The organism is Amycolatopsis sp. CB00013 (genome assembly GCF_001905755.1).
Taxonomy (GTDB): Bacteria; Actinomycetota; Actinomycetes; order Mycobacteriales; family Pseudonocardiaceae; genus Amycolatopsis; species Amycolatopsis japonica.
The window spans coordinates 1310018-1771390 of the sequence record NZ_LIWC01000001.1; the positions used below are offsets into that span (position 1 = coordinate 1310018).

Consider the following 461373-nt stretch of genomic DNA (forward strand, 5'->3'; position numbering starts at 1 on the left):
CGACCAGCCGCGTCCGGGCGAGGCCCAGGTCGGTGAGCACCCGGTCGACGGCTTCCTGCCCGACCCGGTGATAGACGACGTCGGTCGCGGCGTTGTCGCTCATCGTCAGCATGAACTGCGCCAGGTCGCGCCAGCTCATCTCGACGTCGTCCGCGCAGCCGGCGGTCCCGATCCCGCCGATCCGGTACCGCGCGGTGACGCGGGTCCGCTCGGTCTCGTCGATCCGCCCGGCGGCCACCTCACGGGCGAAGGCGACCGCCACCGGGATCTTGAACACGGACGCCAGCACGACCGGATCGTCCGCGCCGACACCGACTTCGGGACCGTCGGGGACGCCGATCTCGCGCGCGTGCACGAATCCGCGCGCCCCCGCCTTGGCGAAGACGGCCTCGATCTCGTCGGCGATCGCCGTCACCGGGCCACCCGGCGGTCGGCTCGTCCCGTGTGGACGAACAACGCGCGGCCGGTGCCGTCGTCACCGACGAACGCGTGCGGCATGTGCAGGCCGAGGCCGTCGTGCTCGGCGACCAGGGTGTCGCCCTTGTAGCCCAGCAGCCTGCTCTTCTCCGGCGCCGAGCCGAGGTCGGCGAACATGCCCTTCATCGTGCGTTCCAGCCACAGGCCGCCCTCTTCGTCCTGCGTGACGACGATGTCCGCCACCTGCGACGAGTACTCGCCCACGTACCGCGACGGGTCCGCCGGCGCCTCCGCGGCGTTCGGCTCCGGCAGCGGCGGGACCTCGACACCGGCGAGGTCGCCCAATACCTTCCGGAAGACGTCCAGGTACAGGTGCAGCGGTTTGCCGCCGTTGGTCAGCAGGGCCACCGCGACGTTGCTGCCCGGCACCACGCGCAGGAACGCGGACTGGCCGATGGTGCCGCCGTCGTGGCCGATCACCGGGCCGCCGTCCCAGTCGAAGATCATCCAGCCGAGTCCCCACGCCCCGCCCATCAGGCCGAGGTAGGGCAGTTCGACCTGGCGTTCCCACATGGCGCGGGCGGTTTCGGGCTTCAGGACCTGGGTGCCGTCGTCCGCGCGGCCTTCGTTGAGGTGCATGCGCACGAAGGTCAGCAGGTCGCGCGGGCGCATCGCCAGATGCGAACCCGCCGGCACGTTGGACCGCGTCAACGCCCAGGCGGGCGCGGCCACCGGCTCGTCGTCCGGCTTCGGCTGGAGGTGCCCGATCGCCGCGCGGTACCGGATCGCGTCGTAGGGCCCGGCCGCGGCGTGGGTCAGACCGAGCGGTGTGAAGAGATGGTCGCGCAGGCAGTCGTCGTAGGACTTGCCGCGCAGGACCTCGACGATCCTGCCGAGCACGCAGTACCCGGCGTTGTTGTAGGAGAACATCTCCCCCGGCTGAAACAGCTGGGGGACGTCGGAAAGCGTTGCCACGAGCTTCGCGACGCAGTCGTCGCCCTGCCCGGTGTCGGTGAAGATGTCGCCTTCGAATCCGGAGGTGTGACAGGTCAGCTGCCGCACCGTGATCCGCGACGCCGCGTCGTCGTCCGCGAGGGTGAACTCGGGAAGGTAGTCGCGGACCGGCTTGTCGAGGTCGAGCCTGCCTTCGTCGACGAGCTGCATCGCCAGGGTGGTCGTCCACACCTTGGTGATCGACCCGATCTGGAATACCGAGTCCACTGTGGACTCGACGCCGGTGTTCTTGTTCAGGATTCCGGCCGCGTGGTCGATCACCTCGCCGTTCGCGAAGACCGCCACGGCGGCGCCGGGCACCTGATGCTTCTCCAGAAGGGCGGAAAAGTTCTCCGCGAGCCAGGTATCGATTTCGGAAAGTTTCGACATGCGCACCTCTTGTCCGTGGAAAGGGTGGTCCGGCGGTTCCCGGAATGCTAGGCCGGTGACGGGCGTCACCGGTTCGTGCGGAACGACGAGAGCGGCGGGAAAATTCATCCGGGCGGACGAATCATTCGCGGTCGGCCTCGGGAAGCCTGAGCCATTCGACGGCCTGTGCCGCGGCGAACCCGATGAACGCGTCCCGCTCCGGCACCCGCGACCGCCCGTCGACCGCGTCGGTGAAAATCCCTACCGCGTAACGGCCGCCATCCGGGTACTCGACCACGCCGACCTCGTTGCGCACCGACGGCAGGGTCCCGGTCTTGCCGCCGACGCGGATCCCGTCGTCCGGGAAGCCGGACCGCAGCCGGTGCGGCCACACCTGGAGGTCCATCCAGCGCCGGACGTCCGCGCACGCCGCCGGAGCCGCCGCCTCGTCGCGCCAGATGAGCCCGAGCAGCCGGGTGATCTCCTCCGCGGTCGTGGCGCAACTGTGCTCCGGTTGCAGGGCGCGCAACGACTTGATCCGTTCGATCGGGAGCTCGGTCAGCAGTCTTTCGTCGTCCTCGTAGGAGATTCCGAGGTCCTCCCCGATACCGCCGAGCACCTCACCGCAGTCCTGCGAAACGGTGGTGTGCTCGAAACCGAGATCTCGCAACGTCTTCTCCGTCGCTTCCTTGCCGACGCGATCGAGGATCAGGTCGGTGGCGACGTTGTCACTGATCCCGATCATCAGGATCGCGAGGTCATACCAGGACATCGTGATCTCGTGCCGGAAGGTGGCCAGACCGTACGGGCTGGGCGTGGGATGCCCCGGCGGTACGGTGATCCGCTCGCCGAGGTCGAGCGCGCCCTCGGCGCCCTGCTTCGCCAGTTCCAACGCGATCGGGACCTTGAAGACCGACGCCGTGACGACCGGGGTGTGTTCGTCGACGCCGATCCGCCGGGTGCCGTCGATTTCGGCCGCGTGCAGCCGGACCCGGACGCCGACCTCCTTCGCGCGCTCGGTGATCGTTTCGGTGACTTGGGACGCGGTGGGCATGGAACTCCTTGTCTGCGTTGGGGTCGTGAGTGGCGTTTCGGGTTCTAACCCGAAACGCCACTCACGACGCCGAGCTGGGACTCGCCGGGGAGAACGTGAACTGCGCCGGGTTCTGCGGCACCCAGAACGCCATCACGGCGGTGAGGAACGTCGTGCCGATGAGGAATCCGAACGCCGCGGTGTACGAGAAGGCGTCGGCGAGCCACCCCATGGCCACCGGCGCGACCGCGCCCGCCACCTGGCCGCCGAAGTTCATCACTCCCATGCCGATCCCGGTGACCGCCGTGGGCAGCACGCGCAGCGGCAGACCGAAGACCGCCATCGTCGCCATGCCGAACACCGCGAGCGCGAGCGTCTCGTACAGGGTGAACTCCGCCGTGGTCTCCGCGGACACCATCAGGATCAGCAGCACCACGGTCACCAGCGCGATCGAGCTGAGGTACCACCGGCCGTGGTCGTGGAAGTAGCGGTCGAACAGCCAGCCGCCGAGGATGGTGGTGCCGATGCTGACCAGCATCGGGATCGCCGCGAGCACACCGGTCTGGTTCAGCGTCAGTCCCCGCGCCTCGAGCAGATAGCTGGGCACCCAGGTGATCAGGCCGTAGTTCAGCATGTTGGTGGCGCAGAACAACAGCGTGAACTTCCAGACCACAAAGGACTTCAGCACCTGTTTGCGGGAGACCTCCGGGGTCTTCGCCTCGTCGCGCGGAAGGCTGCTCAGCCTTTCGGGCAGTGCCTTGGGAAGCAGCGTCCAGACGACCACGCCGATGATCGCGCCGACACCCGCCATCCAGAAGAACGTGTGCCGCCAGCCGACCGCCATCAGCAGCGGGCCGACGATCAGCGGCGCCAGCCCCGCGCCGATCCCGCCGGCGGACAACATCACGCCGGTCACCGTCGCGCGGTTGCCGGGGGTGGTCCGTTCGGCGATCGCCTTGAACGATGCGGCCGGGAAAAGTCCTTGGCATACGCCGAAAAGGCCACGGACGACGAGCAGCATGCCGAACGTGCCCGCCATCCCGGTCATCGCCGTGAACGCCGACCAGAGCAGCAGCGTGGCCAGCATCGGCCCCCGCGAGCCGTACCGGTCGGCGAGGAAACCCGCCGGGATCTGGCAGACCATGTACACCAGCGCGAACACGGTGACGAGCCAGCCCTGCTGGGTCTTGCTGAGCTCGAATTCGGCGCCGATCATCGGCAGCGCCATCCCGATCGAGAACCGGTCGATGTAGTCGACCGCCCAGGCGAACACCATCACCACCATCGTGATGAGCGCCGTCCGGTTGATCCGCCGTGCTGTCCAGGTGTCCTCGTTGACCACTGCCGTCATGGCGCCTCCGCGGAAACTTTGGGAGAGAAGGAGAACGACGCGAGCGTGGCGCCGATCACTCATTCTGAAACGCGGCCGGCGAGCGGAGTTCGTGCGATCACACGAACATCCGCCGTCGTTTCGGGCCGGAAGACCAACGTCAGTCTTCGGCGCCCGGCGGTCCGGTCCGCGCGTCACGGGGCAGCAGCCGCAACTGCAGCATCGCCGCGAACCGCTCCCCCGCGTCGTCGAGGTCGATCTCGCCGACCTCGGCGAGCCGCCGCAGCCGGTAGCGGAAGGTGTTCGGATGGACGTAGGCCGACGCGGACGCGGCTCCGATGTCACCGAAGGCGTCGAGCCAGCATCGAAGGGTGTGCACCAGTTGTGACTGGTGCTGCGCGTCGTAGGCGAGCAACCGCGCGACAGGTCCTGTCGCGACGTCTCCCCTCGCCGCGGCGAGGTCGGCCAGATCGAGCATGAGCGCGTCGACGTGGACGTCGTCCGCGGTGGCGACACGTTTGGCGCCGCCGTTGGTGAGCAGCACCCGCAACGCCCGGTCCGCGCCGTCGCGGGAGGCGTGCAGTCCGGACGCGTCGAGCGCGAGCGGTCCGATGCCGATCGCGGCCGCCGCCCGGCGTCCCGTGCGCTCCAGGAAGGTCGACGCGACCCGCACCGAACGCTCCTGGCAGTCGGCGTGCCCGCCGGGCATCGGGAGGATGCCGTAGGCGACGTCGCCGACCAGCGCGACGGCCGAACGGGGCTGGACGGCGCTCAGATGCATGGCCAGCGCGTCGGCGACCCGCTGACGGTCCGCGACCAGCCTCAGGTCGTCCTCGGGATCGGGCGCGCCGAGCAGGCCCATGGCGAGCACGATCGACGGCTGGCCGAGCAGGCCGAGCCGGGCGATCGCTTCCTGCGCGCCGGCGCCGCCTTCGAGCGCCGTGCTCACCAGGTCCGCGCGCAGCCGTCGTTCGACGTCGGCGCCGGCCCGCAGCCGGAGCATGTGCAGTGCGACGAGTTTGGCGGCGTCGATCAATGCCTGTGTCCGCTCTTCACTGAGCGGTTCCCGCACCGCGGCCCAGATCGAGCCGAGCACCTCGTCGCCGGCGCGGACGGCGAGCGCCACCCGGGGAAGGACGATCTCGATGTCGTCGTACCGCTGCGGGTCGACGTAGACCGGCGTTTGGTCGCGGTACAGCCGCTCGAAGACGCCGTCCTGTTCCAGGCCGCGGGTGAACCGCTCCGGCACCTGCCTGCCGAGAATGGTCTCGACGCGGGACGGGTCCGCCTCGTCCTGACGTCCGGAGAACGCGAGGACACGCGAGTTGCGGTCTTCGATGGTCACCGGCGCGTCCAGCAGCGCGGCGATCGCGTTGGCCAGCGCGAAGAGATCACCCGACGGCATTCCGCCGAGCGTCTGGGGCGAGACCTCGCCGACGTCCTCTTCGGCCAGCAAGGTCCGGAGCATGGCGGCGAGCTGTGTCCAGGACGCGCCGCGCGCGAGGCCGAGGAGGGCGACCCCGGACGAGTCCGCGGCGCGGCGGAGTTCCGGCGCCGGGGTGACGGGAGACCGGACGACGAGTGCCGCCGCGCCTCTCGCACCCGCGTCGTGCAAGAGGCGGACGACCTCGTCCTGATCCCGCACCCCGACGCCGAGCACGACGGCCCCGCCAGGGATTTCGGATTCGTCGTGCGGATCGTGGATGACCACCCCGCCGAGCTGCTTGCGGGTGGTCCGGCCGACCGCGACCGGCTCCAGGAGCACGTCCCCGAGGTCTTCGAGGACGCGTCCCAAGCTCGTATGCGGCTTGCTGGGCACCGGTGTCAGCACCCCCCGAAGTTAAACCCGGTCTCACCGAACCGACTGGTTCGATCCGACCAAATCTAACCCCGGATTTCGTGGCGCGCTACGAACCGATCCACGTTTTCTCCGTGGTGACCTCGTCCAGGATGGCGGGAATCGGAGTCACGCCGAGCCCTGGCCCGGTCGGCACCGGCAGCTGTCCGGCATCCAGCACGAACGGCTCGGTGATATCGGTGCGGTAGAACCGGCCGGAGGCCGACGTGTCACCCGGCAGCGTGAAACCGGGCAGCGAAGCCAGCGCGACGTTGGCCGCGCGGCCGAGTCCGGTTTCGATCATCCCGCCGCACCACACCGCCACGCCGTGCGCCGCGCAGACGTCGTGCACCCGGCGGGCTTCGAGGTAACCGCCGACGCGGCCCGGTTTGATGTTGACGCTCTGGCACGCGCCCAGCTTGATCGCGTCCGCGGCCGCCTTGGCCGAGACGATCGACTCGTCGAGACAGATCGGCGTCCGGATCCGCTTGGCCAGTTCGGCGTGGCCGAGCACGTCCTCCTCTTCGAGCGGCTGCTCGATCAGCAGCAGGCCGAACGGGTCGAGCCGGGACAGCAGGGGCGCGTCGCCCAGGGTGTACGCGGTGTTCGCGTCGACCTGGAGCAGCACGTCGTCACCGAAGCGCTCGCGCACCTGACGGACCGGCTCGACGTCCCAGCCCGGCTCGATCTTCAGTTTGATCCGGACATAGCCTTCGTCGAGGTAGCCGCCGACGACGTCGAGCAGCTGCGGGATCGAGTCCATGATCCCGACCGAGACCCCGCAGGCCACGGAGTCGCGTGTGGACCCGAGCTCGGCCGCGAAGGACCGTTCGTGTGCGCGGAGTTCGGCGTCGAGGACCGCCATCTCCAGCGCCCCCTTCGCCATCCGGTGCCCTTTGAACTTCGCCAGCAACGGCGTCACCTTGTGCGCGGTCACGTCCTCCGCGGCCAGCAGGGCGGGGATCAGGTGGGTGCGCAGCACATGCTCGGCGGCGTCGTTGTACTCCGACGAATAGAGCGGCGCATCCATCGCGACGCATTCGCCCCAGCCCTCACCCGCCGGGGTCACCGCGCGGACGAGCAGCAGTTCCCGTTCGGACTGCGTTCCGAACGACGTCCGGAACGGGGCCACGAGCGGCATCCGGATCCGGCGCAGTTCCACACCGCTGAGTTTCACGACTGCTCCTTCGAGATCACGTACCAGCCGGCACGATCGAAACCGGTGACCTGGGCGTTGTCCGCCATCAGTCCACCGAGGACTTCACGCAGGGCGGCGCGCCACGCGGTGCCGCGACCGGGGTCGGTGCGGCGCAACCGTTCGATGTCGGGCGGGACGGCGACGAGCACGGTCGGCGCGTCGGCCGATCCGATACTCGGACCGCCGTCGGAGTCGACCGTGAGCGCCTTCGCCGCGCCCAGCGCTTCCGCGTCGATGAGGACGGGTTCTCCGAACGCGGCGGCACGGACCTCCGGGCTTTCGAGGTCCCACCCGACCATCAGCCGGTCGGTGTCGCCCGAGCCGTTGATGCTGTCCTCCATCGGACCGTAGAAATCGGGCAGGTAGCCGATCGGACGCGCGCCAAGTTTCCCCAGGTTGAAATAGGCGTTGCGGCGCACCAGCGGGTCGAAGGTCCAGGTGATCACCGAGACGTCCTGCTGCAGCGCCCAGCCGCGCTGGTGCAGTTTGAGCGCGTGCCCGATCCCGCGGCCCACCCCCGCTTTGGCGACGCCGGCGATGTGGCTGTGCAGGCTCGCCTTTCCGGGATTCCCGAAGAACCCGAAACAGGCCCCCAGGAGTTCACCGTTCTCGAAGGCGCCCGCGACGTAGTTGCCCGCGCTGGACATCGCGCGGAGCAGTTCCGTGCTCACCGGCCGCGCGCCGGGTGCCGATCGCCAGATGGACTCGAACAGGCCGACCACCGCGGCCAGCTCGGCGATTTCGGTGAGTTCGCGGATTTCGACGCCCGAAGCCGCGGCCGCGGCCCGCGCGGCCGCGACGGCTTCGTCGCGCACCTCCGCCGACGCGAGGCTTTCCGCGTTCGTCGCAAGATTCGTCACGGGACAATCCTTTCCCCGCACGACGGCCGAGTCACCGTCGTGCCGTACCAGATTCGCCCGCGCGATTCGTCGCACCGGACGGATCCCGTTTCGCGAGCACGTTCTCCACGAGCGCGGCCAGCAAAGCGGTGCGGCGCGGCAGTTCCGCGACGACGACGTGTTCGTGATCCGCGTGCGCCCCGCCCCCGACGGCGCCCAGACCGTCCAGAGTGGGAATCCCGATACCCGCGGTGTAATTGCCGTCCGAGGCGCCACCGACCGACGCCGAGGTCAGTTCCCCGAGGCCGAGTTCGCCCGCCAGGTCCTGGGCCAGCGCGAACAATCCGGCCGACGAGCCCGCTTCGAGCGGCGGCCGGTTGATCCCGCCGGTCACCCGGACCTCGGCTCCTTCCAGTACCGGAGGGAGTGCCCGCATGGCCCGGTCGACGCGGAGTTGCTCGGCCTCGTCCCAGACGCGGACGTCGACGGCCGCACTCGCGGCGGCGGGCACGGTGTTGACGGTCGTTCCCGCCGAGACGACGGTGGGTGTCACGCTCGTCCCGGCCATGGGGTCGGCGAGCGCGGCCACCGCGAGGATCTGGTGGGAGATCTCGATTCCCGCGTTGACGCCCTTCTCCGGTTCGAGCCCGGCGTGCGCGGCGCGGCCGACGACCTCGACCCGGTAGTGGGAAACGCCTTTGCGGCGGCATTTCAGCGCACCACCGTCGGCCGAAGCCTCCAGCACGAACGCCGCGTCACAGCCCGCCGCGGTCTCCTCGATCAGCGCGCGTGACGAGGGCGAACCGATCTCCTCGTCACCAGTGACCAGAATGGACAGTCCGTCGCGGTCGGGGACGGTCGCCGCGGCGTGCAGCGCCATCACGACGCCCGCCTTCATGTCGAAGCAACCGGGGCCGCGCAGCACCCCGTCCCGCACCGAGAACGGATGCGTCTCCAGCGAACCGTGGGGCCACACCGTGTCGTGGTGACCGAGCAGCAGCACCCGGGGCGGGCCGTCGCCGAATCGCCACCGGAGATGGGTGACCCCGTCCACGACGATCCGCTCGGGCTCAGCATCGAGCAGCCTCAGGCCGACCTCGGCCACCACTTCGGCGCTGCGGGCCACAGCCGCGTGATCCGACGACGGCGACTCGCAGCGCACGAGCGTCTCGATGTCGGCGAGCAGGTCGCTCATCGAGGCTCACCCCGCAACGGCTTCCCGGGGAACGCGTCCGTGCGCAGATTCCCGTCTGTGACGACCGGGACCCCCGAGACGAACAGGTGCCGGACGCCGACCGAAGGCCGAGTCGAGTCGAAGTAGGTCGCCGCGTCGGTGATGGTTTCCGGGTCGAGGACGACGATGTCGGCGTCGGCTCCGACGTTCAGCCGTCCCTTCGCCACCGCGCCGGGAGCGACCTCGTCGAGCACCCGCGCGGGCAGGTAGGAGCAGCGCCGGAACGCCTCCAGCCACGTCCAGGCCTTGCTCTCCCGCACCATCAGCCGCAACGTCTTGCTGTACGTCCCGGACGTGCGCGGATGCGTCGCCCCGCCGGGCGGCAACGGCCATTCGGTGCTCTCACTGGTGCCGTTCTTCCAGTACACGGGCAGCGCGTCACTGGCGACGATGGCGTCCGGGAAGGCGAGCGCCTGGTGCAGCAGACCGAGGTCGTGCGGGCTGCTCTCGTCGAGGAATTCCAGGATGCACGGCGCGCCGGGATCCTCGGCACGCACCTGGAGCAGACGGCCTTCGTCGGCGATCCGCTCCCCCGACTCCAGCATGATCACGCTGGACGGCGAGAGGCCCTTCATCTTCAGGCGTTCGGGTGAGAGGAACGCCGCGCCGATCCCCGTACTGCCCGCCCCGTACGGATAGGCCTCGACGGTCACCCGCGACCCGGCCGCGCGCCCGGCTTCGAGCGCCGCGAGCACTCGCTCGATCTGGTGACCGGAGGTGCTGTTCACGTGGCAGTGGTGCATCGCCGCGCCGGTCTCGGCCGCGACGATCGCGATCTCCGCCGAGCCGTCGATGGGCGTCTCCGGATTCACCTCGACCAGCTCACGGACGTGGGTGTAGGTCGGCGCCCCGGCCTCCTTGGCCAGCCGGGCCAGCGCGAGGAACTCACCGGGATCGGTGTCGGGCGCGTAGCCGAGGAGCACACCGACGCCGAGCGCGCCGGCGGCCAGCTCACCGTCCACAAGGGACAGCCAAGCGGCGAGCTCCTTCGGTGACGACGTCCTTTGCCAGACAGGGTTTCCGAGGACCGCCAAGCCGCTGTCGATGTTCGCGTCCGGCTCGATCCCGGCGAGCACCTGCGCCCGCGCGGCGCCCCAGGACGCGGAGAACCCGTAGTGCAGCGGCCGTCCCGCCGCGGCCGCCTCGGCATACGCTCGCTCGATCGGCATCAAACCGGCTTCGAGGTCGAGTGCGGTCGTCACCCCGTCCATCGCCTGCAGCCGCTGGCCCGCGATGGTGTGCACGTGGCTGTGCAGGTCGATGAAACCCGGTCCGACGACGAGCCCGCGGACGTCGATCTCCACGTCGCCCGGCTCGGCGGTCAAACCCTCCCCGACGGCGGTGACCACCCCGTCGGATACCAGCACGTCGGCCGTACCGTCGAAGCCCGTCGCCGGATCGATGACACGACCGCCACGCAAGAGTGTCCGCATACTTCGCCTCCTAGGATCGCCTCGTTCATGGCGACCCTAGGAGGTTTCGGCGGACGTCCGTTCGTACCGCGCGACGAATCCGGACCCCTCGGTCCATCCGCCCGCACGAACCGCATACCGGCACCCGTCAGCGTTTCCGGTGTTCCGCGATGATCTCCGCGTACCGGTGACCGCTCGCCTTGACCGTGCGGACCTGCGTGTCGTAGTCGACCCGCACGAGCCCGAACCGTTTGCTCAGCCCGCTGTCCCATTCGAAGTTGTCGAGCAGAGACCACGCGAAGTAGCCCTTCACCGGAGCCCCGGCTTCAGCGGCCCCGGCCACCGCGCCCAGGTGTTCCTCCAGGTAGGCGATGCGGTCGGCGTCGTGGATCGAACCGTCCTCACCGACCTTGTCGTCAAAGGCCGCGCCGCTCTCGGTGACGTAGATGGCGCGAGCGCCGTACTCGTTGGCGAGCCGGTGGATCAGGTCCGCGAGCCCCTGTCCGTGGATCTCCCAGCCCATCGCCGTGGTCGCCGCGCCCTCGACCGGCACCTGCCGGGCACGGGGCGCGGGACCGCCCGGATCGTCCTCGACGATCTGCCGGAAGTAGTAGTTCAGCCCGTGGAAGCCGACCGGCGTCGAGATCACCTCCAGGTCGTTCCCGACCACGGGTGGTTCGACGCCGTAGACCTCGATCATGTCCGCCGGGTAGCCGCGGCCGTTCGACGGGTCGAGCCACCAGCGGTTGACGTGTCCGTCCATCCGCTTCGCCGCCTCGACGTCCGCGGCCGAGTCCGACGCGGGCTCGATCCCGCTGAGGTTGACGACCAGGCCGACGTTGGCGGCCCGCGCGGCGTTGGCTGTGATCGCCTGCACGCCGAGGCCGTGCGCGAGCAGGAGATGGTGCGACGCGTCGATGGCCTGCTTGAGGTCTTTGACGCCAGGGGCGAACCGGCCTTCGAGATAGCCGAGCCAAGCCGAGCACAGGGGTTCGTTGACGGTGTTCCAGTCCGCGACCCGGTCTCCCAGCCGAGCCGCGACGACGGCGGCGTAATCGGCGTACGCGTAGGCCGTGTCGCGCTCCGGCCAGCCGCCTGTCAGCGCCGACGGCAGGTCCCAATGGAACAACGTGGCGAACGGCCGGATCCCGGCTTCGAGCAACGCGTCGACCAGCCGGTCGTAGAAGTCGAGACCGGCCGCGTTGACCGTGCCGCGACCGGTCGGGATCACCCTCGGCCAAGCGACGGAGAAGCGGTAGGCGTCGAGGCCCAGTTGCTTCATGATGGCGAGATCCTCCGGCCAGCGCCGGTAGTGGTCGCACGCGACGTCGGCGGTGTCACCGTTCAGGACGGCACCCGGGACCCGGACGAAGTCGTCCCAGATGGACGGGAGACGGCCGTCGGCGTCGACGGCGCCTTCCACCTGGTACGCGGCGGTGGCCGCACCCCACAGGAAATCGGCGGGCAGGTGCAGATTCAAGACGGACCTCTCTGTACGGAGCGACGGGCGGGTCATTTCACGGCACCGGCGGTGAGCCCGGCGACGAGATAGCGCTGGAGCAGAAGGAATCCGGCGACGACCGGGACGGAGACGATCAGGGACGCGGCCATGACCTGGTTCCAGTACACCTGGACCTGGGTGGAGTACTCCTGGAGACCGACGGCGAGGGTCCGCGTGCCCGAGTCGGTCATCACCGACGCGAACAGGACCTCGCCCCAGGCCGTCATGAACGAGTAGATCCCCACCGCGACGATGCCCGGCATGGCCGCCGGGACGACCACGCGGATCAGCGCGCCGAACGGCCCGGTGCCGTCGACCATCGCGGCCTCGTCGAGTTCCTTGGGGATCGAGTCGATGTAGCCGGCGAGCATCCAGATGGCGAACGGAAGCGAGAAGGTCAGATACGTGATGATCAGCCCGAGCCGGGAGCCGTACAGGACGATGCCGGTGGTGTTGCCGATGTTGACGAAGATCAGAAACAGCGGCAGCAGGAACAGGATGCCCGGGAACATCTGCGTGGACAGCACGGTCATCTTGAAGAAGTTCTTGCCACGGAAGCGGAACCGGCTCAGCGCGTACGCCGCGAAGATCGCGATCACCACCGAGAGGATCGCCGCCGAACCGGAGATCACCAGGCTGTTCACGAAGTACTCGGCGAGCGGGATGGTCTCCCAGATGTCGAAGAACGGCTGGATGGTCAGCGTCGTCGGGATCCATTCCCAGGTGCCCTGCACGTCCCCGAGCGGCTTCAGCGACGAAGAAACCATCGCGTACAGCGGAATCAGGGTGAACAGGGCGAGGAAGCCGAGGACGAATCGGCGGGCCCACGGGACCCAGCGAGGCTCAGACAACGGCGTTCCTCCTGCGCGCGGTCAGTCCCAAGTAGACGGTGCTGACGATCAGCAGGAACAGCAGCAGAAGCACCGACATCGCCGAGCCGAGGCCGAAGTTCCAGGTCACGAAGGAGCTCTGGTAGATGTGGATCGAGATCAGCGACGCCTCCTTCGGCGCGGACGCTCCGAAAAGGACATAAGGCGTGTTGAAATCGTTGAACGTCCACAGGAACAGCACCAGCAGCAGAACCTGGTTGACCGGGCGCAGCATCGGCTGGGTGATCGCCCGGAACTGGCGCCACCAGCTCGCGCCGTCGATGGCGGCCGCCTCGTACAACTCGCCGGGGATGTTCTGCAGCCCGGCCATCACGATCAGGAACGCGAACGGCCAGTTGCGCCACAGCGAGACGACCACCAGCGACCAGAAGCTGTTGTCCCCGATGAGCCAGAAGGAATCGGTGCCCAGCAGGTCGTTCACCAGGCCGGTGTCCTTCTGGAACATGAACGACCAGGTGATCACCGCGGCGTACATCGGCAGCGCGTACGGCACCAGGAACAGCGTCCGGAGCAGACCGCGTCCGCGGAAGTCCTTCTGCATCAGCACGGCCGCCGACGTCCCGAAGAGCCAGCAGAACCCGACCGAAAGGACGGTGTAGAGGATGCTGATCCAGAACGAGCCGAGCAGCGACTTCCCCGCCGCCGCGTTGAAGTCCAGGACGAACTTGTAGTTGTCCAGCCCCGCCGCCGGGGCCGACGAGAAGTCCCGGATGGAGAACTGGGTGAGCTTGAAGAAGCTCATCACGAGCCCGGCGACCATCGGGATGAGGTGGACGAGCAGTTCGAGCAGGATCGCGGGAAGCAGGAGCAGATACGGCAGCGCGACCCGGCGCCGCTTGCGCCGGACACCCTGGGGGCCGGGCGCCCCGGCCGCCTTCACGGCCGGGGCGTCGTCGAGCGCGGTCGGCATCAACTACCGGCCGCGATCTGCTGGTCCGCCTGATTCAGCTGGTCGCGGATCTTGGCCCCGTCGACCGGCTTGCCCGCCGCGACGTCGGCGAACATCCCCTTCATCGCGGTGCCGATCGAGGGTCTCGAACTGCGATTCCTGCGGAACTTGCGGCATCGGCTCGGCCGAATTCGCGAGCACGTTCTGGAACACCTTGACGTCTTCGGTCTGGAACGCCGCGTCGCTGTAGGCGTCCTGGACGGTCGGCAGCGAACCGTAGGTCTTGTTGAGCAGCGCCTGCTCCGGTGCCGAGACCATGAACTTGACGAAATCCAGGGCGGCGTCGGGGTTCTTCGTGTTCTTGAAGACCGACATGTTGATGCCCGCGACGAAACTGGTCACCTTCCGCCCGTTCGGCGGCGCGGTGGCGGGGAGCGGAATCGGCGCGACACCGAGGTTCGCCATGTCCATCCCGATGTTCTTGAACGACCCCGCGGAAGCCTGGTTCATGAACATCGCGGCCTTGCCGTCGGACAGGTCCTTGAGGGATTTGGCGGTGTCGGCGTACTCGGCGTTGGCCGGGTTGACGATCTTGTCCTTCTGCATCAGGTCGACGAACTGCTGCACGGCCGCGACCGACGGATCCGACGCGAGCTGAGGTTTGCCCTCGGCGGTGAAGAACTGCGCGCCCTGCTGAGCGCCGAGGATCGCCGCGTGGTGGCTGTTCTCCGTGACCTGGCCGGCTTGCAGCGACAGCCCCCACTGGCCCTTGTCGGGTTTGGTGAGCTTCTTGCCGTCTTCGACGAGCTCTTCCCAGGTGGCCGGCGGCTTGGTGATTCCGGCCTCGGCGAAGAGTTTCTTGTTGTAGTACAGGCCGTACGCCTGGCCGTAGAGCGGTACGCCGACCGGTGGCTGCCCGCTCGCCCCGGTGGCCGCCAGCGACGGGCCGAGGAACCGCGACTTCCCGCCGACCTTCTCCAGCGCGGCGTCGTCGAACGGCAGGAACGCCCCGGTCGCCTGCAACGAGGCCGACCAGGTGTTGCCGATGTTGAGCACGTCCGGCCCCTTGCCGGACGTGGTGGCCGCGAGGATCCGGTTGAGCAGATCCGTCCACGGGACGACCTCGAGCTTGACCTTGATCCCGGAGGCCTTCTCGAACTTGTCCAGTTCGGGCTGCAGGACGGCCTTGTCGTTGTCGAGACTGGTGCCCTGGTTGGACGCCCAGTACACGAGCTCCTTGGGAGCACTGGACGACGTGTCGCCGCCGCCGCACGCCGTCGTGGCGGCGGCCGCCAGCGCCAGGACGAGCGCGGGAGCGATCTTTCCGATTCGCATCGATGGTCCTCGGGGTGAGTGGCCAAGCCGCGTCCGGAGCCTGTGACCCGGGACACGCCTTATTTCAGGGCTTGAGTTAAGCCGTGGCCCACCTTGGCGTCAAGACCCAGGGCACCATTTCGTCCACCTCGCCGCCGTATCGGTCACCAGGGGGTTCCGCCCAGGGTCGCGGGACCGTGATCGACGGTGATCACCTTCTCCCTACGATAGGCGTCCAGATCGTTGTGAAGCCAGGACTCCCCCGGCCGGGCACGGTGGAACCGGAACGTCCCGTTCGTGCTGTTGGCGCCGACGACGCACCGGACGGGGACCGGCGCCACCTTGGCGATCTCGAGCGCGAACCCGAGGCCGTGACGCAACATCAGGATCTGATCCGCTTCGGAGATCACCGGTTCGCCGTCGGGCAGGCTTCCCGCTTCGATCGGCAGGTGGTCTTCGAGATGGAAGCTGCTGACGAAGCACTCCCAGCCGGTCAGGTCGGCCTGCCTTCCCGGCGGCCGTCCCGCCCAAGCGGGGACGCCTCCGAGCGTGACCACTTCACCGGCAAGCTCGACCCCGTCGGCGATCATCTCCCGCAGCCCCGTCGCCAACCGGTCGAGCGGTAGCGCATCCGCCGGGCCGAGTGCGGCGGCGGCCAGGTCGTTGAACCGGATATTGAGCACGGTCACTTCCCGGTCAGCACGTCGAAGGCTTCCCCGCGGTGGACGGCGAAGAGTTCGAGCGCCTTCTCGCCATCACGGGCACGAAGCGCGGACGCCAGCCGGCGATGCTCGGCCGGGATGCTCGTGAGGTAGCCGTCGGAGCTCACTCCGATCCGCGTCAGCAGGAACAGGTACACCTGGGACCGGATCGCCTGCCACGCCTCGACGAGCCGCCGATGCCCGGACGCGGCATAAACCGCGTCGTGGAAGTCGATGTCGCAGCGGACCATCTCGTGCTCGTCGCGCGCCCGGTCCATCCGGTCGACGACCTCGTCGATCGCGGCCAGATCCGCCTCCGGCGCGTTCGCGACCACGAGCCGGACGGCGAGCTGTTCCAGCGCCGAACGCAGGCTGTCGAGTTCCGCGACGTCCACATCGGACAGCGTCGTGACGATCGCGCCGCGATGCCATTCACTGCGGACCAGGCCCTCGCGCTCCAGTTTCAGCAACGCCTCGCGCACGGGACCGCGGCTGACGCCGAGCGCCGCCGAAAGCTCGACCTCGCGCAGCTGCGCGCCGGGCGGATAGGCGCCGCCGAAGATGGCGTCCCTGACCCTGTCGGCCACCTCGTCCGCCAGCCCGCGACGACGCGCCGGCACCACCCTGCCGGGTTCGCTCATCCTCATCCTTCCGCCGGAACGGCTGATCGTAGCGACCCTCGCACTTTGTCCTAATGTTAACATTGCGACAAGTGCTTCGCTCCGCCGGAAAGGATCCCTCGAAATGACCGTCCTCGACTCCCCCATCCCGCGCTTCCACCTCGCCATGCCCGTCGACGACCTGGCCGCCGCGCGCACCTTCTACGGCGAAGTCCTCGGCCTCGAACAGGGCCGCAGCTCTGACACCTGGATCGACTGGAACCTCCACGGCCACCAGTTCGTCACGCACCTCGCCCCGGAACGGCCGCAGCGGATCCACAACCCGGTCGACGGTCACGACGTGCCCGTCCCCCATTTCGGCCTGATCCTCACCGTCCCGGAGTTCCAGAAGCTCGCGGACCGGCTGCGCGCCGCGGACACCTCGTTCGTCATCGAGCCCTACGTCCGCTTCGAGGGCCAGACCGGGGAGCAGTGGACGATGTTCCTGCTGGACCCGGCGGGCAACGCGCTGGAGTTCAAGGCTTTCGCCGACGACTCGCAGGTCTTCGCCGCCTGACCGAGGGGCGCGCAAGTCCGTGAAGGCCTCCTTGAGGGACCCAGAGTCCCTCAAGGAGGCCTTCACGGACAGCCAGCCCGCATCGATAACCTCCGCATTATCGATCAGTGCGGCTTTCCGCGTTGATCACCTTCCGCCCCCGGGAGAGGCTGGGTTCTGTCAGCGAGCCTGCTGAACACGAAGAACCAAGGAGACGCCACCATGTTCGACCCCATCCTCCTCCGGGCCGCCGACGCCGAGATCGTCAGCGACGCGCCGGGCAGCGAGATCACGCTGCTGGCCGACTCGGACACCACCGACGGGGGCTTCACCGCGAACCGCGCGACCCTGAAGGACGGCGTCTTCGGCACCCCGGCCCACTTCCACACCCGCGCGACCGAGTTCTTCTTCGTGCTCGAAGGGAAACTCCAGGTCCTCGTCGAGGAAACCTTGCACACCCTGAAAAAGGGCGACTTCCTCGCCGTGCCGCCCAAGGTGCCGCACGCGTTCGGGCCCGCCGCCGGATCGGACGCGGACGTCCTGGTCACCTTCACGCCGGGCATGGCCCGCTTCGACTACTACCGGCTCCTCGACCGGGTCGCGCGCGGCGAAGCGGACCCCTCGGAGATCGCCGCGTCCTCGAAGCAGTACGACAACCACTACGTCGACAGCCCCATCTGGCGCGCCGCGCGCGGTCAGTGAGCGTCAGTCGATGACCGCGGTCGCCTCGACCTCGACGAGGTGCTCGGGCACGTCGAGTGCCGCGACACCGATCAGCGTTCCCGGCGGGACCGGGGTGCCGCCCAGTTTCGCGGCGGCCCGGTCCACGCCTTCGAGGAACAGCGCGAGTTTGTCCGGCGTCCAGTCGACGACGTAGACGGTCATCTTCGCGACATCGTCGAAGGTGGCGCCCGCCCCGGCGAGCGCGGTGCTGATGTTCAGGTAGCACTGCTCAACCTGGGCGGCGAGGTCGCCTTCGCCGACAAGGGCGCCATCGGCGTCCCAGGAGACCTGCCCCGCGATGAAGACCAGCTTCGACCCGGTCGCGATCGACACCTGCCGGTAGGCGGGGATCTCCGGCAGTCCCGCGGGATTCACCAGGGTGATGCTCATCCGTACTCCCTCGTAGGTCACTTGTGGTTACCCAGGAACTGTAGGAGAGTGTGCGACGACCTGGAAGAACGCACTTTTTCGTGACTGGGGAACCTCATGGTGACCAAGCAGCTCAACGGTTCGGACGACGCCGATCTCCTGCGGGCGGACTCACTGGCGCGCGAGATCTTCTCCGACGTCGCCAACAAGTGGGCGCTCCTGATCATCGAAACGGTCGGCGACCGCACGCGGCGGTTCACCGAGTTACGCGACGACATCGAGGGCATCAGCCACAAGATGCTGACCCAGAACCTGCGCATGCTGGAGCGCAACGGCCTCCTTGAGCGAACCGTGCATCCGACGGTGCCGCCGCGCGTCGACTACACCCTCACCGAGGCGGGCCACGGTCTGCGCGCGACGGTCGACGGGATGTGCGACTGGACCCACCGGTTCCTCGGCCACATCGAGAACTCGCGGCGCCGGTTCGACGCTCCCGCCTGAGCTTTCCGGAATACACGGCGATCCCGCCCGGTTAACCTTGGTATCAAGTAGTTCAATACCAAGCTAACTGGGTGGATGTCATGAGCGAGAACATCGATCTGTTCCTCTTTCTCGAGCCGGGTTCCGACCCCGGAACCGACCGGGTGACACAAGACCTCGGTGACGCGGAGGCTCTGCTCGTCTGGGGTTCCGGACGGCGCCGCCGCCGCGAAGGTCGCGGCCGAAGCGGTGGCCGACGGCGCCCGACTCATGGAGCTGTATCGCGGTTTCGACCTCGCCTCGGCCGCTCAGGTCATCGAGGCCGTCGGCGGCCGGGCCGCGGTCGGCGTCGCGGGGTACGGGGCACCGGCTTCGCGGCCGATCCGCGATTCCGCCACCGTCTTCGTCGGGCATCCGAGCGCCGATCCGGCGAAACACCGCCTGGTCCGCGAGCACGCGGGCGGCGGCAGGACGACAGTGGTCTCGGTGCCGGACTCCCCCGCCGCGGTCCGGATCGCCCGCGAGCTGGCCGACGCCGGGACCGAGGCGATCGAGATCTGCGGTGGCACTTCACTGACAATCGCCCGCGACGTCGCGGCGGCTGTCGGCGACCGAGTGCCGGTGAGCCTCGTGGCCTGGCCGGTCGACTCGATCGAGCGCGCGGCCGCGTACAAGGCGGAGTTCGAGGCGGAAAACGTCTAGTCCGCTTCGGCGTGCAGGAGGAGCTTCTTCAGCAGCGTGGCCAGCGTCCGCCGTTGCGCCGGACTGAGCGGCGACAGGATGTCTTCGTCGGCGACGAGGACGGCGTCCAGCGCCTTCGCCGCCAGTTCGGCCCCGGCCTTGGTGAGCCGGATCCGGACCGCGCGGCGATCCTCGGTATCGGAGTGGCGCTTCACCAGGCCACTCCGCTCCAGCCGGTCGAGCCGCGCGGTCATCGCGCCGGAGGTGATCAGCGCGGTCTCCGCCAGATCCCGCGGATGCGTCCCGCCGGGATCGTCGCGGCGCCGGAGGGTGTTCAGGACGTCGAAGTCGGCATAGCTGAGACCGAACGGCCGAAGTGCCTCGACGACGGCCGCCTGGCCGTGCCCGGCGGTCCGGAACAACCGGCCGACCACCTGCAGGGCGCTGACGTCGAGCGCGCCGTCGCTGACGGCCCACTCGTCGACCATGCGGTCGATGGAATCCTTCGGCACCGCGAAAGCCTAGCCGTGCACTCAGGGCAGCCGCACGACACGCAGGAAAGCAGGCAGCAGCCACGGTCGCGGACCACCGACGACGACCTTGCCCGTCAGCGCGGAACGCACCTTGCCGACCCGGTGGAACAGCATCAGGTTCAGCGACGGCGGATCGAACGAGATCCGCGCGTCGACCGGGCCTCCGGGCTCCTCGACGCTCACCCGTCCCCGATGCAGCACCAGCACGACAGGCGACGTGTACGCCGACCGGAACGCCACGGCGATCCGTCGTTCTCGCGGCGGCTCGTCGGTGTCGAGGAGATGCCCGATGTCATGGCTCAGCACACCGACCAGAAAGAGATCGAAGAACAAAGCCGCGTCGGACGGCGGAATCGTCCACGGCAGCTTCAGCGCCCTGGCGATGTCCCAGCCGTGGATCTGCAGTTCGTTGACCAGATGGGCGAGCACACCGGCCAGCGGCGCCTTCGAATCCCCGAGCCAGTCCAGCGAGGTCGCCGGGTCGGCGTCCTCGGTCACGCGCAGTACTTCTTCGATGTCCGCGAGCAATCCGGTCACCAGCACGCCGAGGTCGCGTTCGGGAAACTCCCGCAGCACCAAGCCGTTCAAGACGGAAACCGTGTCCACAGTGGTCTTTTCGACCTGGCTCTGGCCGCGGGCGTCCAGCACCGGGGCGCCGTCCGGGCGCACCAGCGCCGTGTACATCTTCGCGATCATCGCGACGTGGGCGACCGTTTCGGCCACCGTCCACTCCGCGGTGACCATCGCGGCCGGATCCCGGACGCGCCCCACCATTTCCGCGAATCGCGCACCCGTCACCCGATAGGCTCGCCGCACCGAATGCCATCGTTCCGCCGTGATCGCTCTGGTCACGGGCCGATTTTATCGTGCCACCACGGAAAATCCGTTCCGCCGACGTGCGGTCCGAGGCCGCCCGAAAGGGCAGTGACCGTACTCACTACGGAAATTCACGTGACAGGCACGGACCGGCACAGGCAGACTGAAGGACGAATTCACCCTCGCCTTCGCTGTCACCGTTGCCGTCGTCGAAGGCGGCCCACGCGGACCCGCGCCCTTCCAGGAGCCCTTCACTGATGACCGAGACCCTGCCCGAAACCACCCACGACCAGGAACGGGCACCGGCGAAAGCCGGGCTCCTGATCGGGGTCCTGGTCCTGTCCGCGTTCGTGATGATCCTCAACGAGACCATCCTGAGCGTCGCGCTGCGTGACCTGACCGTCGACCTCAAGGTCCCGACCACCACCGTCCAGTGGCTGACCAGCGGCTTCCTGCTGACCATGGCGGTCGTCATCCCGACCACCGGTTTCCTGCTCGAACGGTTCACCCCGCGCCAGGTCTTCCTCGCCTCGCTGACCCTGTTCAGCACCGGCACCCTGGTCAGCGCGCTGGCCCCGGGCTTCGCGCTCCTGCTGACCGGCCGGGTCATCCAGGCCTGCGGTACCGCGGTGATGTTGCCGCTGCTGATGACCACGGTGATGCGCCTGGTCCCGGTGGAGAAACGCGGCGCCACGATGGGCACGATCACCATCGTCATCGCGGTCGCCCCGGCGATCGGCCCGACCATCGGCGGTGCCGTGCTCTCCTCGCTCGGCTGGCGCTGGATGTTCTGGATCGTGCTGCCGCTCGCGCTCGCCGCCCTGGTGGTCGGCATGCTGCAGCTGCGGCTCGGGAGCGACACCCGCAAGGTTCCGCTGGACGTGCTGTCGGTGATCCTGTCCGCCGTCGGTTTCGGTGGCGTGCTGTACGGCCTGTCCGTGTCCGGTGAGTCCGCGGGCGGGCACCAGCCGGTGCCGCCGTGGGTGCCGATCGTCGTCGGGGCCGCGGCGCTCGCGGTGTTCATCTGGCGCCAGCTGCGCCTGCAGAAGGAAGATCGCGCGCTGCTGGACCTGCGCCCGTTCACCCACCGCAGTTTCGTCGTCTCGCTGGTGCTGACGGCGCTGCTGTTCATGTGCCTGCTCGGTGCCGCGGCGATCCTGCTTCCGCTGTACCTGCAGACCGTCCTGCGCACCAGCACGTTCGTCAGCGGGCTCGCGGTGCTCCCCGGCGGTCTGGTCCTCGGGTTGCTCGGCCGCCCGGTCGGCGCGTTGTACGACCGCCTCGGCCCCCGGCCCCTGGTCATCCCCGGCGCGGCCGCGATGGCGGTCTCCCTGTGGCTGTTCGCGCTGCTCGGCCCGGAATCACCGCTGATCGCGGCCATCGCCATCCACGTCCTCCTGATGGGCGGGCTCGGCCTGATGATGACCCCGCTGATGACCGAGTCGCTCGGGTCGCTGCCCGAGCACCTCTATTCACACGGCAGCGCGATCCTCGCCACCCTGCAGCAGCTCGCCGGCGCGCTCGGCACCGCCATGTTCATCGCGGTGGCCACGGCGAGCACGACCACGGCCGGGGCGACCAGCCCCGACTCGGCGGGTATCCGCACCACGTTCATGGTCGCCGGTTGCATCGGGCTGGCCGCGTTCGCCGGTTCGCTGTTCGTCAAGAAGAGCGCCGGCGGCACCCCGGCCGCCGCTCACCACTGATCCACCGCTTCACCGTGCGCCCGCCGTGGCCTCCACAGGAGGTTCGGCGGGCGCACGTCGTTCGAGCACCTTCCGGCCGTAGGCGATGGCGGGCTGTTCGACCCAGCGGCGCAGCGCGCAGGCGAACACCAGCGCGACACCGGTGGTCGCGGCGGCCTTGGCGAGTCCGCTGGGCAGCAACCAGCCCGTGACCCCGGCGGCGCCGGTCTGGGCGAGATAGAGCGCGTACGAACGATCTCCGACGAACGTCAACGGCCTGCTCGAGAGCACGGCCCGCACGGGGCCCGGCGAGACGACGGCGACGAGCAGCAGCGCCGAGCCCACCGCGTAGACCGGGACGACGAACTGCCAATGCCCGCCGAGCGCCTTCGCCAGGGGACCGACGGAGAACTGCAGCACGACGAACCCGCAGCCGATCACCGTGGCGACGGCCGGGCTGGTCAAGGGCCGGACCAGGGCGAACCCACGCGGATGGTGGAGCGTCATCGCCAAGAGACAGCCGACGACCAGCGAGCAGTAGTGCACCGAAAGGCTCGCCCAGGTATGCGACGGCGCCAGCGGCAGCGCGAACAGCACCACCCCGAGAACGGCCGACGCGCCCAGCAGCAGACGCAACGCGGCCCTCCCGCTTCTCGCGAACGACGTCAGCACCAGCAGCGCCGGCCACACCAGGTAGAACTTCTCCTCCACTCCCAGCGACCACGAGGTCGGATACGGCGTGTTGAAGTCGACGAGTTCGTTGCCGAAGACAAGGTAATACGGCATGGCGTCGGCGAGCCTGCTGCTCTGATACGTCCCGGCGATCGTCACCGCGACCGTGGTCAGCGCCAGGAGCAGGAAGTACACCGGCATGATCCGGAAGATCCGGCGCAGGTAGAACCCGCGCAGCGAGATCCGGCCGTCACGGTCCTCCTCGCGCAGGGCCAGTGTCGTGATGAGGAAACCGGACAGCACGAAGAACAACTGCACGGCGATCCAGCCCTGGAGGCGGTCCACGACGGGACCTCCGTAGTGGAAGAACACGACGGCCACGGCGGCGAGCGCGCGCACGCCCGTGAGGCCGGGGAACCACGACGAGGCCAGATAGTCGGCGTGGCCGAGGGGCCGCCACCACGAACGGAGCGAAGGAGCGAACATGGCCCGAAGATTCGGGCCCGGACGCTGAACCGAAGCTTAAGGAAGCTGAAGACGTCTTCAGCTTCGCGTTTCCGCCACCGGCAGGCGGACGACGAGACGGGCGCCGCCGTCGTACTCGGCGACCTCGACAGTGCCACCGTGCGCGTGGGCGATCTCGGCAACGATCGCCAGCCCGAGACCCGCGCCGCCTTCGTCACGCGCACGTCCGTCATCCAGCCGCACGAACCGGTGGAACACCCGCTCACGGTCCGCGACGGGAATGCCGGGTCCGTCGTCGGTCACCGTCACCACGGCGAATTCGTCCACAATGGACGTGCGTACCTCGACCCCGGTCCTGGCATGGCGTTGCGCGTTGTCCACCAGATTCCGCAGCAGCCGCTCCAGCCTGCCGCGGTCGCCGAGGACCGTCGGATCCTCCTCGATCACGGCGCGGACTCCCTGCCGCCCGGACAGGCAGGATTCGACCACTTCGGACAGTCGCACCGGGGCGGACCGGTCCGGCTCGGCGTTGTCCAGCTTGCCGAGCAGGACGAGGTCTCCGACGAGGTCCTGCAGCCGCGTGATGTCGAGGAGCGCGTTACGGCAGGCGTCGCGCCAGTCCAGCCGGTCCGGATGGGCGAGCAGCACCTCCAGCTGAGTCCGCAGGGACGCCAGCGGAGTACGCAGTTCGTGCGACGCGTCCGAGGTGAACCGGCTCTGCCTGCTGACCGCGGTTTCCAGGCGCGCGAGCATCGTGTTCATCGTTTCGGCGAGCTTCGCGATCTCGTCGGCGCTGTCCGGCGCCGGGACCCGGCGGGAGAGGTCGTGCGCGCCGATCTCCGCGACCTCCGAGCGGATCGCCTCGACCGGACGCAGCGACCGCCGGACCGCGAACCACGCGATCGCCCCTATCAACAGGGCGATCACCGGCACACCCGCCAGCAGCGTCACGCGCACCGAATCGAGCGCCGCCTGTCCGGACTCGTCGATGATGGAGGCACCGTAGACCCGGTACTTGCTGTCGCCGCTCACGGTGGCCGCCACGTGCAGCCGGAGTCCGTTCCGCTCCGGATCGTCCCCGAGCTCACGCGCGCAGCCGACGGATTCCCTGTCGGCGAGATCGACGGCGCCGGGCTTGAGGTCCTGGACGCTGTCGCCGTACTCGAAGTCTCCGTTCGGGACGATCGTCCCGAACCGCAGGCCGGGGCAGGACGCGACCCGCTCACCGGTCTGGGTGGTCACCTCGTAGATCGAAGCTCGCACGAGGAGCCGCAGGTCGGCCGGGGCGGCGCCGGTGTTGAGTACCTGGACGACGGCGGCCGCGCGCTCCCTCGCCACCTGCGCGGCGCCGCTGCCCAGCCGGTTCTGGGCATCGAGCACCAACCACGCCGAAACGACCGACAGGGCGATGATCGACGCCAGGAAAGCGGTCAACGCGACCCGGAAGCGGGTCGACCGCCACGCCTTAGGCACCGGAGCCGACCACGTGGTAGCCGGCACCGCGCACCGTCCGGATGGTCTCCGCGCCGAACGGCAGGTCGATCTTCCGCCGCAACGCGCTCACGTGGACCTCCACCAGGTTCGCGGTCGCCGAGGCCGCGAAATCCCAGAGGTTCTCCAGCAGTTCCGCCTTGGTGACCACCTCGCCCTGCCGTTTCATCAGATACGCCAGCAGGGCGAATTCCTTGGTGGTCAACGGGATCTCGGCGCCGCCGCGACGGCAGGTGTGGCTCGCCTGGTCCAGTTCGAGGTCGCCGAGCCGCAGTGTGCCCGGCCGGGTCGGTCCCCCGCGCCGGATCAGCGCCCGCAGCCGGGAGAGCAGCACACCGTAGGAGAACGGCTTCGGGAGGAAGTCGTCGGCGCCGGTGTCGAGCGCCTCGATCTCGTCGTCCTCGCCGTCCTTCGCGGTCAGCATGAGGATCGGGGTGGTGTCGCCCCGTTCGCGCAACCTCCGGCACACGCGGTACCCGTTCAGCCCCGGCAGCATGATGTCGAGGATCATCGCGGCGTACGGATGTTCGGCGGCGTACCAGAGCGCGTCGCGGCCGTTGTGCGCAACGTCCACGGCGTAGCCCTCGGCGCTCAATCCCGCCCGGAGCGACTCGGCCAGGCGTCGCTCGTCCTCCACGAGCAAGATCCTCATCCGCTCACGATCCCACACGACCCGGCCACACCGCGCATGCGTCGCGGGCGGTCCCTCGCGAGGCTCAAGCCTCCGTATGCCCCAGCAGCGGCCGGGGCACGAACCTCGCCTCGGGTTCGAGCATCGTGTCCAGCTCCAGCACGACGACATCGTTGCGCCCCGCCCGGACCACCGGCCGCGGCACGTACAGCGTCCTTTGTGGACCGCGCCGCCAGTAACGGCCGAGCAGGAACCCGTTGATCCAGACCAACCCCTTGCCCCAGTGTCCGGTGTCCAGGAAGAGGTCGGCGGGCTCGTCGAGATCGAAGCCGCCCCGCACGGCCACCGGGCCGGGCAGCGGCCCCGACGGACGCTCGGCCGCGGAGACCTCCGGCAGGAGATCCGGCAGCGCGGGCACGTCGATGGGGACGACCTCCCAGCCCGTCAGGGGTTCGCCGTGCACACGCGCGCCGCCGATGATCCCCTTGGCCTCGCCGATCCGCTCCCCGTAGTTCACCCTTCCCAGGTCTTCCACCAGCACCAAGAGCTCGCCGCGGGCCCGCGGCAACCGGATCGCGCGATCGCGATGTTCGCGGAGGAGGGTGCCGAGGCGGTCCCCGTCGAAGAACACCGTCGCCCGATCCCGCACCTCGCCGAAGGTGAGCACACCCGGCGCTCCGACGTCGACCGCCGTCCGCAGGAACGCCAGGCGCGGGGCCGGGGTCAGTTCGTCGAAGGTGGGCAGGTTCTCGTGCTCCTGCGCGGTCCCCCAGCGGCGAGGCGAGTCGAGCAGCCACGCGGGATCTCCCAGGACCGCGACCGGTGTCGGGGCCGGTCGCGCTTCGGGCGGAACACTGTCGGGGACCTTGTGATACCGCGCGATCACCTCTCGGAAGGCGTGGTACTTCGGCGTCGGGTCGCCCGCTTCGTCCAGCGGGGCGTCGTAGTCGTAAGAGGTGACCAGTGGTTGGTAGACGCCCTTGTCGTTGGCCCCGTTGGTGAGCCCGAAGTTGGTGCCGCCGTGGAACATGTAGAGGTTGACCGAGGCACCGGCCGCGAGCAGCGCGTCGAGATCCGCCGCCGAGCCTTCGACGGAGGTGGTGTGGTGGTGCGCGCCCCAATGGTCGAACCAGCCGTTCCAGAACTCGCTGCACATCAACGGCCCCGTCGGCTGATGTTCGCGCAGGGTCTTCAGCCGCGCCGTGCTCTGCGAACCGAACGACGCCGTCCGGTGGAGCACCCCGTCGAGACCGCCGTTCGCCAGCATCTCGTGGGTCGGCTGGTCCACCGTGGTCAGCGGGACGGTGATTCCGGCGGCTCGGGTGTAGTGGGTCAACGCGGCCAGATACCGCTTGTCGGAACCGAAGGCGCCGTACTCGTTCTCCACCTGCACGAGCAGCACCGGGCCGCCCCGGTCGATCTGGTGCGGCGCCACCACGCGGTACACGTCGTCCAGATAACCGCGGACGGCGGCGAGGTAGCGCGGTTCGAACTCACGGACGCGGAGTTCGGGATCCCGCAGCAGCCAGGTCGGCAGGCCGCCGTTGTCCCATTCCGCGCAGATGTACGGGCCGGGACGGACGATCGCGTACATCCCGGCCTCGGCGATCAGCCGGAGGAACCGGTCGAGATCGAGACCACCGGAGACATCGAACTCGCCCGGTTCCGGTGAGTGCGCGTTCCAGGCGACGTAGGTCTCGATGGTGTTGAGCCCCATCCGTCGGGCCTTGTCGATGCGATCGGCCCAGAGGTCCGGATGCACCCGGAAGTAGTGCAGTGCCCCGGAAATGATCTGGAACGGTTTCCCGTCGAGCAGGAAGTCGGTGTCCCCGATGACGAACTCAGGCATCCCGGACCACCTCCGCGGTCAGCCGGAGCGCGGTCCAGGAGTGGGGTGGCAGCGTGACGGTGATGATGGTTCCTTCCGGATCGTGCGCGGCGGTCGCGCCGGGCAACGGGACGGGCCGGACCGGCTCCGCGTCGACGGAATTCGTGAGATGACGGTCGTGCCCGTCCGGGACCGCGACCGTCCAGGCGTCCGCGAGCGCGAGCCGCGCGCCGCGGATACGCAGCCGCACGCCGGTCGCGGACTCGGTCGCCCGATTGGTCATGAACACGGCACAGCGGCCGTCTTCGTCGAAGGTCGCCGCCGCGTCGACGACGTCCACGCGGCCGTGAAGTCCTGTGTGGACGGTGTCACCCGTGACGGCGAGCCGGAGGCTTTTCCCCGCCGCCAAAGCCGAGGTGAGGCTGAACGGGTGGAACGTCGACTGCCGCCACGCCCGGCCACCGGGTTCGGTGCGGATCGGCGCGATGACGTTCACCAGCTGCGCCTGGTTCGCCATCGTGACGCGGTCGACGTTGCGCAGCAGAGAGCCGAGAAGCGAGCCGACGACGACCGCGTCTGTGACGGTGTAGTCGTCCTCGATGATCCGCGGATGTTCACGCCAGCCGCCGTCGATCAGTTCCCGCTGCTCGACGTCGTTCCAGCGTCGCTGATCCCAGACGTTCCACTCGTCGACGCTGATGCCGATCTTCTTGTCCAGCCCGGCCTTCGCCAGGACGTCGTCGATGATCCCGCCGGTGGTCCGGATGTAGTCGTCCAGGGCGGCGGCGCTGGCGAGGTAACTGGCGACGTCTCCGTCGTGTTCTTGGTAGTAGGCGTGCAGCGAGAGGTGATCCACGAGCCCCGCGGTGTGCTCCAGCACGGTCCGCTCCCACTCGCCGAAGGTCGGCATCTCGCGGTTCGAGCTCCCCGCGGCCACGAGCTCGACGCCGGGGTCGACCATCCGCATGAGCCGCGCTGTCTCGGCGGCCAGACGGCCGTACTCGTCGGCGGTCTTGTGCCCGACCTGCCAGGGTCCGTCCATCTCGTTGCCGAGGCACCACAGGCGGAAGCCGAACGGGCGGTCGGCGCCGTTCGCGCGCCGCCGCTCGCTCAGTTCCGTGCCGCCGGGGTGGTTGCAGTACTCGAGGACGTCGGCGGCCTCCTGGATCCCGCGGGTGCCGAGGTTGACCGCGTACATCACCTCGACCTCGGCGGCTTCCGCCCACGCCGCGAACTCGTGCAGCCCGAAGCGGTTCGACTCGATGCTGTGCCACGCCGGATCCAGCCGCACAGGCCGGCTGTCCACCGGCCCGACGCCGTCCTCCCAGCGGTACGCGGAAACGAAGTTCCCGCCGGGATAGCGGACGACGGACGGACCCAGCTCACGGATCAGCCCGAGGACGTCGCCGCGGAAACCCCGACCGTCCGAAGTGGAGTGACCGGGTTCGAAGATCCCGGTGTGCACGGACCTGCCCATGTGCTCGACGAAGGTGCCGAACAGCCGTCGCGGTACCGGTCCGATCACATCGGAAACGTCGGCTTCGATCTCGATGCCCACGCCTCACCTCGCGCTGACGGTGAAGCCCTGCTGGTTGCCGTAGTCGACGATCGCCTGTTGCCAGGCGTTCAAGCCGGCGTCGAGCGAGGTGCCGCCGAGGTAGGCCTTGCCGACGGTGTCGCTGAAGACGCTGTTGGCGTAGGTCTGGTACGGCAGGTAGCTCCAGCCCTTCGCGACGTTCTTCGACGCGTCGTTGAGCACCTGGTTGATCTTCTGGCCGCCGAAGTAGGGATCGGCCTGGTCGAGGAAGGCGGGCGAGTTCAGGTCGGCCGTCGTCGCCGGGAAACCGCCGCTGGCGATGAACGGCTTGACCCCGTTGCCGTGGTTGAGCCACCGGACGAACGCCGCCGCCAGCGCCGGGTTGCCGCTCTGCTTCAGCACCGACTGCGTGCTGCCACCGTTCTCCGCGGTGACCGGCTGCCCGTCGTAGGTCGGCATCGGCGCCACCGCCCATTTGCCCGCGCCGCCGGGGACCGAGGATTTGAAGTTGCCCGGCATCCAGGCGCCCGTGACCAGCGAGGCGATGGTGCCGTCACCGAGTGCGCGGAACCAGTCGTCGGACCACTCCTTGATCGGGGCGAGGAGTTTGCCTTCGACCAGCTGGTTCCAAGTGGCGGTCCACTTCTTGGTGCCCGGGTCGGCCAGGTCGACCTTAACGTTCCGGCCGTCGGCGGTGAACGGTTTCCCGCCCGCCTGCCAGATCATGCTGGTGGCGAAGCCGGGGTCGCCGGTGTCGGAGGTGAGGTACTTGCCGGGGTCGGCCGTGTGCAGTTTCTTGGCCGCGGCGACGTACTCGTCCCAGGTCTTCGGCACGGCGATGCCGTGGGCGTCGAAGACTTCTTTGTTGTAGAACAGCGCCATCGGACCGGAGTCCTGCGGGAGGCCGTATAGGCCGTTATTCACCCGGACACTGGACCAGGTCGAGGGCGCGTAGTCCTTTTCGAAGGCCCCGAAGCCGTACTGATCGAGATTGGCCAGCGACTCGGTGAGCGCGAACTGCGGCAACGCGTAGTACTCGATCTGCGCGACGTCCGGCGCGCCGGAGCCCGCCTTGATCGCGTTCTGCAGTTTGGTGTACTGCTCCTTGTTGGTACCGGCGTTGACGTAGTTGACCTTGACGTTCGGGAATTCCTTCTCGAACGCGGCGACCTGGTCCTTCGCGGAAGGCGTCCAGCTCCAGTACGTGATCGTGCCGCCCGCCTTGAGTGCGGCGTCGACCGAGTCCTGCGACCCGGCGGCCGGGCCGTCCGTGCCGGACGAACAGCCGACGGCCAGTGCCGCGGCCAAGGCGACGGCGACGGCTGCCTTGACGCGTCTGTGGATTCGCGACATCGAAGGTCCTTTCGGGACGGTGATCATTGCTTGACGCTGCCCGCGCTCAGGCCGGACTGCCAGTAGCGCTGCATGAGCAGGAAGGCGATGACGAGCGGGACGATGGTGAGCAGCGAACCGGTCAGCACCAGGTGGTACACCGGCTGGGCGCCTGCTCCGGAGGCCTGCGCGCTCCACTGGTTGAGCCCGACGGTGAGCGGATACCACTTCGGCTCGCTGAGCATGATCAGCGGCAGGAAGTAGTTGTTCCAAGTGGACACCACGGTGAACAGGGCCACCGTGACGATCCCCGGCGCCAGCTGGCGCAGCGTCACGGTGAGGAAGATCCGGATCTCCCCCGCGCCGTCGATCCGCGCCGCCTCCAGCAGTTCGTCGGGAATCGCGTCGGAGGCGTACACCCAGATCAGGTACAGGCCGAACGGGCTGATGAGCGACGGGATGATGATCGCGAACGGCGTGTTGGTGAGGCCGAGTTCGCTGAACATCAGGAACGTCGGCACCGCGAGCGCCGTACCGGGGACCGCGACCGCGCCGAGCACGACCGCGAACACCGCACGGCGGCCGGGAAAGCGGTATTTTGCCAGACCGTATCCCGCCGCGGTGGCCAGGACGGTCGCTCCCCCGGCGCCCGCCACGACGTAGAGCAGCGTGTTGCTCAGCCAGCGCAGGAAGATCCCGTTGTCGTAGTTGAAGGTCTCGCCGATGTTGTCGAACAACGCGAACGGCCCGCCGAACGCCAGACCCGACGTGGTGAACAGGGCTGGCTGCGTCTTGGTCGCGTTGATCACCAGCCACACCAGCGGCACGAGCGTGTAGATCAGGTACAACGCCATGACAGCGGTGAGTACACGGGACTTCCGTGGCCTCGTCACCGAGAACGTCGCCATCACATCCCCTTCCGGGAGCCGCGCAGCTGCACGACGTAGGCGATGATCGCGGTGATGACGCCCATCACGATCGCCACGGTGGCGGAGTAGTTGTACTGCTGCGCGCCGAAGGAAAGGTTGTAGGCGTACATGTTCGGCGTGTAGAAGGTGCCGATCACGTTGGGCGCCAGGGTGCGCATGATGTTCGGCTCGTTGAACAGCTGGAAACTGCCGATGATCGAGAAGATCGTCGCGATGACGATCGCCCCGCGCAGCGCGGGCAGCTTCACGCTCAGGATGGTGCGGAACGCGCCGGCGCCGTCGATCGCCGCGGCCTCGAACTGTTCCTTGGGGATCACTTTCAGCGCGGAATAGAAGATGAGCATGTTGTACCCGGCGAACTCCCAGGTGACGACGTTGCCGATGGAGGCGAGCATCCAGTTGTCCGACAACGGTTTCACCACGTCGCGGCCGAGCAGGTGGTTCAAGTCGGCGGCCAGCCCGAAGTGGTCGCCGTAGAGGAAGCCCCACATCAGCGCGGCGACCACGGCGGGCACGGCGTAGGGCAGGAAGATCACGACCCGGAAGAAACCGACGGCGTGCAGCCGGGCGCTGTCGATCGCCAGCGCCGCGATCAGCGCGAGCACCAGCATGATCGGCACCTGCACGGCGAGGAACACCAGCACCCGCTGGAAGGAGTCCCAGAATTTCGGGTCCGCGAGCACCTGCGCGTAGTTGTCCACTCCGACGAAGGTCGTGCCGCCGAAGAATGCCTGTTCGCGGAACAGGCTCAGGACGAACGCGTAGCCGATCGGGGCCAGGAACGTCAGCGCGAACACCAGCATGAACGGGGCGACGAAGAGCCAGCCACGCCAGTCGCGGCGGGCGCGGCGCGCGGTGGCCGCACGGCGGGGTGGCGCCGGCATGGGCGCGACCGCTGTGGACGTCATCGTCCCTCCGGATTCTCCGAGCGAAGGCGCGGCTCGCGAGATGTTTACGTCAACATCAGACCGGCGGAGGCTATCGTGTTGACGTGAACATGTCCAGGAGCGGCCGCGGGCCGTCGATGGCCGACGTCGCCAGGGAAGCCGGAGTGTCCGGCCAGACCGTCTCCCGGGTCGCGAACGGCAGGTCGAACGTCGACGAGGCGACGCGCGAACGCGTGCTCGCCGCCATGCGCCGGGTGGGCTACCGGCCCAACAGTGCCGCCCGCGCGCTGCGCAACGGCCGTTTCCGCAGTATCGGCGTAATCATCTCCGCGCTCTCGACGTTCGGCAACAGCCGAACCCTCGACGCCGTCGCGTCCGCGGCCGCCGGCGAAGGCTTCTCGATCATCCTCATGCCGGTGACCAGGCCGTCCCAAGGCGAGGTGTCGGGGGCCTTCAGCAGGCTGGACGAACAGGCCGTCGACGGCGTCATCATCCTGATCGAGCAACACGAACTGGACCAGAGCGAGATCGAACTCCCCCACGGGCTCCCGGTCGTCGTCATCGACGCGGGCGGGCGGCGCGACCATCCGGTGGTCGATTTCGACCAGGCCTCCGGCGCCACCGCCGCGACCAGGCATCTGCTCGACCTCGGCCACGAGACCGTCTGGCACGTGGCCGGACCGCCCGAGTCCTACGCGGCCGAACGCCGCCGGAAGTCGTGGCAGGAGACGCTGGAAGACGCAGGCCGGGAGGTGCCGCCGCCGCTCACCGGCGACTGGTCGTCGCGGTCCGGCTACGAACACGGCGTCCGGCTGGCCGGCGATCCCACGGTCACCGCCGTGTTCGCCGCCAACGACCAGATGGCGCTCGGTCTGCTGCGAGCGCTCCACGAGAAGGGCCGGTCCGTTCCGGGCGACGTGAGCGTCGTCGGCTTCGACGACATGGACGAGGCCGCCCATTTCTGGCCGCCGCTCACCACGGTCCGGCAGTCGTTCGACGAGGTCGGCAAGCGGGCCGTCGCGGCCCTTCTGGCCGGGATGTCCGAGGCGGGGGCGGCGGAGGCGATCAGCGTCCCGACCGAACTCGTCGTGCGCTCGAGTACCGCCTCACCGGCTCGCTGAAGGGGGCCGAACCCGAGGTGAAGGCTCCCTACATCGCATTAGACGCGGCGAAGGGAGCCTTCAGCCCACCCAGCGGCCGCTACGCCGCACCGGTTCGAAGTCTCCGTCAGCTCCCGGGTACACCGGCCGCCTTCTGCGCCGCACCGGTGATGTTGCGGACCATGCCACCGAAGACGACGCCGTGGAACGGCGCGATCCCCTTCCAGTACGCGTGCCCGGCCAGCCCGTGCGGCTCGAACACCGCGCGCTGCCGGTAGATCGTCCGACCGTCCTCATCGGACTCGACGCCGAGTTCGAGCCAAGCGCGGCCCGGCAGCTTCATCTCCGCCCGCAACCGCAGCAACCGCGGCCGGTCGAGGTATTCGACGCGCCACCAGTCCAGCGCCTCGCCGAGATGCAGCCGTCGCGGATCCCGCCTGCCGCGCCGCAACCCGACGCCGCCGACGAGCCGGTCGGCCCAGCCGCGCACCGACCAGGCCAGCGGGAACGAGTACCACCCGTGTTCCCCGCCGATGGACTCGATGACGTCCCACAGCGCCTCCGGCGAGGCGTCCGTCCGCTGCTCACGCTTGTCCTCGTACACGGTCCCGCCCGCCCAGTCCGGATCGCTCGGCAGCGGATCCGAGGGTGCCGCGTCGCCCGACGCGTCCGACCAGCGGGTCGGCACGTCGGCGTTGCGGATCCGGGACAGCGCCAGTTCGACGGCGCGCTCGTAGTGGGTCAGCCCCGCTTCCGGGTCGGGGATGTGCTCGGCGATCGCGTGGTCGTGACAGACGACCTCGTGCACCAGCGACTCGATCAGCGGCACCGCGATCGCCTTCGGCACGGGCGTGACCAGGTTGACCCATTGCGCGGACAGCCACGGGGTCAGCACCGGCACGGGGACGACAGCACGTCGTGGCAAGCCCGCCACGACGGCGTAGCGGCGCATCATGTCCAAATAGGTCAGCACGTCCGGCCCGCCGATGTCGAAGGCACCGTTCACTTCGGACGGCAGTTCGGCCGCGTGCACGAGGTAGTGCAGCACGTCCCGGATCGCGATCGGCTGGATGCGGTTGCGCACCCAGCGCGGCGTGACCATCGCCGGAAGCCGCTCCGTCAGGTAGCGCAGCATCTCGAAACTCGCCGAGCCGGAGCCGATGATCACCGCGGCCTGCAGGACGATCGCGGGCACCCCGGAGTCCAGCAGGACCCGGCCGACTTCGGCGCGCGAGGCCAGGTGCGGCGACAACTCCTCGTCGTCCGGCACGATGCCGCCCAGGTACACCAGGCGCCGCGCGCCCGCCGTCTTGGCCGCCTCGGCGACCGTCTTCGCCCCCTCGCGGTCGACGTCGACGAAGTCCTTGCGTGCCAACGAATGCACGAGGTAGTAGACGACCTCGCAGCCGGTCAGCGCCGTCTCGATCGAGGCCGGATCCGTGACGTCGCCGCGTTCGACCTCGACCCGGTCACGCCACGGTTCCTCGGCGACCTTCTCCGGCGAACGGGCCACCACGCGGACCTCGTGACCCGCTTCGAGCAGTTGCGGCACCAGCCGCCCGCCGACATATCCCGTCGCCCCGAGCACCACACATCGCATGCTCCCGAGTGTTCACGGTGCCAGCCGGCCCCGCACCTCGACGGTCGCGGCGATACTGCTCCGGAGGAAGCGGGCGACCGTCCGCCGCTCGTCCTCCCCCATCTCCCGCCAGGCTTCGGCGTAGCGCCGGCCGAGGGGCAGGAAGAACTCGGCACCGATCTCCCGCGCCTTCTCGTGCATCCGCAACTCGACCTTGCGCCGGTCGGTCGCGCTCCGGTCCCGATGGAGGTGGCCGGCCCGCTCCAGCCGGTCCAGCACCGCCGTCGTCGCCGACGCGCTCAGGTGCAACGCGCTCGCGAGCGTGCTCGGGCTCATCGGGGCGCCCATCCTGGCGGCGTCCATGATCACCGCGAGCGCGTTGAGGTCGGTCCGGTGCAGGCCGTGCTTCTCTCCGAACAGCTCCGCGAACCGGTCCGACTCGACGGTCAGCTGCCGCAGCAGGAGTACGAGCAGGTCGTCCGTGACCTGTTCGGCGTCCTCAGCCATGTCGGGTAGCTCCCCTCACATTGCCCCGCCCGGGTGACCACTCTAGTATTTCGATGGTCGAACTATTCACTTGTCGAAGTAGCACTGGAGCCATCCGTCCATGATCTCGGAAGTCGAACGCCCCGCCCGCACGCGGTCACGTCTGCGGTGGCTGCTCCCGGCCCTGGTGGCGGTCGCCTGGCTGATCTTCGGCGGCTTCAGCGGGCCGTACGCGGGCAAGCTCAGCCAGGTCACGGAGAACGACAGCAGCAGTTTCCTGCCCGCGTCGGCCGAAGCGACCGAAGTGGGCGAACTCCAGAAGCAGTTCTCCAGCGCCGCCGTCATCCCGGCGATCGTCGTCGCCGAGCGGCCGTCGGGCCTCACCGAGGCCGACAAGCGGTTCCTCGCCGACCGGACGTCGAACGCCCGGCTCGTCCCGGCCCCGCAGAGCAACGCGGGCGCGCAGGTGGTCGTGCTCCTGGACGCCACGACCGACCCCGGCGACGGCGTCGAGGCGCTGCGGGAGTCGCTCGCCCGTGACACCCCGGACGGGTTGAAAGTGCTCGTGACCGGCCCCGCCGCGCAGGTCGCCGACCTCAAGGAGGCGTTCGGCGGGATCGACGGGCTGCTGCTCCTGGTCGCGGGCGCGGTGGTCGCGCTCATTCTGATCATCGTCTACCGGAGCCCGCTCCTCCCCCTGCTCGTGCTGCTGTCGGCGGTGTTCGCGCTGGGCACGGCGAGTCTCGCGGTGTACCTGCTCGCGGATCACGACGTGCTGGCGCTGAACGGGCAGAGCCAAGGGATCCTGTTCATCCTCGTCTTCGGCGCCGCCACCGACTACGCGCTCCTGATGATCTCGCGCTACCGCGAAGAACTCCGGACGACCGACGACGCCCGCACCGCGCTCCGTACGGCTTGGCGGTCGACCATCGAGCCGATCGCGGCCTCCGCCGGGACCGTGATCCTGGGCGTGCTGTGCCTGCTGTTCAGCGATCTCAACTCCAACAAGGGACTCGGCCCGGTCGCCGCCATCGGCATCGGCGCCGCCTTCCTCACGACCATCACGTTCCTGCCCGCCGTCCTGGCCTTGTGCGGGCGCAACGCCTTCTGGCCCTTCCGCCCGGCGGTGGCCCCGCCCCGCGACGAGACCGGCGGGCTTTGGGCGCGCGTCTCCGGCCTGGTTTCCCGCGCACCGCGGACGATCTGGATCGTCACGACCGTCGTCCTGCTCGCGGGCGGCGCGTTCCTCCCCCAGCTCAAGGCTTCCGGAACCGCGCAGTCCGACGTCTTCCTCACGCCGGTCGATTCCGTCGCGGGGCAGGAAGTCCTCTCGCGCTACTTCCCCGGCGGCTCCGGCTCGCCCACGGTGATCATCACTCCCGCCGGGCAAGCCCAGGCAGTCACCGCGCTGGCGCGTGTCCCCGGCGTCTCGGACGTCCGCCAAAGCACCGAAGCGGGTGGGCTCGCGAAGATCGATGCCGTGCTCGCCGATCCCCCGGACTCCGACGCGGCCGTCGCGACGGTGCAACGGATCCGCGACGCCGTGCACACCGTCGACGGCACCAAGGTCGGCGGGCCCACGGCCACGCTGCTCGACACGCGGGAGACCTCCGAGCACGACCGGATGGTGATCATCCCGATCGTCCTGGTCGTGATCTTCCTCGTGCTCGCGCTGCTGCTGAGGTCACTGCTGGCACCGCTGCTGCTGATCGGCACGGTGGTGCTGTCGTTCGCCGCGACGATGGGAGTCTCGGCGCTGGTGTTCAACCACGTCTTCGACTTCCCCGGAGCGGACCCCGTCGTCCCGCTGTTCGGCTTCGTCTTCCTTGTCGCACTGGGGATCGACTACAACATCTTCCTGATGACCAGGGTCCGCGAAGAGGCGGGCAAGATCGGCACGAGGGAAGGGACGCTGCGCGGTCTGCGCGTCACCGGCGGCGTGATCACGTCCGCGGGTGTCGTACTCGCCGCGACCTTCGCCGCCCTCGCCGTCCTGCCCATCCTCTTCCTGGCACAGCTGGCTTTCATCGTCGCGTTCGGCGTCCTGCTCGATACGCTCCTGGTGCGTTCGCTGCTGGTACCGGCGCTGGCGGTGGACGTCGGACGGAAGATCTGGTGGCCGTCGCAACTGGCGAAGACCGGCCGGGAATGAAGGCGGCGATCGCCAGTGCGACGAGCGCGGTCGCCGACCCGAGTCCCATGATCAGCCGGAATCCGCCCTGGGACGGCACCTGCACCGGTCCGAAGGAGACGGTCAGCTGCGCCAGGATCACGCCCGCGACCGCGCTGGAGATCGACGTGCCGATCGCGCGCATCAGGGTGTTGAGGCTGTTCGCGGCCGCCGTTTCCGATACCGGGACGGCGCCCATGATGAGCGCCGGCATCGCGCCGTAGGCGAGCCCGATGCCGGCGCCGATCGTGGCCGACACCAGCACGAGATGCCACACGCTCGCCATCAGGACGGTCCCCAGGCCATAACCGGCGGCGACGACGAGCGCGCCCAGCATCAGCGTCACCTTGGGGCCGCGGGCCTTCGTGATCCGGGCGGACAGCGGCGCGGTCAGCATCATCACCGCACCGGACGGCACCAGCACCAACCCCGTGACCAGCATGGTCTGCCCGAGCCCGTAGCCGGTCTCCGCCGGGAGCTGGAGGATCTGCGGCAGCACCAGCGACTGCGCGAACATGGCGAACGCGAACACGATCGACGTCAGGTTCGTCAGCAGGACCTGCCGCCGGACGGTCGTCCGCAGATCCACCAGCGGCCGGGCCGTCCGCAGTTCCCAAGCACCCCAGAGCAGCAGGACCAGCGCGGCGGCCGCGAACAGACCCAGCGTCCGCCCGCTCGCCCAGCCCCACCGCGCCCCTTGGGAGATCGCCAGCAGGAGACAGACGAGGGCGGCCGAAAGACCCACCGCGCCGACGAGATCGAACCGGCCGCCGGTGCGGACGTTCGATTCGGGGACGAACGCCAGTACGAGACCGGTCACGAGGACACCGAGCCCGGCCGCCGTCCAGAACAGCAGATGCCAGTCGGCGTTCTCGGCGAGCAACGCGGCCGCGGGCAGGCCGAGCGCGCCGCCGACGCCGAGTGAGGCGCTCATCGTCGCCGTCGCCGAAGCGAGCCTCTCGGCGGGGAGTTCGTCGCGCATGATGCTGATCCCGAGCGGGATCACCCCGGCCGCGAAACCCTGCAGAACCCGGCCGACCACCATCGGCGCCAGCGTGTCGCTGAGCCCGGCGACGATCGAACCGGCGATCAGCATGCCGAGGCTGAGCAGCAGCATCCGCCGCTTCCCGTACATGTCGCCGAGCCTGCCGACGACCGGCGTCGCGACGGCGCTCGCCAGCAACGTCGCCGTGATCACCCAGACCGTGTCGGCGGGCGACGCGTCCAGCAGTTCCGGCAGCTTCGGGATCAGGGGGATGACCAGGGTCTGCATCAGCGAGACCACGATCCCGCCCAGCGCTAACACCACCACGACCACTTGGGGGCGTGGCACGGGCTGAGTCATTCAAGGCCTCCGGAGGGCATGGGGAGCGAACGACTCCAACTTAAGTCAGTTGATTGACTTATGCCAACAACCCGGGCACTGTGTGAATCACCGAACCCCCGCCACGCTGAAGGAGCCTTCGATGACGGAGCGTCTGCCGAGCTTCCCGTTTCCGACCGAGGCGGCCCTGGCACCGCCCGCCGAATGGGCCGAGTTCCGCGCGAAGTGCCCGGTCGCCAAGGTCACCCTCGCGAGTGGCGACGAGGCGACGCTGATCACCCGCTACGCGGACGTGAAAAGCGTCCTTTCCGACCCCCGGTTCACCCGGCCGACTCCCGCGGACAAGGCGGCGCGGGTCGCGGACACCGAATCGGGCGGGGTCTTCAACAGCGAGATGGCGGGCGTGATCCCGCAGCACGGCGAGGCGCATCTGAAATGGCGCCGGATGCTCGGGAAGTGGTTCACCGCCAAGCGGATGAACGCGCTGCGGCCGCGGATGGAGGCGATGGCCGTCCAGCTGATCGACGAAATGGTCGCGAAGGGCGAGCCCGCGGACCTCAAGGCGGGCCTGGCGTTTCCGCTCCCCGTATGGGTCATCTGCGACATGCTCGGCGTCCCGGACACCGACCGGGAACGCTTCGCCCACTGGTCCGACGTCATGCTCAGCATGACCCGCTACACGCAGGCCGAATTCGACGTCGCGCAGGCGGAATTCGGCCGGTACATGGGCGGGCACATCGCGGCGAAGCGAGCCGAGCCCGGCGAGGACATCCTCAGCGCGCTCATCACCGACACCGATGTCGACGGGGAGCGCTGGTCCGACGCGCTGCTCGTCGCGACCGGCATCGGGTTGCTCATCGCCGGGCACGAGACCACCGCGAACATGATCGCGAAGATGGTGGCGATGCTGCTGGAGGACCGGAGCCGCTGGGAAGCGCTGCTCGCGGACCGGTCGCTGATCCGCACCGCCGTCGAGGAATCCCTGCGCATGGACGCCAACGCGGGCATCGGCATGTCCCGCTACCTCACCGAGGATTTCGAGGTCGGCGGCACGACCTTGCCGGCGGGCACCACCGCGATGTGCAGCATGGCCGCGGCGAACCGGGACGAGAGCGCGTTCGAAGCCGCCGCCGAAATGGCGCTCGACCGGAGCCCGAACCCGCATCTGGCGTTCGGTGCCGGCGCGCACGCGTGCCTGGGGCAGCCGCTCGCCAGGACCGAACTCCAGGTCGTCCTCGGTGTCCTGCTGGACAAACTGCCCACGCTGGAACTCGCCGTCGAGGCGGCGGACCTGCGCAAGGTCGAAGGGCTCGCCGTCGGCGGGCTGCGGGAACTGCCCGTGCGATGGTGATGCCCATGACGAGTGAGATCACCGGTGCCCGCGCCGAACGGGCGCACGCGACGCGGGAACTGATCCTGACCGCGGCGGAACGGCTGTTCGCCGAACACGGCGTGTTCGCGGTGTCCAACCGCCAGGTCAGCGAAGCGGCGGGACAGGGCAACAACACCGCGGTCGGCTACCACTTCGGCACCAAGGCCGATCTGGTGCGCGCGATCGCCCGGCGGCATTCGGGGCCGATCGAGGAGATCCGCCGCCGGATGCTCGCCGACGTCGGCGACGGCACGGATCTGCGGGAATGGATCGGCTGCCTGGTCACCCCCGTGGCCGAGCATCTGGCCACGCTCGGGAGTCCCACCTGGTTCGCGCGATTCGGCGCGCAGGTGATGACCGACCCCGCGCTCCGCCCGATCATGGTCGAGGAATCGCTGACCTCGCCGTCGCTGGTGCGGATCGTCGAAGGACTCCACCGCTGTCTGCCCGATCTACCGGCCGACGTCCGCGCCGAACGCGGCGACATGGCCCGCCAGCTGCTGGTCCACATGGTCGCCGAACGCGAACGCGCCCTCGCCGAGGGCACCTCCACTCCCCGGTCCACCTGGCAGGACGCCGCGACCGGGCTCATCGACGCACTCGCCGGGATCTGGCTCGCACCGGTCACTCCCGGCCCGGACGAAGGAAAAGGACCATGAAGATCACCGTCGACCAGGACAAATGCTGCGGCGCCGGAACCTGCGTGCTGCTCGCCCCCGACGTCTTCGACCAGCGGGAGGAAGACGGCATCGTGCTCCTGCTCCAGGAAACGCCTGGCCCGGACTCGCACGACATCGTCCGCGAAGCCGCCGACGTCTGTCCCGGCGCCGCCATCACGGTGAGCGAGTGACCCTGCTCGTGGTCGGCGCCTCCGCCGCCGGCCTCGCCACCGTCGAGGCCTTGCGCCGCAAGGGCTATACGGACCGGATCACGGTGCTGGGCGCCGAGCCGCATCTCCCCTACGACCGGCCCCCACTGTCCAAACAGGTCCTTTCCGGACAGTGGGAACCCGCTCGAACCCAGCTTCGCACCGTCGAACGCTTGTCCACATTGGACGCCGAGTTCCTGCTCGGCGACGCGGCCGTCGCGCTCGACGTCCGGGAGCGGACCGTCCGCACGGCCTCGGGGCGCGAACTGACCGCCGACGAGATCGTGCTCGCCACCGGGCTGCGACCGCGCACTCTCCCCGGCCAGAGCGATCTCAGCGGCGTTCACGTTCTCCGCACCCTCGATGACGCGCTGGCCTTGCGGGCGGACCTGCTGTCCTGTTCACGGGCGGTCGTCGTCGGCGACGGCGTCCTCGGTACCGAGATCGCCGCCTGCGTCGCGGGGATGGACGTCCCGGTCACCCTGGCGGGTCCCCAGCCGGCACCCCTGGCCGCGCAATTCGGCCCGGCCGTCTCCGGTCTGCTGGCGGAGCTGCATACGTCCCGCGGCGTGACCCTGCGCCTCGGCGCGGCGGTCACCGGGCTGGATTCGCGTGATGGGCATGTCACCGGCGTACGACTGGAAACCGGCGACGTACTCCCCGCGGACGTCGTCGTGGTGGCGTTCGGCGCCGCACCGGCGACGGACTGGCTCGAAGGCAGCGGGCTGGCACTGGCGAACGGCGTCGTCTGCGATTCCCGATGCCATGCGGCGGAAGGGATCTACGCCGTGGGCGACGTGGCCCGCTGGCATCACGAAGCGCTCGACGTGACCTTGCGGCTGGAGAACCGGACCAACGCCACCGAGCAGGCGGCCCACGTGGCGACGGTCATCCTCGGCGAAGACCGGCCCTACCTGCCGATCCCCTACTTCTGGACCGACCAGTTCGACACCAAGATCCACGTCCACGGCACCCTCTTCGCGGACGCGGAAGTATCCCTTGTGGAGGGATCTCCTGCCGAACGCCGGTTCGTCGCCGAATACCGGCGAAACGGCGTGGTGACCGGTGTCCTCGGCTGGAACATGCCCAAACAAGCCCGCCTGCGCCGCCCGGACCTCACCGGTGTTCTCGTTGGAGGAAAGCCTTGACCACCACACCGTCCTTTCCCGCCGCCAGGGCGGCGGGCTGCCCGTTCGACCCGCCACCCGTCATCCGGTCGCTGCAGGAGGAAACCCCGCTCGCGCGGGTCCGGTTGTGGGACGACAGCACGCCGTGGCTCGCGACCCGGTACGCCGATCAGCGGAAACTGCTCTCGGATCCCCGCGTCAGCGCCGACATCACCCGGCCCGGCTATCCGAGCCCGACACCACTGCGAGGTGGCTCCATCAGTTTCATCCTGATGGACGACCCCGAACACGCCCGGCTGCGCCGGATGGTGACCGCGCCCTTCACCATCAAACGCGTGGAGGCCATGCGGCCAGGCGTGCAGAAGATCGTGGACGACCTGATCGACGAGATGCTGGCCGGTCCGAATCCCGCAGACCTCGTGACGGCGTTCGCGCTTCCCGTGCCCTCGCTGGTGATCTGCCAGTTGCTGGGTGTCCCCTACGCGGATCACGAGTTCTTCCAGGACAACAGCAACGTCCTCATCAACCGTGAGACCGGCCCCGAGGCGAAGGCCGCCGCGGGTGCCGCGCTGGGCGAGTACCTCGACACGCTGATCGGCGAGAAACTCGAAAACCCCGGCGAAGACCTCCTGTCGGGTCTTACCGAACGCATCCGTGCGGGTGAGCTGACCCGGCAGGAGGCGGCGCAGATGGGCGTTCTCATGCTGATCGCCGGACACGAGACGACGGCCAACATGATCGCGCTGGGCACGCTGGCGTTGCTCGAACACCCGGACCAGCTCACCCTCCTCCGCGAGACCGACGACCCGAAGCTGATCGCCTCCGCCGTCGAAGAACTGCTGCGCTACCTGCACATCACGCACAACGGACGCCGCCGGGTCGCGCTAGAGGACATCGAGATCGCCGACGAGGTCATCCGGGCGGGTGAAGGCATCATCCTGGCGAACGACATCGGCAACCGCGATCCCGACGTCTTCCCCGACCCCGACCGGCTCGACCTCCGCCGCGACTCCCGCCGTCACGTGGCTTTCGGTTTCGGCGTGCACCAGTGCCTCGGCCAGCCGCTCGCGCGCATGGAACTTCAGGTCGTCTACGGCACGCTGTACCGGCGTATCCCCACACTGCGGCTCGCGACCGACCTGTCGGAAATCGACTTCAAGCACGACGGTTCCGTCTATGGGGTGTACGCCTTGCCCGTAACCTGGTGACCATGAGCGCTGACCGGGACGCCATCGACGAACGGATCCAGGCCGCCGCCGAAAGCGGCGACCTGGCCGAACTCCGGCGGCTGGCCGACGGCGGCAGCAGCGACGCGGCGGACCAGCTGATCGAAACGGCGACCGAGCTGGGCGCGCTGGACGAGCTGCGGCGGCTGGCCGCGGCCGGGAACCAGGACGCCGCGGATCAGCTGGCCGAGCTCACCGAGGAGTAGCGCCCCGCATCGCCGGGACGATCACCGGAAGCGCGGCCAAGAGCGCGAGGCCGCGCACGACGCCCGCGACGGGATAGGGAACGCGAAGCCCGAACCTGTGCGCGAGCAGCCCGCCGGTCAGCGCGCCGAGCGGCATCAGTCCCCAGCCGAGCAGCCGGTACACGCTGTTGACGCGGCCGAGCAGAGCCGACGGCACCTCCTGGTGCCGGACGCCGACGGTGACGACGTTCCAAATGGTCGTCACGAAACTGCTCACCGCCCAGAACCCGCCGAGTACGGCGACGTTCGGGCTGAACCCCATCCCGAGGAAGACGACGGCGTTCACGGCGAGCGAGACGAGCAGCGCGCGGAGGTCGCCGAGCCAGGCGACCAGCCGGGTGATCACCAGCCCACCCACGACACCTCCGATCGCCGCACCGGCGAGCAGGAGACCGAACACCCCCGCGCCGAGATGCAGCACGTCGGTCACGAACAGGACGAGCGTCGCGTTCCCGAGCTGACCGCAGAAGGTGTTGATGCCCAACAGCACCGCAAGAGTGCGAAGCAGGCGGTGCCTCATCAGCCACCGGACGCCATCGAGGACCCTCGCGCTTTCCGCCTGGCCACCTCGTCTGGGCAGCTTCGCCAGGAGTACCGCGGCGAGGACGAACGACGTGGCGTCGACGGCGAACGGCAACGTCCAGGCGAGGGCGAAGAAGAGACTCCCGAGAGGCGGGCCCAGGAACTGCCTGCCCACGATCATCGCCACCTGCTGTCTGCCGTTCGCTTGGTGCAGTAGGCCTTTCGGGACGAGATCCGGAACCGCCGTTTGCGCCGCGTTGTCGTAGAAGACGTCGCACGCCCCGAGCGCGAACGCGAGCAGGACGAGCACGGGCACGGTGACGGCTCCTGCCGCGACGAGCGCGGTGAGCACACCGACGATCAGGGCTTGGAGCGTCTGCGTTCGCCACATGAGGGTCGTTCGGTCGACTTTGTCGACGACGGAGCCGGCGGTGAGCGACAGCAGAAGCCACGGCAGGTACGTCGCGGCGGAGACCAGGGCGACGTCTCTGGCGTCGTGGCTCACCGTCACCGCCAGCAGGGGCAGCGCCGCCGCGAAGACGCCGTTGCCGAGGCTGTCGATCCCGGTGGCCCACCAAAGCCGCCGGTAGGCGCGGGGTAGGTCGGGCATGGGTCGGATCGTGGCGGCGTCCGGTGTTCCGGAGACACCATTTAGCTCATGCCTACATACTCGGGCGATGCCGATGACCATCGAGCTGGGCGTCTCCGAACTGGCCGCGACCCGGTTCGCGATCTCGCCGCTGTCCGAGACCGTGGCCTGTCTGTTGCAGATCGCCGGCCTCGACCGGAATCCGGTCAATCTGCCCTGGCTGCGGTGGGCACGGGAGGAACTCGATCGCGCGCCGCTCGATCTTCCCCGGACCTGGCCACTGCTCGTCAACGGCAGGCTCAGCTGGCCGGAATTCCTCGTCCCTGCTCCGCGAAGTTCGGGAGCGTCGCTCGAAAACGACCTGGAGGCGGTGCGGCGAACCCCCGAAGTCCGGGTGAGGGCGAGCCTCGACCGGGTCTTCGGCGCGAAGCTTCCCCGCGCCGCGGCAGCACTGGCCGACAACCCTCGATCCGGCCTGCGAGAAATCGCCGACGAACTGCGCGAAGCCCACGACCGCCTCGTCGCACCGCATTGGCCGCGGATGCGAGCGGTACTGGACGCCGACGTCGGGTTCCGCGCGCGGCAACTGACCGCGGGCGGTGCCGAGCGCTTGTTCGCGGATCTGCATCCGGATCTCCGCTGGTGCGCCGACCGGGTGACGCTCGCCGGCGAGCGCTGGCGGAATCGGCACAGTGTCGTCACACGAGGCCCCGGCGGTCTCGTGCTGATCCCCGTCGTCCTCGGCTCGCCGTATGTCCTGATCAAGAAGAACACGTCGACCCAGACCACGATCCGCTATCCGGCGCGGGGAACCGGCGCGCTCTGGGCGACCGGGACTCGATCCCCCGGGCCTGGCACGGTGCGGCTACTGGGCCGGACGCGAGCCACTCTCCTGACCGCGTTGTCCTCCCCCGCGACCACGACCGACCTCGCGCGTGCTTTGGGCGTGACGCCGAGCGCCGTCTCCCAGCACCTCAAGGTCCTGCGGGACAGCGGACTCGTCACGCGTGAACGCTCCGGCCGCGGCGTCCTCTACCTGACGACGCCGCTCGGTGAACGCCTCCTCTGACGGTCAGAGGTCCAGGGGCCCGGCAAAGCCGCCATCCGCCGGTCAAGCGGTGACGGAGGGGCTCGTCCCAGCGGCCTCGCGCCCTCGCGACTGTCCATAGGGGACAATTCCGAGGCGATCGTGCCCGATGTGAGCGTTTTGCGAGTGGGTCGTGAGTGTTTTGTGTCGTTCTAACGACTAAATAGTCGTCCTTTGTGGACAATGGCCGGTCAAGCCTCCTGACATCTGCCCCGTTCGGACATCCAGTCCGAATCGTCAGGAGTGGCCTTGACCAGCGCTTGTGCGAATTTGCCGGAGCCCTGGTCAGAGATCGATCAGCTCGACGGTCACTTTCGCCCTATCACCTTCCTCGATCCCTTCGGCCTTGCGAACCGCTTTCTTGACCGGCAACACGTAGGCACCCTGTTTGGAGTCCGGGAAGATCGACGTCTTCCATTTGCTGCCGCCGATACCGACCTGGACCCGGACCGCTCCGAACCCGCGGCGCGGCCCGTCGGCGATCTCACGGATCTCCTCGGAGATGTCCTGGGGCAGGCTGACGAAGGTCCAGGTCTCCCCACGGCGGGCGTCCCAGACCCAGAGCTCGGCATCGAACACGACGATCATCGGTGGAGCGTCGCACACGGCACCGACAATTCCCCGCGCCTCGACTCGTGAGCCCGCTACCGTGGCCACGTGGACTTCGTCGTGATCTTCGGACCACCCGCCGTCGGCAAGATGACCGTCGGCGAGGAGTTGTGCAAGCTCACCGGGTTCAAGCTGTTCCACAACCACATGACCGTCGAGCCGGTGCTCGGCATCTTCCCGTTCGGCTCGCCGCCGTTCGGCAGGCTCGTCAACGAGTTCCGCCGCCGTGTCATCGAGGAGGCGGCCGACGCCGCGCTGCCCGGCCTCGTCTTCACCTACGTATGGGGTCTCGATCTCCCCGAGGACACCGACCTCATCGCCTCGTACGTCGACATCGTCCGGTCGCGCGGCGGCAGGCCGCGGTTCGTCGAGCTGTACGCGGATCTCGACGAACGCCTCGAGCGGAACACCACCGAGCTCCGCCTCGACCGCAAGCCCAGCAAGCGCGACCTCGACTTCTCCCGCGCCAATCTACTCGAACTCGACCGCGACTACGTCATGAACACCGACGACACGCGGCGCACCCACGCCCAGGACCTGATCGAGCGGCACGATCACGTGCGCATCGACAACACCCGCTTGAGCCCGGCGGAGACCGCGGCCCTAATTCTCCGAGAGATGCCGCAATGAGCGGGTCGTCGTCGCGCCGAGCACACGCGAAGCCATCCACGCCAGGGCGTCGGCCGTGCGTGCCGGGGTGTCCGACGGCTGCATGATGTGACTCAGCACGGTCCGGACCACGACGTCGATCGCCACGTCCAGCTGCGCGGCGTCCAGTGGCGGCCCGTAGGCGCGGACACGGCCGCGCAGCATGACGGTCGCTTCGCTCAACAGGCTCCCGGCCCGCACCGTCAGCAACGGCAGCAGTTCGGTGTCGGCGCCGTGCGTGGCCGAGACGATGGCACGCAGCAGGAGATTGTCGTCGGCGAGTTCGAGGACGCCGCGGACGGCGTCGTGGATCGCCTCGACGAGGTCTTCGGGGTGCCGCTCGAAGGCATCCCGGACCACCGAAAGGAACCGGGCGAGTTCGTGCGAGATCATCGCTTCGGCGAGCTGGGTCTTCGAGCCGAGTTCGTTGTAGACGGTCTGGCGGCTGACGCCGACGATCTCCGCGAGTTTGCTCATCGTCACCGAGGACCAGCCGGAACGCACGGTCAGCTCGATCGCCGACGCGACGATCGGTTGACGGTACGGACCTCCCGTAACCGGTGCCTCACTCATGATCGTCATTCTAAGCCGCCATTCTCGCAGCGAACGCCAGCGCCTCAGGCCACGGCGCCCGCCCGGCGATGTGCCGACGGTACTTCATGATCTCCCGCGGCCGGTCGACGGTCAGCGCCCCGACGATCCGGTCCCCGCGCCGGTACAGCGCGGTGAAACCACCGGACTCCGGGACGGCGGCCACCACCTCGTCCGCACGCGGGGTGCCGACGAACTGGATCCGATGGTCGTACCAGTCCGACCAGAAGTACGGCACCGGCGACAACGCCTTCGCCGCTTCCGGGGCGAGCGCGTGACGAGCGGCCGCGGCACCCTGCTCCGCGGCGTTCGTCCAGTGCTCCAGCCGCATCGACTCGCCGTCGAACAACGGATTCGCCGCATGTGCGACATCCCCGGCGGCGTACACGCCGGGCACTCCGGTCGCGAGCGTGGCGTCGCACACCACGCCGCCGTCGCGCTCGTGCAGCGGTACCCCGCTTCCGGCCAGCCAGCCGGTGGCCGGGACGACGCCGATGCCGGCGACCACCAGATCGGCGGGCAGCACCTCGCCGGTCGAGAGCCGCACACCGGTCACCGCGCCGTCGTCGGACTCCAGGCCGGTGACCGTGGTGGACAACCGCAGTTCCGTACCCGCCTCCCGGTGCAGCGAGGCGCACACCGCGCCGGCCTCGGCGCCGACGGACCGGACGAGCGGGACGTCGAGCGTCTCGACGATCGTCGACGGCAGCCCGCGCTTCCGAGCAGCGGCCGCGACCTCCGAGCCGATGAAGCCCGCGCCGATCACGACCGTCCGTGCCCCGGCGTCGAGCGCCGCACGGACCGCCAACGCGTCCTCCGCGGTCCTCAACGTGTGGACTCCGGCGATTCCCTCGCTGCCGGGCAGCCGCCGTGCGGTGGCGCCGGTCGCGATCACCAATGCCTCGTAGGGAACCGTCGTCCCCGCCACCGAAACCTCGCGGGCGGCGGTGTCGAGCCCGTCCGCGGGCGCGCCGAGCATCAGCTCGACACCGAACTCGTCGCGCAACGCGTCCTCGCCGTGGAACGGCTCCACCTCGCCGGATCCTTCCGCGTCGAGGAACGCCTTCGACAGCGGCAGCCGGTCGTACGGCGGGTGGTCTTCCGCGCCGATCAGCACGATCCGCCCCCGGTATCCGTCCCGGCGCGCCGCCTCCACCGCGCGCAAGCCGGCCAGCGACGCGCCCACGACGACCAGTGCCATGATCAGTCCCGCAGCTTCAGGGCGAGGACCGGGCAGGCGTCGACGGCGGCCGACAGGTCCTGGCGGTGTTCCTCACCGGGCTGTTCGTCGAGCACCACGACCGTGCCGTCGTCGCCCACTTCGAAGAAGTCGGGTGCCATCGCCTCGCACATGCCCAGCCCGTCGCATTTCGCGCGGTCCGCCTCGATCTTCATCATGCTCCGACCCTTCCCGGTGCCACGAAATCGACCTTCTCCCGCACGCCGCAGTCCGGACAGCACCACGAATCCGGGATCGCCGACCACGGAGTCCCGGCGGGGAAACCCTCCCGCGGGTCGCCGAGTTTCTCGTCGTACACATAGCCACAGCCGGGGCACATCCCGCCTTCGGTCGCGTCGCCGTGCGTGTCGGCGGCGTGCCGCGACGGCGCGGTGACGCGCGTTCCGTACCGCGCCAGCACCTTGGCCCGCTTCGACGGCTGGATGTTGGCGCGGGAGATGTCGCCGTCGAAATGCGCGAGCACCCGCGGATCCATCACGCGCCGCCAGACCGGCGGCACCAGCGCCAGCACGATCATCCCGGCGTAGCCCGTCGGGAGCACCGGCGATTCCGCGAAATCGCGCAGTGTCTGGTAGCGGCGGGTCGGGTTGGCGTGGTGATCGCTGTGCCGCTGCAGGTGGTAGAGCAGCACGTTGGTGGCGATGTTGTTGGAGTTCCAGCTGTGGCTGGGGTCCACGCGTTCGTACCGCCGGCGGTTCGGCGGGCCGACCATCTGCCGGCGCATGCCGTAGTGCTCCATGTAGTTCACGACCTCCAGCAGCGAGAACCCGACCACCGCCTGGATCACCAGGTACGGCAGGATCCCCGGCCCCAGCCACACGGCCATCGCCGCCCACAGCACCGCCGACATCAGCCAGGCGTTGAGCACGTCGTTGCCGATCCGGAACGGATGCCGGTCGCGCCGGGCGTAGCGCTTGCGCTCCAGCCCCCACGCGGACTTCAGCGAGCCGAACACGGTGCGCGGCCAGAACCGGTAGAAGCTCTCCCCCACCCTGCTGCTGGCCGGGTCCTCGGGAGTGGCCACCCGGACGTGGTGGCCACGGTTGTGCTCGATGTAGAAGTGGCCGTAGAAGCTCTGCGCCAGCGCGATCTTCGAAAGCCAGCGCTCGTGGCTCTCCTTCTTGTGCCCGAGTTCGTGCGCGGTGTTGATGCCGATCCCGCCGATGCAGCCGATCGAGATCGCCAGGCCGATCTTGTCCGCGACGGACAGGTCACCGCGGGCGATCAGCCAGAACGCGACGATGAAGCCCGCGTACTGGATGGGCAGGAAAGCGAAGGTGATCCAGCGGTAGTAGCGATCCCGCTCCAGCCGTTCGATCACGTCGTCGGGCGGATTGCTGCGGTCCAGCCCGGCCACCAGGTCGATCAGCGGCACGATCACCAGGATCACGATCGGCCCGATCCAGAACCACACCCCCCAGCCGGTGGCCGCGTGCAGGCCGATGGCCAGGAACGCGAGCGAAGGCACCACCAGGCCGATCAGCCACAGATATCGCTTGCCGTCGGTCCAGCGTTCGGTCGAGCCCGCCGGGATCGTGCCCGTCATCTCGCTCATCGCACCCTCCTCCATTGGCTGGGTTTACAAAACCATAGGTGATGTACACCCAGTTTGACAAGAGGCCACCTTTTGTAAACCCAGCGTTGCTTCATTTCGTGAGAATCTGGCGATATCTTGTATTCGTAAGGAAACTTACTTAACTTGTGACGACACGCCGCGACCCACTTCGTCCGCCCCGAAGGAGCGCGAATGCCCCGATCATCACGCCGGATCCGACCCGCCGCCGTGGCCACCGTCGCCGCGGCACTGCTGGTCCTGCCCGCCGCCACCGCGACCGCGTCCACGACGGCGAACAGCCCGTGGCCGGGCGGATCGGCCGTCACGAACGCCGACGGGTCGAACGTCCTCGGCGGCAACATGAGCGGCCTGTCGTTCGGCGGCCCGGACGTCCTCTGGGCGGTCAAGAACGGCCCCGGCACGCTGTACCGCCTCGTGCGCAACGGCTCGAAATGGCAGCCGGACACCGCCAACGGCTGGTCGTCGGGCAAGCAGTTGCGCTACCGCGGCGGCAAGGGCGACCCGGACGCCGAAGCCGTCGTGGCCACCCCGGACGGCGTGGTCGCGGCCACCGAACGCGACGGCGACAACAGCAAGACGAGCGCGCTCAAGGTGCTCCGGTACGACGTCTCCGGCACGGCCAAGACCCTCAGCGCCAAGGCCGAATGGGATCTGACGGCGGACCTGCCGAAGGTGTCGGCCAACGACGGTCTCGAAGCCGTCTCGTGGATCCCGGACAGCGCCCTCACCGCCAAGGGGTTCGTCGACCAGCGCACGAAGGCGCCGTACAACCCGGGCAGCTACCCCGGCCACGGGACCGGCCTCTACCTGGTCGGCCTCGAAAGCAACGGGATGATCTACGCCTACGCGCTCGACCAGGCCGGCGGGAAGTACACCCGCGTCGCGAGCTTCGCGAGCGGGCTCGACTCGATCATGGAACTCGAGTACGAGGCTTCCACCGGCAAGCTGTGGGCGGTCTGCGACGACAACTGCGGCGGTGACTCGGCGACGCTCGCCGTCGACGCGCAGGGCGCGTTCGCCGTCACGGCCACGTACGACCGGCCGAGCGGAATGCCGGACTACAATAACGAAGGTTTCGCGATTTCGGCCACGTGTGCCTCCGGAACCAAGCAGGTGGTCTGGGCCGACGACGGGAACGAAAGCGGCCACGCGCTCCGCGCCGGCACCCTCTCCTGCGGCTGAGTGGGGCGCGATATGAAACTCGCCTCCCTCGCGATTCTGCCTGCCCTGGTCTTTCCCCTGCTCCTGCCGTCCGCCGCGCTCGCGGCCGACGGCTGGGAATCCATCGGCACCGGTATGACCTCCGGCGCCAGCGGGATCGCCGTCCTCGACCGGGACGACGACCGGATCGACGCTCTTGTTCTGCGGGACAACAAGAAACCCGGCCAGAACCGGGCGGTCCGGGTCCGGCTCGATCGCGGCAAAGTGTCCAAGGTGGACTCGATCGACTGGCCGGGCGAGCTCCCGGTCGACCTGGAAGCGGCCGAAGCGGTGCCGGGAAAGAGCGGCGAGTTCATCGCTTTGGCCAGCGACGGCAAGGGCTTCCATTTCAAACTGAAGGACCGGAACCTGAAAGTGCTCGGCACTTTCCAGGTACCGAAAGGCGATCCGGAAGACAATTACGAGGGTTTCGCGCTGAAGAAGGTGAACGACCGCTTGTTCGCGGTCTGGGCGGATCGCGGTCAGGACACCCGGCCCGCCACGCTCTACTCCGCGGAGTTCTCGGTCTCGAAGCTGTCCTTCAAGAAGCCGAAGTCGATCCCGTTCCGGGTCCCGTACCCGGCCACGGACGTCCGGCACACGTCGGACGTCGAGATCACCGCGGACGACCGCGTCCTGGTCTCGGCCGCCTCCGACCCGGGTGACGAGGGACCGTTCGATTCGGCCGTCTACGCGGCGGGCGTGCTCCGCGCCGACGGTTCGATCGCGCTCTCCCCCGCTCCGGTGCGGATCGGCGACTTCCCCGGCCACAAGATCGAGGCCATGACCTGCCTTTCGCGCTCGTGCGGCAGCCTGCTTTACGGCACCGACGACGAGGCGGCGGGCGGTAGGCTCCGGATCGCGACCAGGAACGACCCGGAGGACCAGTGATCAGCGAAGACCTGCGCGAGCGCCGCCACAAGATCATCGAAGAGCACATGGACACCGAGGTGGCCCACGAGTTCGACCGAACGCTGGGCACCTTCAACGGTCATCCGCACTACGAGATCATGGCGACCGGGCAGATCTTCGACGGCGACGAAGAGGTCATGGCGTACTACCGCATGACCCGGACGGCGTTCCCCGATCAGCGGCACGACAACGTCCGGTACCACTTCGCCGACGAGTCGGTCATCGTCGAGTTCGACCTGCTCGGCACCAACCTCGGCGAGTTCTACGGACGCCCGCCGACCGGCAAGGCGTTCCGGGTGCCGATCATCGCGGTGTTCTTCTTCGACGAGGACCGGATCACCAACGAGCGCATCTACTTCGACGCCGCCAGCCTGATCACCCAGGCCGGGCACGCCGAACTGCTGACCCTGCTGGCGTCCGGCGACGTCTAGAAAAGAGTCCGGGCCCGCCGCGGAAGCGACGGGCCCGGACTCTTTCAGACCTTGATCACGCCACGTCGTAGCGGTCGAGGTTCATGACCTTGTCCCACGCCGCCACGAAGTCGCGGACGAACTTCTCCTTGGCGTCGTCGCTGGCGTAGACCTCAGCCACCGCGCGAAGCTCGGAGTTCGACCCGAACACGAGGTCGGCCCGGGTGCCGGTCCACTTGACCTCGCCGGTCGCCGGGTCGCGGCCTTCGAAGACCTCCGCGTCGGCGGACGTGGCCGTCCACTGCACGCCCATGTCGAGCAGGTTCGCGAAGAAGTCGTTGGTCAGCGCCCCCGGCTTCTCGGTGAACACGCCGTGCTGGGACTGCTGGGCGTTGGCGCCGAGGACACGCAGACCGCCGACGAGGACGGTCATCTCGGGCGCGCTCAGGTCCAGCAGGTTCGCGCGGTCGATGAGCAGGTACTCCGTCGGGAGACGGTGGCCCTTGCCCCGGTAGTTGCGGAACCCGTCCACGGTCGGCTCCAGCGGCGCGAACGACTCGACGTCGGTCTGCTCCGCCGTCGCGTCGGTGCGGCCCGGCGTGAACGGCACGGTGACCTCGTGCCCGGCGTCCTTGGCGGCCTGCTCGACGGCGGCGACGCCACCCAGCACGATCAGGTCGGCGAGCGAGACCTTCTTGCCGCCGGTCTGGGCGCCGTTGAACGCCTCCTGGACCCCTTCGAGGGTCCGCAGCACCTGCGACAGCGTCTGCGGGTCGTTGACCTCCCAGTCACGCTGCGGCTCGAGCCGGATGCGGGCACCGTTCGCGCCACCACGCTTGTCGCTGCCGCGGAAGGTCGAAGCCGACGCCCACGCGGTGGACACCAGCTGCGAGACCGACAGGCCCGAAGCGAGCAGCTTCTCCTTGAGGGAGGCGATGTCCGCGTCGTCGATCAGCTCGTGGTCGACGGCGGGCACCGGGTCCTGCCAGATCAGCGTCTCCTGCGGCACCAGCGGGCCGAGGTAGCGCTGGATCGGGCCCATGTCGCGGTGGGTCAGCTTGAACCAGGCGCGGGCGAAGGCGTCCGCGAACTGGTCCGGGTTCTCGTAGAACCGGCGCGAGATCTGCTCGTAGACCGGGTCGAAACGCAGCGCCAGGTCGGTGGTGAGCATGCCGGGCGCGCGGTTGAGCTTGCCGTCCTCGGGGTCCGGCACGGTGTTCTTCGCCTTGCCGTCCTTCGGCGTCCACTGGTGGGCGCCCGCCGGGCTCTTGGTCAGCTCCCACTCGTACTCGAAGAGGTTGTGGAAGAACCAGTTGCTCCACTGGGTCGGGGTCGGCGTCCAGGTGACCTCCAGGCCACTGGTGATCGCGTCGCGTCCCTTGCCACTGCCGAAGCTGTTCTTCCAGCCGAGGCCCTGCTCCTCGATCGAAGCGCCCTCGGGCTCGGCCCCGACGTACTTGTCCGGGTCGGCCGCGCCGTGGGTCTTGCCGAAGCTGTGGCCGCCGGCGATCAGCGCGACGGTCTCCTCGTCGTTCATCGCCATCCGGCCGAAGGTCTCGCGGATGTCGCGGGCCGCGGCCAGCGGGTCCGGGTTGCCGTTCGGGCCTTCCGGGTTCACGTAGATGAGACCCATCTGCACGGCGGCCAGCGGACCCTCGAGCTGGCGGTCACCGCTGTAGCGCTCGTCGCCGAGCCAGGTGCGCTCGGGACCCCAGTACACGTCCTCGTCCGGCTCCCAGACGTCGGCGCGGCCACCGGCGAAACCGAAGGTCTTGAAGCCCATGGTCTCCAGCGCGCGGTTGCCGGTGAAGATCATCAGGTCGGCCCACGAGATCTTGCGGCCGTACTTCTTCTTGACCGGCCAGAGCAGGCGGCGGGCCTTGTCGAGGTTGCCGTTGTCCGGCCAGCTGTTGAGCGGGGCGAAGCGCTGCATGCCCGCGCCCGCGCCCCCGCGGCCGTCCTCGATCCGGTAGGTGCCGGCGCTGTGCCACGCCATGCGGATCATGAAGCCGCCGTAGTGGCCGAAGTCCGCGGGCCACCAGTCCTGCGAAGTCGTGAGGACGGCGTCGACGTCCTTGGCGAGTTCACCGAGGTCGAGGGTCTTGAACTCGGCGGCGTAGTCGAACCCGGCGTCCATGGGGTCCGAAGCGGCGGAGTGCTTCCGGAGGATCTTCAGGTTGAGCTGGTTCGGCCACCAGTCACGGTTGCCCGCGCCTTCGGTGGGGTGGTTGCGGCGGCCCGACGAGACGGGGCAGCCGCCCGCGCTCTCTTCGTTCATTTCGCCGATGACGGCGTCCGGGCTGTCAGACACGGGAATCCTTCCGGGAATCAGAACTGCAGGGCTCAGGAACGGGGTTCGATCGCACAGTCGGGACACAGGCCCCAGTAGATGACCTCGGCCTCTTCGATCAGGAAGCCTTGGTCGTTCGACGCGGTCAAACAGGGTGCGGGGCCGACGGCGCAGTCGACGTCGGCGATGGCGCCGCAGGATCGGCACACGACGTGATGGTGGTTGTCCCCGACCCGGGACTCGTAGCGTGCCACGGACCCCGACGGCTGGATCCGCCGTACGAGACCCGCGGCGGTCAGTGCCCGCAACACGTCGTAAATGGCCTGGTGAGAGACCTCGCCGAGCTCCGTACGCACGGCACCGATGATCGAGTCGGTGTCGGCATGAGGATGGTCGCGTACCGCTGTCAGCACGGCCACCCTGGGACGCGTCACGCGCAGGGAGGCCCCGCGCAGCATCCGCTCGAACTCCGGGGTCGTGGGCACGGCCGCAGTCTGGCCCATTTTCTGGAATGAATCAAGTTCGCAGGATCCCGGGCGTGTCACCCCTCGCGTGCTCGCCCACCGCACACGCGTGTCCCGGGCCGGACCTCGCGTGCTCGAAGCCGGAACTCGCGTGATCCGGGACGGATCTCACTCCGACGCGAGTTCGGGAAGGGCGGTCACCGTTGACGACGTCGGCTCCGTGACTTTCGTTACGGATTCTCGTCAAGAATTTCGCCCTTCGTCAACAATCGGATGAAAACGCGCTGTGAAGTGCCGCGCGATAACCACCCGCCCACCCGAAGGTGCGAAATTCGGATGAAACTTGCACACACGAAAGGGAATCTCCACCGCCACAGCAGGTTTTCCGCGTACTCCAAACACAAACCGGTGCCCCCGCGATACCCTGGACGAGTGAGAGGCCGCGCCGGAGCGTTGCCGAAGCGGCCGCGCTCACGTCCCTCCGAGTGACGCAATCCCTTGCCAGCGCATGATTCTCGAAGTCTCCGCAGCTACAGGGCCACTCGCACGGCCGTCCACGGCACGCTTCCCCCGTGGTAGCGTCTGCGCCCTGTTCCCCACAGTCCGGCTCCACTCATCGTTCACCAGCAAGGGAAAACCATGCCCGAACAAGGTCTCGGCACCGTCGTGGCGGTGGACGGCCCGGCGGCGGCGGGCAAGACCACCACCTGTCTGGCACTGTCGAAATCGTTCGATCTACGCTACCTCGAAAGCGGCAGGACTTACCGCATTATCGCTTTCGAGGCCCTGCAACGTGATATTCCTGTCGAAAACGCCACGAAAGTCACCGGACTCTGCGACGAATTGATCACGGCGAGCCGATCCGTGAGCCTGCTGACCTCCGACCGTTACGCCCAGGACAAACTGCGCGCGGCCCGGGTCAACGTCGCCGTTTCGGCCGTCGCCAAGATCGCGGAGGTCCGCCAGCGGGTCACCAGCCTCATCAGGCTTTGGGCCGGCGCGCAGCCGCGATGCGTCATCGAAGGCCGGGACATCGGCACCACCATCTTTCCCGCCGCGACCGTGAAGTTCTACCTGACCGCCAAGCCCGAAGTGCGGGCGATGCGGCGAGTACGGCAAGAGCGGGCGGCGTCCTACGAACACGTTCTCGACGACGTGGTCCGCCGCGACGAGGCCGATATGTCCCGGACGACGTCGCCGTTGGTCCCCGCCGAGGACGCCATCAGAATCGACACCACCGAGCTCACCGTCGAGCAGGTACTACGGCTGATGACCTCGGCGTGTCGCGACAGAGGCTTAGAGATCAACCGTTAGTGCGAGTACGCTTCTGCTTTGTCTGCGACGAAGCTAAGTTGACCATGGGTATGACTTCAAGTGATCGATCAATGACGAGGAGTATCGGTTATGAGACCGGCGATGGCGAAGGAAAACGAAGCCGAACCGGTGAACGCCGATTGCCTCTTTTGTCATTTCGATGACACCTCGGTGAATGACGTACTGTTCAAAGGAAACGAGATCTATGTGCGGTGGGACAACTTCCCGGCCGCCAAGGGGCATGTCGAGGTCGTCCCGAAAAGACACGTGGAGTCCTACTTCTCGCTCACGGCGAGCGAGCACGCCGAAGTCTATGCGCTGATCAAGCGGGCATGGCGCCGGATCCAGGACCAGTTCCAGCCGGACGGCTACACCATCGGCGTGAACGAAGGGCAAGCGGCGGGCCGGACGATCGACCACCTGCACATCCACCTGATCCCACGGTACGAGGGCGATGTGGCGGATCCGCGAGGCGGTATCCGTCACGTACTACCGGGCACCAATCCCGACGAATGGCTCGGTCGGTAGCCCTTTCCTCGCCTCGACCACGAACCAGCTGCCGCGTCCGCTCGGCCACACCTGGGCCGAGACGAACCCGACGGCCGCCAATTCCTCCAGCACGGCTTCGGGGCTGCGCAACGAAAACCACCTCGGGGACGGCATTCGGACGCTTCGCGCCCATCCTTCGCCGTTCCCTTCCTTGAGGCTGATCGCCGTGACACCGCCGGGCGCGAGCACTCGATGGATTTCGGAGAAGACGTGCGGATGCGTCTCACTCGGCAAGTGCACGACGCTGGCACAGGCCCAGACGCCGTCGAACACTCCAGCGGCCAGCGGTAAGGCCATGAGATCGCAGAGCACCGCGCCGGCCACCGCACAACGGCATCGGGTGTACCGGAGCAACTCCTCGCTGAGGTCGGCCGCCACCACGGTCGCGCCGCGTCCGATCAGGTATTCGGCGTCCCGGCCCCCACCACAGCCGAGGTCCAGCACCGAGCTTCCGGGCAGGGTGTCGAAGAAGCGGTCCAGTTCGTGGTCGAGGCCGGGAAACAGGTCGAGCGTGCGGGTGGACCGGACGTACACCTCGGCACACTCGTCGTAGGCTCGTCGAGTACTCGACACCAAGCCGCGCAGGTTCGTGTCGTTCAGGTGCATTCGAAGTCCTCGCGACCGATGGCCATCCCCAGATTGGTCATCTCCTCCAGCAGTTCCCGCCGGTCGAGCACCTCGTAGCCGCGGCCGGCGTCGACACTCACGCAGCCGACGAACTTGTTACGCCCGCTTCTGATCGGCGTGACGAACAGCGCGGTGCGATGTTTGAGGGCCTGGAACTCCTCCCATTTCAGATTCATGACCGATTCCTTACCGAAGTGCGCCACGTGATCGTCGAACTTCGCCTCGTCGGTGAGGCGGGCCGCCAACGGTGCGACGTCGAATGTCACTTCACGATCGTGCTGCCAGCAGAGTCCCACCGCGCCGATGCCCCGCACCGGGGCGAAACTCCGCGTCGCCGGAAAGGATGACATCCGATAGGAGGAAAGTCTTTTCAGCACACCGTGGATCGGATGCCTCAGCGTGCGCGTCTTCCGCCACACGTGGAGTGCCAGGTCGCCGGTGTCGAGTGGAGGGTCGATCTTCGCGCTGATCTCGAGCAATCTGCCGAACGTGGACAGCACACGTCGGCGCATCATGACGTTCCGGTCCACGAAGGCCCGTCGTTGCCAGCTTTCGAACGGTGCGAAGGCGCCGAACACCCCTGCCGTCACGAGTGCGACCAACAGCAGGTACGAGCGGTCGTTCAGGAGATCGTCCCAGAAGGCCTTCGCCGGTACGTTGTACGCCTTACCCGCCAGGAAGAGCGTCGCCGACAGCAGAATCGCCTTGTCCGCGAACTTGGCCGCCTTCCGGCTCATGCCTTTCCGTCACGCTGGTGCCGCCATGCCTCGCCCGGCAGGTCCGCCCGCTCACCGTCGTATCCGGTCATGACCACCTCGGTCCGTTCGGTGACCACGCCGATCCGGTGGAAACTCACCGCTTCGGCGAGGTCGTCCACCCTCGCGGACGGCACGGTGAAGACGAGTTCGAAGTCGACCGAGTCGCCCATGACCAGGCTCAACGGCTCGACACCCACGTGAGCGGCCACCGCGGCCACCGCCTTGGGAACGGGGATGGACCGCTCGTCGACGTCGATCCCGACCCCGCTCGACTCGGCGATGCTCAGCAAAGCGGCCTTCAGGCCGTCCGAGGTGTCCAGACAGCTCGTGACCATCCCGCTGGCGCCGAGCGCGAGTCCCTCGTCCACTCTGGCCACCGGTCGCTTCCATGCGGAAAGCAGCGACGGCACCAGGCTGTCGATGACCAGGTCCGGGACACCGGAACGCAGATACGCCATCGCCGCTCCGGCGGGTCCGGTCGGCGCCGTGAGGCAGACGACGTCGCCGGGTTTCGCGCCGGACCGCAGCAGCGCCCGGCCCGCCGGACACACCCCCAGCGCCGACGCCGAGAGGATCAGGCGTTCCGCGCCGCCGATGTCGCCACCCACGTTGAGACAGCCGAACGCGGCACACGCGTCCCGGATGCCGCGCATGACGAGACCGAACAACGCGTCGTCCATTCCGGCCGGATACCGCACGACGGAAAGCAGCCCGATCGGCTTCGCGCCCATCGCCGCGATGTCGCTCAGATTCGCGGCGACCAGGTAGTACCCCAGGTCGTATTCGTCCAGATGTCCCATCTCGTAGAGCCTGAACTTGGGGCCCCGCACGTAATCGGTCCCCACCACGAGGTCGTGCTCCCCGGCCAGCCGGAAGACCGCGCAGTCGTCTTGGGCGTCGGCACCCGCGGTCAGTTCCACCCGGCCGCCGTCCGGGGACGAAACCGGGACGAACTCGCGCGCCTGCCCGGCGAACAACGGCACGATCGTCGTGGCCAGTCTGGTCGGTTCGTCCGAGAATTTCTCACTCACCACAGGACAGCTCCACCTCATCGCCGCTGAGTTTCCCGGGCCAGTAATCCACCATTCGCACGGTCTCGCGAAGATCCCTTTTCCGCATCACCACCGCGTAGTCCCATTCCGGATCCTCGATCGCCAGCACCGCGCCGACGATCGAGCGGAGATACTGCCTTTTCTGCGCGCCGGTCGGCAGGTATACCCGCACTTTCTCCCGGTACACGCGAAGAAAATAGGCGGAAGACGGCCACGGTGCGAGCGCGAGTTCCCCGAGTGAATCCAGATCCCGGTAGAACAGGCCGTCTCCGATCAGGAGATCGTCCACGGCGTCACCGTCGACGGGGAGAAAGTGCAGATGCGCGTGCGTGATGCACGCGTGGCTCTCCTGTCCGGCGCTCGAACCGTGTTCGAGGATCAGTGGCTCGCCGAAGGTCTCGCGGTACAGCGGCACGAAGTCGTCGACGAGGCCGCACACCTCGTCCTGGTGACGGGAAAGCACCTGCGCGAACGACAAGTGATGGTTCGACGGCAGGAGCAGGAGATGCCCGAGTACGAGCGGCGACATATCGGCCAGCAGCGTCAAGTTTTCTGTTGAATGTATTAGCCGGGACGGTGGGTCTCCCTTGTAGAAACGGGCGAAGGAAGTGTCATCCGAACCCGAAAGCTCTTCGCAGAAGTCCGCGCCCGCGCACTGCATGGTTTCGATCATGTCTCCCCCGCCGCCTCGCTTCGTCCTGGCCTTCGCCGAGCAGAGCACCTGGATTTTTGCGCACGGTCATGGCGGACTTGAACGGCCAATGCGGAGATTAACTCGAACGTCGTAACCGGCTCACGGATTCGTGATGACGGGAATTTGGACAAAAGCAGGACACATCGTGGTCGATACATACTCGTCTGCCGCACGACGTGAAAAGCGTCCGCCACCCGATGGATGACGGACGCTTTCCGACTGTCGCTATCCGTTCGAATTCACGGCGATTTCGGCGAAATCCGCACTCACCGGCCTTCGCGTGCCAAGAGTTCCCGGACCCGTTCCTGCAGTGCCTCCCTCGGGTACGCGTTCACCTGCGCTCCGGCCATCCGCACCGGGTCGCCGAAGAAGAAGTACTCGTACAGCGATTCCCGTCCGGCGAAGCTCGAGACCGACGCGTCGAACGCCAGCTTGAACAGCCGCGCGCGGTCCTTGGCCGGCAGGGTGGCCGACTGGAGGTAGGTGTCGATGTCGGGACGGCCCTCCGCCTCGAAGTCAGCCTCGCCCGGCAGCGCCATGAGGCCTGAGGCGGAGAACTTGCGGATGATCTCGGTCAGCCGCGGCGAGACCTTCGTGGGATACCAGTTCCGGGCGGCGTTCAGGACTTCCCACTTGGGCAGGAAGACGCCGTCCTCGCTGAGTTTCCCGTCGGCCTCCGCCGCACGCAGCACGGCCTTCTCGATCTCGACGTAGGAGATCAGCTCCGAGAGGTCCTGCTGGATGTGCTGGAAGCCGCCGATGCCGATCGCGGCGGCGATCTCACTGGCGAGCCCGAGGTAGAACTCCGTCTTGGCCAGTGTGCGCGTGACGACCTGGTGGGTCATGAGCGCGCCGGCGCCGGTCTCGGAGTACCAGGCGTTGCACAGTTCCGGATGTCCCAGCAGGAAGACCCGCTCGTTCGGGACGAAGACGTCGTCGAACACCACGACCGCGTCCATCTCCTCGAACCGGGAGGCGAGCGGCTCGTCGAAATGCGAGCGGCCGTGGTCGAGCCCGGCGCGGCAGAAGTACTTCAGCCCCGGCGCGTCGTTCGGGACGGCGAAAGCGTAGGAATACGGGGCGTCCTCAGGCGTTCCGCGCAGGACGGTCGAAGGGAAGACCAGGAGTTCGTCGGCGATCGGCGCGATCGTGGCGAGCATCCGGGCGCCGCGGACGACGATGCCGTCTTCCCGTTCCTCGACCACCTTCGCCGACAGGTTGCCACCGCCCTGCTGGCTGCCCGAAACCGAACGGTTGACCTGCGGCGGGATCAACGTGTGCGTCGCCAGCAAGTCGTTCTCGCGCGCCATCTCGTAGTACTTCTCGATGCGCTCGCCGTAGACGGGGTCGGCCTGCGAGAAGAACTTCTTCGCCGTCGAGAGGGCGGTGAGCGACGAGTTCATGTAGTCGCCGGTGCGGCCCAGGAAACCGTTGGAGTATTCGGCCCATACGGAGAAGGCGGCGCGGCGGCGCTTGAGGTCTTCCTCGCCGCGCGGCACCAGGAACGACATGCCGACCCGCTCCCCCGTGGTCGGCGATTCGTAGGTCAGGACGTCACGGTGCGCCGGATCGTGCTGGAGGTCGAACAGCTTCGCGTAGGTCAGCGCGTTGTTGCGGAACGCCGGATGCTCGGCGACCTTGGCGGTCACCTTCTCGCCGTCGACGTACAGCTCCGGTGTCATCGCGTTGAGCTTGTCGAGGTACTGCTGTCCGGTACGGGCTCCCATGTCGTGCTCCTTCTCGGGTGGACGTCGTTGTCAGAACAGGGATTCGTGACCTTGCGCGGATTCGTGGATCGTCGAGAACCGCCCGTCGACGAAGCCGAGCGCGTCACCGGAGCGGTAGTCGAACTCCCGCACCTCACCGAGGAACAAGGTGTGGTCACCGCCGTCGTAGGTGGCCCACGGCGTGCAGTCGAACCAGCTCAGGACGCCGCCGAGCCTCGGCGCGTGCCCGCCCTCGACCCACGTCGGCGCGCCTTCCGGAGTCGGACGGCCGGCGAAGTTCATCGCGAGCGCCTCCTGCTCGGCGCCGAGGACGTTGACCGCGAACGGGCGGTCCTTGAGCAGATCGTGGCTCTTCACGGTGCGCTGGATCGAGACGAGGACGAGCGGCGGATCCATCGAGACCGCGGTGAAGGAGTTCACCGTCAGACCGTGCCGTTTCGTCGCGGCGTCGAAGGTCACCACCGCGACGCCCGTCGCGAACCGGCCAAGGCAGCCTCGGAAGAACTGCGCGGGCGGCCGGTAAAGGCTCGAACCCGGCGGAAAACTGGTTTCGCGTGACATCATCGTCGGTTCCTGTTCTATAATCGAACAGCCAGTTCAACTATCGAAATGGATCGTATACGATGGTTTCGGACTCCCGCAAGACCGCGAGCACGTCCCAGACACTCAGCCGCGGCATCCGCGTCCTCGAAGTCCTTGCCGACGCCCAAGAACCGCTCAGCGTCGACCGGATCGCCGAACGACTGGAGGTGCACCGGTCGATCGCGTACCGGCTCATCCGCACCCTCGAAGAGCACGGGCTTCTCACGCGGGAACCCGCCGGGAAATACGAACTCGGCGCGCGCTTGGCCGCGCTGGCGGCGGGGATCAAACACGATCTGCAGGCCGCGGCGCTGCCCGAGCTGACCGCGGTCGCGAACGAACTCGGCATGACGTGTTTCGTGGCGGTGATGGACCGCGAGGAATGCGTGACCCTGGTCAGCGTGGAACCCCGGCACGCCGTCGCGTCCGTCGCGCAGCGCCCGGGGTCCAGGCATCCGTTCACCGCGGGCGCCCCCGGCCGCGCGATTCTCTCCCAGCTTCCGGAAGAGGACCGGCCGGCTGACGTCCGGGAAGTCGCCGACCGCGGCTACGCGGACAGCCACGGCGAGGTGATCGAGAATCTCAGCTCGGTGGCCGTGCCGCTCCCCCTGCGCGGGCACGCCCCGGCAGCGCTCGCGGTCGTCTACCTGTCCAGCACACGAACCTCCGCCGAGCTCGCGGAGCGGCTCAAGGCGGCGGCGAAGGCCGTCCGTGACGCTCTCGGCGGGTGAGCGTCACGGACGGCGGGATCACTTGGAGAAGCGGAGCGGGCTGACCGCCTGCTCGGCTTCGTGGTCGGGCCCGAGCGGGATCCCCGACCGGTCACGCAACAACAACGTGGCGATGAGACCGACGACGGTCATCCCGGCCAGATAGACGGCGACGGACACCGAAGTACCGGTCGCGTCGACCAGTGCGGTGGCGATCGTCGGCGCGAACGCGCCACCGAGGATCGCGCCCAGCGCGTACGAGATCGAAACACCGGAGAACCGGATCGACGCGGGGAACAGCTCCGCGTAGAACGCCGCCTGCTGACCGTAGGTGAACCCGAGCCCGACGCTGAGGATGATCAACCCCAGGGCCAGCAACAAGATGTTCCCGGTGTCCACCAAGGGGAAGAGCACCGCGATACCGGCGAGCTGCGCGATCCAGCCGACGACGTAGGTGCGGCGCCTGCCGATGCGGTCCGAGACCGCGCCCGCCGCCCACGTCGAGATCAGCCAGGTCGCCGCGGACGCGGTCACCGCCCAGAGCACCGGGCCGCGGTCGAGCCCGATCGGGCCCTTCGGATTGGTCGCGTAATTCTGGATGTAGCCGCCGGTGGTCATGTAGCCGACCGCGTTGTTGCCCGCGAACACCAGCGCGGCCACCACGACGAGCACGGCGTGTTTGCGGAACAGCTGGATGATCGGGGTCCGGGTCCGCTCACGGCGTTCGGCGATCTCACGGAAGACCGGACTCTCCTCGACCCGGCGCCGCACGTAGTGGCCGACCAGGATCAGCCCGACGCTGAGCAGGAACGGGATCCGCCAGCCCCAGTCGAGGAACGCCTGCCCGGGGACGAGCAGGCTGGTCAGCGCGAGCACACCGGAAGCCAGCAGCAGCCCGAGCGGGACACCGATCTGCGGCGAGGCGCCGAAGAGGCCCCGTCGCTTCGGCGGCGCGTGCTCGACCGCCATCAGGACGGCGCCGCCCCATTCCCCGCCCGCCGAAATCCCCTGCAGGATCCGCAACAGGATCAGCAGTACCGGCGCGAGGACCCCGATCTGGTCGAACGTCGGGAGCACACCGATCAGCGTGGTCGCGGCGCCCATCAGGATCAGGGTGAGCACCAGGACCACGCGGCGGCCGTACTTGTCGCCGAAATGCCCGGCGAGGAACGCGCCGAGCGGACGGAACAGGAAGCTCACGCCCACGGTGGCGAAGGAAACGAGCGTGCTGTTCGCCCCGAGACCGGAGAAGAACAGCTTGCCGAAGACGAGACCGGCCGCGGACGCGTAAACGAAGAAGTCGTACCACTCGACGGTGGTACCGACGACGGTCGCGAAGGCGACCCGCCGCCGGTCGGAGGACGGTGGGGCGGTCCGGCCGGATATGCGTTCATCCTGGGCTGGGTTCGACACGTGGACTCCTTTGTCGTCGGCCACCTTGCCACTGTGGCACGGAATCATATACGTTATTAGATACGAAGCAAGGGTCGAGGATTCAGGGGAACATGGGCACTTACGAGGCAACATCGCCGTCCGGTCCGTTGGAGACCCGGCCGGGCAAGATCATCGCCGTCCATCTCAGCTACGCCTCCCGCGCGGAGCAGCGTGGACGCCGTCCGGCGAACCCGTCGTACTTCTTCAAGCCGTCGAGCTCGATCGGCACGTCCGGCGGCACGGTCGAACGTCCGGCGGGCACCGAGCTGCTGGCCTTCGAAGGCGAGATCGCGCTGGTCATCGGCACCACGGCCCGCTGGGTCAAACCGGACCAGGCGTGGGACCACGTCGCCGCGGTGACCGCCGCGAACGACTTCGGCCTGTACGACCTGCGCGCCGCGGACAAGGGCTCCAACGTCCGGTCCAAGGGCGGCGACGGCTACACCCCGCTCGGTCCCGGCCTCATCGACGCGCGTGACGTCGACCCGTCGTCGCTGCGCATCCGCACCTGGGTGAACGGCGACCTGGTGCAGGAGGACACCACCGCCGGGCTGCTGTTCCCCTTGCGGCAGTTCGTTTCCGATCTCTCCCAGCACTTCACGCTCGAACCGGGCGACGTCATCCTCACCGGAACCCCCGCCGGCTCGACCGTGGTCTCCCCCGGCGACGTCGTCGTGGTCGAAGTGGACGTCCCCGGCACTTCCGCCAGCAGCGGACGGCTCCACACCACGGTTTCCCAGGGGATCCGGTCCTTTTCGGACATCGGCAGCCTGCCCGAGGTCGACGAGAGGCAGCGCGCCGAAGCGTGGGGCACGCCCGTCGAAGCATCTGTCGAGGAGGACGCCCCCGCGCTCAGTGAGGAATTGCGCGCCAAGCTTCTTCGTGCGCCTGTCGCGGGTCTGTCCGCCCAGCTGCGCAAGCGCGGGCTGAACAACGTCGCGATCGACGGCGTGCGCCCCAACCTGCCCGGCTCCAAGGTCGTCGGCACCGCGCGGACCCTGCGTTTCGTCCCGAACCGCGAGGACCTCTTCAAATCCCACGGTAGCGGCTACAACGCCCAGAAGCGGCTCTTCGACTCGGTCGGCGCCGGCGAGGTCATCGTCATCGAAGCCCGCGGTGACAAGGGTTCCGGCACGCTCGGCGACATCCTGGCGTTGCGGGCGCGCTACCTCGGCGCCGCCGGGGTGATCACCGACGGCGGTGTCCGCGACTTCGACGCCGTCGCCGCGACCGGGCTCCCGGTCTTCTCCCAGGGCGCGCATCCGGCGGTCCTCGGGCGCAAGCACGTGCCGTGGGACACCGACGTCGCGGTCGCCTGCGGCGGGGCCACCGTCCTGCCCGGGGACATCATCGTCGGCGACGACGACGGCGTGGTGGTCATCCCGCCGTCGCTGGCCGAAGAGATCGCCGACGCGGCGCTCGTCCAGGAGGACGAAGACTCCTGGATCGCCGAGCAGGTCGGACAGGGCCGCCCGATCGAGGGGCTCTTCCCGCTGAACCCGTTGTGGCGGGAAAGGTATGAGGCATGGCAGAAGAAGCAGTGAAGACGACCAGCAAATCCGAACTCGCCTACGAATGGCTGCGTGAGCGGATCGCCCGGCACGAGTACGGACCCGGCTACCGGCTGGTGCTCGCCGAGATCGCCGGCGCGCTCGACATGAGCGTCGTCCCGGTGCGCGAGGCGATACGGCGGCTGGAAGCCGAACGGCTGGTGACCTTCGAACGCAACGTCGGCGCGCGCGTGGCGATGGTGGACCAGAACGAGTACGTCCACGCGATGCAGACCCTCGGCGTCGTCGAAGGTGTCGCCACCGCGCTGTCCGCGCCGCAGCTGTCCGAAGAGAACATCGCGCGGGCGCGGCGGGTGAATGAGCGCATGATCGCCCTGCTGGACCACTTCGACGCGCACGAGTTCACCGCGCTGAACCAGCAGTTCCACTCGCTGCTCTTCGAATGCTGCCCCAACCCGCAGATCCTCGACCTCGTGCACCAGGGCTGGACCCGGCTGTCCGGGCTGCGCGACTCCACGTTCGCGTTCGTGCCCGACCGCGCGCACCGGTCGGTCGAGGAACACGAAGAGATCCTGCGGCTGATCTCCGAGAAAGCCGACCCGCTCGACATCGAATTCGCCGCGCGCAACCACCGCTGGGCCACCATGCAGGCCTTCCTGGACGCTCGAGAGCGCGCCAAGCGCTGACTGAGGAGGAATCTTGACCAGCACGACTCCCCGGCCGATCCCGGACGGTGTCCCGGAGCGGATCCGGCACTACATCGGCGGCGAACTCGTCGATTCGGCCGACGGCGCCGTCTTCGACGTACTCGACCCGGTGACCAACGACGTCTACGTCCAGGCCGCCGCGGGCAAGAAGGCCGACATCGACCGCGCCGTCGCCGCCGCGCGGAAAGCGTTCACCGAAGGCCCCTGGCCGAAGCTGCTGCCGCGCGAGCGCTCGCGTGTGCTGAACCGCATCGCGGATCTCGTCGAGTCGCGGGACAAGCGGCTGGCCGCACTGGAGAGTTTCGATTCGGGCCTGCCGATTTCGCAGGCGCTGGGCCAGGCACGGCGGGCCGCGGAGAACTTCCGGTTCTTCGCCGACCTGATCGTCGCGCAGGCCGACGACACCTACAAGGTGCCCGGCCGCCAGGTGAACTACGTCAACCGCAAGCCGATCGGTGTCGCTGGGCTGATCACACCGTGGAACACGCCGTTCATGCTGGAGTCGTGGAAACTCGCGCCCGCGCTGGCGACCGGCAACACCGTCGTGCTCAAGCCCGCGGAGTTCACCCCGCTTTCCGCATCGCTGTGGGCGGAGATCTTCGAGGAGGCCGGGCTGCCGTCGGGCGTTTTCAACCTCGTCAACGGCTTCGGTGAGGACGCCGGTGACGCGCTGGTGAAGCATCCGGACGTCCCGCTGATCTCGTTCACCGGAGAGAGCGGCACCGGCAGCCTGATCTTCGGCAACGCGGCTCCGTTCCTCAAAGGACTGTCGATGGAACTGGGCGGCAAGTCGCCCGCCATCGTCTTCGCCGACGCCGATCTGGAGACCGCGATCGACGCGACGATCTTCGGCGTGTTCTCGCTCAACGGCGAACGCTGCACCGCGGGCAGCCGCATCCTGGTCGAGCGCGCGATCTACGACGAGTTCGTCGAGCGCTACGCCGCGCAGGCCAAGCGCGTCGTGGTCGGCGACCCGAGCGACCCCAAGACCGAAGTCGGCGCCCTGGTGCACCCCGAGCACTACGACAAGGTCATGAAGTACATCGAAATCGGCAAGACCGAGGGCAGGCTCGTCGCCGGCGGCGGCCGTCCGGACGGCTTCCCGACCGGCAACTACGTGGCGCCGACGGTGTTCGCCGACGTCAAGCCGGACGCCAGGATCTTCCAGGAGGAGATCTTCGGCCCGGTCGTCGCGATCACGCCGTTCGACAGCGAGGAAGAGGCGCTCGAACTCGCGAACAACACGATGTACGGGCTCGCGGCCTACGTCTGGACCAACGACCTCAAGCGGGCGCACAACTTCGCGCAGTCCGTCGAGGCGGGCATGGTGTGGCTCAACTCGAACAACGTCCGCGACCTGCGCACGCCCTTCGGCGGGGTGAAGGCGTCCGGGCTGGGGCACGAGGGCGGCTACCGCTCGATCGACTTCTACACCGACCAGCAGGCGGTGCACATCAATCTCGGCGAGGTGCACAACCCCGCCTTCGGCAAGGGCTGAGCCCACTCCACTGTCCACGAAGGATGACGCAATGAAGCCGATCCCCACCCCGAAATCGCCGCCGCCGGACGTCCTGCGCTGCGCGTACATGGAACTCGTCGTCACCGATCTGGCGCGTTCGCGGGCCTTCTACGCCGACGTGCTCGGCCTGACGGTGACCGAGGAGGACGAGACGACGGTCAGTCTCCGCACGATCGACGAGTTCATCCACCACAATCTCGTGCTGCGCCAGGGACCGGTCGCGGCGGTCGCGGCCTTTTCGTACCGGGTGCGGTCGCCCGAGGACCTGGACAAGGCCGTCGCGTTCTACACGGAACTGGGCTGCCGGGTCGAACGCCGCGCGGACGGCTACACCAAGGGCATCGGCGACTCGGTGCGGGTGCAGGATCCGCTCGGTTTCCCCATCGAGTTCTTCCACGACGTCCAGCACGTGGAGCGCCTCGGCTGGCGCTACGACCTGCACCTGCCGGGCGCGCTGGTGCGGCTCGACCATTTCAACCAGGTCACCCCGGACGTCCCGCTCGCGGTGAAGCACATGGAAGATCTCAACTTCCGGGTCACCGAAGACATCCAGGACGACCAGGGCACCACCTACGCGGCCTGGATGCGCCGTAAGCCCACCGTGCACGACACCGCGATGACCGGCGGCGACGGGCCGCGGATGCACCACGTCGCCTTCGCCACGCACGAGAAGCACAACATCCTGTCCATTTGCGACAAACTCGGTTCGCTGCGGATGTCGGACCACATCGAACGCGGACCGGGCAGGCACGGCGTGTCGAACGCTTTCTACCTGTACCTGCGCGACCCTGACGGACATCGCGTCGAGATCTACACGCAGGACTACTACACCGGCGACCCGGACAACCCGGTCGTCACCTGGGACGTGCACGACAACCAGCGCCGCGACTGGTGGGGCACGCCGGTGGTCCCGTCCTGGTACACCGACGCCTCGCTGGTGCTCGACCTCGACGGCAAGCCGCAGCCCGTCGTCGCGCGGACCGATGACAGCGAGCTGGAGGTCACCATCGGCGCCGACGGCTTCTCCTACACCCGCAAGGGTGACGACGAAGGCGAACTGCCGGCGTGGAAACAGGGCGAGTACAAACTCGGCAACCAGCTCTGAGGCAGGGGACATGCTCGAAGAGGAAACGATCACCGCGATCGCCGACGAACTGGCGGCCGCGGAGGAGGCACGGGAGACGATCCCGCTGCTGACGGCGCGCTATCCGGACATGACCGTCGAGGATTCGTACGCCGTGCAGAACGAATGGCGGCGGCGAGGCATCGCGGCGGGTCGTCGTCCGGTCGGCCGCAAGATCGGGCTGACGTCGAAGGTCATGCAGGCCGCGACCGGGATCACCGAACCCGACTACGGCGCCATCTTCGCGGACATGGTGTTCGAAAACGGTTCCGTGATCGAACACAGCCGGTTCTCGAACGTGCGCATCGAGGTCGAGCTGGCCTTCGTGCTCCGTGATTCCCTCGCCGGACCGGACACCACGGTGTTCGACGTGCTGCGGGCGACCGAGTACGTGGTGCCCGCGCTGGAGATCCTGTCGTCGCGCATCGAGATGGCTGGCCGGACCATCGTGGACACGATCAGCGACAACGCGGCCATGGGCGGCATGGTCTACGGCGGCAACCCGGTCGCCGTGGACGCAGTCGACCTGCGGTGGGTTTCGGCGCTGCTGTACCGGAACGAGACGATCGAGGAGTCCGGTGTCGCCGCCGCGGTGCTGAACCACCCCGCGAACGGTGTCGCCTGGCTGGCGAACAAACTCGCTCAACACGGTGACAAGCTCGACCCGGGCGACATCGTGCTGGCCGGGTCGTTCACACGGCCGATGTGGGTGCACCCCGGGGACACCGTGACCGCCGATTACCGGGATCTGGGGGCGATCACATGCCGCTTCGTCTAGATCCGCCGTTCCGGGATCAGCTCGGTGAGCGGCCGCGGATCGGCATGTGGGTCACGTCGGGCAGTCCGGTCGTCGCCGAGATCTGCGCGGGTTCCGGGCTCGACTGGCTGCTCGTCGACACCGAGCACTCCCCCGCCGGTCTGGAGACCGTGCAGTCGTTGCTGCAGACGATCGCCGCCTACCCGATCACGCCGGTGGTGCGCGCTCCGTCCGGCGACGCGGTCGCGCTGAAGCAACTGCTCGACCTGGGCGCCCAGAATCTGTTGGTGCCCATGGTCGACAGCGCCGAGGAGGCGGAAGCCGTCGTGCGAGCCGTCCGCTATCCGCCGCGAGGCGTGCGCGGTGTCGGCAGTGCCCTCTCCCGGTCCGCGCGCTGGAACCGGGTCGAGGACTACCTCGCGAAGGCCGAGGAGTTCACGTCGCTGTTCGTCCAGATCGAGTCGGCGGCGGGGGTCGCAGCCGCCGCCGAGATCGCCGCGGTCGACGGCGTCGACGGGGTGTTCGTCGGACCGTCCGACCTGGCCGCCTCGATGGGCCTGCTCGGGAAGCAGACGCACCCTGATGTCACCGCGGCCGTCTTGCGCACCTTCGAGGCCGTCCTCGCTTTGGGAAAACCAGTGGGAGTCAACGCGTTCGACCGGGCGCAGGCTCAGCGCTACCTCGACGCCGGCGCCTCGTTCGTCCTGGTCGGCGCGGACGTCACGCTGCTCGCCCAAGGTTCGGAGGCGCTCGCGCGACGGCATCAAGCCTAGGGTCTTTGGGCATGCTCTCGTGGCTGCTCGACTCTGCCCTGCGCTGGCAGGTGGAACGTGACCGTTCGGCGCGCGGCGCGTTCTTTCCTGGCCGGATTCACCGGAACTCCCGGCTGCCGAGGCAGTCGTGCATCCGTGCCGCGCGGCAGCCGGGCAGGTGTGGTTCGAGGTCGATGTCGCGGCGGGTGGGCCTTCGAGTTGGCTGGGATTCGGCGGTTTAGGTTGGGTTGCGGGCCGGACACAGGGACTCGATAAGCGCCGCTTCGGGTCCACACAGAGTGACCCGCGCCCCAACGTAAAGGTGCTCGAAGGCGGTAGCACTTCATCTGTGTCAGAGCCCCTGAGACTCAATGCTTCCTTCAGGCAGGGACCCTCACGGAGTAGATGATCACCACGCAAGGGCTCATGTTCGGAAGACGATAACCACTCATGTTCTGTCCGGCGGGCATGCCGAAGGGCCCGTCGCCGGCGTGGCCGACGGGCTCTTCGGGGTTCAGACGTGATGCAGGGTGTTGCGCCGAGGTTTTCGGAGCGGATCCCTGTACTGGGGTGGGATGAACTCCGGTAACCCATCGGCCGCCATGCGTACTTCCCAGTCGCCGTGGTGAATCAGCCGATGATGGAAACCGCACAATAGGACCAGATTCCGGAGATCGGTGGGTCCTCCGTCTGCCCAGTGATGAATGTGATGGGCGTGGCAATTCTTGGGTTTCCGATGACAACCCGGGAAGGCGCAACCGCCATCTCGGATGTTGAGTGCGCGTCGCTGGCCTGGAGTGACGAATCTTCGGAGGCGTCCCATATCCAGCGGTTCCCCCGAGGAACCCATCACGACCGGCACCATCAGGCAATCACAGGCCGCGAGCCGGGCTTCCCGCGCCGTCATCGTCCCCACAAAGTCGAGACACGCGGTCCCGAGACCCGACTTCAGTTCCTCAAGCCCGACGGTGACATGCACGAGAGTGCGGTAGCCGCTGGTCCCCGGCTGGTCCGGGCACGCGATCGCCAGATCGAGGAGTTCGGCCCAGGCATCTCCCATGCGCTCGCACTTCATCCGCAGATCCACCTGCCCGAACTCATCTACCGGGCGTGGCTGGGCGTGTGCTTCCAGTGCTGCGGCGGTCCGGGCGCCGGTCTCGTCGTCGAGGAGGCCGGTGAGTTTCCAGAAGCCGTCTTTGCGCCGCTCTAGGGTGATCTCGCGGCGTGGTTCTTTGGGTTCGGGGTCTTTGGGTTCGTTGCCGTCGGGGTTGAGCAAGCCTTGCAGGTTCGCTTCGGCCTTGGCGAGTTGGCGGGGACCGGCGTTCGGGGCGAGGTTGGCGAGGATCTGCTCCGCGCCCGCTCGGTCTTCCGCCGAAATCTCGGCGGGGAGGTTTTTCAGGATCTCCAAGATCTGATCGATCCGCTCATCCCCGACCAGTCCCTGAGCGGCGACGGCGGCAGTCGCGGGAGCGAGAGGCGGAACCTCCGTGCCATCCAAGGCTCGGGTGGGGTTCAACGCGATCGCGCGCTTCACGATCGGACCCGCCTCACCACGCGACAACCCCGCAATCTCCGCGAACCAGCTCGCCGTACTGCCATGCCCGTACAAGTCTTTGGCGCCCCGAGACTCGATCTCCGCCAGGAACCGGCCCAAGCAGGCGGTCGCGATCCGAATCACCTGCAACGACTGCTGCACACCATGAGCAAGCTCCAGCTTGCCGGCACGCCACAGCTCCTGCGGCAACTCGGGAAGGAAGGTCTCGGACACCCCTCCATAATACCCGAAGAAATCGAACACGTGTTCGTAATTTTAAGCAACCAGCGAAACGCACGAACAACACTGGAGAGTGATTTAGAGCGTGTCTTAAGTGGTGATTGATTGCTCGTCAGCGACGAACTTGGCCGTGGCGGATCGGTTGTCGCTGCTGCTGCTGCCGGATGAGCTCTGGGGTTGGCGGAGCCGTTGATTCCGGCGTTCGAGCCACGGTGGTACGGCAGCTCGCACAACTGCTGCCACACCCGCCCCGGCTCCTGCGGCAAGAAAGCCCGCTCACCCCTCGGCGAAAACCGAATCAGCCAACCTCGACCCGCACAACCCCAGGAAGCCGAAACGCCGCCACAACCCCACCCACAGCGACAACGCCCACAAACCCGAAGACGACACCAAAACCCAACCCCGGCCGAGATTCCAACCCCGCCAGAATCGCTCCGGTCACCGCCACGCCGCCCACCGCACCCACCTGCCTCACCGTGTTGAACAGACCCGAGGCGCCACCCGCGGCCTCCGGATCGACGGACGCCATCGCGATGGCGGACAACGGCGACCACGCCATCGCGTTGGCGGCGCCGAGCAGCGCGGCACCCACGGAGATCCACCAGGGGTTCAGGTTCAGCACCACCACCAGCCCGATGAGCAGCAGGCTCGTCGCGAGCAGGCTCATGCCGAGGATCGCCGGTCGGCGCCCGCCCACCCGGTCGACCCAGCGGCCGGCCGGTGGCGACAGCAGGATCGCGACGACGGCGTCCGGCGCGAGGACCAGTGCGGCCTCGATCGGGCCGAAGCCTCGCATTTCCTGGATGTACAGCATCGTGGGAAGCGCCATCGCGAGCACGGTCGCGCCGAGCGACGCCATCGCGAGGCTCGCGGACAAGTACCCGGACGAGCGATAGAGGCGCAAGGGCGCGAGCGCGTCCGCGCCTTGTCTGCGTTCTTGGAACCAAAAACCGACCAAAAGCACGACGGCGAGGGTGGCGGCAGGCAACGAGAGCGGGCTCCACGACAGCAGCGCCCAGACGAGAAGGCTCAGGCCGGCCGTGCTCAACGCGGCGCCGAGCAGGTCGAAACGGGCGGTGCCTCCCCGGCTTCCCGGGATCATGCGAACACCCATGACGACGGCCGCGGCGCAAAGCGGCACGTTCACCCAGAAGATCCAGCGCCAGTCCAGGCTCGCGGTCAGCAGTCCACCCAGCACCGGACCGAGCAGGGTGGCGGCCGCCGCCACCGAGCCCCAGATACCGAAAGCGCGGCCTCGCTCATCGTCGGCGAAGAGACGACGGATCAACGTGAGCGGTTGAGGCGACATCGCGGCCGCCGCGAGGCCTTGCAGGATCCGGAAGGCGATGAGCCAGCCGATCGACGGCGCGAGCCCGCACAGCGCGGAGGCGACGGCGAAACCTCCCATGCCGAAAAGGTAGACACGCTTGGGGTCGAAGAGATCGCCGAGCCTGCCGGCGACCAGCAACGGGACCGAGAACGCGAGCAGATAGCCCGCCGTCACCCAGAACAGCGCGGAGACGTCCCCGCCGAGGTCGGCTTGGATGCTCGGGCTCGCCACGGCGACGATCGTCGTGTCGAGCAGGAGCACGAAGAATCCCGCCAGCAGAGCCGCGAGGCCACCCCATCGCGACGATGTCATCCGCCCCCCAAACCGCGTAGGCCGATCACGATAGGGCCACGGATGGCACCCGTCGTAACAAGGCCTCGCCGCCTCGCGAGTTGTAAGCCGACGGCTTCGGCAAAGGAGAAGATCTTGAACCGGGCGGGTTCGACATGGTTCTGGTCCTTGCTCGGCGCCTGCATCGCGGCCGCCCTCGGCACGGCGATCAATTTCGCGACCGACCTCAAGACCAACTTCCTGGCCTGGGGTCTGGTGGTCGCGTTCACCCTCGCGACCGGGCTGATCAGCGGTATCTCGCAGGTACTCGTCCGCCGCGACGGCGGCCCGAGCACCACCGGAACGACGAACGTCTACAACGTGCGGCACTCACAGGTCAACGCCTGGCTGGTGTTCCTGATCCTCGGGATCTCGGGTTCGTTGCTGGCGGCCATTTTCGTGGGCGTCCATTTCGCGGGGTCGTTCCAGACGGCCGGGACACCGATTCCCGCCGTGATCGAGCCGAGCCCGACGACCAGCACCACGACCAGCACGACGTCCACGGTGCCCCAGCCCGCCACGAACGAGGACATCGCCCAGTTCGTCACCGCCTACTACCGCCTGATGCCGGACACCCGGGCAGGCTGGCCGCTGATCGGCCCGAACCTCCAACGCCGCGGCCAGAGCGATTACGAAGCCCATTGGGGCAGGATCAGCGCGGTGGACGTACACAGCGCGTCCGCCACCTCCGCGACCACCGTCCGGGTCCGGATCACCCTGCATTATCGCGACGGCCGCCCCTCCCCCACGGAAACGCACGAGCTGACGGTCGTCCCCCACGACGGTCGCCTCTGCATCGACGCGGACACTCTCATCCGCGCGAAATAGAATCCGCCCATGACCGCTCTTCCACGCGGCGGGCGCCCCGCCGAGGCCTTGGCGGCCGTCGAGGCGAGCATCGAAGACCGCTGGCGGCTGTTCCTCGCGGAATACGGTGTCTCCCCTGGGACGACGGAGGAAACCGACCTCGCCGAATCGGTCGTCGACGACACTTCCGTGTTCGAGTGGCGGATCGTCGACGCCGCATACGACAAGTTGACCTGCGCCGACTGCGGCAGCCGCCTCGGATCGGGTCCCGTCGGCTGCGACAAATGCGACCAGGCCGACGGATTCCGGTTCGCGGCCATCGAAACCGACCGTCCCGCGACGCCGCCGGGCACCGAGCACGGGCTCCGCGTCGCCACCGCGGTCGCCCGCGCCCGGCACCGCCACGGGGCACGGGCCCGCTGCGGTTTCGAGCTCGGGCTTCCGCTTCTCCTGGGCGGGCAGCTGCCCGGCACGGCTCAAGCGCAGGCGTACCGGGCAGCCATCGACAAGCTCACCGAGGAGGAATGCGAACGCGTGACCTCCTTCGAGGAGATCCCGGGGATCAGTAGTCGTCGCGTCCGGTGAACTGCTGTTCCAGCAGCTCCGCCGAACCCGCGACGAGTTCGAGCGGATCGGTGAACTCGTTGATGTCGAGATTCACCAACGGCAGGGAATGGCGCAGCACCAGATGCTCTCCCATGACCACCAATCCCCCGACGACGATGGTGTTGCCGATCTCGGTCAGCACGGTCGCCAGGTCGACCTCGTCGACCCGGGCGAAAGGCGTCGCGATCTGCACCCAGTCCTCGCGGCGGTCGAAGATCTCCCGCGCGATGACCACGGTTTGGGCCCGCTCTTCGTAGTCGTCGTCACCGTAGGACAACCGGATGCGAATTTCGTCCGGTTCGTCCTTCACCACCCGATATTCGTGCCGTACGAACGCGACCAGATCGGCCCATTCCGCCATGAATTCAGTCTCCCTCGCAGTCGAAGATCAAGACTAGCGACTGCGAGGACGAAGAGCCTGACCCACGCTTGACATCACCCGGACAGCGGCCGCCCGTATGTGTTTCGACACCGCTTGGTCCTACGACCGGATCACCCGGGGTCTCGCGAGTGCGAGCGGAAGACATCCACGACAGGCCTCAATGGCGAAATGGACCTCCACTTCGACGGAAGCAATTCGGCCTCCAATCGCTCGGGCCTCTAACCGGACAGCGGTGAAGGCCTCCTTCCCTACTTTCCGGGTAGGCAAGGAGGCCTTCACCACTCACGAGGCCGAAGGTTCAGCCGCCGGTCGGCAGCCCCGCCCGCGCTTCCTGCGCGGTCAAGGGACGCAACGACAGCGTGTACTCGTACGTGCTGTCCGGCTGGACCTGGCTGCGTTCCCGCACCGGGTTGGGCGTGTCCCCGACCCCGGTCACCGCGTGACCGGCGTGCAGCGTGAACCAGCCCTTGTTGCGCTGCAACTGGAACGGGTACGCCGCCCGGTCGAGATCGTCGAACGGCGTCACGCTGACGTCGTTCGCGCCCCCGACCAGCAGGCCACCGGTCCGGCCGTCGGTGAGCAGCGCCCACCGGCTGTCGGTGTGGTTGCCGTGGTCCTGCGGCCGGTGATACTCCACGTACTGCTCGTCCACCGTGCTCGACTGCACGCCGATCGGCGTCCCGTCCTTGCGGTCGACGTAGCTCTCGGCTTTCCGTCCGTACCAGGCGAACCGGTCATACCGGTCCGGTACCGCCAGCGAGACACCGATCCGCGGCAGATACGGCAGAGTGCGCACACTCCCCTGCGGAATCACCCGATTGGCGAGGCTCAGCGTCCCGGTCCGGTCGACGGTGTAGGTCATCGTCTGGTCGAACCACGCCCCGGCGACGTCCGGCGCCGCGACCCGGCTGTCGACGATCACCCGAACCGCGCGCGAGCCGTCCTTCTCGACCCGGACGCCCGTGACCGTGGTCTTCAGCCGATCGAGCCCGGCCTTGCGCCAGTCCTCGCCCTCGGCCCTGCCCCAGGCGAACGTCTCGTTGCTGATCGGTGCCCGCCACGCGTCGAGCTTCGGCCCGCCGCTCAGCAGTTCCTTGCCTTGATACCGGATGGACGTCAGCGTGCCGCCGGCCTTGTCGACCCGATACGTGACGCCTGCCGCCGACGCCGTCACCGATGCGACGTCCTCGACGACTCCGACGGACTTCCCGTCGAGCGGAGTCCTGTCCAAGCCCGGAACCCGCTTGCCGCTCAGGGAGAACTGATCGTGCGCCAGGACATGTCCTCGCGCCGGCATCGGCTCGCCCTGGGTCGTCACCGCTTCGACGGTGAGGAACCGTTCGCGGTCCGCGGGATTCGGCGGCACCGGAACCGCTACCTTTCCGGTCGACCCGGGACCGACCCGCAAAGGCTGCTCGCCCCGGGCGACCACCCGAGAGCCTTCCTGGATCCGCCACCGCAGGTTCAGTTCGTCGGTGCCCTTGAACTGCCGCTCGTTGGTCACCGAGACCGTGCCGCCCGAGTAGGCGAAGCGCAGCGGCTGATGCGCCCACGCCATCTGCGCGGTTTCCGGCTGCACCGACCGATCCGAGCCGATCAGACCGTCCACACCGGACAGACTGGAGCCGTACGACAGGTGGCTCCCCCGCTCGGTGACACTGTCGAAGTCCAGCGCCAGCACGGCCCCGTCCGCGGGAGCCGTGCCGGACAACTCCGTGGCGGACAACGGCTTGTCGTAGATGCGGACGTCGTCGACGGCTCCGCGGCCCATCCAGCCGATGGTCGACGGGTCGTTCCACGACGTCTCGAAGTCGCGGCCGATGTTGACCTCCGCCGAGGACGAGTCGATCGCGCCGGTGAACGGTTTGCTCCCGATCTCCTTGCCGTCGAGGTACAGCCGCAGGGCCGTGCCGTCGTAGGTACCGCTCACCCGGTGCCAGTCGCCGTAGAAGTCGGCGGGCACCTTCGCCTGCACCGCCTGCCACGTTCCACTGTGGATGAAGAACTCCAGCGTGTCCTGCGTCTTCATCTTCAACGCGTACTGGTGGTCGCCCTTGCCGAGGATGCGGAAGTCACCGGTCCACTTCCCCGGTTTCACCCAGGCGTCCAGCGTGAGCGCCTTCCCGGTGATGTCGAGTTTCCGGTCGCGGTAGACCTCGACGAAATCGTCGAGGCCCGACAACGCCAGCGCCTTGCCGCGATGACCTTCGACCAGATCCGGCTTTCCGCTGAGATGCGCGGAGATGGCGTTGCCCGACGAATCGGGCGTGAGCCGGATCGGCTGCCGGATGTTCTGCTCCGCCCAGTCCCAGATGAACCCGCCCTGGGTCTGCGGATTCGCCCGGATCGTGTCCCAGAACTCCCGGAAGTTGCCGAGGCTGTTGCCCATCGCGTGGGCGTACTCGCCGAAGATCAGCGGTTTGGTGGTGTTCTTCGCCTGCTCGGCGAACTTCTCCGGCGACGGATACCGCGGCCCCCAGACGTCGGCGAACGGCGCGTCGCCGTCCGGGCTGTTCGACTGGTGGTAGATCGGCCGGGTCGGCTCGTTCGCGTCCAGCCATTCCGCCAGCGCGAAGTGATGCGCGCCGAGGCCCGCCTCGTTGCCGGTGTCCCACAGGAAGACGCTCGGATGGTTCTTGTCCCGTTCGACCATGCCGATCATGCGGTCGAAGAACGCGTCCCGCCAGGCCGGGTCGTTCGCCTGGCAATAGCGGGCACAGTTCTCGTGGTTGTGGGTCTCGATGTCGATCTCGTCGTCGATCCAGAGCCCGTGCCGGTCGGCCAGTTCGTAGAAATAGGGATCCGACGGGTAGTGCGAGGTGCGGACCGCGTTCACATTCAGCTGCTTCATCAGCGCGACGTCGCGCTCCTGCGCGCGCCGGGGCACGTGCCTGCCGTGGTCGGGGTCGGTCTCGGCGCGGTTGACGCCCTTGAACAGCACCCGTTTCCCGTTGACCAGCAGTTGCTTGTCGCGGATCTCGATCTCGCGGAACCCGGTCGTCTCACTGGTGATGTGTGTGACGCGGCCGTCGGGCGCGGTCAGCGTGAGGACGGCCGTGTACAGGTTCGGCGTCTCGTCGGTCCACTTCGCCGGGTTGCGGACGGGCAGGCTCAACGCGGTCTTGCCGCCCGCGTCGACCTCCCCGCTCGTGGTCCCGACCTCCTTGCCCGCCGCGTCGCGCAGGCTGAGCCCGACGCGGTGCTTGCCCGCGGTTCCGCCGGGTTTGGTGGCGACCTCGACCGCGGCCTTGAGGATGGCGTCGGTGTAGGTCGCGTCGAGGTCGGTCGTCAGCCCGACGTCCTGGATGAACGTGCCCGGCGTCGAGTGCAGGGTCACCGAGCGGAAGATGCCCGAGTACCGCCACTGGTCGACATCCTCCAGGTAGGCACCCGCACTCCAGCGGTGCACCTGCACGGCGATCCGGTTCGGACCCGGCCGCAGCGCGGACGAGATGTCGAACTCCGCCGGCGTGTAGCCGCCCTGGTCGTAGCCGATGTACGTCCCGTTCACCCAGACGAAGTACGCCGACGTGACACCCTCGAAGCGCAGAAAGGTCTCGCGTTCCGACCACTGGGCGGGCAGGGTGAAATCGCGGACGTAGGCGCCGGTCGGGTTCACGTCACGCGGGACGCGTGGCGGGTCGTCGGGCTGGATCTCGGTGGCGATGTTGCGGAAGATCGGATGGTCCAGACCGTCCGTCTGCCAGGTGTGCGGCACCGACACCTCACGCCAGCTCGACGCGTCGTATCCGTCGTCGTGGAATCCCTTCGGCACCTGAGAGGGGTTGTCCGCCATGGCGATGCGCCATTTGCCGTCGAGCGACATCGTGTAGGGACCGCGTTCGTCGCGGCGGGCCGCGGCGGAGACGTCCGCGTACGGACGAAGGTGGGCGTGCCGTGGCTCCTGTCCTTCGGAGACTTTTCGTGGATCGTCGAGATAGGACTGGACGTCGGCGGCCGCCGGAGAGCCGGTCGCGACGAGCGTCCCGGCGAGCATCGCCAGGACCAGGACGATGGGGCGTGTTCGCAGCACTGCGTTCAACCTCCCAGGGAGTTCAGCTGAGCCGGAAGCTGACCCGTTGACGATCCCGCACCGCGGCACCGGGACGGAAGACCAAGATCCTTCCCTTGTCGTGGGCCAAATAGGTGGCAGGCTCACCCGGGAGGCGGAACGACACCGCCAGCCGGTCGGAAAGGCCCGGCACCTGGGTGAAACTCGCCGCCCGGCCGTAGGCGTCGCTTTCGTCGTACGGATCGATCCGCACGGTCGCCGCGTCCACCACGCGGACGTACCGGTCCGGGAAGTTGACCGACTGCAATGCGACGGTGCCGGCGCCACGGAACCCGGCGACGATGCGGAACTGGGAATCGGCCAGCTCGCGGACATTGCCGTCGGCGGTCAGCCGGTACTCGTAATGCCGCACGTGCAACGCGGGATCGTCCAACGGGGACAGTCGTACGCACGGGCCGCCTTCGCCGACCGGGACACCGAAACTCGGCGTCCCGTCGTCGTTCCAGTACAGCCGTTGCGCCCGGGTGTGCCGGTTCGGGTCGTACAGCGGGTCGCCGGTGATGTCGCGGTAGTCGCGGGCGTGGTACACGAGGACGTCCGAGCCGTCCTCGGCGACGGTGAACGAGTTGTGCCCGGGCCCGTACTGCCGGGTCGCCTCGTTCGTGGTGAACACCGGCTGTGGCGACTTCGTCCACGAGCGCGGGTCCAGCAGATCCGAACGTTCGTCGGCGGTGAGCAGCCCCATGCAGTAGCGGGCGTCGGTGGCACTGGCCGAGTAGGTCATGAACACCCGCCCGTTGCGGACGAGCACCGCCGGCCCTTCGTTGACCTTGAACCCCTGGATCTCCCAGGGCAGCGTCGGCACCGCGAGCCGGACGGGGTCGCCCTTGAGCGCGAGCGGTGACGCCATCTCGGCGAGGTACAGATTGCTGTTGGTCGCGATCCCCGGCTCGCTCTGCGCCCAGGCGAAGTACCGCTTGCCGCGGTGCTCGAACGTCGTCGAGTCCAGGGTGAAGGTGTCCCACTTCGTCACCATCTGCCCGCGCAGCACCCATGTGCCCGCCCGCGGATCGTCCGAAGTGGACTCCAGCACGTACGTCCAGATGCGGAACACATCGTCCGAATCGCCCGCGGCGAAGTACACGTACCAGCGCCCGTCGATCCGGTGCAGTTCCGGCGCCCAGATATGGCCGCCCATCTTCCCGGACGACGGACGTCGCCAGATCGTCGTCTCCCTGGCGGTGGCCAGGCCGTCGAGCGTGGCGGCACCGCGGACGACGATGCGATCGTACTCGGGCACCGAACCGGTCAGGTAGTACATCCCGTTCACCGGCCGGGTGATGAACGGATCGGCCCGCTGCTCGACCAACGGGTTCCGCGTGGTCAACGGCACGGGAGCGGCTTCGGCTGCCTGGGCCGTACCCGGTGCCAGGCTTCCGACGGCGGTGGCGGCCAGCAGTCCGCCACCCGCTCTGAACAGGTCACGACGGTCGATGGTCATGGTCATCCCCTCACTCGGGCCGGGAACCTCAGGAAGGTCACGGAGTTCGGCGGGAAGGTGTACGTGAAGGTGTTCGAGACGCCGGAGAAGCGGGTTTCGCGCGGTGCGATCGGCGTGGTGAAGGCGGTGTTGACGTCGTCCGGCGAGCCCTGCAACGTCGTCACGCGGGCGGTCGCGCCAGGCTGGACGCGAGTGCCGAGGTCGACGCGGGTCCGGGCCGCGGAAGCCTGCGCGTTGACCACCTTGACCACCAGTTCCCCGGTCTTGACGTCGCGGGTGACGACCTGGCGGAACGGCTCGGCGACCTTGTCGTCGGTGAACGAGCCCCATTTCTGTCCGTCGAGGAACAGCGTCACCTGCCGGCCCCGGACCTCGACCCGCAGGTCGTACTGCCTGCCGGTCTCGATCTTCGTGCCGTTCTGGAGCAGGGTCTGCTTGCCGCCGCCCTCGGTCTTCTCCACGGCCGAGACGGTGTTGTTCCAGCCGCCGAGGTTCCACCAGTAGTTGTTGCCGGTGTCCTTCACGCCGAACGCGACCAGGAAGCCTTCCTTGCCGCCCGTCTTGGTCGCCTTCACGGAGAAGTCGTAGTTGCTCCACGAGGGATCGCCCGCGGTCACGAGGGTGTTCTCGGCCGCCTGATCCGACTGGACGTAGGCCCCGTTCGACACCGCCCACGATCCCCGTCCGGCCACCTTCGACCAGCGTGGATCGTCTCCGGAGAAGTCATCCGCGAACAGCTGCGCGCCGTCGGCGGAGGTGACCTTGACGTCGTCGTAGGCCGCGCTCGTCGCCCAGGTGGAGAGGCCGATCGCACCCGAGATGGGAGCGACCGTGGCAGGCGTGGCCGACGCTTTGCTCGGGACCACGTGATCACCGACGTTGGTCATGAACAGCTTCTGCGTCTCGTAGCTGGCCGAAGCCCACGAGCGCTGGTTGTCGAACCAGATCATGTCCGGCTTCCACTGCACGTAGTCGGTGTTCGCCAGTAGCGGCGCGTACGACGCGAGCTTGACGACGTCGGCGTTGCGTTCCAACCCGGTCATGTACGCGGCCTCCGCCAGCGCGTTGCCGAACTTGTTGTCCAGCGACGCGTACTCGCCGAGGAACACCTTCGGGCCATTGCGGTCGTAGGTGTCGTACCGCTGGTTGTTCTGCAGGAACCACTGTGGACTGTTGTAGTAATGCTCGTCGACCATCGAGACCTTCGCGTTCCGGTTCAGGTCCCACAGCCGGTCGAACGTCGTGCCGGTGTCGTCCGGTCCCGAATTGCTGATCACGGTGATCCCCGGGTACTTCGCCGCGATCGCCTTGCGGAACTCGGTGAACCGGGTGAAGAACTCGTCGGGCAGGTTCTCCTCGTTGCCGACACCGAGATGCGTCAGGTTGAACGGCGCCGGATGTCCCATCTCGGCCCGCTTCTTGCCCCACGTCGAGGTGACCGGGCCGTTGGCGAACTCGATCAGGTCGAGGGTGTCCTGGATATGCCGCCGCAGCAGCGCCGGATCGTCGGTCGCCTTGTTCTGCCCGCAGCCGGTGACCAGCGCCGGCACCACGGGCAGCGGCATCGCGCCGATGTCCTCGGAGAACTGGAAGTATTCGTAGTAGCCGATGCCGTAAGACTGGTTGTAGCCCCAGAAGTTCGCGTTCGTGGCCCGTTGCTCGACCGGGCCGATCGTGTCCTTCCACTGGTACGAGCGTTTCCGCTCCCAGTTCGGCGCCTCGTAGCCCTGGTGGCTGCCGGTGTTGACCAGGCAGCCGCCGGGGAAGCGCACGAAACCGGGCTTGAGCGCGGCGATCTTCTCCGCGAGGTCGGCCCGCATGCCGTTGGGACGGTTCTTGTAGGTTTCGCGCGGGAAGAGCGACACCATGTCCAGCCGCAGCGTGCCACCGCCGGACGCGGTCAGCGCGAGCCTGCCCAGCGCGCTCGACTCCCGCGCCCGGACGGTGCCGGTGTAGCGCGCCCAACCGTCGCCGCGGACCTGGACCCGCAGTGGATCGGCGAGCGCCTTCCCCGCCGGATCGGTGACGGCCACCGTGAGCGGGGTGCCCGCCGCGCGATCCGTCCGGGCGAACACCGAGAAGTCGTACTGCTTGCCCTTCTCGACCCGGATCCCCGAGTTGTAGCCCGAATTCGCGACGCCGTACTCGCCACGGGTGAGTTCGAGCTTGAGATAGCGCCGGTTCCGTTCGTTGAGCCGCTGGTCGTCGTCGGCCACCGTCGCCGTGCCGGTTCCCCCGTTGAGCGATGTGGGTGCCCACGAGGTCAGCGGGGTGTACGACGCGTTGTCGGCCTTGTCGTACTCGAAGGAGCGGTTCTGCACGAGTTCGGCGTACAGGCCGCCGTCCGCGGCGCGGTTGATGTCCTCGAAGAAGACGCCGTACATCGAACGGTCGATCGTGGCACCACGTCCCGCCGCGTCCACGGCGAGGGTGTAGTCGGTCGTCGGTGTCTGGCCCGAAGCGGTCTGAACGGGCACGAGGACACCGGCGGCGATGGTCAAGGACAGCACACCGAGCCGGACTGATCTGCTGCGCACAGCACTTCCTTTCGCGACATTGCGAGGAACCTGAGTTAGGAAGGTTTTTCGTGTTCTGCCGGGTATGGCGATCCGGCGTTCCGCAGTGTGTTTCGGTGTCGCGAAAGCCGCTTTGGGGACGTCTGATGTCTCGAAAGTGGCTTTCGCGACACGGCCCAGGGATCCACCCGAGTACGGGATATCGGACCGCGGTGGCGCCGGGGGCTGAAGGGCGCTTTCCCCGCATACGATGCAGGAAAAGCGCCCTTCACCGCTTGGCATGCGGGGAAAGTCCCCTTCAGCTCACGACCATCAGGCGGCGGTACGGGCCCGCCGTTTGGTCCAGATGTCGTAGGCGACCGCGGCGAGCAGCACGAACCCCTTCACCAGGTTCACGCTCTCGGTCGGCGCGCCGATCAGGGACATGCCGTTGTTGATCACGCCCATGATGAGCCCGCCGGTGATCGCGCCGACCACCTTGCCGACCCCGCCCTGCACCGCGGCGCCGCCGATGAACGCCGCGGCGATCGCGTCGAGTTCGAACATGTTGCCCGCGGTCGGCCCGGCCTGGTTGAGCCGTCCGGCCACGATGATCCCGGCGAGCGCGGAGAGCACGCCCATGTTGACGAAGATCCAGAACGTCACGCTCTTGACCTTCACGCCGGACAGCGTCGCCGCCTGCAGGTTCCCGCCGATGGCGTAGATGTGGCGGCCGAACACCGCCCGCGTCGTCACCAGCGAGTAGCCGATCACCAGTACCGAAAGCAGGATCAGCACCCACGGCAGGTTCTTGTACCGCGCCAGCTGCACCACGACGAACAGCACGACGGCGGCCGCCGCGGCGATCTTCAGCAGGAACATCGGCAGCGGATCGACCTCTTGCAGGTAGTTCAGCCGGGCCGTCCGCTTGCGCCACCGCGAAACGATCGCGCCCGCGATGGCCAGTGCACCCACCAGCAGGCTGACCACGTCGGCGCCGCCGAGCGGGCCCAGCCCGATGTTGCCGAGATAGCCGCCGGTGAACCCGTTCGCCAGCGTGCGCACCTCGTCCGGGAACGGGCCGATCCCCTGGTTCCCGAGCACGGTGAGCGTCAGCGCGCGGAAGATCAGCATCCCGGCCAGCGTCACGATGAACGCTGGAATCCCGAAGTACGCGACCCAATACCCCTGCCACGCCCCGATCACCGCGCCGACGGCCAGCGTGATGAGCAGCGCGACCGGCCACGCCACACCGAGGTTCACCATCAGCACGGCCGAGATCGCGCCGGTCAGCGCCACCACGGAACCGACCGACAGGTCGATGTGCCCGGCGATGATGATCAGGATCATGCCGATCGCGAGGATCAGCACGTACGAGTTCTGCACGATCAGGTTCGAGATGTTCTGCGGTTCCAGCAGCGCGCCGCCGGTGAGGATCGAGAACAACACGACGATCAGCGCGAACGCGACGTAGATGCCGCTCTCGCGCGGGTTGAACGAGATCCGGCGCGGCGCCCTGGCCGGCGCGGCTCCCTGCTGATCACCGACACCGGTGACGGTGTCGGCGGAGGCGGTGCTCATGTCTTACTCCTGTTCCCTGGTCATCGCCCGCATGAGGACCTCTTGGGTGGCCTCGGCCCGGTCGACCTCACCGGTGATCCGGCCCGCCGACAGCGTGTAGATCCGGTCGCACAGCCCGAGCAGTTCCGGCAGCTCGGACGAGATGACCAGCACGGCCTTCCCCTCCTCGGCGAGCCGGTTCACGATCGTGTAGATCTCGTACTTCGCGCCGACGTCGATGCCGCGAGTCGGCTCGTCGAGGATCAGCACGTCCGGATCGGTGAGGATCCATTTGGACAGCACGACCTTCTGCTGGTTGCCGCCGGAGAGCGTGCCGGTCACGCTGCGCACGTCCGGTGCCTTGATGTTCATGCTCTTGCGGAATTCTTCGGCGACACGGTGTTCTTCGTTCTCGTCCACCCAGCCGCGGCGCGCGAGTTTGCCCAGTGCGGCACCGGAGACGTTGCGCTGGATGTCCTCGATGAGGTTCAGCCCGTAGCGTTTGCGGTCCTCGGTGGCGTAGGCGATCCCGTTCGCGACGGCGTCGCCGACCGTGCGTACCTCGATCTCCTTGCCGTCCTTGATCAGGCGGCCGGAGATGTCCTTGCCGTACGAGCGGCCGAACACGCTCATCGCGAGCTCGGTGCGCCCGGCGCCCATCAGCCCCGCGAGCCCGACGATCTCGCCGCGGCGCAGGGTCAGGCTCGCGCCGTCGACGACGACCCGGCCGTGTTGCGTCGGGCTGTGCACGGTCCAGTCCTCGATCTGGAGGACCTCGTCGCCGATCCGCGGTTCCCTCGGCGGGAACCGGTTCTCCAGTTTCCGGCCGACCATCCCGGCGATGATGCGGTCCTCGGTCACCGTGCTCGCGTCCAGCGTCTCGATCGTCCTGCCGTCGCGCAGGATGGTGATCGAGTCGGCGATCGCGGCGATCTCGTTGAGCTTGTGCGAGATCAGGACGCAGGTGACGCCGTCGTCGCGCAGGCCGCGCAGCAGGTCGAGCAGATGCGCCGAATCGTCGTCGTTCAGCGCCGCCGTCGGCTCGTCCAGGATCAGCAGTTTGACCTCTTTGGACAGTGCCTTGGCGATTTCCACCAGCTGTTGCTTGCCGACGCCGATGTCCAGCACCGGCGTCACCGGGTTCTCCCGCAGGCCGACGCGCCGAAGCAGCTCGCCCGCCTCGGCGTTGGTCCGGTTCCAGTCGATCAGCCCGCCGCGCGCCTTCTCGTTGCCGAGGAAGATGTTCTCCGCGATGGACAGTTGCTGGCACAGCGCGAGTTCCTGGTGGATGATCACGATGCCGCGCCGTTCGCTGTCGCGGATCGCGGAGAACGCGCACGGCTCGCCGTCGAAGACGATCTCGCCGTCGTACGAGCCGTGCGCGTAGACGCCCGAGAGCACCTTCATCAGCGTGGACTTGCCCGCGCCGTTCTCGCCGCAGATCGCGTGGATCTCTCCCCGGCGCACCGACAGGTTGACGTCCTGCAGCGCCTTGACGCCGGGGAAGGTCTTGGTGATCCCCCGCATCCGAAGGATTTCGTCGGTCACGTCGCTACCTCAGCTGTTCCGCTTTGTAGTAGCCCGAGTCGATGAGTTCCTTCTGGTAGTTCCCCTTGTTGAGGATCACCGACTCCAGCAGGAACGCCGACACGACCTTCTGCCCGTTGTTGTAGTCCGTCGTGTTGTTGGTCTCGGCCTTGCCGCCCTTGAGGACCGCGTCGGCCATCTTGACCGTGGTCTCGGCGAGCTTGCGGGTGTCCTTGAAGATCGTCGAGTACTGCTCGTTCGCGATGATCGACTTCACCGACGCGACCTCGGCGTCCTGGCCGGTGACCACCGGGTACGGCTGGCCGGGCGTTCCGTAGCCGTTGCTCTTGAGCGCCGACAGGATGCCGATGGAGAGCCCGTCGTACGGCGAGAGCACTCCCTGCACCTTGTCGCCGGAGCTGTAGGTCTTGGTCAGCAGGTCTTCCATCCGCCGCTGCGCGGTCGCCGCCTGCCAGCGCAGGATCGCCGCGACGTTGAACGCGGTCTGGCCGCTCTTGACGACCAGCGTCCCGTTTTCGAGGTACGGCTTCAGCACGGACATGGCGCCGTTGAAGAAGAACGTCGCGTTGTTGTCGTCCGGAGAACCCGCGAAGAGCTCGATGTTGAACGGTCCCTTGCCGTCACCCGGCGAACCGTCCTCTTTGAGCACCTTGAGCCCGGTGAGCAGCGACGTCGCCTGCTGCACGCCGACCTTGAAGTTGTCGAAGGTCGCGTAGTAGTCGACGTTCGGGGTGTTGCGGATCAGCCGGTCGTAGGCGATGACCGGGATCTTCTTGTCCGCGGCCTCCTGCAGCTGGGTGGTGATCGCGGTGCCGTCGATCGACGCGATCACGAGCAGTTTCGCGCCCTTGGTGATCTGGTTCTCGATCTGGTTCACCTGGGTGGGGATGTCGTCCTCGGCGTACTGCAGGTCGACCTGGTAGCCCAGTTTCTCCAGCGCCGCCTTGATGTTGTCGCCGTCGTGGATCCAGCGCTCCGACGACTTGGTCGGCATGGTGACGCCGACCAGTCCGCCCGCCGCGCCTCCCGCGGCCGCCTGCTGATCGACGGACTTCTGACTCGAACCGCAGGCCGTCAGCGCGGCACCGAGGCCGACCGCCACGGCCAATGTGGCCAGTTTCGTGAACTTCATTGTTCCTTCTCTCCGGTGGGGACCGATCAGAATCCTTGTGCGAGCCGGTAGTAGGCCTGGTTCCAGCGCATCCGGTCGGCGATCGAGGCGGGCGTCGTGGCCTGGTCGATCACGAGCAGTTCGACGTCGAGCATGGTGGCGAAATCCCGGATCGTTTCGGCGCCGACGGCCTGGGTGAGCACCGTGTGGTGCGGTCCGCCCGCCGTGATCCACGCTTCGGCGGACGTCGCCAGCGATGGCGCCGGCTTCCACACCGCGCGCGCCACCGGCAGGTTCGGCAGCGGCTCGTCCGGCGCGACGACCTCGACCTCGTTGGCCACCAAGCGGAACCGGTCACCGAGGTCGGCGAGGCCGATCACGACCGCGTCGCCGGCGGCGGCGTCGAACACCAGCCGGACCGGATCCTCACGGCCACCGATGCCGAGCGGGTGGATCTCGCACGAAGGCCTGGCGGCGGCGATGCTCGGGCAGACCTCGAGCATGTGCGCGCCGAGGATCTTCGGTTCACCGGGGCCGAAGTGGTAGGTGTAGTCCTCCATGAAGGACGTCCCGCGCTCGGAGTCGCGGCCCATCGCCTTCACCGCCGTCAGCAGCGCGGACGTCTTCCAGTCACCCTCGCCGCCGAAGCCGTAGCCGTCGGCCATCAGCCGCTGCACGGCGAGGCCGGGAAGCTGCCGCAGGCCGCCGAGGTCCTCGAAATTCGTGGTGAACGCGCCGAAACCGCCGCTCGTCAGGAACGTGCGAAGCCCCTGCTCGATCCGGGCCGCGTAACGCAGCGATTCGTGCCGCTCCCCCGCCTTGGCGAGTTCCGGCGCGAGCGCGTACGTCTCGGCGTACTCGTCGACGAGAGCGTCGACCTCGGTGTCGGGCACCGCGTCGACCAGCGCGACGAGTTCGTTGACGCCGTAGGTGTTCACCGAGACGCCGAACTTCAGCTCCGCCTCGACCTTGTCCCCGTCGGTGACCGCGACGTCGCGCATGTTGTCCCCGAACCGCGCGAGCCTGAGCGAGCCGATCGTCTGGCGCCCGACCGCCGCGCGGACCCAGGCGTCGATCCGGTCGGCGACCGAGGGATCCGCGGCGTGCCCGGCGATGGTCTTGCGCGGTACCCCGAGCCGGGTCTGGATGTAGCCGAACTCGCGATCACCGTGCGCGGCCTGGTTCAGGTTCATGAAGTCCATGTCGATGGACTGCCACGGTAGCGCCTCGTTGAGCTGGGTGTGCAGATGCAGCAAGGGTTTCCGCAGCGCGTCGAGGCCGGTGATCCACATCTTCGCCGGCGAGAACGTGTGCATCCAGGCGATCACCCCGACACACGCGTCGTCCGCGTTCGCCTCCAGCATCACGCGCCGGATCGCCGACGGCTCCGTCAGCACCGGCTTCGCGACGATCTCCGCCGAGATCCGCCCGGTGTCGGCCAGCATCCGCTGGATCTGCAACGACTGGCCCGCGACCTGTTCGAGGGTCTCCTCGCCGTACAGCGCCTGGCTCCCGGTGAGGAACCAGACCTCGGTCTTGCGTTGTGTGCTCACTTCTCTCCCTGCTGGCCGTAGACGTTCTGGTAGCGCGCGTAGAGCCGGTCCACGTCCTGTTCGGACAGTGGCTCCGGCCTGCCCAGCGCGGAAGCGATGTGGACGGTTTTGGCGACGTCCTCGACCATCACGGCGGCCTTGACCGCGTCGCGTGCGGTGCGGCCGACGGTGAACGGGCCGTGGTTGCGCATCAGCACCGCGGGCGACCGGCTGGACCGCAGCGTCTCGACGATGCCCCGGCCGATCGAGTCGTCACCGATCATCGCGAACGGCCCGACCGGGATCTCGCCGCCGAACTCGTCCGCGATCATGGTGAGCACGCACGGGATCGGTTCCCCGACCGCGGCCCATGCGGTCGCGTAGGTCGAATGCGTGTGCACGACCCCGCCGACCTCCGGCATGTGCCGGTAGACGTAGGCGTGCGCGGCCGTGTCCGAGGACGGCGCGAGGTCGCCGTGGACAACCTCGCCGTACAGGTCGGTGACGACCATCGTGTCGGCATTCAGCTCGTCGTAGGACACCCCGGACGGCTTGATCACCATCAGGTCGTGCCCGGGGACCCGCGCCGACACGTTGCCCGCGGTCCAGATGACCAGTTCGTAGCGGGTCAGCTCGCTGTGCAAGCGGGCGACGGTGTCGCGCAGCTCTTCGAAGGTGTCCGTGATCTCCACGGCGAGGCTCATCGGTGCAGTCCTTTCCGGACGGAACGGCGCCGGGCGGCGAGCCGGTGCATGACGTCGTTGGCCCCACGGCCGAAGTAGTCGTGCAACGCGGCGTACTCGGCGTAGAGGTCGTTGTAGGCCTTGACGTTCTCGGCGATCGGCCGGTGGACGGCCCGGCGGACCGAACCCATCGCGAGCGCGGCGGCCGGGACGTCGGCGTGTGCCCCGGCGGCGACGGCGGCGTGGATCGCCGAGCCCAGCGCGGGGCTCTGGGCCGAACCGGCCACGGAAAGCGGCAGGTTCGTGACGTCGGCGTAGATCTGCATCAGGAGCTGGTTCTTGACCAGGCCACCGGCGACGATCAGTTCGGTGACCGGTACCCCGGCGCGTTCGAAGGTCTCGATGATCGTCCGGGTACCGAACGCCGTCGCCTCCAGGAGCGCGCGGTAGGTGTCCTCGGGGCGGGTCGCGAGGGTCTGGCCGACGACGACGCCGGACAGTTCGTGGTCGACCAGTACCGACCGGTTCCCGCTGTGCCAGTCGAGCGCGACCAGTCCGTGTTCGCCGATCTCCTGCATCGAGGCAAGCCGCGTGAGCAGTTCGTGGACGGAGATCCCCGCTTCCCTGGCGTCGTCCACATAGGACCCGGGCGTGCCGTGTTCGACGAACCAAGCGAAGATGTCGCCGACGCCGCTCTGCCCCGCCTCGTAGCCCCATTTCCCGGACACGATCCCGCCGTCGACGACGCCGCACATGCCCGGTACCTCACGCAGTTCGGCGCCGTTCATCACGTGGCAGGTGGAGGTGCCCATGATCGCGACCATCTGCCCCGGCTCGACCGCCTGGACCGCAGGCGCGGTGACGTGCGCGTCGACGTTGCCGACGGCGACCGCGATCCCCTCGGGAAGCCCGGTCCATTCCGCCGCTTGAGCGCTCAGGCTCCCCGCCTTGGCACCAAGGGCGCCCAGCGGATGCACGAGCTTGTCGTCCACAAAGGACCCGAAGCCGGGGGCCAGCTCCTCAAGGAACTCCGCGCTCGGGTAGCGACCGTCCTGCAGGATGCCCTTGTACCCGGCGGTGCAGGCGTTGCGGACGTAGGTTCCGGTGAGCTGCCAGACGATCCAGTCGGCGAGTTCGACCCAGTGGCGCATCCGGGCGTAGACCTCGGGCGCCTCTTCGTAGACCTCCAGCGCCTTGGCGAACTCCCACTCGGAAGAGATCAGTCCGCCATAACGCGCCAGCCAAGACTCGCCGCACTTCCGCGCCAGTGCGTTGATCCGGTCGGCCTGCGGCTGAGCGGAATGGTGACGCCACAGCTTCACGTAGGCGTGCGGATTCCCGGCGAACTCGGGCAGTTCGCACAGCGGCGTGCCGTCGGCCGTCGTCGGCACCATGGTGCACGCGGTGAAATCGGTACCGATGCCGATCACGTCGGCGGGATCCGCCCCGGCGGCACGGACGGCCTCCGGCACGGCGGTGCGGAGGACGTCGACGTAGTCCGACGGCACCTGGAGCGCCCAGTCCGGCGGCAGACCGTGGCCGGTCCGCGGCAGGATCCGGTCGATCACGCCGTGCCGGTACTCCGAAACCGCGCTGCCCAGTTCCGCGCCGTCGCGGACGCGGACCACGACGGCCCGGCCGGACAGCGTCCCGAAGTCGACGCCGACGACCAGCGGCTCCCTTGTACTCACTTCTTCTCCAACTGTTAGCGTTCACATTTCTGGTCGAAAACCACGATCACCTGTGTTTGGAGCCGGAACTCGCGTGTTTGAAGCCGGTCCGGCTCCAATCACGCGGGTTACGGCCTTGATCACGCGTGTTCCGTCTTACGTGGACCGCCTCCCGACGAGGCGTTGCAGCACGATGAAGGCGAACAGCAGCGCACCGGTGATGATCGAGGTCCACCAGGAGTTCAAGGTGCCGTCGAAGGTGATCAGGGTCTGGATGATGCCCAGCACCATGATCCCGAGCACCGTCCCGAGGACGTAGCCGGAGCCGCCGGTGAGCAGCGTGCCGCCGATGACGACGGCCGCGATCGCGGTGAGCTCCAGCCCCACACCGTTGAGCGGATCGCCGGAAGACTTGTACAGCACCAAGAGCAGCCCGCCGAGCGCCGAGCAGAACCCGCTGAGCGTGTAGACCGTGATCCGCGTGCGGCCGACGTTCAGGCCCATCAGCAGCGCGGACTTCGGATTCCCGCCGATCGCGTACACCGTCCGCCCGAACCTGGTCCCGTACAGGACGTACGCCGCCGCGGCGACCACCACGAGCGCGACGACCACGCCGATCGAGATGTGCAGTTCCCCGCCGAGCGGGATCTGCGTCTGCGCGAGGTTCGCGACCGTCGGATCGTCGATCGAGTACGCCTGGGTGCTGATCGTGTAGCAGAGCCCCCTGGCGAAGAACATCCCGATCAGCGTCGCGATGAACGGCTGGATCTCGAACACCTGGACCAGCACGCCCATACCGAAGCCGAGCGCCGCGCCGATCGCCAGCACCGCCGGGATCACCGCGAGCACCGGCCAGCCCTGGTTCTGCAGCAGGTCCGCCGAGACCACAGTGGACAGTGCCACCACCGAGCCCACCGAGAGGTCGATCCCGCCGGTGAGGATCACGAACGTCATCCCGACGGCGACGACCAGCAGGAAGGCGTTGTTGATGAACAGGTCGAGCACGACCTGCCCGGAGCCGAACGCCGTGTAGCTCGAAGCGCCGTAGACGTAGGCGCCGATGAGCATCGCCATCGTCGCCAGGATCGGCAGATGCCGTTGCCGCGGCCGATAACCCTTGATGCGGTCGAGTGTCGTCATACCCCGGCCTCCACCTTCTCCGGCAGGACGGCGGGCGACGGCGGGGCCGGTTTCCGCCGCCGGGCGAGCTTCCTGCGGAACACCGGCGACTGCAGCAGGCAGACCGCCAGCACGACCACGGCCTTGAACAGCATGATCGCCTGCGGCGCGATGCCGAGCGCGTAGACGGTCGTCGTCAACGTCTGGATGAGCAGCGCGCCGATCACCGAGCCGGTGAGCGAGAACCGGCCACCGGTCAGCTGCGTCCCGCCGATGACGACGGCGAGGATCGCGTCCAGTTCGATGAACTGCCCGGCGTTGTTGCCGTCGGCGCTGTGCACGTTCGCGCTGATCATCAGGCCGGCGATACCGGCGCAGAGCGCGCAGAAGACGTAGGTGAGCCAGATCAGCCGCGCCGACCGGAGCCCGGCGAGCCTGCCGGCCTCCGGGTTGCCGCCCACCGATTCGACCAGCAGCCCCAGCGCGGACCGGCGCACCAGCACGGCGGCGATGGCGAACACCGCCAGCGCGATGAGGATCGCGCTGGGCAGGCCGAAGGTGAACCCGCTGCCGATCCATTCGTACGGATGCGAGTTGACGGTGATGATCTGGCCGCCGGTGATCAGCTGGGCGATGCCTCGGCCGGCGACCATCAGGATCAGCGTCGCGATGATCGGCTGGATGCCGAGCACCGCGACGAGCCAGCCGTTCCACAGACCGAGCACGAGGGCGAGCCCCAGCGCCATCCCGACCGCCGCGAGCGTCCCGCCGACACTGTTCTGATCACCGAGTCCGCTGAGGTGCAGGCACGCGAGCGCGCCGCTGATCGCGACGACCGCGCCGACGGAGAGGTCGATCCCCCGCGTCGCCACCACCAGCGTCATGCCGATCGCGATGAGGATCAGCGGGGCGCCGTTCTTGAGGATGTCGATCAGGTTCCCGTACAGATGCCCGTCGCGGAATTCGATCGCGAAGAACGCCGGATGCGCGATGAGGTCGCCGAGCAGCAGCGCCAGCAGCGCGACGACCGGCCAGAACAACCGATGTTTGGTCATCGTGCGACTCCTTCGGCCATCGTCGCCATCACCTGGTCCGCGGTCAGCGTTTCGTTGTCCAGCACGGCGACCACCGCGCGGTCGCGCAGCACGACGACCCGGTGACTCAGCCGGAGCACTTCCTCGAGTTCGGCGGAGATGAACACCACGGCCATCCCCTCGCCCGAGAGCCGCGCGACCAGCCGCTGGATCTCCGTCTTGGCACCGATGTCGATACCGCGCGTCGGCTCGTCGAGGATCAGCAGCCGCGGTTCGGTGATGAGCCACCGCGCGAGCAGCACCTTCTGCTGGTTGCCGCCGCTCAAGTCGCCGACCTTCGCCTCCGCGTTGGCGGGCCGGATGTCGAGCGCCTTGATGTAGCGCTCGGCGATCTCGTCCTGCCGCCGCCGCGGGATCGGCCGGGCCCAGCCACGCGAGGCCTGTAGCGCGAGCACGATGTTCTCGCGCACGGTGAGTTCCTCGACGAGGCCTTCGGTCTTGCGGTTCTCCGAGCAGAACGCGATGCGGTGGTCGAGGCCGGTCCGCGGGGTCTTCAGCGACACCGGCTCGCCGTCGATCCGCACCGAACCGCTGTCCGCGTGATCGGCGCCGAACAGCAGCCGCGCCAGTTCGGTGCGGCCCGAACCGAGCAGCCCGGCGAGCCCGACGACCTCGCCGGACCGGATGTCGAGCGAGAACGGCGCGACACCGCCCTTGCGGCCGACGTCGCCCGCTTCGAGGAAGACGGGCGCTCCGGCGACGTCCGACCGGCTGTGCCCGGCGTCCTCGATGTCTTCTAGCGCCGCGAGTTCCTTGCCGATCATCCTGGTCACCAGGTCGACCGGGGTGATCTCCTCGGTGCGGTACTCGCCGATCAGCTTCCCGTTGCGCAGCACCGTCATCCGGTCCGCGACGGCGAAGACCTGCTCGATGAAATGCGAGACGAACAGGATCGCCATCCCCTGGTCCCGCAGCGAGCGCACCACGTTCAGCAGTTGCTCGACCTCGCCCGCGTCCAAACTGGACGTCGGCTCGTCGAGCACGAGCACCCGCGCCTCGACGTCGAGCGCCCTGGCGATCGCGACCAGTTGCTGCACCGCGATCGAGCAGCCGCCCAGCTCAGCCGAGACGTCCACGTCGACGTCCAGCCTGGCCAGCAGCGCGGCCGCCCGGCGGCGCGTCTCGCGCCAGTCGATGCGGCCGCGCCGTCGCGGCTCCTTGCCGAGGCAGATGTTCTCCGCCACCGACAGGTTCGGGCAGAGGTTCACTTCCTGGTAGACGGTGCTCACGCCGGAGCGCTGTGCCTCACCCGGGCCGCTGAACGCGACCCGGGCGCCGTCGAGCTCGATGGTGCCCGCGTCCACCCCGTAGACGCCGGTGAGCACCTTGATCAAAGTGGACTTGCCGGCACCGTTCTCGCCCATCAGGGCGTGCACTTCGCCGGGGAACATCCGGAAGGAGACGTCGTCGAGGGCGACCACGCCGGGGAATTCCTTCCGGATATGGCTCATCCGCAGCATCGGAGGGGTTTCCGTCATCGGCTCAGTACTGGCGTTGCGGCAGCGCGGCCTTGGCCGCGGCCTGGTCGAATTCGGTCTCGGTGGTCTCGATGCGCGGCGGCACCTGCTCCCCGGCGGCGACCTTCTTCACCAGATCCATCAGCTGCGGGCCGAGCAGCGGGTTGCATTCGACGACGTGGTTGATCTTGCCGTCGGCCAGCGCCTGCAGGGCGTCGCGGACGCCGTCGACCGAGACGATCTTGATGTCCTTGCCGGGCACCTTGCCCGCCGCCTCGATCGCTTCGATGGCACCGAGGGCCATGTCGTCGTTGTGCGCGTACAGCACGTCGATCTTGGGCTGGGACTTCAGGAAGGCCTCCATGACCTCCTTGCCCTTCGCCCGGGTGAACTCACCGGTCTGCGACGCGACGACCTTGAACTTCGGGTTCGACGCGATGACGTCGGCGAAGCCCTTCTTGCGGTCGTTCGCCGGTGCGGAACCGGTGGTGCCCTGCAGTTCCACGATGCTGACGTCGCCAGCCGCCGAGCCGAACTCCTTGGCCAGCCACTCGCCCGCCTTCTTGCCCTCGGCGACGAAGTCCGAGCCGAGGAAGGTCTTGTACAGCGACTTGTCCGCCGAGTCGACGGCCCGGTCGGTGAGGATCACCGGGATGTTCGCCGTCTTCGCCTCCTTGAGCACGGTGTCCCAGCCGGATTCCACGACCGGCGAGAAGGCGATCACCTTGACCTTCTGCTGGATGTAGGACCGGATCGCGGCGATCTGGTTCTCCTGCTTCTGCTGCGCGTCGGAGAACTTCAGCTCGATCCCGGCCGCCTTCGCGGACTCCTGGATCGACTTCGTGTTCGCCGTGCGCCAGCCGCTTTCCGCGCCCACCTGGGCGAACCCGAGGGTGAGGGCGCCGCCGCCACCCGTTCCGCCGCCACCGCCGCACGCGGAGAGCAGGAGCAGCCCGGCCACTCCGGCCACGATCGCCGTCCACGGTTTTCTTGCCACATCGACTCCTAGATCCGCACTGATCAATTGAGTTAGCGTTAACATTCGTGCCTTGAGCCGAGGGAAACGGCTCTCGGAGCTACGAAAGACCGGTGCTCTCCCGGACGATCAGTTCGGGGACCACCAGGTCGCGATCTTGGTCCTCACCGCCGTTCATCCGGCGGCGGAGCAGGTCGAACGTGCGCCTGCCGACTTCGACGAAGTCCTGGCGCACGGTCGTCAGCGGCGGCGTGTAGTACGCCGCCTCGGGAACGTCGTCGAAGCCGACGATCCGCATCTCCCCCGGCACGTTCACGCCCGCCTCGGTGCAGGCGCGAAGGAAGCCGAGGGCCATCTGGTCGTTGGCCACGAACACCGCGTCCAGGCCCTTTTCGCCGACGAGGGATCGCCCCGCCGCGTACCCGGACCGCGCACTCCAGTCGCCGCGGATGACGGGCGGGATCGGCGCGCCGTGCCGTTGCAGGGTCTCGCGCCAGCCGCGTTCGCGGTCGAGCGCCTCCAGCCAGTCCTCGGGTCCGGCCACGTGCCAGACGGTCTCGTGCCCGAGGCCGAGAAGGTGTTCGGTGGCGCGGCGCGCGCCGTCGAACTGGTCGACCGAGATCACCGGGACCGGCGCCTTCTCGCCGCCGCCGACCGCGACGAGCGGTACGTCGCTGGGCGCCGCCTCCAGGGCGCGGGCGGCGGTGACATGCGGCGCGATCACGACGATGCCCTCGACGGCCTGCCGGCGGAGGCGCTCCACGGCGTCGGTGATGGACGACCGGCCCGGGCGGCTGATGCTGGTTATGGTCGTCGCGTAGCCGGCCTCGCGGGCGGCGTGCTCGATGCCGCTCAACGTGCTGGCCGGACCGTAGAGGTTGGCCTCCAGCGCGACCACGCCGAGCGTGCCCGAACGGCCGGTGACCAGCGCGCGGGCGACCGAGTTCGGCCGGTAGTCCAGCTGCTCGATCGCCGCGTTGACGCGGACCCGCGTCTCGGCGCGGACCGGGCCGGTGCCGTTGATGACCCGCGAGACCGTCATATGCGAAACACCCGCGAGCGCGGCCACGTCGGTGAGACTGGCCTGCTTGCTCTCGGTGGTTTCGCGTGCCATCGCCTGTCTCCCAATCCCAGTACCGTGTGACGAGTGCCGCAAGTGTTAGCGATAACACGAGCCGGGTCAAGCGCTCCCCGAGTCACAGTCGGGTCACGGACCGGCTCCATGAGCCAAGGTTGGCGTGCCAAGGGCGCCTATCGCCGCGCGCGAATGGACGACACGCGTGACCGGACGGACGACACATGCGTCCAGAGGGACGACTCGCCATGCCGTCCAACCAGTCACGCGTGTCGTCCGTCGGGTCACACGTGTCGTCCGTCCAGTCACGCGAAAACGGCCGGCTCCGCACAAGGAGCCTCGTGAGCGGCAATTCGGACTAGAACCCGAAACGCCACTCACGACCACCCCCGGGTTCAGCTGGAGGCGCGATGCGTGAGCGAGACCGGCAAGATCCGCTGGCGGGGCTTGAGATCCCGGTCGTCCATCACCGCGAGCAGGGTCTCCACCATCGCGTGGACCTGTTCCCGAGGGTCCTGGTGGACCGATGTCAGCGGCGGGTCCATCTCCGGCGCGAGGGTCGCGTTGTCGTCGAAGCTGACGACGGCGACGTCCGAGGGAATCCGCCGTCCGGCGGAATGCAGCGTGCGGAGGGCGCCGAGCGCCATCATGTCGCTGGCCACGAAGACGGCGTCGAGGTCGGGGCGTCGGGCGAGCAGATTCGACATCGCCTTCGCCCCGCCGGTCAGGGTGAAGTCGCCCTCCTCCATCAGGTCCGCGGGGTCGAGACCGGCGTCGAGAAGGGTCTTGCGCCAGCCGGAGAGCCGGTCGATCGCCGCGCTCTGGTCCTGCGGGCCCGCGATCGTGGCGATCCGCCGATGGCCGGCCTCGACCAGATGCGCGACGGCGAGCTTCGCGCCGCCCTCGTTGTCGAAGTCGACGACGTGGACACCGCGTTTGAGCCCGGCCGCCTGCCCGCCGTACACGACCGGGATCCTCAACTGCCGCAACGCCTTGGGCAACGGATCCGTACGATGCGGCGCGAACACCAGCACGCCGTCGACGTGCCCGCCGTCGAGGAACCGGACGGTGCGGTCGAGGTCTTCGCGCGTGTCACTGAAGATCAAGACCATCTGACAGCCGATGTCGGCGAGCTCGCGATAGCCCGCGCGCATGACCGCGGTGCGGTACGGGTCGTCGAGCAGCCGCGCCTCCGGCTCCGACAGCACGACCGCGACCGCACCGGTCCGCTTGGTGACCAGGGATCTGGCCGCCTGGTTCGGGGAGTACCCGAGTTCGCGGGCCGCGGCCTGGACCTTCTCGCGGGAGCGCGCGCTGACGTAGCCGTCGTCGTTCAGCGCACGGGACGCCGTCGACCGGCTGACCCCGGCGGACGCGGCGACGTCTTCCAGCGTCGGCCTGCCGTCTTCCTCTGGTCGAGGCCCCACCAGCGCCACCTTCACTCTTCAGCTCCATCCGGACACCGACAGCTTAGTGTCCGGCGGGCCGCCGCCCTGAGAGCGCTCCCCTGATGGAAACGCTCTCATTACAAGCCCTTGACACGGCCATACCTTGGCGACAGACTCTGCGCATCCTGGGAGCGCTCCCATTTTCTCCTCACCCCCATCAGCAAGGGACACAATGACGTGAGAAGCATCCGGAACGGCCTGGTGCTGGCACTGGGTATCACGATGACGGCGTTCGGACTCGCGGCGTGCGGCGGTGACGACGGCGGGGCGCCCGCCGCGTCCGACCCGAACGCCAAGGTCGAGCTGTCGCTGGCGACGTTCACCGAGTTCGGCTACGAGGAGCTCATCCCCGAGTACGAGCGGCTGCACCCGAACATCAAGATCACCCACCGCAAGACCGGCCAGGGCGGCCCGTACCACCAGGACCTGATCACGAAACTGGCCGCCGGTTCCGGGCTCGCCGACGTCACCGCCGTCGAGGAAGGGCACCTGTCGAACGTCCTCGACAAGGGCTCGAAGTTCAACGACCTCACCAAGATCGGTCCGGCGGAGGTGTCCCCCGACCGCTGGCTCGGCTGGAAGTACGACGCGGCGAAGACCAAGGACGGCAAGGTCATCGGCTACGGGACGGACATCGGCCCGCTGGCCATGTGCTACCGCAAGGACATGCTCGAAGCGGCGGGAATGCCGTCCGACCCTGAGGCGGTCAAACCGCTCTTCGCGACCTGGGACAGCTACTTCGCGGCGGGCGAGCAGTACGTCGCCAAGTCCGGCGGGAAGGCCTGGTTCGACTCGGCCGCGCAGAACTTCAACGCCATGGTCAACCAGCTCCCGACCGGCTATATCGGCAGCGATGACAAGCTCGCGGTGGAATCCAACCAGGGCATCAAGGACGCCTGGACCAAGGTCACCGGCGCCGTCGCGAAAGGACAGTCGGCGAAGCTGACCGCGTTCAGCAACGAGTGGAACTCCGGGTTCAAGCAGGGCGCCTTCGCCACGAAGGTGTGCCCCGCCTGGATGCTCGGCGTGATCGAGGAGCACTCCGGCCCGGAGAACGCCGGCAAGTGGGCGGTCACCGCGGCCTTCCCCGGTGGCGGCGGGAACTGGGGCGGTTCGTACCTCACCGTGCCCACCCAGTCGAAGCACCCGAAGGAGGCGGCCGAACTCGCCGCCTGGCTGACCGCGCCCGAGCAGCAGATCAAGGCGTTCAAGGCGAAGGGCACCTTCCCCAGCCAGGTCAAGGCTTTGGAGGACCCGGCGCTGCTGAGCGAGACCGACGCCTACTTCGGTGGCGCCAAGATCGGGCAGCTGTTCGCCGAGCAGGCCAAGAAGGTCGCGAAGCCGCAGTACAAGGGCCCCGGCGACGGCCAGATCCAGGAGAACGCGTCGAGCCCGGCGCTGCAGGCCGTCGAACAGGGCAAGTCCGCGGCCGAGGGCTGGACGCAACTGCTCGACGCCGCGAAGAAGATCACGCGCTGACCGATGACCGTCGTCGACAAGATCGCACCGGACGAGGCGAAGGCCGGGGCGCGCACGCCGCCCCGGCCCACCCTCCGCCATCGGCTGAGCCGGTGGGACGTCAAGGTCTCGCCGTACCTCTACATCGCCCCGTTCTTCGTGGTGTTCGGGATCGTCGGGCTGTTCCCGCTGCTCTACACGGCGTACGTGTCCCTGTTCAGCTGGGAGGCGGGTGATGACGATCCCACCTTCATCGGGCTGGACAACTTCAAGGAACTGTTCGCCGACACGCAGTTCTGGAACGCGCTCGAGAACACCGTCAGCATCTTCCTGCTCTCCAGCGTTCCGCAGCTGATCATCGCGGTACTCCTGGCGGCGCTGCTCAGCGCCAGGATCCGCGGGGCGACCGGCTGGCGCGTCGGCGTCCTGCTCCCGTACGCCGCCAGCCTGGTGGCACTCGGCATCATCTTCGCGAACCTGTTCGGGCCGAAGTACGGGCTGGTCAACGGTCTGCTGCAGACGATCGGGCTGGACCCGGTCGACTGGCAGGCCGGCCGGTTCAGCAGCCATGTCGCGATCGCGATCATGGTGAACTGGCGCTGGACCGGGTACAACGCGCTGATCGTGCTGGCGGCGATGCAGGCCATCCCGAAGGAACTGCACGAGGCCGCCCTCATCGACGGCGCGGGGACAGCGCGCCGGTTCTTCAGCATCACGCTGCCCTTGCTGAAGCCGACGCTGATCTTCGTCACGATCACTTCGACGATCGGTGGCCTGCAGATCTTCACCGAGCCCAAGCTGTTCGACGCCATGCCGGGCTCGAACAACGGCGGCTCGTCCAACCAGTTCCAGACCGTGACGTTGTACCTCTACCAAACGGCCTTCGAGAACTACGAACTCGGTTATGCCTCGGCGATCGCGTGGGTGCTGTTCGTGATCATCGTGCTGATCGCGCTGGTGAACTTCTTCCTCACCGGCAGGCTCACGGCGGTGAAGAAGAAATGACCACGATCCACAAGGGACTCAAGCGGGGCGTCTCGGCGCTGGGCAAACCACGCCGGGCGACCTACGTCGTGCTCACGATCTTCGTGCTGGGCTCGCTCTTTCCGTTCTACTGGTCGTTCCTGGTGGCCAGCCGGGACAGCGGGATGCTCACCGAACGGGTGCCGCCCTTCCTGCCGGGCGGGAACTTCTTCGCCAACGCGGCGAGGGTGTTCGACACGGTGCCGTTCTGGAAGGCGCTCGGGAACAGCCTGATCGTGTCCGGCACGGTCACCCTCACCACGGTTTTGTTCTCGGCGCTCGCCGGGTTCGCGTTCGCCAAACTGCGGTTCCGCGGCCGGAACGGGCTGTTCGTGTTCATCGTCATCACCCTCGCCGTGCCGACCCAGCTCGGCATCATCCCGCTGTTCATGGCCATGTCGGAATTCGGCTGGGCGGGCGGGTTGCAGTCGGTCATCGTGCCGAACCTGGTGACCGCGTTCGGTGTCTTCTGGATGCGGCAGTACACGCTGGACGCGGTGCCGTACGAACTGATCGAGGCGGCGAGGGTCGACGGCTGCAGCATGATCCGGATCTTCTGGAACGTCTGCCTGCCCGCGGTCCGCCCGGCGGCGGCGATCCTGGCGATGTTCACGTTCATGACGTCGTGGAACGACTTCCTGTGGCCGCTCGTGGTGCTGGACGCCGGCAACCCCACCGTCCAGCTGGCGCTGGAGAAGCTGCAGAGCGGCTACTACGTCGACTATTCGCTGGTGCTGGCCGGAACCACCCTGGCCACCATCCCGATCCTCATCGTCTTCCTCCTCCTCGGCCGCCAGATCGTGGCCGGGATCATGCAAGGTGCCGTGAAAGGGTGACCATGTCCGCTCATCCCGACAGTGTCCGGGCGAAGACCGCGCTGCTGTTCCCGCCCGGATTCGTGTGGGGCGCCGCCACCGCGGCCTTCCAGGTCGAAGGGGCGACGACCGCCGACGGCCGGACGGACTCGATCTGGGACGTCTTCGCCCGCCGCCCCGGGGCCGTCGTCGGCGGCGACACCGGCGAACCGGGCGCCGACCATTACCGGCGCTACGCCGAAGACGTCGACCTGATGCGGCGGCTCGGGCTCGGCGCGTACCGGTTTTCCCTGTCGTGGCCGCGGATCCGGCCCGACGGCGGCGCCCCGAATCCCCAGGGGCTCGCGTTCTACGACCGGCTCGTCGACAAGCTGCTCGAAGCCGGAGTGGAGCCCTGGGCGACGCTGTATCACTGGGATCTCCCCCAGTCCCTGGAAGACCAGGGCGGCTGGGCGGCGCGCGAGACCGCCTTCCGGTTCGCCGAATACGCCGAAACGGTCGTCGCGCACCTGGGCGACCGCGTGCCGCGCTGGTCCACCCTGAACGAGCCGTGGTGTGCCGCGATGCTGGGCTACGCGCGCGGGATCCACGCGCCCGGCAGGCAGGAGCCCCGCGCCGCCGTCGCGGCCGCGCACCATCTGCTGCTGGGGCACGGGCTCGCGATGGACGTCCTGCGGCGACACGCGCCCGCCGCGTCGTCGGGGGTGACACTGAACCTGTATCCGGTGTCGGCGGTCGACCCATCGTCCACTGTGGACGTGGAGGCCGCGCGCCGGATCGACGGTCTGCAGAACCGGCTGTTCCTGGACCCGGTGCTTCGTGGCTCCTACCCGGCGGACCTGCGAGCCGACCTGGCGCCGCTCGGCATCGAGGAGCTCGTGCGGGACGGCGATCTCGCGACCATCGCCACCCCGATCGATTGGCTGGGCATCAACTACTACCGCGGCTACCAGGTCGCGGGCACTCCCCTGCCCGGCAGCGAACCGGCGGGCGCCGACTGGCTCGGCTCCCCCGACGTCCATTTCGTCCCCGACGAGGCGGCACCACGCACCGACTCGGGCTGGGAAGTCCAGCCGTCGCGGCTCACCGAATGCCTGCTTCAGGTTCACCGCGACTATCGGCCGATCCCGTTGTACATCACCGAAAACGGCGCTTCGTATCCCGACGCGCTGATCGGCGGGGATATCGCGGACACCGACCGGATCGCCTTCCTCGACTCGCATCTGCGCGCCGCTTACGAGGCGATCGAGGCGGGCGTGGACCTGCGCGGCTACTTCTACTGGTCGCTGCTCGACAACTTCGAGTGGGCGGAGGGGTACGCCAAGCGGTTCGGCCTGGTGCACGTCGACTACGCGACCCAGCGGCGGACGCCGAAGCGGAGCGCGCTCTGGTACGCCCGGACGATCAGCCTGAACGGGCTGAGCTGACGGCAAGGGTTGTTCGGGCGGTTCTTCGTCCCGAACAACCCTTGCCTGACGGCTACCGGCGGATGACCGCGGCCCGTTCGGCGACGGCCCGCTGGTCAGAACCACGGGCCTCGGCGGTCCGGAAGTCGTCGCCGCAACCGGGCACGTCCGCCGGGTAGACACAGTTGTCCGGCAGGTTGCCGCTCACCGCGGCCCCGTTCACCAGCGCGACGTGCGCGTCGAGCGTGTGGATGCCACCACCGGACGCCGGAAGCGGGTACGAGCCGGCTCCAGGCTCGCCCGCGACGTTGTCGCTGACCTTCACGTCGTCGAGCGTGAGAGTGTCGTCGAATACGCCGATTCCGCCGCCTCGGCCTCCGTAGCCGGCGTATCCGGAGTATCCGCCCGGCCCCGCGACACCGGCGTCACCGCCTCGGCCCGACTGGTTGCTCGCCACGGTCGCGCCTACGATGGCGGGATTCAGCAGTACTCCCCCGCTGGACGACACGAACACGCCGCCCGCGACGCCACCGCTGCCGCCGTCTCCGGCTCCGCCGCCCTCGGCACCTCCCGTGCCGCCCTTGCCACCGGCCCCGGCGCTGTTACCGGTGATGATGCCACCGGTGATCCGCAGGACGGTGCCGCTGAGAGCGTCGATGCCCCCGCCGAATCCGGCGGACCCGCCTCGGCCGCCCGGTTTGGCGGCCACGCCGTTTCCACCCGGCCCGCCGGCCCCACCGACGTTCCCGGTGATCTTGGTACGAGTGATCGTCAACGAGATCTGCGACGAAGAGTACGAGGAGATGCCGCCGCCGAAACCGCCGCCGCCCCCACGTCCGGCGTAGGCGGTCGCGGTCGCGTCGGCGCCGGGAGCCCCCGAGCCCGCGGTGTTGCCACTGATGACGCTGTCGGTGATGGTCAGCGGACCCCAGCTCTGGATACCACCGCCGGATCCACCCGGATTCGCGTCGCCATAGGAGTTGGTCCCGACTCCGTCGGAAGCGTGACCACCGGCGATCGTGACCTCGTTCAGTGTCAGGTCCCCCCAATTGGAGATGATCCGGAATCGGGGCGCGTCCTTGGCGCGTTCGATCGTGGCGTGATTGCCTTGGACGGTGAGCTTTCCCTCGATGGAGGGCAGCCCGGAATTCCAGGTGGAGTCGGCGACCGCCGTGAGCGTGTAGACGCAGTTCGCCGCCAGGGTCAGCGTGTCCGGCTCGGCGGTGGCGTTGGCGTCGGCGACCGCCTGGACCAGCGCGGCGGGATCACAGGGAACGGCGGTTTCGGCGGCTTCCGCCGGTTGGGCGACCAGGGCGAACGTCCCCAGCACGATGGCCGTGGTCGCGATTCGTCTTCGGCATCCGGCACTCGGCGTCATCGAAGAACCTCTCAGGTCAAGGAATCGGATGAGGACGTTTTCGCGGAATTCCCCAGTCGCGAAAACGTCGCACCGAGAACATTAGAAGTGCCAATCCGGCTCTTCAATGGATATGATCCACATCACACGATTACCGATTATCGGGAATCGTGGCGAAAAACCGAATATAAAGCGGAAGTCGTACCGGATCACGGTCGCGCGGTGGGAATGCGGTGGCCGAGTCCCGGCAGGTCTTGTTATCGTGGGGACGGACCTGATCGACGAACAGGGAGACCAGACGTGGCAGGTGAAGACGACATCTCCGGGTGAGCCGGAGTTGGCAGGCCACCGGCGTTGACGCCGACGTGGCCACTTTGTCGTCCCTTCACAGCCACGTCCACCGCGGTGCGGCCTTGCGGCGCCCGCTGTCTTCCACGAGGTCATTTCCATGTCAGACGCCTTCGTCGTCGTATCCGCCCTGTCCTTCGCCTGGCCGGACGACACCCCGGTCTTCGACGACCTGTCCTTCACCGTGCCCGGCGGCCGCACCGGCCTGGTCGCGCCGAACGGGGCGGGCAAGAGCACGCTGCTCAAACTGATCGCCGGCGAACTGCGGCCGGTGTCCGGATCCGTCTCCGCGCAGGGAGTCCTCGGCTACCTGCCGCAGTCGCTACCGCTCACCGCCGACCTCAATGTGGCCGAGGTACTCGGCATCGCGCCGCAGCTCGCGGCACTGAGCGCCATCGAGTCCGGCGATGCGAGCGAAGAACACTTCACCACCATCGGGAACGACTGGGACATCGAGGAGCGCACCCGCGCGCAGCTCGACCGGCTCGGTCTCGACGGCATCTCGCTGGACCGGAGCCTGCGGACGTTGAGCGGCGGGCAGATCATCTCCCTCGGCCTGGCGGCACAGTTGCTGAAACGGCCGGACATCCTGCTGCTGGACGAACCGACCAACAACCTCGACCTCGACGCCCGGCGCAAGCTCTACGGCGTACTCGAGGACTGGTCCGGCTGCCTGCTGCTGGTGAGTCACGACCGCGAACTGCTCGACCGGATGGACCGGATCGCCGAACTCGACCGCGGCGACCTCCGTTACCACGGCGGCAATTTCACACAGTACGAAGCGGCGGTCAAGGCCGAACAGGAGGTCGCCGAGCGCAACGTCCGCAGCGCCGAGCAAGAGGTCAAACGCGAGAAGCGGGAGATGCAGCAGGCACGCGAACGGGCGGCGCGGCGCGCGGGCAACGCGGCCCGCAACCTCGGCAACGCCGGGCTGCCGAAGATCTTCGCCGGTACCATGAAACGCAACGCCCAGGAGTCCGCCGGCAAGGCGAACGAGACGCACGCGGCCCGGGTCAGCGACGCGAAGAACCGCCTCGACGAGGCCGAACGCTCCCTCCGCGACGACCAGAAGATCGCGCTGATCCTGCCGGGCACCAACGTCCCCGCCGGGCGCACGATGTTCCACGGCGAGCACATCCAGGTCCGCTACGGGGACCGGAACGTCTTCGCGGGCGATGGCGTCGACCTGACGATCCGCGGCCCCGAACGGATCGCGCTGACCGGCGGGAACGGCACGGGGAAGTCGACGCTCCTGCGGGTGCTCAACGGCGACCTCACGCCGGACAGCGGCGTGTTGAAGCGGGCGGAGGGCCGAATCGCGTACCTCTCGCAACGGCTCGACCTCCTGGACCTCGACCGGACCATCGCCGAGAACTTCGCCACCTTCGCCCCGAGCCTCCCCGAGTCACAGCGGATGACCCTGCTCGCCCGCTTCCTGTTCCGAGGCGCGCGAAGCCAGCTTCCCGTCGGAGTGCTCTCCGGTGGCGAGCGCCTTCGAGCCACCCTGGCCTGCGTCCTGTTCGCCGAGCCCGCGCCGCAATTGCTCCTGCTGGACGAGCCGACGAACAATCTGGACCTGGTCAGCGTCGGACAGTTGGAGAGTGCGCTGGGTGCTTATCAGGGGGCTTTCGTGGTGGTGAGTCACGATGAGCGGTTCCTGAAGGAGATCAAGGTGGATCGGCGGGTTCGGTTGACCGATGGGGCCCTTGTCGAGTCCTGATCCGCGCTTTGGGGTGTCCGGTTTCGCATTTGGAGGACTAACTGCGGCTCGTTTTCCTTGCGTGATCTTCGCGTGGGGTGGCGTCACTCTTCAGTGTTGTTCGCGCGTTTCGTTTGTTGCTTAAAATTACGAACAGGTGTTCGATTTAAGGGTGTATTATGAAGGAGTGTCCGAGACCTTCCTTCCCGAGTTGCCGCAGGAGCTGTGGCGTGCCGGCAAGCTGGAGCTTGCTCATGGTGTGCAGCAGTCGTTGCAGGTGATTCGGATCGCGACCGCCTGTCTAGGCCGGTTCCTGGCGGAGATCGAGTCTCGGGGCGCCAAAGACTTGTACGGGCATGGGAGTACGGCCAGTTGGTTCGCGGAGATTGCGGGGCTGTCACGCGGTGAGGCGGGTCCGATCGTGAAGCGCGCGATCGCGTTGAACCCCACCCGAGCCTTGGATGGCACGGAGGTTCCGCCTCTCGCTCCCGCCACTGCCGCCGTCGCCGCTCAGGGACTGGTCGGGGATGAGCGGATCGATCAGATCCTGGAGATCCTGAAAAACCTCCCCGCCGACATTTCAGCCGAGGACCGGGCCGGTGCGGAGCAGATCCTCGGCAACCTCGCCCCGAACGCCGGACCTCGCCAGCTCGCCAAGGCCGAGGCGAACCTGCAGGACTTGCTCAACCCCGACGGCAACGAACCCAAAGACCCCGAACCCAAGGAACCGCGCCGCGAGATCACCTTGGAACGGCGCAAGGATGGGTTCTGGAAACTGACCGGTCTTCTCGATGACGAGACCGGGGCCCGGACCGCCGCCGCGTTGGAGGCGCACGCGCAGCCGCGGCCGGTGGATGAGTTCGGGCAGGCGGATCTGCGGATGAAGTGCGAACGCATGGGAGATGCCTGGGCCGAGCTCCTCGATCTGGCGATCGCGTGCCCGGACCAGCCCGGCACCAGCGGCTACCGCACGCTCGTGCATGTCACCGTCGGACTTGAGGAACTGAAGTCGGGTCTCGGCACCGCGTGTCTCGACTTCGTGGGGACGATGACGGCGCGGGAAGCCCGGCTAGCGGCCTGTGATTGCCTGATGGTGCCGGTCGTGATGGGTGCCTCGGGCGAGCCGCTGGATATGGGGCGCCTGAGACGGTTCGTCACCCCCGGCCAACGACGAGCGCTCAACATCCGAGATGGCGGTTGCGCATTCCCGGGCTGTCATCGGAAGCCGAAGAATTGCCACGCTCATCATATTGAGCACTGGGCAGACGGCGGGCCGACAGATCTCCGGAATCTCGTGTTGCTCTGCGGCTTCCATCATCGGCTGATTCACCACGGCGACTGGGAAGTACGCATGGCGGCCGATGGCCTACCGGAGTTCATTCCACCCCAGTACAGGGACCCACTCCGAAAACCTCGGCGCAACACCCTGCACCACGTCTGAACCCCGAAGAGCCCGTCGGCCACGCCGGCGACGGGCCCTTCGGCATGCCCGTGTGGGTTTTGGGACATCTGACGTGCCAAAACCCACACAGTCCATCGCGCTGATCCCCAGAACTCGCCACTCGGCGACAAAGCCCTCCGTATCCGCGACTGAGGGCCTGCGCCTCCCCAAGATTCATCGACGACCGAAGCATTGCCAGGCCCGGCACCCGCACACGAGGCCGAACATCCATGCGGGCCCCGAGCCCTCCCTAACGAACGACCGCGACCGGTCCGATCACGCACGACTGTGTGGATTTCGGGTCATCCAACGCCCCAAAATCCACACATTCCCTCGCCAACGGACCGGTCACGAACCCAAAGACCGAGCGGAGCCCCGCAGCACCTCGGCGACGAAAGTACCGAGCCCGCGAAATCAATCCACCGCAGAAAAGAAAAGGTCCCGCTTCCGCTCAGCGAAGGCTGGGGGTTCCTGCGAGCAGGAAGCGGGAGTTTGTGGCCGGTACGGGGGCCGCCTCTCGGCGAGTGGCTCAACACGGCTCCGGCCGAACCGGTATTCCGCGAAGGCGAAGGGTGAGGCCCGGGGGCACCATCCGTACCGACACTCTCTACAACGCACCACCGCCGGAAATGTTCCCCGCCGACGAGCCCGAATCGATGTGACCCGCGTCTACACGAACAAAAGAGTGACCCACGTCAACGGACGGAATAAAAAGACCCGCTCCCGCTCAGCGAAGGCCTGGGGGTTACCTGCGAGCGGAAGCGGGAGCAAAGGCCGATACGGTGGGCCGCCTCTCGGCGAAAGGCACGACATGGCTCCGGCCGAACCGGTATTCCATGAAGGCGAAGGGTGAGGCCCGGGGGCACCATCCGTACCGACACCCTCTACAACGCCACGCCCCCGAAAACGTTCCCCAGGAAAAGAGTGACGCGCGTCAACACACGAATGCGCTAACGCTCAGCACGGCGGTGGAACCTGCGCGACGAGTTCTTCGGGAGCGGAAAGCCGCCATGCCTCGTAGACCAATTCGGTGAGCTCGTCGGATTCGATACCGTCGAGGTAGACCACCACCCAGCCGAATCCCCCGGCGGTGAACTGCACCTCGAAGACATCGGGTCGTTCGGCCACGAGGGCTTCCTGTTCCGAGAGGGTCTGCTTCAGTCCGACGGTCTGGGTCCGCGGCCAGTAGTAGCCGAACCGCTTCCCGCGCACGCTGAACGACTCCCACTCCTTCGCGTCGGAGCGCTCGACGTCGGCGAGCGTCTTCAGCATCCGGTGGAACTCGTCACTCGACACGCTCATCTGTACCCCAAACCCCAGGAACTCCGTCCGCCCCAGTCTAAACAGCCACTTCCGTTGAGAACGCGAGACGGCGGAACGGTAGATTCGCCGAGGGAGATCCACTCGATCCGGGGAGCTGCGCAATGGACCGACCCGTCACCGCGGCGGAGCTGTTCGACGCCATCGGGTCCGACTACGAAGACGTCTTCGGGCGGGCTCCGGCGGTCGACAAGGCGGTGCGGCATCTGCTGGACACCCTGCCGCCGTCGTCGAGGGTGCTCGACATCGGCAGCGGTACCGGCAAGCCGGTCGCCGAGGATCTGTCCGCCGCGGGCCACCGGGTGACCGGGCTCGACGTGTCGCCGGTGATGATCGACATCGCGCGCGAGCGGGTTCCGGCCGCCACCTTCGTCCACGCCGACGTGCGCGAATGGGCCTCGCCACCCCAGACCTGGGAGGCCGTCTGCGCCTTCTTCCCGTTCCTCCAGATGCCACGCAAGGACACCGAAGCCGTGCTCGCCGACATCGCGCGCTGGCTGGTACCGGGTGGCCTTTTCGCGCTGGTCACCGTTCCGCGGGACGCCGAGGACGCGCCGGCGGAGTTCTTCAGCCGCTCCTTCCTCGTGACCAGTTTCGCGCCGGACGACCTCGTCCGGCGGGTCGAGGCGGCCGGGCTGGAGGTCACCGGCACGCACTCGGAGGTCTTCACCGCGGACGAGCCGGGGACCCCGCCGGAGGAGCATCTCCTGATCACCGCTCGGCGCCCGGGCTGATCATGCCGACCATCAGCGTGATCACGCCGGTCCACGCCCCGAGCCTGCCGTACTTGACCGAGGCCTACGAATCCCTCGCCGCGCAGGAACTCCCGCCCGGCTGGAGCTGGGAATGGCTGGTGCAGGAAGACGGCGAGACCGGCCTGCTCGACGGCGCCCTCCCCGCGGACGCACGAGTGCTGCCCGGCTCGGGCCGCCGGGGCGGTCCCGGGGTCGCGCGGATGATGGCCCTGTCACGCGCCTCCGGGGAGCTGATCAAAGCCCTCGACGCGGACGACCTCCTCACCCCCGGCGCGCTCTCGCGGGACATCGCCGCGCTCGCGGATCCCGCCATCGGCTGGACCACTTGCCGGGTCCTCGACCTCCTCCCGGACGGGACCACGGCCGGCTTCGACAGTGACCCCGACGAGGGGCCGATCGAGCGCGGCGCGATCCTGCGGCACTGGCAGCGCAACGGCTACGTGTCGTCGGTGGTGGCCGGGACCTTGTGCATCCGCCGCGAACTTCTGCTGGAGCTGGGCGGCTGGATGGCGCTGCCCGCGTCGGAGGACACCGGGCTGATCCTCGCCGCCAACGCCTGCTCGCACGGCTACTTCATCGCCACGTGCGGCATGTACTACCGGAAGTGGCCAGGACAGGTCACCAAGTCCGCGGCACACAACGACGACGGCGAGCGGCTCGCGCGGATGAAACTGATCGAGGAACGAGCCGAGGTCATGTTGGCAGGTCGACGATGTCGAGCAACGCCTTCGCGCACAGATCCCGGATCTCCTCCCGGGTCAGCCTCCGGTACTTGAGCCAGTCGAGGCAGACCGCCACGACGAACGCCAGCCAGCCGCGGACGAGCACCCGCAGGGCCTCCGGCGGCTCGCTGTCCGGGCACAGCACCTCGAGGATGCGGCGGCCCTGTTCGGCGAAGTTGTTGTCCAGGACCTCGCGGACGCCGTCGACGGCGATGGACGTGCCCGAATGCAGGGCCCGGTACCCGTCCTCGTTGGCTTCGACATAGCGGAGGTACGCGTCGAGGCCGGCCGTCAGCTGCTCCTCGACCGGCAGCGTGGGGTCCGACTTGGTCATCTCGAGCAGCCGCTCGCCCTGTGACCTGATGACCTCGGTGACGAAGTCCCGTTTCGTCGGGAAGTAGTGGTACAGCAGCCCTCGGGACACTTCGGCGATGTCCGCGACCTGCTCGATCCACACGTCGTCGTACGGCCGCTCCGCGAACAGGCGGGCACCGATCCGCAGCAGTTGTTCCCGCCGCTCGGCGGTGGACAGCCTGCTGCGGGGCTTCCCGGAAGTACTCGGCGCCATCCGGGCATCGTACTTACTTGACACGGGTTCAGTAACAGGCCACGCTCGCTATTGGATGCCGGTTCAACAGCGCTCACCCTGGAGGGGCTCGATGGCCACCGCTCTCCCCCATCCCCCGCGACGGATTCCGCTGATCGGCGACGTGCTCGGCGTTTCGCCGAAGACGCCGGTCCAGGACTCGATGCGGCACGCGGCCGAGCTGGGCCCGGTCTTCGAGCGCAAGGTGTTCGGCCGGAGCATCGTGTTCGTGCACGGCGCTCAGATGGTCGCCGACCTTTCCGACGAGAAGCGGTTCGCGAAGCACGTCACTCCCGCGATCTCGAACCTCCGCCCGCTCGGCGGCGACGGGCTGTTCACCGCGCACAACGAAGAGCCGAACTGGCGGCGTGCGCACGAGATCCTCGCGCCCGCGTTCAGCCGCAACGCCATGCAGCGCTACCACCCCACGATGCTGGCGATCACCCGCGAACTGCTGGACACGTGGGACAGAGGCGGCGAAGTCGACGTCGCGGACGACATGACCAAGCTGACGCTGGAGACCATCGGCCGGACGGGTTTCGGCTACAGCTTCTCGTCGTTCGAACGCGCCGAACCGCATCCGTTCGTCGCCGCGATGGTCCGCACGCTGCGGCACGCGCAGCGGAAGGCCATCCAGCCGCCGGTCATCGGCCCGCTCCTGAGCCGGAAAGCCAACCAGCGCAACGAAGCCGACCTCGCGTTCCTGCACTCCGTCGTCGCCGACGTGATCGAGGCACGCCGGAACGATCCGAGCACCGAAGACCTGCTCGGGCTCATGCTGAACACCACGCAACCGAGCACCGGCGCGGCACTGGAGGAGGACAACATCCGGCACCAGATCATCACTTTCCTCGTGGCAGGCCACGAAACCACGTCGGGCGCGCTGTCGTTCGCCCTGTACTACCTCGCCCGCAACCCGGACGTCCTGGCCCGCGCGCGGTCCGAAGTGGACAAGGTCTGGGGCGAGAACCCGGATCCGTCCTACGAAGAGGTCGCCAAGCTCCGCTACGTCCGGCGAGTGCTCGACGAAGCGCTCCGGCTCTGGCCGACGGCGCCCGCGTTCGCACGCCAAGCCCAGGTGGACGTCGGCGGCGAGTACCCGATGCGGAAGGGGCAGTGGGCGCTGGTCCTCATCCCGGCGCTGCACCGTGATCCCGTCTGGGGAGACGATCCCGAGTCCTTCGATCCGGACCGCTTCTCTCCGGAACGCAACCGTGCCCGGCCGGCGCACGTCTACAAACCCTTCGGCACCGGCGAGCGTGCCTGCATCGGGCGGCAGTTCGCCCTGCACGAGGCGACGCTGGTGCTCGGCATGCTGCTGAGCCGGTACGACCTGCGGAGCGACCCGTCCTACCGGCTGAAAGTGCAGGAATTGCTCACCCTCAAGCCGGAGGGCTTCAAGCTGGAGGTCTCGCTCCGCGACCGTGCTTCGGTGCCCGCCTAAGCCTTGAGCAGTCCGTCGAACAATGCGTCCACCAGGGCGCGGGGGACGCTCGCTCCGGTCAGCGCCCGGTAGACGATCGGGCCGATGACGGCGTCGAGCGCGGCGTCGAGGTCCAGCGCGGTCGAGACCTCCCGCGTCTCGATCCCGCGCGCGAGGAGTTCTCGTTCCAGCTCCCGGCGCGGGCCGAGATAGCGGTCGTGCAGGCTCTTGGCGGTCTCAGGGCTGTGCTGGGCCTCGGCGATGAGCGCGAGCAGGACCTTGCCCGCCGGGTCGCGGGTGACGAACCGCGCGTAGCCGCGGAAGTAGCCGCGAAGCTCGGACGGCTTGTCCACCGGGACCGCGAAGCGCTTCTCACTGTCCTCGATGAGCGTGTCGAGCAGGATCTCGACCTTCGACGGCCACCAGCGGTAGATCGTCTGCTTGGCGACCCCCGCCCGGCGCGCGATCGCCTCGATGGTCAACCGCGCGAAACCGTGCTCGACGAGCAGGTCGTCCGCGGCATGGAGCACGGCCAGGCGGGCGGCCTCGTCGCGCTGGTTGCCGGAGCGCGCCCTGCGGGGCTGCGAATTCACCGCTGGCATGCGGCCACCCTACCGCGCTATTGTCGAGACGCAACGTCTCGTCTAGACAAATCTCTTCATCAAGGAGTTTTCGTGTCTCGAACAACCGAGCGCCAGGCTCTCGTCATCGGCGCTTCACGCGGCCTGGGACTGGCTCTGGCCGAGGAGCTCACCCGGCGCGACTGGCAGGTCGTCGCCACCACGCGCCAGAGCGGAGGCGACCTTCAGGAGAAGGCCGACGCCTCGAACGGGCGGCTGCGGGTCGAATCACTGGAGATGACCAGCGACGAGCAGCTCGCCGCCCTGCGTGAACGGCTCGACGGCACCAAGCTCGACCTGCTCTTCGTCAACGCCGCGATCGACCGCGGGAATCTGCCGATCACCGAGGTCTCCACCGAGACCTTCGCCGAAGTCATGATCACCAACGCGTTGCGCCCGCTGCGCACCCTGGAGGCACTTCGCGACCTGGTCGTACCTGGTGGCACCGTCGCGGTCATGTCGTCGAGGCAGGGCAGCATCTCGCTGAACACGAGGCCGGGATTCGAGGCCTACAAGGCCAGCAAGGCCGCGCTCAACCAGTTGATGCGCAGCTACTCGACCCGGTACGCCGAGGACGGGCACACCAAGCTCCTCATCCACCCCGGCCACAACCAGACGCCGCTCGGCGGCTCCGGCGCTCCTCTCACCGCCGCGGAGAGCATGCCTGCCGTCGTCGACGTCCTCGAAGCGCAGGCGGGTGCACCCGGTCTGCAGTTCTTGGATCTCTACGGCGAAATCGTGCCCTGGTAGGTCACATCTCCGCTTCGGGATCCGTCAGACCGGTATGGAAACCCGCATCCCGAACCCCGCCCTGTCGAACCCCGCCACCCTGAAAGCCTTGATCGCGTTGTCGGAATCGGCCGGCGACACCGGTGTCCCGAACACCACGCACTACCTCATGCACGTCCGCGCGAGCCAGATCAACGGCTGCAGCGGCTGCCTGGACATGCACACCAAGGAAATGCGCAAGGCAGGCGAGTCCGACGAGCGCATCTTCACCGTGGCGGCGTGGCGCGACACCGCCTACTACACCGACGCCGAACGCGCGGCGCTCGCGCTGGCCGAGGCCCTCACCCGGATCGCGGACCGGGCCGACCCGGTCGACGACGCGGTCTGGAACGAGGCGGCTCGTCATTACGACGAAAAGCAGCTCTCCAGCCTGGTCCTCTCGATCGCCGCCATCAACACCTGGAACCGGCTCAACGTCGCCACCCGGCAGATCGCCGGCGCCGCCTGACGGGCTATTCGGCCTGCCGTAGCTCCACACAGCACTCGGCCGCGCCGGGAACGAGGGCCGCTTCCACGTTCCCGGCGCGCACGCCGTTCAGGAAACCGGCCAAGAAGGCCTGGTTGATCCCGCAGACCAGGTCCGGGGCCTTCTCGGCCAGCGGATGGAACGGACAGTTCCGCAACCGGACGCAGGTCCTGCTGTCCCGGCTCGGTTCGAAGCCATAGCGGCGAAGCATCCCTTCGGCCACGGTGAGCGCACGTTCGGCACCGAGCCTGCCGGGCCGTGTCCGCGCGCGTTCCTCCTCACCCGCCGCGAAGCCCCGCTCCCCCGCGACGCGGCGGACGGCCTCCCTCGCCGTCTCGCCGCTCTCTTCGGCGAGCACGGCCTCGGCGAGGATGTCCGCGAGCACCTCGTGCCGCCGGGCGGGAAGCTGCACCTGGATGGTGTCGTCGACGGGTTCGTAGACCTTCGGCCTGCGCCCCACCTTCACCACCGGGCCCGCCGCGAAACCGAATCTGAGCAGCCCGGCGTCCACGAGTTTGTCGAGATGGAAGGCGGCGAGCTTGCGGGAGATCCCCACCGCGGCCGCCGCCTCGTCCCGGGTGACCGGGCGCCGCTCGCGCCGCGCGTAGGCGTACATACCCCGGCGAAGGTCGTCGTCGAGAGCCGCCACCGCGGCGATGGCGGGGACGTCGAGGCCGTCCGGATCGGGCACTGTCACGTACACCACGATATCGCCTATCTCAACCGACGGAACACTCTGGATCAGGGATCTACCATGTAAGATGAGCCCGCGGGTGGCAAAACACCCAAAAGTCTTGGTTAAATAACCACTGGGGATCGCGTTCAGCCTAGGAGGCCCAATGTCCACTCCCGCCTTGCGCGTCGTGCACGAAACCGGGCCGGGGCCGGACCTGGCGGCCGCCGAGGCCGCGGCCGCCGATCTCCTCACCGCACTGGGCATCTCATTGGACTCCGAGAGCCTCCGCGGCACGCCGGGCCGGATGGCGCGCGCCTACGCCGAGCTCTTCACCCCTCGCCCGTTCGACCTCACGACGTTCCCCAACGACGAGGGCTACGACGAACTCGTCCTCGCCAGGGGAATCCCGGTCCGGTCCGTCTGTGAGCACCACCTGCTGCCGTTCGTCGGCGTCGCGCACGTGGGTTACCTGCCCGGCGACCGGATCCTCGGGCTGTCCAAGCTGGCGAGGATCGTCGAGCATTTCGCCTGCCGTCCGCAGGTTCAAGAGCGTCTGACGAAGCAGGTCGCCGACTGGCTCGAAGAGCAGCTCGAACCCCGTGGCGTCGGCGTGGTGATCGAAGCAGAGCACTCGTGCATGACCTTGCGCGGTGTCCAGGCCGTCGGGTCGAGCACCGTCACCTCCACCCTGCTCGGCACGCTCCGCGAAGACGCCCGTTCGCGGCAGGAATTCTTCGCTCTTACCGGTATCAACGGCTGACCGCGGGTTCTTCCGCGTAGGCCGCGGAGACGACCGCACGGTCGAACACCCGCCAGGTGAGCGCGGAAACGAGCACCGCCACCACGAAACCGGCCCAGTACGGCGTCGTCAGCCCGAATTTCGACGCCACCGCACCGCCGAGCAACGCGCCGACGCAGTTGCCGCCCGCGATGATGAACAGGCTGGTGCTGCCGACCCGGCCGAGCATGTCCGGCGGGGTGAGCCGCTGACGCAGGGAGCTGGCGACGATGCCCCACAGCGCGCCGTGCACCCCGAACAGGAACAACGTCACCCCGACGACCGGCGCGTTCGTGCTCGTCGCCAGCACCAGATGGGTCGCGGCTTCGATCAGCAAACCGATCCGCAACGTCCAGGTCGGTGTGCACCACGCGATCAGCCGGTCGCCGGTGACCGAGCCGAGCAGCCCGCCCACCGCCATGCAGGTGAACAGCAGGCCGTAGCCGACGGAACCCAGCTGGAGCCGCTCCTTCGCCAGCAACACCAGCACGGACGTGGCCGCGACCAGCGTCAGATTCAGCATGCCGATCAGCCCGACCATGGTCCGCAGCAGACGCTGACCGGCCAGCCACCGGAATCCCTCGGCCACCTCCGCCCGCATCGAGCGACGCACCACGGGCTCGCCGGGTTCGTCGCCGGGCCGTGAGCGATAGGCACCGGCGATGAGCCCGAGCAGCAGGGCGCTGACCGCGTACGTGCCGGCGTTGACGTAGAACGGGATACTCGCCGCGACGCCGAACAGGAATCCGCTCAGTGGACCGGAAAGCATGCCGTGGGCCAGCGTCGTCCCCGCGTACAGCCGCCCGTTCGCCCGCTCCAGCAACGACTTCGGGACGATCCCGGGCAGCATCGCCCCGCTCGCCGTCCGGAACACGACCTCACTCGCGTTGATCACGAAAAGGACGGCGTAGAGCAGGGCGATGCCGACGTTTCCCGCCGTGATCGCGACGGCCAGCAGCGCGACGGCGGGTACGCGGATCCAGTCCAGGGTGATCATCAGCTTCCGCCGGTCCACCCTGTCGACCAGCACCCCGCCCGGCAGCGAAAAGAGCAGCCAGGGCAACCACGCCACCGCGAATCCGCCCGAGACCACGAGCGGTTCGTCGGTGCGGGACGCGATCAGCAGCGGCGCCGCCACCGTCGCGAGACCACTGCCCAGCGCGGACGTCGTACTCGCCGCCCAGAGCTTCGCGTACCTGCCGTCGAGCCGCTCCCCCGTCATGAGATCCAACGTAGCGAGCGGTGACCGAACGGATGCGGAGTTTCACCCACAGCTGAGCACTCGCCCTCTAGACTGCCCTTCCGTTCGGCCTTGGGAGGGGACCACGAATGGTGCTGGTACGCGATGTCAATCCGTCGATCCTGCTGATGAACAAGGCGCCGGGCACGAAGCCTGGCCCTTACCTGCCACGGGACATCGACCAGCAGCTCATCGCGGCGCTCACGTCCGACAGCCGGTTCACCCTCGTCGTCCACGAGGTCTACTCGGGTGCGAGGCGATCGGCTTTGCAGGCCCTGACCGTGACGTACCCCGGAATGGAACTGATCGTCGAGCCGGAGATCGACGACCTCATGTCGGACCGGTACCACGGACCGGCGACGCTCTGGCTCGACCAGAAACTGCCCCAGACCCTCGGACGCGCCCCCGTCGCGGTGACCAAATGGCTGGAGATCGATCACCGGCGCCGGGTGCTGGGCCTCATCGACGCGAGCCAGTACGACCACCCGGAACTCCGCGCGGCGATCGATCAGCTCGCGCCGACGGTCCTCCGTATCGGACCTGACCTCTCCACCCGGGAACGAATGCGGGCCGAGGAGATGTTCCCCGGGATGGGCCCCATCCGCACGATCGACGAGATCGCCGCCGCGTCCAATCCCGCCGCGTCCGAGCACGCCGATCCGGATCCGTTCGCCGCCCACGTCGCCGATTACCGGCCCGACACCGACGACGGCGTCGACCGCCTCGGCATCGGCACCGACGTGCGCATGCTCGCCGACCTGGTGGTCTCACGCATGATCACCCCTCCCCTGTCCATCGGCCTGTTCGGCAGCTGGGGTTCGGGCAAGAGCTTCTTCATGCGGCAGATGCAGCTGCGCGTCCGCGAGCTCGCCGATTCCGCGCGGACGGCCGAAACCGAGGCGGGCGCGCACGGGAAGTCCGTGTCCTCCTACTGTTCGAGTGTCCGCCAGATCAGTTTCAACGCCTGGCATTACAGCGAGGCGAACCTCCTCGCCAGCCTCGCCACGCATATCTTCGACAACCTCGCCGCGAGCGGCGCCGAGAACGATCTTCAGCGCCAGGCCGACCTGCTCGCCGAACGCCGCAAGACCGAGAAGACCCTGCTCGGCAGGCTCAGCGCGGTCCGCCTCGAACGCAGAACCCTGACGGCCCAGCAGAAACAAGCGAAGCGGAGGCGACGGAAGCCGCGCGAATACGTCCTCGCGGTGTTCGACAGCCTCACTGAGGCGGACAAGGCGTGGATCGCGTCCAGGATCGGCGTCGACCAGCCGACCGCCGAGGATCTCGAACGCCTCGCGCAGGAGACCGGCGGGCTGCGTTCGGACGTCGCCGAATTCTGGCGACGCCTGCGGCAGGATCCGGTTCCGCTCCTGATCCTGATCGGTGGGCTGGTGACGGTCCTGGTGGTCACCTTGCTCGTCGGCCGGTCACAGGTCTCCGGCGTGCTCGGCGGGCTCACGCTGGTGAGTTCCGCGCTGACGGTCGTCCTGCGGATGCGCGCCAGCGCGGACCGGATCCACCAGGCGCTCGACAAACTCGGCGGTCCGTCCGAAGAGGACGAAGAAACCGAGCGGCGCCTGGCCGAACTGGACGCGGAATCCGACCGGCTCGAAAAAGCGGTCACCGAACTCGCGCCGGGGCTGGACCTCGTGGCGTTCGCCGAGTCCCGGGTCTCGGACTACGTCGAGCATCTGGGCGTGGTCTCCTTGCTGCGCAAGGATCTCGAAACGTTCGCGACGATGCTCGCGGAGGTCCCGCACGGTTCCGGCAAGATCGAACGGACCGTTCTCTACATCGACGACCTCGACCGCTGCCCGCCCAAGGTCGTCGTCCAGGTCCTCGAAGCCATCCATCTCCTGCTGGCCCTGCCCGTGTTCGTCGTCGTGGTGGGTGTCGACTCCCGATGGCTCAAGAAGGCCGTCGAGCAGCACTACGAGGAGATGCTCGGCGACGACCCGGAAACCTTCGCCGAGAGTTACCTCGAAAAGATCTTCCAGGTGCCGTTCACGTTGTCCCCCATGGACGATCCAGGGTTCGCGGGGCTCGTGCGCGGGCTCGCGGACACCGAGGTCCAGGACTCCACCCCTGCGCCCGCACCCGCCGGAACGGATCAGGCCACCGATGACCGCTCTCCGGTCGCGATCGGTTCTCGTCCTCGCGCGGAAGCACCGCGACCGTCGTCCGAACAGTCCACAATAGACGTCCGCCCTCCTCGCTTGGTGATCTCGGCGCAGGAACTGGACTTCCTGCCGACACTGGCCCCGCTCGTCCGGTCCCCTCGGGCCGCGAAACGGCTCCTGAACCTGTACCGCCTGCTGCGGGCACGGTTCGCCGGAGAAGACCTCGCGGAGTTCCTCTCCGACGGTGACCGTGAAGCGCCGTTCCGCGCGGTGCTGGTGCTGCTCGCGGTCCACGTCGGACATCCGGACGCCGTCCGGTGGTTCGCCTCCATCGAGGGAACCGACCCCGACGACAAGGCCGTCGAGATCGTGTCCTCGATGAACGACCACGAACTGCGGCCGAAGCTCGAACGAGGCCTGTCCGGCGAAGCGTGGCCAGTGCTGGCCGGGTCCTATCAGCGCTGGCTGCCGTTGGTGAACCGGTTCTCGTTCGCCCGCGACCGCTCGATGTCGGGCCCCCGGTAGAGCCGCTCCGGGATCTTCGCCAGTGTCGACGGATGGACCTGCGGGCCGAGGCCGTAGAGCTTCTGGAAGCTCATGATCAGCGGCCGCCACCGGTCGGGGTCGATCCGGTCTTCGGTACCCGGCATCCGCACGTCGTCGTGGACGTGGACACGCTGGACGCGCACTTCGAACACGAGCACGCCGCCGCGTTGTTTCGGATCGTCTTCGGCGAGGGGATGCACGGCCTCGACGACGGCCTCCATCGTCACCGGGCATTCCGCGACACGGGGCGGCCGGACCGTCTCCGAAGCGACCGGGGTGAGCCCGGCACGGGCGAACTTGTCCGGTTCGTGCCGATAGCCGCGCTCGTACTTGCGGGACGGCACCGGATCCGATCCGGTGGTCAGCGCCAGCCGGTCGACGGCGGCCGCCAGCGCGTCGGAAGGGAGATTCAGAACACATTCGCGGTTGCGCATGAGATTCTGCGCGGTCTTGGATTTCGCGCCGAGCCCGAGCATGCCCCGCCAGCCGAGCCAGAACGCCGACGACATCGGGGCCAGGTTCACGGTGCCCGCCTGGTCGACCGTCGAGAGGAGCACCACCGGGGTGCCGAAGTAGAGGATTCCGGGCTCGATACGGGTGTGTGCGGCCTCGGCCGCCGTCGTGGAAACTGTCACGTTCGTCAGCATCGCCGCCTCGCGTGCGGGAGGCTGGCGAGAATCGGACGTCGCGATCAACACCGTCGGCGGAGGGCGTCGCGCCGTCCGAACACTTACCCTCATCCGAGACGGTTCCCTTGGGCGGACGCGAACCCGCGGTCGTTCGGAGTATTGCGTTCGGCCGATTGCTGGTAGGTTCGCCGAACTTGAACGACGAAGGAGGCGCCGGCAGCGGCCCGGTCAACACCCGAACGCGCGTGGTGAGGCGAATCGCATGCGAGACGATGTGGTCCAGGCGAGCTCGATTCTCGGGCATTCCCCCGGCCAGGTTTGGGAAGTGATCGGCGATCCCGAGTCCTACTCGAGGTTCGTCGCGGAGATCAGCTGGTGCGAGATCCAGCGTCCCGCCGAACGCGGACGCGGCCCGAAATGCCTTGTCCGGCTGGAACCGCGGCCGGGAACGCTCGTCGTCGGCGAGATCGAGGCGCGGGTCTGGCGGCCGGGCGAGCACGTCGTGTGGTGCGGCGTCGAGAACGACGGCATCTGGGTCTCGGTCGAACTGCGGCAGACCCCCGACGGTGGCACGGAACTTCTCGCGCAGCTGATGCTTCCGGCGCCGCACTCCCCTCTCGTGTCCGCCGCGTCCTTCAAACGCACCGTCCGCGCGGCGGCCCGGCGGATCGATCTGCACCTTTCGGGCCGGGCGGCGTCACCTCAGGACGAACCGGCGCACACCAAGGCCACCACGCTGCACACGGCGAGCACGTTGATCAAGGCAGGAGTGCTCGCGGCCGCGCGCCCGGACAAGATCGCGCGGCAGCTCACCTCGCTTTCGCAATGGGGCGCCACCGTCGCCGGCGGCTACTCGGCCAACGCCGCCCGCGTCCCCGAAGAAGTCGCGCTGCACGACGAACGCAACGTCCGGACGTTCAAGCAGGCCGCCGATCGCAGCAATCAGCTCGCGAACGCGCTGGCGGCCCGCGGTGTCCGCGCCCGCGACCGGATCGCCTTGCTGTGCCGCAATCACGCGACGATGGTCGAGTCGCTGATCGCGTGCAGCAAACTCGGTGTGGACGCGATCCTGCTCAACACCGGCCTGTCCGCCGGCGCGGTCGCGGACGTGATCGGGCTGCACAAACCGGTCGCGGTGCTCGCCGACGACGAGTTCTCACGGATCATCGCCGACATCCCGGGCGACTTCCTGCGGCTGTCCACCTGGCCGGATACCGAGAACGGCTACCCGACGATCGACCAGTTCATCGCCGGGGTGCCCGCCACCAAACTCAAACCGGTGGACCGGATCGGCAGGCTCGTCGTCCTCACCTCGGGCACCACCGGAACCCCGAAAGGCGCACGACGGCCGACGCCGAAGGGACTGTCGACGTCGGCCGCCATGCTCGACCGCATTCCGCTCCACTCCGGAGACCGCTTCGTCGTTGCCGCACCGCTGTTCCACAGCTGGGGGCTCGCCGGGATGCAGATCGGGATGGCGGTGCGGGCTTCGCTGTCGCTGATCCGCCGGTTCGACGCCGAGGAGATCCTGCGGACCATCGCCGAACATCGGTGCGGTGTGCTGTTCGCCGTCCCCATCATGTTGCAGCGCATTCTCGACCTGCCCGAACGGATCCGCAGCCGCTACGACCTCTCTTCGCTGCGGATCGTCGCCAGCAGCGGATCCGCGCTGCCGGGCACGATCGTCACCGAGTTCATGGACACCTTCGGCGACGTGCTCTACAACTTCTACGGCTCCACAGAGGTTTCGTGGGCCAGCATCGCGACGCCCGAGGACTTGCGCGCCGCGCCGACCACCGCCGGCCGCTGCCCGCCCGGTACCCGCGTCGCCATCCTCGACGACGACCACAAGCGGGTCCCGCCGGGCTGGGAGGGACAGATCTTCGTCGGCAACGACATGCTGTTCGAGGGCTACACCGACGGCGCCAGCGTGCCCCGCGCGGAGAACCTGATGGCGACCGGCGACGTCGGTTACCAGGACGCCGCCGGCCGCCTCTTCGTCACCGGCCGGGCGGACGAGATGATCGTGTCCGGTGGGGAGAACGTGTCCCCGCGCCCGGTCGAGGAGGCCATCGTCGCCCTGCCCGGCGTCCACGAGGCCGCCGTGATCGGCGTGCCGGATCGCGAGTTCGGGCAACGGTTCGCGGCGTACATCGTCCCGAAACGCGGCGCGCGGATGAGCGCGGACGACGTCCGCGCCTACATCCACCACCGGCTGGCCCGCTTCGCGGTGCCGCGCGACGTGTACTTCGTCGAGGAGCTGCCCCGGAACGCGACCGGGAAGGTACTCAAACGGTTACTACGGGACGAAACCTGGCCGATCGAGCAGTAAGCTTTCCCGGAACTCGCGTGATTGAGGGCGTATCACGCGTGATTGAGGGCGGAAGACGATGTTCCGCCCTCAATCACGCGAGTTCCGTCTCCGATCACGCGAGTTCCGCGTTTGAGTGCCGCTTCCGCAGGAGGAATCGCTGGATCTTCCCGCTGGGTGTCTTGGGCAGCTCCGGCACGAAGCGCACCTCACGCGGGTAGGCGTGCGCGGCGAACCGGGTCTTCACCAACTGCTGCAGTTCGGAAGCCAGGGCGGAATCGGCGGAAACGCCGTCGCGCGCCACCACGTAGGCCACGACCACTTCGCCGCGCAGTTCGTCCGGGACCCCGATCACGGCGCATTCGGCCACCGCGGAATGTTGCTGCAGAACGCTTTCCACGTCGAACGGGCCGATGCGGTAGCCCGCCATCAGGATGACGTCGTCATCTCGTGACGCGAAGGTCAGGTAGCCGGAGGCGTCCTTGGCGGCCACGTCGCCGGTGTAGTACCAACGTCCGTCGGGGCTGAACCGCGCGGCGGTGCGCTCGGGCGCGTCGCGGTAGCCCCGGAACCACACCAGCGGACTCGCCGAGAGGTCCAGGGCGACGCGTCCGCGTTCTCCCGGCTCGGCGATCACGTCGGCGCCTTCTCGGAGGACCTCGACGGCGAAGCCCGGCAGGACGCGCCCCATCGAACCGGGTTTGACCTCCGAGCGGAGGTCCGGATGCCACGCGTTGCCGACCACCATGCCGAGCTCCGTCTGTCCATAGTGGTCGTAAACGCCGACGCCGAGCTTGGCTGACGCCCACTCCAGGACGTCCGGCGTCAGCGGTTCACCCGCCGACGAACAGTGCCGCAGCCGGAGGCCGTCCGGCACCGGGGCGGCCGAGTTCCGGAGCGCGCGGTACACCGTCGGCGCGGCGGCGAAGTTGGTGACGCTGAACTTCTCCAGCACCGCCCAGGTCAGTTCGGCCGAGAAACCCGCGTGCAGCAACAGACTCCGCCTGCCGGTCGCCATCGGCGTCATGATCGCGTAGTACAGACCGTAGGCCCAGCCCGGGTCGGCGGCGTTCCAGAAGACGTCGTCGGCACGGACGTCGAGCGCGAAGTCTTGATACGCCTGGAAACCTGCGAGCGCGCGGAGGGGAATCGGGACGGCCTTGGGCGTCCCCGTGGTCCCGGAAGTGAACAACTCGACCAGGACGCCGGCCCCACCGGTCTCCGCGGATCCCGGCAGCGGCGCGGCTTCGGCCAGCATCTCGCGGAACGACAGGTCGCCGTCCTCGCCGTCTCCGACCACCACGATCCGCCGCGCCGGGTCGGCGGGCAGATCGGCGGACGGCGTCAGCTTCGAGCGCTGATTGGCGTCGGCGATGACGACCTTCGTACCGTTGCCGGTGATACGCAACGCGATGGCGGGCGGCGCGAACGCCGTGAACAGCGGAACGTGCACCGCGCCCAGCCGCCAGATCGCGAGCAGCGCCACCACGAGCTCCGCCGACTTGCCCATCAACGTCGCCACCCGGTCCCCCGGTCCGACCCCGAGACCGAGCAGCGCCCCGGCGAAGCGTTCGGACCGCTCACGCAGCTCGCCGTAGGTGAGGTCCACACTGGTCAGATCCGCCTCGACCACGGTGAACGCGACCGCCTCCGCCGGATGCCGGTCGCACAACAGCGTCGCCGCACTGGCCCGCTCGTCGTCGTAGACCTCGAGCAACCGCCGGACGTGAGCTTCGGTCATCGTTTCTCCCGGGACGTGGCGAAGGCGTACAGTTCCGGAAATCGTGCGGGTGGGCCCGACCCGCCCACCACCCCCGATCGAGGGGGATCACCGAGGAGGGTGAGCCGATGCCGGTCGACGACGCCCAGCTGCTCGGCGCGGTCTCGGACCTGCGCCGGGACACCGGTCTGCCGGTCGGTTTCGCCGGGATCGCCGGCACCTCACCGCGGATGCGGCTGACCGCGTTCCTCGGCAACCGGGGCACCGCGCTGAACGGCCTGTCCGTCCGCGCGGGCTGCGGCCTCGGCGGCAAGGCGCTCGCGCTGACCCGGCCGGTGGTCGCCAACGACTACCACCGCGCCACCACGATCAGTCACGACTACGACGAGCCGGTCCGCGACGAGGGGATCCACTCGGTGGTCGCCATCCCGGTGGTCGTGCGCCGTCGCGTCCGCGCCGTGCTCTACGGCGGCCTGCGCGACGAGGCGACCCTTTCCGACCGGACGATCACCGCCGCCCTGCACGCCGCGCGCGATCTCGAACAGACGTTGGCCGTCGAGGACGAGATCGAACAGCGGCTGGCCGAGGCACGACCGCTGGCCGAACACCACGAGGAGGCCGCACCGCGGGAACGCCTTCGCGAGGTCTACGCGGAGTTACGGGCGCTCTCCGGCCAGCTCGACGACAGCGTTCTCCGCGACCGCCTCGACGCGGTGTGCGAGAACCTCACCGGCGCCGTTTCCCCTGCGCTACGCCTGGCGCCGCGGGAGCTCGACACGGTCTCGCTCGTCGCGCTCGGGCTGACGAACGCCGAGATCGCGCACCGGCTGGGCCTGACCGCGGAGACGGTCAAGAGCTACCTTCGGGACGCGATGCGCAAACTCGACGCGACCTCGCGGCTGCAGGCTGTCACGCACGCGCGGCGTGCCGGACTGCTCCCCTGACTCAACCCGCGGGAACGGGCGAGACCGAGGAGATGCAGTATTTGTCGCCCGCCTCGCGCCGGACCTCCATCGTCCCGTTGTGGGGCTCAGTCCGGTCCAGGGTGCCGGTCATCGTCACCACGATCAGGTCCGGACTCGCCGCGCGAGGATCCTTCGCGCTGAGCGACGCGTTGCGGTCGCCGTACTCCTTCGCGGCCTGACGGACCTTGTCCTTGGCGTCCGCACAGGCCGACTCGGCAGCCTTGTCGGGCTCGTCGCCGAATACCGCGAGGATGAACTTGCCCGCCAGCACCGGGCCCCAGTTGAGCTGCAACGGGGTCTGCGTCGCGGCGGCCGAGCTCGAAGACTTGCGGTCGCTCAGCAGGAAGCCGGGCGCGACGAACGCGAGGATCACGAAAACGACCAAGACGAGCGCGCCACCGCCGGCGATCAAGCCGATCAGCAGCCCGTTGCCCTTCTTCGGCGGCGGGTATCCCTGTTGCGGGTACTGCTGTTGCGGATATTGCTGCTGGGGGTACTGCTGCTGCGGATGCCACTGCGGCCCTTGCGGTCCCTGCGGATACGACATCGACGGTTCCTTCCCCCGGCCAACCTGGTGCGCGAGGAATCTACCGTCCCCTTCGGACAGTCGAAAACCGGCTCCACCGCAGGTCCGGTCTCCCTAGAATCGACCCATGAGACGGCTGGCCGTGGTGGTCTTCAACGGGGCGTCGCTCGGCGCGATGTCCTTCGCGTTCGGGGTGTTCGAGATGGCTTCGGCCTTCGGGGAGCTACCCAACCTCGACCTCAAGGTCGTCGGAGGTGAACCCGACACCGCCTTGCGAGGCGGCGGCCTGACCGTCCCGGTCCCCGAAGATCTCGACGCGGTCCGGAACGCGGACTTGGTGCTGGTCCCCAACTGGCGGTCGCCGATGGAGGATCCGCCGGAAGCGGCGCTGGCGGCGCTCCGCTCGGCGCACGACCGTGGTGCCCGGGTGGCCGGACTGTGCAGCGGAGCCTTCGTGCTGGCCGCCGCCGGGCTGCTCGACGGGCGCCCCGCGACCACGCACTGGGCGATGGCGCCGCTGCTCGCGGCCCGGTTCCCCGCCGTCCGGCTCGACGAGTCGGTGCTCTACATCGACGACGGCGACATCCTGACCGCGGGCGGTGGTGCGGCGGGGATGGACCTCGGCCTGCACCTGATCCGCTCCTGGTGCGGCGCGGAGGTGGCGAACCGGCTGGCGAAGGGCATGGTCGTCCCGCCACACCGACCCGGTGGGCAGGCGCAGTACATCGAATCGCCGATGCCGGAACTCGACGAGGGCGACCCGGTGTCGGAGACGATGGCCTGGGCGCTGACCAGGCTGGACACGGCGCTCCCGGTCGACGAACTCGCCAGGCGGGCGCATATGAGCAGGCGCAACTACGACCGCCGGTTCCGCGAGATCACCGGCGCCGCGCCCGGTACCTGGCTCACGCATCAGCGCGTCATCCGGGCACAGCAGTTGCTCGAATCCACCGATCTCCCGGTCGACGAGATCGCCAGGTACTGCGGGTTCTCCTCGTCGGCCGCGCTCCGGCCGCATTTCCGCCGCCAGGTCGGGGTCACGCCGGTCTCGTATCGGGAGACGTTCGGGACCAGGCTGGGCGTGCCGGAACCCATGCTGTCTTGAAACTGATCCTGGTTGGCGAAAACACCACTCACGGCGGGCGCCGCGACCGGGCCACGATCAGGACATGACCGAAAACAGCCGTTCCTTCCTCAACCGCCGGTCCATGCTCACCCTCGGCGCGGGGGCCGCGGCCGCGCTGGTGGCCTCGGGTGGCGTGGCCGAGGCGAGCAGGCCCGCCGCCACCGACGCCGAACTCGCGCGGTCGCTGCCCGGCGGCTTCCGCAGCGAGTACGCCCAGGTCAACGGGGTCCGGCTGCATTACGTCGCCGGCGGCCGGGGTGAGCCGCTGATCCTGCTGCCGGGCTGGCCGGAGACCTGGTGGCAGTACCGCAAGGTCATGCCGGAGCTGGCGAAGCGGTATCGCGTGATCGCCGTCGACCTGCGGGGTATGGGCGGCTCGGACAAGCCACAGGGCGGGTACGACAAGAAGACGATGGCCCGCGACATCTTCGAGCTCGTCCGCGCGCTGGGCCACCGGCAGGCGCACGTCGCCGGGCACGACATCGGCGCCATGGTCGCGTTCGCCTTCGCCGCCAACCACGCCGAGGCCACGAAGACCGTCACGCTCATGGACGTCTCGCACCCCGACGAAAGCCTGTACCAGCTCCCGATGCTGGCCCCGCCCGGGCAGCCGGTGAACGTCTGGTGGTTCGCCTTCAACCAGGTCGCGACGCTGCCGGAGCAGCTGCTGACCGGCCGGTCACGTTTCCTCGTGGACTGGATGTTCGACCACCTGGCGGCCGACCCGGCCTCGATCGGGAGCCGGGACCGGGCGATCTACGCCGCCGCGTACGACCGCCCGGACGCCATTCGCGCCGGGAACGGCTGGTACCAGGCGTTCGGCCAAGACATCGAGGATCAGAAGGCGTACGGGAAGATCACCGCGCCGATGCTGGGGCTGGGCTCGGAGTTCAACTACGACTACCTCGCCGCGGTCCTGCCGTCGAAGGCGGCCGACGTCCGGGTGCGGAAGGTCTCCGGTTCCGGCCACTTCGTCGCCGAGGAGCAGCCGCGGACCGTCATCGACGAATTGCGAACCTTCCTCGGGTGAGGCCTATACCCCGAATGGGTCAACGCCGCGCGCCGAACGACCCGATTCACTCTGTCAGGTGAAAGACGCGGCGAGGCGTCATTCTCGCGGCGAGGGCCCCTCTTCTCTGGTGTGTCGGTACCGGCCGGGCAGCCCCCCGAACGGCCGGTACCGACATGGAAGTTCAGCTCAACCGATCCACCAGCGGGCCTTGTAGATCCACGCGCCGTGCAGCGCCAGCTCGGCGCGTGGAAAGGCCAGCCGGACGGTGTCCGTGCACCAGGTGCACAAGTGGCCCTCCTGCACGGAGGCCGTCAGGATCTGGCCGGTCCGCGGGTTCGTCGACACGCTCTTCACATGCGGCCGGTCGATCTCCCGCGCACCCGCGTAGCGCTGGGTGAACGCGCCACTCGTCTTCGAGAACTGGTACACCCCCGCCTCCGTCGTCACCCACAGCAGGTCCGGCCGGTTCGGGACCGACTGGAGGTCGTGCCCGCCCTTGGTCGGCACCGGGACGGACCGCTGCTCGGTGAGCACCGGAGCGGCGGGGGTCCCGCCGACGCTCAACGCGACGAGCGCGTCGGTGCCCAGGGCCCACAACACGTTCCGTCCGGCGTCCCACACCACGCCGTGCGCCCCCACCAGCCGGTATTCGGCGTAGGTCGTCGAACGCTGCCCCTGCGAGGCGGTGTAGACCCGCACCCAGCCGCCGGTGCTGGCAGCCACCGCGACGTTCCCGTCCGGCAGCAGTTCGATGCTGTGCGGATTGGCGGGGCCGCCCACGTTCGCGGCCCAGTACGCCCGGTCGCCCGCCGGGTACGGCACGACGGCCGCGAACCCACCCGACGCCGAGGTCAACAGGTACTTCTCGCCGCCTCGTTCAGCTAGCTTCGCGTCGCTCGGGTTGCTCCAAGAGCCGGTCAGATCCGCCAGCCCGTTGGCGGCGTTCGGCGCCCACGCCCAGCTCACCTTCCGCTCCTGCCCGGAGGCACGGTCGGCGGGCAGGACCAGGATGCGCTTGGACGCCTGCTCGGTGATGACGATCGAGCCGCGATCGCGCCCGGCTGCGTCCGCGTCCGCCACCGCCGGCGCGGACGCCGCGACCGAAAGGCCGGCGATGGCCAGCGCCACCAAGGATTTCCGCATGATCTTCATACCCAGAACCGAACCCGTCCGGGATGAAGGGTGGGTGGCGGCGATCGGAAACGTGGATGTCGACGAGGTGACCCCGGGATCAGAGGCTCGCCTCGGACTGCCGGAACAGCACTTCGCCGATCGGACGGCGTGCCGTCATCGCGGCCGGGCGGCCGTACCCGAAGCGCAGCACGGCGTGCGGACGGCCGAGGTCGGCGAAGACCCGGTCCATCGCCGCCCGGGTCTCCGGGGTTTCGAACGGCCTGCCGACGAACGAGGTCGCGAGACCGGCGGCCGTCGCGGTCAGCAGTACCCGCTGCAGCACCATTCCCGCCCGCAGATCCGCGGCGGGCCCGCCGGCAGCGGTGAGAACCGCGCCGAGCACCGGCTCACCGCCTTCGGGTTCGGCGGCGATGAAGGACTCCTGCGCGGGAATGCCGTGCGGCGACGGCGGTCTGGTCGGTGCCTGGACACCGTCCGGTGCGTGGGCCGTCCGCCGCGTCCACAGCGCGACCTCGGCCTGGAACGCGCCGTTGCGCGCCTGCGCGGCCTCGGCCCGGTGCAGTACGCGCGCGACCGCGTTCGCCCGGTCGCCGCGGCCGAACAGTTCCAGCAGCCCGCCTTCCACCAGCGCGGCCGCGCGCAACGTCGTCCGCGCCCAGACCGGCACCGGCCGGTCCGCGAACGGACGGCGGTTCGTGTGACGGCGGAAGACGACTTCGGCCAGCTTCCGTTCCTCCGGCGACGAGAACCGGTCGCCGCCGATCACGAGTTCGGCGAGCAGGTCCGGCTCCTCCGGCTTCGGTACCAGCCGCAGCGAGACGGTCTTGCCGTTGGACCGCAACGAAACGATCAGGTTGAACAACGCCGCGCCGCACGAAAGCCGCGCCTCGCGGGCGTCCGGGTCGGCGATCCGCAGCACCCTGGCTCGATCGAGCCACACTTCGATCCGCCCCCGGTCGACGACGAACCGCCACGGCTGGGTGTTGAGCGGGGACGGCGCACGGACGGCGGCCGCCACCGCCTGGTCGACATGGGTCGGTAACGGGATCATCGTGGGCTCCGAGGGAAGGGGATTGATCCACCATCGGCCGGGGTACCCGGCGACCGCAACGGCCGCCGGTCACGAATTCCGAGGACTTTCGCCCCCGTTCACCCGGGAGCGAGGACTTAGGACCCTGTGCCACGGACGGCCGCGATGAGAGCCTCGATGACCGGAACGGAGCCCACGATGACGGACAAATGGACGATCGACGTGTCCCTGCAGCACGAGCCGTACCGGGTACGCGCGGAAGCATTGCTCCGTCTCGAGGACGGCGGCGAGTTCGTCGGCGTCGGAATCGCGGAGGCCGGGCTGAGAAACGGTCCGACGTCCCAGATCGGTTCCTATCTCGCCGTGACGCGGGCGCTTTCGGACCTCACCGCGGAACTGCTGGAGACCGTCGCCTCCGACGTCGCCCGCTCGATCGAAGTCGACGGGCTCCTCGCCACGCAGTCGACCAACTGAACCCCGGTCAGCGCAAGGGGGCGGACCAGTCGATCCTGGTTCCGCCCCCTTCGCGCGTCTCCGCCCGGAACGCCCCGCCCGCCTTCTCCGCGCGATCACGCAGATTCCGCAGCCCGCCGAAACCACCGGATTCGCCGATCCCGGTGCCGTCGTCGGTGACCACGATCCGCAGGACGTCGTCCTTCACCGCGACGCTCACCGAAACGCCGCTCGCCCGCGCGTGCCGGACCACGTTGCCGACCGACTCCCGCACCACCGCTTCGGCGTGTTCGGCGAACGAGAGCGGGATCGCGTCGAGCGGCCCGGACAGGCTGACCGTCGGATGCAGCGGGGTGTCGTCGGTCAGTTCGGTGATCGAGTCGTAGAGGCGATGCCGCAGCCGCACCCCCTGCTGGCCCGCCTCGCCGCCGTGGAGGTCGAAGATCGCCGTGCGGATCTCGTGCACGATCTCGTGCATCTGGTCGATGCTCTCGCCGATCCGGCGCCGCAGTTCCGGCGAATCCGCGCGGCGGTGGGTGCTCTGCATGGCGAGACCGACCGCGAACAGCCGCTGGATGACGTGGTCGTGCAGATCCCTGGCGATCCGGTCCCGATCGGCGAGCACGTCGAGCTCCCTGGCGGTGCGCTGCCGCGCGGCCAGCTGGAGCGCGAGCGCGGCCTGGTCGGCGAACGAGGCCACCACCGGCAGCTGGCCGAGCTCGAACGGGACCGCGCCCGGATTCCGCACCGCCATCAGCACCCCGGACGTCCGTTCCCGCGCGCGGAGCGGCACGACGAGCGTCGGGCCGAGGCCGATCTCCCCGTCGTGACCGAGTACCAGTTCCGGCACGCTGCGCGGGGTCCGGTCGCGGTAGACCGCCCCCGGCAACGACGTGGCGACGCTGATCCGTACCCCGGTCAGCTCCGCCGCCCGCGCGCCCGCGCAGACGGCGATGGTGAGCTCGTCGGCCTCGTCCTCGCCGTCCGGGCTGACGTCGAGCCTGCCGGAACCGGGCAGTGCCAGCAAAGTGAGGTCGGAACCGGTGAGTTCCAGCGCCCGGCCGGCGATCAGGTTGAGCGCGTCGACGGGGTCGGTGCCACCCAGCAGTTCCGTGGTGACTTCGCTGGTGGCCGCCTGCCACCGCTGGCGGATCCGCGTCTGCTCGTACAGGTGGGCGTTCTCGATGGCTATCCCGGCCGCGGCGGCGAGCGCCTGGACGACCACCTCGTCGTCGTCGGTGAAACTTTCCCCGCGTTTCTCGGTCAGGTAGAGATTCCCGAACACCTCGTCGCGGACCCGGATGGGCACGCCGAGGAACGAACGCATCGGTGGATGGCACGGCGGGAACCCGACCGACGCGGGATGCCGGGAGATGTCGGCCAGGCGCACCGGTTTCGCCTCGTCGATGACGAAACCCAGCAGGCCGTGACCTTTCGGGAGATGCCCGATCTGTTCCTTCGTTTCACCGTCGATGCCGTGATAGACGAATTCGGCGAGCGAACCGTCGTCCGCGATCACCCCGAGCGCGCCATAAGTGGCCTCGCCGAGATCGATCGCCGCCTGCACGATCCGGTGCAGCGTCGTGTCCAGCTCCAGTCCCGACGCGACCGCGAGCACCGCTTCGAGCAGGCCGTCCATCTTGTCGCGGGTGCCGATGAGCCGTTCGATGCGGTCCTGGAGATCCCGCAGCACCTCACGAACCTTCAGCTGGGACAGCGCGCCGGTGATCCGGTCGTCGCTTCCGCCCAGCCGGTCATGAGCCGACATCCTGCTCCGCCTCCGAAGATCGGGACGACTCCCGGCCGTGGTGACTTTCTCCTCTTTCGGCCCCGCACCGCGGGCGGGACCGTCTCATCAGACAACCGTATTGCCCGTGGCGCAGCGGCGGGGGAAACCATGACCATACAAGTCACCAGGGTCGGACGTTTGAACTCCGAACAGGTGAATTCCGTGCTCCGGTCGGCCATGCTGGCCCCGTCGACGCACAACACCCAGCCATGGCTGTTCCGGTGCACCGGCACCGGAATCGAGGTGCACGCCGATCCGCGCCGTATTTTACCCGTCACGGACCCGGACGGACGCGAACTCGTGCTCTCGTGCGGTGCCGCCCTGTTCACCCTCCGGACGGCGATTCACGCACTGGGCTTCCATCCGGCGACGACCCTGATGCCCAGCCGCGCCGATCCCGATCTGCTCGCCGTCGTCCGCCCGCTCGCCGAACGCATGCCCGATCAGAAGGTCGTGCGGCTGGCCCGTGCGATCCCCCGCCGCCGGACCAACCGGCGGCCCTTCCTCTCCAGCGTCGTCCCGAAATCCACGCTCACCGCGCTCCGCCACGCCACCGAACTCGAACACGCGTGGATGCCGAACCTCGACGCCGAACAGTGCCGTCTCCTGCACGACCTCACCGCCCGCGCCCGCCGGGAGCAACTCGCCGACCCCGCCTTCCTCGCCGAACTCGGCCGCTGGACCAGACTGGGTGCGAGTACCCGCGACGGTGTGCCGTCCTATGCGATGGACGGCAGCCCCGCCGACGAAAGCTGGCTCCTCGACGAATTCGGCGAAGCGGCCGGTGATCCGCGGCCTGCCCCGCTCGTGGTGGCGATCGGATCGCTGACCGACGACCGGCTCGACCGGCTGCAGGCCGGCCAGGCCCTGCAACGGGTGCTGCTCACCGCGACCGCCACGGGACTCGACGCGTCGTTCATCTCGCCGCCGATCATGGTCCGCGAGGCCCGTGCCGAACTGCGGCGGATCCTCGGCTGCGGGGTGTGGCCGCAGGTGCTGCTGCGGGTCGGCTACGGCTCGCCGCTGCCGTGGACGCCGCGGCGGCCGCTGGACGACGTGCTGCTCGATACGCTCATTTCCGCTTGAGTGAAGGCGGAACCGGGGCGAAGGCTCCCTTCGCCGCATCAGACGCGGTGAAGGGAGCCTTCAGCCCACTCACGACCAGCTGCATCGCCCGGTTCCATCACTGCCGCCGCAGTTCCGTCGCCAGCACCGCCGCCTGGGTCCGCCGCTGCATCCCGAGTTTCGTCAGCAACCGCGACACGTAGTTCTTCACGGTCTTCTCGGCGAGGAACATCCGTTCGGCGATCTGCCGGTTTGTCAGCCCCTCGCCGATCAACTCCAGCAGCGTGCGTTCCTGGTCGGAAAGGCCGGCCAGGGGGCCCTTCTTGGCGGCGTCGTCACGGAACTTCGCCATCAGCGTCGCGGCGGCCCTCGCGTCCAGCAGCGACCGGCCGAGACCGACCTCCTTGACCGCCGCCACCAGGTCCATCCCGCGGATGTCCTTGATGACGTAACCACTCGCGCCCGCCATGATCGCGTCCAGCATCGCCTGCTCGTCGGTGTACGACGTGAGCATCAGGCATTTGAGTTCCGGCATCTTGGATCTCAGTTCCCGCGCGAGTTCGACGCCGTTGCCGTCCGGCAGCCGCACGTCGAGCACCGCGACGTCCGGCCGCAGCGCCGGGATCCTCGCCAGCGCTTGGGAAAAGGTCGCCGCCTGCCCGACGACGCACAGGTCGGCCTCCTCCTCGAGCATGTCCGCGACCCCTCGACGGACCACCTCGTGGTCGTCGACCAGAAACACCCGGAGCATTCCGACCTCCACGGTTTCCCCTCCTCGGCTGAGCGTACGGTGCACGGCCGGTCACTGCGACAGGCCAAAGGGCCCTGTTAGGCGCCCGTTCGAGTGGCTGCCGCCGTCCGGACCAGGTTCATTTGCATCATTCGAGTCAGGACGTTTTGTTCTTCCCGGAGCAGTCGCGCCGCTGCGACGATCGCTTCATGTCCGAGACCACGCTTTCGCCTACCCCGTCGCCCGGCTCACCAGACCCGGCCGACGACCTCGTGGCGATGCGCAACCGCATCCGCTTCTACCGGGCCCGCGCCGAGCAACTCCAGTACGCGCTGGATCACCGGCTTCCCATCGAGCAGGCGAAGGGCATCCTCGCCGAGCGCTACCAGATCGACATCGACGCGGCGTTCGAACTGCTGCGTTCGTTCTGCCGCAACAACAACATGAAGATCCACGACGTCGCCAGGACGCTCATCGAGCAGCCGAGCGAAGGCGACCGCCGGATCTCTTGCTGAGTCACGCCATGTTCGGCGGGGGGCCCGCGACCACCACCGGCGCCGCAGACCGCGCGGGCACGGACTGGGTGATGAACCGAACGCCGCCCCCCAGACTTCGGGTGCTCGTCGCGGACGACAACCCGGTCATCGGCGACGCCCTGCGCGCCCTCCTGGACTCCGAGCCGGACATCGAGGTGGTCGCCGTCGCGCTGGACGCCGGCGAAGCGGTCGCGCTCGCCGAGCTGCTGTCCCCCGAGGTCGCCGTGCTCGACGTCCGGATCCCCGGCGGTGGCGGCGCGTGGATGGCGCGGGAGATCCGGCGCCGGGTGCCCCATACGCGCTTGATGGCGTTCTCCGCGCACAGCGACACCCGCTCCATCGCCCAGATGGCGTCCGCGGGCGTCACCGAGTACCTCGTGAAGGGCAGCCCCAACACCGAGATCGTCGCGGCCATCCGCCGCATCTGCGCGAACAGCGCCAACGGGACCGAGTAGCGAGGACTTCAGTCCGTGAGCCAGCGTTCCATACAAGCCAGGAGTTCCTCCGCGTTCACGGGTTTGGTCACGTAGTCGCTCGCCCCGGCGGCGAGGCTCTTCTCGCGGTCCCCTTCCATCGCCTTCGCGGTGACGGTGATGATCGGCAGGCCGGCGAACTTCGGCATCTCGCGGATCGCCGCCGTCGTCGCGTGGCCGTCCATCTCCGGCATCATCACGTCCATCAGGATCAGGTCGATCCCGTCGTCGGACAGCAGTTCCTCGATACCCTTGCGACCGTTGGGCGCGTGTACGACCGAAAGTCCGTGCAGTTCGAGCATTCCCGAGATCGCGTACACGTTGCGGGCGTCGTCGTCGACGAGCAGGACCTTGCGTCCCTGGAGCCTCGCCGGTCCGGCCGGCGGATCGGACGGCTGTTCCAAGGCGGGCACGGTCTCCACCAGGCTCACCTCGGGCTGGCGCATCAGCGGCAGGATGCCTTCGAGTTCGCTGGCCGAGATGTGCAGCATGATCCGCTCCCGCAGCATGTCCAGCGACGGCAGGAGTTCGACGGGATGCACCCGCGCGTGCCCGTGCAGCAAGCGGTCCTGCGCGGCGCTGAGCTTGCGGGTCGCGTACGCCAGCACCGGGACCTCGACCGGATCCGGACCGTCGACGAGCCGTTTGAGGAACGTCAAGGCGCTCGTCCCGGGGATGCTGGTGTCGAGTACGACGCAGCGGTAGCTGTCGCGTTTCAGTTCCTCGAATGCCTCCGCCGGATCCGACACGGCCCGGACCTGGACCGAGCCGTGGCTGTCCGCGATGTCGGCCGCGACCCCGCGGGCGAGCAGGGTCAGCAGACTGTTCTGCTCGCTCTCCACCACCAGCACCCGTCGTTCCGCGGCGGAGTTGTCCACAGTGGACTCGTCGAGGCTCACGGGAGCGGTGAACCTGGCGACCGGCAGATAGAGGGTGAACGTGCTGCCGGTCCCCAGGACACTGTCAGCCCGGATCTCGCCGCCGAGCAGGTAGGCGACCTCGCGGCTGATCGACAGGCCGAGCCCGGTGCCGCCGTACTTGCGGCTGGTGGTGCCGTCGGCCTGCTGGAAGGCGCCGAAGATCGAATCGAGGTTCTCCTCGGCGATCCCGATCCCGGTGTCCGTGACGCTGAAGGCCACCAGGGACTCGTGCGAGGGGCCGCCTGACGGCGAGACGATGGTGTCGACCAGTTTGACCCGGAGCTCGACGCTGCCGTCTTCGGTGAACTTGACCGCGTTCGACAGCAGGTTCCGCAGTACCTGCCGCAACCGCTGCTCGTCGGTGAACAGCAGCTCCGGCACGTTGGGTTCGACGGTGACCTGGAAGTCGAGCCCCTTCTCGGCGGTCAGCGGACGGAAGGTCGTGCCGACGTAGTCGAGCAGCTGGCGCAGCGGGAACGGCTCGTGGTGGATGTCCATCTTGCCCGCCTCGACCTTCGACAGGTCGAGGATGTCGTTGATCAGCTGCAGCAGGTCGGTGCCCGCGGACTGGATCACCTTCGCGAACTCGACCTGTTTGGGCGTCAGGTTCTGGGTCGAGTTCTGCGAGAGCACCCCGGCGAGGATCAGCAGGCTGGTCAACGGGGTCCGGAGTTCGTGCGACATGTTGGCCAGGAACTCCGACTTGTACTTCGACGCCAGCGCGAGCTGCTGCGCGCGTTCCTCGATCTCTTGGCGCGCCTGCTCGATTTCGAAGTTCTTCACCTCGATGTCGCGGTTCTGCCGGGCGAGCAGTTCGGCCTTCTCCTCCAGCTCCGCGTTGGACACCTGCAGTTTCGCCTGCTGCGCTTGAAGCTCCTCGGAGCGGGCCTGCAGTTCCTCGGCGAGCCGCTGGGATTCCTCCAGCAGGGAGTCGGTCCGCGCGTTGGCGATGATCGTGTTGACGTTGACCCCGATGGTCTCCATCAGCTGTTCGAGGAAGTCCTTGCGGACGGCGGTGAACTCACCGAACGACGCCAGTTCGATGACGCCGAGCACCTGGTCTTCGAAGACGATCGGCAGCACGATCAGGGTGACCGGCGGGGCCGAGCCGAGGCTCGACGAGATCTTCACGAAGCCCGGTGGCGTCCGGTCGACCACGATCGGTTTCTTGGTCTGCGCGGCCTGTCCGATCAGCGACTGCCCCATCGCGAAATCCGAGGGCGCGTCCGGGGCCTCGCTGTGCCCGTAGCTGGTGATCAGCCGGAGCCGGGTGCCGCTCTCCCCCGGTTCGGTGAGGAACAACGTGCCGTGCTGGGCGCCGACCAGCGGGGTCAGCTCGTTCATGATGAGCGTGGCCACCACCCGCAGGTCCCGGTGGCCCTGCATCAGGCCGGAGATGCGGGCCAGGTTGGTGTTGAGCCAGTCCTGTTCCTCGTTCGCCCGCGTGGTCTCGCGCAGCGACTGGACCATCGCGTTGATGTTGTCCTTCAGCTCCGCGACCTCGCCCTGTGCCTCGACGGAGATCGACCGCGTGAGGTCGCCGGTCGCCACCGCGCTGGTCACCTCGGCGATCGCCCGGACCTGCCGGGTCAGGTTCCCGGCGAGCTCGTTGACGTTCTCCGTCAGCCGCTTCCAGGTCCCCGAAACGCCTTCGACCTCGGCCTGGCCGCCGAGCCGTCCCTCGCTGCCGACCTCACGGGCGACGCGCGTGACCTCCGCGGCGAACGCGGAAAGCTGGTCGACCATCGTGTTGATGGTGGTCTTCAGCTCCAGGATCTCGCCCCGCGCGTCGACGTCGATCTTGCGGGAGAGGTCTCCCTGCGCGACCGCGGTGGTCACCTGGGCGATGTTCCGCACCTGGCCGGTGAGGTTGTTCGCCATCGAGTTGACGTTGTCGGTGAGGTCCTTCCAGGTCCCGGCGACGTTCGGCACCCTGGCCTGCCCGCCGAGGATGCCCTCGGTGCCGACCTCCCGCGCCACGCGGGTGACCTCGTCCGCGAAGGCCGACAGCGTGTCGACCATCGTGTTGATCGTCTGCGCGAGCGCAGCGACCTCGCCCTTGGCCTCGACCGTGATCTTCTGGGACAGGTCGCCCCTCGCGACCGCGGTCGCCACCTGGGCGATGGAGCGCACCTGGTCGGTCAGGTTGTCGGCCATGACGTTGACCGACTCGGTCAGGCCCTTCCACGTGCCCGACACACCCTTGACATCCGCCTGACCGCCCAGCCGCCCCTCCGTACCCACCTCACGGGCGACCCGCGTGACCTCGTCGGCGAACGACGACAGCTGGCCGACCATCGTGTTGATGGTGTCCTTGAGTTCCAGGATCTCGCCGCGCGCGTCGACGCGGATCTTCTGCGAGAGGTCGCCCTTCGCGACCGCGGTGGTGACTTCGGCGATGGACCGCACCTGATCCGTGAGGTTGTCGGCCATGACGTTCACGGACTCGGTCAGGCCCTTCCACGTGCCCGACACACCCTTGACGTCCGCCTGGCCGCCCAGCCGCCCTTCGGTGCCGACCTCGCGGGCCACGCGGGTGACCTCGTCGGCGAACGACGACAACTGATCCACCATCGTGTTGATCGTGTTCTTCAACTCCAGGATCTCGCCCCGCGCGTCCACGGTGATCTTCTGCGACAAGTCACCCTTCGCCACCGCCGTGGCCACCTGGGCGATCGAGCGCACCTGCGCGGTGAGGTTGCCCGCCATGAAGTTCACCGACGTCGTCAGATCCCGCCACGTCCCCGCGACCCCGGGCACCTGCGCCTGCCCGCCGAGCGCGCCCTCGGTGCCGACCTCGCGGGCCACGCGGGTGACCTCGTCGGCGAACGACGACAACTGATCCACCATCGTGTTGATCGTGTTCTTCAACTCCAGGATCTCGCCCCGCGCGTCGACCGTGATCTTCTGCGACAAGTCACCCTTCGCCACCGCCGTGGTGACCTCGGCGATGGACCGCACCTGATCGGTCAGGTTCCCCGCCATGAAGTTCACCGACGTCGTCAGATCCCGCCACGTCCCCGCGACCCCGGGGACTTCCGCCTGACCGCCCAGCCGTCCCTCGCTGCCGACCTCGCGCGCGACCCGCGTGACCTCGTCGGCGAACGACGACAACTGATCCACCATCGTGTTGATCGTGTTCTTCAGCTCGAGCATCTCGCCTTTGACGTCGACGGTGATCTTCTGCGAAAGGTCACCCTTCGCCACCGCGGTCGCGACCTCGGCGATGTCACGGACCTGACCCGTGAGGTTGCCCGCCATCGCGTTCACCGAATCGGTGAGGTCCTTCCACGTCCCCGAAACCGAGGGCACCGCCGCCTGGCCGCCGAGCTTCCCGTCGGTCCCCACCTCGCGCGCGACCCGGGTGACCTCGGAGGTGAACAGCGCCAGCTGATCGACCATCCCGTTGAAGACGACCGCCATCTCGTCCATCAGGACGTCGTCCACCTGGGGCAGCCGGGTGCTGAAATCGCCGTCGCGAACGGCTTTCAGCCCCTCCAGCAGCCGCTGCAGGCCTTGGTCGTCGATCGCCCCGCCCACCCGGACCGCTTCTCTCGTTCCGCGCTTGCTTCCCGGTTCCGGCATCGAAGTGCCTCCTTCGTTCATGTCCGCGCGGGTCCGGGAGGGCCCAGCGGAATCCAGAAGGCCACGGACGTACCTTCGCCCGGCCTGCTGGAGATCCGGAACCAGCCTTGCGCCGCTTCCGCACGTTCACGCATCGACGCCATTCCGATGTGCTCGCCCGACAAGGTCTCGTGCGCTTTCTCGCCGCCCGGTTTCAGCCCGTCGCCGTCGTCGGCGACCTTCACCAGCAGACCGCCGTCCTGTCCGGTCAGCGAGACCACGACGGTGCGGGCGTTCGCGTGTTTACGCACGTTCACCAACGCCTCCTGAAGAATCCGGAAGGCGGTGACGACGAGGTCGGGCGGTGGTTTGGCGGCGAGGTCGTGCCGCAGGGTGCAGTCGAGCCCCCAGCCGGCGACGACCTCGTCGAGATAGTCGCGGACGGAAGCCACCAGATCCTCGTCGTTCAGCGCGGGCGGACGCAATTGGGCGACGAGGATCCGCAATCGTCGGATCGCCCCTTGAATTGCTTCGTCGAGTTGCATCAAAGCCGGATCACGCCGTTGTGCGGCGAGCATCTGCAACCGCATGCTCACCGCGATCATCGACTGAATGGAATCGTCGTGAACATCCCACGCGATACGGCGACGTTCTGTTTCCTGTGCGCGGACCAAATGTGCGAAGGCCTGTCGCCGTTCGGTCCTTTCCTCCAGTGTTTTCCGGCGTTCGGTGAGATCACGGGTGACCTTTCCGAAACCGACGAGGCCGCCCTGTTCGTCCCGCAACGCGGTGATCACGGTGTTGGCCCAGAACCGCGACCCGTCACGGCGGACCCGCCAGCCCTCGTCCTCGTGGCTCCCCATCTCCACGGCGACCAGCAGTTCCGCCGCGGGTTTGCCGTCGGCGACGTCGGACTCGGTGTAGAAAACGGAGAAATGACGGCCGAGGATCTCGTCCTGGGAGTACCCCTTGATCCGTTCCGCCCCCGGGTTCCAGCTGATCACCCGTCCCTCGGCGTCCAGCAGGTAAATGGCGTAGTCGACCACGCTGTGCATGAACAACTCGAAGAGCACAGCGCTGCGGTGATCAGGCGTCTGTTCCGATGGCAGCATGGCCATAGTGCAGCTTGGCACTCGGATACGTCTCCCCGCTACGGCCGTTCGAGGAGGCCATTCTTACGTGCGTGCACCACTGCTTCGAGTTTCGAATGGGTCCCGGTCTTCACGAGGATCCGCTGCACGTGATTCCGCACGGTATTCCGCGCCAGCCGCAGTTCTTCGGCGATCCGGTCGGTCCCCGCGCCTTCGGCGATCAACCCCAGCACCTGCCGTTCCCGCAGGGTCAGCACCGGGCCGATCCGGCCCGAACCGCCGCCCAGCATCGCCAGCGCGCCACTGAGCAACTCCGGGTCGATGACCATGTCGCCCGCCGCGATGGTCCTGATCGCGGTGATCAGCTCGTCGAGGAGACCGGATTTCAGCAGCAGCCCGGCCCCGCCGACCTCGAGGATCCTGGCGACGATGGCACTGTTCGCGTCGCCGGTCAGCACCAGCACCCGGCTCGACGGGGAGACCGCGCGGAACCCGGCGATCGCCTCGATCCCGTCGCCGTCCGGAAGCCGCCGGTCGAGGAGCACGATGTCGGGCAGGTGTTCCCCCGCCGCGATCATCCCGTGGCCCAGGGACTCCACGGACGCCACCAGGTCGATCTCCGGGAACTCCTCGAACGCCGCGGCCAGGGCTTCGGCCACCATTTTGTGGTCCTCGACGAGCAGCACCCTGATCGGGGCCGCGGCCGGGGGCATGGGCTGCGGTGAGCTCGGGTTCGGCATGCACCTTCTCCGTCGATCGTGGTCTCGCCGGACCATTGTCCGGCAGATTCCCGGAAATCAATCCTGCCCACGGCCGTATTCACCCGCGTGCGGATTCGCGATCGGCGCGCCGGCGCATTGTCCCACCGCCGCCGTCCCTGCCGTCCTTTCGACGCCAACCCGTGACCCGCCGTACCCGTCCGGCGACCGAGTGGGGTCTTTGTGCCCTCGATGGCACAACCTTCGGCGCTGACCGGAACGGCATTCGGTACCTCATCGTCGTAGGAGACGAATTCGACGGGCGTGACCACGGGAAGAGGGGGACCGGGACGTGACCACGAGAATCTGCGAGACCCGCCGCCGTCCCGGCAGGCACGCCTCGGCCCACCGGGTGCCGCTCGCCGCCGAACTCGAGCGGCTGCCGAGGGTCGTGGCGAAACCGGAGACGCACGGCTCGCTGCTCGACGACGTCCTGACCGCCATCCGGCATCTCGACGGCGCGGCCCTCGCCACGCGGTCGCGGCGCCGCTTCCCGCGATGGAGCCCGCGGGACCGGCGCGTCCAGCGCCTACGCGGCTGGCTCAGCGGCGTACCCGGCTGACCCGTCATTCGCGTGCTCACGGCCGTCATTCGCGTGATTGAGGGCGGAACTCGCGTGATGGGAGCCGGAACTCGAGAGTTCCGGCTCCAATCACGCGTGTGACGGCTCCAAGCACGCGAGTTCCGTCGGTCATACCGGGCGCCACCGGCCGATGTCGGACTCCATCGGTACGATCCGGGTCAGCGACGAGCGGATCTTCAGCTCCATCGCCCTGTCCCGGCCCCGGGTCCCGCGCGGCGCGTACGGGTAGAAGGTGCCGCGTTCGCGGCGGTAGACCATAGTCAGCCTCGGGTGCCGCATGTCCCGCAGCTCGGCGAAGTCGACCGTCGTGTGCAGCAGCCACGACGCGAACCCGGCCTGAGCCAGCCTCTCGTTGACGTCGACGAGGTCGTCGAGCAGCCAGCCGAGGTCCCCGTTCTCACGCCAGCAGCGGACGATCGTCCTGCCGTGCGCGTCGTGGGTGACCACGTTGCGGCGGGCGGAATCCCCGGCGAGGCCGGCGATGATCTCCGCCTCCGTCCCCGCCCCGGGGCGTCCCTCCGCGACGAAGCAGACCGTCCCCGACCCGGTCGGCGCGAGCGCGTGACCGGACCGCAGCGTCAGCACCGCCGACCTCAATTCCAGCAACGGAAGCAGGCTCGGCCGCACCGACCGGCTCTTCCCGAGAAGACTTCCCAACAACGCCATGACTCCACCGCACCTTTCCTCTGGGTGAAGCCTTTCCCATTACGTCATCGCGACCAAGGGCCGCACGGTCGCGCGTTGCCGGGACAAGTCACCGGTTCCGGTGACCAACGGCCCTACCAGCGTCACGGTTACGCGGCCGCAGAAGGTTCCGGGTGTCCACCGTGCCCTCGACGACGCCACGCGCGACGTCCGAAAGCTTCAGATTCGAACTGCGGGCGAAGGAACGCATGCGGTCAAAAGCGGTGCCGAGGCCGATACCGGCGCGTTCGGCGAGCACACCCTTCGCCTGCTCGATGACGACCCGGCTGTCGAGCGCCTGCTGCAACTGCTCCGAGAGCGTCCGGTAGTGCCGCAACTCCCGCTGCTGCAGGAGACACAGCGTCGCGACGTCGGCGAGTGCCCGGCCCAGCCGGTAGTCCTCGCCGCTCAGCACAACGGTTTCGGCACTGAGGAAGGCGATCGACCCGACGGTTTCATCCATCGCCCGCAGCGGAAGCGCGGAAACCGCGGCGTAGCCCTGACCTGCCATCCTGGCGACGTAACCCGGCCAGCGCGAGACCTCGGCGGACAGGTCGTGCACGGCGACGTCCTTCCCGGTTTCGAAGGATTCGAGCGCGGGCCCTTCCTCCGCCACCGCGAAAGGGCGTTGCAGTTTCAGACCTGGCAGGAAGATCTCGGTGGAATCGATCGGCAGCAGTCGTGCGCATTCGCTGGACAAGGTGTCCACGACCCGATCCGGCGCGAGGTCTTCCGTGACGCTCGCGGTCAAGCTCGCGAACGCGGCACAGACCGCGGGCTCTCTGTCCGCTCTGGCGGCGATTTCCTTGTCCCAGCTACCCACTAGAGGGATTCTGGCCCGCACCGCGGCACCCGGCAACGACCAGATGGAGGATCCTGTGACCGAGCGCCACGCACAGCGGCGACCGATGGTCCCGGCGAGTGACGGTCGTCGGGTTCTCAGTGGCTCCGCAAGGAAAACGGCGGCACCGTGTTCGCCCTCAGCGCGTCTTCGTCCATAGTGGACTCCCCGATTCCCGCCTTGCCGATCCTTTCCGCGACGAGGGCACCGGGATCGGCGAGCGCGTCGGCCCTGCCGGTCAGGAAGGCCCACTCGTGCTCGTCCGAACCGTAGTAGAGCACTGTCCCGAACGACTCGGTGAACCTGCGCCACGCCGTGATCAGCGTCTGGTTGCGCCACAGCGTCGGGCAGCCCGCCTGACAGCCGACCACGCCACCGTCGGTGAGCAGCGCCGTGCACCGCGCCAGGAAGTCGGTTCCGTACAACCGGTTGTGCTGCGCCGCCGGATCGTCGTTCTCGTCCGGCAGGTCGATCACGACCACGTCGTAGGAGTCGCCGCGCTCCTGGGCTTCGGCGAGGAACTCCCAGCCGTCGCGGTAGTGGACACGGACCTTCCCCTCCCCGCGTTCGGCACGGGCGAGATCGTCGAGGGTGTAGCCGTACGGAAGATGCTCGGCGCAGACACGCACCGCTTCGGCGTCGATGTCGACGTGGTCGACCACCTCCGCCCCGGCCGCGACGGCGAGCTGGGACGCGGCCCCTTCGCTGGACCCGATGATCAGCACCCGCTCGACACGTTCGGCGAGCAGCAGCGTCGGCACCATCAGCGCCTCGTGGTAGACGAGCTGGCTCAGCTCGGTGCTCTGCCGTTCGTCGTCGCAGAAGAGCGAGATCCCCTGCGCGGTCCGTCCGATGAGGACATTCTGGAACGCGGTGCGGCCCTCGAACAGGACCTCCTCGACATCCCAGTTCCGGGTGAGCCCCGCGCCCATCGGCTCGACGATCACTCGCTGCGCCATCAGTTCTCTCCTCGTTCCACAGTGGACATCCGGACGGTGCCGGCGCCCAGCATCTTCGCCAGCAGCGCGACCGCGCGCTCCGGATCCGCCCGGTCCCCGCAGGTGAACACGTCGACGAACACCGAGCCGATCTCCGGATAGGTGTGCACCGACGCGTGCGATTCGGCCAGCAGCGCGAGCACCGTGACCCCTTGCGGGGCGAAGGAATGCGACACGACCTCGCAGACCGTCGCCCCCGCCTCGGTCACCGCTTCGGCGAGGGTCTTCTTGAGGAGTACGGCGTCGTCGAGCAACGACGGCTCGATCCCCTCGAACTCCGCGAGTACGTGGCGGCCGGCGAACCGGCCGACGAGTGGTTCTTCACCCGGCATCGGCGAACCTCCCCACACAATAGGTGCGCAACGGCTCGATTCCGTTGAAAGCGACGGAAGAATAGCTGGCGGTGTACGCCCCGGTGCCCGGGATGTCCAGCCGGTCGCCCGCCTTCAACGACCTCGGCAGCGCGCACGGCGTCCGCTGGTACAACACGTCATCACCATCGCAGGTCGGCCCCGCGAGGACCACCGGTCCTTGCGGTCCCTTGACGCCGACGGGCTCCAGCCGATACGCGACGGCTTCGTTCTCGCACTCCGCCATTCCGTTGTACCTGCCGACGTCGAGATAGACCCAGCGGCGTTCGTCGGCGGCCGCGCGAGTGGTCACGAGGACGACTTCGGTCCTGATCAGCCCGGCGTCGGCGACGATCACGCGGCCCGGCTCCAGCAACAGTTCCGGCTCCGGGAGATGCTCGCGGAGGGCGGCGTGGATCGCCGCCGCGTAGTCCGTCAGCGACGGCACGGGTTCCCGATGCTCGGTGGCGAAACCGCCTCCGATGTTGAGCCGCTCCAGTACGACGCCCGCCTCGGCGGCGACCTTGGCCGCGGTCGCGATCCCGATCTCCCAGGCGGCCGGATCCGGCTGCTGCGAACCGACGTGGAACGCGATTCCCGGGCGCAGCCCGGCTTCCACGGCCTGGCGGAGCAGGGCCGCGGCCACCGCCGGTTCGCAGCCGAACTTGTGGCCGAACGGCGTGACCGAGTCCGGGCCACCGGTGAGCAGGCGGACCGAGACCAGCGAACCGGGCGCGTGCTCGGCCAGATTCGCCAGATCGCCGGCGGAGTCCGTGGTGAATTCACGGACTCCGCGCGCATAGGCGAAGGCGATGTCCGCCGGTTTCTTGATCGTGTTGCCGTACGCCAGTTCCGCCGGCCGTGCGCCGCGGGACAGGCACAGTTCGATCTCCGCCGTACCCGCCACGTCGAATCCCGCGCCGGTCGACGCCACCGCGTCGAGTACCTCGGGAGCCGGGTTCGCCTTGACCGCGTAACGGATCAGCGCACCCGGGAAAGCCGCCGAGACCGCGGCCGCACGCTCCGCGACCAGGTCGGTGTCGACGACCAGGCACGGCGTCGGCGGCTCGCGATCCGCCAGGAAGGCGCGGATCCGGTTCAGGCTTTCGGTCACACGCCCCAGGGTGTCAAAGGCCGATCACCGGCCTGGAACCCGGGTCACGCCCGGTTGTCCCCCGAGGCCTGCTCCGGCAGGTCGACCCCGTGTTCGGCGGCCAGTCGCTCCAGGTTGGCCAGATCGGCGCCGACGGCCGAGGCCCGGTCCTCGTCAGAGGCCTGCTTGGCGATCTGAACGTCCTCCCTCGCCTGCCGTACCCGGTCCCGCAGATTCACCGCGAACTCGCTCATCGTGCACCCCCGATCTCCCGCACCTTGTGTGCTTTCACCCTAGGACCCTCCGAATCGGTCACCCACGTGATCTGCGTCATCACGGGTTCGTTCGCGTCGGAGTGAAGCAGTATGACGGCTGCGCCGGGCTTTCGCAGATCAGCGGAGCCCGGCTTTTTCACCGGGCTCCCGCACGACCGGCCGCCGGGCGAGCACCGCGAGCGGGGCGAGGGCGCACAGACCACCCGCGACGCCGACCAGGACGTAGCCACCCAGGCCGAACAGCTGCCCGGCGAGCAGGCTCGCCCCGGCCGAAGTCCCCCAGACGAAGGCGTCGACCGTGCCCTGCGCCCTCGACCGCTGAGCGGCCGGAAGATCGCGGCTGAGCATGCTGCTGCCGCCGACGAAGACCAGGTTCCAGCCGTAGCCCAGCAGGAACAGTGCGACCGGGATTCCCACGTGATGCGAATCGGGGGCGCCGATCACGGTGACCGCCGCGACGGTGAGCGTCCCGATCCCGCCGAAGATGGCCGCGCGGCCGCCCCAGCGGTCGGCGATCCAGCCGGACAACGGCGCCAGCGCGAACATCCCGACCAGATGGGCGCTCAGCACCCAGCCGACGACGTCGAGACCTTGGCCGTGCTCGTGCAACTGGACCGGGGTCATCGTCATCACCGCCACCATCGCCAGCTGCGCGCCGACCATCGCCACGAGCGGCCCGAGGACGGCGGGGTTCCGCACGGACATCCGCTCCCGTTCGGGCGCGCCCTCCGCCGGAGCGGCGAGGCCACGCGGCAGGGTGGCGACGGCGACCACGGCGATGGCCACGACGATCGCCCCCGCCGCGATCGGACCGGACAAAGCGGGAAGATCGGCGGCTTCCGCCCTCGCCGCGGCTGGCGCGATCAGGGCGGGCCCCGCGACCGCGCCGACCGTCCCCGCCCAGACCATTGTGGACAGTGCGAAACCCTTGCGGTGCTCGGGCGACAGGTCGGCCGCGGTGTACCGGGACAGCTGCGCCCCGCTGTTGCCGAAGCCGATCAAGGGCATCCCCGCCACCAGCGCGAGCACGGATCCGCCGAGCACACCGGCGAATGAGACCAGCGCGCCCGTCACCGCGGCGCCGTACAGCAGCACCAGGACGAGGCGCCTGCCGAACCGCGCGGCCAGCGCTCCCGACGACAGCGAACCCACGGCGGAACCGAGTACCAGCACGGCGCTCGGCAATCCGCTCCACGCCGCGCCTGCGTGCTCGACCATGATCAACGCGGCCGTGGTGGACAGGCCGACGACCGCGGTGCTGAGACAGGCGACGCCCATGAAGAGCGCGAACATCGGTTTCATGATTCAAACCTAGGGATTCCCGGCGCCGCGGCGAATAGGCTGACGAAGGCCTCGCGGGGGTGCGAGGCGCATCATGGAAGGAATCCGGGCGCGATGACCTTACGATCGGAAAGGGCGCTGGACGACCTCGACTGGCGGCTCCTCGAAACACTCCAGGCCGACGGCCGGCTCTCGTTCAAGGAACTGGGCCGCCGCGTGAACCTCTCGGCGCCCGCTGTCGCCGAACGGGTCCGGCGGCTGGAGGAGGCGGGCGTCATCACCGGGTATCGCGCCCAGGTGGACGCGCACCGCGCCGGGTACGGCCTGCAGGCGTTCGTCGAGATGCGCTGCTCGCTGGGCAGCTGTCTGCTGCGCACCAGCAAGTCGGAGGACTACCCCGAGGTGGTCGAACTGCACCGGCTCAGCGGAGACCGCTGCACCATGCTGAAGGTGCGGGCCGTATCGCTCGAACATCTCGAAGGTCTCTTCGAACGGCTGGGCAAACACGGCGAGATCAGGTCGTCGGTGGTGCTGTCGACGCAGTACGAGGGCAGGCCGGTCGGGCCGCCGGTCGAGGACTACCTGAAGGCGACCAAGAGCGAGGGCTGGAGCGTCTGAATACTGGGGCCCATGACCTTGCTCTTCGCCGACGGCTGGTTCGGTCCCGAGCCCGGGGACTGGCAGTCCGTCTGGCTCGACCGTTACCCGGGTTCGAAAAGGTTCGTCCAGGACGACTGGGACTCACCCGTCCGCGAGGACTGGGTCGCCCGGCTGGACGAGGCGATCGCGGAAGCGGCCGATCCTCCGGTGCTGGTGGCGCACAGTCTCGGCTGCCTGACCGTGCTGCACTGGCTCGCGGCCGGGGGCGACCGGCCAGTGCGCGGCGCCCTGTTCGTCACGCCGCCCGACGTCGAGGAGAACCCCGAACCCGCGCTGGCCGGGTTCGCCCCGATCCCCCGCCTCCGCCTCCCCTTCCCCGCCGTCGTCGCCGCGAGCGCGAACGACCGCTGGATGACCCCGGCCCGCGCCCGGTACTTCGCCGGGGTCTGGGGCGCCGGATTCGCGGACATCGGTCTCGTCGGACACCTCACCGGAGCGCACGGGCCGTGGCCCGAGGGCGAGAAGCTCGTCGCTCCCCTGCTCCGGGAAGACGGATCAGGAATCGAGAAGCGGAAGGCCCCCGAACTCACCTAGCGTGATCGTCGTCGAAGACGAACGGCTCGAAGCTGGTTAGATCGAGCCCGGTGAGGCTGACGGAACGTCACGCGGCCCCCATGAGGATGGAGAAACGATGCGCAAGACCTCCCGGCCGCAGGCGCCCGAGGAACACCCCGCCGACAGCCACGACCTGATCCGCGTCGTGGGGGCGAACGAGAACAACCTCAAGAACGTCGCCGTCGAGCTGCCGAAGCGACGGCTGACGGTGTTCACCGGCGTCTCCGGATCGGGCAAGAGCTCCCTGGTCTTCGACACGATCGCGGCCGAGTCGCAGCGGCTGATCAACGAGACGTACAGCACCTTCGTGCAGGGCTTCATGCCGACGTTGGCCCGGCCCGAGGTCGACGTGCTCGACGGCCTGACCACCGCGATCATCGTCGACCAGCAGCGGATGGGCTCCGACCCGCGCTCCACGGTCGGCACCGCCACCGACGCGTACGCGATGCTCCGCATCCTCTTCAGCCGGATCGGGAAACCGCACATCGGTTCGCCGCAGGCGTTCTCGTTCAACGTCGCTTCGATCTCCGGCGCGGGCGCCGTGACCATCGAGAAGAGCGGCCGGACCACCAAGGAACGCCGCGAATTCAGCATCACCGGCGGGATGTGCGCCCGGTGCGAAGGCCGGGGCAAGGTCAACGACATCGACCTCACCGCGCTGTACGACGACACCAAATCCCTCAACGAGGGCGCGCTGACGATCCCCGGTTTCTCCATGGAGGGCTGGTACGGCCGCATCCTGCGCGGCTGCGGGTTCTTCGACCCGGACAAGCCGATCAAGAAGTACACCAAGCGGCAGCTGGACGATCTGCTCTACAAGGAGCCGGTCAAACTCAAGATCGACGGCATCAACCTGACCTACTCGGGGCTGATCCCCACGATCCAGAAGTCGTTCCTGTCCAAGGACCGCGAGGCGATGCAGCCGCATATCCGCACGTTCGTGGACCGGGCGGTCACCTTCGCGGTCTGCCCGGAATGCGACGGGAGCAGGCTCAGCGACCTCGCGCGGTCGTCGAAGATCAAGCGGATCAACATCGCCGACGCCTGCCGGATGCAGATCAGCGACCTGGCCGACTGGGTCCGCGGGCTCAAGGAGCCGTCGGTGGCGCCGCTGCTGGAGAAGCTCCAGCACACGCTCGACTCCTTCGTCGACATCGGACTCGGCTACCTCTCCCTCGACCGGCCGTCCGGCACGCTTTCGGGTGGCGAGGCGCAGCGCACGAAGATGATCCGGCACCTCGGGTCTTCGCTCACCGACGTCACCTACGTGTTCGACGAGCCCACCATCGGGCTGCACCCGCACGACATCCAGCGGATGAACAACCTGCTCCAGCAGTTGCGGGACAAGGGCAACACGGTGCTGGTCGTCGAGCACAAGCCGGAGACCATCGCCATCGCCGACCACGTCGTCGACCTCGGCCCCGGCGCGGGCACCGCGGGCGGGACGATCTGCTTCGAGGGCACCGTCGACGGCCTGCGCGCCAGCGACACCATCACCGGCAGGCACCTCGACGACCGGGCATCGCTCAAGGACAGCGTCCGCAAGCCCACCGGCAAACTGGAGATCCGCGGCGCGGACCGGCACAACCTCCGGAACGTGGACGTCGACGTCCCGCTCGGCGTCCTGTGCGTCGTCACCGGCGTCGCGGGCTCCGGCAAGAGCTCCCTGCTCCACGGATCGATCCCGGCCGACGAGGGCGTGGTCTCGGTCGACCAGACCCCCATCCGCGGCTCGCGGCGGAGCAACCCCGCCACCTACACCGGACTGCTCGAACCGATCCGCAAGGCGTTCGCCAAGGCCAACGGCGTGAAGCCGGCGCTGTTCAGCGCCAACTCCGAGGGCGCCTGCCCGACCTGCAACGGCGCGGGGGTCATCTACACCGACCTCGGCATCATGGCGGGCACCGCGACCACCTGCGAGGAATGCGAAGGCAAGCGGTTCCAGGCTTCGGTGCTGGAGTACACCTTCGGAGGCAAGAACATCAGCGAGGCACTGGAGATGCCGGTGTCCGAGGCCGTGAAGTTCTTCGGCGAGGGCGACGGACGCATTCCCGCCGCGCACGCGATCCTCAGCAGGCTCGACGACGTCGGGCTCGGCTACCTCAGCCTCGGCCAGCCGCTCACCACGCTTTCCGGCGGCGAGCGGCAGCGGCTGAAGCTCGCGACGCACATGGGCGACAAGGGCGGCGTCTACATCCTCGACGAGCCGACCACCGGTCTGCACCTCGCCGACGTCGAGAACCTGCTCGGGCTGCTGGACCGGCTCGTCGACGCGGGCAAGTCGGTGATCGTGATCGAGCACCACCAGGCGGTCATGGCGCACGCCGACTGGATCATCGACCTCGGCCCCGGCGCCGGGCACGACGGCGGCAAGATCGTCTTCGAGGGCACGCCGTCCGACCTCGTCGCGAGCGCTTCGACGCTCACCGGTGAACACCTGGCGGCCTACGTCGGCAAGTGACGCCCTGTCCCCTTCCCGCATTTAGTCCTCTGAATGCGGGAAGGCACGGGATCGCACGCGTCGCGAAAGCCACTTTCGGGACACCAGATGTCTCGAAAGTGGCTTTCGCGACACTCCGAGTCGGCGCCGAGGTGATGGTCGCGGGCTTTGCGGGAGACGGCAGCAGCTGGCGTTGCGAAAGCCACTTTCGCAACCTTCAACGTTGCGAAAGTGGCTTTCGCAACGCCACCGGGCAAGGCCCACGCCTCCCCGCATTTAGTCCTCTGAATGCGGGAAGGGGGTCACTCGCCGTCGGTATCGAGGCCGTCGCGATCGGCCCATTCGAGCAGGGTGTCGAGCGAGTACGCCGTGTCGTCGATGCCCGCGTGCAGGTCGCCGAGTTCGGCGAAACGCGCGGGCACGGTGGCGATCGTGAAGTCGCGGGGTTCGACGTCGTCCACCTCGTCCCAGCGGATCGGGGTCGAGACGACGGCTTCGGGCACGCCGCGGACCGAGTACGCGCTCGCGATGGTGTGGTCGCGGGCGTTCTGGTTGTAGTCCACGAACAGCTTCGAGGGATCGCGGTCCTTGCGCCACCAGGTCGTGGTCACCTCGTCAGGCATCCGCCGCTCGACCTCGTGCGCGAAGGCGAGCGCCGCCCGGCGCACCTCCTGGAAACCCCACCGCGGTTCGATCCGGACGTAGACGTGCATGCCGTGCCCGCCGGAGGTCTTCGGGAAGCCGGTGATGCCGAGTTCGTCCAAAATCTCGCGGACGGTGCCGGCGACCTTCCGCACGGTGGAGAACGGGCAGTCGGGCATCGGGTCGAGGTCGATCCGCCACTCGTCGGGGCGTTCGGTGTCGGCGCGGCGGGAGTTCCACGGATGGAACTCCACGGTCGACATCTGCACCGCCCAGATCACGTCGGCGGGATGGGTGACGCACAGTTCGTAGGCGTGCCTGCCGGACGGGAAGTCGACGCGGACGGTCTGCAGCCAGTCCGGGGCACCGTTCGGGACCCGTTTCTGGTGGACCTTGTCCCCCGACACCCCGGACGGGAAACGGTGCAGCATGCACGGCCGTTCCCGCAGCGCCCGCACGATCCCGTCGCCGACCGCGAGGTAGTACTCGACGAGGTCGAGTTTCGTCTCACCCCGCGCCGGGAAATAGACACGATCCGGGTTCGAGACGCGCACCGTCCGGTCGCCGACCTCGATCTCCACCGCCGAGCTTTTCGCCATACGGGGAAACTAGCCCGAAAGTCATCGATCCGCGCTCTGCCAGGATGAACGGCATGGCACCACGGACCCGCGCGGAGGCTTTGTCCCGCGAGCGCATCGTCGAAGCGGCCGTCGAACTGCTCGACGCGGACGGCGAACGCGGGCTCACCTTCCGGACGTTGACCGAGCGCCTCGCCACCGGTCCCGGGGCGATCTACTGGCACGTACCGAACAAGGGCGCCCTGCTCGATGCCGCGACCGCGTCCGTCATCGCCACCGCCCTGACCGTCGACGCCGGAGGCTCGCCCCAGGACGAGATCCGGGCCATCGGCCTGAGTCTGTTCGAAGCGATCGAGCGCCACCCGTGGCTTTCCCCGCAGCTCGCCCTCCAGCTTTCCCGCAGCCCTCGGGGTTCGGTGACACCGCGGATCTTCGAAGCCATCGGACAGCGGGTCAGCGCGCTGTGCATCCAGGAAACCACCTGGTTCACCGCGACCTCGGCGCTGGTGCACTACGTCTTCGGCGCCGCGGGCCAGAACGCGGCGAACTCCCGGGTGCTCGGGCCCGGGGTGGACCGCGCCGAATTCCTTCGCGCCGCGGCGAACGCGTGGGAAGACCTCGACCCCGCCGAGTTCCCCTTCCTCCGGTCCATCGCCGACGAGGTCCGCGAGCACGACGACCGGGAGCAGTTCCTCACCGGGATCGAGCTGATCCTCGCCGGGATGACCGGTGGATCGCGGCGACCATGACCGCGAACACCGCGCCGAGGAAGGTCACGTCCACCGAAGGAACCCAGCGCACGTCGCCGCCCTTGACCACGTAGGCGCCGACGGGACGCGCGGCGAGGATGAAGCCGCCGCCCTCACCTTCCTTGCCCTGTTCGCTGCCGTGCCCGCCGCCACCACCGCCGATGACACTCGCGGCCGGGATGATCACGACGCCGTCCTTCTCCACCGGTTCGCCGTAGACACGCCGGACGGTGAGGTTGTCACGCATGACACCGACGATCTTCTCGAGCCCCATCAGGTCCCCGCCCTGTCCAGTTCCAGCGCGATCGCGCCCCTCAGGAGTTCCCGCGCCCGGTCCAGCTCCATCGAACCAGAAAGCCACCGCTCGCTGAGCCCTTCGACCAGGCCGGTGAGCCGTTCGGCGGCGTCTTCGGCCCGGACATCGGCGCCGTCGACCCGCCGGATCACCTCGGCGACCTCGTCCACCCAGATCCGGGTCGACTCGGCCAGCGGTTCGCGCAGTTCCGGGGTGAACACGGCACTGGCCCGCAGCTCGCCCCAGGCGGTGCTGTTCTCCCGCACCGCCTGCGTGTCCTGAAGTTCCCCGAACAGCAGGAGTTCGAGCTCGGCGCGGGGATCCGCCGCCTCGACAGCGGCCTCCTCGGTGTACGCCGCGGCGCGATCGCTGACGAATTCCAACGTCTTGCCCAGCAGTCCGGCGCGGTTCGTGAAGTGGTAGTAGATCAGCGACGTCGAGATCCCGGCCTCGGCCGCGATCTTCTCGACCCGCAGGCCTCGCACACCACTGCGCGCGATCACCCGCACGGCCGCTTCCAAGATCTTCTGCTGACGTTCGAACACGGGTGATCACCTTAGCGGGTTCATCCTGACTGAATTTTCAGTCAGGATGCTATCGTGTCCGCACCGGTCCGACCAAGGAGTGCAGAGTGTTCGATTCGTCCCTACCCCGTCGCACAGTCCTGCGCGCCCTGACAGCGGTCGGCGCCGTCGCCGTCGGGAGCGCGGGATGTTCGGAGAACCCGGCCACGCCCGCTCCGGCGGCAGGCTCACCCGAGCCCGCTGCGGCGGCGGCTCGCAGGCTGGGCGCCGAATGGGAAAGTCACGCGCGCACCTACCTGTCGTGGCCCGCGTCGAAGTCCATCTGGGCGGAGGATCTGCCCGCCGTCCGCGAGGAGATCGCCGGTCTGGCCAAGGCGATCGCCGACTACGAACCGGTGGTGCTCCTCGCCCGGCCCGAGCACGCCGACGCCGCTCAGCAGGCTTGCGGGGACACCGTCGAGGTCGTCCCGATCCCGGTCGACGACCTGTGGGCACGCGACACCGTCCCGGTGTTCGTCGAGGAGGGCGGCAAGGTCGCCGGGGTCGATTTCAACTTCAACGGCTGGGGCGGCAAACAGAAGCCGCACGACAAGGACAACGCCGTCGCGAGGTCCGTGCTGGGCAAATACGGCCTGGCCCGCACGGAAACCTGGATCACCGCCGAGGGCGGCTCGTTCGAGACCGACGGGGCCGGCACGTTGATGGTCACCGAAAGCTCACTCGTCAACGACAACCGCAACAAGGGAAGGACCCGCCAGGAGATCGAAGACGAACTCAAGAAACTGCTCGGCGTCCGGAAGGTCATCTGGTTCGCCGGTGTACGCGGCGAGGACATCACCGACGCGCACGTCGATTGCCTGGCCCGGTTCACCGCGCCCGGCGTCGTCCTCCTGGACAAGGCGGCGCCCGGGACCCCGCCCGATTCATGGTCCCGCGCGGCCGATCAGGCGAGGTCGGTACTCGCGAACGCCACCGACGCCGACGGCAAACCCTTCAAGGTGGTCGACCTCGTCCAGCCGGATCCGGACAAGGTCGAAGGCTACGGCGAAGACAGCGTGATCTCGTACGCCAACTTCTACGTCGCGAACAAGTCGGTCTTCGTGCCGAAGTTCGGCGACGCCGAGGCGGACGAGCGTGCCCAGCAGGTCTTGCGCGAGCACTTCCCCGGCCGCGAGATCGTGCCGGTGAAGATCCCGACCATCGCCTCGGGCGGCGGCGGGATCCACTGCTCGACGCACGACCAGCCGGGTCAGCCTTCCTGAGGCAGCACCGACATCACTTCGGACACCGGGCGCAGATGCTCTTCCAGCAACCGCGACGCTTCCTTGGCATCGTGGTCGTTCAGGGCGGCGACGAGCGCCCGGTGTTCCTCGTTGATCACGGTCAGCCGTTCCGGCCGCGCCTCCAGCGCGCGGACCGTGACGCGTTGTTGCCGCGAACGCAGGGTGTCGTACAGCTCGGTCAGGACGGTGTTGCCCGCGGCGTTCACGATGGCGCGGTGGAAGCGGCGGTCGAAGCCCGAGACGGCGAACCAGTCGCGTTCGGCGCCGGAGTTCGCCATCGCCTCGATGAGTTCCGGCAGTTCGGCCGGCGCCCCCGCGCGGTTCGCGCAGAGCGTCGCGATGGCGTGCCCTTCGATCAGGCGCCTGCTCTGGTAGACCTCTTCGAGCTCCCTGGCGGTGACGGTGCGCACCTGCGCGCCCTTGCGCGGCAACAGGCTGATGAACCGCTCCGCGGCCAGCCGGTGGAACGCCTCGCGCACCGGCGTCCTCGACACGCCGACGACGCCGGAAACCCACATCTCGTCGAGGAAGCGGCCGCCTTCCAGCTCACCCGAGATGATTCCGTCGCGTAGCCACGTGTAGACCCGCTCACGCGCCGGGCCGCCCCCTTCGGCGGTCACAGTCATCTCGTTCCCCCTCTATGCCGTCACTTTCCGCGACTGAGCCTACACCTGGACCAGCCAAGTATCCATCATGTATACAAGAGTTCCACTTATCGGAAGGGGTCCCATGGTGCACGTCGCGGTGGCGCAGTTCGCGCCCGGCAACGACAAAGAGGCCAACCTCGCCCGCGTCGCCGCCCTCGTCGGCGAAGCGACCGATCGCGGGGCGCGAGTGGTCGTGCTGCCCGAGTACTCGTTGTTCACCGTACCGACGATGAGCCGGGAATTCGTGACCTCGGCCGAAGAACTCGACGGCCCGTTCGTCACCGAACTGCGCGGGCTGGCGAAGGACCGGCAGATCACCGTCGTCGCGGGCATCAACGAAGCGCTCCCCGGCGGCGAGCGGATCTCGAACACCCTCGTCGCGGCCGGTCCCGACGGCGCCATCGCCGCGCTCTACCGCAAGCTGCACCTGTACGACGCCTTCGGTTTCCGCGAATCGGAGCTGGTCCGGCCCGGCGACATCGAAGCGCCGGAGACGTTCGAGGTCGACGGGATCACCTTCGGTCTCCAGACCTGCTACGACCTCAGGTTCCCGGAGGTCACCCGCCGCCTGGTCGACGCCGGCGCGGACGCGGTGCTCCTGCCCGCGGAGTGGATGCCCGGACCGCTCAAGGAGGACCACTGGACCACGCTGGTCCGGGCCAGGGCGATCGAGAACACGATCTACCTCGTCGCGTCGGGGCAGGCCGCGCCCGCCGGTTCGGGACACAGCATGATCGTCGACCCGATGGGCGTGGTCGTCGCCTCGCTCGGCGAGCGCACGGGGACGGCGACCGGCGAGGTCTCGGCCGAGCGGATCTCCGAGGTACGCGCCAAGAACCCGGCACTGGAACTGCGCCGGTTCGCCGTCACCCCGAAGTCCTGAGTATCTTCTGACCCGGAGGTCCGTTCGTGAAGACACGCCCTCGGGCGTGGTGACGCGGCTTCCGTACGCCTGGGTGCCGGGTGGCCGCCCGGCACCCAGGCTCATTTCACGGCACCAACAGTCCCCAGTGGACGGCCCACGGGACGAACAACGCGGCGCCCGCCAGCAGCAGGCCGACCCGGACTCCCCCGCGTTCCTTCCCACGCCACCACGAAACCGCGGTCACCGCACCGGCGGCGACGACGCCGACCGCGATCAGCTGCAACGCGAGCCAGGGCAACGTCCGTCCGAAAAGGACCGGACCCGGCGCCATCGCCGCCCCCATCGACAAGGCGATGTAGTAGGCGAGGAACCCCGCCGTGGCGAGCGTCCCCGTCGACGCGAGCCAGCGTGCGGGCCCGGCGAGCGGAACGCTTTCCCTGCGCCGGAACAACGCCGTCACCGGATAGGCCGCGAACGCGAGCAACGCCAGCGCCCAGACCCCGATCTGCACCCACGGCGCCTCGTACCAGGCGAGCGGTGCGAGGGCGACGCTCTGGCTCGCCTGGACCGGAGGCGGATCGGCCGACGGCCCGTCCTTCGTTCCGTTCACCCAGTTCGCCACGAGTTCGAGGTAACCGGGGGCGAAGCCGTCGAGCTTGTCGAAACCGTCGGTGGTCTGCTGCAGCCCGTGCTGGGCCTGGGGGAACACCTTCAGCGTGTACTGCCGGTTCCCCGCCCGGTCCAGCGTTTCCCGGAAGATCCGGACGGCCTCGCCGGGCGGGGTGAGCCGGTCCAGTTCACCCCACAGCCCGAGCACCGGCTGCCGCACCTTCTCCAGCACCGGCACCGGGTCGTATCCGGCCTCGGGGAAGGCACCCGCACCCGCGAGGGTCCGCATGTTCGTCGAGGCCACCATGTCCACCATCGAGCCGGTGACCCCGCCCCGCCGTAGATAGGTCTCGAGCGCCCACGCCTGCTGACGATCGGGCGAGACCCCGTTGGCGCCGACGGTGACCGCGAACGCGACGTCCTTCGACTTCGACGCCGCCAAGGGCGCGACCCAGCCCCCTTCGCTCAAGCCCCACACCCCGACGCGGGACGGATCCACGCCGGGACGCGAGCGCAGTGCCTGCACGGCGGCGAGCGCGTCGTCGGCCAAGACCGAGTAGTCTCGCTCGAACAGCGAATAGCCCTCGGTCCGCTTGTCGTAGATCAGGGTCGCGATTCCCGCCTTGGCGAAGGCTTCCGCCTCGGCACGGTAATCGTCCCGGTCGTGTTCGCCGGACCCGTGCACCATGACGATGCCCGGCGCCGGCCCGCCGCCCTCCGGCGCGACCACCGTTCCCCTCAGGGTGACTCCGTGGCTGGTGAACGAGACTTCGCCGTCCGTCACCGCCGCGGGCAGCGGTGACGAGACCGCCACGACGGCCGCGAGCATGGCCGCGATCATCGCCTGCTCACCCGGAGCACCTCGAGCGACGGCGACGCGAGGATGTCCTTCTCGCAGTACCGTTCGGCGACCCACTGCTTGCGCGAGTACAGCTCCGTCTGGTCGCTGTGGTGCGCAGACTTCGGGTTCGCGGACTGCGAGTAGGTCATCAGCGTCGTCGTGTCCGGGCATCCGGTCCCGTTGAACGCCACGACGTGCAGATACGTCCCGCCGTGCGTGAACTCGGTGTACCCACGGGCCGGATCCCAAGGTCCGCCGAGGGAGTTGTAGACCCCGCGGCCCGCGGTTCCGCCGCCCAGCGGGATCTTCCGGCCGTCGCGGACGACGTAGTGGTTGTCGCCGTACGGCGCGTCGAGCGGGATCTTCGCCGCACGCAACTCCGAAGCGGCGTCCGAGAGCGCCTTGCGGATCGCCGCGTTCCCCGTGTCGAGCGTGTTCGGCGTGTGCACCGGATCCTTGACGTCGAACGGGTTCTTCCAGATCTCCGGCCCCATCCGGTCCACCGCGGCCCAGAACCGGTCGAAGAGCAACGCGCCCCGGCTGCCGGCGTCCGAACGACCGTCCCAGCCCGCCAGCGCCGCGCAAGCGTCGTCCAGCCCCGGCATCGTGCGGCACATCGCGACGACGTCGGCCCGCACGAGTTCGGCGGCGTGGTCCCGATTCGAGAACATCAGGTCCCGCATCGCTTGCCCCGTGAAGCCGCCCTTCTTCAGCTGATCCGCGATCTCGACGAGGCCGGCACGCGTCCGCATGTTCTGCTCGTAGCGGACCGGGCCCACGATCCTGGGGTAACCGGTCTTCGGCTCGGCGGGGTTGACCAGCCAAGAGCTGTCGTTCGAGTTCGCCGCGTAGTCCGACCGGCTCAGGCTGGGCAGGCTGGACGGCCCGAAAGTACCCGGCCGCAGCGCGTCCCGGTCGCGGCCCCAGGCGCACGCCGTCTTGGAACCGTCGAGCACCGCGACCCCGTTGGCGTCGAACAATTCCTTGCCCAGCGGCGTGTTGCAGCGCGCGGCCTTCTCGTCGGTGACGTGCGGGACCCCGTGGATCTGGCTGAACTCCACGCGGCCCCGGTCGTCGGTGGCGAGGATGTTCATCCACGGCAGCCCTTGGGTCTCGCGGACCGCGCCGATCATCTCCCCCGCCCTCCGGGCGCGGGCGATCGAGAACATGGAGTTCGTCATCCCGAGGTTCGTGGCGTTGGCGTCCGCGATGGCGAACGCGCTCGACGCCGTCCACGGCAGCTCGCGCTGCCCGAGCCGGGTCGTCACCGGGCCGTACCTCGTCGTCCACTGTGGACGTACGACGCGTTCCATGGTGCCGTCCGCCTTGCGCGACAGCACACTCACGTCGGCACGCCGCATCCGCTCGGGCTTCCCGTCGACCAGGTACGTCGTCGGCGAGCCGGGCACGAGCTTCAGCTCGAACAGCGTGTACGTGCGCGTGGTGTCGGTGGCGGTTCCGCTCCAGGCCGCGGTTTCGTTGTGCCCCAGCCACATCAGCGGAATCCCGGGGATGCCCGCACCGCTGACGTTGAGCTTGCCTGGCAAGGTCACCTGTGACTGCCAGAGCCTGGTCCCGCTCAGCTGCCACGGCAGGTGCGGGTTGGCCAGCGAGACACCGCGTCCGTTCGCCGACGCGGAGGAGCCGATCGAGATCGCGTTGCTGCCGATCCCGGTCTCCCCGAGCATCTGTTCGGTACCGCCGCCCGCGGGCGGGGCCCCGGGCAGCGACGAGGTGATCGAGTCGGCGACGCCGCCCTGGCCGAAGATCATGCCGACCGCGTGACTGTGGCGGTACACGTCCAGTTCGGTGATCGGCTTCAGCCAGCCCGCGCCCCGGCAAGCCGGATCGGTGATCTCCCCGGTGCGCAGGTACTTGTTGACCCCCTCGACGTAACCGCGGATCAGTTCGCGGACCTCGCGGTACGGCCCGCGCGGCGCGGGCGCCGACAGGAGCCGCTCGACGGCGCCGCTTTCGTTGAGGCCTTGGAAATACAGGTCGCTCGCGAGGTTCGTGCTCGCCTGGCTCACCCCGCTCGTCGGCGGTGCGTCCGGCCCGAGCCAGCGGGAACGCTCGGCCCGCGTCGTGACCGCGACGTCTGCGATCGCGCAGATGTTGTCCTTGGCCGCGGCGAATCCCTGCCCGAAGCCCAGGCTCGCCCAGTCGTTCGCGACGATGTGCGGGATGCCGTATTCGGTGTAGCGGATGGTGGCGTCCGACCGGGATCGCCCGTCCGGCGGTTGCGCGGCCGCCGCGGTCCCCGCCGCGAGCAGGCTCGCCGCGGCGCACACGGCCGCGATTCTCTTCCAGAGCAGCATGCTGCTCCCCCTTTGTGTGTGGAGTGGTTCGTGAAGACACGCCGTCCGGCGTGGTGACGCGATTCCGGTGGTCGAGTGGCCGCTCTCCCACCGGTTTTCAGTTCCCTTCCTGCACCTCCCCGTCCGCGTCCGGGAACGCCGTCCAGCGCACGAGCACCTTCCGCGCGTCCGGGCCCGGCTCCGGCCGCCAATAGCGGCGCAACAGCTCCAGGTATTCGTCGAAGAACTCTTTGAGCTCTTCGAGGTTCACGTAGACCGAGCCGCGTGAGAACACCAGCGCGTCACCCCATTCGCCCAGCTCACCGCGACGCTCGAGGAAGGTCGCCAGCTGTTCGAGGTCTTCGGTGAACGCCGCGCGCTGCGCCTCGTCGAACACGGCGCGCATCTCGTCGTTCTGCTCGCTGTGCCGCGGCCAGCGGATGTCGCGCTGGCGGGCCCGCCACCAGCGCTCCTTGCCGTGCGCGAGCTCCGGCGCCTCGTCGACGAAGTCGTATTTCGCCAGTTCCCGCAGGTGATAGCTGGTCGCGCCCGAACTCTCCCCCAGTTCCTTGGCCAGCTTCGTCGCCGTCGCGGGGCCGCGGCCCAACGCCTCCATGATCCGGCGGCGCAACGGGTGCATCACCGCCTTCAGCACGGCGGCGTCGGCGATCTCTTCGGGTGGCGGCGGGCCGGTCATGACACCAAGATAGACGTGCAAAGGAGATTGTGCAAAGGACTCTTTGCACGCGGTTCAGACCACTCCGCGGGGCGGCCGGGGATTCTGCTGACGATTCGGTGAACTCAGCGTGAAATTGACAACTTCACTACGAAGGTCTTGTGCCGCGAGGACGAAAACTCGACAGGATCGCGGGTTTTTCGTTGCGTCGTCCCCGAAAACCGGCTCTATCGGATAGTTTTGCGCGGAGTCGACCTTGCGGGAGAGAACATGCCGAAGCACCGCCCTCGACAGACGGACAAGTTGTCCGCCCGGCACCGGACGGCCTTCGCGCTCGCCGGCGGCGCGCTCGCCGTGCTGCCCGCGGTCACCGCGTCCGCGGGCCCCGACGCCCCGATCGCCGCGCCGAAGCCGTCCGCGCCGCAGAACCAGGCCGCGGCCTGGCAACCGCCGGCGGGCACGGTCCCGGAGATCGCCGTCGACGGCAGCCTCCCCGAGCCGCCCACCCCGGATCCGCTGACCGTCCCCGGGCATTCCGGCAACATCGGCGGCGCGTTCGCGCCGTCGGGCGCGCTCGGCATCCCCGCCAGCATGATGAAGGCGTACAAGAACGCCGCCGACATCCTCGCGAAGGAACTGCCCGGCTGCCACATCGACTGGGCGCTGATCGCCAGCATCGGCCGGATCGAATCGAACCACGCGCGCGGTGGTTACGTGGACGCGAAGGGCAACACGCTGGAGCCGATCCTCGGCCCCCAGCTCAACGGCGCCGGCCCGTTCGCGGCCATCCCGGACACCGACGGCGGCAAGTACGACGGCGACACGGTGTGGGACCGCGCCGTCGGCCCGACGCAGTTCATCCCCTCCACGTGGAAGGGCTACGCCTCCGACGGCAACGGCGACGGCGAGTCGAACCCGAACAACATCTACGACGCGACGCTGGGCTCCGGCCGCTATCTTTGCTCCGGCGGGGTCGACCTGACGTCCGAGCAGACCCAGCGCGTGGCCGTGTACCGCTACAACCACTCGCTGTCCTATGTGGACACCGTGATCCGCTGGGCGGTCGCCTACCGCGGCGGCGTCGCGACGATGCCGGACAGCCAGGTCCCCGTCGGCGCGCCGGACTCGCAGGACGTCGCCGCCGGTACGCCCGACGGCCAGGTCCCGGTGCCGACCCTGCCCGGCACTCCCCCGCCCGGCACGACCACGCCGGGTCCGACCCCGCTGCCCGGCACGTCCGTCCCGCCGAGCAGCAGCACGCCGCCGAGCAGCTCTTCGCCGTCGAAGCCGACCAGCACGCCGCCTTCGTCGACGCCTCCCTCGTCGACCCCGCCTTCCTCGACGCCTCCTTCGAGCACCCCTCCGTCCTCGACGACGCCTCCGCCGTCCAGCACGTCTTCCGCGGCGCCGTCGTCGACTCCGGCGGGGAACACCGGCGAGACGTCCCCGACCAGCAGCACTTCCCCGACCCCGTGATGCGGCTTCCGACTGCGGCTTGATGCCAGGCCCGGTCCGTAGCCCGGAATGCCCTGAAGTCGGGCCGCGTTGTCGCCTGTCGTAGATCACCTACGAGAGAAGCGAGACACGGATGTCGTCTTTCGTCATGACCGCCGAGGAACGCGAAGCCTTCCTGAGCGAGGTCCACATCGGGGTCCTGGCCGTGGAGCGGGAAGGGCGGGCCCCGCTGGCCGTGCCGGTCTGGTACGACTACGAGCCCGGCGGCGAACTGCTGATCTGGATGGACGGCGGTTCGGTCAAGGACAAGGCGATCAAGAAGGCGGGCAGGCTGAGCCTGGTCGCGCAGTCGGAGACGCTGCCGTACAAATACGTGACGGCCGAGGGTCCGGTCATCGCGAACAACGCGCCGCCGACCAGGGAGCAGGCGCTGAAGATCGCGCAGCGCTACCTGCCCGGCGACGAGGGCACGAAGTACGTCGACGGCGCGCTCAGCGACAACTCCGTGCTGGTCCGTGTCCGGCCGGAGAAGTGGCTGAGCAACGACCAGGGCAAGGCCTGACCGCACGACGGTGTCCCGGCGGGCGAGCCACCGGGACACCGTCGTTCAGCCCGCGATCGGCTCGAACTCGACGACGCTGTCGAGCGCCTTGCCCATCGCGGCGTTCCCTTCGCGTTCGATCATGATCTCCACTAGCACCGGCCGCGACGTCCGCTCGGCCTCCTTGCGTGCCCACTCCAGCGAAGCCCGGATCTCGCCCGGCTCGGAGACGCGGGTGCCGGAGCAGCCGTAGGCCTCCATGACCTTCACGTTGTCCGTGCCGATCTTGTCGTAGTGGATGTCGACCTCGAAGTTCATCTCGTAGCCGGTTTCGGCCTGCCGGATGAGCCCGAGGTACTCGTTGTTCAGCATGATCAGCACGAACCCGACGTCGTACTGCGCGGCCACCGCCAGCTCCTCGACCAGGAACTGGAACGAGTAGTCCCCGACGACGCCGACGACCTCGGCCTCCGGTTTCGCCTTCTTGACGCCGATCGCCGCCGGGATCTCCCAGCCGAGCGGGCCTGCCTGGCCGCACACCTGGTAGTGCCGCGGCTTGTGCGCGCGCTGGAACTGCCCGGACCAGATCTGGTAGAGCCCGATCGCGGTGACGAAGTAGGCGTCCTCGCCGTAGAACTCGTTGATCTCCTTGAACACCCGAGGCGCCTTGATCGGCGTGTCCTCGAAGTCCTCACGCCGCGGCAGGCTCTCCTTGAGCTCGCCGATGCGCCGCGGCCACGCGCGATCCCGCGCCGGGGAACGCTTCGACGCCGCCTCGATCAGCGCGTCCAGGAAGGTGCCCGTGTCGGACACGATCCCGAGGTCCGGCCCGAACACCTTGCCCAGCTGGGTCGGCTCGATGTCGACGTGGATGAACTTCCGGTTCCCCCGGTAGACGTCGAGGTCACCGGTGTGCCGGTCGCCGAACCGCGCACCGAGCGCCAGCACCAGATCCGCCTCGAGGAACGCCGCGTTCGCCCAGCGCTGCGAGGTCTGGATACCCGCCATGCCGGCGAACAGTTCGTGGTCCTCGGGGAAACTCCCCTTGCCCATCAACGTCACGCCGACGGGGACGCCGAGCAGTTCGGCCGCGGTGCGCAGCCGGTCGCTCGCGTCTCCGAGCACCACTCCGCCGCCCGCGAGGATCAGCGGCCGCTCGGCGGCCAGGAGCAGGTCCAGCGCCCGCTCGACCCTGGCCGGGGACGGCGTCGCCCTGATGACCGGGAGCGGCGAGTCGATGCTGGAGTCCCATTCGATCTCCTGCCGCTGGACGTCGATCGGCAGGTCGATCAGCACCGGGCCGGGACGGCCGGACCGCGCGATGCGGAACGCCTCCCGGAACACCCACGGCAGCTGGGCGGCCTCCTTGACCTGCACCGCCCATTTGGTCACCGGCTTGGCGATCTCGACGATGTCGACGGCCTGGAACGCCTCGGTGTGCAGCTTCCGCGAGTCGGCCTGCCCGGTGATGCACAGGATCGGGATCGAGTCGGCCTGCGCGGTGTAGAGGCCGGTGATCATGTTCGTCCCGGCGGGCCCGGAGGTGCCGATCGCGACTCCGACGTTGCCGGTGGTCCTCGCCCAGCCGTCGGCCATATGGGTCGCGCCCTCCTCGTGGCGCACGATCAGATGCTCGATGCCGCTGTCCTGCATCGCGTGGTACAGCGGGAGGATCGCGGCGCCCGGACACCCGAAAGCGGTGTCGACGCCCTCACTGACCAGGACGTCGACGACGGCCTGCATGGCGGGGATTCTGGGCATTCCTCACTCCTTGTTTTCCGCGCCGGACAGCGATTCGACGACCTTCAGCAGGGCGGAGTGGTCGAGCGAGCCGTGGCCCATCGCCCGTCCGGCGGCGACGAGCTGGGCGACCAGCCCGGTGAGCGGCAGCGCGACGTCGGCCTGCCTGGCGGCGGCGAGCGCGATGCCCATGTCCTTGTGGTGCAGATCGATCCGGAAGCCCGGCGCGAATTCCCGCGCCACCATGGACTTCCGCTTGAGTTCGAGGATCCGGCTGCCCGCCAGGCCGCCCGCGAGGACGTCCAGGCCGACACCGGCGTCCACGCCCGAGGCTTCGAGCAGCACGATGGCTTCGGCGATCAGCCCGTACGTCCCGCCGACGACCAGCTGGTTCGCGGCTTTGACGACCTGGCCGGCACCGTGCGGACCGACGTGCACGATCGTCTTGCCGACCGCTTCCAGGATCGGGAGCCCGGCGGCGAAGTCGTCGTTCTCACCACCGACCATAATGGACAGTGACGCCTGCTCGGCTCCGGCCTGGCCGCCGGAAACGGGTGCGTCGAGCACCCTGATCTCGCGTTCCCCCGCCCGCTCGGCCACCTCGATGGAGGTCTCCGGCCGGATGGTGCTCATGTCGATGAGCAGCGTGCCCGGTTTCGCCGATTCCAGCACCCCGCCCGCCGCCAGCACGACAGCCTCGACCTGTGGGTGGTTCGGCAGCATGGTGATGACGACTTCCGCGTCCGCCACGGCGTCCGTCACCCCGTTCGCGGCCCGGCCGCCCGCGGCCTCCAGCCTCGCGAGCGCGTCCGCGTTCGTATCGAATCCGCTCACCTCGTGGCCGGCGGCGACGAGATGTCCCGCCATCGGCCCGCCCATGATCCCCAGGCCGATGAATCCCAGCTTGGTCATGCCAGTCCCCTTCGTTCGAAAGGCAGCCACGACAGCGAATCCGCGCTCGGCCCGTCGGGCTTGTACTCCACGCCGACCTGCCCGCGGTAGCCCGCCGTCTGCAGCTTTTCCAGGTATCCCTCGATGTCCAGCGTTCCGGTCCCCGGCTGGTGGCGCCCTGGGGCATCGGCGATCTGCACATGGCCGATCCGTCCGGTGTGGACGGTCGTGACCGTGTCGAGGTCGTCACCGTTGACCGCCAGGTGGTACAGGTCGGCCAGCAGCTTCACGTTGTCCCGCCCGAGTTCGTCGAGCACCTTCAGTACGTCGTCCGCGGTCTTGAGCGGGTACTTCTCCGCCCCCGACAACGGCTCGAGGACGATCTCCGCGCCGATCCGCGCGGCCGCGTCCGACGCGAGCGCCAGATTCGACAAGCCGAGCTTGTCCTGCGCGGCCGGATCCGCGCCGTCGATCCGGTTGCCGTAGAGCGCGTTGAACCGGCGGCAGCCGAGCCGCTCGCCGAGCTCGATCGCGGAGGCGATGCCTCGGGCGAACTCGTCCTCGCGACCGGGCCAGGTGACCAGGCCACGATCACCACCCGCCATGTCGCCGGGGAAGAAGTTCAGCCCGGTCACCGCGACACCCGCCCGCTCGACCGACGCCACGAACGCGTCGACCTCGGCGGCGTCCGGCTCCGGTGTCTCGAACGGCCACCAGTACTCGACCGCGGTGAAGCCCGCCGCACGCGCCGCCTCCGCACGGTCGAGCAGCGGCAACTCGGTGAAGACCAGCGACAGGTTCAGCACGTAGGGCAGTGCGTGTCGCGAACCGGCAAGATCAGCCATCGAAACCTCTGCAATTTCGTTCTGCGGAAACTTTCTTTCGTATATCGAGAATAGCCCGCTGACCTGTCCAGGTCAACGGGCGGTATACCGCCTACTGAGCGAAAGTCCGTGAAGGCCTCCTTGAGGGACTCTGGGTCCCTCAAGGAGGCCTTCACGGACTGGAACACAGGACGCGCGGCGTGATCGGGGACGTGACTCGCGTGAGTGCGGTGCCACGTCACCGTGAGGGTCAGCGGTTCTGGACGTGCTGCCACCCGAAGCGGCCCTTGATGCAGAGGTTCCCGTGGGTCACCGAACTCTCGTGGGGCGAGGTCACCTTGACGATCTCGTTGTCCTGGACGTGCAGCGTCAAGGAGCAGCCGACCCCGCAGAAGGTGCAGATGGTGGTCGTCGCGGTCTGCCGCGACTCGTCCCAGGTCCCGTCCTCACGCTTGTCGTGCTCGCGTTTGAAACTCAGCGCGCCGGTCGGGCAGACCTCGACGCAGTTTCCACAGTAGACACACGCGCTGTCCGGAAGCGGGTTCGCGAACTCCGTCGAGATCCGCGCGTCGAAACCACGCCCCGCCATGGTGATGGCGAACGTGTTCTGCCACTGCTCGCCGCACGCGTCGACGCATTTGTAGCACTGGATGCATTTCCCGTAGTCGCGCACATAGAGTTCGTTGTCCACCTTGACCGGCTGGCGCACGGTCGCCGCCGTCAGCCCGTCCGGGATCTCGTGCTCACCGGGGCGGCGATCGTCGCGGTCGTCCGAAGCGGGCGCGGGCGGGCCGAAACGCTCGGGTTCCGCACCGCAGTCGGCCATCCAGTCCGCGACATCGGGCGTGGTGGACAGATCCGTCGCCGATCCGAGGAGTTCGAGCACCACCTTGCGGCTGAGTCTCGTCCGGTCGGTCTCGGTCCGCACCACCATGCCCGGTTCCGCCTTGCGGGAGCAGGACGGCACGAGCGTGCGCGATCCCTCGACCTCCACCATGCAGACACGGCAAGCGTTCGCCGGTTCGAGGGTGTCGCCGAAGCAGAGCGTCGGGATGTCCTTGCCCGCCGCGGCGCAAGCGTCGAGGATCGTGGAACCTTCAGGGACCCGGACCGCCTCACCGTCCACAGTGAACTCGACGAGCCGCCGCGGGAGTCCCAACCCGACAATGGTCACGATCGCTCCTCCAGTGCGCCGAGCCGGTCGATCGCCGACTCGATGGCGTTCCAGGCGGTCTGGCCCAGTCCGCAGATGGACGAATCCCGCATCACCTGGCCGACTTCGCGCAGCAGCGTGAGGTCGTCGCCGCCGGTCCCGAGCTTGCGGCCGCCGACGATCCGGTGCAGCGCCTCCTCCTGCCGCACGGTGCCGATCCGGCACGGCACGCACTGCCCGCACGACTCGTCCCGGAAGAACGCCGCGATCCGCACCAGGAACCCGCCGAGATCGGCTTGGTCGTCGAGCGCGAGCACGACCCCCGAACCGAGTGTGGCGCCCGCGGCACGCGCGTCCTCCATGGTGAGCGGCAAGGTGGTTTCGTCCGGGCGCACGAAACCACCCGCCGCGCCGCCGAGCAGGACGGCCCGCAGTGCACGGCCCTCCGGCACTCCCCCGGCCAGTTCGAGCAGTTCCCCCAGCGTCGTCCCGAACGGCACCTCGTACACGCCGGGACGCCGGACGTTGCCGGACAGGCAGAACAGCTTCGGGCCGGTCGAGCGTTCGGTCCCGATGCGACGGTAGGCCTCGCAGCCTTCGGTGAGGATCAGCGGGATGTTGACCAGGGTCTCGACGTTGTTCACCACCGTCGGCTTGCCGAACAATCCCTTCTCCACCGGGAAAGGCGGCTTCGACCTCGGCTCGCCGCGGTAGCCTTCGATCGAGTTGAAGATCGCCGTTTCCTCGCCACAGATGTAGGCGCCCGCACCTCGCCTGATCTCGATGTCGAACGAGAACCCTTGCCGCCCCAGGATGTTCTCGCCCAGAAACCCACGTTCACGAGCCAAGTCGATGGCGTTGCGCAGCGTCTTCAGCGCACGCGGATACTCGCCGCGCAGGTAGACGTATCCCTTCTGCGCCCCGATCGCGAACGCGGCGATCGTCATCGCTTCGACGAGCGCGAACGGGTCCCCCTCGATCAGCACGCGGTCCTTGAACGTGCCCGGTTCGCTCTCGTCCGCGTTGCACACCAGGTACCGGGTCCGTTCGGGCTGCCGGGCGGCGGCGTCCCATTTCCGGCCGGTCGGGAACGCCGCTCCGCCCCGGCCCATCAGCCCCGAATCGGTCACCTCGCGGATGACCCCGGCCGGCCCGAGCAGCAATGCGTTCCTCAACGCCGCGTAGCCGCCCGCCGCACGATAGGCGTCCAGGCTTTCGGGCTCGACGACGCCGACGCGGCGCAGCAGGCGCAGGCCCGGTCCCCCTTGCTGTGGAACGGAAACCGGGGCTTCCTCCCAAGTGGACGGTTCGCGGGTGATTTCGCTTGGCGTGGCCGGCGCGAGCAGCCGCCCCTCCGCGGGATCACCCGCCTCGAAGGCCAGCGCCGCCGGAGCGCGTTCGCAGACACCCAGGCACGGGCTGCGATGCCAACCGATTCCCGCCGCGTCGAAGGCTTCGGTCACCGCCTCCGCGCCGTTGACGCGGCAGGCCAGATCCGTGCAGACGTGGACCACGCGCGGCGGCCGTTCCTTGAGCGAGAACAACGCGTAGAAGCTCGCGACGCCATAGGCTTCCGCCGGCGGCACGTTCAACCGGCGGCAGATGTGGTTCAACGCTCCCTGACTGATCCAACCGACCCGGTCGTTCACGGCGTGCAACGCGGGAAGCAGCTGATCGCGGCTTCCGGCTCCGAGCGCGTCGACCGCGTGCCGTTCGGCGTCCGTCGGTTCGGCGTTCAGGAAACGCAGGTCCATTCCGGCTCCTCACACGGTGACGGGCAGCTTCTCGACCCGGATCGCGGCGGCCTTGTACTCGGCCGTCCCCGCGACCGGACAGGTCGCCTCGATGGTGATGACGTTGACGTCGATCTCGTCCGGGAAGTGGAAGGTCATGAACGCCAGGCCCGGACGCAGCCCCTCGTCGATCCGGACCGGTGCCTCGATCTCGCCGCGCCGGGACGAGATCCGCACGACCTCGTCCTCGACGACCCCGAGCCGCACCGCGTCAGCCGGACACAGGTCGAGGGTCTCCCCTCGGCGCAGCGGCGAGGGGAACCCGCCGGATTGGACGCCGGTGTTGTAGGAGTCCAGCCGCCGTCCGGTGGTCAGCCGGATCGGGAAGTCCTCGGTGAGCAGATCCACCGGCGGGCTGTGGGCGATCACGGCGAACGGTGCCGGTCGGCCGCGTTTCGCGGGATCCTCCTCCCAGAGCCTGCCATGCAGGAACGTCGGTTCGAGCTCGTCCTCCCGGTAACAGGGCCACTGGATGCCGCCGAGTTCCTCCAAACGCGCGTAGCTCATCCCGGCGTGCATCGGCGACAACGTCCGGAGTTCGTTCCAGACGTCTTCGCCGCCCTGGTAGTTCCAGTCGTGGCCGAGACGGCGGGCGAGTTCGCACAGCAACTGGATGTCGTCGCGCGCGCCCTCCGGCGGTTCGAGCGCCTTGCGGACCCGCTGGACGCGGCGTTCGCTGTTGGTGAAGGTGCCGTCCGATTCGCACCACGCGGCCGAGGCGGGCAGCACGACGTCCGCCAGCTGAGCCGTCTTGGTGAGGAAGATGTCCTGCACCACCAGATGCTCCACATTGGACAGACGTTTGATCGTGTGCTCGCAGTCCGCTTCCGACTGGACCGGGTTCTCCCCGATGATGTACACGCAGGTCAGGTCGCCGCGTTCCATCGCGTCGAGCATCTGCGTGAGGTTGAGTCCCTTGTGCGGCGGGATGTTCGAACCCCAAGCGGCGTCGAATTTCGCCCGGACGTCCGCGTCGAGGATGTCCTGGAATCCCGGCATCCGGTCCGGGATGGCGCCCATGTCGCCGCCGCCCTGGACGTTGTTCTGCCCGCGCAACGGGTTGAGCCCCGCGCCGTACCGGCCGACGTGGCCGGCCAACAGCGCGAGATTGATCAGGGACAGGACGTTGTCGGTGCCGTTGTGGTGCTCGGTGATCCCGAGCGTCCACGACAGCTGGCCGCGGTCGGCGCGGGCGTAGGTGTGCGCGAGTTCGCGGATCAGCTCGGCCGGGACGCCGGTCGTCTCCTCGGCGGCTTCGAGCGTCCACGGCTCGACGGAGGCCGCGAACTCGGCGAAACCTTCGGTGGCCCGTTCGATGAAGGCGGTGTTGGCCAATCCGGAATGGATGATCTCGCGGGCGATCGCGTGAGCCAGCGGGATGTCCGTGCCGACGTGCAACTGGAGCCGCCGGTGCGCCCAGCTCGCGGTGCTGGTCCGGCGCGGGTCGATCACGAACAGTTTCGCGCCGCGGTGGACGGCCTTGAGCACATGCTGGAAGAAGATCGGGTGGGCTTCGCGGGGGTTGCCGCCCCAGACGACGATGACGTCGGCGTCCTCGATCTCCTGATACGACGACGTCCCGCCGCCGCTGTCGAACACGCGCGCCAGCCCGGCGACACTCGGCGCGTGGCAGGTGCGGTTGCACGAGTCGACGTTGTTGGTGCCGATCACCGCACGCGTGAACTTCTGCGCGACGTAGTTCATCTCGTTGGTCGCCCTGGCACAGGAGAACATGCCGAAGGCTTCGGGTCCCTTGGTGTCGAGCGTCCGCCGGAACCCGGCGGCGGCGCGCTCCAGCGCCTCTTCCCAGCTCGCCGGGCGCAGCTCGCCCGAATCGCGGACCAGCGGCCGGGTGAGCCGGACGTACGGCTCGGTGTTCTTGCGCTTCATCGGGTTCCTCCGATTCAGTGCGCTCCGACGGGAACGGCGTTCGCGGTCTGGCCGAGCAGGCCGATCGCGGCGTGGACGTGGCGCAGCGCGGGAGCGGGCACGCCGGTCAGCTCCGCGAGCTCGACGACGGCGCCGATGATCGCGTCGGTCTCCAGCGGCTTGCCCGCTTCGAGGTCCTGCAGCATCGAGGTCTTGTGGTGCCCGACGCGCCAGGCGCCGTTGATGCGTTTCTCGACCGAAACCTGGGGATCGCTGCCCGCGGCACGGGCGATCGCGAGGGTCTCGTTCATCATCGCGGCGACGAGCTCGCGGGTGTCCGGATGCTCGCACATTTGGACCATGGTCGCCCTGGTCAGCGCGCTGAGCGGGTTGAAGGCGACGTTGCCCATGAGCTTGACCCAGATCTCGTCGCGCAGGTCGAGTTCGACGGGCGCCTTCAGCCCACCGGCGATCATCGCGTCGGCGAGAGCCGCACATCGGGATGTGACGCCGCCTTTCGGCTCTCCCAAAGCGAAGCGGGTCCCTTCGAGATGCCGGATCACGCCCGGTTCCTCGATCACCGTCGAGCAGTAGACGACGCAGCCGATCGCGCGGCGCAGTTCGAGGACCTCGCTCACCGCGCCCCCGGGGTCGACCGTCTCGATGCGGCGGTTCTCCAGCGGATGTCCGGCCAGGCCGTGGAAGTACCACCACGGGATCCCGTTCTGCGCGGCCACGATCGCGGTGTCCTTACTCAGCAACGGCGCGATCAGCGGGCCGCAGGAGGCGTACGAATTCGCCTTCAGGCCGAGGAAGACGAAGTCGACGGGGCCGACTTTCGCCGGATCGTCGGTGACGTGCGGGTGGACGGTGAAGTTCCCGCGCGGGCTGAGCACCCGCACGCCGTGCGCGCGCATCGCTTCACCGTGCGCCCGTCTCGCGATGAGGTGGACCTCCGCCCCGCCTCGGTGGAGCGCGGCGCCGGCGTACGCGCCGATCGCCCCCGCGCCCAGAACAGCGACCTTCATGACGTGCCTCCCGCTCAGCCGAAGACCAGATTGCATACAGTATCCTGTAGATGGTTGGCATGTCACGCCCCTTCCCGCATTTCGTCCTCTGAATGCGGGCTGCCCCAAGCCGGAACTCGCGTGCTTCCAGGCGCATCACGCGTGATTGGAGGCGGAAGACTCGGCCTCGCGCGTGTTCCGCCTCCAATCACGCGAGTTCGGCCTTCAAGCACGCGAGTTCCGGGCGGAGGACCCCGCATTTAGAGGACGAAATGCGGAGTGGAGCGGGGAATGTCGGGATTTTGCATACCAAAACCTGTATCCTGAACCGGACGAGTCATCCGGAGGTCCTGTGAGCCAGCCCGTTTCGCCCCTGCCCGACCGCGGCCCCACCGGTCGCCGCGCCAAGGGCACGCTCGACCCGGCGACGGCCAAACGCGTCGAGCGGCCCGCTCCCCTGCGCCAGGTCGTCTACGACGCGCTCGCGGAGCTGATCATCAACCGGACCCTCGAACCCGGCCAGCACCTGGTCGAGGCGGACCTCGCCGAGTACCTGGGCGTCAGCAGGCAGCCGGTCCGCGAGGCGTTGCAGCGTCTGCAGAGCGAGGGCTGGGTCGACCTCCGTCCCGCGCAGGGCGCCTTCGTGCACATGCCCACCGACGAGGAAGCCGATCAGCTGCTCAGCGTGCGCACCGTGCTGGAGGCGCACTCCGCCCGGCTCGCCGCCGACAGGGCCGGCGGCGAAGACGTCGAACGCTTGTGGGAACTGCAAAAGACCGGGCTGGAGGCGTTGGCCGCCGACGACACCGAAGGCCTCGTCGCGGCCAACGCCGCGCTCCACGCGTTCATCACCGAACTGTCCGGCAACGCCGTCCTCGCCGAGATGATCGGCATGGTCGACCGCCGCGTCCGCTGGTACTACACCCCGATCGCCCGTCCTCGCAGCCACGACGCCTGGCAGGAACACGAGGACCTGATCAAGGCCATCGCCGCCGGTGACCCCGTCGCCGCCGAACGGATCATGAACCAGCACACCGAGCGCACCCGGCAGGCCTTCCACGAACGCCCGAAAGCGGACTAAGCGGGATTCAGTTCCTGCTCACGCCTCGGCGTCCGCGTCCGCGAACGCCCCGGCTGCCGGAGGAACAGACTGAGCGCGGCCGCGAGCAGACTCGTCCCGCCCGCGAGGAAGAACGCGCCGCCGTAACCCCAGGCCACCACGACCATCGCGCCGACGCCGGAGCCGACCAGGCCCGAGATCAGCTTCGAACTGTAGACCAGGCCGTAGTTGCTGGCGTTGTTGTTCTCGCCGTAGAAGTCCGCCGTCATCGCCGCGAACAGCGGGAAGATCGCGCCGCCGCCGAAGCCGGAGACCATCGAGGCCAGCAGGAACAGCGGCATGCTGCCGATCGAGCCGGACAGGTACACCGCGACCTGCGCGAGGCCGAGCACCACGCAGACCATGAACAGGGTCTGACGCCGCCCGTAGCGGTCGGAGATCCAGCCGATCACGCCGCGGCCGGTACCGTTGATGATCGCCTTCAGGCTCATCGCCAGCGCGACGATGCCGCCCGCGAAACCCATCTCGTTGCCGAACGGGACCTGCATCGCGATGCCGAAGATGTTCACCCCGGCCGTGCACAGCAGGCAGAACCACATCAGCGGCAGCATGCCGGTCCTGAGCGCCTCCTTCGGCGTGTACTGCTTCACCGCCGGCGGATTCTTCTGCAGGGAACGGCGGACACGGGGATCGTCGGACACCTTCAGCGGGTCGACGTGCGCGGGCCACCAGTTCTTCGGCGGATCCTGGAAGTAGAAGCCGCTCACCCCGACCACCGCCGCCAGGAAGAGGCCGACCACGAGCAGGACACCCGAGAAGTTGGAAAGGTCCATATAGGAGGTGAAGAGGAAGATGAACGGCACCGAACCGTAGGCGAAACCGCCGTTGACGAAGCCCGTCTTGCCGCCCCGGCGCTCCGGATACCACTTCCCCACCATGTTGACGCAGGTCGCGTACACCAGCCCGGCCCCGCCACCGCCGAAGAACCCGAAGCCCAGATACGCCCAGATCTCGCTGGGCGCGTAGGCGAGCGAAAGGTACGCGAGCAGGGTGCCCACCGCACCCAGCAGCATCGCCGCCTTGGCGGGCAAGGTCCCGTTCTCCCGCATCTTCCCCGCCGGGAAGGCGACGATCGCCTGGAAGAACACCCAGACCCCGAGCAGCCAGAAGATGGTGGCGCCGTGCCAGCCGTGTGCGGCCGACAGCGTCTCCTCCGCCGACGTGAACGCGTATTCCGACGAACTGATGGCCATCATGGCGACCCACGGCAGGATCACCATCGTCCATCGTGGACGGCCCATGATGTCGCGATCGGTTTCGCCGACGCGATAGATCCGGCCGTTCGAATCGATTACTTCCTTGTACGCTCCGGGTGGTTGAGCCGCGGTCGATGACGTCACTGTCATTCTCCTTGGTCGGTTTGGTTCCGGAATCAGCCGAGCAGTCCCGCGGAACGTGCCCAGCGATACTTCGCACCGAGCACGGCCACCGGTTTCTCCGTCGTGTAGGGATAGGCGACGACACCGTGCTCGTACAGAAAACTGCTGGCCTGTTCGACCTCGACATCGCCTGCCAGCGAGGCGACGACGGGCTTGTGGATCCCCTTCGCCCGATATTCGGAAACGACTTCCGAAACCAGTTCCGCGAAGATCATCGGCGGGGTGACGATAGTATGCCAATAGCCGAGGATCAAGGCATGGATTCGCTCGTCCGCCAAACCGAGCGCGATCGTGTTCCGGTAGGTGGTAGGTGGTTCGCCGCCGGTTATATCCACCGGGTTGCCCGCGGCGCCGAACGGCGGGATGAATTCCCGGAACGACGCGTCGAGATCGGGCGGGATCTCCATGAGATTCAGCCCGTTGTCCACACAGGCATCCGAGAGCAGGACACCGGAGCCGCCCGCGCCGGTGATGATCACGACGTTCTCACCTTTCGGCGTCGGCAGCAACGGAATGCCGCGCGCGTATTCGAGAAGATCGTTGAGGCCGGGCGCCCGGATGACCCCGCTTTGGCGCAGGATGTCGTCGTAGACCTTGTCGTCCCCCGCCAGCGCGCCGGTGTGCGAGCTCGCCGCTTTCGCGCCTTGGGAGGTGCGGCCCGCTTTGAGGACGACGACCGGTTTCCGCACCGAAACCCGTTTCGCCGTTTCCGCGAACGATCGCCCGTCTTTCAGATCTTCGAGATGCATGGCGATCAGGTCGGTGTTTTCATCGTGTTCGAAGAAGGTGAGCAGATCGTCCTCGTCGATATCGGCCTTGTTGCCGACGCCGACGATCGACGAGACACCCATTTTCGCCGACCGGCTGAAGCCGAGGATGGCCATCCCGATGCCGCCGCTCTGCGAGGAGAGCGCGACACCGCCCTTGACGTCGTACGGCGTGCAGAACGTCGCCGAAAGGTTCTCCGGCGTGTAGTAGTAACCGTAGATGTTGGGGCCGAGGATCCGGACGCCGTGCTCCCGGGCGATCGCGACGACCTGGTCCTGGAGTTCGATGTTTCCGGTCTCGCCGAATCCGGACGGGATGAGGATCGCACCGGCCACCCCTTTGCGGCCCGCTTCCTCCAGCGCGGCGGGGACGAACTTGGCCGGGATGGCGAACACCGCGACGTCGACATCTCCGGGGACGTCGGAAATGCTCGGATAGGCCTTGCGGTCGAGGATCTCGGCGGCCTTCGGATTGATGGGATGGATCTCCCCCGCGAACCCGCCGTTGACGAGGTTCTTCATCACCGAGTTGCCGATCTTGCCCGCCTCGGCCGACGCGCCGATGACGGCGATCGACGCCGGCTTCATGATCCGGGTCATCGACGCCAGGATCTCCTCCTGACTGAACCTCATGGGCTCGCGCGCCGCTTCGGGATCCACGAGGATCCGGACGTCCACCGCGGTGGCGCCGTCGGGTGTGGCCAGCACCGGGTTGAGGTCGACCTCGGCCAGTTGCGGGAAATCGGTGACCAAGGCGCCGACGCGCGTGAGCACGTCGGCCAGCGCGTCCCGGCTCACCGGCTCCGCACCACGGACGCCGCGCAGGATCTCCGCGGCCGCGATGCCGTCGATCATCGAGAACGCCTCATCGCGGTCGAGCGGGGCGAGCCGGAACGTGACGTCCTTGAGCACCTCGACCAGCACCCCGCCGAGGCCGAAGGCGACGATCTTGCCGAAGGTGGTGTCGGTGGTGGCGCCGACGATCACCTCCTGGCCGCTGCTGAGCATCCGCTGCACCTGCACGCCGGTGATCTCGGCGTCGGCGTCGTACGCCTCGGCATTGGCGACGATGGTCCGGAAGCCGTCCGCCACCGCGTCGGCGGTCGCGAGGCCGACCAGCACCCCACCGGCCTCCGTCTTGTGGAGGATGTCCGGTGACACGATCTTCAGTACCACGGGGAGGCCGATCTCCTCCGCCTGTGCGACGGCCTCTTCGGCGGTGGTGGCGAGCCGTTCCGCCGGGGTCGGGATCCCGTAGGCCTCGCACACCTGGCGGCCTTCCGGCGCGGTGAGCGACGTCCGCCCCTCGGCGGCGACCTTCTCGAGGATCTTCTCGACGATCTCTTTGTCTGCCATGAGCCCTCCTCAGATCACGCCGGCCGCGCGCAGCCGGTCCAGGTCGTCCGCGCCGTAGCCGAGTTCGCCGAAGACCTCGGCGTTGTGCTCGCCGAGCAGGGGCGAGCGTTCGACCTCGACCGGCGAATCCGACAGCTTCAGCGGGCAGCCCACGGTCTTGAAGGCACCGCGTTCGGGATGATCGACTTCGACGACCGAGCCGAGCTCGGCCAAGGTGGCGTCCTCGGCGAGCTCCCTGGTGGACAGGATCGGACCGCAGGGGATGTTGTGGGCGTTGAGCGCCTCCATCACCTCCCATTTCGTGTGCTTCTCGGTCCACTCCTCGATCATCGAGAATGCCTTGTCCAATTTGGACAGCCGCGCCTCCGGGGTGGCCCAGTCCGGATCCTCGGCCAGTTCGGGTTTGCCGATCAGCCGGGTGATCGGCTGCCAGCCGACCGGCTGGATGATCACGTAGATGTAGTCGTTCGGTCCGCCCGGCGCGCATTTCACCGCCCAGCCCGGCTGACCACCACCGGACGCGTTGCCCGAACGCGGGACCTCGTCGCCGAAGACGTCGTTCGGATACTCGTCGAGCGGGCCGTGCGCGAGCCGTTGCTGGTCACGGAGCTTGACCCGGCAGAGGTTCAGCACGGCATCCTGCATCGCGACCTGGACCCGCTGCCCGCGACCGGTGTTCGTCCGCTGGTAGAGCGCGGCCAGGATCGCGGCGACCAGGTGGATCCCCGTCCCCGAGTCCCCGATCTGCGCGCCGGTCGCGGTCGGCGGACCGTCCTCGAAGCCGGTGGTGCTCATCGCGCCGCCCATCGCCTGCGCGATGACCTCGTAGGCCTTGAAGTCCGCGTACCGGCCAGGCCCGAAGCCCTTGATCGAGGCGTAGATCAGCCGCGGGTTCAGCTCCGCCAGCCGTTCCCACGGGTAGCCGAACCGGTCGACCACGCCGGGCCCGAAGTTCTCCACCAGGACGTCCACACTGGACACGAGCTGGTCGAAGACCTGCTTTCCCTGCTCGCTCTTCATGTTCAGGGTGATGCTGCGTTTGTTGGCGTTGAGCATCGTGAAGTAGAGGCTGTCCACCCCGGGCAGATCCCGGAGCTGTCCGCGGGTGATGTCGCCGCGGCCGGGGGTCTCCAGTTTGATCACGTCCGCGCCGAGCCAGGCCAGGATCTGCGTGGACGAGGGTCCTGATTGGACATGCGTCATGTCGAGGACGCGGACGCCGTCGAGTGCCTTTCCCATCGGTGATCCCTCCCGGCTACTTGTACATGGTCTGGTTCATGGTTCCGGGCGCGTACACGTCCGGGTCGATCCAAACGTTGATCAGCGAAGGCTTTCCGGACTCGCGGGCCCGCAGCAGCGCCGGGCCGATGTCGGCGGGGTCACGCACGGCCTCGCCGTGCCCGCCGAGCATCCGGGCGAATTCGTCGTAGGGGACGTCGCCGAGTGTGTTGCCGACCCGTTCCCGGCCGAGGCCGTACTTCGCCGCCTGGCCGTACCGGATCTGGTTCATCGAGGAGTTGTTGCCGACGATGCCGACGAACGGCAGGTTGAAGCGCACCAAGGTCTCGAAGTCCCAGCCGGTCAGGCTGAACGCGCCGTCGCCGAAGAGGGCGACGACCTCCTTCTCCGGCCGCGCGTGCTTCGCGGCGAGGACGAACGGGATCCCGACGCCGAGTGTGCCGAGCGGCCCGGGGTCCATCCAATGTCCAGGCGACTTCGGCTGGACGACCTGGCCGGAGAACGTCACGATGTCGCCGCCGTCGCCGATGTAGAGCGAATCCTCGGTGAGGAATTCGTTGATCTCGTGCACCAGCCGGTACGGGTGGATCGGGCTCGCGTCGGAATGCTGCAGCGGCAGGCGCTTCTGTTTCGCCTTCGCCTCCACGTCCTGGAGTTCTTCCAACCAGACCTTGCGCGCGACGGCACCGTTGTCGACCCGTCCGGTGGCCGCCTCCGCGACCGCGGCCAGCACTTGACCCGCGTCGCCGACGATGCCGAGGTCGACGTCCCGGTTCTTCCCGACGGTGCGGTAGTCGAGGTCGATCTGCACGACGGTCGCGTCCGGCGAGAGCCGTTTGCCGTAGCCCATCCGGAAGTCGAACGGCGTGCCGACGATGACGATCACGTCGGCGTTGTCGAAGGCGTACCGGCGCGAGAGCTGGAAGTGGTGCGGATCGCCGGGCGGCAGCGTGCCACGGCCGGCGCCGTTCATGTACGCCGGGATGTTCAGCCCGCGCACCAGCTCGGTCGCCGGTCCGGTGGCGCGGGTCGTCCACACCTGGCTGCCGAGCAGGATGGCCGGCTTCTTCGCGTGGACCAGCAGGTCCGCGAGTTTCTCGATGTCGGCCGGGTCGCCGGCGTTCCGGGTGGACGCCCGATAGCGGCCCTCGGTGGGGATCCGCGCCTTGTCCACCGGGACCTTCGCGTCGAGGACGTCCCTGGGAATCTCCAAAAAGGACGGACCGGGCGCGCCGTGGTAGCACTCGCGGAACGCCATCGAGACCAGGTCCGCGACCCGCGCGGTATGCGGGACGGTCGCGGAGAACTTGGTGATCGGCGCCATCATGTCGACGTGCGGGAGATCCTGCAGTGAGCCCATCTTGTGCTGCGTCAGCGCTCCTTGCCCGCCGATGAGCAGCATGGGGCTCTCGGCGCGCAGCGCGTTCGCGACCCCGGTGACGGCGTCGGTGGTCCCCGGCCCCGCCGTGACGACCGCGCAGCCGGGACGGCCGGTGATCCGCGCGTAGCCGTCGGCAGCGTGCGCCGCGACCTGCTCGTGCCGGACGTCGATGACTTCGATGCCCTCGTCGACGCAGCCGTCGTAGATGTCGATGATGTGCCCGCCGCACAACGTGAAGATCGTGTCGACGCCCTCCGCCTTGAGCGCCTTGGCCACCAGGTGGCCGCCGGAGATCAGGTCCGGGGCGGGTTCGGAACCGTTGGTGGTGGCCTTCGTCGCGGTGTCCCCCGCAGCGGTGCCGGTCGTTGGCGCCATCGTTCAACTCCTCTTTCTCGCACGCCGGACCTCTCTGATCCGTGCGCTCGTTTCCGGATCTGCTCTGTCCGCCCGCCCCTGTTCGAAGCCCCTGGTCGCGGCAGACTGTAGATTGCATACCGTATGAGGTAGGCATATAGTTACTCTTCGAACGCTCCGGTGTCCAGGGCCGCAAGCAGGTTTTCCCGGCCGCCCCCGGGGCTCGTCCTCTTCCGCGGAGAAAGGACTTCACGTGGACCTTTTCGAGCACGAGGCACGGGATCTCTTCGAGCGGCACGGCGTCCCGGTCCCCCGGGGAAAGGTCGCCACCACACCGGAATCCGCGAGGGCGGTCGCCGCCGAACTGGGTGGATCCGTCGTGGTCAAGGCACAGGTGAAGACCGGCGGACGCGGTAAAGCCGGCGGTGTGAAGGTCGTCCACTCCCCCGACGACGCCGAACAGGCCGCCGAGGACATCCTCGGCATGGACATCAAGGGACACCGCGTCCACCAGGTGCTCGTCACCGAAGCCAGCGCGATCGCCGAGGAGTACTACCTCTCCTTCCTGCTCGACCGGGCCGCCCGGACCTTCCTCGCGATGGCGTCGGCCGAAGGCGGGATGGACATCGAGACGGTCGCGGCCACGAAACCCGGGGCGCTGGCCCGGATCCCCGTCGATCCGCTCACCGGTGTGGACACCGCCCTGGCGAACCGGATCGTCGAAGCCGCCGGGCTGCCCACCGCCGCCGCGGACGCGGTGTGTGCACTGTGGACGGTCTTCACCGAGGAAGACGCCACGCTCGTCGAGGTCAACCCGCTCGTGCTGACCACGGACGGAACGGTCGTCGCGGTCGACGGGAAGGTCACCCTCGACGCCAACGCCGCGTTCCGGCAGCCGTCCCACGCCGGGTTCGTCGATTCGCCGGACGAGAACCCGCTCGAACGCAGGGCCAGGGAGGCCGGGCTCAACTACGTCAAGCTGGACGGCGACATCGGCGTGATCGGCAACGGCGCCGGCCTGGTGATGTCCACTTTGGACGTCGTGGCCGCGGCCGCGGCGGAAGCGGGTGCCCGAGGTCCCGCGAACTTCCTCGACATCGGCGGCGGCGCGTCGGCCGAGATCATGGCGGCCGGGCTCGGCGTCATCCTGGACGACGACCAGGTGCGCAGTGTCTTCGTCAACGTCTTCGGCGGGATCACCGCTTGCGACGCCGTCGCCGCCGGGATCGTCCGCGCGCTCGCCCTGCTCGGCGACCGCGCGGCCAAACCGCTCGTGGTGCGGCTCGACGGCAACAACGTCGCCGAAGGCAGGCGGATCCTCGTCGAGGCCGCGCATCCCCTGGTGACCCTGGTGGACACGATGGACGACGCCGCCACCGCGGCGGCGAAACGGGCGGCCGCGGAACCGGAGGCGTGAGATGGCGATCTTCCTCGACGAACACAGCAAGGTCGTCGTCGCGGGCTTGACCGGCGCGGAGGGGCGCAAGCACACCGCGCGCATGCTGGCCGCGGGTACGAACGTCGTCGGCGGGATCAACCCGCGCAAAGCCGGACAGGACGTCCTGCTCTCCGGGCGCGCTCTGCCGGTGTTCGACAGTACCGCCGAGGCCCTCGCGGCGACCGGCGCGGACGTCTCGGTGCTCTTCGTCCCGCCGCCCGCGGTGAAGGACGCCGTCATCGAGGCCGTCGACGCCGGAGTCGGGATGGCGGTCGTCATCACCGAAGGGGTTCCGGTGCACGACGCGGCCGCTTTCTGGGCGCACGCGAAGGAAAGCCCGACACGGGTGATCGGGCCGAACTGCCCGGGTGTGATCAGCCCCGGCCGGTCCAACGCCGGCATCATCCCGGACGGGATCACGAAACCCGGCAGGATCGGGCTGGTCTCGAAATCCGGCACGCTGACCTATCAGCTGATGCACGAACTGCGCGAACACGGGTTTTCGACCTGCGTCGGCATCGGCGGCGACCCGATCATCGGCACCACGCACATCGACGTCGTCGAGGCGTTCGAAAAGGACCCTGAAACCGACGTGATCGTGCTCATCGGGGAGATCGGTGGAGACGCCGAGGAGCGGGCCGCCGACTACATCCGGGCGAGGGTGAGCAAACCCGTCGTCGGCTATATCGCCGGATTCACCGCACCGGCGGGCAAGACGATGGGGCACGCCGGCGCGATCGTGTCCGGGACCGGCGGAACGGCCGAAGCGAAGAAGAAGGCTCTGGAGGCGGCCGGGATCCAGGTCGGCCGCACGCCGAGCGAGACCGCGGCGATCGTCCGGGAAACCCTCCTCCGGTGAGCGAGATCGACGCGCTGCTGGTGAACGCGCGCGCCTACAAGGAAACCGTGGGCGACGCGACGAGGCGGCCACGGCGGCGGATCGCCGTCGTGGCCTGCATGGACGCGCGGATCAGCGTGTACCGGCTGCTCGGGCTCCGCGAGGGCGAGGCACACGTCATCCGGAACGCGGGCGGCGCGGTGACCGAGGACGCGATCCGGTCCCTGACCGTGAGCCAGCGTCTGCTCGGCACCCGCGAGATCGTGCTCATCCACCATCACGACTGCGGGATGCGGATGTTCACCGACACCGATTTCGCCCGCCAGATCGAGGCGAGCACGGGGATCCGGCCGCCGTGGGCGGCGGAGACGTTCACCGACTCCGCCCAGGACGTCCGGCAGTGCATCGCGCGGCTTCGGACGTCGCCGTTCCTGCTCCACACCGCGTCGGTACGCGGGTTCGTGTACGACGAGCGGACGGGGAAGCTCGCCGAAGTTTCCTAGGCGATCGACAAGCCGAGGCGGTCCGGGCGGCTGTAGACGTTCATCGACGTGCCCCGCAGGAACCCCACCAACGTCAGGCCCATCTCCGCGGCGAGGTCCACGGCCAGCGACGACGGCGCGGAAACCGCCGCCAGCAAAGGGATCCCGGCCATGACCGCCTTCTGCACCAGCTCGAACGACGCCCGTCCGCTGACCATCAGCACCGTCCCGGACAGCGGGAGCCTCCCCTGGCGTGCCGCCCAGCCGACCACCTTGTCGACGGCGTTGTGCCTGCCGACGTCCTCCCGCAGGCACAGCAGCTCGCCGGTCGCGCTGAACAGACCCGCCGCGTGGAGCCCGCCTGTGCGGTCGAAGACCAGTTGCGCGGTCCGGAGCCGGTCCGGCAATTCGGCCACTGTGGACGGTGAGATCACCAGACCGTCGCCGCCCACCGGCCAGGTCGCGGTCGTCCGCACGGCATCGAGGCTCGCCTTGCCGCAGAGTCCACACGACGACGTGGTGTAGAAGTTGCGCTCCAAGGAGGCGTCGGGTGGAGCGACGCCGTCGGCGAGGACGACGTCCAACACGTTGTAGGTGTTGGACCCGTCGGCCGTCGCGCCCGCGCAGTACCGGATCGACCGGATATCGTCGCTCGACCGTGAAACCCCTTCGCCCACCAGGAAACCGGCCGCGAGATCGAAGTCGTGACCGGGAGTGCGCATCGTGATCGTCAAGGGTTTGCCGCCGACGCGGATCTCCAGCGGTTCTTCGACGGTCAGCGTGTCCGGTCGGGCACCGGGCACGCCCTCCACGACGCGGACCACCCGCCGCCTGCTCGTCACCCGACCCATCAGCGGATCGCGGGCAGCAGTGATTTCGGCCGTCCCGGCTGGGAAAGCCGTCCGCCGAGCAGCGCACCGAGAACGCTCAGCGCGCCCGCGACGGCGAACGCGCCGAGATAGCCGTGGGTGGACACGACGAACGCGGCGAGGCCGACTCCGAGCAGTGCCCCGACGGCTTTGGCGGAGTACAGCACCCCGAAGTTCTGCAGCGCGGACTCCTCGCCGAAGTAGTCGCGGACCAGGGACACCAGCAGCGAGTAGCAACTCCCGTTGCCGAGCCCCGCCAACGCGGCACCGGCGACAAGCCCCACGGCGTTGTGGCCCGCGTAGAGCAGGACGAACTGGGCGATCCCGCCCGTGGCCAAGGCCAGGCGCAGGATCCGGCGACGGCCGAGCCGGTCGGACAGCCCGCCGAGCAGGACCCGACCGGCGCCGGTCACCCCGGCGAGCACCGCGAGCGCGACGGCGGCCAGTACCGGCCCGCCTCCTTGCGCGGCGACGAACGTCGCGAGATAAGCGACGTCGAAGAGCAGGACCGCGGCGGCCAGCACGACGATGAGGTACATCGCCACCGCGGTCGGACACCGGAGCACCTCCGACGGCCGGTACTCGCGCAGGGCGGGCCGGTTGACCGCGACGCCGCGATTGCGCACCTTGTCGGCCGCCCACACGCGCGGATCCGGGTGTTCCGGCCACCACCGGGGCGGCGGATCACGCAGCAGCACCGCGGTGCTCGCGATCATCATCAGCACGGCCACCGCGACGACGTCCAGGAGCGGCCGCCGAGTGCCCTCCGTCAGCCAGAAACCCCCGGCCAGCACGAAAACCACGCTCCCATAGGCGAAAGCCCCGCTGACGGCGCCGACCCGGGCCGGGACGCGATCGGGGAACCAGTTCATCACCGTGCCGACGCAGGTCGCGTAAACGACACCCGTCCCGATCCCGCCGAGCACCGAGTAGCCGATGAACATCGTGAGCAGAGTGCTCGCGTGCCCCAAGGTGAACATGCCGGTGGAACAGAGCACCCCGCCGATGATCACGGCCACCGCGGGCGGGAACATCCCGCGCTCGCGCAGCCTGGCGACCGGATACACCACGCACGCCTGGCACACCGTCCAGAGCGCGAAGGACACGACCACTTCCGGGAACGTCCATCCGTAGGTGGCCATCAGGACCGGTGCGACGACACCGAAGCCGTACTGCTGGATCCCGGCGGCGAACATCGCGGTCCAGCTCAGCCACGACATCCACGACCGCGGCTTGCCGAGCAGGTCCACGTCGCTTTCGCCGACGCGATACCGGCGGCCGTAGTGGTCTCGCAGAATTCGAGGATCGGGCATGGGTCCCACCCCGCTCACGGCAGATTGTATACAGTATGTAGTTTGGTTATAGCACTCGTCCCGCCGGAAGTCCACGAATTGTCGGACCCCCTCGTTAGCGTCGGCCGTCATGGACACCACGCCCTTCCGAGCCCGGATCCCGGAGGCCGATCTCGAAGACCTCCGCGACCGGCTCCGTCGCGCCCGCTGGCCCGAGAAGGAGACCGTCGACGACTGGTCACAAGGCGTTCCCGCCGCTTACCTGCGCGAATTGTGCTCGTACTGGGCCGATACGTACGACTGGCGAGCCGCGGAGTCCAGACTCAACGCGTTCCCCCAGTTCCGAGCCGAGATCGACGGGCTCGGCATCCACTACCTGCACGTCCGCTCCCCGCATCCCGGCGCGCTGCCGCTGATCCTCACCCATGGCTGGCCGGGTTCGGTCTTCGAGTTCCTCGACGTGCTCGGCCCGCTCACCGATCCGGTCGCCCACGGCGGGGACGCGGCGGACTCCTTCCACGTCGTCGTCCCGTCGCTGCCCGGGTACGGCTTCAGCGACAAACCCGCCCGCGCCGGCTGGTCGATCCAGCGCATCGCCGACGCGTGGATCCACCTCATGGATGGTCTGGGCTACGAGCGCTTCGGCGCCCAGGGTGGCGATTGGGGCACCAGCATCACCACGCTCATGGGGCGGAAGGCGCCCGAGCGGCTGGCGGGAATCCACCTCTCCCCGCCGCTGGCCGCGCCGGATCCGGCGACGTTCGGCGAACTGACCGAGTCGGAACGGAAATCGCTCGACGACCTCGAAGGCGCCAAGGCGGACGGTTCTGGTTACGCGATCCAGCAGGCGACGAGGCCGCAGACGATCGGTTACGCCCTGTCCGACTCGCCGGTCGCGTTGTGCGCGTGGATCGTCGAGAAGTTCCAGGCGTGGACCGATTGCGACGGCCATCCGGAGAACGCGCTGAGCCGGGACGCGATGCTCGACGACATCACGCTGTACTGGCTGACCGGCACCGGCGCCTCGTCCGCCCGCCTGTACTGGGAGAGTTTCGCCGAGGTGTCGGCCTGGTTCTCCGAATCCACTGTGGACACGATCACCGTGCCGACGGGGTGTTCGGTCTTCCCGCGCGAGATCCCGCGTCCGTCCCGCCGGTGGGCCGAGCGCCGGTTCACCGACATCCGGTACTGGAACGAACCGGACCGGGGCGGCCACTTCGGGGCGTTCGAGCAGCCCGGCGTCTTCACCGAGGAGGTGCGTTCGTTCTTCCGGCTCGTGCGGTGACCGTTGACTGTGACACCGTGTCAGGCTGTCTGGTGGGAGGACCATGTTCGGTATCGGAGACTTCGCCAAGCACGGCCGGGTGTCGGTCCGGATGCTGCGTCACTACGACGCCATCGGGCTGCTGCGGCCCGCCCACGTCGACCCGTTCAGCGGCTACCGGTCCTACACCGGCGAGCAGCTGGCCAGGCTCAACCGGGTGATCGCGCTCAAGGACCTCGGCTTCACGCTCACCCAGGTGCAGGAGATCCTCGACGCGGAGATCGGCGTCGACGAGTTGCGCGGAATGCTGCGGCTGCGGCGTGCCGAACTCGAAGCGGCCATCGCGGCCGACGAGGCACGGCTCAAGGCCGTCGAAGCGAGGCTCCGGTCGATCGAAAGCGAGGGAACCATGCCTTCCGAAGACGTCGTCGTCAAAAGTCTGCCCGCGGTGCGCGTCGCCGAGCTCACCGGGACGGCGGGCGGATACGTGAACGAGGAGATCGGGCCCGTCGTGCAAGGGCTCTACAAGCAACTGTTCGGCGCGCTCGGCCCGATCACGCCGTCCGGACCGCTCATCGCCTACTACGAAGACGACCCCGACGGCGAACGGGTGCTGATCCACGCCGCCGTCCCGATCTCGGCCGAAACCGACGGCACCGAAGGCTTCTCGACCGTCCGCCTCGCCGAAGTCGCGACCGCGGCGACGATCCTGCACCGCGGCTCGATGGAGACCGTGCTTTCCAGCTACCAGGCGCTGGCGAAATGGGTCGACGCGCACGGTTACCGCGCGAACGGCCCGGCGCGGGAGTTCTACCTCGAGTGCCCGGACGACGGGGACCAGTGGATCACCGAGCTGCAGCAGCCGATCACCAAGGCCTGACCAGGTCGTGGAGTGCCCGCGCCTCGTGAGTGGCAAGGACGGTTGGGTCAGGAGTCGTCCCTCTGATCACCCGTGTCGTCCACGCACGACCGCTGGGCGCCGGCCTTGACCGGGGTTGCGAAAGCCACTTTCGCAACGTTGAAGGTTGCGAAAGTGGCTTTCGCAACGTCGGCCGTGGCCGGGCCCATACCTCCCTGGCGATCGTGTCGCGAAAGCCACTTTCGCGACGTCTGATGTCCCGAAAGTGGCTTTCGCGACACCTCACGAACCGAAGCGTGGGACCGACACAGCCGGAAGCCGGTAGGCAGCCAAGCCACCCTCGGTGAGAACCGTCCTTGCCACTCACGAGGCCGCGAGGAAATCGGTCACGGCGGCCCGGAACTCGCCAGGCGCCTCAAGCCAAGGCACGTGCCCGACTCCGTCGAACCGCACCCGGGTCACCGAAGGCAACGCCTGCTCCAGCGAGTCGACGGCCCACCGCGGCCGGGTGTCCGCCATCCCGTCCACGATGAGCGTCGGCACCCGCAGCGACCGGCAGGCCGCGACGAGTTCCGCCTCCGGCACCGTCCGCATCTCCTCGCTCAGCACCGCGTTCGCCTCGTAGTTGACCGGAAACCAAGGCGTGGCCATCGCTTCGGCGTGGCGCTCGCCGTCGGTCACGAAATCGGCGGTCCATTGCCGTACCGCGCGTCGGCGGCCTTCCCCGCGGAGCTCCTCCCCCAGCACCCGCTCGAAGTTCCGTTTGAACTCCGCGTGCCATTCGTGCCCGAGGCCGACACCCGACACGTAGACGAGCGCGCTCACTCGTTCCGGGTGTGCGAGCGCGTACAGGAGGGCGAGGTGCGCACCCCACGAATGCCCGAGGACCGGGACGCGATCCAGGCCATGCCATTCCCGGACGGCGTCGACGTCGGCGACCATCCGTTCGAGTGTGTACGGGCCGCGTGCTTCCGAACGCCCGGCACCGCGCTGATCCCATCGGATCAACCGGAATCGCGGACCGAGGTCGAGGGTGCCGAACATGTCCCACAGGCCGGGACCGCCGTGGCAGCACAGGACCGGCTCGCCCCGGCCGGTCGCCGAGGTCCACAGTTCACATCCGTCGTCGGTGATCACCACGGGATTATCCGATAGGCGACGGCGCCCTAGTTGGCTATCTTCCGCGGCATGACGACCTACACGCCACCGCAGCGGGCGGCCACCCTCGCCGACGCGCCCGCCATCTCGGCGCTGATGCGGGCCTCGGTGCTGGAGTTGTTCCCCAGGTTCTACGACGAGCGGCAGACCCTCAGCGCGGCCGAACATATCGCGAGCCTCGATCTGCGGTTGATCGAAGACGGCACCTACTTCGTCCACGAGGCCGACGGCGAGATCGTCGCCTGCGGGGGCTGGAGCAGGCGCAACCGAACGCACGCCGGCGCGGGCGACGCGGAGGACGACGACCGCCCCCTCGATCCGGCCACCGAACCGGCGCGGGTGCGCGCCATGTTCGTCCGCGCCGACTGGACCCGGCGCGGGCTCGGGCGCGCGATCCTCGAGTCCTGCCGTCTCGCGGCGAAGGCCGAGGGCTTCAGCTCGCTCACCCTGACGGCGACGCTGCCCGGCGTCCCGCTGTACCTCGCGTTCGGCTTCACCGAGGTCGAACGGGTGACGGTGACGACGCCCGACGGGGTGGACGTGCCGGGCGCCGTGATGGCCAGGGACATCGACGAGCCGGATAGCATCGAAGCATGATTTCCGGGGCCACCGCACTCTCGTTCGTCTTGATCTGCCTGCTCGGGGCGATGGCGCCGGGCCCGGATTTCCTGGTGGTGACCCGCAGCGCGATCCTCGGCGGGCGCAAGGCCGGCATCTCCGCCGGACTCGGCATCGCACTCGGCGTCTTCGTCTGGGTGGTCGCGATCGCGCTCGGAGTCGCGGCGATCCTCACCGCTTCGGCGATCGCGTTCACCGTGGTGAAGCTGATCGGCGCCGCGTATCTGATCTTCCTCGGCGTCAAGGCGTGGCTGGCGGTGCGCCGCGGCGACTACAGCGAACTCAAGGACAAGGTCGCACCGGTCATCGCGCCCAAGGAAGCGTTCCGGCAGGGACTGCTCACCAACCTGCTCAACCCGAAGGTCGCGATGTTCTTCCTCGCGCTCATCCCCCAGTTCCTCCCGCATTCGGCCTCGACCGCGCAGACCCTGCAGCTCGCCGTGCTGGCCACCACGGTGGCCGTCGTCTGGACGTTCGTCCTCGCGACGCTGGTCGGTTCGCTGCGGCGGTTCTTCAGCTCAGGCCGCGTCCGGCGCATGATGGACGCGGTGATGGGCACCTTCCTGGTCGGACTCGGCATCCGGGTCGCGGTCCAGAACTGACGAAGGCGCCCATCACGCGGCGTCAGAGCGCTTCGGCGGCGAGACGCGTCCCTTCGACGCGGGCGGCGATCTTGGCGAACGCGATGTCCCGCGACGTCGAGGTGTCGTCGGCGAACGGGGAGAACCCACAGTCGTCACAGGTGCCCAGCCGCTCCGGCGGGAGGTATCGCGCCGCCTGCAGAACCCTGTCCCGGACCTCCTCGGCGGTTTCGACCCGCGGGTCGATCGGGTCGGTCACGCCGACGAAGACCCGCTGGTCCGGCCCCGCATGCTCGGCGATCACGCGCAACGCCCGTTCGGGATCCGCCTCACTGGCGAGCTGGACGTAGACGTTGCCGACCTTCAGCTGGAACAGCGTCGGCAGCAGTCCGGCGTAATCGACGTCGAGGCTGTGCACGGAGTCCTGATCCCCACCGGGGCAGGTGTGCACGCCGATCTTCTTCCGCTCCTCTTCGGAGAAGCGGTCCAGAACCGCATTGTTCAAGTCCACAAAGGACTGGAGCAGGCCGCCCGACGGATCGAGCTTCAGCGACAACCTGGCCTCGGTGAAGTCGATCTGCACGCTGTCCGCGCCCGCGTCGAGACTGCGGCGGATATCGGCCTCCGCTTCGTTCACCAGGTCGGCGATGAACTGTTCTTTTTCATATCCCGCCAATTCCTCACCGGGATAGACGAGACTGATCGCCGAAGCCGCGATCACCGCCTGCTTCACCGGTTTGGTCGCATACTTCTTCGCCTCACGCAGATAGGAGTCGGCGTAGGCCTGATAGCGGAACGGCCCGGCGGTGAGCCTCGGGAGCTGCCGGGTGTGCCCGTCGGCGAACGGGATCACGACACCGTCCGGAGCCAGCGAAGTCAGGCCCGCCAAGGGATACGTGGCGAAGCTCGGCTTGCCCTGTTCTCCGTCGGTGATGACCGGGGAACCGGTCTCCTCCAGGCGTTTGATCGTGTCCACGAGAGCTTTTTCGTGCAACTCGCCGAGTCCGTCGGCGTCGAGCCGCCCTGCCGCGTGCTCGCCGAGCGCCTCGACGAGATAGCCGGGCCGGGGAATGCTGCCGATCGGTTCGGTGGGGATGGTCATCGCTCAGGTCCTCCCAGATGGCGCAAGCGCGGCCACCCTGGCCACAGGCGCAGAAGCTACCGAGATCTCCCTTCCGTGACGATCTTTTCCCGTGCCGAAACCCCTAATGGCGCAACCATTCGATCGAAATCGACCTTGCTTTCGCCCGTGCGTATAGGTCGTTATACGAACGAGAGTGAAATTCGATGCTTATCCAGCCTCGCTCCTGGGTATTCCGTCGTTGTCGACGGCCGGGGCGCGCCGAAGGAGAAACCGATGCTGAGCCATCACGATCGGCAAGAGCTGGAGAAGATCGAGCGCTGGTTCGAGCTCACCGAACCGGCGCTGGCCGCCCGGCTCCGCGCAGGCAGGCCCGCCCGGCCCCCACTCCTCCGGCTCGCCGTCCTCCTGAGCCTCGACATCACCGCGGGCCTGTTGATGCTGCTCGGCTTGATGCTGAACAGCCCGGCCCTGCTGCTGACCGGGATGATCACCGTGACCACGGCGGTGATCGTCCATCTGTCCCGGTTCGGGCGCGACTGATCGTCTTCCCCACCGCCGGTAGAGTCCGGGCGAAACGTCCGGTTCACTGGGAGGAAGACGTATGCGGTTCATGATCATCATCAAGGCGGACGAAGATTCCGAAGCCGGGAAGATGCCGCCGATGGAGGCCTTGACCGCCATGGCGAAGTTCAACCAGGAGATGCTCGACGCCGGAGTACTGGTGGGCGGCGAAGGGCTGCAGGAGAGTTCGAAGGGCGCGCGGGTCACGCTCAGCGCGGCCGGGGCCACCGTCACCGACGGCCCGTTCACCGAGGCCAAGGAACTCGTCGGCGGCTTCTGGATCGTCGATGTCCCGTCGCGCGCCGAAGCGATCGAGTGGGCGAAGCGCTGCCCCACTCCCCCGACCGGCGACACCGTGCTCGAGGTCCGCAAGATCCTCGAAGCCGAGGATTTCGGTGAGAACTTCACGCCCGAACTGCAGGAGAACGAGCAGCGGATGCGCGACGAGATCGCGGAACGGGCCTAAGGTCGGCTCATGGTCGGCCGGGAGTGGGTGCTTCACGTCGACCTCGACCAGTTCATCGCCGCGGTCGAGGTCTCCCGGCGGCCTGAGCTGCGCGGTAAGCCCGTGGTCGTCGGCGGCACGGGCGATCCGTCCGAACGGGCCGTGGTGGCGACGGCGTCGTACGAGGCGCGGGAGTTCGGCATCCGGTCCGGGATGCCGTTGCGAACCGCCGCGAAACGCTGCCCCGACGCGATCTTTCTCGCCACGGACGCGCCCGCGTACCAGGAAGTCTCCGATCGCGTGATGGCGACACTGCGGGAATTCCCGGTGGTCGTCGAAGTGCTCGGCTGGGACGAAGCGTTCCTCGGCGTCACCACCGCCGATCCCGAAGCGCTCGCCGCCGACATCCGGCGGGAGGTGGCCGACGAGACCGGGCTCTCCTGTTCGGTCGGCATCGGGGACAACAAGCTGCGCGCCAAACTCGCCACCGGCTTCGCCAAACCGGCGGGGATCTTCCGTCTCGTCCAGGACAACTGGTGGGAGGTCATGGCCGAAGAGCCGACGGACGCGCTCTGGGGCATCGGCAGCAAGACCACGAAGAAGCTCGCCGAGGCCGGCTATCACACCGTGCTGGAACTGGCGGGCGCCGATCCGGCGGACCTCGCGGCCCGGTTCGGCCCGAAGCTCGGCCCGTGGTACCGGATCCTCGCCGGCGGGCTCGGCGACGCCGAAGTCACCGCGACGCCCTATGTCGCACGGTCCCGTAGCCGCGAGACGACTTTTCAGCAGAACATCACCGATCCCGAAGTGATGTCCGCGGAGATCGCCGCGCTGGCGAAACGGGTCTCAGAAGACGTCGCCGAGGAAGGCAGGCCCGCCGCCAGGGTCGCGGTCAAGGTCCGGTTCGCGCCGTTCCAGACCCATACGCACAGCATGACCCTGCCCGCGCGAACCTCGGATCCCGCCGAGATCGAGAAGGCGGCGCTGGCCGTCCTCGGCATGTTCGACCTCGGCAGGCCGGTCCGGCTGCTGGGCGTGCGCGCCGAATTCCTCTCGGCTGCGGAGCGATCCGCGTCGCCTTGACAGCGCTCGCGGCGCTTTGCCATTCTGGTTCCGGGTCGAGAGGCGCTGCGACGGAATTCTTCCGCCACGCTCGGCCCGCCGCGACAGACGTAAGGGCGCCTCCCACTGTGGAGGTGCCTTTCTTGCGTCAGAACCCTTTTCCGGCCTTCGAGGCCGTGCGCTGAACCCCCGTACTGACACCGTCTTTCCCGCCACCGGCGAGAAGGACCGCTCCGCCCTGCCTTCCTCGATGAATGGAGAACCAGTGAGCCCCACCCTGTCCAAGGTCAACGGGATCGAATTCGCCGTCGCCGACCTTTCCCTCGCCGAGGCCGGCCGCAAGCAGCTGCGCCTCGCCGAGGTCGAGATGCCCGGTTTGATGGCGCTGCGCCGCGAATACGCCGACTCGCAGCCGCTGAAGGGCGCCCGGGTCGCGGGTTCGCTGCACATGACCGTCCAGACCGCCGTGCTGATCGAGACGCTCGTCGCATTGGGCGCCGAGGTGCGCTGGGTGTCCTGCAACATCTTCTCCACGCAGGACGAGGCCGCCGCGGCCGTCGTCGTCGGCCCGGAAGGTACCGTCGAGAACCCCTCGGGCTCCTCGGTGTTCGCGTGGAAGGGCGAGACGCTCGCCGAATACTGGTGGTGCACCGACCAGCTCTTCGACTTCGGCGACGGCCGCGTCCCGAACATGGTCCTGGACGACGGCGGCGACGCGACCCTGCTGATCCACAAGGGCGTCGAGTTCGAGGCGGCGGGCGCCGTCCCGCAGGCGGCCGAGGAGGACGGCGAAGAGTACGGCCTCGTCCTGGAGACCCTGCGCGAGAGCCTCGGCCGCGACACCGGCCGGTTCACCCGTATCGCCAAGGAGGTCCGCGGGGTCACCGAGGAGACCACCAACGGCGTCAAGCGGCTCTACAAGCTCGCCAAGGAAGGCGAACTCCTCTTCCCGGCGATGAACGTGAACGACTCGGTGACGAAGTCGAAGTTCGACAACAAGTACGGCATCCGCCACTCGCTCATCGACGGTCTCAACCGCGGCACCGACGTGATGATCGCGGGCAAGGTCGCGGTCGTCTGCGGCTACGGCGACGTCGGCAAGGGCGCGGTGGAATCGCTGCGCGGCCAGGGCGCCCGTGTGGTCGTCACCGAGATCGACCCGATCTGCGCGCTGCAGGCGGCGATGGAGGGCCTCGACGTCGTGGAACTCGACGACGTCGTCGGGCGCGGCGACATCTTCATCACCACCACCGGCAACTTCGACATCATCATGGCCGACCAGATGGCCAAGATGAAGCACAACGCGATCGTCGCGAACGTCGGCCACTTCGACAACGAGATCGACATGGCGGGCCTCGCGAAGATCCCGGGCATCCAGAAGATCGAGGTCAAGCCGCAGGTGCACGAGTGGGTCTTCCCCGCGACGGCGGACCGCGAGGCGCACTCGATCATCGTGCTCTCCGAGGGCAGGCTGATGAACCTCGGGAACGCGACCGGCCACCCGAGCTTCGTGATGTCGAACTCCTTCACCAACCAGACGATCGCGCAGATCGAGCTGTTCACGAAGCCCGGCGAGTACGCCACCGACGTCCACGTGCTGCCGAAGCACCTCGACGAGAAGGTGGCCCGCCTGCACCTGGACGCGCTGGGTGTCCGGCTGACCAAGCTGACCAAGCGCCAGGCCGAGTACATCGGCGTGGACGTCGAGGGTCCGTACAAGCTGGACCACTACCGGTACTGAGTGCTTCACGCCACAGCAGCCCTTGCTCGCTGAAGTACATGAAGGCCCCCTTCCTTGCGTCTAGCGCAAGGAAGGGGGCCTTCATGTACTCGGGCAGGCGCGCGGGGGCGCTTGAAGCCGTTAGGCCGAATGCGTGAAAACTTCGGCCGGATGGACCTGTTTCTCGCGATTTCGGGGCGGGAATCCCTTGCGTAGCCACACCCCGGCAGCACTCGGGCCGGGCGACTACGAAGGAGAAGGTGTTCCCGTGATCATTCTCGGCGTCATCCTGATTGTCGTCGGTGTCATCGCCAGCATTCCCGTCCTGTACTCGATCGGGATCGCGCTGGCGGTCATCGGCATCATCCTGGCCGTTCTCGGGAACACCGGGAAGGCCATCGGCGGTCGCGCCCACTGGTACTGAGCACCGGACCGAACCGGTACCGAGCCCCCCGGTGCCGGCACTGAAACAGTCCGGGCACCCGGCGTTCCCCTCACGCCGGGTGCCCGGGCTGTTTCCGTCCTCCGTCGGCCGGGTATCCGCACCGGACAAGGAGAAGGAGGGAGAGCCGATGGCAGGAACAGACCCGCGCCCGTACTTGACGGAGGCGCGTTATCCGTGCGGACGCGACGAACTCCTGCGGGCCGCCGCCGCGGCCGGCGCGGGCGACGAGGTGCTCGGCCCACTGGGTGCCCTTCCCGCGCGTGACTACGCGGACGGAGACGGGGTCTGGGACGCGGTGTGCGCCTGCGACGGCGCTTCGATCCACGACACCGCGAAGGAAGCACCGTGACATGAACCCGTGACATGAAGGGGTCCCCCGGCTCCGAGGGGGAGGGAGAGCCGGAGGACCCCGTCATAGTTAACACATTCCCGGCCGCGATGTACACGAACGCCTACACCTTCGAGTGGCAATCGGTCTCGATCACCCGAATCGGGCCGGATTGGTGTATTGGCCGCCGGTCAAGAAGCCCGCAGCAGCACCTGGGCCGAAACCTCCGCGCACGAGCAGCCACCGTCGACGTCGAAGCAGTCGATCGTCAGCGTGTGCCGCGCGAAGTCGAAGTCGACGCAGCCGTCTTCGCTGCATTCGGTGAAGCCACCGTCGAGGTGGACCACCAGGGTGCCGTGGCAGTGGTCGAGTCCGACGGCGCAGAACGCGCACTCCATGCTCATACCGCCTCCCGCGCTCAGGAAAGTTCTCCTCGATTGCCTTACTACCACCGAGGGACGACAGATCCTGGCATACGCGCGGCGTGTCGCGGCACCCGGCGGGGTGACACCGGGCACAACAGTCCACAAAGGATGGTCAGGCGCTCTTCGGGGTTCGCTTGCCGGACGCGGGTTTCTTCGCCGCGGTGGCCTTCTTGGCCGTCGACGGCTTCCGGCTCTTCTTCGCCTCGCTCACACTGGCCTGCAAGGCCTCCATGAGGTCGACGACGTCGGCCTTCGCGCCGACGGCCTTCGGCTTGGTCGTCTCGTTCCCCGCGGCCTTGGCCTCGATCATGGCCTCCAGCGCCTCACGGTAGGAGTCCGTGTACTTGTCCTGCTCGAACACCGGCTCCGACAGCGAGTCGATCAACGAGCCCGCCATCGTCAGTTCCTGCGGCCGCACCTGCGGCGGATCGTCGTGCAGGAAACCGAAATCCGGGACGCGGACCTCGTCGGGCCACAGCATCGTCGTCATCGTCAGGACGTCGCTGTGCACCCGCAGGATCGCGAGCGTCTCCCGCTGCCGGATGGCGACCTTCGCGACCGCCACGTGACTCGCCTTCTGCAGCGCGTCACGCAGGACCACGTACGGTTTGACGGCGTTCTTCTGCGGTTCGAGGTAATAGGTCTTGTCGAACTGGATCGGGTCGATGGACTCCAGCGGCACGAACTCGAGCACGTCGATCGCCCGCGACGACGCCAGCGGCAGTTCGGACATGTCCTCGTCGGTGAGCACGACCATCTCGCCGTCGGGCAGTTCGTACCCCTTGGCGATCTCGGCGTAGGGCACTTCCTCGCCGTCGATCGTGCAGAACCGCTTGTACTGGATTCGGCCGCCGTCGGCCTCGTGCACCTGGCGCAACGAGACGTTCTTGTTCTCGGTGGCCGCGTAGAGCTGGATCGGGATGCTCACCAGCCCGAAGGACACCGAGCCCTTCCACATCGAACGCATCGAGCCGCACCTCCGCTGCCGTCACCGACCGTACTCACGCACGGTGACAACGGTAGCCCGAAACGGCGCACCGCGACAGTCCCGCACACTCGGACGCGGGACTGTCGCACTACCGGAATCAGGCCTCGGCCAGGTACTTCTCCGCCTTCGCGGGATCGAGGAACCAGTGCTGGAAGTCGGTCGGATCGGAGAACCCGTTCGCGAACCGCTTCGCCACGGCGGGGTTCTCCCCCGCCGCGCCGATGATCTGGAGCACGTGCGGGGGCGGCGGCTGCAGCATCGCGTTCGTCCAGGTCGTGACGTGCTGGGCGTACTCCCAGTACTTCTCGAACGACGCGGTCATCCACTCCTCGTCGAACGGCTTGTCCCCGCGTTCGAGGATCGAGTCCAGATAGGACGCCGCGCAGTGACTCGCGTTGTTGGAGCCCTGGCCGGTGATCGGGTCGTTGGCCACGACGACGTCGGCCATGCCGAGCACCGCGGTCCCCGAGCCCAGCTTGCCGACCGCGTTCCGCACGACCGGGGTGTACCCGCCCGCCAGCGTCGCCTTGTCGTCGGTCAGCACGGCGTTCCGCGAACGCTCGTATTCCCACGGGAGGAACTGCTTCATCAGCGACAGGATCCGGTCGAGATGCTGCTGGGGCGTCGGCCTGTCGTCCCAGCAGTCGAGCGGGCCGCCGGGAATCCCTTCGAAGAACAGGATGTCGCAGTTCCCGCTCAGCGTGTACGCGGGGATCATGAACAGTTCACCCACGCCGGGGATGATGTTGAACCGCACCGCCGCCTTGTCCGGGTGCTCGGGCCGGCGCTCCAGCCCGTGCACGTACGCGAGCGAAAGCGCGCGCTGGGGTTCGGTGTACGGCGAACGCTCCGGGATCCGGTCGAACAGCTGGACCAGTTCGCCCTTGCCCGCCGCGATGACCACCAGGTCGTACAGCTTCGCCAGCGGAGCCAGATCCGAGGTGGTGACGCCGTGGATGACGACCTTGCCGCCGCGGTCCTCCACCAGTTCCAGCCAGGCCGCCATCTTCACCCGCTGGTCGACAGACTGCGCGTAGTGCTCCAGCGGCCCGAACCAGTCCAGCACCCGGCTGGAGTCCGGGCCGGCGATGGAAACGCCGAGTCCCTCGACCTTGACGGTCTCGTCCTCCCACAGGTTCAGCTTGTGGTCCCGCTCGTGCTGCAAAGCCGAATGGAACATGCACTGGGTCGACATCACCTTGCCGGAGCGGATCTCGTCCGGCGTCCGCGCCGACATCACCGTGACGTCGTAGTCGTGGGACAGCAGGCTCAAGGCCAGCTGCAACCCCGACTGCCCGGCACCGACGATCAGAACCTTGCGCATCCTCTGCGTTCCTCCCAGAACCCGTTCAGCTGAGTGCGGCGAACTCGCGGCCTGGCCCGGAGACCACCGCGAGGGACAACGTGTGCGACACCAGTTCCTGCAGCGTCGCGACCGCCGACTTCGGGTCGCGGGCGTCGCAGGTGACCAGCGGGATGTCCGGGGAGAGCGCCAGCGCGTCGCGGACCTCTTCGAGGTCGTGCACCGGCATCCCCTCGAACTGGTTGACCGCGACGATGAACGGCAGCTCCGAATCGTTCTCGAAGTAGTTGATCGCGGCGAACGACTGGTCGATCCGGCTGGTGTCGACCAGGACGACGGCACCGAGCGCGCCGCGCGAAAGGTCGTCCCAGAGGAACCAGAACCGGGCCTGGCCGGGTGTGCCGAACAGGTACAGGAGCAGGTCTTCACGCAGGGTGATCCGGCCGAAGTCCATCGCGACCGTGGTGGTGGATTTGGTTCCGGGCGGCACCAGCTCGTCGACCCCGGCCCCGGCCTCGGTCATCCAGGCTTCGTTGCTCAGGGGCGGGACCTCGGAGACGGAGCCGACGAACGTCGTCTTGCCCACGCCGAATCCACCGGCGACCACGATCTTGGCGGAGATCGCCAGCAGATCGGCGTCAGACCGGGAGGCGCTTGAGTCCATCGAGGATCCTCTCGAGCACGTTCGTATCGTGGTTGTAGGCGTGGGCCGTCGGGTGCACGAAGACGGCGCCCTGGGTGGCGAGGTCGCCGATGAGCACCCGGACCACACCCAGTGGCAGATCCAGTCCCACCGAAAGCTCGGCGATCGACGAGCGTTCGCGGGCGCGCTCGTACAGCGAGCGCGATTCGGGCATCAGCGCCTCGGCCAGCGACGGGTCGTAACGCGGGACCGAGATCAGGGTCTCCACCAGCAGCAGCTGGCTGCTCTTGGTCCGGCCGCCGGTCAGCGCGTACGGCCGGATTCTGCGGCTGCGCATCTTGACGGGCCGGTCCGGAGATTGGTCGCTGGACACGGTCATCCCTTCCTTCTCCGGATTCTCAGGCCTGCGGCCGTCGGGCGGTCAGGACCTGCCGGAGCCCCGCTCGCACCTCGGGGGTGAGGGCGTGACCGGCGTTGGTGATGAACTGGGTCATCTCGTAGGCGACGACCTTCATGTCGCAGTCCGGTTCGGTGAGCACCGCGAGCCCCGCTTCGGCACCGATCCCCATGAACAGGAAGTACCCACGGGTCAGCCGGATGATGATCTGCTCGCAGTTGCCCTTGCCGAACAACGCGGCGCTGTTGCCCGCGAGGCTGAGCAGGCCGCTCGCGATGGCGGCGAGCTGCTCGGCGTCGTCACTGGACACCGATTCCGACGCGGTCAAAGGGAAACCGTCGACGGACATGATCAGCGCGTGACTGGCGCCGTGCACCTTGCGCACGAAGTCGTCGAGCAGCCACGTGAAATCCGTGGTCGCGTCCTGGGCGGTCACTGGGTGTTTCCTCCGGTCTCACGCTCGTGCCGGTCGTCGAGAGCGGCACGCTCGCCGTCGGTGAAGGCATCGAGGTCGGCCAGCAGCGCCTCGTGCCCGTCCGCCGCGTCGGCGGGCGGGATGGTCGGCGGGGCCGGTTCGTCGGGCAAAGTCCTGATACTCCGGGAAACCCGGCGCGGAAGACCGCTGGCCGTGGTGCCGCCGTCGGCGGGCGGCTGGAAGGCCGAGCGCGGACGCGGGCTGGGCTTCCGTTCGGGTTCCGGTTCCGCCGAGGGAGCCGGGCGGCGCCTCGGCAGCCCGGACGGCGTCGCGACCGGCCCGCCCACGGGCGCGCCGTTGGTGATCCTGGCCTGCGGCAGCACGACCGTCTGCGAACCGGACCACTGCTTCTCGGCCAGTTCCGAGACCACCGGGACCGGCAGCAGCACGGTGGCGACCGTGCCGTGCGGGGTGCGGCGGTCGAGTTTGACGGTGATCTCGTGGCGGTCGGCGAGCCTGCCGACGACCGCGAGTCCCATATGCCGCACGGAATCGTCGTCGAGCACCGGGCCGGCCGCGAGCCGCTCGTTCAGCACCGCGAGCCGGTCCGGCGGCATGCCGATGCCCTCGTCCTCGATCCGGATCAGCACGCTCCCCTGTTCGGTGAGATGCGCGCTGACGCTGACCGGAGAACTCGGCGACGACTGGTTCGCCGCGTTGTCGAACAGTTCCGCGAGGATCCGGCTGACGTCCTCGGCGGCGAAGCCGACGACACCGAGCGAAACGACGCGGCCGATCGTGATCCGCGAGTAGTGGTCGATCGACGACATCGCCGCCCGCATCACGTCGAGCACGGAAGAGATCCCGGCGGTCGTGTCGTCGGCGTCCCGGCCGGCGAGCACGCGCAGGTTCTCCGCGTTGCGCCGCAACCGGGTGGCCAGGTGGTCGAGCCGGTAGAGCTCGGCGAGGCGGTCGGAGTTCTCCTCCCCCGCCTCCATCGTCTCCAGCTGCGCGAGCAGCTGGTCGAGCAGATTGAGGTCGCGCAACGCGACGTTGGAGCAGACACCCGCGAGCGCGCCGGCGTCCGGCGCTTCCACGGCAGGCCGCTGCTCCACTTCCGGTTCGACCGGTGGAGCCGACGGAGCGTGCCGGGGCGGTGCGGCGAGGAACTGCGCCGCGGCGACCCTGGAACGGTCCAGAAGAACCCGTGAGCGGTCAAGCAAGCCTCGAGCCCGCGTCACCATGTGCTTCCACTTCTTTCTCTTCGCATACCCGGACCCGTGTCGCACTCCCCAGCACAACGACGGCCATGCAAGCAGAAGTCACTATCCGTGTCCACAGTCGGTTTCCGTTCAACCGCTGGCAGTGACCTGGTCACGAACGCGTTACGGCTGGTGAGCGCGGCGCGCTAGGCCATTCGGCTGCATCTTGCGTGTTGCACGCCACGGGTGATGTCCGAAAAGTGCGGACTGCGCATAAATTTGCGTGCCCCGCAACTTTTGCCTACTCTTGACGCCGTGACCTCCCACCCGACCGCGCCTTTGGGGCTGCGAGAACGCAAGAAGCGCGCGGCGCGTCGCGCCATGGGCGAGGCAGCGCTCAAGCTCGCGATGGAGAAGGGTGTCGAGCAGGTACGCGTCGAAGACATCGCCAACGCCGTGGGTGTCTCGCCGCGCACGTTCAACAACTACTTCTCCAGTAAGGAGGAGGCGATCTGCTCGTTCATCGTCGAGCGGCAGGAACTCCTGCGCGAGGCGCTGCGCGAGCGGCCTTCCGAAGAGACGCTGTGGGAAGCGGTCGGAACCGCGACGCTGGAAGCCTACGGCAGCTTGGGCGAACCGAATCGCGACGCGGTCGAGCTGGCCAGGTCGCTGCTCCTGCACCCGTCGATGCAGGGCGAATTCCTCAAGGCGCACGCCAAGGTCGAACAGGTGCTGGCCGACGCCATCCTGGAACGGGCGGGCGCGGGCCCGGAAAACGCGTTGAACGCCCGGCTGATGGCGGCCATCGTGGAGTCCGCGGTGAAGACCGCGTTCTTCAGCTGGTTGATCAACGAGGGCACCGGGCGGTTCCTGGAGACGCTCGAGGTCCTCCTGCACGAGGCCGCCGCGGGCGTCCCGTCCCTCACCGGACCCGAACCGGTGAAGAAACCGAACAAGCAGTAACACCCTACCCACCACTGGGGAGAAACCGTTGTGCTGACGAAGTTGTTGCGCATCCACCTGCGCCCGTACCGGCGAGACCTGTGGCTGATCGTGCTGCTGCAGTTCGTCCAGACCCTCGCCGGGCTCTACCTCCCCACCTTGAACGCCGACATCATCGACTCCGGGGTCGTCAAGGGCGACATCGACTACATCCTCGGTGTCGGCGGCGTCATGCTGCTGGTGTCGCTGGTGCAGATCGCTTGTTCGATCGGCGCCGTCTACTACGGCGCCCGCACCGCGATGGCGGTCGGCCGGGACGTCCGCGGCGCGATCTTCCACCGGGTCCAGGACTTCTCCGCCCGCGAGGTCGGCCAGTTCGGGACGCCGTCCCTGATCACCCGCACGACCAACGACGTCCAGCAGGTGCAGATGCTGACGTTGATGGCGTTCACCCTGATGGTGTCGGCGCCCATCATGTGCTTCGGCGGCATCATCATGGCGCTGAACCAGGACGTCACGCTCTCGTGGCTGCTGGTGCTCGCGGTGCCGATCCTCGGTGTCTCGGTCGGGGTCATCATCGCCAAGATGCGGCCGGCGTTCCGGCTGATGCAGGAGCGCATCGACAAGATCAACCAGATCCTGCGCGAGCAGATCATGGGTATCCGCGTGATCCGCGCGTTCGTCAAGGACACCCACGAGCGGCGGCGGTTCACGAAGGCCAACACCGAACTGCTGGACGTCTCGCTGGTCGTCGGCAGGCTGATGGCTCTGATGTTCCCCATCGTGATGCTCGTGATGAACGCGTCCAGCGTCGCCGTGCTGTGGTTCGGCGGGCTGCGCATCGACGACGGCAGCATGCAGATCGGCGCGCTCACCGCGTTCCTGTCGTACCTGATGCAGATCCTGATGGCGGTCATGATGGCCACCTTCATGTTCATGATGGTGCCCCGTGCCGAGGTCAGCGCCGAGCGCATCACCGAGGTGCTGGACACGCACACCAGCGTTGTCCTCCCGGAGAATCCGGTGAGCCCCGGCGAGGTGCACGGACGGCTCGAACTGTCCGATGTGGAATTCCGCTACCCCGGCGCCGAGAAGCCGGTGCTGCAGAAGATCTCACTGCTGGCCCTGCCCGGTGAGACCACCGCGATCATCGGCAGCACGGGCAGCGGGAAGACCACGCTGCTCAATCTGATCCCCCGGCTGATGGACGCCACCGACGGCTCGGTGCGCGTCGACGGCGTCGACGTCCGTGAACTGGACGCGACCGTCCTTTCCGACGCCGTCGGGCTGGTGCCGCAGAAGCCGTACCTGTTCGCCGGGACGGTCGCGAGCAACCTTCGCTACGGCAAGGCGGACGCCACCGACGAGGAACTCTGGCACGCGTTGGAAGTGGCGCAGGGCAAGGACTTCGTCGAACGGATGCCCGAGGGGCTCGACTCCCCCATCGCACAGGGCGGGACCAACGTCTCGGGTGGGCAGCGGCAGCGGCTCGCGATCGCGAGGATGCTGGTGCGGCGCCCCGAGATCTATCTCTTCGACGACTCGTTCTCCGCGCTCGACTACGCGACCGACGCCGCGCTACGGCGGGCACTCGTGGCCGAGACCGCCGAGGCGACCGTGGTGATCGTCGCGCAGCGGGTCAGCACGATCCGCCACGCGGACCGCATCGTCGTGCTCGACGAAGGCCGCGTCGTCGGCACCGGCACGCACACCGAACTCATGGACGGCAACGAAACCTACCGGGAGATCGTGCTGTCCCAGCTGACCGAGCAGGAGGCCGCCTGATGAGCGCGCCCGAATCCACTACGAAGGCCAAACCCTTGGGCGAGCGCGCGAGCGCGGCACGGGGACCCGGCCCCGGCGGAGGCGGTCTCGGCCGCGGCCCCGCCGCCTTCATGGGCGGGCAGTCCGCCGAGAAGGCCTTGGACTTCAAGGGATCCTTGAAACGGCTGCTGCGGCTGCTCCAACCGCAGCGCGCCATGCTGTACGGCATCCTGGTATTCGGGATCGCCAGTGTCGCGCTGAGCGTCATCGGGCCGAAAATCCTCGGCATGGCGACGGACCTCATCTTCGCGGGTGTCGTCGCGAAGGACATGCCCGCGGGGGTGAGCAAAGAGCAGGTGATCGCCGGCCTGCGGGCTGAAGGCAATAACACCCTCGCCGATCTCTTCTCGGGGATCGACTTCGTCCCGGGCCAGCGCATCGATCTCGACGCCGTCGGCCAGGTCCTGCTGTGGGTGCTGCTGCTCTACATCGTGGCGTCGTTCTTCTCGCTGCTGCAGGCGCGGCTGACCACGAACCTGGTCCAGCGGGCGGTGTTCGACCTGCGGGAACGGATCGAGGAGAAGTTCGCCAAGCTCCCGCTGAGCTACTTCGACCGCCAGCCGCGCGGCGAGGTGCTGAGCCGGGCGACCAACGACATCGACAATCTCGCGCTGTCACTGCAACAAACCCTCGCGCAGATCGTGTCGTCGCTGCTGATGGTCGTCGGCGTGCTCGTGATGATGTTCGTCATCTCGCCCGTGCTCGCGCTGGTCGCGCTGCTTTCGGTGCCGGCGTCGGTGATCGTCGCGGCCAAGATCGGCAAGAAGGCGCAGCCGCAGTTCATCAAGCAGTGGTCCACCACCGGACGGCTCAACGCGCATATCGAGGAGATGTACACCGGGCACTCGCTGGTCAAGGTGTTCGGCCGCCGCCAGGAGGCCGAGGAGGTCTTCCGCGAGCACAACGACACGCTCTACGGCGCGAGCTTCAAGGCGCAGTTCATCTCGGGCACCATCCAGCCCGCGATGATGTTCATCGGCAACCTGAGCTACGTGCTGGTGGCCGTGATCGGCGCGCTGCGGGTGGCGTCCGGGACGCTGTCGCTCGGTGATGTCCAGGCGTTCATCCAGTATTCACGGCAGTTCAGCCAGCCGGTCACCCAGATCGCCAGCATGGCGAACCTGCTGCAGTCCGGTATCGCGTCCGCGGAGCGGGTCTTCGCGCTGCTCGACGCGGACGAGCAGGAGCCGGAGCCCGCCGAACCCGCGCGCGTCGAGCAGGTTCGGGGTCAGGTCGAGTTCGAGCACGTGTCGTTCCGGTACGCCGAGGACACACCGCTCATCGAGGACCTGTCGCTCACCGTCGAACCGGGGCACACCGTCGCCATCGTCGGCCCGACCGGCGCGGGGAAGACCACCTTGGTCAACCTGCTCATGCGGTTCTACGAACTCGACGGCGGCAGGATCACCCTCGACGGCGTCGACATCGCCGGGATGGACCGCGAAGACCTGCGCGCCAAAACGGGCATGGTGCTGCAGGACGCGTGGCTGTTCGGCGGCACGATCGCGGAGAACATCGCCTACGGTTCCGCGGGCGCCACGCAGGACGAGATCGTGGCGGCGGCCAAGGCGACCCACGTCGACCGGTTCGTCCGCACCCTTCCGGACGGCTACGACACGGTGATCGACGACGAGGGCGGCACGGTCAGTGCCGGCGAGAAACAGCTGATCACCGTCGCACGGGCGTTCCTGGCGAAGCCCGCGATCCTCATCCTCGACGAGGCCACCAGTTCGGTCGACACGCGGACCGAGGTGCTGATCCAGCGGGCGATGAATTCGCTGCGCGAGGGACGGACGAGTTTCGTCATCGCGCACCGGCTCTCCACCATCCGCGACGCGGACGTCATCCTGGTGATGGAGAACGGGTCGATCGTCGAACAGGGCGACCACGAAACGCTGCTGCTCACCGGTGGTGCGTACTCCCGGCTCTACGCCGCCCAGTTCGCGGAGGCGCTGGCCGAGACCGACTGAACCACATCGGCGCCGAAGGTCCCTTTTCCTCCTTTTACCGTGGGAAAAGGGACCTTCGGCGCCCGGAAGGACGGTGAACGGCGCTAGGCTTGCGTGACCCGATCCGGAAAGGGGTGCGCCGGCCGACCATGGCGGAGAAACTCGGCGAATACCGCCGTAAGCGCAGACCTGGGCGAACTCCCGAACCCCTGCCGGATCACGACGGGAAGTCCGGGGCCGACGATCTCTTCGTCATCCAGGAACATCACGCGAGCAGCCTGCACTGGGACATCCGCCTCGAACGGGACGGGGTCCTCGTCTCCTGGGCGGTGCCGAAGGGCCTGCCGATGGCGCCCGACCAGGAGCGCCTGGCCGTGCACACCGAAGACCACCCGATGGAATACCTCACCTTCGAAGGCGAGATCCCGGCGGGCGAATACGGCGGCGGCACCATGACCATCTGGGACACCGGCCGGTACGAAACGCTGCACTTCAACGACCACAAGGTCGAAGTCGTCTTCCACGGCGCACGGGCACGCGGGAAATACCTGTTCCTCAACGTGAAGAAGGACGGACGGGACAACGGCTGGCTGCTCAAACGGCTCGACCCCGCCGACCCCGGCCGGAAGGAACTCCCCTCTTTCCTCGCCCCGATGCTGACCAAACCGGGCCGTCTCCCGTCGACCGGCGAAGACCCGGAATGGGCTTACGAATTCGACTGGTCCGGGCGCCGCACGCTGATCCGCGTATCCGGGGGCCGGATCACCGCCTACGACGATTCGGGCGACGACGTCACCGGGCTGTATCCCGAATTCCGCGGTCTCGGCGAACAACTCGGGGCCACGGAAGTCTTCCTCGACGGGGAAATCGTCGTCTTCGACGGCGGCAAGCCGAGCGCGGAAGGGCTAGGGCACCGCGCGCGGGCGACGAAGAACTCGGCCAAACGGCTCACCTCACGGTATCCGGCGTTCTACCTGGTGAACGATCTCGTGCATCTCGACGGCCGCTCGTGTGTCGGGACGCCCTATGTCGAACGACGGGAACTGCTCGACGAACTCGGGCTCGCCGGACCGCACTGGCAGGTTCCCCGGTACTACCTCGGTGACGGTGGCGCGGTCGCGAGGGCGGCTCGCGAACACGGACTCGCCGGCGTCGTCGCCAAACGGGCCGACTCCGCGTACCACCCCGGAAAGCGCACCGGGGAATGGCTTTCCATCACGGGAACCCTGGTGCAGCAAGTGGTACTGGGCGGCTGGCGGCCGGGTGGCGGCAGCCGGGCGGGCACGTTCAGCTCACTGTTGCTCGGCGTGCCACACGAAGACGGTCTGCGGTACATCGGAAACTGCGGTGTCGGCTTCGCGGGTGACGAGCTGGAGGAACTGTCCAAACAGCTGTTCCGCTTGGAGCGCAAGACATCCCCGTTCCATTCCGTTCCGGACAAACAGGCTCGGGACGCGCGCTGGTCGCGGCCGACCATCGTCGGCGAGGTCGTCTTCGGCGGCTGGACCGACGCGGGTTGCCTGCGCAATCCGCGGTGGCGTGGCCTGCTGCCGGACGTCTCCGCCGACGAGGTCGAGCTCGACTAGAGCATCACGTCCTCGACGTCCCACCGGACGTCGAGGTCGGCTCCGACCCCGCTGACGTCCAGAATCCGTGACACCAAAGCGGTCTTCACGATCACCGAGAATCGGGGTGACGCCGCGTTGGCCTCTTCGAGTGCCTGCAACCCGGCACAGCTGAGAAAACCGACGCCGGAAAGGTCGAGGATCACGTGCCTCCCCTTGACGCAGGCACCGCTGAGCTCGGTGCGGAAGCGTCCGACGGTCGCCGCGTCGATCTCCCCCACCGCGGTGAGGATGAGGACGCCGTCCTTGCGGCGGCAGGTGCTCACGGCCAGGTCCGGCTTTTCGCCGGGTACGCGCTGGCCAGGCAACATTGGGGGCGCCTCTCTCCAGACCACCAAGTTCCCTCGACGTTACTCGGCGACGGCGGCAGGTCAACCCGGGCTACCTCATTTGAGCCATTTCGGACGAGAACCTTTACCCACCTTTTGCCATTCCCCGGCGAAGCGCCGGTGCGCGCCGTCGGCTTCGGCGACCGAACGACCGTGCAGAAGCCCGTAGGTGAAAGCGTTTTCGTTCTCGGCGTAGGCACGGAGGCCGAGGAGACGCAGGACCTCCCGGCTGACCACGATGTCGTGATGCTCGCCGAGCGTGCTCTGCACCGCCTTGACGTTCTTTCGCCATTTTCGAAGCTTCTTGCCGGTCACCGGCCGGACCGCGTCCGCCGCGTAGCGGGCTCGCTTGGCCTTCTTGCGCGCCTCGTGCAAGGCGGCGTCCTGCTCCGCGCCGGGCTCGAGCTCGCTCGCCGCGGCCACGGCCTTGCTCAGCTTCCGGCCCGACCGTGCGACGGCCTTGCGCAGTTCCTTCTTGTCGTCCTTGATCTTCCGCGGTTTGCCGACGAGCTTTTCCAGTGCTTGCAACAGCTTCGTGTACCGCTTGCTGTCGAGCGCCCGGATGGCGCGCGCCTTGGCCTCTTCGGCTTCGCGTGCGAAGTGGCGCGTCATCAGCTGCTCGACATTCCCCAGCACCAGCTCGGCCGGGAGCGCCTTGACCTCGTCGTGCAGGCGCGCGGCCATGACCTCGCTGTCCCTCGCCGGCCCGAGTTCGCCGCCGAGCCAGCGGAGTTCCTCGGCGAGCCCGGCCGCGACGTCGGCGTCCAGCGAGCGACGGAAGGTTTTCAAGGCGCTCCGCAGCCGCCTGCTCGCGACGCGCATCTGGTGTACCGCGTCCTCGACGTCCCGGCGGACCCCGATGTCGTTGCGTCGCAGCGCGTCCAACTGCTCGGCGAGGTAGTCCGCCAGTACCGAGCCCGAAGCTCCCCTGGCCGGAGGGACGAGCTCGTCGGTCAGCCGCCGGAGCTTCGACGGCCACCTCGACCGCTCGGCGCCTCCTTCCACGACCGCTTGCTCCAGGCTTTGGAGCAGTCCGGGGTCGGCGCCGGGCGAGAGTTCGATCTCGATCTCCCGCCAGCGGTCGAGGTGCGCCTTGTCGCCGCCCGCCTCGCCGGTGACGACGTCGTCGGTCAGCGTCGCGAGCTCACGCCCGTCGGCGTCGAGCAAGGCGTACGAGGTGCGCTCGGTACGCAGATGCGCGGCCTGGACGAGTTTGGCGCCGAGCGTATGCGCCCGGACCAGCTTCGCCAGCGCGCCGGGCACCTTGTCCGGCTTCCCCGCCAGCGGGAGGCGGAGTTCCTCTCGCCTGTCCTCGCCGACCGGGAGTTTGAGATGCCAGCCCTCGTCGCTTCCGCCGAGCCTCCGCCGCAGCGTGATGCCGGCCTGCGCGAGCCGGAAGTCGGCGGTGTCGAAGTACGTGGCGTCGAGGACGTCGACCCTCGGATCGGCCTGGTTCGTCACCGGACCGGCCGGGACCAGCGGCGGGATGGGCCTGTCGGCCGCCAGGTCGTACTTCCGCTCGATCTCCGCCTCGGCGACCGGGGCACCACCCTGCGTCTTCGTCACCACGAACTCCTTCTCCTCGGCTACCCGGAAGGATTACCCCCTGCGGAGGCGGCGGGAAACCCCGGACGGATCATTCCTCCATCCGGTCGTACCGGTCCGCCCATTCGGCAAGCATTTGCCGTGATCTCTCCTCGGTCAGGGTATCGCTTTCCAACCTCGCGACGAGCGAATAATAGGCCTCGACCGCCACCCTGTCGTCGATGAACACTCCGGCCGCATAGGAATCCGTGTACACCACCGCCGGATGTTCGGTGAATTCCATGATGGTGAAGGAATTCTCGAGCACCCTGCCCACTTCGTCGCTTTCGGGGACGATGCGAATGGAGCAATAGGGCAGGTTCGCCGACAGGACGAGGTGGAGCAGTTGTTCGTGCATGATCCGGGGACCGCCGACGACCGACCGCAAGGCACGCTCGTGCACGAAGAACCGGCAGCGCGGCGGACGATCCCGCCGCAGCAACCGCTGCCGTTCCAGCCGGGCGTTGACGACCTGGTCCAGCTGGGCCTGGTCGCGGTTGCCGATCAGTTCGAAGGCGGTGCGGGCGTACGGTTCGGTCTGCAGCAGGCCGGGGAGCGTCAACGACTCGTAGCGCACCAGCGTATGCGCGAGGTTTTCTTGGATCTCCAGGGATTTCATCGGGTCGACGAGCTCGTCGAAGTACGGCCGGACCCAGTACAGGTCGCCGCCGGGCTGGGTCAGTTCCAGCAGCAGATCGCGTTCGGGCTCCGCCTCGCCGCAGGTCGCGAGATACAGCGCCGCGTCCACCACGGACAGCTCGCGCAGCCCTTGTTCCCACCTCGTGACCTTGCTCTGCAACCAGCCGTTACGGCGGCTGACGTCGGCTCCGCTGAAGTGCCTGCGCTGCCGGAACGCCTTCATGCGGTGGCCCAGTTCCCGGGTCCGCGCCGTCGAATCCTTCTCAACCATGCGGGACAAAGTAGGGCCGAACTCCGGCCGCGCGGTGATTGCCACGCGGCAATTCACCTCAAGTGCTGATCAGTTGCACTCCCGCACGTATCTTAAACGGTGCTTCGCAAGCGAAGCGCCTTCGCGCGCGAAGGGTTCTTTAAAGCTTTATAGCGGAAGAAGGAAATGGGATCCAGTTATTCGTCCGTGGATTTCTTGCGGTGTCGCAGCCTTCGGTGCGGGTCCGTGAAGGCCTCCTCGCCTACTCTGAAGGTAGTGAAGGAGGCCTTCACGGACTGCCGCGCCGACAGGGACCCACAGCCGCAGCGGGCGCACGTGAAGGCCTCCTTCCCTAAGTACATGAAGGCCCCCTTCACTGCGTCTAGCGCCAGGGTCCCGGCAAAGTCGCCGATCCGCTGGTCAGGTGGGCAACAGCTGGCTCGTCACAGTGGCCCGGCACCTTCTCGACCGTCCATAAGGAACGCCCTTTGCGCTGACGGTGTCCGACTTGTGCACTTCGCGTAGGGGTCGTGAGTGGCGTTTCGGGTTCTAGCCCGAAACGCCACTCACGACCCGCGCTCGACCAGGGCCGAAGGCTCCCTTCACCGCATTAGACGTGGTGAAGGGAGCCTTCACGCCATCGCTGGCCCCGGCCGCGAACACGCCACATTTGACCTTCGCGTCAATAGAGTCCGAAACGCCACTCACGCCCCTGCCCCGCACCGACCAACGCTTATACGACTTTGCCGGGACCTTGGCGTCTAGCGCATTGAAGGGGGCCTTCATGTACTTAGGAGGGAGCGAGCCAAGATCACACCTGACGTGCGGTTTGAAGCTTTCGCGCTACATCCCCAGGCCAAATCGAGCCAAGTTTCAACCGGAACATCAACGATATGCTTGAACCTCATGAGTCAAGACATCCGAGACTTCGTCACCCCCTCTTGCGACCTGCTGGCCCTGGGCGAACCGACGCACGCGACCCCGGTCTTCGCGGAGATCCGCAACGAACTGTTCGCCCAGCTCGTCGAGCGCGGCTTCCGCTCGATCGCCCTCGAAACCGATCGCGTGGCCGCCCTCGTCGCGAACGACTACGTCCAAGACGGCATCGGAACCCTCGACCTCGCGATGAGCGAAGGCTTCTCACACGCCTTCGGTGGCGTTGAGGCGAACAGGCGACTGATCGCGTGGATGCGCGAGTACAACGAAAACCGGCCTCCCGAGGAGCGCCTCACGTTCCACGGTTTCGACACCCAGACCGAGAACACGTCCGCGCCCAGCCCACGGCGATACCTCGAGTACGCCCGCGACTTCCTCGGGCTGGACGTGGACATCGCCGGTCCGGCGGGCGACGACGAACGGTGGGGCCGCACGGAAGCCGTCATGGACGCGGCTTCCTCGCCCGGCGCCACGGCCGACGCCTACCGCCTCCGTGCGATCGCGGCCGATCTGCTCACCGCGCTTCGCTCCAGGGAGCCCGAATCGGACGCGTGGTCGCGCGCGGAGATCCATCTCATGGCGGGGATCGATCTGCTGCGTTACCACCGGCAATGCGCCGAGCCTCTCGAACCGCACGAGCGCTACATGCCTCTCGTCGCGGCCAGGGACGCCTTCATGGCGCGGAACCTGCTGGACATCCGCGCCGCCGAAGCGGGTCGCGGCCGGACGCTGGTCTTCGCCCACAACCTCCACCTGCGGCGACAGGCGAGCACGATGCGGGTCGCCGACACCGAGACCAGCTGGTTCCCCGCCGGCGCGCTGGTGGCGCCGCTGCTCGGCGACCGCTACACGTTCGTCGCGACCAGCCTCGGCGGAAGCGAGGACATCGCGCTCGCGGAGCCGGAGCCCGACACCTACGAGGGGTTCTTGCAGAAGCACGTCACCACGGCTTGGGGGCTGCTCCCCGCCTCCGACGTCCCGCCCGCGAGCGTCCGGACCGATCCCACCCCGCGGCAGGGTTACTTCCCGCTCGACCAAGGGATGCTGAACGACGCGGACGTGATCCTGCACGTCCGCGCCTAGCTTGCGAACCGGGTGACGCCTCCTGCCCTCTGAAGGCGTCACCCGGCCACGAGCACGCGCCGCCACCCCCAGTTCCGCGAATTCGGGGCGGCGCGAAGTCCGCTCACATGAGCAGCAGTCAACACACCGTCGCCATAACTTCGCCAAACGCCGCGGCCGTGGACCCTCCGCCGGGCTATGCCGGAGTCACTCCGAAGCGGATCTTCGTCAAGGCTTCACGAGCCCGATCCCGCTGGCGCCCGCTCTCGTCGACGGCGGAAAGGCCCTGGAGGGCACGTAGTTCCCACACCGGGAATCCCAGCTCCCGGAACAGTCCCGCCGCGGTTCGGAGCCCTTCGGCGGCTTCGGTCGCGATGCCTTCGTCGGCCCGTAGACGTCCGAAGCTGAGCAGGGCGTATCCGCCGCCTCGGCGGTCCCCGAGCTCGCGAAAGGTACTCATCGCCAGGCTCAGGTGTTCGGCGGCACGGCCGTGTTCACCCGCCAGGCGCAAGGACTCGCCGAAGCTGCGATGCGTGTAGGCGGCGGCGTGCCGGTGCCCGACGTCCTCGAAGAGTTCCAGCGACCGCGAAAGGCATCGTTCGCTCTCCCCCGCGTCGCCGGTTTTGGCGTGGAGGTCACCGAGGCTCCGGAGGACGTGCGCCTCCCAGTGGCGTTCACGCGAGCTGCGTGTGCCGATCAGGGCGCTCGTCAGCAGCGCGCCGGCCTCGTCCACGCGGCCGTTCCGTCGCAGGACGTCGGCGTACCGCTTGGCGGACCTGTCGTGTTGCTTCCCGTCTTCACAATGGAGCGAAAGCAGCAGGCTCGCGTCGAAACATTCCTTCGCCCGGCGGAAGTCGCCGAGGTCGTCCCACAGCGAGCCGAACTGCGCCGACGCCATCGCCTGCCCGGCGAGGTCACCGCAGTCCCGCAACAGGTCCAGCGCCTCCCGCAGCGCGTGGACCGCCGCACCGGCCCGGCCGGAATCCGCGTCGACGTCGGCGAGCGCGACGAGCGCGGACCCGGTGCCCGGATGATCACCCACGGAGCGGAACCTGGTCTCCGCCAACGAGAAACAGGTCCTCGCCCGGGCCAGATCCCCCGCGTCGGCGTGGGCGTGCCCGAGCTTCAGCAGTTTCTCGGCCTCCGCGGGGACATCGAGACGATCACGCACGATGCCGAATCCGAGCCAGGCGGAGGAACCGCCTTTCCGGGGGCCGACGAGATCGCTGTAGGCGTCGGCCAGCCGCATGGCCAGCCCGGTCCAGCCATGGTTCTTCGCGGTACGGACGGCGAGCGCGAGGTTCGCGGTTTCCGCGACCCGCCAGCCGTTCGGGTCGGCCGCGACGCGGTCGGAAACAGCGGCCGGGACGTCACCGCGCCGTGAGGGCGGGTACTCGGCGCCGAGCGCGGCGGAAGCATGTTCGGCCAACGCCGCCATCACCGTCAGCCCGCGTTCGAGGGCTCCGGGATCCGGCGGTTCCCGGAGCGCGAGCCGGGTCAGCCCCGGCAGCCGGTACCGGAGGAAACCCGCCTGATCCGGTTCGGCGTGGAGCAGGTGGTCGTCCACGAGTTCGTCGAGCAGTTCCGCCGCCTCGCGGGACGGACGGCCCAGCATCGCCGTCGCGAACCAGTCGGCGATTTCGGTCGCACCGGGAAAACCGAGCAGCCGCAGGGAGTTCCGTTGTCGCGACGGCAGCTCGGCGAGGGCTTCGGCGAGCACCGGGCGGACGGCCAGGTCACCGGCGGCGAGTTCGTCGAGGCGCAGCCGCTCGTTCTCCAGGCGGGTCGCGAACTCGGCGACACTCAGCCGAGGCCGCTGCAGCAGTTTCGTCCCCGCCGCCCGCACCGCCAGCGGAAGGCCGTCGCAGCAGGCCAGCACCCGGCGGACGGCGTCGGGTTCGCCGGACAACCGGGCTTCTCCGGCGATCTCGCCGAGCAGCGTCCGTGCGTCCTCGTAGGACATTGGCCCGACTTCGACCGGCCTGGCGCCGACGAGACCGGCCAGCCGTCGCCGTGTCGTGACGATCGTCGCGCAGCCGGGACCACTCGGCAGCAACGGCCGCACCTCGGCTTCGGAGCGGGCGTTCTCGAGGATCACCAGCAGTCGCCGGTCGGCGGAATGGCTCTGCCACAACGAGAGCAGCCCGGCCCGGTCCGCGGGGAGTTCCGCTTCCGCAAGCCCGAGCGCGCGAAGGAACCCGGCGAGGACATCACCGGGTTCACGCAGGTCGGCGACGAGCTGGCCGTCCGGGAACCGCTTGCGCACGCGCCACGCGGCTTGGACGGCCAGCGCGCTCTTCCCCGCTCCCACCGCCCCGTGCAGCACGATCGGCGCGGGCGACCGCGCCGCGCGTGCGACTTCCGCCAGCTCTGCCGCCCTGCCGGTGAAATCCGGCGTCGCGGCAGGCAGGCGGCATGGCGCGCCGCCCGCCGACCAGCCGGTTCCGGAAATCCGGCGGTGGACCGCGAGCAGGTCGTCCCCCGGTGAGACTCCGGTGTGTTCCCACAGCGCCTGACGGCAGCGGTCGAGGACGGCCAGCGCCGCGTCCCGCCGGCCGAGACCGTGCAACGCCTCGGCCAGCCACCCGGCGAGTCGCTCGTCGCCGGGCCGGGCGGCCAGCTCCGGTCCCAGCCGGTCCGCGACCGACTTGTGGTCACCGGCGGCCAGTTCCAGCTCCACGAGCCTGCCCAACACCGAACAACGCCGGTCTTCGAGCCACAACCGATGCGCCTCCACCAGCGGACCGACCGGCACGTCGGCGAAGGCCCGGCCACGCCACAACCCCAGCGCCCGTTCGAGCAACGCCTTGCGTTCGTCACCGGTCGCGCTCGCGGCGGCGGCCGTCAGCTCCGAGAAACCGGCGACGTCCAGCTCGCCGTCCGCCACCGTCAGCCGGTAGCCGCTCCGGCCGGACCGCAGCCGCTGCCGCTCGTCGTCCACCGGTAGGCCGGGTGACAACGCCTTGCGCAGCTTGGAAACCGCCATCTGCACGACCGCCGCCGCACTCGACGGCGGTCCCTGCGGCCAGAGTTCGTCCACGAGGGTGTCCCGGTGGACGAACTCGTTCGGCCGGGTCAGGAGCACCGCGAGCACCCGACGGGGCTGAGCCGCCGACGGCAGCGGGACCGAGGCCGCGAGCGGGCCGAGCACCTTGAACTCCACGAACCACCTATCACCTGGACGGATGACCCGAATGTAACCCGGTGCTGTCCCCGAGACGTCGATTTCTCACCCGGATGGCCGTCCCCCTTATTTCCCGGTGTGCGCGAGGAGCCTGTCCCGCAACGCGGGTTCGTCCGCGAGCGCCTCGTTCAGCGTGTGCTCGAGCAAGGGCTTGAGGTCCCCGTACGGACGCTTGGACCAGTCCAGCGGGCCCTGCGGCGGCTCCGGGTCGTACTCGATGACGAACTGGATCGTCCTGGCGATCTCGGCGCCGACGAGCCGCTCGACCAGATGCAGCGCGAGGTCGATCCCCGCCGACACCCCGGCGGCGGTGATCACGTTCCCGTCCTCGACCCAGCGCTCCGCGACCGGTTCCGCGCCGAACGCGCCCAGCAGTTCCCGGAACATCCAATGCGTCGCGGCCTTGCGGCCCTTCAACAGTCCTGCCTGCCCCAGCAGCAGCGATCCCGTGCACACCGACGTCACGAGCTCGGCGTTCGCCGCCGCGCCGCGCAGGTAACCGACCAGCTTCTCGTCGGCGAGCGCCTTCAGCGTCGGTGCGGCGCCACCGGGCACGAGCAGCGCGTACGGCGACGGGACCTCGTCGTAGGTGTGGGTCGCCACGAGCTTCAGGGGGTTGTCGGTGGTGACCGGGTCCTTCGTCTCGCCGACCACGACCGTCCGGTATTCCTGCGCCGTGCTCGCCATCCCCTCCAGCACGGTCAGCGGCCCGACCATGTCGAGCGGGGTCATCCCCGGGTACACCACGAACGCGATCGTCTTCTTGTCGTCTGTCATGGGGACAACGGTGTCGGAGCGGCGGGCCCACGGTGGCCCGGATGTCCGGATTCCTGCGAACAACGTCCGACGGCCGGGCACTACTGGTAGCGTTCGATCATGCCGGGTTCACCCAGACGAGTGTTGATCGTCGGCTACAGCAACGCCGAGTTGCTCGACATCGCCGGTCCGTCGGACGTCCTGGACGCCGCCACCAAACTCGGCGGCAAGCCGGGGTACGAGATCATGCTCGCCAGCGTCGACGGACGCGGCATCCGCTGCGAGTCCGGGTTGACCCTGCAGGCACAGCATCGGCTCGACCAGATCACCGGCGGGCTGGACACGCTGATCGTCGCGGGCGGCACCGGACACGAGGCCGCCGCCGCGGACGCGCGGTTCGTCACCCACGTCCGCAGGCTCGCGCAGCAGAGCCGCCGGGTCGCCTCGGTGTGCACCGGCGCCACCGTGCTCGCCGCGTGCGGACTGCTCAACGGCCGCCGCGCCACCACCCACTGGCGGTTCGCGAACCGGCTCGCGACGAACTATCCGCAGGTGAACGTCGACCCGGTGCCGCTGTACGTGCGCGACGGCAACGTCTACACGGCGGCGGGGGTCACCAGCGGGATCGACCTCACCCTCGCGTTCGTCGAAGAGGACCACGGCCCGAGTGTCGCCAGGGAAGTCGCCCGCATGCTCGTCACCTACCTGCAGCGGCCGGGCAACCAGGCGCAGGTGAGCATGTTCCTGTCCGGTCCACCGCCGGAGAACCGGCTGGTCCGCGACATCACCGCGTACGTCGCCGAACACCTCGCCGGTGATCTCGGCACCGCCGCCCTCGCCCAACGGGCCGGGATCAGCCCCCGACAGCTGACCAGGTTGTTCGACGCGCACTTGAGCACCACACCCAGCAGGTACGTGCGGGCCGCGAGAACCGAGAACGCGGCGAAACTGTTGTGCGGCACCGAACTTCCGCTGTCCTCGATCGCGAGGCGATGCGGTTTCGGCTCGACCGAGACGCTTCGCCAAGCCTTCCTCGACCACTTCGACACCCCGCCTTCGGCCTATCGCCGTGTCCACCTTCGGCAGGCATTCGGATAGGCCGTGTGCGGCACGCGCCGCCGACTGTGGAGGATGTGCGGGTGAACCGCCGCGACATCTCCGACGACGACACCGGCCCGATTCGCCGGGTAACGGACACCCCGTCCGATCGTTCGCCCGGAACGTCCCGTTCGCCGCGCCGGACGCCGCCGCCCGAGGGCACGCGGCGCCCGCGCCCACCGGCCCAGCGGCCGCGACCGGCGGAACCGGGCAGACGTCGCGCCGCCGAACCGAAGCCCGAACCCGAGCCGGTCGGCCACGGGCACTCGCACGGTCACGGACCGGCGGCGCCCGCGTCGCGCCGGGTCAGGCAGTTACTGATGTGGTTGCTGATCCCGCTCGCCGTCGCGACCGTCGCCGGGATGGTCTTCCTCTATCCGTGGGGCAAGGATCCGGCGAAAAGCGTCTTCCCGCAGGGAACCCCGGTGAACGCGACGGTCACCGGCACGATCACCGGACCGTGCCTCGCCGAAGGACAGGTGCAGGTCGGCGAGCCGCCGCCGGACGCGAAGCCGTGTCTCACCAGCGAGCTCACGATGACCGACGGTCCCGCGTCCGGGAAGCCGTTGAAGCTCACGTTGCCCATCGAGCCCAGCACGCCGCGGTTCGCCGCGGGCGACGAGGTGGTGCTGTCCTACAACGGCGGCGACGTCGCGAACCCCGCGTCGTTCCAGATCGTCGACTTCCAGCGGGGTACGCCGCTGCTGCTGCTCGCCGGGTTGTTCGCGCTCGCGGTGATCGTCCTCGGGCGTTGGCAGGGGGTCGCCGCGCTGATCGCGCTCGGGCTGAGCTTCCTGGTGCTGGCGCTCTTCGTCCTGCCGTCGATCCTCGCCGGCGAAAGTCCGCTGCTGGTGGCGATCGCTGGCGCGGGGGCGATCATGTTCGTCGCGCTGTACCTGACGCACGGGCTGTCCGCGAGAACCTCGGTGGCTGTGCTCGGCACCCTGGTGAGCCTGGTCCTGATCGGCGTCCTGTCGGCGATCTTCTCGGCCGCGGCGTCACTGACCGGCCTCGACGACAGCACGTCCCAGCTGATCGGCTCGCTCGGGCACGGGATCGACGCGCGGGGACTGTTGCTGGCGGGTGTCGTGATCGGCGCGCTCGGTGTGCTCGACGACGTCACGGTGACGCAGACGAGCGCGGTGTGGGAACTCCGGCGGGCGAACCCGGCGCTCGGCTGGCGTGAGCTGTACGGCGCCGGCCTGCGGATCGGGCGCGATCACGTCGGTTCGGCGGTCAACACGCTCGTGATGGCGTACGCGGGCGCGGCGCTGCCGGTGCTGCTGTACACGTCGCTCTCGGGGGTCGGGCTCGGCTCGATCCTCGGCGCGGAGAACATCGCCCAGGAGATCGTGCGGACGCTCGCCGGAAGCGTCGGCATCGTCGCGGCGGTCCCGGTCACCACCGTGCTGGCCGCACTGATCGCCTCGCGGGAGCCCCAAGAGTCCCTGTAGCCACAAGCGCCCCAAAGCGCGAGCCCGCCGCGCGGGCACGGGCCGGAGTCGGGTACGAAGAGGCCGCACCCGAGGTTCGCCGCGTGATCGGAGGGGCCATGTTCGACGCCGTGTTCGCCGTCCCGAGACAGCTGACCGCCGTCGCGCGGCGCGTGCTCGTCTCGACGCTCGAAGCCGTCGAGGCGGTCCCCAAGATCGCCGCCGCGCTCGACGACGTCCGGGCGACGCTCAAGCACTCGGAGCGGCTGGCGACCTTCGCCGCGGGCGAGTTGCCGGAGATCGTCTACCAGCTGGAGGAGATCAAGGCCCGGCTGGAGAAACTGGAGACCCGCACCGTCAGTCCAGGGTCGCCACGAAGCGGCTGACCGCCTCCATCGTGAACCGCTGGATGTACTTCCCGGCGGGCGCCGCCGAGGCCAGCCGGTAGAGCGGCCGCTCCGCCGCCGCGTCGCCGCGTGCCTCCGATTTCAGTTGCGCCACCAGCAGTTCCGAGAACACGAGACCGTTCGCTTCGGTGTTGTTCAGCAGCGCGTTCGCCAGCTTGCGCAACTGCAGGATGCCCAGTTCCCTGCCACCCGCGCCCGAGTAGACGGCCAGATCGACCTTCGCGACCTTGCGGCGCTTGCCAGCGTTCACCAGCAGGCTGACCGTCCGGGTCCCGCGCACGTCGCTGATCACCAGGTCGATGCGCTCGGCCGCGGTCAGCTCGATCCGCCGTACGCCCCAGGTCCGCACGATGAGCGTGTCGCCTTCGAGCCACACCCGGCGGCGCAGGTTGTAGAACATGACGTACAGCAGCGGCAACGCGATCACCCCGGCGACCACGAGCCCGGCGATCTCACCGCCGATCAGCCCGGCGATCCCGCCGAACGCGGCCGCGAAGATCACGACACCGGCGACGCTGGAGCAGCCGCGCTTGCGGCGGAGCTTGGGGTCGTCGTGGAACAGCGGGAGACGTTCGGGGGTCTCCGGGGTCCCGGTGGGCTCGGTCATCACGCGCCCGTCCCGGCCAGGAACGGGTTCCCGGCGCGCTCGCGGCCGATCGTGGTGGCCGGACCGTGGCCCGGCAGGACGACGGTGTCGTCGGGCAGCGTCATCACCTTGGCGCCGAGGGAACGCACGAGCTCACCGCCGTCACCCGAGGACCGGCCGATCGAACCGGCGAACAAGCTGTCCCCGGTGAGCACGATCCGCCCGCCTTCGGCCGCGGTCAGCCCGAAGACCACCGAACCGGCGGTGTGACCCGGTGTGCCGGACACCGTGATCTCCAGCCCGGCCAGCCTCAGCGGGCCATCGACGAGTGGCACGATGCCGTCCTTCCGTTGACCGGCGTCCTGGCCGAGCAGTGGCCGGTCCGCCTCGTGCAGATAGAGAGGTATCCCGTGGCGCGCGCCGACCTCGCCCGCCGAAGCGACGTGATCGGGGTGGCCGTGGGTGGCGAGCATCGCGACCGGCGTCAGACCGTGCTCGGTGAGCGCGGCCTCCAGCGGCCCGGCGGCTTCCTCGCCGGGATCGACGATCACGCACTCGCTCCCGCCGTCCAGGGCGAGCAGGTAGCAGTTGGCTTCGAGGGGGCCTGCCGGAAAACCGACAACCAGCACGAAACGCCTCCTCAGATCTTCCGCCGAACAGGTGACAGGATGGCCCTGATCACGATCAAGTAAGCCTAGCGGCCCCTGTACGGGGGCCTCACAGGCTGTGCCAATAGACTCCCGCTACCTCAGACGTGTGACATCGAGTGGAAACCGGGAGGGCGGGTGCCGACCAACCAGCAGCGCCGCGAAGCCGCGAAGCGCAAGCTCGAGCGACAGATCGTGCGACGGGCCGAGAAGGCCAAGCGGCGCAGGATCGTCGGCTCGGTGGCGGTCGTCGGCGTCGTCGCCATCGTGGCGGGCGCGGTGTGGTGGATCGTCAGCAGTAACAGTGGTGACGATGCCGCCTCCGACGCTTCCCCGAGCTCGGCTCCTCCGACCCCCGAGGTCACCATCCCCACGGAGCGCACTCCGATGCCGAAGCGGCCGACGCCGCTGGCGAACCCGGTGGCTTGCGACTACAAGGACGACACCGCCAAGCCGGCTTCGAAGAAGGTGAACAAGCCGGAAGGCAAGGACGTCTCTTCGAACGGCACGGTGAACGTCGTGCTGAAGAGCACCGCGGGCGACATCCCGCTGACGCTGGACCGGGCGCTCGCCCCGTGCGCGGTGCAGAGCTTCATCAGCCTTTCCCAGCAGGGCTATTTCAACGACACCAAATGCCACCGGCTCGGCACCACCGGCCTGCAGATGCTGCAGTGCGGTGACCCCGAGGCCAGCGGCATGGGCGGCCCGGGCTACACCATGCCGGACGAGGCGTTCAAGGAGATCAAGTACGGCCGCGGCATCCTCGCGATGGCGAAGACGCAGCAGCCGAACTCCGGCGGAAGCCAGTTCTTCATGGTCTACGGCGAGGCCGAACTGCCCGCGGACTACTCGGTCTTCGGCAGCATCTCCGACGAGGGCCTGAAGGTGCTCGACAAGGTCGCCAAGGCGGGCGCGAACGCGCAGGCAGGCAACGGCGACGGCACCGGCCCGCCCAACACCGAGGTCAAGTTCACCGGCGTCACGGTCAACGCCTGACGTGAAGCTGGAGATCAACGGCGCGCCCGCCCGGTCGGAAGACCTGGCGGGCGCGTTCGGTTACGGCCATTTCACCGCGATGCAGGTCCGCGACGGCAAGGTCCGCGGCCTGGACGTCCACCTTCGCCGCCTCGTGACGAGCACGCGGCGCATGTTCGGCAGCGACCTCGACACCGACGCGGTGCGCGAGTACGTACGGCAAGCCGTACGGGGTGAGGGCGCTCTTTCGGTGCGGGTGCTGATCTTCTCCCGCGCGATGGACTGGTCCGATCCCGGCGCGCCCGCGGCGCCGGACGTCCTCGTGCGGACCGGGCCGCCCCAGGAGCACGAGATGACGCCGCTGCGCCTGCGGTCCGTGCGCTACGAACGGGTGCTTCCGGAGGTCAAGCACGTCGGCACGTTCGGACTCCTTCACCACGCGCGTGAGGCGAAGCTGGCGGGATACGACGACGCGTTGTTCATCGACTACGACGGCCGGGTCAGCGAAGCGTCGATCTGGAACGTCGGGTTCCTCGACGGCGGCACGGTGGTCTGGCCGCAGGCCCCGGTGCTCGACGGCATCACCCAGCAGCTCGTGCGACGCGGCCTGGAGCGGAACGCGATCCCACAGGAGATCCGCGACGTCCGCCCCGCCGACCTGCCGGGGTTCGACGCCATGTTCCTGACCAATTCGGAGTCGGTCGGCTGGCCGGTGGCGTCGGTGGACGACGTCGAGCTGTCGTACGCTCCGGAAACGGGCCGGATCCTCGCCGAAGCGTACGACAGCAATCCCTGGGACGAGATCTAGCTCGGCGCCTGGAAGCCGCCGATCGTCTGCTCGAGCAGTTCGGCCAGCCGCAGCGGGGTGCGGTCCTCGAACGCCGGACCGATGAGCTGCACTCCTACCGGCAGGCCCTCGGCGGACCGGCCGGTCGGCACCGCGGTGGCGGGCAGACCGGGCATGGTCGCCACGCCCGCCCAGACGAGCTGGTCGAAGTACGGATACTCCACACCGTCGATGTCGAGCTTGCGTCCCAGCAGATCGGGATCGTGATCATGCGGGAACGCGGGGGTCGGCGTGATCGGGCAGACCACCGCGTCGAACTCGGCGAACAGCTGGCGCCAGCCGTGACGGTGACGTTCGCGGTGGTCGTACACCGCCAGCCAGTCGCGGTGGGTGAACACCATGGCGCGTAGCCGAGCCGCGTCGAGACTCTGGTCGTCCGCGCTCAGCCCGGCGGCGTTGGCCTGCAGTTGTTCGTACGCCTCGACGGGGAAACGCGCGACCGTGCTCGAGAACAGCAGCTGCGTGTAGAGCGTCGCGGACTCGGTCAGATCGGGGAACAACGGGCTGTACCGTTCGACGCGGGCCCCGCCGTCGACCAGCGCGTCGGCCACCCGGTTCACGCCGGCCCGCACGGCGGCCCCGGTCGGGATGAGCGGATGGTCCTCGATCACCAAGACCCGGAAGTCGCCGAGCCGCTCATGGCGCGCGGGCGGCAGCTTCACCTCGTACGCCATCCCGTGTGTCAACGGGTCCGGCCCGGCCATGACGTCGAGCAGGAGCGTGAGGTCGCGGGCGGTGCGCGCCATCGGTCCGGCGACGGCCAGGTCGAGGTCGATCGGCAAGGCGGGCGCCGGCGGCGGGACCATGCCGCGGGTCGCCGCGAGCCCGACCGTCGGCTTGTGCGCGTAGATACCGCAGAAATGCGCGGGGGTGCGCAACGAGCCGGCGAGATCGGAGCCGATGGACAGCGCGCCGAAACCGGACGCCAGTGCCGCCGCCGATCCGCCGGACGACCCGCCCGAGGTGCGATCGTGATCCCACGGGTTGTTCGTGGTGCCGTAGAACTCGTTGAACGTCTGGATGTCCTGCAGCCCCAACGGCACGTTGGTCTTCCCGAGCACCACCGCCCCGGCGGCCTTGAGCCTCGACACCTGCACCGCGTCCTCGGCGGGCATGAAGTCCTGGTGCTGCGGCATTCCCCAGGTCGTGGGCAGGCCGGTCATGTTGAAGGACTCTTTGACCGTCACCGGGATCCCGAGCAGCGGCCGGTCCTCACCGCGGGCGCGCGCCTCGTCGGCTTCACGCGCGGCGGCCCGCGCCCGGTCGAAGTCCGGCACGCAGATCGCGTTGATCGCCTTGTCGTCCTGTTCGATCCGGGCGATCGCCTCGTCGGTCAGCTCCGCCGACGTCACTTCACCGGAACGCAAAGCGGTCGTGAGCTCTTCGGCCGTCTGAAATTTCCACTCCATGAAACGACCATAAACAACTCTGGCTCAAGCCATAAAAAACTTTTTCGCGCAACAAGGCGGCCGATGGGAAACGAGCCGCGGAGGCACAGAAAGCGGGATGCCACAAGGGTTTTCGGGGCGAGATTCGAGGCAGAAGTGGTGCCACCGCGACTGTCCACACGGAACGCCGTCCGAAGTGCCGCGAAAGCCACTTTCGGGACATCAGATGTCGCGAAAGTGGCTTTCGCGACATGGTCGCCGGCGGGGCCACGTGCGGACCGCCATCTGGGCGCGAAAGCCGTGAAGGCCTCCTTGAGGGACCCTGGGGCCCTCAAGGCGAACCAGCATTTGTGTACCTGCGTCCGACCTGCGTGGGAGCGACGACCGAGCGGGGAAGATCCTGGACGTTGGACGGCCGGAATCTTCCCCACTCGCCCAAGACGACAGCCAGCACTACCTTCACCGCCCCACCACACCAGCGGGTCAGCAAATACGGGTTCACCAAGGAGGCCTTCACGGAACGCCGCGATGAAGCGCGAGCCTCAGCGATAAGTGAACTTCGGCGGCCGCCGCGCCAGGAACGCCGCCACCCCTTCGGCATAGTCCTCGCCATGCAGCGCACCGAGCCGGATCTCGTCCACTTCGGCGTCGGATTCCTGTTGCCCCGCCACGATCTTCTCGATGATCCGGTTCATCCCGCGCACCGAGGCCTGCGAACGCGAAGCGAGCGTCTCGACGAACTTCGCCGTCGAGGCCTCCAGCTCGTCGGCCGGGAAGACGTCGTTGAGCAGCCCGATCTCCCGCGCCCGCCGCGCGTCGACGAGCTCGCCCGAGAGCAGGAAGTACTTCGCGTTCGCGGCGCCGACCAGTGAGACGAGCTGCCGTGTCGAGTCGAAGTGGTAGACGATCCCGAGCTTCGCCGGCGTGATACCGAAGCGCGAACCCTCCGCCGCGAACCGGAAGTCGCACGCGACCGAGATCTGACATCCGCCGCCGATGCAATTCCCCTGGATCATCGCGACTGTCGGCTTCCGCGACGCCGTCAGCGCCGCCACGGCCCCGTCGACGGCCTTGTCGTAGGTCTCGGCAGCGTCGGCGGTCGACCGCAGGTCCCGGAACTCACTGATGTCCGCGCCCGCCGAGAAATGCGCGCCCGCGCCGGTCAGCACGAGAACCTTGATCGCCGGGTCCGCCTCCACCCGCGCCACCACGTCCGGGATCGCCGACCACATCCCGTAGGTGATCGCGTTCATCTTCTCCGGCCTAGTGAACGTCAGCCGTGCGACCTCGCCGTCGCGAGTGAATTCGAACCCGTCAGTCATCCTCGGACTGTAGCCGGGACCCACCGGCGGTCACGAAGCCGAAGTGACCCGATACACGTCGTAAACGCCTTCGACGCCCCGGACCACCTTCAGTACGTGTCCGAGGTGCTTCGGGTCGCCCATCTCGAACGAGAACCGGCTGACCGCGACCCGGTCGCGCGACGTCGTCACCGACGCGGACAGGATGTTGACCTTCTCGTCCGCGAGCACCTTCGTGACGTCGGAGAGCAGACGGTGCCGGTCCAGCGCCTCGACCTGGATCGCGACGAGGAACACCGAAGACGCCGAGGGCGCCCATTCGACCTCGACCAGCCTCTCGGGCTGGGCCCGCAGGTCGTCGGCGTTGGTGCAGTCGGTCCGGTGCACGCTGACGCCACCGCCGCGCGTGACGAAACCGAGGATCTCGTCGCCCGGCACCGGCGTGCAGCAGCGGGCGAGTTTGGCCCAGATGTCGCTGGCGCCCTTCACCACGACGCCGACGTCGTTCGAGCCGCGGCGGCGGGTGACGGTGGACGGGGTCGCGCGCTCGGCGAGCTCCTCCTCCGCCTCGTCGACGCCGCCGATGAGCGCGACCAGCCGCTGCACGACGTGCTTCGCGCTGGTGTGCCCCTCGCCGACGGCCGCGTACAGCGAGCTGATGTCCGGGTGCCGCAGTTCGGTGGCGACCGCGCCCATCGACTCGGCGGAGACCAGCCGCTGGATCGGGAGGCCGACCTTGCGGACCTCCTTGGTGATGGCCTCCTTGCCGCCCTCGATCGCCTCGTCACGGCGTTCCTTGGCGAACCACTGCCGGATCTTCGCGCGCGCCTTGGGCGAACCGGCGAACTGCAGCCAGTCGCGGCTCGGCCCCGCCGTCTCGGCCTTCGAGGTGAAGATCTCGATGACCTCGCCGTTCTCCAGCTTGCGCTCGAGCGCGACGAGCCTGCCGTTGACGCGGGCCCCGATGCACCGGTGGCCGACCTCGGTGTGCACGGCGTAGGCGAAGTCCACCGGCGTCGAATCGACCGGCAGCGTGATCACGTCGCCCTTGGGCGTGAACACGAAGATCTCGCGCGAGGCGAGCTCGTAGCGCAGCGACTCCAGGAAGTCGCCCGGGTCCGCCGCTTCCCGCTGCCAGTCGAGGAGCTGGCGCATCCACGCCATCTCGTCGACGTCCATGGCGTTCCCGTTGTGGGTGCCCTTGGTCTCCTTGTACCGCCAGTGCGCGGCGATGCCGTACTCCGCGGTGCGGTGCATCTCGTAGGTACGGATCTGGACTTCCAGCGGTTTGCCGTCCGGACCGATCACGGTGGTGTGCAACGACTGGTACACACCGAAACGAGGCTGCGCGATGTAGTCCTTGAACCGGCCGGGGACCGGCTGCCACAGCGCGTGGACGACACCCATCGCGGCGTAGCAGTCACGGACGTCCTCGACCAGGATCCGCACGCCCACCAGGTCGTGGATGTCGTCGAGGTCGCGGCCGCGGACGATCATCTTCTGGTGGATCGAGTAGTAGTGCTTCGGGCGGCCCTCGACCTTGGCGGTGATCCGCGAGCCTTCGAGATTGCCGGTCAGCTCGGTGATCACCGACCGCAGGTACGTGTCGCGCGAAGGCGCGCGATCGGCGACCAGGCGGACGATCTCGTCGTACTTCTTCGGCTGCAGGATGGCGAAGGCCAGGTCCTCCAGCTCCCATTTGACCGTCGCCATGCCGAGCCGGTGCGCCAGCGGGGCGAGGACCTCCAGGGTCTCGCGCGCCTTGCGGGCCTGCTTCTCCGGCGGCAGGAAGCGCATCGTGCGCATGTTGTGCAGCCGGTCGGCCAGCTTGATGACCAGCACGCGCGGGTCGCGCGCCATCGCGATGACCATCTTGCGGATGGTCTCGGCCTCGGCGGCCGTGCCGAGTTTGACCTTGTCCAGTTTGGTGACGCCGTCGACGAGCTCGCCGACCTTCTCACCGAAGTCGGCCTTCAGGCTTTCCAGCGAATAGCCGGTGTCCTCGACGGTGTCGTGCAGCAGCGCCGCGACCAGCGTCGTGGTGTCCATGCCGAGTTCGGCCAGGATGGTCGCGACGGCGAGCGGATGCGTGATGTACGGGTCGCCGGATTTGCGCCGCTGCTCGCGGTGCAGCTCTTCGGCGACGTCGTACGCGCGCTGGAGCTGCGCGAGGTCGGCGTTGGGATGCAGCTCGCGGTGGATGACGGCGAGCGGTTCGAGAACCTGCTTGACCGGCGCGGCGCGCTGCGCGGTGATCCGGCGGGCGAGGCGGGCGCGCACGCGGCGCGTCGCGGACGGTGTCGGCGCCGCCCCCTGTCGCGCCGCACCGTTCTGCTCGGTGCCGTCCTTCGAGGACACCGCGGCATCGAGCTCTTGGCTCACCCGCACCTCCTGCGCTTCGTGCGGCCTTCGGACATCAAGGGTAACCGCTCCCCCCGGCGGCTCACTTGGTGCGCCCGGTCAACACACCCGGAGGGCCTCCACACGACGCCCCTCGAGCACGGAACGACCACCGAGCGCGCCGAGTTCCATGACCACCGAAACCCCGGTGACCTGTGCCTTCGCGTCTTCCAGCAGTTTGCAGGTCGCCGCGACCGTGCCACCGGTGGCGAGCACGTCGTCGAGGATCGCGACACGCTGGCCGGGCTCGACGACACCTTCGGGCAGCTCGACGGTCGCGGTGCCGTACTCCAGCGTGTAACCGACCCTGCCCGCGACGCGGGGCAGCTTGCCCGGCTTGCGGATCAACGCGACACCGAGGCCGCGGGCGTAGCCGACGGCGGCGGCCAGCAGGAATCCACGCGCCTCCACTCCGGCCAGCAGATCGACCCCGGGGTCCACGGTGGCGGCCAGCCCGTCGGTGACGGCCTTGAAGCCCGCCGCGTCGGCGAACAGCGGACTCAGGTCCCGGAACAGCACGCCGGGTTCCGGGAAGTCCGGTACGTCGGCGATGAGGTCGAGTGCCTTGGCCAGCTCCATGTGCTTCCTGCTCTCCAGTCGTGCTTCCGGGTCCCTGAACGCTAGGAAAGGTCCTTTCATTGCAAAATTTGCAATGAAAGGACCTTTCCTAGCGTTCGACGGCCGGGATTACCTCTTGCGCTTACCCGACGGACGACCCTTGTGGGCCTTCTGGTTCCGCGCGGGAACGCTCGCCGCCGCGGCGTACGCCTTCTCCTTGCGGAGCTCGGCGGCCAGCGCGTCCTCGTCGTTCGGGTCGAAGTCGTCGTCGCGCTCGGCGGCCTTGCGGGCCTGGTTCGCACGCCGCGCGGCGACCCGGTCGGCCTGCTGACGGAACTTCGGGTCACGCATCTTCAGGTCCACCAGCAGCGGGGTGGCCAGCGCGACCGAGGACAGCACGCCGACCAGGGTGCCGGTGAGCTGCACCAGCGCGAGGTCCTGCAGCGTGCCCGAGCCGAGCAGGATGTACCCGACGACGAGCAGGCCGAGGATCGGCAGCATCGCGATCAGCGCCGTGTTGAACGACCGCATCAGCGTCTGGTTCAGCGCCAGGTTGGCGGCCTCGCCGAAGGTACGGCGGGTGAGCCCGAGCAGGCCACGTGTGTTCTCGCGGACCTTGTCGAACACCACCACCGTGTCGTACAGCGAGAACCCGAGGATCGTCAGCAGACCGATCACCGTCGCCGGCGTGACCTCGAAGCCGATCAGCGAGTACACACCCGCCGTCACCACGATGTCGTGCAGGAGCGAGATCAGCGCCGCAGCGGCCATCCTCGTGTCGAAGTACAACGCCAGGAACAGCGTGACCGCCAGGAGGAACACCCCGAGCGCGATCAACGCCTGCCGCGAGATCTCCCCGCCCCAGGACGCGCTGACCGCGCTGTCACTGATGGCCTGGACACTCGGCTGCCCGTTGGACCCGATCGGGCCGAGGTCGCGGAACAGCGCTTCCTTGATCTTGGCGACCTCGGCGGCGTCCAGGGTGTCCGAACGGAGCTGGATGGTCGACGAAGCGCCGCTGCCGACCTTCTGCGCCTCGTCGGCCGGGCGGCCGAGCGCCTCGGAGAAGACGTCCTTGGCCTGCTGCTCGCTGATCTGGCCGTTCTTGCCGTTGGCGGGCAGCTGGATCTGGGTGCCGCCTTCGAAGTCGATCCCGAAGTTGAAGCCCTTGATCCCCATCGACGCGATGCAGACCAGCACCAGCGCGCCGAAGAAGAGGTACCAGCGCTTGCGCTTGCCGACCACGTCGAACGCGCCCGTACCCACGTAGAGGCGGCGGAAGATGCTGTCGCGCTTGCCCGCGGTGGTGGTGTTTTCGTCGACCACGGTCACGCCTCCTTGACGTTCGGGCGGCCGGCGGCCGGACGGGCCGCCTTACGCTCCGAGCCCACCTGCTGAACGGCACCGAGGCCGAGGTTCTTGGGGTTGGACAGGAACTTCGACTTCGACCGCGACACCATCGAGACCAGCGGGTGGGTCACGAGGTAGACCACGACGAGGTCGAGGACCGTCGACATGCCGAGCGTGAACGCGAAGCCCTTGACCTCACCGACGGCCAGCCAGTACAGGATGGCCGCGGCGAGGAAGCTGACCGCGTCCGACGCCAGAATCGTGCGCTGGGCACGAGACCAGCCTCGCGGCACCGCGGAGCGGAACGTCCTGCCTTCCCGGATCTCGTCCTTCAACCGTTCGAAGTAGATGACGAACGAGTCGGCGGTGATACCGATCGCGATGATCAGGCCCGCCACGCCGGCGAGGTCGAGGGTGTACCCGATCCACCGCCCCAGCAGCACCAGTACCGCGTAGACCAGCGAGAACGACAAGGCGAGCGACAGGATCGTCAGCACGCCGAGCAGCCGGTAATAGAACAAGCAGTAGATGAACACGATCAGGAGGCCGAGGCCACCGGCGATCAGACCCGCCTGCAGCGACGCGAGACCCAGCGTCGCGGACACCGTCGTCGCGTCCGAGGACTCGAACGACAGCGGCAGCGAGCCGTACTTCAGCACGTCCGCCAGGTCCTTCGCCTCGGTCTGGCTGAACCGGCCGGTGATCTGGGTCTGTCCGCCCAGGATCGCGGACTGGATGGTCGGCGCGGAGACGACCTGCGTGTCGAGGACGAACGCGGCCTGCTTCTGGACGTTCTTCGAGGTGAAGTCGCCCCAGATCCGGGAACCCTCGCCCTTGAAGTTCAGGTTGACGACCCACTGCGAGTTCTGCGTGTCGTAGCCCGAGGAGGCGTCGGAGATCTCCGTTCCGGGGAGGAACTCCGGCTCCAGCAGGTACTTCATGGTGTTCTTGTCACCGCAGGCGACCAGCGGCTTGTCGGTGAGGTCGTTGCCGACCAGCGGGTCCGACACCTTGGGGTCGCAGTTGAGGGCCGCGAAGGCCTTCTCGGCGGCCGCGGCCTGCTTCGCCTGGTCCGTCGAAAGAAGATCGGGGTTCTGCCGGAGGTTCCGGGCGTTCTCGATCTCCTTCTTCGTCTGCTCGTCGGAGTCCGCGCCCGGCTGCTGCTGCGGCGCGCCGGCGGCGCCACCGCCACCGTTGGCCGGGCTGCTCGGCGGGGCGCTCACACCCGGCGAGGACGGCGGTGCCGAAGACGGCGTGCCGGAAGCGGGCGGGGCCGTCGGCTGCTGGACCGGGGTCACCGGCTGCGACGTCACGACCTTCCGGAAGCCCAGCTTCGCGGTCTTGCCCAGGGTCTTGGCCTGGTCTCCCTGCTCACCGGGGACGGTGATGACGACGTTGCTGCCGTCGAGGACGACCTCGGTACCGCTGACGCCGATACCGTTGACCCGGCGCTCGATGATCGAGCGGGCCTGTTCGAGGGACTCTCGCGGAGGGTCGCCGCCGTCGGGGTTTCGGGCGGACAGGGTGACCCTCGTGCCGCCTTGCAGATCGATGCCGAGCTTCGGCGTCGGCTTGCCGCTACCGGTGAAGAACACCAGGGCGTACAGCGCGACCACGATCAGGGCGAAGAAGGCGAGATAGCGTCCCGGGCGGAGATGCCCGGCCGGTGCGGCCACTGTGCTTCGGTCTCCTCGGACGGACTGGGTTTTTCCCCAATGGACTTGGCTGTTCACTCATCCGGACGGGAGCCCGGCGGTACCGCGAACGAGCACGACTATGACGACGGACACGCACGCAGCACCGAGACACTACTCGGTGCTGCGTGAGCCCGGCGTTGGCCCCGCACCTACGAAAGTCTGGTGTCGGGGATGGCCTTACAACCGCTACTTCTTGCCGTGCTCCAGCGGAGGAGCGATCTGCGCGCCCGACTTCTCCTCGACACGCTCGTCGTCCTTCGACTCGACGACCGGCGCCTCGACGACCTCGTCGGTGTCGGTGGAGTCGGTGGCGTCTTCGTCCGTCTCGACGGCCGGCTCGACCTTCTCGCGGACGGCCTGGCGCAGCCAGGTGGTCACGACGCCCTCGGCGATCTCGAGGTCGATCGTGGTGTCGGCGGAAGCGTCGGCGACAGTCGCGTAGAGACCGGAGGTGGTCATCACCCGGTCACCGGGAGCCAGGCTCGAGAGCAGCTCCTGCTGCGCTGCCGCCGCCTTCTTCTGCTTACGGGTGCCCATGACGAGCGGAATCGCCACAACGAGCATCAGGAGCAGCGGCAGCAATAACTGGTTCATGATTCTCCATTTCGAGCGGACGCCGCGCGGTGCGCTGTTTTGTCCGGTTTGGCGGGGTGTGCTCTCCCCGAGTGTGCCAGGTGCCAGCGGAAACTCCACCACCACCCGTCGTCACCACGGGCCTCGAACCGCGTGAACGGTCCGTTCAGTCCTGGTCGAACAGGTTCGGGCCGCCCTGATCGCCGCGCGTGGCACCGGCCGGGGCCGGCAGGCCGAGGTGCTCCCACGCGGCCGCTGTGGCGACCCGGCCGCGAGGAGTGCGGGCGAGCATACCGGCGCGGACCAGGTAAGGCTCACACACCTCTTCGACGGTGGTCGGTTCTTCCCCCACCGCGACGGCCAGCGTCGACACGCCGACCGGGCCGCCGCCGAAGGAGCGGACCAGCGCGGTCAGCACCGCGCGGTCGAGCCGGTCGAGGCCGAGTTCGTCGACGTCGTAGACCTCCAGCGCGGCACGCGCGATCTTGCGCGTGACCTTGCCGTCGGCCCGGACCTCGGCGTAGTCGCGCACCCGGCGCAGCAGCCGGTTCGCGATCCGGGGTGTGCCGCGGGACCGGCGGGCGATCTCCGCGCAGCCGTCCCGGTCGATGTCGATGTCGAGGATCGTGGCGGCGCGGCGGGCGACGAGTTCCAGTTCGGCGTCGCTGTAGAACTCCATCTGGCCGGTGAAGCCGAACCGGTCGCGCAGCGGACCGGTCAGCGAACCGGACCGCGTCGTGGCCCCGACCAGTGTGAACGGCGCGATCTCCAGCGGGATGCTGGTGGCGCCGGGGCCCTTGCCGACGACGACGTCGACGCGGAAGTCCTCCATCGCGAGGTACAGCATCTCCTCGGCGGGGCGGGCGATCCGGTGGATCTCGTCGATGAACAGGACGTCGCCGGGCGCCAGGTTGGACAGCATCGCGGCCAGGTCGCCCGCGCGTTCCAGCGCGGGACCGGAGGTGATGCGGATGGCGGCGTTGAGTTCGGCGGCGACGATCATCGCCATACTCGTCTTGCCCAGTCCCGGCGGGCCCGAGAGCAGGACGTGGTCCGGTGGGACACCGCGGCGCCGAGCGCTTTCCAGGACGAGTTCGAGCTGTTCACGCACCCGCGGCTGGCCGACGAACTCGTCGAGCTTGCGCGGGCGCAGCGTGGTCTCGACCTCGCGTTCGCCCGTCTGCGGCAGCGCCGAGAGCGTCTCGTCGGTTTCGAACTCCGTCACGGCCTCATAGTCCATGTGGCCGGCTACCGCTTACGCCCGAGGGTGGCCAACGCGGCGCGCAGCACGGACGACGTCGTGTGGCCGTCGCCCTCGCCGAGCACCTTGTCGACGGCCTGTTCGGCCTGCTTGGCCGGGAAGCCGAGGCCCGCGAGCGCCTCGACGACCTCTCCCCGCAGCGCACCGGGCGCGACGACCGCCGGGGACCCGTCGGTCGGGCCCGCGAGCGCGGTGACCTTGTCGCGCAGTTCGAGCGTGAGCCGCTCGGCGCCCTTGCGGCCGATGCCGGGCACCTGGGTGAGCACGGTGATGTTGCCTTCGACCAGCGCGGACCGCAGCTTGTCGGGATCGAGGACGGCGAGGGTCGCCAGCGCCAGCCGCGGCCCGATCCCGGAGACCGTCTGCAGCAGACCGAACAGTTCGCGGGCGTCCGCGTCGGCGAAACCGAACAGCGTCAAGGAATCCTCACGGACCACGAGCGCGGTGTGCAGCATCGCCTGCTCTCCGCGGCGAAGCGTCGCGAGGGTGGCGGGGGTGGCCTGCACGGCGAAGCCCACTCCCCCGACCTCGATCACGACGTGGTCGAGGCCGATGGAGAGGATTTCACCGCGTACCGAGGAGATCATCGAGCCGCTCCTTGCGCTTTCGCTTCTTTGGCCGCGGCGGCGAGCCTGGCCTTGTGGTTCTTGGCGATCTCGGCCGCCCTGGCCTCGGCTTCGGCGAGCCGGACGCGCATCGGCTCGCGCCACAAGTGGCAGATGGCGAGCGCGAGCGCGTCCGCGGCGTCCGCCGGATGCGGTTTGACCTCGAGGCCGAGCAGCCGCATGACCATACCGGTGACCTGTGCCTTGTCCGCACGGCCGGAGCCGGTGACGGCGGCCTTCACCTCGCTCGGGGTGTGGAACACGACCGGCAGCCCGCGCCGGGCCGCGGCGAGCGCGACGACCCCGCCCGCCTGCGCGGTGCCCATCGCGGTGCGCACGTTGTGCTGCGCGAACACCCGCTCCACGGCGACGGCCTCGGGTTTGTAGCGATCCATCCAGCGCTCGACCGCGTCGGAGATCCCCAACAGGCGCACGGCGAGATCGGCGTCCGGCGAGGTCCGCACGACGTCGACGGCCACCGGGCGGACGGTGCGGCCCGTGCCGCCGTCGACCACCCCGAGCCCGCACCTGGTCAGACCGGGGTCGACCCCGAGTACCCGCACGCGTTTTCCTCCGCTCCGGCGAACATCAGTTCGAGATCCGAGGCTACCCGGAGCAGGGTCCGGGCAAGATGAGGACATGCCGAGTCCCGACGAGTTCACCGCCCATCTGGGTCTTCAGCCGCTGCCCGTGGAGGGCGGCCGCTGGGCGCAGAGCTGGCGCGACGAAACCGCGTCCGCGATCTACTACCTGCTCGCGCCACCGGAAACCTCGGCGCCGCACCGGCTGGACCGCCTGGAGATCTACGCCCACCACGCCGGCGCGCCGGTGCGGATGCTGCTGCTGTTCCCCGGCGGACGTGTTTCGCGGCCGGTGCTGGGGCCGGACGTCGCGACCGGTCAGCGTCCGCAGGTGGTGGTGCCCGCCGGGGTCTGGCAGGCGTCGGCGAGTACCGGTGAGTGGAGCCTGGTCGGGACCGTGGTCGTGCCGCCTTATACGGACGACAGCGTGGAGTTCCGGTCGGCGGCCGCGTTGGCCGCCGAGTGGCCCGACGCGACGGAAGACCTGGGGCCCTGGCTTCGGTGACCCCGCAATTAGTCCTCTGAATGCGTGGACGCAGGGTGTCCCGAACGCTATGAAAGGTCCTTTCCTTGCAAAATTTGCAAGGAAAGGACCTTTCATAGCACGCGCAGCGGTGGCTCAGGGGCCGTCGACGCCCGGGGTCCAGCTCTCCGGGTCACCGGATTCGGTCAGTACCGGCTGGTACCGCGCGAAGCCCTCGGGCGCGTCCGGATGCCACGGGAAGTGCCCGTCCGGCGTGGCGACGATCAGTTGCAGCGCCGGGAAGTCCCCGTCCGGGTAGATCAGGAACGCGCTCCCGAAGTACTCGGGATAGTGCCCCTTCGCGACCCGTTCGAAGACCACCGGCGCGCCCTCGAAGAAATCGTCGTAGCGCTTGCCGACCTCGAAGATCTCGCCCGCGGCCGCACGGTCGACGTAGGCGTCGAGAAGGACCGGCCCCATGTGCCCGGGCAGTCCGATCACGACCGCTTCCGCCACGTTGTGCAGCGCCCAGGCGCACGCGGTGAAGCAGAAGGGCGCGTCGTTCTCGTCGCCGTCGACCGCGATGACCGCGTTCCCTCTCGCCTGCGCCTGCGACTCGATCCACTGGATCAGTTCGGTTTCTTCAGCGGTGAGGGCATCGGCTTCGGAGGTCGTCACGCGCGACATTGTGCCCCACGCGAGCGTCCGTACCTAGTCCCGGGACCGATTTTCCGCGGCATGGCGGGAAAAATCGATCAGCCGACCTCGGCCATGACCTCGTCGGACACATCGAAGTTCGCGTACACGTTCTGCACGTCGTCGCAATCCTCGAGCGCGTCGATGAGCTTGAAGACCTTCTTCGCGCCTTCGACGTCCAGCGGGACGCTGACCGACGGCAGGAAGGTGAGATCCGCGGACTCGTACTCGAAACCGGCCTCCTGCAAGGCTTTCCGGACCGGGACGAGGTCGGTGGCCTCCGAAACGATCTCGAAGTTCTCGTCGAGGTCGTTGACCTCTTCGGCGCCCGCGTCGAGGACGGCCATGAGGACGTCGTCCTCGCCGGCGTCACCCTTGGGCATGATCACGACGCCCTTGCGGTTGAACATGTAGGCGACCGAGCCCGGGTCGGCGAGCGAGCCGTTGTTCCGGGTGAGCGCGGTGCGCACCTCCATGGCGGCGCGGTTCTTGTTGTCGGTGAGGCATTCGATCAGGACGGCCACACCGTTCGGGCCGTAGCCTTCGTAGGTGATGGTCTGCCAGTCGGCGCCACCGGCCTCTTCACCGGCGCCGCGTTTGCGGGCGCGCTCGATGTTGTCCTGCGGGACCGAGTTCTTCTTGGCCTTCTGGATGGCGTCGTAGAGCGTCGGGTTGCCGTCCGGGTCGCCACCGCCGGTCCGGGCCGCCACCTCGATGTTCTTGATCAACCGGGCGAAGAGCTTGCCGCGCTTCGCGTCCAGGTTGGCCTTCTTGTGCTTCGTGGTGGCCCACTTGGAGTGGCCGCTCATCTCTCCTCCATCTACTCCTGTGCCCGCCGCTGAGCACAGTGTCGGTTTTGCTTAAGCCTGCCGCACGAGGTCGACGAACAGCCTGTGCACGCGTTCGTCCCCGGTGAGTTCGGGGTGGAACGACGTGGCGAGTACCGCCCCCTGCCGGACCGCGACGATCCTAGCGGCCGCGTCCTCGGAGCCCGGCATTTCGGGGACACTGGCGAGTACCTCGACCCCGTCGCCCGCTTTTTCGACCCACGGGGCGCGGATGAACACAGCGTGCACCGGGCCGCCTTCGATACCGGTGAAGTCGAGATCGGCTTCGAAGGAGTCCACCTGCCGCCCGAACGCGTTGCGCCGGACGACGACGTCGAGCCCGCCGAGTTGCCGCTGGTCAGGCCGTCCGTCGAGGGCCTGACGGGCGAGCAGGATCATCCCGGCGCAGGAGCCGAACGCGGGCATCCCGTCCGCGATGCGCTCGCGCAGTGGCTCCAGCAGTTCGAAGGTCTCCAGGAGCCTCGACATGGTGGTCGACTCGCCACCCGGCAGCACCAGACCGTCCACTTCGGACAGTTCGCTCGCGCGACGGACCGGCAGTGCACGCGCACCCGCTCGTTCCACCATCGCGGCGTGCTCCCGCACGTCGCCCTGCAGTGCGAGCACGCCGACCACCGGCCGTGCCCCCGTCGCGATCGCCACCCGACCTCCCGAAAGACCTTCCCCTTAGCTTAGGCGCCTCGGGGAAGGGCCAGGTCAGGGGACCCCGGCCAGCCGCAGCAGGGCCGCGGTCGCGGCCGCCGCGACGACGACCAGCGCGAACGGCGCCTTGCGCCAGGCGAGCACGCCGCCGACCAGCACTCCGGCGGGCCGGGCGTAACCGGCGAACTCGTGTCCCTCGGTGAGCGCGGCGACCGCGACGAGGGCGGCCAGCAGGACGACGGCCGAGCGCGCCATCAGCTTCTCGGCCTTGGGCGAGACGGTGAACCGTGCCTTCAGCACCGGCCCGGCGAACCGGAAGGCGAAGGTCCCGGCGGCGAGCACACCGCCGGCGATGATCAGTTCCAGCGGATCCATCAGTGCACTCCCTCGGGTTCGCGTTCGGCGGGTTCCTTGGCGGCCACCCCGGCCAGCACACCGACCAGCGCGAGCAGCACCGGCAGCCCGGCGGGCAGGAACGGCGTCGTGGCCAGCGCGACGGCGACGCCGACGAGCACCGGCAGCCGGGCGGCGCGATCGCGCAGCGACGGCAGGACCAGCGCGAGCAGCACCGCCGGGAAGGCCGCGTCGAGCCCGAACGCGTCCGTGTCACTGATCGCCGTCCCGGCGTAGGCCCCGGCGAGGACGCCGACGTTCCAGCAGACGAACAGCCCGATCCCGCACACCCAGTACGCCGCCTTGCGCCGCTCTTCGTCGCGCTGGGCCAGCGCGAACGCGACGGATTCGTCGATCATCAGGTGGCTGCCGACCACCCTCGACGACCACCGTTTCCCGAGGACGTCGCCGATCGCGAAGCCGAAGGGCAGATGCCGCGCGTTGGCCAGCAGACCCGCCGCGACGGCCGCGACCGGGCTGCCGCCCGCGGCGATGATGCCGACGAACATGAACTGTGAGGCACCGGCGAAGACCAGCACCGAGAGCAGCATCGGCGCCCAGATCGGGAAGCCGGAGCCCACCGCGATGGCGCCGTAGGAGATGCCGACAATGGTGTCGGCGAGGCAGACCAGCCCGATGTCACGGAGAAGATCGCGCCCCAGGACACGAGTGGTTGTTCGCCATATCGAACGCATAGCGTCATACAATGAACGAACGCAGCCGTGTTCGTCAAGGCGAACGCAACGACCGATGGAGCGAACGCATGTCCCCGACCGCGTCCGACGGTGCCCCACTGGACGTCATCGCCATGTCCCTGCGCCGGGAACGTGCCCGCACCGGGCTGTCCCTCACCGAGGTCGCCAAACGCGCGGGCATCGCGAAATCCACGCTCTCGCAGCTGGAGTCCGGCACCGGGAATCCGAGCGTCGAGACGATCTGGGCGTTGTGCGTCGCGCTCGACGTCCCGTTCTCGCGGGTGGTCGAGCCGGAGCGCCCCCGCGTGCAGGTCATCCGCTCAGGCAGCGGTCCGACGGTGTTCGCCGAACACGCCGATTACGCGTGCACGCTGCTCAGCTCCTGCCCTCCCGGCGCCCGGCGCGACGTGTACCTGATTCGCGCCGAGCCCGGAAAACCGCGGCTTTCGGATCCGCATATGAGCGGCATCGTCGAGCACATCGTCCTCAGTGCGGGCCGCGCCAAGGTCGGGCCGCTGGACGAGCCGATCGAACTGCTGCCCGGCGACTACATCTGCTACCCCGGCGACGTGCCGCACATCTTCGAGGCGCTCGAACCGGGTACGTACGGCGTGGAGATCGCCGAGTACACCTGATCAGGCCGGCTCCTCCGCCTTCTCCTCGGTGACGTCGGCGAGCTTCCAGCCGCCCTTCCGCCGCAGCACCAGGACGTAGTACGCGATCGACAGCAGGGCGACGCAGGCGGTGACGATCAGGCTCGGCCGTCCGACCGCCGGGTCGAGCACGTTCTGGTAGACCACGAACACCAGGACGCCCAGCGCCAGCACCGGCGCGACCGGGAACCACGGCATCCGGTACTTCGCGTGCACGGTGGCGCCGGTGCGCCTTCCGACGATCGCGCCGAGACAGAGCGCCGCGTAGACGGCCACGATCGACGTGCTGGTCACCACCAGCAGCAGTTTCGGGTCGACGAAGCAGAGCAGCGCGGCCACCAGCCCGGTGCCGACGGTGGCGACCCACGGCGTCCCGAACTTCGAGTGCACCGAGGCGAGCGCCCGGTTGACCGGCGACGGCCACGCGCGGTCGCGGCCGCTGCTGAACAGCATCCGTGAACTGATCAGCACGATCGCCAGCACGGCGTTGATGATCGCGAGCGCCACCGCCAGGCCGATCACGGTGTCGAGGGTGCCGCCGCCACGCGAGCCGATGAAGTAGGACAGCATGTTTTCCGAGGTGAACAGCGCGTTCAGATCGGGCGCGCCGAGCAGGACCGCGGTCACCGGGATCAGTTCGGCGAGCACCGTGATGCCGAGGGCCATCAGGATCGCGCGCGCGATGCCGCGCGAGGCGTCCTGCGTCTCCTCGCCGAAGTACACCGCCGAGCCGTAGCCGTTGTAGGCGAAGATCGCGACCGAGGTGGCGATCGCGATGGCGCCGACCGTGGCCGGGCCGCCGTCCGAGGCGACCGGATGGGCCAGCAGTTCGGTGAACGAGCGCGCCGGGTTCAGCAGGCCGAGCGCGCTGACCACGATCAGCGCGAGGATCTCGATCGCCAGGAAGATCCCGGTGACCCAGGCGTTGAGTTTGATGTCGAACACCCCGACGACGGCCGCGACCACGCAGGTCACGGCGGCGATCACCGAGCCTGGGACACCGGGCAGGAGCACGCCGAGGTAGGTGCCGACGCCGAGCGCGATCACCGCGACGATGAGCACCTGCGTGATGATCATGAGGCCGAGTACGGCGAAGCCGGGCAGGCGCCCGAGCGTGCGGGTGACGATCGCGTACTCGCCGCCCGCCAGCGGGAAGGCCGACGCGAGTTCGGCGTAGACGAAGGCCATGAACACACCGACCACCGCGGCGGCCACGAAGCTGTAGAAGGCGCCCGTCCCGGCGCCGGAGATCACCCCCGGCGCGATGATGAAGACCGACGAGGCGGGACTGATCGCGGAGAGCGTGATGAGCAGCGTGCCGAGGGTGCGCAGACCGCGGCGCAGGGCGGGAGTGGACACGGCCGACCTCCTACAAGGCGGGTTCCTTGAATCTCCTTCGAAGAACTGTTGAGCACGCATCAAAGGCCCTCCACGGTGTGACGTCAAGAGCTGATTGCGCGCAGCTCTTGCGTTTTTCGAACAAGATTCGAAGAATGAAGGCATGGCGAGACCGAGCAAGGCACCGGAGCGACGGGCCGAACTGATCGAGGTGGCCAGACAGGCCGTCCTCGACCGCGGCGTACTGAACCTGCGGCTGAGGGACGTCGCCGAGGGCGCGGGCCTGTCGCCGGGTTCGGTCCTGTACTACTTCCCCACCCTCGCCGATCTGCTCCAGGAGGTGCAGCGCGAGGCGGTGGCGCGGTTCTGCTCGGCGAGGGAGCAGGCCGCGGGCGCGAAGACGAAGCCGTCCGACCGGCTGCTGGCGATGATCCGCAGCGGTCTGCCGACCGGTCCCGACGACGAACTCTGCGTGCTGCTCTACGAACTCGGCACGATCGCCCGCCGCGATCCCGCGTACGCCGCCCGGCACATCACGCTCTACGAGCAGCAGGTCGGGATCTACACCGGCATCCTCGAAGCCGGCGCGGCCACCGGCGAGTTCACCCTGACCGCGGAGCCGGTGTCGATCGCGCGGAACCTCGTCGCACTGGAAGACGGCTACGGCCTGCACCTCACCCAGGCCGTGCCGACGATGGAAACCGCCACCGCCGAAGCGATGTTGCTCTCCTATGCCCGCACCGCCACCTCGAACTCCTTGGCGCCTGTCGGCGGAGCTGAAGATGCACCCGAAAAGGGACCAAACGCGTGAACCCGCCCTGGCCGAAGGCCCCGCTATCGCGGTGGCAGGGCGCCCTCAGCACTCTGGCGACCTGGATGACCATGCAGAGCCCTGCCGACGTCGATCGCGGACGCGGGTTCACCTACGAACACTTGGAGGACCGTCCATGACCCGCGCCCGCGACCTGGGTGTCCCGCTGCCCGGCCGGACCGGCGAGCACAACGCGCTCACCGACGTCCCCGGTGTCGAGATCGGTTTCACGACCCTCGTCGAGGGCGAGTCGGTGCGCACCGGCGTCACCGCCGTCCTGCCGCGCGGACGCGAGGACTTCGCCGTGCCGTGCGCGGCCGGGACGTACGCCCTCAACGGCAACGGCGAGATGACCGGCACCGCGTGGCTGGCCGAGACCGGGTCGCTGACCCTGCCGGTGCTGATCACCTCGACGCACGCCGTCGGCGCGTGCCACCGCGGCACGATCGACTGGGTCGTCCGCGAGCGGCCCGACGTGGCCGCGGAATGGCTGCTGCCGGTGGTCGCCGAGACCTGGGACGGCTATCTGAACGACAGCACCGCACCGACCATCCACAGTGGACACGCCATCGCCGCGATCGACGCCGCGCGGCCGGGCCCGGTCGGTGAGGGCTCCGTCGGCGGCGGCACCGGGATGACCTGTTACGGCTTCAAGGGCGGCACCGGTACGGCCTCCCGCGTCGTGTCCTACGGGGACGACGCGTACACCGTGGGAGCGTTGGTACAGGCCAACTTCGGCTCACGCCGCGAGCTCACCGTCGCGGGCGAGCACGTCGGAGCGGAACTCGGTGCCGACAACCCGATGGAGGAGGCTTGGGCGGCGCCGTCCGGTGCCGGGTCGGTGATCGTGATCATCGGCACCGACGCTCCCCTGCTGCCCGGCCAGTGCACGTCGCTCGCCCGCCGGGTCCCGCTCGGCCTCGCCCGCACGGGAACCGCGGGTTCACACTTCTCCGGCGACCTCTTCCTGGCGTTCAGCACGGCGAATCCGGGAGCGCTCACCAGCCGGTTCCCGCGTACGGACGAGGCCGAGTACGAAAGCATGCGGTTCGTCCCGTGGGGCAGGCTCGATCCCTTCTTCGAGGCCGTCGTGCAGGCGACCGAGGAAGCGGTGCTCAACGCGCTGTTCGCGAACGAGGAGATGACCGGTCACCGCGGACGCCGGGTTCCCGCGCTGCCGACCGGACGCTGGTCTAGGTCCTGATCAAGACCTTCCCCGACGGCGGCCGGTCGCTGGATCTCGCACGGATTCGCGCGAGATCCAGCCGGACCCGCGAGGCGCAGATCTCGTCGGAAAGCGAGTCGAGCAGTTCGAGCGCGCGGCACAGGCACGACATCGCGCCCCGCCGGTCGCCGCGCCGAAGGTGCAGTTCTCCCCGCCTGCGCAGGACGAGCGCCGTGCGATGCGGATCGTTCAGCTCGGCGCAAAGCCGCCCGGCCTCGTCCAGTTCCGCTTCCGCCTCGTCGAGCAGACCGAGATCCGTGCTCGCGACGGCGTACGAGGTATGGGCGTGCGCCATCCCGAGGACGTCCCCGATCTCGCGGAAGAGGGCCAGCGCCCGCCTCCCCGTCGCGCGCGAGGTCTCGGGCCGCCCGGCCGCCCGCGCGAGCACGCACAGCCCGGTCAGCGCTCTGGCCCGTCCCGCCCGGTCGCCGATCCGGTCGCTGATCCGGCAAGATTCGGTGAGCGCCTCGCGCGCCGTCCGGAAATCGTCGCGGTAGAGGTGGATCTGGCCGATTCCCCGCAGCAAGGCGGCTTCCCCGCGCGCGCATCCCGACGCCCGCGCCGCGGTCAGCGCGCATCGGTGGCACCGCGACCATTCCGCGTACAGTCCACTGTGGTCGAAGTACGACGCGGCCACGACGGCGAGTTCCCAGGCGAGCTCGCCGAGCCCGGCGTCCGCCGCGTGCGATACCGCAGCCTCCAACGCGGGAACCTCGTCCCGGAACCACGAAAGCGGTTCGGCCACCAGTCCTTCGTCGAGCGAGGTCCGGACGGCCGTGCCGGGCTCCGGCCGCAACACGCTGCGGGACAACCGGTCCGCGGCCTTCTCCGCGAGCCAGAGCCAGCCGCCGAGCACTCGCTCGGTCGCCTCCGCGCGGACCTGTTCCGGTTCGACGGCGACCTCCTCGACCGCGAACGCGCGCAAGAGATCGTGGACCCGGTAACGAGGAGCGCCGGTAGCACGCGGGGCGGGCTGGACCATGTTCCGATGCCGCAGGTCTTCCAGCGCGCGAGACGTCGTTTCGGGCTCTCCGTCGTCGGCGAGCGCCGCCGCCCAGGCGGGGAAATCGGCCGGAGGCAGCAAACCCAGCCTGCGGAACAGCCGCTGCCGGTCCGGCTCCAGCTGCTGATAGCCGAGGGACAGGCTGCCGCGGACGGCGAGATCCCCCGCGCACAGCCAATCCAACCGCCGCCGTTCGACCGCCAGCTCCCCCGCGACGTCGGCGAGCCGCCAGCCCGTGCGGTCGCCGATCCGGCTGCCGACGATCCGCAACGCCAGCGGGAGCCCGCCGCAGTGTTCGAGAACCTGTTGGGCGGCAACGGGATCTTCGTCGGTATCGGTGAGCTTGGCGAGAAGGGCTTCCGCGTCCGCCAACGACAGGACGTCGACCGGGACCTGCCTGCCGAGTTCGAGCCCGGCCAGCACGAACCGGCTCGTGACGATCACCGCGCAGCCACCACCGGCGGGCAGCAACGGCCGCAGCTGGGCCTCACCGGCGGCGTCGTCGAGGACGAGCAGCATGCGGCGATCGTGCACCAGGCTGCGGAAGAGGCAGGCGCGGTCGTCGACGTCCGCCGGGATCCCGTCGGCCGGAACACCGAACGCGCGCAGGAATCCGGTGAGCACGGCCTCCGGAGTCCTGGGCTCGTCCGTGGTCCCGCGCAGGGCCGCGAACAGCCTGCCGTCGGGATAGTCGTCGGCGACCTGATGCGCGAGCCTGATCGCGAGCGAGGACTTCCCGATCCCGCCGGCGCCGGTCAACAGGACCACGGGCGGGGTGTCGCGGCCGTCGTCCCGGCGCAGGTCCGCGAGCAGATCCGCGATCAGCGCGTCCCTGCCGACGAAGTCCGGGATACCCGGCGGCAGCTGGCTCGGCACGGCGGGTTCCTGGTACGCGGGATATTCGCGCGCCGTCATGCCTTGGCCGTCGCTCAGGATCTCGCACTGCAGGGAGCGGATCGACGGCGATGGCTCGACGCCGAGTTCGTCGACCAGCCTGCGTCGCCATCCGGCGTAGACGTCGAGTGCCTCCGCCACGCGGCCCGCCCTGGCGAGCGCGGTCATCAACAGCCCGCAGACCCGCTCCCGGAACGGGGCGGCCGTGAGCAGGTCGCGGAGTTCGGGCACCAGCCGGTCGTGCTCGCCGAGCCCGAGTTCGGCCTCGGCCTTGTCCTCCAGCAGCGAAAGCCGTTCCTCCTCCCAGCGCGCGACGACCTCCGCCGCGGCCGGGATCCCGGCCAGCACCGGCCCCCGCCACAGTTCGAGCGCGTCCCGGAAGTACCGGGCCGCCTCACGATGGCGGTCGCGGGCCAGCAGTTCGCGGCCCCGCGCGGCGAGGCAGATGAACCGGCCGGCGTCGGTGTCCTCCGGCCGCGCGTCGAGCTGATACGCCGCTCCCCTGGTCAGGATCGGCTGATCGCCCCGTGGCGAGCGCAAGGCGCGGCGCAGGCCCGAGATGAGCCCCTGGATCTGGACTTTCGCCGAGACCGGTGGCGTTTCGCCCCACAGCTCGTCGATGATCCGGTCCGACGGCACCGGGCGGCCGGCCTCGATCAGCAGGAGCGCGAACACCCGGCGCGCCTGTGGCGGGCCGAGTGGCAGGTCCGTGCCCTGCCACTCGGCCGCGGGTTCACCGAACAGGCGATAGAAATAGAAACTCTTTTCCTTCACCGATTTCTCCCCCAGTAAAACGAGACACCCCAGTCGAGAGTCTCAGAAATATCCGGGGGCGGCGTCCGGCATTCGAAGGAACACTTCGCTCAGCAGGCGCTGGCCGACGTGTAAATTCTCAACGAACTCGCCTGGTCGTTGTCGGCGTTCCCGACATACGACGACTGCGAGTTCGCCTGCATGCAGCGGCTGGTCCCGCTGCCGATGTTGTAGTACCAGCGGGCGTCGACGGAGCGTCGGTTGTGCCAGGACGACATCTGGTCGTTGAATCCGTAGTCGACCAGATTCTTCAGCCCCGGGTCCCGGAACTGCAGCCGCCGTCCGCCGAAGTCGCGATGCTCGTACAGGCACACGAAGTTCGCTTGGCAGTTGCTGGCCGCGCTGGGCGACAACGACAGAGTGGTCTCCCCACCGTTCCAGACGACCTGGTCTCCGGTGACCTTCCATCCCGGAGCGAGCTTCGCCGCGTCGATGCCGGCGGCGCGCAGCGTGGCCGCCCCTTCCGTCGCGGCCGAAGCGGGTGCCGCGGCGAGTGCCGTCGCGATCGCGGCGGCCCCCAAAGTGGCGGAAACGAACCGAAGAGTGCGCATTTGTCCTCCTTGATCCCGGCGTGCCCTCCGCACGCCGGGATCAAGGTCCCGCGCACCGCTTCCCGATGCCTAAGCAGTCGAAAAGGGACCGCGGTTCCTCCGCTTAGCTCCGCAGGTCGCCGATCAGAGCCAGTCCGCCTCGATACCGCGGGCACGCAACGACTCCAGCGCCTCTTCGTTACCCGTGAAGAGCAAGGTCATCGACTTCAGGTTGGGAAAGTGTGCGACGTCGGCGAACTCGTCGACGTCGAACAGCGAGTCCTCGCCGTCCCAGTTCGGCGCGATCTCGAGGTAGATCTCGTTGCCGCCGTCCATCTCGATCTCGGTGATCTTCTCCGCGAGCTCGGCGGGGACCTCGAGCGCCTCGAAGTAGGCCGACGCCTCGGGGACCGCCTCGACGCTCCCGGCGTCGTAGGTGAAGCCCTTCTCGGCGGCGTACTCCCGCAGGTCGAACTTCGGGAGGAGTTCCTGGTTGTACATCAGCTCTTGGACCACCGCGAGCTTGAAGTTGAAGTCGGTGAACGGAATCGTCTGGCTCATGCCCGGACCTTATAGCGCGGCATGTCCGGACAGGTCGGGTTCCGGAGAAGTCGTCCGATGGCAGGATGGTGGCCTGATGACAGCACTGACACTCGAAGACGCCCGGATGGGCCTCGCCTCGCAACCGTTCAGCGTCCTGCTCGGGGCCAGGGTGGCCTCGTTCGGGAACGGTGCCGCGACCCTGGAACTCGACATCCGCGATGATCTGTTGCAACAGAACGGGTATCTCCACGGCGGCGTGCTCGCCTACGCCGCGGACAACGCGATCACCTTCGCGGCCGGGACCACACTGGGTCCGGACGTCCTCACCGGCGGCTTCAGCATCAACTACCTGCGGCCGGCACAGGGAATCCGGCTCGTGGCGGAGGCCAAGGTCCTGCACAGCGGCCGGCGCCAGGCGACTTGCCGCTGCGACCTGTACGTGATCGGCGAAGACGGGACCACGACACTCAGTGCCGCGGCGCAGGGAAGCGTGCTGACGAGGAACGGCCCCACCCGCTGATGGACGCGGGACGGCCCGGCACTCTTCGAGGAGTGCCGGGCCGTTCCGAGATCGTGTGACTTACCAGCCGCGCTCGGAGAGACGGTGCGGCTCGGGCACGTCGTCGACGTTGATTCCGACCATCGCTTCCCCGAGGCCACGCGAAACCTTCGCGATGACGTCCGGGTCGTCGTAGAACGTGGTGGCCTTGACGATCGCCTCGGCACGCTGCGCCGGGTTGCCGGACTTGAAGATGCCGGAGCCGACGAACACGCCCTCGGCACCGAGCTGCATCATCATCGCGGCGTCGGCCGGGGTCGCGATACCGCCCGCGGTGAACAGCACGACGGGGAGCTTGCCCTTCGCGGCGACCTCCTTGACGAGCTCGTACGGCGCCTGGAGCTCCTTCGCCGCAACGTAAAGCTCGTCCTCGGGCAGAGAGGAGAGGCGGCGCAGTTCCGCGCGGATCTTGCGCATGTGCGTGGTCGCGTTCGAGACGTCGCCGGTGCCGGCCTCGCCCTTGGACCGGATCATCGCCGCGCCCTCGTTGATCCGGCGCAGCGCCTCGCCGAGGTTGGTGGCACCACAGACGAAGGGCACGGTGAAGGCCCACTTGTCGATGTGGTTCTCGTAGTCGGCCGGGGTCAGCACCTCGGACTCGTCGATGTAGTCGACGCCGAGCGACTGGAGCAGCTGAGCCTCGACGAAGTGGCCGATACGGGCCTTCGCCATGACGGGGATCGAAACGGCCTCGATGATGCCGTCGATCAGGTCCGGGTCGCTCATCCGGGCGACGCCGCCCTGCGCGCGGATGTCCGCGGGGACCCGCTCGAGCGCCATCACCGCGACGGCGCCTGCGTCCTCGGCGATCTTCGCCTGCTCAGCGGTGACCACGTCCATGATCACACCGCCCTTGAGCATCTCCGCCATCCCGCGCTTGACCCGGGCGGTGCCGGTGAGCGAGGTGGTGGCCGTGTTCGTGGAGTCGTCAGACACTGCTGGACCTTTCGGAAAGCACACGAGTGAGGGTGACGCCTCCGAGAGTAGGCCGCTTTTGGACCTCTGAAGCAGGCCAGTTCGCGGCGATTTCAGCAGTCCACTGGGTGATCTGGCCCGCACCTCTTCCCCGCGTTTCGTCCTCTGGATGCGGTCGTTCGCTGTCGAACTACCGCATCCAGAGGACGAAACGCGTCAGCGGGCCAGGCCTTGTTCGAAGGCGAACAGGCCGTCGGGGTCGTACTTCCGCGCGACTCGGCGCAGCCGCGGCAGGCTTTCGCCGTAGTACGCCTTCGCCCACTCAGGCATCTCCGGGTCGATGTAGTTGATGTACCCGGCCTGCCCGTACTCGCGGCCGAGTTCGTCCCGGACCCCGCCGATCACCTGGCGCGCGTACGCCTCGCCGCCGTCCAGACCGCGGGTGATCTGGACGCTGCCCAGCGCGGACCGGTGCGGGAAGCACGACTCGCTCGACGGCACCCGCGCGATCGCGCCGCCGTAAGCGTCCACGATCGAGTACAGGTGCGGATCGCTCGCCAGCAATCCCGCCAGCGCGTCCGGATCGGGCACCGGATGGGTCAGCATCCGCGAAGTGGCCACGTACTCCCCGCGCTGCGCGACCGCGGCGGGGAAGGCGGACTCCTGGGCGAAGGTCCGCATCGTCGCCAAGTGGCCTTGTTCGGTCACGTCCCGTTGGAGCGGCTGGACGCCGACGCGGCGGACCAGATCGTCCAGCAACGGGTTCACCTGCGCGGCGGAGCCCACGAAACACCCACCGCAGTTCGCGGCCGCGGCACCGAGCCCCATCCCCGACCACAACTCGTCCGGCATCGCGGGCTGCCACTCCTGCCAGGCCGCCACGAGAGCCGCCAGCGCGGCGGGCGGGAAGACCAGGTTGAAGTTCGTCAGCGTCCTGGCCGCCGCCGTGCGGAAGGTGAACGACGTGACGATGCCGAAGTTGCCGCCGCCACCGCCGCGCAACGCCCACAGCAGGTCCGGCGCCGTGTCCTCCGACACCAGGCACGCCTTCCCGTCCGCGCCGACGAAACGCACGGACTCGACGTTGTCGCAGGTCAGGCCATACTTTCGGGCCAGGACCCCGATCCCGCCGCCGAGGGTCAGCCCGGCGATGCCGACCTGAGGGCAGCTGCCGGCGGGCAGCGCGCGGCCCGCCGCCGCGAGTGCCTCGTACACCCGGCCGAGCTGCGCGCCCGCCCCGATCTCCGCCCGGCCACCGGGCAGGATCCGGACCCCGTTCAGCCGGGACAGATCGACGACGAGCCCTTCGTCCACTATGGAATAACCGGCGTAACTGTGCCCGCCCGACCGGGCCGCGATCGGAATCCGCTGCCTGGCGGCGAAATCGACGCACCGGCGGACGTCGTCCTCGTTCGCGCAGACCGCGACACCAGCGGGCAGCCGATGGTCGTAGAGGCTGAAGAACCCGAGCCTCTTTTCGTCGTAGCCGGGGTCGCCGGGCCGGAACAGCTCCCCCGCCAACCGGGCACGGAGCCGCTCCCACGGACCACCGCCCTCGGGAATCGCGGCGGGCACCGCCGCCATCATCGGGACCGCCCCCGCCAGCCGTAACACCGTGCGTCTGTCGAGCTCCATCGCTCATCCCCCACCGTCGGATCCGCCTCCGGGTGTCCGCCATCGAGCATAACGGCGCGTCGACATTCGGGGGGTCCCTCGCCGGTCGCCTTGCCGCGACGCCCGTCGCGGGTGTGTGATCGAGGACACACCTGTACGCGGCATCGTGTGGTGAGGAGATCGGCATGGCCGACAAACAGAGCAAGAACGGAGACTCCGGGGCCGCCGTCGCTGTGGACGACCCGGCGAAGGTCCGCAACGTCGTCCTGGTCGGCCCCTCGGGATCAGGCAAGACGACACTCGCCGAGGCCTTGCTCGCCGCGTCCGGCACGGTGACGCGGGCAGGCTCGGTGGTGGAAGGGACCACGGTGTGCGATCACGATCCCGCCGCGGTCCGACAGCAACGGTCGGTCGGTCTTTCGGTCGCGCCGGTGTTGCACCAAGACCACAAGATCAACCTCATCGACACCCCCGGGTACGCCGATTTCGTCGGTGAGCTGCGGGCCGGGCTCCGCGCCGCCGACGCGGCGTTGTTCGTGGTCTGCGCGGCGGAAGGCGTCGACGCCGCCACGGTCGCGGTCTGGGAGGAGTGCGCCGCGGTCGGGATGCCGAGGGCGGTGGTCGTCTCCCGGCTGGACCATCACCGCGCCGACCCCGAGGGCGAGATCGCGGCCTGTCAGGAGGCCTTCGGCGCCGGCGTCCTGCCGCTGTACCTGCCCGCGCGCGACGGGCTCGTCGGGCTCATCACGCGCCGCTATTTCGACTACTCCCAGGGCTTCCCGCCCGAAATCGGCGAGCCGAACGAGGCCGAACTCAGCCGGATGACCGAGGCCCGCAACGAACTGATCGAAGGGGTCATCGCCGAGAGCGAAGACGAGTCCCTGATGGACCGGTACCTCTCCGGCGAGGAGATCCCCGAAGACACGCTGATCGCCGACCTCGAGACCGCCGTCGCCCGTGGTTCCTTCCATCCGGTGATCCCGGTGTGCGCGACGACCGGGGTCGGGCTGGCCGAAGTCCTCGACGGGATCGTGCGTGCCTTCCCGTCGCCGCTGGAGCACGTCCCGCCGGAGGTCACCTCGCCCACCGGGGAGCCGCACGCCGGGCTCCGCGCCGACCCCGACGGCCCGCTGGCGGCCGAGGTGGTCCGGACCGCCGTCGACTCCTACGTCGGCAGGGTCTCGCTGGTGCGGGTGTTCTCCGGGACACTTCGCCCGGAACGGCCGGTGCACGTCTCGGGCCACGGCCTCGCCGAACGCGGCCACGAGGATCACGACGCCGACGAGCGGGTCGCGCATCTGTACTCCCCGCTCGGGGCGAACCTGCGCGAAGTCCCGTACTGCGTCGCGGGTGACCTCTGCGCGCTCACCAAGGTCGGCTCGGCGGAAACCGGCGACACCGTTTCCTCACCGGAAGACCCGCTGATCATGAAGCCGTGGGCGATGCCGGAGCCGTTGCTTCCGGTCGCCGTGATCGCGAAGACCCGCAGCGACGAGGACACGTTGGCGCGCAACCTCTCCCGGCTCGTCGCGGGCGACCCCACGCTCCGGCTGGACCGCAACGCCGAGACCAACCAGCTCGTGCTGTGGTGCATGGGCGAGGCGCACGCCGACGTCGTGCTGTCGCGGCTGCGCGCGGGAGGCGCCGACGTGGGCACCGAACCCGTCCGCATCAGCCTGCGTTCGACGTTCGCCGGGCCGGCTCGCGGGCACGGACGGCACGTCAAGCAATCCGGCGGGCACGGCCAGTTCGCCGTCTGCGACATCGAGGTCCAGCCGCTGCCGAGGGGGTCGGGCTTCGAGTTCGTGGACAAGGTCGTCGGCGGCTCGGTGCCGCACCAGTTCATCCCGAGCGTGGAGAAGGGAGTTCGGGCGCAAGCCCAGCGAGGACTCGTCGACGGTCATCCGCTGATCGACATCCGGGTGACCCTGGTCGACGGCAAGGCGCACAGCGTCGACTCGTCGGACGCCGCTTTCCAGACGGCGGGTGCGCTGGCGCTGAAGGAGGCCGCCGCGGCGGGCAAGATCGCGTTGCTCGAACCACTCGAAGAGGTGGCCGTACGGCTTCCGGACGAGCACCTGGGCACCGTGCTGGGCGACCTCTCGTCCCGGCGCGGCCGCGTACTCGGCACCGAATCGGGTGAAGGCGGCCGCACGGTCATCCGCGCCGAGGTGCCGGCCGTGGAGTTGCTGCGCTACGCGATCGACCTGCGTTCCCTGACCTCGGGCACCGCGACGTTCACCCGCAGGCACGCCCGGTTCGAGCCGATGCCGGAAGGGGCGGTGGCCTACTGACGCCCGCGTTTAGTCCTCTGAATGCGGCCTAATGGAACTCGAAGCCGCCCGGCCGCCCGTTCCGGTCGGCCACCAGACCGGCCAGGGTGGCGACGGCGATCTCGGGCGGCGTGCGTGAGCCGATGTTCAGACCGACCGGGCGGTGGACGCGCGCGATCTCGTGGTCCGGGACGTCCAGTGCCTTGAGCGCGGCGACGTGCGGGCCCGCGTGGCGCGGATTGCCGAGCACCCCGACCCACCGCGTCGGGCGGTCCAGCACGGCCTTGAGCACGTCGCCGAGTTCGGGCCGGTCGTGATCGGTGACGACGACGTCGGCGTCCGCGCCGAGTTCCGGCAACGTCGTGACGGCCTCCAGGCCGGGCTCGACGTCCGTCACGCGTGCGCCGTCCGGCTCGAACAGCACGGCCGTGTAGCCGAGATCCTTGCCGTAGCGCAGGAGGAACGACGCGACCGGCGTCGCGAACACCGCCACCAGCAGCCGATCGCTCATAGGTCCGTCCTCCTAAAGTTCAGGCTCGGCGATCTCGAAGTATTCCGGAAGCCGGGCGGTCCCGGCGAGGCCGAAGTACCGGACCTTCCGGCGCCGCCTCAGATGCAGGGTGTCCCGGACGGCGTCGTTGTGCACGCGGCGCGCGATGACGACACGGTGCTCGGCGTCGGTCAGCTCTTCGGCCAGCGTCGACGGCAGAGCCGCACGATCGACGCGCGCCAGCCGCAGCGTCAGTTCGCTTTCCTCGGCTTCGCGATCCGGCCTCGGCGCACGCTCGGCGCGTTCGCCCAGCGTGCGTAGCTCGTCGTCACCGAGGATCGCGGCGGCCGCCCGCGCGACGACGGCGCGCCGTGCGAGGGCGGCGTCGAGGGCCGCCCAGCCCGCGTCCGTGCGGACGTGCAGCCGGTCGAGCCGGTTCGCCGTCGCGAGCAGGAACAACCCGCCCAGCACCACGATCGCGGCCACCACACCGCCGATCCACACCCAGGTCGTCACCGGCTGAACTCGCGTTCGCCCGCGCCGACCCGCCGGGGGTCGGCGGCGATCGCCGTCTCGTACACCCGCAGGACCTGCGTCGTGACCACGGACCAGTCGAACATCGCGACGCGCTCCCCAGCGGCCGCCGCCAGCGATGCCCGGCGGGCCGGGTCTCCGAGCAGCTCGCGCAACCCGTCGGCCAGCGCCGCCGCGTCGCCGGTCTCGGTCAGCATCCCGGCCTTGCCGTCGTCGAGGACCCGGCGGAACGAGTCGAGGCCGCTCGCCAGCACGGGCGTTCCCGCCGCCATCGCCTCGGTGAGGATCATCCCGAAACTCTCGCCGCCCGTGTTCGGCGCGCAGTAGACGTCGACACTGCGCAGCGCCCGCGCCTTCGTCTCGTCGTCGACCTGGCCGAGCAGATCGATGTGCGGCGCCAGCTCCGGCCCGGCCTCGCGCCGGAGCTGATCGGCGTCGCCGCGGCCGACGACCAGCAGCCGCAGCTCCTCGAACTCCGGCAGCAGCATCCGCAACGCCTCCAGCAGCACCCCCATCCCCTTGCGGGGCTCGGTGTACCGCCCGACGAAACCGACCGTGCCACCCGCTCGCGGGTAGCCGTCCAGCGGGAGCGCGCGCGAGAAGAAGTCGACGTCGACGCCGTTGGGCACCTCGACCGCGTCACCCCCGGCGTGCTCGACCTGGACCCGGCGGGCCAGCGCCGAAACCGCGATCCGCGCGGTGATCTTCTCCAGCAGCGGCCGCAGCACCGGCTGGAACGCCGCCAGTGTGCGCGAACGCGTCGTCGCGGTGTGGAAGGTCGCCACGATCGGGCCGTCCGCGACCTTCAGCGCCAGCAAGGAAAGACTCGGCGCGGCGGGCTCGTGCAGGTGCAGGACGTCGAAGTCGCCGTCGCGGATCCATCGCCGCACGCGGGCGTAGGACACCGGGCCGAACTGCAGGCGTGCGACCGAGCCGTTGTACGGGATGCCGAGCGCTTTCCCGGCGGGGACCACGAAATCCGGGACGTCGGAGTCCTCGTCCGCCGGTGCGAGCACCGAGACCTGGTGCCCGCGCGCCAGCAGCGCCTTCGCGAGATCGATGACGTGTCCCTGCACGCCACCCGGCACGTCGAACGAATACGGGCAGACGATCCCGATCTTCATGACCCGCGACTGAGCCATCCGCTCAGCTCGCTTCGCCGGGTTCGGCCTGTTCCCCGGCTTCGAAATCGGAGAGCCAGAACTTCTGCATCATGTGCCAGTCGGCCGGATGCGCGGCGATGTCCCCGGCGAAGATGTCCGCCAGCGCCTGGGTGGCCGCCGGGACCTCGGACCGGTTCGTGACCCGGATCCGCGGGTGCAGGCGGATCTGCCAGCCGTCCTCGGTGAACCAGCACCCGGCCGGGATCAGCGCGGCGCCGGTGGTGGCGGCCAGCCGCGCGGGCCCGCCCGGCATCTTGGTCTGCTCGCCGAAGAACTTGACCGGTACGCCGGAGTTCGTCAGGTCCCGGTCCCCCACCAGGCAGATCGCCTTGTTCTCCCGCAGCCGCTTGAGCAGCACGCGCATCGCGGAGCTGTCGCCGGTCAGCGGGACGATCTCGAAACCGAGCGATTCCCGGTAGGACACGAACCGCTGGTACAACGACTCGGGTTTCAGCCGCTCCGCGACCGTGGTGAAACCGCCGAGATAGTCGGCGAGCCAGACGCCGGCGGCGTCCCAGTTGCCGCTGTGCGGCAGCGCCATCACCGCGCCGTTGCCCTCGGCGAGGGCCGCGTCGAGGTTCTCCACGCCGGTGATCGACTGGGCGACCTTGCGGCTGACCTCCTTGTGGTCCATCGAGGGCAGCCGGAACATCTCGTGCCAGTAGCGGGCGTAGGACCGCATCGCGCGGCGGGTCAGTTCGTCGAGTTCGACACCGTCCGCCTGCGGCACGACCCTGGCGAGATTGCGCCGAAGCTGGCGCACCCCGCCGCCGTCCCGCCGGACGGCCAGATCGGCGCCCAGCCCGAAGGTCACCGAGCCCATCGACTCCGGCAGCCAGCGCGCGAGCCGCCAGCCCGTCGCGTAGCCGAGGTCACCGAGCCGCTGGGAGAACCCGCTCATGCCCCGCCCTCCGCGGCGGGTGGCCCCGCCGCCTTGGCGGCCCTCGCCGCCTTGGCCACCGCGGCCGTCCGCTGCAGCAGGGTGATCACCGAAAGCACCGCGAGGAGCCAGAGCGTGATGTCCACGGTGTACGGAACGCCCAGACCGTGCAGTCCGGTTCCCACGAGGGCAATGATCAGGCGTTCCGCGCGTTCGACGAGGCCGCCGTCCGCCTCCAGCCCGGAGGCCTCGGCGCGGGCCTTGACGTACGAGATGACCTGCGCGAGCACCAGGCAGATCAGCGCGGCGGCCGCGGCCGGGCGATTGTCGTCGTGGACGAAGCACCACCAGGCGATCGCGGCGAACAACGCGCCGTCGACCAGCCTGTCGCAGGTCGCGTCGAGGACGGCCCCGAACGCCGTGCCGTACCCGCGGGCGCGGGCCATCGCGCCGTCCAGCAGGTCCAGCATCGCGAAGCCCCAGACGGTGAAGGTGCCCCACAGCAGCATGTCGTTGGGAAAGAACCCGAGCGCGCACAGCACCGCCCCGGCCGTGCCGATGACGGTCATCGCGTTGGGGGTCAGACCGGCGCGCACGAGCACCTTCCCCATCGGGTCGGTGACGCGGGAAACGGAGGCGCGCGCGAAAATGTTGAGCATCGGTTCTTCAGGTGCACCTAAAGCAGCAGGGTCGGGTGGCCGCCCGAAGCCTATCCACCCGCACCGACACTCGTCGTCGCGCCCGCCCCTGGACCGGCTCCAGGTCAGTCCGCTTTGGCCAGTTCGGCCGAGCCGGCGAGGTCCGCGAGACTCTCTTCCCGCAGCGCCAATTCCGCCTCGGCGGCGGCGCATTTCGGCGACAGCCGCTGCAGTACGGCGGCGCTGATCTCGCCGAGCGCCTTCACCTGTTCGGGGGTCAGCGGGTCGAAGAGGCTCTCGCGGACCGCCTCGACGTGCCCGGGCGCGGCCTCCTCCAGCGCGGCGAAACCGTCGGCGGTGAGCACCGCCCAGGAACCGCGTTTGTCGGTGGGACAGGACTCACGGCGCACCCAGCCGTTCGCCTCGAGGCGCGCGACCGCGTGCGAGAGCCTGCTGCGCGACGCCTTGCGCGCGTCGGCGAGCTCGCTCATCCGCAGCCGCCGCTCCGGCGCCTCGGAAAGGGCGACGAGCACTTCGTAGTAGGTGTGAGGCATGCCCGCCTCGTGCTGAAGCTGGCCCTCCAGGTGCGCTTGCAGCATCCGCGTGGCCGCGGAGAAGTCGCGCCAGACTTTTTGCTCCTCGTCGGAGAGCCATCGGGGTTCGGACATGACGCCCATTCTACCCCTGGTTGAGCGCTCAACCAAATTGCGCTACAGTCGTTGTTGAGCGCTCAACCAGACGAGGGTTCACCACGAACGCACACAGACTTTTTGGAGATCGACTCACATGACCACCACCGAGATCCCGGGCTACGTCGCAGGCAAGTGGACGATCGACACCGCCCACTCCGACATCGCCTACACCGTGAAGCACCTCGGCCTGGCGAAGTCCCGGGGCAACTTCACCGCCTTCACCGGTGAGGTCGTCACCGCCGACAACATCCTCGACTCGTCGGTCACCGTCGAGATCGACGCCTCGTCGGTCGCCAGCGGCGTCGACGGTCGTGACACGCACCTCAAGTCCGAGGACTTCTTCCACGTCGACGAGCACCCGGTCATCACCTTCCGCTCGACCGGCATCCGCGAGGACGGCGGCGACTACGTCATCGACGGCGAGCTCACCTGGCGCGGCAAGACCGTCCCGGTCTCGCTCGAGGCGGAGTTCAACGGCATCGGCACCAACCCGGCCAACGACAACGCCACCACCCTCGGCGTCTCGGCCTCCGCCACGGTGAACCGCCGCGACTTCGGCATCGGCCCGGAGGGCAACGCCTTCCTGTCCGAGAAGGTCAAGATCGACATCGAGCTGCAGGCCGCGCTCAACGCCTGAGGACCCCGAGTGTCATGAAAGGGTCGTTCAAGACGTTTTTCGTCCTGAACGACCCTTTCATGACATCAGCCACCGGCCGGACCTACCAGGCGTCCGCCAGCAGCTGCCGCGTCTCCCCCAGCAACTGCGGCAACACCTTCGTGTGCCCGATCACCGGCATGAAGTTCGCGTCGCCACCCCACCTCGGCACCACGTGCTGATGCAGATGCGCGGCGATGCCCGCACCGGCGATCACGCCCTGGTTCATCCCGATGTTGAACCCGTGCGCCGACGACACCTCCCGGATCACCCGCATCGCGTGCTGGGTGAACTCCGCCACCTCGACGGTCTCCTCCGGCGTCAGGTCCGTGTAGTCCGCGACATGGCGGTACGGCACGGCCATCAGGTGACCGGGGTTGTACGGGTACAGGTTCAGCACCGCGTACACCGTCTTCCCCCGCGCGAGGATCAGCGCGTCCTCGTCACTCTTCTCGGGGAGATGGCAGAACGGGCATCCCTCGTCAGGCCGCTTCGACCCCTGCACGTAGGCGAGCCGATGCGGGGTCCACAGGCGCTGCAACGCGTCCGGGACCCCCACACCGTCCTGTCCGACGACGTCAGGGCCATCGAGGCCCGTCACCGGAGTACCGCCTCCAAGCCCGCCACGGTCGGCGAAGCGTTCTCACGGCGCTGGACCCAGCCGGCGATCGCCTCGACCGCGTCGTCCACCGAGACACCGTTGATCTGGCCGCCGTCACGGAACCGGAACGACACCGCTCCCGCCTCGACGTCCTTCGCGCCCGCCAGGAGCATGAAAGGCACCTTCTGAGTGGTGTGGGTGCGGATCTTCTTCTGCATCCGGTCGCCGCTCGCGTCGACGTCGACCCGGATCCCCTTGGCCCGCAGCGCCTTCTCGACCCCGCGCAGGTGCTCGACCTGGTCCTCGGTGATCGGGATGCCGACCACCTGGACCGGCGACAGCCACGCCGGGAACGCGCCCGCGTAGTGCTCGGTCAGCACGCCGAAGAACCGCTCGATCGAGCCGAACAGCGCGCGGTGGATCATCACCGGACGCTGACGGCTGCCGTCGCCCGCGGTGTACTCCAGTTCGAACTTCTCGGGCAGCATGAAGTCCAGCTGGATGGTCGACATCTGCCAGGTGCGGCCCAGCGCGTCCTTCGCCTGCACGGAGATCTTGGGCCCGTAGAACGCGGCGCCACCCGGATCCGGCACCAGTTCCAGCCCGGAGTCCACGGCCGCGGCGCGGAGCACCTCGGTCGCCTCGTCCCACACCTCGTCCGAACCGATGTACTTCTCGTCGTTCCGAGTGGACAGTTCGAGGTAGAAATCGTCGAGACCGTAGTCGCGCAACAGGTTCAGCACGAAGTCCAAAAGGGACTTCAGCTCACCGGGGACCTGCTCCAGGGTGCAGAAGATGTGCGCGTCGTCCTGCGTCATCCCGCGCACGCGGGTCAGGCCGTGGATCACGCCGGACTTCTCGTAGCGGTACACGGATCCGAACTCGAACATCCGCAGCGGCAGTTCCCGGTAGGAACGCCCGCGCGAACGGAAGATCAGGTCGTGGAACGGGCAGTTCATCGGCTTGAGGTAGTAGTCCTGGCCGGGTTTGCGGACCGAACCGTCCTCGTTGTGCTCGGCGTCGAGGTGCATCGCCGGGTACATGCCGTCGCGGTACCAGTCGAGGTGACCGGAGGTCTCGAACAGCGCGCCCTTGGTGATGTGCGGCGAGTAGACGAAGTCGTACCCGGCCTCGACGTGCCGCTGGCGCGAGTAGTTCTCCATCTCCTGCCGGATGATCCCGCCCTTGGGATGGAACACGGGCAGCCCCGAGCCGATCTCGTCGGGGAACGAGAACAGGTCCAGCTCGACACCGAGCTTGCGGTGGTCGCGCCGCTCGGCCTCGGCCAGGCGCTCCAGGTAGACGTCCTGGGCCTCGGCGGATTCCCACGCGGTGCCGTAGATCCGCTGCAGCTGCGGGTTCTTGTCGTCACCGCGCCAGTAGGCGGCGGCGACCCGGGTGAGCTTGAACGCCGGGATGAACTTGGTGGTCGGCACGTGCGGGCCGCGGCAGAGGTCGCTCCACACGCGCTCCTTGGTGCGCGGGTCGAGGTTGTCGTAGATGGTCAGCTCGCCGCCGCCGACCTCCATCACCTCGGAGGTGTCCACATCGGACTTGATGTCGACGAGTTCCAGCTTGAACGGCTCGTCGGCCAGTTCCTTCTTGGCCTCGTCGACCGAGTCGAAGACGCGGCGGGAGAACTGCTGCGCGCCCTTCACGATCTGCTTCATGCGCTTCTCGAGCGCCTGCAGGTCTTCCGGGGTGAACGGGGTGTCGACGGCGAAGTCGTAGTAGAAGCCGTCCTTGACCGGCGGGCCGATGCCCAGTTTGGCCTGCGGGAACTGCTGCTGCACGGCCTGGGCGAGCACGTGGGCGGCCGAGTGGCGGATGACGCTGCGGCCGTCCTCGGTGTTCGCCGCGACGGCTTCGACCTCGGCTTCGGCCTCCGGGGCCCAGGAGAGGTCGCGGAGGTTCCCCTCGGCGTCGCGCACGACGACGATCGTGTCCGGTCCCTTGGTCGGCAGCCCGGCTTCGCGGACCGCGGTGCCCGCCGTAGTGCCCGCCGGTACCACCACGCGCGGGGCGGTTGCGGCTGCTACTGACGACGGCTGGGACACGATGGACTCCTCGCGGTTAAAGCGGATGGTTCCCGTGATGTTAGTCGTCAGGTGCGGCGCGGCTCACGCGCATTACCCCTAACACCACGAAGGCCTCCTTCCCATCGGAAGAAGGCCTTCGCGTATCGAGGAACGAGGTCAGACGGTCTCGACGACCTCGTCGAAGTCCAGCCGCGGCAGGCGGTCGAACCAGGGGTTCTCGCCCGGCTTGCCGACGTTGATCACGACGAGGGACTTCCACGGCTTGTCCGCGAAGAACTCCTTGTCGATGCCCTCGGCGTCGAAGCCGGTCATCGGGCCGGCGGCCAGCCCGGCGGCGCGGACGCCGATGATGAAGTAACCGACCTGCAGCAACGCGTTGAGCTTGGCGGTCTCGACGCGGCCCGCCTCGTCGGCGAACAGGTCCTTGGCGCCCGGGAAGTGCGGGAAGGTGCGCGGCAGGTTCTCGTGGAACTCGGTGTCGGCGGCCAGCACGACGGTCACCGGCGCGGCCTCGGTCTTGGCGCGGTTGCCCTCGGACATCAGCGGGGACAGCCGCTTCTTGCCCTCTTCGGTGCGGATCACCAGCGCGCGCAGCGGCTGGTTGTTCATCGACGTCGGGGCCCATTTGACCAGCTCGTAGATCGCGCGGATCTGCTCGTCGGTCACCGGCTCGTCGCTGAAGTTGTTCGCGGTGCGGGCCTCGCGGAACAACAGGTCCTGAACGTCCTGCGGGAGGTTCAAGGCTTCGGTCGGCTCAACGCTGGTGGTCATGGGTGGATCTTCCTTCCGTACGCGTCCTGTACCCGTCCCAACCTAGTTGAGCGCTGAACTATTTCTCGCTCAACTATCTCTGCGTGTGGGTCCGGTCACAGGAAAGCGTCAGTAGGCACCTCGTCCCTGCACCACCGCGCGGAAGGTCTTCCAAAGGATCACCAGGTCGAGAGCCAGCGACCAGTCCTCGACGTAACGCAGGTCGAGGCGGATGCTCTCGGCCCAGCTGAGGTCACTGCGGCCGCTGACCTGCCAGAGGCCGGTCAGCCCCGGCTTGACCAGGAGACGGCGGCGCGCGTCGGGAGCGTACTTCGCGGTCTCCTCGGGCAGTGGCGGACGGGGACCGACGAGCGACATCCGCCCGCTCACGACGTTGAGCAGCTGCGGCAGCTCGTCGAGGGAGTACCGGCGAAGCAGACCGCCGACCCGGGTCACCCGCGGATCCTTGCGCATCTTGAACAACGGGCCCGCGCCTTCGTTGTCCGACTGGAGCTCCTGCTTGAGCTTGTCGGCGTTCGTGACCATCGTGCGGAACTTCAGCATCGTGAAGGTGTGCCCGTCGCGGCCGACGCGACGCTGCCGGTAGATCACCGGGCCGTGGTCGTCCAGCTTGATCGCGACCGCGATCGCCAGCAGCAGCGGGGAAAAGAGGGTGAGGAGCAAGGCGGAGCCGAACCGGTCAAGCGCTTCCTTGACCAGACGGCGGCCGCCGGTGAACATCGGCGCGGTCACCCGCAGCAGCGGCATGCCGAGCACGCCGGAGACGTTCAACCGGGGCCCGGCGACCTCCATCAGCATCGGCGCGACCACCATCTCGGCCGACGTTCCTTCGAGGTCCCAGGCGAGCCGCTGGAGGCGCTTCGGGTTCCAGTGCTGATCGGCGGTCACGGCGACCACCCGGTAACCGCCGCGGCGGACGTGGCCCGCGAGGTCGTCGAGCTTCCCGACGATCGGGACGCCTTCCACCTCGCCGCTCCCCCGCTCCGCGCCGGCACCGGAATACGTACAGACGGCTTCCACACGCCAGCCGACATGAGGATCGGCCTTCGTGCGGGCGATCAGATCGGCGACCGTGTCGGGGCTTCCCGCCGCGAGCACCGGAAGGAGACATTCACCGAGCCGCCTGCGCCGGTGCAGCACCTGTCTCAGCGCGTACCGCTGCAGGAACATGAAGACCGAGATCATCGGGACGACGATGAAGACCCACGGCTGCACGGCGAGCGCGCCGAAGAGCAGGCCGCCCAACGCGACGAGGACGGCGGTGGCCACGAGGCCGCGCCCCAGCGTCCGGTACTCCTCCGCACCCTCGCCCAGTACACGCGGACTCCAGGCACGGCAGACCGACAGCCCGAACAGGAAGGCCGCGGCGGTACCGAGCGCGTGCATGTCGTGCGGATCGGATCGATCGATCAAGAAGGCGCTCATCACGATGAGCACGAACGCGGTGAAAACGTCACTACCGATGACCCAGGCGCGGTAGCGCGATTCCCAAGCCGCGTAAGGGGGCCGCGCCGACGTGGTGTCGACCGCGGCGGCATCGCCCGCGCCCCTTTGCGGGGGAAGCGGAATCGACTGGAGGTCGATGTGCTGCGGCGTCCCGTTGACGGTGGACGACGGCCGCACCGACTCTTCCATCAGACCTCCCGGAGTGGGGATTCCCGAACGCCGGATCAACACGCTGAGTAAATGAGACTGATCTCGAAGAGTGATCAATTCTCAAGCTCTCTCAGCGGCCGATGGGGCGACACACGCCAAGGTATCGGCCACTCTCCGGCCATCGTTACAAGGATTTCCAGCCACACCCTGGGCGAGCATCCGGCAAATGAATGCCGTGTTGATAACAAGATGATGACGATGCGTAATAGACCGTATCCTCCGAACAACTACTCAAAGTAGTCACGAATTCCCACGACTCGCGGCCACTTGGAGCACCGGTTCCCCGATCGGCCGAACAGCCCGGAAAACTCCACAATGGACGGTTCGCGCGAGTCGATCTCCGGCCGGTCCACTGTGGATTTCACACCCCGCGAGGACCACGGCCCGCCGGACGTGCCCACCGCGCGCCGACCTACCTTGTCAATCGGTCACCGGCGTGGCGTTTCGTCACATCACGTCAGCGTCACGGCGACCCCTCGGCCGGAGCCGGACGAGTGAGCCCGCCCGACCATGCCCCACATCACTTTCTTCGTGGTCTGGACCTTTGCACGGACGTTTCGTGCCGAGGATCACAAAGAAGTCTCAATGGTCGGATCATGCGACATTTTCGCGTCGCGACACGAGATCTCCGGCGAATGTCCACACCGGCCGGAGGGGTGGGCTTCGGGGATCTTCGAACCGGCGGCACCCCCGCGCCCGCGATCGCCCCGAGTGGATTCGCCCGCACTGGCCGGTCCGCCCGCGACGGCAGAAGTACCGCCCCCACACAACCCGCGTCCGACCTGGGGATCGAATGCCTCCGGACGGCTCACCGCCGACAGCGGCCGAGAATGAATCAAGGCCCCGGACCGATGGTCCAGGGCCTTCATCCGGTGGGCGATACTGGGATCGAACCAGTGACCTCTTCGGTGTGAACGAAGCGCTCTCCCGCTGAGCTAATCGCCCGCTCGCGGTGTCCGGCAGACTCTACCCCACGACTTTAGGGGGCCTGCAAACGGGTGGTTCCCTCCGACCACACTCCGCTCACCAGCAAATACGGAGCGAACAACCACGAGCTAGTCGGGGTTGTCACGGCCGGGGGCCGCCCGCGACGCGTTTCGACATTCGTGCGACGGTGCTATCGCGTGACGACTAAACCGCGCAGTATGTACATGTGGACTGCCTGCAGGGCGCATGTAGGGCTGCGCGTCGCGCGGGTGATGATGGGGTGACGGAGTATGGACCCGGGGTCCGATGACCCCGTCCGGGTGATCTGCGGCAAAACCGCGTTCCGATCAGCCGGCCGATACGTCACATCATCGCCACTCGGTTCGACCGGGCCGGGAAGGAGACGAAGGGTAGGACGATGCGCAACGATCACGTGACGCTCCGCTCGACGGCGGTGTTCGACCTCCTGGCGCCGCGGACCCCCGCGGTTCCGGTCAAGGTGGAACTGCGATACGACACTCGCGACCCGTACGCGGTCGTGGCCGCCTTCCGCACCGGCCGCGCCGGCTGGGTCGAGTGGGTCTACGCGCGCGATCTCCTCGCCGACGGCCTCCTGGCCGACGCGGGCGACGGCGACGTACGCATCCGCCCCTCCGTCGAAGACCCCGAGTCCGTCCTCATCGAACTGAACTCGCCGTCCGGGCACGCCATGTTCGAGGCGTCCGCTCAGGAGCTGGCCGACTTCCTCGACCGGACCTACGACGTCGTGCTCCCGGGCAACGAGCATCTGTGGGTCGACGTCGACGACGCCCTGACGCACCTGATTCCCAACGATCTGGCCTGATGACGGCCTTGCGAACAGCAAGTGGCACCCCGGTTGCGGGGCCGTTTTCGGGATCGGATAGTGTTCACACACACCACGGCGACGGGGTGAGAGACAGAACCGCGAGGCTCTGAACTCCCATCCAGACCGAGGATGTGCGGATGTAGCGCAGCTGGTAGCGCATCACCTTGCCAAGGTGAGGGTCGCGGGTTCGAATCCCGTCATCCGCTCGGAAGGCCCTCTCGGGCCTGACACGGTGGAGTGGCCGAGAGGCGAGGCAACGGCCTGCAAAGCCGTGTACACGGGTTCGAATCCCGTCTCCACCTCGCGCGATTAGCTCAGCGGGAGAGCGCTTCCCTGACACGGAAGAGGTCACTGGTTCAATCCCAGTATCGCGCACCATCTGTTTTCGCAGGTCAGAAGCCCTGCTCCTTCTCGGAGGGGCGGGGCTTCAGTCGTTCAATGGCGATGGTCTTTCGGACCCGTCTCGAGCCGCATGTCATCGAACGTGGCCTGCAGATGTGGGAACCACTCCCCCAGCTTCGTCGGCTCGCTCGGGTGAGCGCGACCAACGACCCGATCCAACGTGTCTCGAGCGCTTGCAGAATCTGACGACGCATCAGCGGAGTCACATGGTCGTAGACCCTCGCGATGCCTTTCATGTGGAGCGAGGACTCGATACTGACTAGCCCCGTCATAAACCGGGCGGCGCTCAGGTACCTAGTCGGCCGGCTGTGCCTCACGCTCGGCGATCGCGCGGCGTACCGCAGTGGCGGTGAAGGCCAACGCGCCGCCGGCGACCGCGGCCAGAGCGGACAAGCCCACCGCGTACGAGCCCAACGCGCCGTAGAGGGCACCCATCACCAGCGGCGGCACGAATCCGCCCAGACCGCCTGCGGCACCGACGATCCCGGTGACCGAACCGACCTTGTTCCCTGGGGCCAGGAGAGCGACGAGCGCGAACACCGCGCCGCTGCCGGCGCCGAGCGCGGCGGCCATGGACAGGAAGGCGATCGTGCCGAGCGGCATCAGGGCAGGGGTGAACGCCGTGACCGCGGCCGCGGCGGCGACCACCGCGAAGACTCCGGCCAAGACCCGCACCGGTCCGATCCGGTCGGACAGCCACCCACCCGCTGGGCGCATCAGGACCGCCAAGAGCACGAAGCCCGCCATCCGGTTGGCCGCGTCGGCCTGAGTGAGCCCGTAGGCGGCCTTCAGATAAGCGGGCAGATAGACGGAAAACGCGACGTAGCCGCCGAAAGCGACCGCGTACAGCGCCGAGGCCTGCCACGTGATGGGCAAACGAGCCGTGTCCGCCAGGCGGCGGAGGGCAGGTTCGGTCGGCACCGTCCGGCCTGGCGCGTCCCGCAGCAACAGGAACGCGATGGCGGCATAGAGCGCCAGAACCGCGGCCGTGATCACGAACGGTGTCGCAGCTCCGCCGGCGCCCACGAGCTGCACGGTGGTCAAGGCGCTGATCGCGGTGCCGCCCATGCCTGCCCCGAACACGCCGATCGCCAGCCCACGTCGCTGCGGCGGGAACCAGGCGTTGACGAACGGCACCCCCACGGCGAACGCGGTGCCGCCGATGCCGAGGAAAAAGCCGCCGATCAGCAGGGCTGCCAGCGAGGTGTTCCCCACCAGACCGAGGAAGAGCACCGGCACGATCGTCGCCGCCGAGACCAGCGGGAACATCACGCGCCCGCCGTACCGGTCGGTCAACACGCCCACGGGGATCCGCCCCACCGAGCCGACCACGACGGGTACGGCGACCAGCAACGCCTGCTGGAAGGAGTTCAGCCCGAGGTCCTCTTTGAACAGTGGGCCGAGTGGGCTCAGCAACGCCCATGCCCAGAAGTTCACCGCGAACCCCACGGTCGCGATCGCCAGCATGAGCATCCGTCGACCGACCGGCGGTCCGTCGTCGTTCTCGTCCTTGTTGCCCATGGCCGGATCCGTGCCCGGCGTTGTCACGTGCGTCGTCATGTCGCCTCGGACGTTCTCGTCGTAAGTAGTGGACAGCCCAAGGATGCGAACCGAACCGGCGGATCGACAGAGATCGACGGTCCCGTCCTCGCGGGTCGAACGTCCCTTCCGGCGGAATCGCCGTCCGGCTTCCTTGACCGCGTGGACGAAACACCTCGGATCGATCTCGCGCCACCGACCGCGGCGCGCCCGCGAGGGCCGCTGTTCGTGTGGGCCAACGCGGTGGTGCTGGGCTGGCTGGCCGTCGCCGTCGTACTGCTGGCCGCGCACGAAGTGCTCGGTTTACCGAGCTGGGTCGCGCTGCATGCCCTGCTGCTGGGCGCGGTCACCAACGCCATCCTGATCTTGTCCGAGCATCGGCCACGGTGCACGGCCTCGCGCAGGCGAAGCACCGGCCCGCCGCCGCACGAGCCGCGTCCATCACCGCGCTCGTCGGCTCGCTCGGCGTGATCCTGCTGGCCACCGGCCTCGTCGAACGGTAGCCCGGCAGGACGGGACCGAAGGTCCCTCGGTGCGGGACGTTCGCCTGGTGATCGGCGGGCGGCTCTCGCCGAACATAGGTGATGCCTTACCGGTCACCCGCCTCTGTCCCGGTGTCCGGATCACCCGAAGGAGCCGCGTCCCGTGTCTTCCCATCCTGCCCCTGCGAACGATCACGTTCCCGGCCACGGGCCGCTGCTCGGTGCCCGTCGTTTCCTGACCAAGGAGACGGTCGGTGACCACGGACGGACGCTGCACCAGATCGATTCCGGCGCATGGGAGTCGTTCTACCGCGACCGATGGAGCTACGACCGGGTCGTGCGGTCGACCCACGGGGTCAACTGCACCGGTTCGTGCTCGTGGAACGTCTTCGTCAAGGACGATCTGATCACGTGGGAGCACCAGGCGACCGACTACCCGACCACGGGACCGGACAGTCCCGACTACGAACCCCGGGGTTGCCCGCGCGGCGCGTCGTTTTCCTGGTACGAGTACTCGCCTTCCCGGGTCCGGCACCCCTACGTGCGCGGCTCGCTGATCACGATGTTCCGGGCCGGCCTCCAGCGGTTCGGCGATCCGGTCGCGGCGTGGGCGGATATCGTCGAGGACCCGCGTAAGGCATGCGTCTACAAAGGACAGCGCGGTCGCGGCGGGTTCGTGCGTGCCTCGTGGGACGAGGTGACCACCATGGTCGCCGCCGCGCACGTGTACACCACCAAGACCCACGGCCCTGACCGTGTCGTCGGATTTTCGCCGATCCCCGCGATGTCCATGGCGTCCTTCGCGGCGGGCACCCGCTACCACGCGTTGCTCGGCGGCACGCTGCTGTCGTTCTACGACTGGTACGCCGACCTCCCGATCGCGTCACCCCAGGTGTGGGGCGACCAGACCGACGTCCCCGAGGCCGGCGACTGGTGGAACTCCACCTACCTGGTCATGTGGGGCTCCAACATCCCGGTCACGCGCACCCCGGACGCCCACTTCCTCGCCGAGGCCCGCTACCGCGGCACCAAGGTCGTCGCCGTCAGCCCCGACTACGCCGACAACGTCAAGTTCGCCGACGACTGGCTCGCCCCGCAGCCCGGCACCGACGGGGCACTGGCGATGGCCATGGGCCACGTGATGCTCACCGAGTTCTTCCGCGACCGCCAGGTCCCCTACTTCACCGACTACGTGCGGTCCTACACCGACCTGCCCTTCCTGGTGACGCTTCGCGAACGGGAACCGGGCGTCTATGTCGCGGACCGGTTCCTCACCGCCGCGGACCTCGGCGACGAAGACCCTGGCGCGCAGCACAAGACCGTTCTGCTCGACGATGCGTCCGGCGCGCCGGTGGTGCCGGGCGGGTCGCTGGGGTTTCGCTACGGCCCCGAGGGTGAAGGCCGGTGGAACCTCGACCTCGGCGACGTCGTGCCCGCGCTCGGCGTGCTCGATCACGCCACCGGGCAGGTTCCCGTGGACCTCGCCCGGTTCGACATCGGCGAGACCGAGGGCGGTGCCACTATGCGTCGCGGTGTCCCGGTCACGCGCGTGGGCGAGCACCTCGTCACCGGTGTCTTCGACCTCATCATGGCCCAGTACGGCGTCCGTCGCGGCGACCTTCCCGGCGAATGGCCCACCGGGTACGACGACGCCGACGCCCCGCACACGCCCGCGTGGCAGGAGCGGATCACCGGTGTGCCCGCGGCGATGGCGGCCAAGATCGGGCGCGAGTTCGCCCGCAACGCCGAGCGCAGCCGCGGCCGTTCGCTGATCGCGCTCGGCGCGGGCGCCAATCAGTGGTTCCACTCGGACATGACCTATCGCGCCTTCATCGCGCTGGTCACCCTCACCGGCTGCCAAGGAGTCAACGGCGGCGGCTGGGCGCACTACGTCGGCCAAGAGAAAGCGCGGCCGATCACCGGACAGCAGCACATGAGCTTCGCCTTCGACTGGCAGCGACCGATGCGGCACCAGGCGAGCACCCCGTTCTGGTACCTGCACACCGACCAATGGCGCTACGAGAAGGTGTCCGCCGACGAGCTCGCTTCCCCGCTGGGTCAGGGACGGCTGGCGGGTATGGCGTTCGCCGACACCGTCGCGGCCGCCCAGCGCATGGGCTGGTCACCGGGCCACCCCGCGTTCGACCGCAACCCGCTCGACCTCACCGACGAGGCCGCGGCCGCGGGACTGAGCACGAGCGAGCACATCGTCGCCGAGCTGCGCGCGGGACGACTCAAGGCCGTCGCCGACGACCCGGACGACCCCGCGAACTTCCCCCGCTGCCTGACCTTGTGGCGGGCGAACCTGCTCGGTTCCTCCGGCAAGGGCAACGAGTTCTTCATGAAGCACCTGCTCGGCGTGGACTCCTTGGCGTCGGCCGACGAATGCGGCCCCGGTGAACGGCCCCGCGACGTGGCGTGGCGCGACGAAGCGCCCACCGGCAAGCTCGACCTGCTCACCGCGATCGACTTCCGGATGACCAACACCGGCCTGCATTCCGACGTCGTCCTGCCCGCCGCCACCTGGTACGAGAAGCACGACATCTCGACCACCGACATGCACCCCTTCGTGCACGCGTTCTCTCCCGCCGTCGCCCCGCCGGGCGAGGTGCACACCGACTACGACGCCTTCCTCTCCATCGCCGACAAGGTCAGCGAGCTGGCGGTCAACCACCTCGGGACCCGCCGCGACGTGCTCGCCGCGCCGCTGCAGCACGACACGCCCGACGAGCTCGCGACGCCGTCCGGCCGGGTCCGGGACTGGAAGCGCGGCGAGTGCGAACCGGTGCCGGGCGTGACGATGCCGAAACTGGTCGAGATCGAACGCGACTACACGCTCATCGGCGCGAAGATGCGCGCCGTCGGCCCGTTGCTGGACAAGCTCGGAACCACCACCAAGGGCATCACCGTCGACGTCACCACCGAGCTGGAGTACCTGCGCCACCAGAACGGAGTCGTGACCGACGGCCCGTTCGCCGGCCGCCCGTCACTGTCCACAGCGGACCGGATGTGCGAGGCGATCCTCGCGCTGTCCGGCACGACCAACGGCCGCGTTGCCCACGAAGGCTTCCAGCAACTGGAAAAGCGGACCGGGCACCAGTTCACCGACCTGATCGAAGGGCACGAAACCGATCACGTCACGTACGCGTCCACACAGGAGGCGCCGCAGCCGGTGTTCACCAGCCCGGAGTGGTCCGGCTCGGAAAAGGGCGGGCGCCGCTACTCGCCGTTCACCATCAACGTCGAACGGCGCAAGCCGTGGCACACCCTCACCGGCAGGCAGCACTTCTTCGTCGAGCACGACTGGGTCGCCGAACTGGGCGAGCACCTGCCCGGCTACCGGCCGCCGTTGAACATGGCCCGGCACTTCGGAAAGCCCGGCGAACTCGCCGACGGCGGCGTGACCGTCCGGTTCCTCACTCCGCACGCGAAGTGGTCGATCCACTCGATGTACCACGACAACGAGCTCATGCTCGCGCTCTCCCGCGGTGGTCCGGTGATCTGGATGAGCATCGAGGACGCCGCCAAGATCGGGGTCGCTGACAACGACTGGGTCGAGGCCGTCAACCGCAACGGCGTGATCGTCGCCCGCGCCGTCGTCAGCCACCGGATGCCCGAGGGCACGGTGTTCCAGTACCACTCCCCCGAACGCACCGTGAACGTCCCGAAGACCGAAAAGAGCGGCAAGGGCAAGGGAAAGCGCGGCGGCTACCACAACTCGATGACCCGGCTGCTCATCAAGCCGACGCATCTCGCGGGCGGCCATGCCCAAATGACCTACGCCTTCAACTACTACGGCCCCATCGGCAGCCAGCGCGACGAGATCACCGTGATCCGCCGCCGCGGCCAGGAAGTGGAGTACTGACATGCGCATCCGCGCCCAGGTCGCGATGGTGATGAACCTCGACAAGTGCATCGGCTGCCACACCTGCTCGGTGACCTGCAAGCAGACTTGGACCAACCGCGAAGGCACCGAGTACGTCTGGTTCAACAACGTCGAGACCAAACCCGGTATCGGTTACCCCAAGCACTATGAGGATCAGGAACGTTGGAAGGGCGGCTGGAAACTCGACAAGAAGGGACGGCTGGTCCTGCGCTCCGGCGGCCGCGCGAAGCGGCTTTCGCGCATCTTCGCCAACCCTGACCTTCCAACGCTCGAGGACTACTACGAGCCCGCGACCTTCGACAAGGACGTCCTCGTCACCGCGCCCGCCGGACTCACCGACACCCCGGTCAAGCAACCGAGGTCGGCCCTCACCGGGGAACCGATGAGCCTCCAATGGGGCGCGAACTGGGAGGACGGCCTCGGCGGCGCCCACGAACGCGCCGGGACCGACCCCAACATCACCGCGATGGACCCCGACGCGGCGGCACGGGTGAAGTTCGAGTTCGAGAAGACCTTCATGTTCCACCTGCCGCGGATCTGCGAGCACTGTCTCAACCCCGCCTGCGTCTCGGCCTGCCCGTCGGGCGCGATGTACAAACGCGAGGAGGACGGCATCGTCCTGGTCGACCAGGACCGCTGCCGCGGCTGGCGGATGTGCGTGAGCGCCTGTCCCTACAAGAAGGTCTACGTCAACCACGCCACCGGCAAGGCCGAGAAGTGCACCTTCTGCTTCCCGCGCATCGAAGCAGGCCAGCCCACCATCTGTTCGGAGACCTGCGTCGGCAGGCTGCGCTATCTGGGGCTGGTCTTCTACGACGAGGACGCGGTGCTCGCCGCCGCCTCCGTCGAAGACGAGCAGGAACTCCTGGCCGAGCAACGAGCGGTGTTCCTCGACCCGCACGATCCCGAGACGGTGCGCCTGGCGACCGAGGCGGGCCTGCCCGAGGAGTGGGTGCTCGCCGCGCAGGCCTCGCCGGTGTGGAAGCTGATCAGCGAGTACCAGATCGCTTTGCCGCTGCACCCGGAATACCGCACCCTGCCGATGGTCTGGTATGTCCCGCCGCTCTCCCCCGTGCTGGACGCCGTCAACGCGGCGGGGCGCGACGACACCGACGCCGACGACGTCTTCCACACCATCCGTGATCTGCGGATCCCCGTGGAATACCTGGCCGAACTGTTCACCGCGGGCGACGCCGACGCGGTGGCCGGCGTGCTGATGAAGCTCGCCGCGATGCGCTCCTACATGCGCGCCCGCACCCTCGACGGCACCGTCGCCGAGGAACTCTGCGAGGCCGTCGGCATGTCCGGCGACGAGGTCGAGGCGATGTACCGGCTGCTCGCGATCGCCAAGTACGACGAGCGCTACGTCATCCCCGCCGCCTACGCCAAGGACGCCGCCGCGCTCGAAGCACAGGCGGCGTCCACTTCGGACTGTTCCCTGGACTGCGACGGCGGCCCCGGGATGACCGAATCGGCCGCCACCGCGGAGCGGTTCCACTTGGTGACCGAAGACCAGCAGGTCCGCCCGGGCCGCCGGAGCCTGTTCGCCCGCCGCGGCGACGGCAGGCTCGGCCTGACCATCGACCCCGCCGGAGGCCGCTCATGACCGCATCCGAACAGTCCTTTGTGGAGGGGGCCGACCGGACCCGGCTGTTCGAACTCACCTCGGTGCTGCTCACCTACCCCGACGCCGCACTGATCGGGGCGGGGAAGGAACTGACCTCCGCCGTCGGCGACGTCACCCACGACGAGGTACGGGAACAGCTCACCACGTTCCTCGACTGGTTCCTGAGCACCGACTCCCTCCAGGTCGAGACCCACTACGTCCGCACGTTCGACCTGCGCCGCCGCTCGGGGCTGTACCTGACCTACTACCTGCACGGCGACACCCGCAAACGCGGCATCGCCCTGCTCACCCTCAAACAGCGCTACCGCGCCCACGGCCTGCGCCTGACCCCGGGCGAGCTGCCCGACCTGCTGCCGGTGGTACTCGAGTTCGCCGCGGTCGCGGGCCCGGGCGACGGGGAGGCTCCGCTGCGCCAGCACCGCAGGGGCCTGGAGCTCCTGCGGTCCACTTTGGACGAAAGCGGATCGCCGTACCGGCATCTGCTCGAGGCGCTCGTCGCCGCGTTGCCTCCCCTGACCGAGGCCGACCGGGCCACGATCCGCGCGCTCGCCGAAGACGGCCCTCCCGTGGAGTCGGTCGGACTGGCGCCTTACGGCACCGATGTCGACACCATCGGCTTCGGTCCCGATCTCAGTACCGAAGCGTGTGCCCACGCACACCCCTTCACCCACCGTTCGATGGAGAGTGTCCCGTGAGCACGTTCGTCTGGATCGTCGTCCCCTACGCCTGCCTGGCGGTGTTCGTGCTCGGCCACGTGTGGCGGTGGCGCCACGACCAGTTCGGCTGGACCACCCATACCAGCCAACTGCTGGAGAGCCGCATCCTGCGGCTGGGCTCACCGTTGTTCCATCTCGGAGCGTTCGGTGTCATCGCCGGTCACGCCATGGGCCTGCTGGTGCCCGCTTCGGTGACGGCGAAGATCGGGATATCCGAGCACTTCTACCACGCCACCGCCGTCTGGGGCGGCACCGTCACCGGTGTCATGCTCGTGGCGGGCCTCGCCTTGCTGATCGCCCGCCGCTTCGTCAACGGCCGTGTCCGGCGGGTCACCACGACGATGGACAAGGTGCTCTACGTCGCGCTGGCCGCGATGGTAGTGCTCGGGATGACCGCCACGGTCGGCACCAACCTCCTCGGCGAAGGTTACGACTACCGCGAGACGATCGCAGTCTGGTTCCGCGGCATCTTCTGGTTCTCGCCCGAACCGCACCTGATGACCGGGGCGCCGCTCGTCTACCAACTGCACGCGATCGGCGGATGCCTGTTCCTCGCGCTGTGGCCCTTCACGAGGCTGGTCCACGTGTGGTCGGCGCCGCTGGCCTATCTGTGGCGGCCCTACGTCGTTTACCGCGGCCGCCCGGGGAAGCCCGCCACTCCTGCACCGACGCCGGCCACCGTGCGAGATCGAACCCTGCACGACACCCGGCATTGAAACCTGGACGGGGTCGTGAGTGGCGATTCGGGTTAGAACCCGAATCGCCACTCACGACCACCTCGCGCCGACACGTCACGCTCGCCTTGTCCCTCAGGAAAGGACATGCCGTGCCTGCAATCGCTCCGCCCGAGCTGATCGGCAAGACCGTCGGTGACGTGCTGGTGCGACAGCCCAAAACGTCACCAGTGGACATTTCCGTCGATCAGGCCTGGGCCTGCTTCGCCGACGACCACGTCCACATGCTCCTGCTCACGGAGTCCGGACGTCTCATCGGCACCCTCATCCGAACCGACCTGCCCTCGGACCTGGACGGCACCGGCCTCGCTCTGCCCCACTCGCGGATGTCGGGCCGGACGGTCGCCGTGGACATGCCCGCCGAACAGGCACGCCTGCTCCTCTTGGCCCGTGGACAACGGCGATTCGCCGTTGTCGATCACGACGGCACCATCGTGGGCCTGCTCTGTCTCAAACGTCGTCTGACCGGGTTCTGCAGCGACGCCGACGTCTCCGCGCTCAGCCGCCTCAACAAGTACATGAAGGCCCCCTTCCTTGCGTCAGGCGCAAGGAAGGGGGCCTTCATGTACTTCACACCGGGGTCAGTCCCGGTCGAGCATTCCGGGGCCGAACACCTCGTAGTGGACGCGTTCGGCGGCCAGGCCGCGCCGGATCAGCCCGGCGCGGATCCCGTGCATGAACGGCAAGGGACCACACAGGTAGGCGGTAGTGCCCGGAGGTAGCGGGAGCGCGTCGACGTCCATGAGACCGGGCCGCGAGCTGTCATCGTGGTCGTTCTCGTACCAGTACAACTCCTCGACGTCACCCAAACCCGTTGCCGCCTGGGCGCATTCGCGACGGAGCGCGTGGTGGGCGGGTGAGCGGTCGGCGTGGGCGAGGATGATCCGCCGGGTCGGCTGGGTGCAGGCGAGGTGATCCAGCATGGCGGCCATCGGGGTGATCCCGATCCCGGCGCTGGCCAGGAGCACCGGTCCGTCGCCGGTGTCGAGGGTCGTCTCGCCCGCGGGTGGCCCGAGTAGCAGGGTGTCGTCTTCGGCCACACGGTCGTGGAGGTGGTTGGACACCGCGCCGTCCGGGGCGCCGTCGTGGCCGCGAACCCGGCGGACGGTGATCCGCAACGAACCCCTTCCAGGACCCTGCGACAGTGAGTACTGGCGTGGCTGGCGACGGCCGTCGGGCAGGTCCACAGCAACCGAAACGTACTGGCCGGGCAAGAGCTCTGGGACAGCCGCGCCGTCATCGGGCACCAGCGTGAACGACACCGCGTCGACGGCCTCGTCGACGCGTTTGGCCACGCGCCAGCGTCGCCAGAGGTCGGCGGGATCGAGATCGCCGCGTTCATAGAGACGGGCTTCGGCCGAGATCAGCCGGCAGGCGAGCAGCCAGTAGACCTCGTGCCACGCCGCGGAGACTTCGGGGGTGACCGCGGCACCGAGGACCGTACCGACGGCGTTGAGCAAATAGTGACCGACGAGCGGGTACTGCTCGGCCCGGATGCCCAGCGACACGTGCTTGTGCGCGATCCGCTCGGCGACGCGTTCGAACGGCACGGCGTCGTCGCCGTCGAGCAGGTGTTCGGCGAAGCCGGCGACGGCCGACGCCAGCGCGAGCTTCTGGCGGCCGTCGGCCTGGTTGCCCTGGTTGAACAGGTCGAGCAGTTCCGGATGCGCGGCGAACATCGACGAGTAGAACTCACCGGTGATTTCCACGGCGTGCGCGCGCACGACGGGCAAGGTGGCGCGAACCACCTCGGCGGATGCTGGGGACAGCAAGGAATTCTCCTTCTTCGGGGAAGCGGACCAGGCCTCGCAAGGCGCCGATGCGGCCACGACCGGTCTCTCTTTTCCCGATCCTGCCGGGAACGGGGTGCGGCACCTAGGGATCTTCGACGTACTCGGCCGGGGACCTTGGTCCCTGCGAACCTCGGCCGATGGCACTGGGACCGGAATCCGGGGAACGACAAGGTGGGTGACGTGATCAGCAGTGCCTGCGGGCGTACTCCCGATTCGAGGACACGATGACCGCACCAGACGTGCGACCGGTAGTGGTGGGTGTGGACGGCTCTTCTTCGGCCCTCCACGCGGCGCGCTGGGCCGCGACCGAAGCGGCGAGGCGGAAGGCGCCGTTGTCGATCACGCATGCCTGCATGCTCATCCCGGTACAGCTGCCGCCCGGGGTCGAGTTGCCGAGGCCGTACGCCGACGCGCTGACCGAACAAGGACGGGAAGTGCTCGCGGCCGCCTCGGAGGCGGCCAGGGAAGCCGCCCCCGCGGTCGACGTGACCACCGAGCTGCGCGGCGGAGCCGCGGCCGAGCACCTCATCGGGCGATCGGCCTCGGCGGAGTTGATCGTGCTGGGCTCTCGCGGCCTTGGCGGGTTCACCGGGCTGCTGGTCGGCTCGATCGCGGTCGCGGTGGCGACGCACGGGCACTGCCCGGTCATCGTCGTCCGGGGAACGGATCGGCCACAGGACGCACCGGTCGTCGTCGGTGTGGACGGTTCGCCGACAAGTGAAGCGGCTTTGGCTTTCGCGTTCGACGCCGCCGCGGCGCGCGGTACACGTCTGGTCGCCGTGCGCGCCTGGTCGGACTTCGCCGTGGACATCGCATGGAAGTTCGTCGCCGCTCTGGACTGGGAGAGCATCCATTCAGTGGAGACGCGGCTGGTGGACCAGCAACTCGACGCCTACCGAAGCAGGTATCCCGACGTCCCCGTACAGGGTGTCGTCGTTCGCGACCGGCCCGCGCACACGCTCCTCGAACACTCGCAGGACGCCCAGCTCGTCGTTGTCGGTTCCCGAGGCCGAGGTGGCTTCCGCGGACTGCTTCTGGGCTCCACCAGCCAGGCGCTGATCCACCACTCCGCCTCTGCGGTGGCCGTCGTCCCGCCCGCCTGGCAGTGAAAGCCGTGCCGGTGAACGGAGTCGCACGAGCCGCCAGCCGGCTATTGGAAGTTTCCGGTCCCTGGTGTTCGGAGGCCGGAGAGCTGGCGTCCCGCCTCGACGTCGATCCGGAACGTGGCCTGGATTCCTCGGACGCGAGCGACCGGCTCGAGATGACCGGGCCCAACCGGCTCGCCGAGGCGGCGTCCAGGCCGTGGTGGCGGGTACTGGTGGCACAGGTGGCCAGCCCGCTGAACCTCGTGCTCGTGGTGGCGGCCGCGTTGGCGGGCGTGGTGGAGCGGTCGTATCGGGAAGCGCTCGTCATCGGGCTGGTCCTCGGCTTGAACGGCGTCCTGGGTTTCGTGCAGGAACGACGGGCGGATCGAGCGGTCGCCGCACTGAAGAGCCTGCTCAGCCCGTCTGCCCGGGTCCGCCGCGACGGCCGGGTGACCGAGGTGCCCGCTGCCGAACTCGTGCCGGGTGACGTCGTCCTGGTGGAAGCCGGTGACCGCGTGCCCGCGGACGGCCGGGTGCTGTCGACGGTGAACCTGGAAGCCGACGAATCCGGGTTGACCGGCGAATCCACCCCGGTGCCCAAATCCGTGGAGCCGCGGCAAAGCGAAGTGGCGCTGCCCGATCGAACGTCCATGGCCCACATGACGAGCATCGTCACGAGGGGCCGCGGCGAGCTGCTGGTCACGGGCACCGGCATGCGCACGGAGATCGGCAAGGTCGCCGGGCTGCTGGAACGCACCGATTCGACACGGACACCGTTGCAGCGGCAGCTGGACAGGCTCGGCGTGCGCCTGGCCTACCTCGCCGGCGTGGCGGTCCTGCTCGTGGCGGTACTGCAATTCGCGGCAGGCGGCGGTATCGGTGAGGTGATCACGCTGGCCGTCGCGCTCGGCGTGGCCGCCATCCCGGAGGGACTGCCCGCGGTCGTCACGGTGACACTGGCGCTGGGAATGCGGCGGATGGCCCGTCAGCGCGCGATCGTCAAACGGCTCCCCGCGGTGGAGACCCTCGGCGCGACGACGGTCATCTGTACCGACAAGACCGGCACGCTCACGTTGAACCAGATGACCGCGCGTTCGCTGTGGTACGCCGGTCTCCGCTACCTGGTGTCGGGTGAGGGCTACGGCTTCGAAGGCGCGATCACCGCCGAAGACGGTGGTGAACTCCCCGACCTCGGTGAGCTGCTGACCACCGCGGTGCTGTGCAACGACGCCGTCGTCCAAGACGCCGCTCTGGTCGGCGATCCGACCGAGGGCGCGCTGGTGACCCTGGCGGGCAAAGCGGGACTGGACGTCATGGCGCTGCGCGGTGCCACTCCCCGCGTCTCCGAGATCCCCTTCGACTCCGCCCTCAAATACATGGCGACGTTCCATCGTCGCGGCCCCGCGATCCGAGCGCACGTGAAAGGAGCGGCGGACGTCCTGCTCAACCTGGCCACGCACGTGCGCCGGGAACACGGTGACGTCCCGCTCGACGACGACGAACGCCGCCGGGTCCTGGTGGAACTCGATCATCTCGCGGGACGCGGTCAGCGCGTCTTGGCGATCGCGCACGGCGACACGGACGCCGGGACGCCCGCGCTGCCGCGACGACTGGTCCTGATCGGGCTGATCGGCCTGCTCGACCCACCACGACCGGAAGCCCGCGCCGCGGTCGCCGAATGCCACGCCGCCGGCATCGACGTCAAGATGATCACCGGTGATCACCTGGCCACCGCGACCTCCATCGCCCGTGCGGTCGGCATCGAGGGCGACGGCATGTCGGGGCCGGACATCGACCGGCTCGACGACCGTGCCCTCGAACAGGCCGCGACCACCACCGGCGTGTTCGCGCGAGTGGCACCGGAGCACAAGATCCGCATCGTCGACACGCTCAAGCGGCGAGGCGACGTCGTCGCCATGACCGGTGACGGCGTGAACGACGCACCGGCGCTCAAAGCCGCCCACATCGGTGTGGCCATGGGGATCACCGGTTCGGACGTGTCCAAGGAAGCCGCTGCGATGATCCTCACCGACGACAATTTCGCGACCATCGTCCGGGCAGTCCGCGCCGGCCGCACGATCTACGACAACATCGTCAAGTTCGTCCGCTTCCAGGTGGGCACCAATGTCGCCGCGATCCTCACCATGGTGCTCGGCTCCCTGTTGTTCAGTACCGGAACCAGCGTTCTGACACCGCTGATGTTGTTGTGGGTCAACGTGATCGCCGACGGCCCCCCGGCACTGGCGCTCGGCCTGGAACCACCGCGGCGAGCCGTCATGGAGGAGCCGCCACGACGCCCGGGAGCGCAGATCCTCAGCGCCGGACGCCTGACGCGGATCCTGTTGTCCGGACTCGTGATGGTGGCCGGCACCCTCTACGCGTTCGCCCACGGCCTGGACCGCGGCATCGAAGTGGCGCACACCCTGGCCTTCGTGACCTTCGTGGTGTTCCAGCTGTTCAACATCCTCAACGTCCGCGATGAACGTGCCTCGGCGTTCGGCAGGCTCCTTTTCCGTAACAGGCGGCTCTGGGCAGCACTGGGTGCGGTGCTCGCCCTGCAGATCTGCGCCGTGTACCTGCCCGCCGCGCAATCCCTGTTCGGCACGACCGCCTTGACCGCCCTCGACTGGCTCGCCGCCACCGCGATCGCGTCTTCCGTCCTGTGGGCCGAAGAACTACGCAAGGCAGTGGCACGCCGACGGTCATAGATCCCGGCCGGACCGCGAACACTCATTTTCTCCGGTTCCCGGTAAAAGATCGCGCCAGGCCGATTCCACCGAGGCCGAACAGACCACACCTCAGGACCTCCGTCCCTCCCACCGGAGACACCTATCGGAGATGCTCGACGAACCGGAAGACGAGCGACGGGAGCGGATGATGAACCACGACGAGGAAGCCGGACGCCACAAGCCCCCGGCCGCGGTCCTGGGATTCCTCACCGGAGTCCAGCTCACCCTCGCGACAGTGGCGTGGACCGATCTGGCGATGCGGCCCGCCACAGACATCCGGGGTACCAAGAAGGCATGGGCCCTCATCATCGCGATCAACTTCATCGGGCCGATCGCCTACCTCACCTACGGCAGACGACCGCTCGACCCCGGCGCCAGGTCGGCCGAGCGGGTATGACGATGCTTCGGACGGCCGACGTCGGTGGCCCGTCCATTCCCGCGTACCGGACCGTGGTCCCGGTGCCGGCATCGAGTACCCGCCGCAGGCTCCAAGCGTTCCGCGAAGGCCATCGGCGGTAGGCGCACTGACGCGGCCGTACCCACTCGACGTCCTCGGCGCGCGGACCCAGGGCGTGATCGGCTACCTGCTCGGCCCGGCACTGCGGAACGTCGTACCCCGGTACGCAGGCCGTTGGTCCCGCCATCGGGGTTCCTCGGCCCCTTCTGCACAACGGGGCCGGCGAGCAAGGTTTTCCCCATGGACAACGACTTCGAGGAAAAGGATCGACCTGCCGTCAACGGAGCACGGCTGTGGGCGGGCGGTGCCGCGACGGCGGTGACCGCCGCCCTGACCGCGATCGTCGGGATCCTGATCGCGCGCGGCCTGGTCAAAGTCGCCGTACTGGCACCAAGCCGCGAAGGTGCGTGGGGTGGCGCGAGCAGCCTCACCTATGCCCTCGCCTCGGCGGCCATCGCACTCGCGGCGACCGCCCTGCTGCACCTCCTGCTGCTCACCGCGCCGAAGCCCAGGACGTTCTTCGGCTGGATCATGGTGCTCTTCACCGCGATCGCCGTCGTGATCCCGCTCAGCCTGGGTGCCGCACTCGACGCGAGGCTCGCGACGGCGATCATCAATCTGGCCATCGGGCTCGCCATCACGATCACGCTGTCCGGCGTCGCGGGTTCGGCCGTCCGATCGCGGAGGACGACCGGATCGTTCGAGCACGAATCACCCTGACCAATGAGCGGCCGCCCCGAGGCCACCCTCATCGTGATGGCCGAGGGCGCCCAACTGGCGGAGCACGACTCGCCCCCGGCCGCCACACTGCACGTCATCACCGGAAGCGTTCGACTGAGCACCCACGACCACGAGACCGGCTCCTCGATCGCGGTCGGCTGACCGCCGTCCCACCCGAGCGGCACCGCCTGACGGCGTTCCTCGACAGCGCCGTCCTGCTCACTGTCTCGCTCCACTGAGCATCCGGTCAGGCGGTGGTCACCACCCCATCCGGTCCGCGATTCGGAATCGAGTTCGTCGGCCCGGAAGGCCACGCCACGGCACTGCCCGCGGTCCAGGCATGGGCCGCCGGTCAGGGCTGGAGGTCCCGGTCCTCGCCGAACGGCGCCGCGCTTCCGCACTGGGTGCGCGTTGCTCGTCCTGCCGCACCGCCGGCCTCAAGCGGTCAAGGACCGCCGCAGCCGCAGCGTCGCCGCGCCGAGGAAGAGGGCCGCGAAGGCACCGAGCATCGCCAAGGGCCTCAAGATGTCGACGAGTCCGCCGCCCCGCGACAGGATCGTGGTCCAGGCGTCGACCGCCCAAGCGTGCGGCGTGACGTGTCCTGCCGCGCGTACGGCGGGCGGAACGATTTCCAACGGCCAGGTGCAGCCCCCGAGCATGCCGGCCCCGATGCCGACCGCGGGGCCGATGGCCGACGCCTGCTCAGGGGTGCGGAACAGGGCACCGCTCAGCATCCCCGCGCCGGCACCGACGAGACCCCACATGAAGGTCAAGGTGACAGCCGCGAGGGGGTCGCCCCAGTTGACTCCGAAGAGCAGGCCGCCCACCACGATGATCAGACCGGATTGGAGCAAGGTCAACGCGAGGTAGCAAAGCGTTTCACCGAGGATGACCTCACGCGGGCAGGCCGGCCCGGCGAGGATCCGGGCATGGATACCGAGCCGCCTGGTCTGGATCAAGGCCGCACCGCCGGCGAGCGCGTTGATGAAGACGAAGAACACGAGCATGGTCGGCGCGCTGTAGCTGAATCCCGGAGGCAGTACGTCGCCGGTGGTTCCCACCGTTTCGGCTCGCACGGCGATCTGAGGCACCGTCGGGTCGAGTGCGCGGGCCAGTGGCAACAGCTCGTCGAAGGAAGCAGAGGTCCGGCTCGCGGCGAAGGCGGCGGCCTGAACGGTCGCCGCGTGGTCCGCGACCACCGACGCGACCGCCGACCAGGCTCCCTGACCTGTGCCCGAAGCGGCGGTGGCGAGCAACGGGAGTTCGACCGCCGCCCCGGCTGTCAGAGTCTCGTCCATCCCGGCCGGGATGAGCAGAACCGCGTCGACTTCGTTGCGCCGCAAGGCGTCCTTCGCCGCCTGCTCCTCGGTGAACGGACTGGTGACCAGCGTTCCCGCGGCGGCGAGACTTTGGGTCAGCTCGACGGCGAAACGTCCTTCCGCCGCCACGACAGCGACCCTGAACCCGTTCTGACCACGCATCACCGCGCCGATCACCAGTATCACGACGACCGGTAGCAAGACGATGAAGAACAACGCGATCCGGTCTCGCGCCAGCCTCCGGAGCGACACCAACGCGATGGTCACCACGTTCATCTGAACCTCTTCCGGTAGATCGGCACCGTGATGGCCGAAATCACCACGCAGAACAACAGAATCGCCAAGACCGGCTGGACGACGCTGATCCAGCCCGCTCCCCCGGCGAGATCCGTGAAGGCCCGCAACGCCCACCCGTTCGGCGTCAGCAGAGCGAGCTTCCGCATGATCTCCGGTGCACCGCCCAGCATGATGAAGTTGCCGCCGAGCAGGACCAGCCCGAAGATCACCAGTGACGCGATGCCCTCTGCCTGCCGATCGCTGCCGGCCACCGCGATCACGAAGGCGGTCAGACAGACCAGCGTCAGTGCCAGCGCGACGATCACCATGCCGACGGCGACCGGCGGCCCCCACCCCGGACCGAGAACCAAACCGGTGATCAGCGCGACCGACGACAGGCTGGCGACGCCGTAGACGAAGGTGGCCAACGCCTTTCCGAGGAGCAGCGCTCCGGCGCCGACCGGGGCGACGGAGATCCGATCGAGGGTGCCGTTCGCACGTTCCTCGAAGTATCCGCGCGCACCGAAACCGATCGCGAAGAACATGAAGAAGATCCCCATCGCGGGACCGTAGTATCCGGCCGCGGTGAGCCGGCCGGTCCCGGCCGCCTTGGGCACGACCTGCCCGGGAAGCCGCAATCCGGCGGTCTCCGATGGATCCACGGGTCCGGCTCCGGCTGCCAGCGCCGTCGCCATCGAGAGGCGGTCGGCGTTCAGCTGAGCGACGAAGGACTCGCCGATGGATCGGGCGACCGTTCCGGCGAGCGGCGAATCGACTCCGGAAAGCACGGTCATCGGCTCGGCCGGGCCGCCGTGTGCCGCGGCGGTGAAGCCTGGGGGGATCAGAAAAACCGCACCTAGTCCCCCCTCGTCGATCAATGCACGGGCTTCGGCTTCGCCAGGCACGGGGACAACGTCGAGTACGGAGTCCAGCTTTGGTCCGGAGAGAAGAGCCGTGAACGCCGTCGCCAACGCCCCGCCGTCCTGGTCGACGACGGCCACCTTGGTGTGGAAATGCTCCCCTCCCTGGAAGGCGAAGCTCATCAGCAAGGCCACGGCCACCGGTGCGAGGAATCCGAGTACCCACGCCGATCGGTCCCGCAGCCGCTGGCGCAGGTCCTTGGCCGCCACGACGAACGCCGCATGCATTTCGGCTCCCTCAGTCTCGGAGTGCGGCGCCGGTGAGGTGGAGGAAGACCGCCTCGAGGTCGGGCTCGGTCACTTCGACCGAGCGCACTCCGACCTCGGACCTCTCGGCCGCGTCGAGAACCGCGGGCAGCATGCGACGGCCCTCGCGCACGATCAGGTGGACTTCGTCGCCCGCGGAATCGACTTTCTCGATTCCCGTGACAGAGCCGATCCGGTCCACCAGCCGGGCCGGATCCCCGTCGGTGGAGAGCGTGATGCGGTCATGCTCGCCCAGGCGGTCTATCAGCTCGCGACGGGTGCCTTCGGCGATCAGGCGGCCGCGGTCGATGATGCCGACCCGGTCGCACAGCCGTTCGGCCTCTTCCATGTAGTGCGTGGTGTACAGGACGGCCATCCCGCTCGCGCCGAGCGCCCGCACGTTCTCCATGATCGCGTGCCTGCTCTGCGGATCGACCCCGACCGTCGGCTCGTCGAGGATCAGCAGCGTCGGCCGGTGCATCAAGCCTGCTCCGATGTTGAGCCGGCGGCGCATCCCACCGGAGAAGGACTCGACCCGGTCCCCGGCACGGTCGGTGAGGCCGATCAACTCCAGCACTTCGTCGATCCGCCGGTCCAGTGCCTTGCCGCGTAGCCGGTACAACCGGGCGAAGAACCGCAGATTCTCCCGTGCGGTGAGATCCGGATACAGCGCGACATCCTGAGGGACATAGCCGATCCGTTCCCGGGACACCACGGCCCCGCCGTCGGCGGCACCCGCGATCGTGATGCTGCCGGCGTCCGCCCGCAGCAAACCGCACACCAGCCGGATGATGGTCGTCTTCCCCGCGCCGTTCGGGCCAAGCAGGCCATAGGTTTCGCCGGCGCGGATGGAGAAACCGACATCGTCGACGGCGACCCGGTCACCGAAGCGCTTGGTCAGCCCCGCCACCGCCAGCACCTCGGCCTGCCCGGCGCGCGGTGGCTCGGTCATGGGAAGAGTCACCTAGACCGCCGGGGTGATCAGGCCGTAGTGACCGTCGTAGCGGTGGTACAGGACGCTGCCCCGGCCGCGTTCGGCGTCGAGGTAGAACAGGAACGGCAAGCCGGTCAGGCCGAGCCGTTCCACGGCCTCCACTGTGGCCAGAAACGGCGCCGGCCGCCCGCTGATCGTGAGAGGAAGCTTGAAGGGGCTCAGGTCGTGCGGGCCCGGCGGGACGATCTGAGCGAGCCGATGCATGGTCGGCCCGGCGTGATAGAGCACGCTGTCCTGCCCGGTACCGGTCTCGGTGAACAGATGGAAGTCGTAGTCGAGGAGGTGCATGTCGACGAACGCCTCGTCGACCGTCGACCGGGCCAGCGAGTACGACTTGTGCCGCACGATCTCTCGTTCCCGCTCCGGCCTCGGGAACCAGGGCCCGCGTGCGGCGGCAACCGACTCGTGGCGCCATTCGCCGGGATCCGGAACGGGACGCCCTCCTCGCCGGGCTTCCCAGTGCAGGGCACTCTTCTCCAGTTGCTGCCGGAGTTTCGCGTCCATCCGATCGATCGCCTCGTCCACCGACGACGCCGCCGCCTGCGCGCGTACCGGCCTGCCGCTCACGTCCAGGGACGCCTGCGCCGTCACCGACTTCTCCCGTGCGGGGTCTCCGTACTTGGTCAGTCGCACCGAAGCCGCCAGTACCGGCCGGTGGGCGAGCCTCATCAGGCGCGAGACCTTGGCGGCCGCACGGCTCGCGGAATCCGGTTCGATATCGCCGCGTACCGCCACCCGCACCTCGGGCGTCGTCATGGTCTTCTTCGTCCGCATCGATCGTCCTTCCCAAGTCGGTGCCCTAATCGGTACGCCGGTCGACCGGCGCGTCACCAGGGACCTAGGACGCCGCGGGAAGGGACCTTGGGGTCTCTGCCGCGATCGCCCGACGGTTCATGCACATCTGCGATGCCACACCATGACGGCTGACATCGGCGAGTGCGTGGGGATGGGATCCTGTCGCAGGGCGATATCGGCATCGTCACCCTCGGCGGTGGATCTGCCGGAGCTCCACAGGGTGCCGTTACGGAACGAGTGAGCGCGTCTCTCGGACGATCATGACCGGACACTCGGCGTGATGGCGAGCCGCTGCCCCAGGGCGCGATTTTCGTTCTCCCGCACAGATTCGCCGGGAAAAGGCAGTGCACTTCACCGGTGAAGAGTCCCGCGACATCGCCGTCGTGCCACGCATGCAACGCGACCAAGGGGACCTTCCGGTTGGCGGCTTCTTCGAAGGCCCAGGCGAGCACTTCCTCACTCAACGGACTGCCGTCCACCCCGACCACTACCGGCCCGGCGTCATGCGGTCCTCGGACGACCACGATCGGGCAGGCGGCACTTGAAGACAGGCAGGACGCGGACACTCCGGCGAACAGGCCGGCGACCTCTCCGGCGGGAGCCCCGATCAGCGCGGAGATCGGACCCGTGTCGACGGCCGCGGTGGTCACCTCCACCCTCGGGGACCGCCGATTCGCAACCGTCGCGGCGGCGATGCGGCCGGACGTCTCGGCACGCAGGGGCTTTCGGCTCTGTGTCGAATCCCTGCACGGCGAAAGGCTCGAACCGGCAATCCTTCCGCGAATAAGGAGAAAACATGAAGGCGCTGGTTTACGACGGGCCGGGGCGGCGGGCTTGGACCGACCGGCCCCAGCCGGAACTCACCGCGGCGACCGACGCGATCGTCCGCGTCGACGCGGTCACCATCTGCGGCACGGATCTGCACATCCTGAAAGGCGACGTCCCGGCGGTGGAGCACGGCCGGGTCCTCGGGCACGAGGCGGTCGGCACGATCATGGAGGTCGGTCAGGCGGTGACGACCCTGAAGCCGGGCGATCGGGTACTCGTCTCCTGTATCACCGCGTGCGGACGATGCGAATACTGCCGGAAGGCCGTCTACGGGCAGTGTCTCGGCGGTGGCGGCTGGATCCTGGGCCACCGGATCGACGGCGTACAGGCGGAGTTCGTGCGCGTTCCGTTCGCCGAGACGTCCACCTACCTACTGCCGAAAGGCGTCGCGGACGAGGCCGCCTTGATGCTGGCCGACATCATGCCGACCTCCTACGAAGTCGGCGCCCGCAACGGGAAGGTCCAACCCGGCGACTGTGTCGCGATCGTCGGGGCGGGACCGATCGGGCTCGCCGCGATCACCACGGCGCAGCTGTTCGGGCCGAGTTCCATCGTGGTGATCGACAAGGAACCGAGCAGGCTCGCCGCCGCGAAGAACTTCGGCGCGGACGTACTCCTCCAGCCCGGCGAGAACCCGGCAGCGGCCATCGCCGAGGTGACCGGCGGCCTCGGGGCGGACGTCGCGATCGAAGCGGTCGGCGTGCCGGAGACCTTCGAACTGTGCACGGAACTGGTCCGTCCCGGCGGGCACGTCGCGAACGTCGGTGTCCACGGCGCGCCCGCGACGCTGCACCTGGAGAACCTCTGGATCCGCGACATCACCATCACCACGGGCCTGGTCGACACCTCGAGCACCTCGATGCTGCTGCGGATGCTCGCGGCGGGACGGCTCGACACGACCCGGTTCATCACGCACCGGTTCGGACTCGACGAGATGGACGAGGCCTACGACGTCTTCGCCCGGCCTCAGGAGAGCGACGCGCTCAAGGTCGCCCTTTTCCGCAACTGAGAACGCCGACGGTGGCCCGATGTCGCTTGGCCAGGCTGAAGGCTCCCTTCACCGCATTAGCCGCAGCGAAGGGAGCCTTTCACCACACCACCGCTCCACAAAGGACGAAAGCGGGCCGTATCGGCTCAGGAGTGACGCTGGAACGCCTCGATGACGCCGGTGTTGACCGGTTCCTCGATCGGCAGGTGGCTGTCGTCCAGTTCGGCGGTGAGATGTTCGCGGACGTCCACCACACCGTCGAGCCGCCGGATGAGCGCCACGATCACCGGGATCATGCCAGTGCGCTCCACCTGGCCGCTCACCGTCACGACGCCGTTGTGCACGGCGACCGACAGAGTGTCGGGATCGATCGCCATCGCGCGTTTGATGACCTCGTCACGGACCTCTTCGCGCAACCCCGAGTCCGACCGGAGAAAGCCGCGCAGCAGATCGGATCTCCCGACGATACCCACCAGTTTCGCGTCGTCGTCGAGAACCGGCAGCCGGTGCACCCCGTGGTCCTCCATCAGCCGGATCGCTTCGGCCACACCGGCGTCCTGCGGCACCGTGATCGCGGGCGCGGTCATCAGCTCGTCGGCGTGGCTTCCCCGCACCTTGCGCCGTAACCGGGGCCGGAACCGCAGCAGACGGTGCCGGATCTCGCGTTCCAGCAGATCACGCTGGGACACGACGCCGACCACCGTGCCGTCGTCGTCCACGACGGGCACACCGCTCACTCCCCACGACGAGAGAAGGACGGTGATCCCCTTGAACGGGGTATCGGGCCGTACCGTGAGCACCTGGCCGCGCATCACCTCGCGCACTCGACGGCGTTCGCTCATCTCGATCTCCTTTCCGAAGGTGTCACGCCGCGATGTCCCGGCGCCGGAAGCCCGCCACACCGGCCGCGAACAAGGCGCCGGCGACCAGGACGAGCCAGGGAATGGATGTCATGCCCTCCGTCGAACCCGGCAGGCTCGGCAGATGGGTGAACGGCGAAAGGTTCAGGACCACTTGAGGCACGCCGAGGAGCACACCGAACTCGCCGACCACGACGACCGCCACCAGCACCACCCAGACCAGCCCGAGCCTGCTCGGGAGCAGCCCGAACAAGGCACACGCCACTCCGGCGAGCACCCACACCGCGGGCAGTTGCACCAAAGCGGTGGCGGTCAGCCTGCCGATCTCGGCACCGGTGTTCCCGCTCTGCAGGCCGCTCGCGAATCCCGCGCCCAACCCCGCCGCGAGCAAGGGGACGGCGCTCCCGGCGGTCGCGAGCACCAGGTGACCGGACAGCAGCCGGGTACGCGAGACCGAGGTCGCGAGCAGCGGCTCGGTCCGGAGCGCTTCTTCCTCGGCGTGCAGGTGGGTGAGCGCGGACATCGCGTAGACCGCGGCGATGATTCCGGCGACGCCGAACTCCAGCGCGAAGAACGCGTCCGCCAGGGCCTTCTGCCCGCCGAGCGCGAGAATCAGTTGTTCGGCTCTGGGATTGTCGAGGAACTTGCCGATGCCGTTGGCCAGGTTGCCGATGACGAGCCCCAGGACCAGATAGACCGCTGTCCAGGCGAGCAGACCGGCCCGGTTGAGCCGCCAGAGCAGCCCGGTGGTGCCCTGCAGGCCACGTCCCGCGTGGGCGGGACCCGCTCGGTCGGCCAGGAGGCCCGCTCCGAGGTCCCGCCCGTCGCTCAGCCTGACCGCGACCAGCAGCAGCACGGCGGCGAACGCCACGGGAAGCGCCACGACCCACCAACGTTCCCCGGCGAACGGCCGGATCTGCTGCGCCCAGCCGATCGGAGACAGCCAGGAAAGCCATTCGGGCCCGGAGTCCCCGATGGCACGCAGAAGATAGGCCAGCCCCAGGACGCCACCGGCGATCCCGGTCGCCAACCGCGCGGAGCGACACAACTGCGCGGCGACCGCCGCGATGGCACCGAACGCCCAGCCCGCCGTCATCCAGCCGGCGCCCAACGCCACCGAACCCGCCACGGGCAGCCCCGCGACGGCCAGTCCTCCGGCGGTCAGGATCCCGACGGCCACTCCAGTGACGACGGTGACCGCGAGCGCCGCGGCGAGCGGTGCGTGCCTGCCCACGACGCCGGAGCCGAGCAGATCGAGTCTGCCGGACTCCTCCTCCGCCCTGGTGTGCCGGACCACCGTGGTGATGAGCAGCAGCGCGATCAGCGCGGCGCCGAAACCGGTCAGCTTGAGCACCGCGGCGGCACCGAGCGAGGTGGGGTCGTAGATCCGCCCGTAGAAGGCGACCAGTGCGGGCACCGCGTTGACCGCCTCGGCGAACACGGTCAGTTCCCGTTGTGACGGATAGAGATCCGCCGTGGCGGCGGCCGCTCCGGCGGTGGTCGCCGCGCAGGCGAGTGTCCACAAAGGAACACGTAGGCGCTCACGTCGTAGCGCGAGGCGGAACAGGGCGCCGGTCCCGGTCAGCGTGCTCATCGGGACTCCAAGGCCGGCTCACGATAGTGCCGTAGGAAGAGTTCCTCGAGCGTCGGCGCCTGGCTCGTCAGGCCGAGGACTCCGACGCGGCCGAGCGCGGCCAGAACGGGGCTGAGTTCAGCGTTGTCGACGGTCAGCCGGACGGTGTCGGAGTCCCGGCTGAAATCATGGACGCCCGGCAGATCCGCGAGCCCGCCCGGTGGTCCGGTCAGCCGGGCGGTGAGCGAAGTCCTCGTCAGGTGCCGGAGTTCGTCGAGGCTGCCGGTGTCGACCACGCGCCCGTTCCGGATGATGCTGACACGGTCGGACAAGGCCTCGGCCTCGGCGAGGATGTGACTGGACAACAGGACCGTCCGGCCGCGGTCGCGTTCCTCCCGGATGCAACCGCGGAAAGCGTCCTCCATCAGCGGATCGAGTCCGGCGGTCGGCTCGTCGAGCAGAAGCAGTTCCGCGTCGGAGGCCAGTGCCGCCACGACCGCCACCTTCTGGCGGTTCCCCTTGGAGTACGCGCGTCCCTTGCGGGTCGGGTCCAGATCGAACAGGTCCAGATAGCGGTCGCGGCGGCGTGCGTCGAGGCCGCCACGGAGCCTGCCGAGCAGGTCGATCACCTCTCCCCCGGTGAGAGTCGGCCAGAGCGACACCTCGCCGGGCACGTAGGCGAGCCGCCGGTGCAGCGACACCGCGTCACGCCAGGGATCCCCGCCCAGCATTCGCATCTGGCCGTCGTCGGCGCGCAACAGTCCCAGAAGAAGCCGCAGCGTCGTCGTCTTGCCCGCGCCGTTCGGGCCGAGGAAGCCGTGGACCTCACCGGTCCGGACGGTGAGGTCCAGTCCGTCCAGCGCCTTGGTGTGGCCGAAACTCTTCCGCAGGCCACGGATCTCGATCGCGTTCACCGGGCACCGTCCAGCAGGAGCCGGCGTTCCGCGGACGCGATGGCGTGCCGGGACGCGTCGACCGCGTCGGGGTTGACGGAGATCGACGTGATGCCGAACCGCACGAGATGTTCCGCGAAGCCCGGCTTCACCGAGGGTGCCTGCCCGCACAGCGACGAGGTGATCCCGGCGGCTCGCGCCGCGCCGACGATGCGTCCGATGGTGTCGAGCACGGCGGGGTCGGCTTCGTCGAACAGTTCCGCGCAGACCGCCGAATCCCTGTCCACGCCGAGCACCAGTTGCGTGAGGTCGTTACTCCCGATGGACACGCCGTCGATGCCCATCCCGGCGTACTCGGGAAGCCAGTGCACCACGGACGGGACCTCCGCCATGATCCACCGGTGCAGGCCGCGCTGCCGCCCGAGCGGGCTCGCGTCGATGAGGTCGAGGCAGGCCTCCAGCTCCCACTTGGTACGGACGAATGGGATCATGACGTGCAGGTTCGGCGTCTGTTCGCGGACTCGGGCGAGCGTGCGTAGTTCGAGGTCGAACAGGTCCTTTTCCCGGACGTAGCGGAAGCAGCCGCGATAGCCGATCATCGGATTGCTCTCGACGGCTTCGTAGGCCTCTCCCCCGGCGAGACCGCGGAACTCGTTGCTGCGCAGGTCGGTCGTCCGGTAGACGACCGGGCGGGTGCCGAAGGGGCGGGTGATCCGCAGCAGCGACTCGGCCATCGAGTCCACAAAGGACTCTTGTTCGCCCTTGGCGATGAGGTCACGAGGATGACGGCCGCCGAGCGCCTCGGTCAGCAGGAACTCCGCCCGGAGCAGACCGACCCCGTCGACCTGTCGCGCGGCGACCTCTTCGGCGTGTTCGGGCATGGCGAGGTTGACGTAGAGCCTGGTTCCGATCGTCTCGGCGGCGGCAGGCCGGACGATCGGTTCGGTGTGCGCCGAGGGCCTGGTGTAACCGGACCGCACTTCGCCGGTGGTTCCGTCGACGGTGACGGGCCCGCGCCCCGCGAGTACCCGGGTCGCGTCGCCGGTGCCGACGACGCAGGGAACCCGCAACTCCCGCGCGACGACGGCGGCGTGGCAGGTCATCCCGCCGCCGTCGGTCACCAGGGCCGAAGCTCGCCGGATGGCGGGCACCCAGTCGGGATTGGTCATCGGCGCGACCAGCACCTCGCCGTCCAGCAGCTGCCCGCCTTCGGCCGGATCACGCAGCACCCGGACCGCGCCGCCGCCGACCCCCGGCGATGCGGCCAGCCCCGTGACGAGGACGTCCGGCGCCTGCTCGCGGTCCGGCGGCAGCGTGGTGACCGGGCGGGACTGTACGACCCAGATCTCCTTGCCCGCCAGGGCGAACTCGATGTCCTGCGGCGTCCCGTAGTGGTCTTCGATCCTGGTCGCGAGCCGCGCCAGCTCGAGCACGGTCGCGTCGTCGAGAACGCGGCGGCCCGCCGCTTGCGCGGGAAGCGCGACCTTGACGTCTCCGCCACCGACCTCGGCGATGATCTTGTGGGATTTGCTGCCTACCCTGGCCGAAACCAACCGCAGGCCTTCTTTCGCGACCAGGTAGGTATCCGGCTCCACCGCCCCGGAGACGATCGCTTCGCCCTGTCCGAAGACGGCCTCGACGACCAGGCGGTCACGATCCCCGGAACGCGGATCCGCGGTGAAGATGACTCCGGAGCGATCGGCGGCGATCATCTTCTGCACCACGACCGCGATCGCGGGTTCCCCGGTGAAACCACGCCCGGCGCGGTACCCGATCACCCGCGGCGAGAACAACGACGCCCAGCAGTCGACGATCCGCTCCCGGACGGCGTTGTCCCCCCACACGTTCGTGAAACTGGCGTTCATCCCGGCGAACGACGCTTCCGCGCCGTCCTCCCCCGTCGCCGAAGACCGGACCGCGATCGGCGTCGACTGCCCGATCCCGTGGTAGGCCTCGATCACATCCGTCAGAACGCCGGCCGTCATCCCTGCCCGGTGGACCAAGGCACGAAGCTCGTCGCACAACCCGGACAACTGCTCCGGCGCATCCGCCGACGCGAGCGCTTTTTCGTGGAGCGCCGCGATCTCAGCGCGCACTCCTGCTTCGTCGAGTGAGGCCAGGTATGCCTCGCGGAGCACGACGAACCCTGGAGGGACGGAAAACCCCGCGCTGATCAGCTCGCCGAGATTCGCGCCTTTGCCGCCTGCCGATTCGGCGTCGGCGAGGCTGACCGTCGACAAGTCGCGTACGTAGCTCATCGCTTTCCCTCCGGAGGTTGGTCTTTACGGAATCCATGCTCACCGGAGGTGCGGGTGCCGCTCTGCTGCCCAAGGTCCCGGCACGGCGGGACTTCGTCCCCACACCAGGCCTCCGCAGTTCAGCGATCGAGGCGGACCGGCTTCTCGGTGACGCCTTCGATGTCGGCCGCGGCCGCGTCGAGCAACCGATGCGCGAGATCGCTCAACGCCCGGGAAGCGGCCAGTTCGTCACCGATCTCCGGCACGTTCGCATCGGCCGGGTTGAGCCGCGCCATCCCCACTCCTGTCAGGCCGGTCTCATCCCGGTTCACCAAGCGTGCGGTCGCCCGCGTCCGTGCCTCGTGCTCGTCGATGAAGATCTCCACCGTCCAGTGTTTCTCCTGCATCAGGCCCTCCTTGGTCCGTTGTCCGTCCGAGGAATCCACCGTGTTCCGGCAGCGGCACCACTCGAAAGTGCCGAAGGTCCCGGCTCGCCGGACGGCCCTGCGATCGAGGCTGTTCGGCCCTAGTCGCCCGTACGGGTCCCGAGAAGCGTTGAGCGGGTCCATTCCGCGAAACACCGGTCGACGACGCCCGGGGAAGGGGATCCGATGTTCCGCACTGCCATCCCGCTCGGCCGGTGGGCCGGAGTCGTCGTCCGAGCCCACTGGTCGGTACTCGTCGTGCTCCTGCTGATCACCGATCTCCTCGCGTCGGCCGTCCTGCCTCAAGCGGCTCCCGGCGCGAACACCACGTGGTACTGGATCACCGGCGGGCTCACCGCGGCGGGCTTCCTCGCTTCGCTGCTTCTCCACGAGCTTTCCCACGCCGTCGTCGCACGACACCACGGCGTGGAGGTCAGGCGGATCACGCTGTGGATGCTCGGCGGCGCGGCCGAACTCGAAGGCGACCCGCCGACGCCGAAAGCCGACCTCCGGATCGCGGTGGCGGGCCCGCTCGCCAGTCTGCTGATCGGAGGCACCGCACTCGGCGGTGCCATCCTGGCCGCGGGGGCTCTGCCGGCTTTGCCGGTCGGCGGATTGGCGTGGCTCGGGGTCAGCAACCTCCTGCTCGCGGTGTTCAACCTGCTGCCCGGCGCGCCGCTGGACGGCGGCAGGATCCTGCGGGCGGTCATCTGGTGGCGACGGGGAGACCGTGCCCGGGCGGGCGCCATCGCCGACAGGTCCGGTCAGGTACTGGGTGCCGCTCTGGCCATGGCGGGATTCGTACAGCTGCTCTTCCTGGGGCAGTTCATGGGGCTTTGGCTCGTTCTGCTCGGCTGGTTCCTGATCTTCGCGGCACAAGCCGAGTTCACCGCCGGCCCGTTGCGCGAGCGGCTCGGCACCTTGCGCGTGGGCGACATCATGAACGCCTCACCAGTCGTCGCGCCTGGCTGGTGGACGGTGGACGCCTTCGCCGAATACGCCGCGAGAACGGGCCGTGACCGCGTTTTCCCGGTGCTGTCGTTCGACGGCGTTCCGCTCGGCATCGTCAGCCTCGGCGATCTGGTCAAGGTGCCCGCCGACGCCCGGCGCGCGACCAGGGTCATCGACGTCGCACGGAAGGATCGGGAGGTCACGGTCGTCGGCGTCGACACGGAGGTGACCGCGCTGATGGACCGTGGCTTCCCTCGGGCCGGCCGCGACCTCGTCCTGGTCACCCGGGCCGGTGGTCTGGCCGGCGTGGTCGGAGCCGACGACCTGGCGAGGGCGTTCGAGCTGACGGCGCTGGACCACCGTCCTCGGCTCGCCGGTGGTCCAGTGTCCAAGGTGACCACCGATCATTGACGTGGTGCTTGGGTCTCTCGACACCGGCCCGGCCGCCTTGACTTCCCGGTCCAGCCACGCACGCTTTCTCAAAGCGTGAAGTAGGCCTCTTCCTCCTGCGCGAAGTGCAGCGTCAGAATCGCGTCGAGACCGTAGAGAGTCGCCCTGAGATCGTCGACCTGGTCCGCTCGGATGCCGTCCGGCGCTTCGTCGAGGTGCCTGCGCAGCCTGCGGACCAATCGCTCGATCTCGGCGTGCTCCCGGCTCATCGTGACCGTGCTGTCAGGTCCGCCCAAGACCTCGGCCAGCGCCGGATACAGCTGTTCCTCCTCGGCCCGTTCATGCGGCAGAAGACGTTCCGTAAGCAGTTGTCCGGCGTGCCGTACCGCCTCGTTGGCGTCCTGCCCCGCGCCCTCGGACAGTGCGTCCGCGGCCAGACGCACCGCGGAACGGACCGGCAGCAAGGTTTCGTGCTCGCCGGCGAATCGGCGGACCAGCCCTTCGGGCGCGCGGCGGCGAGCCGATCGCGGAGCGAGGAGCGCCCGGAGCGAGTTAGCGATGACGGCGATGTCGATCCCCTCCTGCACCAACGCCCCCAGCACGGGTACCAACCAGCCGCCTGCCGCCGCGAGCATGGCGACCACGGACAAACCGGTGCCTATCCCGGCGCTTTCCACCGCGAGCCGCCTCGCCCGGCGCGCGATGTCCACCGCGTCGGCAAGGCGGTCGATGCGGTCGTCCAAGATCACCGCGTCGGCTGCCTGGACCGCGGCCGTCGAACCGCGTGAGCCCAGCGCGATGCCGATACCCGCGGCCGCGAGGGCGGGAGCGTCGTTGATGCCATCCCCGGCCATGGCGGTGACCGCGCGCTCGTTTTCCCCGCGCACGAACGAGATCTTGTCCGCCGGGGAGCATTCGGCGTGCAGGTCGTCGAGACCGAGCAGCGCCGCCACTTCCTCTGCGTTGCCGACACGATCACCGGTGAGCAGGACGATCCGCGTCAGTCCCGCCGAACGAAGACGGCGGAGCGTCCGGGCCGCGTCCGGCCTGAGCCGGTCCCGCACCAGCAGCGCGGCGACCGGTTTCTCGTCTTCCTCCACCCAGATCACGGAGGCCAGGTCGAGTCTCCCCCGTCGTTCCACTCCCCGTGCCCAGCCGGGAAGCACGTTCCCGGACCGTCTGCCGACCCGGACCTTCTTGCCGTTCACCGTCCCCTCGACCCCGCGCCCTGGAGTCTCGGACACGACGTCGGCGGGCGGGACCGCGACTCCGGCGGCCCTCGCCGCTTGCAGGACACAGCCGGCGAGCACATGGGGCGAGAACTCCTCGACCGCCGCGGCGAGCCCGAGAACACGGTCGGCGGAGTCGTCCGGCGCGCAGACCACGGCGATGATCTCCGGGCGGCCCGCGGTCACCGTGCCGGTCTTGTCCATCGCGAGGGTGCGGACGCGGCCGAGCAGCTCCAGCGCGGCGCCGTCCTTGACGACCACGCCCGATCGCGCCATCCGGGACATCCCGCCGGTGACCGCGACCGGTACCGCGAGCAGCAGAGGGCAAGGAGTCGCGGTGACGAGCACCGCGACCGCGCGTATCGGATCCCCGGTGAGCGCCCAGGCTAGGGCGGCGATGGCAAGTGCCGTCGGGAGGAACCAGACCGCCACCCGGTCCGCCAGTCGCGTGATCGGCGCGGTGGCCGAAGCGGCCTGCTCCGCGAGCCGGACGACTCCAGCGTAGGTACTGGCGTCGGCGGTCGCGGAGGCCGACAACTCGACGACGGCGCCGGCGTTGACGACACCACTGCGGACCTCTTCCCCCGAGCGGACGGCAGGCTCCGCTTCCCCGGTCAGGGCGGACTCGTCGAAGACCCCTTCACCTCGGACCAGCCCGTCCACCGGGACGACCTCGCCGGGCATGACGACGACCACGTCTCCCGGCAGCACGGAAGCAGCCGGAACAACCTCGACGACGTCTCCGCGGCGCACATGGGCCGTGGTCGGCGCCCGTGCCAGGAGTGCGGACAGGTCGCGTCCGGCGCGACGGCGCGCGGCCGCTTCGAGCACCCGGCCGGTCGCGACCATCGCCGCGATGATCGCCCCGGCGAGGTACTCCCCGACCGCGACGGTGCCGCCCAGCGCGAGCACCGCGAGCACGTCCGCTCCCCACCTGCCCGCCCGCAGATCGGCAAGCACCCAGAGCGTGGCAGGTACGAACATCACCACGGTGGCACCCGCCCACAGCACCGAAGCCGTCACCGGGCTCACGATGCGAGCGATTCCTCCCGCGGTGAGCAGCGTCAGTACCCCGGTCAGGAGAAGCGTTTCGCGAGACGGAGGCCATCGGGGTTTCGTCATCCGGCCGGCCTGTTCGCCTCGTCGTCCCACTCGAACCGGACCCGATCGACGACATCGACGACGCCGGCGATCCGGCGCACCAGCGCCGACAGCAGGATGGCCTGGCTCCGTCGTTCGACCTCACCTCGCAGGGTCACGATCCCGTCTTTCACGTCCGCCTCCACCTCACCCAGCGAAGGGCGCCGGATCAGTACCGAGACGTCCCGCAGGACCTCGTCCCGGATCTCCGCGTCCGTCCGGACGAAGGCGCGCACGAGATCGGCCCGGCTGACGATCCCGGTCAACTTCCCGTAGCGGTCGATCACCGGCAGTCGCTTGATCCGATGAGCCACCATCAACCGGGCGGCCTCCGTGACCGGAAGGTCGGCTTCGACGGTGATCGCGGGGGTGCTCATCACGTCCGCCGCCGTACGCCCGTCCGCTTTCGAACGAATACCCGGCACCCGTGGCCGCGGCGTGCCGGTCGACTCGACATGTCTGAGCAACAGGTCGGCCTCCGAAACGACTCCGACGACATCGCGATCGTCGCCCACGACGGGAACGGCGCTGATTCCCCGGTTCGCGAGGGTTCCGATGACATCCGCGATCGGGGTGCCTTTCCGCACCGAGCAGACCTCCCTGGTCATCACGTCGCGGACGGTCGTTCCGGTCATGACGGACGCTCTTCGTCCTCTTCGGACGGTTCCTCGTGCTTCCGTGCGAGATAGGACTCCGCGGCGAAGTATCTGCGCATCGCCGCCTCCGCCAGCTCACCCGAAGACCGGGACGGACCTGATCCGGCGGCGATCGCGTCCCGTGCTTCCTTGGCCGCGCGCGCGTTCTCGACGTCGTTCATGTTCTGCTTCCTTCCTTGGGGTGCGAATTCCGAATCCCGGTGTCCACCCGGACGACGGCGACCGGACACGGTGCCCGGCCGGCCAGGCCTTGGCTCACCGAGCCGAGCAGCATCCCGGCGAATCCGCCCCGGCCACGGGTTCCGACCACGATCAGGCCCGCTCGTTCGCCGTATTCCCGGAGGACCTTGCCCGCTCGTCCGCGGACCACGACACAACCGAACGGAACATCCGGATACTCGTGTGCCACCGAGGACACCTCGGCTGCCAAGGCACGCCGCGCGGAGTCGTGGACGGCTCTCGATCCGCCGAGACGCCGCACGCCCGGCTCGACCGGGCCCAGCTCACTCCACGTCCTGAGCGCGGTCACCGAGGTTCCCAGCTCCGATGCCTCCTGGAAGGCGAATCGCACGGCGGCCGCCGAGTCGGGCCATCCGTCGACACCGACCAGTACCGGACCTGGACGCGCGTCACCGTCCCGGACGACCACGAGCGGACACCGGCCGCGGGCCGCCAGCGTGATCCCCGAAGAGCCGAGCAGGAACCTGCCGATACTTCCGAGCCCGTGGGAACCGATGACCACGAGGGCGGCCCGTCGCGATTCGTCGACGAGTACCTCCCTCGGGTCTCCCTCCACGAGCTCCGTCGTGATGTCCAGGCCGGGCGCGGCCTCCGCTGCGGTCCTCCCGGCGACGCTCAAGCGCAGAAGCCCGGTCTCCCGCATGGCTTCACGCACCTCCGCCGCGGTGACCTCCAGGGTGGGATAGTCACGTCCGGCCGACTCGTACGCGTGCACGAGGCGCAACGGAAGTCCACGACGGCGAGCCTCTCCGGCGGCCCAGCGCGCCGCCGCCACAGCCGACCGCGAACCGTCGATTCCGGCCACCACCGGCTTCGGCCGGCTGTCGTCGAACCCTTCTGCCATCTCTCGACCGCCTTCCACGAAGTGCTACGGCCAAGCCTGCCTCCGCCGTGGCGGGAGAGTCAGTGCCTGGCGCCCCGAGACGCCGGGTCGTTGGCCCGCCCGGTGCGGGACGTTCGGCCCTCCCGCCGGGCACGGGTTCGGAGAACCCTTTGCCTCCTAGGAGAGGAGATCGCGGATGCCCCTCAGCGGAACGCGCTCGCCGTCGACGGCCACCGGGGAGGCGCTGGTTCGCGGCCTGCCCGAGGTCACGCTGATATTGAGGGGTAAGCCAAATGTGGCGCGTTGTGCCGTCTGAGGCATTAGTGTCCACAGTGGTCACTTCCTGGGCAGCATGCGCCCGCTTTGTGTCTGTAAGTCCGGTTTCACAGGCAGTCGTGAGTGGCAATGAGGGTTAGAACGAGCATTGCCATTCACGACCCCGGGGCGAAGGCTCCCTTGGCCGCGTCGGACGCGGCCAAGGGAGCTTTCACCTCGGCGGAGGCCTCGATCACGAACACGACACGTTTGACTTGCCCCTCAATAACTCGAGACACCGACAACGCGCGCCAGGAGGCTCGATGAGTACCGACCGCGATCCCACACTGCTCGACCTTTTCGCGCCACATCCGGCCTTCGTTCTCACGGAGACCTCGCGGCTCGAGGCTCCTGCCGCCGTGGTGTACCGGGCGATCGGCGAGCTCCGGGCGACGGACGTGCGTTCGCCGTGGGTCCGGGCGCTCGTCCACGCGCGAGGTCTCCCCGAAGCGCTCCGCGAGCACGGCCGCTTTCCCGATCTCGGCGAAACCATGCTCGGGGAACGATGCGCTTTCCTCGGCGAGCGGCCCGGACAGGAGATGGTCCTGGGTGCCGCCGGGCGATTTTGGACCGCCGTTCCCGAGTGGTACGTGGTCACGGCGCGGTCCTTTCGCGAATTCGCCCATCCCCACAGTGGCACGATCGCCGTGGGGTTCTCCGTGGCACCGCGGGAGGAAACGGGCTGCCGGTTGACCATCGAGACCAGGATCACCGTCACCGACCCGGCCGCCCGGCACGCGATCGCGCTCTACTGGCACGCGATCCGGCCCGCGGCCCGGCTCACCACCCGCGCGTTGCTCGACACCATCGCCGGGCGCGCCGTCGCGCTCACCGGTTCGTGAGTGCGATGGCGTCGGTCAGCGCGTCTTCCAGCGCGGCGACCAGCGCGCCGGGTTCGAGTGACCGATCAGTCCCGAAACCGAAGCGCACGGAACCCGCGTAGCTGAACACACAGACCGTGACGGCCTGCTTCCCGCTGCACGGCGCCCAGCCCACGACGCCTTCGACACGGGCCCCGGCGAGTTCGCCCGGCCGGCTCGGTCCCGGGACATTGGTCAGCACGCCCACCGCCTTGGCCGAGAAGAACCGCGTCAACGGTTCCGAGACCACCTCCGGCGCCCTGCCCGCCAGCCATTGGACACCGAACGTGAGGACCGGTTCCAGCGACTCGCGAATACCGGAGACACGGCGATGCACGCCATCCAACCGCTCCCGGAAGTTCCTCTGCTGCAGGGGAAAGCCTGCCAGTATCAGCGCGAAATCGTTACCGAGTTCCGGAGGAAGCGAAGCATCGAAGGCCGAACGGCTCACCGGGATGAGCCAATTCAGCACCGCCTCGCCCCGCCCCGGATCGGCTTCTCGGGCGTACCGCTCGAAGGCGGCCATGACCAGGGCGACGCACACGTCGTTCACGCTTGTTCCGGTGGCACTGCCGACGTCGGCGAGTAGATCCAACGGCACGGCGTCTCCCCAGGCCGCGGCCTTCTCCGGCCCCGGGTCTCCCGACCAGGGCTCGCCGGACGCGGCGGGCGCCAGAAGCCCGAGCACACCGTCGACGGTGTTGCGCGCGGCGAATCCCTGCGCCGTCAGCCACCTCACCACGGTGGCCGGACGTGACGGCAAGGCGGCGGTCACGGCTTCGGCGACCGCACCGGTGAGCCCCGCGGCCGCGGTCAGGCCGAGCAACGGCCAGCCCAGGGTCACGCGCGCGATCGGTCTCTCCAGCCGCGCACCGAACCCGTTGAGCGCCTTCACCACTTTCGCCGCGACTCTCGAAGGCGCACGGGAAAAGTCGGTCATCCGCGGCGCGACCCCGCCGACTTTCGCCGGCCTTTCGTCCCCGTCCGCCGGGTCGAACAATCCGAACAGGACTTGGACCAGACGGATGCCGTCCGCCATGGCGTGGTGCGAGCACAGGACGACCGCCGACCCCGGGCCGTAGCCACGGTAGAGCTCCATCGTCCACAAAGGATGCTCCGGATCGAGGAGCCGGCCTCTCCGCGCCGCGACCAGGTCCTGCAGGACCTCTTTGGTCCCGGGCGCGGGCAGCTCGCGCACCGTCAGATGCCTGTCCAGGCTGAACTCCAGGTCGTCCTCCCAATACCAGGCACCACCTTCGCGGACCGGACGCCGGGTGAACACCGGATAGCGTCCGATCAGCCGGTCGGCGACCACCCGCTTCAGTCGGTCGGGATCCACTTCGCTCGCTGTCCACAGCACGGCCGTGATGAGCATCGGGTTGGCGGGGTCGTCGAGCTTGAGCCACAACCTGTCCTGCGCGCTGATCGGGCGGCGCGGCCGACCGGCACCGGTCATGACCAGTGCCGCACGGCGATGGCCTCCCGCGCGGCGGCGAGCCGGGCGCGCTCCGCCTCGTCCGCGGCGTGCTGCTCCGCCTCCGTCACGACAACGGCGTCGGGGCCGGGAAAGACCGTGGACACGTGGTCGTCCTGTGGCCAGCGCACGACATAGGGCGGTGTTCCGTCCGGATTGCGGACCTCGATGATCAGACCACGCTGGTCCGGTTTCCCGACCGCCGGCCCTTTGATGACCAGCCAGTCTCCTCGCTGCGCACGCATGCTTCCCGCCTTCCATTCCGCCGCCGGGCTTGTCCGGTCAAGACGCTCTCGGTCGCACGTCGTTCACCGTCCTCCTCACGCCGTCTTCGATGCAGGGTCGAAGGTCCTCACGTCTCACGCCACGAGTCCGCCTTCCTCCGAAGAGCACCAGAAACGGGAGCGTGCACAGCAACGAGCCGAGTACCGCGACCGGCCGTTGCAGCCACCAGATCAGATCGGGGAGCCGGTCGTCGGAGACACCGTTCCCGAAGATGAAGTAGACACAGGCCTTCGCCAGCGCCATTCCGGTGGTGTGGAACAGGAACAGCGGCAGCGCGTAGTGGTCGAGCAGACCGATGAACCGGCGCCAGCGCGGCCTTTCCAGCCGTCGTTCGAAAAACGGCCGGGTCACTTCGGCGAAACCGATCTGGAAGGTCAGCAGCGCGACGATCACGAACGTCGGCGGCCCCATGTTCGACAACCGGTCCCCCGGGACACCGACCATCGAACCGGGGTACAGACCGGAGAACACCAAGCCCGCCAGACCGAACAGGCCCGTCCAGAGCAACGCGTGACCCCACCGCCGCGGTGAGTCGACGAGCCGTCGATGGAAGAAACCGGCCTGATGGGCGAGGCCCCAGACCGCGATCATGTTCACCCACCCCGCCTCGTCGACGCCGTAGCGGAATCGCACCACGTCGGCGCCGAGTGCGGCACCACCCAGCCAGACCAGGACCACGACGTCGAACTTCCGGTGCAGCCACAGACTCACCGGCAGCACGGCCAGAAGGACGACATACACCGCGAGAAACCACAACGGGCTGATGACCAACAGCACCGCACCGCGAATCCAGCGTAGATTGGACACCGACGCCACCGTCACACCGAAAGCCGTCCAGATCAGCACCAGGGCTCCGGCCGGCAGGACGAGCCGCCTGATCCGGTGCCGGATGTATCGCGAGAGTGACTCCCCGCCCGCCCGCGCCCGTCGCCAGGACACCAGGTGCACGTATCCCCCGACATAGAAGAACATCGGCATCACCTGCAGAAGCCAGGTGAAGATCCACAACCCGGAGAAGAATCCGAGCGGGCTCGTCGGCATCGGCCCGTCCGGTGACCACCGCAGAATGGTGAACGCCCAGTGCCAGATCACCACGACGATCAGGCTGACCGAACGCAACCAGTCGACATACGGCTCCCTCGCAGGGTTCCCGCCGTCATCGTCTCGGTGCTGCTGCTCGCGGCGGCCACGGTGCTCGCGAACCGGGTGCTGCCCGGGTGGGCGTATCCCGTGTGCGGTGTCGTGACGGCGGCGGTGCTGATCGCCATCGCCAGATTCTCCGGCCTCCGGCTCGCTTCGATCGGGCTCGGCAGGCACACCCTCGGTCGCGCCGCGGTCGTCGGCCTCGCGGGTGCCGGGCTGGTCGGCCTCGTTTTCGCGGTGGCGCTGGCCGTGCCCGGGCTCCGCACCTTCTTCGAGGACGGCAGGGTCGGGACGCCGGGGCTCGGTCAGCTGTTGTGGCTCACCCTGCTCCGTATTCCGCTCGGCACCGTCCTTGTCGAGGAGGTGGCCTTCCGCGGCGTTCTCCCCGCACTGCTCGGTGCCGGCGAGCGCTGGCGCTGGGCGCCGGTCCTCGGCGCCGCCGCCCTGTTCGGTCTGTGGCATCTTCTGCCCTCGCTCGCCTTGGTCCGCAACGCCGCGGTCGACGCCACCGTCGGCGGTCTCCCGCTCCCGCTGATCTCCGTGCTGGCGATGGTCGCGGCGGCCGGTGCCGGCATCTTCCTGTACTGGTGGCGGCACTGGGGAAAGGGCGTGCTGGCACCCGCGCTCCTGCACTGCGCGACCAATTCGGGTGGTCTGCTCGTCGCCTGGTGGGTGCTTTCTCACCCGTGAGGGTCAGCCGGCCGCGGTCTCCAGAAGGCGCGTCGCGAGCCGGGCGCCCCAGGCTTCAGCGCGCTCCTGCTCACCGTCGGCCAGGATCGTGGCGTTCTTGCCGACGTCCACGAAGAAGCTCTCCGGCGGCAGCAACGGAACACCGTGGCGCTTCAGCAGCAGCTTCCGCGCGCCGACTGCGGCGGAACCGACGAGCCACCGGGCTCGGCGGAGCCTCGTGTCGAAGACCGCGAACGGCACACGGCGTGATGCCGTCGGCAAGGCGCTGAGCCATTCCCGGACGCCGGTCGCCGAGCGGACGCCACCTTCGACCTCCTGCCGCGCGCTCTTGCGGGTACCGGGCCGGGTCATGCCGTGGGCATGGGTGGGGCCGCCGACGACGAGCAGGCCGAGGCCGTCCCACTGGGCCGGGGCGTCGTCGACGTTGACGACCTCGACTTCGCACGAGGTGGCCAAGCCCTTGCCGATCGCCCTGGCGATGATCTCGGTGTTGCCGAACATCGACTCGAAGACCACGAGTACCTGCATCACGACTCTCCTTGGCTGATCGGTGAAAGTTCGTTCGAGACACGGGTGACGGCGACCGCGGCCAGCCCCACCCCGGCGGCGAGCAGCAGCAGGCCGGATACCAGCAGAGCCCAGGACAGCCAGCCGAGTATCGGTACGGTCGCACCCGCCTCCGCGCGGACATCCACCCCGGCCGAGCCGTCGGCGTTCATCACCACGAGGGTCCAGTCACCGGCCTGGTCCGGCCAGGTGATCGTCTGCGTGCCCGGGCCGACCGCCGAAGCCGTCCAGATTCCCACTTCCCACGGGAGCACCGGCGACTCCGGAGAACGGTGTACGGCCAGCTCGCCCGAAGCGAGATCGGTGACCGTCGCGTGGTCGGTCTCGCTCAGATAGCGTTCCGCCGCCGGGGACGGCGCGACACCGACGAAAACGTCCTTCAGGCCGAGAGCGGTCACCCGTACGCGGATGTCGCCGAGCGCACGGGTAACGGGGACATCGCCGGCGGCGGTGGCGACGAACGTGAACCGTTCGCTCGCCAAGGCGGCGGTGTCGGTGCTGTAAGTACTCGAGACCGTCAGGTATCCGTCGTCGTCGCGGTCGACCCGGTCCAGCCACAGGGACGCGGCACCCCCGCTGATCAGACCGGTCGACAGGACGGCGAGGGCCACTCCGATCACGACCGACACGACACGACCGGTCGTCCACCCCGCCGTACCCGGACGCTGTCGTACCGGTTCGGAGGGGCCTTCGAGCGGTGAGCCGGGTTCGGTACCGCCCGAATCCAGGCGGAAGGGCGGGTACTCGTCGGTCATGAGGGCGGCGTACGCGCCCACCCGGATGACCCACCGGTCCATTCCGATCACGAAGTCGAAGATCGGCTTCGGGTAGTCACCCCGCACCAGCAGGATGACGCCCGCGATGAGCACCAGGATCCCGATGAGCCCGCCAGCTCCCCACTGGAAGCCCTCGTCGGAGCCGTACCACAACCAAAGCCCGCCTCCGGCGAAGAGACCGACGACGAGGTAGTGCGGGATCGCGAGCAGCCACCACTTCACGAGGACGAGGCCGCGGGAAAGCCGCTCCGGGTGATCGATTTCGAGCCGGGCGGGATAGCCGGGGACGTCGGCCAGGGTGAACGGCGGATAGCGATCCGTGCCCAGCGCGGCGTAGGCGTAGTAGTGCACACGCCACGCCCACCGGAGAACCCCGACGTTGAACTCGAAGATCGCCCGCGGATACCGCCCGGTGAACAGGATGGCGAAGAACGCCACCGCCGTCAGCGGGATGAACGCCGACCACAGCACCGCGAGCACGAGATAGTGCGGGATCGCGAGCAGCCATTTCACCAGCCACAGCCAGCGGGACAGATCAGGATCGAGCGAAGCCTCGACGCGGACAGGAGAACTCATGGGACGCCTCCTTGCGGGGAGCGGACCCGTTCGACGATCCCGCGCGACCGCACGGGAGAACAGAAACGAACGGCCCGGCGAACCGGGCCCTCTGGCCCTCCACGATCCGCCGTGTCCGGAGAACCCTGAAACACGGCACTTCACTCCCTTGAGCAGAGGCAGGTTTCCGATGGACCACGGCCTTCCCGACGACTACACGGTCGAAACCGCGGTGGCCCTGGCATGCCGCGCACCGTCGGTGCACAACTCCCAGCCCTGGCAATGGCGCGTCGGAGATCGCACCGTTCACCTCTACGCCGATCGGGCCCGGCAGCTGGCCGGGACCGATCCCGACGGCCGGGACCTGTTGCTCGGTTGTGGCGCGGCGCTGCACCACCTCCGGGTCGGCTTCGCGGCCTTGGGCTGGCGGGCGGAAGTGCACCGGTTGCCCAATCCGGCGGAGCCGGACCACCTGGCGTCCGTCGAGCTGCACCGGCACGAGCCCACCCAGGAGGACATCACGCTCGCCGCCGCCATTCCCCGGCGCCGGACCGACCGGCGCAGGCACAGCTCCTGGACCGTCCCCACAGGGCACCTCGACACCCTCGCCCGGCACGCGGCGGACGAAGGCACCATCCTGCGCCCCGCTCTCGACGCCGCCCGCTACCACCTCGCGCGCGCCATCTCCGAAGCCGCCGAAGTCCACGCGGCGGACCCTGCGTACCGCACCGAACTCGCCGCCTGGAGCGGCAGGCACACCGCTCCCGACGGCGTCCCGTCGGCGAACGCACCCGCACAGGACGACACCCCCGGCGCCCTGCCCGCGCGTGCGTTCGCCGACCCCCTGCTCGGACAGCCCGAAGGAGCGGCCGGCGAAGCGGACGAGACCGTGCTCCTCGTGTTGAGCACGGCTTCGGACGATGCCATGTCGCGCCTCCGCGCGGGCGAGGCCACCAGCGCGGTGCTGCTCGCCGCGACCAGCCTGGGCTTGGCGACCTCTCCGCTCACCGAACCGCTGGAAGTCGCGGACACCAGGACGAAGGTGCGGGACCTGGTCACGGGCGGCACCTTCCCGCAGATGGTGCTGCGGACCGGCTGGGCACCGGTCAACGCCGATCCCCTGCCCGCGACCCCGCGCCGGAACCTCGACGAGGTCCTCGCACCGCTCGGGACGCCGGTGCTCCGCGAAGTGCGCTACCAGAGCCACTGAATCGAAAGGAACGGCCATGCCTTACTGGCACTACTCCGACGGCGGCTGGGTCAGCATGCTGCTCATGCTGATCACCGTGCTCATCCTGGTCGGCGGCCTCATCACCGTCTCGGTGATCGTGTTGCGCCGCACCACCAAGACCTCGACCGGTCACGACGACGCGATCAAGATCCTGAACGAACGGTTCGCGCGCGGGGAGATCGACAAGGACGAGTTCGAGACACGGCGTGCCGTGCTTCGCGGGTGACCGGGCCCGCGCGCGAAGGGACACACCATGTCACGGACGGCCGAACCCGGCCCGCCCTCCGACCCGATACCGCCGGCGCGCCCGCCTGAACCTTCAGGTCGGCGCCGCTGGCTGGTTCCCGCGGCTTTCCTGGTGATGCTGCTCTTGTTCTTCCTCCCACATCTGCTGACCGCCGAGACTCCCACCTTCGGCTACACGGAGCTTCTGTCCAAAGTAGACGCAGGACAGGTGGAGAAGGTCACGGTCGACGATGACGGGGCGATCAAGGGGAACCTCCGCGACGGAACCGCGTTCACCACGCAGCTTCCCGTCGCGCTCGACGACGACCAGTTGTTGCCGAAACTGAAGGACAAGGGCGTCCAGATCACTGGCGCGCCAGGGGGCACGTCGGGCGTGCTCTCCTTCGTCGGCAGCCTGCTCCCCTTGCTTCTCCTGGTGGGTTTCCTCATCTGGATGGGCAAAGGAGCGCAACGGTCACTCGCCAAGGCCGGAGGTTTCGGCAGGTCGAAGGCGAAGATCATCGAAGCCCAGCGGCCCACCACCCGATTCGCGGACGTCGCGGGATACGAAGGGGTCAAGCAGGACGTCAGCGAGATCGTCGGCTTCCTCCGCGACCCGGACCGGTACGCGGCGGCGGGTGCGAAAGGGCCGCGCGGCGTCATCATGGTGGGACCGCCGGGCACCGGGAAGACCCTGCTGGCTCGCGCCGTCGCGGGCGAGGCCAGTGTGCCGTTCCTGTCGGTCACCGGTTCCGAGTTCGTGGAGATGTTCGTCGGCGTCGGTGCCTCGCGGGTCCGCGATCTGTTCACCGAAGCCAGGAACCGGGCGCCGTCCATCATCTTCATCGACGAGATCGACGCCGTCGGGAGCCGCCGAGGCGTCGGCGGTGGCACGGGCGGGCACGACGAACGCGAGCAGACCCTGAATCAGCTTCTGGCCGAGATGGACGGTTTCGATCAGAGCAGCGGCATCGTCGTGCTCGCCGCGACCAACCGCCCGGAATCCCTCGACCCCGCGCTGCTGCGGCCCGGCCGGTTCGACCGGCAGGTCACCGTGCCGCTGCCGAACCAGGACGAACGCGCGGCCATTCTCGCCGTGCACGTGAACGGCAAACACCTCGGTCCTGATGTCGATCTGCGGCGCATCGCCCGCGGAACGCCCGGGTTCTCCGGCGCGGATCTCGCGAATCTGGTCAACGAGGGAGCGATCAACGCCGTCCGCGCCGGGCGCACGACCATCACGGCGGCCGACCTCGACTCGGCACGTGACCGGCTGCTGCTCGGACGTCGCGAAACGTCCAACGCCCTGCTGCCCGAGGAACGGCACGCCGTGGCCGTGCACGAATCCGGTCACGCGCTGATCGCCGCGCTGTGCGAACACGCCGATCCGGTCGCGAAGGTCACCATCCTTCCGGCGGGGATGGCCCTGGGCGCCACCGAGCAGCTTCCCGAGGCTGAACGACACCTCTACAGCGAGGCTTATCTCACCGATCTGCTGACCATCCGGCTGGGCGGACGCGCCGCGGAACTGGTGGTGTTCCGTCAGGGCTCCACCGGCGCCGCCGACGATCTCGCCGGGGCCACCGCGCTCGCGGTGAAGATGGTTACGGAGTTCGGCCTGTCCACCACGCTCGGTCCGGTCGCCTATCCGGCCGCGCATGCCCGGTTCCTCGCCGACGACCCGGCCGAGCGACGGAACGGCGGATTCTCCGAAAGAACGCAGCAGGTGATCGACCGTGAGGTCACGCGGTTGCTGCGCGCGGCCGAAGACCGGGCCGTCGGCGCGCTGCGCGGGCATCGGAAAGCGCTGGACCTGCTGACCGCCGAATTGATGAGCGAAGAGACCGTCGACGGGAGCGTCGTCCTCGACGTGCTGCGGCAGGAAACCGAGGCCGGCGATCTCGCGTCGTGAACGAACCGGGAGGCACCGATGGACCATCTCAGCCCGCTCGACGCGGCGTTCCTGGAGCTGGAAGACGGGGATTCCAACGCCTCCCTTTCCATCGCTTCGGTGGCGGTGATCGAAGGCCCGCCGCCCTCGCACGCGGACTTCGTCCGGTCGATCACCGCCCGGTTGCCGCTGATCCCCCGCTACCGGCAGAAGATCCATCGTGTGCCGCTCGATCTCGGTCCACCGGTGTGGGTCGACGACGACCGGTTCGACGCGGCCCGGCACTTCCACCGGATCGCCGTTCCGGCACCCGGCGGGGAGCGGGAGCTTTGCGAACTCGTCGCCCTGCTGATGGGGGAACGCCTCGACCGGGAGCATCCACTGTGGGAATTCTGGGTCATGGAAGGGCTCTCCGGCGGCCGCTGGGCGGTGCTGTCGAAACTGCATCACTGCGTCGCCGACGGCGTCACCGGCAACGAGCTGCTGAAGGTCCTTTTCACGGACGTGCCACGGGACGCCACGACAAGTGAACCGGTACCCGACCCCGGTACCGCGGACCTGCTCAAGGACGCCGCACGCGGGCTCCTGCTGACTCCCGCCGAACTGCTTCGCTCGGCGGTACGGCTGGCGCTCTCACCTTCACGGGCGGTGCGAGGTATCGCGGATGCCGTCTCGGGCCTGACTGCGTTCGCCTCCGCGCTCATCCCCGCGGCGCGGTCGTCGCTCTCCGGTCCCCTCGGCCCGGACCGGCGTTACGAGGTGGCGCATACCTCCCTCGACGACGTGCACGCCGTCTGCCGTTCCTTCGAAGTCACGGTCAACGACGTCGCACTCGCGGCCGTCACGGGCGCGTTCCGTGCTCTTTTGCGGCGGAGAGGCGAGAAGCCGGTCCCGGACGCGATGCGCGCTCTCGTGCCGGTCTCCGTCCGCGGAAACCACGACAGCGTCGACAACGAAGTCTCGCTGATGCTGCCCTTGCTCCCCGTCGACGTCCCCGATCCCGCAGGACGGCTGCTCGCGGTTCATCGGCGCTCGGCAGCCTTGAAGGCGAGCAAAGAGGCGGAGGCCGGCGCCGCGTTGACCGGTGTCGCGGCCTCCGTCCCGTTCGCACCGGTCGCGTGGGCCGTCCGGCTCGCCGCCGGTCTTCCTCAGCACAACGTGGTCTCGGTGGTCACGAACGTCCCCGGGCCAAGGGCGCCGCTGCGGTTGCTCGGACGCGAGGTGGCGGACCTCTATCCCTACGTCCCGGTCGCCTTGCGGCTGCGGACCGGCGTGGCCGCCTTCTCCTATCGCGACAAGCTCAACTTCGGGATCACCCTGGACTTCGCGAGTGCGCCGGACGCCGGTTTCCTCGCCAAGGCCATCGAAAACGAGCTCTCGGCCTTGGCGAGGATCGCACACCGGTCACGACCGGGCACGAACCGCCTTGTGGACGGTGTCGGCGAGCAGGACGACCGGGACGGTGGCGAAGGCCAGCACCCAGCCGAGCGGGCTCGGCGTGGTACCACCGAGTAGCCCGGGCAGCGGCGGCATGAGCAGGAACGCGGCCAGCATCGCGAGCTCGAAGACGATCGCGAACCACAGCAAGGGATTTCCCCGCAAGCCGATCCTGCCGACCCAGCGCGACTCACTCCGGCAGGCGAAGGCGTTCGCGAGCTGGCCGAGGACGATCGCGGTGAAGGCGGTACCGGACGCGGTCGCGAGCAGCGCGGTGCCGGGCACCTCGCCGAACCACCATCCGCCACCCAGCAGCACCACCAGGAACGCCGCCATGGACGCCAGCGCCTCGGCCGGGCCGAGCACTCCGAAGGCGCGGCGCACCAGCCTGCCGTCGATCAGGGAGCCGCCCTTCGCGGGCCCCTCCATCGTGCGCCGGTTCGGCGGCTCCGCGCCGAGCGCGACCGCCGGGAGGAGGTCGGTGCCGATGTCGAGCGCCAGAACCTGCAGAACGGTGATGGCCAGCGGGATCTGCCCGCCCGCGAGCGCCCATACGACGAACGGAGTGAGCTCGGCGACGTTGTCGGTCAGGTGGTAGGTGAGAAAGCGCCGGATGTTCACGAACGTCGCGCGCCCGAGTTCGACGGCGGCCACGATGGTACCGAAATGATCGTCGAGGAGGACGAGATCGGCCGCCTCCCTCGCGACGTCACTGCCCGATGCCCCCATCGCGACACCGATGTCGGCCGTGCGCAAGGCAGGCCCGTCGTTGACGCCGTCTCCGGTCATCGCCACGACGTGCCCGCGAGCCTGGAGGACCTTCGCGATCCGGAGCTTCTCCTCCGGGGCGACCCTGGCGACCACCACACCGTCGACATCGAGCAGCCTGCCGAGCGCCTCGTCGTCGGCAGGCAGGTCCTTGCCTTCCAGCACAAGCCGGTCCGGCCCGAGCAGCCCGACTTCCGCGGCGATTGCCGCCGCCGTCCCCGGATGGTCGCCGGTCACCATCGCCAGGCGGATCCCGGCACGACGGCAGGACGCGATCGCGGCGCCGACGTCGGGCCGGGGCGGGTCCTCCAGCCCGACGAGGCCGAGCAGCGTCAGCCCGCCCTGCTCCTCCTGTGCGGCCGGTTCGGCGTTGCGCGCCACCGCGAGCACCCGCAGACCCGCCCTGCTGAACGCGGCGATGGCTTCGTCCGCACCGGAAACCTCCGCGCACAGGGGCAGGACGGTGTCCGGTGCGCCCGAGACATGGAGGCCGTCGACGTCCACGACCGAGGACCGGCGCCGGCGCGGATCGAACGGCCGCCGTCCGGCCGGCTGCGGAGCGGCGGTGACTCCGGCGCGTGCGGCGAGGACGTGCAGCGCCACCTCCATCGGGTCGCCTACCGGCCGCCACCCGTTCGCCTCTTCGACGGCGTGTGCGTCCGGAGAGCACCGTGCCGCGGAATCCGCGAGCGCCGTCGCCGCCCGCACCGCCGCCGGAGAGCCGGTGAGCTCGCCGACCGGCCGGTATCCCGTACCGTCGACCTCGACGGTCCCGGACGGCGTCCACACCCGGACGACGGACATTTCGTTACGGGTCAACGTGCCCGTCTTGTCGGTGCAGATGAACGTGGTCGCCCCCAGCGTCTCCACGGATTCGAGCCGGCGTACCAGGGCGTTGCGGCCGGCCATCTTCTGCGCCGCCCGCGCCAGCGACAGCGTCACGGTCGGCAGCAGCCCTTCCGGGACGAGCGCGACCGTCACGCCGATCGCGAGGAGGAAGCTCTCCGTTCCCGCGCGGCCGAGACCGAGGGCGGCGGCGAAGAACACGCAGCCGACCGCGACCGCCATCAGGGCCACGATCCGCACCACGCGGTACAACTGCGTGGCCAACGGACTCCTCGGCCGCACCGCGCTCGCGGTCACCGCCGAGATTCCGGCGAGGCGGGAGCGGGCGCCGGTGGCCGTCACGATCGCGACGCCGTGTCCTTCGGTGACATACGTCCCGGCGAAAACGGATCCGCCGATCTCCGGCCGCACGGGTCTGCTTTCGCCGGTCAGCATCGACTCGTCCACCGAGAGCAGGCCGCATTCGGCGAGTTCCCCGTCTGCGCACACCCGGTCCCCTGCTTCGAGCAGGACCACGTCGCCCACGACCAGGTCCGCCGCGTCCACGACGACCGCACGCCCGTCCCGGCGCACCGTCGCGCGCACCGGCAGCAGATCCCGCAACCGCTCCGCGGCACGGTCCGCGCGGTACTCCTGGGCGAACGAGAACGCACCGTTGAGCACCACGACCACGACGATCGCGATCGACAGCGCAGGCATCCCGGCGAGCAACGCCAGCCCCGCCGCCGCCCACAGCATCAACGCGAAGAAATGGACCATCTGCCCCGCCAGCGTCAGCAACGAATTCCGCTGTTTCGCGGCGGGAAGGGTATTCGGTCCGTCCCGGCGAAGCGCGGTCGCCGCTTCGTCCGCTGTGAGACCCGCCGCTCCCCGGACCATGGCGGAGCCGGTCACCGGCCCGCTGCCTCGCGGGCCACGATCACCGGGCACAACGCGTAGGACATCACCGCTTGGCTGGTCGAACCGAGGAGCATCCCGGCGACGCCGCCGCGGCCGCGGCTGCCCACGATCAGCAGCTGTGCCCGGTCGGCGTGCTCGAGCAATTTGTCGGCGGGACGACCTCGCACCACCTCCCGATGCACACGCACGTCGGGGTACTTCTCCCGCCAGCCCGCCAGCCGTTCGGCGAGGACCTCGTTCGCGCTCTCCTCGATCTCGGCCCGCTCCAGGCTCCAGTGCGTCTCCTCGAAGACCGCCGAAAGGAATGCGTCGTCCCAGCAATGCAAGGCGACCAATTCGGTCTGCCGCCAGGACGCTTCCTCGAAGGCGAGTGCGAGGGCGGCTTCGCTGGTCCTTGTCCCGTCGACGCCGACGACGACCGGTCCGTCCTGCGGCGCTTCGGCTTCCGCGACGTGCGGGCGGATCAGCGCGACGGGGCACGCCGCTCGTGCTGCCAGCGCGATGGACACCGATCCGACCAGTACCCGGCCCAGGGGACGCAGCCCTTCGGTCCCTAGCACGAGCAGGTCCGCGTTCTCGGCGGCGTCCTTCAGCGCTTGCACCGGGCGCTCGTGCCGCAACAGGAGGGAGACGTGGAGATCCGGGGCGACCTCCCTGGCGGCATCACGGGCCTGCCGCAGGAGGCGATGTCCGCGCATCCTGATCATTTCCGCGAGGTTCTCCCGGGTCGGCATCGGCCTCGGATGATTCAGCGACTCGTCGTCGATCGCGTGTACCAGCGCGAGTTCCGCGTGGCGGCGGCGCGCCTGATCCGCCGCCCAGCGGACGGCCCTGACAGCGGACTCCGAGCCGTCGATACCGACGACGACCCGATGTCCCAAATTCTCCGGCATAGCGGTTCACCCCATCTTGGTTCGGCAACTGCCTTGGACGTTAGGAACCGACACGAGAAGAAGGCAGCGGCATTCGTAACCAAGGAGCGGGACCTTCGACCTATAAGTCCACTGTGGACGGTTGGGACGGCAGCCGCACCGCCGCGTCCGCGAGGCCGTCCGTGATCACTCGTCGCGCCCCCGCCGAGTCGAGCAGGTCGGCGACGGCGCGGTTGTCGGCGAGGTAGGTGGCGGTGAACTCTCTGAACCCGTGCCGCGACGCCGCTTCCGCCAGCTTCGTGACCAAAGCCGTCGCCAGCCCTGCCCGGCGCCAACAAGGCTTCACCGCGACCGCGATCTCCGCGACCCCTGGCTGGAGCGTCGCCTCGTACCGCGCGATCGCCACACCCTTGCCGGCCTCGTCACGCGCGACGAGCGCGTAACGGCGATCGAAATCGAGCTCGGTCAGGTGTGCCAGCAAGCGCGGTGTCACCTTCGGAGGCGGCCCGCAGAACCGGCGGTACAGCGTCTCCCGATCCGCTTCGACGAGCGCCTCACCGAGTTCTTCGGCGTCGGCCGGACTCACCCGGGTCACGAAGACGGTCCGGCCATCGCGCAGGCGCACCGGCTGTCCGTCCATCGGCTCAGCGTAGGAACGCGGGCTTGTGCAGCAATACGGCCGAAGAGGCTGTGTCACCGGGACCAACGTCCCTCTTCCTCAAGTACACGAAGGCCCCCTTCCTGTACCTAGGCGCAAGGAAGGGGGCCATCATGTACTTCAAGAGAGAGCTCGCGGGCTGGCGGCCACGCGTAGCCGTCAGATCAGCACCCGCTCCCGATCACGGGGAACGACGGCCTGCCAGTCATGCTCGGCACGAAGCCGTTCGGCGACCGCCGCCGACGCCTCGGGCTCGCCGTGCACGAGATAGGTGGTCTTCGGCGCCGCTCCCGCGCCGGCCCACCGCACCAGCTCGTCCGCGTCGGCATGGGCGCTGAAGGCGTCGAGCTGGGCCACGTCCGCGCGGACCGTGGTGTACCGGCCGTGGATCTTGATCTGCCTCGCTCCGTTCGCGAGGCTGCGCGCGCGGGTTCCTGGGGCGGCGTAGCCGACTATCAGCACGGTGTGGCGGTGATCGGGCAGCATGTGTTCCAGGTGATGCAGTACCCGGCCACCGCTCGCCATCCCCGACGCGGAGATGATGATCGAAGGCATCCTCGGCGCGTTGACCCGCATGGATTCCTCCACGGTCCGCAGCTCGGTCAACGAAGGCGGGGTCAGCGGATCGTGCCCGGCCAGTTCGGGCCGGATCTCCGGCCAGTGGTCTCGGAACGCCTCGCGGTACACCCTCAGCGCCGCCAAGGCCATCGGGCTGTCCACGTACACCGGCAGCTCGGGGATGGTGCGCGACCGCATCAGTTTCGCGAGTGCGGCCAGCACCACTTCGGTCCGGTCGACGGCGAACGCCGGGATGAGCACACTGCCGCCGCGCCTGGCCGTCCGCCGGATGGTTTCGCCGAGTCGATCCATGGCATCGGTGTCGTGGTGGACGCGGGCGCCGTAGGTCGATTCGAGCACCAGCGCGTCGCAGGGAGGCCGCGGTGAAGGCGGGCGCAGGAGACTGTGCGCCGGACGGCCGAGATCGCCGCTGAAGACGACGTCGCGCCCGTCGGACCGCAACTGTGCCCAGGCGGAGCCGAGGATGTGGCCGGCTTGCCCGAAACGCAGCGTCATGTCCTTGCCCACCGTCGTCTCGGCGCCGTAGTCGAGTTCTTCGAGCAGCCCGATCGCCTTCCGCGCGTCGCCCGCGTCGTACAAGGGTAAGGCCGGCCGGTGCTTGGACCAGCCGTACTTGTTGGCGTGCGCGGCTTCCTCGGTCATGAGGTGGGCGCTGTCCTCCAGCACGATCGGCACGAGCGCCGCGGTGCCCGGCGTCGCGTACACCGGACCGCGCCAGCCGGATCGCACCAGGACCGGCAGGTACCCGCAGTGGTCCAGGTGGGCATGAGTGATCACCACGGCGTCGACGTCGGTCAAGGCACGCGGCAGCGGTGCCCAGTTCCGGCGGCGCAGGTCGCTGAGCCCCTGGAAGAGGCCGCAGTCGACCAGGACGCGGGATCCGGGTGTTTCCAGCAGGTACTTGCTGCCGGTGACGGTTCCGGCTCCGCCATGGAAGGTCAGCGCGATGGTCACGATGCCACCTTTCTCGTCGGAGCTCAGAATCCCGTTCCGAGGATTTCGTCGACCGCGCGGCTCGGGCTCGGCGGTACCAGTCCGGTGGGATAGCCGAAGCGCATGACGGCCTGCGGAAACCCGGGAAGTTCCAGATCCTCCGCCAACGCGGAACGGACTTCGGGCAGGTGCAACGGCTGGGTCAGGACAGAACCGGCCAGACCGTCGTCGACCGCTTCGAGCCAGGTGTCCTGTAGCGCGTGTCCCGCGTGCAGGTGGTCGTATCGGCTGTCGTCGACGGTGAGGAAGACGAGCAAGGTCTCGCCGGCGAGGCGACGCTGGAGAACTCGGCGATCCGGAAGAGTCGTCCCTGGACGGACCAGCCCCGCCCAGGGAAGCGATCCGGCGGGTAGCGTGCTCGCGGCCAGTCCGACGCCATGGCGGTGATAGTGCTCGTCGTGGATGGTCCACAAGGCCAGTTCGCGCTGGTACGCCAAATCGTGCTGATACGCCTCGGCGGCGAATTCGAGCAGATCCGCGACCCGGGAAAGTTCCAGTTCGTCGTGGATAAGCCTGGCTTCGACCCCGCTCTCGGTCGCGGCGGCGATCAGGTCGCCGACCTTCTCCCGGGAGACTCGCCTGCCGGAGAAGGGGTGACGATAGCTCCCTCGCCGGGCGATCGCCGAGTACCGGTGCAGGTCGACATCGGACGGTGCCGAACGCCCCGTGGTCTCGATCGCGGCGACGAGGTCCGGCTCGCCGTCCTCCGGGAACATCCGCGTCGTCAGGTCGTAGCCGAGAACCCGGACCGCGAGCCCCACATTGGCGAGGGCGGCACCGCACGAGATGAGCCGGTCCCGGCCACGGGTGTCGTGTTCGGGCAGGGCCACGTCACGGCGCTCACGCAGGAGAAGACGGCCGCCGTCGAGCTCCAGTCGCCACGGCTGGATGTTGTGCACGGAGGGCGCCCGCAGCAACGTCCTCGCCAGTACCTCGGTCTCGGCCCTCGTCCACCCGTTCGCCATGTGTCCCGTCCTCAGTCGTCATTCGCTCGACTTCCACGGTGCACCTGTCCCGCGAGGACCGAGCAGGTACCGAGGGCATCGATCACCGGGACCAAATACCCGGCGCGGGTCCCACTAGGGTCCAAAGTCCCGGTTCGTTGGGACGTCTAGGTGGCTGTATCGGCCGAACTACACGGGTACCGTCGGTCGAGATGCCGGGACCCCGCAGGAGGGACGAGATGACGACCAAGGTGTTCCTCGTGGATGACCACGAGATCGTCAGGCGAGGGCTGGCGGATCTGCTCGGGAACGAACCCGACATCGAAATCGCCGGCGAAGCCGCGTCCGTCGCCGAAGCACTCGCCCGCGTCCCCCAAAGCGATGCGGACATCGCCGTGCTCGACGTGCGGCTCCCCGACGGGACCGGCATCGAGCTCTGCCGGGATCTGCTGTCCACCGAGCCGGAGCTACGGTGCCTGATGCTCACCTCGTACGCCGACGACGAGGCACTCTTCACCGCCATCATGGCCGGCGCGTCGGGATTCGTCCTCAAACAGGTACTCGGCAACGACCTCGTCTCGGCCATCCGCACGATCGCGAGTGGCGGCTCACTGCTCGACAGCCGGACCACCGCCGCGCTGATGAACCGCATCCGGCGTGAGCGCGACCAGAACGATCCGACCGCCGCCCTGTCCGAGCAGGAACGAACCGTGTTCGACCTGATCGGCGAAGGCCTGACCAACCGCGAGATCGGTGAGCGGATGTTCCTCGCGGAAAAGACCGTGAAGAACTATGTCTCCCGGATCCTGGCCAAGCTCGGCATCCAGCGCCGGACGCAGGCCGCGGTCCTCGCGACCGAACTCAAGAGGACCGCGGCGCCCCCGGTATTCGGTGACGGCTAGACCAGCGGAACACGCCAGAGCACCCGTGCGCCACCACCGTCACGGTCGCCGAACTCGGCTTCGCCACCACACCTCTCCGCCCGGTCGGCGAGGTTCGACAGACCACTTCGCCTGCCCTCGTGCGGGATACCGATGCCGTTGTCGGCGACCTCGATGGTCAGCTCACGGTCGGCCTCGACACTGATCGTGATCTCATCGGCGCCGGAATGCCGGACGGCATTGCTCAGCGCCTCGCGGACCACTGCCTCGGCATGTTCGTGCAGCGTCTGCGGCACGAGGGTGTCGACGGCCCCGGCGATCCGGACCGAAGGGGTGACCGTGCTCTCGGTCGTCAACTCCGTGACGGCGTCGAGCAGACGGCGACGCAGGCTCTTCGAGGCGTCCGAGCCCGAGGTGTGCAGGTCGAAGATGGACGTCCTGATCTCGCGGACCGTGCGATCCAGTTGTTCCACCGCCTGCGTCACCCTGTCCCGCGCGAACGTGTCGGGTACCCGCGGCACGATGCTCTGCAAGCTCATGCCGGTCGCGAACATCCGCTGGATGACGTGGTCGTGCAGGTCCTGCGCGATCCGGTCCCGGTCGGCGAGAACGTCCAGCAGCCGCTGATTTCGCTGTTTCTCACCGAACTCCAACGCGACCGCGGCCTGGTCGGCGAACGACGACAGCATGGGAAGCTGATCGGCCTTGTATTGGGCGGAGCCCTTGTCCCTCCCCGAGATGAGGACCCCTCCGACACCGGAAGCGCTGTTCAACGGGATCACGGCGGCCGGTCCGAGACCCTCGAAAGCGGGCTCGGCCTGGCCGGAGGAGACCGTACCCAGGTCAGGGACGAGACTGGGCTGACCGGAATCGAGCACCTGGTCGATGGCCGGATGCCCGCCCGCCATCGACGCACCCTCCAGAGCGGTCTTCCGCTCCCCGGTGAAGACGCTCACCGTCAACGGCTGCCCGACTTCGGTGGCGAGGAGAATCAGCACCTGGTCGGCGGCGGAGATTTCGCGGACCCTGGCGGCGATCAGGTTCAGCGTGTCGGTGACCGAAGCGCCCCCGAGGAGTTCGCCGTTGACCTCCGCGACCGCTTCCAGCCAGCGTTCCCTCGTCCGTGATCGTTCGAACAGCCGGGCGTTGTCGATCGCGACCCCGGCGGCCGCGGCGAGTGCCTGCAGGACGACCTCGTCATCGGCGGTGAATTCGGCGGCGCCCCGCTTCTCCGTCATGTACAGATTGCCGAAGACTTCGTCCCGGACGCGGACCGGGACACCCAGGAAGCTGTGCATCGGCGGATGGTTCGCCGGGAACCCGACCGAGGCCGGGTGCTGGGACAGATCCTGGACCCGGACGGGATGAGGCTCCGCGATGAGCAGTCCGAGCAGGCCGCGGCCTTCGGGCAAGTGGCCCATATGGGACCGGGTTTCCGCGTCGATGCCCTCGTAGACGAACTCCGAAAGCCCGTCCTCGTCGCCGAGCACGCCGAGCGCGCCGTACCGGGCGTCGACCAGCTCGACCGCCGCCTGCACGATTCTCTGCAGGGTCGAGTCGAGTTCCAGCCCGGTGGCCACGGCCAGCACCGCGTCGAGCAGGCCTTGAAGCCGATCCCGGGTCTTGACGATCTCGGACAGCCGCTCTTGGACCTCGTGCAGCAGTTCGTCGAGCCGCAGCCCGGTCAAGACCGCCGCGCTCGGTGGCGTCTCGTCGGCCGAACCTCGCTCCGGCGGCATTCGGTCACTCCTCAGGTCGGCACAGTGGCGGGTCTCCGTCGCCCGGACGACTCCAGCGTTTCACCACCGGCAGCCTCTGCCAAGTCACGCGGCCGTCAGAACGGGCGATGATCGTCCGGATGCCGCAAGACCTCACCGAGCCGGCGGCGGGAGGCATGCCGAACCGGCCCGTCCGGATAGCCGAGCCGCATGATGAGCTGAGGGTGTCCCGGTAGGTTCAGTTCCTCGGTCATCCGCTCCCGGACGAGTTCCTCGTGCAGCAGCTGGGTCAGCACCGACGCGGCCAGGCCTCCGTCGATGGCCGCGAGCCAAGAGCGTTGCATGGCCACTCCCGTGGCGAGGTGGCCGGCGCGATCGTCATCCTTCGCGCAGAAGAGCAGGATGCTCTCCGCGTCCAGCCTGCGCGCGAGGGTCCGGACGTCGGGGACCAGACTGGCCCGGCGGACCAGTCCCGCCCACGGAAGGCCCGCCTTGTCGTAGCCAGGCCGGAGCAGGCCGTCACCGATACCGTCGGACCGCCAGTCCTCTGTCCATTCCTCGAGCTCCCGCTGGACGCCGTCGTCGCTCTGAATCGTTCGAGAAGCCTGTTCGAGCAGTGCCGCGAGGAAATCTTTCTCACCGGCGCTCAGGACCCGGCAGCCGACGCCGGGCGGCAGCTGCCCGATGAGCGGCGCGAGCATCGACGACGCGACCGGGATCGCGGCGAACGGGCGGCGGTGGCTCCGCCTCCGCGAGATGGCGGCGTACGCGTGCAGCTCGCGGTCGGACGGCGGCTCACGGCCCGAGGTGGTCACGACGGCGACCAGCGGTCCCGGCCCCGGAGGGATCTCCACGTCGGTGGCCCACCCCAGTACCCGGACAGCCAGTACCAGGTTCTCCAAGGCCGCTCCACAGGAGATGAGCCGGTCGCGACCGGTCGGGTCGTGCTCGGGCAAGGTGAGATCGGTCCGTTCGCTCAGCTCGGCGCGCATACCGGGCAGGTCCAGCGACCATGGCTGGATGTTGTGCACCGACGGCGCACGGATGACGGCTCGTGCCAGGATCTCGACCTCGCTGCCGGACCACATGCGCTCATCCTGGTTCGGCATGCGCCTTCCCCCTCTCACGGAACGCTTCGACGACACTGGGCAGCGTCGGGTAAAGCGACCCGGAACCGATCAGCCCGAGTAGGTCTGCGGCTTTCAGATCTTCTCGTAGCTCCTGTTTCACTCTGGCGAGCGCGAACGTGATCCCGCGGTGACGCAGCTCGTCGCAGATCCCGCGCAAGGCGTCCGCCGCCGTGATGTCGAGTTCGACGTTGGCTTCCGCGTTGAGGACGAACCACTCGACCCGCTTTTCGCCGTCCAGGGCGGCGAGGGCTCGCCGCCGGAAGTCGTCCGCGTTGGCGAAACACAAGGGTGCGTCGTACCGGTAGATCACCAGGCCTGGTTCGGTCGTCGCGTCCGGATAGTCGCCGACATCGTGCATCCCGGGCACTCCCGGCACGAAACCGAGCACCGCGCCGTGCGGCCGCGCCAGCCGGCGCAGAAGATCCAAAATGGACAGGCCGACGGCGGCCAGCACGCCGTAGAGGACGCCCAGTGCGACGACGGCCAGCAAGGTCGACACCGCCAAGAAGAACTCGCTGCGGCGGAACTTCGCGATGCGCCGGAATTCCCGGGGATCGACCAGCTTCAACGCCGCGTAGACGACGATCGCCGCCAACGCCGCCTTGGGAAAACCCGCCAGCAACGGTCCCGCGAAAAGTACCGTCAGCACGACCGTCGCGAGCGCGGTCAGGGAATACAGCTGGGTCCGGGCGCCCATCGCGGATGCCAGCGCGGTCCGGCTGCCGCTCGAACTGACCGGGAACCCGTGCAGAAGTCCCGAGGAGAGATTCGACGCGGCCAGCGCGCGCAGCTCGCGATCGGATTCGACCCGCCCGCCGTGCCTGTCGGCGAAGGCGCGGGCGGTCAGGACGTTGTCGGAAAAGCCGACGAGGGCGATCCCCAGCGCGGGCAGCAGCAGACTCGCCAGGTCAGCACCGTTCACCACGGGGATCTCGGGTACCGGCAGCGAATCCGGAACCGGCCCTACCACTCGGATCCCTTTCTCCGTCAAGGAAAGACCGGTGACGACGGCGGCGGCCAGCAGGATGACGGCCAAGGGGCCGGGAAACCGCGGAAGCCAGTGCTGCACCGCCAGCAGGCAGGCCAGAGCGAGACCGCCGAGGACCACGGTCGGCCAGTGCGGATGCCCGATGTTCTTGACGAACGAACCCAGTTCCGCGAGGACCCCTTCGCCGGTCACGGGGACGCCGGTCAGTTTGCCCAGCTGGCTCACGATCATCAGCACCGCGATCCCCGCCATGTAGCCGGTCAGTACCGGCTTCGACAGCAGGTCGGCCAGCACCCCGAGCCGGGCCGAGGCTCCCAACAGGCACAGGCCGCCGACCATGAGCGCCAGCACTGCCGCGAGCGCTCCGTAGCGGGCAGGATCTCCTGCGGCGAGCGGGCCGAGCGCGACGGCCGTCATCAAGGCGGTCGTCGATTCCGGGCCCACCGAAAGCAGCTTCGACGAGCCCAGCACCGCGTAGACCGCCAAAGGCCCGATCACCGCCCACAGGCCGGCTTCCGGCGGCAGTCCCGCCACCTCCGCGTACGCCATCACCTGCGGCACCAGATACGCGGCGACGGTCACCCCGGCCAAGAGATCACCTCGTAGCCAAGACCGCCGATAGCGGGTGAGGGAGAATCTCATCGATGCCTCCGGCTCACCGCTGAGTACAACGAAGGCGGCAGGCGCGCGAACAGTCTTCCCTCCTGCGGCAGGGAGCTTTCCTCGTCGAGGAATCGCAGTACCGGCTCGGCCGAGCGCCGGTCGAACAACGCCGCGAAGACCCGTTCGAGCTGAGCCGCGTCACGGGCCACGACGTCGAGAAGCGTGGCGTCGAACAACAGATGCCTCGGTTTGGGTTTCGGCAGCTCGAAAGGATGACCGTGGACCACCAACGACCTCGCGATCGCCGCGCTGTCGGCTTGAATGCGTTGGAAGGCATAGCCGGTCGATGCCTTCACCAGGCCGGCTTTGGTCCCGATGGCGAGGATCGAACCGCGTCTGCGGTCGACGGCGGAAGCGGAGAGCGGCAGGGAGGCGGACTCCTCACGGGTGACCGCGTACTCCCGCACGCCGAGAATCGTGGCGAGGTATTCATGTAAAGCGTTTCGCTGCTCCTGGGGATACGCGACACCCCGCGAGCTGGGCGGCGCGAAGGACGTGTGCTCGACCAGTGCTTCATGCGGCCCCCGTGGCAAGACGTAGACGAAGCTCGCGGCGCGGCTCTGAGACGTTCGGAAGTCGAAGAAGGTGGGCACGGCCGAGTCGAACGCCGGAGCGGCCGTGCGCACGTGCCAACCGCGGAAGATCAGCCAGCCGTCCACCCGCGCCGGGCCAGGCCGGAGAACACTGTCGAACACCCAATCCGCCCGGAGGGATTCACCGTCCACCAGGACTTCCGCCCCTTGGCCCGCCTGCCGGATCTCGGTGATCCGTCCGCGGCGGAAAACGACATCGCCACGTCTCGCCGCGGCCATGCCGACCGCCGCCGCCAGATCGTCACCACGGACGAAGCGGTATTCGTACCGGCCGAGGCCGACGATCCGGTTACGTCCGGCCGCGTGCACGCGGAACCGATCGAACGTTCGCGACACCGCCTGGTCGAGGATTCCCTGCTCAGCGGACCAGTAGGCCCAACCCGTGGTCGCGAGCTCACGGCTACCGTCGTCCACGACGACGATCGGTCCCGGGGATTCCGGTCGTGCCACCAGGTGTGCCACGAGGCTGAGGCCGCTGAGACCTCCGCCGGCGATGAGGATCGTCATCGATCGAGTGAAGCGGCTCCACGCGCACACGCGCCAGTGACCTGAGGCGCACCCGAGGTCCCCGGAATCCGGGACCAACGGCACCGGACCGCACACGTCCGCCCGCTTAGCTTTGGCCCCGTAGGGACGTGCTGAGCGGAAAGAGCCGATGATGAACCGAACCTTCCGGCTGACCGGGCCGATCGTGGTCGGTGCCGACGGATCCACCGGCGCCCGTGCCGCCGCCACCTGGGGCATGCAGGCCGCCGACCACCACGAAACCTCCCTCGAACTCTGGCACGCGCTGGGAATCTCGGACTACTACCTGGGTAGTGTGCCGCCGTCCGATGAGCTCCTGCGCAAGGTCAAGAACCGCGGAGAAACGATTCTGCGTGAAGCAGCGGACACCGTGGGCCACACATACGGCCCCGTCGTCACGACACACCTCTCGGACGACTCCCCCGCCCCGGCGCTGATAGAGGCTTCTGAAACCGCTCGGCTGGTCGTTCTCGGTTCCACCGAGCACAGCCGCTTCACCGCCCTGTTCGGCGGATCGGTGACGACCGCCCTCGCCGGGCACGCGCACTGTCCCGTCGTGTCGGTACGCGGCCGCACCTGGGACCTCCCCGCGGCGTGGAAACAACCCGTCGTGGTCGGCGTCGACGGAAGCCCCTCCGCCGAGGTCGCGATCGCCGCGGCCTTCGACGAGGCGTGCGCCCGGGGAGCGGACCTGGTCGCGGTGCACGCCTGGGAGGACGTCTCGGCTTCCCGGTCCTTCGGTGATCCCGCGGGCAACTACGGCTGGAGTGCCTTCACCGAATCCGCTCGACGGATGCTCACCGAGCAGGTGTCGAAGTTCCGCGACAGCTATCCCGACGTCGAAGTGCACCAGGTGGTCGTGCACGACGAACCCCGCCAGGAACTGCTGCGCTGGAGCGTCAAAGCCCAACTGGTCGTGGTCGGCAGCCGGGGCCGCGGCGGATTCCGCGGTCTCCTGCTCGGCTCGACCGGACAGAGCCTGATCCATCACGCCGCCTGCCCGGTGCTGATCTCCCGCACCGCGGATTCCTGAGAACGAAGGAGCGATCCATGTGCAGCACCGTTTCCGAAGTCATGACCACCGATCCGATCACGGTCGGGCCGGACGCCGGCTACAAACAGATCGCCGCGCTGATGGCGAGGCAGCGGATCAGCGCGGTCCCCATCGTCGACGACTCCGGAGCACCGGTCGGCGTGGTCTCCGAGGCTGACCTCCTGGCCCGGTTTCGCGACCCCCGCCCTGCCTTTTTCGCCGGACATCACGCCAAAGACGAGTCACGCAAAGCGAAGGCCTTGCTCGCCAGGGACCTGATGACCGCACCCGTGGTGACGATCGAAGCAGGCGCCTCCCTCGCCGCCGCGGCGATCCTCCTGGCCAGGAAGCACGTACGACGGCTGTTCGTCGTCGAGGACGCGAAGCTGGTCGGTGTCGTGTCGCGCCGGGACCTGCTGTCCTCGTTCCGGCGTCCCGACGAAGAGATCCGTGGCGAGATCGAACACGACATCCTCGTCGGCACCCTGTGGGTGACACCAGGACAGGCGTCCGTCACGGTCGCCGACGGTGTGGTGACGCTTCTCGGCAGGCTGGACAACCGCGGCGCGGCCGAACGCGCGGGCGCCCTGGCGAGCGAGGTCCCCGGCGTGGTCGACGTCCGGAACCGGCTCGACTTCGTCTGGGACGACGACGTCATCCGGCCCGCTTCCCTCGGCATCTGAGCAGCAGGACCTTCGGCCCGCACTCGGCGGGATCCGGACGGACCGAAGGGCCGGTTCACCCGGGGCGTCCGCCTCTCCTGAGTCGCCGACGAGCCGAGCACGATGGGAGTACAGGTCAACAACCCGCGGATCGGAAGCGAGGACCCTCCCATGCCGGCCACGAAGAACCAACGGGAACAGGCTCCCCTCGCTCGCTATGCGGACCTGAAGGACCGGCGGCTCGCGATCACCTTGTCACGGGAAGACCTCGAGGAAGAGAAAGATCGAGATCCTCTCGATCGGATCACCTGCCGGACCCATCGCCGTTGGCTGCACCAATGCGTGTCCTCGCCGCTGCACGTCATCGTCGTGACCGGCCACCGCTGGTGCCGCTCCTGCTCTCTCGCGCTCTCCGTCGCGGTCGACGAACTGGCCGGGGACGTCACCTTCTCCTGCCCGGGCTGTGGACGGGCGGCGCCGACGCGGGCGACCCGGCAGCTGATTCGCGCATGCCGCGCGAGTCTCGCCGCGGCGCATGACGATGGCCTCGCGTACCCGGGCCTTTCGACCCCAGAGCAGCCTGCCGTGTCGTAACACACTCGAAGCGATCGTGAAACTGCCAACAGAGGAGAAGTCCATGGCCACCACCGAAAGCGGACACCGGCGCAGCGTTCCCGTCCAGCATCAGGAAGTCCATTCCGGCCGGTCGGCCGGTGCCATGAGCCTCGCCGTGCTCCGTGTCGCCACCGGTCTGCTGTTCCTGTGGGCGTTCGTCGACAAGACCTTCGGCCTCGGCTACGCCACCGCTTCCGGCAACGCCTGGATCAACGGCGGCTCGCCGACGAAGGGCTTCTTGAGCCGGGTCGACGTGGGCCCGTTCGCCGAAACCCTGCGTTCCTGGGGCGGAACCTGGTGGGCGGACTGGCTGTTCATGGCCGGTCTGCTCGGCATCGGTCTCGCCGTCACCCTGGGGATCGGGATGCGGATCTCCGCCATCACCGGCACCGTGATGATGCTGCTGATGTGGATCGCCGAATGGCCGCTCGACCGGACGAACGGCGCCGGCGAGCCGACCATGTCGACGAACCCCCTCATCGAGTACCACGTGATCTATGCCCTCGTACTCATCGTGCTCGCCGCGACCGCCGCCGGAAACACCTGGGGGCTCGGAGAGCGCTGGACTCGACTGTCCTTCGTGGACAGGAACCCTTGGCTCCGGTGACAGTCCGGACATCGAAGTCCCGGCACCGTTTCCCGGCGCCGGGACTTCGTTCTTCTCACAGCCGGCGAAGGTGGTGATCGGCCCATGGTCGCGGCCGGACGAGCACCCGGACAGCGCCCGCGGTGGCCCCTTCCGCCGACACGAAGACCGGGTCGAGGTCGACGTCGACGACCTGCGGCACCAGCTCCATGATCCGGTCGGTTCGCAGGAGCAGCTCGGCGAGCGCGGATCGGTCGAGAGCGCTGTTCTCGCCGAACAGCGCCTTGCTCGCGCGCAGGCTGTCGATGAGCGCTTCGGCGTCGTTGGTGCCGAGCGGCCCCAGGCCGGTCGATCTGTCGTCGAGCAAGGCTCCGTCGATACCGCCGAGCCCCAGGACGACGACCGGACCGAAAACGTCGTCGGATTGGCCGCGTACCAGCAGCTCGCGATCACCGAATCGCCGCAGGGTCACCCGAACCCCGAAACAGCCGAGCAGATCCTCACCGTCCTTTCGGGACAACCAGCCACCGTTCGGATGCGCGGAGAGGTATTCGCCCACCAACCGGGTCGCCGTCGCGAGATCGATCCCGGTGAGCCGGGGCAGGCCGCCCCTCCCCGCCTCGAGCCAGCGGGTCCGTTCGGACAGCTTCGCCATGACGGCCGCGGACTCCTCGACATCGGCGTAGCAAGGAATCCCGCTGTGGGCGGCGACGGACTCCAGTTGGCCGAGCCGCACGGCGAGGACGGTCTTGCTCTCCGGTCGTGCGACCAGCCCGGCCAGCGGATCTCCGACACCGGTCGGCACGCCGGCGGCGATCACCGCGTCCACACCTTCGTCAGCCAAGACCTCGGTGACGCACGAAGCGAAGATGTCGGCCGTGACCGCGGCGCTCGTGTCCAGCGGGTTGCCCACGCTCGCGTGCTCGGGCAACAGCCGCCGGAGCGTGTCGTGCGTCTTCCGGCTCAGCTCGGGCAGGACCAGACCGTTGCGAACGCAGGCCTCCGCCCCCAGAACCGCCGCACCCCCGGCGTTGCTCACGACGACCACCCGCGGACCCGATGGCAGCGGCTGCCACGAGAGCGCGGCGAGCAGGCCGAGGACTTCGGTCACCGTGTCGACGACGAGGACACCGGCCTGGCCGAACAACGCCAGTTTGGTCGCGGCCGGGACCGCTCGCGCGGCCGTGTGCGCGGCCGCGGCCCGCTGCGCCGCCGGGGCGGATGCCCCGCGAATGGCCACAACCGGTTTCTCCCTCGCGAGAGCGCGGGCAAGCCTGCTGAACTTTCGAGGGTTGCCGAAGGACTCCAGGTACAGCACCGCGATGTCGGTTTCCCCGTCGCCGCGCCACCACCGCAGGAGATCATTGCCGCTCACGTCGTACTTGTCACCGGCGGACACCAAAGTGGACAGTCCGAGCCCCAGCCCGGCGAGTGCGTCCATCAGCGCGATCCCGAAACCGCCGGACTGCGTCACCACCCCGATCCGGCCCGCTCGGGCGGCACGGCGCGCGAAGGTCGTGTCGAGACGGGTCGCCGGAGCACTGTTGACCACGCCGAAGCAGTTGGGCCCGACCAGCCGGATCCCGTACCGGGCGACGAGTTCGCGGACGCGGTGTTCCAGCGGCGTCCCGGTCAGCCCCGCCGTGACGAGCACGATCGAGCGCACACCCGCCCGTCCGGAGTCTTCGACGACGTCGGGAACGGATTCCGCGGGTACACAGATCACCGCCAGTTCGACTGTGGCGTCCAAAGAGGACACCGAGGGAGCACAGGGAACGCCGAGGATCTCCTTGGTGTTCGGGTTCACGGCGTACACGTCGCCGGTATAGCCGGCGTCGAGAAGGTTCCGCAGGATCGCCCTGCCCACCGAGTCGTCACGCCTGCCGGCCCCCACGACGGCTACCGAGGCCGGGGCCAGCACCGTGCGGAGACTCGCCACGTCGGCGAGCCGTTCCCGCTCCTCGACGCGCTCGAGGTATCGGTCGGGCTCGCCGAGCTCGATCTCGACGTCGAGCTCCGGCCCTCCCCTTCCGATGACGTACGGAAGGCCGAGGTCGGCGAACACCTTGATCATCCGGGTGTTCTCCGCGAGCACCAGTGCGACGAAGCGGTGGATTCCCTGGGCCAAGGCCAAGGACACGAGGTGTTCGAGCAACAGGGTGCCGACCCCGTGTGCCTGGACCTCGCGGTCGACGACCAGGGCGACTTCGGCCGCGTCGTCGGCGTCGTCCGCGCTTGCCGGGCGGTAATGGGCGATCCCGATGAGGTCCTCCCCTCGGAACGCCCCGATCCCCGGGCCTTCGATCGCCAACCGGCTCAGCAGATCCAGCCTCCCCGGATGGGCGGTGAAGAAGCGCAGATAGCGGTCGTGCTCGTCCAATCGCTGATGCAGGTTCAGCACCGCATCGAAGTCCTCCGCACGCAAGCGGCGGACGGTGACCATGTCGCCGTCCGCCAGCAAAGCGCTCGTCCCGGCCGTCATGTCGCCGCCGGATTCCGGGTGACCAGTACGACGGCGACCACGCCCGGCACCGTCCGGGCGAGCGCGTCGAGCACCCGCCGTTCGGCTTCGTCGCGGAACTCACCGGCGATGTTCACGTAACCGCCGTCGACCTCGACAGTCCACTTCGGACGATGTCCGGCGTAGTCGCTGATCAGGCCGTGCACCTGTGCGGCGATCGCGTCGTCGGGCCGGACGAGCGGGCGGAGCAGATCACGCCTGCTCACCACACCGACCAGGACACCCTCTTCGACGACCGGCAGGCAGCGCAGCCGGTCGGCCAGCATCCGTCTGCCGATCTCCGTGACGTCGGTGGACGGCGAGATCACCTCCACCGGCGTGGACATCAACGCGCCGACCGTGATCCCCTCACCGCCCGCCCGGATTCCCCGCAGCGCGTCGAATTCGGTGAATGTCCCCAGCACCCGGCCTTCATGGTCCACGACCGGAAGGCCGGCGAATCCCTTCTCTGTCAGTACTGCCACCGCCTCGCGAAGGGATGTCGCGGGTGTGGTCGCCACCGCAGGGCTGGTCATGATCTCCGAAGCACGCATCGGAGCCTCCTTGTGATCGTTCTCGGTCAAGCACGTGAGCGCAGGAATCCCCTGCACGCTTCGAAGAGGTCTTCCGGCGGGCAAGCCGTGACGCGGTCTTCGAAACCCGGTGGGACGACCGGACCACCCGTGTCCCGTGCCGTGGTCATCACGACCGGCACCCGCTTCCGCAGCGCGCACACCACACCGAATTCCCGTGCGGTCAGACCGGGCTCGGCACCGCGGACGTCGACGGCGAGATCCGGCCGGTCCGCTTCGTCCAGCGGACAGGTCCCGCCGGGTGCGAGCGCTCGGCACACCCCGGACCGGACATGGCACGGGCTGACCCGGCACCCCAGGTCCCGCAACGCGGCCGCGATCTCCCGGGACTCGTCGAAGGTGGCTTCTGTCAACAGGATTCTCATCTTTTCTCCTTCCAGGCCAGCTGTTCCCATTCGCGCGCCCACTCGGCGGCACGGCCGCGCCCAAGCGCCGCCCGGCACGCCAGGAAGACCATCGCGACCAGGGTGAGCCAGCCCAGCCACAGCCCCGTGCCGACGCCGATGCCCTGGCTCAGGGCGTCGGCGTCGGTGACCGGCGCCTCGACGGGATACCCGCGCGCGTCGAGCCAGATCCGCACCTCGTTCCCGGTCACCATCCCGGCATCGACGGTCACCACGCCTTCACGAATCAGCCCGCCGGGCCCCGTCCAACGGGCGGCGACCTCGACCTTCTCGTCGAGCGGCACACCGTCGAGGCGCACGTGGACGGGCGGGGCGTCGGCGATCAGCACGGCGGTCGTCTCCTGACGGTTCGCCGCTTGTTCCGCCGCGCGCTCCCTTCCTTCGGCGTAGGCCGCGGATCCGGCGGCCGCGGCGAACGGGATCGCCAGTAGAGCCAGCAGGACGGCGCCGACTAGCAGCGCGGCTTCGAGCCGGTCGGACCAGCGGATGAGCGGGTTTCGCCGCGTGATCACGGTGACGAACTCGGGCCGCGCTTTCATGGCTGTCTCCTGTTTCCGGCTTTGCTCAGAGAATCGGACCGGGCTCGTAGGCAACGGAATTCAGCAGCCGGCCGAGCCTGCCTTCCGGTGCCGCGGCGGGCGGCGGGATCACCACCACCGGGCAGGTCGCGTGCCGTAGTGCCGTCTTGCACACCGAGCCGACCAGCAGTTCACGGATCTTGCCCGTGCCATGGCTGCCCAGCACGAGGAGCGCGGCACCTTTCGACCGCTCGACCAGCGTTTCGCCGGGATCCCCCTGGGGGACGTCGTAGGTGATGTCGAGCCCTTCATGGGCATCGAGGACTTTGGCGGTAGCGGCTTCCAGTGCCTTCAAGTGGACGTCTCTCGCCTCCGCCACGGTCCGGTCGGCCGACGCGTCGTCCAGCATCTCGTCGTGGACCCACACGGTGACCACCTGCAAGGCGGCGCCCTGCCTGACCGCTTGGTCGGCCGCCCAGCGCACTGCCGCGGCAGAACCCGCCGAACCGTCCATACCGACGACGATCCGGTTCTCCGTCGCACTGTCCGTCATGACGTTCTTCCCTTCTGTGCCGGTGTTTTCCGAGGTTCTTCGACCACGACGACCATCTGCGGGAATCCGGGGACACCGTCGATGGCGGCGAGCGCTCCGCGGATGGCGGGAGCGTCGAAAGGCTCAGTGAAAGCGGTACCCTCCAGGCCGTACTCGGTGGCCGCGAGCAACAATCGCTGCGCGACCGCGCCAGACCGGACGAGCTGTTCACGGCTTTCGGTCACGGTGGTGACGAGGAAGGCCGTCCAGGAGGCTTCCGGAGTCACCTTCCTGGCGACCTGCCTGCCCACCTTGGGCAGATCACGGACATCAGACGGCGTGAGCATCCGGACCCGGATGCCGCCGCCCTCGGTCGCCTCGGCGACGTCTCGTCCCCACGCCGACACCGAGGACGGAGCCGGCTTGGTCCGCCGCCCGGACAGCGCGGCGAAACGGGCGAAATCGGCCGCCACGGGGCGGGTCCGACGCCGCGCCGTGAGCCTGGCGACCCGATCCATGGCGAGGACGTCGCAACTCAGGTCGGTGAGCGGCGCCCAGCCCAGCATCCTGATCGCACATTCGAGATTCGCCAGTACCGCCCCGCAGACGATCAGCCGCGTACGCCCACCCCGGTCCCGCACCCAGTGGTTGTTCGCGAGCCGTTCGTACAAGTCGAGCGAGTCCTCGTGGACCGACAGCGTCCAGACGTCGTCGATCCATCGCTTCGGGACCTGTCGTGCGGCCGCCACGATGATCCGCTTCTCCTCCGTCGACCAGGCATGCACCCGGACTCCGGTGGCCGAAGTCGTCATGGCCGTTCCTCCTCGATCCTGTCGCGGGCGACCGCTTCGATCGGGCGGCGCGGTGTCTTCACACCCGGAGAGCCGTAACCGAGCCTGAAGACGGTCTGGGGATGGCCGGAGCCACCCAGCAGATCACGCAGTTCGGCGCGTACGGCGGTGATCTCGATCGGCTGGGAGTAGAACGAAGCACTCAGTCCGGCGTCCGTGGCGGTGAGCAGGACCCTCTGCATCGCGCACCCCGCGCGGACCTGGGACATCGGCGCGTCGTTCGGCATGGTCAACACCGCGACCACCGGGTCCTGCTCGAAGACGCGGGGAGCACCGTCCTCCTTGACGTACCGCCCAGGCAGCAGCCCGCCCGCTGAGCGAGGGCCGCCCGCGTAGACGGGAACACCGTCGTCCTCGGCGCCTCGCCGGGTCCATGCCCGGAGTTCTCGCTGGAAGGCCGCGTCCAGGGCCTGGACGTGATCGGCGCGGCGGATGAGTCCCGCGGTCGCCTCCAGCAGACCGGCCTCGTCGAGCAGGACCAGACGTGCGCCCTCCTCGCGGGCCGCCTCCCGCACGGCGGTCCGTACGCGGAGTGGCACCGGCTCGTCCGTGAAGGGGCGGCGATTGCTGTATCGCCGGGGAATCGCGGCGGCGAGACGTCGTTCGCTCGCGGTGGGACGGTGGTGGGGACCAAGCGTGACCCGTGCCAGCAGGGCGGGCCTGTCGCGTTCGGGCGTCAGCTCGACTTCGCTGATCCGGCCCGCGGCGGCGATGGCGAGCCGCAGGTTCAGCAACGCCGCGCCACAGGACAGCCGCGCCTCACGCGCCTCCGGATCGCAGGCGCCGAGGATCCGGCTTTCGTCGAGCACGACGTCGATCGTGTCCGGCGCCAGCTCGAAGATCCACGGCTGGGAGTTGTGCGGTGACGGCGCGCGCACCGCGGCACGCAGCGCCTCCGCGACGACCGGCGAACGAGTGAGGAACATCCTGCTGCACCTGCCTTTCGACGATCCCAGCGTCTCGCGTCGCGAACGAGGACGGCAGTGGCCGTGGGCCCGGTGTGCCGGGACCTTCGGCACCGCTAGTCGTGAGTGGCGGTTCGGGTCGCTGTGCCGTGAAGGACCCTTCACGGCGTCCAGCGGATTGATTCCGTGAAGCGGGCGGGATGTCGGATACGAGGGTGTGAGCGAGAGACTCGGTGCCGTCCCACGGAACACGCGTGTCGTCCGTTCCGTCACGCGTGTCGTCCGTTCCAGCACGAGAGACCGCCACGCATGAGCCCTGCCGGCCTCACACCAGCTTCACGGAATCAATCATCTAGCGCAGTGAAGGGGTCCTTCACGTACTTCAAGAGACACTGCCAACGCCACCCGGCCACGCCTGCTCTCTGCGCCTCCGTCTGACGCGATCCTGAATCCGGCGCACTCCGGCACCGCTAGTGCGACGCGAACTCGCGCCATTCCTCCTGCCATCGCGCCCATCGAGCCCTGTCGAGCAGCATCCGACCACAGCCGTAACCGGCCAGCACGATCACGATGAAGGCGAGCCAAAGGCCGACTCCCGTCCCGACACCGAGGAGGCGGGCGTCGAGACCGGTGAGAGGCGCGGCGACCGGGTTCCCCGACTCGTCGAGCCAGACCGGGACCTTCGCGCCGGCTCGGCTCCCCCGCGTCGCCTGGACCTCGCCGGCTCGGCTGTCCCCGTCACGAGTGACCCACGTCGCTTTGGCAGGCGAGGTGTCGTCGACGACACCCGACCGGCCTCCGATGGCGATGGGCGCGCCGTCTTCGAGAAGGGTCGCTTCCGCGCGGTACCTGGTGGCCTGCTCGGTCGCCGCCTGCTCGGCGCGGGCCGCGAACACCCCGGAAGCGACCGCTGCGGCGACCGGCAGGGCGAGGACCACGAGGGCGACCGCGAGAAGCACCGTGAACGCTTCGATGCGATCTTCGCGGCGGGCGAGCGGGTTCCGCCCGGGATGGACCGTGTGCCTAGCTCGCGACCAGCGAGACGACGTGTTCATGACCTGGACCTCCACTGCGGCTCGCCGGGAACGTGTCGTCGCCAGCGTCACCCGGCGACGCCGCACGGCAAGAGAGGCGACGGTCCCGGCCGACCGGGACCTCCAGCCGTATTCCAGGCCTGTTCGCCGGATCGACACTGGCTTCATGCGAGTACGTGATGTCATGACCACCCCGGTCATCGCGGTGACACCCGCGGCCACCATCGGCGAGGCGATCGCCGTACTGACCGGCCGGGGAATCACCTCGTTGCCGGTCGTCGGCGACACCGGCGAATTGCTCGGCCTACTGGTCGAGGAAGACCTGCTCCGGGCGCGCTACCTCGCCGGCAGCGACCCGGACAGCGGGGTCATGCTCAGCGGTCACACCAAAGTGAGCGCGCTGATGCGGCGACCGGTGGCCGGCGCCCATCCCGACGGCGACCTGACCGACCTGACGGCGAAGATGCTGGAGCGCCGGCTCCGATCCGTCCCTGTCCTCGAACACGGTCGCGTCATCGGAGTCATCACCTGGCAGGACCTTCTCCGTGCCGGACCTTCCGCGCAAAGGAAACGACCATGAACAGCAGTCCCGACAACACCCGCCACCTTCTCGTGGGCGCCGACGGCTCGGCCGTGAGCGAACATGCGATCCGATGGGCCATCACCGAAGCGGCCGCGGCCGGCGACGAGGTCGAGGTCCTCATGGTTCTGCCACGGGAGGAAATGCTCCCCGGTACGTCCTTTGCGCTCCAACCGCACGGCAGGGTTCCGGTGAGGCAGAACTATTCGCTCGACGAGGCGGTCGCCCGGATCCACGCCGAGCTTCAAGTGGACGTCGAGGTGAAAACCTCGCTGCGGCAAGGTAACCCGACGTCGGAACTGCTTGCGGCGGCGCGTGAGGCGGACCTGCTCGTCCTGGGCACCGGCACGAAGAGCGCTGTCGGCAGGCTCGTCTTCGGCAGCGTCGCCATGGCCTGCGTCAGGCACGCGACGTGCCCTGTCGTCCTGGTGTCGACGCAGACGGTTCACCGTTTCAGCCCGACGGCTTCGTGATTCGCCATACGCCCTGACCATCCCCGAGCACGGCGCAGAAGAATCGAGGTGTCCGAACATGTCACGAAGACCCAGGTCTTCCGCGGCACTTTTCTCGTCCATCGCACTCTGTCTCACCGCATCGGCGGGACCCGCCTTCGCGGGCGAAACCACCCCCTCCCCGACGTCGGCCGCACCGGCGACTTCCGTGAAGATCACGCCGTCACCATCGCAGTCCGCACCGGTTCCGCCGAAGGCCACATCGACCGCGTCCCGGCCGAGCGCGACGAAACCCACCCCGCCGAGCTCCCGGACCACATCGACGACGGTGACCTCACGGCCCGCTGCTCCGGACCTGCCGAATCTGAAGCTGACGGTGTGGTTCGACCAGCCTTCCTACCTCTCCACCCAGCGGATCGTCGTGCACGCCAGGGTCACCAACACGGGTACGGCGCCCGCGAGCCGCGTGATCGTGAGGTCCACCGGTAACCTGTCCACGACCTGGTGGACCCCGTTGACCCCGCCCGGGGTGCCGATCGAACCGGGGCAGACCGTGGTCGGAAACGCCGACGGTTATGTGACCACCACGTCCGGCCCGGTGACCCTCACCGTCACAGCGGCTCTGCTCGGCGACGAAGTGGACGCCGATCCCGCCGACAACAGCGCCACCGCTTCCGTCCCGGTCACCCACCTCAGCGGCAGCTACCGCGGAACGGTCTACGGCGACCGCGATGGAAACGGGACGATGGACCCCGGTGAGGCGCTGCCCGGGATCAAAGTGCTCACCTCGGGCGGTACCCCGAACGTCAGCCGCGCGACGACCACCGACAGCCAGGGCCGTTTCGCCTTCCAGGACTTGCCTGCGGGCGGCTACTGGACGATTCTCGAGAGCGCCGAGTGGTATTTCGTGGGGCCGAACGTCGAGGTGGACGGCGTCGCCGATCCCGACGTCGTGATCCGAGGTACGGCTTCGGCAGCCAAATGGCTGTCCGTGTCGATGGCGTTCACGCGGAAGACGTACCGGAAGAACGACGTCGCGCAGCTAAGGGTGACGCTTTCCAACAATGGCGTGGCGGTGCTCAAGAACACGACCGCGAACTGCTGGGCCACCGGGTCGGGCAACCTCGAGACCGGGGATCTGTCCCCGGACGGGCCGGGCGTGACCGTCCCGGCCGGCGCGAAGCGGATCCGCACCATGACGGTGCGGATCACGGACGAGGCCGCCGCGGTGGGCCATCTGCGCGTCACGTGTGCCATCGGGGCGCCGCCCTTCGTCAATGGGCCACCGTCCGTGAGTGCGACGGCGAGGATCCCCGGCGGCATGGCCCCGCGGGTCGACGGCTATCTGGGACGCTTCCTGTGGAAGCCGCAGCTCGGCCTTCCCTACAGCGATCCGCTTCCCGGAGTGAAGGTCTATCTCCGGAACCAGGTGACCGGCGCAGTCGTCGCTCGAGCCGTGACCGGCGACAACGGCGGCTTCACCTTCCGGAACGTGCCCGCCGATCTGTACGACTTCGGGATCGTAGGGCCATGGACGATGGTGTACTCCGACCCGGAGTTCGTCATCCGTGACGGGGAGAACGGCCCCGGCGGCAATCCCTATCGCCACCTCTACTTCGTCGTTCCCGGCCCATACCGGCCCGACCCGGATCCCGCGCCGCCGCCGGGCGGTCGGCAGGTTCACCTACCGGGCCCGCCGTCGACGGTGCCTCGCCCCGCGGCCCCGCACCCGTCCGGCTTGGCCACCACCGGCGTGGGGGTCATCTGGCTCGCGCTGGGTGGCATGATCACGATGACGACCGGTGCGGCGCTTGTGCTCGGAACGCACCGCCGGCGCTTCCGGTAGTCGGCGATCGTGTCGGAAAAGCCACTTTCGGGACGTCAGAGACGTCGCGAAAGTGGCTTTCGCGACAGCTAGACGCGTTCCAACGACAGAACCGTTTCGGCGTCCCGCGCCAGTTCGACGTCCTCCCCCGTTCCCATGGCGAAGACGGTCACCGGCGCATCGTTCGGACTGATCACCCGGTCGCCGTCCCCGAGACACCGCGCCGGATCCACCAAGATCCCGAAGACGCCCAGCCCGTCTGCCAGTCGCGCGAGCAGCTCCGGTTGATGCTCGGTGACACCACCGGTGAACACCACGGCGTCGAGCCGGTCGAGGCTTGCCGCCATCGCGCCGATCTCGCGGCGGATCCGGTGCAGGTAGACGGCGACGGCCGTCGCCGAGTCAGTGTCCCCGGCCGCTTCCCGCGTCAGTACGGAACGAAGGTCGCCGTCGGTGCCGCTCATCCCGGCGAGACCGGAGCGGTGGTACAGCGCGTCTTCCATCTCCTCGACCGACATCGGCGCTGTTCGCATGACGTGCAGCACGAGTCCCGGATCCAGCGAACCGGACCTCGTAGCCATCGCCGGCCCTTCCAACGGGGTGAAACCCATACTCGTGTCCAGGCTCCGGTCACCGCGGATCGCGGTCACCGAGACACCGGCGCCGAGGTGGCAGCACAGGAACCGCGGCTCCTCGGTGTCGAGCAGTTCTGGCACACGACGCGCCGCGTGGCGGCACGAAAGTCCATGAAAACCGTAGCGCCGCAAGCGTCCTTGTCTCGTCCATTCCCTGGGCAGCGGGTATCTCGAGGCCTCTTCGGGGAGACGTGAGTGGAAGGACGTGTCGAAGGACGCGGTCACCGGCAACCCGGGGCGCGACCGGAAGACCTCCCGGGCGAGGCGGACCGCCTGCGGCTGGTGAAGCGGCGCGAACGGGTTGAGGTTCTCGAGCGCGTCCACGACGTCCGGCGCGAGCCGGACCGGACCGGTCCGGGACCCGCCGTGCACGAACCTGATGCCCACGGCGTCCACTGTGGACCACCTGTCGAGAGCCCGTTCCGCGTCGTCGAGGTCCGTCGCCGCCCACCCGACCGGCGTGCCGTCGACGACCAAGGACGATTTCAAGCTCGAAGAGCCGGGATTCAACGTCAGTACACGCATGAAGACTCCCTTCGGGCACGAATTCGCCGGGCGGGCGCGCCCTGGGGGTCGCGCGCCCGCCCGGCCGGGGATGGTCAGCCCTTGCCGACCTGGATCTTGACCTGCTTCTCGTGCGGTTTGTCCTCGACCGGCATGGAGATTTCCAGGATTCCGTCCTTGTAGCCCGCGGTGATCTTCGCCGTCTGCGCACCGGAGGGCAGGGAGACGGTCCGGCTGAACTTGCCGTAGTAGAACTCACTGCGACCGTGCTCCGAGGTCTTGGCCTCGCGCTCGGCGGTGATCGTCAGCAGCCCCTCGTGCGCGGTGACCGAGATGTTCTTTTCCGGGTCGAATCCGGGAAGCTCGGCCCGGACGAGGTACTTGCCGTCCTCGACGGACTCCTCGATGCGCACCGGGTTGTGCTCGGCGAACGGCCACGGGTTCTCCAGCCAAGCCGCGATACTCGGCAGGGTCATCCGGGAACCGGGTACCAGAGTTGTCATATCCGTACTTCCTTCCTTTGCCGATCCGTCATGCTTCCCACGTCCAATCGCGGACCTCGGGAAGATCCTCGCCGTGCTCGACGATCCACCTGCGATGCCGTACATGCGCGTCCGTCATCAGCTGCCGGACGGCACCCGCACGGGCGAGCAGTCCGGGCACCCGGTCGATCACATCGGTCACGAGCTGGAAGCGGTCCATGTTGTTGCGCACCAGCATGTCGAACGGTGTCGTGGTGGTGCCGTGCTCGATGTAGCCGCGCACGTGGAGGTCGTCGTGGTTCGCTCGCCGGTAGGCCAGCCGGTGGATCAGCCAGGGATAGCCGTGGTAGGCGAAGATCACCGGCCGGTCGGTGGTGAACAGGGCGTCGAATTCGCGATCGGTCATCCCGTGAGGGTGTTCCGCGGCGGGCTGCAGGCGCATGAGGTCGACCACGTTCACCACCCGGACCGCGAGTTCGGGCAGGTACTCCCGGAGGATCTTGGCCGCCGCGAGCACCTCGACCGTGGGCGCGTCGCCGGCACAGGCGAGGACGACGTCGGGTTCGGAGTCCGGATGGGTACCCGCCCACTCCCAGATCCCGGCACCGCGTGCGCAGTGCACGGCCGCCTCCTCGCCGTCGAGCCAGACAGGGCTGTCGTTCTTTCCCGCCACGATCACGTTGACGTAGTCCCGGCTGCGCAGGCAGTGCTCGGCGACCCAGAGCAGGGTGTTCGCGTCCGGGGGAAGATAGACCCGGACCACTTCCGGGCTCTTGTTGGCGACATGGTCGACGAATCCCGGGTCCTGGTGGGAGAAGCCGTTGTGGTCCTGCCGCCAGACGTGCGAGGTCAGCAGGTAGGTCAGGGACGCGACCGGCCGCCGCCATGGGATCTCCCGGTGCACCTTGAGCCATTTGACGTGCTGGTTGAGCATCGAGTCGACGATGTGCACGAACGCCTCGTAGCAGGAGAAGAGGCCGTGTCTGCCGGACAGCAGATAGCCTTCGAGCCAGCCCTGGCAAAGGTGTTCCGACAGGATCTCCATGACCCGGCCGTCCGCGGCGAGATGTTCGTCGACGGGTTCGATCCCGCACAGCCAAGTCTTTCCGGTCACGTCGAACACCGCATCGAGGCGGTTGGAAGCGGTCTCGTCCGGGCCGAACAACCGGAAGTTCGCCGCCTTGCGGTTCAGCGCGAACACATCCCGCAGCCAGCGCCCGAGCACGCGCGTCGGTTCGGCGACCGCGCCGCCCGGGCGGACGAGCGGGATGGCGTGCGCCGACACCTCCGGCAACCTCAGCGGCCGCAAGACGAGGCCCCCGTTGGCGTGCGGTGACGAACCCATCCGGAGGTCGCCCCGCGGGATCAGCGCGGTGACCTCGGACGTCGGCCTGCCTTCTTCGTCGAAAAGCAGTTCGGGCCGGTAGGAGCGCAGCCATTCCTCCAGTTGCCTCCGGTGCTCCGCGTTTCCGCGCGCGTCGGGGATCGGCACCTGATGCGAGCGCCAGCTGCCCTCGACCCGCTTATCGTCCACAAGGGACGGACCGGTCCAGCCTTTGGGGCTGCGCAACACGATCATCGGCCAGGTCACCTGCCCCGCCGGCCCGGCCGCGGCGCGGGCCCGCACCTGGATCCCGTCGATCTCGTCCAGCGCGCCGTCCAATGCCGCGGCCATCGCCTGGTGCATGACCGCAGGATCGTCGCCTTCGACGTACCGCGGGGCATACCCGTAACCGCGCAGCAATTCGTCGAGCTCGGTGCCGCTGATCCGCGACAGCACGGTCGGGTTGGCGATCTTGTGGCCGTTCAGATGCAGGATCGGCAGCACCGCACCGTCGTGAGCGGGATTGAGGAACTTCCCCGAATGCCAGCTCGTGGCCAGCGGGCCGGTTTCCGCCTCGCCGTCGCCGACGACGCAACCGACGACGAGGTGCGGGTTGTCGAACGCGGCCCCGTAGGCATGCGCGAGGGAGTAACCGAGTTCGCCACCTTCGTGGATCGACCCCGGCACCTGCGGCGCGACGTGACTGGGCACCCCACCGGGGAAGGAGAATTGCCGGAACAGTGTTCGCAGGCCGCTCTTGTCGTAGGAGACCTCCGGCCACGCCTCCGAGTAGCTGCCTTCGAGCCACGTGTTCGCGTACAGCGCCGGACCGCCGTGGCCGGGTCCGGTCACGAACATGGCGTTCAGGTTCCGCCGCACGATGGCCCGGTTGAGGTGGACGTAGACGAAGTTCAGCCCCGGAGACGTACCCCAGTGACCGAGCAGGCGCGGCTTCACGTGCTCGGGCTGGAGCGGAGTCTCCAGCAGCGGGTTGTCCATCAGGTAGATCTGGCAGGCGGCGAGATAGTTCGCCGCCCGCCACTGAGCGTCCACTTGGGACAACTCGCCCGAAGTCAGGACCGCCGGAGCGGCAGGTGCGCCGAGAACGGTCACCGCGACTTCTCCGGCCGGACCACCATCACCGGGCATTCCGCGTGGTGCGCGAGCGCCTGGCTGGTCGAACCGAGCAACTGCCCGGTGAATCCGCCACGCCCCCGGCTGCCCACGACCACCAGCTGCGCCTTGGCACTCCACTCCAGCAGCGCGTGCCGCGGCCGGTCCTCCACGAGGACCCGCTCGACCTTGACGTCCGGATACTTCTCCTGCCAGCCCGCGAGACGCTGCGCCAGCAGCCGACGTTCCTCTTCCTCGATCGACTCCCACTGCACGACGAGCCTCGCCATCCCGTATGCGTCGTCGTAGGTGACGTCCCGCCACGCGTGGACCACGACGAGACCGGCCTTCCGCCACGCGGCCTCTTCGAAGCCGATCTCCAGGGCACGCTCACTCAGCGGGCTGCCGTCGAGCCCCACCACGATCGGCCCCTCCGCCGGATACGCGGTGGTGTTCTTCCGGCCCCGCATGACCACCACGGGGCAATGAGCGTGCGCGACGACCGCCGACGCGGTCGAACCGATCGTCATCTCCCCGAAGAAGCCCTTCCCGGTGCCGCCGACGACCACCATCGCCGCCGACTTCGACGCGTCGATCAAGGTGGGCACCGGCGAGTCCGCCGGCATCCGCGTGTCCACCTCGACGCCGGGCGCCACCGAATGCGCCTGCGCGACAGCCTCTTCCAGAACCCGCTTGCCTTCCTCGGCGAGGACGTCGTACCACGGGGTGGGGCCCGCCAACCCGGCTCCGTAAGCCAGCTTGTCGACGCGCAGAGCGTGCACGATGAGCATCTTCAGCAGTCGTTCCTCGGCGACGGCGGCGGCCCACCGCACGGCCGCCCTTCCCGGCTCGGTCCCGTCCACCCCGACGACGATCTTCCGGTCCGTCGTGTTCATCGTTCGTCCTCCTGGTAGGTCACTTTCGCTTCCACGACACCGGGAACCGCCTCGGCCAGCAGCTTGGCGACGTGACGATCGGTGTCGTTGTCGTAGGCGTCGCCGATCCGCACGACACCGTCGCGCGCTTCGACCGTCCACCGGCCCGGGCCGCCGTAGATCGCCAGGTGATGGCGGACGTCCGCCGCGATCGCCTCGTCGGAGCGGGCGAAGGCACGCACGAAGTCGCCTCGCGTGAGGATTCCGACCACCTTGGCACCGTCCACAATGGGCATCGCGCGGATACGTCCGTCGAGCAGAGCCCTGCCGACATCGGCGGCGTCCGCGCCCGTGCTCATCCCCGTGGCGGGCGTCGTCATCACCTGGGCGACGGTCAACCCCGGCCTCGGCCGTGCCTCGTGCTCCGAGCCCGAGCGGACGTCGTGCGGGAACCGGTTCCTGATGAGGTCCGCCTCGGTCACGATGCCGATCAGCCGCTCGTCCTCGTCGACCACCGGCAACGCGGTGAATCCGTTCTCCGCCAAGAGCTCGGCCGCGTGCTTGGCCGTGGTGCCGGGCGTCACCGTGACGACCGGCGCCGACATCAAATCCCGTGCTCGCATGCTCCTCACTCGCTTTCTCGGCCGGTCAGAGCCGGACGGACGACGGCCACCGGGCAGTCCGAGTGCGCGACGAGGGCCTGGCTCGTCGAGCCGAGCAACATCCCCTGGAACCCGCCGCGGCCCCGCGATCCGACCACGAGCAGCTGGGCGCGCTCGCCGAAACCGAGCAGGGCACGGACCGGGCGGCCCCGGGCGATCACCGTCTCCACGGTCAAGTCCGGGAACTTGGCCAGCCATGGCGCCAGCTGCTCATCGGCCGCTCGCCGCTCCGAGGATTCGACCGCGTCCGGATTCACTGTCAGAGCCGACTCGTGCTCGGTGACCTCGTTCCACACCCGGACGACGATCAGATCCGTGCCACGGAGCGACGCTTCGTCAAAGGCGAAGGCCAACGCGGCGTCACTCGACTCGGAACCATCCGTGCCCACGACGACGGGGCCGGCCTCCGGTGGAGCGTCTTCCGGGCGTTTCCCTCTCGCGACGACGACCGGGCAATGACCGTGCTGCGCCAACGCCACCGCGGTCGATCCGACCAGCAGGCCGGTGAACCCACCCAGCCCGCGAGAGCCCAGCACGATCATGGTCCCCGCGTGCGACTCCTGGATCAGCGCCGCCACCGGAGCCCATTCCCGTGCCGCGGTCTCGACGACCAGGTCCGGATAGCGCTCGGCCACCGCATCACAGGCCTCCGCGAGCCATCGCGCCCCCTGCGCCTCGAACGCGGACCGGATCGCCTCGGCCGACGGCACCACCCCGGGCATCCGCACCGGAGGAACGACGTACACGTGGACCAGCCGGAGCCGCTTTCCCCTCTTGGCCGCCTCACCTGCCGCCCACACCGCGGCCCGCCGGGCGGACCCCGAGCCGTCGATTCCCACGACCACCGCGCCTTCAGCCACGCTCGACATGGCCACTCACCTCTCTCGTCCGAGCAGGCGTCAAGGCGGCGGCGACTTCGCCCGCCCAAGCCCGCACCGCCGGCCAATCCCGGTGGTCACCGTCCTTGACCCGGAGCGCCGTCACGACCGCTCGTTCGGCGAACCGCAGCAGACTCCGGTCGATCCGGCCCGGGAACACCACGTGCCCGCGTGCCCCGGACGACACCATCAGCCCGGCCACATCCACGGGATCCTCCGCGGGCTTCGGCGGCGTCCCCACCGGGCCGCTGGAGAAGAGCCACACCTTCTTGGCCCTGAGGGCCTCGGCGTGGTCGCCGACGACGTCTCTGGCCGCCTCGAGCCATTGCCCCAGATAGACGCCACTGCCCACCAGAACGACGTCGAACTCGTCGACCGTCGTGACATCCTCGGCCCGCGACACCCGCACAGTGGCGTGTCCGCGCAACTCCGAAGCGAGGGCGCGGCCGATCTCCTCCGCGATCTCCCAGGTCCCACCGTGGCGGCTGGCCGCCGCTACGAGGATCTTCATTTCGCTCTCCCGTCTGGTCACTTCCCAGCTTCGACCAGTGAGGAGTTCAGGAGGAGAGACGGAAGTCCCGGCGAGCCGGGCCCACAGTCCCGGCTCGATCGCCGAAGCGGCGCGACGTCAGCCCGGCGGTCGTTGGCCCGGCCGGCAAAGGACCTTCGTCTCTACGGCTCCCTCGGATGCCGAGCAGATCATCAGTGCACCGAAGGACGACAAGGGAGACGATCATGACGGTACGGCTCGGGATCAACGGCTTCGGCAGGATCGGGCGGGACATCTTGCGCTGTGTGCTGGAGTCACCGGAAAGCCCGATCGAAGTGGTGGCGGTCAACGACATCACCTCACCCGAGATGCTGGCCCACCTGCTGGTCCACGACTCCACCTACGGCAAACTCCGCACACCGGTCGAGATCGTCGACGGCGGGGCTCTCCGCGTCGGCGACCACCTCGTCCAGGTAACCGCGGAGGCCGATCCGGCCCGTCTGCCGTGGGGCGAGTACGGCGTCGACGTGGTCGTCGAGTCCACCGGGAAGTTCCGGACTCGGGAAACGGCGGGCGCGCACCTGGCCGCCGGTGCCAGGAAGGTCGTCATCTCCGCACCGGGCAAGGACGTCGACGCGACGATCGTGCTGGGCGTCAACGAAGGTGACTACGACGCCGCGAACCATCACATCGTCTCCAACGCGTCATGCACGACCAACTGCGTCGCGCCGATGGTGAAGGTTCTGCACTCGGCTTTCGGTATCCGGCGTGGGCTCCTCACCACCATTCACAGCTACACCGGCGATCAAGCCCTCCTGGACCGTCCGCACAAGGATCCGCGCCGTGCCCGTTCGGCGGCGGTCAACGTGGTGCCCACCAGCACCGGCGCCGCCAAAGCCATCGGACTGGTGATCCCGGAACTGGCGGGCAAACTCGACGGGGTCGCGGTGCGGGTGCCGGTCGAGGACGGCTCGCTGACCGACCTCACCGTCGAACTCGAGCGCCCCGTGACCGCGGACCAGGTCAACCATGTGTTCGCCGAAGCCTCGGATCGTGCTCTCAAGGGAATCCTGCGCTACACGGAAGCACCCGTGGTGTCGCGCGACATCATCGGCGACCCCGCGTCCTGCGTATTCGACGCCCAGCTGACCAAGGCCGACTCACATCTGGCGAAGGTCTTCGGCTGGTACGACAACGAATGGGGCTACGCGACGCGCACTGTCGAACTCGTGGAGCTGATCGGGCTTAACCTGTGAAAAAGACCTGGTGGATCGCGACGACGGCGGGAACGCTGGTGCTCGCAGCCGTCGTGGTCCTGGTCGTGCGGGAGTCGTCCGACCCTTCCGGCACGCATCCGTCCCCCTCGTCCAGCGAAGCGCCCGTCCCGGATCGTCGCGCGATACTGGCCGTCAAGATCGACAACGTGGCGGCCGCCCGCCCGCAGACCGGCCTGGGCATGGCGGACCTCGTGTACGTGGAACCCGTCGAAGGCGGACTGACCCGGCTGCTCGCGCTCTACCGGGGCAGTCCGCCGGCGGTGATCGGACCGGTGCGCAGCGCGCGAGCCACCGACCTCGGCCTGCTGGCCCAATTCGGACGCCCCGCGCTCGCCTATTCCGGCGCCGCGCCGGAGCTGCTGCCGGCTCTGCGTTCGGCATCACTCACGAGCGCTTCGCCCACGGAAATCCCGAACGCGTACTTCCGCGACGACTCCCGGCCGTCACCGCACAATCTCTACCTTCGCCCGCAACAAGTCCCCGACGGCGAGGTCGCGCCGCAGGGCGCGTTTCCCACCGCAGGCGCCGCACCCGGATCCGGCACGGCGGCCGCCACCGCGGCGATCCGCTATCCGGCGGCCGCTTTCACGTTCACCTGGTCGGTGGAATTCGGTCGATACCTGATCGGTCTGGACGGCTCGCCACTCACCTCGGTGGACGGCGGCAAGGTCGGCGCGGCGACGATCGTCGAACAACGGGTCGCCGTGCGGCTCGGCGAACGCGGGGAGACCGGCACGGTGCCCAACTCCCCCATCGCCCAGACCGTCGGCACCGGGCAGGCGACGATGTGGCGGGACGGGCAGCGGTTCGCGGGTACCTGGAGCCGTACGACGGCAACGGCGCCGACCCGGTTCACGACCGCGTCAGGGCAGCCACTTCCAGTGTCCGATGGTCCTTTGTGGATTCTGCTCGTTCCGGCATGACCGGCGCGGCGGTCAGCCGACCCGCAGCACGGCCGCGCCGTTGACCCGGTCCGCCGCAAGATCCGCGAGCGCCCGATCCGCCCCGTCCAGTGGGTATGGCACCGTACTCACCTCGAGGTGGTGGGTACCCGCGAACGCCAGGAACTCCCGCGCCTCGGCGCGCGTGTTCGCCGTGACGCTGCGCACCTGACGTTCCTGGAAGAGGTGCCGCTGATAGTTCAGTGGCGGGACGTCGGAGAGATGGATCCCGGCGAGCGCCAGTGTCCCGCCTCGATCGAGAGCCTCGAGGGCGGGTGGGACCAGTTCTCCGACAGGCGCGAACAGGATCGCCGAGTCCAGGGGCTCCGGCGGCGCCTCGGCGGCCGCGACAGCCGAGGCCGCTCCGAGAGCCAGAGCCAGCTTCCGGGCTTCCTCGCTGCGGGTCATCACGTGCACGGTGGCGCCACGGGCGATCGCCACCTGGGCGGTCAGGTGGGCACTTCCGCCGAACCCGTAGATCCCCAGCCGACCGCCCTCGGGCACTTGCGCCCGCTCCAGCGCGTGGTAGCCGATCAGCCCGGCGCACAACAAGGGCGCGAGCTCGTCGTCGGTGTATCCCTCGGGCAGCGGAAGAGCGTAAGCGGCCGGTACGACAGCGAATTCGGCGTAGCCCCCGTCTTCGTCCCAACCGGTGTAGCGCGACTCCGGACACAGGTTCTCCCGGCCGCGAAGGCAGTATCGGCACCGGCCGCAGGTTTCGCGTAACCAAGCGATTCCGACCCGGTCGCCCGTACCGAAGCCGGAGACGCCGTCCCCCACGGCGACCACCTCGCCGACCACTTCGTGGCCCGGAATCACCCCTGCCCGATGGACCGGCAGGTCACCCTCGGCGACATGCAGATCGGTGCGGCAGACCCCGCACACCAGCACCTTGACCAGCACCTCCCCGGCGGCCGGTCGCGAAACCGGAACCTCCGCCCACTCAAGCGGGCTCGAAGCCATCGGCCCGGGCCGGGCGACCCGCCATGCGCGCATCTTCACGAACGGCCTCCTCCGCCGGAAAGTCCTCCGTTCAGCATCGTGCGCCTTTCGGCCACGGGGAAGGACCGAAGGTCACTGCCGCGCGGCGAGCCGAGGCCTCACCGTGGAACCGGAAGGGAGAGAAACCATGACCGTGCAGAAGGAAGACCGGCAAGTAACCGAATCCGCGGCGCCGAAGAAGCCGAGCGAAGTGTTCACCGAAAAGGTGCAACGGCTCGTCCGCGAGGGCAACGTCCGGCGCATCGTCGTCAAGGACACCCAGGCGCGGGTGATCCTCGATGTCCCTGTGAACGCCGGCCTGGTCGCCGCGGTTTTCGCACCGGTCGTGACCGCGGCCGGCGCGATCACCGCGCTCGCCGGCCCCTGGTCCATCGCGGTCGAACGCCGCGGCGACCCGGCGTCGGAAGAGAAGCCGTCATGAAACCCGTTCGCTTCTGGGTCGGGCTGGTCTTGGTCGCCCTGGGCGTGTTGGGGATCCTCGACGCGACCGGCGCCCTCGAGACCGGCGGCTTGCTCGGCGCATGGTGGCCGGCGTCCTTGGTCGGCCTCGGCATTGTCGCGATGCTGTCCCAGCGGCGAATGTCGATCGGACCGGCCGCCGTGACCGTGATCGGGCTCATCCTCCTCGCGGGCACCCTGGACCTGGCGGAAGGTGGCCTGTGGTGGCCGGCCCTGCTGGCGGTGGCGGGATTCGCCGTGCTCGCCGGACTTCGCCGGGAGCACAGCACCAGGACACCGCTCGTGATGTTCGGTGGAGCGACCACCAGGGAACAGTCCCGCCACCTGCGACACACCGACGTCTCGGCGATCTTCGGCGGTTCGACGCTCGACCTTCGTCAAGCCAGGATCGACGAGGGCGCGACCGTGGACGCCTTCGCCTTGTTCGGCGGCGTCAAAGTCCTGGTACCGCGGGGCTGGCGGATCTCACTCGGCGGCCTGCCGTTCATGGGCGGTCTCGAGGACAAGACCGACAGCACCGGTGACCTCCCGGCGGACGCCCCGGTACTCGCCGTGAACGGGACCGCGATCTTCGGCGGCGTCGAAGTCACCAACACCCCGGAGAAATGACGAAGTGACTGCGCGGTGCCGTCGCGGCCCAGATGTCGCGCCGGTACCGCAGCAGCCGAGCCTTCACGTGGTCGCGATCGGCTCTCGGCTCCGGCGGGACAGAGGTGGAGGACGCGCCACCGGCGGATTGGATCGCGGTCACGAATCGGCCGACCGTGTCCGGTGAGGGCACGAGTTCGCCTCCGAGGTAGGCGAGCACCAGCAGGTCCTCTCCGGAATGGGTCTCCATGGCGAAGGCCCAGCCGTGGCGCTCGTCCCACAGCAGGGCCATGTCCCGATCCGGATATCGGGGCAAGCGCACGTCCAAGGCGACATACGCCGACATGGGCTGCTCGAGGTCCATCGAGCAGGACTCTTGCCCCACTCCCATCACGGTGCTTACCGCGCCCAGGTAGCCAGCCAGGCCGCACCGGAGGTCATGATCGAATTCGATTCCGGTCAGCAGGGAATCACCCTCCGTCGGGTCTGTGCGTCACCGGCCACTTCGGACCGGCCTCGCCAGACCGTACGAGTTCGCCTCGTTCGAGGGATGGCGCAGTTAGGCCTCTGGGCGAAGGACTTTCGTCCCTCGCGACGTCGGGTGCTAAGTCCATAACAGACGAAGTGCACGGCGGAGATCGCGCCAGGTCTCCGGCAGCGCGGCCACGCATCGATCGGCGTTGGCCGTCTCCGGTGCCCGGACCGCCGCCAGGGTACCGTCCGCGACCTCCAAGGCACCCAAGAGCTCGCGGGCGACGACCGCGTCTTGGAATTTCGCCGAGAAGGTCCTGGAAGGCACGCAGTGCCGGCTTGGCATCGACCGGCAGCGCCTCCGCGCCCGCCTCCAGCGCGTACCGCAGCCGCTTGGCCGCCTTTCGTACACCGTGAACGGCGCGGTCACGTTCCGGACCAGCCGGTCGCGCGTCGTCACCGGACACGCGAGCGTCGACTTTCTCGGCCATGGCACGAACCCGGTGAGGAAGTACCCGCTCGGCGGGCCGCCGTGCCGCTTTGGGCCACTGCTGCCGGTGCCTCTCGCTCAACACCACCTCAAGGACGTCCAAGGCGATCAACAACTGCAGTTCGTGGGACGAGTCCACCAGCAACAGACGACAACACGACCGGGATGACGAGCCGCGGTCACACGCGCGGCGATCCAGTCGTAGGAAGAGCCGACCAGCACGACCGAGGATAGTTCGAGCATATCCAGCAGTGTGGTCAGTTCCTTGGCGAGCACGAGTGGTGTCCGCAGCAGTGGAGGTGTCGGATCGCTCCAGCCGACCCCACCGCAGTCAACGGCGTAGAGGTGGTGATGTCGGCAGACAGGGCGCCGAAAACCTTCTGTTTTTGCAGGTCTCCGGTCTCTAGTTCCTCCTCGTTGGGGCGGCTTCGAACGCGTTTCGTCGCGTTCCGGGATTCCGTCCTCGGCCAGCCAGGTGCTGTGGCTGTGCCGGCCTTCGTGGAAGGTGAAGGTCGGCAGGATCGGCTGCACCACTTCTGCCGACCGCGCGTCTTCAGCGTCACTGCCGGCCCAGACCGGGCGCCAGTACCGGTTGCGGAAGTTCGACCGCCGCAGCGGCGCGCCCTCAGCACTGCAGAGCACGAACGGGAAGCCGTGGCTGTCCATCATTTCTTCGTAGAAGACCGCGATACTCGGCGGCAACTCCACGCTTCGCGTACCCGCCGGAGTCTTCGTCCGGCACTTCTTCGCGCGGCCACCCTGCCGTCGCGGCGTCGCCGGGCGAGTCGGCCGCGGACCCAAGTCGGCAAGCCGCGAAGTATCTACCCGGCGACCGCCTTTGAACAGACGTCCACCGATCTCCTTCAACGGCTCGCGGATCTGGATCGTCTGAGCCTCACTGTCGTACTCATGCCGCTGCTGACCGACCAACTCTCACCATCGCGACCCGGTGTAGAAGTCGAGCAGCCCGAGAACGAACCCGGCGAGCCGAGCCCGCTCTCGTAGAGCCGCATCGACGCCCTCGTCCGCGTCGTGCAACTCCGAGAGCCTTTCTCGATCTCGACGTAGCTGTTGAAGATTCCGGCCAGCGGCCATGACGACCACTGCGGGAGTAGATGGTTGTCCAGAAAGGACCGGTACTTGGCCGATGTCGTCGGCTCCAGCCGCGGACAAAGGACAAGCCTGCTCAGCACCGGGACACAACGAGTCACGTTCCAAGCCCTGGCCTCGCCCCAAGAGAACGCGCTCATCACCACCGACGACTTCGTCCAGTTGATCCGGCTGGCACTGGATTCCACGGCGAGGTCAAACGGGCGCCTGGCCCAAGGTTTCCTCACCGCACGCACCGGTATTTGTGTCCTCGGCTCGTCGAGGACTGAACTACGAGTGCCAGCTGCTACCGCTGGCGAACTACTCGGCGCGCGTGCTCCAGCAGGTCCTCACCGCCCGGTCCGGCCGCGTATCGTGCCGCGGACAGCGCACCGATCGCGGCGGCCAGCGGATCCGGATTGGTCGCGTTGTGCAGCGCCTGCCATAGCCAGGAGTGCTCCCGATACGCCTGCAGCTGCGATCGCCTGGCCGCGAGTTTCGCCTCCCGGCTCAGCCGGCGCTCCGTGAGCACTTCCGCGATGACCGGGTCTCCGGTGACGCCGGCGTGCTCGGCCACGGCCGACGCCGCCCGCCAGGCCAGCTCCCGCAACGTTTCCTCGGGTACGAAGGCCAGCCGATCGGTGTCCGCCCCAAGAGGACCATGACCGGGGAACGCGCGCGAACCGTCGGCGTCACGTGCCTCGGGATACAGCTCGGGCAGATGCGGCAGGATGCGATAGGCGACGTCCTCCTCGACCATCCGCTCGAGATCTTCCTTCCGCAGCCGGTATCCGATGTACCGCTCGATGGCGAGCAGGCCCTTTTCCAGTCTGTCGCGATAGCCGCCGAAGTCCAGGCCTGCCAACGCCCGGTTCACCTCAGGGTCGGCGATCTCCTCCGAGTATCCGAGTTCGGACGACGCGAGCACGTCCCCGTCGTCGGCGAAGGACAGCCGGGTCACGGCGTTGATATTCCAGAACAGGCTGCCCGTGCGACCTTCCCGTGACAACGGCTCCAGCACCGGCCGGTACGAACCTTGGAAACCGTTGAACTCGACGGCAAGCACCCCGCCTTCGACCGGAAGCACGGCCACCCAGGGATCGAGGTCGTACGCCGTCGCCAACTCCTGCGCGGACTCCGGTTCCGCCGGGTCCGCACCGAAGGCGCGGAGCACCTCAGCGGGTGAGGCGCCTCCGACCACCGTGACTGTCGCCGCCTCACCGAGCATGCTCTGACGGATCCACCGATAGGCGGCCTCCGGGGGCGCCTCGATGTCGGGCACGGCTTCACCGCGGACGACGTAACCGAGCCGGTCACCGCGTTTGTGCACGATGTCCGGCCCCGGCGGCGCCTGCCAAAGCATGAGTTCGTAGCGCTCGCGCTCCTCGCCGTCTCGGCCGATCGCGTGCACCCGCACACGGAAATCGCCCGGCCACGGCGGTGTTCTCACGTGCCGCCGCGAGTCACTTTCGCTCAAGGTGGCGTCGCCCCGTTCCGCCCGCCAGGAGAACTCGACGACCTCGTCCCACCAGTCGAGTTCCACTTCGTCCGGCGCTCTTTCGAGGATCCGCGTCGACACCGGCACCTGGCCCTCCCCCAGCCCGGTCCGGACGGCGATCCCGCCGGGGACGGCGACGGCCAGGCCATTCCCGCTGAAGTCGGGCTCGCCGAGGACAGTGTGCTCGGCCAGGGTGAACCGATGTCCCCGCACCGAGGCCGAACCCGACGCCGACACCGGCAGAACGTAGTCGGCACGGCGTTTCTCCAGCAGCGCAGCCGCGTACGCCGACGGCATCGGACTTTCGCTCAACAAAGCCGAAACAGCGCCCAACGCCACACCGACGACGGCTGCGGACGTCCCCGCGAGGAGCGGAGCTCCAGCCCTCCGCAGCACCGGCGCGGCGGCCGCGACGGCCAGCGCGAGATGCGCCGCTCCGTGCGCCGCCGCCAGTTCTTTTTCACCGGTGAGCTCCGACGGGGGCTCAAGCAGCGGGACCAAGGCCTCGTGCCCGGCCAGTTCCTCGACCAGCGCCACGATCAGTGTGGAAAGCCCAGGCCGCAGCTGATCGAGCAGGCGCACCGCGGTGACGGTCTCGGCGCAAGGCCCGCCGATCATCCCGAACCCGAAGGCATGCGGCGTCTCGTCCGGCCCTGGCACCGCTGCCTCGACCTCGTACGGAATGGGGACGGTCAACGCGTCCACCGTCAGTTCCAGCGCGCCGAGCAACCGCTCGGAGACAGGTTCACCGAGCGAACGCAGCCTGCTCAACGCCGCGGATTCGCCATGTCCCATAACCAGCGGTCCCACCAAGAGGCCGAAGACGTCCGGCTTCGCATCCGGCGCTCCCAGCCTGCCGAGCGCCGCCGCAGGACCGCGCGGGATCCGACCGCGCAGTATCGGGACCAGATCCGCGACCACCGGCACGAGTGCATCCGCCAGCCCCGGCGGAACTTCCCTGTATTCCTCCATTTCAACCCCCAATGCTCGACAACGCACGCACAGTAACGAATGCCACCGACAGATTCTTCCCACATCCACCCACGGCCTGACCCGCCACTACACGCGCAAGCTCCCGGCCATCTGGGATCGGCAGACCGAAGTCGTCAGGGCCAAGGCGCCTTGCAGGGGTACGCACATTCGATCAACCTGCAGCAAAAGAGCGTGGCGTCACAACGGACACCGATCGCCCCTGCCTTCGCGTGCAAGTGCCTCATAGAGCACCTTCTCAAGGCGTACCGGCGTGACACGGCTGAGATCGGCGTACACGTCGGAGATCAGAACGAGTGCTTCGCGCACGACGTCGGGATATTCCGGGGTCTGGTCGGGGTACACGATATCGAGGGGATCGGCTTGCTCCAGACACCAGCAGGATCGCCATGGTCCGTGGGAAAGCTCGGTTCACAACCGCATTGAATGCCACATGTTGTTCCGTGGTATTCAGCAGCGCCCAGAAAGGAGGACTGAGCGGGCGCAGGTCTTCCGAGCGTGTTCCCCCGTCGAAATCAGTTGCTGTCCAGGCGAGGGCTTCCCAATCGATAACCGCCGCTTCGGCGCGGACCAGCCGGGCCGCCTCTTGTACGGCGTGAGGTTCGGGCAGGCGGCCGAGGCTGCGAGCCATACCTTCGCCGAGGATTTCGCGCATCCGTCCGATAGATACTCGGTCGAGGTTCCCGTTGACGTCTGCCAGGAGGACGAGAGTCTCCGCGATCACGTTGTTGTCGCCGTCCAAATTCCCCGGGCGGGCGATGTCGTAAGTGGACACCGTTGCGAAGCAGTCGGCGAGAAGGCTGGTCAGGCGGGGAAACCGGCGATACAACACGTCGCGCACGATGCGGCGTTCGTCCTCTTCGACCCGCTCGGCTTCGGAAGCCGGTTCCGCCTCGGCGCGTTCACCTGGGCCCAGCGCACGCCGGGGATCTCCGCCAGGGCTCGTTCCACCCGCCGGGCGACACGGGCGCCCTCCGGTCCCTTCAAGCCGTACGTCTCGATGTAGAGCCTGCCGGGACACGACCAGACCGCCCGCCGCTGTCCACGTCCCGGGATGCCTTCCAGTGGAAGGGGTGCCAGCACGTCCACGGTCTCCAGGTCCGTCCGCGGCATGCGGCATCCTCCTCACGCTCGGTGGCCTTGCGGATCTCACCGGGTGCCCGGCACCGGAGCGTGGAATCCTCTTTCCCCCCTCAAGAGGGTGACGGAGTCGATCAGCCCCGGAGCATGTCACTCGCTCCGGGGCTGATCCGTTCATCAGGCATACATCCGGATCGACGAGGGTTGGAGGAAGGTGTTCGAGATCTCGAACCGCGCCTTGTTCCCGAAGGTCGGGAGTACGGAGTTCGCGAACTGTGCGACGTCCTGGTCCTCGAACAGCGCCGTCTCCGCGGCCAGCCAGTCCGGGCAGCCCGCGGTCCCGACCTGGGTGGCCGCCTTCGCGACCAGCGCGTCGTACCGCGGGTTGTCGATATGCGCGAAGTTCGTGCCCTCGGGCGGGCGGCTGCCGGAGACGAACGGGGTCAGCTGGCTCGGCAGGTTCAGGCTGACCGGCGCCAGCGAGAGGTCCCAGTCGCCGGAGGCGAACAGCGTCTGGCTGGTCGCCGGGCTGTCCAGGCCCTTGAGTGTCACGTCGACGCCCGCCTCCTTCCAGCCCCGCTGCATCAGCTCGGCGGCCGGTGTCATGGTCGCTCCGATCTGCGTGCCGTAGATGGCGGTCAGCGCGAGGCGTTTGCCGTCCTTCGTGCGGATGCCGTCCGGTCCCGGCTTCCAGCCCGCCGCCTCGAGCGCGGCCTTGGCCGCGGCGAGATCGAAGCCGGGGACGTGCCCGGTGGCGGAATCTCCGGTGCACGCCGCCGGTTCCATGGTGATCAGACTCCGGACCGGGGCGCCGGCGTCCCTGGTCAGCACCTTGGCGACCTGGGCGAGGTCGAGTGCCTGCACCAGTGCGCGGCGCATCGTCTGGTCCGCGCCGAACCGGCCGGGTGCCTGGTTGAACCACAACTCGCCGAGTGCCACGGTCGTGTCGGCGTGGAACAGCCCGCGTGCCCGCAGCCGCTGCTGGTCCGGCCCGATCACCTGGGCGGCGTTGAGCTCGCCGGACAGCAGCAGGTTCGTGACGGTGGTCATGTTGGGGATGACCCGGATGATCACCTTGTCCGGCAAGCCCTTCTGCCGCGGATCGAAGGCGCCGGGGCCCCAGTTGTAGTCCTTGCGCCGGGTCAGCGTGTAGTGGTCGTTCGGGACGATCTCGGACACGGTGAACATGCCGGTGCCGTTCTCGCCCCTGGCCAGCGTCGCGCGGTCGGCGAGGCCCTTCGCGCAGACGATCGGGATGTTGCCGATGTTGCGCAGCAGGAACGCGTCCGGTGCCCCGCTGGTGACCTTCACCGTGCCCGCGGAATCGTCGGCGACCGCTTTCGTGCCCACCTTCACCGTGTTGCCCGCGATCGGCGACTTGTTCGCCGGGTCGCCGATGAAGTCGATGTTCGCCGCGACGTCCTTCGCGGTGAGCGGGCTCCCGTCGGGACAGGTGATGCCTTCGCGCAGGGTGAAGGACGCGGTGGTCGTGGTGGCCTCCCACTGCGTCGCGAGGCCCGCCTCGGGTTGTCCCTTGCCGTCCACGCCGAGCAACCCGTCATAGAGGTAGCGGCCGATCTCGCCGGCGATCGAGAGCACGGTGAGCGCCGGGTCGAGCGTCCCCGGATCCGAGCCGACGGCATAGGTGAAAGTCTTGCCGTCGGCCAGTGGCCGGTTCGCGTCCGGGTCCGTGCCGGAGGGCGCCGGTGCGGAGCACGCGCTCACGGTCAACGCGACCACGACCGCCGTCACGGTGGTGTGCCGGGCAGTTTTCATGGGAGTTCTCCTACGGTGTCACGTTCTCGGCGGCGAGGTGGTCGAGCGCCAGCCGGGCGGCGGCGCCGATGGACGCGTCGACCTCGGGAAGGCGGTCCTCGAAGGAATGGGCGCGGGTGAACACCGCGACCGCGAAACGGCGGCCCTCGGGCAGGGTCACCACTCCCGCTTCGTTGCGGATGCCCGGCAGCGTCCCGGTTTTCGCGGCTATCCGCACATCGGAGGGGAATCCGGCGGACAGCCGGTGCGGCCAGATCTGCTGGGCCATGATCGCCCGAACGCGTTGGCATGCCTCGGGTTCGCCTGCCCGGTCGGTCCAGATCGCGTCCAGCAGTTCGGTCGTCTCGCGCGGTGTCGACGAGGTTTCCCTTTCCGGGTCGCACATCGACAGGTTGCGTAGCTGTTCGTCGGTGGCTTCGGCCAGCAGCGCGTCGATTTCGGCGAGGTCGGTCCCGCCGAGTTCGGCGAGCCCGATGCGGAACGAGTCCTCGCAGGAGCCGATCAGGCGGGTACGGGTCAGCCCGAGGTCGGCGACCACCCGGCAGATCGTCTCCTGGCCGATCCGGTTCCAGATCAGGTCGGTCGCCGCGTTGTCGCTCATCGTGAGCATGAACCAGGCGAGGTCGCGCCAGGTCATCTCGACGTCGTCGGCGCAGCCCGCGGTGCCGATGCCGCCGATCCGGTACCGCGCGGTCACCTTCGTGCACTCGGTCTCGTCGAGCCGTCCGGCCACCACTTCCCGGGCGTAGGCGAGCGCGATCGGGATCTTGAAGACCGAGGCGAGGACCACTTGATCGTCGGCGCCGACCGACACCTCGGCGCCGTCCGGCACGCCGATTTCCCTGGCGTGCAGCGAACCTTCGGCGCCCGCAGCGGCGAACACGGCTTCGATCCGTACGCGGATGTCGTTCACCGGGTCACCCGCCGGTCCGCGCGTCCGGTGTGGAGGAACCGGGCCCGGCCGGTGCCATCGTCGCCGACGAACTCGTGGGGCATGTAGGCGCCCGGGAGTTCCGGGACGACGGCGACGAAGGTTTCGCCGTGCCACGGCAGCAGTTCGACCGTGCCCGAGGGCTCGTCGAGTTCGGCGAACTCCCCCTTCGGGGTGCGCCGCAGCCAGAGCCTGCCGCCCTCCTCGGTGACGACGGTGGAGACGACCCTCGACGAGTATTCGCCCACGTACCGGGAAAGATCGGCCGGCGCCGCCGCGGGATCCGGCTCGGGCAGCGGTGGAACCGTGATGCCGGCGAGTTCGTGCATCAGCTTGGTGGCGACCTCGTGGTAAGCCCGCAGCGCGGCCCCTCCGTTGGTCAGCAACGCGAACGCGACGTCGCGCTCCGGCGCTACGCGCAGGAAGGCGGACTGGCCGATCGTGCCGCCGTCGTGGCCGATCACCGTGCCGCCCTGCCAGCCGAAGTCCGCCCAGCCGAGGCCCCAGTACGCGCCCATGACGCCGAGATCCGGCACGGCGATCTGCCGCTCGCGCATGGCGCGCACCGACTCCGGCGACAGCACCTGGGCACCGTTGTCGGCCTTGCCTTCGTTCAAGTGCATGCGGGCGAAGGTCAGCAGATCGCGCGGGCACATGACCAGCGTCGCCCCGGCGGGGGCGTTGGAGCGGGCGAGCGACCAGACCTTCGTGGGTACCGGCTCGCCACCCGTTTCCGGCAGGTCGTGACCGACCGCGGCGCGATGGCGGACGGCGTCCTCGGCGCCGCAGCCGGCGTGGGTCAGGCCGAGCGGGCCGATAAGCCGCTCGCGCACGCAGTCGTCCCAGTACTCGCCTCGCAGCACCTCGACGATGCGGCCGAGCACGCAGTAGCCGGCGTTGCTGTAGGAGAACCGCTCGCCCGGCGGGAACAGCTGCGGCACGTCCGCCAGCAACGGGATGAGCTTCGCCACCGCGTCCTCACCGGTTCCGGTGTCGGCGAAGACGTCACCTTCGAACCCGCCGGTGTGACACGCCAGCTGCCGGACGGTGATCGTGGCGGCGGCCTGCTCGTCGGCGAGCCGGAACTCCGGCAGGTAGTCGCGCACGGGACGGTCGAGGTCGACCAGGCCCTCGTCGACCAGCTGCATGATCAGCGTGATCGTCCAGACCTTGGTGATCGACCCGACCTGGAATACCGAGTCCTTTGTGGACTCCACCCCGGTACTCGTGTTCAGGACACCCGCCGCGTGCTCGACGATCTCGCCGTCGGCGAGCACCGCGATCGCGGCACCGGGAACCCGGTGCCGGTCCAGCAGGACGGCGAAATTCTCCCGGAGCCAGGTATCGATTTCGGAAATCTTCGACATGTGCACCTCTTGTCCGGTGTGGATGGTCCGGCGTTGCGGGAATGCTAGGTCCGGCGGAGGCGCCGGTTGTTCGTCCGGATCGAGGAGAGCCGAAGGGGAAGTTCGTCCGCGCGGAGGAACCCCGGGATCGGGAGAGCCTCAGGCCGTTTCGGGCCGCGTGCCGTGGAGCAGCAGATGCAGTTGCACCATCGCCGCGAACCGGTCCCTGGGGTCGTCGAGGTCGATGCCGCCTATCTCGGCCAGCCGTCGCAACCGGTAGCGGAAGGTGCTCGGATGCACATAGGCCGCCGCCGACGCGGCGTTGGTGTCCCCGAACGAATCGAGCCAGCACCGCAGCGTGTGCACGAACTGGGACTGGTGTTCCCGGTCGTAGGCCAGCAACCTCGCGATCGGCCCGCTCGCGACGTCGCCGCGGGCCGCGGAAAGGTCCGCCAGTTCGAGCATCAGCGCGTCGATGTGCGCGTCCTCCGCCGTGAGCACCCGCTTGGCGCCGCCGTTGGCGAGCAGCACCCGCAACGCCCGGTCCGCCCCGACGCGAGAGTCGTACAGGCCCGAACTGTCGAGCGCCGTCGGTCCGACGCCGATCGTCGCGGAGACCCGGTGCCCGATTCGTTCCAGGAACGCGGCCGCGACACGCACCGAGCGTTCCTGCTGATCACCGTGGTTCCCCGGCACGATCCCGTACACGACCTCGCCGATGAGCGCGACCGCCGATCGCGGCTGGACCGCGCTCAGATGAAGGGCGAGCGCGTCGGCGACGCGATGGCGTTCGGTGGCGAGCCGGGGGTCGTCGTCAGCCGAGTCGAGCAGACCCATGGCGAGCACGACGGCGGGCCGGCCGAGCAGGCCGAGGCGCGCGACGGCTTCCGGGGCCCCGCGCCCGCCTTCGAGGGCGGTACTCACCAGATCGGCTCGCAGCCGGCGTTCCACATCTTCTCCGGCGCGCAGCCGGAGAAGATGCAACGCCACGATCTTCGTGGCGTCCACCAGCGCCGCCTCACGTTCGTCGCTCAGCGCGTGATCGACCACGGCCCAGATCGAGCCGAGCACCTCATCGCCGGCCCGGACGGCGGCCACCACCCTGGGACGGTTCTCGCCATCGTCGTCCGGATGGAAATAGACCGGTCCCGCCTCGTGATAGAGGCGGTCGAAGAAGCCACTCTCGGCCAAGCCCCGGGTGTACCGCTCCGGCACCTGGCGGCCGAGGATCGTTTCGACCCGCGGCGGATCGGTTTCGTCCTGGCGGCCGGAGAAGGCGAGCACCCGCGAGTCACGGTCCTCGATGGTGATCGGCGCGTCGAGCAACGCGGCGATCGCGTTGGCGAGCGCGAACAGGTCGCCGGTCGGGATTCCGCCGAGTGCCTGCGGAGAGACGTCGCCGACGTCGCCCTCGGCCAGCAACGTACGGAGCATCGCGGCCAGCTGCGTCCACGACGCCCTGCTCGCCAGGCCGACCAACGCCACCCCGGAGGCCGCGGCCGCTCGCGCCAGCTCGGCCGGGGCGGAGACCGGCGAGCGCACGACCAGCGCGGACGCGCCGCGTCCGCCGAGTTCGTGCAGAAGCTTCACGATCTCACCGGATTCGCGCACCCCGACCCCGAGCACCACGGCCCGGTCGGGGAACTCGGCGTCGTCGTACGGGTCGTGGATCACCACGCCGCCGAGGGGACGCCGGGTGTCCCGGCCGACCGCGAGCGGTTCGAGGAGCACGTCCCCGAGTGCTTCGATGACGCGGTTCAGACTCGTATGCGGTTTCGCGTTCACCGCGGTTCACCGCGCAGCGGTCTGCCGGGGAACGCGTCGGTGAGCAGTCGCCCGTCGCGGACCACCGGAGTGCCCGAGACGAAGAGGTGCCGGACGCCGAGCGAAGGCCGGGTCGGGTCGAAGTACGAGGCGGTGTCGGTGATGGTGGCCGGGTCGAGGACGACGATGTCGGCGTCCGCGCCGACGTCCAGCCTGCCCTTCGCCCGCGCGGCCGGCGCGACCTCGTCCAGCACCCGCGCGGGCAGATAGGAGCAGCGGCGGAACGCCTCCAGCCAGGTCCAGGTGCCGGTTTCGCGCACCATCAGACGAAGCGCTTTCGAGAACGTCCCCGCCGTGCGCGGGTGTGTCGCCCCGCCCGGGGGAAGCGGCCATCGGATGCTGTCGCCGGCGCCGTCGGGCCAGTACACCGGCATCGCGTCGCTCGCGACGATCGAATCGGGGAAAGCGAGCGATCTGTGCAGCAGGGCCCGTTCGCCCGGATCCTGCTCGTCGAGCGACTCGAGAAGGCACGGCGCTCCCGGCGTCTCGCTCCGGACCTGCCGCAACCGCGCCTCGTCGGCGATCCGCTCACCGGTCTCCAGCAGGACCACCCGTGTCGGATCGAGGCCGTTCATCCGCAGCCGCTCCGGGGCGAGGAAGAACGCACCGACCGCGGTGCAGCCCGCCCCGTAGGGATAGGCCTCCACCGTCACCCGCGACCCGGCGGAGCGGGCGGCCTCCAGCGCGGCGAGCACCCGGTCGATGTGGTACCCCGACGTGCTGTTGACGTGGCAATGGTGCATCGCCGCCCCGGTCTCGGCCGCGGCGACCGCGATCTCCTCCGAACCGTCGACCGGCGTGTCCGGGTCGACCTCGACCAGCTCGCGAACGTGCGTGTACGTAGGCGCTCCGGCCCGCTTGGCAAGCCTCGCCAGGGCCAGGAACTCGGCCGGGTCGCTGGCGGGCGCGTACCCGAGAAGCACGCCGACGCCGAGCGCACCCGCCGCCAGCTCGTCTTCCAGCAGGGACAGCCAGGAAGCCAGTTCGGGTTTCGACGAAGACCGCTGCCAGGCCGGATCGCCCAGCACCGAAAGCGCGGTGGCGAAGTTCGCGTCCGGCTCGACCCCGGCCAGCACCTTCGCCCGGGCGAAACCCCAGGAAGCGGAGAAACCGTAGTGCAGCGGCCGCCCCGCCGAGGCCGCCTCCGCGTACGCCCGGCCGACCGGCATCATCCCGGCCTCCAGATCGAGCGCCGTGGTGACCCCGTCCATCGCCTGCAACCGGTGACCCGCGATCGAATGCACATGGCTGTGCAGATCGACGAAACCCGGCCCCACGAGGTATCCGGCGACGTCGATGGCGATCTGATCGTCGGTCTCCGGCAGACCCGGCCCGACGGCGACCACCCTGCCGTGATCGACCAGCACGTCGGCGGTGCCGTCGAACCCGGTGGCCGGATCGACGACGCGACCGCCGCGCAAGAGCGTGCGCATACCTGCCCTCCTAGCCTCGTTGGCGACGACACTAGGTCGAGCCGCGGGCGGCCCGTTCGTCCCGCACGATGAATCCCGGCGAGAATTTCCTCCGCGAGCACGAACTCGGGACCGGACAAGGCCGCCCAAGCGGTCCGCGCCGCCGTGGAGATCGGCTACCGCAATATCGATACCGCCCAGGCCTACGGCAACGAGCGCGGCGTCGGCGAGGGCGTGCGCACCGCCACTGTGCCCCGCGACGAGCTGTTCGTCTCGACCAAGCTCGCCGCCGAGGTCAAGGACTACGAAGGCGCAGTCGCCTCGATCGAGGAGTCCCTCACCACCTTGGGCCTGGACCACGTCGACCTGATGCTGATCCACTCGCCCCAGCCGTGGAGCGACTCCGCGGCGGCGACTACGCCCAGGGCAACCGAGAAGCCCGGCGGGCACTGGAAGACGCGCACAAAACGGGAAAGCTCCGATCGATCGGCGTCTCCAACTTCGAGCAGCGCGACCTGGAAAACATCCTGACGACCGCCACGGTCACACCTCACGTGAACCAGCTGCTCGTCCACGCCGGCAACACCCCGTCCGAACTCCTGGCCTACTGCGAGACCAAGGACATCCTCGTCGAGGCATACTCGCCGATCGCCCACGGCGCGATCCTGGACAACCCCGACATCAAGACCATGGCCGCGAAATACGGCGTCTCCGTCCCGCAGCCGTGCATCCGCTACACGCTGCAACTCGGCACCGTCTCACTGCCGAAAACCGCCAGCCCTGCGCACATGTGCGCCAACGCCGAGGTCGGCTTCACCATCTCCAGCGCGGACATGGACGCCCTACGGAACCCGCAGGCGCAAGACTACGGCGAGCACAGCGTCTTTCCCGTCTATAGCGGCAAATAACGGGAACCGGACCGCCCGCCACGACACCTCGGCCGCTCCCCAAAGGCACCAACCTCTCGATCACCGGGCATGGCTCGCGCCTCCGTTGTTCGCTGGGCAAGGCGGCGGGTCCGCCAGGAAATCGAGTGCGGGGACGAAGAAGAGGCCGCCGGTCACCGCGGTGGACACTTCGAGGATGCGATCCGAACGGGCAGGCGGGTCGCCGAGGAACATACGGCTCAGCATCTCTTCGATCACTCCGGGATCGGCGGTGTAACCGGCGAAGTACGTGCCGTACTCGCCGTGGGCGATCGACCCGAAGGGCATGTTGTCGCGGAGGATCTTTCGTTCCGTGCCGTCGCCGTCTTCGATCGTGGTCAGTGCGACGTGCGAGTCGGCCGGTTTCACCTCGTCGGGAAGCTCGATGTCGTCGAGCATCCGGCGGCCGACCGCCAGTTCCCGTTCCTCGACCGGCATCGCGCTCCACCGGTCCAGGTCGTGCACGTACTTCTGCACCACCAGGTACGAGCCGCCGGAGAACCTGGGATCGTCGCGGACGAGTATCGCGGCGTCCGCGGCGTCGCCGGTGGGGTTCTCCGTACCGTCGACGAACCCGAGGAGGTCCCGCCGGTCGAAGTAGCGGAATCCGGCCACTTCGTCGGCGACGGAGACGGCGTCACCGAGGCAGCCGACCACTCGGCGGGCGAGTTCGAAACAGGGGTAGAGACGTTTCGCGCGCAGGTGCAGGAACAGGTCGCCCGGAGTGGCCGGTGCGCGGTGCCGCGGTCCGATCACTTCGCGGAATGGGTGCAGCCGCTCCGGTCGTGGACCGGTGAACAGCCGGTCCCACGCTTCCGAGCCGATGCCCACGACGCACGTCAGCGCCTCGTCGGGAAGCGGAAAGCCGACCGACCGGATCATCCCGGCGAGCTCCGGCAACAGATCACGAGTGGTCGTCTCCCCTCCCTGCCGGATGGTGAGGGTGAGGAACAAGGCGCTTTCGGTCAACGGGGCGAGCACGTTTTGCTGCTCTGGCACCGATTTCTCCGATCATGTGATGGATACGGCGAGGAGAGCTCAGACCAGCCGCGGATCGTCCGGGATCACTTCACAGGTGGGATCGACCTGCCGCCGCTCGGCGGATCGGACGACTTTCCCAGTGCCGCAACCGATCCACTTCACGGTGATGCCTTGCGGTTCGTCCTGTCCGGGACCGGCACCGTCCCGCGCGGAATCGGCGGGAGCGACACGATAGGTCCGGAGATCTTCCTCAGTGTCAGTTTTATTCGCTACCGGACCGCTCGGGCGCCGACGACGCCCCACGAGTCCGTCGCGTGGGATTGAGGCTCAAGGCCTGTGCCGCGGTCACCAATTCGGCGATCGCGCGCGGATCGGTCATCGACCGGCCGGTGAGTTCGCGGATCCGGCGCAGCCGGTACCGGACGGTATTGGCGTGGCAATGCAGGCTCTGCGCGGCACGTTCGGTGGATCCGCCGTGCGACAGATAAGCGTGCAGGGTTTCCAGGAGGAGGTCTCGTTCCTCGGCGGGCTGATCGAGGATCGCGCCGAGGACCTCCTCCGCCAGCCGCCCTCCCTCGTCCGGGTCGTAGGCGAGGAACGCGGCCAGCGGGCTGGGGTTGAACGCGCGGACGTCCGGCTTGCCCGGCGGGATCCCGGCGAGCGCCGTCCGCGCCAGGTGGAGAGCACGCGGCGTGTCGACGAGCGACCGGTAGAGCGGACTCACTCCCGCCCTGGTCACCGTCACTTCCCGCAGGGCGGCCAGCATGGGTTCGCGCTGTTCGTCGCGCAGGGACACCACCCCGGCCTGCAAAGTGGGGGTGAGCTGCCAGGCCGAGACGATCCCGAGGCTGGTCAGGCGCTTTTCGATCCCGATCAGGCTTTCCTCGGCCAGACCGCGCGTCTCGGCCGCCACCACCGCCAGCTTCCCGTCGAGGGACAGGCCGAGCAGCTTCCCCGCTTCCCACGGCCCGGCATCGAAGACGCGCTGGCCGGTGAACAACGCCTCGGCCAGTGCGGAGCGACGCCGCTGCTGGGCGACCAGCAGTTCCGCGCTCGCCGCCCGGTACGCCTCGGTGAGGAGCATCGCGTGTTCGTCGGTGACCTGCCAGAGCAGGCTCGCGACGTCGACGAGCGCGTCCATCGCGCCCGGCCTGGCGTGAAGCCGGGCATGGTTCACCAGGAGCTCCCAGAGCATCGAGCAACCGATCCGATAGACCTGCAGCACCTCCGGCAGCGGAGCGCCCTGGTGTGCGCGCCTGCTGCCCGTCTCGTGGGGGGCGGCCAGATCGTCGTGGGTCTCGGTTCCGGCGAGCGCGTTCACCATGAAGCGCATGTTGACCGCGATGGAGCGATGCAGGTCTTCGCGCGGCACCATCTTCTCGTCCCGGTACAGCGCGATGCGGTCGCAGGTGGCCGCGTACACGTCGTCGATCAGCCGGGGCAGCCTGGGCTCGACCCAGGCCACGAGCTCGGCGAGGGCGGCATCCTTCACCCGGCCACCACCTTCGACGATGGTCGGCCGGGGTGGTGAAGGTCGTCCACGCCGCACATTTCAAGGATGCTACGTGGCGCCCCGTCCACGGCGCACCCTCCCGGGCCGCGATCACGGATTGGTCGTACCGAGATCAAGGCCTACCGCTTTCGCCATAACGCACTCCCCTGAATCGACGATTCGCCGATCGGTCTACTGAAGGGACGAGGACAGCGTCAAGGCGAACGGCCCGTGTCTCGATTCTTTCCTGGGCGTATGTGGCGTCCCACAAAGAACTTTGTCGCGGGCCACACCGAACGGTCCCGAATCCCGTCACATCCACCGCCGATGAGGGAATCCCACACGATTGTGTGTTTTCATCGACACCGGAGACCCTGCCCTTCCGCCGGGGCGCGGTCCGTGGTCGGATGATCCGGAAACGGTGCGGAACAGGAGTGTGGACGATGAGCGATCAGGAACAGCCGCCGGAGTTCAAGCCCTACCACCATCCGGCGGCCGGCTGGGGAGCGGCGAAGAGCGTCACCGGGTTCCTGATCCGCGAAGGCGAGCTCATGGCGGGCCCGCGCGCGATTCTGAAGATGAATCACGAGAACGGCGGTTTCGACTGCCCCGGCTGCGCGTGGCCCGACGACACCAAGGGCCTGCATCTGGACATCTGCGAAAACGGTATCAAACACGTCACCTGGGAAATGACCAGGAAAAGGGTCGGCCGGGAATTCTTCGCCGCCCATACGGTGAGCGAATTGTCGGGATGGACCGATACCGAACTGGAGAGCCAGGGGCGGCTGACCGAGCCGATGCGGTACGACGCGGCCACCGACCGATACGTCCCGATTTCCTGGCCCGAGGCCTTCGCTCTCGTGGGCGATACGCTGCGAGGCCTCGACAGTCCTGATCAGGCGGCATATTACACCTCGGGAAGGCTCGGGAACGAAGCGACCTTCCTGTACCAGCTCATGGCCCGCGAACTCGGGACGAACAACCTCCCGGACTGCTCCAACATGTGTCACGAGGCGAGCGGCCGCGCCCTCCAGGCCGCGCTGGGCACCGGGAAGGGCACCGTCGACCTCAAGGACTGGGAACACGCCGACGCCCTGTTCATCCTCGGCGTCAACGCCGCCTCCAACGCGCCCAGGATGCTCACCGCACTCGCGGAGGCCTATCGCCGGGGCGCGCAGATCGTCCACGTCAACCCGCTGATCGAGGCCGCCGCGACGCGGACCATCATCCCCCACGATTTCGCCAGGATGGCGACGTTCCGTGCCACGCGCACGGGAACGCTGAACCTGCAACCGCGCATCGGCGGCGACATGGCGCTGATCCGCGGGATGGCGAAGGCCGCACTGGAACAGGCCGCCACGGATCCGGGCGCCCTCGACCTGACCTTCATCGAACGCCACACCACCGGTTTCGAGGAGTACCGCGCCCTCTGCGAGGCGACCTCGTGGGAGGAGATCGAGCGCCAGTCGGGCGTCTCCGTCGCCGACATCCGCGCCGCGGCCCGGATCTACCGCGACGCCGACCGCAGCATCGCCAGCTGGTGCCTGGGCGTCACCCAGCACGAGCACGGCGTCGACACCGTCCGCGAGATCGTCAACCTGTTGCTGCTGCGGGGAAACCTGGGTCGCGAGGGTGCCGGGCCGTCACCGGTCCGAGGGCACAGCAACGTCCAGGGGAACCGGACCTGCGGTATCGATCACCGCCCGGACGCCGCCTTCCTCGACCGGCTCGGCGAGGTCTGCGGCATCACCCCGCCCCGGCACCACGGCCTCGACACGGTCGGCACCATCGAAGCGATGCACCGCGGCGACGTGACCGTTTTCGTCGGTATGGGCGGCAATTTCGTCCTGGCCGCGCCGGACACGCCGTACACGTCGGCCGCACTGCGCAAATGCGCGCTGACGGTGCAGGTCAGCACGAAACTCAACCGGAGCCATCTGGTCCACGGCGAGCAGGCGCTGATCCTGCCGTGTCTCGGCCGCACCGAAAAGGACGAACAGCGCGCCGGCGTGCAGGCCACCTCGGTCGAGGACGCGATGAGCATGGTCCACCTGTCCACCGGCATGAAACGGCCCGCGTCCACGCACCTGCTCTCGGAACCGGCGATCATCGCCGGGATGGCCCGCGCGGCACTGCCGGACAGCGCGACGCCGTGGGAAGCCTACGTCGAGGACTACGACCGGATCCGCGACACGATGTCGCAGGTTCTCGACGGCTTCGAGGACTTCAACCGGCGGGTCCGGCAGCCACTGGGGTTCCGCATCCGCCAGCCCGTCAGGGAACTGGTGTTCCACACCGCTTCCGGACGCGCGGAGTTCTCCACCGCCGCCCTGCCGGACGTCATACCCGCACCCGGCACGCTCGCGCTGGGCACCATGCGCTCCCACGACCAGTGGAACACCACGATCTACTCGGACGACGACCGCTATCGCGGGGTCAAGAACCTGCGCACGCTGATCTTCATGAACGCCGAGGACATGCGCGACCGCGGCCTCGCGGAGTTCGACGAGGCCGACATCACCAGCATCGCCAAGGACGGCACCACACGGAGTCTCCAGCGCTACAAGGTGATCCCGTACGACATCCCCCGCGGCTGCGCGGCGGGCTACATGCCGGAAATGAACGTCCTGTGCGCCATCGGCGACTACAGCACCCAGAGCGATCAGCCGATCATGAAGCATCTCAAGGTCACGGTCGAACGGTCGGCCTAGCGCACGGGCCGCGGACGAAAACCGCCGCCGCGATTCCGGCGACGACCCCGATCAGGGTGTCGAGCACCCGGTCGGTGAGGAGCGTCAGCGGTTCGGCCGGAGCGGCCAGTTCCGTCATCACCATGATCAGTGGTGTGAAGAAGCCGAGCGCCAGTCCGTAATGACGGGACATGAACAGTTCCGTCGGGAACAGGAGCACGATCACCGACAAGGCCAGCAGCGTCCCACCGAGATCGGGAAGGAGCAGCAGCGCGGTGACGCCGAGTCCGGCGAACGTGCCCAGGACCCGGTGAACGCTGCGGTGGACGACACTGCGGACGCCGGGATGGAGCCGGTTGCGCGTATCGACGGCGGCCAACGGCACCGCCGCGGAGGCCATCGCCCAGTTCGCGTGCTCGACGCCCAGCAGCAGGCCGCAGAAGCCCGCCGCCGAAATCGCCAGCACGTAGCGAGCGGCGTGGACCAGAGCACACGACCTTCGGCGCCCTCGTGCGCAGGCTTCCTGCCCGCACATCACTCCCGGCGGTGGAACCGCCTGCCTGCCAACAGTTCTCTTCGAGCCTGTGAGTCCGATGAGGACACAGAACACGGCCGTCCCTGCGCAGATCGGCAACCCCGCCGGGTCGGCGGGAACGAGGGCGATGGCACCCAGCGCGAAGATCCCGAAGAACGGTCCTCGGGGGACGAGGTCGAGCCGGTTCACCACCAGCGCGCCCGCGAACGCGAAACCCGACTCGGTGACCACCAGGACCCACGGCCGGGCGTGACAGGCGGAGAGGAGCGTCCCGAAGGCGACGCCGGTCAGCAGGATCGCTCCCCCTTGCACCTGATGCCGAAGACGGAGCCCCCGGCACTCGGCCCGCCCATACATCCCGGTGAACGAACCGAAGGCGGCGAAGATGATCAGCTCCGGCCGCCCGGCGAAGAGCAGTGCCAATCCCGGGACGAGCAGGCCGACCGCCACTCGGCAAGCGTGAAGCCAGTCGCCATCGGCGAAACCGAGCCCGGACGGCAGGCGTGCCGATGGCCGGGCAGTGCGCAAGGACGAGCTCCTTTCGGATCCGAAATCCAGTCTGCCGGACGACCTATCCGGAAGTCTCGCCGAAATGCTGTGGAGTGCCACGAAATTCTTTGTCTCTGTCCACTGTGGTGTCCGGCCCGGCTGACGACCGTTCCCCGGTTTCGCCGTCGTCGGAGACCGGCCAGCGGAGCCCTGCCTCGGCAACGAGCCTGTCGAAGATGGGAGTGGCCGTGTCCTGCGCCGCGCTCATTCGTCGTCCACCCGAGCCGCGGGGATCGGGCGGCGGACGCCCGGGCCGGAGCACCTTCCGACCACCTCGCGCACCATCGGCACATTGGGCGTCTGAGCCTGGAGATATGCCTCTCGCAGACCTACTCGGGCGCGGTGGGCCAGCGCGGCGACGCCGTTCGGCGACACGCCCAGGACCGGTGCCAGCTCGGCCGGGGTGTGCCCTTCGGCGACGGTGCTCCACAGCACGGCGCGCCACCGCACGGGCAACGTGCGAAAAGCGGACCGGAGCAGCTGATCGGTCGACGCTCGCAGGGCAGGCCCGTCGGCTCCTTCGGTCTCCTCCGTCGCCGGGACCACCGCGTGGGGCTGGACCCGCAGGCGGTGACGGTTCCACCGGGCGGCGAGGTTGCGCATCGTGACGACCAGATACGGCCGCAACTCGTCGCGCGGTCCACCGCCGCCGCGGACCGCGGCCAGAACACGCGCGAACGCCTCGGCCACGAGATCGTCCTGCTCAGCGGGCTGACCGACCCAGCACGCGGCGATCCGCCGCAGCGGGCCGGAATGCCGCCGGAACAGCAGATCACCCGCACCGAGATCCCCACCCCGGAGCCTGGCGAGCAGCAGCGCGTCCGGCGGGGCATCGTCCACGGCATCCCACATCACATTCTCCAGATTCCTGTCGCTCAGCAACGGATTTGCGGCACATACGGGACTTTTCCGAGAGCTTCACACGAACCCTCCGCCACGGATTGGCACACAAAGTAACAGATACAACGACGTATCCCTTATCCATGACGGTATGCTCAGCGAAGTGATCACCCCTTCAGCGACCACCCGCTCCGGCGACGGCCGGGCCGCCCGCTGGACAGGGCAGCGCGAGCGCCGCCGCCGAGAGTTCGTCGAGGCGGCCCTGCGAGCGATCGCCGAACACGGACCACGAGTGTCGACGGCACGCATCGCCGACGAGGCCGGTGTCGCACGCCCTCAGCTGTACAAGCACTTCGACGACGCGACCGACCTGCAACGAGCCATCACCGTTCAAGCCACACGGCTCGTCGCGACCGCGCTGCGACCACTGTGGGAACTCCGGGGAAGCGCGATGGAGCTGATCACCGTCGCGGTCGACGCGCACACCGGCTGGCTCTCCGAGAACGGCAACCTCTACCGCTACCTGAGCCTGCACTCTTACGGAGACCGGGACGCGGTCACCGACGTCAGGACCGTCATCGCCCGGCAACTCACCCGGCTGTTCGAGCACTACATGACACTGCTCGGAATGGACACCCGGGACGCCGAACCCGCCGCTTTCGGCGTCGTCGGACTCGTCGACTCTTGCACCGCGCAATGGCTCGAGAACCCCCGCGACGTACCGAGAACCGAACTCGCCGCCCTGCTCACCCGCTGGACATGGCGCTTGCTCGACGACACCCTCCGCGCGGGCGGTGTCGAACTCGACCCCCACATCACGCTGCCGCCCGCCCCACCCCAGCCCACGATCTGATCGGCCGGACCGCTCGGCCGTCGTGCGAATTTGACGCTAGGCCGAAGGGTCAGGCTGCGGGGAGCCGGGCGACCAGCCGTGCACCGCATTCGGCGCCCTCGGCCCGTAATGACCCACCGTGGCGGACGGCGATGTCCCGGGCGAGGGTGAGACCGAGTCCGGTACCGCCCGCGTCGCGGGTGCGGGAGTCGTCGAGCCGGGTGAAGCGGTCGAAGACGCGTTCGCGGTCGGCGTCGGGGATGCCGGGGCCGTCGTCGATCACTTCGAGGACCGCCTCTCCTGCCTCGTGCCGAAGCCGCACTGTGACGGACGAACGCGCGTGACGCACGGCGTTGTCGAGCAGGTTACGCAGCAGACGTTCGAGCTGGACGGGTTCGCCGCGCACCGGCGCCGGACCCTCCACATCGGACACGACCGTGGGCCCGCCGTCGTCGAGTTCGCGTTCGGCGACCTGCTCCCCCACGACGTCTGCGAGGTCGACGACGCCTTCCGGAGGGTCTGCAGGGTCGACCGCCAGCTGGAGGAGGTCCGCGGTGATGCGTTGCAGCCGCTGGACGTCGAGCAGGGAGCGGCGGGCGACGGCGGGCCAGTCGGCGCGATCGGTGTGGGTGAGCGCGACCTCGAGCCCGGTGCGGAGGTTCGCGAGCGGACTGCGCAGCTCGTGGCTGGCGTCGGCGACGAACCGTTCCTGCTGTTCATAGGCTTGCTGCAACCGGTCGAGGGTCTCGTTCGTGGTGGTGGCCAGCCGGGCGACCTCGTCACGGGACGGAGGCACCGGCACCCGGCGGTCGAGTCCGCTCCCGCTGACCTCGGCCAGTTCCCGGCGGATCGCCTCCACCGGCCGCAGCGCCCTCCCCGCCGCGAGCCACGCGGCCAGCGCGGTGATCAGCACCGCGAGCGGGACGAAGAAGATCAGGGTGTCGTCGAAGGTTCCCAGCGTCCGCAGGGTTTCCCACGGCGACACGAACAGATAGAACGTGAACCGTTGCCCCGCCCTGTCGATCACTTTGCCCACCACGGTGTATTCGCGGTATTCCCGCCATTGTGGATGGTCGCCGGGTTTCAGCGTGGCCTTCGTGGTGACCGTCCAACCCGCGGGCGCGCCGGCGGGAGCGGGTGGCAATGGCATCCACGCGGGATCCCATCGGCGCAGGTTCTCACTGCTGATCACCGATCGCCCGGTTTCGTCGACAACCTCGAAGAGGGCATCGCCGGCCGGTTCGACCGGAGCCATCGGCTGCCCGGCCCGGTAGGCGTCGGCCATCCGGTCCAGGTGGGCCCGCGTCGCCTCCACCGCGCTGTCCGACAATTGCCTGCTCAGCAGCTCCCGGGTGCCCAGCCAGCCGAGGGTGAACACGACCGCGCAGAGCAACGCCGCCGAGAGCGCGGTGCTCCGGCGCACCGACGAAGGCCACCATCCGCTCATCGGTCCTCCAGCCGGTAGCCGGCGCCGCGCACGGTCGCGATGGTGCGCCGCCCGAACGGCGCGTCCAGTTTGCGCCGCAGCGCGCTCACATAGACCTCGACGATGTTGGGGTCACCCCGGTAGGCCAGATCCCAGACCTGGTCGAGGATCTCCCGTTTCGTCACCAGCTGCCCGCCATGCCGCAGCAGGCATTCCAGGACCGCGAACTCCTTGGTGGTCAACGACACCGGTGTTCCCGCGCGGCGGCATGTCCGCTTCGCCGGGTCGAGCACGAGGTCACCGAATTCCAGCACACCCGCCGATCCGGTCGCACCCCGGCGGATGAGGGCCCGCAGCCGGGCGGTGAGCACGACGTAGGAGAACGGTTTGCTCAGGTAATCGTCGGCGCCGGTGTCGAGCGCCTCGGCTTCGTCGTATTCGCCGTTCTTCGCCGTCAGCATGAGGATCGGCGTGCTCACCCCGCGCTCGCGCAGTGCCGCGCAGACACGGTAGCCGTTGAGCTTCGGCAGCATGATGTCCAGCACGATCACCTGATACGGGTACAGCTGCGCGAGTTCGAGCCCTTCGAGACCGTCGTGCGCGAGGTCGACCGCATAGCCGTCGGCCTCGAGTCCCCATTGGAGAGTCTCGGCCAACCGCGTTTCGTCTTCCACCACGAGCACCCGCATGTTCTGATCCTCCCAGATCGCCGGCGGGCTTCCTGAAGCGTTCTTCAGGTTGTTTCAGGAACCGTTCAGGCACCTTCGGACAAGCTCACGGCATGAACACAATGGACGGTTCCGCAGCGAGCGCGACGGATGTGGTGAAGGTCTACGGCCGAGGCGACACGGCGGTACGGGCGCTGGACCGTGTGACACTGGAATTCCCGCGCGGCCGGTTCACCGCCATCATGGGTCCGTCGGGGTCCGGCAAGTCGACCCTCATGCACTGCCTCGCCGGACTGGACACTGTGGACACGGGTCGAATCCTCATTGGACAGACTGAACTCACCGGGCTTTCCGACGCCCGGCTGACCAGGCTGCGCCGAGACCGGGTCGGGTTCGTGTTCCAGTCGTTCAACCTCCTGCCGACCATGACCGCCGAGGACAACATCCTGCTCGGGCTCCGGCTCGCGGGACGCCGCCCGGACCCGGCCTGGTTCGACACCGTCATCGACACACTGGGGCTCCGGCAGCGGCTGCGGCACAAACCCGGTGAGCTGTCCGGCGGTCAGCAGCAGCGGGTGGCCTGCGCCCGCGCGCTCATCGGCAGGCCGGACGTCGTCTTCGCCGACGAACCGACCGGCAGCCTCGACTCGCGCTCCGGCGCCGAAGTGCTCGACTTCCTGCGCACGTCGGTCCGCGAACTCGGCCAGACCGTGGTGATGGTGACCCACGACCCGGTCGCGGCCTCCTACACCGACCACGGGGTACTGCTGGCCGACGGCCGGATCGCCGCGCAGATCCCGCGTCCGAGCGCCGACGCGGTCCTCGGCGCCCTCACCGGTCTGGGGGCGTGATGCTGCGAACCATCTTCGCCGGACTCAAGGCCAGGCCGCTGCGGCTGCTGCTGTCGGCCACGGCCATCACACTCGGCGTCGCCTTCGTCGCCGGATCATTCGTGCTCACCGACGCGGTCGGCGCCGGACTGCGCGACGCCGTCGCCTTCGAGACACGCGGAGTGGACGTGTCAATCACCTCTCGACGAGGCGCCGGCCTCGACGACACGACCTTGGCGAAGATCCGGCAAGTGCCGGGCGTCGCCGCCGCAGAGGGCCGGACCACCGTCAGCGCGCCGATGCTCGGTCCCGACGGGCGCGCCCGGGACGCCGCCGCGACCGCGTCGGGCACGGACGAGGAGATGCGGCCCTACGACCTCGTCGAGGGCCGCTTCCCCAGCAACGCCGGGGAAATCGCGATCGCACGGACCAGTCTCGCGGACGTCGCACTCGGTGGGGCGGTGACAGTACTGGACGAAACTGGGGAACGTCACGCGCTGACGCTGGTCGGCGTGTTCGACCGCCCGGTCGACGCGGGCCTGGGTGGGGCGAACCTGGTGGTGTCGCAGGAGATGCTGCGTCGCTTGGATCCGGCGGCGACGGTCGGCGAGATCGTGGTGCGGGCCGCACCGGGCGTGAGCCCGGCGAAGCTCGCCGCCGACCTGAAACAGGCCGTGGGCGGCAACGGGATCTCCGTGGTCACCGGCCAGGAGGCCGCCGCTCGGCTGCTCTACGAAACCGCGCCGAACGCCCCCGGAGTGGTGAAGTTCTTCACCGCCTTCGCCGTTCTCGCGATGGTCGTGGCCGCGATGGTGATCTCCAACTCCTTCACCATCCTCGTGGCCCAGCGATCGCGGGAACTGGCACTGCTGCGCTGTGTCGGGGCCGGTAAACGGCAGGTCTTCGCCAGTGTGCTCGCCGAAGCCGCTGTCGTCGGCACGGCGGCCTCCGTAGCCGGCCTGTTCGGCGGGCTGGGTGTCGCCGCCGCGCTGCAGGCCGTCGCGGGCCAGGAGAACGTGTATCTGCCGCTGACCGCGCGGACGGTGATCGCCGCGCCGGCGGTCGGGATCCTGGTGACTGCACTCGCGGCGGCCCTCCCGGCCTGGTCGGCGACCCGGGTCGCCCCAATGGAGGCACTCCGTGCACCGGACGACGGCCCCACCGCCCGCGCCGGACGGCTACGCGTGGTCGCGAGCACCGTCTTGCTCGTCGGCGGCGTCGGTGCCGGGGCGCTCGCCCTCCAGTCCGACGTGGACGACGCGGCACCGCTCGTCGTGGCGGCGATGGTCGCCGTGCTCGGCGCGACACTGGCCGCCGGGCCACTGATCGCGGGACCCGTTGTCCGGGCACTGGCCAGGCTGACACCAGGGCGACCCGCGAAACTCGCCGCGCTCAACGCCGACCGCAACCCCAAGCGGACCGCGGCCAGCGCCGCCGCCCTCACCATCGGGCTCGCCGTTGTCACCCTCGCGACCACCGTGGCCGCAGGCGTCGAAGCAGGCCGGAGCCGCGGCCTCGACGAACAACTGACCGCCGACTTCATGGTCACCTCCGCGGTCATCACCCGGCCGCTGCCCGGCACACTCGCCGACACCCTCGCGAAAGTGCCCGGCGTGGACGCCACCATGACCCGGCGGTCGTTCTCCGGTGACCTGGGCAAGTACGGCTCGTACGAGCTGAGCGCCATCCGCGGCGACCTGATCCGGCCCAAGGTGCTCTCCGGCCGCTTCGACCGGCTCGGCCCGGGCCAGATCGCCATCCACAAGGACATCGCACAGAGCACGGGTCTCGTGGTAGGCGACACCCTCCAGACCGAACGGGCGTCGCTCCGCGTCGTCGCGATCTACGACGGCGTCACCATGGCTGGAATCGACCTCGGATTCGCCGTGGTCGACCTCGCCCAGCAGCCGACGATCGCCCCCAACGAGAAGAGTTACGACGAGAGCGTGCTGGTCAAGCTCGCCTCCAGCGCCGACCACACCAGGGTCGAAGCCTCCCTGAAACAGGAACTGTCGAGCGCGCCCCTCGCGATGCTGAAGAGCGTCACCGAGATCAAGGACGACGCGTCCGCGCCGATACGCGAAAGCCTCGACCTCATGTGGGCACTGACCGCGTTGGCCGTGCTGATCGCGTTCGCCGGGATCGCGAACACGCTCTCGCTGTCCGTGCTGGAGCGGACACGGGAGTCGGCACTCCTGCGCGCCCTCGGCCTCACCAAGACCGGACTCGGCGCCACAGTGACCGCCGAGTCGGTCTTCGTCGCCCTGTTCGGCGCCGCGTGCGGACTGCTCGTCGGCCTCGGCTCCGCATGGCTGATCACCGAAGTCGTGGCGAGCGGCGGCGACGCCATCGCCTTCGCGCCACCATGGGAACGGCTCGGGGTCCTGCTGGGCGCGGCGATCTTGGCCGCCCCGCTGGCCGCGCTGCTGCCGGCAAGGCGGGCCGGCCGCGGCTCACTGACCGCGGCGCTGCAGGAGTGAAACGCCTGTGGGGGATTCCTGATGTCTGTTCAGGCGAACATGTCGGCGTAAGGATCGGGTTCGCCGGTCATGGGGTCCAGGCCCGCTTGGAATCGCCGTCGTTGCTCTTGGTGGTGGACGAAGGAGCCGACTCGTCCCCACAGCGACAGATCGCTGAGAGGGCATTCGTCGAAATCGGCGGTCATGAGCCCGCGGATGAATCCGGCCATGCCGCACTCGAACAGCGCCCAAGGCGGTGATTCGTGACGGCGCCAGACCACCACCGGCCAGAGGTCAGGGTCCGGGTCGGTCATCAGCCACCCCAGCTCGTCGCCGTTGCATCCGGTTCCCCAGGGCAGTACCCGGTCCGCGCCCGACGGAACACCAGGGACGCCTCCGTCGATGTCCCACAGATCGCGCAATTGCTTGCTGTGCTCGGAGATCGATCCCGACCAGCCGTTCCCTGTGGGCAGAGGCGGAAGGATGACCAGATTGTCGACGACTCCCCCGCCGTAGGCAGCCATGAAGGCCTGGTAGTCGCTGGGCAATGAAGAACCCAGGTGCGCCTCGACCGCTACCCAGTCGACGCGCTCGTCGGCGCCGTGATCGTTGGGCATGATGCGCAGCAGCGCGTCGATGTCCGTGCTGCCTGTCATTCTTCCTCCCTGGTTCCGCAGGAGCCGCATCGTATCCGGCCGCCCCGACAAGACATCGGTCGTGAACGGCGGCGCGAGCGGCACGCCTTGTTCCATGCCCTTGACACAAGTTGTACCGTGCATGTGACACAAGAGGGAGGGTTGTCCGATGGCGTGGGACAACGTGCTGGGCGTCGCGATCGTGATGGGGATTTTCGGGCTGGGGATTCTCGTCGTCCTGTGGCCCGGCGAGAAGCACGGTCGGCGGTTGCTGACCCGATGGGGGATCGATCGTCCGTCCGATGAGGACGTCGCGGAGGCGGTGCGTTACCTGAAACGCCGCCGCATCGCGTATCCGTGCCTGTTCGTGCTGTTGCCCGTGCTGGGGGATGCGGCCGGGCTGGCCGAGGACACTCCCTGGACGATTGTGTGGACGCTGTTGCTCGGCGGGCTCTTCGGCGAGCTGTTCGCGTTTCGGCCGCCGAAAACCGCGCAGCGGCGCGCGATGCTGGCGCACCGCAAGGTCCGCGACGTCATCCCCGCGTGGGCACTCGTGCTGCTCGGGCTCACGACAGGTGCCGGACTGACGTACTACGCCGCCAATGGACGGTGGCAGGCCGTCGCCGTCGTCGCCGGATGCGGGCTCGTCGCCGCCGGAATCGTCGCACTCGCGGTCCGGCGGCCCGCCGCCGGCGATCCTGTCGTCGATCTCGTGCTACGCGCCCGCAGCGCCCGCGTGGCGACAGGACTCGCGATCGCGGTTCCCGGAGCACTGTTCGACGCCGAGATGAGCGCGGCCGCCGTCGGCGTGTTCGTGCTCGGCCTCATCGCCCTGCGCGTGGTGGCGGGGCCGCATCGCAGCGTCGCCGCGGCTGCGAGCTGACGATGACGGCCCTGCGCGTCACCATCGACACCACCAGCGGACTCGCGCCGTGGCGGCAGATCTACGACCAGATCGAGCGCATGATCGCGGGCGGGACTCTGGCCGCGGGCACCCGGCTGCCGCCGATCCGCCAGCTCGCACGGGACCTCGGACTGGCGTCCGGCACGGTCGCGCGGGTCTACCGCGAACTGGAGACCATGGACCTCGTGACGACGGCGCGCGCGAAGGGAACCGTCGTCACCGAGCCGGCCAAGCGCACACGGCCCGAGGCGTTGCTGACAGCAGGGGCGACCCGCTTCGCCGCGTTCGCCCACGATCTCGGCGTCGGCGAGGACGCAGCGGTCGACGCCGTCCGTGCGGCCTACGCCCGCGTCGCCGACAGCTAGCCCGCGCGGCCCGGAGCGTCACCGACTCCACCGCGGAGCGGTCGACCGATCAGCGGCGTGCTCCCAGGACGCGTTGGATGATGTCGTCGAGGAAGCCGGACGTCACCGGTACACCTTCATAAGTCGCGCGGACGAGGACGGCGCCGACCAGCAGCGACAGACTCGGCGCGACGTCATCCGGGGCAAGGTGTTCCGCGAGGATGCCACGAATCCCCCTCGTCGCGTTCTCGTAAAGCCGGTCGCGGAGATCACGGGCGTCGTCGTTCTCGCCGGCACGGGTGATGACACCGGCCATCAGCTGGTCGTACCGGCCGTCCGCCAGCGTCTCCGCCAGCCTCGTCAAGGCGACGTGGAGATCCGTGCGGAGGTCGCCGCCGGCGGGCGGGTGGGTCGTGTCCTCGCAGATCTGCTCGATCGCGTCGCGGGCCAGGTCGAAAGGTGTCGGCCAGTGCGCGTAGATGGTGGCCTTCGAGTATCCCGAGCGCTTGGCGACCTCGGCGTGCGTCATCGCCGCCCATCCGTCTTCCAGCAGCGCCGTCGCGCTTTCCCTGACCACATCACGCCGCGTTCGCGTGACGCGCGGATCCGCCCCATCACCCGAGAACTTGACCATCCAGCCATCGTACCCGCTACCGATCACACTCATCACTACTAGACTAGGAGTACAGTAATGACCTGTTAGGCCAACAGCTGCCGGAAGGACCCGTTCGTGACCAGTGCCCCAGACGCAGCAGGCGATCGTGCAGACCCGCTATGGAGGCGCACGTGACGTTCTCGCTCTGATCAAGGACCTACCGGTCGTCCCTCCCTCCGCGCACGAGGTACAGGTGCAGGTGCGGGCGTCGTCGATCAACCCGATCGACTGGCACATGATCGAGGGCAACCGGCGCCTGATCACCCGGCGCCGCTTCCCGTTCACCCCGATGTTCGACCTCGCGGGCGTCGTCACGGCCGTCGGCAGCGAAGTCACGACGTTCTCCGTGGACGACCGGGTGTACGCCGACAACGAGATCCACGGCGGCGGCGGGACGGAATACGTCAACGTGCCCGAAGACCTCGTCGCCCACGCCCCCGCCGGACTGGGTTTCGCCGAAGCCGCGGCGATTCCCTTGGCCGCACAGACGGCCCTGACCTGTCTCGACCGAGGCGATATCTCCCCAGGCACACGGATCGCGATCATCGGCGCATCCGGCGGAGTAGGACACTTCGCCGTCCAGATGGCACGCGCCGCCGGGGCGTTCGTCGTCGGGGTGTCCAGCGCGCGCAACCGCGACTTCGTCCTGAAGCTGGGCGCTGACGAAGTGGTCGACCGGAACGAGACCGACCTGACGGCGCAGTACGGAGCGGACTCCTTCGAGGTGGTCATCGACACCGTCGGTGGCCGAAACCAGTGGCTTCAGGCCCGCCACGTACTACGGCAGGGCGGCCGGTTCGTGACGATCTCCCGCGACGAAGACGGAGTCGTCACCCCGGCCGCCATCGTCCGCCTGCTCACCACGATCACCGTCCGCCGCATCCAAGGCGCAGGGAAGCGGGGTATCAAGTACATCCCCGTGTTCCTCAAAGCCTCCCGCTCGCTGCTGCGGCGCGTGACCGCACTCGTCGACAACGGTCACGTCACACCCCATGTGGCGCGCACCTTTCCGTTGACGCTCGCGGGTCTGCGACAAGGCATCGAGGAAAGCCGTGCGGGACGTACTGCCGGAAAGCTGGTACTCGAACGATGACCCCGCATCCTTCCCCCGGCTCGCCGCTACAACTCCGCCGCGGCACCACGCTGTCGACCGCACCGACGTCCCACAACACGCGGACGTCATCCTCGACACCCACAGCGAACTTGCACCGTTCCGCACCTGGGCCCAGTCCGTGCAGCACGGCTCGCTGTGGATGCAGGATACTGCCCAGCCGAAAGGCAATTCCGGGCTACAGGGCGAACTCCCCCGGCGCGAGGCTGCGTGTCAGGCAGAACTCATTTCCCTCCGGGTCGGCCAGAACCACCCAGGACCGACCGTCTCCCTGTCCCACATCCGTCTTGGACGCGCCGAGCGCGAGCAACCGCTCCAGTTCGGTCTGCTGGTCGCAGTCGATCGGACAGATTTCGAAGTGCACCCGGTTCTTGGCGATGGTCTTGGTCTCGGGAACACGGACGAAGACCATATTCGGCACGGCGGGCCCGCCACGCAACGCGGCCAATCGCTGTTCGTCCGGCGACTCCGGATCGGGTCCGATCTCGACCACGGCGCCGTTCTTGTCCTCATAAACGACGTAGCCCAAGACGCCACACCAGAAATCCGCCAGCCGCCGCGGATCCACGCTGTCCATGGTCGCCCATTCGAACCGGCTCGTCATGCACAATTCCTTTCCGCGCGGCGGCCTGCATCGGATGCCTACCCGTAGCGACTACTGGACCCGGTCCGGGCCAAGCCCGGTGCAATGACCAAGCGATCCCGAGTGGGCTGCTGGCAGCGTAGCGCCCGTGGATCAGCGCGGCGGGAATCCCGTGAAGTCGCTCGATGTCGCGCAGCAGTTGCCCTTCGTCGAGGGAGCAGCAGTTGGACCAGTAACGGGTGACGAAGTGAGCGAACGTCGGCTGGAATTCCGGGCCGACGATCGACGGAACGGTGCCCTTTGTGCGGCCGCGGTCCGGATCTCCGGATCTGGGTCGTGGAGCAACCGGCTGCAGGCGGCCGACAGGTCGCCGTCGCGTTCAGAAGCCCTGCTCCTCCTCTGAGGGGCGGGGCTTCAGTCGTTCAATGGCGATGAAATGACGGTGGCCCTCGGAGTCGTCTCCAAGTGCCCGTCACGGAACGTGGCGTGCAGGTGCGGGACCGCGGACGCTTCAGACGGCGAGGATCACGGGGATCCCGCTCCCCCGGCCCGCGCCTCGGCGGCCGTGTACTCGACCCTGATCACGACCGACCGCTCGTTGGGCACGGTGAACTCGCTGTCGGGCACGACTTCCATCCGGCCCGCGACGTTGTGCAGGCGCCTGGTGACGTCGTCGATGCGGCCGGCGATCACCCGCTCGTTCCGCTCCGGGCTACCGGTCCGGCTCGCCCGGCCAGTGATCCGCACCGGTTTCCGCCCGGAAACGATCAATTCACGCACCGGCGCCGGAAGGGACGCCCACCACTCGTTCACCCCCAGAATGCCGTCGTTTCCGGACCTGAACCTGCCCTCGGCGGAATAGAAGATGGTCTTCATCTTCGTGATCTTCGGCGGGATCCGCACCCGGAGGTTGACCGCGAAGCTGCACGTGACCGACGTGGTACCGCTCACCGTCATTCCGACCGCGTGCGAATTGGCCTCGCTCACCGCATAGCTGCCGCCCGTGGTCACCGATCCCCCCACTCCGCCCGGGGTGGCGGCCCCGGTCCCCGATCCGGTGAGCGTGGTGGTCGTCGTCCTCGTTCCGGTGTCCGTCGTGGTGGTGGACTGGAGTGCCCGGAAGACGACGCTGACCGTCAGAGTGCCGGAATTCTCGCCGTCTCGTGACGTGATGGTCGGAACCCCTTCGAGGTACCCGACGGCACCGATCGTGCCGCCGGGAGTGGTGTTGGCGAAGGCCACTCGGCCTTCCGGTGTCACCGTGAAGGGCGCCGAAACCCAATAGTCTATGGGACCACCACCGGCGTGGATGTGCCGTTCGTTCGTGCCGTAGAGCCGGCCGGGTTCCTGGACGATGCCGTGGTGGTGCCAATACCACGGCAGCCGGAGCAGCACGGTTCCCGTCGCTCCGGGATCGACTTCGACCGTCTCCGTGGCGTTGCTGAGGAACCAGGCCGGATGACTGACCGAGCGGTTCCCGTCGGCGACGTCGACGGACGCGTTGGCGTTGACCATCACGCTGCTGTCGTTCGTCCCGCCCCAGCCGGCGAACGTACCTCGCTTGTTGACGTCGCGCTGGACGGGGAGCCCGGGCTTCTTCGCCCCGAGATAGGCGGTGACGGCTTTGTTCCCGGCGAGGCGTTGCAGGTTCGCCACGTTCGCCACGCCCGGAAGCACACCGGGCGGGTGCTTGTCTTCCGTGGCCCGGGAACGAGTACTCCGGTCGCGGGCCGGACCGGACGAGCCGAGTCGTTGCCTGTCGACTTCGCGCTCATTCATGAATGCGACACCTCGCCAACGTGAATTGCCGGAGATCGAACTTCACGCACGTTCCCGCAGAACAGCACGATACCGTCACACTGTTCGGGGTTCGCCGATCTGCCGGGGCGTCACAATGGGCACCATCGGCTTCCCTGTCGGGCAGACGCCACCCGGGCGGGTCACTTTAAGGGGACACTTGACTGCCGAAGAACGGCCGGAAAAATCACGCCGCTCCGCGTTCGAGTGCGCTACCTGCTCAACGTCCAACCAGGCCTGACCTCGATGACCGTGGACGGGGAATCCGTGGCGTTCGCCAGCCCAGCCGCGACGATACCGCCGGCCTGGACACGGGCGGTCGATCGGTATCGGCTCCACCGCGGGGATATGCCGTGATCTTCGGCGACACCATCACGATCCTGCGGCCCGCGATCGGCCGGGACCGGTACGGCTCGAGGAAGCCACCGGATCCGCCGACGACGACTGTCGTCGCTCCCCGGCAGCCGGGCCGACTCACCAGGACAAGCCACGGTGCCGCTGGATCCGCGGCTCCGGCCTGACATGCCGCCCTGTTCGGCGGCCTTACATTTTTCCAAGCCAGGGGCTCTGTACGTCACTAAAGTCGAGCACACATTCCCGACGTCCAGCCGCAGGGTTCAGCGCCGGGAAACCGCTTCCGGAAACCTGGGCGGCGACCTCTCGAAGGGAAGGAACCGTGTTCGGTCACTTCAACCTATCACCTTTTGGATAGTCGCATTTCTTGACCGGCCTTTGCGATCTGGTTCCGGGCCTTCTGGCGTTTATTTCACGATAGGCCGTCGACAGTGGTATGCGGACAGGGAGGATCGAGAGTGTCTGCCAAGACGAGAATCAAGCGGCTCGCGCTGGCCGGGAGCGCGAGCCTGCTGGGCGCGTTGACGTTTTTCGTCGCTGTCGACCGCGAACCATCGACAGTTGACGAGACAGTGTCGGTACAGCCGTTGACAGCACAGGAGAAGTCCATCCTGCACCGGGCTGAACAGGTTCTGCTGCAAGCATGCATGGCCGACAGCGGATACGCCTACGTCATGGTCGAGGAAGAACCGGCCTCCTTTCTCCGACGGTTCCCCTATGTGGTCGACGACCTGTCCTGGGCGCGCGAACACGGATTCGGCAACGACGTGCGCGACGAGGTGCGGCAACGCGCGGAGAATGATCCGAACAAGCGCTACTTCGGCAGCCTGTCGGCGGCGGACAAGGCGAAGGCGCTCGCCGCGGTCAATGGTGAGCGTCCGGTGGGCTTGATCGCGACATCGCCTGCCGGGGTCGAGATAACCCGAAGCGATCACGGTTGCACCGCCCAACTGGAGAAGAAGCTCTATGGCGAACTCCAGACCTGGTTCCGGGCCAAGACCGTCACCGACGGGCTTCACGTGCCCCGACGGCAACTGGTGTCCGCGGACCCGAGGTTCCAAGCAGCCCTGTCGGACTGGGCCCGGTGCATGGCCGACCGAGGCTATTCCTTCGCCGACCCCGCCCGGGTCCACGAGGCGTTCCGCGTCCGGGGGCCGGAGGAGATCTCGGCGGCGGTCGCCGAGGCGACGTGTGCCCAGAGCACCGGTTTCGCTTCCGTAACCCGTGGCCTCGACGCCCACTACGAGGCCCTGCAAGGACAACGGTACGGGCGGGAGATAGCGGACCGCCTTCGCCTGGAACGTGCCGCACTGCCCTTGGCCCGTGCGGTGGTCGAAAGTCAATCCCGATGAATTCACCAGGAAAGGCAGGAACCATGAGGAAGGCGATCTTCGTCGCGGCGGCCGTGATCGGCATCGGCGTGGCGATGACACCGTGGGCGCAGGCCGAGAACTCATCTGTCGGGCTTCAGTCCGGCGAGGAGCGCGCGGTGGCCGCCGCCGACGGCCTTCTGCACGTCTGGGAGCACCCCTTCGCAGGAGGCAAGCACTGCACGTGGGTCGGCAAGTCCAACAACTGGGACGAATGTGGCATGCGGAACAAGGGCTCCGACATCTGGAACAACGGATACGCCGGCAACAACGATGACGTGTGGCTGCACTACAACACCAGCAACACGGGAGCCTACGTGTGCATCGGCAGAGGCACGTCGTGGAACAACCTCACCAGTATCAACCCGCCGCCGCCCGGCACGCAGCGGATCACCTTCTGGGCGAACACCGGCTCCGGCTCCGGCCAGCCCATCGCGGACAACGTCGCGTCGCACGAGTGGGGAAACTGCTGACGCGACGGTGATCTGAATCCACGACGTCTCCCGGCCCACCGCGGGCCGGGAGACGTCGGTCGTATTCAGAACTCAGGATGGCCCCGCCGGACAGCCGCCGCACACGCAAGGGTCGACATGAGGCCGGTCCGCGGGGCGCAGCCGCCGTGGTCGCCACGGCCGACGCCGGGGAGACAAACCACAGCTGACCAGAAAGGCGCGATCGTCGGGCTGCAGATCGGTGTAGTAGTCGACGCCGAGGTGCATGGCCAAGTCCTTCTTCAGCTGGGTTCGCAAGAGGGATACCTGGCGGACGATCGCGCAACCGCGACGGCGTTCGGCGTCGGCCGGGGACAACGCGGTGAGTTGCGCGGCCAGCACGGCCGGCTTCATCGCGCCGATCGGGCAGACCAGATTGCCGTGAACGCCTACGAACAAGTCGCGAGCCGCGGCCGAGGTGAGGATGCCGTCGCCGTCGTCGAAGTACCACTTGCCCATGTCGTCGTGGAGCTTCTTCAGCTCCGCGGGCTCCAACGGAGTAGCCCGGAAAGGGGCCGCGGACGCGGTCAGCGCCCAGAGCCGCGTATACGCCTCGACCTGACGTTCAGCGAGTTTGAGCCGGATCTGTCGCCGATAGTTGTGGGCGAACCAGAGTCCGACCAACCCCAGCAACACGGTTCCGGCCGCCTGAACCCACGTCGTGATCGCCATGTCAACTCCCGGCTCAACGGCCCCGTCGATCAGATGGACATTCCCAGCTAGGGAATCGGGCAACCCGATTCCAGGTTCGTGCCGGTCGGCGGTGTCGGGCGCAGGCTGATGAGGCTGCCGAGATAGAGGTCGGTCGCGCTCCCGGGGCGCAGTAACGCTGTCGGGGTACGACCGATCAGCAGGCGGAAGTCCCGGTTGAGATGCGCCTGATCCGTGTATCCGCAGAGCGCGGCGAGCCTGGGCAGCGGGGGCGGGCAGGCGCCGGTCAGAAGCCGGATCGCCCGGTGACATCGGGCGATCCGCCCGACGACTTTCGGCGGTAGCCCGACTTCCCGGTGGAAGCGGGTGGCCAGATACTGCCGGCTCAGGCCGGCCCGTTCCGCGAGGTCGTCGACCTTGACCGCACCGCCCGATATCGTCAGGCTGCGCCAGCTGCGGTCGAGCGACTTGGGCATTTCCGGTTCATTCAGGAGCCAGCTCGACAACCGCCGGTCGAGAATCCGGAACCGGTGATTCGAATCCCGCGCCTCCTGTAGCTCCTCCCGAAGAAGGCAGGCTCGCGTTCCCAGGAGATCTTCGAATCGCACAATGGTGCGGCTGATTTCCCGCAGTGGCAGGCCGAAGAGGGCTCGTGCGCCCAGGGGGGTCAACTCGATGACGATCCCTCGCTCCCGGCCCACCCTCGTATAGGCCATCGGCGTATTCGACAGTCCCACGACCGGGGAGACCGTCGCCAGCGGCGAGCCGGAGACCTGATGCCGAACCGGCGTGTCCAGATCGATGACCACCACGACCGAGTTCAGCGCAGCCACCGTACGCGTCTCCGGCACCGGTGCGATCCGTTGGAAGGCCAGGTAGAAACTGACCCAGCGCGCCAGCCGTCGATCCGGCGACCGGGTCTTCCAGAACTCGTCGCCGGGCGACGAAGACTCCCCCACGGCCGTTCCCCCTGGTTCCGGTGATCCCATGAGCGACATCCGCAGCACGGAAAGCATGGCAGTCCCTGCGCTCGCGGTGGGACCTCCCGGCAGTGAACGAACCGAAAGGAGCAGAACCCTCCGTTCGATTTTTGAGGAACGATCGTTCTTGACTGATCGTTCCTCAAAAGTCTAAGGTCGTGACATGGGCAGGCGAAGGGCGTTCGACGAAGACGAAGTGGTGCGCGCCGCGGTGGAGTTGTTCGGTGGCCGCTCGTACGACGGGGTGTCCATCGACGACCTGGTCAACCATCTCGGCGTGCACCGCAACAGCTTGTACAAGACGTTCGGCAGCAAGCGCGGCCTCTACCTCGCCGCCCTACGCCGTCACCTCGCCGACGACGTCCGCCCCCTGGCCGAAACGCTCGCCGCGGCGACGGACGCCGCGACCGCGCTGCGGCTCGTCACGTCGGCCGACCTCGGTCTGCTGCTGCTCGCGGCGGCGGAACGGGCACCGGCCGACGAGGAGGTGGCCACCGAGGTGACCACGGCGCTGGCCACCGTGGACCAGGCGATCGCCGACGCACTCGGCATCCCCATCGACCTGGCCGCCGCCCTCACGGCCACCGCGTTGGGCCTCCGCCTGCGCGGCGACCCCGGCGGGGCGGGCGCCGCCCTGACCCGAAGACTCGATCCTCTTGACTGACAAGGAAAAAGACATGGCACTGGTCTCCATCGACGGCGACGACCTCGTCGTCGTGATCGAAGGTCTCGACAAGCTCTGGGCCCTGAAGAGCAGCCTGACCATCCCGCTGGCCAACGTCCGCGGCGCGACCGCGGACCCGGGCATCGCCGCCGACCCCAAGGGAATTCGCGCGCCCGGCGCCCATCTACCGGGCGTGATCACAGCGGGCACGTTCCACCTCGACGGCGAAAAGGTCTTCTGGGACGTCAAGAACCCGTCGAAGGCCGTCGTGATCGAACTCGCAGACGAGCGCTACACCCGCCTCGTCCTCCAAGTCGACGACCCGCGCTCGACCGTCGCGCTGATCGAGAAAGCCCTGCGCTGAACGACGACGCTCCCCCGCGCGGCGCAGGTGACGCTGCCCTTTTCCCTGGAGCGCAAAGGCGTTGTGGCAGCCGGCGACACCTTCCACTCTGATCATGCGTCCGAGGTACGGACGTGATCGACAGGGGAGGACATCATGGGGAAGTTCGTCACCAAGGCGGCGCTCGCGGCCGGGATCGCCGTCGCCGCACTGCCTCTAGGCATGGCCTCGGCCGGTGCCGCTCCCGTCGCGGCGGAGCCGGCCCAGCAGGTCGGGACGGCCGGGATGAAGTTCTACGACGACTACTGGACGCTGAAATCGTGCAAGACGGTGGGCAACTGGGGTCTGAAGAAGGGCAAGTGGTCCGTCTACGAGTGCCAGTTCTCCGGGTGGGACTGGGACCTCTACTACGACAAGTGATCGCGACCTGGCGCCGGTACCGGCAGGGCCCGGCACCACACCTTCTGACGACACGGAGGAGGCCACATGTCGTTCAGAGTCGAAGCCGACGCGCTACGCGACTTCTCGAAGTTCCTCGAGGGCTGCCGCGAGGACGCCGAGGCCGTGAAGAAGAACATCTCCGACGACATCACGCTGAGCGCCCATGAGGAGGGCGTCCTCACGATGCTCGCGGGCTACCACTCGGCGAACACCGACGCGATGAAGGGTCGCATGAAGCTCCTGACCCATATCGCGGAGCACGCGGCGGACGAGATCGACTCGGCCGCCCAGATGTATGAGAAGACGGACAAGGACGACGCGGCGAAGCTCGACTCGACCTATCCGGGCGCGACCTACGAGAGCTTTCTCCCGCCCGCGGACGATGGGTCGAGCGCGACCTTCGAGTGGTATCCCACCAAGGGCAACCTCGACGTCGAGACGGACCCGGACGAGCTGCAGCCGAAGGCCGAGGGACTAGAGAAGTGGACTCGCGAGTTCTTCGACACCATCAGCTGGATGGCCAACATCCGCGAGTTCATCGCGTGGGCGTGCAAGAAGCTCGGGGTGTTCGACGGTGACCCGCTCGACTGGATCGTCCAGTGGTTCATGGGCGAGTGGCAGGCTTGGGCGACGTGCGCGCTCGAATGGGAGCTCTGCAAGGCGACCGCCCACGGTATGTCCGACAACTTCGAGATGTTCGGTCTGCCCAAGCTGACACAGGTGTGGGAGGGCAAGGCCGCCGATGCCGCCTACGAATACTTCGACAACCTGAAAGACTCGATCGAAACCGAGTCCGAGGCCTTCGACAAGCTCTACGAGCAGTACAAGCTGGTGACGGAGCTCGCCTACGAGACACAGGTCGCCATCAACGACGCCGTGAACGGCCTGATCGACGCCGCCTTCGAAGCGGTGGCGATGATCGCCGGTGGCGGCTGGGTCATGGCGGTCTGGGACATCGTCGGCATCATCGGAACGATCGTCACCTCCGTCATGAACTACATCCAGGCCGCGGAGACGGCGATCCGGTTCGCCTCGTCGGATCCGGTGCCGGACACGACACTCAAGGAGCTTCCCGGCAAGGGGAAGTACCACGACTACGACCACCCCAGCGAAAAGATCTGAGGAGGCCACGATGTCGGACGAACGCCACCGGATTCCACCACTGAACCTGGACCTGAGCAGGCTCGGCGAGGTCCGAGAGTTCGCGCTACGGACGGCGGCCAAGGGGCAGGACCCGGTGCTGGCCGAGATGGCCAAGGAGATACGGGCGGGCAAGATGACGCTGCGCGAGGCCGGGACCGGCACCGCGTACCGGGAGGCGTTCGCGGCGGCGACGGAGAAGGCGCTGCGAACGGTCCGTGAGGTCGACGACGGGGACGCCAAGGCCGACGTCGAGGGGAAGTCCCTCGACGAGCTGGTGGACCGGTTCGCTCGGCGGAACGCGGAGTTGGATGCCGAGGAGGCGGTGCCCCAGCGTCCGCAGGCCGCCGAGCCGGAAGACGACGCGGACACGTACTTCGACAACGACTCGTTCATGGTGGACCAGCCCCGGCGTGACCGGCGCTGGTAATGCTCACCGGGTCTCGCAGGGCAACCATGAAGTAGTCAGACACTCTCGGCGGGGCGCATGATCGGACGAAATTCGATCCATCCGCGCGATGAGGAGTGATGCCCGATGGGTGACTACGCGGGACAGCGGGCGGTGGTCCTCGGGGGCAGTATCGCCGGTGTGCTGGCCGCTCGTGTGCTCGCCGAGAGATACCGCGAAGTTCTCGTGGTGGATCGGGACACCGTGGTCGGTGTGCACGAAGCGAGGCGAGGCACTCCGCACACTCAGCACGCCCACAGTCTGCACGGGCGCGGGCAGCTCGTCCTCGAGGAGCTGTTCCCCGGCCTCACCGAGGAACTGTCGGCCGCGGGCGTGCCGGTCGGGGACCTCGGCGAGATGCGCTGGTACTTCAACGGCCGCAAACTCGCGCCCGCGCGCACCGGACTGACCTCGGTCACCGCGCCACGGCCGTTTCTGGAGGGATCCGTCCGTGCGCGAGTGGCCGCGCTGCCCACCGTGACCTTCATGGAGGGCCACGACATCGTCGGATTGCTGACCTCGCCGGGCAAAGACCGCGTCACCGGCGTGAAGGTCCAGAACCGGGCGCTCGGATCCGACGAGCGGGAGCTGACGGCGGACCTGGTCGTCGACGCCACCGGACGTGGCTCGCGGACACCGGCCTGGCTGGACCGGCTCGGCTACCGGCGCCCGGAGGAGGACCGGGTGTCGGTCGGGCTCGCCTACACCTCACGCACCTTCCGCACCCGCCCGGAATGGTTCGAGGGAGTGCAGTCGATCAACCCGGTCGCCTCGCCCGCGCATCCGCGCGGGGCCTTCTTCGGCCAGGTCGGCCGCGACGTCTGCATTCTGTCCCTCACCGGGCTGCTCGGCGACCATCCGCCCACCGACCCGGAGGGATACCTGGAGTTCGCCCGCTCGCTCCCCATTCCGGAGATCTACGAAGCCGTCGTCGACGGCGAAGCACTCACCGATCCGGTCACCTTCCGGTTCCCCGCCAGCGTCCGGCGCCGCTACGAACGCCTGACCCGCTTCCCCGCCGGACTGCTGCTGCTCGGCGACTCCGTGTGCAGTTTCAACCCCGTCTACGGGCAGGGTATGAGCGTGGCCGCGCTGGAGGCGATCACGCTGCGGGATCACCTCTACCGCGATGGCGGTGCCATCGACCCCGCCGCCTATCTGCGTGACATCGCACGCATCGTGGACGTCCCGTGGGAGATCTCCGCCGGTGGCGACCTCGACTTCCCTGGTGTGGAAGGAAAACGCACGCCCAAGGTACGGGTCGGGAACTCCTTCATCGCACGTGTGCAGTACGCCGCCACCAAGAATCCGGAAGTCACCGATGCCTACCTGCGCATCGCGGGCCTGATGGACCCGCCGACCGCGTTGATGCGCCCCGGCATGGTCGCGAAGGTGTTGCGGCACGCCGTCCGGCGGCCCGCGCCCGGGCCCGCGGTCCACGCCGCACCTGTCGAGCGGCGGGACGGAACGCGACGCGCCGCGTGAAGCAGAAGGCCTCTTTCCCCCGTCGCCAGGGGAAAGAGGCCTTCGCCACGACATCAGGCCGGCGCGTCACCGAGACGGGCGAAGTAGGCCTCGTTCAGCTGGATCACCTGGACGTAGTTTCCGTCCGGGTCTTCGAAAGTGCTGAAGTGCCCGTCCGGACGCTCCTCCAGATCGCTCACCACCGGCGCTCCCTCGGCCCGCAGCCGCTCCACGATCGTCTTCGCGTCGTCGGTGTCGACGGTGAGCAACACCCGGCCCGGTTCGGCGGTGCGGGCGGCGACGTCGTCACGGCCGTCCACGAGCAGGCCGACACTACCCAGCCGAAGCCAGCCTTCGACGGGCTCGACCTCGAACACGCGCTCGTAGAACCCGCGTAGCCGTTCGGGATCGGCGGAGCCGAGCAACACGCTGGTGCCGCGCAGTTCGGGCCCCACCTCGTCCGGCTCCGGAGCCCCCACGGGCTGGCCGAGCGAGATCATGTTGCCCTCGCAATCACGGAAGAACGCCCCGCGTTCGCCGCTGCCCCGGCTCGGATAGTTGCTGTCGATGTCGACGATCCCGTTCACCGTGCGGAATCCCGGAAAGTCATATTCTTCGAAGACGACTCCGCGGGTGCGCAATTCCGCCACTTCGGCCTCGATGTCGTCGACCTCGAACGCCAGCTGGGTGAACGAACCGTCGGAGGCGCCGCGAGAGGCGAACAGGCAGAAAACCGTCGGTCCACAGCGATAACGCAACCCGCCGGGTCGTTCGTCGACGGGTTCCAGACCGAGCTTCTCCGCGTACCAACGTCGGGCCCGATCGAGATCCTTTGCCGGCAACCGCGTTTCCAGGACCGCGTCCGTCAAAGCCATTCGAGCTCCTCTTCCGTGTCGTCTTCTTCGGGGAAATGCGGGTGAACTCCATCATTACCACTCAGAAGACGCATTCTCACCTCCGGCCGTGCGAGCACGATACGAGAGGGTGACGTCTGGGAACGGTGCCAGACTGGGGAACCGGATCGGTTCGGATCGGACGCCAGTTCAGGACTCCGACCGGCTGTTGGGTACTCGACGGCACCGGCCTCATCGGCCTGGGAGGAAACTATGTGTGCAATCTCGCGCAGGCGCTTTCTGGTCACGGGAACCGCCGCGGGGGCGACGGCGGCGTTCACGTTGGGCATGCGTCCGCTCGACGGTGTCGCCAACGCCGAGGACGCCGGTGACGTCGTCCTCGGCAAGTGGGAAGCGCGCAGCCTGAGCGGCGTCGGGAACAACCAGCTCCACCCGGACTGGGGGCTGGCGGGAACCGTCTACCCCCGGGTGGCTCCGGCGAACTATTCCGACGGCCGTGGCGAGCAGGTCTTCGGGCCCAACCCCCGGTACGTGAGCAACCGGGTCTTCAACGACACCGGAGTGCATCTGTACTCGGAGCGGAACGTCAGCGCCTGGGCCTTCGTGTGGGGGCAGTTCCTCGACCACACCTTCGCCATGCGCCTCGGCAGGCGGCAGACGGGGGAACCGGGCGAAACCGCCAATATCCCGGTCGATGCCAACGACCCGATCGACAAGTACCCCAACAATCTGGGTGTCCTCTTCTTCGAACGGTCGATCCCCGCCGCCGGCACCGGTGAGACCAACCCCCGTGAGCAGATCAACCAGATCAGCTCGTACATCGACGCCTCGGCCGTGTACGGAACGTCCGCCAGTCGTTTGAACTGGTTGCGTGAAGGGCCCGCCGACGGGAATCCCGAACACGAAGGCGCGCGGCTGCTGATGCCGGGCAACCACCTTCCCCGGAAGCGCAGCCGCGGCAACATCGACACCGCTCCGACGATGGTGCAGGGTTCGCAGCCCGACCCGGGCGCGCCCGTGGTCACGGGAGACCAGCGTTCCAACGAGAATCCGATGCTGAACGCGGTTCAGACCCTGTTCGCCCGCGAGCACAACCGGATCGTGGCCCTCCTGCCGAAATCGATGTCGGAGCAGGACCGGTTCCAGATCGCCAGGGCCGTCGTCATCGCGGAGCAGCAGTACATCACCTACAACGAATTCCTGCCCTCGATGGGCGTCAAGCTTCCTCGCTACGCGGGCTACAACCCCGGCGTCGACACCGGCATCTCCAACGAGTTCGCCACGGTCGGCTACCGGGCGCACAGCCTGATCCGCAACGACATCCACATCGAAACCGACGCCGGCCGCTACAGCAAGGCCACCATCGAGGAGCTGCGCGCGCTGGGGCTCACGGTGAACGTCGCACACGGCAAGGCCCACATGGTCCTTCCGCTGGCCGAGAAGACGATGTTCAACCCTGATCTCGTCGAGAAGGTCCAGCTCGGACCGCTGCTGCACGGAATCGGCTTGAAGCCCCACGTCAAGAACGACGAACTGATCGGCGACATGCTGCGCAGCTTCGTCTTCGAACTCGAACCGGGCGTCCACGGCGTGAACGACCTCGCCGCGGTCGACATCCAGCGTGGCCGCGACCACGGCATCCCGACCTACAACCAGCTCCGCGTGGCGTACGGCCTGCCCGTGAAGAAGTCGTTCCGGTCGATCACCGGTGAGCACACCGAGGAGTTCAGGTCCACCGGCCTCACCCCCGGCGACGAGATCAACGACCCGCGCAGCCTCGAATACACGGCCCTGTACGACATCCACGGCAAGCGCACGACCGTCGAAGCGGACAACGCCACCAAGGGTGTGCGGCGCAGCACGCTGGCGGCCCGGCTCAAGGCGATCTACGGCAACGTGGACAAAGTGGACGCCTTCGTCGGCATGGTCGCGGAACGGCATCTGCCCGGCTCGCAGTTCGGCGAATTGCAGCTGGCCATCTGGCGCAAGCAGTACGCGGCACTGCGCGACGGCGACCGGTTCTTCTACGCCAACTATTCCCTGCTGGACCATGTCAAGCGCGCCTACGGTATCGACTACCGGAAGTCGCTCGGCGACCTCATCGCGCTGAACACGGGCATGCCGCGCGAGAGCCTCGCCCCGAACGTCTTCTTCGCCCAAGGGACGCAACACTCTTTCACGGCGCCTTCGGATGCCGACGCGGCTGACGCCGTCTCGCCCGCCGTGCTCGGCGGAGCGGCGGCCGGAGGATCGGCGGTGGCGGCCTCGAAGAACGCCAAGCCCTGGCACTGCGGCCGCGCGGAAGTCTGACGCTCGCCCAGCTCCGACAACCATGCGGGAAGGCCATCGATGACCGCGCTTCACGAGCCCGATCCCCACGCCGTTCCCCGGCGGACGCGCCCCTTCACCGGCGACGAATACATCGAAAGTCTCCGTGACGGCAGGGAAATCCATATCTACGGCGAGCGGGTCAAGGACGTCACCACCCATCCGGCGTTCCTGAATCCCATCCGGATGACGGCGCGTCTCTACGACTCGCTGCACGATCCGGAGCAGCAAGGCGTGCTCACGGCGCCGACCGACACCGGAAGCGACGGCTACACCCACCGGTTCTTCACCACGCCGCACACCGTCGAGGATCTGGTCGCCGATCAGCGCGCCATCGCGGCGTGGGCTCGCCTGAGCTACGGCTGGATGGGCCGCAGCCCCGACTACAAGGCCGCGTTCCTCGGCACGCTCGGGGCGAACGCCGAGTACTACGGTCCGTTCGCGGACAACGCCCGGCGCTGGTACAAGGAATCCCAGGAGAAGGTGCTGTACTGGAACCACGCGATCGTGCACCCTCCGGTGGATCGTTCCCGCCCACCGGACGAGGTGGCCGACGTCTTCATCCATGTGGAGAAGGAGACCGACGGGGGGCTCATCGTCAGCGGCGCCAAGGTCGTCGCGACCGCTTCCGCGTTGACGCACTACAACTTCATCGCCCACTACGGACTGCCGGTGCGGAAGAAGGAATTCGCCCTCGTGGCGACCGTGCCGATGGACGCGCCGGGAATGAAGCTGATCTGCCGTCCGTCCTATGCGGCGACGGCTGCGGTCATGGGCAGCCCGTTCGACTATCCGCTCTCCTCCCGGCTCGACGAGAACGACACCATCCTCATCCTGGACAAGGTGTTCATCCCCTGGGAGAACGTGTTCATCTACGGTGACCTCGGAAAGGTCCAGATGTTCGCCGGCCAGTCCGGGTTCACCGAGCGCTTCACCTTCCACGGCGCCACCCGGCTCGCGGTGAAGCTGGAGTTCCTGATCGGTCTGCTGGCCAAGGCGGTCGAGATGACCGGCAGCGGTGACTTCCGGGGCGTGCAGGCACGGCTCGGTGAGGTGGTCGGCTGGCGCAACCTCTTCTGGGCGTTGTCCGACGCCGCGGCACGCAACCCGGTGAAATGGAAGAACGGCGCACTGCTGCCCAATCCGCAGTACGGGATGGCCTACCGGTGGTTCATGCAGATCGGCTACCCGAGGATCCGGGAGATCGCGCTGCAGGACATCGCCAGTGGGCTGATCTACGTGAATTCCAGCGCCGACGATTTCCACAACCCCGAGCTGCGGCCGTATCTGGACAAATACGTCCGCGGGTCGAACGGCATCGACTCGGTCGAACGGGTCAAGCTGATGAAACTCCTCTGGGACGCGGTCGGCACCGAATTCGGCGGCAGGCACGAACTGTACGAGCGCAACTACGCCGGCAATCACGAGAACACCCGCCTCGAACTGTTGAACGGACAGATCGCCGGTGGGCAGATCGACGACTACAAGGCGTTCGTGGACCAGTGCCTCGACGAGTACGACCTGGACGGCTGGCGCGTGCCCGACCTCGAGAACTTCGACCACCTGCGGAAGGGCCGGAAGGCCATGTTCGACTGAGGTGCACCCTGGCGGGGTCGTGAGTGGCAATGACGGTTAGTGAGAGGCAAGGCAAACGTGTCGTGGTCGCGGACGGGTCGATGATGGGGTGAAGGCTCCCTTCGCCGCGTCTAATGCGGTGAAGGGAGCCTTCGCTCCGGTCACTCACCCGCGCCGGCCACTTCGCCGCCGGCACCCGTGTCGCGAAAGCCACTTTCGCGACGCCAGATGTCTCGAAAGTGGCTTTCGCGACACGTTCGACAGGCGGAAAGCCCGCGAAGACCCTTCCCCCACCCTCACAGCAGACAGGAAGCCTTCACGGACCGGCGGAGCGCGGCACCCCACGCCACCTTTGACTTACCCCTCATAGGAACCGTCATTGCCACTCACGACCCCTTCGCACTTCCCCGATACCGGCAATACCCGACACAGCAGCGGGCGACATACGAAAGTGGGGACCGGCAACCGCCGGTCCCCACTTTCGTTGCCTCGTCAGCGCAACTCGATGCCCGCTTCCTCGACGGCGCGGACGACCTCGCCACCGGCCAGCATCTCGGCCACGGCTTCGATGTCGTCGGACATGTAGCGGTCACGGTCCAGGGTGGGGATCCGCGAGCGCACCTTGTCGTACACGGCCTTCGAAGCCGGGCTCAGCCCTTCGTACCGGCCGGAGATGTCGACCGCCTGCACGGCGGCCAGCAGCTCCACCGCGAGGATCTTCTCGTTGTTCTCGAGGACCCTGCGCGCGTTGCGCGCGGCGATGAGGCCCATGCTGACGACGTCCTGGTTGTCCCCATTGGACGGAACGCTCTGCGTGCTGGCGGGGCCGATCGTCCGGTTCTCCGCGATCAGCGCGGTCGCCGGGTACTGCGCTCCGGCGAAGCCGCTGTTGAGCCCCGGGTCGCCCGCGACGAGGAACTCCGGCAGCCCGTAGGAAAGGTGACGGTTCAGCAGCCGGTTGGTCTGCCGCTCCGAGAGCACCCCGAGCTGGGTCAGCGCGATCGTCACGAAGTCCATGGCGAACGCGATCGGCTGGCCGTGGAAGTTCGCCCCGTGGAAGATCTCCTTGCCCTCGAAGAACAACGGGTTGTCGGTGGCCGAGTTGATCTCGATGTCGAGCTTGTTCTGCGCGTGGTAGAGCGTGTCCCTGACCGAGCCGACGAGCTGCGGGATCGCGCGCAGGGAATAGGCCTTCTGCAGGTAGACCTTCGTGCGCTGCACACCCTCTTCGTGCAGTTTGCCGTCGCCGCCGCTCTTGTCGCCGCCGTCCGCGACTTCGCGTCGCAGATCCGAATGCTCGACGGTCAGCAGGCTGCCCTGCATCAGCGCCCGCATGTTGGCCGCGGTGTCGATCTGGCCCTGATGCGGACGCGCCACGTCGTGGCCTTCCGGCAGGAACGGGCTGGTCGAACCGCGCAGGGTCTCGATCATCAGTGCCGAGACGATCTCCGCGTGCTTCACCTGGGTCATCGCCCGGTCGACGACGAGCGCACCGAGGCCGGTCATCCCCGAGGTGCCGTTGATCAGCGCCAGGCCTTCCTTGAAGCGCAGTTCCAACGGCTCGATGTTCAGGCTGCGGAGCACCTCACCGGTCGGCACCTTCTTCCCGTCGCGCAGGACGTACCCCTCGCCGATGAGCGTGATCGCGATGGCCGAAAGCGTCGCCAGGTCACCGCTCGCGCCGAGCGACCCGATCTCCGGGATGGCGGGCGTGATGCCGAGGTTGAGGTACAGGGCGAGCCGTTCGAGCACCTCCGGCCGCACCGCCGAATACCCCTTGGCGAGCGCGTTCAGGCGGGCGGCGACGATGGCCCTCGCCTCGTGTTCGGCGAACAGCGGACCGACGCCGGCGCTGTGGCTGCGCACCAGGTTGGTCTGCAGCTCCACCTCCTTCTCGGTGGCGACCAGCATGTAGATCATCTCGCCGTAACCGGTGGTGACCCCGTAGATGGGGATCTCCTGGCGGACGATCTCCTCGAACCTCGCCCGGCTTTCCTTCGCGCGCTCCAGCACGGACGGCGGCACCCAGCAGGACGCCCCTTGCTCGGCCACCGCACGGAGATCCGCGATGCTCAGGCCTTCGCCGTCGAAGGCGACCGCATGCTCTGTCTCAGTCCGAGTCACAATTTCTCCTCCGGGTCGTTCGGTGACAACCGTGTCGGCTGCCCACATCGGTCATGCCGCCGCGTCCTCGCGCGTTCCCGCGGCTTCGATCAAGGCAGCCATGCCTGCCAGCGTGCTGTGTGCGAAGAACTCCGCGACGGGGACGTCGACGCCGAACCGTGCACGGACGTGGTCGCCGAGTGCGGGGATCAGCACGGAATCACCGCCCGCGGTGAAGAACCCCTCCAGCGCGGTGGCCGGATGTACGCCCAGGGCCGCCCAGATCGCAGCCAGCTCCTGTTCCGTACCCGGACGTGGTGGCCGGGCGGCCAGGGACCGTGCGCGCGGCTTCGGCAGGCGGCGGCGATCCACCTTGCCGCCGGCGGTGCGGGGCAACGGCGCGCTCACCGGTTCGAACGAGATGAGGCGTACCGCGTCGCCGAACCTGCGCCGCAGGTGACCTCGCCACGTTTCGGTGTCGGCGCGGCCCGGCGAGGCTTTCCGGGCCCTGACGTAGGTGATCAGCCGGACCACCAGCCCGCGCTCGTCGGACACCGAGACCACCGCGCACTCCGCCACCGAGTCGTGCTCGGCGAGCGCCGCCTCGACCTCGGCGAGCTCGAGCCGATTGCCCTGGAGTTTCACCTGGAGATCACGGCGACCGCGGAATTCCAGCAGCCCGTCCCACCGCAACCGGGCGAGATCACCCGTGCGGTAGCAGCGGACGTCCGTTCCGAGACCGCGCACCGGCCGGAACGCCTCACCGTTGCCGCCGCCGACATAGCCCCGCGTGACATACGGGCTCCGGATGACGATCTCGCCGGTGACCCCGGCCGGGCAAGGACGATCGTCGTCGCCCAGCAACAGCACCTGGCGACCCGGGATCGGCTCGCCGATCGGCACCACGCCGTCCACGGGCGAGGAGATCTCGTGCCAGGTGGCCGCGATCGTCTCGGTCGGGCCGTACATGTTCACCAGGCGGACGGACGGCAAGGCGGCGCGCAGAGCGTTCGCCAGCTCCCTCGGGAGCGCTTCGCCCATCAGCACCAGGCATTTCAGGGCGCCCAGCCGCTCGCCCGCGCCCCGGTCCTCGATCTCCTTCAGCAGCTCGCTCGCGAAACTGGGGACGGTCTGGAGGAACGTGATCCGTTCCGAGACGAGCCAGTCGAGGAGCTTGCCGGGATGGACCCGGATCTTCTGGGGCACCGGATACAACGTCCCGCCGGCGGCCAGCGTCGCGAACACTTCACAGAGGCTCGGATCGTGTTCCGGGGCCACCCATTGCGCCACCCGTGCGCCGGGCCCCGTTTCGCAGGTCTCGGCCAGCCAATGGACGAACTGCGCGAAGGCGAGGTGAGTCTGCGGGATCCCTTTCGGAGTGCCGGTCGACCCTGAGGTGTAGGCGATGTACGCGGTCTCCTGCGGCGCCACCGGTTCCCCGGCCTGCCGAACCGGTCCCCCGCGGACCACGCCACCGATGTCGACGATGCGGCCGCCCAGTTCGTCGCGATACCAGCGGGCCAGGTCGTCCTCGTCCTGGTCCCACTCCCCCAGCAGACACGCCGGCGGCGTCGCGCTCAGCACGGCTCTGCCGCGCTCCCCCAGCTCCCCGGTGCCCAGCCAGATCAGATGCGCGCCGGCACGGAGGGCTCCCAGCGAGGCGGCGACCTGGCGGGCTCCCGGTGTCATCCGGACGGCCACGGCCGCTCCGGCCACGTCGAAGGCCTGGAGATGATCCGCGACCATCGTCACCTCGCGCTCCAGGGCGCCGTAGGTGAGAACTCCGCCGCTCCAGACGACGGCGGCGCTGTCGGGTGCCAGCGCGGCGTGACGGCGTACCGATTCCTGAACCGGTTCGCCGATGACGACGGCGTCGTCGATCCGGTCCGTCGCACGGGCCGTCGCCGCTCCCCGGTAGGCCGTGTCCAACGGCAGCTCGTCCAGCGGGACGTCGGGTGCCGCGAGCGCGGCACCGAGCAGGACGCGCAGCTGGGCGAGCACCATCGAGGCCTGCTCCACACCGAACAGGTCGTCGCGGAAAGCCAGGGTTCCGGCGACCGAGGGCGCCACCTGGTCCACGGTCAGGGTCAGATCGGTGCCGACCGTGCCGGTCCCGAGCACGCGAGGCCGGACCTCGAGCCCGGACAGTTCGGGTGCGGCCTCCGGCTCCCTGAGGACGAACATGGCGTCGCAGAACGGGATCCGGCGTGGATCGCGGTCGGCCTCGAGCGCACGGACCAGGTGCCGGAACCCCGGCATCCGATGGTCGGACGCCTCTTGCGCCACCCGTGCCACGCGCCTCGTCAGCTCCCGGAAGGACGGTGCGCCGGCGAAATCCGCTTGGTGCACGACCAGGTTCTCGAAGGGCCCGAGAGCGCCGGCGAACTCCCCCGGACGCGTGGACAACGGGACACCCACGGCGACCCTGTCCTCGCCGCCGTAGCGGTGGAGCAGGGACTGGAACGCCGCGAGCAGGACGACGAACGGGGTCACCCGCTCGGATCGGCTGAATTCGGCGAGCCCACGCCCGATCTCCGAACCCCAGTCGAACGGCAACCTGTCGCCGCTCATGACCGGTCGCACCGATCTGGCCCGGTCTGTCGGCAGCACCGGCGAGGCGGGCACCGGCGTCATCGACGAGGTCCACCACTCCAGCAGACGGCCGAACTCCGGTGTCTCCTCCTGAGCGCGCTCCCATCGCGCGTAATCGGCGTACTGCGCGACGGGCCCAGAAGCACCGCAGGCCCGCGTGTAGTTCTCGGAGAGCTCCTCGACGAGGATCGAGACCGAGTGCTCGTCGGCGACCGCCCGGTGCAGGACGAGGACGACGTCGAATCGCCGCGGAGCCTCCTGGATCACGGTGAGCCTGGCGAGCGGCCCGTCCTCGAGGGTGAGCGACTCCGAAACGAGTCCGGCACGGTAAGAGTCGAGTTCCGGCGCGGAAAGATGGCTCAATTCGGCGAAGGCGAACGATTCCGCGGGATCGGCCGTGATCCGCTGCACCGGCCGTCCGCCGGTTCCGACGATCGTCGTCCGCAGGGTCTCGTGCCGGGCCACGACCGCTCGCCAGGCGGCCCTGAGGTCGTCGATGCGCAAAGGACCCGTCACCTCGTACCGGCGACAGATACGGTACGCCGCGGTATTCGGCACCAGCTTCTCCAGTAACCAGAGCCCTTCTTGCGCGCGGGAAGCCACGACTTCCCCAGCACGAAATCGCGGGGTGCCGCCCACGTTCGCGTCCTTTTCCTTCGCCACGGAGGAATCGTCACACGGGCCGCCGCGCGAACGCTTCTCGTCCATTGCCGTGCCCCGAAAGGCGCCGGCACCGCACGTCCAAGGCCGCAAGCGGAAGGATGCCGCCCTTTCCGCACCCACGGACAATGGACGACGAATCATTTCCGAAAGGAGTGCGGAGAATGACAGATCGCGACCCGCGCGAGCGAACATCGACGGCGATCGAAAACCATGTCGAGAAGATTTGGAAAGATGTTCTCGGGATGCCGGACGGGCGCCACGAACTCACATTCTTCGATCTGCAGGGCCAGTCCATCTCGGCCGTGCGGATCGTCGCCAGGATCGAGGACGAGCTCGGCGTCACGGTGGATGTCGGCCTGCTGTTCGAGGACCCCGATCTCACCGGCTTCGCCTCGTCGGTCGTGGCGGTGGCGCTGCGCGAGGAACCCGGCGCGGCCTAGTACCGCGTTGTCACCGAAGAAGAACTGAAGCAGCACAGACCAAAACCGCAAAGCTTGAGGGCCTGGGCCGGACTCGACATCCCGTCGAATCCGGCCCAGGCCCTTTTCGCGCACCCGGTCAGGGGCGCGAGCGAAGCACCCGCCAGATCACGCCGGGGCGCAGCAGCGCGTCCTGATCGACGAGACCCGCCGAACGCATCAGGGCCTCGGTGACCTTGGGGTCGGTGAGGGCGGCCTGCTGAACCCGCTTCATGTACCAGTGCAGGAAGCGGACCTTCCGGGTACGGCGGCCTTCCATCCGCGGGTGGACGAGGTTCATGGCCTCCGTCATCTCCCATGCCGGGTCGATGATGCGACCGACCTGGGCCATGAACTCGCGGGGCTGCGGCGGCACCCCGCTGCGTACCTGATCGCGGAGGGCCAGCGCCTCGATCGCCGCGAGGGACTGCGCTTGAGCGAACACCGGGCTCGGCGTGCAGACGGCGTCGCCCATGACGAGCAGACCTTCGGGCAGTCGCGCCATGCGTTCGTAGCGACGCCGGAGGGTCGTCGGGAACCGGAAGAGCACCGGGTCCGTCAGCGGCTCGGCCTCGACGATCGACTCGTAGATCTCCGGTGCGACCAACGACTTGACGAAGAGGGTGAAGCCTTCCGGATCGGTCGGCGGGTGATCGCCGAGAATCCCGTACGTGGTCAGCTCGACCTTGCCACCGTCGGTCTTCGTGAAGATCGCGCCGCGGGGAAGCGCCGGGTTCGCCACGCAGATGATCGAGTGGTCGGAACCGAAGGGATCCGACCGCATCCGGTACTGCCGCGTGGCGTAGCCGACGCCGACCTTGGTCCCTTCCTCCTCCACCCGCGGATAGCCGAGGCCCTCGAGCCAGACGGGGGTACGCGACCCGCGGCCGGTGGCATCGATCACCAGGTCGGCCTCGACCACCACTTCCTCGCCACCGTCGTCGCGCGACTGCACCCGTGCGCCGGTCACCCGGGAGCGATCCGGTGTGGTGGCCAGGCCGGTGATGTCGTAGCCCTCCATGAAGGTCACGTTGCCGAGCGCCTTGACCCGTTCACGAAGGTGGTACTCCAGCACCGGACGGGTCGAGCCCACGTTGGTGAGGCCGGCCCGGATCTGGCGCAGCGGCTTGTCGCCGAAGTACCAGCGGACCGTGCCCGACAGGTCGGTCATCGGACAGCCAGCGGCGATCATCTCGGCGGTGATGTCCGGGAACAACTCCTCCATGTTGCGCGCGCCCTGGACCAGGAGGCCGTTGATGTGGCGAGCCTGAGGAGCGCCACGCCGTGCCTCACGGACGCCGACGATCTGATCACGATCGACGACGATCACTTCTCGATAGCTTTCGGCGAGCGCACCGGCGGCGAACATCCCGGTCACACTGCCACCCAGAATCACGACGCGATCGCCGGTCTGAGATCTCTTGCCAGACATATCTCTCCTTCCCGTTCGGGGCAACCGCTACCGAGTGGCTTTCCGGTTCTCCGCGGTGAGTTTTTCGAGTACGGGGACGACCTCGGCCGGAAGCGGCATGGCCTTCCACTCCTCGTGCACGACCCGCGCACCGTCCTGATAGGACTTCTCGGTCAGCACGGCGGAGATCTGCTTCCGCAGGTCCTCCACCGTGAACGCCCGGTGGTTCAACCGGATACCGGCGCCGCGGTCGATGACGTAGTTGGAGCACGGCGTCGCTTCCATCTTCTTCGCCGGCATGATCCACGGAGTCGGCTTGCGCGCGTCCGACACGTCCTGGACACCGTGTTCCTTCTCGGTGCGGAAGGTGCCGGTCTCCGGCGCGTCCTCCTCCTCCGCGATGCGCAGGAGGATGGACTCCTCCGTGTCGCAGACGAGCTGCGGGATGCCGACGGCCGCCGCGGCCGCGTAGGTTCCTCCGCCGCCATGGTGGATCAACGCCGAGCAGGACGACATCACGTTCGACAGCGGCAGCCAGTCGACGGCCCGGACGTTGGCGGGAACGGGCGCCCCGTCGAGCTGGACGTCGTTCAGGGTGGCGACCACCTCGACGTCCAAACCGGACAGAGCCTCCAGCAGGATGGGGGTGCGGTCCCAGTCCCCCTTGATGAATCGCCTGGTCGACTCGCCGAGGCAGTACGCGATCCGGGGCCGCTCCGCCGGCTCGTGCAGCCACTTCGGGAAGGCGTCCGAGCCGTTGAACGGAATCCAACGCATCGGAACCTTCTTCAACGACGTGGGCAGGCCCATGCCTTCGGGGTAGATGTCGATCGTCCATTGCCCGACCAGAAGCTCGTCGTCGACCTCGACGCCGTACCGCTCCGCCACCGGGCGGACGAGTGTCGCGAGTGGATTGTCGTCCAGTCCGGCGGCGATGAGCTCCTCACGGTGCGCCGCGAGCTGCTCGAGTCCCCAGCCGAAGTTGTCCCGGCCCGGCGGCATCCTGGCGCTGGCGGCTCCGCACACCCGCGCGGCCACCGCACCCGCGGGCTGGGTGAAGTCCCAGATCACCAGATCCGGCCGCCAGGAACGGGCGAACTCGATGAGATCGTCGGTCTCCGGGCGGTCGGCCCGCAGGGAATTGCCGACCGGTACGAGCAGCTGCTGGTAGAAGACGTGCCACTGGTCGCGGAGTTCGAAGTCGGTGATGCCGAGGATGTCGGCGTAACGCTCCGATTCGTCCGGGTGCCGGGGTTCCGGCGCACCAGGGGCCAGGTGAGGCGAAAGCGTGGTGCCCTCCGCGAGCGCGACCGGGGTCAGCCCCGTGGCACTGATGGTGTCGCAGAAACCCTCCCACGACGCCAGCCGTACTTCGTGTCCCGCGTTCCGCAGCGCCGACGCGATCGGAACTATCGGGAACAGATGCGCGCGCGATGGATCAACGGGGATCAGGACTCGCATAGAGGTTCTCTCCCTCGGGTTAACTGATTCGGCGATCACAACGAATGGAAGAAGGTGCGCACCTCGTCGACGTAGAGGTCCGGGACCTCCATGGCCGGGAAGTGACCCCCGCGGTCGAACTCGTGCCAGTGCACGATCGTCTCGATGTCCCGGTCGGCCAGCCGCCTGATGGGCAGGAAGCAGTCGTTCGGGAACACGGCGACACCGACCGGCACGGTGAGGGGCAGCTCGCGGTGCCCTTCGAGCATGCCCGCCGACTGGGCGGACATCTGCTGCTTCTGCTGATCGAGTACCTCGTAGTACAGGTGCCCGGACGAACCGGCCGTACCGGTGAGCCAATAGATCATCACGTTGGTCAGCAGCGCGTCACGATCCAGTACGTCTTCGGGAACACCGTCCGGCGTGGTCCATTCCTTGAACCGCTCGACGATCCAGGCGAGCTGGCCCACCGGGGAATCGTTGAGTGCGTACGCGGGGGTCTGCGGCCTGGTCGACAACAGCTTCAAATAGCCGGAGTCCTCGGTGTCGAACCGCGCCAGCCGCCCCAGCCGGGCCTGGTCCTGCTCGCTGAGGTCCGCCAGTTCCGCCGGGTCGCCGGACGGGAACACCGCCAGCATGTTGGAATGCACACCGATGACGTGCTCCGGATCGACGCGTCCCAGTTCCAGCGAGATGACCGATCCGAAGTCCCCGCCCTGTGCGCCGTAGCGCTCGTAGCCAAGCCGGCGCATCAGTTCGGCCCATGCCTTGGCGATCCTGGCCACGGTCCAGCCTGCTTCGGGGAGCGGGCCGGAGAACCCGAATCCCGGAATCGCCGGGATGACGAGGTGGAACGCCTCATCCGGGCCGCCGCCGTGCGCGACGGGGTCGGTGAGCGGTCCGATCACGTCGAGGAACTCGACGAACGAACCCGGCCAGCCATGGGTGACGATGAGTGGTTTGGCGTTCGGCTCCGGCGAGCGCACGTGCACGAAATGCACGTTCGCCCCGTCGATTTCGGTGACGTACTGGGGAATGGCGTTGAGCCTCGCCTCCACCGCGCGCCAGTCGTAGCCGGTACGCCAGTAGTCCGCCAGCTTTTCCAGGTACTCACGCGGAACACCGCGCTCCCAACCGATACCCGGCACGTCCGGCGACCACCGGGTCGCGGCGATCCGCTGCCGCAGATCCTCTAGCTGGCTTTCGGGAACATCAAGCTGAAATGGTCGCATCAGTCACCTTCCGACACCGCGCCTTCTTTCGATGAGGGCCGGATACCGTATTCTCACCGTTCTTCACCACGGCCGACGTCTCGCATTCTGCGGAGCCTGCCCATCCGCCCGCTGTCACGCGGCGTTCGCACTGCGGTACGAAACGTGGGTCACACCGGTTCCCTCGACGCCACGCGGTCCCTCGACCCGCACCGGACCGTAGGTCGTCTCGTCGACGCGGATTCCCTTCCCCAGCACCACGGGGACCACGATGACCCGGAGGTCGTCGACCAGCCCCGCGTTGACCGCCTGCCAGGTGATGTTCGCCCCGGCAAGGCCGACCACCATCGCGCCCGCGAGCATCTTCGCCCGCGCCACCGCGCTTTTGACCCCGCCGTCGGTGACGAAGGTGACCGAGCCGTCGTCGTACCGGTCCCCCGTCGGCACCGAATGCGTCACCACGAAAACAGGGATGCGCGCCGAACGCACCGCGGTCCAGTCGGCGGCGTCGAACGTCCGCCTGCCCACCACGATGGCGCCGCCGCCTCCGCACCATTCGAGAACCTGATCCGGCCCGGTCGCGCGATCGACGAGAAAACCGTCCTGAGACATGGAAATCTCCGCGATAACCGTAGTCATGCGCTCTCCTCGCCCTTCCTTCGACAGCCACTGCGTTCGAGAGTCACATGGCGACGCACCACGGAACGCCTCCGCGATTGCCTCGCATCGCGAAGGTCCGCACTTTCGGAGATGGGCGCATCCGCCCGCTACGGGACTGTGGGGGTCCGTACACACGCATCGCCGTGTTCGGCAACCCGCGCACCCCAACGAAGCACAACATGAGATGCGCCGGGTGCTCGACCACCGCGACCCTAGGTATATCGATCGGTCACAGCGCTATGAAATACCCAAAGGAGAGGACTCAGGTACATGACCACAGCCGACGTTTCTGCCAAGGCCGGGTGGCGTGAGTGGCTAGGGCTGTTGGTCCTATGTCTGCCCACCATGCTGACGACCGTGGACATCTCCGCGGTCTTCCTGTCCCTGCCGCACATCAGCGCCGATCTCGGCTCGGGTGCCACCGAGCAGCTCTGGATCGTCGACATCTACGGCTTCCTCATCGCCGGCTTCCTCGTCACCATGGGAACCCTGGGTGACAAGATCGGCAGGCGGAAGGTCCTGATGATCGGCGCGGTGGTGTTCATCATCGCCTCGATCCTGGCCGCGTACTCGACGTCGACCGGAATGCTGATCGTCTCGCGCGCGCTGCTCGGCATCGCGGGCGCGACCGTCGCGCCCACCGTGCTCGCGTTGCTGCAGAGCATGTTCAAGGACCCCAAGCAGATGGCGACCGCCATGGCCGCCTGGGGTACCGCCATCATGCTCGGTGTCATTCTCGGCCCGGTGATCGGCGGGCTCCTGCTGGGCGCGTTCTGGTGGGGCTCCATCTTCCTGATGGCCGTTCCGGTGATGCTGCTGCTGCTGATCGCCGGACCGATCCTGGTTCCGGAGTCCCGCAACCCCGAGGCGGGCAAGCTGGACCTGTTCAGCGTGGCCCTGTCGCTCCTGGCGATCCTGCCGCTCATCTTCGGCCTCAAGGAGATGGCGAGGGGCGGTGTGGCGGCGTTCCCGATCATCGCGGTGGTGGTCGGCGCCGTCAGCCTCGTTGTGTTCATCCGGCGTCAGCGTGCGCTGGCGAACCCGTTGCTGGACCTGAGCCTGTTCTCCAACCGCACGGTGTCCGCGGCCTTGATCATCGCGACGGTGCTGGCGTTCGTCATGGGCGGTATCGACCTCATGGCTTCGCTGCACCTGCAGCTGGTCGAAGGCCTCTCGCCGGTGCAGATCGGGGTCTGGCTGCTCATCCCGTCCTTCGGCATGGTCGTCGTCGGCAACATCGGCAACGTCATCGCCCAGAAGGTCAAGCCCGGCTACGTGCTCGCCGTCGGTTGCCTGCTCGCCGCGGTCGGCATGGTGGTGCTCACCCAGGTCAGCCCCACCGCCGGCGTCTCGACGGTGCTGATCGGCATCACGATCATCTACCTGGGTGGCAGCCCGGCGGGCATGATCACCCCGTACCTGATCATGTCGTCCACGCCGCCGGAGAAGGCGGGCTCGGCCGGATCGCTGCAGTCGACCGGTGGCGAGTTCGGTGTGGCGCTCGGTGTCGCGGTCGCGGGGCTCATGGGCACGGCCGTCTACCGCGGCGCGTTCGAGACCCCGGCCGGTACACCGGCCGACGTCGCGGGCCCGGCTTCGGAGAGCATCGCGGGAGCGTTCGCCACGGCCGGGCAGATCCCCGGCGAAGCGGGCGCCAACGTGGTCGCCTCCGCCAAGGAGGCGTTCAGCAGCGGAGTGAGCGTCGTCGCGGCCATCATGGCGGCCCTCATGGTCGGGATCGCCGTGCTCGCGGCCACCAGGCTGAGGCACGTCGAGCCCACCGGAAGCGCGCAAGCCGCCGAAGGCGAGGAAGGCGCTGACGGTGCGGAGAAGAGCATCGACAGCGCTCCCGAGTCGCCCGAAGTCGCCGAGAAGGTCTGACCGACCCACACAGGCGGCATCTTCGACCGGCCGCCCGCGGACAAGGAACCACATTCTTGTCCGCGGGCGGCCGGTTTTCTTGTTCCCGTGCATCGGGAACTGCGCTTTCCGGAAGACGCGAACGGACTTCGCACCCTGCGATCGTAAGGGCCTGAGGACGGGAGGAAGTCGTGTTCCCCGAATTCCGGCGAAAGGACGGTCACTATGGCGACCAAAGATGAAATCAGGACAACGAGACTACCGGCTGGAAAAGCGAGGACAAGGCTTCCTTCACTGACCGCTCTGCGGATCATCCCCGCGGTACTGGTGTTCATCAGCCACGGCATGGTCCACCCGCTCTTCACCGACAACGCCATCAACGAGTCGTACCTGTACATCACCCGCAACATGGGCGTCATCGCGCTCTCGTTGTTCTTCATCCTGAGCGGGTTCATCCTGACGTGGTCGTCCGAACCCACCGATACCGCGCGGTTGTTCTGGCGGCGGCGGTTCTTCCGCATCTTCCCGAACCACCTCGTGGTCTGCGCGATCATCCTCGTCATGATGGTCCTGGCGGGCCGGGAGATCATGGGGACCGAAGTCCTCGTGAGCCTCCCGCTCCTGCAGTCGTGGCTGCCGGATCCGAACTTCCTCCTCTACTCGGCGAACGGCCCCACGTGGTCGCTGTCGGTCGAAATGCTGTTCTACGCGGCATTCCCGCTCTTGTTCTTCCTGGTCAAGAAGATCCGCGGTAACCGGCTGTGGCTGTGGGCGGGCATCATGGCCGTGGGCGCCCTGCTCATGCCGGTGATCGCTCGCGTGTTCCTGCCGGACGAGCCGATGAGCTTCTTCTCCGACGGCGGGGTTTCCTGGCCGCAGCAGTGGTTCTCGTTCTACTTCCCGCCGGCGAGGATGTTCGAGTTCGGGGCGGGCATGATCATGGCCCGTATCCTGCAGACGGGACGCTGGCCGTCGATCCGGCCGATCGTGCCCCTGCTCATGCTGGTCGTGGTCTTCCTCGCGACCCTGCCCTTCGACATGATCGCGGGCTTCCAGGCGGTGGCGCTCATCCCGGTGTCGCTGCTGATCACCTCGATGGCCGCGTCCGACCTCGCGGGCAAGGAGAACTTCTTCAACCGCAAGACGATGGTCTGGCTCGGGGATCTGTCCTATCCGTTCTTCCTCGTCCACGTCACCGTGTTCTTCTCCCTGCACGCCGCGTTCAGCGGTCAATGGGGCGTCGGCGGCATGTACGAGGCCAAGCAGTTCGGCACGCTGGGCGGAATCGCGGTCCTCGTCGGCGGCTTCCTGCTCTGCCTGTTCGTGTCCTGGCTGCTGTTCGTGCTCGTCGAACGCCCGATCATGCGCCGGTGGTCCCGGCCTCGGCGCAAGACGGCGGAGCTGCCGCTGTCGTCGGTGCGGTCCTGAGGAACGTTCAGTCGAATGCCCCGGCCGGATTCCGGCCGGGGCATTCCCTTGCGTGGACCACACTCGCGTGGCTGGAGACGGGACTCGCGTGATTGGGGGCGGATCTCGCGTGATTGGAGGCGGAACGTGTCTGATCACGCGAGTCACGTGTCTGAGCACGCGAATCACGTCTTGGCGCTACCCGCCGCGGTGACGAACGAGTTCAGTCACCGGTGGGGCTCGACCCCAGCACGTCGGCCAGGTCGGTCATCACCGCCGCGGTGAGGTCGCCGACGTGCTCCTGCAGGAAGAAATGGCCGCCGCGGAACAGCCTCGGACCGAGGACCGGCTCGCCGTATTCCTTCCAGTCCGACAGCGTTTCCGCGGGGGTGACCGGATCGTCGTCCCCACCGAACACCGACACCGGAACCGGCAGCGGGGCTTCCTCGCGGTAGACGTAGCTTCGGCACAGCCGGAAGTCGGCTCGCATCACCGGCAGCACCAAGGCGCGGACGTCCGGGTCGTCGAGCAGATCCGTCGCCGGGCCGGCCAGCCCGGCCGCTTTCGCGCAGAAGGCGTCATCGTCGTCGTCGGGATCCGGCATCGTGACGTGCGGTACCCCGTGAACGGGCCAGGACGCGGCCGCGAGCAGCGCGGGCAACGCCGTACCTTCCGCCTGCAGGATCCTGGTGGCCCGGTACGCCAGCATCGCTCCCATGCTGTGGCCGAACAACGCGTACGGCCCTTCCTCGGCCGACAACCACTCCGCGACGGCCTGCGCGGCGGTCTCGCAGTCTTCGAACGCGGGCTCCCGGTGCCTGGCCTGCCTGCCGGGCAGCCGGACGGCCCTGAGTTCGACCCAGTCCGGGACGAAGGGCATCCATGGCCGGTACGTCGACGCTCCCCCGCCGGCGCACGGAAGGCAGTACAGCCGCACCCGGGCATCGGGTCTCGCCTCGAATGCCTGATACCACAAAGGACCCCGCGCCATAATCAGTGTTCCTTCCCGGCTCCGCTCAGATCAGCGACTGGGCGATGGTTTCCTTCATGACCTCGGTGGTGCCGCCGTAGATCGTCTGCACCCGGGTGTCGACGAACTCCCTGCCGACCCGGAAGTCGCGCGTGAATCCATATCCGCCGTGCAGTTGCAGGCATCGATCGACGGTCCGCCGGGCCAGCTCCGTGTTCCACCACTTGGCCATCGCCGCGTCCTCGGAACCGAGGCGGCCGTCGGCGTGCTCGGCCACGCAGCGGTCGGTGAACGTCCGTGCCACCGCGAGCGAGGTGGCGAGTTCGGCGAGCACGAACCGGGTGTGCTGGTGGCTTATGAGCGTGCCGCCGGAAACTTCGCGGTCGCGGCAGTACCGCACGGTCTCTTCGAACACCGATTCCGCGCCCGCGAGCGCCGACGTCGCGATCCAGAGCCGTTCCTGCCGCAGATTGCGGATCAGGTAGGCCATCGCGCGCCCCTCGGTGCCGAGCACGTTCCCAGCGGGCACGATCACGTCGTCGAACGCCAGCTCGCACGTGTCCAGCGCGCGCATGCCGATCTTGTCGATCCGTTCACCCACCGTGAGTCCCGGCGTGCCGCGTTCGACGGCGAGCAGGCTGAACTCGGTGTCGCGGGACCCGGTCCTGGCGACCACGAGCAGCAGGTCCGCCTGTTCGGCATGCGAGATGAACGTCTTCCGTCCATTGAGGACGAAATCGCCGCCCGACCGGCGCGCGGTGGTGCGTACCCTGCTCAGGTCGCTGCCCGCGTCCGGCTCGGTGATCGCGATGGCGGTGACGAGTTCGCCGGAGCAGAACCCCGGCAGCCAGCGCCCTCGTTGTTCCGGGGTGGTCAGGGTGCGCAGGTAGGGCCCGACGATCTCGTTGTGCAGCGACAACGACGGCGCATGGACGCCGGCGCGGGCGAACTCCTCCGAAATCACCACGTGGTAGCGATAGTCGGACTCGCCGCCGCCACCGTAGACGGCGTCGACGTCCATGCCGAGCAAGCCGTGCTTGCCCGCCACCCGCCATACATCGCGATCGACCAGCCCGTCGGACTCCCACTGCGCGTAGTGCGGCAGGACCTCCCTGGCGAGGAAGGTCTTCACCAGCTCACGGAACTCTTCGTGCTCGCCGCGGAACACCTCACGCCGCATTGAGAGCCCCGAAGGTCCCATCGGGCGCCACCGTGGCCCACGACGGCACGATGTCGCGGAGCCGGTTCATCATCCCCTGGCAGTAGGCCGCGTTGTGGTCGAGGCTCCGGTGCCGCGGGTACGGCATCTTCCGCCGGCCGACGTGGTCTAGGCGGACGCGAGTGCCCTCCGAATCGTCCGGCGCCCCGATCAGGTCCATGGCCGACTCGGGTACCTCGAGTTCCACCTGGTAGCGCGAGCGGTTCACGACGGTGACGTGCTCCAGCTCGATCGACGGCGGGGACACCGGTTCGCGGTAGACATAGGGGCGGGCGACGAGATCGAGCTCGAAGGCGATCCGCTGCCTTTCGGTGGCGAGCCAGCCGCGCTCGGTGAGGAAGTCGCGCAGCAGTGCGTCCAGTTCCGCCCGGTGGGAGTGCAGCACCATGTGCAGCACCTTGCCGGTGTTGTTGAGGTCGTAGTTGCGCAGGTTCGTCACCGAGTCGGCGAAGAACGCGCAGATCGGGTTGTCGGTACGCCGCTGGAAGTAGTCCACCGCCGAGGTGAGGAACTCGCCCCAGGAACACGTGCCGTCACGGTCCAGCTCGGTGGCGATCAGCCGCGCCGCACGCGCGTTGTACAGGGTGATCACCGCGTAGGCGAACCAGACGCCGGCCTCGTAGTCCTCCCTGGAGACCCACTTGGTGCCCACCACCACGTCGGCCTCCGCCACCGGGTCCTCGACCCGCACGGTCTTGATGCCGAGCAGTTCCTGCCGTTCGTACATCGGGGTGTTGCGCAGCAACAGCTGCGGATACATGACGATCGCGTCGGCCGAAGACTCGCACAGCCGCGCGATCCCGGATTGGAAGGATTCCAGCGTCTCACCGGGAAGCGGCCAGATGAGCTCGGTGTACGAGCTGATCTTCTTCTCCTTGAGCTTGTTCTGCAGCTCGACGTAGGTGGTCTCCTTGATGTTGGCGCGCTGCACCATTTCGAGCGTGCCGGGGCTCAACGTCTGCAGCGAAACCGGCTGGCTGGCCAGCATTCCGCCCTCGACGAGGATCTCGGTGATCTCGGTGACGCGGTCGGGCCGGTTCTTGGCCGCCTGCATCGACACCATCATCGGGTAGCCGTTCTTCTGCTTGCAGCGCACCAGATGCCGGGTCAGTTCCACATCGCGCGGCAACGCGCCCCAGTTCGCGTCCGCGAGGAAGATGCTCTCGATGCCGTGCTCGCTGAGCCAGGTGAGATCCTTGAAGACCCGGTCCTCTTCCCAGCGGAACACCTTGTCGTTGGTCGCCGCGCCCCAGAAACAGTACGAGCAGCTGAACGGGCACCCGCGGTTGGTCTCCACCACCGCGAACGTGTACTCGCCGCCGTCGAACACGCCGGCGGCGAACGGTGAGGGGATCTCGTCCAGCTCTTTCAGCCGCGCGGGTTTGTCCGTGTCGACGAGCTCGTCGCCCGCGAAGAAGCTGATACCGGGCACCGTGTGGAAATCCGGTTCCGGAGCGAGAAGCGCGCGCAGGTACGCGGCGAAGGTCTGTTCGCCTTCGCCGTTGCAGACCACGACCCGGTCGCTCCCGTGGGGTACGTACTCGGTCGCGTGGTTCATCACCTGCGGGCCGCCGAGGATGACGTGGGCGTCGGGCCGCGCGGCGAGGATCCCGTCGAGCAGACGCTTCGCCGCGCGCATGTTCCACAGGTAGCAGCTCAGCGCGAAAACCTCGGTGTCGCCCGAAAGCAGCTGCTCGAGCACGGTCTCGGTCGGCGTGGTCGACGGGGAGGAATGGATCTCGAACGTGAACGTCTCCGCGATCTCCGGGTCCTGCTGCGCGAAGGCCTGCAGGTATCCGGACGCCAGCGGCAAAGTGTTGGGGTAGAGGGGAAGTTCGACGAAGGTGACGTGTCTTGTCGTCATGCCGCTTCTCCGGGATTCGTCTCGCCCTGCTCGAGTTCGGCCGCCAGTTCGTGCAACACCTCGTACTCGAACAGGTGCTCGGCGCCGAGCCGGATACCGCGGGCGCGGGCCCTGGCCGCGAGCCGCATCGCCGTGAGCGAGTCGCCGCCCAAGTCGAAGAAGCTGTCCTCACGGCTCACCGAGCCGATGGAGAGGACCTCGCACCACAGCTCGGCCAGCACCCGTTCCAGATCGGTCGCGGGCGCGTCCCCGTCCCCGCCGCCCGACGGCGCACGGCGAGCGAGCTCCCCGCGATCTGTCTTGCCGTGGGGGGTGAGCGGGAACGCGTCGAGCACCGTCACTTCGGTCGGCACCATGTAGTCGGGCAGCACTTCGCTCAGCCTGGCCCGCAGCCCGGAGCCGTCCGGTCGCCGGCGCGGGTCCGGCCGCACGTAGGCCATCAGCCTGCCGCCACCGGACTCGGACGTGTGGATCACCGCGACCGCGTCCCGCACGCCCGGCAGCGACCGGACGGCGGCCTCGACCTCTCCCAGCTCGATACGGAATCCGCGAAGCTTCACCTGGTTGTCGACACGGCCGACGAACTCGATCGATCCGCCCGGCCGTACTCGCACCAGGTCACCCGTCGCGTACTGGCGGCCAGAAGGACCATCGGCGAACTTCAGCGCGGTCAACTCCGGCCGGTTGAGGTAGCCGAGCGCGACACCTTCCCCACCCAGGTACAGCTCGCCGACGGCTCCCGCCGGGACCGGCGAAAGCCGCTCGTCGAGTACGTGCGCCTCCACGTTGGCGAGCGGGGTTCCGATCGGCGGGGCCCCGGACCGCGGTGTGCTCATCTCGCCGCACGTCGCCAGCATCGAAGTCTCGGTGGGGCCGTACACGTTGTACAGGCGGAACGGCAGACCCGCCGGCGGGTACGCGGGCAGCTTCTCACCACCGACGAGCAACGAACGCAGCCGTGAGCCGAGCTCGGCCCACGGCTGGCCGAACAGTTCCACGCCGAGCGCGGTCGTGACGAAGCACGTGGTGATCTCCTCGCGGCACAGCCACCGCGCGAGTTCGACCGCGGAACGCCGGATCCCTTCGTCGGGAATGCACAACGTCGCGCCGTTCGCCAGGCACGGCCACACCTCCAGCGACCACCCGTCGAACGACGGCCTGGCCAGCTGCGGCATCCTGTCTCCCGGCACGACCTCGAAGGTCTCCTGGTACCAGTTGACGAGATTGGTCAAACCCCGATGCGGCACCAGCACGCCCTTGGGGAGGCCGGTCGAACCCGACGTGTACGTGACGTAGCAGGCGTCCCCGGGCGCCGGGCTGACGAACTCGCCGGTACCCCCCTGCCCCTCGAGGACATCGTCGACGACGAGGACGGGGTGGTCACCCTCCGGCAGGCGCGAGTCGTCGGCGGCGCGGGTGAGGATCAGACGGCAGTCCGCGTCGTCGAGCATCGTCGCCAGCCGCGGGCCGGGCTCGTTGAGGTCGAGCCCGACATAAGCCGCGCCGCTGAGCGAAACCGCGAGCGTGGCCGCGACGAGCTCCGGCGAGCGGTCCAGCAGCAGCGCGACCCGGGTGGCGGGCCCGACCCCATTCGCGGCGAGTACGTCCCGCAGGCGCGACACCCGCTCGAGCAGGTCTCCGTACGTCCAGGCGACATCGCCGTGGACGACCGCCATCCGGTCGGGGGCGCGTCCCGCCCACCGCACGAACCGCTCCGGCGCCGAGGTCAGGTCCTCGTAGGCGACCGTCGTGTCCGGAAACTCGGTGCCCGCCTCGGCGCCGATGTCCAGGGCCGCGACGGGCAGCGCCGGTTCGGCGGCCGCGGCACGGAGCAGGGCGGCGAGATGCCCGACGATCCTCCCGGCATCCGCACGGGACCAGGAACCCGCGTCGTAGTACAGGGTCGTGGCGAAATCGTCCTCGACCGTCAGCCACAACGTCGTACCCGCCAAGGACAGCGGCGAGAGGCTCGTCCCGGCCGGAGCCACCACGATCGGCACCCCGTCGCGGCCCGGCGCGAGCTGCTGTACCGGCTGTCCTTCCCCCGCCGCGATGCTCTCCAGTACCTCGGCGAAACTCGCGTCCGACGACAGCTCCCCGGCCACCACCGACACCGTCGGCGGGGTGCCCCCGACCGGCCGCGCGACGGCGGCGACCGCCACGTCGGCACTCCGGGTGAATCGAGCCAGCAGCACGGAGGTGGCGGCCACGACCGTGTCGACCGGTGAGCCGGACGCCGCCGACGCCAGGGCCCGGAGCCGCTCCAGGCTCACCGGGTCCCACGCCGTCGACACGCTCTCGAGCCGGAACTCCGCTGACTGGTGCTCGGGCCAGCCGAGCGGGAACGGGAGCGTCACCCGCGACGCGATGTCCGATTCCCCCGCCGGCCGAGCCGCGCGCAACAGCGCCACAGGCTCGATTTCGATTCCTGACATCGAAGCTGCCCCTCCAGTTTCTTTCTCAGCTGCCCGTTCGGGAAAGCACTTCGACGATGGACTTCGTCGTGACCTCGGTCTCGACCTGGGTCATGACCAGCGGCGGCGAAAGGATGATGTTGTTCCCGTAGGGCCGCACGATGACGCCGTGGTGCTTGCGGATCTCGTCGGCGAGCCCGAAGACGGCGGGGATGTCCATCGGCGCCCTGCTCCCGCGGTCGGCGACCAGCTCGATCGCGGCCATCGCACCCTCGACCCGGACGTCGCCGACCGAGGGCAGGTCGGCCAGCGGGGCCAGCCCGGCACGGAACCAGTCGCCGATCGACAACGCGTTGGCCGCGAGGCCTTCACCCTCGATGATGTCGAGGTTGGCCAGCGCCACGGCGGCACCGACCGGGTGGCCGCTGTAGGTGTGACCGTGGAAGAAGCCCATGTCCGCGGTGATGGCTTCCGCGATTTCGTCGGACATCAGCACCGCGCCGAGCGCGAAGTAGCCGCTCGTGATGCCCTTGGCCGTGGTGACGAGGTCCGGTTCCATCTCACGCTGCACCGAGTCGAACCAGACGCCCGTGCGGCCGAACGCCGTCACGACCTCGTCGGCGATCAGCAGGATGCCGTGGCTGCTCAGCACTTCCCGCACCCGCGGCCAGTAGTCGGGAGGCGGGGTCAGCACCCCGCCACCGGCCATCACCGGCTCACCGATCATCGCGGCCACGTTGCCGGGCCCGAGGCGGGCGATCGTCTGCTCGAGCTCGGCGATCAGGAAGTCCGTCGGGTCCTGATCTCCGTAGAGTTCGCCTGCCCGGTAGAGGTACGGCGGCGACAGCTTCTCCACGTGCGGCAGGTTGGGCCCGACCCCGATCTGCATCGGCTCGAAGCCGGTGAGCGTCCCGGAACCGTAGGTGCACCCGTGATACGAGGCCGACCTGGAGATGATCCACGTGCGGTCCGGCTCACCACTGCGGACGTGGAACAGCCGTGCGGCCTTGATGGCCGTGTCCACACTCTCCGAGCCCCCGCTGGTGAAGAACACCTTGTTCAGCCCGGCGGGCGCGTGCTCGGCGAGGCGGGCCGCGAGCCGGATCGTCTTGTCGTTGCCGAACTCGTGGAAAGTGGTGAAGTATTCGAGTTCCTCGACCTGCTTCGCCATGATCTCGGCGAGCTCGCGCCTGCCGTGCCCGACATGGGAGTTCCACAGACCGCCGCCGGTCGCGTCGAGCAGCTCGGTGCCCTCCGCGTCCCAGACCGTGGATCCCTTGCCACGGACGATCACGACGCGCTCAGGCGCGCCGGAAGACTCATGCGGGTGTACAACGTGGCGCCGGTCCAAGTCGGCGAGCTCCGCCGCTGACGCCAGTTTCTCCGGGGTCCATGGCGTATTTGTCACGTTGATTCCAATCGTGAGAAAGTCTTTCTCCGAGTTTATCGTCCGGCGTTTCGGGCCCTGTTCTCCAGAATTGTCACATCACCAGGAGACAGGGAAAGAAAGGAGGCGCGGCACGGTGAAGTCGTTGTACCAGGGAATCTCTTCGACGGGTACGGCCGGCCGGAGCGTGGGAACACGGGCGATCAGGGTGGTGAACACGATCTCCAGTTCGAGCCGGGCCAGATTCCGGCCCAGGCAATGGTGGACCCCGTGGCTGAACGCCAAATGGTCGGTCGGCACCTGGGTGACGTCCAAGGTCTCGGGGCGCGCGGTCACTGCGGGATCCAGGTTGGCCCCCGCGAAGCTCACCAGGACACCGTCGCCGGCTTTGATGACCTCGCCCGCGATCTCGATGTCCTCGGTCGCGACACGCGAGAGCTGCTCGACCGGGCACACATAACGCAGGATCTCTTCGATCGCCCCGGGAATGAGCGACGGGTCGGCGACCAGCGCGTCGAACTGCCCCGGAGTGTCCAAAAGCGCGAGTGTGCCCAGCGCGATGGTGCTGGTGCTGGTGACGGTCCCGGCGACCAGGATCGCGAAGGCGAACTGCACCAGTTCGTCGTGCCCGAGGTCGCCGCCGCGGACGTGCCGCTCGATCAGATCGTCCAGCAATCCCTTGCCGGGCTTGGCTTCCTTCGCCTGGATCAGCCGGAGAAGGTAGCCGGTCAGATCGTCCATCGCCTGATCCGCGCGCTCCGGATCGAACAGTTCACGCGCGGGCCCCTCGAACGACTCGCGCTCTTCGTAAGGGACACCGAGGAAAGCGCAGACCACCTTCATCGGCACGGGCCCGGCGAAATCGGCCACCAGATCGGCCGAAGCGCCGGCACCGAGCATCACGTCCAGTTGCTCGTCGACGATGCGCTGGATCTCCGGCCGGTGCGCGGCCACGCGCCTGGCGGTGAGCGCGGGCAGCAACATCCGCCGCTGCCGCGTGTGCTCGGGCGGGTCCACGCCGAACAGTACGCCTGCGAACCCGCCTTCCTCCTCCTTCGCCATCTCCCTCGTGGCACGCATGTGCAGGTGCCGCTCGTCGAGCACGGGAAAGTTCGGGTAATGCGCGAGGCTGGACATCCGCGGGTCCGCCAGCAGTGCACGGGCCTCGACGGGCCCGGTCACCAGCCACGCGGTGCGCCCGTCGTACAACCGCACCTTCGCCACGGGCCCGTCTCCACGCAGTTTCGCCGTGCTCTGGGAAGGCCGGTACGGACATTCACGCGCGAGGGGGTAGTCCGGCAGATCCGAAGAATCCCTCTGCGGTGTGTTCACCTCTGCGGTCATGACCCCTCTTTGCCTCGAACGGACGCGCCGACTATTCCGAAAACGAACTCAACCGTGGTACCGCAACGCCCGCTCGTACATGATCCGGGCCGCGCGCACCGCGATGGCCGGGTCCGGGTCGAGCGACCAGATGAACAGATTCCCGACGGCGACGAAAACGTACTCGGCCGGGCACTCGCCCTCGTGGAAGTTGTACTTCGTGAGCAAGGCCGCCTCTTCCTCGTTGGCGGGCTTCGGGAAGGTCGTCGTCATCCTCGTGACGAACGACTTCCCGAACAGCAGCCGCAGCGGCCGCTGCTCCACGAACGTCACCTGGCCGGTGATCTTTCCTTCGAGCGTCATGGTTCCCGTCGCGCAGCTCGCCACGGCGGTCCTGACCCTGTTGACGTCGAAGCCCCCGGGAATCTTGGCGACCACCTGCAAGAAGATCGCGGGGCCCCGGCGCCCGAACTGCATCCACCCCGTTCGCGTGCCCAGCCCGCCCACGGAATCGTCGGCGAAGCTGAGGCACGACTCGGGCGAGGACGTCATCCCCGGGGTGCCCAACCCGCCGTCCTCGGCGGCCTGTGCCAAGGTGATCGGGTCCATGGTGACGCTCCCCGGCGCCTGCTGGTCAGGAGGAACCAGCACCGACGCCAGGGAGGTGCTCCAGCGCTGCGAGGCCTCGGCCGCAGGCTGGTCCGAGACCACTGCCGATAAGGCCAATGTCGCCGCCATCGCCACCGCCATGAGCCCCCGGCCGAACACCCTGCCGTTGAAGTGCATTTCCCGCTCCGATCTTCGGACGAACTTCGTCATCGGGCCTGCGCCATGTGGTTTCGGCCGCCTCTAAAGAATGCGAAAACGGAAAGCGACTCTCGTCCTCGATCCCGCTCACCGGGCAGCAACGGCAAGATGGAACAAGCTTCCTACCGGCCGCCGCGCGCGATCTCCTGGAAACCGAGGTGGGCATAGTGGTCGGCGATCGCGTGAAAGGCCTCTTTCGGCTCGACGCGATAGCCGGACGCCGGGTCGGAGAAGTCGTCCCGGATCGTCTTCACCAGCGCCATGCTCGCCGTGTCGAGATCCAGCCGGGGATCGGTCGAGTGCGGATGGGTGGGGTGGATGAATTCCGAGACGGTGACCCCCGCGGCCCCCGCGTCCTCGAAGATCTCGAACATCTTGAGGTGATAGGCGGCCTGCTCGCCCTCGTCGCGGGTGTAGCCGTCGAGGACCGTGGGCACGTCCTGGGCTCGATCGACGATGTCCCAGAAGAAGAAACCCTTCTTCTCGGCTCCCTGGTAGGTCGCGGTCCCGAACTCGCTGATCAGCACGGGCTTGTTCCAGCGCAGGTACGAACCGACCAGGTCCTTGTGCTCCGCCGGCGTCAGCCCGGACGGAAGGTACTGGTACATCAAGCCGATCGTGTCGAACGGATCCCAGTCGACGACCTCGAACGGAGCCGCCGAGTAGCCGACGGAACCGCTGAAGTTCCCCCGCGCCACGACGGCCGCCTTGGCGAGGAACTCGTTGAGCCGGGGCGCGGCGGCCGCGACGTCGACGCGCGCGGTGGGCTTGAGCAGGTAGTGCTCCGCGTCCGCGTACACGTTCGCCATCCGCTCGTGATACGTGTCGCCTTCGATGAGCCCCGGCGTGAAGACGAGGTGCACCGCACCGACGGTGAGGCTGACCTTCGCGCCTTGCTTCCGCAGGGACTCGGCGAGCCGCGCCGCCTCCGCGAGGTGGTCCATGATCTCGTTCACCGGCCGGTCGACCAGCCGCGGCTGAAGCAGCACGTGGAGTTCGCGCTCGATCGCCGCGGTCGCGGTCTGCGCCAGCCGGTCCAGGTCGGTGCCGTAGACGGTCACCGAGTTGCAGTTGAGCTGGTCGCTGATGAGGCTGATCTCGGCCTCCATCGCGGACTCATCCCATACGGTCCGGGAAAGATCGCCCTGACCGGTCGCGAAGTTGGTACCCGTGTCGTAGGCGACACCGCGGTAGGAAAGCATCCTGCGTCCTTTCGTTCCTCACCAAACCACTGGGAATTCGAAGAGCCGCTGCAGCGTCCCGTCGTTGTTGTTGCTGGGGAGCTGGTCGGCGGGCAAGGTCGAGCGCAGGTCGGGCATGCGCTGGACCAAGGACCGGAACGCGACCTCCAGTTCGAGCCGGGCGAGGTTGTCGCCCGGGCATCGATGGATTCCGTGGCTGAACGAGAAGCTCGGCCGGGGCGGGCGCCGGATGTCGAAGGTGTCGGGTTCCGCGGCCATCTTCGGATCGAAGTTGACGCCGGCGCAGCTGATGAGGATCCCGTCGCCCGCCTTGATCTTCGCCCCGCCGGGAAGCTCGATGTCCTCGGTCGCGACCCTGGCGAACGCCTCGACCAGCGAGACGTAGCGCAGGATTTCCTCCACCGCGCCGGGGATCAGGGAGTGGTCGTCGCGCAACGCCGCCCACTGTTCCGGGTTGTCCAACAACGCCAGCGTTCCCAGCGAGATCACGTTGGTGGTGGTGTCGGTGCCCGCGACCAGCATCGCCATCGCGATGTGGACCAGCTCCGAGCGGGTGAGCGTCCCCTTGTGCAGCTGGTCGACGATCAGGTCGTCGATCAGGCCGACCGGTTTCGCGCCGGGATTGTTCTCCTTCTTCGCGATCAACCGGTCGAGGAAGTCACCGAGTTCCGTGGTCGCCTCGTCGGCGAGCTCCGGTACGAACAGCTTGTGAGCCGACGTCTCGAATTCCTCGTTGTCCTCGTAGGGAACACCGAGCACGTGACTCATGACCATGGAAGGAACCGGCTGCGCGAAGTCGGCGACCAGATCACCCGGCGCGCCCTTGCTCATCATTTCGTCGAGTTTCTGATCGACGATCCGCTGGATTTCGGCGTGGTATTCCTTCGTCCGGCGCAGCGAGAAACGCGGCATGATCATCTGCCGCTGCTTGGTGTGCTCCGGCGGGTCGACGCCGAAAAGGACGTCGGCGTATCCGCTGTCGACGACCTTCTCGAATTCTTCGTTGAGCAGCGGATAATTACCGTGGTACGGGCGAATGGAGACCCGCCGGTAGTCCGACAGCACGGCGCGGGCCTCCGCGGTACCGGTCACCAGCCAGGCCACGCGGCCGTTGTAGAGCCGGACCCTGGTCATCGGGCCGTCTTCACGCAGGTCGACGTGAACCTTCGAGGGCCGGTACGGGCATTTCGACTCCCGTTGGATCGGGAATCCCGGCAGGTCGGCCGAATGCGATGTTGTAGACGTCACGGACACCCCTTTGTCATGCTTTCCATTCAAACCGGCACGTCGCTGTTCATAAGAGCGACAAGATCGTGTGCGACGCATTCATGTAAAGGGCCACCCGAGCTCCCCGAAACAAGTATCGTCGTCCGGCACGGCGGTCGCATCTCCGTGTATGCGACCCACGAGCCTGAAGCGTTCACACCCGGGACTCTTCCGGCGCCCCGGTGGCGGGGAATCGGCGAAGACCGACGACCGCGAGTACGGCGAGCCCGGCGAAGAGCACGGCCGTGACGATCGTGACGACGTGCAGTCCGCTCGAGAACGCCGCACGCCCGGAGTCGAGAAGGGCGGCGCTCACCTCCGCCGGATACCGCTCCGCCGCGGATACCGCTCCGGGGAGGCTTTCGGCTGCGTTCACGTCGTGGACGCCGGCCGGGACGGTGACCTGCGTACGGTAAACGGTGCTGCCGACCAGGCCGAGTACGGCGATCCCCAGTGCCGCCCCGAATTCGTTGAAGGTCGAGGACATGGCACCGGCGGCACCCGCCTTCTCCGGCGGAACCGACGACATGATGAGGAACGGGCTCAACGTGCCGTCCGAGCCGACACCGAAGTACACGACGACGAGCCCCACCAGGAACATCGCGAGGCCGCCGGAACCGTTCGCCACGGTGAGCACCACCATGCCCACCGCGGCGATCGCCGACCCAGCCGCGAGTACGTACGCGGGCCGGATCTTCCGCGCCAAGAGCGGGGCGAGGTTGACCGCGACGATCATGCCGAGTGACGGAATCACCATCCACAACCCGATGGCGACCGGTGAGAGACCCTCGACCAGCTGCAGGTACAACGAGACCATCATGCTGGTACCCGCCATGGCGAACGCGCTGAGCAAGGCGAGCAGCAACGCCGCCGTCACCGCGCGGTCGGCGAACAGACTCAAGTCCAGCAAGGGAGCACGCAGGGTCCGCTGGCGACGCACGAACACGAGGAAGAAGAAGACGCCGGCGAGGATCGCCGCGACCGGCACCGGCTCCGGACCGCTTCTGCCCAGTTCCTTGAAGCCGTAGATCGTCGGCAGTATCGCCATCAAGGACAACGCCACACTGGCCAGGTCCAGTTTGCCGGCGGCGGGGTCGCGGGATTCCGGCAGGACGAACGGGCCGACGAGCAGCAACAGCCCCATCACCGGCACGGCCATCAGGAAGATCGAGCCCCACCAGAACGCCCCGAGCACCAGGCCGCCCGCCACGGGACCGAGGATGAGCCCCAGCATGACCGAACTCCCCCACGCGCTCATGGCGGTGCTCATCTGCCGGGGATCGCGGAACATGTTGCGGATCAACGCCAGCACCGACGGCATGACCGTCGCGCCCGCGACGCCGAGCAAGGCACGGGCGCCGATCAGTATCCCGGTGGAGCTCGCGTACGCCGCCAGCACCGAGGTCACCACGAACGCCGCGGCGCCGAACAGCAGCACCTTGCGCCTGCCGATCCGGTCGCCCAGCGTCCCCATCATGACCAGGAACCCGGCCATCGTGAAGGCGTAGATGTCGGTGATCCACAGCTGCTGCGTGGCGTCGGCGCCGAGGTCACCGCTCATCCGCGGCAACGCGAGGAACATCACCGAGATGTCCAGTGTGGTCAGCATGGTCGGCAGGCACAGCACCGCCAGGCCGACCCATTCCCGCCAGCCGGCGCGGGCGGGCGCCTCAACCGTGGTCATCCGCGCCCTCACCCGTGGTCGTGACCCCGTACGAGGTCACGACTGTCGTACACCGACGAGGACGTCGGCGAGCACCCGCCGGAGCTCGGTCACCCACGAGGCGATCGTGTCCTCGACGAACAGGTCGGCGGTGTAGCCGATCTTGCCGACGATGTCGCCGTCGTGATGCAGTTCCAGTGCCCACAGCGCACCGTCCGGCAACTGCGAGCCGACCGGGGCCGACAGCACCCGCCTGCGCATCGCGGTGATGCGAAGATCGCCGACGACCTGTTCGTCGCTCATCATGAACGGCGACTGGACGACCTGGAACACGCATGACGCGCTGTCCGGCTTCGACACCTCGTCCATCAGGTTCGGTGCCTCTTCGATGATCTGCATGAACGGAAGCTCGTGCGCGTAGGCGCGCAGGCAACTCGCGCGCACTTGTGCGATCACTTCGCGGATCCCGACGCACTCGGCGATGTCGAAGCGCAACGGCACGAAGTTGTAGAAGGAACTGACCGTGTTCTGGATCCAGGCCGGGGTGCGCCCCGGCGTGAACGTCGGCACGACCAGGTCGGTTTCCCCGGTCTTGTCCCGGAGATAGACCAGATACGCGGCGAGCAGCACCATGAACACCGTGCTCTTGGTCTCCGCGGCGAGTTCCTCCGCGGAGGTGCGGAACTCGGCTTCGAGCAGGAACCGGTGCCAGCCGGTGACGAACGAACGCTCCTCGGCCCGCGGCAGATCGGTCGGGATCGCGACCATCCGCGCCCCGTCCAGATACTCCCGCCAGAACTTCCGGGCGGCGACGACGGCGGGGCCGTTCGCGTTCTCCCGTTGCCATGCGACGTATTCGTGCAGCTGACGCACCTCGGGCAGGTCGGGCGCCCGCTGATCCCGCCTGGCACCGTAGAACTCGGTGAGGTCGCGGATGACCAGCTGCGCCGACCAGCCGTCGACCGCGGTGTGGTGCGCCACGAGGACGAGGACGGCGTCCCGGTCGTCGAAACGGCCCAGGATCAGCCGGACCCGCGGCATCTCGTCGAAGGGGAATTCCTCGGCTTCGACATCGTTGAGGAACTCCTCGGCGGCCCGTTCCCGGTCAGCGGCGTCCGGGATGTCCCGGATCACCAGGTCGGCCGAGCTCGGCAGGAACACCGCCTGATGCAGGTCACCGTCATTGACCACGATGCGCGTGCGGAGCGCTTCGTGCCGGGCGACCAGATCGTCCAACGCGCCCTGCAACGCGTTCACGTCGAGTTCGCCGAGAAGGCGCCAGCCCCCGACGATGGTGTACATCGGGCCGAACGGCCCCATCCCGTCTCCGTGGTCGACAAGGCTGAGGAACTCCTGCTGGAGCGAAAGCGGAAACCGGTGCACGCTACCGGCCGTCGACTCTGTCACTGACATGACCGTGATTCCCTTCAGCTCGCCTGCTGCTGGACAGGCCGGATCCAGTGCATTCCGTCGGCGGAAGGCACCAGCCCGCCGTCACGGACCGGGGTCCGCTCGTCGGCGTTCGCCCCCAGGCTGGCCTGAACCTGGATTCGGGTGCCCTCACGGGACACCGAGCGGGCGAGCTCGGTCTTCAACAGGTCGCGGTCCTCTCCCGCGACCAGCACCGGACGTTCCACCGCGTCGGAAAGCTCCTGGAACGCGGGTGCCCGCTTCCCCAGGTAGGCCTTGGCGTCGATCAGGGCTCCCTCACCCGACGAGCCACCCCCGACCAGTTCCACGAACGACTCGACGTCCGAGGCCGCGTTCCCGGTGACCTTCTTAGCCCTCCAGAAGTACGACGACTCGTCCTCGTGCATGTCGTAGAACGCCACCAGGAAGTCGTGGAACCTCGCATACTCGGCGCGATACCGCGCTTCGAACTCCTCGCAGGACTCGGTCTCCCCCGCGGTCCCCGCCAGCACGGTGTTGATCGTCCTGGCGGCGAGCAGCGCGCTGTAGGTCGCCAGGTGCACGCCCGAGGAGAACACCGGGTCGATGAAGCAGGCCGCGTCGCCGGCGAGGATCAGCCCCGGCCGCCAGAACTTCTCCTGGATGTAGGAGTAGTCCTTGCGGACCCGGACCTCGCCGTAGGGACCAGTGGTGACCCGCCGCGCGTCCGCGAGATAGTCCGCGATCAGCGGACATTCGGCGATCAGGTCGAGCAGGGCCTGCTCCTTGTCCCCTTGAGCGCGTTCGAGCGCGTCCGGGTGGAGCACCGCGCCGACGCTGGTCAACGTGTCGGTCAGCGGGATGTACCAGAACCAGCCCGAATCGAAGGCCGCCGCGAGAATGTTCCCCTCGTTCGGCGCGGGCAGCCGCTTGCCGCCTTCGAAATAGCCGAACAACGCCAGATTGCGGAAGAACTCCGAATAGCGCCGCTGTCCCCCCACCTTTTTGTGGATCCGGCTCCCGTTCCCCGAGGAGTCCACGACGAACCGTGCGGACACCTCGTGGGTGGCACCGTCGGCGTCCGTGTACCGCACGCCGCAGACCCGGCCGTCGGCATCCTCGATGACATCGGCGACCGAGGACTCCTCCCGAACCTCGACCCCACGACGGCGAGCGTTGTCCAGCAGAATCTGGTCGAAGCGCATCCGCTCCACCTGATAGGCCGTCGACGCCTCCGACACGAATTTCGAAGAAATTCCGAAAGAAAAGGTCCAGGGTTCCGGATTGCGGCCCCAGCGGAACGTTCCTCCGCGTTTCAGCATGAACCCCGCTTTGTCGAGTTCCTCCGACACGCCCAGCAGCCGGCACACTCCATGCACCGTGGCCGGGAGAAGCGATTCCCCGATCTGATAGCGCGGGAACTTCTCCTTCTCCAGCAGCAAGACCCGATGTCCCTGCATCGCCACCAACGTCGACACCGCCGAACCGCACGGGCCTCCACCCACCACGACGACGTCGAACCCAGCGGTCTCGGCACTCACAATAGATCTCCGTCCTGAACTCGAGGGTCAGAACTGGATCGTCGCACGGAGACGGAGCACGGAGCTTCTCCTGAGTTGTGACCCCGCCACGGGTGCGGCGGGGTAAACCATTTCGATACGAAGAGAGCACGGGAGAAGTGGACAACGACCGGTCATGGTGCCAGGGTTGAGCGATCGAGAAGTGCTCGATACATCGCGCAAGAAGGGATTTCTCATGCCAAAGGTGGCGACTCAAGCGTCCGTGTCGCTGGACGGTTTCATCGCCGGTCCGGAGAACGGGGGTTTTGAGTACCTTTTCGCGTGGTGCCGTGCCGGCGATGTCGAGGTGCCCACCGCGTCGGGCCGGTCGTACAAGGTCGCCGAGGCGTCCGCCGACTATGTCCGTGACATGATCGAGGGCTACGGTGCCCTGGTCGTCGGGCGAAACCAGTTCGACGGCATGGACGGGTGGGGCGGACAGCACCCCATGCGCGTGCAGGTCTTCGTGGTCACCCATTCGGTACCCGAAGGCTGGGCCCCCGAAAGCGACGAGTTCGTCTTCGTGACCGAGGGCGGCGTCAAGGCCGCGATCGACCACGCCAAGGCGGTCGCCGGGGACAAGAACGTCGGCGTGGGCCCGGGCATCGTCGCCCGCGAAGCGCTGGAAGAAGGGTTGCTCGACGAGGTCCGCCTCGACCTCGTGCCGTACATGCTCGGCGACGGAGTCCGTTTCGTGGACACGCTCGGCTCCGCTCCCAGGAAATTCGGCGAACCCCGGGTCATCCAGGGCAAGAAGGTCACGCACCTCATCTACCCCGTGGAGACCAACGAATAGCGGCTCCCTTTCGGGCGACGGCGGGCCGGGCGGGTGATTCCGCCCGGCCCGCCGTCTGCCTGCGCTCCTGTCGTGGTCTCTCGGGTCGTGGGTCGCGCAAGGTTAAGGACGCGCTCGCCCTCGAACTCCGGTGACGATTGCCCGGCCCGGTGTGCTCGGCCAACGCGGTGTCCCACCCGGGTGACCCGTACCGACCACCAGGGAGCAAAGATGGGTAGCAGCACCCCGTTCGCCGAGATCAAGCACGTTTCGGTCGACCAGGCCACGCGTGACTACCTGCTCGAGTCCTGTACACCGCCCGATCCCGCGGTGAGCGCGCTGATCGAGCGCACCGAAGCGGTCGGTGACGCGGCGGGCATGATGGTCCCCGCCGAGCAGTTGCAGCTGCTGACGATGCTGACCGGGCTACTGCAGGCGACGACCGTCGTCGACGTCGGAACCTTCACCGGTCTTTCCGCGCTGGCGTTCGCTCGCGGGCTTTCCGCCGGCGGGCGGGTGATCACGTGCGACGTGACCGACAAATGGATCGAGCTCGCGCGGGAACACTGGGAGCGCGCCGGCGTGGCGGACCGTATCGATTTCCGGCTCGGGCCGGCCGGGCGGACACTCCAGAACCTGGCCGAAGACACCGTCGCCGATCTCGTCTTCGTCGACGCCGACAAGATGAACTACCTCAAGTACTACGAGGCGGCTGTCCCCCTGTTGCGCCGAGGTGGTTTGTTGGTTGCTGACAATGTACTGCTGGACGGGCTGGTCCTGGACCCCGAACTCGCGGAGCCGGGGCTCCCGCGCCGGTGCGCGGAGACCTTGCGCGTGTTCAACGCCAGGCTCGCGGCCGACGATCGGTTCGAGACGGTGATGCTGCCCATCGCGGACGGGCTCACGATCGCCAGGAAGCGCTGACCGAACCGCAGTGTCATGAGGGTGCCCCATGGGACGGATGTTCCATGGGGCACCCTCTTGTCATGTCCGGTGTCTACAAAGGACACCAGGTGACAGCGGATTCGGGACGTTGAGCGTCCGTAATCCTCCCCGCTCGACGTCCGAGACCCGTGCGCCCCTCGACACACCGAGCAGCCAACCCTGTGCCGGCCAGGCGATTCGTGCGTGGAGGATTCGGGACGGTCAACGTCCCAAATCCTCCACGCTCGACCGTGCGTCGGAGATCCCGCCGTCATCGAACGCCGAGGTTCACCCGAGATGCCCTCCCGCGGACAGTCGAGAGACGTCAAGCCACCGCGGCACACCCCTCCGCGCCATCTCGATCGGCGGGACGGACGACTTCGCGGAAACGGCCCACCGAGGGCCGGAATCGATCACCGTTCACGATCATCGCAGGTGAGAAAAGTCCACTTCGGACACTCCTCCCCAAGATCGAACCAAGCGTGGAATGTCCGACTTCTCCTCGATTGCCACCCCGTCCTGTTTGTGTGTTCTTCACTGACCGACCTGTGTAAAGTAATTGGCAGATGAGGTTGAGACAGCACAAGGAAGTGCTGAGAAATCCACTCATCACCTCTGAGAAATCCACCCCAAAATGATCGGAGTATTTCGATGCGCGTGAAGAACGGCACCTCCCGCATTGCCAAGGTCGGCGCTATCGCGGTGTTCGCCACCGGATTGGCACTCGGATCGTATTCCGTCGCCAACGCGGAAACCGTCGAGTCCGTTTCCGTGACGCCCACCTCGGGTCTCGCCGACGGCGCGACCGTGCAGGTTTCGGGTTCCGGCCTCGCCGCCAACTCGACGTTCTGGATCGGCGAGTGCGGCCAGGTTGGCACGGAATGCCTCGGAGACGCGGGCAGGGTCCTCCAGGTCACCTCGGACGGCAGCGGTTCCTTCTCCACCCCGCTGACGGTGGTCAAGCAGTTCAACGGCCACAAGCTGGACGGCAGCACGGTCGCCGTCGACTGCAACTCGACCCAGTGCGCCGTCGGCGTGTTCAACGCGGACGCCTCGAGCGTCGGCAAGGTGACGATCTCGTTCAACTAGTCGTGGTACGGGTCATGAATGCCCGGTGTCGCCCCGCGCGAAAAAACCGGCACCGGGCATTCATTCACCCGCGCCCGTAGATACTCGTCGCGTAGATATCAGTACGGTTGTCGAGATCGCCATCATTGGGTTTCGCGAAAAGCGAAACAAAAGAGTTCCTCCCGGCAACGAGTCCGTACTGTGCACCCATGTACAAATACGGTGTCGGACCGAAGATGTCCGCTTTGGGGACGACGGCCAGATCGGACGGGCCGTCCACCTTTCGCTCCGACCACGTCGCACCGGCATCGGTGGACGTTGCCAGCCAGAAATCGGTTGGCAACGTCACCGGGTCGGGGGTATTGGGCCGGAAGTCGTAATAGGTCACCCCGACGGTACCGTCGCGGCGAGCGGCCAGAGAGAGCGAAAAGGCGGGCACCGAGGGGTCACCGCTGGCCGCGACCGGTTCGGACCAGGTGAGACCGCCATCGGTCGAACGGGCGACGACGACGGCGTCGCGAGCACCGCCCGAGAACCGGGAATCCTGCCATGCCGTATACAGCACACCGCGTCCGTCCATGGCGCTGTGCATGAAGTACCCCGCCTCGGCGATGGGAGTTCCCGTGTCCGGGTCCTTGACACCCGCCGAGCGCATTTCGCTGATCTTCACCGGCTGTGACCAGGTGCGCCCCTTGTCGGCGGAACGGATCGCCATGGCCTGGAATCCACGCTCATGGGTCACCGGATCCTCGGAGATGGCGGTGAAGGGGAAGACGAGGACCCCGTTCGGCAGTACCTCGACGCTGCCGGCGAATCCGTAGGTGTTGAGACCGCCGTCGAAGATCGGGCGCGGCTGCTCCCAGGTCTTCCCGCCGTCGGAACTTCTCGCCAGGTACATCGGCCCGGTGGACTGCCCGTCGTCCCGCGTTCCAATCCGGCACCAGGCGAGGTAGACGTAGCGCGAGTCCGTCGGGTCCGCGGTGATCGTCGGGAAATCGTTCAGCGCCATGCCGCTTTCCCGGGTGATGGTTTCGGGATCGCTCCAGGTTCGGCCGCCGTCGGCCGATTTCGTCACTTGGATCGCGTGTTCGGATTCGGGGCTGAAAAGGCCTCCGGTGATGGTGAGCGAAGTCAGGTACACGGTCCCGTCGAGCCCGATCGTGCTCCACACGTCGAGTATTCGCTTGAAATCGCCGCCGTTCTCCTCGTCGCCGCCCGCGCATTCCGTCAAGGGCGGGGTCGAGCGCGACCACGACCGGCCACCGTCGAACGAGGTCACGACCACGGCGCCACGCGAACCGCCGTCCTGCCAGCGATCGACCTGATAGGTGCCGACCAGGTGCCGCGGATCGCGGGGGTCGATCGCGAGAGTCGGCTGGACCTCGGAGTTCGTGTACAAGGTGGTCGGCGTTTGCTCGCCGGCGCAGCCCTGAGTGAACGGGGTCGCCCGGGACGTCCGGACCGCCTGGCGGCCCGCGGAAGCGGAATCGCCGATGAGCAACGCGCTCATCGTTATCGCGATCGTCGCCGAGATCCGCCGCCAAATTCGTAGCCGATTCATGTGTTCACCCCTCGTTTTCTTGATCATCCGGCGAAATCGATGCTAGTTACGGCTTTCCGCCATCACCAACTTCCGCAATGCGCCATCGCGCCGGTCACGCGGACCGCAGTTCGCGAGTGGCCGCGGTGACGAGACCGGCCGGACAATCGGCGAGGAAGCCTGCCCGGTCCGGGCAAGGCCGAAGGAATACGGAGATCCCATGACTGACGAGCAGGACTGGGCGGACACACACGCCCGCTGGGGAGAAGACCACACCGAGCTTTACGATCTCGTCTTTCGCAGCAGGGGCAAGAACTTCGAGACCGAGGCCGACGACATCACGCGGCTGATCCAGTCCAGGTTCCCTGCCGCGGCCAGCCTCGCGGACGTCGCCTGTGGCACCGGCGCTCATTTGGCCAGGTTCGCGAACTCGTTCGATCACGTCGAGGGCGTCGACATCGCGCCGGCGATGCTGGGTGTCGCGAGCCGCCGGCTGCCTGGTGTCAACCTGCAGCTCGACGACATGCGGACCTTCGACCTCGGCCGGAAGTTCGACTCGGTGGTGTGCCTCGGAAACGCCATCGCCTGCCTCGAGTCGCGTGAGGACATGGAGGTGGCGATCAAGAACCTCGCCTCACACCTGGTACCCGGCGGCGTGCTTGTCGTGGAGCCGGGGTGGTTCCCCGACATGTTCATCGACGGTTATGTCGGCGGGCATCTGGTGCGCGACAACGGCAAGGTCGTCTCCCGGATCACCCATTCCGTACGGGAAGGCGATCACGCGAGGGTGGAGATCAAGTTCGTGGTCGGCGAATCGACGGGTCTCCGCGAATGGACGGACTACTTCCTCATGAACCTGTTCACGCAGGAGGAGTACGTGTCGGCTTTCGACCGAGCCGACTGCTCGGTCGAACTCCTGGACATTCCGTGGACGCTCGGATCGGACCCGCATAACGCGCCGGGCCTGTTCGTCGCCGTCCGAAAGTGACACTCGTCCGTCGAAGGCGTCCCTGAGATCCGGTCGCCGCGACGCCTACGCTCCCGCGCAGGCGTCGCGGATGATCTCACAGACGGCCGCGATCTCGGCCGGACCGACGGCGGTGCCGGTCGGCAGCGAAAGCACCCGCTCGCACAGCGCCTCGGTACGCGGCAACGGGAGCGGAGTGTGGACGTCCGGACGCCCCCGGTACGGGTCGATCATGTGGCAGCCCGGATGGAAATAGGGACGGGCGAGGACGTTGTGCTCGGTCAGGGCAGCCTGGACCGCGTCGCGGTGGATTCCCGCGGTCGCCGCGTCCACCTCGATGACCACGTACTGATGGTTCGCGCGTTCCTCGTCGGCCTGTTCGTAGACCTTGACACCGGGAAGCCCCGCGAGCCCGTCGCGGTAGGACTCGTGGTTCTCCCGGTTGATCTCCATGAACGCTTCCATGGCCTCGAGCGAGGTCAGCCCCATCGCGGCCGCGGCCTCGGTCATCCGCCCGTTGATCCCGCACGCCACGGTCTCGCGATTGTCGTCGAGCCCGAGGTTTCGCATGACCCTCGCCTGCGACGCGATGCGCTCGTCGTTCGTCACGATGGCGCCGCCTTCGAAGCTGTTCACGTACTTCGTGGCGTGGAACGAGAAGATCTCCGCCGACCCGAATCCACCGACCGGTTTTCCCTTGTAGGTGCACCCGACGGCCTGCGCGGCATCGAACAACACCGGAATTCCGTGCCATTCGGCCAGCTTCGAGAGCTGATCGATCTCGCAGGGGCGGCCGAACACGTGGACTCCGACGATGGCGCGCGTCTTGGGCCCGATGAGCTGTTCGACGTGTTCGGGGTCGGCGTTCGCCGTCGTGGCTTCCACGTCACAGAAGACCGGGACCAGGCCGACCCACTGAAGGGCGTGCGGTGTCGCGGGTGAGGTGAACGAGGGAACGATGACCTCGTCGCCCGGCTGGAGCCCGGCCGCCTTGGCCGCGATCTGGATACCGGTCGTCGCGTTGGCAACCGGAACGCAATGCCCGGTTCCCGCCATTTCGGCCACCCGGGCCTCGAATTCGCGGACCAAGGGACCGTTGTTGGCCAGCCACAGCCGATCCAGGGCGCCGTTGATCCTCTCCAGGAACCGATCCCGGTCACCCACGTTGGGGCGTCCGACGTGAAGCGGATTGCTGAACATGGACTTCTTCACCATCGATCGTCATCCTTCACGTTCGGTCGGTATCCAACGGTGCCTTCAGGGGATCAGCTTTTCGAATATGCCGGTGATCTCGAGCGGCGAGGGCGCGGCGGCCATTTCGGCGGCGATATCCGATGCGGCGATGCCGAACTTCACCGAGCCCAGCAATTCCAAGCAGCCTTTGGCCACGGCTTGCGGCGTGATCTGCGCGGGAAGCAGCCGAATGCCGGCGCCGGATTCCGCCACCGCGCCCGCGTTCTCGAACTGATCGTCGAACTGCGGGAGCACCAGCTGGGGAATTCCCGCTTCGAGTGCGGTCAACGCGGTTCCTTGGCCACCGTGGTGTACGACGAGATCACAAGCCGCGAGGACCTGGGACAACGGCATCCGGCCCACGTGACGGATGACGGCGGGCAGCGGTGGCCACGATGCGGCGACCCCGGCGTCGACGGCGACCACGATCTCGACGTTCAACTGGGCCAGCTGTTCCAGGATGGGCAGTGCGAGCTGGGCGAACCGTCCCTTTTCCAGGTGCGGGACCACGGTGCCCAGTGTCAGGCAGATCCGGCCCCCGGCCTGGCGTTCCACGGCCCAGGACGGGACACTGGCGTCACCGTTGTAGGACACGTGCCGGATGCTCCGGTGATCGGCCGCGTAGGGCAGCCGGAGGCTGCGCGGCCAGGGATTGACCACCAGGTCCGGCCGAGGCAATCCGTCCAGTCCCCGCGCTTCGAGCTCACCGGCGAGGATGTCGGCGCCCCCCATCCGGTACTCGCCGAGTTCGGCGATCCCCCAGTGGAATTCCACCCACGGGACACCGCTCACCGCGGCGGCGATCGGCCCGCTGAGCTCCGCCCGCTCGCTGACGACGAGGTCCGGCCGCCACGCGTTCATCAGCGACGTCATTCCCGGCAGGTTCCGGGCGGCGATCTCGGCGAAGACCCGACCGTGCGCGTACCGGCGCAGTTCCTCGCCGTTCCCGGAATCGCCGGCGGTCAAATCGACCAGGGACACCATGGCCGATCCGCACGAAACCGCGGGCAGACCCGCACGGAGTACGGTCGGCACGAATTCCTCCGAGGTGGCCACCAGCACCTCGTGGCCACGCGCCCGGAAGGCCCACGCGAGTGGGACCAACGGATAGAAGTGACCGGACAAGGGCACGGTGGTGAAGAGAATCCGCATATATGTCTCCGACGTGGACATCCGCTTTTGGTGGTTCCGCGACACGCACTGAAGCAGAGCGTAAACGCCGCGTTTCCCGCGCGTTTATCCATAACTGGCGTTTTACGGCCACGAAGGAGTTCAGAGCAGAATGCAAGAGGCCGTGGTGCTCGCCCGTGGTCGGCACGGTCCGTTCGGGCCGACCTGCCTGCCATCTCCGATCAATGGAGATCGAGAAGGACGAGCGTGCTTTCTTCGACCTTGACGCGTCCGGCTTCGACGAGATCCGCCGCACGGGCGAGGAACGCGGCGAGCGACGGCGCTATCGGCTCACCGAGGTCCGGCACGTTGGGACGGGACACGACCTGTCCGACGGTGCCGAGTTCGCCGGGAGCCAGGTCCAGGAAGTAGCAATCGCCCTGGAAAGCGAGGAACGGCAACCAGGATTCCGACCACACCGTCCACCGCAGGCAAGCGGGTTGCTCGACGGGTTCGGCCAGGTCGCCGACCACGTCGGTGAGCATCCGGTGCATCTCGATCATCTCGTCGACGGTCAGGAAATGGTGGAAGTTGAGCGGTCCGTTCAGTTGGTCGGGGTCGTCTTGGCCCGCCGACACGCGCAGGAGGTCACGCAGATCGGCGGGCAGGACGAGCCCGGTCTCGGTGGCGAGCCGGTCGAGTTCCCGCTCGGACGCGCCGGGCAGGAACGGTGCGGCGTCGGGCAATTCCCGCTCGATGATGCTTCGCAACCGGGCGAACTCGCGGGCGGTCTGGTTCATGACGGCCAGTATTCACCACGTCCGGGTAAATCCGGATGACCTTGATCCGGTCCGGCCAGTAGTCTCCGGCGAACCGAGAAACAGAGGGAGCCAACGTGTCCAGCCACTTCGGGGCGATCGGGATCGACGTCACGAGCCAGGAAGAATTCGGGGAACGGGTCGTTTCCCTGATCGGCGCGGGCACCGCCCGGCGGATCACCAAGAAGATCAGCGAGCACGTCTGGACCGATCCGTCCGGTGCCCGGCTGGTCGCGCAGGTCCACAATGGTCAGATCGAGTTCCTTCTGCCCTGTCTGGCAGGCAAAGCGCCCGCGGTCCCCGTTGGCGACATTCGCCTCGTCGACGACGAGACCGCGATGCTCGACCTCCTGGACGGTGTCGGCGGGGAAATGATCTGCCCCATCGCGGTCGAACTGGAAGACCGAGCGGTCCTCGCCGGCTCCGGCGGGCGGCTCGAGTCCGGCTCCCTGGTGCTGGCGGCACTGGCCGAGGAAGTCACCGTGCACGCCGACGCCGACGCGTACTCGGCCTCGCAGGACGGTGAACTGGAATTCGCCGCCGACCACTTCATCCCGTCCGGCACCTTCTCGCCAGGAGAACCCGCACCCGGCTGGGCGCCGTCGGCCCACGCGCTGTTCGCCGGCGAGGTCGTCGAAGCCGAGACCCCCGTGAACACCGTCACCGGCACGGCATTCCACCGGATCCGGGTCCGCACCATCGCGGCGATCGAACTCGACGTCGCCATCGCGACCACCGAGCTCGAGCGACCGCCCGCGCGCGGCAACATCGTGACCGGGACCTTCTTCCTGACCGGAAGCCTGGGGCTGCAGCCGGAAAACCCCGTGAAGCGGCGGAGCTGGTTCCGGCGGTGAGCCCGCATGAGGTCACCAGTCCAGATGGGGATCTTCGGTGACCGAGTTCAGCGCGGTCACCGTCGCGTGGCCTTCGCTCAGCAGGCGGGCGTCGCTGCCCGGCGACAACTCGCCCTCGACCGTGACCGCGGTCAGGGTGAACGCGCTGTCCTCGCCGTTCTGGATGTGACTGCGCACCGCGCCGAACTCGGCCAGCCCGGTGCGTTTCGGCTTTCCCGCGTCGGCGCGATCAGGCACGTTGAGGTTCAGAACCGCACCGGCGGGCAGTTCCGTCAGCCGGTCGAACAGTGTCGCGGCGACGGCGACCGCGGTGTCCCAATGGGGTCGCGGGCCGGGATCCAGTCCCACGTCGAGTGAGACCGCCAGCGCCCTGGCACCGTTGATCGAGGCCGTCAGCGCCGCGCCCACCGTGCCCGAGTGCAGGATCGCGCGCCCGACGTTCGCCCCGTGGTTCACGCCGGACAGGACGATCTCCGGTGCTTCGCCGAATGTTCCCTGCGCCGCCGCCAGGGCGATCAGGCCGGGATGCGCGGCCACGGCGAACGCGGGAACACCGGCCAGCCCGGGCAGCTCCCGCCGTTCGATCGCGACCCGCCCCGCTCCCCCGGCACCGGTCAGGCCCGCGCTGGTCCCGCTCGCCTCCGCCGCGGGCGCGGCGACCACCACGGTCCAGCCGTGGTCCACGGCGCCTTGGGCCAGCGCCGCCAGGCCCGGCGAGTCGATACCGTCGTCGTTGGTGATCAGGGCACGCATCAGGAGGCCTCCCACGGTTTCAGGCGTACTCGTCCGGTGAGTTCCCTTACCGCGCCGTCACTACCCGAACCGAGACCATGTCGTGTCACGTTGATCGCGCCTGCCGCGGCGCCGAGCTTCACCGCGTCTTCCAGCGACCGGCCTTGCGCCAGGCCGACCGCGAGCCCCGCGGTCATCGAATCCCCGCCGCCGCGGGTGTCGACCGGCGTCAGATCGGGCGACTCCACCAGGACGAACCGCCTTTCCAGACAGGCGAGTGTCTCCTCGGCCGCACGGGACACGACGACCGCCCGGGCACCGCCCGACGCCAGCTCACGGCAACCGTCCGCGAGGTCGGCCAGCGAATCCGACTCGGCCAGTCCGTCCTCGACCATCTCCTCGTGGCTGACCTTGATCACCGCCGGCTCCCCCGCGAGCGCCCTGGCGAGCCGTTCCCCGGAGAGGTCCACCACGACCGGCGTGCCGTGCGTGCCCAGGTCGCGGGCGAGCCGTTCGTAAGTCGAATGCGGCACCGGGACGTCGTCACCGTCCGGCCCGCTGAGTACGGCCACGTCCGCGCGCAAGGCCTGGACCAGCGTCAGCTCGTACAGATCGTCGAGTTCGTGCCGGGTCAGCGCGTCGGCGGGCATCCGCACCATCTCGTCCCGTCGGCCGTCGCGCCGGTCGTGCACGTAGGCGCCGTTGCGTGCCGCGACCTCGCGGACCTCCGCGTCGACGCCGATCAGATGCCGCAGCACCCGCCCGGTCTCCCCGCCGAGCGCGCAGCACACCACCGCCCGCCCGCCGAGGGCGTCGATCATCCGCGACTGCCACACTCCCTGCCCACCCGCGTGGACGTGGACGTCGGGAGCCCCGTCCAGTTCTTCCACCGTCACCGTCAGCTGCGGAGACGGCGCGAACACCGCCACTCGACCCTCAGTCATACCGGCCTTTTACCCGTTTTGCCGGATTCCATGCGTGACGGCAGCGCGTATGGGCGATCGGCAAGTCCGTGAAGGCCTCCTTGAGGGACCCAGAGTCCCTCAAGGAGGCCTTCACGGACAGGGGCGCCCTGTCCGAACCGTTCGCCTTACCCCTCGATATTCGCGCCGGACCGGCGCTAGGCCGACTGTTCGCGACGATAGTGGCGGGCGGCTTTCGCCCGGTTGCCACAGGTTTCCATCGAGCACCACCGCCGGGTGCCGTTCCGCGTCGTGTCGTCGAAGTACAGCGTGCACGCCGGATACGCCGAACATCGCTTGATCCGGTCCGGACGCGTGCGAAGCAGGCTCAAGTAGCCGTACGCCGCGAGCCACGCGGGCCGCCAGGCCGCGTCGTCGACCTCGATCACCTCTTCGACGCCACCCTCCCGTAGTTCCGGCTGTAGACGCCCGCGTGCCAGCACCTCGTTCAGCGCGCGCTCGGCGGCCTCACCGGGGTTTTCGAGCACTTCACGCAGGACGGAACGCGTGTGGCGCAAGGGTTCCTCCGCGCCCGGCGTATCCGGCAGGCCTCGCTCGGCCAGCCAGGCATCGACTCCCCCCGGCTCGTCGAAGACGTCGCGCCACTCACCACGGTCGGGCCACGTGGTGTTCAGCAGATCCAGCGCGAGGGGTTCACCGGTCAGAGGACGTTGCAGCACGAGAGTCATTCTACCCTCCGTCGACCGCTTGACAGGTTAGGTCGCAGCATGCTTGAGTCTAACCGTTCCAACATACTTAGAAGGTTAGAACCGAGGAGCGCCTGTCATGTCCGAAGTCACCCGATCCGCCGGCGAGGTCTTCCACCGCACCGCGACCATCGACGGCCGGAGCGTCTTCTACCGGGAGGCCGGCGACCCCACCGCGCCGACGGTGGTCCTGCTGCACGGTTTCCCCACGTCGTCGCAGATGTTCCGCACGCTGATCCCCGCGCTGGCCGACCGCTATCACGTCATCGCCCCCGACCACATCGGCTTCGGCCACTCCGACGCCCCGCCCGTCGACCGGTTCGAGTACTCGTTCGAGCACCTGACCGCGATCACCCTCGGCCTCCTCGACAAGCTCGGCCTGGACCGCTTCGCCCTCTACATCCAGGATTACGGCGCGCCCATCGGGCTCCGCATCGCGAGCAGACACCCGGAGCGGGTCAGCGCGCTGCTGGTGCAGTCCGGCAACGCCTATGTCGACGGCTTCACGCCGTTCTGGGACGTCCTGTTCGCCCACGCCAAGGACCGCGAAACCCACGAGGAGGCGGTGCGCGAACTCCTGGAGCCCGCGGCGACCCGCTGGCAGTACACCCACGGCGTCCCCGCCGACCGGCTGGACCGGCTCTCCCCGGACACCTGGACCCTCGACCAGGCCCTGCTCGACCGCCCCGGGAACAAGGAGGTGCAATTGCAGTTGTTCTGGGACTACCAGTTCAACCTCGACGTCTACCCGGCCGTCCAGGAGTACTTCCGCGAGCACCGGCCGCCGACGCTCATCGCCTGGGGCGAGCACGACGAGATCTTCGGCCCCGACGGCGCCCGTGCCTTCCTCCGCGACCTGCCTGACGCCGAGCTGCACCTCCTCGACGCCGGGCACTTCGCCCTCGAGACGCACGGCCCGGAGATCGCCGCCCTCATCCGGGACTTCCTCGGACGCGTCCTGTCCTGATCACGGCCGCCGTATCCTCTGTATGAGGCGGAGGTGCGGAATGACGGACGAGCAACTGCTCATCGAGTTCGCGCTGACCCGGATGGACAATCCCGGCCTCGACCTCGAGGAAGTGGCCACGCTGACAGTCCGGCGGCTCGGTGAGGACCGGATGCTGGACTTCGCCGGGCTCACCCTCGCGAGCCGGGGCGAGCTACGCGGAGCCGTGTTCCCCGCCGCGGTGGAACACGTGCTCCGCGTCGTCCTGACCTTGCGCGGTCCGGACGACTGAGCGTGGTGGCGACGTCAAAACGGGGCCGTTCGGCATGTGAAGGCCGTAAGCGGCTCTTCAGCCGGCGTCCAGGACAGGCTCGGCTATCGGGATGCACACCGCACGCCGGACCACCGTCTCCGCCTCGATCAGCTATCCCCTGGGTTTCGCAGGTGCTCCAGCCGCGGCTTTCCTCGCACGAGCGGGCGGCTCACCACAGCCGCTCGTTTCGGTGTTGCTCATGGTCGCGGTGATCGACGCCATCGCCTTGCTCGGCACCGCACGGGCCGCCTTCGTCACCGCGACGATCTGCTGGCTCCTGCATTCCTGGCTGGTGCTGGGGCATCCATCCGGGCGCGACGCCCTTGTGTTCGCGCTGAATTCCCTGGGCGCCACCGGTTTCGCGGCCCTGTCGAGGAACGCCAGGTGACCACGACCCTCGCCCGCCCCGAGAGCGGAACCGACCGCTCCGAACGCCACCGCCTTTCCGTCATCGGCGGGCTCGCCGCGCTGTCCTTGGACGCGATGGCGTCGGTCGCCTATGGACCCGAGGCCATCGTCATCGTGCTGGCCGTCGCCGGTGGTGCGGGGCTGGGCTTCACCGTTCCTGTCACGCTCGCGATCGCGGTCCTGCTGGGCGTGCTGACGCTGTCCTACCGTCAGGTGATCGCCGCGTTCCCCGACGGCGGCGGCGCCTACGGGGTCAGCCGGGCCTACCTCGGGCGCCGAGCCTCACTGGTGGCGGCGGCATCGCTGATCGTCGACTACGTGCTCAACGTCGCGGTGTCGGTGGCGGCCGGGGTGGCCGCGCTGACATCGGCGTTTCCCGGGCTGCTGCCGTACACGCTGTGGTTGTGCCTCGGCGTGCTGGCGCTGGTCACCGGGGTGAACCTGCGCGGCATCGCCGAGAGCGCCCGGATGTTCGTCGTGCCCACCGTGATCTACGTCGGCGCGATCCTGACCGTGATCGCCGCCGGCCTGTTCCGTTCCGGCCCCGCCGCGGCGGTCGTCGCGCCGGACCACGCGCAGAACCTGCAGACGGTCGGCATTCTGTTGCTGCTCAAGGCCTTCGCGAACGGCTGCGCGGCGCTGACCGGAGTCGAGGCGATCGCCAACGCCGTCCCGTCGTTCCGCAAGCCTCGAGTCCGGCGCGCGCAACACGCGGAGATCGCACTGGGCGGCCTTCTCGGCGTGATGCTCCTCGGGATCGCCGTGCTGATCGGGAAATTCGCCATCCATCCGGTGGACGGCGTCACCGTGCTCTCGCAGGTGACGACCGCGGCGCTGGGCGACGGCTTCGGTTTCTACCTGGTCCAGTTCTCGACCGTGGTCCTGCTCGCCTTGGCCGCGAACACGTCGTTCGGCGGGCTTCCCGTGCTGGCCCAGTTGCTCGCCAAGCACAACAAGCTGCCGCATGTGTTCGCCTTGCGCGCGGAACGCCAGGTGTACCGCTACGGCGTCGGTTTCCTCGCGATCACCGCGGCCCTGCTGCTCGTCATCACCGACGGCGACATGAACACCCTGGTCCCGCTGTTCGCGATCGGGGTGTTCGCCGGGTTCACCCTCTCCCAGGTCGGGATGGTCCGGCACTGGCGGCGGAACCGCCCATCCGGCTGGCGGGGCAAGGCCACGCTCAACGGCCTCGGCGCGCTGCTCACCGGAGCCGCGGCGATCGTGGTGACGACGACCAAATTCGGCGAAGGCGGCTGGTTGATCGTCGTCGCGCTGCCGCTGCTGGTGGCGGCCATGGAATGGGTGGAACGCGGCTACCGCCGGATCGGCGAGCGGCTCGGACTCGGCCTGACCCCCGCTCCCCCGCGACCACACCGCTCACTCGTCGTCGTCCCCGTCCACACCGTCTCCCGCCTGACCCGTGACGCGCTCGCCGCCGCATTGTCACTCGGCGACCACGTCGAGGCCGTGCACGTCATCCACCCCGAAGACGAACAGTCAGCGCGGGACTTCGTCGCCGCGTGGGAGAAGTGGCATCCCGAAGTGGCACTGGTCCTACTCCACGACGAACGACGCCGTCTCGGCGAGCCGCTGGTGGAGCACCTCCGCACGGTCGGCGACCGGCACGTCTTCGTGCTGATCGCCGAGGTCGAACCGGAGCATTGGTGGCAGCGGGTCCTGCAGAACCAGCGCGGCGGCGTGCTCGCTCGCGCCCTGCGCCGCCACTCGGACGCCGTCGTCTGCCGGATGCGCTTCCGGTTGGCCGCCCGGTGAGTGTTGCCACGGAAGGAATCCGTGATACCGCCCGGGGCGATCGACGACGAACGTGGTCCGCTCCGCCAGCGAGACCGCGTGATCGGCGAACCGTTCGTAGTACCGGCTCACCAAGGCCGCGTCGACCGCTTGCGCGGTGCCGTAGGCCCAGTCCTGGTAGTCGATCACCGCGAAGAGCGTCCGGTGCAGGTCGTCCATGTCGTCGTCGACACTGATCAGCGTCCGGGCCAGTACGGCGTCACGGTTCTGGACGGCCTGCCCGGCCATCACCGCCAGCCACACCGCGATGCGGCCCATTTCGACGAACCGCGGCACGAGCACCTGCGGCACCACCCGGGCCGGGTACCTGCGCTGGACGGCCTCGGCGACATGAATCGCCAGCCGTCCCATCCGGTCGAGGTCGCCGACGGCGTGGATCGCCGCCGGCACGACCCGCGGATCGGTCGTCACCGGCGACTGCGACACCAGGATCGCGTGTGCGTCTTCCTCCGCCTCGACCTTGACCCGTCCCAGGGTCGCGCCGTCGGCAATGACCTCGCACGCCAGCTCGCCGTCGGCTTCGACCAACGCCGTGCCTGCCCGGTCCATCATGTCGGCGACCAGCCGCGACGTCCGCAGCAGCCGGGCGACGAGCCGGTCGAATCGTTCGTGCATGGACCCGATCCTCGTGCGACGGGAATCCCCTCTCGGTGACACGAGACCGAATTTCACGGGAACAGTACGCCGATCGCCCCGGCCTCGATCCCTTGTTGACGCCTGTCGTCAGCCGACGTGGATTCCCGGCCGCAGTGCCGGATCGCGTTCGCTGGTGCGGATGATCTCGCGGACCACCGGTGCGGTGTCGCCGCGGCCGAGGATCAGATAGCGGAACAGGTGCCCGAGCGGATTGCCCTCACTCCATTCGAAATGGCACTGCGGCCGCACACCGGTGGCGTCGCGCAACGCGAGCAGGACGGCCGCGATCGCGTTCGGCGCGGCCGGGCTTTCCACCCGCAGGACACGGAAACCTTCGATCTCGACACCGCGGACCTTCAGCACGTCGCTGAACCCGGACGGGTCGATGACGTCGATCTCGAGGAACAGGACGTCGGCGGCACCCGGCACCGGGTTCAGGCCGCGCTGCTCGGCCTCCTTCGCCCGGTACTCGTCGGCGTCCCCGGCCTGGCGGCGGTTCGCGATGATGGTCAGCGCGCCGTCGTGGGCGATGGAATCGGTGACGAACCGGCGGGCGGGCTCGTCGAATTCGATGTGCTCCACCCGTAGTTCCGTGGTGCGCGTGACCCGCGAGATCAGCGACACCACGATGATCCCGAGAATGAAGAACGCGGAGATCGTGAGACCGTCGGGCTTCTCGATGACGTTCTCCACCAACGCGTAGATCAGGATCAGCGTCAGCACGGCGAACGCGATCGCGGCCTTGCGCTGCCGCTTCTTCGCCGCCGAGATCGCCACCGCGACCGACGCGGACACCATCATCGCGAGGATCCCGGTGGCGTACGCGCCGGCCTGGGCGTTGACGTCGGCGTTGAAGATGATCGTCACCAGGACGCAGATCGCGGTGTAGACCAGCACCACCGGACGGACCGCGCGGGCCCAGTCCGGCGCCATCCCGTACGCGGGAAGATAACGCGGCACGATGTTGATCAGCCCGGCCATCGCCGACGCACCGGCGAACCACAGGATCAGGATGCTGCTGATGTCGTAGGCGGTACCGACCCATTCGCCCAGCAGCTCGTGCGCGAGGTACGCCAGCGCCCGGCCGTTCGCCTCACCACCCGGTTTGAACGCGTCGGCCGGGATCAGGACCGTGGTGACGAAACTCGTCGCGATCAGGTACACCGACATGATCAGCGCGGCGGCGGTGAGCAGCTTGCGGGTGTTGCGTATCCGGTTCGCCAGTTTCTGTTCGGCGTTCTCCCCCTTGGCCGCCACCAGCGGCATCATGCTCACACCGGTCTCGAAACCGGACAATCCGAGCACCAGCAACGGGAACGCCAGGATCGCCGGTCCGACCACACCGCCGAACCCGCCTCCCCCGGAGGTGAGCGCGTCGATCCAGCGGTCGAACGCGCCGGGTTCGGTGAACACCTCGCCGATCCCGGCGACCACGACGACGGCGTTGAGCACCAGGAAGATCGCGACCAGCGGGATCGCGACCCCGACCGCCTCACTGAACCCGAGCAAGAACACCCCGCCCAGGATCAGCAGCAGGACCACCGTGATCAGCACCTCGTGCCCGTGCAGGAACGACGGGGTGATGGGGTTCTCCAGCGCGTGCACCGTGGCATCCGCCGACGAGAGCGTGATCGTGATGATCCACGATGTCGCGACGAAACCCAGCAGTACCAACACGAAGATCTTGCCGCGCCAGAACGGCAACAGGTTCTCCAGCATCGCGACCGACCCCTGACCGTGCGGGCTCTCCTTCGCCACCCGCCGGTACATCGGCAACATCCCCAGCAGGGTCAGCGCGACGATCAGCAACGTCGCCAGCGGTGACAGCGCGCCCGCCGCTAGCGCCGCGATACCGGGCAAATACGACAACGTGGAGAAATAGTCCACGCCGGTGAGGCACATGACCTTCCACCACGACTGCGGTGTCGTGTGTTCCTCGTGGCTCTCCGGCCCCACCGGCTGGACCCGGTGCTCCATCAGCCACCGGCCGACCTTGCCCGTGGGCGCCACCTGCCGATCCGGACTGTCCACCCGATCCGGAACAACGTAGTCCGGTACCTCGGTCATACCCCTGTCCTCCCCGCGCACTGCACGCCATCTCCCCCGGACGGGGCGGCCGCACACCGACGCGGACACTAACGACCCGGCGCCAAGAAACGCCGATCCGGCCGTAAAGAAAACATCAATGTCGCGCGACAGAAAGACGTGCCGTTCGCGACGAGGTGATCTCGGGTCACTTCCCGGCCGTGCCGGGCCGGCCGCCGATGGACTCCTGGTAGGCGGCGGGCTTGTGAGGACGCTCAGCTTTCGGTCGGCGCGTGTCCGGGTTCCGGTCGCCGGAAGCGTGGATGGGTCGCCAACGCCAATGCGAGGAACGTGATCACGATGCCGGCGATCGTGGCCACCGACGGCTCTCGGCCCGGCGTGAACGCGTCGAGCACGACCGCGCCGAGCAGCTGCCCTGCCACGCTGGCCAAGCCGAACACCAGCACACCGAGATGCCGGACGGCGATCGTGGCCACCGCGATGACCCCGACGCCGATCACCCCGGCGAGGTAGAGCAGCGGCTCCGCGGGCAGGCGCACCGGTGAGCTCCAGCCGGACACGGCCCGCACGGTCAGCACGCCGGCCAGCGACGTGGCCGCGACGGCGAAGTTGACCAGCGTGGCCGGCCACGGCGATCCGGCGATCACCCCGAGCCGCCCGTTCAACGCCGACTGGACCGCGACCGCGGCACCGGCGAGCACCGGCAACGCCACCACCACTGTCCCGGATCCACCCCACGCGCCGTGCCCGGCCACCGCGACCGCCACCACGCAGGCCACCGCACCCGCCGCCCGCGCCACCGTGATGCGGCGCCGCCCACCGGGCCCGATCGCGAACCGATCGACGACCAGACCACCGACAGCCGAGCCACCCACCACGGCCACGGTGAACACCGCCACCCCGACAGCGCCGACGCTGATTCCTTGCCCGGCCACGAACAACGCGCCACAGACGCCGCCGGCCAGGTGCCACCACCGCAGGTCGCCGTCGCGCACCGCCGCGCGCATCAGCCGCAGCCCGCGCCGTCCGGCCGGGTGCAGCGGAACAACCAGCAGTAACAGGACAAGGCCGACGACCGTGGACGCCAGCGTCGCCGCGATCCCGTCCCCTACCCGTGAACCGAGCTCTCCGTTCAACCGGGCCTGAACCGCCAACCCCACGCCGGCGGTCACCGCCCCCGCCACCGGAACCACACCACGCCCCGTCACTGGCCGAACAGTGGCAGCCCTGACTTCCGTCCGGGCGCAAAAGTCGCCAAGGCCACAGACACCGGAATTCGGCGACGCCCGCGCCCGCCTCGGATGAGTGGACGGTTCAGTGTCCTCGGGCGATCCATTCGGCCAGGTGCGGGGCTTCGGCGCCGATCGTGGTGGGGTCACCGTGTCCGGTGTGGACCTTGGTGTCCTCGGGCAAGGCGAAAAGCCGTTCCCTGATCGAGGAAATGATCGTCGGGAAGTCGGAGAACGAACGTCCCGTCGCGCCGGGTCCGCCCGAGAAGAGCGTGTCCCCGGAGAAGAGGGCTTTTGCCTCGGGAAGATGCAGGCAAACCGATCCGGGCGAGTGTCCCGGCGTGTGGATGACCTCGAGCTCCGTGCCGGCGACGGCGATCCGTTCACCGTCCTCCGCGCTCCGGAAACGGACGCCGGGATGGGTCATCTCCCACAGCTCCCGATCCCCCGGATGCAGAACGGCGGGCGCGTGCAGGTGTTCGCTGAGCTGCGGAGCGACGGTGACATGGTCGTTGTGCCCGTGGGTGCAGACGACGGCGACGACGGCGCGGCCGCCCACGGCCTCGGTGATGGTCTTCTCGTCGTGCGCGGCGTCCACGATCACGACCTCGTCGTCGTCCCCGACGAGCCAGACGTTGTTGTCGACGTCCCAGCTCCCGCCGTCGAGTTCGAAGACCCCGGCGGTGACGACGCGCTCGATCCGCAGGTTCCCGCTCACAGGATCACCACCGAACGCAGCACTTCACCGGCGTGCATGGCGTGGAAGGCCTTCTCGACACCGTCGAGCGCGATCCGCTCGGTCACGAACCGCTCCAGCGGCAACCGGCCCTGGAGGTACAGGTCGATCAGCATCGGGAAGTCCCGCTCCGGCAGGCAATCGCCGTACCAGGACGACTTCAGCGAGCCACCGCGGGAGAAGAAGTCGATCAGCGGCATCTCCAGCCGCATGTCCGGTGTCGGGACTCCGACCAGGACCACGGTGCCCGCCAGGTCGCGGGCGTAGAAGGCCGCTTTCCACGTCTCCGGGCGGCCGACCGCGTCGATGACGACGTCGGCGCCGAAACCGCCGGTCAGTTCCTGGATCGCGGCGACCGTGTCGGTGGCACTCGCGTCGACGGTGTGGGTCGCGCCGAGTTCACGGGCCCACGTGAGCTTCCGCTCGTCCCGGTCGACCGCGATGATAGTGCCCGCGCCCGCCAGCCGGGCCCCCGCGATGGCGGCGTCACCGACGCCCCCGCAGCCGATGACCGCGACCGAGTCGCCACGGCCGACGGCGCCGGTGTTGACCGCCGCGCCGAGCCCGGCCATCACACCGCAGCCGAGCAGGCCCGCGACGGCCGGGTCCGCGGCGGGATCGACCTTGGTGCACTGTCCGGCGTGGACGAGTGTCTTGTCCGCGAACGCACCGATGCCCAGGGCCGGCGTCAGTTCGGTGCCGTCGGTCAGCGTCATCTTCTGTGTCGCGTTGAAGGTGTCGAAGCAGTACTGCGGACGTCCGCGTTTGCAGGCCCGGCACTGTCCGCAGACCGCGCGCCAGTTGAGGACGACGAAATCCCCCGGCCGCACGGAATCCACGCCCTCTCCGACGCTTTCCACCGTGCCCGCGGCCTCGTGCCCCAGCAGGAACGGGAACTCGTCGTTGATGCCGCCCTCGCGGTAGGTCAGATCCGTGTGGCAGACCCCGCAGGCCGCGATCGACACGACGACCTCGCCCGGGCCGGGGTCCGGGATCACGATGTCCGTCAGCTCCACCGGAGCGTTCTCGGACCGGGCGATCACCCCGCGCACCTGCTGTGGCATTCCCTGTTTCCTCCACCGTTCGACGACACAGGCATGCGCCTGAGCGCATGCTTCACGTGAGGCTAGGCCGGAAGCAGGCGGGAGCGACCTGGCCATCGGTCCAGTGGATCCTGTCCTTTCGACCAGGCGAGCCGGCGGATAGGCTCATCCGATGCCCGACTCCGCCGGCCTGACCGCACTGCGCGACGTCATCGAGGGCCCGCTGCGCGAAATCGCCGACCGGTTCTCGCGTTTCCTCGCCGACGGCTGGCCGCACCAGGCCCTGGTCATCTTCACCCGGGAGTGCACCGGGCGGCCTCGCAAGGTCACCGGCGCCCGGGAGATCACCGACAAGGTCACCATCGCCGAACTCGAAGCACTCAAAGCAAGTGTGCCCGCCGGCCATCAGCTGACCACGACGGCCGCCCTCGGCGGTACCACCCGGACGGTCTGGGCCGTGCAAGATCCGATCGGCACTCTGCTCGTCCTCGTCCCCCGGTCGAGCCGGACCCGCTTCCCGCGACCCGCTCCACTGGCCGAGGTCTTCGGCATCGTCGCGACCTCGATCCGCCAGCAGGTGACCCAGGCCAGCCCCGACTACCTCGCCGAATCCCGCGCGGCCTCCAGCGAACGCGCCAGGACGATCACCGAAATGGCCGCGGCACACGAAACCGCGCTCGTCACGATCCTCACCACCCTGCGGTCCGCCCGGCTGGACGACCACCGCGCCCGGCTCGCCGCGACCGACTCCGCCTCGGCCGCGCTGGTCGCGCTCCGATCCGCCCGGGAAACCGATCTCGCGCAATCCGAAGAGCCCGCGCACGCCGCGTTCGGCAGGCTAAGGCGGGAAATCCGGCAGATGCTGCGCCATCACGACGCGGAACTGGAGTTCACGGCCCCGGCGAAGAACGGGCAGCCGGTACCGGGTGAGGTCGCCCATGCCGCCAGGGCGATGACTTGTGCGGCGGTCCTGGCCTTCACGGGCCAGCCGGATCTGACCCGCCTCCGGATCGCCTGGTCGAGCGACAGCACCGCGCTGCATCTCGATGTCCGGGACCGGGAATCCGGGAACCTCGACGTCCAGGGTCTGCGAGCGCAGCTCGACGGACGCGCGAAAACGCTGGGCGCCACCGTCGAGATCGACGCCGTCCCCGGCTGGGGCAGTCGCGTCACCATCGACCTCCCGTTCGAGCCCGCCTCGGGCCGGGTCGACGAGACTCAGCTGGCGGACCTCAATCCCCGCGAACTCGAAGTGCTCCGGCTCGTGGCACAAGGACAACGCAACAAGTCCATCGCCGCCGCGCTCGGCATCACCGAAAGCACGGTCAAATTCCACGTCGCAGGCCTCTTGAAGAAGCTGAACGTCACTTCACGCGGTGAGGCCGCGGCCTTGGCCTTGAGTGCCGGAGTCCCAGGAACTCAGGGCGCAGCGCCATGATCGCGATCCGGCTACCAATAGCGGACCGAGCAGACCGAGCACGGTGCCGTGGTCTCGTCGTGTTCACACAGGACGTGGCGCGCGGCCTGCGAACGCCGGAAGTCCTTCAGCCGCCCGCAAAGCCACTCGAACACGGTCAGCGGCCGGTAGCCGGGTAACTCCTGGGAAACGGTGTCGCGCCTGCGCTGAGACCACATCTCGGTCGCCCATCCTGGTCGGCCCCCGGGAACTGATCGGCATTCGCGTCGGTCGAATGGCCGACACCGTACCTCGGACCTCGCCGTTCAGCAGAAGCCCGCACGAGCCTTCTCCCGGTCCGGTGCCACGCCGAACTCAGCGGGCTGGCAGGTGGTTTCGAGCACCGACATCCACAGGTCGCCGTCGGGGTCGACCTGGTTGCGGCGGCTGGTCATCAGGGAGAACGGGACGTGCACGAAGCGACGTCGCCAGCGCGCGACCGCGGCTTCGGTACGACCCGCCATGGCGGCGTGCACCGCGGCGTGGGCGAGCCGAAGGCAGTAGACGCTGTCGTAGGCGTTCGCGGCGATGCTGCGCACCGCGTAGCTCGGGTCGATGTAGCGCATCGTGGGGGTCAAGCCTGCCGCCGTCAGGTGTCCGGTGATGCTCGCTTTGAGCAGTTCACCGATGTTGCCGAGTCTGACGTTGCCCGAAGCGTCGGTGCCGTGCCCGTTGTACTCCGGCAGCCCGTGTGCTTCGAGAAGGTCTTGGCCCGCACCTTCCGCCAGGACGATCACCACGTGGCCCTTGGCCCGCACGTGCTGCTCGACGTGGGCCAGCAGACCGTCCGCTCCCCCGAGGCTGAACGGGATCTCGGGGATCAGGACGATGTCCGCGGCGTTCGCGGCCAGCGCGGCGTAGCTGGCGATGAACCCGGAATGACGGCCCATCAGCTTCACGATCCCGACGCCGTTCGGGCTGGCCGCGGCTTCTACGGAGACCGCGGAGATGAAGTCGGTGGCCCGCGCGAACGCGCTCTGGAACCCGAACGACTGGTCGGTGAAGGGAAGGTCGTTGTCGATCGTCTTCGGCACCCCGATGACGGCGATGTCGAGTCCGCGTGCCCTGATCGCCTTGCCGAGGAACGTCGCGGCGCGCATCCCTCCGTCGCCGCCGATGACGAACATGACGTCGATGCCGCGCTGGACGAGGCTGTCGACCATCTCGTCGGCGTCCTGGCCGCCGCGGGAGCTGCCCAGGATGGTGCCGCCGGCGTTGTGGATGTCGCGGACGCGCTCGGGGGTCAGTTCGACGGTGTCGTGGCGGTGTTCGGCCGTCAGGCCCTGGAGACCGTTCCGGAAACCCAGGATCCGCTTGACCTTGTAGTGCACGGCGAGTTCCTGGACGAGACCGCGGATCACGTTGTTGAGACCGGGGCACAGCCCGCCGCAGGTGACGATGCCGGCGGTCACCCGCGCCGGATCGAAATAGATCTTACGGCGCGGCCCGGCCGCTTCGAAGCTCGGCGCCGCACCGGACGGTAGGTCGTGGTCGGCCAGCATGGACACGGTGTCCTCGAGCAGGACGCGGTCGCCCTCCGCGACGTAATGCGGAGAGGTCTGCTTGGTGGAGAGCATCTCGGAGAACGGCGAATCGAAACGGCACTCGCCGAGGCGGCGAACGCGGAGGTCGTCCAGGTGCAACGTCACCGAATCTCCTTGATCGTAGGTGCTTCCGGGTAGCTATCCGAAGATCGTGTGCGTGACGTGCCGAACCTGGCCCCTGGAGATCAGGAGCGATTCGACGACGGTCCCGCCGCCGCCTTTTCTCGGCCGTCCGACGAGTGCCCCGCCGCTGACGCCGGTGGCGACGAAGAAGGCGTCGCCCGCCACGAGCTCGTCACGCTCGTAGACGCGTTCGACGGACATACCGGCCGCGCGGATCGCCGCCGCTTCCTCTTCCCGTTGCGGGACAAGGCGGCCCAGCATGCCGCCGCCCAGCGCGCGGACCGCGGCGGCGGTCATCACCCCTTCCGGGGTACCGCCGACGCCGAGGAGCAGGTCGACGTCGAGCGCCGGCAGGAGCACCGCCAGGCTCCCCCCGACGTCGCCCCCGGCCGGGGTCTGCACCGCCGCGCCCGCTGCGACCACTCGCGCGATCAGATCCTTGTGCCGCGGCTTGTCCATGATGACGACGCGGAGCTCGGAGACCTTCTTCCCGAGCGACCGGGCGACCTTGCTCAAGGTGCGTTCGGGCGAATCGTCGAGATCGATGACGTCCTTCGCCGGGGACGGCACCACGATCTTGTCCATGTAGAACCCCGGTCCGGGTGACCACAAGGTGCCGGCCTCGCCGAACGCGATCGTCGCCAGGGACCCGGGAAGGTCCTTGGCGCAGAAGGAAGTCCCTTCGAGCGGGTCGACCGCGATGTCGAAATCCGGTCCCCGGCCGTCACCCACGACCTCCCCGTTGAACAACATCGGGGCGTCGTCCTTCTCCCCCTCCCCGATGACGACGGTCCCCCGCCCGGGCGCGTCGGCCAGCGCCTCCCGCATGGCGGTGGTCGCCGCCGCGTCCGCGGCCTTCTGAGCGTGCCGTCCCACCCAGGCGTAGCTGGCCACCGCGGCGCGGCAGGTGGCGGCCAGCGCCACCGCCTCCAGGGTGTGGATGTCGGCGGTGTTCCGCGGTGCGACCTCGTTCCGGCGCTGCATCTTGGACTCCTCTACTCGGACGTGGCATCAGGACGAGATCGCGGTTCCGGTCACTCGAGATTCGCGTGCAGGCGCCACAGTTCGCGGGCCTGGGTCCCACCGGACTTCCACAGCGTGTGGAACAGCGCGTCGGTGATCAGCAGGACGGACTGCTCGAACAGGCTGCCGGCGTACTGGACGGAGGCGGTTCCGTCGAAGTCCTGCTTGTCCGCGGCCGGGACGACGAGCACCTCGGTCGCGATCTTCGCCAGCGGCGAGCGCGCCGCCGTGGTCAACGCGATCACGTCCGCGCCCTGGTCGCGTGCGGTCTGCGCGGCCCGGACCACCCGTGCCGTGGTCCCCGAGCCCGACGCCGCCACCAGCACGTCGCGCGCGCCGATGGCCGGCGCGGTCACCTCACCGACGACGTGGGTGGGGAGCCCGAGGTGCATGAACCGCATCGCCGCCATCTGGAGAGCCAGACCGCTTCGACCGGTACCGATCGTGAACACCTTCGGCGCCTTCAGCAACAGGGCACCGGCACGCGTCCAGGCCGGGAAATGCACACCGGCGCTCACCTTGTCCACTTCTCCGACGACCGCACGCGTCGCGTCCGAGAAACGACCGGGATCGAGATTCTTCGAAATCGATTGCGTCACCGAGATCTTCCTCCATTTCGCGAAACCCGCTTCATTGAGAAAAAATGATCGCCCGCCGTGGCGACTTCCTTCAAGACGTCCGGCATTGGGAACCGCTATCCCCTGATCACGAAAACGAATGAACATCGAGAACAGCGTGAAGCAGGCGGCCCCGGCTTCCCGCCGAGGCCGCCGACACGAGCGGGTGCCCGTCAGCCCTGCCGCACGGACCGCACGCTTCGCAGTGCCGCTTCGACCACGGTCTCGGTGGTGATGCCGAACTGGCTGAACAGCGTCTGGTAGTCCGCCGAGGCACCGAAATGCTCCAGCGACACGATTTCGCCCGCGTCTCCGGCGAATCGGTGCCAGGGCTGCGCCACACCCGCTTCGACGATCACCCGGGCGCGCACCGAGGACGGCAGCACTTCGTCCCGATAGGACCGATCCTGCCGGTCGAACCACTCCACGCACGGCATCGACACCACCCGGGTGGCCAAGCCCTGTGTTTCCAGGATCTTCCTGGCTTCCACGGCCAGCTGGACCTCGGAACCGGTGCCGACGAGCACGACGTCGGGCTTGCCCGAGGACGCCTCGGCGAGGACATAGCCGCCGCGGGACACTCCCTCGGCCGACGTGCCTTCCAGGGTCGGCACGTCCTGGCGGGTGAGCGCCAGTCCGGCCGGGCCGCCGGTGTCCTCCATGACGGCTTTCCAGGCGTGTGCCGTCTCGTTCGCGTCCGCGGGGCGCACCACCGACAGGCCGGGGATGGCACGCAGCGACGCCAGCTGCTCCACGGGCTGATGGGTCGGTCCGTCCTCGCCGAGCCCGATCGAGTCGTGCGTCCACACGTAGATGGCCGGTAGCCGCATCAGCGCGGCCAAGCGCACCGCCGGGCGCATGTAGTCGCTGAAGATGAGGAAGGTTCCGCCGTACGGCCGGGTTCCGCCGTGCAGGGCGATGCCGTTGAGGATCGAGCCCATCGCGTGCTCACGGATGCCGAAGTGCAACGTGCGACCGTAGGGCTGAGCGGTCCAGGTGTCGGTGGAGATCTCGGCCGGGCCGAACGAGTCCGCGCCCTTGATCGTGGTGTTGTTGCTCTCGGCCAGGTCCGCCGAACCGCCCCAGAGCTCGGGCAGGACTTCGCCGAGCTTGGCCAGCACCGCGGCCGACGCCTTGCGCGTGGCGACGCCCTTTTCGGACGGCTCCCAGACGGGGAGGTCGTCGTCCCATCCGGCCGGCGGCTCTCGGCGGGACATGCGGTCCAGCAACGCCTTGCGTTCGGGGTTGGCCTGTGCCCAGGCATCGAACTCGAGCTGCCACTTCTCGTGGTCCGCCCGGCCGCGGGTGGCCACTTCGCGGGCATGACGCAGGACCTCGTCGTCGACCTGGAAGCGGCGCCCCGGGTCGAAGCCGACGGCACTCTTGACGGCGGCGAGCTCCTCGGCGCCGAGCGCGGCACCGTGCACCTTGCCGGTGTTCATCTTGGTGGGCGCCGGGTAGCCGATCACCGTGCGCAACACGATGAGGGTGGGGCGCGTGGTCTCCGCCCTCGCCTGCTCGACGGCGTCCAGGAAGCCCGCCACGTCCTCACCGCCGTGGACCGTGAGAACCTGCCAGCCGTAGGCCTCGTAGCGTTTGGCGGTGTCCTCGGAGAGGGCGATACGGGTGTCGTCCTCGATGGAGATCTCGTTGCTGTCGTAGACCACCGTGAGGTTGCCGAGCCGCTGGGTTCCCGCCAGCGACGAGGCCTCGGAGGTGACACCTTCCTCGATGTCGCCGTCCGAAGCGATCACGTAGACCTGGTGGTCGAACACGCTCCGGCCCGGCTCGGCTTCCGGGTCGAACAGTCCTCGCTCGCGACGGGCGGCCATCGCCATGCCGACCGCGTTCGCCAGGCCCTGGCCGAGAGGGCCGGTGGTGGTCTCCACCCCCACCGTGTGCCCGTACTCGGGGTGCCCCGGCGTCAGCGAATCCCATTTGCGCAGGGCCTTGAGGTCGTCGAGTTCCAAACCGTAGCCGGAGAGGAAAAGCTGGATGTACAAGGTGAGGCTCGAATGCCCGGCCGAGAGCACGAACCGGTCCCGGCCGATCCAGCGCGCGTCGCCGGGGTCGTGCCGCATGACCCGCTGGAAAAGCGCGTAGGCGACGGGAGCGAGGCTCATGGCGGTGCCCGGGTGCCCGCTCCCGCAGTGTTCGACCGCGTCCGCGGCCAGCACGCGCGCGGTGTCCACCGCGCGCTGGTCCAGCTCCGTCCAGTCTTCGGGGAGCCGCTTGGTGGTCAAGCGGGCAAGCTCGCCGATCGATTCGTTTGCTGCCATGAACGCGCTCTCCTGATTCGCCGCGTGCCGGATCGGTGGGGTGTTATCGAGAGGTAAGTGTCGCGACGTGACCGCGGCGGGTGAGCGACCGGGGCGAAGGGAACCTTCACCGCATTAGACGCGACGAAGGGAGCCTTCACCCATCATCGACCCGTCCACGACCACGACACGTTTGCCTTATCCCTCACTAGCGGGTGGCGCGTTGTTTGAGTTCTTTGGCGGCGGTGGCGGGGTCGGTGGCGTTGTAGATGGCGCCTCCGGCGACGGCGACTTTCGCGCCTGCCTCACGGACGGAGGCGATGGTGTCGATCTTGATGCCGCCGGCGATGGAGAACGGCACTCCCGCTTCCCTGCCGTCGCGCAGCAACTGCTCGATCGTGTAGCCGGGACGGGCCTGTTCGTCCAGACCGGCGTGGATCTCCACGAACGACACCCCCAGTTTCGCGACCTCCCGGATCCGGGACACCCGCCCGTCCACCACGGTGATCATGTCCGCCACCACCTGCTTGCCGTACTTCTTCCCGGCGGCGACCGCACCCCGCACCGTGTCGTCGTCCGCGGCGCCCATCACCGTCACCAGATCCGCGCCCGCCTCGAACGCCAGCGTCGCCTCCAGCTCACCCGCGTCCGCCGTCTTCAGATCCACGAACACCAGCTTCTCCGGGAACGCCGCCTTGATCGCCGACACCGCACCGATCCCCGCCGACTTCACCAACGGAGTCCCCAGCTCCAAAATGTCCACATGCCCGGCCACCTGATTCGCCAACGTCAACGCCGACGGCAGATCCAGCACATCCAACGCAACCTGCAACTCCACAACAACACTCCTCACCACAACGAAAACCAGAACCCCACCACCATCACCACCCCAACACCAACCGGCAACACCCCACCACATCCGAAAACACAATCCCCCGATACACACAACGAATAACCACACCGTTCCCCGGGAGACTTACGCTCGATGTCGTGACGAAAACTCCCTTGATAGCCCCGTCGATCCTTTCCGCCGATTTCGCCCGGCTCGCCGACGAAGTGGCCGCGGTGAACGGAAAACCGGGACGCGGCGCGGATTGGCTGCACGTGGACGTCATGGACGCGCACTTCGTGCCGAATCTGACCCTGGGATTACCGGTCGTGCGGTCGATTCTGGCCACCACCGACATACCGGTGGACTGCCATCTGATGATCGAGAAGCCGGACCGGTGGGCGATCGGCTACGCGGAAGCGGGTTCCTACAACGTCACGGTGCACGTCGAGGCCGCCGAAGACCCGATCATGCTCGCGAAGAACCTGCGGGCCGCCGGCGCGAAAGCGGGGTTGGCGATCAAACCGAACACGCCCTTGGAGCCCTACCTCGGCGTGCTCGAGCATTACGACACGCTGCTGGTGATGTCGGTGGAGCCCGGATTCGGCGGTCAGAAGTTCATCGCCGAAGTCCTCGACAAGGTGCGCAAGGCACGGACGATGGTGGACACCGGCCACCTGAACCTGGTGGTGGAGATCGACGGCGGCATCAACACCGACACGATCGAGCAGGCGGCCGAGGCCGGCGTCGACTGCTTCGTGGCCGGCTCCGCGGTCTACGCGGCCGCAGATCCCGCACAGGCTGTGGAGGGACTGCGCGGCCAGGTGGAAGCCCTTCGGTCACGGACGACGTGACCTGTGCGAGGTCTCGGAGTCCGGCAAGCACTCCGAGACCCCGCTTTCACACGCCGAGCATCCGCCGGAGATCCGGGGCGTGGCGACGCGAAACGGGAACCAGTTCGGGGGAACGGGAATCCGTGATCAGGAAGAGCTCACCCTTGATACCGCGTTCCAGCTCGGCCACCCGGCGAAGGTTGACCAGATATCGCCGGTGCACCCGGCGGAACCCGTGTGGTGTCAGCATCCGCTCGACGTTGTCCAGGCCTCGGGTCGCGGCTTGGATCCTGCCTCGTTCGGTGACCAGCCAGACGATGTTCCGGTCGGCTTCGGCATAGCGGATCTCCGACGGGGCCAGCAGGACCAGCCGGTCTTTCCGCATCCCGATGACACACCGAGGCAATGAACCGAGCACATCGCCGGAGCTTCCGTCGTATGCCTCACCTTCCTGCACGCCGAACGCGCACAACAGGCCCACCACGTGGTTCGAGTCCACGACGGAACGCAGGGTCAGCGAGGTGGCCTCTTCGCCGGGACACACCGGCAGACGCGCGTAGCCACTCCACTGTGGACTTCCCTGTGCCTGTTTCCTGGCCCAGCGCACCACGTCGGGAAGCCCTGGGATGTCCGGGGTCCAGCGCTCCGCCGGTTCGGTCGCACCCGCGACGATGGGTGTTTCGCCGGTCAGCCCGAGCAAGGCGACGGCCGATTCGTTCGCGGCGATGATGTTCCCGCCCCGGTCCATGGCCAGGAAAGAACCGCCTGCCTGGGCGGATTCCTTGGTGAATTCGGCGATCACCTTGTCGGCTTCGTAGATCGCGCGCCGATAGATCTCCTGCTCGACACACGCGACGGCTTTCGTCAGCCACGGCGGCACGAACTTGGACAGCGACGCGTTCCAGCGGGAGATGTTGATCGACGCGACCGGTGCGCCGGTCACGATGTCGCGGATCGAAACGCCCGCGCACGCCCACTGATGAAAGGCTTCGCACCAGTGCTCCGGTCCCGTGACCGTCACCGGGCCGGAAACTTCGAGCGAAGTCCCCATCCCGTTCGTACCCGTGCATTCCTCCGACCACGAGGACCACGGGGCGAGGTTGTGCAGTTCGGCTCGCCGCCGGGCGGAGGGATCGCCCCAGGCGCCGAGGACACGCCCGTCGCCGTCCGTGACGGTGACGACGGCGCCGTCCTGTTCGACCTCCTGACCGGCCAACGCGCCGAGACCGCCGAGGGCGGTGAAGATCACGCCGTTGTCGGCACGCTGGGCTTCATCGCCTCGCGCTCCCGGAGCGACGTCCAGTCTCCGGTCCACTTCGTACCGGTCTCGGCATCGATACCACGACGCGAGGATTTCGGGCCGGACACCCGTCTCGATGTCCTCACCCGAAGCGAAGTTCTCCCACGCGCGAGCCACTTCTCTCGCCGATGACGTGGTCACCAGCGATCCGTCGGCCACGTGGTCACGTCTGCCGGGCCGACTCGATGCGATCACGAGCGGCGGCACTCTCCCGGTCATCGCGACCTCCTTGTCGCCGGCGCACCGGGGTTTCCTGGGACCGCGGGCGGTGGCAGAGGAAACAAGGTAACCCGATGCGACACGAGATTTCAATACAACTTCTTATCGTTGGGACACGTTGTTGTAGAACTACCCGATCGGCGGGTCGCGCCGGCACGGGAGGTACCCAGCCGTCGGGCAGATGAACCCCGGCCACGGTTAACCCTCGGCAAAATGTCGTCCAAAAGGGACGGATCCGCGATTGACGATCGATCGTCCGGATATTTCCCCGACAGAAGACCGGAAACATATTCATTTATCGCGAGGAAAGGTGTCACGCACGCCGAGGCAGGTTCGCCTTACTTCGCGACAACTAGAGATACACGATTTCCCGGCGCGGGAAACGCATCGACCGCTGATGCGCCGACGGCCACCGCCGGTCCTCGGTTCACGACCGTTCGTAGGTCGTTCGCCCGCACTCGTCCCAGGCCGCTTGCCCTGGAATCCGGAGGAAGTTTAGCTTGCGGCGGCGGCCAAGGGACGCGACGCGGCCCGACATGCGAGCAGGTCATCGGCACTGGACGGACGTAGGCCGTCCGGGTCGGCACCAGACCAAAGGCGGTCTCAGATGACACAGGTACGCCGGCCCGACCAGGCCACCCACAGTCGTGGAGAGGCGACTGTGCGTGAGTCGTGGGAGCGGTTCGCGCGAGGTGAGGACGATCTCCGCGGGGTGCGGCCGGAAATCGCGATCTCCTGGCACCGATGCCGTGACCAGTACGGCGTCGACCCTTCCCTCACCGAAGCCCCGGCGGCCGTCGCCGAGGTCGGGCACGCGCTGGAGCACGACGTCGTGATCGCCGAACTCGGGTTCCGCGCCGCCTCTCTGGCGCACGAGGTCAACACCCTCGGTGGCATCGTGACCATCACCGACGCCTCCGGCCGGGTACTGGCCCAATGGGGTGACCAGGCGACCCGCTACGTCGCCGCCGAAGCCAACCTGGCGCCGTGGTTCTGCTGGGCCGAGGGCGCCACCGGGACGAACGGCATGGGGACCGCGCTGATGTCCTACGCCCCCGTGCTGATCCGCGGCGCCGAGCACTGGTGCGCGGCCTTCCACGATTGGACCTGCGCCGGCGTGGCGGTGCGGGACGTGGTGACCAGGAAGCCGGTCGCGGTGCTCAACATCTCGTCCTGGCGCGGTGAACTCCCCCCGGCCGTGGGGACGTGGCTCGGCAACGTCGCCACGAAGACCCAGCGCATCCTGCGCCAGCACGCCAAGGACGACGGCGCCGAATTGATCGCCGCCTTCAACCACAGCAGGTCGGGCTCGCGGGCGCCGCTCGCTGCCGTCGATCCCGCCGGGCGGGTCGTGCTCGCCGACGACACGGCGGGGGTGCTCCTCGGCATCCCGGGCTCCACGCCGGCGCCCGACCCCGCTGTCCGGTGGAAACCGGAACTGCCGGAGTTCATCCGGGCGGCCGAATACGCCGCCGCGCAGGCGACGCGCAATCCCGGCTGGTCCGGTTCGACTCAGATCCGCACCCGGCTCGCCAACGACCCGACATCGATCAGCTTCCGGCCGGTCTACCTGGCCGGGCACCTGATCGGCAACATCGTCGCGTTCGGTGTCTCCGAAGGGGATCCGGTGCAGCGGACCGTCGAGGACTCCCCTCTTCGCACCCAGCCGCATCGGATGGTCGCGACGCGGGAGAACCGCATGATCCTTCTACGGCTCCCTGAAGTCACCTTCGCGCAGTCGGACGGCAACGACGTGTGGCTGTCGACCGATCAAGGGCTGCTGCGATCCGCCTCGCCGGGCCTCGACCGGCTCGAAACCGAACTGAGCGATTCCGGGTTCCTCCGGGTGCACCGCCAGTACGTGGTGAACCTCAGCCGGATCCGAGAGGTCGAGCGGCGCTACAAGGGTGAGTTGTTCCTGGTCATGGACGACCGGGAACAGACCATGGTGCCGGTTTCCCGGCGGAACGCGCCGATGGTGCGCCGGGCGCTGGAGATCTGACCGGCGCCGCCCCGGTCAGCCTCGGTACCGGTGCACGTCGCAGACGCAGTACATGAGGCGGCACTCGAAACACTCGGGCTTGTCGACGCACGTGATGCAGCGCCCGCAGTGCACCGGTTCGGTGTGCCGCCCGACGTCGTCAGGCCCGTAACGCTCCCCGCAGTACAGGCACGGTAACCGTTCCTGCCGGGGCGTCGTCGGCTGGTTCATCGTTTCACCTCGACTTCCGTCGGCCGAAGCACCGAAACGGTGGCCGGGTCGCCGCGGCGACCCGGCCACCGGCCGGTACCTCAGTGAAAATCCCTTGTCACAGGGAGAAAACGATCAACGCGGCGCCGTGCCCCTGCCCGGACAGGCCGGGGACGATGCCTTCGAGCCAGCCACCCCAGCCGACCGGCACCGCGATGTGCTGCTTGCCGTCGACGGTGAAGGTGCTCGGGCTGCTGTGGTGACCGCTGCCGCACTGGAAGCTCCAGAGCTTCTCGCCCGTCTCCGAGTTCAGTGCCAGGAACTCGCCCGAAGGCGTGCCGGCGAACACCACGTTCCCCGCGGTGCTGAGGGTCGACGCGGCCATCGGCATGTTGTTGAGCCGGTGGCGCCACTTCTCCTCACCGTGGGAGTCGAACGCGCTGACCGAACCGGCCATGTTGTCGATGTCGACCTCGACGGCGGCACCCCAGTAGGGCATGCCCTCCTTGAACTCGCGGCGACGCCGGGTGGCGGTGGCGCCCACGTCCGCGACCGGGACGTAGAACAGATCGAGGTCCGGGTTGTACGACGCGTGCGTCCATTCCTTCGCACCGGCGGGGCCGGGGAAGAAGTGGCAGGGCTCGCCCTCCTTGTCCGGGTACTTCCGCGGGGTCACCTTGCCGTCGCGGGTGATGACGCCCCAGTCGATCCGGTCGACGAACGGGGTGACGTGCTGCAGCTCGCCGTTGGTGCGGTCGAGGACGAACATGTACCCGTTCTTGTCGAAGTGGGCCAGCAGCTTCTTGCCGTCCCGCTCGAACAGGGTCATCTCCATGGTGGAGTCGTAGTCCCACAGGTCGTGCGGGGTGAACTGGTAGTGCCACTTGATCTCGCCGGTGTCGACGTCCACCGCGACCACGCTGTCGGTGTAGAGGTTGTCCCCTTCACGGACCTCGCCGTCGAAGTCGGGAGCCGGGTTTCCGGTGCCCGCGTAGTAGAGGTTCAGCTCCGGGTCGTAGGTTCCCGTGACCCAGTGGTTCGCTCCGCCACGCTGCCAGGCCTCGCCGTCGTCGGGCCAGGTCTCCGAGCCGGGCTCGCCCGGCTTCGGCACGGTGTAGGTGCGCCAGCGCTGTTCACCGGTCTCCAGGTCCCAGCAGTCGATGTGCCCGCGGACGCCGTACTCACCGCCGGCGGAACCGGTGATGAGCGTGTCCTTGATGACCAGTGGGGCGATCGAGGCACTCTCGCCCGCCCGCACGTCGCCGATGGTCTTCTGCCAGATCTTCCGGCCGTTCGTGGCGTCGAGCGCGACCAGCTGGGCGTTCTGGGTCACCATGTAGACCTTGCCGTTGGCCACCGCGCAGCCGCGGTTGACGTTGGCACAGCACAGCGTCACGTCGATGGGGATGGCGTGCTTGTAGCGCCACAGCTGTTCGCCGGTCTTCGCGTCGAGCGCCCAGAGCCAGCCGTCCCAGCCGGTGACGAACATGACGCCGTCGACCACCAGCGGGCAGGCCTCGAAGGCGTAGGTCGAGGTGGAGGCGATCATGCCGGTCGCGCTCGCCTGGAAGATCCAGGCGACCTTCAGGTTCTTGACGTTGTCGGCGTTGATCTCGTCGAGCAGGCTGTGCCGCTTGCCGTCGTAGTCGCCGTAGTAGGTGATCCAGTTGTGCGACTCGCTGCGCGCCTGGAGGATGCGCTCGTAGTCGACACCGCGCGTCACGTCCGGCGCGGTGTGCGGCAGATTGGAGAGCTGACTGTGATCGAACGCCTTCCCGGCGTCGACGTATTCGAGAGTCATGGTGATTCCTGCCTTTCTACGGCCGCGGCTGGGCGGGTCGGTCGAGCTTGGCTTCCGGCGGGACCTCGCCGGTCACGACGATGGCGGCGGTCAGGCCACGGCCCTCGTCGTTACCCGCCGGCGAGCCGTACCAATAGCAGCCGGGGCCGTCGAGTTCGAGTGTCGCGGTGCCCTTGGAGTGGTTCAGCAGGCCGATGAACTGCTTGTCGCCGTTGCTGGGCAGCAGACAGGCGTGGGTGTTCTTGTCGTCGTTGATGATCGTCAGCTCGAGAATCCCGGCGTGCGGCAGGATCAGCACCCCCGGCTCCCACGTCATCGCGTCCTCACGGATCCGGATGGTCGCTTCCATCGTCCCGTCGGCACGCTCGGTCGCCTTGGCGATCGTTCCGGACCCGAGCACGGCACCGATGGTGGCCCTGTTCTGTCCGCCGAGCTCGGCCAGGAGATCTTCGCGTTCCTGGGCAATCGTCATCGGACTTCACCTCCTCGTCAGCAGGAAATGCTTGTTTCAATGGATTCGCTGAAATATCTCTCACGAAAACCCGGCGTTTTCGTATTCAGCGCTTGATCTGTGCAACGAGTCCGAACACTACCGCCGGAAAAGCCATTCCGATATCCATTGCCACCGACCGGCCATGCCGCGCCGTTCGCCCGGCGGTAGGTACCGTTCATGCGAATCGGCCGAGTTCCATGACCTTCACCCATGCCGCGACGAAGTCCCGGACGAACTTCCCACCCGCGTCCTCGCTCGCGTAGACCTCCGAAAGCGCCCGCAATTCGGCATTCGAACCGAAAACGAGGTCGACCCGGCTCGCGGTCCACTTCACTTCTCCGTCGCACCGATCACGGCCCTCGTAGACCGCCGTCCAGACATCCTTGTGCCGTCTCGGTGTCCACTCGGTCCCCATGTCCAGGAGGTTGACGAAGAAGTCGTTCGTCAGCACTCCCGGCGTCGAGGTCAACACCCCCATCGAGGAACCTCGGTAGTTGGCGCCGAGTACCCGGAGCCCGCCGATCAGCACGGTCATCTCGGGCGGGGTCAAGGTCAGCAGATTCGCCCGATCGATCAGCAGATGTTCCGGCGCGGCCCAAAAGCCGTCGCCCAGGTAGTTCCGGAAACCGTCCGCCTTGGGCCGCAACGCGTCGAACGAATCGACGTCGGTCCATTCCTGGGTCGCGTCGGCGCGCCATGGCCGGAACGGGACATCGACCTCGTGGCCACCGGCCGCGGCGGCGTGTTCCACCGCAGCGCACCCGCCGAGCACGATCAGGTCGGCCAGCGAGATCCGCTTGTCCCCGCGCTGGGATTCGTTGAAACGCCGTTGGATCGCCTCCAGCGTGGGCAGCACGACGGCCAGCTGCCCGGGCTCGTTGACCGACCAGCCGCACTGCGGTTCGAGCCGGATCCGTGCCCCGTTCGCCCCGCCGCGTTTGTCGCTGTCGCGGTACGTCGAAGCCGACGCCCACGCCGTCGTCACGAGCTGCGCCACCGTCAGCCCGGAGCCGAGGATCTCGCGCTTGAGGACGGCGATGTCGTCCGCGTCCACCGGTTCGTGGTCCGTCTCCGGTACAGGGTCCTGCCAGATCTGCCGTTCGTCCGGGACGAGCGGCCCCAGGTAACGCCGGATCGGGCCCATGTCGATGTGGGTCAGCTTGAACCATGCCCGCGCGAAAGCGTCCTCGAACTGATCCGGGTGCTCCAGGAAACGCCGCGAGATCGACTCGTAGACCGGATCCTCCTGCAACGAGAGATCCGTGGTGAGCATGACCGGATGATGCTTCGTGTGCGGGTCGAAGGGGTCCGGGACGGTGCCCTCGCCCTGGCCGTCGCTCGGGATCCACTGCCACAAGCCGGCCGGGCTGAGCTCGACGTCCCACTTGTACTCGAAAAGCGTCTCGAGGAACGTATGGTCCCAGTGGACAGGCGTGCGCGTCCACATCCCTTCCAGACCGCTGGTGACCGTGTCCGCCCCGACTCCGCTGCGGCATCCGCCCATCCAGCCGAGTCCCTGATCGGTGAGCGGCGCGGCCTCCGGCTCGGGCCCACCGGTCACGTTCGGGTCGGCCGGGCCGTGCGTTTTGCCGAAGGTGTGCCCGCCCGCGATGAGCGCCACCGTCTCCTCGTCGTTCAGGCCCATCCGTTTGAAGGTCTCCCGGATGTCGCGTGCCGCGAGCAGTGGATCGGGATTGGTGGCCGGGCCCTGCGGATC

Annotated in this window: 415 protein-coding genes, 4 tRNA genes and 4 pseudogenes (2 of these 423 only partly in view); 159 read left to right on the top strand and 264 right to left on the bottom strand. The window is 68.4% G+C overall.

The features are described from left to right. The 15 genes from AMK34_RS05835 to AMK34_RS05905 form a co-directional block, all read right to left on the bottom strand. A protein-coding gene (locus AMK34_RS05835) for a serine hydrolase (RefSeq protein WP_073843470.1) crosses the window boundary here: on the bottom strand, positions 1-415 show its 5' portion. The gene continues 488 nt to the left of window position 1, outside the view; the window shows 415 of its 903 coding nt (coding positions 1-415); its start codon is at positions 413-415; the stop codon falls past the left edge of the window. Beyond that, on the bottom strand, positions 412-1800 hold the full coding sequence (locus AMK34_RS05840) for a serine hydrolase domain-containing protein (RefSeq protein ID WP_073843472.1): 1389 nt from the start codon (positions 1798-1800) through the stop codon (positions 412-414). The genes AMK34_RS05835 and AMK34_RS05840 overlap by 4 nt, the downstream gene beginning before the upstream one ends. Positions 1801-1921: 121 nt before the next feature. Then, on the bottom strand, positions 1922-2833 hold the full coding sequence (locus tag AMK34_RS05845) for a serine hydrolase (protein ID WP_073843474.1): 912 nt from the start codon (positions 2831-2833) through the stop codon (positions 1922-1924). A gap of 61 nt (positions 2834-2894) precedes the next feature. Continuing rightward, positions 2895-4163: an MFS transporter gene (locus tag AMK34_RS05850; RefSeq protein ID WP_073843476.1), complete on the bottom strand. Its 1269-nt coding sequence runs from the start codon at positions 4161-4163 to the stop codon at positions 2895-2897. Positions 4164-4302: 139 nt separating this feature from the next. Next, the gene (locus AMK34_RS05855; RefSeq protein WP_073843478.1) at positions 4303-5973 is read right to left on the bottom strand and encodes a PucR family transcriptional regulator; all 1671 of its coding nucleotides are present in this window, start codon (positions 5971-5973) and stop codon (positions 4303-4305) included. A gap of 76 nt (positions 5974-6049) precedes the next feature. Further along, a complete protein-coding gene (menC, locus tag AMK34_RS05860; RefSeq protein ID WP_073843480.1) occupies positions 6050-7156 on the bottom strand; it encodes an o-succinylbenzoate synthase in 1107 nt (368 codons plus the stop codon). Further along, the gene (locus AMK34_RS05865; RefSeq protein ID WP_073843482.1) at positions 7153-8037 is read right to left on the bottom strand and encodes a GNAT family N-acetyltransferase; all 885 of its coding nucleotides are present in this window, start codon (positions 8035-8037) and stop codon (positions 7153-7155) included. The genes menC and AMK34_RS05865 overlap by 4 nt, the downstream gene beginning before the upstream one ends. Positions 8038-8068: 31 nt before the next feature. Then, complete coding sequence (locus AMK34_RS05870) at positions 8069-9211, bottom strand: M20 family metallopeptidase (protein WP_073843484.1); 1143 nt, start codon at positions 9209-9211, stop codon at positions 8069-8071. Next, a complete protein-coding gene (locus tag AMK34_RS05875; RefSeq protein ID WP_073843485.1) occupies positions 9208-10683 on the bottom strand; it encodes an amidohydrolase family protein in 1476 nt (491 codons plus the stop codon). The genes AMK34_RS05870 and AMK34_RS05875 overlap by 4 nt, the downstream gene beginning before the upstream one ends. Positions 10684-10810: 127 nt before the next feature. Next, complete coding sequence (locus tag AMK34_RS05880; RefSeq protein WP_073843487.1) at positions 10811-12142, bottom strand: GH1 family beta-glucosidase; 1332 nt, start codon at positions 12140-12142, stop codon at positions 10811-10813. Between the two features lie 32 nt (positions 12143-12174). Continuing rightward, complete coding sequence (locus AMK34_RS05885) at positions 12175-13014, bottom strand: carbohydrate ABC transporter permease (RefSeq protein ID WP_037338559.1); 840 nt, start codon at positions 13012-13014, stop codon at positions 12175-12177. Continuing rightward, entirely contained in the window at positions 13007-13963 is a 957-nt protein-coding gene (locus AMK34_RS05890; RefSeq protein WP_073843489.1) for a carbohydrate ABC transporter permease, read from the bottom strand. Before AMK34_RS05890 ends, AMK34_RS05885 begins: the two co-directional genes overlap by 8 nt. A gap of 3 nt (positions 13964-13966) precedes the next feature. Then, entirely contained in the window at positions 13967-15277 is a 1311-nt protein-coding gene (locus AMK34_RS05895; protein ID WP_241832692.1) for an ABC transporter substrate-binding protein, read from the bottom strand. A 143-nt stretch (positions 15278-15420) separates the two neighbouring features. After that, positions 15421-15945, bottom strand: a complete 525-nt coding sequence (locus tag AMK34_RS05900; RefSeq protein WP_241832693.1) for a hypothetical protein — start codon at positions 15943-15945, stop codon at positions 15421-15423. Further along, complete coding sequence (locus tag AMK34_RS05905; protein ID WP_038512940.1) at positions 15942-16598, bottom strand: GntR family transcriptional regulator; 657 nt, start codon at positions 16596-16598, stop codon at positions 15942-15944. Before AMK34_RS05905 ends, AMK34_RS05900 begins: the two co-directional genes overlap by 4 nt. Before the next feature lie 103 nt (positions 16599-16701). On the opposite strand from AMK34_RS05905, the gene AMK34_RS05910 reads away from it, so the two are divergent. Both AMK34_RS05910 and AMK34_RS05915 read left to right on the top strand, forming a co-directional pair. Further along, on the top strand, positions 16702-17133 hold the full coding sequence (locus AMK34_RS05910; protein WP_016334582.1) for a VOC family protein: 432 nt from the start codon (positions 16702-16704) through the stop codon (positions 17131-17133). A 201-nt stretch (positions 17134-17334) separates the two neighbouring features. Continuing rightward, positions 17335-17814 (top strand): cupin domain-containing protein, encoded by a 480-nt coding sequence (locus tag AMK34_RS05915; RefSeq protein ID WP_073843491.1) that lies wholly within the window; start codon positions 17335-17337, stop codon positions 17812-17814. A gap of 3 nt (positions 17815-17817) precedes the next feature. Here AMK34_RS05915 and AMK34_RS05920 read toward each other — a convergent pair whose 3' ends face one another. Beyond that, a complete protein-coding gene (locus tag AMK34_RS05920) occupies positions 17818-18225 on the bottom strand; it encodes a RidA family protein (protein ID WP_073843493.1) in 408 nt (135 codons plus the stop codon). Between the two features lie 96 nt (positions 18226-18321). Here AMK34_RS05920 and AMK34_RS05925 point away from each other — a divergent pair, with 96 nt between their 5' ends. Continuing rightward, positions 18322-18705 (top strand): winged helix-turn-helix transcriptional regulator, encoded by a 384-nt coding sequence (locus AMK34_RS05925; protein WP_016334585.1) that lies wholly within the window; start codon positions 18322-18324, stop codon positions 18703-18705. 159 nt (positions 18706-18864) lie between these two features. Then, positions 18865-19386 (top strand): DUF6506 family protein, encoded by a 522-nt coding sequence (locus tag AMK34_RS05930; RefSeq protein ID WP_083649748.1) that lies wholly within the window; start codon positions 18865-18867, stop codon positions 19384-19386. Here the strand turns inward: AMK34_RS05930 and AMK34_RS05935 are convergent. Together AMK34_RS05935 and AMK34_RS05940 are read right to left on the bottom strand one after the other, a co-directional pair. Continuing rightward, entirely contained in the window at positions 19383-19877 is a 495-nt protein-coding gene (locus tag AMK34_RS05935; protein ID WP_083649749.1) for a MarR family winged helix-turn-helix transcriptional regulator, read from the bottom strand. The two genes, AMK34_RS05930 and AMK34_RS05935, sit on opposite strands and share 4 nt — an antisense overlap. 21 nt (positions 19878-19898) lie before the next feature. Continuing rightward, complete coding sequence (locus AMK34_RS05940; protein WP_083649811.1) at positions 19899-20672, bottom strand: maleylpyruvate isomerase N-terminal domain-containing protein; 774 nt, start codon at positions 20670-20672, stop codon at positions 19899-19901. A gap of 299 nt (positions 20673-20971) precedes the next feature. Between AMK34_RS05940 and AMK34_RS05945 the strand changes: the two genes are divergently transcribed. Next, positions 20972-22420, top strand: a complete 1449-nt coding sequence (locus AMK34_RS05945) for a DHA2 family efflux MFS transporter permease subunit (protein ID WP_073843495.1) — start codon at positions 20972-20974, stop codon at positions 22418-22420. Positions 22421-22429: 9 nt separating this feature from the next. Here the strand turns inward: AMK34_RS05945 and AMK34_RS05950 are convergent, their stop codons facing one another. The 8 genes from AMK34_RS05950 to AMK34_RS05985 form a co-directional block, all read right to left on the bottom strand. Beyond that, positions 22430-23557 carry an acyltransferase family protein gene (locus tag AMK34_RS05950; RefSeq protein WP_073843497.1) on the bottom strand — a complete coding sequence of 376 codons (1128 nt, stop codon included), beginning with the start codon at positions 23555-23557 and terminating at the stop codon, positions 22430-22432. Between the two features lie 57 nt (positions 23558-23614). After that, positions 23615-25009: an ATP-binding protein gene (locus AMK34_RS05955; protein ID WP_073843498.1), complete on the bottom strand. Its 1395-nt coding sequence runs from the start codon at positions 25007-25009 to the stop codon at positions 23615-23617. Continuing rightward, positions 25002-25679, bottom strand: coding sequence for a response regulator transcription factor (locus tag AMK34_RS05960; RefSeq protein ID WP_073843500.1), 678 nt, complete (start codon positions 25677-25679; stop codon positions 25002-25004). The genes AMK34_RS05955 and AMK34_RS05960 overlap by 8 nt, the downstream gene beginning before the upstream one ends. Positions 25680-25743: 64 nt before the next feature. Then, a complete protein-coding gene (locus tag AMK34_RS05965) occupies positions 25744-27507 on the bottom strand; it encodes a glycoside hydrolase family 35 protein (RefSeq protein ID WP_073843502.1) in 1764 nt (587 codons plus the stop codon). Then, entirely contained in the window at positions 27500-29044 is a 1545-nt protein-coding gene (locus AMK34_RS05970; protein WP_073843504.1) for an alpha-N-arabinofuranosidase, read from the bottom strand. Before AMK34_RS05970 ends, AMK34_RS05965 begins: the two co-directional genes overlap by 8 nt. Before the next feature lie 3 nt (positions 29045-29047). Next, positions 29048-30376 carry an ABC transporter substrate-binding protein gene (locus AMK34_RS05975; RefSeq protein ID WP_073844604.1) on the bottom strand — a complete coding sequence of 443 codons (1329 nt, stop codon included), beginning with the start codon at positions 30374-30376 and terminating at the stop codon, positions 29048-29050. Between the two features lie 23 nt (positions 30377-30399). After that, positions 30400-31263, bottom strand: a complete 864-nt coding sequence (locus AMK34_RS05980; protein WP_073843506.1) for a carbohydrate ABC transporter permease — start codon at positions 31261-31263, stop codon at positions 30400-30402. Beyond that, on the bottom strand, positions 31263-32192 hold the full coding sequence (locus AMK34_RS05985) for a carbohydrate ABC transporter permease (RefSeq protein ID WP_083649750.1): 930 nt from the start codon (positions 32190-32192) through the stop codon (positions 31263-31265). Before AMK34_RS05985 ends, AMK34_RS05980 begins: the two co-directional genes overlap by 1 nt. An 89-nt stretch (positions 32193-32281) precedes the next feature. Between AMK34_RS05985 and AMK34_RS05990 the strand changes: the two genes are divergently transcribed. Beyond that, positions 32282-33292: a LacI family DNA-binding transcriptional regulator gene (locus tag AMK34_RS05990; RefSeq protein ID WP_073844607.1), complete on the top strand. Its 1011-nt coding sequence runs from the start codon at positions 32282-32284 to the stop codon at positions 33290-33292. A 106-nt stretch (positions 33293-33398) separates the two neighbouring features. On the opposite strand, the gene AMK34_RS05995 is transcribed toward AMK34_RS05990, so the two are convergent. After that, positions 33399-34871 carry an SDR family oxidoreductase gene (locus AMK34_RS05995; protein WP_073843508.1) on the bottom strand — a complete coding sequence of 491 codons (1473 nt, stop codon included), beginning with the start codon at positions 34869-34871 and terminating at the stop codon, positions 33399-33401. Between the two features lie 12 nt (positions 34872-34883). Next, a complete protein-coding gene (locus AMK34_RS06000; protein ID WP_038512902.1) occupies positions 34884-35357 on the bottom strand; it encodes a MarR family winged helix-turn-helix transcriptional regulator in 474 nt (157 codons plus the stop codon). 100 nt (positions 35358-35457) lie between these two features. On the opposite strand from AMK34_RS06000, the gene AMK34_RS06005 reads away from it, so the two are divergent. Continuing rightward, positions 35458-37488, top strand: coding sequence for an MMPL family transporter (locus tag AMK34_RS06005; protein WP_073843510.1), 2031 nt, complete (start codon positions 35458-35460; stop codon positions 37486-37488). On the opposite strand, the pseudogene AMK34_RS06010 reads toward AMK34_RS06005, so the two are convergent. Beyond that, positions 37400-38851, bottom strand: a pseudogene (locus AMK34_RS06010) (MFS transporter); the annotation flags it as partial. The gene AMK34_RS06005 and the pseudogene AMK34_RS06010 overlap by 89 nt on opposite strands. A gap of 121 nt (positions 38852-38972) precedes the next feature. Between AMK34_RS06010 and AMK34_RS06015 the strand changes: the two are divergent. The 6 genes from AMK34_RS06015 to AMK34_RS06040 are packed head-to-tail and all read left to right on the top strand — an operon-like array spanning position 38973 to position 43629. Continuing rightward, positions 38973-40181: a cytochrome P450 gene (locus AMK34_RS06015; protein WP_073843514.1), complete on the top strand. Its 1209-nt coding sequence runs from the start codon at positions 38973-38975 to the stop codon at positions 40179-40181. A 5-nt stretch (positions 40182-40186) separates the two neighbouring features. Further along, positions 40187-40861, top strand: coding sequence for a TetR/AcrR family transcriptional regulator (locus AMK34_RS06020; protein ID WP_073844611.1), 675 nt, complete (start codon positions 40187-40189; stop codon positions 40859-40861). After that, positions 40858-41052 (top strand): ferredoxin, encoded by a 195-nt coding sequence (locus tag AMK34_RS06025; protein WP_073843516.1) that lies wholly within the window; start codon positions 40858-40860, stop codon positions 41050-41052. Before AMK34_RS06020 ends, AMK34_RS06025 begins: the two co-directional genes overlap by 4 nt. After that, positions 41049-42218, top strand: a complete 1170-nt coding sequence (locus AMK34_RS06030; protein WP_143202339.1) for an NAD(P)/FAD-dependent oxidoreductase — start codon at positions 41049-41051, stop codon at positions 42216-42218. Before AMK34_RS06025 ends, AMK34_RS06030 begins: the two co-directional genes overlap by 4 nt. Then, positions 42215-43405 carry a cytochrome P450 gene (locus AMK34_RS06035; RefSeq protein ID WP_073843518.1) on the top strand — a complete coding sequence of 397 codons (1191 nt, stop codon included), beginning with the start codon at positions 42215-42217 and terminating at the stop codon, positions 43403-43405. Before AMK34_RS06030 ends, AMK34_RS06035 begins: the two co-directional genes overlap by 4 nt. Positions 43406-43407: 2 nt before the next feature. Next, positions 43408-43629, top strand: a complete 222-nt coding sequence (locus tag AMK34_RS06040) for a hypothetical protein (RefSeq protein WP_038512890.1) — start codon at positions 43408-43410, stop codon at positions 43627-43629. Here AMK34_RS06040 and AMK34_RS06045 read toward each other — a convergent pair. Continuing rightward, complete coding sequence (locus AMK34_RS06045; protein ID WP_073843520.1) at positions 43616-44800, bottom strand: MFS transporter; 1185 nt, start codon at positions 44798-44800, stop codon at positions 43616-43618. The genes AMK34_RS06040 and AMK34_RS06045 overlap by 14 nt on opposite strands. Before the next feature lie 67 nt (positions 44801-44867). Between AMK34_RS06045 and AMK34_RS06050 the strand changes: the two genes are divergently transcribed. Beyond that, entirely contained in the window at positions 44868-45848 is a 981-nt protein-coding gene (locus AMK34_RS06050) for an ArsR/SmtB family transcription factor (protein WP_241832694.1), read from the top strand. A 303-nt stretch (positions 45849-46151) separates the two neighbouring features. Here AMK34_RS06050 and AMK34_RS06055 read toward each other — a convergent pair whose 3' ends face one another. Next, the gene (locus tag AMK34_RS06055) at positions 46152-46454 is read right to left on the bottom strand and encodes a DUF1905 domain-containing protein (protein ID WP_038512886.1); all 303 of its coding nucleotides are present in this window, start codon (positions 46452-46454) and stop codon (positions 46152-46154) included. A gap of 69 nt (positions 46455-46523) precedes the next feature. Between AMK34_RS06055 and AMK34_RS06060 the strand changes: the two genes are divergently transcribed. Further along, entirely contained in the window at positions 46524-47105 is a 582-nt protein-coding gene (locus AMK34_RS06060; RefSeq protein WP_073843522.1) for an AAA family ATPase, read from the top strand. Here AMK34_RS06060 and AMK34_RS06065 read toward each other — a convergent pair. The 4 genes from AMK34_RS06065 to AMK34_RS06080 are packed head-to-tail and all read right to left on the bottom strand — an operon-like array spanning position 47079 to position 50509. Beyond that, a complete protein-coding gene (locus tag AMK34_RS06065; RefSeq protein ID WP_037338600.1) occupies positions 47079-47705 on the bottom strand; it encodes a TetR family transcriptional regulator in 627 nt (208 codons plus the stop codon). The two genes, AMK34_RS06060 and AMK34_RS06065, sit on opposite strands and share 27 nt — an antisense overlap. 1 nt (position 47706) lies before the next feature. Further along, on the bottom strand, positions 47707-48915 hold the full coding sequence (locus AMK34_RS06070; RefSeq protein WP_073843524.1) for an NAD(P)/FAD-dependent oxidoreductase: 1209 nt from the start codon (positions 48913-48915) through the stop codon (positions 47707-47709). 2 nt (positions 48916-48917) lie between these two features. After that, positions 48918-49112 carry a ferredoxin gene (locus AMK34_RS06075; protein WP_037338602.1) on the bottom strand — a complete coding sequence of 65 codons (195 nt, stop codon included), beginning with the start codon at positions 49110-49112 and terminating at the stop codon, positions 48918-48920. Next, positions 49109-50509 carry a fatty acid desaturase gene (locus AMK34_RS06080; RefSeq protein WP_038512877.1) on the bottom strand — a complete coding sequence of 467 codons (1401 nt, stop codon included), beginning with the start codon at positions 50507-50509 and terminating at the stop codon, positions 49109-49111. The genes AMK34_RS06075 and AMK34_RS06080 overlap by 4 nt, the downstream gene beginning before the upstream one ends. A 192-nt stretch (positions 50510-50701) precedes the next feature. Here AMK34_RS06080 and AMK34_RS06085 point away from each other — a divergent pair, with 192 nt between their 5' ends. From AMK34_RS06085 to AMK34_RS06095, 3 genes are read left to right on the top strand one after another with little or no spacing between them, the layout of a single operon-like run. Further along, a complete protein-coding gene (locus tag AMK34_RS06085) occupies positions 50702-51712 on the top strand; it encodes a hypothetical protein (RefSeq protein ID WP_073843526.1) in 1011 nt (336 codons plus the stop codon). Between the two features lie 12 nt (positions 51713-51724). Further along, on the top strand, positions 51725-52621 hold the full coding sequence (locus AMK34_RS06090) for a hypothetical protein (RefSeq protein WP_073843528.1): 897 nt from the start codon (positions 51725-51727) through the stop codon (positions 52619-52621). Beyond that, positions 52618-53073: an ester cyclase gene (locus tag AMK34_RS06095; RefSeq protein ID WP_073843530.1), complete on the top strand. Its 456-nt coding sequence runs from the start codon at positions 52618-52620 to the stop codon at positions 53071-53073. The genes AMK34_RS06090 and AMK34_RS06095 overlap by 4 nt, the downstream gene beginning before the upstream one ends. Before the next feature lie 55 nt (positions 53074-53128). On the opposite strand, the gene katG (AMK34_RS06100) is transcribed toward AMK34_RS06095, so the two are convergent. Further along, positions 53129-55363 carry a catalase/peroxidase HPI gene (katG, locus tag AMK34_RS06100; protein WP_073843532.1) on the bottom strand — a complete coding sequence of 745 codons (2235 nt, stop codon included), beginning with the start codon at positions 55361-55363 and terminating at the stop codon, positions 53129-53131. Between the two features lie 32 nt (positions 55364-55395). After that, positions 55396-55827, bottom strand: coding sequence for a Fur family transcriptional regulator (locus AMK34_RS06105; RefSeq protein WP_038523273.1), 432 nt, complete (start codon positions 55825-55827; stop codon positions 55396-55398). A gap of 651 nt (positions 55828-56478) precedes the next feature. Between AMK34_RS06105 and cmk the strand changes: the two genes are divergently transcribed. Next, positions 56479-57120 carry a (d)CMP kinase gene (cmk, locus tag AMK34_RS06110; protein WP_158073272.1) on the top strand — a complete coding sequence of 214 codons (642 nt, stop codon included), beginning with the start codon at positions 56479-56481 and terminating at the stop codon, positions 57118-57120. A 102-nt stretch (positions 57121-57222) separates the two neighbouring features. Then, entirely contained in the window at positions 57223-57648 is a 426-nt protein-coding gene (locus tag AMK34_RS06115; protein ID WP_241832695.1) for an HIT family protein, read from the top strand. On the opposite strand, the gene AMK34_RS06120 is transcribed toward AMK34_RS06115, so the two are convergent. The 6 genes from AMK34_RS06120 to AMK34_RS06145 form a co-directional block, all read right to left on the bottom strand. Further along, a complete protein-coding gene (locus AMK34_RS06120) occupies positions 57610-58275 on the bottom strand; it encodes a class I SAM-dependent methyltransferase (protein ID WP_073843538.1) in 666 nt (221 codons plus the stop codon). The genes AMK34_RS06115 and AMK34_RS06120 overlap by 39 nt on opposite strands. Further along, positions 58266-59033 carry a hypothetical protein gene (locus tag AMK34_RS06125; protein WP_073843540.1) on the bottom strand — a complete coding sequence of 256 codons (768 nt, stop codon included), beginning with the start codon at positions 59031-59033 and terminating at the stop codon, positions 58266-58268. The genes AMK34_RS06120 and AMK34_RS06125 overlap by 10 nt, the downstream gene beginning before the upstream one ends. Next, positions 59030-60085, bottom strand: coding sequence for a thiamine-phosphate kinase (gene thiL / locus AMK34_RS06130; protein ID WP_241832696.1), 1056 nt, complete (start codon positions 60083-60085; stop codon positions 59030-59032). The genes AMK34_RS06125 and thiL overlap by 4 nt, the downstream gene beginning before the upstream one ends. Further along, entirely contained in the window at positions 60078-60779 is a 702-nt protein-coding gene (locus tag AMK34_RS06135; RefSeq protein ID WP_143202341.1) for an HIT domain-containing protein, read from the bottom strand. Before AMK34_RS06135 ends, thiL begins: the two co-directional genes overlap by 8 nt. Positions 60780-61066: 287 nt before the next feature. After that, entirely contained in the window at positions 61067-62527 is a 1461-nt protein-coding gene (gene hpaB / locus AMK34_RS06140) for a 4-hydroxyphenylacetate 3-monooxygenase, oxygenase component (protein WP_073843546.1), read from the bottom strand. Positions 62528-62557: 30 nt separating this feature from the next. Next, a complete protein-coding gene (locus AMK34_RS06145) occupies positions 62558-63091 on the bottom strand; it encodes a flavin reductase family protein (protein WP_038512849.1) in 534 nt (177 codons plus the stop codon). Positions 63092-63150: 59 nt separating this feature from the next. Here AMK34_RS06145 and AMK34_RS06150 point away from each other — a divergent pair, with 59 nt between their 5' ends. Further along, a complete protein-coding gene (locus AMK34_RS06150) occupies positions 63151-63840 on the top strand; it encodes an IclR family transcriptional regulator (protein ID WP_073843548.1) in 690 nt (229 codons plus the stop codon). A gap of 18 nt (positions 63841-63858) precedes the next feature. On the opposite strand, the gene AMK34_RS06155 is transcribed toward AMK34_RS06150, so the two are convergent. Next, the gene (locus AMK34_RS06155; RefSeq protein ID WP_073844615.1) at positions 63859-65232 is read right to left on the bottom strand and encodes an MFS transporter; all 1374 of its coding nucleotides are present in this window, start codon (positions 65230-65232) and stop codon (positions 63859-63861) included. A gap of 92 nt (positions 65233-65324) precedes the next feature. Between AMK34_RS06155 and AMK34_RS06160 the strand changes: the two genes are divergently transcribed. The 6 genes from AMK34_RS06160 to AMK34_RS06185 are packed head-to-tail and all read left to right on the top strand — an operon-like array spanning position 65325 to position 71643. After that, positions 65325-66797, top strand: coding sequence for a fumarylacetoacetate hydrolase family protein (locus AMK34_RS06160; protein WP_073843550.1), 1473 nt, complete (start codon positions 65325-65327; stop codon positions 66795-66797). After that, a complete protein-coding gene (locus AMK34_RS06165; protein ID WP_016334631.1) occupies positions 66779-67450 on the top strand; it encodes a GntR family transcriptional regulator in 672 nt (223 codons plus the stop codon). Before AMK34_RS06160 ends, AMK34_RS06165 begins: the two co-directional genes overlap by 19 nt. A 13-nt stretch (positions 67451-67463) precedes the next feature. Beyond that, entirely contained in the window at positions 67464-68969 is a 1506-nt protein-coding gene (gene hpaE / locus AMK34_RS06170; RefSeq protein WP_073843551.1) for a 5-carboxymethyl-2-hydroxymuconate semialdehyde dehydrogenase, read from the top strand. Between the two features lie 31 nt (positions 68970-69000). Further along, on the top strand, positions 69001-70095 hold the full coding sequence (gene hpaD, locus AMK34_RS06175) for a 3,4-dihydroxyphenylacetate 2,3-dioxygenase (RefSeq protein WP_037338663.1): 1095 nt from the start codon (positions 69001-69003) through the stop codon (positions 70093-70095). A 10-nt stretch (positions 70096-70105) separates the two neighbouring features. Then, positions 70106-70891 (top strand): 2-oxo-hept-4-ene-1,7-dioate hydratase, encoded by a 786-nt coding sequence (hpaH, locus tag AMK34_RS06180; protein WP_038512837.1) that lies wholly within the window; start codon positions 70106-70108, stop codon positions 70889-70891. Then, the gene (locus AMK34_RS06185) at positions 70876-71643 is read left to right on the top strand and encodes an HpcH/HpaI aldolase family protein (protein ID WP_073843552.1); all 768 of its coding nucleotides are present in this window, start codon (positions 70876-70878) and stop codon (positions 71641-71643) included. Before hpaH ends, AMK34_RS06185 begins: the two co-directional genes overlap by 16 nt. 493 nt (positions 71644-72136) lie before the next feature. On the opposite strand, the gene AMK34_RS06190 is transcribed toward AMK34_RS06185, so the two are convergent. Beyond that, positions 72137-73390 carry an HNH endonuclease signature motif containing protein gene (locus tag AMK34_RS06190; RefSeq protein ID WP_073844617.1) on the bottom strand — a complete coding sequence of 418 codons (1254 nt, stop codon included), beginning with the start codon at positions 73388-73390 and terminating at the stop codon, positions 72137-72139. 304 nt (positions 73391-73694) lie between these two features. Next, on the bottom strand, positions 73695-75038 hold the full coding sequence (locus AMK34_RS06195; protein ID WP_073843554.1) for an MFS transporter: 1344 nt from the start codon (positions 75036-75038) through the stop codon (positions 73695-73697). A gap of 114 nt (positions 75039-75152) precedes the next feature. Here AMK34_RS06195 and AMK34_RS06200 point away from each other — a divergent pair, with 114 nt between their 5' ends. Both AMK34_RS06200 and AMK34_RS06205 read left to right on the top strand, forming a co-directional pair. Beyond that, positions 75153-75884, top strand: a complete 732-nt coding sequence (locus AMK34_RS06200; RefSeq protein ID WP_073843556.1) for a serine/threonine protein kinase — start codon at positions 75153-75155, stop codon at positions 75882-75884. Positions 75885-75893: 9 nt separating this feature from the next. Next, complete coding sequence (locus AMK34_RS06205; protein WP_073843557.1) at positions 75894-76448, top strand: hypothetical protein; 555 nt, start codon at positions 75894-75896, stop codon at positions 76446-76448. Here AMK34_RS06205 and AMK34_RS06210 read toward each other — a convergent pair. The 16 genes from AMK34_RS06210 to AMK34_RS06285 all read right to left on the bottom strand — a co-directional run bounded on the left by AMK34_RS06210 (position 76426) and on the right by AMK34_RS06285 (position 100126). Next, a complete protein-coding gene (locus AMK34_RS06210) occupies positions 76426-76830 on the bottom strand; it encodes a hypothetical protein (protein ID WP_037338675.1) in 405 nt (134 codons plus the stop codon). The genes AMK34_RS06205 and AMK34_RS06210 overlap by 23 nt on opposite strands. 319 nt (positions 76831-77149) lie before the next feature. Beyond that, on the bottom strand, positions 77150-80884 hold the full coding sequence (locus tag AMK34_RS06215) for a glycoside hydrolase family 2 TIM barrel-domain containing protein (RefSeq protein WP_073843559.1): 3735 nt from the start codon (positions 80882-80884) through the stop codon (positions 77150-77152). Between the two features lie 22 nt (positions 80885-80906). After that, positions 80907-82364, bottom strand: coding sequence for a family 43 glycosylhydrolase (locus AMK34_RS06220; protein WP_241832697.1), 1458 nt, complete (start codon positions 82362-82364; stop codon positions 80907-80909). A 2-nt stretch (positions 82365-82366) separates the two neighbouring features. Then, positions 82367-84901 (bottom strand): alpha-L-arabinofuranosidase C-terminal domain-containing protein, encoded by a 2535-nt coding sequence (locus AMK34_RS06225; protein WP_073843563.1) that lies wholly within the window; start codon positions 84899-84901, stop codon positions 82367-82369. A gap of 291 nt (positions 84902-85192) precedes the next feature. Further along, on the bottom strand, positions 85193-86440 hold the full coding sequence (gene mmsB, locus AMK34_RS06230; protein ID WP_038512811.1) for a multiple monosaccharide ABC transporter permease: 1248 nt from the start codon (positions 86438-86440) through the stop codon (positions 85193-85195). A gap of 3 nt (positions 86441-86443) precedes the next feature. Beyond that, a complete protein-coding gene (mmsA, locus tag AMK34_RS06235) occupies positions 86444-87967 on the bottom strand; it encodes a multiple monosaccharide ABC transporter ATP-binding protein (protein WP_198941634.1) in 1524 nt (507 codons plus the stop codon). 4 nt (positions 87968-87971) lie between these two features. Continuing rightward, positions 87972-89099 (bottom strand): multiple monosaccharide ABC transporter substrate-binding protein, encoded by a 1128-nt coding sequence (gene chvE / locus AMK34_RS06240; protein ID WP_073843566.1) that lies wholly within the window; start codon positions 89097-89099, stop codon positions 87972-87974. A gap of 26 nt (positions 89100-89125) precedes the next feature. Continuing rightward, positions 89126-90631, bottom strand: coding sequence for an L-arabinose isomerase (gene araA / locus AMK34_RS06245; RefSeq protein ID WP_073843568.1), 1506 nt, complete (start codon positions 90629-90631; stop codon positions 89126-89128). Next, positions 90628-91314 carry an L-ribulose-5-phosphate 4-epimerase gene (locus AMK34_RS06250; RefSeq protein ID WP_073843570.1) on the bottom strand — a complete coding sequence of 229 codons (687 nt, stop codon included), beginning with the start codon at positions 91312-91314 and terminating at the stop codon, positions 90628-90630. Before AMK34_RS06250 ends, araA begins: the two co-directional genes overlap by 4 nt. Further along, positions 91311-92984 carry a ribulokinase gene (gene araB / locus AMK34_RS06255; RefSeq protein WP_073843571.1) on the bottom strand — a complete coding sequence of 558 codons (1674 nt, stop codon included), beginning with the start codon at positions 92982-92984 and terminating at the stop codon, positions 91311-91313. The genes AMK34_RS06250 and araB overlap by 4 nt, the downstream gene beginning before the upstream one ends. Before the next feature lie 135 nt (positions 92985-93119). Continuing rightward, on the bottom strand, positions 93120-94103 hold the full coding sequence (gene yjfF, locus AMK34_RS06260) for a galactofuranose ABC transporter, permease protein YjfF (RefSeq protein WP_073843573.1): 984 nt from the start codon (positions 94101-94103) through the stop codon (positions 93120-93122). Then, complete coding sequence (locus tag AMK34_RS06265) at positions 94100-95137, bottom strand: ABC transporter permease (protein WP_073843575.1); 1038 nt, start codon at positions 95135-95137, stop codon at positions 94100-94102. Before AMK34_RS06265 ends, yjfF begins: the two co-directional genes overlap by 4 nt. Then, complete coding sequence (locus AMK34_RS06270; RefSeq protein ID WP_073843577.1) at positions 95134-96636, bottom strand: sugar ABC transporter ATP-binding protein; 1503 nt, start codon at positions 96634-96636, stop codon at positions 95134-95136. Before AMK34_RS06270 ends, AMK34_RS06265 begins: the two co-directional genes overlap by 4 nt. Positions 96637-96658: 22 nt before the next feature. After that, entirely contained in the window at positions 96659-97630 is a 972-nt protein-coding gene (locus AMK34_RS06275) for an ABC transporter substrate-binding protein (protein WP_037338701.1), read from the bottom strand. Between the two features lie 79 nt (positions 97631-97709). Next, on the bottom strand, positions 97710-98723 hold the full coding sequence (locus AMK34_RS06280) for a LacI family DNA-binding transcriptional regulator (protein ID WP_073843581.1): 1014 nt from the start codon (positions 98721-98723) through the stop codon (positions 97710-97712). A gap of 356 nt (positions 98724-99079) precedes the next feature. After that, a complete protein-coding gene (locus AMK34_RS06285) occupies positions 99080-100126 on the bottom strand; it encodes a LacI family DNA-binding transcriptional regulator (protein ID WP_083649751.1) in 1047 nt (348 codons plus the stop codon). Positions 100127-100309: 183 nt separating this feature from the next. On the opposite strand from AMK34_RS06285, the gene AMK34_RS06290 reads away from it, so the two are divergent. From AMK34_RS06290 to AMK34_RS06305, 4 genes are read left to right on the top strand one after another with little or no spacing between them, the layout of a single operon-like run. After that, positions 100310-101611: an ABC transporter substrate-binding protein gene (locus AMK34_RS06290; RefSeq protein WP_073843583.1), complete on the top strand. Its 1302-nt coding sequence runs from the start codon at positions 100310-100312 to the stop codon at positions 101609-101611. Positions 101612-101614: 3 nt separating this feature from the next. After that, on the top strand, positions 101615-102595 hold the full coding sequence (locus AMK34_RS06295; RefSeq protein WP_038512778.1) for a carbohydrate ABC transporter permease: 981 nt from the start codon (positions 101615-101617) through the stop codon (positions 102593-102595). Then, on the top strand, positions 102592-103449 hold the full coding sequence (locus tag AMK34_RS06300; protein ID WP_038512776.1) for a carbohydrate ABC transporter permease: 858 nt from the start codon (positions 102592-102594) through the stop codon (positions 103447-103449). The genes AMK34_RS06295 and AMK34_RS06300 overlap by 4 nt, the downstream gene beginning before the upstream one ends. Continuing rightward, complete coding sequence (locus tag AMK34_RS06305; RefSeq protein WP_038512774.1) at positions 103446-104855, top strand: GH1 family beta-glucosidase; 1410 nt, start codon at positions 103446-103448, stop codon at positions 104853-104855. Before AMK34_RS06300 ends, AMK34_RS06305 begins: the two co-directional genes overlap by 4 nt. A 52-nt stretch (positions 104856-104907) precedes the next feature. On the opposite strand, the gene AMK34_RS06310 is transcribed toward AMK34_RS06305, so the two are convergent. Beyond that, positions 104908-106212 (bottom strand): hypothetical protein, encoded by a 1305-nt coding sequence (locus AMK34_RS06310; RefSeq protein ID WP_073843585.1) that lies wholly within the window; start codon positions 106210-106212, stop codon positions 104908-104910. A gap of 427 nt (positions 106213-106639) precedes the next feature. On the opposite strand from AMK34_RS06310, the gene abc-f reads away from it, so the two are divergent. Both abc-f and AMK34_RS06320 read left to right on the top strand, forming a co-directional pair. Next, positions 106640-108259: a ribosomal protection-like ABC-F family protein gene (abc-f, locus tag AMK34_RS06315; protein WP_073843587.1), complete on the top strand. Its 1620-nt coding sequence runs from the start codon at positions 106640-106642 to the stop codon at positions 108257-108259. A gap of 166 nt (positions 108260-108425) precedes the next feature. Beyond that, positions 108426-109679 carry an HNH endonuclease signature motif containing protein gene (locus AMK34_RS06320; protein WP_073843589.1) on the top strand — a complete coding sequence of 418 codons (1254 nt, stop codon included), beginning with the start codon at positions 108426-108428 and terminating at the stop codon, positions 109677-109679. A gap of 957 nt (positions 109680-110636) precedes the next feature. On the opposite strand, the gene AMK34_RS06325 is transcribed toward AMK34_RS06320, so the two are convergent. After that, the gene (locus AMK34_RS06325) at positions 110637-110981 is read right to left on the bottom strand and encodes an MmcQ/YjbR family DNA-binding protein (protein ID WP_038512763.1); all 345 of its coding nucleotides are present in this window, start codon (positions 110979-110981) and stop codon (positions 110637-110639) included. 122 nt (positions 110982-111103) lie between these two features. On the opposite strand from AMK34_RS06325, the gene AMK34_RS06330 reads away from it, so the two are divergent. Beyond that, a complete protein-coding gene (locus AMK34_RS06330) occupies positions 111104-111733 on the top strand; it encodes a class I SAM-dependent DNA methyltransferase (protein WP_073843591.1) in 630 nt (209 codons plus the stop codon). Positions 111734-111735: 2 nt separating this feature from the next. Continuing rightward, positions 111736-112530 (top strand): glycosyltransferase family 2 protein, encoded by a 795-nt coding sequence (locus tag AMK34_RS06335; RefSeq protein ID WP_073843593.1) that lies wholly within the window; start codon positions 111736-111738, stop codon positions 112528-112530. On the opposite strand, the gene AMK34_RS06340 is transcribed toward AMK34_RS06335, so the two are convergent. Continuing rightward, the gene (locus AMK34_RS06340) at positions 112448-113044 is read right to left on the bottom strand and encodes a TetR/AcrR family transcriptional regulator (protein WP_073843595.1); all 597 of its coding nucleotides are present in this window, start codon (positions 113042-113044) and stop codon (positions 112448-112450) included. The two genes, AMK34_RS06335 and AMK34_RS06340, sit on opposite strands and share 83 nt — an antisense overlap. Positions 113045-113135: 91 nt before the next feature. On the opposite strand from AMK34_RS06340, the gene AMK34_RS06345 reads away from it, so the two are divergent. Then, positions 113136-114506 carry a cytochrome P450 gene (locus AMK34_RS06345; protein WP_083649752.1) on the top strand — a complete coding sequence of 457 codons (1371 nt, stop codon included), beginning with the start codon at positions 113136-113138 and terminating at the stop codon, positions 114504-114506. On the opposite strand, the gene AMK34_RS06350 is transcribed toward AMK34_RS06345, so the two are convergent. Next, positions 114503-115087 carry a TetR/AcrR family transcriptional regulator gene (locus AMK34_RS06350; protein ID WP_073843599.1) on the bottom strand — a complete coding sequence of 195 codons (585 nt, stop codon included), beginning with the start codon at positions 115085-115087 and terminating at the stop codon, positions 114503-114505. The genes AMK34_RS06345 and AMK34_RS06350 overlap by 4 nt on opposite strands. 72 nt (positions 115088-115159) lie before the next feature. On the opposite strand from AMK34_RS06350, the gene AMK34_RS06355 reads away from it, so the two are divergent. Both AMK34_RS06355 and AMK34_RS06360 read left to right on the top strand, forming a co-directional pair. Then, the gene (locus AMK34_RS06355; protein WP_073843601.1) at positions 115160-115855 is read left to right on the top strand and encodes an SDR family NAD(P)-dependent oxidoreductase; all 696 of its coding nucleotides are present in this window, start codon (positions 115160-115162) and stop codon (positions 115853-115855) included. Positions 115856-115889: 34 nt separating this feature from the next. Next, positions 115890-116342, top strand: coding sequence for a carboxymuconolactone decarboxylase family protein (locus tag AMK34_RS06360; protein ID WP_038512746.1), 453 nt, complete (start codon positions 115890-115892; stop codon positions 116340-116342). A 4-nt stretch (positions 116343-116346) separates the two neighbouring features. On the opposite strand, the gene AMK34_RS06365 is transcribed toward AMK34_RS06360, so the two are convergent. After that, positions 116347-117063, bottom strand: coding sequence for a helix-turn-helix transcriptional regulator (locus AMK34_RS06365; RefSeq protein ID WP_083649812.1), 717 nt, complete (start codon positions 117061-117063; stop codon positions 116347-116349). 136 nt (positions 117064-117199) lie between these two features. Between AMK34_RS06365 and folE the strand changes: the two genes are divergently transcribed. Then, entirely contained in the window at positions 117200-117796 is a 597-nt protein-coding gene (gene folE / locus AMK34_RS06370) for a GTP cyclohydrolase I FolE (protein WP_038512743.1), read from the top strand. On the opposite strand, the gene AMK34_RS06375 is transcribed toward folE, so the two are convergent. Beyond that, entirely contained in the window at positions 117786-119036 is a 1251-nt protein-coding gene (locus AMK34_RS06375) for an MFS transporter (protein WP_073843602.1), read from the bottom strand. The two genes, folE and AMK34_RS06375, sit on opposite strands and share 11 nt — an antisense overlap. A 107-nt stretch (positions 119037-119143) precedes the next feature. On the opposite strand from AMK34_RS06375, the gene AMK34_RS06380 reads away from it, so the two are divergent. After that, on the top strand, positions 119144-121699 hold the full coding sequence (locus AMK34_RS06380) for a P-loop NTPase fold protein (RefSeq protein WP_073843604.1): 2556 nt from the start codon (positions 119144-119146) through the stop codon (positions 121697-121699). Here AMK34_RS06380 and AMK34_RS06385 read toward each other — a convergent pair. Beyond that, on the bottom strand, positions 121630-122355 hold the full coding sequence (locus AMK34_RS06385; protein ID WP_038523255.1) for a flavin reductase family protein: 726 nt from the start codon (positions 122353-122355) through the stop codon (positions 121630-121632). The genes AMK34_RS06380 and AMK34_RS06385 overlap by 70 nt on opposite strands. Before the next feature lie 256 nt (positions 122356-122611). On the opposite strand from AMK34_RS06385, the gene AMK34_RS06390 reads away from it, so the two are divergent. Beyond that, entirely contained in the window at positions 122612-124681 is a 2070-nt protein-coding gene (locus AMK34_RS06390) for an AMP-binding protein (protein ID WP_073843608.1), read from the top strand. Between the two features lie 94 nt (positions 124682-124775). On the opposite strand, the gene AMK34_RS06395 is transcribed toward AMK34_RS06390, so the two are convergent. After that, positions 124776-126401: an AMP-binding protein gene (locus AMK34_RS06395; RefSeq protein WP_073843609.1), complete on the bottom strand. Its 1626-nt coding sequence runs from the start codon at positions 126399-126401 to the stop codon at positions 124776-124778. A gap of 107 nt (positions 126402-126508) precedes the next feature. Between AMK34_RS06395 and AMK34_RS06400 the strand changes: the two genes are divergently transcribed. Further along, positions 126509-127324 carry a helix-turn-helix domain-containing protein gene (locus AMK34_RS06400; RefSeq protein WP_038512728.1) on the top strand — a complete coding sequence of 272 codons (816 nt, stop codon included), beginning with the start codon at positions 126509-126511 and terminating at the stop codon, positions 127322-127324. A 1-nt stretch (position 127325) separates the two neighbouring features. Here AMK34_RS06400 and AMK34_RS06405 read toward each other — a convergent pair whose 3' ends face one another. Next, positions 127326-127892: a hypothetical protein gene (locus tag AMK34_RS06405; protein WP_073843611.1), complete on the bottom strand. Its 567-nt coding sequence runs from the start codon at positions 127890-127892 to the stop codon at positions 127326-127328. A gap of 106 nt (positions 127893-127998) precedes the next feature. On the opposite strand from AMK34_RS06405, the gene AMK34_RS06410 reads away from it, so the two are divergent. Next, complete coding sequence (locus AMK34_RS06410) at positions 127999-128976, top strand: GlxA family transcriptional regulator (RefSeq protein WP_073843613.1); 978 nt, start codon at positions 127999-128001, stop codon at positions 128974-128976. 64 nt (positions 128977-129040) lie between these two features. Further along, positions 129041-130027, top strand: coding sequence for an alpha/beta fold hydrolase (locus AMK34_RS06415; RefSeq protein WP_073843616.1), 987 nt, complete (start codon positions 129041-129043; stop codon positions 130025-130027). A 168-nt stretch (positions 130028-130195) separates the two neighbouring features. Here the strand turns inward: AMK34_RS06415 and AMK34_RS06420 are convergent, their stop codons facing one another. After that, entirely contained in the window at positions 130196-131161 is a 966-nt protein-coding gene (locus tag AMK34_RS06420; protein WP_073843618.1) for a DUF6528 family protein, read from the bottom strand. Positions 131162-131240: 79 nt separating this feature from the next. Then, on the bottom strand, positions 131241-132194 hold the full coding sequence (locus tag AMK34_RS06425; RefSeq protein ID WP_073843619.1) for an Acg family FMN-binding oxidoreductase: 954 nt from the start codon (positions 132192-132194) through the stop codon (positions 131241-131243). Between the two features lie 156 nt (positions 132195-132350). On the opposite strand from AMK34_RS06425, the gene AMK34_RS06430 reads away from it, so the two are divergent. Next, positions 132351-132647, top strand: a complete 297-nt coding sequence (locus tag AMK34_RS06430) for a dsRBD fold-containing protein (protein ID WP_038512712.1) — start codon at positions 132351-132353, stop codon at positions 132645-132647. 7 nt (positions 132648-132654) lie between these two features. Here AMK34_RS06430 and AMK34_RS06435 read toward each other — a convergent pair whose 3' ends face one another. Further along, positions 132655-134394, bottom strand: a complete 1740-nt coding sequence (locus AMK34_RS06435) for a sensor histidine kinase (RefSeq protein ID WP_073843621.1) — start codon at positions 134392-134394, stop codon at positions 132655-132657. A gap of 129 nt (positions 134395-134523) precedes the next feature. Here AMK34_RS06435 and AMK34_RS06440 point away from each other — a divergent pair, with 129 nt between their 5' ends. Further along, on the top strand, positions 134524-135501 hold the full coding sequence (locus tag AMK34_RS06440; RefSeq protein ID WP_143202343.1) for an Acg family FMN-binding oxidoreductase: 978 nt from the start codon (positions 134524-134526) through the stop codon (positions 135499-135501). Positions 135502-135598: 97 nt separating this feature from the next. On the opposite strand, the gene AMK34_RS06445 is transcribed toward AMK34_RS06440, so the two are convergent. Then, positions 135599-136231 (bottom strand): response regulator, encoded by a 633-nt coding sequence (locus tag AMK34_RS06445; RefSeq protein ID WP_073844624.1) that lies wholly within the window; start codon positions 136229-136231, stop codon positions 135599-135601. Positions 136232-136419: 188 nt separating this feature from the next. On the opposite strand from AMK34_RS06445, the gene AMK34_RS06450 reads away from it, so the two are divergent. Further along, on the top strand, positions 136420-136725 hold the full coding sequence (locus AMK34_RS06450; RefSeq protein ID WP_037338780.1) for an ANTAR domain-containing protein: 306 nt from the start codon (positions 136420-136422) through the stop codon (positions 136723-136725). A gap of 101 nt (positions 136726-136826) precedes the next feature. Then, entirely contained in the window at positions 136827-137201 is a 375-nt protein-coding gene (locus AMK34_RS06455; RefSeq protein ID WP_037340135.1) for a response regulator, read from the top strand. An 8-nt stretch (positions 137202-137209) separates the two neighbouring features. Here AMK34_RS06455 and AMK34_RS06460 read toward each other — a convergent pair whose 3' ends face one another. Genes AMK34_RS06460 through AMK34_RS06470 form a run of 3 tightly spaced genes read right to left on the bottom strand, consistent with a single transcriptional unit; the run spans position 137210 to position 143534 of the window. Continuing rightward, complete coding sequence (locus AMK34_RS06460) at positions 137210-141724, bottom strand: HAMP domain-containing protein (protein ID WP_073843623.1); 4515 nt, start codon at positions 141722-141724, stop codon at positions 137210-137212. Between the two features lie 17 nt (positions 141725-141741). Next, complete coding sequence (locus tag AMK34_RS06465; protein ID WP_073843624.1) at positions 141742-142821, bottom strand: PAS domain-containing sensor histidine kinase; 1080 nt, start codon at positions 142819-142821, stop codon at positions 141742-141744. A gap of 32 nt (positions 142822-142853) precedes the next feature. Continuing rightward, a complete protein-coding gene (locus AMK34_RS06470) occupies positions 142854-143534 on the bottom strand; it encodes a response regulator (RefSeq protein WP_073843626.1) in 681 nt (226 codons plus the stop codon). Between the two features lie 310 nt (positions 143535-143844). On the opposite strand from AMK34_RS06470, the gene AMK34_RS06475 reads away from it, so the two are divergent. Then, positions 143845-144114, top strand: a complete 270-nt coding sequence (locus AMK34_RS06475) for a hypothetical protein (RefSeq protein ID WP_073843628.1) — start codon at positions 143845-143847, stop codon at positions 144112-144114. A 129-nt stretch (positions 144115-144243) separates the two neighbouring features. Here the strand turns inward: AMK34_RS06475 and pspAB are convergent, their stop codons facing one another. The 7 genes from pspAB to AMK34_RS06510 all read right to left on the bottom strand — a co-directional run bounded on the left by pspAB (position 144244) and on the right by AMK34_RS06510 (position 149678). Then, a complete protein-coding gene (pspAB, locus tag AMK34_RS06480) occupies positions 144244-144801 on the bottom strand; it encodes a PspA-associated protein PspAB (RefSeq protein WP_073843629.1) in 558 nt (185 codons plus the stop codon). 88 nt (positions 144802-144889) lie between these two features. Continuing rightward, complete coding sequence (locus AMK34_RS06485) at positions 144890-145642, bottom strand: GAF and ANTAR domain-containing protein (protein ID WP_241832699.1); 753 nt, start codon at positions 145640-145642, stop codon at positions 144890-144892. Between the two features lie 116 nt (positions 145643-145758). Then, positions 145759-146619: a spermidine synthase gene (locus AMK34_RS06490; RefSeq protein ID WP_073843633.1), complete on the bottom strand. Its 861-nt coding sequence runs from the start codon at positions 146617-146619 to the stop codon at positions 145759-145761. Next, a complete protein-coding gene (speD, locus tag AMK34_RS06495; RefSeq protein ID WP_016334696.1) occupies positions 146619-146990 on the bottom strand; it encodes an adenosylmethionine decarboxylase in 372 nt (123 codons plus the stop codon). Before speD ends, AMK34_RS06490 begins: the two co-directional genes overlap by 1 nt. Next, positions 146980-148122: a type III PLP-dependent enzyme gene (locus AMK34_RS06500; RefSeq protein WP_038512681.1), complete on the bottom strand. Its 1143-nt coding sequence runs from the start codon at positions 148120-148122 to the stop codon at positions 146980-146982. Before AMK34_RS06500 ends, speD begins: the two co-directional genes overlap by 11 nt. A gap of 44 nt (positions 148123-148166) precedes the next feature. Continuing rightward, positions 148167-148355 (bottom strand): hypothetical protein, encoded by a 189-nt coding sequence (locus tag AMK34_RS06505; protein WP_037338802.1) that lies wholly within the window; start codon positions 148353-148355, stop codon positions 148167-148169. Positions 148356-148493: 138 nt separating this feature from the next. After that, positions 148494-149678 (bottom strand): MFS transporter, encoded by a 1185-nt coding sequence (locus AMK34_RS06510; RefSeq protein WP_073843635.1) that lies wholly within the window; start codon positions 149676-149678, stop codon positions 148494-148496. A 93-nt stretch (positions 149679-149771) separates the two neighbouring features. On the opposite strand from AMK34_RS06510, the gene AMK34_RS06515 reads away from it, so the two are divergent. The 3 genes from AMK34_RS06515 to AMK34_RS06525 all read left to right on the top strand — a co-directional run bounded on the left by AMK34_RS06515 (position 149772) and on the right by AMK34_RS06525 (position 153333). Then, positions 149772-150275 carry an Lrp/AsnC family transcriptional regulator gene (locus AMK34_RS06515; RefSeq protein ID WP_037338807.1) on the top strand — a complete coding sequence of 168 codons (504 nt, stop codon included), beginning with the start codon at positions 149772-149774 and terminating at the stop codon, positions 150273-150275. A 12-nt stretch (positions 150276-150287) separates the two neighbouring features. Beyond that, positions 150288-150851, top strand: a complete 564-nt coding sequence (locus AMK34_RS06520; protein ID WP_051972488.1) for an RBBP9/YdeN family alpha/beta hydrolase — start codon at positions 150288-150290, stop codon at positions 150849-150851. Positions 150852-150948: 97 nt separating this feature from the next. Continuing rightward, positions 150949-153333, top strand: coding sequence for an ATP-binding cassette domain-containing protein (locus AMK34_RS06525; RefSeq protein ID WP_073843637.1), 2385 nt, complete (start codon positions 150949-150951; stop codon positions 153331-153333). 281 nt (positions 153334-153614) lie between these two features. On the opposite strand, the gene ligD is transcribed toward AMK34_RS06525, so the two are convergent. Further along, positions 153615-154553 (bottom strand): non-homologous end-joining DNA ligase, encoded by a 939-nt coding sequence (ligD, locus tag AMK34_RS06530; protein ID WP_174492027.1) that lies wholly within the window; start codon positions 154551-154553, stop codon positions 153615-153617. A gap of 53 nt (positions 154554-154606) precedes the next feature. Between ligD and AMK34_RS06535 the strand changes: the two genes are divergently transcribed. Continuing rightward, complete coding sequence (locus AMK34_RS06535) at positions 154607-155281, top strand: TetR family transcriptional regulator (RefSeq protein ID WP_073844626.1); 675 nt, start codon at positions 154607-154609, stop codon at positions 155279-155281. On the opposite strand, the gene AMK34_RS06540 is transcribed toward AMK34_RS06535, so the two are convergent. Next, on the bottom strand, positions 155226-155555 hold the full coding sequence (locus AMK34_RS06540) for a sporulation protein (protein ID WP_037338814.1): 330 nt from the start codon (positions 155553-155555) through the stop codon (positions 155226-155228). The two genes, AMK34_RS06535 and AMK34_RS06540, sit on opposite strands and share 56 nt — an antisense overlap. Next, on the bottom strand, positions 155555-156121 hold the full coding sequence (locus AMK34_RS06545; RefSeq protein ID WP_073843639.1) for a TetR/AcrR family transcriptional regulator: 567 nt from the start codon (positions 156119-156121) through the stop codon (positions 155555-155557). The genes AMK34_RS06540 and AMK34_RS06545 overlap by 1 nt, the downstream gene beginning before the upstream one ends. Positions 156122-156207: 86 nt before the next feature. Between AMK34_RS06545 and AMK34_RS06550 the strand changes: the two genes are divergently transcribed. Beyond that, entirely contained in the window at positions 156208-157362 is a 1155-nt protein-coding gene (locus AMK34_RS06550; protein ID WP_073843641.1) for an agmatine deiminase family protein, read from the top strand. Here the strand turns inward: AMK34_RS06550 and AMK34_RS06555 are convergent. Next, positions 157350-158009 carry a GntR family transcriptional regulator gene (locus AMK34_RS06555; RefSeq protein WP_198941635.1) on the bottom strand — a complete coding sequence of 220 codons (660 nt, stop codon included), beginning with the start codon at positions 158007-158009 and terminating at the stop codon, positions 157350-157352. The genes AMK34_RS06550 and AMK34_RS06555 overlap by 13 nt on opposite strands. A 103-nt stretch (positions 158010-158112) precedes the next feature. Between AMK34_RS06555 and AMK34_RS06560 the strand changes: the two genes are divergently transcribed. Then, entirely contained in the window at positions 158113-158913 is an 801-nt protein-coding gene (locus tag AMK34_RS06560; protein ID WP_073843643.1) for a carbon-nitrogen hydrolase family protein, read from the top strand. A gap of 106 nt (positions 158914-159019) precedes the next feature. Here AMK34_RS06560 and AMK34_RS06565 read toward each other — a convergent pair whose 3' ends face one another. The 3 genes from AMK34_RS06565 to AMK34_RS06575 all read right to left on the bottom strand — a co-directional run bounded on the left by AMK34_RS06565 (position 159020) and on the right by AMK34_RS06575 (position 163339). Continuing rightward, entirely contained in the window at positions 159020-160345 is a 1326-nt protein-coding gene (locus AMK34_RS06565) for an alpha/beta hydrolase family protein (protein WP_143202344.1), read from the bottom strand. Continuing rightward, the gene (locus AMK34_RS06570) at positions 160342-162663 is read right to left on the bottom strand and encodes a penicillin acylase family protein (protein ID WP_073843645.1); all 2322 of its coding nucleotides are present in this window, start codon (positions 162661-162663) and stop codon (positions 160342-160344) included. The genes AMK34_RS06565 and AMK34_RS06570 overlap by 4 nt, the downstream gene beginning before the upstream one ends. A 97-nt stretch (positions 162664-162760) precedes the next feature. After that, a complete protein-coding gene (locus tag AMK34_RS06575; protein WP_073843646.1) occupies positions 162761-163339 on the bottom strand; it encodes an ArsR/SmtB family transcription factor in 579 nt (192 codons plus the stop codon). Between the two features lie 249 nt (positions 163340-163588). Between AMK34_RS06575 and AMK34_RS06580 the strand changes: the two genes are divergently transcribed. Together AMK34_RS06580 and AMK34_RS06585 are read left to right on the top strand one after the other, a co-directional pair. Continuing rightward, entirely contained in the window at positions 163589-164794 is a 1206-nt protein-coding gene (locus AMK34_RS06580) for a lytic transglycosylase domain-containing protein (protein ID WP_073843648.1), read from the top strand. 112 nt (positions 164795-164906) lie between these two features. Continuing rightward, positions 164907-165335, top strand: coding sequence for a pyridoxamine 5'-phosphate oxidase family protein (locus tag AMK34_RS06585; RefSeq protein WP_073843650.1), 429 nt, complete (start codon positions 164907-164909; stop codon positions 165333-165335). Positions 165336-165380: 45 nt separating this feature from the next. Here the strand turns inward: AMK34_RS06585 and gcl are convergent, their stop codons facing one another. From gcl to AMK34_RS06620, 7 genes are all read right to left on the bottom strand, one after another. Continuing rightward, complete coding sequence (gene gcl, locus AMK34_RS06590; protein ID WP_073843652.1) at positions 165381-167075, bottom strand: glyoxylate carboligase; 1695 nt, start codon at positions 167073-167075, stop codon at positions 165381-165383. Between the two features lie 3 nt (positions 167076-167078). Continuing rightward, positions 167079-167966: a 2-hydroxy-3-oxopropionate reductase gene (locus AMK34_RS06595; RefSeq protein ID WP_073843654.1), complete on the bottom strand. Its 888-nt coding sequence runs from the start codon at positions 167964-167966 to the stop codon at positions 167079-167081. Continuing rightward, positions 167963-168790 carry a hydroxypyruvate isomerase family protein gene (locus AMK34_RS06600; protein ID WP_073843656.1) on the bottom strand — a complete coding sequence of 276 codons (828 nt, stop codon included), beginning with the start codon at positions 168788-168790 and terminating at the stop codon, positions 167963-167965. The genes AMK34_RS06595 and AMK34_RS06600 overlap by 4 nt, the downstream gene beginning before the upstream one ends. Positions 168791-169019: 229 nt before the next feature. Then, positions 169020-169943, bottom strand: coding sequence for a 2Fe-2S iron-sulfur cluster-binding protein (locus AMK34_RS06605; protein ID WP_073843657.1), 924 nt, complete (start codon positions 169941-169943; stop codon positions 169020-169022). Continuing rightward, a complete protein-coding gene (locus AMK34_RS06610) occupies positions 169940-171676 on the bottom strand; it encodes an NAD(P)H-dependent oxidoreductase subunit E (protein ID WP_073843659.1) in 1737 nt (578 codons plus the stop codon). The genes AMK34_RS06605 and AMK34_RS06610 overlap by 4 nt, the downstream gene beginning before the upstream one ends. 9 nt (positions 171677-171685) lie before the next feature. Beyond that, on the bottom strand, positions 171686-173605 hold the full coding sequence (locus tag AMK34_RS06615; protein WP_073843661.1) for a molybdopterin oxidoreductase family protein: 1920 nt from the start codon (positions 173603-173605) through the stop codon (positions 171686-171688). A 14-nt stretch (positions 173606-173619) separates the two neighbouring features. Further along, positions 173620-174612: a 2-dehydropantoate 2-reductase gene (locus tag AMK34_RS06620; protein ID WP_073843663.1), complete on the bottom strand. Its 993-nt coding sequence runs from the start codon at positions 174610-174612 to the stop codon at positions 173620-173622. Between the two features lie 331 nt (positions 174613-174943). On the opposite strand from AMK34_RS06620, the gene AMK34_RS06625 reads away from it, so the two are divergent. Continuing rightward, positions 174944-175672, top strand: a complete 729-nt coding sequence (locus tag AMK34_RS06625; protein WP_073843665.1) for a GntR family transcriptional regulator — start codon at positions 174944-174946, stop codon at positions 175670-175672. On the opposite strand, the gene AMK34_RS06630 is transcribed toward AMK34_RS06625, so the two are convergent. From AMK34_RS06630 to AMK34_RS06645, 4 genes are read right to left on the bottom strand one after another with little or no spacing between them, the layout of a single operon-like run. Then, positions 175669-177051, bottom strand: coding sequence for an OFA family MFS transporter (locus tag AMK34_RS06630; RefSeq protein ID WP_198941636.1), 1383 nt, complete (start codon positions 177049-177051; stop codon positions 175669-175671). The two genes, AMK34_RS06625 and AMK34_RS06630, sit on opposite strands and share 4 nt — an antisense overlap. Positions 177052-177083: 32 nt before the next feature. Further along, a complete protein-coding gene (locus tag AMK34_RS06635) occupies positions 177084-179213 on the bottom strand; it encodes an acetate--CoA ligase family protein (RefSeq protein ID WP_073843667.1) in 2130 nt (709 codons plus the stop codon). Between the two features lie 9 nt (positions 179214-179222). Next, positions 179223-180452, bottom strand: coding sequence for a formyl-CoA transferase (frc, locus tag AMK34_RS06640; protein ID WP_073843669.1), 1230 nt, complete (start codon positions 180450-180452; stop codon positions 179223-179225). 16 nt (positions 180453-180468) lie between these two features. After that, positions 180469-182208 carry a thiamine pyrophosphate-binding protein gene (locus AMK34_RS06645; protein ID WP_198941637.1) on the bottom strand — a complete coding sequence of 580 codons (1740 nt, stop codon included), beginning with the start codon at positions 182206-182208 and terminating at the stop codon, positions 180469-180471. A gap of 232 nt (positions 182209-182440) precedes the next feature. On the opposite strand from AMK34_RS06645, the gene sucC reads away from it, so the two are divergent. From sucC to AMK34_RS06660, 3 genes are read left to right on the top strand one after another with little or no spacing between them, the layout of a single operon-like run. Further along, a complete protein-coding gene (sucC, locus tag AMK34_RS06650) occupies positions 182441-183604 on the top strand; it encodes an ADP-forming succinate--CoA ligase subunit beta (protein ID WP_073843671.1) in 1164 nt (387 codons plus the stop codon). Between the two features lies 1 nt (position 183605). Continuing rightward, entirely contained in the window at positions 183606-184484 is an 879-nt protein-coding gene (sucD, locus tag AMK34_RS06655) for a succinate--CoA ligase subunit alpha (RefSeq protein WP_073843673.1), read from the top strand. Further along, a complete protein-coding gene (locus AMK34_RS06660) occupies positions 184481-184966 on the top strand; it encodes a beta-class carbonic anhydrase (RefSeq protein WP_073843675.1) in 486 nt (161 codons plus the stop codon). The genes sucD and AMK34_RS06660 overlap by 4 nt, the downstream gene beginning before the upstream one ends. Here the strand turns inward: AMK34_RS06660 and fdhD are convergent. Further along, positions 184963-185796, bottom strand: coding sequence for a formate dehydrogenase accessory sulfurtransferase FdhD (gene fdhD / locus AMK34_RS06665; protein ID WP_073843677.1), 834 nt, complete (start codon positions 185794-185796; stop codon positions 184963-184965). The two genes, AMK34_RS06660 and fdhD, sit on opposite strands and share 4 nt — an antisense overlap. Continuing rightward, positions 185796-187127, bottom strand: coding sequence for an OFA family MFS transporter (locus AMK34_RS06670; protein ID WP_073843679.1), 1332 nt, complete (start codon positions 187125-187127; stop codon positions 185796-185798). The genes fdhD and AMK34_RS06670 overlap by 1 nt, the downstream gene beginning before the upstream one ends. Before the next feature lie 109 nt (positions 187128-187236). Here AMK34_RS06670 and AMK34_RS06675 point away from each other — a divergent pair, with 109 nt between their 5' ends. Both AMK34_RS06675 and AMK34_RS06680 read left to right on the top strand, forming a co-directional pair. Then, positions 187237-188391: an epoxide hydrolase family protein gene (locus AMK34_RS06675; RefSeq protein WP_073843681.1), complete on the top strand. Its 1155-nt coding sequence runs from the start codon at positions 187237-187239 to the stop codon at positions 188389-188391. Positions 188392-188434: 43 nt separating this feature from the next. Next, positions 188435-189250, top strand: a complete 816-nt coding sequence (locus AMK34_RS06680; RefSeq protein WP_073843683.1) for a MerR family transcriptional regulator — start codon at positions 188435-188437, stop codon at positions 189248-189250. 342 nt (positions 189251-189592) lie between these two features. Here the strand turns inward: AMK34_RS06680 and AMK34_RS06685 are convergent, their stop codons facing one another. After that, complete coding sequence (locus AMK34_RS06685) at positions 189593-190366, bottom strand: alpha/beta fold hydrolase (protein WP_073844630.1); 774 nt, start codon at positions 190364-190366, stop codon at positions 189593-189595. 51 nt (positions 190367-190417) lie between these two features. Here AMK34_RS06685 and AMK34_RS06690 point away from each other — a divergent pair, with 51 nt between their 5' ends. Beyond that, entirely contained in the window at positions 190418-190984 is a 567-nt protein-coding gene (locus AMK34_RS06690; RefSeq protein WP_073843684.1) for a GNAT family N-acetyltransferase, read from the top strand. Continuing rightward, the gene (locus tag AMK34_RS06695) at positions 190981-191607 is read left to right on the top strand and encodes a LysE family translocator (protein ID WP_037338861.1); all 627 of its coding nucleotides are present in this window, start codon (positions 190981-190983) and stop codon (positions 191605-191607) included. The genes AMK34_RS06690 and AMK34_RS06695 overlap by 4 nt, the downstream gene beginning before the upstream one ends. A 22-nt stretch (positions 191608-191629) precedes the next feature. On the opposite strand, the gene AMK34_RS06700 is transcribed toward AMK34_RS06695, so the two are convergent. Next, a complete protein-coding gene (locus AMK34_RS06700) occupies positions 191630-192688 on the bottom strand; it encodes a cobalamin-independent methionine synthase II family protein (protein WP_073843686.1) in 1059 nt (352 codons plus the stop codon). A gap of 255 nt (positions 192689-192943) precedes the next feature. Between AMK34_RS06700 and AMK34_RS06705 the strand changes: the two genes are divergently transcribed. The 6 genes from AMK34_RS06705 to AMK34_RS06725 all read left to right on the top strand — a co-directional run bounded on the left by AMK34_RS06705 (position 192944) and on the right by AMK34_RS06725 (position 197252). After that, the gene (locus AMK34_RS06705; protein ID WP_073843688.1) at positions 192944-193210 is read left to right on the top strand and encodes a DUF3040 domain-containing protein; all 267 of its coding nucleotides are present in this window, start codon (positions 192944-192946) and stop codon (positions 193208-193210) included. 61 nt (positions 193211-193271) lie between these two features. Next, positions 193272-193697 (top strand): YciI family protein, encoded by a 426-nt coding sequence (locus AMK34_RS06710; protein ID WP_073843690.1) that lies wholly within the window; start codon positions 193272-193274, stop codon positions 193695-193697. A gap of 9 nt (positions 193698-193706) precedes the next feature. Further along, on the top strand, positions 193707-194759 hold the full coding sequence (locus tag AMK34_RS06715) for a DNA polymerase IV (RefSeq protein WP_073843692.1): 1053 nt from the start codon (positions 193707-193709) through the stop codon (positions 194757-194759). Positions 194760-195003: 244 nt separating this feature from the next. Further along, positions 195004-196479: an adenosylhomocysteinase gene (ahcY, locus tag AMK34_RS06720; RefSeq protein WP_073843694.1), complete on the top strand. Its 1476-nt coding sequence runs from the start codon at positions 195004-195006 to the stop codon at positions 196477-196479. Between the two features lie 247 nt (positions 196480-196726). Then, a complete protein-coding gene (locus AMK34_RS43120) occupies positions 196727-196882 on the top strand; it encodes a DUF6131 family protein (protein ID WP_007034891.1) in 156 nt (51 codons plus the stop codon). Between the two features lie 148 nt (positions 196883-197030). Further along, positions 197031-197252 carry a DUF2795 domain-containing protein gene (locus AMK34_RS06725; RefSeq protein ID WP_037340145.1) on the top strand — a complete coding sequence of 74 codons (222 nt, stop codon included), beginning with the start codon at positions 197031-197033 and terminating at the stop codon, positions 197250-197252. Between the two features lie 170 nt (positions 197253-197422). Here AMK34_RS06725 and AMK34_RS06730 read toward each other — a convergent pair whose 3' ends face one another. The 7 genes from AMK34_RS06730 to AMK34_RS06760 form a co-directional block, all read right to left on the bottom strand. Next, positions 197423-197635 carry a hypothetical protein gene (locus AMK34_RS06730; protein WP_016334727.1) on the bottom strand — a complete coding sequence of 71 codons (213 nt, stop codon included), beginning with the start codon at positions 197633-197635 and terminating at the stop codon, positions 197423-197425. Positions 197636-197768: 133 nt separating this feature from the next. Continuing rightward, positions 197769-198623 carry a non-homologous end joining protein Ku gene (ku, locus tag AMK34_RS06735; protein WP_016334728.1) on the bottom strand — a complete coding sequence of 285 codons (855 nt, stop codon included), beginning with the start codon at positions 198621-198623 and terminating at the stop codon, positions 197769-197771. A gap of 118 nt (positions 198624-198741) precedes the next feature. Then, on the bottom strand, positions 198742-199968 hold the full coding sequence (locus AMK34_RS06740) for a styrene monooxygenase/indole monooxygenase family protein (protein WP_016334729.1): 1227 nt from the start codon (positions 199966-199968) through the stop codon (positions 198742-198744). 25 nt (positions 199969-199993) lie between these two features. Next, the gene (locus AMK34_RS06745; RefSeq protein WP_016334730.1) at positions 199994-200611 is read right to left on the bottom strand and encodes a GTP-binding protein; all 618 of its coding nucleotides are present in this window, start codon (positions 200609-200611) and stop codon (positions 199994-199996) included. Further along, positions 200586-200969: a DUF742 domain-containing protein gene (locus tag AMK34_RS06750; RefSeq protein ID WP_016334731.1), complete on the bottom strand. Its 384-nt coding sequence runs from the start codon at positions 200967-200969 to the stop codon at positions 200586-200588. Before AMK34_RS06750 ends, AMK34_RS06745 begins: the two co-directional genes overlap by 26 nt. 19 nt (positions 200970-200988) lie before the next feature. Continuing rightward, complete coding sequence (locus AMK34_RS06755) at positions 200989-201423, bottom strand: roadblock/LC7 domain-containing protein (protein ID WP_005159022.1); 435 nt, start codon at positions 201421-201423, stop codon at positions 200989-200991. Beyond that, a complete protein-coding gene (locus AMK34_RS06760; RefSeq protein WP_073843696.1) occupies positions 201420-202646 on the bottom strand; it encodes a sensor histidine kinase in 1227 nt (408 codons plus the stop codon). The genes AMK34_RS06755 and AMK34_RS06760 overlap by 4 nt, the downstream gene beginning before the upstream one ends. A gap of 273 nt (positions 202647-202919) precedes the next feature. On the opposite strand from AMK34_RS06760, the gene AMK34_RS06765 reads away from it, so the two are divergent. The 4 genes from AMK34_RS06765 (at position 202920) to AMK34_RS06780 (ending at position 208905) form a co-directional block, all read left to right on the top strand. Next, the gene (locus AMK34_RS06765; protein WP_083649755.1) at positions 202920-203567 is read left to right on the top strand and encodes a TetR/AcrR family transcriptional regulator; all 648 of its coding nucleotides are present in this window, start codon (positions 202920-202922) and stop codon (positions 203565-203567) included. 30 nt (positions 203568-203597) lie between these two features. Then, the gene (locus tag AMK34_RS06770; RefSeq protein ID WP_073843697.1) at positions 203598-205331 is read left to right on the top strand and encodes an ABC transporter ATP-binding protein; all 1734 of its coding nucleotides are present in this window, start codon (positions 203598-203600) and stop codon (positions 205329-205331) included. After that, positions 205331-207340, top strand: a complete 2010-nt coding sequence (locus AMK34_RS06775) for an ABC transporter ATP-binding protein (RefSeq protein ID WP_073843699.1) — start codon at positions 205331-205333, stop codon at positions 207338-207340. Before AMK34_RS06770 ends, AMK34_RS06775 begins: the two co-directional genes overlap by 1 nt. A gap of 128 nt (positions 207341-207468) precedes the next feature. Continuing rightward, entirely contained in the window at positions 207469-208905 is a 1437-nt protein-coding gene (locus tag AMK34_RS06780) for a DNA polymerase ligase N-terminal domain-containing protein (protein WP_073843701.1), read from the top strand. Here AMK34_RS06780 and AMK34_RS06785 read toward each other — a convergent pair. The 3 genes from AMK34_RS06785 to AMK34_RS06795 form a co-directional block, all read right to left on the bottom strand. Beyond that, positions 208902-209255: an STAS domain-containing protein gene (locus AMK34_RS06785; RefSeq protein WP_038512566.1), complete on the bottom strand. Its 354-nt coding sequence runs from the start codon at positions 209253-209255 to the stop codon at positions 208902-208904. The genes AMK34_RS06780 and AMK34_RS06785 overlap by 4 nt on opposite strands. A 75-nt stretch (positions 209256-209330) precedes the next feature. Continuing rightward, complete coding sequence (locus AMK34_RS06790; RefSeq protein ID WP_241832700.1) at positions 209331-210839, bottom strand: CYTH and CHAD domain-containing protein; 1509 nt, start codon at positions 210837-210839, stop codon at positions 209331-209333. A gap of 70 nt (positions 210840-210909) precedes the next feature. After that, on the bottom strand, positions 210910-211767 hold the full coding sequence (locus tag AMK34_RS06795; protein WP_073843704.1) for a helix-turn-helix domain-containing protein: 858 nt from the start codon (positions 211765-211767) through the stop codon (positions 210910-210912). 885 nt (positions 211768-212652) lie between these two features. Here AMK34_RS06795 and AMK34_RS06805 point away from each other — a divergent pair. After that, positions 212653-213765 (top strand): erythromycin esterase family protein, encoded by a 1113-nt coding sequence (locus tag AMK34_RS06805; protein WP_073843708.1) that lies wholly within the window; start codon positions 212653-212655, stop codon positions 213763-213765. A 175-nt stretch (positions 213766-213940) separates the two neighbouring features. Here AMK34_RS06805 and AMK34_RS06810 read toward each other — a convergent pair whose 3' ends face one another. Together AMK34_RS06810 and AMK34_RS06815 are read right to left on the bottom strand one after the other, a co-directional pair. Further along, entirely contained in the window at positions 213941-216907 is a 2967-nt protein-coding gene (locus AMK34_RS06810) for an AfsR/SARP family transcriptional regulator (protein WP_073843710.1), read from the bottom strand. Between the two features lie 87 nt (positions 216908-216994). Beyond that, positions 216995-217705, bottom strand: coding sequence for a DJ-1/PfpI family protein (locus tag AMK34_RS06815; RefSeq protein WP_073843713.1), 711 nt, complete (start codon positions 217703-217705; stop codon positions 216995-216997). Positions 217706-217804: 99 nt separating this feature from the next. On the opposite strand from AMK34_RS06815, the gene AMK34_RS06820 reads away from it, so the two are divergent. The 3 genes from AMK34_RS06820 (at position 217805) to AMK34_RS06830 (ending at position 220601) form a co-directional block, all read left to right on the top strand. Further along, positions 217805-218782, top strand: coding sequence for a GlxA family transcriptional regulator (locus AMK34_RS06820; RefSeq protein ID WP_038512549.1), 978 nt, complete (start codon positions 217805-217807; stop codon positions 218780-218782). A 41-nt stretch (positions 218783-218823) separates the two neighbouring features. After that, complete coding sequence (locus tag AMK34_RS06825; protein WP_073843715.1) at positions 218824-220236, top strand: YibE/F family protein; 1413 nt, start codon at positions 218824-218826, stop codon at positions 220234-220236. Between the two features lie 83 nt (positions 220237-220319). Beyond that, positions 220320-220601, top strand: coding sequence for a hypothetical protein (locus AMK34_RS06830; protein WP_378417714.1), 282 nt, complete (start codon positions 220320-220322; stop codon positions 220599-220601). Here AMK34_RS06830 and AMK34_RS06835 read toward each other — a convergent pair. Both AMK34_RS06835 and AMK34_RS06840 read right to left on the bottom strand, forming a co-directional pair. Next, entirely contained in the window at positions 220573-221229 is a 657-nt protein-coding gene (locus AMK34_RS06835; RefSeq protein ID WP_038512540.1) for a hypothetical protein, read from the bottom strand. The genes AMK34_RS06830 and AMK34_RS06835 overlap by 29 nt on opposite strands. Continuing rightward, positions 221229-221837, bottom strand: a complete 609-nt coding sequence (locus tag AMK34_RS06840) for an MBL fold metallo-hydrolase (protein ID WP_073843716.1) — start codon at positions 221835-221837, stop codon at positions 221229-221231. The genes AMK34_RS06835 and AMK34_RS06840 overlap by 1 nt, the downstream gene beginning before the upstream one ends. 156 nt (positions 221838-221993) lie before the next feature. On the opposite strand from AMK34_RS06840, the gene AMK34_RS06845 reads away from it, so the two are divergent. Both AMK34_RS06845 and AMK34_RS06850 read left to right on the top strand, forming a co-directional pair. Next, positions 221994-222851 (top strand): peptidylprolyl isomerase, encoded by an 858-nt coding sequence (locus tag AMK34_RS06845; RefSeq protein ID WP_073843718.1) that lies wholly within the window; start codon positions 221994-221996, stop codon positions 222849-222851. Position 222852: 1 nt separating this feature from the next. Further along, complete coding sequence (locus AMK34_RS06850; RefSeq protein WP_073843720.1) at positions 222853-223638, top strand: aminotransferase class IV family protein; 786 nt, start codon at positions 222853-222855, stop codon at positions 223636-223638. On the opposite strand, the gene AMK34_RS06855 is transcribed toward AMK34_RS06850, so the two are convergent. The 10 genes from AMK34_RS06855 to ruvC all read right to left on the bottom strand — a co-directional run bounded on the left by AMK34_RS06855 (position 223635) and on the right by ruvC (position 235373). After that, positions 223635-225086, bottom strand: a complete 1452-nt coding sequence (locus AMK34_RS06855; RefSeq protein ID WP_073843722.1) for an amidase — start codon at positions 225084-225086, stop codon at positions 223635-223637. The genes AMK34_RS06850 and AMK34_RS06855 overlap by 4 nt on opposite strands. Positions 225087-225607: 521 nt before the next feature. Continuing rightward, complete coding sequence (locus tag AMK34_RS06860) at positions 225608-226387, bottom strand: enoyl-CoA hydratase/isomerase family protein (protein WP_037338920.1); 780 nt, start codon at positions 226385-226387, stop codon at positions 225608-225610. 30 nt (positions 226388-226417) lie between these two features. After that, positions 226418-228748 carry a RelA/SpoT family protein gene (locus AMK34_RS06865; protein ID WP_038512526.1) on the bottom strand — a complete coding sequence of 777 codons (2331 nt, stop codon included), beginning with the start codon at positions 228746-228748 and terminating at the stop codon, positions 226418-226420. 78 nt (positions 228749-228826) lie between these two features. Further along, the gene (locus AMK34_RS06870; protein ID WP_073843724.1) at positions 228827-229345 is read right to left on the bottom strand and encodes an adenine phosphoribosyltransferase; all 519 of its coding nucleotides are present in this window, start codon (positions 229343-229345) and stop codon (positions 228827-228829) included. A 108-nt stretch (positions 229346-229453) separates the two neighbouring features. Beyond that, positions 229454-230656 carry a protein translocase subunit SecF gene (gene secF, locus AMK34_RS06875; protein ID WP_038512520.1) on the bottom strand — a complete coding sequence of 401 codons (1203 nt, stop codon included), beginning with the start codon at positions 230654-230656 and terminating at the stop codon, positions 229454-229456. Continuing rightward, positions 230653-232350 carry a protein translocase subunit SecD gene (secD, locus tag AMK34_RS06880; RefSeq protein ID WP_038512517.1) on the bottom strand — a complete coding sequence of 566 codons (1698 nt, stop codon included), beginning with the start codon at positions 232348-232350 and terminating at the stop codon, positions 230653-230655. The genes secF and secD overlap by 4 nt, the downstream gene beginning before the upstream one ends. A 207-nt stretch (positions 232351-232557) precedes the next feature. After that, on the bottom strand, positions 232558-232965 hold the full coding sequence (gene yajC, locus AMK34_RS06885) for a preprotein translocase subunit YajC (RefSeq protein WP_038512514.1): 408 nt from the start codon (positions 232963-232965) through the stop codon (positions 232558-232560). 145 nt (positions 232966-233110) lie between these two features. Beyond that, positions 233111-234184: a Holliday junction branch migration DNA helicase RuvB gene (gene ruvB / locus AMK34_RS06890; protein ID WP_038512512.1), complete on the bottom strand. Its 1074-nt coding sequence runs from the start codon at positions 234182-234184 to the stop codon at positions 233111-233113. Positions 234185-234192: 8 nt separating this feature from the next. After that, on the bottom strand, positions 234193-234792 hold the full coding sequence (ruvA, locus tag AMK34_RS06895) for a Holliday junction branch migration protein RuvA (protein WP_038512509.1): 600 nt from the start codon (positions 234790-234792) through the stop codon (positions 234193-234195). Beyond that, positions 234789-235373, bottom strand: coding sequence for a crossover junction endodeoxyribonuclease RuvC (gene ruvC / locus AMK34_RS06900; RefSeq protein ID WP_038512506.1), 585 nt, complete (start codon positions 235371-235373; stop codon positions 234789-234791). The genes ruvA and ruvC overlap by 4 nt, the downstream gene beginning before the upstream one ends. Before the next feature lie 76 nt (positions 235374-235449). On the opposite strand from ruvC, the gene AMK34_RS06905 reads away from it, so the two are divergent. Further along, positions 235450-235896 (top strand): cupin domain-containing protein, encoded by a 447-nt coding sequence (locus AMK34_RS06905; protein WP_073843726.1) that lies wholly within the window; start codon positions 235450-235452, stop codon positions 235894-235896. 114 nt (positions 235897-236010) lie between these two features. On the opposite strand, the gene AMK34_RS06910 is transcribed toward AMK34_RS06905, so the two are convergent. The 5 genes from AMK34_RS06910 to AMK34_RS06930 all read right to left on the bottom strand — a co-directional run bounded on the left by AMK34_RS06910 (position 236011) and on the right by AMK34_RS06930 (position 239128). Further along, positions 236011-236541 carry a DUF4262 domain-containing protein gene (locus AMK34_RS06910; protein WP_038512502.1) on the bottom strand — a complete coding sequence of 177 codons (531 nt, stop codon included), beginning with the start codon at positions 236539-236541 and terminating at the stop codon, positions 236011-236013. Positions 236542-236609: 68 nt separating this feature from the next. After that, the gene (locus AMK34_RS06915) at positions 236610-237359 is read right to left on the bottom strand and encodes a YebC/PmpR family DNA-binding transcriptional regulator (RefSeq protein WP_016334762.1); all 750 of its coding nucleotides are present in this window, start codon (positions 237357-237359) and stop codon (positions 236610-236612) included. Between the two features lie 51 nt (positions 237360-237410). Continuing rightward, positions 237411-238040: a pyridoxal 5'-phosphate synthase glutaminase subunit PdxT gene (gene pdxT, locus AMK34_RS06920; protein WP_038512501.1), complete on the bottom strand. Its 630-nt coding sequence runs from the start codon at positions 238038-238040 to the stop codon at positions 237411-237413. Between the two features lie 54 nt (positions 238041-238094). Next, on the bottom strand, positions 238095-238415 hold the full coding sequence (locus AMK34_RS06925) for an AzlD domain-containing protein (RefSeq protein ID WP_007034928.1): 321 nt from the start codon (positions 238413-238415) through the stop codon (positions 238095-238097). Continuing rightward, positions 238415-239128 (bottom strand): AzlC family ABC transporter permease, encoded by a 714-nt coding sequence (locus AMK34_RS06930; protein WP_037338952.1) that lies wholly within the window; start codon positions 239126-239128, stop codon positions 238415-238417. The genes AMK34_RS06925 and AMK34_RS06930 overlap by 1 nt, the downstream gene beginning before the upstream one ends. Positions 239129-239196: 68 nt before the next feature. Between AMK34_RS06930 and AMK34_RS06935 the strand changes: the two genes are divergently transcribed. Beyond that, positions 239197-239763: a helix-turn-helix domain-containing protein gene (locus tag AMK34_RS06935; RefSeq protein ID WP_037338954.1), complete on the top strand. Its 567-nt coding sequence runs from the start codon at positions 239197-239199 to the stop codon at positions 239761-239763. Here the strand turns inward: AMK34_RS06935 and AMK34_RS06940 are convergent, their stop codons facing one another. Beyond that, on the bottom strand, positions 239764-241140 hold the full coding sequence (locus AMK34_RS06940; RefSeq protein ID WP_073843728.1) for an APC family permease: 1377 nt from the start codon (positions 241138-241140) through the stop codon (positions 239764-239766). It lies immediately after the preceding gene. 142 nt (positions 241141-241282) lie between these two features. Here AMK34_RS06940 and AMK34_RS06945 point away from each other — a divergent pair, with 142 nt between their 5' ends. Both AMK34_RS06945 and AMK34_RS06950 read left to right on the top strand, forming a co-directional pair. After that, positions 241283-241930: a TetR/AcrR family transcriptional regulator gene (locus AMK34_RS06945; protein ID WP_073843730.1), complete on the top strand. Its 648-nt coding sequence runs from the start codon at positions 241283-241285 to the stop codon at positions 241928-241930. Between the two features lie 136 nt (positions 241931-242066). Continuing rightward, positions 242067-243134: a DmpA family aminopeptidase gene (locus tag AMK34_RS06950; RefSeq protein ID WP_073843732.1), complete on the top strand. Its 1068-nt coding sequence runs from the start codon at positions 242067-242069 to the stop codon at positions 243132-243134. Here the strand turns inward: AMK34_RS06950 and AMK34_RS06955 are convergent. From AMK34_RS06955 to AMK34_RS06965, 3 genes are all read right to left on the bottom strand, one after another. Continuing rightward, positions 243124-245826: an AfsR/SARP family transcriptional regulator gene (locus AMK34_RS06955; protein WP_073843734.1), complete on the bottom strand. Its 2703-nt coding sequence runs from the start codon at positions 245824-245826 to the stop codon at positions 243124-243126. The genes AMK34_RS06950 and AMK34_RS06955 overlap by 11 nt on opposite strands. Positions 245827-245915: 89 nt before the next feature. Then, positions 245916-246416 carry a peptidase inhibitor family I36 protein gene (locus tag AMK34_RS06960; protein ID WP_073843736.1) on the bottom strand — a complete coding sequence of 167 codons (501 nt, stop codon included), beginning with the start codon at positions 246414-246416 and terminating at the stop codon, positions 245916-245918. 123 nt (positions 246417-246539) lie between these two features. Further along, positions 246540-246956 (bottom strand): DUF6892 domain-containing protein, encoded by a 417-nt coding sequence (locus AMK34_RS06965; protein ID WP_038512487.1) that lies wholly within the window; start codon positions 246954-246956, stop codon positions 246540-246542. Between the two features lie 76 nt (positions 246957-247032). On the opposite strand from AMK34_RS06965, the gene AMK34_RS06970 reads away from it, so the two are divergent. Beyond that, on the top strand, positions 247033-247458 hold the full coding sequence (locus AMK34_RS06970; RefSeq protein WP_073843737.1) for a PaaI family thioesterase: 426 nt from the start codon (positions 247033-247035) through the stop codon (positions 247456-247458). Positions 247459-247518: 60 nt separating this feature from the next. On the opposite strand, the gene pdxS is transcribed toward AMK34_RS06970, so the two are convergent. Further along, positions 247519-248433, bottom strand: coding sequence for a pyridoxal 5'-phosphate synthase lyase subunit PdxS (gene pdxS, locus AMK34_RS06975; RefSeq protein ID WP_016334773.1), 915 nt, complete (start codon positions 248431-248433; stop codon positions 247519-247521). Between the two features lie 195 nt (positions 248434-248628). Further along, positions 248629-250047, bottom strand: coding sequence for an FAD-binding oxidoreductase (locus tag AMK34_RS06980; protein ID WP_073843739.1), 1419 nt, complete (start codon positions 250045-250047; stop codon positions 248629-248631). A gap of 164 nt (positions 250048-250211) precedes the next feature. On the opposite strand from AMK34_RS06980, the gene AMK34_RS06985 reads away from it, so the two are divergent. Further along, entirely contained in the window at positions 250212-252320 is a 2109-nt protein-coding gene (locus AMK34_RS06985) for an elongation factor G-like protein EF-G2 (RefSeq protein WP_038512475.1), read from the top strand. Positions 252321-252348: 28 nt separating this feature from the next. Here the strand turns inward: AMK34_RS06985 and AMK34_RS06990 are convergent, their stop codons facing one another. The 6 genes from AMK34_RS06990 to AMK34_RS07015 form a co-directional block, all read right to left on the bottom strand. After that, positions 252349-252810, bottom strand: coding sequence for an XdhC family protein (locus tag AMK34_RS06990; RefSeq protein ID WP_073843741.1), 462 nt, complete (start codon positions 252808-252810; stop codon positions 252349-252351). A gap of 12 nt (positions 252811-252822) precedes the next feature. Further along, positions 252823-253305, bottom strand: a complete 483-nt coding sequence (locus AMK34_RS06995) for a hypothetical protein (protein ID WP_038512470.1) — start codon at positions 253303-253305, stop codon at positions 252823-252825. Then, positions 253302-254447: a glycosyltransferase family 4 protein gene (locus tag AMK34_RS07000; protein WP_072030876.1), complete on the bottom strand. Its 1146-nt coding sequence runs from the start codon at positions 254445-254447 to the stop codon at positions 253302-253304. Before AMK34_RS07000 ends, AMK34_RS06995 begins: the two co-directional genes overlap by 4 nt. Positions 254448-254469: 22 nt before the next feature. Further along, complete coding sequence (locus tag AMK34_RS07005; protein ID WP_038512466.1) at positions 254470-255387, bottom strand: phosphatidylinositol mannoside acyltransferase; 918 nt, start codon at positions 255385-255387, stop codon at positions 254470-254472. Beyond that, positions 255384-256025, bottom strand: coding sequence for a phosphatidylinositol phosphate synthase (pgsA, locus tag AMK34_RS07010; protein ID WP_016334780.1), 642 nt, complete (start codon positions 256023-256025; stop codon positions 255384-255386). The genes AMK34_RS07005 and pgsA overlap by 4 nt, the downstream gene beginning before the upstream one ends. Before the next feature lie 104 nt (positions 256026-256129). After that, a complete protein-coding gene (locus tag AMK34_RS07015) occupies positions 256130-256672 on the bottom strand; it encodes a MarR family winged helix-turn-helix transcriptional regulator (protein ID WP_073844634.1) in 543 nt (180 codons plus the stop codon). Between the two features lie 118 nt (positions 256673-256790). On the opposite strand from AMK34_RS07015, the gene AMK34_RS07020 reads away from it, so the two are divergent. Continuing rightward, positions 256791-257333, top strand: a complete 543-nt coding sequence (locus tag AMK34_RS07020; RefSeq protein WP_038512463.1) for a YceI family protein — start codon at positions 256791-256793, stop codon at positions 257331-257333. An 82-nt stretch (positions 257334-257415) separates the two neighbouring features. Here AMK34_RS07020 and AMK34_RS07025 read toward each other — a convergent pair whose 3' ends face one another. The 5 genes from AMK34_RS07025 to AMK34_RS07045 all read right to left on the bottom strand — a co-directional run bounded on the left by AMK34_RS07025 (position 257416) and on the right by AMK34_RS07045 (position 263363). Beyond that, complete coding sequence (locus tag AMK34_RS07025; RefSeq protein WP_037338994.1) at positions 257416-257952, bottom strand: HIT family protein; 537 nt, start codon at positions 257950-257952, stop codon at positions 257416-257418. After that, positions 257949-260009, bottom strand: coding sequence for a threonine--tRNA ligase (thrS, locus tag AMK34_RS07030; protein WP_073843743.1), 2061 nt, complete (start codon positions 260007-260009; stop codon positions 257949-257951). Before thrS ends, AMK34_RS07025 begins: the two co-directional genes overlap by 4 nt. 138 nt (positions 260010-260147) lie before the next feature. Next, on the bottom strand, positions 260148-260762 hold the full coding sequence (locus tag AMK34_RS07035) for a malonic semialdehyde reductase (RefSeq protein WP_016334785.1): 615 nt from the start codon (positions 260760-260762) through the stop codon (positions 260148-260150). Positions 260763-260870: 108 nt separating this feature from the next. Next, complete coding sequence (locus AMK34_RS07040; RefSeq protein ID WP_038512453.1) at positions 260871-262397, bottom strand: sugar transferase; 1527 nt, start codon at positions 262395-262397, stop codon at positions 260871-260873. Between the two features lie 894 nt (positions 262398-263291). Continuing rightward, a tRNA-Val gene (locus AMK34_RS07045) sits at positions 263292-263363 on the bottom strand. Between the two features lie 400 nt (positions 263364-263763). On the opposite strand from AMK34_RS07045, the gene AMK34_RS07050 reads away from it, so the two are divergent. The 4 genes from AMK34_RS07050 (at position 263764) to AMK34_RS07065 (ending at position 264570) form a co-directional block, all read left to right on the top strand. Beyond that, positions 263764-264189 (top strand): SsgA family sporulation/cell division regulator, encoded by a 426-nt coding sequence (locus tag AMK34_RS07050; RefSeq protein WP_005159130.1) that lies wholly within the window; start codon positions 263764-263766, stop codon positions 264187-264189. A gap of 136 nt (positions 264190-264325) precedes the next feature. Next, positions 264326-264398: transfer RNA gene (locus tag AMK34_RS07055), tRNA-Gly, on the top strand. Positions 264399-264423: 25 nt separating this feature from the next. Further along, positions 264424-264494 (top strand) — tRNA-Cys (locus AMK34_RS07060). Position 264495: 1 nt separating this feature from the next. Further along, positions 264496-264570: transfer RNA gene (locus AMK34_RS07065), tRNA-Val, on the top strand. A 318-nt stretch (positions 264571-264888) separates the two neighbouring features. Here AMK34_RS07065 and AMK34_RS07070 read toward each other — a convergent pair. Next, entirely contained in the window at positions 264889-266115 is a 1227-nt protein-coding gene (locus AMK34_RS07070; RefSeq protein ID WP_073844636.1) for an MFS transporter, read from the bottom strand. 180 nt (positions 266116-266295) lie between these two features. Between AMK34_RS07070 and AMK34_RS43125 the strand changes: the two genes are divergently transcribed. The 6 genes and pseudogenes from AMK34_RS43125 to AMK34_RS43905 all read left to right on the top strand — a co-directional run. After that, a complete protein-coding gene (locus tag AMK34_RS43125; RefSeq protein WP_198941638.1) occupies positions 266296-266604 on the top strand; it encodes a hypothetical protein in 309 nt (102 codons plus the stop codon). A 174-nt stretch (positions 266605-266778) separates the two neighbouring features. Further along, positions 266779-270480: a nitrate reductase subunit alpha gene (locus AMK34_RS07080; protein WP_073843745.1), complete on the top strand. Its 3702-nt coding sequence runs from the start codon at positions 266779-266781 to the stop codon at positions 270478-270480. 1 nt (position 270481) lies between these two features. Beyond that, positions 270482-272107: a nitrate reductase subunit beta gene (narH, locus tag AMK34_RS07085; RefSeq protein ID WP_073843747.1), complete on the top strand. Its 1626-nt coding sequence runs from the start codon at positions 270482-270484 to the stop codon at positions 272105-272107. Beyond that, positions 272104-272823 carry a nitrate reductase molybdenum cofactor assembly chaperone gene (narJ, locus tag AMK34_RS07090; protein WP_073843749.1) on the top strand — a complete coding sequence of 240 codons (720 nt, stop codon included), beginning with the start codon at positions 272104-272106 and terminating at the stop codon, positions 272821-272823. The genes narH and narJ overlap by 4 nt, the downstream gene beginning before the upstream one ends. Further along, the gene (narI, locus tag AMK34_RS07095; RefSeq protein ID WP_073843751.1) at positions 272820-273560 is read left to right on the top strand and encodes a respiratory nitrate reductase subunit gamma; all 741 of its coding nucleotides are present in this window, start codon (positions 272820-272822) and stop codon (positions 273558-273560) included. The genes narJ and narI overlap by 4 nt, the downstream gene beginning before the upstream one ends. Before the next feature lie 371 nt (positions 273561-273931). After that, a pseudogene (locus tag AMK34_RS43905) lies at positions 273932-273976 on the top strand (hypothetical protein); the annotation flags it as partial. Positions 273977-274159: 183 nt separating this feature from the next. Here AMK34_RS43905 and AMK34_RS07100 read toward each other — a convergent pair. Further along, the gene (locus AMK34_RS07100) at positions 274160-275350 is read right to left on the bottom strand and encodes a globin domain-containing protein (RefSeq protein ID WP_073843753.1); all 1191 of its coding nucleotides are present in this window, start codon (positions 275348-275350) and stop codon (positions 274160-274162) included. Between the two features lie 245 nt (positions 275351-275595). Here AMK34_RS07100 and AMK34_RS07105 point away from each other — a divergent pair, with 245 nt between their 5' ends. The 5 genes from AMK34_RS07105 (at position 275596) to AMK34_RS42955 (ending at position 280524) form a co-directional block, all read left to right on the top strand. After that, complete coding sequence (locus AMK34_RS07105; RefSeq protein WP_073843755.1) at positions 275596-276480, top strand: universal stress protein; 885 nt, start codon at positions 275596-275598, stop codon at positions 276478-276480. Positions 276481-276491: 11 nt separating this feature from the next. Beyond that, positions 276492-279164 carry a cation-translocating P-type ATPase gene (locus tag AMK34_RS07110; RefSeq protein WP_241832701.1) on the top strand — a complete coding sequence of 891 codons (2673 nt, stop codon included), beginning with the start codon at positions 276492-276494 and terminating at the stop codon, positions 279162-279164. Between the two features lie 130 nt (positions 279165-279294). Continuing rightward, positions 279295-279582 carry a PLD nuclease N-terminal domain-containing protein gene (locus AMK34_RS07115; protein WP_241832702.1) on the top strand — a complete coding sequence of 96 codons (288 nt, stop codon included), beginning with the start codon at positions 279295-279297 and terminating at the stop codon, positions 279580-279582. A gap of 300 nt (positions 279583-279882) precedes the next feature. After that, the gene (locus tag AMK34_RS07125; protein WP_073843760.1) at positions 279883-280362 is read left to right on the top strand and encodes a DUF6069 family protein; all 480 of its coding nucleotides are present in this window, start codon (positions 279883-279885) and stop codon (positions 280360-280362) included. 3 nt (positions 280363-280365) lie between these two features. After that, positions 280366-280524: a hypothetical protein gene (locus tag AMK34_RS42955; RefSeq protein WP_158073273.1), complete on the top strand. Its 159-nt coding sequence runs from the start codon at positions 280366-280368 to the stop codon at positions 280522-280524. A gap of 275 nt (positions 280525-280799) precedes the next feature. Here the strand turns inward: AMK34_RS42955 and AMK34_RS07130 are convergent, their stop codons facing one another. Genes AMK34_RS07130 through AMK34_RS43910 form a run of 5 tightly spaced genes read right to left on the bottom strand, consistent with a single transcriptional unit; the run spans position 280800 to position 285568 of the window. Further along, positions 280800-281957: an ABC transporter permease gene (locus AMK34_RS07130; RefSeq protein ID WP_073843761.1), complete on the bottom strand. Its 1158-nt coding sequence runs from the start codon at positions 281955-281957 to the stop codon at positions 280800-280802. Next, on the bottom strand, positions 281954-283105 hold the full coding sequence (locus tag AMK34_RS07135) for an ABC transporter permease (protein ID WP_073843762.1): 1152 nt from the start codon (positions 283103-283105) through the stop codon (positions 281954-281956). The genes AMK34_RS07130 and AMK34_RS07135 overlap by 4 nt, the downstream gene beginning before the upstream one ends. A gap of 10 nt (positions 283106-283115) precedes the next feature. Continuing rightward, positions 283116-284075, bottom strand: coding sequence for an ABC transporter ATP-binding protein (locus AMK34_RS07140; RefSeq protein ID WP_073843763.1), 960 nt, complete (start codon positions 284073-284075; stop codon positions 283116-283118). 12 nt (positions 284076-284087) lie between these two features. Then, positions 284088-284891: a sigma 54 modulation/S30EA ribosomal C-terminal domain-containing protein gene (locus AMK34_RS07145; protein WP_073843765.1), complete on the bottom strand. Its 804-nt coding sequence runs from the start codon at positions 284889-284891 to the stop codon at positions 284088-284090. Positions 284892-284944: 53 nt separating this feature from the next. Next, the gene (locus AMK34_RS43910) at positions 284945-285568 is read right to left on the bottom strand and encodes a universal stress protein (protein ID WP_073843767.1); all 624 of its coding nucleotides are present in this window, start codon (positions 285566-285568) and stop codon (positions 284945-284947) included. 140 nt (positions 285569-285708) lie between these two features. Between AMK34_RS43910 and AMK34_RS07155 the strand changes: the two genes are divergently transcribed. After that, positions 285709-286749, top strand: coding sequence for a zinc-dependent alcohol dehydrogenase family protein (locus AMK34_RS07155; RefSeq protein WP_073843768.1), 1041 nt, complete (start codon positions 285709-285711; stop codon positions 286747-286749). A gap of 125 nt (positions 286750-286874) precedes the next feature. Here the strand turns inward: AMK34_RS07155 and AMK34_RS07160 are convergent, their stop codons facing one another. The 5 genes from AMK34_RS07160 to AMK34_RS07180 form a co-directional block, all read right to left on the bottom strand. Beyond that, entirely contained in the window at positions 286875-287570 is a 696-nt protein-coding gene (locus AMK34_RS07160; protein WP_073844640.1) for a CBS domain-containing protein, read from the bottom strand. 22 nt (positions 287571-287592) lie between these two features. Then, positions 287593-289182 carry an ABC transporter permease gene (locus tag AMK34_RS07165; RefSeq protein WP_073843770.1) on the bottom strand — a complete coding sequence of 530 codons (1590 nt, stop codon included), beginning with the start codon at positions 289180-289182 and terminating at the stop codon, positions 287593-287595. Beyond that, a complete protein-coding gene (locus tag AMK34_RS07170) occupies positions 289179-290075 on the bottom strand; it encodes an ABC transporter ATP-binding protein (protein WP_073843772.1) in 897 nt (298 codons plus the stop codon). The genes AMK34_RS07165 and AMK34_RS07170 overlap by 4 nt, the downstream gene beginning before the upstream one ends. Beyond that, positions 290072-292312, bottom strand: coding sequence for a phosphoenolpyruvate synthase (gene ppsA / locus AMK34_RS07175; protein WP_073843774.1), 2241 nt, complete (start codon positions 292310-292312; stop codon positions 290072-290074). The genes AMK34_RS07170 and ppsA overlap by 4 nt, the downstream gene beginning before the upstream one ends. Positions 292313-292431: 119 nt before the next feature. Then, on the bottom strand, positions 292432-292698 hold the full coding sequence (locus tag AMK34_RS07180) for a DUF1876 domain-containing protein (RefSeq protein WP_073844642.1): 267 nt from the start codon (positions 292696-292698) through the stop codon (positions 292432-292434). Between the two features lie 204 nt (positions 292699-292902). On the opposite strand from AMK34_RS07180, the gene AMK34_RS07185 reads away from it, so the two are divergent. Further along, a complete protein-coding gene (locus tag AMK34_RS07185) occupies positions 292903-294078 on the top strand; it encodes a site-2 protease family protein (protein WP_073843776.1) in 1176 nt (391 codons plus the stop codon). A gap of 68 nt (positions 294079-294146) precedes the next feature. Here the strand turns inward: AMK34_RS07185 and AMK34_RS07190 are convergent, their stop codons facing one another. From AMK34_RS07190 to AMK34_RS07205, 4 genes are read right to left on the bottom strand one after another with little or no spacing between them, the layout of a single operon-like run. Continuing rightward, positions 294147-296408 (bottom strand): heavy metal translocating P-type ATPase, encoded by a 2262-nt coding sequence (locus tag AMK34_RS07190; protein ID WP_073843778.1) that lies wholly within the window; start codon positions 296406-296408, stop codon positions 294147-294149. Then, complete coding sequence (locus AMK34_RS07195) at positions 296405-297061, bottom strand: CBS domain-containing protein (RefSeq protein WP_073843780.1); 657 nt, start codon at positions 297059-297061, stop codon at positions 296405-296407. The genes AMK34_RS07190 and AMK34_RS07195 overlap by 4 nt, the downstream gene beginning before the upstream one ends. Further along, entirely contained in the window at positions 297058-297243 is a 186-nt protein-coding gene (locus tag AMK34_RS07200) for a hypothetical protein (RefSeq protein ID WP_073843782.1), read from the bottom strand. Before AMK34_RS07200 ends, AMK34_RS07195 begins: the two co-directional genes overlap by 4 nt. After that, the gene (locus AMK34_RS07205) at positions 297240-298166 is read right to left on the bottom strand and encodes a universal stress protein (RefSeq protein WP_073843784.1); all 927 of its coding nucleotides are present in this window, start codon (positions 298164-298166) and stop codon (positions 297240-297242) included. The genes AMK34_RS07200 and AMK34_RS07205 overlap by 4 nt, the downstream gene beginning before the upstream one ends. Positions 298167-298723: 557 nt before the next feature. On the opposite strand from AMK34_RS07205, the gene AMK34_RS07210 reads away from it, so the two are divergent. Beyond that, positions 298724-299302, top strand: a complete 579-nt coding sequence (locus AMK34_RS07210) for a hypothetical protein (RefSeq protein WP_073843786.1) — start codon at positions 298724-298726, stop codon at positions 299300-299302. Here the strand turns inward: AMK34_RS07210 and AMK34_RS07215 are convergent. Genes AMK34_RS07215 through AMK34_RS07225 form a run of 3 tightly spaced genes read right to left on the bottom strand, consistent with a single transcriptional unit; the run spans position 299289 to position 302198 of the window. Beyond that, entirely contained in the window at positions 299289-300776 is a 1488-nt protein-coding gene (locus AMK34_RS07215; RefSeq protein ID WP_073843788.1) for a WS/DGAT domain-containing protein, read from the bottom strand. The two genes, AMK34_RS07210 and AMK34_RS07215, sit on opposite strands and share 14 nt — an antisense overlap. Beyond that, a complete protein-coding gene (locus AMK34_RS07220; protein WP_073843790.1) occupies positions 300773-301039 on the bottom strand; it encodes a DUF1918 domain-containing protein in 267 nt (88 codons plus the stop codon). Before AMK34_RS07220 ends, AMK34_RS07215 begins: the two co-directional genes overlap by 4 nt. 37 nt (positions 301040-301076) lie before the next feature. After that, positions 301077-302198: an acyltransferase family protein gene (locus AMK34_RS07225; RefSeq protein WP_073843792.1), complete on the bottom strand. Its 1122-nt coding sequence runs from the start codon at positions 302196-302198 to the stop codon at positions 301077-301079. Positions 302199-302246: 48 nt separating this feature from the next. Here AMK34_RS07225 and AMK34_RS07230 point away from each other — a divergent pair, with 48 nt between their 5' ends. Beyond that, positions 302247-302912 carry a CPBP family intramembrane glutamic endopeptidase gene (locus tag AMK34_RS07230; RefSeq protein WP_126731377.1) on the top strand — a complete coding sequence of 222 codons (666 nt, stop codon included), beginning with the start codon at positions 302247-302249 and terminating at the stop codon, positions 302910-302912. A 3-nt stretch (positions 302913-302915) separates the two neighbouring features. Here the strand turns inward: AMK34_RS07230 and AMK34_RS07235 are convergent, their stop codons facing one another. Further along, the gene (locus tag AMK34_RS07235; protein ID WP_073843794.1) at positions 302916-303440 is read right to left on the bottom strand and encodes a flavodoxin family protein; all 525 of its coding nucleotides are present in this window, start codon (positions 303438-303440) and stop codon (positions 302916-302918) included. Beyond that, positions 303440-304831 (bottom strand): DUF4389 domain-containing protein, encoded by a 1392-nt coding sequence (locus AMK34_RS07240; protein ID WP_073843795.1) that lies wholly within the window; start codon positions 304829-304831, stop codon positions 303440-303442. The genes AMK34_RS07235 and AMK34_RS07240 overlap by 1 nt, the downstream gene beginning before the upstream one ends. Before the next feature lie 169 nt (positions 304832-305000). Here AMK34_RS07240 and AMK34_RS07245 point away from each other — a divergent pair, with 169 nt between their 5' ends. From AMK34_RS07245 to AMK34_RS07260, 4 genes are read left to right on the top strand one after another with little or no spacing between them, the layout of a single operon-like run. After that, positions 305001-306020, top strand: a complete 1020-nt coding sequence (locus AMK34_RS07245; RefSeq protein ID WP_073843797.1) for an Acg family FMN-binding oxidoreductase — start codon at positions 305001-305003, stop codon at positions 306018-306020. Between the two features lie 16 nt (positions 306021-306036). Beyond that, positions 306037-306267, top strand: coding sequence for an SHOCT domain-containing protein (locus AMK34_RS07250; protein ID WP_073843799.1), 231 nt, complete (start codon positions 306037-306039; stop codon positions 306265-306267). 27 nt (positions 306268-306294) lie between these two features. Then, on the top strand, positions 306295-308178 hold the full coding sequence (gene ftsH, locus AMK34_RS07255) for an ATP-dependent zinc metalloprotease FtsH (RefSeq protein ID WP_073843801.1): 1884 nt from the start codon (positions 306295-306297) through the stop codon (positions 308176-308178). A gap of 18 nt (positions 308179-308196) precedes the next feature. Further along, positions 308197-309672: a WS/DGAT/MGAT family O-acyltransferase gene (locus AMK34_RS07260; protein WP_073843803.1), complete on the top strand. Its 1476-nt coding sequence runs from the start codon at positions 308197-308199 to the stop codon at positions 309670-309672. On the opposite strand, the gene AMK34_RS07265 is transcribed toward AMK34_RS07260, so the two are convergent. From AMK34_RS07265 to AMK34_RS07285, 5 genes are all read right to left on the bottom strand, one after another. Beyond that, positions 309562-312102: a cation-translocating P-type ATPase gene (locus AMK34_RS07265; RefSeq protein WP_083649760.1), complete on the bottom strand. Its 2541-nt coding sequence runs from the start codon at positions 312100-312102 to the stop codon at positions 309562-309564. The genes AMK34_RS07260 and AMK34_RS07265 overlap by 111 nt on opposite strands. Next, positions 312099-313001 carry a universal stress protein gene (locus tag AMK34_RS07270; protein WP_073843805.1) on the bottom strand — a complete coding sequence of 301 codons (903 nt, stop codon included), beginning with the start codon at positions 312999-313001 and terminating at the stop codon, positions 312099-312101. The genes AMK34_RS07265 and AMK34_RS07270 overlap by 4 nt, the downstream gene beginning before the upstream one ends. A 100-nt stretch (positions 313002-313101) precedes the next feature. Continuing rightward, a complete protein-coding gene (locus tag AMK34_RS07275) occupies positions 313102-313620 on the bottom strand; it encodes a GNAT family N-acetyltransferase (RefSeq protein ID WP_073843807.1) in 519 nt (172 codons plus the stop codon). Positions 313621-313797: 177 nt separating this feature from the next. Next, entirely contained in the window at positions 313798-315171 is a 1374-nt protein-coding gene (locus AMK34_RS07280; RefSeq protein WP_073843809.1) for an MBL fold metallo-hydrolase RNA specificity domain-containing protein, read from the bottom strand. A 23-nt stretch (positions 315172-315194) separates the two neighbouring features. Further along, entirely contained in the window at positions 315195-316175 is a 981-nt protein-coding gene (locus AMK34_RS07285) for an Acg family FMN-binding oxidoreductase (protein ID WP_073843811.1), read from the bottom strand. A gap of 218 nt (positions 316176-316393) precedes the next feature. Here AMK34_RS07285 and AMK34_RS07290 point away from each other — a divergent pair, with 218 nt between their 5' ends. Further along, complete coding sequence (locus tag AMK34_RS07290; RefSeq protein ID WP_073843813.1) at positions 316394-317056, top strand: response regulator transcription factor; 663 nt, start codon at positions 316394-316396, stop codon at positions 317054-317056. Here AMK34_RS07290 and AMK34_RS07295 read toward each other — a convergent pair. The 4 genes from AMK34_RS07295 to AMK34_RS07310 all read right to left on the bottom strand — a co-directional run bounded on the left by AMK34_RS07295 (position 317053) and on the right by AMK34_RS07310 (position 322634). Next, a complete protein-coding gene (locus tag AMK34_RS07295) occupies positions 317053-318774 on the bottom strand; it encodes a sensor histidine kinase (protein WP_073843815.1) in 1722 nt (573 codons plus the stop codon). The two genes, AMK34_RS07290 and AMK34_RS07295, sit on opposite strands and share 4 nt — an antisense overlap. A gap of 95 nt (positions 318775-318869) precedes the next feature. Next, the gene (locus tag AMK34_RS07300) at positions 318870-319862 is read right to left on the bottom strand and encodes an Acg family FMN-binding oxidoreductase (RefSeq protein ID WP_073843817.1); all 993 of its coding nucleotides are present in this window, start codon (positions 319860-319862) and stop codon (positions 318870-318872) included. Next, entirely contained in the window at positions 319846-321513 is a 1668-nt protein-coding gene (locus tag AMK34_RS07305; RefSeq protein ID WP_073843819.1) for a SulP family inorganic anion transporter, read from the bottom strand. The genes AMK34_RS07300 and AMK34_RS07305 overlap by 17 nt, the downstream gene beginning before the upstream one ends. Beyond that, positions 321510-322634, bottom strand: coding sequence for a lycopene cyclase family protein (locus tag AMK34_RS07310; protein ID WP_073843821.1), 1125 nt, complete (start codon positions 322632-322634; stop codon positions 321510-321512). The genes AMK34_RS07305 and AMK34_RS07310 overlap by 4 nt, the downstream gene beginning before the upstream one ends. A 151-nt stretch (positions 322635-322785) precedes the next feature. Here AMK34_RS07310 and AMK34_RS07315 point away from each other — a divergent pair, with 151 nt between their 5' ends. The 4 genes from AMK34_RS07315 (at position 322786) to AMK34_RS07330 (ending at position 325569) form a co-directional block, all read left to right on the top strand. After that, positions 322786-323685, top strand: coding sequence for a universal stress protein (locus tag AMK34_RS07315; RefSeq protein WP_241832703.1), 900 nt, complete (start codon positions 322786-322788; stop codon positions 323683-323685). Between the two features lie 17 nt (positions 323686-323702). Then, positions 323703-324368 (top strand): CBS domain-containing protein, encoded by a 666-nt coding sequence (locus AMK34_RS07320; protein ID WP_073843825.1) that lies wholly within the window; start codon positions 323703-323705, stop codon positions 324366-324368. A 150-nt stretch (positions 324369-324518) separates the two neighbouring features. Then, a complete protein-coding gene (locus AMK34_RS07325) occupies positions 324519-324941 on the top strand; it encodes a hypothetical protein (RefSeq protein ID WP_241832704.1) in 423 nt (140 codons plus the stop codon). 43 nt (positions 324942-324984) lie between these two features. Next, on the top strand, positions 324985-325569 hold the full coding sequence (locus AMK34_RS07330) for a DoxX family membrane protein (protein WP_083649762.1): 585 nt from the start codon (positions 324985-324987) through the stop codon (positions 325567-325569). Positions 325570-325624: 55 nt separating this feature from the next. Here AMK34_RS07330 and AMK34_RS07335 read toward each other — a convergent pair whose 3' ends face one another. The 8 genes from AMK34_RS07335 to AMK34_RS07370 form a co-directional block, all read right to left on the bottom strand. Beyond that, positions 325625-328030: a bifunctional acetate--CoA ligase family protein/GNAT family N-acetyltransferase gene (locus AMK34_RS07335; RefSeq protein ID WP_073843831.1), complete on the bottom strand. Its 2406-nt coding sequence runs from the start codon at positions 328028-328030 to the stop codon at positions 325625-325627. After that, entirely contained in the window at positions 328027-328602 is a 576-nt protein-coding gene (locus tag AMK34_RS07340; RefSeq protein ID WP_073844648.1) for a CBS domain-containing protein, read from the bottom strand. Before AMK34_RS07340 ends, AMK34_RS07335 begins: the two co-directional genes overlap by 4 nt. A 26-nt stretch (positions 328603-328628) precedes the next feature. After that, on the bottom strand, positions 328629-329006 hold the full coding sequence (locus AMK34_RS07345; RefSeq protein WP_016334954.1) for a hypothetical protein: 378 nt from the start codon (positions 329004-329006) through the stop codon (positions 328629-328631). Then, positions 329003-329584 (bottom strand): Rv1733c family protein, encoded by a 582-nt coding sequence (locus AMK34_RS07350; RefSeq protein WP_073843833.1) that lies wholly within the window; start codon positions 329582-329584, stop codon positions 329003-329005. Before AMK34_RS07350 ends, AMK34_RS07345 begins: the two co-directional genes overlap by 4 nt. Before the next feature lie 25 nt (positions 329585-329609). Next, positions 329610-330116, bottom strand: coding sequence for a universal stress protein (locus AMK34_RS07355; RefSeq protein WP_016334956.1), 507 nt, complete (start codon positions 330114-330116; stop codon positions 329610-329612). Continuing rightward, positions 330113-330907, bottom strand: coding sequence for a hypothetical protein (locus AMK34_RS07360; RefSeq protein WP_073843835.1), 795 nt, complete (start codon positions 330905-330907; stop codon positions 330113-330115). The genes AMK34_RS07355 and AMK34_RS07360 overlap by 4 nt, the downstream gene beginning before the upstream one ends. After that, entirely contained in the window at positions 330904-331872 is a 969-nt protein-coding gene (locus AMK34_RS07365) for an Acg family FMN-binding oxidoreductase (RefSeq protein ID WP_073843837.1), read from the bottom strand. The genes AMK34_RS07360 and AMK34_RS07365 overlap by 4 nt, the downstream gene beginning before the upstream one ends. A gap of 449 nt (positions 331873-332321) precedes the next feature. After that, complete coding sequence (locus tag AMK34_RS07370) at positions 332322-332906, bottom strand: Rv1733c family protein (protein ID WP_073844650.1); 585 nt, start codon at positions 332904-332906, stop codon at positions 332322-332324. Positions 332907-333051: 145 nt separating this feature from the next. Here AMK34_RS07370 and AMK34_RS07375 point away from each other — a divergent pair, with 145 nt between their 5' ends. The 3 genes from AMK34_RS07375 to AMK34_RS07385 all read left to right on the top strand — a co-directional run bounded on the left by AMK34_RS07375 (position 333052) and on the right by AMK34_RS07385 (position 335763). Next, complete coding sequence (locus tag AMK34_RS07375) at positions 333052-333465, top strand: CBS domain-containing protein (RefSeq protein WP_241832705.1); 414 nt, start codon at positions 333052-333054, stop codon at positions 333463-333465. Further along, the gene (locus AMK34_RS07380; protein ID WP_073843841.1) at positions 333462-333938 is read left to right on the top strand and encodes a universal stress protein; all 477 of its coding nucleotides are present in this window, start codon (positions 333462-333464) and stop codon (positions 333936-333938) included. The genes AMK34_RS07375 and AMK34_RS07380 overlap by 4 nt, the downstream gene beginning before the upstream one ends. Before the next feature lie 307 nt (positions 333939-334245). Further along, positions 334246-335763 (top strand): SdrD B-like domain-containing protein, encoded by a 1518-nt coding sequence (locus AMK34_RS07385; RefSeq protein ID WP_073843843.1) that lies wholly within the window; start codon positions 334246-334248, stop codon positions 335761-335763. Positions 335764-335831: 68 nt separating this feature from the next. On the opposite strand, the gene AMK34_RS07390 is transcribed toward AMK34_RS07385, so the two are convergent. From AMK34_RS07390 to AMK34_RS07420, 7 genes are all read right to left on the bottom strand, one after another. Further along, on the bottom strand, positions 335832-336902 hold the full coding sequence (locus AMK34_RS07390) for an acetate/propionate family kinase (RefSeq protein ID WP_073843845.1): 1071 nt from the start codon (positions 336900-336902) through the stop codon (positions 335832-335834). A gap of 74 nt (positions 336903-336976) precedes the next feature. Then, the gene (locus AMK34_RS07395; protein WP_073843847.1) at positions 336977-337384 is read right to left on the bottom strand and encodes an Hsp20/alpha crystallin family protein; all 408 of its coding nucleotides are present in this window, start codon (positions 337382-337384) and stop codon (positions 336977-336979) included. 28 nt (positions 337385-337412) lie between these two features. Then, positions 337413-339836: a phosphoketolase family protein gene (locus AMK34_RS07400; RefSeq protein ID WP_073843849.1), complete on the bottom strand. Its 2424-nt coding sequence runs from the start codon at positions 339834-339836 to the stop codon at positions 337413-337415. Then, on the bottom strand, positions 339797-340696 hold the full coding sequence (locus AMK34_RS07405; RefSeq protein WP_073843851.1) for a universal stress protein: 900 nt from the start codon (positions 340694-340696) through the stop codon (positions 339797-339799). The genes AMK34_RS07400 and AMK34_RS07405 overlap by 40 nt, the downstream gene beginning before the upstream one ends. After that, complete coding sequence (locus AMK34_RS07410) at positions 340693-341298, bottom strand: CBS domain-containing protein (RefSeq protein ID WP_073843853.1); 606 nt, start codon at positions 341296-341298, stop codon at positions 340693-340695. Before AMK34_RS07410 ends, AMK34_RS07405 begins: the two co-directional genes overlap by 4 nt. A 5-nt stretch (positions 341299-341303) precedes the next feature. Next, positions 341304-342206 carry a universal stress protein gene (locus AMK34_RS07415; protein WP_073843855.1) on the bottom strand — a complete coding sequence of 301 codons (903 nt, stop codon included), beginning with the start codon at positions 342204-342206 and terminating at the stop codon, positions 341304-341306. Continuing rightward, a complete protein-coding gene (locus AMK34_RS07420) occupies positions 342190-342726 on the bottom strand; it encodes a flavodoxin domain-containing protein (protein ID WP_073843857.1) in 537 nt (178 codons plus the stop codon). Before AMK34_RS07420 ends, AMK34_RS07415 begins: the two co-directional genes overlap by 17 nt. A 224-nt stretch (positions 342727-342950) precedes the next feature. Here AMK34_RS07420 and gap point away from each other — a divergent pair, with 224 nt between their 5' ends. After that, positions 342951-343961: a type I glyceraldehyde-3-phosphate dehydrogenase gene (gap, locus tag AMK34_RS07425; protein ID WP_073843859.1), complete on the top strand. Its 1011-nt coding sequence runs from the start codon at positions 342951-342953 to the stop codon at positions 343959-343961. Next, positions 343958-344905 (top strand): DUF3048 domain-containing protein, encoded by a 948-nt coding sequence (locus tag AMK34_RS07430; protein WP_083649763.1) that lies wholly within the window; start codon positions 343958-343960, stop codon positions 344903-344905. Before gap ends, AMK34_RS07430 begins: the two co-directional genes overlap by 4 nt. A gap of 12 nt (positions 344906-344917) precedes the next feature. On the opposite strand, the gene AMK34_RS07435 is transcribed toward AMK34_RS07430, so the two are convergent. Further along, on the bottom strand, positions 344918-345919 hold the full coding sequence (locus AMK34_RS07435) for a zinc-binding alcohol dehydrogenase family protein (RefSeq protein ID WP_073844654.1): 1002 nt from the start codon (positions 345917-345919) through the stop codon (positions 344918-344920). 133 nt (positions 345920-346052) lie between these two features. Between AMK34_RS07435 and AMK34_RS07440 the strand changes: the two genes are divergently transcribed. Continuing rightward, on the top strand, positions 346053-346346 hold the full coding sequence (locus tag AMK34_RS07440; RefSeq protein WP_073843861.1) for a DUF4342 domain-containing protein: 294 nt from the start codon (positions 346053-346055) through the stop codon (positions 346344-346346). Then, a complete protein-coding gene (locus tag AMK34_RS07445) occupies positions 346343-346993 on the top strand; it encodes a LiaF transmembrane domain-containing protein (protein WP_073843863.1) in 651 nt (216 codons plus the stop codon). The genes AMK34_RS07440 and AMK34_RS07445 overlap by 4 nt, the downstream gene beginning before the upstream one ends. Here the strand turns inward: AMK34_RS07445 and AMK34_RS07450 are convergent. The 11 genes and pseudogenes from AMK34_RS07450 to AMK34_RS07495 form a co-directional block, all read right to left on the bottom strand. Further along, on the bottom strand, positions 346971-347363 hold the full coding sequence (locus AMK34_RS07450) for a DUF6292 family protein (protein WP_338020555.1): 393 nt from the start codon (positions 347361-347363) through the stop codon (positions 346971-346973). The two genes, AMK34_RS07445 and AMK34_RS07450, sit on opposite strands and share 23 nt — an antisense overlap. A 79-nt stretch (positions 347364-347442) precedes the next feature. Further along, entirely contained in the window at positions 347443-348072 is a 630-nt protein-coding gene (locus tag AMK34_RS43915; protein WP_443111199.1) for a CHAD domain-containing protein, read from the bottom strand. A 308-nt stretch (positions 348073-348380) separates the two neighbouring features. Continuing rightward, positions 348381-349144 (bottom strand): annotated as a pseudogene (locus tag AMK34_RS43920) (tyrosine-type recombinase/integrase); the annotation flags it as partial. 185 nt (positions 349145-349329) lie between these two features. Continuing rightward, on the bottom strand, positions 349330-351492 hold the full coding sequence (locus tag AMK34_RS07465) for a DUF6461 domain-containing protein (protein WP_073843868.1): 2163 nt from the start codon (positions 351490-351492) through the stop codon (positions 349330-349332). A 198-nt stretch (positions 351493-351690) separates the two neighbouring features. Continuing rightward, positions 351691-351855: a hypothetical protein gene (locus tag AMK34_RS43380; RefSeq protein ID WP_241832707.1), complete on the bottom strand. Its 165-nt coding sequence runs from the start codon at positions 351853-351855 to the stop codon at positions 351691-351693. Positions 351856-352314: 459 nt separating this feature from the next. Beyond that, complete coding sequence (locus AMK34_RS43130; RefSeq protein WP_198941666.1) at positions 352315-352623, bottom strand: hypothetical protein; 309 nt, start codon at positions 352621-352623, stop codon at positions 352315-352317. A 144-nt stretch (positions 352624-352767) separates the two neighbouring features. After that, the gene (locus tag AMK34_RS07475) at positions 352768-354366 is read right to left on the bottom strand and encodes an ABC transporter substrate-binding protein (RefSeq protein ID WP_073843872.1); all 1599 of its coding nucleotides are present in this window, start codon (positions 354364-354366) and stop codon (positions 352768-352770) included. Between the two features lie 10 nt (positions 354367-354376). After that, the gene (locus AMK34_RS07480) at positions 354377-355279 is read right to left on the bottom strand and encodes a serine hydrolase (RefSeq protein ID WP_073843874.1); all 903 of its coding nucleotides are present in this window, start codon (positions 355277-355279) and stop codon (positions 354377-354379) included. After that, positions 355276-356664 carry a serine hydrolase gene (locus tag AMK34_RS07485; RefSeq protein ID WP_073843876.1) on the bottom strand — a complete coding sequence of 463 codons (1389 nt, stop codon included), beginning with the start codon at positions 356662-356664 and terminating at the stop codon, positions 355276-355278. The genes AMK34_RS07480 and AMK34_RS07485 overlap by 4 nt, the downstream gene beginning before the upstream one ends. 138 nt (positions 356665-356802) lie before the next feature. Next, on the bottom strand, positions 356803-358428 hold the full coding sequence (locus AMK34_RS07490) for a PucR family transcriptional regulator (RefSeq protein WP_073843878.1): 1626 nt from the start codon (positions 358426-358428) through the stop codon (positions 356803-356805). Further along, positions 358425-359900 (bottom strand): amidohydrolase family protein, encoded by a 1476-nt coding sequence (locus tag AMK34_RS07495; RefSeq protein WP_073843880.1) that lies wholly within the window; start codon positions 359898-359900, stop codon positions 358425-358427. Before AMK34_RS07495 ends, AMK34_RS07490 begins: the two co-directional genes overlap by 4 nt. A gap of 84 nt (positions 359901-359984) precedes the next feature. On the opposite strand from AMK34_RS07495, the gene AMK34_RS43695 reads away from it, so the two are divergent. Then, on the top strand, positions 359985-360410 hold the full coding sequence (locus tag AMK34_RS43695; protein WP_274534425.1) for an aldo/keto reductase: 426 nt from the start codon (positions 359985-359987) through the stop codon (positions 360408-360410). Next, the gene (locus tag AMK34_RS43700; RefSeq protein WP_274534426.1) at positions 360365-360787 is read left to right on the top strand and encodes an aldo/keto reductase; all 423 of its coding nucleotides are present in this window, start codon (positions 360365-360367) and stop codon (positions 360785-360787) included. The genes AMK34_RS43695 and AMK34_RS43700 overlap by 46 nt, the downstream gene beginning before the upstream one ends. 60 nt (positions 360788-360847) lie before the next feature. Here the strand turns inward: AMK34_RS43700 and AMK34_RS07505 are convergent, their stop codons facing one another. Together AMK34_RS07505 and AMK34_RS07510 are read right to left on the bottom strand one after the other, a co-directional pair. Next, on the bottom strand, positions 360848-361804 hold the full coding sequence (locus tag AMK34_RS07505; protein WP_073843882.1) for a Dyp-type peroxidase: 957 nt from the start codon (positions 361802-361804) through the stop codon (positions 360848-360850). A 244-nt stretch (positions 361805-362048) separates the two neighbouring features. Further along, positions 362049-363278, bottom strand: a complete 1230-nt coding sequence (locus tag AMK34_RS07510; RefSeq protein ID WP_083649765.1) for a PucR family transcriptional regulator — start codon at positions 363276-363278, stop codon at positions 362049-362051. 443 nt (positions 363279-363721) lie between these two features. On the opposite strand from AMK34_RS07510, the gene AMK34_RS07515 reads away from it, so the two are divergent. Continuing rightward, positions 363722-365989, top strand: a complete 2268-nt coding sequence (locus AMK34_RS07515) for an FdhF/YdeP family oxidoreductase (RefSeq protein WP_198941640.1) — start codon at positions 363722-363724, stop codon at positions 365987-365989. Here AMK34_RS07515 and AMK34_RS07520 read toward each other — a convergent pair. Both AMK34_RS07520 and AMK34_RS07525 read right to left on the bottom strand, forming a co-directional pair. Next, complete coding sequence (locus AMK34_RS07520) at positions 365967-367031, bottom strand: FUSC family protein (RefSeq protein WP_073843886.1); 1065 nt, start codon at positions 367029-367031, stop codon at positions 365967-365969. The genes AMK34_RS07515 and AMK34_RS07520 overlap by 23 nt on opposite strands. Before the next feature lie 225 nt (positions 367032-367256). Further along, on the bottom strand, positions 367257-367904 hold the full coding sequence (locus AMK34_RS07525; RefSeq protein WP_073843888.1) for an RNA polymerase sigma factor: 648 nt from the start codon (positions 367902-367904) through the stop codon (positions 367257-367259). 151 nt (positions 367905-368055) lie between these two features. Here AMK34_RS07525 and AMK34_RS07530 point away from each other — a divergent pair, with 151 nt between their 5' ends. Further along, entirely contained in the window at positions 368056-368745 is a 690-nt protein-coding gene (locus AMK34_RS07530; RefSeq protein ID WP_443111197.1) for a TetR/AcrR family transcriptional regulator, read from the top strand. Between the two features lie 49 nt (positions 368746-368794). Here AMK34_RS07530 and AMK34_RS07535 read toward each other — a convergent pair whose 3' ends face one another. Beyond that, entirely contained in the window at positions 368795-370171 is a 1377-nt protein-coding gene (locus AMK34_RS07535) for a sensor histidine kinase (protein ID WP_073843890.1), read from the bottom strand. Continuing rightward, entirely contained in the window at positions 370168-370839 is a 672-nt protein-coding gene (locus AMK34_RS07540) for a response regulator transcription factor (RefSeq protein ID WP_073843891.1), read from the bottom strand. The genes AMK34_RS07535 and AMK34_RS07540 overlap by 4 nt, the downstream gene beginning before the upstream one ends. 101 nt (positions 370840-370940) lie before the next feature. Here AMK34_RS07540 and AMK34_RS07545 point away from each other — a divergent pair, with 101 nt between their 5' ends. Both AMK34_RS07545 and AMK34_RS07550 read left to right on the top strand, forming a co-directional pair. Beyond that, the gene (locus AMK34_RS07545; protein ID WP_073843893.1) at positions 370941-371669 is read left to right on the top strand and encodes an ABC transporter ATP-binding protein; all 729 of its coding nucleotides are present in this window, start codon (positions 370941-370943) and stop codon (positions 371667-371669) included. Then, positions 371669-374128 (top strand): ABC transporter permease, encoded by a 2460-nt coding sequence (locus tag AMK34_RS07550; RefSeq protein WP_073843894.1) that lies wholly within the window; start codon positions 371669-371671, stop codon positions 374126-374128. Before AMK34_RS07545 ends, AMK34_RS07550 begins: the two co-directional genes overlap by 1 nt. A 29-nt stretch (positions 374129-374157) precedes the next feature. Here the strand turns inward: AMK34_RS07550 and AMK34_RS07555 are convergent, their stop codons facing one another. Beyond that, entirely contained in the window at positions 374158-374859 is a 702-nt protein-coding gene (locus AMK34_RS07555; RefSeq protein WP_198941641.1) for a hypothetical protein, read from the bottom strand. Between the two features lie 52 nt (positions 374860-374911). Between AMK34_RS07555 and AMK34_RS07560 the strand changes: the two genes are divergently transcribed. Beyond that, positions 374912-375625 carry a hypothetical protein gene (locus AMK34_RS07560; RefSeq protein ID WP_073843896.1) on the top strand — a complete coding sequence of 238 codons (714 nt, stop codon included), beginning with the start codon at positions 374912-374914 and terminating at the stop codon, positions 375623-375625. Between the two features lie 2 nt (positions 375626-375627). Then, the gene (locus AMK34_RS07565) at positions 375628-376011 is read left to right on the top strand and encodes a GntR family transcriptional regulator (protein WP_143202348.1); all 384 of its coding nucleotides are present in this window, start codon (positions 375628-375630) and stop codon (positions 376009-376011) included. Positions 376012-376060: 49 nt separating this feature from the next. On the opposite strand, the gene AMK34_RS07570 is transcribed toward AMK34_RS07565, so the two are convergent. Further along, complete coding sequence (locus AMK34_RS07570; protein WP_198941642.1) at positions 376061-376657, bottom strand: TetR/AcrR family transcriptional regulator; 597 nt, start codon at positions 376655-376657, stop codon at positions 376061-376063. 70 nt (positions 376658-376727) lie between these two features. Between AMK34_RS07570 and AMK34_RS07575 the strand changes: the two genes are divergently transcribed. Next, positions 376728-377738 (top strand): NAD(P)-dependent alcohol dehydrogenase, encoded by a 1011-nt coding sequence (locus AMK34_RS07575; RefSeq protein ID WP_073843900.1) that lies wholly within the window; start codon positions 376728-376730, stop codon positions 377736-377738. Positions 377739-377934: 196 nt separating this feature from the next. Here the strand turns inward: AMK34_RS07575 and AMK34_RS07580 are convergent, their stop codons facing one another. Continuing rightward, on the bottom strand, positions 377935-378360 hold the full coding sequence (locus tag AMK34_RS07580; RefSeq protein WP_073843902.1) for a VOC family protein: 426 nt from the start codon (positions 378358-378360) through the stop codon (positions 377935-377937). 504 nt (positions 378361-378864) lie between these two features. Further along, a complete protein-coding gene (locus tag AMK34_RS07585) occupies positions 378865-380118 on the bottom strand; it encodes a hypothetical protein (RefSeq protein WP_143202349.1) in 1254 nt (417 codons plus the stop codon). An 830-nt stretch (positions 380119-380948) separates the two neighbouring features. Between AMK34_RS07585 and AMK34_RS07590 the strand changes: the two genes are divergently transcribed. Next, positions 380949-381842 carry a hypothetical protein gene (locus tag AMK34_RS07590; RefSeq protein ID WP_073843906.1) on the top strand — a complete coding sequence of 298 codons (894 nt, stop codon included), beginning with the start codon at positions 380949-380951 and terminating at the stop codon, positions 381840-381842. A gap of 23 nt (positions 381843-381865) precedes the next feature. Further along, positions 381866-382333: a hypothetical protein gene (locus AMK34_RS07595; protein WP_073843908.1), complete on the top strand. Its 468-nt coding sequence runs from the start codon at positions 381866-381868 to the stop codon at positions 382331-382333. Positions 382334-382405: 72 nt separating this feature from the next. Here the strand turns inward: AMK34_RS07595 and AMK34_RS07600 are convergent, their stop codons facing one another. Together AMK34_RS07600 and AMK34_RS07605 are read right to left on the bottom strand one after the other, a co-directional pair. Further along, positions 382406-383023: a hypothetical protein gene (locus AMK34_RS07600; protein WP_038512408.1), complete on the bottom strand. Its 618-nt coding sequence runs from the start codon at positions 383021-383023 to the stop codon at positions 382406-382408. A gap of 47 nt (positions 383024-383070) precedes the next feature. Beyond that, complete coding sequence (locus AMK34_RS07605) at positions 383071-384018, bottom strand: AraC family transcriptional regulator (RefSeq protein ID WP_241832708.1); 948 nt, start codon at positions 384016-384018, stop codon at positions 383071-383073. 127 nt (positions 384019-384145) lie between these two features. Here AMK34_RS07605 and AMK34_RS07610 point away from each other — a divergent pair, with 127 nt between their 5' ends. From AMK34_RS07610 to AMK34_RS07635, 6 genes are all read left to right on the top strand, one after another. Continuing rightward, complete coding sequence (locus AMK34_RS07610; protein WP_073843910.1) at positions 384146-384646, top strand: TetR/AcrR family transcriptional regulator; 501 nt, start codon at positions 384146-384148, stop codon at positions 384644-384646. A 13-nt stretch (positions 384647-384659) separates the two neighbouring features. After that, a complete protein-coding gene (locus AMK34_RS07615; protein WP_038512399.1) occupies positions 384660-385010 on the top strand; it encodes a hypothetical protein in 351 nt (116 codons plus the stop codon). 135 nt (positions 385011-385145) lie between these two features. Beyond that, positions 385146-385409, top strand: coding sequence for a hypothetical protein (locus tag AMK34_RS07620; RefSeq protein ID WP_038512396.1), 264 nt, complete (start codon positions 385146-385148; stop codon positions 385407-385409). A gap of 66 nt (positions 385410-385475) precedes the next feature. Next, entirely contained in the window at positions 385476-386552 is a 1077-nt protein-coding gene (locus tag AMK34_RS07625; protein ID WP_073843912.1) for a hypothetical protein, read from the top strand. A gap of 10 nt (positions 386553-386562) precedes the next feature. After that, complete coding sequence (locus tag AMK34_RS07630) at positions 386563-387000, top strand: hypothetical protein (protein WP_038512390.1); 438 nt, start codon at positions 386563-386565, stop codon at positions 386998-387000. A 105-nt stretch (positions 387001-387105) separates the two neighbouring features. Next, positions 387106-388503 carry an FAD-dependent oxidoreductase gene (locus AMK34_RS07635; protein WP_073843913.1) on the top strand — a complete coding sequence of 466 codons (1398 nt, stop codon included), beginning with the start codon at positions 387106-387108 and terminating at the stop codon, positions 388501-388503. Positions 388504-388556: 53 nt separating this feature from the next. Here AMK34_RS07635 and AMK34_RS43390 read toward each other — a convergent pair whose 3' ends face one another. Continuing rightward, a complete protein-coding gene (locus AMK34_RS43390) occupies positions 388557-389357 on the bottom strand; it encodes a VOC family protein (protein WP_083649767.1) in 801 nt (266 codons plus the stop codon). 231 nt (positions 389358-389588) lie between these two features. Between AMK34_RS43390 and AMK34_RS07650 the strand changes: the two genes are divergently transcribed. After that, positions 389589-391646, top strand: coding sequence for a peroxidase family protein (locus tag AMK34_RS07650; protein ID WP_143202350.1), 2058 nt, complete (start codon positions 389589-389591; stop codon positions 391644-391646). 39 nt (positions 391647-391685) lie between these two features. Beyond that, positions 391686-393260: a 4-hydroxyphenylacetate 3-hydroxylase family protein gene (locus AMK34_RS07655; protein WP_038512384.1), complete on the top strand. Its 1575-nt coding sequence runs from the start codon at positions 391686-391688 to the stop codon at positions 393258-393260. Between the two features lie 471 nt (positions 393261-393731). On the opposite strand, the gene cmdF is transcribed toward AMK34_RS07655, so the two are convergent. After that, positions 393732-395363 (bottom strand): tyrosine 2,3-aminomutase, encoded by a 1632-nt coding sequence (gene cmdF / locus AMK34_RS07660; RefSeq protein WP_038512382.1) that lies wholly within the window; start codon positions 395361-395363, stop codon positions 393732-393734. A gap of 51 nt (positions 395364-395414) precedes the next feature. Continuing rightward, positions 395415-398597, bottom strand: coding sequence for a non-ribosomal peptide synthetase (locus AMK34_RS07665; protein ID WP_198941643.1), 3183 nt, complete (start codon positions 398595-398597; stop codon positions 395415-395417). Between the two features lie 161 nt (positions 398598-398758). Here AMK34_RS07665 and AMK34_RS07670 point away from each other — a divergent pair, with 161 nt between their 5' ends. Continuing rightward, entirely contained in the window at positions 398759-399037 is a 279-nt protein-coding gene (locus tag AMK34_RS07670) for a phosphopantetheine-binding protein (RefSeq protein WP_038512379.1), read from the top strand. Positions 399038-399155: 118 nt separating this feature from the next. Here the strand turns inward: AMK34_RS07670 and AMK34_RS07675 are convergent, their stop codons facing one another. From AMK34_RS07675 to AMK34_RS07690, 4 genes are all read right to left on the bottom strand, one after another. Then, positions 399156-400487 (bottom strand): FAD-dependent oxidoreductase, encoded by a 1332-nt coding sequence (locus AMK34_RS07675; RefSeq protein ID WP_073843916.1) that lies wholly within the window; start codon positions 400485-400487, stop codon positions 399156-399158. A gap of 27 nt (positions 400488-400514) precedes the next feature. Beyond that, positions 400515-401927, bottom strand: coding sequence for a nucleotide disphospho-sugar-binding domain-containing protein (locus tag AMK34_RS07680; RefSeq protein WP_073843918.1), 1413 nt, complete (start codon positions 401925-401927; stop codon positions 400515-400517). 35 nt (positions 401928-401962) lie between these two features. Continuing rightward, positions 401963-403138 carry an epoxide hydrolase family protein gene (locus AMK34_RS07685; RefSeq protein WP_073843920.1) on the bottom strand — a complete coding sequence of 392 codons (1176 nt, stop codon included), beginning with the start codon at positions 403136-403138 and terminating at the stop codon, positions 401963-401965. A gap of 114 nt (positions 403139-403252) precedes the next feature. Next, complete coding sequence (locus AMK34_RS07690; RefSeq protein WP_158073274.1) at positions 403253-403729, bottom strand: dihydrofolate reductase family protein; 477 nt, start codon at positions 403727-403729, stop codon at positions 403253-403255. Positions 403730-404122: 393 nt separating this feature from the next. Between AMK34_RS07690 and AMK34_RS07695 the strand changes: the two genes are divergently transcribed. Next, positions 404123-405658: an MFS transporter gene (locus AMK34_RS07695; RefSeq protein ID WP_063777809.1), complete on the top strand. Its 1536-nt coding sequence runs from the start codon at positions 404123-404125 to the stop codon at positions 405656-405658. 204 nt (positions 405659-405862) lie between these two features. After that, complete coding sequence (locus AMK34_RS07700) at positions 405863-407065, top strand: acyltransferase family protein (RefSeq protein WP_073843923.1); 1203 nt, start codon at positions 405863-405865, stop codon at positions 407063-407065. 202 nt (positions 407066-407267) lie between these two features. On the opposite strand, the gene AMK34_RS07705 is transcribed toward AMK34_RS07700, so the two are convergent. From AMK34_RS07705 to AMK34_RS07760, 12 genes are all read right to left on the bottom strand, one after another. After that, entirely contained in the window at positions 407268-408035 is a 768-nt protein-coding gene (locus AMK34_RS07705) for a thioesterase II family protein (protein WP_073843925.1), read from the bottom strand. Positions 408036-408060: 25 nt separating this feature from the next. Continuing rightward, on the bottom strand, positions 408061-409194 hold the full coding sequence (locus AMK34_RS07710) for an acyl-CoA dehydrogenase family protein (protein ID WP_073843927.1): 1134 nt from the start codon (positions 409192-409194) through the stop codon (positions 408061-408063). Further along, positions 409184-411097: a B12-binding domain-containing radical SAM protein gene (locus tag AMK34_RS07715; RefSeq protein WP_073843929.1), complete on the bottom strand. Its 1914-nt coding sequence runs from the start codon at positions 411095-411097 to the stop codon at positions 409184-409186. The genes AMK34_RS07710 and AMK34_RS07715 overlap by 11 nt, the downstream gene beginning before the upstream one ends. Then, positions 411094-413532: a non-ribosomal peptide synthetase gene (locus AMK34_RS07720; protein WP_083649769.1), complete on the bottom strand. Its 2439-nt coding sequence runs from the start codon at positions 413530-413532 to the stop codon at positions 411094-411096. The genes AMK34_RS07715 and AMK34_RS07720 overlap by 4 nt, the downstream gene beginning before the upstream one ends. A gap of 25 nt (positions 413533-413557) precedes the next feature. Then, positions 413558-414805 (bottom strand): aminotransferase family protein, encoded by a 1248-nt coding sequence (locus AMK34_RS07725; protein WP_228694956.1) that lies wholly within the window; start codon positions 414803-414805, stop codon positions 413558-413560. Positions 414806-414997: 192 nt separating this feature from the next. Next, entirely contained in the window at positions 414998-416242 is a 1245-nt protein-coding gene (locus tag AMK34_RS07730) for a cytochrome P450 (RefSeq protein ID WP_073843933.1), read from the bottom strand. A 48-nt stretch (positions 416243-416290) separates the two neighbouring features. Beyond that, positions 416291-417040, bottom strand: a complete 750-nt coding sequence (locus AMK34_RS07735; RefSeq protein WP_073843935.1) for a hypothetical protein — start codon at positions 417038-417040, stop codon at positions 416291-416293. A gap of 110 nt (positions 417041-417150) precedes the next feature. Further along, positions 417151-418230 (bottom strand): abortive infection protein, encoded by a 1080-nt coding sequence (locus tag AMK34_RS07740; protein WP_073843937.1) that lies wholly within the window; start codon positions 418228-418230, stop codon positions 417151-417153. 18 nt (positions 418231-418248) lie between these two features. Beyond that, the gene (locus AMK34_RS07745) at positions 418249-419478 is read right to left on the bottom strand and encodes a cytochrome P450 (RefSeq protein ID WP_198941644.1); all 1230 of its coding nucleotides are present in this window, start codon (positions 419476-419478) and stop codon (positions 418249-418251) included. A gap of 172 nt (positions 419479-419650) precedes the next feature. Then, positions 419651-421180: an MFS transporter gene (locus AMK34_RS07750; protein ID WP_038512349.1), complete on the bottom strand. Its 1530-nt coding sequence runs from the start codon at positions 421178-421180 to the stop codon at positions 419651-419653. A 36-nt stretch (positions 421181-421216) separates the two neighbouring features. Then, positions 421217-422572: a condensation domain-containing protein gene (locus AMK34_RS07755; protein WP_073843941.1), complete on the bottom strand. Its 1356-nt coding sequence runs from the start codon at positions 422570-422572 to the stop codon at positions 421217-421219. A 14-nt stretch (positions 422573-422586) separates the two neighbouring features. Then, positions 422587-424008, bottom strand: a complete 1422-nt coding sequence (locus tag AMK34_RS07760; RefSeq protein ID WP_241832740.1) for a tryptophan 7-halogenase — start codon at positions 424006-424008, stop codon at positions 422587-422589. A 247-nt stretch (positions 424009-424255) separates the two neighbouring features. Here AMK34_RS07760 and AMK34_RS07765 point away from each other — a divergent pair, with 247 nt between their 5' ends. The 3 genes from AMK34_RS07765 (at position 424256) to AMK34_RS07775 (ending at position 426895) form a co-directional block, all read left to right on the top strand. Beyond that, positions 424256-424903, top strand: coding sequence for a dihydrofolate reductase family protein (locus tag AMK34_RS07765; RefSeq protein ID WP_241832711.1), 648 nt, complete (start codon positions 424256-424258; stop codon positions 424901-424903). Between the two features lie 210 nt (positions 424904-425113). Beyond that, a complete protein-coding gene (locus AMK34_RS07770) occupies positions 425114-425806 on the top strand; it encodes an O-methyltransferase (RefSeq protein WP_073843946.1) in 693 nt (230 codons plus the stop codon). A 651-nt stretch (positions 425807-426457) separates the two neighbouring features. Further along, positions 426458-426895, top strand: a complete 438-nt coding sequence (locus tag AMK34_RS07775; RefSeq protein ID WP_051972468.1) for an enediyne antibiotic chromoprotein — start codon at positions 426458-426460, stop codon at positions 426893-426895. Positions 426896-426959: 64 nt separating this feature from the next. On the opposite strand, the gene AMK34_RS07780 is transcribed toward AMK34_RS07775, so the two are convergent. Continuing rightward, a complete protein-coding gene (locus AMK34_RS07780) occupies positions 426960-428435 on the bottom strand; it encodes an exo-alpha-sialidase (RefSeq protein ID WP_158073276.1) in 1476 nt (491 codons plus the stop codon). Between the two features lie 199 nt (positions 428436-428634). Here AMK34_RS07780 and AMK34_RS07785 point away from each other — a divergent pair, with 199 nt between their 5' ends. Continuing rightward, on the top strand, positions 428635-429402 hold the full coding sequence (locus tag AMK34_RS07785; RefSeq protein ID WP_038512332.1) for a class I SAM-dependent methyltransferase: 768 nt from the start codon (positions 428635-428637) through the stop codon (positions 429400-429402). A gap of 45 nt (positions 429403-429447) precedes the next feature. On the opposite strand, the gene AMK34_RS07790 is transcribed toward AMK34_RS07785, so the two are convergent. The 3 genes from AMK34_RS07790 to AMK34_RS07800 all read right to left on the bottom strand — a co-directional run bounded on the left by AMK34_RS07790 (position 429448) and on the right by AMK34_RS07800 (position 432524). Next, a complete protein-coding gene (locus AMK34_RS07790) occupies positions 429448-430596 on the bottom strand; it encodes an aminotransferase class I/II-fold pyridoxal phosphate-dependent enzyme (RefSeq protein ID WP_073843950.1) in 1149 nt (382 codons plus the stop codon). A gap of 42 nt (positions 430597-430638) precedes the next feature. After that, on the bottom strand, positions 430639-431766 hold the full coding sequence (locus tag AMK34_RS07795; RefSeq protein WP_073843952.1) for a nucleotide disphospho-sugar-binding domain-containing protein: 1128 nt from the start codon (positions 431764-431766) through the stop codon (positions 430639-430641). A gap of 200 nt (positions 431767-431966) precedes the next feature. After that, complete coding sequence (locus AMK34_RS07800; protein ID WP_073843954.1) at positions 431967-432524, bottom strand: SMI1/KNR4 family protein; 558 nt, start codon at positions 432522-432524, stop codon at positions 431967-431969. A gap of 95 nt (positions 432525-432619) precedes the next feature. Between AMK34_RS07800 and AMK34_RS07805 the strand changes: the two genes are divergently transcribed. Continuing rightward, positions 432620-433396: a hypothetical protein gene (locus tag AMK34_RS07805; protein WP_073843956.1), complete on the top strand. Its 777-nt coding sequence runs from the start codon at positions 432620-432622 to the stop codon at positions 433394-433396. A 12-nt stretch (positions 433397-433408) separates the two neighbouring features. Here AMK34_RS07805 and surE read toward each other — a convergent pair whose 3' ends face one another. The 3 genes from surE to AMK34_RS07820 form a co-directional block, all read right to left on the bottom strand. Continuing rightward, positions 433409-434149, bottom strand: a complete 741-nt coding sequence (surE, locus tag AMK34_RS07810; protein ID WP_073844666.1) for a 5'/3'-nucleotidase SurE — start codon at positions 434147-434149, stop codon at positions 433409-433411. Further along, entirely contained in the window at positions 434149-435072 is a 924-nt protein-coding gene (locus AMK34_RS07815) for a 1-phosphofructokinase family hexose kinase (RefSeq protein ID WP_073843958.1), read from the bottom strand. Before AMK34_RS07815 ends, surE begins: the two co-directional genes overlap by 1 nt. Positions 435073-435248: 176 nt before the next feature. Next, the gene (locus AMK34_RS07820) at positions 435249-435779 is read right to left on the bottom strand and encodes a CGNR zinc finger domain-containing protein (protein ID WP_073843960.1); all 531 of its coding nucleotides are present in this window, start codon (positions 435777-435779) and stop codon (positions 435249-435251) included. Positions 435780-435876: 97 nt separating this feature from the next. Here AMK34_RS07820 and AMK34_RS07825 point away from each other — a divergent pair, with 97 nt between their 5' ends. The 4 genes from AMK34_RS07825 to AMK34_RS07840 all read left to right on the top strand — a co-directional run bounded on the left by AMK34_RS07825 (position 435877) and on the right by AMK34_RS07840 (position 439240). Then, positions 435877-436764 (top strand): alpha/beta fold hydrolase, encoded by an 888-nt coding sequence (locus AMK34_RS07825; protein ID WP_073843962.1) that lies wholly within the window; start codon positions 435877-435879, stop codon positions 436762-436764. 40 nt (positions 436765-436804) lie between these two features. Continuing rightward, complete coding sequence (locus AMK34_RS07830) at positions 436805-437035, top strand: hypothetical protein (protein ID WP_038512313.1); 231 nt, start codon at positions 436805-436807, stop codon at positions 437033-437035. Between the two features lie 91 nt (positions 437036-437126). Next, positions 437127-437444: a hypothetical protein gene (locus tag AMK34_RS07835; protein WP_073843964.1), complete on the top strand. Its 318-nt coding sequence runs from the start codon at positions 437127-437129 to the stop codon at positions 437442-437444. Beyond that, the gene (locus tag AMK34_RS07840) at positions 437441-439240 is read left to right on the top strand and encodes an APC family permease (protein ID WP_038512307.1); all 1800 of its coding nucleotides are present in this window, start codon (positions 437441-437443) and stop codon (positions 439238-439240) included. Before AMK34_RS07835 ends, AMK34_RS07840 begins: the two co-directional genes overlap by 4 nt. A gap of 66 nt (positions 439241-439306) precedes the next feature. Here AMK34_RS07840 and AMK34_RS07845 read toward each other — a convergent pair. The 5 genes and pseudogenes from AMK34_RS07845 to AMK34_RS07865 form a co-directional block, all read right to left on the bottom strand. Then, positions 439307-439894: pseudogene (locus AMK34_RS07845) on the bottom strand (phosphate signaling complex PhoU family protein); the annotation flags it as partial. 108 nt (positions 439895-440002) lie between these two features. After that, positions 440003-441982 (bottom strand): amino acid transporter, encoded by a 1980-nt coding sequence (locus AMK34_RS07850; protein WP_073843965.1) that lies wholly within the window; start codon positions 441980-441982, stop codon positions 440003-440005. Positions 441983-442215: 233 nt separating this feature from the next. Beyond that, a complete protein-coding gene (locus AMK34_RS07855; protein WP_073843967.1) occupies positions 442216-443169 on the bottom strand; it encodes a DMT family transporter in 954 nt (317 codons plus the stop codon). Between the two features lie 106 nt (positions 443170-443275). Then, positions 443276-443908: an MBL fold metallo-hydrolase gene (locus tag AMK34_RS07860; protein ID WP_073843969.1), complete on the bottom strand. Its 633-nt coding sequence runs from the start codon at positions 443906-443908 to the stop codon at positions 443276-443278. After that, positions 443905-444990, bottom strand: a complete 1086-nt coding sequence (locus AMK34_RS07865) for an S-(hydroxymethyl)mycothiol dehydrogenase (RefSeq protein ID WP_073843971.1) — start codon at positions 444988-444990, stop codon at positions 443905-443907. Before AMK34_RS07865 ends, AMK34_RS07860 begins: the two co-directional genes overlap by 4 nt. A gap of 151 nt (positions 444991-445141) precedes the next feature. Here AMK34_RS07865 and AMK34_RS07870 point away from each other — a divergent pair, with 151 nt between their 5' ends. Then, positions 445142-446407, top strand: coding sequence for a helix-turn-helix transcriptional regulator (locus AMK34_RS07870; RefSeq protein ID WP_073843973.1), 1266 nt, complete (start codon positions 445142-445144; stop codon positions 446405-446407). An 11-nt stretch (positions 446408-446418) separates the two neighbouring features. Here AMK34_RS07870 and AMK34_RS07875 read toward each other — a convergent pair whose 3' ends face one another. The 6 genes from AMK34_RS07875 to hxlA form a co-directional block, all read right to left on the bottom strand. Then, on the bottom strand, positions 446419-446604 hold the full coding sequence (locus AMK34_RS07875) for a hypothetical protein (protein ID WP_073843974.1): 186 nt from the start codon (positions 446602-446604) through the stop codon (positions 446419-446421). A gap of 87 nt (positions 446605-446691) precedes the next feature. Then, positions 446692-448074, bottom strand: coding sequence for an ATP-dependent 6-phosphofructokinase (locus AMK34_RS07880; protein ID WP_073843975.1), 1383 nt, complete (start codon positions 448072-448074; stop codon positions 446692-446694). Positions 448075-448107: 33 nt separating this feature from the next. Continuing rightward, positions 448108-449076, bottom strand: coding sequence for a fructose-bisphosphatase class II family protein (locus AMK34_RS07885; protein WP_073843976.1), 969 nt, complete (start codon positions 449074-449076; stop codon positions 448108-448110). 50 nt (positions 449077-449126) lie between these two features. Beyond that, the gene (gene hxlB, locus AMK34_RS07890) at positions 449127-449714 is read right to left on the bottom strand and encodes a 6-phospho-3-hexuloisomerase (protein ID WP_083649774.1); all 588 of its coding nucleotides are present in this window, start codon (positions 449712-449714) and stop codon (positions 449127-449129) included. 191 nt (positions 449715-449905) lie between these two features. Next, complete coding sequence (gene tkt, locus AMK34_RS07895) at positions 449906-452011, bottom strand: transketolase (protein ID WP_198941645.1); 2106 nt, start codon at positions 452009-452011, stop codon at positions 449906-449908. Between the two features lie 187 nt (positions 452012-452198). Continuing rightward, positions 452199-452828 (bottom strand): 3-hexulose-6-phosphate synthase, encoded by a 630-nt coding sequence (gene hxlA / locus AMK34_RS07900; RefSeq protein WP_073843978.1) that lies wholly within the window; start codon positions 452826-452828, stop codon positions 452199-452201. 167 nt (positions 452829-452995) lie between these two features. On the opposite strand from hxlA, the gene rpe reads away from it, so the two are divergent. Continuing rightward, complete coding sequence (rpe, locus tag AMK34_RS07905; RefSeq protein ID WP_073843980.1) at positions 452996-453673, top strand: ribulose-phosphate 3-epimerase; 678 nt, start codon at positions 452996-452998, stop codon at positions 453671-453673. A 46-nt stretch (positions 453674-453719) separates the two neighbouring features. Here rpe and AMK34_RS07910 read toward each other — a convergent pair whose 3' ends face one another. Then, positions 453720-455171, bottom strand: a complete 1452-nt coding sequence (locus AMK34_RS07910) for a DNA-binding protein (protein WP_073843981.1) — start codon at positions 455169-455171, stop codon at positions 453720-453722. 661 nt (positions 455172-455832) lie between these two features. On the opposite strand from AMK34_RS07910, the gene AMK34_RS07915 reads away from it, so the two are divergent. Continuing rightward, complete coding sequence (locus tag AMK34_RS07915) at positions 455833-457173, top strand: DNA-binding protein (RefSeq protein WP_241832712.1); 1341 nt, start codon at positions 455833-455835, stop codon at positions 457171-457173. A 15-nt stretch (positions 457174-457188) separates the two neighbouring features. On the opposite strand, the gene AMK34_RS07920 is transcribed toward AMK34_RS07915, so the two are convergent. From AMK34_RS07920 to katG (AMK34_RS07935), 4 genes are all read right to left on the bottom strand, one after another. Further along, entirely contained in the window at positions 457189-457383 is a 195-nt protein-coding gene (locus AMK34_RS07920; protein WP_073843985.1) for a recombination activating protein 1, read from the bottom strand. A gap of 97 nt (positions 457384-457480) precedes the next feature. Beyond that, the gene (locus AMK34_RS07925; RefSeq protein WP_073843987.1) at positions 457481-459163 is read right to left on the bottom strand and encodes a PQQ-dependent dehydrogenase, methanol/ethanol family; all 1683 of its coding nucleotides are present in this window, start codon (positions 459161-459163) and stop codon (positions 457481-457483) included. A 16-nt stretch (positions 459164-459179) separates the two neighbouring features. Further along, positions 459180-459635: an MSMEG_3727 family PQQ-associated protein gene (locus AMK34_RS07930; protein ID WP_073843989.1), complete on the bottom strand. Its 456-nt coding sequence runs from the start codon at positions 459633-459635 to the stop codon at positions 459180-459182. 196 nt (positions 459636-459831) lie between these two features. After that, positions 459832-461373 carry the 3' portion of a catalase/peroxidase HPI gene (katG, locus tag AMK34_RS07935; RefSeq protein WP_083649776.1) on the bottom strand. Its footprint extends 690 nt past the window's final position, so the window shows 1542 of its 2232 coding nt (coding positions 691-2232); the start codon falls outside the window, past its right edge; the stop codon is at positions 459832-459834.

Excerpts from the sequence above, each read along its gene's own strand:
- AMK34_RS05840 (WP_073843472.1), bottom strand. The coding sequence starts at position 1,800 with ATGTCGAAACTTTCCGAAATCGATACCTGGCTCGCGGAGAACTTTTCC.
- AMK34_RS05845 (WP_073843474.1), bottom strand. The coding sequence starts at position 2,833 with ATGCCCACCGCGTCCCAAGTCACCGAAACGATCACCGAGCGCGCGAAG.
- AMK34_RS05850 (WP_073843476.1), bottom strand. The coding sequence starts at position 4,163 with ATGACGGCAGTGGTCAACGAGGACACCTGGACAGCACGGCGGATCAAC.
- AMK34_RS05870 (WP_073843484.1), bottom strand. The coding sequence starts at position 9,211 with ATGAGCGACCTGCTCGCCGACATCGAGACGCTCGTGCGCTGCGAGTCG.
- AMK34_RS05875 (WP_073843485.1), bottom strand. The coding sequence starts at position 10,683 with ATGCGGACACTCTTGCGTGGCGGTCGTGTCATCGATCCGGCGACGGGC.
- AMK34_RS05890 (WP_073843489.1), bottom strand. The coding sequence starts at position 13,963 with ATGCCGACCGCGCTCGACGACGCCCCGGCCGTGAAGGCGGCCGGGGCG.
- AMK34_RS05895 (WP_241832692.1), bottom strand. The coding sequence starts at position 15,277 with ATGCGAATCGGAAAGATCGCTCCCGCGCTCGTCCTGGCGCTGGCGGCC.
- AMK34_RS05905 (WP_038512940.1), bottom strand. The coding sequence starts at position 16,598 with ATGAGCGAACCCGGCAGGGTGGTGCCGGCGCGTCGTCGCGGGCTGGCG.
- AMK34_RS05910 (WP_016334582.1), top strand. The coding sequence starts at position 16,702 with ATGACCGTCCTCGACTCCCCCATCCCGCGCTTCCACCTCGCCATGCCC.
- AMK34_RS05915 (WP_073843491.1), top strand. The coding sequence starts at position 17,335 with ATGTTCGACCCCATCCTCCTCCGGGCCGCCGACGCCGAGATCGTCAGC.
- AMK34_RS05920 (WP_073843493.1), bottom strand. The coding sequence starts at position 18,225 with ATGAGCATCACCCTGGTGAATCCCGCGGGACTGCCGGAGATCCCCGCC.
- AMK34_RS05925 (WP_016334585.1), top strand. The coding sequence starts at position 18,322 with ATGGTGACCAAGCAGCTCAACGGTTCGGACGACGCCGATCTCCTGCGG.
- AMK34_RS05940 (WP_083649811.1), bottom strand. The coding sequence starts at position 20,672 with ATGGTGGGGCGCGTCCGGGATCCGGCCGCGATGGTCACCGCGGAGTGG.
- AMK34_RS05945 (WP_073843495.1), top strand. The coding sequence starts at position 20,972 with ATGACCGAGACCCTGCCCGAAACCACCCACGACCAGGAACGGGCACCG.
- AMK34_RS05950 (WP_073843497.1), bottom strand. The coding sequence starts at position 23,557 with ATGTTCGCTCCTTCGCTCCGTTCGTGGTGGCGGCCCCTCGGCCACGCC.
- AMK34_RS05960 (WP_073843500.1), bottom strand. The coding sequence starts at position 25,679 with ATGAGGATCTTGCTCGTGGAGGACGAGCGACGCCTGGCCGAGTCGCTC.
- AMK34_RS05965 (WP_073843502.1), bottom strand. The coding sequence starts at position 27,507 with ATGCCTGAGTTCGTCATCGGGGACACCGACTTCCTGCTCGACGGGAAA.
- AMK34_RS05975 (WP_073844604.1), bottom strand. The coding sequence starts at position 30,376 with ATGTCGCGAATCCACAGACGCGTCAAGGCAGCCGTCGCCGTCGCCTTG.
- AMK34_RS05980 (WP_073843506.1), bottom strand. The coding sequence starts at position 31,263 with ATGGCGACGTTCTCGGTGACGAGGCCACGGAAGTCCCGTGTACTCACC.
- AMK34_RS05985 (WP_083649750.1), bottom strand. The coding sequence starts at position 32,192 with ATGACGTCCACAGCGGTCGCGCCCATGCCGGCGCCACCCCGCCGTGCG.
- AMK34_RS05990 (WP_073844607.1), top strand. The coding sequence starts at position 32,282 with ATGTCCAGGAGCGGCCGCGGGCCGTCGATGGCCGACGTCGCCAGGGAA.
- AMK34_RS05995 (WP_073843508.1), bottom strand. The coding sequence starts at position 34,871 with ATGCGATGTGTGGTGCTCGGGGCGACGGGATATGTCGGCGGGCGGCTG.
- AMK34_RS06000 (WP_038512902.1), bottom strand. The coding sequence starts at position 35,357 with ATGGCTGAGGACGCCGAACAGGTCACGGACGACCTGCTCGTACTCCTG.
- AMK34_RS06005 (WP_073843510.1), top strand. The coding sequence starts at position 35,458 with ATGATCTCGGAAGTCGAACGCCCCGCCCGCACGCGGTCACGTCTGCGG.
- AMK34_RS06015 (WP_073843514.1), top strand. The coding sequence starts at position 38,973 with ATGACGGAGCGTCTGCCGAGCTTCCCGTTTCCGACCGAGGCGGCCCTG.
- AMK34_RS06020 (WP_073844611.1), top strand. The coding sequence starts at position 40,187 with ATGACGAGTGAGATCACCGGTGCCCGCGCCGAACGGGCGCACGCGACG.
- AMK34_RS06025 (WP_073843516.1), top strand. The coding sequence starts at position 40,858 with ATGAAGATCACCGTCGACCAGGACAAATGCTGCGGCGCCGGAACCTGC.
- AMK34_RS06040 (WP_038512890.1), top strand. The coding sequence starts at position 43,408 with ATGAGCGCTGACCGGGACGCCATCGACGAACGGATCCAGGCCGCCGCC.
- AMK34_RS06045 (WP_073843520.1), bottom strand. The coding sequence starts at position 44,800 with ATGCCCGACCTACCCCGCGCCTACCGGCGGCTTTGGTGGGCCACCGGG.
- AMK34_RS06050 (WP_241832694.1), top strand. The coding sequence starts at position 44,868 with ATGCCGATGACCATCGAGCTGGGCGTCTCCGAACTGGCCGCGACCCGG.
- AMK34_RS06055 (WP_038512886.1), bottom strand. The coding sequence starts at position 46,454 with ATGATCGTCGTGTTCGATGCCGAGCTCTGGGTCTGGGACGCCCGCCGT.
- AMK34_RS06065 (WP_037338600.1), bottom strand. The coding sequence starts at position 47,705 with ATGACGATCATGAGTGAGGCACCGGTTACGGGAGGTCCGTACCGTCAA.
- AMK34_RS06070 (WP_073843524.1), bottom strand. The coding sequence starts at position 48,915 with ATGGCACTGGTCGTCGTGGGCGCGTCGCTGGCCGGCTTGCGCGCGGTG.
- AMK34_RS06075 (WP_037338602.1), bottom strand. The coding sequence starts at position 49,112 with ATGATGAAGATCGAGGCGGACCGCGCGAAATGCGACGGGCTGGGCATG.
- AMK34_RS06080 (WP_038512877.1), bottom strand. The coding sequence starts at position 50,509 with ATGAGCGAGATGACGGGCACGATCCCGGCGGGCTCGACCGAACGCTGG.
- AMK34_RS06085 (WP_073843526.1), top strand. The coding sequence starts at position 50,702 with ATGCCCCGATCATCACGCCGGATCCGACCCGCCGCCGTGGCCACCGTC.
- AMK34_RS06090 (WP_073843528.1), top strand. The coding sequence starts at position 51,725 with ATGAAACTCGCCTCCCTCGCGATTCTGCCTGCCCTGGTCTTTCCCCTG.
- AMK34_RS06115 (WP_241832695.1), top strand. The coding sequence starts at position 57,223 with ATGGCGAAGGAAAACGAAGCCGAACCGGTGAACGCCGATTGCCTCTTT.
- AMK34_RS06120 (WP_073843538.1), bottom strand. The coding sequence starts at position 58,275 with ATGCACCTGAACGACACGAACCTGCGCGGCTTGGTGTCGAGTACTCGA.
- AMK34_RS06125 (WP_073843540.1), bottom strand. The coding sequence starts at position 59,033 with ATGAGCCGGAAGGCGGCCAAGTTCGCGGACAAGGCGATTCTGCTGTCG.
- AMK34_RS06135 (WP_143202341.1), bottom strand. The coding sequence starts at position 60,779 with ATGATCGAAACCATGCAGTGCGCGGGCGCGGACTTCTGCGAAGAGCTT.
- hpaB (WP_073843546.1), bottom strand. The coding sequence starts at position 62,527 with ATGGGAGCCCGTACCGGACAGCAGTACCTCGACAAGCTCAACGCGATG.
- AMK34_RS06145 (WP_038512849.1), bottom strand. The coding sequence starts at position 63,091 with ATGATGTCACGCGAAACCAGTTTTCCGCCGGGTTCGAGCCTTTACCGG.
- AMK34_RS06150 (WP_073843548.1), top strand. The coding sequence starts at position 63,151 with ATGGTTTCGGACTCCCGCAAGACCGCGAGCACGTCCCAGACACTCAGC.
- AMK34_RS06160 (WP_073843550.1), top strand. The coding sequence starts at position 65,325 with ATGGGCACTTACGAGGCAACATCGCCGTCCGGTCCGTTGGAGACCCGG.
- AMK34_RS06165 (WP_016334631.1), top strand. The coding sequence starts at position 66,779 with ATGGCAGAAGAAGCAGTGAAGACGACCAGCAAATCCGAACTCGCCTAC.
- hpaD (WP_037338663.1), top strand. The coding sequence starts at position 69,001 with ATGAAGCCGATCCCCACCCCGAAATCGCCGCCGCCGGACGTCCTGCGC.
- hpaH (WP_038512837.1), top strand. The coding sequence starts at position 70,106 with ATGCTCGAAGAGGAAACGATCACCGCGATCGCCGACGAACTGGCGGCC.
- AMK34_RS06185 (WP_073843552.1), top strand. The coding sequence starts at position 70,876 with ATGCCGCTTCGTCTAGATCCGCCGTTCCGGGATCAGCTCGGTGAGCGG.
- AMK34_RS06195 (WP_073843554.1), bottom strand. The coding sequence starts at position 75,038 with ATGACATCGTCGCGATGGGGTGGCCTCGCGGCTCTGCTGGCGGGATTC.
- AMK34_RS06205 (WP_073843557.1), top strand. The coding sequence starts at position 75,894 with ATGACCGCTCTTCCACGCGGCGGGCGCCCCGCCGAGGCCTTGGCGGCC.
- AMK34_RS06210 (WP_037338675.1), bottom strand. The coding sequence starts at position 76,830 with ATGGCGGAATGGGCCGATCTGGTCGCGTTCGTACGGCACGAATATCGG.
- AMK34_RS06220 (WP_241832697.1), bottom strand. The coding sequence starts at position 82,364 with ATGACCATCGACCGTCGTGACCTGTTCAGAGCGGGTGGCGGACTGCTG.
- mmsB (WP_038512811.1), bottom strand. The coding sequence starts at position 86,440 with ATGAGCACCGCCTCCGCCGACACCGTCACCGGTGTCGGTGATCAGCAG.
- chvE (WP_073843566.1), bottom strand. The coding sequence starts at position 89,099 with ATGAAGTTCACGAAACTGGCCACATTGGCCGTGGCGGTCGGCCTCGGT.
- AMK34_RS06250 (WP_073843570.1), bottom strand. The coding sequence starts at position 91,314 with ATGAGCCTCGCCGTGGAGATCACGGACACCTTCGAAGAGCTGCGCGAC.
- yjfF (WP_073843573.1), bottom strand. The coding sequence starts at position 94,103 with ATGACGACACTCGACCGCATCAAGGGTTATCGGCCGCGGCAACGGCAT.
- AMK34_RS06265 (WP_073843575.1), bottom strand. The coding sequence starts at position 95,137 with ATGACCAAACATCGGTTGTTCTGGCCGGTCGTCGCGCTGCTGGCGCTG.
- AMK34_RS06270 (WP_073843577.1), bottom strand. The coding sequence starts at position 96,636 with ATGCTGCGGATGAGCCATATCCGGAAGGAATTCCCCGGCGTGGTCGCC.
- AMK34_RS06280 (WP_073843581.1), bottom strand. The coding sequence starts at position 98,723 with ATGGCACGCGAAACCACCGAGAGCAAGCAGGCCAGTCTCACCGACGTG.
- AMK34_RS06295 (WP_038512778.1), top strand. The coding sequence starts at position 101,615 with ATGACCGTCGTCGACAAGATCGCACCGGACGAGGCGAAGGCCGGGGCG.
- AMK34_RS06300 (WP_038512776.1), top strand. The coding sequence starts at position 102,592 with ATGACCACGATCCACAAGGGACTCAAGCGGGGCGTCTCGGCGCTGGGC.
- AMK34_RS06310 (WP_073843585.1), bottom strand. The coding sequence starts at position 106,212 with ATGACGCCGAGTGCCGGATGCCGAAGACGAATCGCGACCACGGCCATC.
- abc-f (WP_073843587.1), top strand. The coding sequence starts at position 106,640 with ATGTCAGACGCCTTCGTCGTCGTATCCGCCCTGTCCTTCGCCTGGCCG.
- AMK34_RS06325 (WP_038512763.1), bottom strand. The coding sequence starts at position 110,981 with ATGAGCGTGTCGAGTGACGAGTTCCACCGGATGCTGAAGACGCTCGCC.
- AMK34_RS06330 (WP_073843591.1), top strand. The coding sequence starts at position 111,104 with ATGGACCGACCCGTCACCGCGGCGGAGCTGTTCGACGCCATCGGGTCC.
- AMK34_RS06335 (WP_073843593.1), top strand. The coding sequence starts at position 111,736 with ATGCCGACCATCAGCGTGATCACGCCGGTCCACGCCCCGAGCCTGCCG.
- AMK34_RS06340 (WP_073843595.1), bottom strand. The coding sequence starts at position 113,044 with ATGGCGCCGAGTACTTCCGGGAAGCCCCGCAGCAGGCTGTCCACCGCC.
- AMK34_RS06345 (WP_083649752.1), top strand. The coding sequence starts at position 113,136 with ATGGCCACCGCTCTCCCCCATCCCCCGCGACGGATTCCGCTGATCGGC.
- AMK34_RS06350 (WP_073843599.1), bottom strand. The coding sequence starts at position 115,087 with ATGCCAGCGGTGAATTCGCAGCCCCGCAGGGCGCGCTCCGGCAACCAG.
- AMK34_RS06360 (WP_038512746.1), top strand. The coding sequence starts at position 115,890 with ATGGAAACCCGCATCCCGAACCCCGCCCTGTCGAACCCCGCCACCCTG.
- folE (WP_038512743.1), top strand. The coding sequence starts at position 117,200 with ATGTCCACTCCCGCCTTGCGCGTCGTGCACGAAACCGGGCCGGGGCCG.
- AMK34_RS06375 (WP_073843602.1), bottom strand. The coding sequence starts at position 119,036 with ATGACGGGGGAGCGGCTCGACGGCAGGTACGCGAAGCTCTGGGCGGCG.
- AMK34_RS06380 (WP_073843604.1), top strand. The coding sequence starts at position 119,144 with ATGGTGCTGGTACGCGATGTCAATCCGTCGATCCTGCTGATGAACAAG.
- AMK34_RS06390 (WP_073843608.1), top strand. The coding sequence starts at position 122,612 with ATGCGAGACGATGTGGTCCAGGCGAGCTCGATTCTCGGGCATTCCCCC.
- AMK34_RS06395 (WP_073843609.1), bottom strand. The coding sequence starts at position 126,401 with ATGACCGAAGCTCACGTCCGGCGGTTGCTCGAGGTCTACGACGACGAG.
- AMK34_RS06400 (WP_038512728.1), top strand. The coding sequence starts at position 126,509 with ATGCCGGTCGACGACGCCCAGCTGCTCGGCGCGGTCTCGGACCTGCGC.
- AMK34_RS06405 (WP_073843611.1), bottom strand. The coding sequence starts at position 127,892 with ATGTCGTATCCGCAGGGACCGCAAGGGCCGCAGTGGCATCCGCAGCAG.
- AMK34_RS06410 (WP_073843613.1), top strand. The coding sequence starts at position 127,999 with ATGAGACGGCTGGCCGTGGTGGTCTTCAACGGGGCGTCGCTCGGCGCG.
- AMK34_RS06415 (WP_073843616.1), top strand. The coding sequence starts at position 129,041 with ATGACCGAAAACAGCCGTTCCTTCCTCAACCGCCGGTCCATGCTCACC.
- AMK34_RS06420 (WP_073843618.1), bottom strand. The coding sequence starts at position 131,161 with ATGAAGATCATGCGGAAATCCTTGGTGGCGCTGGCCATCGCCGGCCTT.
- AMK34_RS06425 (WP_073843619.1), bottom strand. The coding sequence starts at position 132,194 with ATGATCCCGTTACCGACCCATGTCGACCAGGCGGTGGCGGCCGCCGTC.
- AMK34_RS06430 (WP_038512712.1), top strand. The coding sequence starts at position 132,351 with ATGACCGGAACGGAGCCCACGATGACGGACAAATGGACGATCGACGTG.
- AMK34_RS06435 (WP_073843621.1), bottom strand. The coding sequence starts at position 134,394 with ATGTCGGCTCATGACCGGCTGGGCGGAAGCGACGACCGGATCACCGGC.
- AMK34_RS06440 (WP_143202343.1), top strand. The coding sequence starts at position 134,524 with ATGACCATACAAGTCACCAGGGTCGGACGTTTGAACTCCGAACAGGTG.
- AMK34_RS06445 (WP_073844624.1), bottom strand. The coding sequence starts at position 136,231 with ATGCTCCGGGTGTTTCTGGTCGACGACCACGAGGTGGTCCGTCGAGGG.
- AMK34_RS06450 (WP_037338780.1), top strand. The coding sequence starts at position 136,420 with ATGTCCGAGACCACGCTTTCGCCTACCCCGTCGCCCGGCTCACCAGAC.
- AMK34_RS06460 (WP_073843623.1), bottom strand. The coding sequence starts at position 141,724 with ATGCCGGAACCGGGAAGCAAGCGCGGAACGAGAGAAGCGGTCCGGGTG.
- AMK34_RS06465 (WP_073843624.1), bottom strand. The coding sequence starts at position 142,821 with ATGGCCATGCTGCCATCGGAACAGACGCCTGATCACCGCAGCGCTGTG.
- AMK34_RS06470 (WP_073843626.1), bottom strand. The coding sequence starts at position 143,534 with ATGCCGAACCCGAGCTCACCGCAGCCCATGCCCCCGGCCGCGGCCCCG.
- pspAB (WP_073843629.1), bottom strand. The coding sequence starts at position 144,801 with ATGGCGTTGTTGGGAAGTCTTCTCGGGAAGAGCCGGTCGGTGCGGCCG.
- AMK34_RS06490 (WP_073843633.1), bottom strand. The coding sequence starts at position 146,619 with ATGGCGCAGCGAGTGATCGTCGAGCCGATGGGCGCGGGGCTCACCCGG.
- speD (WP_016334696.1), bottom strand. The coding sequence starts at position 146,990 with ATGCCGGGTGAAGAACCACTCGTCGGCCGGTTCGCCGGCCGCCACGTA.
- AMK34_RS06505 (WP_037338802.1), bottom strand. The coding sequence starts at position 148,355 with ATGAGCGAGTTCGCGGTGAATCTGCGGGACCGGGTACGGCAGGCGAGG.
- AMK34_RS06510 (WP_073843635.1), bottom strand. The coding sequence starts at position 149,678 with ATGAAACCGATGTTCGCGCTCTTCATGGGCGTCGCCTGTCTCAGCACC.
- AMK34_RS06515 (WP_037338807.1), top strand. The coding sequence starts at position 149,772 with ATGACCTTACGATCGGAAAGGGCGCTGGACGACCTCGACTGGCGGCTC.
- AMK34_RS06520 (WP_051972488.1), top strand. The coding sequence starts at position 150,288 with ATGACCTTGCTCTTCGCCGACGGCTGGTTCGGTCCCGAGCCCGGGGAC.
- AMK34_RS06525 (WP_073843637.1), top strand. The coding sequence starts at position 150,949 with ATGCGCAAGACCTCCCGGCCGCAGGCGCCCGAGGAACACCCCGCCGAC.
- ligD (WP_174492027.1), bottom strand. The coding sequence starts at position 154,553 with ATGGCGAAAAGCTCGGCGGTGGAGATCGAGGTCGGCGACCGGACGGTG.
- AMK34_RS06535 (WP_073844626.1), top strand. The coding sequence starts at position 154,607 with ATGGCACCACGGACCCGCGCGGAGGCTTTGTCCCGCGAGCGCATCGTC.
- AMK34_RS06540 (WP_037338814.1), bottom strand. The coding sequence starts at position 155,555 with ATGGGGCTCGAGAAGATCGTCGGTGTCATGCGTGACAACCTCACCGTC.
- AMK34_RS06555 (WP_198941635.1), bottom strand. The coding sequence starts at position 158,009 with ATGACTGTGACCGCCGAAGGGGGCGGCCCGGCGCGTGAGCGGGTCTAC.
- AMK34_RS06560 (WP_073843643.1), top strand. The coding sequence starts at position 158,113 with ATGGTGCACGTCGCGGTGGCGCAGTTCGCGCCCGGCAACGACAAAGAG.
- AMK34_RS06565 (WP_143202344.1), bottom strand. The coding sequence starts at position 160,345 with ATGATCGCGGCCATGCTCGCGGCCGTCGTGGCGGTCTCGTCACCGCTG.
- AMK34_RS06570 (WP_073843645.1), bottom strand. The coding sequence starts at position 162,663 with ATGCTGCTCTGGAAGAGAATCGCGGCCGTGTGCGCCGCGGCGAGCCTG.
- AMK34_RS06575 (WP_073843646.1), bottom strand. The coding sequence starts at position 163,339 with ATGACCGGCCCGCCGCCACCCGAAGAGATCGCCGACGCCGCCGTGCTG.
- AMK34_RS06580 (WP_073843648.1), top strand. The coding sequence starts at position 163,589 with ATGCCGAAGCACCGCCCTCGACAGACGGACAAGTTGTCCGCCCGGCAC.
- AMK34_RS06585 (WP_073843650.1), top strand. The coding sequence starts at position 164,907 with ATGTCGTCTTTCGTCATGACCGCCGAGGAACGCGAAGCCTTCCTGAGC.
- gcl (WP_073843652.1), bottom strand. The coding sequence starts at position 167,075 with ATGCCCAGAATCCCCGCCATGCAGGCCGTCGTCGACGTCCTGGTCAGT.
- AMK34_RS06595 (WP_073843654.1), bottom strand. The coding sequence starts at position 167,966 with ATGACCAAGCTGGGATTCATCGGCCTGGGGATCATGGGCGGGCCGATG.
- AMK34_RS06600 (WP_073843656.1), bottom strand. The coding sequence starts at position 168,790 with ATGGCTGATCTTGCCGGTTCGCGACACGCACTGCCCTACGTGCTGAAC.
- AMK34_RS06610 (WP_073843659.1), bottom strand. The coding sequence starts at position 171,676 with ATGGACCTGCGTTTCCTGAACGCCGAACCGACGGACGCCGAACGGCAC.
- AMK34_RS06615 (WP_073843661.1), bottom strand. The coding sequence starts at position 173,605 with ATGAAGCGCAAGAACACCGAGCCGTACGTCCGGCTCACCCGGCCGCTG.
- AMK34_RS06620 (WP_073843663.1), bottom strand. The coding sequence starts at position 174,612 with ATGAAGGTCGCTGTTCTGGGCGCGGGGGCGATCGGCGCGTACGCCGGC.
- AMK34_RS06635 (WP_073843667.1), bottom strand. The coding sequence starts at position 179,213 with ATGGCAGACAAAGAGATCGTCGAGAAGATCCTCGAGAAGGTCGCCGCC.
- frc (WP_073843669.1), bottom strand. The coding sequence starts at position 180,452 with ATGGGAAAGGCACTCGACGGCGTCCGCGTCCTCGACATGACGCATGTC.
- AMK34_RS06645 (WP_198941637.1), bottom strand. The coding sequence starts at position 182,208 with ATGGCGCCAACGACCGGCACCGCTGCGGGGGACACCGCGACGAAGGCC.
- sucD (WP_073843673.1), top strand. The coding sequence starts at position 183,606 with ATGGCGATCTTCCTCGACGAACACAGCAAGGTCGTCGTCGCGGGCTTG.
- fdhD (WP_073843677.1), bottom strand. The coding sequence starts at position 185,796 with ATGGGTCGGGTGACGAGCAGGCGGCGGGTGGTCCGCGTCGTGGAGGGC.
- AMK34_RS06670 (WP_073843679.1), bottom strand. The coding sequence starts at position 187,127 with ATGCCCGATCCTCGAATTCTGCGAGACCACTACGGCCGCCGGTATCGC.
- AMK34_RS06675 (WP_073843681.1), top strand. The coding sequence starts at position 187,237 with ATGGACACCACGCCCTTCCGAGCCCGGATCCCGGAGGCCGATCTCGAA.
- AMK34_RS06680 (WP_073843683.1), top strand. The coding sequence starts at position 188,435 with ATGTTCGGTATCGGAGACTTCGCCAAGCACGGCCGGGTGTCGGTCCGG.
- AMK34_RS06690 (WP_073843684.1), top strand. The coding sequence starts at position 190,418 with ATGACGACCTACACGCCACCGCAGCGGGCGGCCACCCTCGCCGACGCG.
- AMK34_RS06695 (WP_037338861.1), top strand. The coding sequence starts at position 190,981 with ATGATTTCCGGGGCCACCGCACTCTCGTTCGTCTTGATCTGCCTGCTC.
- AMK34_RS06700 (WP_073843686.1), bottom strand. The coding sequence starts at position 192,688 with ATGACCATCCCCACCGAACCGATCGGCAGCATTCCCCGGCCCGGCTAT.
- AMK34_RS06705 (WP_073843688.1), top strand. The coding sequence starts at position 192,944 with ATGCTGAGCCATCACGATCGGCAAGAGCTGGAGAAGATCGAGCGCTGG.
- AMK34_RS06710 (WP_073843690.1), top strand. The coding sequence starts at position 193,272 with ATGCGGTTCATGATCATCATCAAGGCGGACGAAGATTCCGAAGCCGGG.
- AMK34_RS06715 (WP_073843692.1), top strand. The coding sequence starts at position 193,707 with ATGGTCGGCCGGGAGTGGGTGCTTCACGTCGACCTCGACCAGTTCATC.
- AMK34_RS06725 (WP_037340145.1), top strand. The coding sequence starts at position 197,031 with ATGGCAGGAACAGACCCGCGCCCGTACTTGACGGAGGCGCGTTATCCG.
- AMK34_RS06730 (WP_016334727.1), bottom strand. The coding sequence starts at position 197,635 with ATGAGCATGGAGTGCGCGTTCTGCGCCGTCGGACTCGACCACTGCCAC.
- ku (WP_016334728.1), bottom strand. The coding sequence starts at position 198,623 with ATGCGTTCGATGTGGAAGGGCTCGGTGTCCTTCGGGCTGGTGAGCATC.
- AMK34_RS06740 (WP_016334729.1), bottom strand. The coding sequence starts at position 199,968 with ATGCGCAAGGTTCTGATCGTCGGTGCCGGGCAGTCGGGGTTGCAGCTG.
- AMK34_RS06745 (WP_016334730.1), bottom strand. The coding sequence starts at position 200,611 with ATGGACTCAAGCGCCTCCCGGTCTGACGCCGATCTGCTGGCGATCTCC.
- AMK34_RS06750 (WP_016334731.1), bottom strand. The coding sequence starts at position 200,969 with ATGACCGTGTCCAGCGACCAATCTCCGGACCGGCCCGTCAAGATGCGC.
- AMK34_RS06760 (WP_073843696.1), bottom strand. The coding sequence starts at position 202,646 with ATGGTGACGCGGGCTCGAGGCTTGCTTGACCGCTCACGGGTTCTTCTG.
- AMK34_RS06775 (WP_073843699.1), top strand. The coding sequence starts at position 205,331 with ATGAGCGCGCCCGAATCCACTACGAAGGCCAAACCCTTGGGCGAGCGC.
- AMK34_RS06780 (WP_073843701.1), top strand. The coding sequence starts at position 207,469 with ATGGCGGAGAAACTCGGCGAATACCGCCGTAAGCGCAGACCTGGGCGA.
- AMK34_RS06785 (WP_038512566.1), bottom strand. The coding sequence starts at position 209,255 with ATGTTGCCTGGCCAGCGCGTACCCGGCGAAAAGCCGGACCTGGCCGTG.
- AMK34_RS06795 (WP_073843704.1), bottom strand. The coding sequence starts at position 211,767 with ATGGTTGAGAAGGATTCGACGGCGCGGACCCGGGAACTGGGCCACCGC.
- AMK34_RS06805 (WP_073843708.1), top strand. The coding sequence starts at position 212,653 with ATGAGTCAAGACATCCGAGACTTCGTCACCCCCTCTTGCGACCTGCTG.
- AMK34_RS06815 (WP_073843713.1), bottom strand. The coding sequence starts at position 217,705 with ATGACAGACGACAAGAAGACGATCGCGTTCGTGGTGTACCCGGGGATG.
- AMK34_RS06820 (WP_038512549.1), top strand. The coding sequence starts at position 217,805 with ATGCCGGGTTCACCCAGACGAGTGTTGATCGTCGGCTACAGCAACGCC.
- AMK34_RS06835 (WP_038512540.1), bottom strand. The coding sequence starts at position 221,229 with ATGACCGAGCCCACCGGGACCCCGGAGACCCCCGAACGTCTCCCGCTG.
- AMK34_RS06855 (WP_073843722.1), bottom strand. The coding sequence starts at position 225,086 with ATGGAGTGGAAATTTCAGACGGCCGAAGAGCTCACGACCGCTTTGCGT.
- AMK34_RS06860 (WP_037338920.1), bottom strand. The coding sequence starts at position 226,387 with ATGACTGACGGGTTCGAATTCACTCGCGACGGCGAGGTCGCACGGCTG.
- AMK34_RS06870 (WP_073843724.1), bottom strand. The coding sequence starts at position 229,345 with ATGGAGCTGGCCAAGGCACTCGACCTCATCGCCGACGTACCGGACTTC.
- yajC (WP_038512514.1), bottom strand. The coding sequence starts at position 232,965 with ATGAACCAGTTATTGCTGCCGCTGCTCCTGATGCTCGTTGTGGCGATT.
- ruvB (WP_038512512.1), bottom strand. The coding sequence starts at position 234,184 with ATGGACTATGAGGCCGTGACGGAGTTCGAAACCGACGAGACGCTCTCG.
- ruvA (WP_038512509.1), bottom strand. The coding sequence starts at position 234,792 with ATGATCTCCTCGGTACGCGGTGAAATCCTCTCCATCGGCCTCGACCAC.
- AMK34_RS06905 (WP_073843726.1), top strand. The coding sequence starts at position 235,450 with ATGCCGAGTCCCGACGAGTTCACCGCCCATCTGGGTCTTCAGCCGCTG.
- AMK34_RS06910 (WP_038512502.1), bottom strand. The coding sequence starts at position 236,541 with ATGTCGCGCGTGACGACCTCCGAAGCCGATGCCCTCACCGCTGAAGAA.
- AMK34_RS06915 (WP_016334762.1), bottom strand. The coding sequence starts at position 237,359 with ATGAGCGGCCACTCCAAGTGGGCCACCACGAAGCACAAGAAGGCCAAC.
- AMK34_RS06925 (WP_007034928.1), bottom strand. The coding sequence starts at position 238,415 with ATGGATCCGCTGGAACTGATCATCGCCGGCGGTGTGCTCGCCGCCGGG.
- AMK34_RS06930 (WP_037338952.1), bottom strand. The coding sequence starts at position 239,128 with ATGCGTTCGATATGGCGAACAACCACTCGTGTCCTGGGGCGCGATCTT.
- AMK34_RS06935 (WP_037338954.1), top strand. The coding sequence starts at position 239,197 with ATGTCCCCGACCGCGTCCGACGGTGCCCCACTGGACGTCATCGCCATG.
- AMK34_RS06945 (WP_073843730.1), top strand. The coding sequence starts at position 241,283 with ATGGCGAGACCGAGCAAGGCACCGGAGCGACGGGCCGAACTGATCGAG.
- AMK34_RS06950 (WP_073843732.1), top strand. The coding sequence starts at position 242,067 with ATGACCCGCGCCCGCGACCTGGGTGTCCCGCTGCCCGGCCGGACCGGC.
- AMK34_RS06960 (WP_073843736.1), bottom strand. The coding sequence starts at position 246,416 with ATGCGCACTCTTCGGTTCGTTTCCGCCACTTTGGGGGCCGCCGCGATC.
- AMK34_RS06965 (WP_038512487.1), bottom strand. The coding sequence starts at position 246,956 with ATGAGCCAGACGATTCCGTTCACCGACTTCAACTTCAAGCTCGCGGTG.
- AMK34_RS06970 (WP_073843737.1), top strand. The coding sequence starts at position 247,033 with ATGACAGCACTGACACTCGAAGACGCCCGGATGGGCCTCGCCTCGCAA.
- AMK34_RS06980 (WP_073843739.1), bottom strand. The coding sequence starts at position 250,047 with ATGGAGCTCGACAGACGCACGGTGTTACGGCTGGCGGGGGCGGTCCCG.
- AMK34_RS06985 (WP_038512475.1), top strand. The coding sequence starts at position 250,212 with ATGGCCGACAAACAGAGCAAGAACGGAGACTCCGGGGCCGCCGTCGCT.
- AMK34_RS06990 (WP_073843741.1), bottom strand. The coding sequence starts at position 252,810 with ATGAGCGATCGGCTGCTGGTGGCGGTGTTCGCGACGCCGGTCGCGTCG.
- AMK34_RS07000 (WP_072030876.1), bottom strand. The coding sequence starts at position 254,447 with ATGAAGATCGGGATCGTCTGCCCGTATTCGTTCGACGTGCCGGGTGGC.
- AMK34_RS07005 (WP_038512466.1), bottom strand. The coding sequence starts at position 255,387 with ATGAGCGGGTTCTCCCAGCGGCTCGGTGACCTCGGCTACGCGACGGGC.
- pgsA (WP_016334780.1), bottom strand. The coding sequence starts at position 256,025 with ATGCTCAACATTTTCGCGCGCGCCTCCGTTTCCCGCGTCACCGACCCG.
- AMK34_RS07015 (WP_073844634.1), bottom strand. The coding sequence starts at position 256,672 with ATGTCCGAACCCCGATGGCTCTCCGACGAGGAGCAAAAAGTCTGGCGC.
- AMK34_RS07020 (WP_038512463.1), top strand. The coding sequence starts at position 256,791 with ATGACCACCACCGAGATCCCGGGCTACGTCGCAGGCAAGTGGACGATC.
- AMK34_RS07035 (WP_016334785.1), bottom strand. The coding sequence starts at position 260,762 with ATGACCACCAGCGTTGAGCCGACCGAAGCCTTGAACCTCCCGCAGGAC.
- AMK34_RS07040 (WP_038512453.1), bottom strand. The coding sequence starts at position 262,397 with ATGGAAGAGTCGGTGCGGCCGTCGTCCACCGTCAACGGGACGCCGCAG.
- AMK34_RS07050 (WP_005159130.1), top strand. The coding sequence starts at position 263,764 with ATGCGCAACGATCACGTGACGCTCCGCTCGACGGCGGTGTTCGACCTC.
- AMK34_RS07070 (WP_073844636.1), bottom strand. The coding sequence starts at position 266,115 with ATGGGCAACAAGGACGAGAACGACGACGGACCGCCGGTCGGTCGACGG.
- narH (WP_073843747.1), top strand. The coding sequence starts at position 270,482 with ATGCGCATCCGCGCCCAGGTCGCGATGGTGATGAACCTCGACAAGTGC.
- narJ (WP_073843749.1), top strand. The coding sequence starts at position 272,104 with ATGACCGCATCCGAACAGTCCTTTGTGGAGGGGGCCGACCGGACCCGG.
- AMK34_RS07105 (WP_073843755.1), top strand. The coding sequence starts at position 275,596 with ATGACCGCACCAGACGTGCGACCGGTAGTGGTGGGTGTGGACGGCTCT.
- AMK34_RS07115 (WP_241832702.1), top strand. The coding sequence starts at position 279,295 with ATGCTCGACGAACCGGAAGACGAGCGACGGGAGCGGATGATGAACCAC.
- AMK34_RS07125 (WP_073843760.1), top strand. The coding sequence starts at position 279,883 with ATGGACAACGACTTCGAGGAAAAGGATCGACCTGCCGTCAACGGAGCA.
- AMK34_RS42955 (WP_158073273.1), top strand. The coding sequence starts at position 280,366 with ATGAGCGGCCGCCCCGAGGCCACCCTCATCGTGATGGCCGAGGGCGCC.
- AMK34_RS07130 (WP_073843761.1), bottom strand. The coding sequence starts at position 281,957 with ATGAACGTGGTGACCATCGCGTTGGTGTCGCTCCGGAGGCTGGCGCGA.
- AMK34_RS07135 (WP_073843762.1), bottom strand. The coding sequence starts at position 283,105 with ATGCATGCGGCGTTCGTCGTGGCGGCCAAGGACCTGCGCCAGCGGCTG.
- AMK34_RS07140 (WP_073843763.1), bottom strand. The coding sequence starts at position 284,075 with ATGACCGAGCCACCGCGCGCCGGGCAGGCCGAGGTGCTGGCGGTGGCG.
- AMK34_RS07145 (WP_073843765.1), bottom strand. The coding sequence starts at position 284,891 with ATGCGGACGAAGAAGACCATGACGACGCCCGAGGTGCGGGTGGCGGTA.
- AMK34_RS07155 (WP_073843768.1), top strand. The coding sequence starts at position 285,709 with ATGAAGGCGCTGGTTTACGACGGGCCGGGGCGGCGGGCTTGGACCGAC.
- AMK34_RS07160 (WP_073844640.1), bottom strand. The coding sequence starts at position 287,570 with ATGAGCGAACGCCGTCGAGTGCGCGAGGTGATGCGCGGCCAGGTGCTC.
- AMK34_RS07165 (WP_073843770.1), bottom strand. The coding sequence starts at position 289,182 with ATGAGCACGCTGACCGGGACCGGCGCCCTGTTCCGCCTCGCGCTACGA.
- ppsA (WP_073843774.1), bottom strand. The coding sequence starts at position 292,312 with ATGAGCTACGTACGCGACTTGTCGACGGTCAGCCTCGCCGACGCCGAA.
- AMK34_RS07180 (WP_073844642.1), bottom strand. The coding sequence starts at position 292,698 with ATGCAGGAGAAACACTGGACGGTGGAGATCTTCATCGACGAGCACGAG.
- AMK34_RS07185 (WP_073843776.1), top strand. The coding sequence starts at position 292,903 with ATGTTCCGCACTGCCATCCCGCTCGGCCGGTGGGCCGGAGTCGTCGTC.
- AMK34_RS07190 (WP_073843778.1), bottom strand. The coding sequence starts at position 296,408 with ATGACGAAACCCCGATGGCCTCCGTCTCGCGAAACGCTTCTCCTGACC.
- AMK34_RS07195 (WP_073843780.1), bottom strand. The coding sequence starts at position 297,061 with ATGACCGGAACGACCGTCCGCGACGTGATGACCAGGGAGGTCTGCTCG.
- AMK34_RS07200 (WP_073843782.1), bottom strand. The coding sequence starts at position 297,243 with ATGAACGACGTCGAGAACGCGCGCGCGGCCAAGGAAGCACGGGACGCG.
- AMK34_RS07205 (WP_073843784.1), bottom strand. The coding sequence starts at position 298,166 with ATGGCAGAAGGGTTCGACGACAGCCGGCCGAAGCCGGTGGTGGCCGGA.
- AMK34_RS07210 (WP_073843786.1), top strand. The coding sequence starts at position 298,724 with ATGAGTACCGACCGCGATCCCACACTGCTCGACCTTTTCGCGCCACAT.
- AMK34_RS07215 (WP_073843788.1), bottom strand. The coding sequence starts at position 300,776 with ATGACCGGTGCCGGTCGGCCGCGCCGCCCGATCAGCGCGCAGGACAGG.
- AMK34_RS07220 (WP_073843790.1), bottom strand. The coding sequence starts at position 301,039 with ATGCGTGCGCAGCGAGGAGACTGGCTGGTCATCAAAGGGCCGGCGGTC.
- AMK34_RS07235 (WP_073843794.1), bottom strand. The coding sequence starts at position 303,440 with ATGCAGGTACTCGTGGTCTTCGAGTCGATGTTCGGCAACACCGAGATC.
- AMK34_RS07240 (WP_073843795.1), bottom strand. The coding sequence starts at position 304,831 with ATGAGTTCTCCTGTCCGCGTCGAGGCTTCGCTCGATCCTGATCTGTCC.
- AMK34_RS07245 (WP_073843797.1), top strand. The coding sequence starts at position 305,001 with ATGGACCACGGCCTTCCCGACGACTACACGGTCGAAACCGCGGTGGCC.
- AMK34_RS07250 (WP_073843799.1), top strand. The coding sequence starts at position 306,037 with ATGCCTTACTGGCACTACTCCGACGGCGGCTGGGTCAGCATGCTGCTC.
- ftsH (WP_073843801.1), top strand. The coding sequence starts at position 306,295 with ATGTCACGGACGGCCGAACCCGGCCCGCCCTCCGACCCGATACCGCCG.
- AMK34_RS07260 (WP_073843803.1), top strand. The coding sequence starts at position 308,197 with ATGGACCATCTCAGCCCGCTCGACGCGGCGTTCCTGGAGCTGGAAGAC.
- AMK34_RS07270 (WP_073843805.1), bottom strand. The coding sequence starts at position 313,001 with ATGCCGGAGAATTTGGGACATCGGGTCGTCGTCGGTATCGACGGCTCG.
- AMK34_RS07275 (WP_073843807.1), bottom strand. The coding sequence starts at position 313,620 with ATGGACGGACAGCCGGTGCGCCTGCGCGATGGCCGGACCGTCTTCGTG.
- AMK34_RS07285 (WP_073843811.1), bottom strand. The coding sequence starts at position 316,175 with ATGGCGAACGGGTGGACGAGGGCCGAGACCGAGGTACTGGCGAGGACG.
- AMK34_RS07290 (WP_073843813.1), top strand. The coding sequence starts at position 316,394 with ATGACGACCAAGGTGTTCCTCGTGGATGACCACGAGATCGTCAGGCGA.
- AMK34_RS07295 (WP_073843815.1), bottom strand. The coding sequence starts at position 318,774 with ATGCCGCCGGAGCGAGGTTCGGCCGACGAGACGCCACCGAGCGCGGCG.
- AMK34_RS07300 (WP_073843817.1), bottom strand. The coding sequence starts at position 319,862 with ATGCCGAACCAGGATGAGCGCATGTGGTCCGGCAGCGAGGTCGAGATC.
- AMK34_RS07305 (WP_073843819.1), bottom strand. The coding sequence starts at position 321,513 with ATGAGATTCTCCCTCACCCGCTATCGGCGGTCTTGGCTACGAGGTGAT.
- AMK34_RS07310 (WP_073843821.1), bottom strand. The coding sequence starts at position 322,634 with ATGACGATCCTCATCGCCGGCGGAGGTCTCAGCGGCCTCAGCCTCGTG.
- AMK34_RS07315 (WP_241832703.1), top strand. The coding sequence starts at position 322,786 with ATGAACCGAACCTTCCGGCTGACCGGGCCGATCGTGGTCGGTGCCGAC.
- AMK34_RS07320 (WP_073843825.1), top strand. The coding sequence starts at position 323,703 with ATGTGCAGCACCGTTTCCGAAGTCATGACCACCGATCCGATCACGGTC.
- AMK34_RS07325 (WP_241832704.1), top strand. The coding sequence starts at position 324,519 with ATGCCGGCCACGAAGAACCAACGGGAACAGGCTCCCCTCGCTCGCTAT.
- AMK34_RS07330 (WP_083649762.1), top strand. The coding sequence starts at position 324,985 with ATGGCCACCACCGAAAGCGGACACCGGCGCAGCGTTCCCGTCCAGCAT.
- AMK34_RS07335 (WP_073843831.1), bottom strand. The coding sequence starts at position 328,030 with ATGACGGCCGGGACGAGCGCTTTGCTGGCGGACGGCGACATGGTCACC.
- AMK34_RS07340 (WP_073844648.1), bottom strand. The coding sequence starts at position 328,602 with ATGCGTGCTTCGGAGATCATGACCAGCCCTGCGGTGGCGACCACACCC.
- AMK34_RS07345 (WP_016334954.1), bottom strand. The coding sequence starts at position 329,006 with ATGAGAATCCTGTTGACAGAAGCCACCTTCGACGAGTCCCGGGAGATC.
- AMK34_RS07350 (WP_073843833.1), bottom strand. The coding sequence starts at position 329,584 with ATGAAAGCGCGGCCCGAGTTCGTCACCGTGATCACGCGGCGAAACCCG.
- AMK34_RS07355 (WP_016334956.1), bottom strand. The coding sequence starts at position 330,116 with ATGACGGACAGTGCGACGGAGAACCGGATCGTCGTCGGTATGGACGGT.
- AMK34_RS07360 (WP_073843835.1), bottom strand. The coding sequence starts at position 330,907 with ATGACGACTTCGGCCACCGGAGTCCGGGTGCATGCCTGGTCGACGGAG.
- AMK34_RS07365 (WP_073843837.1), bottom strand. The coding sequence starts at position 331,872 with ATGTTCCTCACTCGTTCGCCGGTCGTCGCGGAGGCGCTGCGTGCCGCG.
- AMK34_RS07370 (WP_073844650.1), bottom strand. The coding sequence starts at position 332,906 with ATGAACACGTCGTCTCGCTGGTCGCGAGCTAGGCACACGGTCCATCCC.
- AMK34_RS07375 (WP_241832705.1), top strand. The coding sequence starts at position 333,052 with ATGCGAGTACGTGATGTCATGACCACCCCGGTCATCGCGGTGACACCC.
- AMK34_RS07380 (WP_073843841.1), top strand. The coding sequence starts at position 333,462 with ATGAACAGCAGTCCCGACAACACCCGCCACCTTCTCGTGGGCGCCGAC.
- AMK34_RS07390 (WP_073843845.1), bottom strand. The coding sequence starts at position 336,902 with ATGCGTGTACTGACGTTGAATCCCGGCTCTTCGAGCTTGAAATCGTCC.
- AMK34_RS07395 (WP_073843847.1), bottom strand. The coding sequence starts at position 337,384 with ATGACAACTCTGGTACCCGGTTCCCGGATGACCCTGCCGAGTATCGCG.
- AMK34_RS07400 (WP_073843849.1), bottom strand. The coding sequence starts at position 339,836 with ATGCCCGGTGATGGTGGTCCGGCCGGAGAAGTCGCGGTGACCGTTCTC.
- AMK34_RS07405 (WP_073843851.1), bottom strand. The coding sequence starts at position 340,696 with ATGAACACGACGGACCGGAAGATCGTCGTCGGGGTGGACGGGACCGAG.
- AMK34_RS07410 (WP_073843853.1), bottom strand. The coding sequence starts at position 341,298 with ATGCGAGCACGGGATTTGATGTCGGCGCCGGTCGTCACGGTGACGCCC.
- AMK34_RS07415 (WP_073843855.1), bottom strand. The coding sequence starts at position 342,206 with ATGTCGAGCGTGGCTGAAGGCGCGGTGGTCGTGGGAATCGACGGCTCG.
- AMK34_RS07420 (WP_073843857.1), bottom strand. The coding sequence starts at position 342,726 with ATGAAGATCCTCGTAGCGGCGGCCAGCCGCCACGGTGGGACCTGGGAG.
- gap (WP_073843859.1), top strand. The coding sequence starts at position 342,951 with ATGACGGTACGGCTCGGGATCAACGGCTTCGGCAGGATCGGGCGGGAC.
- AMK34_RS07435 (WP_073844654.1), bottom strand. The coding sequence starts at position 345,919 with ATGCGCGCATGGCGGGTCGCCCGGCCCGGGCCGATGGCTTCGAGCCCG.
- AMK34_RS07440 (WP_073843861.1), top strand. The coding sequence starts at position 346,053 with ATGACCGTGCAGAAGGAAGACCGGCAAGTAACCGAATCCGCGGCGCCG.
- AMK34_RS07445 (WP_073843863.1), top strand. The coding sequence starts at position 346,343 with ATGAAACCCGTTCGCTTCTGGGTCGGGCTGGTCTTGGTCGCCCTGGGC.
- AMK34_RS07450 (WP_338020555.1), bottom strand. The coding sequence starts at position 347,363 with ATGGGAGTGGGGCAAGAGTCCTGCTCGATGGACCTCGAGCAGCCCATG.
- AMK34_RS07465 (WP_073843868.1), bottom strand. The coding sequence starts at position 351,492 with ATGGAGGAATACAGGGAAGTTCCGCCGGGGCTGGCGGATGCACTCGTG.
- AMK34_RS43130 (WP_198941666.1), bottom strand. The coding sequence starts at position 352,623 with ATGCCGCGGACGGACCTGGAGACCGTGGACGTGCTGGCACCCCTTCCA.
- AMK34_RS07475 (WP_073843872.1), bottom strand. The coding sequence starts at position 354,366 with ATGAAAACTGCCCGGCACACCACCGTGACGGCGGTCGTGGTCGCGTTG.
- AMK34_RS07485 (WP_073843876.1), bottom strand. The coding sequence starts at position 356,664 with ATGTCGAAGATTTCCGAAATCGATACCTGGCTCCGGGAGAATTTCGCC.
- AMK34_RS07495 (WP_073843880.1), bottom strand. The coding sequence starts at position 359,900 with ATGCGCACGCTCTTGCGCGGCGGTCGCGTCGTCGATCCGGCCACCGGG.
- AMK34_RS07515 (WP_198941640.1), top strand. The coding sequence starts at position 363,722 with ATGAGCGATCAGGAACAGCCGCCGGAGTTCAAGCCCTACCACCATCCG.
- AMK34_RS07525 (WP_073843888.1), bottom strand. The coding sequence starts at position 367,904 with ATGTGGGATGCCGTGGACGATGCCCCGCCGGACGCGCTGCTGCTCGCC.
- AMK34_RS07535 (WP_073843890.1), bottom strand. The coding sequence starts at position 370,171 with ATGAGCGGATGGTGGCCTTCGTCGGTGCGCCGGAGCACCGCGCTCTCG.
- AMK34_RS07540 (WP_073843891.1), bottom strand. The coding sequence starts at position 370,839 with ATGCGGGTGCTCGTGGTGGAAGACGAAACGCGGTTGGCCGAGACTCTC.
- AMK34_RS07545 (WP_073843893.1), top strand. The coding sequence starts at position 370,941 with ATGGACGGTTCCGCAGCGAGCGCGACGGATGTGGTGAAGGTCTACGGC.
- AMK34_RS07550 (WP_073843894.1), top strand. The coding sequence starts at position 371,669 with ATGCTGCGAACCATCTTCGCCGGACTCAAGGCCAGGCCGCTGCGGCTG.
- AMK34_RS07555 (WP_198941641.1), bottom strand. The coding sequence starts at position 374,859 with ATGGAACAAGGCGTGCCGCTCGCGCCGCCGTTCACGACCGATGTCTTG.
- AMK34_RS07560 (WP_073843896.1), top strand. The coding sequence starts at position 374,912 with ATGGCGTGGGACAACGTGCTGGGCGTCGCGATCGTGATGGGGATTTTC.
- AMK34_RS07565 (WP_143202348.1), top strand. The coding sequence starts at position 375,628 with ATGACGGCCCTGCGCGTCACCATCGACACCACCAGCGGACTCGCGCCG.
- AMK34_RS07570 (WP_198941642.1), bottom strand. The coding sequence starts at position 376,657 with ATGAGTGTGATCGGTAGCGGGTACGATGGCTGGATGGTCAAGTTCTCG.
- AMK34_RS07580 (WP_073843902.1), bottom strand. The coding sequence starts at position 378,360 with ATGACGAGCCGGTTCGAATGGGCGACCATGGACAGCGTGGATCCGCGG.
- AMK34_RS07585 (WP_143202349.1), bottom strand. The coding sequence starts at position 380,118 with ATGAATGAGCGCGAAGTCGACAGGCAACGACTCGGCTCGTCCGGTCCG.
- AMK34_RS07595 (WP_073843908.1), top strand. The coding sequence starts at position 381,866 with ATGAGGAAGGCGATCTTCGTCGCGGCGGCCGTGATCGGCATCGGCGTG.
- AMK34_RS07600 (WP_038512408.1), bottom strand. The coding sequence starts at position 383,023 with ATGGCGATCACGACGTGGGTTCAGGCGGCCGGAACCGTGTTGCTGGGG.
- AMK34_RS07605 (WP_241832708.1), bottom strand. The coding sequence starts at position 384,018 with ATGCTTTCCGTGCTGCGGATGTCGCTCATGGGATCACCGGAACCAGGG.
- AMK34_RS07610 (WP_073843910.1), top strand. The coding sequence starts at position 384,146 with ATGGGCAGGCGAAGGGCGTTCGACGAAGACGAAGTGGTGCGCGCCGCG.
- AMK34_RS07615 (WP_038512399.1), top strand. The coding sequence starts at position 384,660 with ATGGCACTGGTCTCCATCGACGGCGACGACCTCGTCGTCGTGATCGAA.
- AMK34_RS07620 (WP_038512396.1), top strand. The coding sequence starts at position 385,146 with ATGGGGAAGTTCGTCACCAAGGCGGCGCTCGCGGCCGGGATCGCCGTC.
- AMK34_RS07625 (WP_073843912.1), top strand. The coding sequence starts at position 385,476 with ATGTCGTTCAGAGTCGAAGCCGACGCGCTACGCGACTTCTCGAAGTTC.
- AMK34_RS07630 (WP_038512390.1), top strand. The coding sequence starts at position 386,563 with ATGTCGGACGAACGCCACCGGATTCCACCACTGAACCTGGACCTGAGC.
- AMK34_RS07635 (WP_073843913.1), top strand. The coding sequence starts at position 387,106 with ATGGGTGACTACGCGGGACAGCGGGCGGTGGTCCTCGGGGGCAGTATC.
- AMK34_RS43390 (WP_083649767.1), bottom strand. The coding sequence starts at position 389,357 with ATGGCTTTGACGGACGCGGTCCTGGAAACGCGGTTGCCGGCAAAGGAT.
- AMK34_RS07650 (WP_143202350.1), top strand. The coding sequence starts at position 389,589 with ATGTGTGCAATCTCGCGCAGGCGCTTTCTGGTCACGGGAACCGCCGCG.
- AMK34_RS07655 (WP_038512384.1), top strand. The coding sequence starts at position 391,686 with ATGACCGCGCTTCACGAGCCCGATCCCCACGCCGTTCCCCGGCGGACG.
- AMK34_RS07670 (WP_038512379.1), top strand. The coding sequence starts at position 398,759 with ATGACAGATCGCGACCCGCGCGAGCGAACATCGACGGCGATCGAAAAC.
- AMK34_RS07675 (WP_073843916.1), bottom strand. The coding sequence starts at position 400,487 with ATGTCTGGCAAGAGATCTCAGACCGGCGATCGCGTCGTGATTCTGGGT.
- AMK34_RS07680 (WP_073843918.1), bottom strand. The coding sequence starts at position 401,927 with ATGCGAGTCCTGATCCCCGTTGATCCATCGCGCGCGCATCTGTTCCCG.
- AMK34_RS07685 (WP_073843920.1), bottom strand. The coding sequence starts at position 403,138 with ATGCGACCATTTCAGCTTGATGTTCCCGAAAGCCAGCTAGAGGATCTG.
- AMK34_RS07690 (WP_158073274.1), bottom strand. The coding sequence starts at position 403,729 with ATGTCTCAGGACGGTTTTCTCGTCGATCGCGCGACCGGGCCGGATCAG.
- AMK34_RS07695 (WP_063777809.1), top strand. The coding sequence starts at position 404,123 with ATGCTGACGACCGTGGACATCTCCGCGGTCTTCCTGTCCCTGCCGCAC.
- AMK34_RS07700 (WP_073843923.1), top strand. The coding sequence starts at position 405,863 with ATGGCGACCAAAGATGAAATCAGGACAACGAGACTACCGGCTGGAAAA.
- AMK34_RS07705 (WP_073843925.1), bottom strand. The coding sequence starts at position 408,035 with ATGGCGCGGGGTCCTTTGTGGTATCAGGCATTCGAGGCGAGACCCGAT.
- AMK34_RS07710 (WP_073843927.1), bottom strand. The coding sequence starts at position 409,194 with ATGCGGCGTGAGGTGTTCCGCGGCGAGCACGAAGAGTTCCGTGAGCTG.
- AMK34_RS07715 (WP_073843929.1), bottom strand. The coding sequence starts at position 411,097 with ATGACGACAAGACACGTCACCTTCGTCGAACTTCCCCTCTACCCCAAC.
- AMK34_RS07720 (WP_083649769.1), bottom strand. The coding sequence starts at position 413,532 with ATGTCAGGAATCGAAATCGAGCCTGTGGCGCTGTTGCGCGCGGCTCGG.
- AMK34_RS07730 (WP_073843933.1), bottom strand. The coding sequence starts at position 416,242 with ATGACCGCAGAGGTGAACACACCGCAGAGGGATTCTTCGGATCTGCCG.
- AMK34_RS07735 (WP_073843935.1), bottom strand. The coding sequence starts at position 417,040 with ATGACGAAGTTCGTCCGAAGATCGGAGCGGGAAATGCACTTCAACGGC.
- AMK34_RS07740 (WP_073843937.1), bottom strand. The coding sequence starts at position 418,230 with ATGCTTTCCTACCGCGGTGTCGCCTACGACACGGGTACCAACTTCGCG.
- AMK34_RS07750 (WP_038512349.1), bottom strand. The coding sequence starts at position 421,180 with ATGACCACGGTTGAGGCGCCCGCCCGCGCCGGCTGGCGGGAATGGGTC.
- AMK34_RS07755 (WP_073843941.1), bottom strand. The coding sequence starts at position 422,572 with ATGTCAGTGACAGAGTCGACGGCCGGTAGCGTGCACCGGTTTCCGCTT.
- AMK34_RS07760 (WP_241832740.1), bottom strand. The coding sequence starts at position 424,008 with ATGCAGGGACATCGGGTCTTGCTGCTGGAGAAGGAGAAGTTCCCGCGC.
- AMK34_RS07770 (WP_073843946.1), top strand. The coding sequence starts at position 425,114 with ATGGGTAGCAGCACCCCGTTCGCCGAGATCAAGCACGTTTCGGTCGAC.
- AMK34_RS07775 (WP_051972468.1), top strand. The coding sequence starts at position 426,458 with ATGCGCGTGAAGAACGGCACCTCCCGCATTGCCAAGGTCGGCGCTATC.
- AMK34_RS07780 (WP_158073276.1), bottom strand. The coding sequence starts at position 428,435 with ATGAATCGGCTACGAATTTGGCGGCGGATCTCGGCGACGATCGCGATA.
- AMK34_RS07785 (WP_038512332.1), top strand. The coding sequence starts at position 428,635 with ATGACTGACGAGCAGGACTGGGCGGACACACACGCCCGCTGGGGAGAA.
- AMK34_RS07790 (WP_073843950.1), bottom strand. The coding sequence starts at position 430,596 with ATGGTGAAGAAGTCCATGTTCAGCAATCCGCTTCACGTCGGACGCCCC.
- AMK34_RS07795 (WP_073843952.1), bottom strand. The coding sequence starts at position 431,766 with ATGCGGATTCTCTTCACCACCGTGCCCTTGTCCGGTCACTTCTATCCG.
- AMK34_RS07800 (WP_073843954.1), bottom strand. The coding sequence starts at position 432,524 with ATGAACCAGACCGCCCGCGAGTTCGCCCGGTTGCGAAGCATCATCGAG.
- surE (WP_073844666.1), bottom strand. The coding sequence starts at position 434,149 with ATGCGTGCCCTGATCACCAACGACGACGGTATCGACTCGCCGGGCCTG.
- AMK34_RS07815 (WP_073843958.1), bottom strand. The coding sequence starts at position 435,072 with ATGACTGAGGGTCGAGTGGCGGTGTTCGCGCCGTCTCCGCAGCTGACG.
- AMK34_RS07820 (WP_073843960.1), bottom strand. The coding sequence starts at position 435,779 with ATGACTCTCGTGCTGCAACGTCCTCTGACCGGTGAACCCCTCGCGCTG.
- AMK34_RS07825 (WP_073843962.1), top strand. The coding sequence starts at position 435,877 with ATGTCCGAAGTCACCCGATCCGCCGGCGAGGTCTTCCACCGCACCGCG.
- AMK34_RS07830 (WP_038512313.1), top strand. The coding sequence starts at position 436,805 with ATGACGGACGAGCAACTGCTCATCGAGTTCGCGCTGACCCGGATGGAC.
- AMK34_RS07835 (WP_073843964.1), top strand. The coding sequence starts at position 437,127 with ATGCACACCGCACGCCGGACCACCGTCTCCGCCTCGATCAGCTATCCC.
- AMK34_RS07850 (WP_073843965.1), bottom strand. The coding sequence starts at position 441,982 with ATGACCGAGGTACCGGACTACGTTGTTCCGGATCGGGTGGACAGTCCG.
- AMK34_RS07865 (WP_073843971.1), bottom strand. The coding sequence starts at position 444,990 with ATGCCACAGCAGGTGCGCGGGGTGATCGCCCGGTCCGAGAACGCTCCG.
- AMK34_RS07870 (WP_073843973.1), top strand. The coding sequence starts at position 445,142 with ATGCCCGACTCCGCCGGCCTGACCGCACTGCGCGACGTCATCGAGGGC.
- AMK34_RS07875 (WP_073843974.1), bottom strand. The coding sequence starts at position 446,604 with ATGTGGTCTCAGCGCAGGCGCGACACCGTTTCCCAGGAGTTACCCGGC.
- AMK34_RS07885 (WP_073843976.1), bottom strand. The coding sequence starts at position 449,076 with ATGCAGCGCCGGAACGAGGTCGCACCGCGGAACACCGCCGACATCCAC.
- tkt (WP_198941645.1), bottom strand. The coding sequence starts at position 452,011 with ATGGCAGCAAACGAATCGATCGGCGAGCTTGCCCGCTTGACCACCAAG.
- AMK34_RS07910 (WP_073843981.1), bottom strand. The coding sequence starts at position 455,171 with ATGACCGGGAGAGTGCCGCCGCTCGTGATCGCATCGAGTCGGCCCGGC.
- AMK34_RS07920 (WP_073843985.1), bottom strand. The coding sequence starts at position 457,383 with ATGAACCAGCCGACGACGCCCCGGCAGGAACGGTTACCGTGCCTGTAC.
- AMK34_RS07925 (WP_073843987.1), bottom strand. The coding sequence starts at position 459,163 with ATGACTCTCGAATACGTCGACGCCGGGAAGGCGTTCGATCACAGTCAG.
- AMK34_RS07930 (WP_073843989.1), bottom strand. The coding sequence starts at position 459,635 with ATGACGATTGCCCAGGAACGCGAAGATCTCCTGGCCGAGCTCGGCGGA.